The organism is Pseudomonas sp. PDM20, from assembly GCF_014852575.3.
Lineage (GTDB): Bacteria > Pseudomonadota > Gammaproteobacteria > Pseudomonadales > Pseudomonadaceae > Pseudomonas.
Genome location: NZ_CM181224.1, coordinates 4852642 through 5296732, shown reverse-complemented (window position 1 = coordinate 5296732; position 444091 = coordinate 4852642). Strand labels below are relative to the sequence as shown.

436 protein-coding genes, 5 tRNA genes, 3 pseudogenes and 1 riboswitch (2 of these 445 running past the window's edge) are annotated in these 444091 nt (G+C 65.0%); of the genes and pseudogenes, 250 read left to right on the top strand and 194 right to left on the bottom strand.

Annotation, left to right across the window (positions count from 1 at the left end; genetic code table 11):
* The 5 genes from IB261_RS24385 to folM all read right to left on the bottom strand — a co-directional run.
* A protein-coding gene (locus tag IB261_RS24385) for a HopJ type III effector protein (RefSeq protein WP_081516253.1) crosses the window boundary here: on the bottom strand, positions 1-58 show its 5' end (the start). It extends 281 nt beyond the left edge of the window; 58 of the gene's 339 nt are visible here — the first part of the coding sequence; it begins with the start codon at positions 56-58; its stop codon lies beyond the left edge, outside the window.
* Between the two features lie 12 nt (positions 59-70).
* Positions 71-382 (bottom strand): DUF1244 domain-containing protein, encoded by a 312-nt coding sequence (locus IB261_RS24380; protein WP_081516252.1) that lies wholly within the window; start codon positions 380-382, stop codon positions 71-73.
* 125 nt (positions 383-507) lie between these two features.
* Positions 508-879, bottom strand: a complete 372-nt coding sequence (gene folX / locus IB261_RS24375) for a dihydroneopterin triphosphate 2'-epimerase (protein ID WP_081516251.1) — start codon at positions 877-879, stop codon at positions 508-510.
* A 1-nt stretch (position 880) separates the two neighbouring features.
* On the bottom strand, positions 881-1441 hold the full coding sequence (folE, locus tag IB261_RS24370; protein ID WP_192380976.1) for a GTP cyclohydrolase I FolE: 561 nt from the start codon (positions 1439-1441) through the stop codon (positions 881-883).
* Positions 1442-1473: 32 nt separating this feature from the next.
* A complete protein-coding gene (gene folM / locus IB261_RS24365; protein WP_192380977.1) occupies positions 1474-2199 on the bottom strand; it encodes a dihydromonapterin reductase in 726 nt (241 codons plus the stop codon).
* A 144-nt stretch (positions 2200-2343) separates the two neighbouring features.
* On the opposite strand from folM, the gene IB261_RS24360 reads away from it, so the two are divergent.
* Genes IB261_RS24360 through IB261_RS24350 form a run of 3 tightly spaced genes read left to right on the top strand, consistent with a single transcriptional unit; the run spans position 2344 to position 4338 of the window.
* Complete coding sequence (locus tag IB261_RS24360) at positions 2344-2799, top strand: flavodoxin (RefSeq protein WP_081516248.1); 456 nt, start codon at positions 2344-2346, stop codon at positions 2797-2799.
* Positions 2799-3269, top strand: coding sequence for a cupin domain-containing protein (locus IB261_RS24355; RefSeq protein ID WP_192380978.1), 471 nt, complete (start codon positions 2799-2801; stop codon positions 3267-3269). The genes IB261_RS24360 and IB261_RS24355 overlap by 1 nt, the downstream gene beginning before the upstream one ends.
* Positions 3270-3279: 10 nt before the next feature.
* A complete protein-coding gene (locus IB261_RS24350; RefSeq protein ID WP_192380979.1) occupies positions 3280-4338 on the top strand; it encodes a hypothetical protein in 1059 nt (352 codons plus the stop codon).
* Between the two features lie 34 nt (positions 4339-4372).
* Here IB261_RS24350 and IB261_RS24345 read toward each other — a convergent pair whose 3' ends face one another.
* Together IB261_RS24345 and IB261_RS24340 are read right to left on the bottom strand one after the other, a co-directional pair.
* Positions 4373-5416, bottom strand: a complete 1044-nt coding sequence (locus IB261_RS24345; protein ID WP_192380980.1) for a hypothetical protein — start codon at positions 5414-5416, stop codon at positions 4373-4375.
* A gap of 140 nt (positions 5417-5556) precedes the next feature.
* Positions 5557-6444 carry a LysR family transcriptional regulator gene (locus IB261_RS24340; protein ID WP_192380981.1) on the bottom strand — a complete coding sequence of 296 codons (888 nt, stop codon included), beginning with the start codon at positions 6442-6444 and terminating at the stop codon, positions 5557-5559.
* Positions 6445-6557: 113 nt separating this feature from the next.
* Between IB261_RS24340 and IB261_RS24335 the strand changes: the two genes are divergently transcribed.
* Both IB261_RS24335 and IB261_RS24330 read left to right on the top strand, forming a co-directional pair.
* Complete coding sequence (locus IB261_RS24335) at positions 6558-6935, top strand: CidA/LrgA family protein (protein WP_081516245.1); 378 nt, start codon at positions 6558-6560, stop codon at positions 6933-6935.
* A complete protein-coding gene (locus IB261_RS24330; RefSeq protein ID WP_151188224.1) occupies positions 6922-7608 on the top strand; it encodes an LrgB family protein in 687 nt (228 codons plus the stop codon). The genes IB261_RS24335 and IB261_RS24330 overlap by 14 nt, the downstream gene beginning before the upstream one ends.
* 7 nt (positions 7609-7615) lie before the next feature.
* On the opposite strand, the gene IB261_RS24325 is transcribed toward IB261_RS24330, so the two are convergent.
* Positions 7616-8329 carry a WbqC family protein gene (locus IB261_RS24325; RefSeq protein WP_230986095.1) on the bottom strand — a complete coding sequence of 238 codons (714 nt, stop codon included), beginning with the start codon at positions 8327-8329 and terminating at the stop codon, positions 7616-7618.
* 418 nt (positions 8330-8747) lie between these two features.
* Between IB261_RS24325 and IB261_RS24320 the strand changes: the two genes are divergently transcribed.
* From IB261_RS24320 to IB261_RS24300, 5 genes are all read left to right on the top strand, one after another.
* Entirely contained in the window at positions 8748-9530 is a 783-nt protein-coding gene (locus IB261_RS24320; protein ID WP_192380982.1) for a class II aldolase/adducin family protein, read from the top strand.
* Entirely contained in the window at positions 9530-10408 is an 879-nt protein-coding gene (locus IB261_RS24315) for an alpha/beta fold hydrolase (RefSeq protein ID WP_192380983.1), read from the top strand. Before IB261_RS24320 ends, IB261_RS24315 begins: the two co-directional genes overlap by 1 nt.
* A gap of 99 nt (positions 10409-10507) precedes the next feature.
* On the top strand, positions 10508-10801 hold the full coding sequence (locus IB261_RS24310) for a hypothetical protein (RefSeq protein ID WP_192380984.1): 294 nt from the start codon (positions 10508-10510) through the stop codon (positions 10799-10801).
* 112 nt (positions 10802-10913) lie between these two features.
* Positions 10914-11825 (top strand): SDR family oxidoreductase, encoded by a 912-nt coding sequence (locus tag IB261_RS24305; protein WP_081516240.1) that lies wholly within the window; start codon positions 10914-10916, stop codon positions 11823-11825.
* Between the two features lie 125 nt (positions 11826-11950).
* A complete protein-coding gene (locus tag IB261_RS24300; RefSeq protein WP_081516239.1) occupies positions 11951-12718 on the top strand; it encodes a crotonase/enoyl-CoA hydratase family protein in 768 nt (255 codons plus the stop codon).
* A 41-nt stretch (positions 12719-12759) separates the two neighbouring features.
* Here IB261_RS24300 and IB261_RS24295 read toward each other — a convergent pair whose 3' ends face one another.
* From IB261_RS24295 to IB261_RS24285, 3 genes are all read right to left on the bottom strand, one after another.
* Positions 12760-13107: a cupin domain-containing protein gene (locus IB261_RS24295; RefSeq protein ID WP_081516238.1), complete on the bottom strand. Its 348-nt coding sequence runs from the start codon at positions 13105-13107 to the stop codon at positions 12760-12762.
* A 59-nt stretch (positions 13108-13166) separates the two neighbouring features.
* The gene (locus IB261_RS24290; protein ID WP_192380985.1) at positions 13167-14588 is read right to left on the bottom strand and encodes an NAD(P)/FAD-dependent oxidoreductase; all 1422 of its coding nucleotides are present in this window, start codon (positions 14586-14588) and stop codon (positions 13167-13169) included.
* 113 nt (positions 14589-14701) lie between these two features.
* Positions 14702-15517: an AraC family transcriptional regulator gene (locus IB261_RS24285; RefSeq protein WP_081516236.1), complete on the bottom strand. Its 816-nt coding sequence runs from the start codon at positions 15515-15517 to the stop codon at positions 14702-14704.
* 241 nt (positions 15518-15758) lie between these two features.
* Between IB261_RS24285 and IB261_RS24280 the strand changes: the two genes are divergently transcribed.
* The 3 genes from IB261_RS24280 to IB261_RS24270 all read left to right on the top strand — a co-directional run bounded on the left by IB261_RS24280 (position 15759) and on the right by IB261_RS24270 (position 21700).
* Positions 15759-17570, top strand: coding sequence for a DUF1302 domain-containing protein (locus tag IB261_RS24280; RefSeq protein WP_151188221.1), 1812 nt, complete (start codon positions 15759-15761; stop codon positions 17568-17570).
* Positions 17571-17592: 22 nt separating this feature from the next.
* Complete coding sequence (locus IB261_RS24275) at positions 17593-18963, top strand: DUF1329 domain-containing protein (RefSeq protein ID WP_081516234.1); 1371 nt, start codon at positions 17593-17595, stop codon at positions 18961-18963.
* Positions 18964-19156: 193 nt separating this feature from the next.
* Positions 19157-21700 carry a LuxR C-terminal-related transcriptional regulator gene (locus IB261_RS24270; protein ID WP_081516233.1) on the top strand — a complete coding sequence of 848 codons (2544 nt, stop codon included), beginning with the start codon at positions 19157-19159 and terminating at the stop codon, positions 21698-21700.
* Between the two features lie 10 nt (positions 21701-21710).
* Here the strand turns inward: IB261_RS24270 and IB261_RS24265 are convergent, their stop codons facing one another.
* The gene (locus IB261_RS24265) at positions 21711-22520 is read right to left on the bottom strand and encodes a SirB1 family protein (protein ID WP_192380986.1); all 810 of its coding nucleotides are present in this window, start codon (positions 22518-22520) and stop codon (positions 21711-21713) included.
* Positions 22521-22675: 155 nt separating this feature from the next.
* Here IB261_RS24265 and IB261_RS24260 point away from each other — a divergent pair, with 155 nt between their 5' ends.
* The gene (locus IB261_RS24260; RefSeq protein ID WP_192380987.1) at positions 22676-23710 is read left to right on the top strand and encodes a Glu/Leu/Phe/Val dehydrogenase family protein; all 1035 of its coding nucleotides are present in this window, start codon (positions 22676-22678) and stop codon (positions 23708-23710) included.
* A 19-nt stretch (positions 23711-23729) separates the two neighbouring features.
* On the opposite strand, the gene IB261_RS24255 is transcribed toward IB261_RS24260, so the two are convergent.
* Both IB261_RS24255 and IB261_RS24250 read right to left on the bottom strand, forming a co-directional pair.
* Positions 23730-23996, bottom strand: a complete 267-nt coding sequence (locus IB261_RS24255; protein WP_081516223.1) for a YebG family protein — start codon at positions 23994-23996, stop codon at positions 23730-23732.
* 269 nt (positions 23997-24265) lie between these two features.
* A complete protein-coding gene (locus IB261_RS24250; protein WP_151188210.1) occupies positions 24266-24547 on the bottom strand; it encodes a DUF3509 domain-containing protein in 282 nt (93 codons plus the stop codon).
* 169 nt (positions 24548-24716) lie between these two features.
* On the opposite strand from IB261_RS24250, the gene IB261_RS24245 reads away from it, so the two are divergent.
* The 7 genes from IB261_RS24245 (at position 24717) to IB261_RS24215 (ending at position 30149) form a co-directional block, all read left to right on the top strand.
* On the top strand, positions 24717-25196 hold the full coding sequence (locus IB261_RS24245; protein ID WP_081516221.1) for a phosphate-starvation-inducible protein PsiE: 480 nt from the start codon (positions 24717-24719) through the stop codon (positions 25194-25196).
* A gap of 85 nt (positions 25197-25281) precedes the next feature.
* A complete protein-coding gene (locus tag IB261_RS24240; protein WP_081516220.1) occupies positions 25282-26253 on the top strand; it encodes an HlyD family secretion protein in 972 nt (323 codons plus the stop codon).
* Positions 26235-27407: an ABC transporter permease gene (locus tag IB261_RS24235; RefSeq protein WP_192380988.1), complete on the top strand. Its 1173-nt coding sequence runs from the start codon at positions 26235-26237 to the stop codon at positions 27405-27407. The genes IB261_RS24240 and IB261_RS24235 overlap by 19 nt, the downstream gene beginning before the upstream one ends.
* A 9-nt stretch (positions 27408-27416) precedes the next feature.
* Positions 27417-28550: an ABC transporter permease gene (locus IB261_RS24230; RefSeq protein WP_081516218.1), complete on the top strand. Its 1134-nt coding sequence runs from the start codon at positions 27417-27419 to the stop codon at positions 28548-28550.
* A 33-nt stretch (positions 28551-28583) separates the two neighbouring features.
* Positions 28584-28943: a YceK/YidQ family lipoprotein gene (locus IB261_RS24225; RefSeq protein WP_192380989.1), complete on the top strand. Its 360-nt coding sequence runs from the start codon at positions 28584-28586 to the stop codon at positions 28941-28943.
* A 30-nt stretch (positions 28944-28973) separates the two neighbouring features.
* On the top strand, positions 28974-29321 hold the full coding sequence (locus IB261_RS24220; RefSeq protein WP_225605904.1) for a YceK/YidQ family lipoprotein: 348 nt from the start codon (positions 28974-28976) through the stop codon (positions 29319-29321).
* Positions 29322-29363: 42 nt separating this feature from the next.
* Complete coding sequence (locus IB261_RS24215; protein WP_192380991.1) at positions 29364-30149, top strand: 3-hydroxybutyrate dehydrogenase; 786 nt, start codon at positions 29364-29366, stop codon at positions 30147-30149.
* 334 nt (positions 30150-30483) lie between these two features.
* Here the strand turns inward: IB261_RS24215 and IB261_RS24210 are convergent, their stop codons facing one another.
* The gene (locus IB261_RS24210) at positions 30484-32865 is read right to left on the bottom strand and encodes a DEAD/DEAH box helicase (protein ID WP_081516214.1); all 2382 of its coding nucleotides are present in this window, start codon (positions 32863-32865) and stop codon (positions 30484-30486) included.
* A gap of 90 nt (positions 32866-32955) precedes the next feature.
* Complete coding sequence (locus IB261_RS24205; RefSeq protein WP_081516213.1) at positions 32956-33843, bottom strand: DMT family transporter; 888 nt, start codon at positions 33841-33843, stop codon at positions 32956-32958.
* Between the two features lie 138 nt (positions 33844-33981).
* Between IB261_RS24205 and IB261_RS24200 the strand changes: the two genes are divergently transcribed.
* The 5 genes from IB261_RS24200 to IB261_RS24180 all read left to right on the top strand — a co-directional run bounded on the left by IB261_RS24200 (position 33982) and on the right by IB261_RS24180 (position 38495).
* Positions 33982-35379 carry an aminotransferase-like domain-containing protein gene (locus tag IB261_RS24200; RefSeq protein ID WP_192380992.1) on the top strand — a complete coding sequence of 466 codons (1398 nt, stop codon included), beginning with the start codon at positions 33982-33984 and terminating at the stop codon, positions 35377-35379.
* Positions 35380-35675: 296 nt separating this feature from the next.
* Positions 35676-36263 carry a hypothetical protein gene (locus tag IB261_RS24195; RefSeq protein WP_192380993.1) on the top strand — a complete coding sequence of 196 codons (588 nt, stop codon included), beginning with the start codon at positions 35676-35678 and terminating at the stop codon, positions 36261-36263.
* A gap of 101 nt (positions 36264-36364) precedes the next feature.
* The gene (locus IB261_RS24190; RefSeq protein ID WP_081516210.1) at positions 36365-36652 is read left to right on the top strand and encodes a DUF3649 domain-containing protein; all 288 of its coding nucleotides are present in this window, start codon (positions 36365-36367) and stop codon (positions 36650-36652) included.
* Complete coding sequence (locus IB261_RS24185) at positions 36649-38172, top strand: PepSY-associated TM helix domain-containing protein (RefSeq protein ID WP_192380994.1); 1524 nt, start codon at positions 36649-36651, stop codon at positions 38170-38172. The genes IB261_RS24190 and IB261_RS24185 overlap by 4 nt, the downstream gene beginning before the upstream one ends.
* Positions 38172-38495 carry a DUF3325 domain-containing protein gene (locus tag IB261_RS24180; protein ID WP_192209826.1) on the top strand — a complete coding sequence of 108 codons (324 nt, stop codon included), beginning with the start codon at positions 38172-38174 and terminating at the stop codon, positions 38493-38495. The genes IB261_RS24185 and IB261_RS24180 overlap by 1 nt, the downstream gene beginning before the upstream one ends.
* Positions 38496-38598: 103 nt before the next feature.
* On the opposite strand, the gene IB261_RS24175 is transcribed toward IB261_RS24180, so the two are convergent.
* Positions 38599-39474 carry a helix-turn-helix domain-containing protein gene (locus tag IB261_RS24175; protein WP_081516207.1) on the bottom strand — a complete coding sequence of 292 codons (876 nt, stop codon included), beginning with the start codon at positions 39472-39474 and terminating at the stop codon, positions 38599-38601.
* 137 nt (positions 39475-39611) lie between these two features.
* Between IB261_RS24175 and IB261_RS24170 the strand changes: the two genes are divergently transcribed.
* Positions 39612-40505, top strand: coding sequence for a DMT family transporter (locus tag IB261_RS24170; protein WP_192380995.1), 894 nt, complete (start codon positions 39612-39614; stop codon positions 40503-40505).
* A 102-nt stretch (positions 40506-40607) separates the two neighbouring features.
* Here the strand turns inward: IB261_RS24170 and IB261_RS24165 are convergent, their stop codons facing one another.
* Both IB261_RS24165 and IB261_RS24160 read right to left on the bottom strand, forming a co-directional pair.
* Complete coding sequence (locus tag IB261_RS24165; RefSeq protein WP_192223941.1) at positions 40608-41582, bottom strand: 2-hydroxyacid dehydrogenase; 975 nt, start codon at positions 41580-41582, stop codon at positions 40608-40610.
* Between the two features lie 206 nt (positions 41583-41788).
* Positions 41789-42724, bottom strand: a complete 936-nt coding sequence (locus IB261_RS24160; protein WP_081516204.1) for a LysR family transcriptional regulator — start codon at positions 42722-42724, stop codon at positions 41789-41791.
* A gap of 309 nt (positions 42725-43033) precedes the next feature.
* Between IB261_RS24160 and IB261_RS24155 the strand changes: the two genes are divergently transcribed.
* The 4 genes from IB261_RS24155 to IB261_RS24140 are packed head-to-tail and all read left to right on the top strand — an operon-like array spanning position 43034 to position 47845.
* Positions 43034-44527 carry an efflux transporter outer membrane subunit gene (locus IB261_RS24155; protein WP_081516203.1) on the top strand — a complete coding sequence of 498 codons (1494 nt, stop codon included), beginning with the start codon at positions 43034-43036 and terminating at the stop codon, positions 44525-44527.
* Position 44528: 1 nt separating this feature from the next.
* On the top strand, positions 44529-46730 hold the full coding sequence (locus tag IB261_RS24150) for an FUSC family protein (protein WP_081516202.1): 2202 nt from the start codon (positions 44529-44531) through the stop codon (positions 46728-46730).
* A gap of 1 nt (position 46731) precedes the next feature.
* The gene (locus IB261_RS24145) at positions 46732-46932 is read left to right on the top strand and encodes a DUF1656 domain-containing protein (protein WP_081516439.1); all 201 of its coding nucleotides are present in this window, start codon (positions 46732-46734) and stop codon (positions 46930-46932) included.
* 13 nt (positions 46933-46945) lie between these two features.
* Entirely contained in the window at positions 46946-47845 is a 900-nt protein-coding gene (locus IB261_RS24140; protein WP_192380996.1) for an efflux RND transporter periplasmic adaptor subunit, read from the top strand.
* Positions 47846-47905: 60 nt separating this feature from the next.
* Here the strand turns inward: IB261_RS24140 and IB261_RS24135 are convergent, their stop codons facing one another.
* Together IB261_RS24135 and IB261_RS24130 are read right to left on the bottom strand one after the other, a co-directional pair.
* A complete protein-coding gene (locus IB261_RS24135; RefSeq protein WP_192380997.1) occupies positions 47906-49594 on the bottom strand; it encodes a SulP family inorganic anion transporter in 1689 nt (562 codons plus the stop codon).
* Between the two features lie 101 nt (positions 49595-49695).
* The gene (locus IB261_RS24130) at positions 49696-49938 is read right to left on the bottom strand and encodes a hypothetical protein (protein WP_081516198.1); all 243 of its coding nucleotides are present in this window, start codon (positions 49936-49938) and stop codon (positions 49696-49698) included.
* Positions 49939-50161: 223 nt separating this feature from the next.
* Between IB261_RS24130 and IB261_RS24125 the strand changes: the two genes are divergently transcribed.
* Complete coding sequence (locus IB261_RS24125; protein ID WP_081516196.1) at positions 50162-50695, top strand: hypothetical protein; 534 nt, start codon at positions 50162-50164, stop codon at positions 50693-50695.
* Between the two features lie 118 nt (positions 50696-50813).
* Here the strand turns inward: IB261_RS24125 and IB261_RS24120 are convergent, their stop codons facing one another.
* The 18 genes from IB261_RS24120 to algD form a co-directional block, all read right to left on the bottom strand.
* Positions 50814-51701, bottom strand: a complete 888-nt coding sequence (locus IB261_RS24120; RefSeq protein WP_081516194.1) for a TIGR01459 family HAD-type hydrolase — start codon at positions 51699-51701, stop codon at positions 50814-50816.
* A 74-nt stretch (positions 51702-51775) separates the two neighbouring features.
* Positions 51776-52447, bottom strand: coding sequence for a tyrosine-protein phosphatase (locus IB261_RS24115; RefSeq protein WP_192380998.1), 672 nt, complete (start codon positions 52445-52447; stop codon positions 51776-51778).
* 85 nt (positions 52448-52532) lie between these two features.
* Positions 52533-52919, bottom strand: a complete 387-nt coding sequence (locus IB261_RS24110) for a hypothetical protein (RefSeq protein WP_192380999.1) — start codon at positions 52917-52919, stop codon at positions 52533-52535.
* A complete protein-coding gene (locus IB261_RS24105) occupies positions 52919-53272 on the bottom strand; it encodes a hypothetical protein (protein WP_192381000.1) in 354 nt (117 codons plus the stop codon). The genes IB261_RS24110 and IB261_RS24105 overlap by 1 nt, the downstream gene beginning before the upstream one ends.
* The gene (locus IB261_RS24100; protein WP_192381001.1) at positions 53269-54099 is read right to left on the bottom strand and encodes an SDR family oxidoreductase; all 831 of its coding nucleotides are present in this window, start codon (positions 54097-54099) and stop codon (positions 53269-53271) included. Before IB261_RS24100 ends, IB261_RS24105 begins: the two co-directional genes overlap by 4 nt.
* 60 nt (positions 54100-54159) lie before the next feature.
* Complete coding sequence (locus IB261_RS24095) at positions 54160-54624, bottom strand: multidrug transporter (RefSeq protein ID WP_192223947.1); 465 nt, start codon at positions 54622-54624, stop codon at positions 54160-54162.
* A 250-nt stretch (positions 54625-54874) separates the two neighbouring features.
* Positions 54875-56317: a mannose-1-phosphate guanylyltransferase/mannose-6-phosphate isomerase gene (locus tag IB261_RS24090; RefSeq protein WP_081516182.1), complete on the bottom strand. Its 1443-nt coding sequence runs from the start codon at positions 56315-56317 to the stop codon at positions 54875-54877.
* A 284-nt stretch (positions 56318-56601) separates the two neighbouring features.
* Positions 56602-57252 (bottom strand): alginate O-acetyltransferase AlgF, encoded by a 651-nt coding sequence (locus IB261_RS24085; protein WP_045211319.1) that lies wholly within the window; start codon positions 57250-57252, stop codon positions 56602-56604.
* A 95-nt stretch (positions 57253-57347) separates the two neighbouring features.
* Positions 57348-58550 (bottom strand): alginate O-acetyltransferase, encoded by a 1203-nt coding sequence (locus IB261_RS24080; protein ID WP_192381002.1) that lies wholly within the window; start codon positions 58548-58550, stop codon positions 57348-57350.
* 11 nt (positions 58551-58561) lie between these two features.
* Positions 58562-60124, bottom strand: a complete 1563-nt coding sequence (locus IB261_RS24075) for an MBOAT family O-acyltransferase (protein ID WP_081516178.1) — start codon at positions 60122-60124, stop codon at positions 58562-58564.
* A 384-nt stretch (positions 60125-60508) separates the two neighbouring features.
* Positions 60509-61624 (bottom strand): mannuronate-specific alginate lyase, encoded by a 1116-nt coding sequence (locus IB261_RS24070; protein ID WP_192381436.1) that lies wholly within the window; start codon positions 61622-61624, stop codon positions 60509-60511.
* Positions 61625-61660: 36 nt separating this feature from the next.
* On the bottom strand, positions 61661-63073 hold the full coding sequence (locus IB261_RS24065) for an alginate O-acetyltransferase (RefSeq protein ID WP_192381003.1): 1413 nt from the start codon (positions 63071-63073) through the stop codon (positions 61661-61663).
* Between the two features lie 9 nt (positions 63074-63082).
* On the bottom strand, positions 63083-64750 hold the full coding sequence (algG, locus tag IB261_RS24060) for a mannuronan 5-epimerase AlgG (protein WP_192381004.1): 1668 nt from the start codon (positions 64748-64750) through the stop codon (positions 63083-63085).
* 104 nt (positions 64751-64854) lie between these two features.
* Positions 64855-66288, bottom strand: coding sequence for an alginate export family protein (locus IB261_RS24055; protein ID WP_192381437.1), 1434 nt, complete (start codon positions 66286-66288; stop codon positions 64855-64857).
* A 101-nt stretch (positions 66289-66389) separates the two neighbouring features.
* Positions 66390-67787: an alginate biosynthesis TPR repeat lipoprotein AlgK gene (gene algK, locus IB261_RS24050; protein WP_192381005.1), complete on the bottom strand. Its 1398-nt coding sequence runs from the start codon at positions 67785-67787 to the stop codon at positions 66390-66392.
* Between the two features lie 13 nt (positions 67788-67800).
* Positions 67801-68973, bottom strand: a complete 1173-nt coding sequence (locus IB261_RS24045; RefSeq protein ID WP_081516168.1) for an alginate biosynthesis protein Alg44 — start codon at positions 68971-68973, stop codon at positions 67801-67803.
* Positions 68974-69006: 33 nt separating this feature from the next.
* Positions 69007-70488, bottom strand: a complete 1482-nt coding sequence (alg8, locus tag IB261_RS24040) for a mannuronan synthase (protein WP_081516166.1) — start codon at positions 70486-70488, stop codon at positions 69007-69009.
* Positions 70489-70701: 213 nt separating this feature from the next.
* A complete protein-coding gene (gene algD / locus IB261_RS24035) occupies positions 70702-72012 on the bottom strand; it encodes a GDP-mannose 6-dehydrogenase (protein WP_081516164.1) in 1311 nt (436 codons plus the stop codon).
* On the opposite strand from algD, the gene IB261_RS24030 reads away from it, so the two are divergent.
* Positions 71999-72277 (top strand): hypothetical protein, encoded by a 279-nt coding sequence (locus tag IB261_RS24030; protein ID WP_192381006.1) that lies wholly within the window; start codon positions 71999-72001, stop codon positions 72275-72277. The two genes, algD and IB261_RS24030, sit on opposite strands and share 14 nt — an antisense overlap.
* Positions 72278-73338: 1061 nt before the next feature.
* On the opposite strand, the gene yaaA is transcribed toward IB261_RS24030, so the two are convergent.
* Both yaaA and IB261_RS24020 read right to left on the bottom strand, forming a co-directional pair.
* Complete coding sequence (gene yaaA / locus IB261_RS24025; RefSeq protein WP_081516162.1) at positions 73339-74118, bottom strand: peroxide stress protein YaaA; 780 nt, start codon at positions 74116-74118, stop codon at positions 73339-73341.
* A gap of 71 nt (positions 74119-74189) precedes the next feature.
* Complete coding sequence (locus tag IB261_RS24020) at positions 74190-75146, bottom strand: LysR family transcriptional regulator (RefSeq protein WP_151188188.1); 957 nt, start codon at positions 75144-75146, stop codon at positions 74190-74192.
* A gap of 174 nt (positions 75147-75320) precedes the next feature.
* Between IB261_RS24020 and IB261_RS24015 the strand changes: the two genes are divergently transcribed.
* From IB261_RS24015 to ubiT, 13 genes are all read left to right on the top strand, one after another.
* Positions 75321-76610 (top strand): MFS transporter, encoded by a 1290-nt coding sequence (locus IB261_RS24015; RefSeq protein ID WP_192223956.1) that lies wholly within the window; start codon positions 75321-75323, stop codon positions 76608-76610.
* Between the two features lie 16 nt (positions 76611-76626).
* Entirely contained in the window at positions 76627-77856 is a 1230-nt protein-coding gene (locus tag IB261_RS24010; protein WP_192381007.1) for a Zn-dependent hydrolase, read from the top strand.
* An 11-nt stretch (positions 77857-77867) separates the two neighbouring features.
* Positions 77868-78884: a histone deacetylase family protein gene (locus IB261_RS24005; RefSeq protein ID WP_192381008.1), complete on the top strand. Its 1017-nt coding sequence runs from the start codon at positions 77868-77870 to the stop codon at positions 78882-78884.
* 328 nt (positions 78885-79212) lie between these two features.
* The gene (locus tag IB261_RS24000) at positions 79213-80604 is read left to right on the top strand and encodes a PhoH family protein (RefSeq protein ID WP_017519020.1); all 1392 of its coding nucleotides are present in this window, start codon (positions 79213-79215) and stop codon (positions 80602-80604) included.
* Positions 80605-80879: 275 nt separating this feature from the next.
* A complete protein-coding gene (moaC, locus tag IB261_RS23995; RefSeq protein WP_081516160.1) occupies positions 80880-81371 on the top strand; it encodes a cyclic pyranopterin monophosphate synthase MoaC in 492 nt (163 codons plus the stop codon).
* Positions 81368-81616, top strand: a complete 249-nt coding sequence (locus IB261_RS23990; RefSeq protein WP_045210719.1) for a MoaD/ThiS family protein — start codon at positions 81368-81370, stop codon at positions 81614-81616. The genes moaC and IB261_RS23990 overlap by 4 nt, the downstream gene beginning before the upstream one ends.
* A 4-nt stretch (positions 81617-81620) precedes the next feature.
* Positions 81621-82073, top strand: a complete 453-nt coding sequence (moaE, locus tag IB261_RS23985) for a molybdopterin synthase catalytic subunit MoaE (RefSeq protein WP_151188183.1) — start codon at positions 81621-81623, stop codon at positions 82071-82073.
* Between the two features lie 186 nt (positions 82074-82259).
* Positions 82260-83774, top strand: coding sequence for a C69 family dipeptidase (locus IB261_RS23980; RefSeq protein ID WP_192381009.1), 1515 nt, complete (start codon positions 82260-82262; stop codon positions 83772-83774).
* Positions 83775-83897: 123 nt separating this feature from the next.
* Positions 83898-84452, top strand: a complete 555-nt coding sequence (gene moaB, locus IB261_RS23975) for a molybdenum cofactor biosynthesis protein B (protein ID WP_081516155.1) — start codon at positions 83898-83900, stop codon at positions 84450-84452.
* Complete coding sequence (locus IB261_RS23970; protein ID WP_192381010.1) at positions 84449-85684, top strand: molybdopterin molybdotransferase MoeA; 1236 nt, start codon at positions 84449-84451, stop codon at positions 85682-85684. The genes moaB and IB261_RS23970 overlap by 4 nt, the downstream gene beginning before the upstream one ends.
* A gap of 55 nt (positions 85685-85739) precedes the next feature.
* Positions 85740-86735 carry a ubiquinone anaerobic biosynthesis protein UbiU gene (gene ubiU / locus IB261_RS23965; RefSeq protein ID WP_192381011.1) on the top strand — a complete coding sequence of 332 codons (996 nt, stop codon included), beginning with the start codon at positions 85740-85742 and terminating at the stop codon, positions 86733-86735.
* Between the two features lie 10 nt (positions 86736-86745).
* Entirely contained in the window at positions 86746-87636 is an 891-nt protein-coding gene (locus tag IB261_RS23960) for a U32 family peptidase (RefSeq protein WP_151188181.1), read from the top strand.
* Positions 87630-88103: a ubiquinone anaerobic biosynthesis accessory factor UbiT gene (ubiT, locus tag IB261_RS23955; protein WP_081516147.1), complete on the top strand. Its 474-nt coding sequence runs from the start codon at positions 87630-87632 to the stop codon at positions 88101-88103. The genes IB261_RS23960 and ubiT overlap by 7 nt, the downstream gene beginning before the upstream one ends.
* A 127-nt stretch (positions 88104-88230) precedes the next feature.
* Here ubiT and IB261_RS23950 read toward each other — a convergent pair whose 3' ends face one another.
* From IB261_RS23950 to IB261_RS23940, 3 genes are all read right to left on the bottom strand, one after another.
* Positions 88231-88599 carry a putative zinc-binding protein gene (locus IB261_RS23950; RefSeq protein ID WP_015478588.1) on the bottom strand — a complete coding sequence of 123 codons (369 nt, stop codon included), beginning with the start codon at positions 88597-88599 and terminating at the stop codon, positions 88231-88233.
* A 208-nt stretch (positions 88600-88807) separates the two neighbouring features.
* Positions 88808-89461, bottom strand: a complete 654-nt coding sequence (gene narL / locus IB261_RS23945) for a two-component system response regulator NarL (RefSeq protein WP_081516145.1) — start codon at positions 89459-89461, stop codon at positions 88808-88810.
* On the bottom strand, positions 89458-91320 hold the full coding sequence (locus tag IB261_RS23940) for a histidine kinase (protein ID WP_192381012.1): 1863 nt from the start codon (positions 91318-91320) through the stop codon (positions 89458-89460). The genes narL and IB261_RS23940 overlap by 4 nt, the downstream gene beginning before the upstream one ends.
* Before the next feature lie 173 nt (positions 91321-91493).
* On the opposite strand from IB261_RS23940, the gene IB261_RS23935 reads away from it, so the two are divergent.
* From IB261_RS23935 to aotJ, 9 genes are all read left to right on the top strand, one after another.
* Positions 91494-92795 carry a nitrate/nitrite transporter gene (locus tag IB261_RS23935; RefSeq protein WP_081516141.1) on the top strand — a complete coding sequence of 434 codons (1302 nt, stop codon included), beginning with the start codon at positions 91494-91496 and terminating at the stop codon, positions 92793-92795.
* 12 nt (positions 92796-92807) lie between these two features.
* Positions 92808-94211: a NarK family nitrate/nitrite MFS transporter gene (locus IB261_RS23930; protein WP_081516139.1), complete on the top strand. Its 1404-nt coding sequence runs from the start codon at positions 92808-92810 to the stop codon at positions 94209-94211.
* 95 nt (positions 94212-94306) lie between these two features.
* Positions 94307-98086: a nitrate reductase subunit alpha gene (locus tag IB261_RS23925; protein WP_192381013.1), complete on the top strand. Its 3780-nt coding sequence runs from the start codon at positions 94307-94309 to the stop codon at positions 98084-98086.
* 11 nt (positions 98087-98097) lie between these two features.
* Positions 98098-99633, top strand: a complete 1536-nt coding sequence (narH, locus tag IB261_RS23920) for a nitrate reductase subunit beta (protein ID WP_151188179.1) — start codon at positions 98098-98100, stop codon at positions 99631-99633.
* Positions 99634-99638: 5 nt separating this feature from the next.
* Positions 99639-100379, top strand: coding sequence for a nitrate reductase molybdenum cofactor assembly chaperone (narJ, locus tag IB261_RS23915; RefSeq protein ID WP_151188178.1), 741 nt, complete (start codon positions 99639-99641; stop codon positions 100377-100379).
* 2 nt (positions 100380-100381) lie between these two features.
* Positions 100382-101068 carry a respiratory nitrate reductase subunit gamma gene (gene narI / locus IB261_RS23910; RefSeq protein ID WP_081516133.1) on the top strand — a complete coding sequence of 229 codons (687 nt, stop codon included), beginning with the start codon at positions 100382-100384 and terminating at the stop codon, positions 101066-101068.
* 103 nt (positions 101069-101171) lie between these two features.
* Positions 101172-101990, top strand: a complete 819-nt coding sequence (locus IB261_RS23905) for a peptidylprolyl isomerase (protein WP_192209824.1) — start codon at positions 101172-101174, stop codon at positions 101988-101990.
* A 116-nt stretch (positions 101991-102106) separates the two neighbouring features.
* A complete protein-coding gene (gene moaA / locus IB261_RS23900; RefSeq protein WP_151188176.1) occupies positions 102107-103093 on the top strand; it encodes a GTP 3',8-cyclase MoaA in 987 nt (328 codons plus the stop codon).
* Positions 103094-103821: 728 nt separating this feature from the next.
* Positions 103822-104598: an L-arginine-binding protein AotJ gene (gene aotJ / locus IB261_RS23895; protein WP_081516127.1), complete on the top strand. Its 777-nt coding sequence runs from the start codon at positions 103822-103824 to the stop codon at positions 104596-104598.
* 280 nt (positions 104599-104878) lie between these two features.
* Here the strand turns inward: aotJ and IB261_RS23890 are convergent, their stop codons facing one another.
* The 9 genes from IB261_RS23890 to IB261_RS23850 all read right to left on the bottom strand — a co-directional run bounded on the left by IB261_RS23890 (position 104879) and on the right by IB261_RS23850 (position 116643).
* The gene (locus IB261_RS23890) at positions 104879-105502 is read right to left on the bottom strand and encodes a helix-turn-helix transcriptional regulator (RefSeq protein WP_081516125.1); all 624 of its coding nucleotides are present in this window, start codon (positions 105500-105502) and stop codon (positions 104879-104881) included.
* Between the two features lie 89 nt (positions 105503-105591).
* Entirely contained in the window at positions 105592-106722 is a 1131-nt protein-coding gene (locus tag IB261_RS23885) for an NAD(P)/FAD-dependent oxidoreductase (protein ID WP_192381014.1), read from the bottom strand.
* A gap of 13 nt (positions 106723-106735) precedes the next feature.
* Complete coding sequence (locus IB261_RS23880) at positions 106736-107683, bottom strand: ornithine cyclodeaminase family protein (RefSeq protein WP_192381015.1); 948 nt, start codon at positions 107681-107683, stop codon at positions 106736-106738.
* A gap of 163 nt (positions 107684-107846) precedes the next feature.
* Positions 107847-109805 (bottom strand): methyl-accepting chemotaxis protein, encoded by a 1959-nt coding sequence (locus IB261_RS23875; RefSeq protein ID WP_192381016.1) that lies wholly within the window; start codon positions 109803-109805, stop codon positions 107847-107849.
* 289 nt (positions 109806-110094) lie between these two features.
* Positions 110095-111645 (bottom strand): ATP-dependent RNA helicase RhlB, encoded by a 1551-nt coding sequence (gene rhlB, locus IB261_RS23870; protein ID WP_081516436.1) that lies wholly within the window; start codon positions 111643-111645, stop codon positions 110095-110097.
* A 96-nt stretch (positions 111646-111741) separates the two neighbouring features.
* Positions 111742-112899 (bottom strand): dipeptidase, encoded by a 1158-nt coding sequence (locus IB261_RS23865; RefSeq protein ID WP_151188171.1) that lies wholly within the window; start codon positions 112897-112899, stop codon positions 111742-111744.
* 76 nt (positions 112900-112975) lie between these two features.
* On the bottom strand, positions 112976-113914 hold the full coding sequence (locus IB261_RS23860) for a GGDEF domain-containing protein (protein WP_081516115.1): 939 nt from the start codon (positions 113912-113914) through the stop codon (positions 112976-112978).
* A gap of 151 nt (positions 113915-114065) precedes the next feature.
* A complete protein-coding gene (locus IB261_RS23855) occupies positions 114066-115958 on the bottom strand; it encodes an acyl-CoA synthetase (protein ID WP_081516113.1) in 1893 nt (630 codons plus the stop codon).
* A gap of 31 nt (positions 115959-115989) precedes the next feature.
* On the bottom strand, positions 115990-116643 hold the full coding sequence (locus tag IB261_RS23850; protein ID WP_192223972.1) for an alpha/beta hydrolase: 654 nt from the start codon (positions 116641-116643) through the stop codon (positions 115990-115992).
* A 513-nt stretch (positions 116644-117156) separates the two neighbouring features.
* Between IB261_RS23850 and IB261_RS23845 the strand changes: the two genes are divergently transcribed.
* The 5 genes from IB261_RS23845 to pcsA all read left to right on the top strand — a co-directional run bounded on the left by IB261_RS23845 (position 117157) and on the right by pcsA (position 122345).
* On the top strand, positions 117157-118185 hold the full coding sequence (locus tag IB261_RS23845; protein WP_081516109.1) for an amino acid ABC transporter substrate-binding protein: 1029 nt from the start codon (positions 117157-117159) through the stop codon (positions 118183-118185).
* A gap of 116 nt (positions 118186-118301) precedes the next feature.
* Positions 118302-119486 (top strand): amino acid ABC transporter permease, encoded by a 1185-nt coding sequence (locus tag IB261_RS23840; RefSeq protein ID WP_081516107.1) that lies wholly within the window; start codon positions 118302-118304, stop codon positions 119484-119486.
* A gap of 10 nt (positions 119487-119496) precedes the next feature.
* Positions 119497-120594, top strand: coding sequence for an amino acid ABC transporter permease (locus IB261_RS23835; protein WP_081516105.1), 1098 nt, complete (start codon positions 119497-119499; stop codon positions 120592-120594).
* A gap of 12 nt (positions 120595-120606) precedes the next feature.
* On the top strand, positions 120607-121383 hold the full coding sequence (locus IB261_RS23830) for an amino acid ABC transporter ATP-binding protein (RefSeq protein WP_024767156.1): 777 nt from the start codon (positions 120607-120609) through the stop codon (positions 121381-121383).
* A 245-nt stretch (positions 121384-121628) separates the two neighbouring features.
* Positions 121629-122345, top strand: coding sequence for a phosphatidylcholine synthase (gene pcsA / locus IB261_RS23825; RefSeq protein ID WP_138216157.1), 717 nt, complete (start codon positions 121629-121631; stop codon positions 122343-122345).
* Positions 122346-122477: 132 nt separating this feature from the next.
* Here the strand turns inward: pcsA and IB261_RS23820 are convergent, their stop codons facing one another.
* Positions 122478-123434 carry a GlxA family transcriptional regulator gene (locus IB261_RS23820; protein ID WP_192381017.1) on the bottom strand — a complete coding sequence of 319 codons (957 nt, stop codon included), beginning with the start codon at positions 123432-123434 and terminating at the stop codon, positions 122478-122480.
* A gap of 123 nt (positions 123435-123557) precedes the next feature.
* Between IB261_RS23820 and IB261_RS23815 the strand changes: the two genes are divergently transcribed.
* From IB261_RS23815 to IB261_RS23800, 4 genes are all read left to right on the top strand, one after another.
* Complete coding sequence (locus IB261_RS23815; protein ID WP_192381018.1) at positions 123558-124040, top strand: nuclear transport factor 2 family protein; 483 nt, start codon at positions 123558-123560, stop codon at positions 124038-124040.
* Between the two features lie 73 nt (positions 124041-124113).
* Complete coding sequence (locus IB261_RS23810) at positions 124114-124815, top strand: glutathione S-transferase C-terminal domain-containing protein (protein WP_192381019.1); 702 nt, start codon at positions 124114-124116, stop codon at positions 124813-124815.
* Positions 124812-125117: a GIY-YIG nuclease family protein gene (locus tag IB261_RS23805; protein ID WP_151188164.1), complete on the top strand. Its 306-nt coding sequence runs from the start codon at positions 124812-124814 to the stop codon at positions 125115-125117. The genes IB261_RS23810 and IB261_RS23805 overlap by 4 nt, the downstream gene beginning before the upstream one ends.
* A gap of 63 nt (positions 125118-125180) precedes the next feature.
* On the top strand, positions 125181-126116 hold the full coding sequence (locus IB261_RS23800) for a glutathione S-transferase family protein (RefSeq protein ID WP_081516095.1): 936 nt from the start codon (positions 125181-125183) through the stop codon (positions 126114-126116).
* Here IB261_RS23800 and IB261_RS23795 read toward each other — a convergent pair.
* Complete coding sequence (locus IB261_RS23795) at positions 126097-127023, bottom strand: DUF4344 domain-containing metallopeptidase (RefSeq protein WP_225605906.1); 927 nt, start codon at positions 127021-127023, stop codon at positions 126097-126099. The two genes, IB261_RS23800 and IB261_RS23795, sit on opposite strands and share 20 nt — an antisense overlap.
* A 184-nt stretch (positions 127024-127207) precedes the next feature.
* On the opposite strand from IB261_RS23795, the gene IB261_RS23790 reads away from it, so the two are divergent.
* Positions 127208-128116: a hypothetical protein gene (locus IB261_RS23790; protein WP_192381020.1), complete on the top strand. Its 909-nt coding sequence runs from the start codon at positions 127208-127210 to the stop codon at positions 128114-128116.
* Between the two features lie 86 nt (positions 128117-128202).
* Here the strand turns inward: IB261_RS23790 and yejK are convergent, their stop codons facing one another.
* The 4 genes from yejK to IB261_RS23770 all read right to left on the bottom strand — a co-directional run bounded on the left by yejK (position 128203) and on the right by IB261_RS23770 (position 131315).
* Positions 128203-129210: a nucleoid-associated protein YejK gene (yejK, locus tag IB261_RS23785; RefSeq protein ID WP_081516091.1), complete on the bottom strand. Its 1008-nt coding sequence runs from the start codon at positions 129208-129210 to the stop codon at positions 128203-128205.
* A gap of 112 nt (positions 129211-129322) precedes the next feature.
* The gene (locus IB261_RS23780) at positions 129323-129607 is read right to left on the bottom strand and encodes a type II toxin-antitoxin system RelE/ParE family toxin (protein ID WP_192381021.1); all 285 of its coding nucleotides are present in this window, start codon (positions 129605-129607) and stop codon (positions 129323-129325) included.
* Positions 129597-129836 (bottom strand): CopG family ribbon-helix-helix protein, encoded by a 240-nt coding sequence (locus tag IB261_RS23775; protein ID WP_151188162.1) that lies wholly within the window; start codon positions 129834-129836, stop codon positions 129597-129599. The genes IB261_RS23780 and IB261_RS23775 overlap by 11 nt, the downstream gene beginning before the upstream one ends.
* A gap of 117 nt (positions 129837-129953) precedes the next feature.
* On the bottom strand, positions 129954-131315 hold the full coding sequence (locus IB261_RS23770; RefSeq protein ID WP_192381022.1) for a TAXI family TRAP transporter solute-binding subunit: 1362 nt from the start codon (positions 131313-131315) through the stop codon (positions 129954-129956).
* 237 nt (positions 131316-131552) lie between these two features.
* Between IB261_RS23770 and sbcD the strand changes: the two genes are divergently transcribed.
* From sbcD to IB261_RS23750, 4 genes are all read left to right on the top strand, one after another.
* Entirely contained in the window at positions 131553-132773 is a 1221-nt protein-coding gene (sbcD, locus tag IB261_RS23765; protein WP_192381023.1) for an exonuclease subunit SbcD, read from the top strand.
* Entirely contained in the window at positions 132770-136234 is a 3465-nt protein-coding gene (locus tag IB261_RS23760; protein ID WP_192381024.1) for an SbcC/MukB-like Walker B domain-containing protein, read from the top strand. Before sbcD ends, IB261_RS23760 begins: the two co-directional genes overlap by 4 nt.
* Complete coding sequence (aac(6'), locus tag IB261_RS23755) at positions 136234-136689, top strand: aminoglycoside 6'-N-acetyltransferase (protein ID WP_151188158.1); 456 nt, start codon at positions 136234-136236, stop codon at positions 136687-136689. The genes IB261_RS23760 and aac(6') overlap by 1 nt, the downstream gene beginning before the upstream one ends.
* A 145-nt stretch (positions 136690-136834) precedes the next feature.
* Positions 136835-137569 carry a Dps family protein gene (locus IB261_RS23750; RefSeq protein WP_192381025.1) on the top strand — a complete coding sequence of 245 codons (735 nt, stop codon included), beginning with the start codon at positions 136835-136837 and terminating at the stop codon, positions 137567-137569.
* Positions 137570-137615: 46 nt separating this feature from the next.
* On the opposite strand, the gene IB261_RS23745 is transcribed toward IB261_RS23750, so the two are convergent.
* On the bottom strand, positions 137616-138431 hold the full coding sequence (locus IB261_RS23745; RefSeq protein WP_192223983.1) for a PA3715 family protein: 816 nt from the start codon (positions 138429-138431) through the stop codon (positions 137616-137618).
* Positions 138432-138460: 29 nt separating this feature from the next.
* Positions 138461-139696, bottom strand: coding sequence for a dienelactone hydrolase family protein (locus IB261_RS23740; protein WP_192381026.1), 1236 nt, complete (start codon positions 139694-139696; stop codon positions 138461-138463).
* A 157-nt stretch (positions 139697-139853) separates the two neighbouring features.
* Between IB261_RS23740 and IB261_RS23735 the strand changes: the two genes are divergently transcribed.
* Together IB261_RS23735 and IB261_RS23730 are read left to right on the top strand one after the other, a co-directional pair.
* A complete protein-coding gene (locus IB261_RS23735; RefSeq protein WP_192381027.1) occupies positions 139854-140576 on the top strand; it encodes an energy transducer TonB in 723 nt (240 codons plus the stop codon).
* Positions 140577-140614: 38 nt separating this feature from the next.
* Positions 140615-141157: a hydrolase gene (locus IB261_RS23730; protein WP_081516069.1), complete on the top strand. Its 543-nt coding sequence runs from the start codon at positions 140615-140617 to the stop codon at positions 141155-141157.
* 18 nt (positions 141158-141175) lie between these two features.
* Here the strand turns inward: IB261_RS23730 and IB261_RS23725 are convergent, their stop codons facing one another.
* Positions 141176-142066, bottom strand: coding sequence for a LysR family transcriptional regulator (locus IB261_RS23725; RefSeq protein ID WP_192381028.1), 891 nt, complete (start codon positions 142064-142066; stop codon positions 141176-141178).
* A gap of 158 nt (positions 142067-142224) precedes the next feature.
* On the opposite strand from IB261_RS23725, the gene IB261_RS23720 reads away from it, so the two are divergent.
* Entirely contained in the window at positions 142225-143748 is a 1524-nt protein-coding gene (locus IB261_RS23720) for an MFS transporter (protein ID WP_192381029.1), read from the top strand.
* 196 nt (positions 143749-143944) lie between these two features.
* Here IB261_RS23720 and rlmF read toward each other — a convergent pair whose 3' ends face one another.
* The 5 genes from rlmF to IB261_RS23695 form a co-directional block, all read right to left on the bottom strand.
* Positions 143945-144952: a 23S rRNA (adenine(1618)-N(6))-methyltransferase RlmF gene (rlmF, locus tag IB261_RS23715; protein ID WP_225605907.1), complete on the bottom strand. Its 1008-nt coding sequence runs from the start codon at positions 144950-144952 to the stop codon at positions 143945-143947.
* A 52-nt stretch (positions 144953-145004) separates the two neighbouring features.
* Entirely contained in the window at positions 145005-145583 is a 579-nt protein-coding gene (locus IB261_RS23710; RefSeq protein ID WP_192381030.1) for a VTT domain-containing protein, read from the bottom strand.
* A gap of 10 nt (positions 145584-145593) precedes the next feature.
* Positions 145594-145890, bottom strand: coding sequence for a winged helix-turn-helix domain-containing protein (locus tag IB261_RS23705; RefSeq protein ID WP_024762881.1), 297 nt, complete (start codon positions 145888-145890; stop codon positions 145594-145596).
* A 34-nt stretch (positions 145891-145924) separates the two neighbouring features.
* Complete coding sequence (locus IB261_RS23700; protein WP_081516061.1) at positions 145925-147754, bottom strand: SLC13 family permease; 1830 nt, start codon at positions 147752-147754, stop codon at positions 145925-145927.
* A 111-nt stretch (positions 147755-147865) separates the two neighbouring features.
* Entirely contained in the window at positions 147866-149521 is a 1656-nt protein-coding gene (locus IB261_RS23695) for a thiamine pyrophosphate-binding protein (protein ID WP_192381031.1), read from the bottom strand.
* A 250-nt stretch (positions 149522-149771) separates the two neighbouring features.
* Between IB261_RS23695 and IB261_RS23690 the strand changes: the two genes are divergently transcribed.
* Complete coding sequence (locus tag IB261_RS23690; RefSeq protein ID WP_192381032.1) at positions 149772-151676, top strand: M14 family metallopeptidase; 1905 nt, start codon at positions 149772-149774, stop codon at positions 151674-151676.
* A 299-nt stretch (positions 151677-151975) separates the two neighbouring features.
* Here the strand turns inward: IB261_RS23690 and IB261_RS23685 are convergent, their stop codons facing one another.
* The 5 genes from IB261_RS23685 to IB261_RS23665 all read right to left on the bottom strand — a co-directional run bounded on the left by IB261_RS23685 (position 151976) and on the right by IB261_RS23665 (position 157797).
* The gene (locus IB261_RS23685) at positions 151976-152305 is read right to left on the bottom strand and encodes a nucleotidyltransferase family protein (protein ID WP_151188149.1); all 330 of its coding nucleotides are present in this window, start codon (positions 152303-152305) and stop codon (positions 151976-151978) included.
* A gap of 84 nt (positions 152306-152389) precedes the next feature.
* The gene (locus tag IB261_RS23680) at positions 152390-155239 is read right to left on the bottom strand and encodes a valine--tRNA ligase (protein WP_081516051.1); all 2850 of its coding nucleotides are present in this window, start codon (positions 155237-155239) and stop codon (positions 152390-152392) included.
* A gap of 211 nt (positions 155240-155450) precedes the next feature.
* Complete coding sequence (locus tag IB261_RS23675) at positions 155451-155822, bottom strand: DNA polymerase III subunit chi (RefSeq protein ID WP_081516049.1); 372 nt, start codon at positions 155820-155822, stop codon at positions 155451-155453.
* 21 nt (positions 155823-155843) lie between these two features.
* Positions 155844-156272: a DNA polymerase III subunit chi gene (locus tag IB261_RS23670; protein WP_024762886.1), complete on the bottom strand. Its 429-nt coding sequence runs from the start codon at positions 156270-156272 to the stop codon at positions 155844-155846.
* Positions 156273-156306: 34 nt separating this feature from the next.
* Positions 156307-157797: a leucyl aminopeptidase gene (locus IB261_RS23665; protein ID WP_151188146.1), complete on the bottom strand. Its 1491-nt coding sequence runs from the start codon at positions 157795-157797 to the stop codon at positions 156307-156309.
* 190 nt (positions 157798-157987) lie between these two features.
* On the opposite strand from IB261_RS23665, the gene lptF reads away from it, so the two are divergent.
* Positions 157988-159112, top strand: coding sequence for an LPS export ABC transporter permease LptF (gene lptF, locus IB261_RS23660; RefSeq protein ID WP_151188145.1), 1125 nt, complete (start codon positions 157988-157990; stop codon positions 159110-159112).
* A complete protein-coding gene (lptG, locus tag IB261_RS23655) occupies positions 159105-160172 on the top strand; it encodes an LPS export ABC transporter permease LptG (RefSeq protein WP_081516041.1) in 1068 nt (355 codons plus the stop codon). Before lptF ends, lptG begins: the two co-directional genes overlap by 8 nt.
* A 71-nt stretch (positions 160173-160243) precedes the next feature.
* Here the strand turns inward: lptG and IB261_RS23650 are convergent, their stop codons facing one another.
* Complete coding sequence (locus IB261_RS23650) at positions 160244-160759, bottom strand: RDD family protein (protein WP_081516039.1); 516 nt, start codon at positions 160757-160759, stop codon at positions 160244-160246.
* A 161-nt stretch (positions 160760-160920) separates the two neighbouring features.
* Between IB261_RS23650 and IB261_RS23645 the strand changes: the two genes are divergently transcribed.
* From IB261_RS23645 to IB261_RS23615, 7 genes are all read left to right on the top strand, one after another.
* Positions 160921-162468 (top strand): EAL domain-containing protein, encoded by a 1548-nt coding sequence (locus IB261_RS23645; RefSeq protein WP_081516037.1) that lies wholly within the window; start codon positions 160921-160923, stop codon positions 162466-162468.
* 585 nt (positions 162469-163053) lie between these two features.
* Positions 163054-163443, top strand: a complete 390-nt coding sequence (locus tag IB261_RS23640; RefSeq protein WP_192381033.1) for a type IV pilin protein — start codon at positions 163054-163056, stop codon at positions 163441-163443.
* A gap of 5 nt (positions 163444-163448) precedes the next feature.
* The gene (gene pilV, locus IB261_RS23635; RefSeq protein ID WP_081516432.1) at positions 163449-164000 is read left to right on the top strand and encodes a type IV pilus modification protein PilV; all 552 of its coding nucleotides are present in this window, start codon (positions 163449-163451) and stop codon (positions 163998-164000) included.
* Positions 164001-164041: 41 nt separating this feature from the next.
* Positions 164042-165115, top strand: a complete 1074-nt coding sequence (locus tag IB261_RS23630) for a PilW family protein (RefSeq protein WP_494515520.1) — start codon at positions 164042-164044, stop codon at positions 165113-165115.
* Entirely contained in the window at positions 165112-165600 is a 489-nt protein-coding gene (locus tag IB261_RS23625) for a PilX N-terminal domain-containing pilus assembly protein (RefSeq protein ID WP_081516031.1), read from the top strand. Before IB261_RS23630 ends, IB261_RS23625 begins: the two co-directional genes overlap by 4 nt.
* Positions 165601-165602: 2 nt before the next feature.
* Positions 165603-168653 carry a pilus assembly protein gene (locus IB261_RS23620; protein WP_225605908.1) on the top strand — a complete coding sequence of 1017 codons (3051 nt, stop codon included), beginning with the start codon at positions 165603-165605 and terminating at the stop codon, positions 168651-168653.
* A gap of 11 nt (positions 168654-168664) precedes the next feature.
* Positions 168665-169165: a GspH/FimT family pseudopilin gene (locus IB261_RS23615; RefSeq protein ID WP_081516029.1), complete on the top strand. Its 501-nt coding sequence runs from the start codon at positions 168665-168667 to the stop codon at positions 169163-169165.
* A 118-nt stretch (positions 169166-169283) separates the two neighbouring features.
* Here IB261_RS23615 and IB261_RS23610 read toward each other — a convergent pair.
* Positions 169284-169369 (bottom strand) — tRNA-Leu (locus IB261_RS23610).
* A gap of 105 nt (positions 169370-169474) precedes the next feature.
* On the opposite strand from IB261_RS23610, the gene queA reads away from it, so the two are divergent.
* From queA to IB261_RS23580, 6 genes are all read left to right on the top strand, one after another.
* Positions 169475-170518: a tRNA preQ1(34) S-adenosylmethionine ribosyltransferase-isomerase QueA gene (queA, locus tag IB261_RS23605; protein WP_192381034.1), complete on the top strand. Its 1044-nt coding sequence runs from the start codon at positions 169475-169477 to the stop codon at positions 170516-170518.
* Positions 170519-170530: 12 nt separating this feature from the next.
* Positions 170531-171649: a tRNA guanosine(34) transglycosylase Tgt gene (gene tgt, locus IB261_RS23600; RefSeq protein WP_138215487.1), complete on the top strand. Its 1119-nt coding sequence runs from the start codon at positions 170531-170533 to the stop codon at positions 171647-171649.
* Between the two features lie 38 nt (positions 171650-171687).
* Positions 171688-172029 carry a preprotein translocase subunit YajC gene (gene yajC, locus IB261_RS23595; RefSeq protein WP_017522301.1) on the top strand — a complete coding sequence of 114 codons (342 nt, stop codon included), beginning with the start codon at positions 171688-171690 and terminating at the stop codon, positions 172027-172029.
* A gap of 64 nt (positions 172030-172093) precedes the next feature.
* Entirely contained in the window at positions 172094-173956 is a 1863-nt protein-coding gene (gene secD / locus IB261_RS23590) for a protein translocase subunit SecD (RefSeq protein ID WP_081515992.1), read from the top strand.
* 10 nt (positions 173957-173966) lie between these two features.
* On the top strand, positions 173967-174884 hold the full coding sequence (gene secF / locus IB261_RS23585) for a protein translocase subunit SecF (protein ID WP_081515990.1): 918 nt from the start codon (positions 173967-173969) through the stop codon (positions 174882-174884).
* Positions 174885-175043: 159 nt separating this feature from the next.
* Complete coding sequence (locus IB261_RS23580) at positions 175044-175580, top strand: glycine zipper 2TM domain-containing protein (RefSeq protein ID WP_081515989.1); 537 nt, start codon at positions 175044-175046, stop codon at positions 175578-175580.
* 205 nt (positions 175581-175785) lie between these two features.
* Here the strand turns inward: IB261_RS23580 and suhB are convergent, their stop codons facing one another.
* Complete coding sequence (gene suhB / locus IB261_RS23575; protein WP_081515987.1) at positions 175786-176601, bottom strand: type III secretion system regulator SuhB; 816 nt, start codon at positions 176599-176601, stop codon at positions 175786-175788.
* 146 nt (positions 176602-176747) lie between these two features.
* Here suhB and trmJ point away from each other — a divergent pair, with 146 nt between their 5' ends.
* From trmJ to IB261_RS23470, 21 genes are all read left to right on the top strand, one after another.
* The gene (trmJ, locus tag IB261_RS23570) at positions 176748-177527 is read left to right on the top strand and encodes a tRNA (cytosine(32)/uridine(32)-2'-O)-methyltransferase TrmJ (protein ID WP_017522296.1); all 780 of its coding nucleotides are present in this window, start codon (positions 176748-176750) and stop codon (positions 177525-177527) included.
* On the top strand, positions 177520-178299 hold the full coding sequence (cysE, locus tag IB261_RS23565; RefSeq protein ID WP_081515983.1) for a serine O-acetyltransferase: 780 nt from the start codon (positions 177520-177522) through the stop codon (positions 178297-178299). Before trmJ ends, cysE begins: the two co-directional genes overlap by 8 nt.
* Positions 178300-178439: 140 nt before the next feature.
* Positions 178440-178934 carry a Fe-S cluster assembly transcriptional regulator IscR gene (iscR, locus tag IB261_RS23560; RefSeq protein ID WP_017522294.1) on the top strand — a complete coding sequence of 165 codons (495 nt, stop codon included), beginning with the start codon at positions 178440-178442 and terminating at the stop codon, positions 178932-178934.
* A gap of 28 nt (positions 178935-178962) precedes the next feature.
* Complete coding sequence (locus tag IB261_RS23555; RefSeq protein ID WP_081515981.1) at positions 178963-180177, top strand: IscS subfamily cysteine desulfurase; 1215 nt, start codon at positions 178963-178965, stop codon at positions 180175-180177.
* Positions 180178-180204: 27 nt separating this feature from the next.
* Positions 180205-180591, top strand: a complete 387-nt coding sequence (gene iscU, locus IB261_RS23550; protein WP_015478505.1) for a Fe-S cluster assembly scaffold IscU — start codon at positions 180205-180207, stop codon at positions 180589-180591.
* Positions 180592-180617: 26 nt separating this feature from the next.
* A complete protein-coding gene (gene iscA, locus IB261_RS23545; RefSeq protein ID WP_017522292.1) occupies positions 180618-180941 on the top strand; it encodes an iron-sulfur cluster assembly protein IscA in 324 nt (107 codons plus the stop codon).
* 8 nt (positions 180942-180949) lie between these two features.
* On the top strand, positions 180950-181471 hold the full coding sequence (gene hscB / locus IB261_RS23540) for a co-chaperone HscB (RefSeq protein WP_081515979.1): 522 nt from the start codon (positions 180950-180952) through the stop codon (positions 181469-181471).
* 44 nt (positions 181472-181515) lie between these two features.
* Entirely contained in the window at positions 181516-183375 is a 1860-nt protein-coding gene (gene hscA, locus IB261_RS23535) for a Fe-S protein assembly chaperone HscA (RefSeq protein ID WP_192381035.1), read from the top strand.
* Positions 183376-183381: 6 nt separating this feature from the next.
* Entirely contained in the window at positions 183382-183720 is a 339-nt protein-coding gene (gene fdx / locus IB261_RS23530) for an ISC system 2Fe-2S type ferredoxin (RefSeq protein ID WP_081515975.1), read from the top strand.
* A gap of 14 nt (positions 183721-183734) precedes the next feature.
* Positions 183735-183935, top strand: coding sequence for a Fe-S cluster assembly protein IscX (gene iscX / locus IB261_RS23525; protein WP_017522288.1), 201 nt, complete (start codon positions 183735-183737; stop codon positions 183933-183935).
* Positions 183936-184185: 250 nt separating this feature from the next.
* Positions 184186-184617, top strand: a complete 432-nt coding sequence (gene ndk, locus IB261_RS23520; RefSeq protein ID WP_024762960.1) for a nucleoside-diphosphate kinase — start codon at positions 184186-184188, stop codon at positions 184615-184617.
* A gap of 27 nt (positions 184618-184644) precedes the next feature.
* Positions 184645-185793 carry a dual-specificity RNA methyltransferase RlmN gene (rlmN, locus tag IB261_RS23515; RefSeq protein WP_081515973.1) on the top strand — a complete coding sequence of 383 codons (1149 nt, stop codon included), beginning with the start codon at positions 184645-184647 and terminating at the stop codon, positions 185791-185793.
* A 16-nt stretch (positions 185794-185809) separates the two neighbouring features.
* A complete protein-coding gene (gene pilW / locus IB261_RS23510; protein WP_081515971.1) occupies positions 185810-186568 on the top strand; it encodes a type IV pilus biogenesis/stability protein PilW in 759 nt (252 codons plus the stop codon).
* On the top strand, positions 186565-187602 hold the full coding sequence (locus tag IB261_RS23505; protein ID WP_167523222.1) for a RodZ domain-containing protein: 1038 nt from the start codon (positions 186565-186567) through the stop codon (positions 187600-187602). The genes pilW and IB261_RS23505 overlap by 4 nt, the downstream gene beginning before the upstream one ends.
* A 1-nt stretch (position 187603) precedes the next feature.
* A complete protein-coding gene (ispG, locus tag IB261_RS23500; protein WP_017522283.1) occupies positions 187604-188716 on the top strand; it encodes a flavodoxin-dependent (E)-4-hydroxy-3-methylbut-2-enyl-diphosphate synthase in 1113 nt (370 codons plus the stop codon).
* An 18-nt stretch (positions 188717-188734) separates the two neighbouring features.
* Positions 188735-190024 carry a histidine--tRNA ligase gene (hisS, locus tag IB261_RS23495; protein WP_192381036.1) on the top strand — a complete coding sequence of 430 codons (1290 nt, stop codon included), beginning with the start codon at positions 188735-188737 and terminating at the stop codon, positions 190022-190024.
* A 23-nt stretch (positions 190025-190047) separates the two neighbouring features.
* Entirely contained in the window at positions 190048-190692 is a 645-nt protein-coding gene (locus IB261_RS23490; RefSeq protein ID WP_081515965.1) for a YfgM family protein, read from the top strand.
* 1 nt (position 190693) lies between these two features.
* The gene (gene bamB, locus IB261_RS23485) at positions 190694-191836 is read left to right on the top strand and encodes an outer membrane protein assembly factor BamB (protein ID WP_081515963.1); all 1143 of its coding nucleotides are present in this window, start codon (positions 190694-190696) and stop codon (positions 191834-191836) included.
* 83 nt (positions 191837-191919) lie between these two features.
* The gene (gene der / locus IB261_RS23480; RefSeq protein WP_081515961.1) at positions 191920-193407 is read left to right on the top strand and encodes a ribosome biogenesis GTPase Der; all 1488 of its coding nucleotides are present in this window, start codon (positions 191920-191922) and stop codon (positions 193405-193407) included.
* Positions 193408-193488: 81 nt separating this feature from the next.
* Positions 193489-194637 carry a pyridoxal phosphate-dependent aminotransferase gene (locus IB261_RS23475; RefSeq protein WP_192381037.1) on the top strand — a complete coding sequence of 383 codons (1149 nt, stop codon included), beginning with the start codon at positions 193489-193491 and terminating at the stop codon, positions 194635-194637.
* Positions 194625-195419 (top strand): amidohydrolase, encoded by a 795-nt coding sequence (locus IB261_RS23470; protein ID WP_192381038.1) that lies wholly within the window; start codon positions 194625-194627, stop codon positions 195417-195419. Before IB261_RS23475 ends, IB261_RS23470 begins: the two co-directional genes overlap by 13 nt.
* A 153-nt stretch (positions 195420-195572) precedes the next feature.
* On the opposite strand, the gene IB261_RS23465 is transcribed toward IB261_RS23470, so the two are convergent.
* Positions 195573-196526: an aldo/keto reductase gene (locus IB261_RS23465; protein WP_192381039.1), complete on the bottom strand. Its 954-nt coding sequence runs from the start codon at positions 196524-196526 to the stop codon at positions 195573-195575.
* A 134-nt stretch (positions 196527-196660) separates the two neighbouring features.
* Here IB261_RS23465 and IB261_RS23460 point away from each other — a divergent pair, with 134 nt between their 5' ends.
* Positions 196661-196993: a DUF5629 family protein gene (locus IB261_RS23460; protein WP_081515953.1), complete on the top strand. Its 333-nt coding sequence runs from the start codon at positions 196661-196663 to the stop codon at positions 196991-196993.
* 53 nt (positions 196994-197046) lie between these two features.
* Here the strand turns inward: IB261_RS23460 and IB261_RS23455 are convergent, their stop codons facing one another.
* The 4 genes from IB261_RS23455 to leuA form a co-directional block, all read right to left on the bottom strand.
* The gene (locus tag IB261_RS23455) at positions 197047-198285 is read right to left on the bottom strand and encodes an OprD family porin (RefSeq protein ID WP_192381040.1); all 1239 of its coding nucleotides are present in this window, start codon (positions 198283-198285) and stop codon (positions 197047-197049) included.
* A gap of 81 nt (positions 198286-198366) precedes the next feature.
* Entirely contained in the window at positions 198367-199734 is a 1368-nt protein-coding gene (locus tag IB261_RS23450) for a spinster family MFS transporter (RefSeq protein WP_192381041.1), read from the bottom strand.
* Between the two features lie 260 nt (positions 199735-199994).
* Positions 199995-200477 (bottom strand): hypothetical protein, encoded by a 483-nt coding sequence (locus IB261_RS23445; RefSeq protein ID WP_081515947.1) that lies wholly within the window; start codon positions 200475-200477, stop codon positions 199995-199997.
* 83 nt (positions 200478-200560) lie between these two features.
* On the bottom strand, positions 200561-202231 hold the full coding sequence (leuA, locus tag IB261_RS23440; RefSeq protein WP_192381042.1) for a 2-isopropylmalate synthase: 1671 nt from the start codon (positions 202229-202231) through the stop codon (positions 200561-200563).
* Between the two features lie 400 nt (positions 202232-202631).
* Here leuA and IB261_RS23435 point away from each other — a divergent pair, with 400 nt between their 5' ends.
* The 5 genes from IB261_RS23435 (at position 202632) to IB261_RS23415 (ending at position 207927) form a co-directional block, all read left to right on the top strand.
* Positions 202632-203099, top strand: a complete 468-nt coding sequence (locus IB261_RS23435) for a DUF2946 domain-containing protein (protein WP_192381043.1) — start codon at positions 202632-202634, stop codon at positions 203097-203099.
* 105 nt (positions 203100-203204) lie between these two features.
* The gene (locus IB261_RS23430; protein ID WP_192381044.1) at positions 203205-205316 is read left to right on the top strand and encodes a TonB-dependent copper receptor; all 2112 of its coding nucleotides are present in this window, start codon (positions 203205-203207) and stop codon (positions 205314-205316) included.
* 53 nt (positions 205317-205369) lie between these two features.
* Complete coding sequence (locus IB261_RS23425; RefSeq protein WP_192381045.1) at positions 205370-206740, top strand: PepSY-associated TM helix domain-containing protein; 1371 nt, start codon at positions 205370-205372, stop codon at positions 206738-206740.
* Between the two features lie 138 nt (positions 206741-206878).
* Positions 206879-207385, top strand: a complete 507-nt coding sequence (locus IB261_RS23420; RefSeq protein WP_081515939.1) for a copper chaperone PCu(A)C — start codon at positions 206879-206881, stop codon at positions 207383-207385.
* Positions 207385-207927, top strand: coding sequence for a GNAT family N-acetyltransferase (locus tag IB261_RS23415; RefSeq protein WP_151188081.1), 543 nt, complete (start codon positions 207385-207387; stop codon positions 207925-207927). Before IB261_RS23420 ends, IB261_RS23415 begins: the two co-directional genes overlap by 1 nt.
* Here the strand turns inward: IB261_RS23415 and IB261_RS23410 are convergent.
* The 4 genes from IB261_RS23410 to xseA all read right to left on the bottom strand — a co-directional run bounded on the left by IB261_RS23410 (position 207908) and on the right by xseA (position 211492).
* Positions 207908-208297 carry a ribosomal maturation YjgA family protein gene (locus tag IB261_RS23410; protein WP_192381046.1) on the bottom strand — a complete coding sequence of 130 codons (390 nt, stop codon included), beginning with the start codon at positions 208295-208297 and terminating at the stop codon, positions 207908-207910. The genes IB261_RS23415 and IB261_RS23410 overlap by 20 nt on opposite strands.
* Entirely contained in the window at positions 208297-209133 is an 837-nt protein-coding gene (locus IB261_RS23405) for a M23 family metallopeptidase (RefSeq protein ID WP_192381047.1), read from the bottom strand. Before IB261_RS23405 ends, IB261_RS23410 begins: the two co-directional genes overlap by 1 nt.
* Before the next feature lie 217 nt (positions 209134-209350).
* Complete coding sequence (locus tag IB261_RS23400; RefSeq protein WP_081515935.1) at positions 209351-210106, bottom strand: M15 family metallopeptidase; 756 nt, start codon at positions 210104-210106, stop codon at positions 209351-209353.
* A gap of 6 nt (positions 210107-210112) precedes the next feature.
* Complete coding sequence (xseA, locus tag IB261_RS23395; RefSeq protein ID WP_192381048.1) at positions 210113-211492, bottom strand: exodeoxyribonuclease VII large subunit; 1380 nt, start codon at positions 211490-211492, stop codon at positions 210113-210115.
* A 148-nt stretch (positions 211493-211640) separates the two neighbouring features.
* Here xseA and guaB point away from each other — a divergent pair, with 148 nt between their 5' ends.
* The 4 genes from guaB to tadA all read left to right on the top strand — a co-directional run bounded on the left by guaB (position 211641) and on the right by tadA (position 216939).
* Complete coding sequence (guaB, locus tag IB261_RS23390) at positions 211641-213110, top strand: IMP dehydrogenase (RefSeq protein ID WP_081515933.1); 1470 nt, start codon at positions 211641-211643, stop codon at positions 213108-213110.
* An 82-nt stretch (positions 213111-213192) separates the two neighbouring features.
* On the top strand, positions 213193-214770 hold the full coding sequence (gene guaA / locus IB261_RS23385; protein WP_151188078.1) for a glutamine-hydrolyzing GMP synthase: 1578 nt from the start codon (positions 213193-213195) through the stop codon (positions 214768-214770).
* A gap of 256 nt (positions 214771-215026) precedes the next feature.
* Positions 215027-216430 (top strand): multicopper oxidase family protein, encoded by a 1404-nt coding sequence (locus IB261_RS23380; RefSeq protein ID WP_081515930.1) that lies wholly within the window; start codon positions 215027-215029, stop codon positions 216428-216430.
* Positions 216418-216939 carry a tRNA adenosine(34) deaminase TadA gene (tadA, locus tag IB261_RS23375; protein ID WP_151188076.1) on the top strand — a complete coding sequence of 174 codons (522 nt, stop codon included), beginning with the start codon at positions 216418-216420 and terminating at the stop codon, positions 216937-216939. Before IB261_RS23380 ends, tadA begins: the two co-directional genes overlap by 13 nt.
* Positions 216940-217090: 151 nt before the next feature.
* Here the strand turns inward: tadA and mltF are convergent, their stop codons facing one another.
* Positions 217091-218569: a membrane-bound lytic murein transglycosylase MltF gene (gene mltF / locus IB261_RS23370; RefSeq protein WP_138215416.1), complete on the bottom strand. Its 1479-nt coding sequence runs from the start codon at positions 218567-218569 to the stop codon at positions 217091-217093.
* Positions 218570-218859: 290 nt separating this feature from the next.
* On the opposite strand from mltF, the gene purL reads away from it, so the two are divergent.
* From purL to IB261_RS23355, 3 genes are all read left to right on the top strand, one after another.
* Positions 218860-222756: a phosphoribosylformylglycinamidine synthase gene (gene purL / locus IB261_RS23365; RefSeq protein WP_192381049.1), complete on the top strand. Its 3897-nt coding sequence runs from the start codon at positions 218860-218862 to the stop codon at positions 222754-222756.
* Positions 222757-222836: 80 nt separating this feature from the next.
* The gene (locus IB261_RS23360) at positions 222837-223097 is read left to right on the top strand and encodes a CDGSH iron-sulfur domain-containing protein (RefSeq protein ID WP_192381050.1); all 261 of its coding nucleotides are present in this window, start codon (positions 222837-222839) and stop codon (positions 223095-223097) included.
* Between the two features lie 183 nt (positions 223098-223280).
* Positions 223281-223598, top strand: a complete 318-nt coding sequence (locus tag IB261_RS23355; protein WP_045210478.1) for a YqfO family protein — start codon at positions 223281-223283, stop codon at positions 223596-223598.
* A 43-nt stretch (positions 223599-223641) separates the two neighbouring features.
* Here the strand turns inward: IB261_RS23355 and nagE are convergent, their stop codons facing one another.
* The 7 genes from nagE to IB261_RS23320 form a co-directional block, all read right to left on the bottom strand.
* Positions 223642-225300 carry an N-acetylglucosamine-specific PTS transporter subunit IIBC gene (gene nagE / locus IB261_RS23350; RefSeq protein ID WP_412548375.1) on the bottom strand — a complete coding sequence of 553 codons (1659 nt, stop codon included), beginning with the start codon at positions 225298-225300 and terminating at the stop codon, positions 223642-223644.
* Positions 225301-225430: 130 nt separating this feature from the next.
* On the bottom strand, positions 225431-227944 hold the full coding sequence (gene ptsP, locus IB261_RS23345; protein ID WP_192381051.1) for a phosphoenolpyruvate--protein phosphotransferase: 2514 nt from the start codon (positions 227942-227944) through the stop codon (positions 225431-225433).
* 11 nt (positions 227945-227955) lie between these two features.
* On the bottom strand, positions 227956-228978 hold the full coding sequence (locus tag IB261_RS23340; RefSeq protein WP_192381052.1) for an SIS domain-containing protein: 1023 nt from the start codon (positions 228976-228978) through the stop codon (positions 227956-227958).
* The gene (nagA, locus tag IB261_RS23335) at positions 228959-230065 is read right to left on the bottom strand and encodes an N-acetylglucosamine-6-phosphate deacetylase (protein ID WP_081515925.1); all 1107 of its coding nucleotides are present in this window, start codon (positions 230063-230065) and stop codon (positions 228959-228961) included. Before nagA ends, IB261_RS23340 begins: the two co-directional genes overlap by 20 nt.
* Positions 230066-230080: 15 nt before the next feature.
* Positions 230081-230842 carry a GntR family transcriptional regulator gene (locus tag IB261_RS23330; protein WP_081515924.1) on the bottom strand — a complete coding sequence of 254 codons (762 nt, stop codon included), beginning with the start codon at positions 230840-230842 and terminating at the stop codon, positions 230081-230083.
* Positions 230843-231090: 248 nt separating this feature from the next.
* The gene (locus tag IB261_RS23325; RefSeq protein ID WP_081515923.1) at positions 231091-231591 is read right to left on the bottom strand and encodes a L,D-transpeptidase family protein; all 501 of its coding nucleotides are present in this window, start codon (positions 231589-231591) and stop codon (positions 231091-231093) included.
* A 53-nt stretch (positions 231592-231644) separates the two neighbouring features.
* The gene (locus tag IB261_RS23320) at positions 231645-232196 is read right to left on the bottom strand and encodes an NUDIX hydrolase (protein ID WP_081515922.1); all 552 of its coding nucleotides are present in this window, start codon (positions 232194-232196) and stop codon (positions 231645-231647) included.
* Positions 232197-232331: 135 nt separating this feature from the next.
* Between IB261_RS23320 and IB261_RS23315 the strand changes: the two genes are divergently transcribed.
* The 5 genes from IB261_RS23315 to IB261_RS23295 are packed head-to-tail and all read left to right on the top strand — an operon-like array spanning position 232332 to position 235643.
* A complete protein-coding gene (locus tag IB261_RS23315; protein WP_081516425.1) occupies positions 232332-232928 on the top strand; it encodes an NUDIX hydrolase in 597 nt (198 codons plus the stop codon).
* A gap of 41 nt (positions 232929-232969) precedes the next feature.
* On the top strand, positions 232970-233497 hold the full coding sequence (locus IB261_RS23310) for a gamma carbonic anhydrase family protein (RefSeq protein ID WP_151188070.1): 528 nt from the start codon (positions 232970-232972) through the stop codon (positions 233495-233497).
* Positions 233490-233678, top strand: a complete 189-nt coding sequence (locus tag IB261_RS23305) for a DUF1289 domain-containing protein (RefSeq protein ID WP_081515920.1) — start codon at positions 233490-233492, stop codon at positions 233676-233678. Before IB261_RS23310 ends, IB261_RS23305 begins: the two co-directional genes overlap by 8 nt.
* 58 nt (positions 233679-233736) lie before the next feature.
* A complete protein-coding gene (gene purT, locus IB261_RS23300; RefSeq protein ID WP_192381053.1) occupies positions 233737-234918 on the top strand; it encodes a formate-dependent phosphoribosylglycinamide formyltransferase in 1182 nt (393 codons plus the stop codon).
* Positions 234915-235643, top strand: a complete 729-nt coding sequence (locus tag IB261_RS23295) for an SGNH/GDSL hydrolase family protein (protein ID WP_167523220.1) — start codon at positions 234915-234917, stop codon at positions 235641-235643. The genes purT and IB261_RS23295 overlap by 4 nt, the downstream gene beginning before the upstream one ends.
* Positions 235644-235777: 134 nt before the next feature.
* On the opposite strand, the gene IB261_RS23290 is transcribed toward IB261_RS23295, so the two are convergent.
* From IB261_RS23290 to IB261_RS23280, 3 genes are all read right to left on the bottom strand, one after another.
* Positions 235778-237091: an MFS transporter gene (locus tag IB261_RS23290; RefSeq protein ID WP_192381054.1), complete on the bottom strand. Its 1314-nt coding sequence runs from the start codon at positions 237089-237091 to the stop codon at positions 235778-235780.
* 284 nt (positions 237092-237375) lie between these two features.
* Entirely contained in the window at positions 237376-238671 is a 1296-nt protein-coding gene (locus IB261_RS23285; protein WP_151188067.1) for an HlyC/CorC family transporter, read from the bottom strand.
* A gap of 42 nt (positions 238672-238713) precedes the next feature.
* Positions 238714-239514, bottom strand: coding sequence for a cytochrome C assembly family protein (locus IB261_RS23280; protein WP_081515915.1), 801 nt, complete (start codon positions 239512-239514; stop codon positions 238714-238716).
* A 221-nt stretch (positions 239515-239735) separates the two neighbouring features.
* Between IB261_RS23280 and ffh the strand changes: the two genes are divergently transcribed.
* The 6 genes from ffh to IB261_RS23250 all read left to right on the top strand — a co-directional run bounded on the left by ffh (position 239736) and on the right by IB261_RS23250 (position 243783).
* Positions 239736-241109 (top strand): signal recognition particle protein, encoded by a 1374-nt coding sequence (ffh, locus tag IB261_RS23275; RefSeq protein WP_081515914.1) that lies wholly within the window; start codon positions 239736-239738, stop codon positions 241107-241109.
* Between the two features lie 144 nt (positions 241110-241253).
* On the top strand, positions 241254-241502 hold the full coding sequence (rpsP, locus tag IB261_RS23270) for a 30S ribosomal protein S16 (RefSeq protein ID WP_081515913.1): 249 nt from the start codon (positions 241254-241256) through the stop codon (positions 241500-241502).
* 5 nt (positions 241503-241507) lie between these two features.
* Positions 241508-242044, top strand: a complete 537-nt coding sequence (gene rimM, locus IB261_RS23265) for a ribosome maturation factor RimM (RefSeq protein WP_081515912.1) — start codon at positions 241508-241510, stop codon at positions 242042-242044.
* Positions 242045-242070: 26 nt separating this feature from the next.
* A complete protein-coding gene (trmD, locus tag IB261_RS23260) occupies positions 242071-242814 on the top strand; it encodes a tRNA (guanosine(37)-N1)-methyltransferase TrmD (protein WP_024766884.1) in 744 nt (247 codons plus the stop codon).
* Positions 242815-242857: 43 nt separating this feature from the next.
* On the top strand, positions 242858-243208 hold the full coding sequence (gene rplS, locus IB261_RS23255) for a 50S ribosomal protein L19 (RefSeq protein ID WP_017522234.1): 351 nt from the start codon (positions 242858-242860) through the stop codon (positions 243206-243208).
* A gap of 161 nt (positions 243209-243369) precedes the next feature.
* Positions 243370-243783 (top strand): acyl-CoA thioesterase, encoded by a 414-nt coding sequence (locus IB261_RS23250; RefSeq protein ID WP_026079396.1) that lies wholly within the window; start codon positions 243370-243372, stop codon positions 243781-243783.
* Positions 243784-243830: 47 nt separating this feature from the next.
* On the opposite strand, the gene IB261_RS23245 is transcribed toward IB261_RS23250, so the two are convergent.
* Both IB261_RS23245 and IB261_RS23240 read right to left on the bottom strand, forming a co-directional pair.
* Positions 243831-244508 (bottom strand): cyclic di-GMP-binding domain-containing protein, MshE-related, encoded by a 678-nt coding sequence (locus tag IB261_RS23245; protein WP_081515911.1) that lies wholly within the window; start codon positions 244506-244508, stop codon positions 243831-243833.
* Between the two features lie 98 nt (positions 244509-244606).
* Positions 244607-246451: a cation:proton antiporter gene (locus IB261_RS23240; RefSeq protein WP_081515910.1), complete on the bottom strand. Its 1845-nt coding sequence runs from the start codon at positions 246449-246451 to the stop codon at positions 244607-244609.
* Between the two features lie 89 nt (positions 246452-246540).
* Between IB261_RS23240 and xerD the strand changes: the two genes are divergently transcribed.
* From xerD to IB261_RS23215, 5 genes are all read left to right on the top strand, one after another.
* Positions 246541-247437 (top strand): site-specific tyrosine recombinase XerD, encoded by an 897-nt coding sequence (xerD, locus tag IB261_RS23235; protein ID WP_081515909.1) that lies wholly within the window; start codon positions 246541-246543, stop codon positions 247435-247437.
* Between the two features lie 226 nt (positions 247438-247663).
* Complete coding sequence (locus tag IB261_RS23230; RefSeq protein ID WP_081515907.1) at positions 247664-248392, top strand: thioredoxin fold domain-containing protein; 729 nt, start codon at positions 247664-247666, stop codon at positions 248390-248392.
* 174 nt (positions 248393-248566) lie between these two features.
* Positions 248567-249871, top strand: coding sequence for a homoserine dehydrogenase (locus tag IB261_RS23225; RefSeq protein WP_024766890.1), 1305 nt, complete (start codon positions 248567-248569; stop codon positions 249869-249871).
* 90 nt (positions 249872-249961) lie between these two features.
* A complete protein-coding gene (gene thrC, locus IB261_RS23220; protein WP_192381055.1) occupies positions 249962-251371 on the top strand; it encodes a threonine synthase in 1410 nt (469 codons plus the stop codon).
* 181 nt (positions 251372-251552) lie between these two features.
* Positions 251553-251834, top strand: a complete 282-nt coding sequence (locus tag IB261_RS23215) for a DUF3509 domain-containing protein (protein ID WP_192224017.1) — start codon at positions 251553-251555, stop codon at positions 251832-251834.
* Positions 251835-251886: 52 nt separating this feature from the next.
* Here the strand turns inward: IB261_RS23215 and IB261_RS23210 are convergent, their stop codons facing one another.
* The 6 genes from IB261_RS23210 to IB261_RS23185 form a co-directional block, all read right to left on the bottom strand.
* On the bottom strand, positions 251887-252219 hold the full coding sequence (locus tag IB261_RS23210; RefSeq protein ID WP_192381056.1) for a hypothetical protein: 333 nt from the start codon (positions 252217-252219) through the stop codon (positions 251887-251889).
* Positions 252220-252407: 188 nt separating this feature from the next.
* Positions 252408-253109 carry an ABC transporter ATP-binding protein gene (locus tag IB261_RS23205; RefSeq protein ID WP_045210454.1) on the bottom strand — a complete coding sequence of 234 codons (702 nt, stop codon included), beginning with the start codon at positions 253107-253109 and terminating at the stop codon, positions 252408-252410.
* 3 nt (positions 253110-253112) lie between these two features.
* A complete protein-coding gene (gene livG, locus IB261_RS23200) occupies positions 253113-253880 on the bottom strand; it encodes a high-affinity branched-chain amino acid ABC transporter ATP-binding protein LivG (RefSeq protein ID WP_081515899.1) in 768 nt (255 codons plus the stop codon).
* Positions 253877-255133 carry a high-affinity branched-chain amino acid ABC transporter permease LivM gene (locus tag IB261_RS23195; RefSeq protein ID WP_081515897.1) on the bottom strand — a complete coding sequence of 419 codons (1257 nt, stop codon included), beginning with the start codon at positions 255131-255133 and terminating at the stop codon, positions 253877-253879. Before IB261_RS23195 ends, livG begins: the two co-directional genes overlap by 4 nt.
* A complete protein-coding gene (gene livH, locus IB261_RS23190) occupies positions 255130-256053 on the bottom strand; it encodes a high-affinity branched-chain amino acid ABC transporter permease LivH (RefSeq protein ID WP_081515895.1) in 924 nt (307 codons plus the stop codon). The genes IB261_RS23195 and livH overlap by 4 nt, the downstream gene beginning before the upstream one ends.
* A gap of 116 nt (positions 256054-256169) precedes the next feature.
* Positions 256170-257291 carry a branched-chain amino acid ABC transporter substrate-binding protein gene (locus tag IB261_RS23185; protein WP_081515893.1) on the bottom strand — a complete coding sequence of 374 codons (1122 nt, stop codon included), beginning with the start codon at positions 257289-257291 and terminating at the stop codon, positions 256170-256172.
* A gap of 308 nt (positions 257292-257599) precedes the next feature.
* Here IB261_RS23185 and IB261_RS23180 point away from each other — a divergent pair, with 308 nt between their 5' ends.
* Positions 257600-257917, top strand: a complete 318-nt coding sequence (locus IB261_RS23180) for a DUF2288 domain-containing protein (protein ID WP_081515892.1) — start codon at positions 257600-257602, stop codon at positions 257915-257917.
* Between the two features lie 66 nt (positions 257918-257983).
* Positions 257984-258349, top strand: coding sequence for a DUF5064 family protein (locus tag IB261_RS23175; RefSeq protein WP_081515890.1), 366 nt, complete (start codon positions 257984-257986; stop codon positions 258347-258349).
* Between the two features lie 67 nt (positions 258350-258416).
* On the opposite strand, the gene phnE is transcribed toward IB261_RS23175, so the two are convergent.
* Genes phnE through IB261_RS23155 form a run of 4 tightly spaced genes read right to left on the bottom strand, consistent with a single transcriptional unit; the run spans position 258417 to position 261680 of the window.
* A complete protein-coding gene (gene phnE / locus IB261_RS23170; protein WP_081515888.1) occupies positions 258417-259187 on the bottom strand; it encodes a phosphonate ABC transporter, permease protein PhnE in 771 nt (256 codons plus the stop codon).
* Positions 259184-260026: a PhnE/PtxC family ABC transporter permease gene (locus IB261_RS23165; protein WP_081515886.1), complete on the bottom strand. Its 843-nt coding sequence runs from the start codon at positions 260024-260026 to the stop codon at positions 259184-259186. The genes phnE and IB261_RS23165 overlap by 4 nt, the downstream gene beginning before the upstream one ends.
* Positions 260020-260826: a phosphonate ABC transporter ATP-binding protein gene (locus tag IB261_RS23160; RefSeq protein ID WP_192224020.1), complete on the bottom strand. Its 807-nt coding sequence runs from the start codon at positions 260824-260826 to the stop codon at positions 260020-260022. The genes IB261_RS23165 and IB261_RS23160 overlap by 7 nt, the downstream gene beginning before the upstream one ends.
* Positions 260823-261680 carry a putative selenate ABC transporter substrate-binding protein gene (locus tag IB261_RS23155; protein ID WP_192381057.1) on the bottom strand — a complete coding sequence of 286 codons (858 nt, stop codon included), beginning with the start codon at positions 261678-261680 and terminating at the stop codon, positions 260823-260825. The genes IB261_RS23160 and IB261_RS23155 overlap by 4 nt, the downstream gene beginning before the upstream one ends.
* Before the next feature lie 156 nt (positions 261681-261836).
* Between IB261_RS23155 and IB261_RS23150 the strand changes: the two genes are divergently transcribed.
* Positions 261837-262736 carry an NAD(P)-dependent oxidoreductase gene (locus tag IB261_RS23150; protein WP_081515881.1) on the top strand — a complete coding sequence of 300 codons (900 nt, stop codon included), beginning with the start codon at positions 261837-261839 and terminating at the stop codon, positions 262734-262736.
* Positions 262733-263524, top strand: a complete 792-nt coding sequence (locus IB261_RS23145; protein ID WP_192381058.1) for a hydroxypyruvate isomerase family protein — start codon at positions 262733-262735, stop codon at positions 263522-263524. Before IB261_RS23150 ends, IB261_RS23145 begins: the two co-directional genes overlap by 4 nt.
* Positions 263525-263540: 16 nt before the next feature.
* Here IB261_RS23145 and IB261_RS23140 read toward each other — a convergent pair whose 3' ends face one another.
* On the bottom strand, positions 263541-265703 hold the full coding sequence (locus IB261_RS23140) for a putative bifunctional diguanylate cyclase/phosphodiesterase (RefSeq protein ID WP_192381059.1): 2163 nt from the start codon (positions 265701-265703) through the stop codon (positions 263541-263543).
* Positions 265704-265995: 292 nt separating this feature from the next.
* Between IB261_RS23140 and IB261_RS23135 the strand changes: the two genes are divergently transcribed.
* Positions 265996-267654, top strand: a complete 1659-nt coding sequence (locus IB261_RS23135; protein ID WP_192381060.1) for a phosphoethanolamine transferase — start codon at positions 265996-265998, stop codon at positions 267652-267654.
* 80 nt (positions 267655-267734) lie between these two features.
* On the opposite strand, the gene uspN is transcribed toward IB261_RS23135, so the two are convergent.
* Together uspN and rapA are read right to left on the bottom strand one after the other, a co-directional pair.
* Positions 267735-268187, bottom strand: coding sequence for a universal stress protein UspN (uspN, locus tag IB261_RS23130; RefSeq protein WP_081515874.1), 453 nt, complete (start codon positions 268185-268187; stop codon positions 267735-267737).
* Positions 268188-268403: 216 nt separating this feature from the next.
* Entirely contained in the window at positions 268404-271256 is a 2853-nt protein-coding gene (rapA, locus tag IB261_RS23125) for an RNA polymerase-associated protein RapA (protein ID WP_192381061.1), read from the bottom strand.
* A 226-nt stretch (positions 271257-271482) separates the two neighbouring features.
* On the opposite strand from rapA, the gene IB261_RS23120 reads away from it, so the two are divergent.
* From IB261_RS23120 to IB261_RS23090, 7 genes are all read left to right on the top strand, one after another.
* Complete coding sequence (locus IB261_RS23120) at positions 271483-271788, top strand: aspartate-semialdehyde dehydrogenase (protein ID WP_081515872.1); 306 nt, start codon at positions 271483-271485, stop codon at positions 271786-271788.
* Between the two features lie 47 nt (positions 271789-271835).
* Positions 271836-272435, top strand: coding sequence for an alpha-ketoglutarate-dependent dioxygenase AlkB family protein (locus tag IB261_RS23115; protein WP_192381062.1), 600 nt, complete (start codon positions 271836-271838; stop codon positions 272433-272435).
* Positions 272432-272593: a hypothetical protein gene (locus IB261_RS23110; RefSeq protein WP_088419735.1), complete on the top strand. Its 162-nt coding sequence runs from the start codon at positions 272432-272434 to the stop codon at positions 272591-272593. The genes IB261_RS23115 and IB261_RS23110 overlap by 4 nt, the downstream gene beginning before the upstream one ends.
* Positions 272594-272796: 203 nt before the next feature.
* On the top strand, positions 272797-272907 hold the full coding sequence (ccoM, locus tag IB261_RS23105) for a cytochrome c oxidase subunit CcoM (RefSeq protein WP_277873429.1): 111 nt from the start codon (positions 272797-272799) through the stop codon (positions 272905-272907).
* A gap of 182 nt (positions 272908-273089) precedes the next feature.
* Positions 273090-275078, top strand: coding sequence for an FUSC family protein (locus IB261_RS23100; protein WP_192381063.1), 1989 nt, complete (start codon positions 273090-273092; stop codon positions 275076-275078).
* Complete coding sequence (locus IB261_RS23095) at positions 275065-275274, top strand: DUF1656 domain-containing protein (RefSeq protein WP_037010214.1); 210 nt, start codon at positions 275065-275067, stop codon at positions 275272-275274. Before IB261_RS23100 ends, IB261_RS23095 begins: the two co-directional genes overlap by 14 nt.
* 13 nt (positions 275275-275287) lie before the next feature.
* The gene (locus IB261_RS23090; protein WP_192224026.1) at positions 275288-276142 is read left to right on the top strand and encodes an efflux RND transporter periplasmic adaptor subunit; all 855 of its coding nucleotides are present in this window, start codon (positions 275288-275290) and stop codon (positions 276140-276142) included.
* Here IB261_RS23090 and IB261_RS23085 read toward each other — a convergent pair.
* The 3 genes from IB261_RS23085 to IB261_RS23075 all read right to left on the bottom strand — a co-directional run bounded on the left by IB261_RS23085 (position 276126) and on the right by IB261_RS23075 (position 278864).
* Positions 276126-277301: an MFS transporter gene (locus IB261_RS23085; protein ID WP_192381064.1), complete on the bottom strand. Its 1176-nt coding sequence runs from the start codon at positions 277299-277301 to the stop codon at positions 276126-276128. The two genes, IB261_RS23090 and IB261_RS23085, sit on opposite strands and share 17 nt — an antisense overlap.
* 142 nt (positions 277302-277443) lie before the next feature.
* Positions 277444-277914, bottom strand: coding sequence for a MaoC family dehydratase (locus tag IB261_RS23080; RefSeq protein ID WP_192381065.1), 471 nt, complete (start codon positions 277912-277914; stop codon positions 277444-277446).
* The gene (locus IB261_RS23075; RefSeq protein ID WP_192381066.1) at positions 277911-278864 is read right to left on the bottom strand and encodes an alpha/beta hydrolase; all 954 of its coding nucleotides are present in this window, start codon (positions 278862-278864) and stop codon (positions 277911-277913) included. The genes IB261_RS23080 and IB261_RS23075 overlap by 4 nt, the downstream gene beginning before the upstream one ends.
* 306 nt (positions 278865-279170) lie before the next feature.
* Here IB261_RS23075 and fadD2 point away from each other — a divergent pair, with 306 nt between their 5' ends.
* On the top strand, positions 279171-280859 hold the full coding sequence (gene fadD2 / locus IB261_RS23070) for a long-chain-fatty-acid--CoA ligase FadD2 (protein ID WP_081515859.1): 1689 nt from the start codon (positions 279171-279173) through the stop codon (positions 280857-280859).
* A gap of 75 nt (positions 280860-280934) precedes the next feature.
* On the opposite strand, the gene IB261_RS23065 is transcribed toward fadD2, so the two are convergent.
* Entirely contained in the window at positions 280935-281171 is a 237-nt protein-coding gene (locus IB261_RS23065; RefSeq protein ID WP_017522197.1) for an HP1242/YdcH family protein, read from the bottom strand.
* Positions 281172-281615: 444 nt separating this feature from the next.
* Here IB261_RS23065 and fadD1 point away from each other — a divergent pair, with 444 nt between their 5' ends.
* The 3 genes from fadD1 to hrpA all read left to right on the top strand — a co-directional run bounded on the left by fadD1 (position 281616) and on the right by hrpA (position 289254).
* The gene (gene fadD1, locus IB261_RS23060; protein ID WP_192381067.1) at positions 281616-283301 is read left to right on the top strand and encodes a long-chain-fatty-acid--CoA ligase FadD1; all 1686 of its coding nucleotides are present in this window, start codon (positions 281616-281618) and stop codon (positions 283299-283301) included.
* 39 nt (positions 283302-283340) lie between these two features.
* Positions 283341-285071: a methyl-accepting chemotaxis protein CtpM gene (gene ctpM, locus IB261_RS23055; RefSeq protein ID WP_494515519.1), complete on the top strand. Its 1731-nt coding sequence runs from the start codon at positions 283341-283343 to the stop codon at positions 285069-285071.
* A gap of 163 nt (positions 285072-285234) precedes the next feature.
* On the top strand, positions 285235-289254 hold the full coding sequence (gene hrpA, locus IB261_RS23050) for an ATP-dependent RNA helicase HrpA (RefSeq protein ID WP_192381068.1): 4020 nt from the start codon (positions 285235-285237) through the stop codon (positions 289252-289254).
* Positions 289255-289332: 78 nt separating this feature from the next.
* Here hrpA and IB261_RS23045 read toward each other — a convergent pair whose 3' ends face one another.
* Complete coding sequence (locus IB261_RS23045) at positions 289333-290037, bottom strand: glutathione S-transferase N-terminal domain-containing protein (protein WP_081515856.1); 705 nt, start codon at positions 290035-290037, stop codon at positions 289333-289335.
* Positions 290038-290191: 154 nt separating this feature from the next.
* Here IB261_RS23045 and IB261_RS23040 point away from each other — a divergent pair, with 154 nt between their 5' ends.
* Positions 290192-290629 carry an HIT family protein gene (locus IB261_RS23040; protein WP_192381069.1) on the top strand — a complete coding sequence of 146 codons (438 nt, stop codon included), beginning with the start codon at positions 290192-290194 and terminating at the stop codon, positions 290627-290629.
* A gap of 19 nt (positions 290630-290648) precedes the next feature.
* Here the strand turns inward: IB261_RS23040 and IB261_RS23035 are convergent, their stop codons facing one another.
* On the bottom strand, positions 290649-291068 hold the full coding sequence (locus IB261_RS23035) for a 3-isopropylmalate dehydratase (RefSeq protein ID WP_081515852.1): 420 nt from the start codon (positions 291066-291068) through the stop codon (positions 290649-290651).
* Between the two features lie 175 nt (positions 291069-291243).
* Here IB261_RS23035 and IB261_RS23030 point away from each other — a divergent pair, with 175 nt between their 5' ends.
* A complete protein-coding gene (locus IB261_RS23030) occupies positions 291244-292308 on the top strand; it encodes a GGDEF domain-containing protein (protein WP_081515850.1) in 1065 nt (354 codons plus the stop codon).
* On the opposite strand, the gene IB261_RS23025 is transcribed toward IB261_RS23030, so the two are convergent.
* On the bottom strand, positions 292290-293333 hold the full coding sequence (locus IB261_RS23025; RefSeq protein ID WP_081515848.1) for an acyltransferase family protein: 1044 nt from the start codon (positions 293331-293333) through the stop codon (positions 292290-292292). The genes IB261_RS23030 and IB261_RS23025 overlap by 19 nt on opposite strands.
* Before the next feature lie 87 nt (positions 293334-293420).
* Positions 293421-294605: an MFS transporter gene (locus IB261_RS23020; RefSeq protein ID WP_192381070.1), complete on the bottom strand. Its 1185-nt coding sequence runs from the start codon at positions 294603-294605 to the stop codon at positions 293421-293423.
* 103 nt (positions 294606-294708) lie between these two features.
* On the opposite strand from IB261_RS23020, the gene IB261_RS23015 reads away from it, so the two are divergent.
* Positions 294709-295611: a LysR family transcriptional regulator gene (locus IB261_RS23015; RefSeq protein WP_192381071.1), complete on the top strand. Its 903-nt coding sequence runs from the start codon at positions 294709-294711 to the stop codon at positions 295609-295611.
* A gap of 1 nt (position 295612) precedes the next feature.
* On the opposite strand, the gene IB261_RS23010 is transcribed toward IB261_RS23015, so the two are convergent.
* Positions 295613-296125, bottom strand: a complete 513-nt coding sequence (locus tag IB261_RS23010) for an ankyrin repeat domain-containing protein (protein ID WP_138215364.1) — start codon at positions 296123-296125, stop codon at positions 295613-295615.
* 424 nt (positions 296126-296549) lie between these two features.
* Here IB261_RS23010 and IB261_RS23005 point away from each other — a divergent pair, with 424 nt between their 5' ends.
* Genes IB261_RS23005 through IB261_RS22995 form a run of 3 tightly spaced genes read left to right on the top strand, consistent with a single transcriptional unit; the run spans position 296550 to position 298515 of the window.
* Entirely contained in the window at positions 296550-297671 is a 1122-nt protein-coding gene (locus IB261_RS23005; RefSeq protein WP_138215363.1) for a beta-ketoacyl-ACP synthase III, read from the top strand.
* A 2-nt stretch (positions 297672-297673) separates the two neighbouring features.
* A complete protein-coding gene (locus IB261_RS23000; protein WP_192381072.1) occupies positions 297674-298282 on the top strand; it encodes an RNA polymerase sigma factor in 609 nt (202 codons plus the stop codon).
* On the top strand, positions 298276-298515 hold the full coding sequence (locus IB261_RS22995) for an anti-sigma factor family protein (RefSeq protein WP_081515839.1): 240 nt from the start codon (positions 298276-298278) through the stop codon (positions 298513-298515). Before IB261_RS23000 ends, IB261_RS22995 begins: the two co-directional genes overlap by 7 nt.
* 90 nt (positions 298516-298605) lie before the next feature.
* Here the strand turns inward: IB261_RS22995 and IB261_RS22990 are convergent, their stop codons facing one another.
* Positions 298606-299520: a DedA family protein/thiosulfate sulfurtransferase GlpE gene (locus IB261_RS22990; RefSeq protein ID WP_192381073.1), complete on the bottom strand. Its 915-nt coding sequence runs from the start codon at positions 299518-299520 to the stop codon at positions 298606-298608.
* A 300-nt stretch (positions 299521-299820) separates the two neighbouring features.
* On the opposite strand from IB261_RS22990, the gene IB261_RS22985 reads away from it, so the two are divergent.
* A complete protein-coding gene (locus IB261_RS22985; protein WP_081515835.1) occupies positions 299821-301137 on the top strand; it encodes an OprO/OprP family phosphate-selective porin in 1317 nt (438 codons plus the stop codon).
* A 113-nt stretch (positions 301138-301250) separates the two neighbouring features.
* Here the strand turns inward: IB261_RS22985 and IB261_RS22980 are convergent, their stop codons facing one another.
* Positions 301251-301715 carry a GNAT family N-acetyltransferase gene (locus IB261_RS22980; RefSeq protein ID WP_192381074.1) on the bottom strand — a complete coding sequence of 155 codons (465 nt, stop codon included), beginning with the start codon at positions 301713-301715 and terminating at the stop codon, positions 301251-301253.
* Positions 301716-301860: 145 nt separating this feature from the next.
* Between IB261_RS22980 and IB261_RS22975 the strand changes: the two genes are divergently transcribed.
* Together IB261_RS22975 and IB261_RS22970 are read left to right on the top strand one after the other, a co-directional pair.
* Positions 301861-303000, top strand: coding sequence for an acyl-CoA dehydrogenase family protein (locus IB261_RS22975; protein ID WP_192381075.1), 1140 nt, complete (start codon positions 301861-301863; stop codon positions 302998-303000).
* 42 nt (positions 303001-303042) lie between these two features.
* Positions 303043-304224, top strand: coding sequence for a CaiB/BaiF CoA transferase family protein (locus IB261_RS22970; protein WP_192381076.1), 1182 nt, complete (start codon positions 303043-303045; stop codon positions 304222-304224).
* A 6-nt stretch (positions 304225-304230) separates the two neighbouring features.
* On the opposite strand, the gene IB261_RS22965 is transcribed toward IB261_RS22970, so the two are convergent.
* The 3 genes from IB261_RS22965 to IB261_RS22955 form a co-directional block, all read right to left on the bottom strand.
* The gene (locus tag IB261_RS22965; RefSeq protein ID WP_192381077.1) at positions 304231-304728 is read right to left on the bottom strand and encodes a SprT family zinc-dependent metalloprotease; all 498 of its coding nucleotides are present in this window, start codon (positions 304726-304728) and stop codon (positions 304231-304233) included.
* Positions 304729-304897: 169 nt separating this feature from the next.
* On the bottom strand, positions 304898-305494 hold the full coding sequence (locus IB261_RS22960) for a Yip1 family protein (RefSeq protein ID WP_024764594.1): 597 nt from the start codon (positions 305492-305494) through the stop codon (positions 304898-304900).
* A gap of 160 nt (positions 305495-305654) precedes the next feature.
* Positions 305655-306251, bottom strand: coding sequence for a DNA-J related domain-containing protein (locus IB261_RS22955; RefSeq protein ID WP_192381078.1), 597 nt, complete (start codon positions 306249-306251; stop codon positions 305655-305657).
* Between the two features lie 101 nt (positions 306252-306352).
* Here IB261_RS22955 and ttcA point away from each other — a divergent pair, with 101 nt between their 5' ends.
* The 6 genes from ttcA (at position 306353) to IB261_RS22925 (ending at position 310650) form a co-directional block, all read left to right on the top strand.
* A complete protein-coding gene (ttcA, locus tag IB261_RS22950) occupies positions 306353-307180 on the top strand; it encodes a tRNA 2-thiocytidine(32) synthetase TtcA (RefSeq protein WP_192381079.1) in 828 nt (275 codons plus the stop codon).
* 19 nt (positions 307181-307199) lie between these two features.
* Positions 307200-307871, top strand: coding sequence for a DNA-3-methyladenine glycosylase I (locus tag IB261_RS22945; RefSeq protein ID WP_192381080.1), 672 nt, complete (start codon positions 307200-307202; stop codon positions 307869-307871).
* A gap of 29 nt (positions 307872-307900) precedes the next feature.
* A complete protein-coding gene (locus IB261_RS22940; RefSeq protein WP_081520106.1) occupies positions 307901-308665 on the top strand; it encodes an NAD-dependent deacylase in 765 nt (254 codons plus the stop codon).
* A 69-nt stretch (positions 308666-308734) separates the two neighbouring features.
* Positions 308735-309361, top strand: a complete 627-nt coding sequence (locus tag IB261_RS22935; RefSeq protein WP_139791663.1) for a C40 family peptidase — start codon at positions 308735-308737, stop codon at positions 309359-309361.
* 80 nt (positions 309362-309441) lie between these two features.
* Positions 309442-309972: a C40 family peptidase gene (locus tag IB261_RS22930; RefSeq protein ID WP_081520108.1), complete on the top strand. Its 531-nt coding sequence runs from the start codon at positions 309442-309444 to the stop codon at positions 309970-309972.
* A 15-nt stretch (positions 309973-309987) separates the two neighbouring features.
* Positions 309988-310650, top strand: coding sequence for an O-methyltransferase (locus tag IB261_RS22925; protein WP_192381081.1), 663 nt, complete (start codon positions 309988-309990; stop codon positions 310648-310650).
* Positions 310651-310709: 59 nt separating this feature from the next.
* Here IB261_RS22925 and IB261_RS22920 read toward each other — a convergent pair whose 3' ends face one another.
* The 5 genes from IB261_RS22920 to IB261_RS22900 all read right to left on the bottom strand — a co-directional run bounded on the left by IB261_RS22920 (position 310710) and on the right by IB261_RS22900 (position 314891).
* A complete protein-coding gene (locus IB261_RS22920) occupies positions 310710-311408 on the bottom strand; it encodes a pirin family protein (RefSeq protein ID WP_192381082.1) in 699 nt (232 codons plus the stop codon).
* 126 nt (positions 311409-311534) lie between these two features.
* Positions 311535-312302 (bottom strand): L-cystine ABC transporter ATP-binding protein TcyN, encoded by a 768-nt coding sequence (gene tcyN, locus IB261_RS22915; protein WP_081520112.1) that lies wholly within the window; start codon positions 312300-312302, stop codon positions 311535-311537.
* On the bottom strand, positions 312299-312970 hold the full coding sequence (gene tcyL, locus IB261_RS22910) for a cystine ABC transporter permease (RefSeq protein WP_171049556.1): 672 nt from the start codon (positions 312968-312970) through the stop codon (positions 312299-312301). The genes tcyN and tcyL overlap by 4 nt, the downstream gene beginning before the upstream one ends.
* Positions 312970-313770, bottom strand: a complete 801-nt coding sequence (gene tcyJ, locus IB261_RS22905) for a cystine ABC transporter substrate-binding protein (RefSeq protein WP_081520114.1) — start codon at positions 313768-313770, stop codon at positions 312970-312972. The genes tcyL and tcyJ overlap by 1 nt, the downstream gene beginning before the upstream one ends.
* 119 nt (positions 313771-313889) lie before the next feature.
* Entirely contained in the window at positions 313890-314891 is a 1002-nt protein-coding gene (locus IB261_RS22900; protein ID WP_192381083.1) for a D-cysteine desulfhydrase, read from the bottom strand.
* A 284-nt stretch (positions 314892-315175) separates the two neighbouring features.
* Between IB261_RS22900 and IB261_RS22895 the strand changes: the two genes are divergently transcribed.
* From IB261_RS22895 to IB261_RS22885, 3 genes are all read left to right on the top strand, one after another.
* The gene (locus IB261_RS22895) at positions 315176-315583 is read left to right on the top strand and encodes a hypothetical protein (RefSeq protein ID WP_225605911.1); all 408 of its coding nucleotides are present in this window, start codon (positions 315176-315178) and stop codon (positions 315581-315583) included.
* Between the two features lie 116 nt (positions 315584-315699).
* Positions 315700-315906 (top strand): hypothetical protein, encoded by a 207-nt coding sequence (locus IB261_RS22890; RefSeq protein WP_045210393.1) that lies wholly within the window; start codon positions 315700-315702, stop codon positions 315904-315906.
* Between the two features lie 197 nt (positions 315907-316103).
* On the top strand, positions 316104-316355 hold the full coding sequence (locus tag IB261_RS22885; protein WP_151188007.1) for a hypothetical protein: 252 nt from the start codon (positions 316104-316106) through the stop codon (positions 316353-316355).
* Positions 316356-316361: 6 nt separating this feature from the next.
* Here the strand turns inward: IB261_RS22885 and IB261_RS22880 are convergent, their stop codons facing one another.
* Genes IB261_RS22880 through IB261_RS22865 form a run of 4 tightly spaced genes read right to left on the bottom strand, consistent with a single transcriptional unit; the run spans position 316362 to position 319854 of the window.
* A complete protein-coding gene (locus tag IB261_RS22880; RefSeq protein WP_192381084.1) occupies positions 316362-316991 on the bottom strand; it encodes an ABC-type transport auxiliary lipoprotein family protein in 630 nt (209 codons plus the stop codon).
* Positions 316988-317926, bottom strand: a complete 939-nt coding sequence (locus IB261_RS22875) for an MlaD family protein (RefSeq protein WP_081520119.1) — start codon at positions 317924-317926, stop codon at positions 316988-316990. The genes IB261_RS22880 and IB261_RS22875 overlap by 4 nt, the downstream gene beginning before the upstream one ends.
* Complete coding sequence (locus IB261_RS22870; protein WP_088416459.1) at positions 317927-318712, bottom strand: ABC transporter ATP-binding protein; 786 nt, start codon at positions 318710-318712, stop codon at positions 317927-317929. It abuts the gene before it with no gap.
* Positions 318709-319854, bottom strand: coding sequence for an ABC transporter permease (locus IB261_RS22865; protein ID WP_192381085.1), 1146 nt, complete (start codon positions 319852-319854; stop codon positions 318709-318711). The genes IB261_RS22870 and IB261_RS22865 overlap by 4 nt, the downstream gene beginning before the upstream one ends.
* Positions 319855-319984: 130 nt before the next feature.
* Positions 319985-320206: riboswitch (cobalamin riboswitch) on the top strand.
* 270 nt (positions 320207-320476) lie between these two features.
* On the opposite strand from IB261_RS22865, the gene cobO reads away from it, so the two are divergent.
* The 10 genes from cobO to IB261_RS22815 all read left to right on the top strand — a co-directional run bounded on the left by cobO (position 320477) and on the right by IB261_RS22815 (position 329839).
* Entirely contained in the window at positions 320477-321088 is a 612-nt protein-coding gene (gene cobO / locus IB261_RS22860; protein WP_081520122.1) for a cob(I)yrinic acid a,c-diamide adenosyltransferase, read from the top strand.
* A gap of 238 nt (positions 321089-321326) precedes the next feature.
* A complete protein-coding gene (locus IB261_RS22855; protein WP_151188004.1) occupies positions 321327-322619 on the top strand; it encodes a cobyrinic acid a,c-diamide synthase CobB in 1293 nt (430 codons plus the stop codon).
* The gene (bluB, locus tag IB261_RS22850) at positions 322616-323266 is read left to right on the top strand and encodes a 5,6-dimethylbenzimidazole synthase (protein WP_192381086.1); all 651 of its coding nucleotides are present in this window, start codon (positions 322616-322618) and stop codon (positions 323264-323266) included. Before IB261_RS22855 ends, bluB begins: the two co-directional genes overlap by 4 nt.
* The gene (gene cbiB, locus IB261_RS22845; RefSeq protein WP_151188002.1) at positions 323263-324192 is read left to right on the top strand and encodes an adenosylcobinamide-phosphate synthase CbiB; all 930 of its coding nucleotides are present in this window, start codon (positions 323263-323265) and stop codon (positions 324190-324192) included. The genes bluB and cbiB overlap by 4 nt, the downstream gene beginning before the upstream one ends.
* Complete coding sequence (gene cobD, locus IB261_RS22840; protein WP_192381087.1) at positions 324192-325193, top strand: threonine-phosphate decarboxylase CobD; 1002 nt, start codon at positions 324192-324194, stop codon at positions 325191-325193. The genes cbiB and cobD overlap by 1 nt, the downstream gene beginning before the upstream one ends.
* An 8-nt stretch (positions 325194-325201) precedes the next feature.
* Positions 325202-326641, top strand: coding sequence for a cobyric acid synthase (locus tag IB261_RS22835; protein ID WP_192381441.1), 1440 nt, complete (start codon positions 325202-325204; stop codon positions 326639-326641).
* 225 nt (positions 326642-326866) lie between these two features.
* Positions 326867-327388: a bifunctional adenosylcobinamide kinase/adenosylcobinamide-phosphate guanylyltransferase gene (gene cobU / locus IB261_RS22830; protein WP_081520128.1), complete on the top strand. Its 522-nt coding sequence runs from the start codon at positions 326867-326869 to the stop codon at positions 327386-327388.
* The gene (gene cobT, locus IB261_RS22825; RefSeq protein ID WP_192381088.1) at positions 327385-328440 is read left to right on the top strand and encodes a nicotinate-nucleotide--dimethylbenzimidazole phosphoribosyltransferase; all 1056 of its coding nucleotides are present in this window, start codon (positions 327385-327387) and stop codon (positions 328438-328440) included. The genes cobU and cobT overlap by 4 nt, the downstream gene beginning before the upstream one ends.
* Positions 328437-329024: an alpha-ribazole phosphatase family protein gene (cobC, locus tag IB261_RS22820; RefSeq protein ID WP_081520130.1), complete on the top strand. Its 588-nt coding sequence runs from the start codon at positions 328437-328439 to the stop codon at positions 329022-329024. The genes cobT and cobC overlap by 4 nt, the downstream gene beginning before the upstream one ends.
* 92 nt (positions 329025-329116) lie before the next feature.
* Complete coding sequence (locus IB261_RS22815) at positions 329117-329839, top strand: adenosylcobinamide-GDP ribazoletransferase (RefSeq protein WP_225605946.1); 723 nt, start codon at positions 329117-329119, stop codon at positions 329837-329839.
* Between the two features lie 189 nt (positions 329840-330028).
* Here IB261_RS22815 and IB261_RS22810 read toward each other — a convergent pair whose 3' ends face one another.
* On the bottom strand, positions 330029-331849 hold the full coding sequence (locus tag IB261_RS22810; protein ID WP_151187998.1) for an acyl-CoA dehydrogenase C-terminal domain-containing protein: 1821 nt from the start codon (positions 331847-331849) through the stop codon (positions 330029-330031).
* A gap of 225 nt (positions 331850-332074) precedes the next feature.
* Between IB261_RS22810 and IB261_RS22805 the strand changes: the two genes are divergently transcribed.
* The 5 genes from IB261_RS22805 to IB261_RS22785 all read left to right on the top strand — a co-directional run bounded on the left by IB261_RS22805 (position 332075) and on the right by IB261_RS22785 (position 335578).
* Positions 332075-332491: a MarR family winged helix-turn-helix transcriptional regulator gene (locus tag IB261_RS22805; protein WP_081520132.1), complete on the top strand. Its 417-nt coding sequence runs from the start codon at positions 332075-332077 to the stop codon at positions 332489-332491.
* A 74-nt stretch (positions 332492-332565) separates the two neighbouring features.
* Positions 332566-333759: an MFS transporter gene (locus IB261_RS22800; RefSeq protein WP_139791678.1), complete on the top strand. Its 1194-nt coding sequence runs from the start codon at positions 332566-332568 to the stop codon at positions 333757-333759.
* The gene (locus IB261_RS22795; RefSeq protein WP_255302887.1) at positions 333756-333878 is read left to right on the top strand and encodes a hypothetical protein; all 123 of its coding nucleotides are present in this window, start codon (positions 333756-333758) and stop codon (positions 333876-333878) included. Before IB261_RS22800 ends, IB261_RS22795 begins: the two co-directional genes overlap by 4 nt.
* 48 nt (positions 333879-333926) lie before the next feature.
* The gene (locus tag IB261_RS22790; RefSeq protein ID WP_081520134.1) at positions 333927-334484 is read left to right on the top strand and encodes a glutathione peroxidase; all 558 of its coding nucleotides are present in this window, start codon (positions 333927-333929) and stop codon (positions 334482-334484) included.
* Positions 334485-334639: 155 nt separating this feature from the next.
* Positions 334640-335578: a DUF2167 domain-containing protein gene (locus IB261_RS22785; protein WP_192381090.1), complete on the top strand. Its 939-nt coding sequence runs from the start codon at positions 334640-334642 to the stop codon at positions 335576-335578.
* Positions 335579-335648: 70 nt separating this feature from the next.
* Here the strand turns inward: IB261_RS22785 and IB261_RS22780 are convergent, their stop codons facing one another.
* Genes IB261_RS22780 through purM form a run of 3 tightly spaced genes read right to left on the bottom strand, consistent with a single transcriptional unit; the run spans position 335649 to position 338087 of the window.
* Entirely contained in the window at positions 335649-336365 is a 717-nt protein-coding gene (locus IB261_RS22780; protein ID WP_081520136.1) for a DUF3108 domain-containing protein, read from the bottom strand.
* A 10-nt stretch (positions 336366-336375) separates the two neighbouring features.
* On the bottom strand, positions 336376-337026 hold the full coding sequence (gene purN, locus IB261_RS22775; protein WP_081520137.1) for a phosphoribosylglycinamide formyltransferase: 651 nt from the start codon (positions 337024-337026) through the stop codon (positions 336376-336378).
* Positions 337026-338087 (bottom strand): phosphoribosylformylglycinamidine cyclo-ligase, encoded by a 1062-nt coding sequence (gene purM, locus IB261_RS22770; protein WP_192381091.1) that lies wholly within the window; start codon positions 338085-338087, stop codon positions 337026-337028. The genes purN and purM overlap by 1 nt, the downstream gene beginning before the upstream one ends.
* Positions 338088-338299: 212 nt before the next feature.
* On the opposite strand from purM, the gene IB261_RS22765 reads away from it, so the two are divergent.
* Together IB261_RS22765 and hda are read left to right on the top strand one after the other, a co-directional pair.
* Positions 338300-339340, top strand: a complete 1041-nt coding sequence (locus IB261_RS22765; protein WP_192381092.1) for a DUF2066 domain-containing protein — start codon at positions 338300-338302, stop codon at positions 339338-339340.
* Positions 339341-339485: 145 nt separating this feature from the next.
* Positions 339486-340190 (top strand): DnaA regulatory inactivator Hda, encoded by a 705-nt coding sequence (gene hda, locus IB261_RS22760; RefSeq protein ID WP_024764559.1) that lies wholly within the window; start codon positions 339486-339488, stop codon positions 340188-340190.
* Positions 340191-340220: 30 nt separating this feature from the next.
* On the opposite strand, the gene IB261_RS22755 is transcribed toward hda, so the two are convergent.
* Genes IB261_RS22755 through arsC form a run of 3 tightly spaced genes read right to left on the bottom strand, consistent with a single transcriptional unit; the run spans position 340221 to position 341617 of the window.
* Positions 340221-340670 (bottom strand): DUF2069 domain-containing protein, encoded by a 450-nt coding sequence (locus tag IB261_RS22755; RefSeq protein ID WP_192381093.1) that lies wholly within the window; start codon positions 340668-340670, stop codon positions 340221-340223.
* Positions 340671-341267 carry an NAD(P)H:quinone oxidoreductase gene (gene wrbA / locus IB261_RS22750; protein WP_192381094.1) on the bottom strand — a complete coding sequence of 199 codons (597 nt, stop codon included), beginning with the start codon at positions 341265-341267 and terminating at the stop codon, positions 340671-340673.
* Positions 341264-341617: an arsenate reductase (glutaredoxin) gene (arsC, locus tag IB261_RS22745; RefSeq protein WP_081520142.1), complete on the bottom strand. Its 354-nt coding sequence runs from the start codon at positions 341615-341617 to the stop codon at positions 341264-341266. The genes wrbA and arsC overlap by 4 nt, the downstream gene beginning before the upstream one ends.
* Before the next feature lie 125 nt (positions 341618-341742).
* Here arsC and IB261_RS22740 point away from each other — a divergent pair, with 125 nt between their 5' ends.
* Positions 341743-342972 (top strand): YihY family inner membrane protein, encoded by a 1230-nt coding sequence (locus tag IB261_RS22740; RefSeq protein ID WP_081520143.1) that lies wholly within the window; start codon positions 341743-341745, stop codon positions 342970-342972.
* A gap of 157 nt (positions 342973-343129) precedes the next feature.
* Complete coding sequence (locus IB261_RS22735; protein WP_081520144.1) at positions 343130-343327, top strand: hypothetical protein; 198 nt, start codon at positions 343130-343132, stop codon at positions 343325-343327.
* A 4-nt stretch (positions 343328-343331) separates the two neighbouring features.
* Here IB261_RS22735 and IB261_RS22730 read toward each other — a convergent pair whose 3' ends face one another.
* Together IB261_RS22730 and IB261_RS22725 are read right to left on the bottom strand one after the other, a co-directional pair.
* Positions 343332-343727, bottom strand: a complete 396-nt coding sequence (locus IB261_RS22730) for a hypothetical protein (RefSeq protein ID WP_151187992.1) — start codon at positions 343725-343727, stop codon at positions 343332-343334.
* Between the two features lie 185 nt (positions 343728-343912).
* Complete coding sequence (locus IB261_RS22725; RefSeq protein ID WP_081520146.1) at positions 343913-345322, bottom strand: PilZ domain-containing protein; 1410 nt, start codon at positions 345320-345322, stop codon at positions 343913-343915.
* A 30-nt stretch (positions 345323-345352) separates the two neighbouring features.
* Here IB261_RS22725 and IB261_RS22720 point away from each other — a divergent pair, with 30 nt between their 5' ends.
* Together IB261_RS22720 and IB261_RS22715 are read left to right on the top strand one after the other, a co-directional pair.
* Positions 345353-345823, top strand: a complete 471-nt coding sequence (locus IB261_RS22720; RefSeq protein ID WP_138215301.1) for a TlpA disulfide reductase family protein — start codon at positions 345353-345355, stop codon at positions 345821-345823.
* Complete coding sequence (locus IB261_RS22715; protein WP_081520148.1) at positions 345823-346098, top strand: acylphosphatase; 276 nt, start codon at positions 345823-345825, stop codon at positions 346096-346098. The genes IB261_RS22720 and IB261_RS22715 overlap by 1 nt, the downstream gene beginning before the upstream one ends.
* Before the next feature lie 3 nt (positions 346099-346101).
* Here IB261_RS22715 and IB261_RS22710 read toward each other — a convergent pair whose 3' ends face one another.
* Both IB261_RS22710 and IB261_RS22705 read right to left on the bottom strand, forming a co-directional pair.
* Positions 346102-347058: a YceB family lipoprotein gene (locus IB261_RS22710; RefSeq protein WP_081520149.1), complete on the bottom strand. Its 957-nt coding sequence runs from the start codon at positions 347056-347058 to the stop codon at positions 346102-346104.
* 8 nt (positions 347059-347066) lie between these two features.
* Positions 347067-348782: a proline--tRNA ligase gene (locus IB261_RS22705; protein ID WP_081520150.1), complete on the bottom strand. Its 1716-nt coding sequence runs from the start codon at positions 348780-348782 to the stop codon at positions 347067-347069.
* A 111-nt stretch (positions 348783-348893) separates the two neighbouring features.
* Between IB261_RS22705 and IB261_RS22700 the strand changes: the two genes are divergently transcribed.
* A complete protein-coding gene (locus IB261_RS22700) occupies positions 348894-349301 on the top strand; it encodes a PaaI family thioesterase (RefSeq protein ID WP_139791665.1) in 408 nt (135 codons plus the stop codon).
* 94 nt (positions 349302-349395) lie between these two features.
* On the opposite strand, the gene IB261_RS22695 is transcribed toward IB261_RS22700, so the two are convergent.
* Positions 349396-350718 carry an OprD family porin gene (locus IB261_RS22695; protein ID WP_081520152.1) on the bottom strand — a complete coding sequence of 441 codons (1323 nt, stop codon included), beginning with the start codon at positions 350716-350718 and terminating at the stop codon, positions 349396-349398.
* A 716-nt stretch (positions 350719-351434) separates the two neighbouring features.
* On the opposite strand from IB261_RS22695, the gene IB261_RS22690 reads away from it, so the two are divergent.
* Positions 351435-351860, top strand: a complete 426-nt coding sequence (locus IB261_RS22690; RefSeq protein ID WP_151187988.1) for an HIT family protein — start codon at positions 351435-351437, stop codon at positions 351858-351860.
* Between the two features lie 3 nt (positions 351861-351863).
* Entirely contained in the window at positions 351864-352070 is a 207-nt protein-coding gene (locus IB261_RS22685) for a SlyX family protein (RefSeq protein WP_045210356.1), read from the top strand.
* Positions 352071-352140: 70 nt separating this feature from the next.
* Here the strand turns inward: IB261_RS22685 and IB261_RS22680 are convergent, their stop codons facing one another.
* The gene (locus tag IB261_RS22680; RefSeq protein ID WP_412548373.1) at positions 352141-352737 is read right to left on the bottom strand and encodes a cold shock domain-containing protein membrane protein; all 597 of its coding nucleotides are present in this window, start codon (positions 352735-352737) and stop codon (positions 352141-352143) included.
* A 217-nt stretch (positions 352738-352954) separates the two neighbouring features.
* Positions 352955-353425 (bottom strand): Dps family protein, encoded by a 471-nt coding sequence (locus IB261_RS22675; RefSeq protein WP_192381095.1) that lies wholly within the window; start codon positions 353423-353425, stop codon positions 352955-352957.
* Between the two features lie 241 nt (positions 353426-353666).
* On the opposite strand from IB261_RS22675, the gene IB261_RS22670 reads away from it, so the two are divergent.
* The 17 genes from IB261_RS22670 to nadA all read left to right on the top strand — a co-directional run bounded on the left by IB261_RS22670 (position 353667) and on the right by nadA (position 367279).
* Positions 353667-353936 carry an FmdB family zinc ribbon protein gene (locus IB261_RS22670; protein ID WP_081520156.1) on the top strand — a complete coding sequence of 90 codons (270 nt, stop codon included), beginning with the start codon at positions 353667-353669 and terminating at the stop codon, positions 353934-353936.
* Between the two features lie 43 nt (positions 353937-353979).
* Complete coding sequence (aspS, locus tag IB261_RS22665) at positions 353980-355758, top strand: aspartate--tRNA ligase (RefSeq protein WP_192381096.1); 1779 nt, start codon at positions 353980-353982, stop codon at positions 355756-355758.
* 73 nt (positions 355759-355831) lie between these two features.
* The gene (locus tag IB261_RS22660) at positions 355832-356578 is read left to right on the top strand and encodes a YebC/PmpR family DNA-binding transcriptional regulator (RefSeq protein ID WP_192381097.1); all 747 of its coding nucleotides are present in this window, start codon (positions 355832-355834) and stop codon (positions 356576-356578) included.
* A gap of 116 nt (positions 356579-356694) precedes the next feature.
* Positions 356695-357219 carry a crossover junction endodeoxyribonuclease RuvC gene (ruvC, locus tag IB261_RS22655; RefSeq protein WP_081520158.1) on the top strand — a complete coding sequence of 175 codons (525 nt, stop codon included), beginning with the start codon at positions 356695-356697 and terminating at the stop codon, positions 357217-357219.
* Between the two features lie 34 nt (positions 357220-357253).
* Entirely contained in the window at positions 357254-357859 is a 606-nt protein-coding gene (gene ruvA / locus IB261_RS22650; protein WP_081520159.1) for a Holliday junction branch migration protein RuvA, read from the top strand.
* Between the two features lie 10 nt (positions 357860-357869).
* Positions 357870-358928 (top strand): Holliday junction branch migration DNA helicase RuvB, encoded by a 1059-nt coding sequence (gene ruvB / locus IB261_RS22645; RefSeq protein ID WP_138215289.1) that lies wholly within the window; start codon positions 357870-357872, stop codon positions 358926-358928.
* A 52-nt stretch (positions 358929-358980) separates the two neighbouring features.
* Positions 358981-359427, top strand: a complete 447-nt coding sequence (ybgC, locus tag IB261_RS22640; RefSeq protein ID WP_081520161.1) for a tol-pal system-associated acyl-CoA thioesterase — start codon at positions 358981-358983, stop codon at positions 359425-359427.
* A gap of 1 nt (position 359428) precedes the next feature.
* Positions 359429-360124 (top strand): protein TolQ, encoded by a 696-nt coding sequence (tolQ, locus tag IB261_RS22635; protein ID WP_045210353.1) that lies wholly within the window; start codon positions 359429-359431, stop codon positions 360122-360124.
* 24 nt (positions 360125-360148) lie between these two features.
* The gene (gene tolR / locus IB261_RS22630) at positions 360149-360613 is read left to right on the top strand and encodes a protein TolR (RefSeq protein WP_081520162.1); all 465 of its coding nucleotides are present in this window, start codon (positions 360149-360151) and stop codon (positions 360611-360613) included.
* Positions 360610-361665, top strand: coding sequence for a cell envelope integrity protein TolA (tolA, locus tag IB261_RS22625; RefSeq protein ID WP_151187985.1), 1056 nt, complete (start codon positions 360610-360612; stop codon positions 361663-361665). Before tolR ends, tolA begins: the two co-directional genes overlap by 4 nt.
* Positions 361662-362960, top strand: a complete 1299-nt coding sequence (tolB, locus tag IB261_RS22620; protein ID WP_151187984.1) for a Tol-Pal system beta propeller repeat protein TolB — start codon at positions 361662-361664, stop codon at positions 362958-362960. Before tolA ends, tolB begins: the two co-directional genes overlap by 4 nt.
* A 52-nt stretch (positions 362961-363012) precedes the next feature.
* A complete protein-coding gene (gene pal, locus IB261_RS22615) occupies positions 363013-363519 on the top strand; it encodes a peptidoglycan-associated lipoprotein Pal (RefSeq protein ID WP_017522099.1) in 507 nt (168 codons plus the stop codon).
* A 6-nt stretch (positions 363520-363525) separates the two neighbouring features.
* Complete coding sequence (ybgF, locus tag IB261_RS22610; RefSeq protein ID WP_081520165.1) at positions 363526-364368, top strand: tol-pal system protein YbgF; 843 nt, start codon at positions 363526-363528, stop codon at positions 364366-364368.
* A gap of 199 nt (positions 364369-364567) precedes the next feature.
* Entirely contained in the window at positions 364568-365215 is a 648-nt protein-coding gene (gene queE / locus IB261_RS22605; RefSeq protein ID WP_081520166.1) for a 7-carboxy-7-deazaguanine synthase QueE, read from the top strand.
* Between the two features lie 37 nt (positions 365216-365252).
* The gene (queC, locus tag IB261_RS22600) at positions 365253-365927 is read left to right on the top strand and encodes a 7-cyano-7-deazaguanine synthase QueC (protein ID WP_081520349.1); all 675 of its coding nucleotides are present in this window, start codon (positions 365253-365255) and stop codon (positions 365925-365927) included.
* A 59-nt stretch (positions 365928-365986) separates the two neighbouring features.
* Positions 365987-366062 (top strand) — tRNA-Lys (locus tag IB261_RS22595).
* A gap of 158 nt (positions 366063-366220) precedes the next feature.
* Complete coding sequence (gene nadA, locus IB261_RS22590; RefSeq protein ID WP_192381098.1) at positions 366221-367279, top strand: quinolinate synthase NadA; 1059 nt, start codon at positions 366221-366223, stop codon at positions 367277-367279.
* Between the two features lie 62 nt (positions 367280-367341).
* On the opposite strand, the gene IB261_RS22585 is transcribed toward nadA, so the two are convergent.
* Entirely contained in the window at positions 367342-368778 is a 1437-nt protein-coding gene (locus IB261_RS22585; RefSeq protein ID WP_081520168.1) for a M48 family metalloprotease, read from the bottom strand.
* A 225-nt stretch (positions 368779-369003) separates the two neighbouring features.
* Here IB261_RS22585 and IB261_RS22580 point away from each other — a divergent pair, with 225 nt between their 5' ends.
* Positions 369004-369255 (top strand): sulfurtransferase TusA family protein, encoded by a 252-nt coding sequence (locus tag IB261_RS22580; RefSeq protein WP_017522093.1) that lies wholly within the window; start codon positions 369004-369006, stop codon positions 369253-369255.
* A gap of 54 nt (positions 369256-369309) precedes the next feature.
* Positions 369310-370389 carry an AI-2E family transporter gene (locus IB261_RS22575; RefSeq protein ID WP_192381099.1) on the top strand — a complete coding sequence of 360 codons (1080 nt, stop codon included), beginning with the start codon at positions 369310-369312 and terminating at the stop codon, positions 370387-370389.
* A 52-nt stretch (positions 370390-370441) separates the two neighbouring features.
* On the opposite strand, the gene IB261_RS22570 is transcribed toward IB261_RS22575, so the two are convergent.
* Both IB261_RS22570 and IB261_RS22565 read right to left on the bottom strand, forming a co-directional pair.
* The gene (locus IB261_RS22570; protein WP_192209780.1) at positions 370442-370912 is read right to left on the bottom strand and encodes a peroxiredoxin; all 471 of its coding nucleotides are present in this window, start codon (positions 370910-370912) and stop codon (positions 370442-370444) included.
* Positions 370913-370937: 25 nt separating this feature from the next.
* On the bottom strand, positions 370938-371495 hold the full coding sequence (locus tag IB261_RS22565; RefSeq protein WP_081520171.1) for a glycine cleavage system transcriptional repressor: 558 nt from the start codon (positions 371493-371495) through the stop codon (positions 370938-370940).
* A 171-nt stretch (positions 371496-371666) separates the two neighbouring features.
* Here IB261_RS22565 and dapA point away from each other — a divergent pair, with 171 nt between their 5' ends.
* The 6 genes from dapA (at position 371667) to IB261_RS22535 (ending at position 376066) form a co-directional block, all read left to right on the top strand.
* Positions 371667-372545 (top strand): 4-hydroxy-tetrahydrodipicolinate synthase, encoded by an 879-nt coding sequence (gene dapA, locus IB261_RS22560; protein ID WP_045210343.1) that lies wholly within the window; start codon positions 371667-371669, stop codon positions 372543-372545.
* A 13-nt stretch (positions 372546-372558) separates the two neighbouring features.
* On the top strand, positions 372559-373749 hold the full coding sequence (gene bamC, locus IB261_RS22555; RefSeq protein ID WP_192381100.1) for an NlpB/DapX family lipoprotein: 1191 nt from the start codon (positions 372559-372561) through the stop codon (positions 373747-373749).
* A complete protein-coding gene (locus tag IB261_RS22550) occupies positions 373688-374446 on the top strand; it encodes an MBL fold metallo-hydrolase (RefSeq protein ID WP_081520173.1) in 759 nt (252 codons plus the stop codon). The genes bamC and IB261_RS22550 overlap by 62 nt, the downstream gene beginning before the upstream one ends.
* Positions 374447-374475: 29 nt before the next feature.
* Positions 374476-375186 carry a phosphoribosylaminoimidazolesuccinocarboxamide synthase gene (gene purC / locus IB261_RS22545; protein WP_045210340.1) on the top strand — a complete coding sequence of 237 codons (711 nt, stop codon included), beginning with the start codon at positions 374476-374478 and terminating at the stop codon, positions 375184-375186.
* A gap of 95 nt (positions 375187-375281) precedes the next feature.
* Positions 375282-375371, top strand: a tRNA-Ser gene (locus IB261_RS22540).
* A 200-nt stretch (positions 375372-375571) separates the two neighbouring features.
* Positions 375572-376066 carry a hypothetical protein gene (locus IB261_RS22535; protein WP_192381101.1) on the top strand — a complete coding sequence of 165 codons (495 nt, stop codon included), beginning with the start codon at positions 375572-375574 and terminating at the stop codon, positions 376064-376066.
* 140 nt (positions 376067-376206) lie between these two features.
* Here IB261_RS22535 and IB261_RS22530 read toward each other — a convergent pair whose 3' ends face one another.
* Together IB261_RS22530 and IB261_RS22525 are read right to left on the bottom strand one after the other, a co-directional pair.
* Positions 376207-376626: a hypothetical protein gene (locus IB261_RS22530; RefSeq protein ID WP_192381102.1), complete on the bottom strand. Its 420-nt coding sequence runs from the start codon at positions 376624-376626 to the stop codon at positions 376207-376209.
* Positions 376616-377203, bottom strand: a complete 588-nt coding sequence (locus IB261_RS22525) for a recombinase family protein (protein WP_192381103.1) — start codon at positions 377201-377203, stop codon at positions 376616-376618. Before IB261_RS22525 ends, IB261_RS22530 begins: the two co-directional genes overlap by 11 nt.
* A gap of 215 nt (positions 377204-377418) precedes the next feature.
* Between IB261_RS22525 and IB261_RS22520 the strand changes: the two genes are divergently transcribed.
* On the top strand, positions 377419-378027 hold the full coding sequence (locus IB261_RS22520) for a hypothetical protein (RefSeq protein ID WP_192381104.1): 609 nt from the start codon (positions 377419-377421) through the stop codon (positions 378025-378027).
* A gap of 31 nt (positions 378028-378058) precedes the next feature.
* On the opposite strand, the gene IB261_RS22515 is transcribed toward IB261_RS22520, so the two are convergent.
* The 7 genes from IB261_RS22515 to IB261_RS22485 all read right to left on the bottom strand — a co-directional run bounded on the left by IB261_RS22515 (position 378059) and on the right by IB261_RS22485 (position 385253).
* Complete coding sequence (locus IB261_RS22515) at positions 378059-378814, bottom strand: short-chain dehydrogenase (protein ID WP_192381105.1); 756 nt, start codon at positions 378812-378814, stop codon at positions 378059-378061.
* A gap of 28 nt (positions 378815-378842) precedes the next feature.
* Positions 378843-379613, bottom strand: a complete 771-nt coding sequence (locus tag IB261_RS22510) for an OB-fold protein (RefSeq protein ID WP_192381106.1) — start codon at positions 379611-379613, stop codon at positions 378843-378845.
* Between the two features lie 343 nt (positions 379614-379956).
* Positions 379957-380208 (bottom strand): hypothetical protein, encoded by a 252-nt coding sequence (locus IB261_RS22505; RefSeq protein ID WP_192381107.1) that lies wholly within the window; start codon positions 380206-380208, stop codon positions 379957-379959.
* 166 nt (positions 380209-380374) lie between these two features.
* A complete protein-coding gene (locus tag IB261_RS22500; protein ID WP_192381108.1) occupies positions 380375-380593 on the bottom strand; it encodes a hypothetical protein in 219 nt (72 codons plus the stop codon).
* 2 nt (positions 380594-380595) lie between these two features.
* Positions 380596-381051, bottom strand: coding sequence for a hypothetical protein (locus IB261_RS22495; RefSeq protein WP_192381109.1), 456 nt, complete (start codon positions 381049-381051; stop codon positions 380596-380598).
* A 172-nt stretch (positions 381052-381223) separates the two neighbouring features.
* Positions 381224-382612, bottom strand: coding sequence for a hypothetical protein (locus tag IB261_RS22490; protein WP_192381110.1), 1389 nt, complete (start codon positions 382610-382612; stop codon positions 381224-381226).
* Positions 382613-383678: 1066 nt separating this feature from the next.
* On the bottom strand, positions 383679-385253 hold the full coding sequence (locus IB261_RS22485) for a tyrosine-type recombinase/integrase (RefSeq protein WP_192381111.1): 1575 nt from the start codon (positions 385251-385253) through the stop codon (positions 383679-383681).
* A gap of 275 nt (positions 385254-385528) precedes the next feature.
* On the opposite strand from IB261_RS22485, the gene IB261_RS22480 reads away from it, so the two are divergent.
* Positions 385529-385861, top strand: coding sequence for a hypothetical protein (locus IB261_RS22480; RefSeq protein ID WP_192381112.1), 333 nt, complete (start codon positions 385529-385531; stop codon positions 385859-385861).
* Between the two features lie 21 nt (positions 385862-385882).
* Here IB261_RS22480 and IB261_RS22475 read toward each other — a convergent pair.
* Together IB261_RS22475 and IB261_RS22470 are read right to left on the bottom strand one after the other, a co-directional pair.
* Positions 385883-386880, bottom strand: a pseudogene (locus IB261_RS22475) (phage integrase).
* 43 nt (positions 386881-386923) lie between these two features.
* Positions 386924-387988: an acyltransferase family protein gene (locus tag IB261_RS22470; RefSeq protein ID WP_192381113.1), complete on the bottom strand. Its 1065-nt coding sequence runs from the start codon at positions 387986-387988 to the stop codon at positions 386924-386926.
* 187 nt (positions 387989-388175) lie between these two features.
* Between IB261_RS22470 and IB261_RS22465 the strand changes: the two are divergent.
* The 3 genes and pseudogenes from IB261_RS22465 to IB261_RS22455 all read left to right on the top strand — a co-directional run bounded on the left by IB261_RS22465 (position 388176) and on the right by IB261_RS22455 (position 389611).
* Positions 388176-388618, top strand: a pseudogene (locus IB261_RS22465) (structural protein P5).
* Positions 388615-389052 (top strand): hypothetical protein, encoded by a 438-nt coding sequence (locus IB261_RS22460; RefSeq protein ID WP_427871406.1) that lies wholly within the window; start codon positions 388615-388617, stop codon positions 389050-389052. The pseudogene IB261_RS22465 and the gene IB261_RS22460 overlap by 4 nt, the downstream one beginning before the upstream one ends.
* Positions 389053-389263: 211 nt before the next feature.
* On the top strand, positions 389264-389611 hold the full coding sequence (locus IB261_RS22455; protein WP_192381115.1) for a hypothetical protein: 348 nt from the start codon (positions 389264-389266) through the stop codon (positions 389609-389611).
* 256 nt (positions 389612-389867) lie between these two features.
* On the opposite strand, the gene IB261_RS22450 is transcribed toward IB261_RS22455, so the two are convergent.
* The 3 genes from IB261_RS22450 to IB261_RS22440 form a co-directional block, all read right to left on the bottom strand.
* Positions 389868-390236 (bottom strand): hypothetical protein, encoded by a 369-nt coding sequence (locus IB261_RS22450; RefSeq protein WP_192381116.1) that lies wholly within the window; start codon positions 390234-390236, stop codon positions 389868-389870.
* A 98-nt stretch (positions 390237-390334) separates the two neighbouring features.
* Positions 390335-390682: a carboxymuconolactone decarboxylase family protein gene (locus IB261_RS22445; RefSeq protein ID WP_017522075.1), complete on the bottom strand. Its 348-nt coding sequence runs from the start codon at positions 390680-390682 to the stop codon at positions 390335-390337.
* 143 nt (positions 390683-390825) lie between these two features.
* Positions 390826-391308: a GreA/GreB family elongation factor gene (locus tag IB261_RS22440; RefSeq protein WP_151187979.1), complete on the bottom strand. Its 483-nt coding sequence runs from the start codon at positions 391306-391308 to the stop codon at positions 390826-390828.
* 124 nt (positions 391309-391432) lie between these two features.
* Between IB261_RS22440 and IB261_RS22435 the strand changes: the two genes are divergently transcribed.
* Positions 391433-391876 carry a hypothetical protein gene (locus IB261_RS22435; protein ID WP_192381117.1) on the top strand — a complete coding sequence of 148 codons (444 nt, stop codon included), beginning with the start codon at positions 391433-391435 and terminating at the stop codon, positions 391874-391876.
* Positions 391877-391882: 6 nt separating this feature from the next.
* Here IB261_RS22435 and IB261_RS22430 read toward each other — a convergent pair whose 3' ends face one another.
* Entirely contained in the window at positions 391883-392332 is a 450-nt protein-coding gene (locus IB261_RS22430; RefSeq protein WP_192381118.1) for an RcnB family protein, read from the bottom strand.
* Positions 392333-392597: 265 nt separating this feature from the next.
* On the opposite strand from IB261_RS22430, the gene IB261_RS22425 reads away from it, so the two are divergent.
* From IB261_RS22425 to IB261_RS22410, 4 genes are all read left to right on the top strand, one after another.
* Complete coding sequence (locus IB261_RS22425) at positions 392598-392966, top strand: MbcA/ParS/Xre antitoxin family protein (protein ID WP_151187976.1); 369 nt, start codon at positions 392598-392600, stop codon at positions 392964-392966.
* On the top strand, positions 392967-393731 hold the full coding sequence (locus IB261_RS22420) for an RES family NAD+ phosphorylase (RefSeq protein WP_192381119.1): 765 nt from the start codon (positions 392967-392969) through the stop codon (positions 393729-393731).
* 77 nt (positions 393732-393808) lie between these two features.
* Positions 393809-394018 (top strand): hypothetical protein, encoded by a 210-nt coding sequence (locus IB261_RS22415; protein WP_139791670.1) that lies wholly within the window; start codon positions 393809-393811, stop codon positions 394016-394018.
* Positions 394019-394588: 570 nt separating this feature from the next.
* The gene (locus tag IB261_RS22410) at positions 394589-395953 is read left to right on the top strand and encodes a DNA recombination protein RmuC (protein ID WP_168190542.1); all 1365 of its coding nucleotides are present in this window, start codon (positions 394589-394591) and stop codon (positions 395951-395953) included.
* Positions 395954-396049: 96 nt separating this feature from the next.
* Here IB261_RS22410 and IB261_RS22405 read toward each other — a convergent pair whose 3' ends face one another.
* From IB261_RS22405 to IB261_RS22390, 4 genes are all read right to left on the bottom strand, one after another.
* On the bottom strand, positions 396050-397396 hold the full coding sequence (locus tag IB261_RS22405) for an NAD(P)/FAD-dependent oxidoreductase (RefSeq protein WP_192381120.1): 1347 nt from the start codon (positions 397394-397396) through the stop codon (positions 396050-396052).
* An 88-nt stretch (positions 397397-397484) separates the two neighbouring features.
* The gene (locus IB261_RS22400) at positions 397485-398375 is read right to left on the bottom strand and encodes a metal-dependent hydrolase (RefSeq protein ID WP_192381121.1); all 891 of its coding nucleotides are present in this window, start codon (positions 398373-398375) and stop codon (positions 397485-397487) included.
* Positions 398376-398383: 8 nt separating this feature from the next.
* A complete protein-coding gene (locus tag IB261_RS22395) occupies positions 398384-400156 on the bottom strand; it encodes an SDR family oxidoreductase (protein WP_192381122.1) in 1773 nt (590 codons plus the stop codon).
* Entirely contained in the window at positions 400153-401037 is an 885-nt protein-coding gene (locus tag IB261_RS22390; protein WP_192381123.1) for a M24 family metallopeptidase, read from the bottom strand. Before IB261_RS22390 ends, IB261_RS22395 begins: the two co-directional genes overlap by 4 nt.
* Before the next feature lie 392 nt (positions 401038-401429).
* Between IB261_RS22390 and IB261_RS22385 the strand changes: the two genes are divergently transcribed.
* Entirely contained in the window at positions 401430-402128 is a 699-nt protein-coding gene (locus IB261_RS22385) for a MerR family transcriptional regulator (RefSeq protein WP_230986170.1), read from the top strand.
* Positions 402129-402132: 4 nt separating this feature from the next.
* Here the strand turns inward: IB261_RS22385 and IB261_RS22380 are convergent, their stop codons facing one another.
* Positions 402133-403047 (bottom strand): LysR family transcriptional regulator, encoded by a 915-nt coding sequence (locus IB261_RS22380; protein ID WP_192381124.1) that lies wholly within the window; start codon positions 403045-403047, stop codon positions 402133-402135.
* Between the two features lie 82 nt (positions 403048-403129).
* Here IB261_RS22380 and IB261_RS22375 point away from each other — a divergent pair, with 82 nt between their 5' ends.
* A complete protein-coding gene (locus IB261_RS22375; RefSeq protein ID WP_081520199.1) occupies positions 403130-403588 on the top strand; it encodes a DMT family transporter in 459 nt (152 codons plus the stop codon).
* A gap of 83 nt (positions 403589-403671) precedes the next feature.
* Here IB261_RS22375 and IB261_RS22370 read toward each other — a convergent pair whose 3' ends face one another.
* Positions 403672-407148 (bottom strand): PAS domain-containing hybrid sensor histidine kinase/response regulator, encoded by a 3477-nt coding sequence (locus IB261_RS22370; protein WP_192381125.1) that lies wholly within the window; start codon positions 407146-407148, stop codon positions 403672-403674.
* 239 nt (positions 407149-407387) lie between these two features.
* Between IB261_RS22370 and IB261_RS22365 the strand changes: the two are divergent.
* The 4 genes and pseudogenes from IB261_RS22365 (at position 407388) to IB261_RS22350 (ending at position 413323) form a co-directional block, all read left to right on the top strand.
* Positions 407388-407986 (top strand): annotated as a pseudogene (locus IB261_RS22365) (GNAT family N-acetyltransferase).
* A 66-nt stretch (positions 407987-408052) separates the two neighbouring features.
* Entirely contained in the window at positions 408053-408904 is an 852-nt protein-coding gene (locus IB261_RS22360) for a helix-turn-helix transcriptional regulator (protein ID WP_192224097.1), read from the top strand.
* 205 nt (positions 408905-409109) lie between these two features.
* A complete protein-coding gene (locus IB261_RS22355; protein WP_192381126.1) occupies positions 409110-411281 on the top strand; it encodes a TonB-dependent receptor family protein in 2172 nt (723 codons plus the stop codon).
* 167 nt (positions 411282-411448) lie between these two features.
* Positions 411449-413323: an MFS transporter gene (locus IB261_RS22350; protein ID WP_192381127.1), complete on the top strand. Its 1875-nt coding sequence runs from the start codon at positions 411449-411451 to the stop codon at positions 413321-413323.
* 63 nt (positions 413324-413386) lie between these two features.
* Here the strand turns inward: IB261_RS22350 and IB261_RS22345 are convergent, their stop codons facing one another.
* The 4 genes from IB261_RS22345 to rdgC all read right to left on the bottom strand — a co-directional run bounded on the left by IB261_RS22345 (position 413387) and on the right by rdgC (position 416200).
* Positions 413387-413596, bottom strand: a complete 210-nt coding sequence (locus IB261_RS22345) for a cold-shock protein (protein ID WP_045210321.1) — start codon at positions 413594-413596, stop codon at positions 413387-413389.
* A gap of 205 nt (positions 413597-413801) precedes the next feature.
* Positions 413802-414116: a quaternary ammonium compound efflux SMR transporter SugE gene (gene sugE / locus IB261_RS22340; RefSeq protein WP_017522056.1), complete on the bottom strand. Its 315-nt coding sequence runs from the start codon at positions 414114-414116 to the stop codon at positions 413802-413804.
* A gap of 134 nt (positions 414117-414250) precedes the next feature.
* The gene (locus tag IB261_RS22335; RefSeq protein WP_192381128.1) at positions 414251-415207 is read right to left on the bottom strand and encodes a bile acid:sodium symporter family protein; all 957 of its coding nucleotides are present in this window, start codon (positions 415205-415207) and stop codon (positions 414251-414253) included.
* A gap of 72 nt (positions 415208-415279) precedes the next feature.
* Entirely contained in the window at positions 415280-416200 is a 921-nt protein-coding gene (gene rdgC / locus IB261_RS22330) for a recombination-associated protein RdgC (RefSeq protein ID WP_017522054.1), read from the bottom strand.
* A 177-nt stretch (positions 416201-416377) separates the two neighbouring features.
* Between rdgC and IB261_RS22325 the strand changes: the two genes are divergently transcribed.
* The 4 genes from IB261_RS22325 (at position 416378) to IB261_RS22310 (ending at position 418376) form a co-directional block, all read left to right on the top strand.
* Positions 416378-416453: transfer RNA gene (locus IB261_RS22325), tRNA-Val, on the top strand.
* A 13-nt stretch (positions 416454-416466) separates the two neighbouring features.
* Positions 416467-416543 (top strand) — tRNA-Asp (locus IB261_RS22320).
* A gap of 286 nt (positions 416544-416829) precedes the next feature.
* Entirely contained in the window at positions 416830-417576 is a 747-nt protein-coding gene (gene bamJ / locus IB261_RS22315) for a BamJ family beta-barrel-assembly machinery protein (RefSeq protein ID WP_081520206.1), read from the top strand.
* Between the two features lie 374 nt (positions 417577-417950).
* Positions 417951-418376, top strand: coding sequence for a YkvA family protein (locus IB261_RS22310; protein ID WP_045210318.1), 426 nt, complete (start codon positions 417951-417953; stop codon positions 418374-418376).
* Here IB261_RS22310 and IB261_RS22305 read toward each other — a convergent pair.
* Positions 418364-419122, bottom strand: a complete 759-nt coding sequence (locus tag IB261_RS22305; protein WP_192381442.1) for a substrate-binding periplasmic protein — start codon at positions 419120-419122, stop codon at positions 418364-418366. The two genes, IB261_RS22310 and IB261_RS22305, sit on opposite strands and share 13 nt — an antisense overlap.
* 85 nt (positions 419123-419207) lie before the next feature.
* Between IB261_RS22305 and IB261_RS22300 the strand changes: the two genes are divergently transcribed.
* From IB261_RS22300 to IB261_RS22290, 3 genes are all read left to right on the top strand, one after another.
* Complete coding sequence (locus IB261_RS22300; protein WP_081520208.1) at positions 419208-419525, top strand: helix-turn-helix domain-containing protein; 318 nt, start codon at positions 419208-419210, stop codon at positions 419523-419525.
* On the top strand, positions 419522-419887 hold the full coding sequence (locus tag IB261_RS22295; protein ID WP_081520209.1) for a hypothetical protein: 366 nt from the start codon (positions 419522-419524) through the stop codon (positions 419885-419887). Before IB261_RS22300 ends, IB261_RS22295 begins: the two co-directional genes overlap by 4 nt.
* A 70-nt stretch (positions 419888-419957) precedes the next feature.
* On the top strand, positions 419958-420374 hold the full coding sequence (locus IB261_RS22290; protein WP_225594682.1) for a tetratricopeptide repeat protein: 417 nt from the start codon (positions 419958-419960) through the stop codon (positions 420372-420374).
* A 1-nt stretch (position 420375) separates the two neighbouring features.
* On the opposite strand, the gene IB261_RS22285 is transcribed toward IB261_RS22290, so the two are convergent.
* Positions 420376-422124 (bottom strand): bifunctional diguanylate cyclase/phosphodiesterase, encoded by a 1749-nt coding sequence (locus IB261_RS22285; protein WP_151187966.1) that lies wholly within the window; start codon positions 422122-422124, stop codon positions 420376-420378.
* 91 nt (positions 422125-422215) lie between these two features.
* Positions 422216-424294 (bottom strand): carboxy terminal-processing peptidase, encoded by a 2079-nt coding sequence (locus IB261_RS22280; protein ID WP_151187965.1) that lies wholly within the window; start codon positions 424292-424294, stop codon positions 422216-422218.
* 138 nt (positions 424295-424432) lie between these two features.
* On the opposite strand from IB261_RS22280, the gene IB261_RS22275 reads away from it, so the two are divergent.
* Positions 424433-425395, top strand: a complete 963-nt coding sequence (locus IB261_RS22275; RefSeq protein WP_192209771.1) for an NAD(P)H-quinone oxidoreductase — start codon at positions 424433-424435, stop codon at positions 425393-425395.
* A gap of 28 nt (positions 425396-425423) precedes the next feature.
* Positions 425424-426590 (top strand): M50 family metallopeptidase, encoded by a 1167-nt coding sequence (locus tag IB261_RS22270; RefSeq protein ID WP_192381129.1) that lies wholly within the window; start codon positions 425424-425426, stop codon positions 426588-426590.
* Between the two features lie 27 nt (positions 426591-426617).
* Here IB261_RS22270 and IB261_RS22265 read toward each other — a convergent pair whose 3' ends face one another.
* The 6 genes from IB261_RS22265 to IB261_RS22240 are packed head-to-tail and all read right to left on the bottom strand — an operon-like array spanning position 426618 to position 431798.
* A complete protein-coding gene (locus IB261_RS22265; RefSeq protein ID WP_081520214.1) occupies positions 426618-427271 on the bottom strand; it encodes an HAD family hydrolase in 654 nt (217 codons plus the stop codon).
* Positions 427271-428266, bottom strand: a complete 996-nt coding sequence (locus IB261_RS22260; RefSeq protein WP_192381130.1) for an ABC transporter ATP-binding protein — start codon at positions 428264-428266, stop codon at positions 427271-427273. The genes IB261_RS22265 and IB261_RS22260 overlap by 1 nt, the downstream gene beginning before the upstream one ends.
* A complete protein-coding gene (locus IB261_RS22255) occupies positions 428263-429051 on the bottom strand; it encodes an ABC transporter permease (protein ID WP_081520216.1) in 789 nt (262 codons plus the stop codon). The genes IB261_RS22260 and IB261_RS22255 overlap by 4 nt, the downstream gene beginning before the upstream one ends.
* The gene (locus IB261_RS22250) at positions 429035-429877 is read right to left on the bottom strand and encodes an ABC transporter permease (RefSeq protein WP_015478217.1); all 843 of its coding nucleotides are present in this window, start codon (positions 429875-429877) and stop codon (positions 429035-429037) included. The genes IB261_RS22255 and IB261_RS22250 overlap by 17 nt, the downstream gene beginning before the upstream one ends.
* Positions 429874-430683, bottom strand: coding sequence for an alkaline phosphatase family protein (locus tag IB261_RS22245; protein WP_192224104.1), 810 nt, complete (start codon positions 430681-430683; stop codon positions 429874-429876). Before IB261_RS22245 ends, IB261_RS22250 begins: the two co-directional genes overlap by 4 nt.
* A gap of 56 nt (positions 430684-430739) precedes the next feature.
* Positions 430740-431798 carry an ABC transporter substrate-binding protein gene (locus IB261_RS22240; RefSeq protein ID WP_192209767.1) on the bottom strand — a complete coding sequence of 353 codons (1059 nt, stop codon included), beginning with the start codon at positions 431796-431798 and terminating at the stop codon, positions 430740-430742.
* A gap of 331 nt (positions 431799-432129) precedes the next feature.
* Between IB261_RS22240 and IB261_RS22235 the strand changes: the two genes are divergently transcribed.
* Positions 432130-432846, top strand: coding sequence for a UTRA domain-containing protein (locus IB261_RS22235; protein WP_081520219.1), 717 nt, complete (start codon positions 432130-432132; stop codon positions 432844-432846).
* A gap of 54 nt (positions 432847-432900) precedes the next feature.
* Here the strand turns inward: IB261_RS22235 and IB261_RS22230 are convergent, their stop codons facing one another.
* The 5 genes from IB261_RS22230 to minC all read right to left on the bottom strand — a co-directional run bounded on the left by IB261_RS22230 (position 432901) and on the right by minC (position 437094).
* Positions 432901-434190 carry a M18 family aminopeptidase gene (locus IB261_RS22230; protein ID WP_081520220.1) on the bottom strand — a complete coding sequence of 430 codons (1290 nt, stop codon included), beginning with the start codon at positions 434188-434190 and terminating at the stop codon, positions 432901-432903.
* A gap of 115 nt (positions 434191-434305) precedes the next feature.
* Positions 434306-434941 carry an RluA family pseudouridine synthase gene (locus tag IB261_RS22225; protein WP_017522036.1) on the bottom strand — a complete coding sequence of 212 codons (636 nt, stop codon included), beginning with the start codon at positions 434939-434941 and terminating at the stop codon, positions 434306-434308.
* A 77-nt stretch (positions 434942-435018) separates the two neighbouring features.
* On the bottom strand, positions 435019-435273 hold the full coding sequence (gene minE, locus IB261_RS22220; RefSeq protein WP_045210300.1) for a cell division topological specificity factor MinE: 255 nt from the start codon (positions 435271-435273) through the stop codon (positions 435019-435021).
* A complete protein-coding gene (minD, locus tag IB261_RS22215; protein WP_017522034.1) occupies positions 435270-436085 on the bottom strand; it encodes a septum site-determining protein MinD in 816 nt (271 codons plus the stop codon). Before minD ends, minE begins: the two co-directional genes overlap by 4 nt.
* 61 nt (positions 436086-436146) lie before the next feature.
* Entirely contained in the window at positions 436147-437094 is a 948-nt protein-coding gene (minC, locus tag IB261_RS22210) for a septum site-determining protein MinC (protein ID WP_192381131.1), read from the bottom strand.
* A 144-nt stretch (positions 437095-437238) separates the two neighbouring features.
* Here minC and IB261_RS22205 point away from each other — a divergent pair, with 144 nt between their 5' ends.
* Positions 437239-438171 (top strand): lipid A biosynthesis lauroyl acyltransferase, encoded by a 933-nt coding sequence (locus tag IB261_RS22205; protein ID WP_192381132.1) that lies wholly within the window; start codon positions 437239-437241, stop codon positions 438169-438171.
* A 46-nt stretch (positions 438172-438217) separates the two neighbouring features.
* Positions 438218-439414, top strand: coding sequence for a patatin-like phospholipase family protein (locus tag IB261_RS22200; protein WP_192209766.1), 1197 nt, complete (start codon positions 438218-438220; stop codon positions 439412-439414).
* A 77-nt stretch (positions 439415-439491) separates the two neighbouring features.
* Here IB261_RS22200 and IB261_RS22195 read toward each other — a convergent pair whose 3' ends face one another.
* The 5 genes from IB261_RS22195 to IB261_RS22175 form a co-directional block, all read right to left on the bottom strand.
* Positions 439492-440352, bottom strand: coding sequence for a pirin family protein (locus tag IB261_RS22195; protein WP_151187956.1), 861 nt, complete (start codon positions 440350-440352; stop codon positions 439492-439494).
* A gap of 139 nt (positions 440353-440491) precedes the next feature.
* The gene (locus IB261_RS22190) at positions 440492-441304 is read right to left on the bottom strand and encodes an MlaA family lipoprotein (RefSeq protein WP_151187955.1); all 813 of its coding nucleotides are present in this window, start codon (positions 441302-441304) and stop codon (positions 440492-440494) included.
* A gap of 4 nt (positions 441305-441308) precedes the next feature.
* Positions 441309-442658: a lipid asymmetry maintenance lipase MlaY gene (mlaY, locus tag IB261_RS22185; RefSeq protein ID WP_081520236.1), complete on the bottom strand. Its 1350-nt coding sequence runs from the start codon at positions 442656-442658 to the stop codon at positions 441309-441311.
* Positions 442659-442743: 85 nt separating this feature from the next.
* A complete protein-coding gene (locus tag IB261_RS22180; RefSeq protein WP_138215232.1) occupies positions 442744-443229 on the bottom strand; it encodes a GNAT family N-acetyltransferase in 486 nt (161 codons plus the stop codon).
* 69 nt (positions 443230-443298) lie between these two features.
* Positions 443299-443865 (bottom strand): hypothetical protein, encoded by a 567-nt coding sequence (locus IB261_RS22175; RefSeq protein WP_192381133.1) that lies wholly within the window; start codon positions 443863-443865, stop codon positions 443299-443301.
* 110 nt (positions 443866-443975) lie between these two features.
* Here IB261_RS22175 and IB261_RS22170 point away from each other — a divergent pair, with 110 nt between their 5' ends.
* Positions 443976-444091, top strand: partial view of a hypothetical protein gene (locus IB261_RS22170; protein WP_192381134.1) — the start only. The gene runs 247 nt beyond the window's last position; only the first 116 of its 363 coding nucleotides appear in the window; its start codon is at positions 443976-443978; the stop codon falls past the right edge of the window.

The following is a 444091-nucleotide window of genomic DNA, read 5'->3' as shown; positions in this document are numbered from 1 at the left end:
TATCGGTGAACAGGTGCTGTTCGCTGCGCAGGCGCGAGCGGAAATCAGTGAGGGTCATCAAGGCAAACTCTTAGTGTTTCTTCGCGTGGTCGAAGGCCGCCTGTTGCTCGGGCGAGGCTTCCGTCTGGTACTTGGCCTTCCATTCGGCGTAAGGCATGCCGTAGATCTCTTCGCGGGCCTGATCCGGGCTGACCGGCAGGCCCATGTCGTCCGCCGCCGCCTTGTACCACTTGGACAGGCAGTTGCGGCAGAACCCGGCAAGATTCATCAGATCGATGTTCTGCACGTCCTTGCGGGTACGCAGGTGCTGCACCAGGGTGCGGAACGCGGCGGCTTCGAGTTCGGTGCGCTGCTCGTCGGTCAGGTTCATCGGCTCGGTCATGGCAGGTCTCTCAACTAAGGCGCATCGGAGGCGCATGGCGGGGCTGGCGAGATTCTAAGAGGCGGGCGATCTGCCAGCAACGCCCGTTGGCCGACTGGCACGCGCGTGCAAGTGCAGAGCGCGGCTCAGCGCTGGGCGGCCAGGGCGATCGATACCGACTCGGCGAAGCGCAGCGCGTGGGGCTTGTCCACTTCCACCTCGGCGTAGTGCACCGCCGGGTTGGCCATCACCAGGTCGAGCAGTTCCTGGGTCAGGCGCTCGAGCAGGGCGAAGCGGTTTTCCTCGACGTGGGCAATGATCGCCTTGGTGATGGTGCGGTAGTTCAGCGCGTGGTCGATGTCGTTGACCTGCACCGCATCACCGGCGGGGTAGAGGATGGTGAGGTTGATCAGCACATCCTGCTTGTTGAGGATTTCCTCTTCCTTGATGCCGATGTAGGTGCGCACGCGCAGGTCCTTGACCCGGATTCGCGCCATGCCCGGCTGCAGTTGCGTCATTTCACTTGCTCCGTCCGATCAGTTGCAGGAATTCCTGGCGGGTATTGGTGGACGCGCGGAAGGCGCCAAGCATCACCGAGGTGTTCATCACCGAGTTCTGCTTCTCCACCCCGCGCATCATCATGCACATGTGCTGCGCCTCGATCACTACCGCCACGCCGGCGGCGCTGGTGACCTGCTGGACCGCCTCGGCGATCTGCCGGGTCAGGCTTTCCTGGATCTGCAGGCGCCGCGCGAACATGTCGACGATGCGCGCGACCTTCGACAGGCCCAGCACCTTGCCGGTGGGAATGTACGCCACATGGGCCTTGCCGATGAAGGGCAGCAGGTGATGTTCGCACAGCGAGTAGAGCTCGATGTCCTTCACGATCACCATTTCGTCATTGTCCGAGGCGAACAGCGCGCCGTTGACGATCTCGTCCAGCGTCTGCCCGTAGCCGTGGCAGAGGTACTGCATGGCCTTGGCCGCGCGCCTGGGGGTGTCCAGCAGGCCTTCGCGGGTCGGGTCTTCGCCGATCCCCTGGAGAATCTCACGGTAGTGGTGAGACAGGTCTTCGATCATGGTGGGAGTTCCTCGCGCCCGCGCCGGGCGGGTCATTTGAGGTGCCGGCCGCCGTTGACGGTCAGGGTAGTGCCGGTCACGTAAGGGCTGTCGAGCAGGTAGCGCACGCTCTGGTAGATCACGTCCGGGCCGGGCTCGATGCCCATGGCGGATTTCGCCAGGGTGCGGGCGCGGTAGGCGTCGTCGTCGCCTTCGTTGAACAGGATCAGTGCCGGCGCGATGCCGTTGACCTTGATGCGCGGCGCGAGGCTCGCGGCGAAGGACAGGGTGAGGTTGTCCAGGCCGGCCTTGCTGGCGCAGTAGGCGATGCGGTTGGCGCTGCCCTTGCGGGCGACGTCGTCGGAGAGGTGGATGATATCCGCCGGGGCGCCGCGCTCGGTGGCGTCGCGCTCGAGCAGGGGCGCGCAGCGCAGGTTGATCAGGTAGGGCGCGAGCATGTGCAGGCGGAACAGCGATTCGAAGGCCTGGGCTTCCTCGCCGGGGGTGTCGCCAATCCACGCCGAGGCGTTGTGGATGATCGCGCGCAGCCGGTCGGTGCGGGACTTCAACTCGTCGATGAAGGCGAGGATGCCGGCTTCATCGGCCAGTTCGGCGTGCAGGCAGGTGGCGCCCAGTTCGCGCAGTTCGGCGATGCCGGGCTTGTCCTGGCGATAGGTCACGATGACCGGCTGGCCTTCGAGCAGCAGGCGTTTCGCGCAATGCAGGCCGATGCGCTGGCTGGCGCCGGTGATCAGGATGGGGGCTGGGGTCTGGCCCATGCGCGCCTCGCGAAATCCACTTCAGGGAGCGCCGCGGCGGACAATGTCCTAGCGGCCGGGTAGGGCAAAACTATACCAGCCCCGGCGCGGTGCGGCACGGATGGGGCATAATGGGCGGCCTTGTCTTGCCTTGTGGGAGTGAACATGAAAGTCGCCATCGTGTCCGGTTCGGTCTACGGCACCGCCGAAGAAGTCGCGCGCCACGCCAAGCGCCTGCTCGAAGCCGCCGGCTTCGAGGCCTGGTATGACCCGCGCGCCACCCTGGACGCCATGCTCGAGTTCGCTCCCGAGGCCTTCCTGGTGGTGACCGCCACCACCGGCATGGGCGACCTGCCGGACAGCTTCCAGCCGCTGTTCCACGCCATCCGCGACCGCCTGCCGGGCGAGTGGCGCGGTCGTCCGGGCGCCGTGCTGGCGCTGGGCGATTCCAGCTACGGCGATACCTACTGCGGCGGCGGCGAGCAGGTGCGCGAGCTGTACGCCGAGCTGGGCGTGCAGGAAGTGGTGCCGATGCTGCGCCTGGACGGCAGCGAGACGGTGGACCAGGAGACCGACTCCGAACCGTGGCTGGCCGATTTCATCGCCGCGCTGAAGGCCTGATGCATCCCCGCGCCCGCTACCTGATCGACACCCTGCAGCTCGCCCCGCATCCCGAGGGCGGCTTCTACCGGCGGGTGTTCGAATCGAGCCTGGCGGGCGCCGATGGCCGGCCACAGTCGTCGGCCATCCTCTTCCTCCTGCCCGCCGGCACCGTCAGCCGCTGGCACCGCGTGGACGCCGACGAGCTCTGGCACTTTCACGAGGGCAGCGCGCTGGAGTTGCTGGTCGCCGAACGGCCGGATGCCGAGGTGCGCCGCGAGACCCTCGGCCCGGTGGGCGAGGGTAGCCTGCCGCAACGCGCCGTGCCCGCCCATGCCTGGCAGGCCGCGCGTTGCCTGGGGGATTACGTGCTGGTGGGCTGCACCGTGTCGCCGGCTTTCGAATTCGCCGGCTTCCGGCTGCTGGCGGATGACCGTGAAGCGCAGCGGGACTGGCCGTGCCTTATGGGTGATTTCGCTGATTTGATCTGAGGAGCTCCAGATGATCCCGGTGCCGCTGTTTTCCATGACGCTCCTGATACTACTGGCGGTCTCCGGACTGGCGCTATTGGCGCTGCTGGGCGGGTTGCTGGTGTTCGGGGCGTCGGCATCCGCGCGCGCCTGGGTTCGCCGGCACCGCGTCAGATCGGGCGTGCTGTTGCTTGTACTCTGTATGCTCAGCTTTCCTAGTGCCTACCTCGCGCGCTCCTGGCTCATGGTGAGGTGGGAAATACGTCAGGAACAGGCGGCCCGCCATCCGACTCTGGCAGCGGCAACGCGTATCCATGGCCTGGACATGCCGGCCGGCACGCGGCTGTCGCTGCCGCGCGGTGGCGATCTGCAGGCCGCCGAGGAAGCTGATTTCCCCAGCCCCGTGCCGATCCATGGCGTTGCCACGCTGTCCGTGCGCTTTTCGTCTGACTGGGATGATGAAGCGCCGCCGGGCCAACTGGTGCATTTGCCGATTGTCGAGCTGAGTCCGTCCGAGGTGTCGACGGTAGAGGGTTGGCATTGTGCCGCGAAGGCGCCCCTGAGGTTGGCGATACGCTCCGGCACGGTGGTATCGCTGGAGGGCTGTGTGCTGGCCGAGGGCAACCAGGTTGACGGCATCGACATCTCCGCGGGTAGTCAACTGATGCGCTACACGACGCATTACGGCGATGGCCTGAAGGACGATGACCGCTGGAAGATCAAGGTGAACACCTCCGCTCGGGTCGCCCAGATACCGTTGGAACATCCCAGCTTGCGCTTTGATGCCCAACGCAAGTTGGTCGCGCTCAATAGTGCGGCCTTGTCGTTGAAGATGACACTGGGCCCCATGACCTACCCTGCCGGTACCCATGTACAGTCGGCGGGCCGTGGCTTGCGCGAGCGCTATCCGGGGGCTTGGCTGTTCTCGCCGGTGAACGGCCAGGAGGTTCAGGAAAAGGGTGACAAGCCGATTGGCGAAGGCATGACGATCGTCCAGTACCCTGATGGCCGTGTCGAAGGCCAACTGCCCAACGACCAGGCTGGCGTGATCATCTTCCAGGAGATCACCAGCGCACCCGACGAGCAATGAACATGGTCTTTAGCGTAGGGATGTGCTCGGGTGTTCATCGATGTTCAGCCGTCTGGCGCGCTGAGATCGTCCAACGTCGTGCCTCGTTTCTTTCCGGGATGTACTCAAGCAGGGTGTCCATGTCGCTGCCGAAGGCCCAGCGGGACCTGGAGAAGGCGAAGAGATCTTGGCTCAGGTCGGTGCGCAACCAGGTCCATTCGTTGCGCCCGTGGTCGAGCAGAAATAGCCAATTTTCGCTGCGTACCAGCATGCGCTGCCGGTCCGCGCTGAGCGCAAGGGCAAACATCTGGGCTTTCACCTCGTCGAGGATTGGCAAACCCTCGGTCCAAGCGTTGATATCCACCCCGGCCCAGATCGGATCGTGAACCTTGGGTACCACGACCCTGACCAACTGCCCTGATCCCGGTGGCTGCTCCACCGCCGTATAGTGGGGGGAATCATCGAGCTCCAGTGGCGTGGCGAAATATGTCGGGGCCAGGATCACTTCCGCGAGCTCGGTGTCGGAAAGCCACTCGCGTGTCATGTCCCGCATCGCCAGGTGCTCCAGCGCCTCATTGCAGTCCCTGAAGTCGTCGTACCACAACCAGCCGTATCGCCCTACATGCTCCTGCACACACAGATGGCTGACAGTGCCGTTTCTGGTCAGACTGGCCGGGACGTCGTAGGTGACCGACGGTTGCAGTCGATCGAGGATCAGCATATGAGGGAAATACCCCGTGCCGCCTCTGGCCTGCCTGTAGCTCTCGGAGTAGCTGTAGACGAGCGTGCTGCGCGCGGACACGGCCAGGCTGTCACGGCTGTTCAGCCAGGCTAGAAAGTGACCGGCGCTGGCGACTACCACGAAGCAGAAGCTGGCTCCCAGCGTACCGACCAGGGCGCTGATCCACTGCCGCTCGGGTTCCTGATGCCGGCTATAGCGCCAGCAGAGCCAGATGCCCGGCGCGACATAGAGCAGCCCGCACAGGCTGGCGACGATCCAGACGGATGTATCCAATGAATACAGGGTCGGTGGAGCATCCAATGACATCAGCGGCATCATGCAGGCGAAGGGAAGTAACATCCACAGCAGAGCGGCCAATCGATCAATCCAGGCGCGCCCGGTGGAGGATGGAGTGGGCGGGACCGGACTGGCAGGCGAGGGGGATTTTCTCATTCGAGCGGCAGTGTGTTTGTTCCGGGTGCTGGAGATTACGCGGTTCGTGGCGTCAGTACCGTTGATCAGCCCGGGTGCAACGGCATTTCGATCATCAATGCCAACCACGCCTTCGCGGCATTCGACAGGTAGGCGTCGCGCCGCCAGATGAAGCTGATGTCCCAGCGCAGGTCCGGCTGACTCAGCAGCACGCGCACCAGCCCCGGCCGTTCCAGGTCCTTCGCCACCACCCGCGGTAACAGCACCGCGCCTTGCCCGGCGGCGACCAGCGCGCCGAGGAAGTCCGCCTGGCCGCTGCGGCCGCCTTCCTTCGGTTCGAAACCGGCCTCGCGGCAGGCGCGCAGCAGGCGGTCGTTGAGGGTGAAACTCTGCTGGTAGAGCAGGAACGGTGTGTCCGAGAGTTCCGCCAGCTCCAGGCTGCCGCGCCCGGCCAGCGGGTGGGCGGCGGGCAGCAGTACGTCCAGCGGCTCGTTGCAGAAGGGCTGCCAGTCGAAGCCGGGGGCGTCCGGCGTGAGGCCGCCGCCCAGCTCCAGCTCGCCGCTGTGGACCATCTCTTCCATGGTCTTGCTGCCGCCCTCGATCAGGTGCACGTCGATGTTCGGGTAGCGCCGCCGGTATTCGGCGAAGCGCCCGGCGAACAGCGCATCCGCGCCCAGCAGCGGTAGGCCCAGGCGCAGTTCGCCGCGGTGCAGCTGGGTAAGGTCGTCCAGTTCGGTATGCAGCTCGCGGCGCAGGCGCAGCATGTCCTCGGCGCGGCGCAGCACCACTTCGCCTGCTGCGGTCAGGCGGATGTGCGGGCCGCTGCGCTCCAGTAGTTGCACGCGCAGGCTCTGCTCCAGCTGTGCGACCTGCTTGCTCACCGCCGACTGACTGGCGTTCAGGTACACCGCCGCCTGGGTGAAACTACCGTGGCGCACGACTTCGGCGAAGGTGCGCAGTTGCTTGAATTCCATTCTGGAATGGCTCCAATTCGATCTATTCGCTTTGGGGATGATAGGCGCGGGAGTAGGCTTTGCGCCATTCCCAACCGATTTCTCCACCCGCCTAACGCATCGAGATCGCCGCCATGTTCCGCCGCGCCGCCCGCCTGATTTTCGAACTCGCCGTACTCGCCGCCTTCTGGTGGGTGGGCGGCTGGATCGCCACGCTCACCGGCCTGCCACTGCCGGGCGGGGTGATCGGCCTGGCACTGCTGCTGGTGCTGTTCGCCTGTGGGGCCATCCGCCCGGCCCTGCTGCAGGGCGGCGCCGGCCTGCTGCTGGCGGAGATGCTGCTGTTCTTCATCCCCGCGCTGATGAGCCTGCTCGACTATGGCCCGCTGCTGCGCAGTGAAGGCTGGAAGATTCTGCTGGTGATCACTGCCAGCACTGTGATGGTGATGCTCTCCACCGCCCTGGCGGTGGAATGGATGTGCAACAGGAGTTCGCGCCATGAGCCTCGATAAGCAAGCCCTGTTCTGGTTGGCCGTGACCCTGGGCGGTTACCTGCTCAGCCGTACCCTCTACCGCCGTTTCCAGCAGTACTGGCTGTCGCCCATCGTCTTCGTGCCGGTGCTGCTGTTCGCCCTGGCGATTCCGCTGCAGGCCCGTTACGTCGACTACGCCCGTGACACCAGCTGGCTGGTGGCGCTGCTCGGCCCGGCCACCGTGGCCTTCGCCATCCCGATCTGGCAGCAGCGTGCCTTGCTCGCCCGCCACTGGCCGGCGTTGCTGACCGGCATGCTGGCTGGCTCGACCATGGCCATCGGCAGCTCCTGGGCGCTCGCCCACGCGCTGGCGCTGGACGGCCAGGTGACCCTGTCGCTGATCCCGCGCTCGATCACCACGCCCTTCGCCATGGAAATGTCCCACGACCTGGGCGGTGTACCGGCGCTGACTGCGGCCTTCGTCATGATCACCGGGGTGTTCGGCGCGCTGATCGGTGGCGTGCTGATGAAGATGCTGCACCTGCGCTCTGCCCTGGCCCGTGGCGCGCTGCTGGGCGTCGGCGCCCATGGCGCGGGCACCAGCCGGGCCTACGAGTTCGGCGGTGAAGAGGGTTCGGCGGCCGGCCTGCTGATGGTCCTGACCGGGCTGTTCAACCTGCTGCTGGCGCCGGTTCTGGTCTGGTGCCTGTAAAGGGCATTCAGCTCAGTTCGTAGGCATCGAGCATCTGTGAGGTTTCGGTGGGGGAGTTGAACATCATCACGTCGATGATCGACAAGCCCGCCTCGAAGGTCGGGCGCTTCTGTTCATAGGGCGTGAGCTTCGGCTCCTGGAAGCGCAGGGTCAGCCCGGCGGCCTCGTACTTGCCACGGTCGAAGAAGCTCTGCCCGCCCGGCGGGTTCCAGTACTCCTCCACGCCGCCCAGCGCCTTGCAGATGTTCAGCGCCCACTCGTCCGGCGCTGTCGGTTGCTCCATCGGCAGCTCCATGTGCGACAGCACCGGCATCTTCCGGGGGAAGCCGAGGTAGGCGCAGGTGGCCTCCAGGGTGGTCTTGTTCAGCGAGACGATGTCCTCGAACGGATGGTCCAGGGATGCGGCGATCATTTCCCGCACGTCGCGGTAATAGGGCGCGACCTTGCGGTACACGTCCAGCTGGGAGAACAGGCTGCGCCGCCAGTCCTGGCGGTTGTCCAGGCGCACGTCCTTGATCAGCGTCTGGCGGTGGTGCTTGATCCGCGGCACGCGGATGTACGACCAGCCGGCCTGGTGATTGAGGATGCGGTTGCGCTCGATCCAGCCGTGGTGGATGTACTGCACGGTATCGAACAGGACGAACAGGTCGGTGTGCTTGATCAGGCTGAAGTAGCCCAGGTACGGGAAGAAGTAGGGCTGCATGATGGCGGTTCGTTTCACGTCGGCTGCCTCGTTGGCCGAACTGGAGTCTCCTCCCGACTCCCGGGTACTACTGAGGAATGTTGCGAAAGATATTGCGAAATGTTTCCAGATGACTCGGAGACGCCGCAAAGGACGCCGGGGCAGGGATGGAAATCGGGCACGCTTCCGCCAGCCCTGACCTGCGAGCTGGCTGCCGCACTGTCTGGATGGCGCTTTTGGAGGGAGTTGCCGGACGCCGGGTGGATCGGGCGCCGCTGGCAGCGACTACCGCCACTATAGGTGGGGAAACCGCTGGCGCAAGCCGGGCTATCGGCCTGCGCTTATAGGGGAACATTCGCCAGACGCTGCCAGATGAAACTGTCAGTTCCGTGACAGTCGCCAGGTTGCCGCGCTGACTAGACTGCGCCATCGAACAACAACGAAGAGGCTACCGACCATGCACGCCGCTCATCCGCTGCCCACCGTGAACGTCAAGGACCAGGTCTCCGCCGCCGAATGGCAGACCCGCGTCGACCTCGCCGCCTGTTACCGGCTGATCGCCCTGCAGGGTTGGGACGACCTGATCTTCACCCACATCTCGGCCAAGGTTCCCGGCACCGAGGACTTCCTGATCAACCCCTACGGCATGATGTTCCACGAGATCACCGCGTCGAGCCTGGTGAAAGTGGATGCCTCGGGCAAGAAGCTGATGGACAGCCCCTACGACATCAACCCGGCGGGCTACACCATCCACAGCGCGATCCACGACGTGCGCCACGATGTCGAGTGCGTGCTGCACACCCACACCGCCGCCGGCATCGCCGTCTCCGCACAGAAGCAGGGCCTGCTGCCGATTTCCCAGCAGTCGCTGTTCGTCCTCTCCAGCCTGGCCTATCACGGCTATGAGGGCGTGGCGCTGAACCATGACGAGAAGGCGCGCCTGCAGGCGGACCTGGGCGCAGCCAACTTCATGATCCTGCCCAACCACGGCCTGCTGACCTGCTCGGGCACCATCGCCGATACCTTCCTGATGATGTTCACCCTGCAGCGCGCCTGCGAAATCCAGGTGCTGGCCCAGGGTGGCGGCGCCGAGCTGATCATGATCCCGCAGCCGATCCTCGATGGCGCCCGCGCCATGGCCGCCGCCGTGACCAAGAGCAAACAGGGCATGGGTGGCGCGCTGGCGTGGCCGGCACTGCTGCGCAAGCTGGACCTGCAGAACCCCGGCTACCGCGACTGATGGCGCTGGCCGGCATCGCCCTGCGCGACTGGCGCGCGCAGGGCAGTGACTTCACCTTCCGTGGGCAGCAGATACGTTACTGGAGCGCCGGCAGCGGCGCTCCGCTGCTGCTGGTCCACGGTTTCCCCACCGCTTCCTGGGACTGGCACTACCTCTGGCAACCGCTGGCCGAGCGCTACCGGCTGATCGCCTGCGACATGCTCGGCTTCGGCGATTCCGCCAAACCCCGGGGCCACGACTACCGCATCCTCGAACAGGCCGACTTGCAACAGGCGCTGCTGGAGCACCTGGGCGTGCGCGAGCCGGTGCACCTGCTGGTGCACGACTACGGCAACAGCGTCGGCCAGGAGCTGCTCGCGCGGCACGAGGACGGCGGGTTCGCCCTGGCCTCGCTGGCCTTCCTCAACGGCGGGCTGTTCCCGGAGACCCACCGCGCGGTGCTCTCGCAGAAGCTGCTGCTCGGCCCTTTCGGCGCCCTGTTCGGCCGGCTGTTCGACCGCAAGCGCCTGGCGCAGAACTTCGCCAAGGTGTTCGGTCCGCAGACCCAGCCGTCCGAAGCAGAGCTGGATGCGTTCTGGGAGCTGATACGCCACAACGACGGGCCGCGGGTCATGCACCGGCTGATCCACTACATCCTCGACCGTCGCCAGCATCGCGAACGCTGGGTCGGCGCGATGCAGCGCACGTCGGTGCCGCTGCGCCTGATCGACGGTCCGGAGGACCCGATCTCCGGCGCGCACATGGTGGTTCGCTACCGGGAGTTGATCCCGCGGCCGGACACCGTCGAACTGCCCGGCATCGGCCACTACCCGCAGGTCGAGGCGCCGGAACTGGTGCTACAGCACTATCTGTCGTTCCGACAGGAAAGGGCGCCGTAGCTACGGACCGATCCACCTGTAGATTCGGAACTGACTGATAGATCGGCCCTGCGTGGCAGCGGTAGCTTCCCCGGCTTTGTCCAGCCGGAGGTCGCTGCCATGCCACTCAGATCCGTCATTCCCGTCCGCCAGCCGCAGGGTTCGTTGCTGTACCGGGCGCTGCTGCACCTGCGCCGTGACTTCGTCTTCGTCGCCATTCCGGTGCTGCTGGTGCTGGTCGGAATCTGCGCGGCCGGTGGCTACTACGCCTGGCTCACCCGGGACTGGGTGCCCGCCGCCTTCGGCGCGCTGGCGCTGCTGCCGGCCTTCGGCCTGCTGCTGTTCTGGAGCGAGTACGACTGGTGGCTGTTCAAGCTCGGCCCGCGCTCGGAGCTGAACCTGCCGATGCGCTGACGGATCATCCCTCGGCCTTATCGGGCACCATTCAGCCTGGGTCGTCTTGGTTGTGACCGGATCGTGACTACCGGACACTCCAGAAAAAACCATCCTGCCTGGAGCCCCAATCATGAGTGATGCCCTGCGTTTCGACGGAAAAGTCGTGATCGTTACCGGAGCCGGTGGCGGTATCGGCCGCGCCCACGCCCTGCTGTTTGCCAAGCACGGCGCCAAGGTGGTGGTGAACGACCTGGGCGGCAGCACCCATGGCGAAGGCGCCAATGCCTCGGCTGCCGACCGCGTGGTCGCGGAAATCCGCGAAGCCGGCGGCACTGCCATCGCCAACCATGACTCGGTGACCGATGGCGAGAAGATCGTCCGCCAGGCTGTCGAGGAGTTCGGCCGCATCGACGTGGTGGTGAACAACGCCGGCATCCTGCGCGACAAGACCTTCCACAAGATGGAAGACGCCGACTGGGACCTGGTCTACAAGGTCCACGTCGAAGGCGCCTACAAGGTGACCCGCGCCGCGTGGCCGTTCATGCGCGAGCAGGGCTACGGCCGGGTGATCTTCACCTCGTCCACCTCCGGCATCTACGGCAACTTCGGCCAGAGCAACTACGGCATGGCCAAGCTGGGTCTCTACGGCCTGACCCGCAACCTCGCCATCGAAGGCCGCAAGAACAACATCTTCGTCAACGCCATCGCCCCCACCGGCGGCACCCGCATGACCGAAGGCCTGATTCCGCCGCAGGTGTTCGAGGCGCTCAAGCCCGAACTGGTCAGCCCGCTGGTGGTGTACCTGGGCAGCGAAGCCTGCCAGGAAACCTCCGGCCTGTTCGAAGTCGGCGGCGGCTGGATCGGCAAGGTGCGCTGGGAGCGCAGCCTGGGCGTGGGCTTTGACCCGCGCGAAGGCTTCAGCGTCGAGGACGTGGCGGCCAACTTCGCGCAGATCTGCGACTTCGAGAACGCTGCACATCCCAAGGACAACGTCGAAGCGCTGCGCGAGATGATGGCCAACCTGCAGAAATACGCCGGTTGATCCGGCCAGCCTGACCGGTGGAACGGCCAGCGGGGCTGTTCCACGGCGGCGAACGCAGTAAGGTGAAAGGGCCGGCTCAATGCCGGCCCTTTTGCTTTTCCGCTTCCAGGCCCGAGGAGTTCGCCATGAGCGTGATAATCCAGAAGAACGGACCGGTGACCACCCTGGTCATCGCCCGCCCTGCGGTGCGCAACGCCGTGGACCTGCCGACCGCCCAGGCGCTGGCCGATGCCCTGCGCGACTTCGAGCAGGACGAGGAAGCCCGTGTCGCCGTGCTCACCGGCGCCGGCGGGACCTTCTGCGCGGGCGCCGATCTGGCGGCGGTGGCCGAGGATGGCGAGCGGCGCAACCGCCTGGAAATGGAAGGCGATGGGCCCATGGGGCCGAGCCGTATGCAGCTGTCCAAACCACTGATCGCCGCCATCGAGGGCTACGCCGTGGCCGGCGGGCTGGAATTGGCGCTGCTGGCGGATTTGCGAGTGATGGCCGAGGACGCGGTGTGTGGGGTGTTCTGCCGTCGCTTCGGCGTGCCGCTGATTGACGGCGGCACCGTGCGCTTGCCGCGCATCGTCGGTCAGGGACGGGCGCTGGACCTGATCCTCACCGGTCGCCCGGTGGGCGCGCAGGAGGCATTGGCCATGGGCCTGGCCAATCGCGTGGTGCCCAGCGGGCAGGCGCTGGAGTCAGCCGAGGAGCTGGCGCGGGAGATCGCCGAGTTTCCGCAGTTGTGCATGCTGGCCGACCGGGCGAGCGTGTTCGCGCAATGGGAGCTGTCGTTCGACGTGGCGCTGGCCAATGAATTCCAGGGCGGGATGGCGGTGATCGAAAGCGGCGAGACGGTGGACGGGGCGAAGCGTTTCGCTGGCGGGGAAGGGCGGCACGGCCGCTTCTAGAAAGAGAAAAGCGGAGGCCTTGCGCCTCCGCTTTGCTTTGATCAGTCGCGCTCGATGATCACATAGGTCTTGCGCGTGGTTTCCTGGATGTCCCAGATGCCCAGGCTGTTCTGTGGCAGCAGGAAGGCGTCGCCTGCCTGGAAGGCGATCGGCTCGCCGCCGTCCGGAGTGAAGGTGCCGCGACCGGCGATGAAGTGGCAGAACTCCTGCTCGACGATCTGGCGGCGCCAGCGGCCGGGGGTGCATTCCCAGATGCCGGTTTCCACGCGGTCGGTGCGCTCGATGGATTCCACGCGGGTTTCCGAAATCGGCTCGCCCAGGGGCACGGCAACCGGGTTGGCTTCACCGAGTTCGGCGTGCAGGGTGTTCTTCAGGTGGGTCAGTTTCATACGGGGGGCTCCAGTGGGCTTTCTATTCGGGGCTGACTGTTCGCAAGCAGGCCAGCGTGTCAGCCGACCTTCCAGGTCATCAGGTTTTCCATGCTGGCGGCGACTTTCTCGGCCAGCCGGCGGCGCCAGGGCGCGCTGTGGGGGTTGGCCAGCACATCGTCCTCGTGCACGAAGCTGCGGATGATGGCGTTGTAGCCCAGCCAGCGGCAGGGTTCGGGTTCCCAGCCGCGCAGGCCGTCCTGCACGCTGCGATCATTGATGACCCAGGGCTGGCGGGTGAGGGCGCTGTCCTGGCCGAGGATCAGGTCGGCGAGGGTGCGGCCGCCCAGGTTGGTGGCGCCGACGCCTTCGCCACCGTAGCCGCCGGCGAGGGCGATGCCGTTGCGGCGGTCGATCAGCATGTGCGGGTGGAAGCGCCGCGACATGCCCAGGTTGCCGCCCCAGGTGTGGGTGATGCGCACGTCCTTGAGTTGCGGGAACAGTTCGCTGAACAGGTAGCGGCGCAGGCCGACTTCATCCTCGGTCAGGCTGAAGTCGTTGCGCAGCTTGCCGCCGAAGCGGTAGCCGCCGCGAGCGCCGAAGGCCAGTCGGTTGTCCGGGGTGCGCTGGCCGTAGGTGACCTGGCGGCTGAATTCGCTGAAGGCCTGGCCCTTGTCGAGGCCGATTTCGGCCCATACCGATTCGGGTAGCGGCTCGGTGGCCACCAGCAGGCTCTGTACCGGCAGTTGGTAATTGCCCAGCGGCGGCAGGTCGGCGGCGTAGCCTTCGATGGCCGGCACCACCCAGTGAGCCTTCAGCTCTCCCCGGTCGGTGCGCAGCAGGCCGGGCGCCCAGTGGGTGACGCGGCTCTTCTCGAAAATCTGCGTACCCTGGCGTTCCACCGCGCGGGCCAGGCCACGGACCAGCTTGGCCGGGTCGATGGTGGCGCAGTGCGGGGTGTGGATGGCGCCCAGCGAGCTGGGAATGCGCAGCTGCTCGTCCAGCTCGCTCTTGCTCAGCCAGCGGTAGTCGTCCTCGGTCAGGCCTTCGGCGTGCAGGTGGGCGAGGTATTCGCGCAGGCGGGTTTCCTGCTCCGGGTAGCGCGCGGCGGTGTAGAGCACGCCGGCCTTGCGGTAGTCGCAGTCGATGCCTTCGCGGTCGAGCACGCGGGCCACTTCATCGGGGATGTCGTGCAGCAGGTCGTAGGACGCGCGGCGCTGCTCGGGCGACAGGCCGGCGAGCAGGCGATCCTCGCCGAGTATGTTGCCCATCAGCCAGCCGCCGTTGCGGCCCGAAGCGCCGAAGCCGGAGGTCTCGGCCTCGACAATGGCGATCTTCAGCTGCGGTGCGCGCAGCTTCAGGTAGTAGGCGGTCCACAGGCCGGTATAACCGGCGCCGGCGATGGCCACATCGACGTCCAGGGTGCCCTGCAGGGACGGCCGCGGGACGAGATCATCGTCCAGCTGGTTCATCCACAGACTGATATGACGCCATGCCGACATAGACGACTCCGAAAGGAAGAAGGGGGAATGTCGGCAAGCCTAGATTTGGCGCGGGGTTCTGTCGTGCGCGCGGGTACGCGAGGATTGCTCGCGTACCCGCCGGCAGGGGCGCATCAGGCCTCCTGCTGTTCCTCGCGCAGGCGCTTGAGGTACTCGCGGGGGGACTGGCCGGTCTGCTGGCGGAAGCAGCGATAGAAGGCCGACAGCGAGTTGAAGCCGGCGGAGAAGGCCAGTTCGTCGATGCGCGAAGGCAGCGGCGGGCGCAGCTGGCTGAGCAGGTGGGTCAGGCGCGTCTGGTTGACGTACTGGTAGAAGCTCAGCCCCATCACCTGGTTGAGCAGGTAGGAAATCTGGTTGCGCGTGTAGCCGGTGGCGGTGGCCACCTGGGTCAGGTCCAGGTCCGGCGCAAGGTAGGGCTGGCTCTTGCTGAAATAGTCTTCCAGGTCGCTGGCCAACTGGCTGAGCTGGCGCGGCGAGAGGCCCAGGCGGCTGGTGGCCGGACGCGGGTCGATGGCCTGCGGACGGCTTTCGCCGCCTTCGCGCACCACCGAGGCGTATTCGTTGATGCGCCAGATCAGGCCTTCGCGCACGGTGATCGCCTCGCTGGAATGGAAGGTCGCCAGGCGGCCGCTCAGGGTGACTGCGATGCGGTACTGGATGAAGGCGGTGTCGCCGTCCACGCGGATGCGGTCGATGTGGTCGAGGAACTCTTCCGGGCGGCTGGGCATGGTGCCCTGCACGTAGTCGCGCAGGTCGGTGTAGCCCAGCGTGCGGTTCTGGAAGAAGTCGTTGTACTGCACCTGCGGGTGATACAGCGCGAGCACCGCTTCGAGGTCGCGATGCTTCCAGCACTGGTGGTAGCGCAGCACCACCTCGCGGGTCTGCTCGGTCAGGTGACTGTCGGTCGGGCGTTGGTCGATGGCTTGCATAGGAAGCTAAGGATGCCCCAGACAGCGCTTCTCGGGTAGTGGCAAAGCACCTGTCGGGTGCAAGGCACTATCCATCGTCTCGATGATCCGTCATCGCCTGCGCCAATATCGCCCGCCGGAGCCCGTCCCAGAGGGGGGATTCACTCTTTCGGGCGACACGCCAAATACCACCTTGGAGCGCTTACTCCCTGTCAGGTCGCTCAGTAGGGTAAGGCCACCTAGACACCGTCAGGAGAGCCGCATGACAACAAAAACAAGGCGCGGATTCTTCCAACCGCAACTTCTCGCCACTGCTGTCGCCCTGGGATGCGCCACCCAGGCTCAGGCAATCAACTTCAACATCGGGGAGATCGAAGGACAGTTCGATTCCAGCCTGTCCGTGGGGGCCAGCTGGAGTACCCAGAGTCCGAAGCAGGATCTGATCGGTGCCGCCAACGGCGGCCACGGCATGACCCAGACCAACGACGACGGCCGGCAGAACTTCCGCAAGGGCCACACCTTCTCGAAGATATTCAAGGGTATCCACGACCTGGAGCTGAAGTACGGGGACTTCGGCGTCTTCACCCGTGGCAAGTACTGGTATGACTTCCGCCTGAAGGACGAAGGCGTAGCCTTCAAGGATCTTTCCGACGACGGCCGCAAGGAAGGCGCCAAGTCTTCCGGGGCGCAGCTGCTCGACGCCTTCGGCTACTACAACTACGCCATCGCCGACATGCCGGGCACCGTGCGCCTGGGCAAGCAGGTGGTGAGCTGGGGTGAAAGCACCTTCATCGGCAACAGCATCAACAGCATCAACCCGATCGACGTCTCCGCCTTCCGCCGTCCCGGTTCGGAAATCAAGGAAGGCCTGATCCCGGTGAACATGCTGTACATGTCGCAGAGCGTGACCGACGCGCTGTCCGTGGAAGGCTTCTACCAGCTGGAGTGGGACCAGACGGTGCTCGACAACTGCGGCACCTTCTTCTCCACCACCGACGTCGCCGCCGACGGCTGCAACACCAACTACAACATCCTCGACCCGGCCACCGTCAACTCGCTGAACGCGCCGGCGACCAAGGCCCTGCTCAACTCCCTGGGTGTCACCGTGACCCCCGAGGGCCTGATGGTGCCGCGCGGCGCCGATCGTGACGCACGTGACTCCGGTCAGTGGGGCCTGGCCCTGCGCTGGCTGGGTGACGACGTGGAGTACGGCGCCTATGCCATGAACTACCACAGCCGTACGCCGATCGTGAGCATGAAGAACGCCGGCACCGCCGACATCGGCAACGTCCTGCGAGCGCTCTCCGTGCCCGGTGGCGCTGCGCTGGCCCAGCCGCTGCTGCTGGGGCGTGGCAACTACTTCCTGGAGTACCCGGAAGACATTCGCCTGTACGGCCTGAGCTTCTCCACCACCCTGCCCACCGGCACCGCGTGGAACGGCGAGCTCAGCTACCGGCCGAACATGCCGCTGCAGCTCAATACCACCGACATGACGCCGCTGCTCGCCACCACCGTGGTCGGCGGATTCACCAGCGGTGGCGCGGCCGGCGCACTGGCCCAGGCCAACCGGATCAGCCACGGCTACATCCGCAAGGAAGTGACCCAGGCGCAGACCACCTTTACCCACTTCTTCGACCAGACCATGGGCGCGGACCGCGTCACCCTGGTGGGCGAAGTCGGCATGACCTATGTCGGCGGCATGACCAACGAAGTCGGCGAGCGCTACGGTCGCGACTCGGTCTACGGCGTCCCGGAGAATGCCACCGCGCGTAACGAGTACGGCAGCGGCGGCTTCTACACCTCGTCTTCCTGGGGGTACCGCGCCCGGGCCATCTGGGACTACAACAACGTCTTCGCCGGGGTGAACCTCAAGCCGAACCTCGCCTGGTCCCACGACGTGCACGGCTACGGCCCGGTCTTCAACGAGGGCAGCAAGGCCGCCAGCGTTGGTCTGGATGCGGACTACCAGAACACCTACACCGCGAGCCTGAACTACACGAACTTCTTCGGCGGCGATTACAACACCATCGTCGACCGTGACTTCGTTTCGCTCAGCTTCGGCGTGAACTTCTGACCTGCCTGCTCAAGGAATCGACATGAGAACGACAAGAATCCTCCAATGCGGCGCGCTGGCCCTGAGCCTGCTGTCCTGCGGCGTAATGGCGGCGGTGTCCGCCGACGAAGTGGCCAAGCTGGGCACCAGCCTGACGCCCATGGGCTCGCAGAAGGAAGGCAACGCCGACGGCAGCATCCCGGCCTGGACCGGCGGCATCTCCCGCACCGCCGGCAAGCTGGACGCCAAGGGCTTCCTCTCCAACCCGTTCGCCGACGAGAAGCCGCTGTTCACCATCACCGCGCAGAACGTCGACCAGTACAAGGACAAGCTCTCCGCCGGCCAATTGGCGATGTTCAAGCGCTACCCGGATACCTACAAGATTCCGGTGTACAAGACCCACCGCACCTTCGCGCTGCCCGACGACATCTACGCCGCCATCAAGCGCAGCGCCGAGTTCGTCCAGCCGATCAACGACGGCAACGGCCTGGAGAACTTCGAGAAGAGCCGCTACTACGCCTTCCCGCTGCCCCAGAACGGTGTGCAGGCGCTGTGGAACCACCTGACCCGTTACCACGGCGGCAACATCTCCCGCTCGGTGGTGCAGGTCGTGCCGCAGACCAACGGCAGCTACACGCCGATCCGCTTCGAGGAATCGATCGCGGTGCCGCAGAACATGGGGGACCAGGATGTCAGCAAGACCGGCAATATCCTGACCTACTTCAAGCAGCAGGTAACGGCTCCGGCGCGTCTGGCCGGTAACGTCCTGCTGGTGCACGAGACCCTGGACCAGGTGAAGGAACCGCGCCTGGCGTGGATCTACAACGCCGGCCAGCGCCGCGTGCGCCGCGCCCCGCAGGTAGCGTACGACGGCCCGGGCACCGCCTCGGACGGCCTGCGCACCTCGGACAACTACGACATGTTCTCCGGCGCCCCGGACCGTTACGACTGGAAACTGGTGGGCAAGCGCGAGATGTACATCCCGTACAACAGCTACCACCTGAACTCGCCGGAGCTCAAGTACGACGACATCGTCAAGCCGGGCCACATCAACCAGGACCTGACCCGTTACGAACTGCACCGTGTGTGGGAAGTCGTGGGCACCCTGAAGTCCGGCGAGCGCAACATCTACGGCCAGCGCCACTTCTACCTCGACGAGGACAGCTGGCAGATCGCGGTGTCCGAGTTGTATGACGGTCGCGGCCAACTGTGGCGCGTCGGCGAAGGCCACGAGATGACCTTCTACACCGAACTCGCCACCGGCTACGCCGCCGAGTCGCTGTACGACATCCTCGCCGGCCGCTACGTGACCTTCGGCCTGAACAACGAAGAGAAGCGCGGCTACCAGTTCGGCAACAAGGCCAGCATGGCCGACTTCACCCCGGCGGCACTGCGCAACACTGGCGTGCGCTGAAGTAACACTCCGCTCCTTGGCCCCGGCATCCCACGTGGATGCCGGGTTTCTTTTTTTGTCGTCGGCAAGGCGCGCGGCCTCTGTTCCGGCCCGGGGGCGGCCTGCGCTATACCGTCCCATGAATCTGGCTGATGGTCCTTTGCCCGCTTCGCCCGGCGGCATAGTCTGGCCTGCAAATGGCCGGAAGAAGCCCATGTCGACAATCGCCCTGCACAGTCTTGCACAGCACGGTGCGGCGCTGCCTCGCCTGCCCCGCCAGCACCTGCCCCGCGAACGGCTGCATGCCAGCCTGAGCGCCACCGAGTGCCGCCTGCGCTTGCTGGTGGCGCCGCCTGGTTGCGGCAAGACGGTGCTGATGAGCGAGTGCGCGCGCCTGGCACCAGCCGGCACTCGCGTGGTCTGGCTGGGCCTGGGCGGTCGAGCGCTCGAGCCCGAACAGTTCTGCGAACGCCTGGGCGAGGCGCTGGGCGTGCCCTGGTCGGGCGAAGCGGCCCTGGCGGCCTGGCTGGAAAACGCCAGCGAGCCGGTCTGGCTGATGCTCGACGACTATCCGCGCGCCCCCGATTCCGCCCTCGACGACTGCTTCGACCGCCTGCTCGCCGTGGCCTCGCCGCAGATCGGCTGGTGGCTGGCCAGCCGCCGTCGCCCAGCCTGCAACCTCACCCGCCTGCTGCTCGAAGGCGAGCTGCTGGAGCTGGCCGCCAGCACCCTGGCGCTGACCCAGTGCGAGCTTGATGCCTACCTGCAGACCGCCGGCCTGGAATGGCCACAGGCCCAGCGCCAGGCCCTGCAGGACGCCACCCATGGCTGGTTCGCCGGTGTGCGCCTGCGCCTGCTCAGCCTGGGGGCCGAACCTATCGCGCCCTGCGCCACCCAGGTGGCCGAGACCGGCAACGGCCTGCTGCAGGACTACCTGCAGCGCGAAGTCCTCGCGAGCCTGCCGGCCGAGCTGGCGGAAACCCTTTGCGGCCTGGCGCAGATCGCCCGCTTCAACCGCGAACTCTGTGATTACCTGTTCGATGAGCCCGGTCTCGGCCTGGACGGCCTGCAAGCCTGGGGCGTGCTGATCGAGGCGGTGGACAACACCCAGCACTGGTTCCAGGTGGCGCCCATGGTGGCGTCGGCGCTGGCGAGCCTGTCGCGCTGGCCGGCGGCGACCCTGCACCGGCGCGCCTGCCAGTGGTTCACCCAGGGCGGGGAAATCCACTCGGCATTCGAGCATTCCCTGTACGCCGAGCAGCCGGACGTTTCCGCCAGCCTGCTGCAACGCCTCACCGAAGAGCAACTGCTGCATGGGCGCAACGTCGAGCGTGTGCTGCAACTGCGCGAGTCGCTGCCCGAGGAACTGCTGTGCAGCACGCCACGCCTGCTCATCCTCAACGCCTGGACGCTGTTGTTCGTCGGCCGCCTGGATGACGTGGAGGCGCTGCTGACGGGCTTCGACCGCTTCCTGCCGATGCCTGGCGAACACCGCCAGCGCGCGCTGGTCGCCCAGTGGCAAGGGCTGAACGGCATGCTCACCCACGCGCGCGGCCTGCCCGGCTCCCGCGAGCAACTGCGCGAGGCCTTGCAGCACCTGCCGGAGGAAGCCTGGTCGCAGACGCTGATCTGCCTGTCCGCTCTGACCCAGCAGGCCCAGGCCGAAGGGCGTCTGGCCGAGGCCCGGCTGATCAACCGCGAAGCGCTGCGGCGCGCTCGCCTGCAAGGCAGCACCACCTTCGAAGCGCTGCTGGAGCTGGACCGCGCCCAGTGGCTGGAGCAGCGCGGCGAGCTGCAGCGCGCCGATGCGCTGCTGGCGCGGGTGCAGGAATACCTCGACGAGATGCGCATCACCTGCAATGCCATGGCCGGCCGCGTCGCGCTGCGTCGTGGCTGGCTATGCCTGCGCCAGGGGCGTGACGAAGAGGCCCGCGAGCTGTTCATCGCCGGCCTCAACGAAACTCGCCGCAGCCACGATCCGAGCTCGATCTACGGTTTTACCGGCATGGCCTGGCTCGATGCGCTGGACGGCGACACCGATGGCGCTTTCAGCCGCCTGCTGGAAGTCGAGCGGCTGATGCAACTGCAACATGTCCCCGAGCCCATATATCGCGGCCCGCTGCTGCTCGCCAGCGGCGCGCTGAACCTGCGCCAGAACCGGGCGGGGCCGGCGCGGGAAGTCCTGCAGCGCGTGGCCTCGCGCTATCGCGCCGACCGCCTCAGCCCGCCCGCGGCGGCGCCTGACCAGATACTGCGGGTCGAACATCACCTGGCCCTGGCCGAACTCTATGACGGCGACGTTGACGCCGCCCTGCAGCGCCTGCTGGCGATGCTGCCGGACCTGCTGCGCCAGGGCCGCAACACCCTGGCCTGCGACGTCTGGCTGGCGCTGGCCGAAGCGCACTTCATCGCCGGCAGCCTGGACGAAGCGCGCAGCGCGCTGGATCAGGGGGTATCCCTGGCCCAGCGCTTCGGGCTGCTCTCGACGCTGCGCGACACCCAGCGCCGCCAGCCCGGCCTGTTCGGCCTGCGCCCGCATGCTGGCGAGATGGCACCGCACAACCTGCTGAGCCTGCGCGAACTCTCGGTGCTGGAGCTGATCGCCCGCGGCTGTTCCAACCTGGAAATCGGCGAGCGGCTGTACATTTCCCTGCACACGGTGAAGACCCACGCACGCCGGATCAACGGCAAGCTCGGCGTGGAGCGCCGCACCCAGGCGGTCGCGCGGGCAAAAGAGCTGGGCCTGCTGAAGGTCTGACCCGTGAGTCTCAGTGCAGCGCCTTGGGCGGCACGCTGATCTCGGCCAGACGCTGGGCCAGGCGCATCTGCTCGGCGGCGTCGTCGCTGAGCAACATGGCGCGCTCCAGGTCGTAGCGCTCCGCCTGCGGGCAATCCAGCACGTGGTAGAGGTCGGCGCGGGCGAGGTGATCGCTGGCGCTGGGCGGCCCCAATTCCAAAACGCGCTGGGCATCCTTGAGTGCCCCCAGCGGTTCCCCGGCGGCCAGGTGCAGCTGGCGCAGATTGCGCGACAGGCGCTGCAGCATGTCGGCGGCGCTGGCTGTGCGCAGGTGCTCGGCGGATAGCTCGGTGTTGATGCCCATCTGGCGCGCCAGCAGATCACGGCAGTCGCGGGTGTAGAGACGGCGGCCGGTGGCGGGGTCGAGCAGGTGGTCGGCACCGGGCACGCGCAGCAGGAAACGTCCGGGGAAGTTCACCCCGACCAGCGTGATGCCGTTGCGCCGAGCCATCTCCAGCGCGATCAGCGCCAGCGACAGTGGCTGACCATGGCGGCGCTGCAGTACCTGGGGGAGCAGGGCGGCACGCGGGTGCAGCGGGTACTCGTCGTCCTCGGCGAAGCCCAGCTCGCTCAGCCGGCGCAGCAGGAACTGCGCGCGCTCGGCATCGCCGGTGCCCTGCGGCAGGGCCACCGCGACCTGGTGCGCGAGCGAGTCGAACCAACGCAGCGCCTGGTTTGGCGGCAGGTGCGGTTCGTGCTCGGCGGCGATCCACAGGGCCGCCTCGAACAGGGCGGGCGGGTCCTGGGCAAGACAGGCAAGGCAGGCTTGACGCGGGTCCATGGCGTTCTCCGGCTGACCCTGCGGTTGTAACCGGAGCGCCGGGCACTCGTCCAGTGGTGCAGTCGTCGCCCGTGAAGGTGTTGTGACAGGCGCTGCCTATACTGAAGAGGGTCCGCCTTCGGACCGCCGTCCACCCCCAGCAAGGGAGCGCCGCCATGTTCGACATGATGGAAGCCACCCGGCTCGAGTCGCTGCATCTCTTCCAGGACCCGGCCACGGGACTCAAGGCCATCATCGCCATCCACAACTCCCGCCTCGGCCCTGCGCTGGGTGGTTGCCGCTATCTGCCCTACCCCAGCGACGATGCCGCACTGCGCGATGCCGCACGCCTGGCCCAGGGCATGAGCTACAAGGCGGCGCTGGCCGGCCTGCGCCAGGGCGGCGGCAAGGCGGTGATCCTGCGCGCCCCGCACGTCAACAACCGTGGCGAGCTGTTCGAGGCCTTCGGCCGCGCGATCGATTCCCTGGGTGGCGCGTACATCACGGCGGTGGACAGCGGTACTTCCAGTGCCGACATGGACTGCATCGCCCAGTTCACCCGCCACGTCACCAGCACCACCAGTGGCGGCGATCCCTCACCGCACACCGCCCTCGGCGTATTCGCCGGCATCCGCGCCAGTGCCCAGGCACGACTGGGTAGCGATGACCTGGACAGCCTGCGCGTCGCGATCCAGGGCCTGGGCAATGTGGGCTACGCGCTGGCCGAACACCTGTCGGCCGCGGGGGCTGAATTGCTGGTCAGCGATATCGACGCCGGCAAGGTACAGCTTGCCGTTGAGCAACTGGGCGCCCGGCCGGTGCCCAACGAAGCACTGCTCACGACGCCGTGCGACATCCTCGCTCCGTGCGGGCTGGGCGGTGTGCTGACATCGCATGTGGTCGGCCACCTGCGCTGTGCTGCCGTGGCCGGGGCGGCCAATAACCAGCTGTCGCACCCGGAGGTCGCTGACGAGTTGGAGGGAAGGGGCATCCTTTACGCGCCGGACTATGTAATCAACTCCGGCGGGCTGATCTACGTCGCGCTGCAACACCAGGGCGAGTCCCTGCCGACCATTACCGCGCACCTGTCACGCATCGCCGAACGCCTGACCGAGGTATACGCCCACGCCCAGGCCGATCACCGTTCACCGGCGCGCATCGCCGATATGCTGGCCGAACGGATTCTCTACGGCGAGCATTCGGGGCACTGAAGCTGCGAGGAGCGGGATGTCATTCCTCGGCGGCAGGCTCGCTGAAGATATCGCTCAACGCATCGGGCTGGTTCTTGAAGGCGCGGGCGAAGGCGTCGCGGTTCCTGGCCATGAAGATACCGATCTCCTCGACCTGATCCTCCTTCAGCGAAGGCACCGCCTTCTGCAGCACGTCGGCCAGCGTTTCCGCCAGCTCCAGCATCTTGTCGTGCCGGTCGGCCTCTGCCTTATCCATGAACAGGCGCTCCGGATCGCGGCTGCTGCGGTACACCACTTCGACGGCCATTCATCACCTCTGTGCCTTCTCTTTGATTGGGGGGTTCGAAATCACTGTCTATTTATACAGTAAAATGATCTCGCGATGCTACTGCGGCTGTGCGAATCGTTGCCAGCAGCGTAGACGCAGGAAAGGGATGTGCTTGTAGAAGGCCAGTATTGGCGGCGGCCCAAAGCAGTGCGCGCGCCCCGTAGGCGCGCGCAACGCCGCCGCGTGACTGGCGCAATGAATCGTCAGTTAGATGGCTCTGTAGGAAGGAATTCTTGCAGAGGGTGCCGTCAGGACGCGATCGGCAGGCCGTTGTCGCCGCGCGTCATGGCAGCCAGCAGCTGCGGCGCCGTGCCGCCTTGCTCGATGGCGATGCCGAAGCGGATGCTCTGGATGAAGCGCTGCAGCTGTTCCGGGTCCTGCAGCTGGGTGTTGCGGATCAGCCTGCGCGCGGCGACTCCAGCCTCGGTGGAGAGGGTCAGGACAATGCTGCCGTCGGGCCGTTCTAGGCTGAAATTGACGCGGTACTGGTCCTGGAAGGCGTCGGTCAGCGTCTGAAAGGGACTTTCCATCACTCGTTCCTGCCTGTTTTGTGGCATGCCCCTGAATGGACTCGGGGCGGGCCGAAAAAGTTCGCAGTCATATTCGCGCAGCCCATCTGTGCCATGACTGCGCAAGATCAATGGCGTAGCACTTGCAGGCTTCACGCCAACAAAGCCTTGTATTGCGGAGAACCGACGAATGAAACAGAACTGGGCCGAGCGCCTGAGCGAGCGGATGCACGGCTGTGCCGAATCCCTGGGTAACCTGCTGGTGGAGGGTTTCCACTACCTGGCGCTGTTCGCCATCGGCGGCACGGTGTTCTGGTCGGCGGCGGTGGCCTTCGGCGAGATGGTCGGCAAGGGGCACGCAAGCATCGACGACATCCTGCTGCTGTTCATCTACCTCGAGCTGGGCGCCATGGTCGGTATCTACTTCAAGACCAACCACATGCCGGTGCGCTTCCTGATCTATGTGGCGATGACCGCGCTGACCCGCCTGATGATCGCCGACATCCAGCACAACCACGTGCCCGACGACGGCATCATCCTGGTCTCGGTGGCCCTGTTGCTGCTGGCGCTGGCGATCCTGGTGGTGCGTTATGCCTCCTCGCGCTTCCCTTCGCCCAGCGGCAAGCTGCGCGGTGGCGAGCACGACCTGATCAGCGACGACGAGCGCTGATCGCCCGGCGGCTTTGATCCAGAGCCGCCGCTCGGCCGGCGGATGCACTACCATCGGTGCATCCGCTGCCTGAGAAGACCACTCCATGAAGGGATGGAAGCTGTTCGCACCCCTGCTGATCCTGGTGATCATCGCCGTTACCCTTTACCTGCGCCTGCACACCCAGCCGCTGCTGCTGCAGGGCGAGGCGGACGCCACCAACGTCATCGTCGCGTCCAAGGCCAAGGGCCGGGTCGAAGTGCTGCATGTGCGGCGCGGCGATGACGTGAAGCAGGGCCAGGTGCTTATATCCCTCAGCAGCCCGGAGCTGCAGGCCCAGCTGGACTCCTTGCGCGCCGCGCGCAACCAGGTGCAGGCGAACCTCGACGAATCCCTGCATGGCACCCGTGAGGAAACCCTGCGGGCCCTGCAGGCCAGTCTGTCCCAGGCGCAGGCCGAGCTGCGCAACGCCGACCTGGAGTACCAGCGCAACGAGGAACTGGCCGGCCGCGGTTTCGTTTCCCAGGCTCAACTGGACCTGTCCCGCCGTGGGCGCGACGTGGCGCGCAACCGCGTCGCCGAGGCCCAGGCCAATCTCGACCAGGGCAACCAGGGCGACCGCGAAGAGCGCCGCCGTGCTCTGGAAGCCGCCGTGCGCAGGGCCGACGCGCAGATACTCGAGCTGCAGGCGCAGACCGATGATCTCAACGTGGTCGCGCCGGTGGACGGCGAGGTCGGGCCGATCCCGGCGGAGCAGGGCGAACTGGTCAATGCCTACAGCCCGTTGCTGACGCTGGTGCGGCTATCCGACAGCTACTTCGTGTTCAACCTGCGCGAAGACATCCTCGCCGATGTGAAGAAGGGCGACGAAGTCTCCATCCGGGTGCCGGCGCTCAAGGGCGCTGAAGTGAAATCCCGGGTCGCGTACATCGCGCCGCTCGGTGACTTCGCCACCAAGCGCGCCACCCGCGCCACCGGTGATTTCGACCTGAAGACCTTCGAGGTACGCCTGTATCCGGACCAGCCGGTACAAGGCCTGCGCCCCGGCATGAGCGCGCTGTGGCAGTGGAAGCAGTAAGGCGCAACCTGCTGCGTTTCGCCCAGGCCTTCGGCAGCGAAACGCGGGTCGCCCTGCGCAGCTGGACCATCCACTGGCTCGGCTGGCTCTGGCCGTTGCTGCTGTTCGTGGTGATCAGCGGCGTGTACCAGGCGGGGACGCTGCTGGACATGCCGGTGGCCGTGGTCGATGCCGACCACAGCAGCCTGTCGCGGCGCATCGTCCGCGAGCTGGACGCCGGCTCCCACGCCAAGGTCGAGGTGCTCGGCGGTGGCCTGCAGGAGGGCCTGCGCCGCCTGCGCATGGCCGATGACTATGCGTTGCTCTACATCCCGCGCGACTTCGAGGCGGACGCGCTGTCCGGCCGCCAGCCGGTCGCCGAGCTGTACTACAACTCGCTGTTCTATTCCGCCGGCTTCTACTCGACCCAGGATTTCAGCGGCCTGATGAGTTCGGTCAACGCCGAGCTGCGCCCGCGCCTGGCCACCGGCATGGACCGCGCCGTGCCGGCGCTGGCCAGCATCAGCGTGTCCTATGAAAGCCTGTTCAATGCCAGCGGCAACTACATCTACTTCCAGCAGTTCGCCGCCATCGTGCACCTGCTGCAACTGTTCGTGATCGTCGCCACCGTGCATGTGCTGGCGCGCGAAGCGCCGGAGCTGCGCGCGTCCTCGCCGCACATATTGCGTGCCCAGGCCCTTGGCGCGCGGCTGCTGGGCAAGCTGGCGCCCTACACGTTGCTGTTCAGCACGCTGCTGATGGTCGAGCTGTTCCTGCTGGTGGAGCTCAATGGCGCGCGGATCAACGGCAACCCCTGGTGGATGCTGGCGATCACCGTCTGCTACGTGGCGGCAGCGCAGAGTGTCGGGCTGATGCTGTTCATCTTCACCGCCAACCGCTACAGCGCGTATTCCCTGATCGGCCTGCTGATCGGCGTGGCGCAGACCTATTCCGGCGTGCTGCTGCCGGAACTGGCGATGCCGCAGATCGCCCGTGTCATTTCCGAGGCTGAGCCGCTGACCCACACCCTGCACGGCCTGTTCGACCAGTTCCTGCGCAGGGCGCCGGCCGAGTCCGGGCTCTACACCTGCTGCAAGCTGCTGCTCTACCCGCTGATCGCCTACATGATCGCCAAGATGCGCCTGCGCCGGCGCCTCGACCTGAGCCCGGCGTAAGGAGCTGTCATGGAGAACTTCTGGAAGGTCTTCCGCGAATCCCTGAGCGGCATGCTCGGCAAGCCGCTGTGGCTGCTGATGGTGCTGTCCGTGGCGCTGACGACCTTGCCCTACGCCCACCGCACCATGGACGACCTGCCGGTGGCCGTGATCGACATGGACCACAGCGCGGTGTCTCGCGAACTGGTGCGTCAGCTGGATGCCGCGCCGAAGATCGCCACGGTCGGCTACGACCAATTGCCCGAGGCCCAGCACGACCTGGCCTGGCGCAAGCTGTTCGCCATCGTGGTGATCCCGCTGGACTTCGAGAAGCGCGTGCTGCGCGGCGAGGCGGTGACCGTGCCGATCTTCGGCGACGCCACCAACCGCATGGCCAACGGGCAGATCCAGCAGGACATCAGCGCCACCTACACCGAGCTGTCGCTGCGCTATAACCGCGAACGGCTGATGCGCGGCGGCTTCTCCGAGGTGCAGGCGAATGTACTGCTGCAGCCGGCCATCGGCCAGCTGACCGATCTGTTCAACCCCGGCACCAGCTTCGCCGCCATCGTCCTGCCGGGGCTGGTGACGCTGATCCTGCAGCACAGCCTGCTGCTCTCCTGCACACGGGTGAACCTCAACCTGCGCGGCGGCACCCCGCGCTCGCTGCGCCAGCCGACCTCGACGCGCTTTGGCCGCTACGCCGCGCAATTGCTGATCTGGACGGTGCTGGCGATGCTCTTCTATGTGATCTGGCCGTGGATCATGGGATACCGGCAGACGGCCTCGTTCTTCATGCTGATGGGCCTGGTGCTGCCCTTCCTGCTGGCGGTGATCGCCATGAGCGAGTTCATCGCCGAACTGCTGCCCTCGGAAGAGGCGGTGTACCTGACGATGACCTTCATCACCCTGCCGCTGTTCTACATGGCCGGCTTCACCTGGCCGCCCCAGGCCATGCCGCAGTGGGTACAGCTGCTGGCCGACGCGATCCCGTCCACCTGGGCGATCCGCGCCGTGGTGGAAATGAACCAGATGAACCTGCCACTTTCCGCCGTGGCCGACCGCATCCTCATCCTTTTCGCCATGGCGGCGGCCTATGGACTCTTGGGTACACTGATCTACCAGTACCGCAACTGGCGCTGGGACCAGCTCAAGGGCTGGTAAGCTGTCGTTTCGCTATCGAGAAGGAGTTTCGATATGACGATGTTCCGTTCCTGGTTGCTGCTCGGCGCCGCGTTGCTCAGCGGATGCGGCTCCTACCACACCCTGCGCAGCGACGACGTGGCGAAGGCCAGCGACTTGCAATTGAAGGGGACCTATTGCGGAGCCATCCCGCGGGTCTACGGTGGTGTGGTCTGGGATGCCTGTCAGTTGTACGGCGAGCCCCCGGCCCAGAATGGCTACACACCGGCGGCCACACCAGCCAACTACACCTTCGGCCCACCGATCCTGCCGGTGCTGGACATGGCCTTCTCCGGCGTCGTCGATACCCTGGCCTTGCCCTATACCCTGTATCGGCAGAACCGCGATGGCAGCATCGAGCTGCGTCGTGACTGAGCGGAATCCGAACGTCAAGGGAATTGAATGATGCTGACTCGCCTGCTGGTAATCCTTGTGACGTTTGCCGGTATTGCCGGTTGTGGATCGACACGAACACTTTCCAGCGACAACGTTGCTCGCGTGGACGATCTGCAGCTCAAGGGAACGGGCTGTGGCGACACACTTCCACGCGTATACGGGGGAGTGGTCTACAACCTTTGCGTGATGAGCGGAGACTCCCATCCCCGTGGAGGACCGCTATACGCCATCGCTCCCATGAACGTGCCGATGGCGTTTCTCGACATGGGCGTTTCCGCAGTGGCCGATACCCTGACGCTTCCTTACACCCTGTACCGCCAGAACCAGGACGGCGACATTCAGCTGCTTCGCGATTAGGGCCGTCTAGAGTGAGAGTTCCAACTTCTCGGGAGCTCTCTGATGAACGCATTGAACGGCAAGGTCGCGGTTGTCACCGGCGCGGCGAGCGGCATCGGCAAACAGATCGCCCTGACCCTGGCGCAGGCCGGTGCCGCAGTGGCGATCGCCGACCTGCAGCAGGACGCCGCCCGGCGCGTGGTCGCCGAGATCGAAGCCGCCGGTGGCAAGGCACTGGCGGTGGCCATGGACGTGACCGACGAGCAGGCTGTGGACCGCGGCATCGAGCGGGTAGTCGCCACCTTCGGCGGGCTCGACATCCTCGTCTCCAACGCTGGCATCCAGATCGTCAATCCGTTGCAGGACTACGCCTTCGCCGACTGGAAGAAGATGCTCGCCATCCACCTCGACGGCGCCTTCCTCACCACCCGCGCAGCGCTGCGCCACCTGTATCCGGCCGGGCGCGGCGGTGTGGTGATCTACATGGGCTCGGTGCACTCCCACGAAGCCTCGCCGCTCAAATCCGCCTACGTCACTGCCAAGCACGGCTTGCTCGGCTTGGCCCGTACCCTGGCCAAGGAAGGCGGGCCACACGGCGTGCGCTCCCATGTGGTATGCCCCGGTTTCGTGCGCACACCGCTGGTGGAGAAGCAGATTCCCGAACAGGCGAAGGAGCTGGGCATCAGCGAGGAAGCGGTGGTGAAACAGGTGATGCTCGGCGGGACGGTGGATGGCGAGTTCACCAGCGTGGAGGACGTGGCGCAGACGGTACTGTTCCTGGCCAGTTTCCCCTCGGCGGCGCTCACCGGACAGTCGGTTCTGGTCAGCCATGGTTGGGGAATGCGCTGAGCTGGAGGCGCAAGGACAATGACCCCGTCTCGTAAGGGGACGAGCGGGGTCATTGGGTCGACTTGCTTGCGCCGGCAAGAGCTCTGGTTCACCCGGGGCGTCTGCCTCTGCCGGGTCCGGGCTCGTTGCGTCGGAGCAGGTGTAGATTCCTACATGCCGGTGCTTGGCGATGTAGTGGATTTCCCCTTCGTGGTGTCAGGAGGTTCTTCACTGTAGGAGCTTTCCCGGAACGGTAATCGTGGGATTGGCCGGCATCTACGACCGAAGCGGGTTATGGGAGCGCGCCATGCGCGCGATCGCGGGCATGGCCTGCTCCTACAGCACTCGTGCAGGATCAGACCGCCTTGGGCAGCGGCGCGAACAGCGCGTCGATGTCCGCGTCGTCCAGCTGCCAGTCGCTGCCCGAGCCGTCGAGGATGCCGGCGGCCAGTGCGGCCTTGTCGCGCTGCAGCAGCTGGATCTTCTCTTCCACCGTGCCACGGGCGATCAGCTTGTAGACGAATACCGGTTTGTCCTGGCCGATGCGGTACGCGCGGTCGCTGGCCTGGTTCTCGGCGGCCGGGTTCCACCAGGGGTCGTAGTGGATCACGGTGTCGGCGGCGGTGAGGTTCAGGCCTACGCCACCTGCCTTCAGGCTGATCAGGAACAGCGGCACGCGGCCTTCCTGGAAATCCTTCACCGGCGCGCGGCGGTCGCGGGTATCACCGGTGAGCAGGGCGTACTCCAGGTTGCGCTCGGCCAGCGCCTCGCCGATCAGTGCGAGCATCGAGGTGAACTGCGAGAACACCAGCACCCGGCGGCCTTCGGCGAGCAGTTCTTCGAGCATGTCGAGCAGGTAGACCAGCTTGCCCGAGGTCACCGCGCGCGCGGATTTGCCGGTGGGCGGCGGGGCTTCCTTGTTCACCAGGCGGATGTCGCAGCAGACCTGGCGCAGCTTGAGCAGCGCCTCGAGGATGATGATCCGGCTGCGCGCCAGGCCACGGCGGGCGATCTCGTCGCGCACCTTGCGGTCCAGCGCCAGGCGCACGGTCTCGTAGAGATCGCGCTGTGCCTCGCTGAGCTCGATGTGCTGGATGAACTCGCTCTTGGGTGGCAGTTCCGAGGCCACCTGCTCCTTGGTGCGACGCAGCAGGAACGGGCGGATGCGCGCGGCCAGGTGTGCCAGACGGCCCTGGTCGCCGTGGCGCTCGATGGGGGTGCGGTAGTCCACGGCGAACTGCCGCGCATCACCCAGCCAGCCCGGCAGCAGGAAGTGGAACAGCGACCACAGCTCGCCCAGGTGATTCTCCAGCGGCGTGCCGGTCAGGCACAGCCGATGGCGCGCCCGCAGGTGGCGTGCGGCCTGGGCGGCCTTGGTGGTGGCGTTCTTGATGTTCTGTGCCTCGTCGAGGATCAGCAGGTGATACTCGTGCTGCGCCAGTTTCTCGGCATCGCGCGGTAACAGGGCGTAGGTGGTGAGGATCAGGTCGTGCTCGGCGATCTTCGCAAATGCCTTGCGCCGCCCGGCGCCATGCAGGGCGAGCACCCGCAGGTCGGGCGTGAAGCGCTCGGCCTCGTCCAGCCAGTTGGGAATGAGGCTGGTGGGCATGATCACCAGCGCCGGGCTGGTCAGGCGCCCGGCCTGCTTTTCCAGCAGCACGTGGGCGAGGGACTGCAGCGTCTTGCCCAGCCCCATGTCGTCGGCGAGGATGCCGCTGGCGTCGACTTCGCGCAGGGTCTGCATCCAGCTCAGGCCTTCGTGCTGGTAGCCGCGCAACTCGGCGTTGAGGCCGGCGGGAATCTGCGCCGGCTGGGCGCGGTAGTCGCGCAGGCGATGGGCGATTTCGCGCAGTTGCTCGCCGCCCTGCCAGGTCAGCGGCAGTTCTTCCAGCTCGGTCAGGCGCGCGGCGTCCGGCGCGCCCATGCGCAGGCGGCGCACCGGTGGCTGTTCACCGATGTAGAACTCGGACAATGTGCCCAGCATCGGCTTGAGCTTGCCGAACGGCAGCGAGACGCGCAGCGGCCGGTCGGAGGCGGTCTGCCAGGTGTGCACAGGGTTGCGCCCGGCATCCAGGCGCAGCACCAGTTGTTCATCGTCGGAGTGGCGGGCAAGGGCGACCGGGTCGAGCAGCGCCGGCATGCGCCGGATCAGTTCGATCAGCGCCGGCAGCAGGCTGATGCGCCGACCTTCCACTTCGATGCCCAGCTCCAGGTCGAACCACTGGCGGTCGTCGGTTTCCTCGATCTCGGCGTACCAGTTTTCCACCGGCGTGAGGTCGAAGACGAATTCGGGGCGGATATCGATTTCCCAGCCCTGTTCGCGCAGGTGCGGCAGGCCTTCGCGCATGAACTCCTGCCAGGCGCTGTCGTCGGGCAGTTCGAACATTTCCCCGGCACTGTCTTCCAGCGCATCGCTGCGGCGCATCGCCGGTTTGAAGCCCAGCTCGCGAAGGTCCAGGCGCCAGGCGTGTTCCAGTTCCAGCTCGCGGCTGACGCGGACGATCTGGTCATCGCGGAACACCCGGATTTCGCGACCGGAACGCGGCGTGACGCTGCCCGAGACCGGCATATCGCCATACAGGAACGCCAGCGCGGCGCGGTGCCGGGAGATGTTCTGCATGCGTCCGCTGCGCAGGTCGAAGCCGCTGTGCACGTGGCTGCCCAGGGTCAGCCGTGGCCGGGGCGCGAGTTCGTCGCGCTCCACGGCAGGCAGTGGAGATTCGGCGGGTGGCTTCATCCGAGTGTCCTTCCGGCAGTCCAGCCGAGTACGCAAACGCCCGATGATACCGCGATTTTTCTCGGGCGGGACGCGGAAGGAAACCGGCGGTCAGCGGGCGAAGCGTTTTGCCCCCGCAACGCACAGCACAACCGCGACGGTCGCGCCGGCCATCAGCGGGCTGATCTGCTCGTGCAGCAGCAGGCCGGCCAGCGCCAGGCCGAAGAACGGTTGCAGCAGCTGCAGCTGGCCGACCGCGGCGATGCCGCCGGTGGCCAGGCCGTGATACCAGAAGAAGAAGCCGATGAGCATGCTGAACAGCGAGACGTAGCCGAGGCTGATCCAGGCCGGCCAGCTGGCGCCGGTGAAGGTTTCCGGCTGGGTGTACCAGGCCAGCGGCAGCATCAGCGGCAGGGACAGCACCAGCACCCAGCAGATCACCTGCCAGCTGCCCAGGTGGCGCGCGATGCGCCCGCCTTCGGCGTAGCCCAGGCCGCAGACCGCCACGGCGGCGAGCATCAGCAGGTCGCCGGTGAAGTTGCCCGCGCCGCTCTGCGACAGGGCGAAGCCGGCGACGACGGCGCTGCCCAGCAGCGAACAGATCCAGAACGCCGGCCGCGGCTGTTCACCGGCGCGCACCACGCCGAACAGCGCGGTGGCCAGCGGCAGCAGGCCGACGAAGACGATGGCGTGGGCCGAGTTGACGTGCTTGAGCGCCAGCGCGGTGAGCAGCGGAAAGCCCACCACCACGCCGCCGGCGACCACCAGCAGGGGGACCAGGTCCTTGCGCGCCGGCAGTTTCTGCCGCAGCACGATGAGGATCGCCGCCGCCAGCAGGCCAGCGATGCTGGCGCGGGCGAGGGTGAGAAAGGTCGGGTCGAAGTCGGCCACTGCTACCCGCGTCGCCGGCAGTGATCCGCTGAAGATGAGGACGCCGAGGAAGCCACTGAGCCAGCCGCCGAGGTGGCTGTTCGTGGCGAGAGTCTGGGTGTTGTTCATGGTGGGTCTTCCGGCAGGAGAGCGAGCCTGGAGGATGCGCGCGGAGCCGCCGGGCGGCCAGTGACAGAAGGGTACAATTTGCGCAAACTGTCCGTAAATTATCTCGGTACACCTTATCCGGGGGCAAGCGAGGGCGGCATGGGCAGACCAAAGAGCACGCGGGTCGATTCGGTGATGCAGCACGTGCGTGAACGCCTGGCCGCACGGGCGCTGGTGCCCGGTGAGCGGCTACCGTCGATTCGTCAGTTGGCCGAACAGCTGGAAGTGTCCAAGACCACCGTCGTGGAAGCCTATGACCGGCTGGCCGCCGACGGTGTGATCGCCGCGCGCCGGGGTTCCGGCTTCTATGTCGCCGGCCATGCGCCGCCGCTGTCCCTGGCGGATGTCGGTCCGGCGCTGGACCGCAGCATCGATCCGCTGTGGATTTCGAGACAGTCGCTGGAGGCCGCGGATACCTCGCTCAAGCCCGGCTGCGGCTGGCTGCCGCCGTCCTGGCTGCCGGAGGAGGAATTGCGCCGGGCGCTGCGGCAGATTGCCCGCGCGCCGCAATCGAGCCTGCTGGAATACGGCCGCCCCTACGGGCATTCCGGCCTGCGCGAGCAGCTCGCGCGCCGGCTGGCGGACTACGGCGTGCCGGTCGGACCGCAACAGGTAGTGCTCACCGACAACGGCACCCAGGCTATCGACCTGGTTTGTCGCTTCCTGCTGGAACCGGGCGACTGCGTGCTGGTGGACGACCCCGGCTACTTCAACTTCCAGGCCCTGCTGCGCGCGCATCGCGTGCAGGTGGTGGGCGTGCCCTACACGCCGACCGGGGCTGACGTTGCTGCCATGGCGACCCTGCTGGAGCAGCACCGCCCGCGTCTGTACATCACCAACTCGGCCTTCCATAACCCTACCGGCGCGGTGCTTTCGCCACTGGTTGCCCATCGGCTGCTGAAGCTCGCCGAGGCCCATGACCTGCTGATCGTCGAGGACGACATCTTCGGCGACTTCGAACATGAGAGTGCGCCGCGCCTGTCGGCCTTCGACGGGCTGGAGCGGGTGATCCAGGTCGGCAGCTTCTCCAAGACACTGTCGGCTTCGGTGCGCTGCGGCTACATCGCCACCCAGCCGGAATGGTGCGAGCGCCTGGTGGACCTGAAGCTGGCGACCAGCTTCGGCAACAGCCCGTTCAGCGCGGAGATGCTCTACGAACTGCTGCGCAAGGGCAGCTATCGCCGCCACCTGGACAGCCTGCGCGGGCGCCTGGCCGATGCCATGGGCGAGACGCTGCTGCGCCTTCGCGCGCTGGATATCCAGCCCTGGCTGGAACCGCGTGGCGGGGTGTTCGTCTGGGCCTGTCTGCCGGATGGGCTGGATGCCGCCGAAGTCTCGCGGGCGGCGCTGGCGGACAATCTGGTGCTGGCGCCCGGCAATGTCTTCAGCCTGAGCCAGAGTGCCGCCGGCCACCTGCGCTTCAACGTCGCCCAGTGCCTGTCGCCCCGCGTCTTCGAGGGGCTGGAGCGGGCCATGGGGCAAGCGCGCAGGCGCTGACAGAAATCGAGCTCAGAACTGGACGGGCATTCCTTTTCTGCCCGCGAATCCAGAGCGTTTCCCTCTCCGGAAGCCGGCAGAAAAGGCCGCGGGGCAGGGCAATAAGCCCTGGGCCGACTGAAAAGCCTGCGGAAAGCTGAACAGCTGTACAGCAGGATCTGAAAAATACCACCTCACGGTCGAAAAGGTACGGCGAACCACGAACAGGCCAAACCTCTAGGATTATCGATTCAGCACCTCAGGCTCGCGACAGGTGATTCGAGGTGAATCGTTGGATCAGAAGAAGAGGACGCTCTATGGCCGAACCGTGCCAGCTGTACCTGAATGTCGCCATCAGCCGCGCCAGGCTGGAAGATTTCCTGCGTCAGGAGACAGGATCCGCTGCGCGTTTCGAGGACCTGGATGAATGGCTGGATCGCAATCCCCAGCACCGCGGCGGTTTGACCTGGAGGGAACTGTGCGAACTGGGGCAGGGAACGACGGCGGCGGGCTGGGTGGCTGGCTGGAGCCGGCACCTGCGCTCGCCGGCCTGGAATCATTACGATGACTGGACCCAGACCTGGAGCCTGGGCGTGCTGGAGTTCCGCGACAGCCGGGACTGGATAGTCGGCGTGCTCAACGTGCTGCGACGTGTAGCGGAGCACAAGGACCTGCCAGGCACGGACTACCTGCTGATCTATGAATACCTCTTTGGCAAGGGCTCGGTAGTGGCCGCTGTCGAACTGACCCCTGGCGCATCCCGAATCCTCCTCGAGCAACCGCCGCCTCGTGTCATGGCCGAAGCCGACATAGTGATGAGCAGGCTTATACGCGCCATGGATGTGACTGCAACCTATGCCGTTCAGCGAATTTCCGACACAGATACTCACAAAAGGCGTTGCTGAGTTCTTTTAATTGAGAATTAGTATCATATAATTCCGCTTTTCAATCGCGTGCCTGGGAACAGCCCGGGCCGCCTTGCCCGTATCCCGTCGAGACTTGCCGTATGACCGGAACCCAGGCTGGCGCCGTTGTCGCCCGCATCCTCAGCGCCGTGGTCGGCGGCTATGCCCTGGCCTATACCGCGACTGCCTTCCTCAGCGTCTACCTGCCGATGTCGAGGCCGGACCGCGTTTCGCTGTCGAGCCTCGCCTGCTTCATCGTCTGGGTCGCGGCGATCCTCTACGCCTTCGGCGCGAAGAGCCCGTGGCGTGCGGTCTGGCTCCCGGTGGCAGTGAGTGTCGTGCTTGGCGTCGCGGCCTTCCTGCCGAGTGGCTACGGAGTGCGTCCATGAGCCTGCGTCAATCGATGTCCGGCCTGCACACCTGGGCCGGGCTGCTGGTCAGCTGGATTCTCTTCGTCGTGCTGTTCTCCGGCACCGTCGCAGTGTTCGACAAGGAGCTCACCCGCTGGATGACCCCGCAGCTGCACAAGCTGGAGCAGGTCAAGGTGGGCGCCGACCAGGTGCGCGAGCTGATCGCCCTGCGCGCGCCCAAGGCCCATGGCTACTGGATGCACCCGCCCACTGAGCGCATGCCGTACTGGACGGCGGGCTGGGAGCCGGCGGACTTCAGTGAGTTCCAGTCCTTCCTGGTGGATGCCCAGAGTGGCGAGGTGCTGCCCAGGACGGTCGGTGGCAACTTCTTCCTCGAACTGCATTACGAACTGCACGGCGGAATCCTCGGCCTCTACGTGGTCGGCGTGGCCGGTGTATTCATGCTGGTGGCACTGGTCAGCGGGGTGATCGTCCACCGGCGCATCTTCAAGGACTTCTTTACCCTGCGCCCGAAAGCTGCCCGGCAGCGCGCGTGGCTGGATGCGCACAACGTGCTGGGCGTGCTCGGCCTGCCGTTCCATCTGCTGATGGCCTACACAGGCCTGGCGATCTTCATCACCTTCTATATGACCGCCGGCATCAAGGTGGCCTACAAGAACGACATGGAGCACTTCTTCCATGACGTGCAGGGCGCCTTCGATCGCGAGGCGCTGGGCAAGCCGGCCAAGGCGACCAAGTCCATCGACAACATGATCCTCAAGGCCCGCGAGGCCTGGGGCGATGACAGCCAGGTCGGCTGGATCAACATCGAGAACCCGGGCGATGCGGCGGCGATGGTGCAGATCCGCAAGGCGATCGACAAGAGCATGGTCAACGACCAGCGTACCGTGTCCTTCGACTCCGGCAGCGGCGCGCTGCTGCACGTGCAGAAGCCCTACAAGCCGGGCTACAAGACCTACGCCTGGCTGACCGGCCTGCACATGGCGCAGTTCGGCAACGAGCTGCTGCGGGTGATGTATTTCGTCCTCGGCCTGGTGGGCTGCGTAATGGTGTTCGGCGGCCTGCAGGTCTGGGTCAGCAAGCGTGAGGGGCGCGGCCACCGTGGCGTTGCGCTGGTGCGTACGCTCAACGGCGCGGTTTGCGGCGGTCTGCCGATCGCCTCCCTCGGCCTGCTGGCGGCATCGCGCCTGCTGCCGGCCGACCTGCTCCAGCGCACCCGCTGGGAAGCCACCGCCTTCGTGGTCATCTGGCTGCTGGCGCTGGCCCACGCGTTGCTGCGCCGTGGCAGTCGCTCCATGGCTCGCGAGCAGTTCGCCGCGCTGGCGGCGCTGGCGTTGCTGCTGCCGGTGCTGAGCCTGTTCGGCCCCGAGCCAGGGCGGGTCACGACGCATGTCGCCAACGGCGACTGGATGATGGTCGGTATCGATCTCGGCCTGCTGCTGATCGGCGGTCTCTGCGCTTTCCTCGGCTGGCGACTGGGACAGGAGCGTGTTGAGCCGACTCGCGCACGGCGCGTCCGTAACGAGGAGTACGCCTGATGCTGCTGGTGTTCGGTCTCAACCTGCTGGCGCTGGCGGCGGCCTGCCTGTCGCTGTCCCGCCATCATCGCGATCTGTTCGGCAGTGCTCCATCGCCGTCCCGCGTGCGCCTGCTGCGGATCGTGGCGTTGGTGGATGGCGTGCTGGCGCTGGCCTATTCGATTCACCGTATGGGCATCGAACTGGGCATCGTCTACTGGGCATGCCTGCTGATGATCGCCTGTGCTGCGCTGGTCCTGCTGCTGGCCTGGCGTCCGCGCTGGGCTTTGCCGACGGCGGCGGCTATGCCGGTGATCGGTGGCGTGCTGGCGGTGCTGGGCTGACGCCGGACTTGCCGGCGTATTCGCTGATGAGTAGTGCAGGACTCAACCTGTAGGAGCGGGCCATGCCCGCGAACCCTGTACCGGCCGGTACACGACCGAATGCCTACTCCTCGAACGCCTGCCGGTATTCCCCCGGTGTCCCGCCTACCACCGATCTGAAACGGTTGGCGAAGTGGCTGGCGCTGGAGAACCCGCAGGCCAGGGCAACCTGGCTCAGCGGCTGGCGGGTGTCGCGCAGCAGGCGCTGCGCCAGGGCCACGCGGCGGGCCAGGACGTACTGGTGCGGTGGCATGCCGAAGCTTTCGCGGAACATCCGCGCGAAGTGGTATTCCGACAGCGCCGTCTGCATCGCCAGCTCGCCGAGGGACAGCGGCTGGTCCAGGCGCTGCTCGATGTAGTCGGCCACGCGCCGGCGCATGGTCGGCGCCAGCCCGCCCTTGAGTTTCAAGCCTTCGCGCATGCCGACCTGGTTCAGCAGCAGGTGATCGATCAGGTCATGGGCCAGCGTACTGGTGCGAATGCGTTCGCCCGGCTCGTGCCAGTCGAGCTTCACCAGCTGGCGGAAGCGCGCGGCCTGCTGCGGGTCGTCGAGGAAGGTGCGTTCGTGCAGTTGCAGTTCACGCGGCTCGCGGTCGAGCAGGCGGATGCAGCCGAGCGAGAACTGTTCCTGGCCGATATAGAGGTGGGCCAGGCGGATGTCGCCGTTGACGATCCAGGCCGACTCGGCGCCGGCCGGCATCACGCAGAGCTTGTCGGGCGCCCCAGTGGTGCCGGGGGCACCACGACGGAAGGTGCCGGTGCCGTCGTTCAGGTAGCAGGACAGTGTGTGGTGGCTCGGCGCGTGGTAGTCGCGGGCGTCGTGGCTGTTGCTCCAGATCGCCGCGGACAGCCCGTCGCCCAGCTCCGCGCAACGCTCCAGGCGGGCGTTGGGCGAGGCGTTCATCGACTGGAAGACTTCGAGCTGCGAAATGGCTGACATGGATGTTCCTCTGTTGCCTTCACTCTACCCGCGCGGGCGCGCCTTGCCAGCCCGGTTGTCGCAATAAGCGCAAGAATCTGCAAGCCGGCGCCGGGGGCGGGCGGGAGACTGTTTCCGTAGGATTTTCGGAGACCGCCATGAACCTCTCGCTCTACCTGCTCACCGTGCTCATCTGGGGCACGACCTGGATCGCCATCAAGTTGCAGGTCGGCGTGGTCGCCATTCCTTTGTCCATCGCCTATCGCTTCAGCCTGGCGGCGCTGGTGCTGTTCGCCCTGCTGCTGGTTTCGCGCCGGTTGCAGCCGTTGGGACGGCGTGGGCAGGCAATCTGCTTCGCCCAGGGATTGTGCCTGTTCTGCGTGAATTTTCTGTGCTTCTACACCGCCAGCCAGTGGATTCCCAGCGGGCTGGTCGCCGTGGTGTTCTCCACCGCGACGCTGTGGAACGCGCTGAATGCCCGGGTTTTCTTCGGCCAGCGGATTGCGCCCAACGTCCTGGGCGGCGGCGCATTCGGTCTGGCAGGGTTGGCGCTGCTGTTCTGGCCGGAGCTGTCCGGGCATCAGGCCTCGCGGGAGACCTTCTACGGCCTGGGGTTGGCGCTGCTCGGCACGCTGTGTTTCTCGGCGGGTAACCTGCTGTCGAGCCTGCAGCAGAAAGCCGGGCTGCGGCCGCTGTCGACCAACGCCTGGGGCATGCTCTATGGCTCGCTGATCCTGCTGGTGATCTGTCTGGTGCAGGGTGTGCCACTGACTTTCGACAGCAGCCCGCAGTACGTCTGGTCGCTGCTGTACCTGGCGATCCCCGGCTCGGTGATCGGCTTCACCGCCTACCTGACGCTGGTCGGGCGCATGGGACCGGAGCGTGCGGCCTACTGCACCGTGCTGTTCCCGGTGGTGGCGCTGAACGTCTCGGCCTTCGCCGAGGGCTACCAGTGGAGCCTGCCGGCGCTGGCCGGGCTGGGGCTGGTGATGGTGGGTAACGTGCTGGTGTTCCGCAAGCCCAGGCCGGTGTTGCAGCCGGTGCGGGCGTGATGTTCCTCGTAGCTTCGTAGGGCGAACAACGCGCCAGCGTTATCCGCCGCCGAGGTGCCGGCGGATAACCTGTCCCAGGTTATGCGCCCTACGAAAAGCGCATCAGGCTTTCCAGGCCTGCGGATTGACCAGGTTCTTCGGCCGCTCACCGCGCAGGGCGGCTTCGAAGTTGTCCAGCGCGCACTCGGCCATGGCCTGGCGGGTTTCGTGGGTGGCCGAGCCGATATGCGGCAGGGTCACGGCGTTGGGCAAGGCGAACAGCGGCGACTCGGCCAGCGGTTCCTTCTCGTAGACATCCAGGCCGGCGGCGAGGATACGCTTCTCCTGCAGCGCTTCCACCAGCGCGGCTTCGTCGATCACCTGGCCGCGGGCGATATTCACCAGGATGCCGGTGGGCTTCATCAGCTCCAGCTCACGCTTGCCGATCAGCTTGCGGGTCTTGTCCGACAGCGGTACCACCACACAGACGAAATCCGCCTCGCCCAGCAGTTCCTCGAAACCGCAGAAGCGCGCGCCGAACGCCTGTTCCAGCTCCGGCTTGCGGCTGTTGCCGTGGTAGAGGATGTCCATGTTGAAGCCGAAGTGGCCGCGACGGGCGATGGCCGCGCCGATGCGGCCCAGGCCGAGGATGCCGAGCTTCTTGCCGTGCACGTCAACGCCGAAGTGCTGGGCGTCCACGGTGCGCTTCCACTGCCCGGCCTTGGTCCAGGCATCCAGCTCGGCGGTGCGCCGGGCGGCGGCCATGATCAGGGCGAAGCCCAGGTCGGCGGTGGTTTCGGTCAGCACGTCCGGGGTGTTGGTCAGCGGGATGCCGCGCTGGTTCAGGTAGTTCAGGTCGTAGTTGTCGTAGCCCACCGAGACGCTGGAAATGACTTCCAGCTGGGCGGCCTGGGCCAGTTGCTTCTCGCCCAGCGGGCGGCCGACGCCGATCATGCCGTGGGTGGTCGGCAGGGCGGCGGCCAACTGCGCGTCGACATCGCCCTGCTTGGGGTCGAGCACGGTGACGTTGAACTGGCTGCGCAGGCGGTCGAGGTGTTCCGCGGCAAGGCGGCTGAAGACGAACACATTCTTTTTCATGGCTCTCGGACGGCAGGGAAACGGAGGGGGCTTAACCCTACCATTGCCGAGCCAGAGCGGCGCAAGGCCTGCGTGCGCGCCGGGCGATTATCGAACGTGGGGTGGTGTGCGGCGGGGAAGAAGATGGGTTCGCGGGCAAGCTCACTGAACACCGGGGTAAGGAGTTACACAGTGAGCTTGCCCGCGAAACACGACGAAAAGGGTGGTCAGGGTCCCACATCGGCGAGCCCGGCGCCATCGGCCTGGAGCACACCGGGGAGATTTTCTCGCAGGTACGCGACCCAGGTCTTGATCTTTGCGTCCAGATACTGTCGCGACGGGTACAGCGCATAGACGTTGAGTATCTGCAGTTTGTAGTGCGGCAGCACGCGCACCAGCGAGCCGTCGCGCAGGCCGTCGATGGCCGAGTAGACGGGCAGGGCGCTGATGCCCATGCCCGAGCCGATGGCCTCGGTCATGGCATCGCCGACGTTCACCTGGAAGGGCGAGGGGCCGAGGGTGATCATTTCCTGGCCGTTGGGGCCGTCGAACAGCCACTTGTCCAGCGGCAGCACCGGGCTGATCAGGCGCAGGCAATCGTGGTCCATCAGCTCCGTCGGGGTTTTCGGCGTGCCGCGCCGGGCCAGGTAGTCGGGCGAGGCGCAGAGGATGCTGTAGGTCTCGCCGATACGCTGGGATACCAGGCCCGAGTCGGGCAGTTCGGAGGCAACCACGATGGCCACGTCAAACCCCTCGTCGAGCAGGTCCGGCACGCGGTTGGCCATGGTCAGCTCGAAGGTCACGTCCGGGTGCAACTGGCGGTAGTTGGCGATGGCGCGGATTACGTAGTGCTGGCCGATGCCGGTCATCGAGTGTACGCGCAGGCGGCCGGCGGGGCGGGCATGGGCGTCGCTGGCCTCGGCTTCGGCTTCCTCGACGTAGGCGAGAATCTGCTCGCAGCGCAGCAGGTAGCGCTGGCCAGCCTCGGTGAGGGCGATCCGCCGGGTGGTGCGGTTGAGCAGGCGGGTCCGCAGGTGGGACTCCAGATTGGCGACCGCGCGGGATACGTAGGCGGTGGTGGTGTTCAGCTGCTGTGCGGCGGCGGTGAAACTGCCGGTTTCCGCGACACAGGCGAACGCACGCATGGTCTGCAGTGTGTCCATTGGGGCCTCGTCAGTGGGGCGTCTGTCCCGGGTGGCGACGCAGTGAAGCGATACGTCGTCGCCGGCAGCATGTCCTTGATGGGTGGCAATGCGCGGAGCAGAGCGGGGGCGGCCTATTGTCACATGGATGGCGACACACATTGTTTCATTATCGGTAATAAACAATCACAAATCAGCCGGCTTATCCGTTCCCTTCCCCATCCCTAGAATTCAATCGCCGCCATTGGCTTTGCCGGCATCTCCACGCTTAAAAGCCCCACGCTGAAAAGCTAGACCACTTCCAGGACCTCCACCGTGTCGCGTCACCTCATGAAAGGACTGACGTTCGTCGGCTCCTTTGTCATTTTTTCAACAATCGCCGGATGTATCAGCACCAACGGCATCGCCCCGCAGGAACAACGCCTGGGCGACACCGAGCTGGCCACCGACGCCGCCATCGCGCACGCCAACCAGGAAGCTGGCTGGCCGGCCGAGCAGTGGTGGCGCGCCTATGGCGATCCGCAGTTGAATGCCTGGGTGCAGACCGCGCTGGAGGGCAGCCCGACCCTGGCCCAGGCCGAGGCGCGGGTGCGCATGGCCATGGCCATGGCCGGCATCGCCGAGTCCGCCGAGTCGCCGCAGATCGGCGTGGACGCTTCGCTGACCCGCCACCGCTGGCCGACCGACTATTTCTACGGCCCGGGCGATCTGGCCGACAGCACCACGTTCAACAACAACGCCGCCCTGGGCTTCAATTATTCGCTGGACCTCTGGGGCCGCGAGCGCAGCAACACCGAGCGCTACGTGAACATCGCCAAGATGACTGCCGCCGAGGCGCGCATGGCCCAGCTGGAGCTGGAGGGCAATATCGTCCGCGCCTACATCCAGCTGTCGCTGCAGTACGCCAAGCTGGACATCGGCAAGGCCATGCTGGCGCAGCAGCAGGGCATCCTGGCCCTGGCCCAGCGCCGCCTCGACGGTGGCATCGGCACGCACTTCGAAGTCAGCCAGGCGGAAGTCCCGCTGCCGGAAACCGAACGCAAGATCGAGGCGGTGGACGAGGAAATCCAGCTCACCCGCAACCAGATCGCTGCCCTGGCCGGCAAGGGCCCCGGCGCCGGTACCTCGATCCAGCGGCCGAGCCTGAAGCTCGCCGAAGGGCCGGGGCTGCCGAGCAAGCTGCCGATGGAATTGCTCGGCCACCGCCCGGACGTGGTCGCCAGCCGCTGGAAAGTCGCTGCGCAAGCCAAGGGTGTGGATGTCGCCCGCGCCGAGTTCTACCCCAACGTCGACCTGGTCGCGAGCATCGGCTACAGCGCCGTCGGTGGCGGCGTGCTGGAGTTCCTCAACGCCGAGAAATTCACCTACGGCGTCGGCCCGGCCATCTCCCTGCCGATCTTCGACGGCGGGCGTCGCCGTTCGCAGCTGAGCCAGGAATCCGCCGGCTATGACGCCGCCGTGGCGCAGTACAACCAGACCCTGGTCAACGCCCTCAAGGGCATCTCCGACCAGTTGATCCGCATGCACTCCATGGAGCTGCAGGAAGGCTTCGCCGCCAAGTCCGTGGCCTCGGCCCAGCGCACCTACGACATCGCCACCAAGGCGTACCGTGGCGGCCTGACCGACTACCTCAACGTGCTCAACGCGCAGACCCGGCTGTTCCAGCAGCAGTTGGTGGAGCAGCAGGTGCGCGCCGCGCGCCTGGCTACCCATGCCGGCCTCGTCGTCGCCCTGGGCGGCGGCCTGATGGACAAGCAGGAAGGCCCGAAAGAGGCGAAGATGGTCCCCGAGACCGTCGACGTCCGCGCGGCCAGCGAGCGCTGAGATGGCCGGCGATTCCTTCAACGGCAGCACCGCCACCCGCCAGCTGGCGCCGCTGGACGCCCTGCGTCGGGCGCTGCTGGAGTGGGGCCGCAGTGACGGCGTCACCTGGGTGTACATCGCCAAGGTGCTGCTCGCCGCGCTGCTGACCCTGTGGCTGGCGATGCGCCTGGAACTGCCGCAGCCGAGCACGGCGACCATCACCGTGTTCATCGTCATGCAGCCGCAGAGCGGCCAGGTGTTCGCCAAGAGCTTCTACCGGATTCTCGGCAGCCTGGTCGGGCTGACCGTGATGGTCGCGCTGATCGCCATCTTCGCCCAGCAGCGCGAGCTGTTCCTGCTCGTCTCGGCGCTGTGGATCGGCCTGTGCACCGTTGGCGCTGCGCGCTACCGCGACTTCCGCTCCTACGCCTGTGTCCTCGCCGGCTACACCGCCACGCTGATCGGCCTGCCTGCCACCCTGCATCCGGAAGCCGCGTTCATGTCGGCCATCTGGCGTGTGCTGGAAATCAGCCTCGGCATCCTCTGTTCCATGGTGGTCAGCGCCACGCTGTTCCCGCAGACCTCCAGTACCGCCATGCGCAGTGCGCTGTACCAGCGTTTCGGCGCCTTCGCCGGCTTCGTCCTGGACAACCTCGGCGGCGGCGAGCGGCCGAAGTTCGAGGCCGCCAACGTGGCCTTCGCCTCCCAGGCCGTGGGCCTGGAAGCGCTGCGCAGCGTTACCCGTTTCGAAGACCCGCACATGCGTCTGCGTTCCGGCCGCCTGTCGCGCCTGAACAACGAGTTCATGGTCCTCACCACCCGCTACCATGCGCTGCACCAGTTGCTCTCGCGCCTGCGTGCGCAGGAAGCCGAGGCCGTGCTGCGTGCGCTGCAGCCGTGCCTGGACGAACTGGCCCAGGTGCTCGCCCCGTGGCGCGGCCAGTCGGTCACCGACCGCGACGCCGAGCGCCTCGCCGCCCAGCTGGAAAGCCACCGCACGCGGATGATGCAACGCATCCGCTCCGGTCGCGCGCAACTGCTGGATGAGCAGGACGATCCGTCCGCGCTGCTGGACTACAACACCGCCGGCGAGCTGCTCTACCGCCTGGCCGACGACCTCTACAACTACGCCCTGACCCACGCCTCCCTGGCCGCGCACAAGCACGAAAGGGAGAACTGGAAACACGGCTTCTCGCCCAAGGCCAACCTGGTTGCCTCGCTGGTGGCCGGCGGGCGCACCGCGCTGATGGTGCTGGTGTTCGGCATCTTCTGGATCGAGACCGCCTGGCCCAGCGGCAGCACCTTCGTGCTCAACGCCGCCGCCGTCGCCGCGCTGGTGTCGGCCGCGCCGGACCCGGCGAAGATGGCCATGCAGATGGCCGTGGGCACCTTCTTCGCGGCCATCCTCGGCTTCTCGGAAACCTTCTTCGTGTTCCCGCACCTGGACGGCTTCCCGCTGCTGGCCTTCGCCCTGGCGCCGGTGTTCGCGGTGGGCGCGTTCTTCTCGATCAAGCCCAAGTACGCCGGCTACGGCCTGGGCCTGCTGGTGTTCTTCAGCTTCGGGGCAATTCCGGCAAATCTCACCGTCTACGATCCGGGCCGCATGCTCAACGAGTACATCGCCCTGGTGATCTCGCAGAGCCTGGCGGCCGTGGTCGCCGCGGTGATCATGCCGCCGACCAGCGCCTGGCTGTGGCGCCGCCTGGAGAAGGACCTGCGCCTGCGCGTGGTGGAAGCCATCAGTGGCAAGCTCGACGGCCTCGTCTCGTCCTTCGAGAGCGGCACCCGCGACCTGCTCAACCAGGCTTACGGCGTCGCCGCGCGCAGCCCGCTGATGCAACGCCGCCTGCTGCGCTGGACCTTCGTGGTGCTGGAGATCGGCCATTCGATCATCGAGTTGCGCGTCGAGCAGGAGAACCTGCCAGACGAGGCCTGCTACGCGCAATCGTCGCCCTGGCGGCAGTCGATTCGCGCCATGGGCCGCGCGCTGATCCGCCTGTTCGTCAAACCCGGGCAGGCCAATCGCGAGCGCGCCCTGGCCGCCGTCGAGCAGGCCATCGACTGCGTCAGGACCACCGACGAGCCTCGCGCCCCGGACTTCGAAAGCTCGCCGCTGCGCCGCGTGCTCAGCTATCTGCACTTCATCCGCAGCAGCCTGCTCGACCCGCAGTCGCCGCTGCGCGATGGCGAAACCTCTTCTGGAAGATCGACCCATGTTGCCTGACCTGCCCCGCGAGATCGCGTTCCACGGGGTCTACATGCCGACCCTGACCCTGATGTTCCTCGTTGCCGCGGTGATCTGCTGGGGCATCGACCGCATCTTCGCCTCCATCGGCCTGTACCGCTTCACCTGGCACCCGGCGCTGTTCCGCGTGTGCCTGTTCGCCTGCCTGTTCGGCGGCCTGTCTCTCACTATCTATAAGTAACGAGCGTGCACCCATGACTCTCAAATCCATCATCAGCCTGCTGGCGACCCTGATCATCCTGGCGGTCGCCGCGTTGATCGGCCGCGCCCTCTGGGTGAACTACATGGATACGCCCTGGACCCGCGACGGCCGGGTGCGCGCCGACATCATCAACGTCGCCGCCGACGTCTCCGGCGTGGTGGTCGACGTGCCGGTGCGCGACAACCAGCAGGTGAAGAAGGGCGACCTGCTGATGCAGATCGATCCGGACCACTACCAGATCGCCGTGAAGCAGGCCCAGGCCCTGGTCGACTCGCGCAAGGCCACCCTGCAGATGCGCCTGCTCAACGCCAAGCGCCGCCGCGCCATGGACGAGGAAGTCGTCTCCCGCGAGAGCCTGGACGATGCCAGCAACACCGCCGCCGCTTCCGAGGCCGACTACCAGCAGGCCCTGGCCGCGCTGGACGCCGCCAAGCTGAACCTGGAACGCACCCTGGTGCGGGCCTCGGTAGACGGCTACGTGACCAACCTCAACGTGCACCGTGGCGACTACGCCCGCGTGGGCGAGGCGAAGATGGCCGTGGTCGACGAGAACTCCTACTGGATCTACGGCTACTTCGAAGAGACCAAGCTGCCGCACATCCGCGTCGGTGACCCGGCCGAGCTGCAACTGATGAGCGGCGAGCGCCTGAAAGGCCATGTCGAGAGCATCGCCCGCGCCATCTACGACCGCGACAACCCGGAAAGCCGCGAGCTGGTGGCCGACGTCAATCCGACCTTCAACTGGGTGCGCCTGGCCCAGCGCGTGCCGGTGCGCATCCACATCGACGACGTGCCCGAAGGCGTCCTGCTGGCAGCGGGCATCACCGCCACGGTGATCGTCAACCCGCAGAGCCGCAACGCGGAACACTCCGACGGCGCGGCTGCGCAGTGATCTGAGCGGATGAATGAAAACGGGAGCCTCGGCTCCCGTTTTCGTTTCTTGGTGCCGCCTTTACACCACACCGGCCACGGCGCCCTGTTCCGAGACCCCGGCGACGGCCAGTGCCCGATGCAGGGTGGGCAGGATGTTCCGGTGGCCGATGATGCGCGCCACGTTGTGGCGCTTCATGTCGGCCCGCAGGAAGCGGTTGGCGCGGCCGAACACCAGGGTCACACCCTGTTTGCGCAGGCGCTCGCAGAGATCGGCCAGCGAACGTGCGGCGGAGTAGTCCAGCCCGGTGATGGCGCCGGCATCCACCACGAACCAGCGCAATCCGGCGGGTGCCCGCTCCACCAGGGCGATGACCTGCTGGGTGAAGAAGCTGTCGTTGGCGTAGAACAGGTCGGCGCCGAAGCGATAGACGATCAGCCCAGGCGCCGTCTGCTTGCCGATCTGTACCGGCACCGGTAGCCAGCGTCCGTCGGCGTCCGGTTCCAGCATCAGGGTGTGCGGGCGGTAGCTACGGCGTACGTGATGCGCCAGCGATAGGGCCATGGCCAGCAGGATGCCCTGCTCGACTCCCACCAACAGCACGGTGGCGGCCGTGAGCAGGGCCATGCGGAATTCCAGCGGGCTTTCCGTGCGCATGGCCAGCAGGGTCTTCAGGTCGATCAGGCCGATCGCGATGGTGAACACCACGGCGGCCAGCACGCAGTGCGGCAGGTACTGCAGCCACTGGCAGAGAAACAGCGCCACCAGGGCCACGATCAGGGCGAAGCTGAGTTGCGCCACCTGGCTGCGCGAGCCGCCCTGTTCGGCCATGGCTGTCTGGGTCGGGCTGCCGTTGACCACGAAGGTGCCGCTGAAGGCAGCTGCCGTGTTGGCGGCCGCCAGTCCGAGGATGTTGGCGTTCTCGTCGTCGCATTCGCTGTGGCGGTCGGCGTAGACGCGGGCGGCTGCTGAACTCTGGGCGATGATCATGATGAAGCAGGCGCCGGCGATCGGCAGCAGCTCCCGAACATCACGCCAGCCCAGCGCGGGCAGCGACAGGCTTGGCAGGCCTCCGGCAATCGGGCCGAGCACGCTGATACCGTGCCCGGCAAAGTCGAAGGCGGCGCTGGCGACAATGCAGCCGACCATGGCCAGCAAGGGGAGCGGCCAGTTGGGCAGCCATTGCCTGGCCGCCAGCAGGAGCGCTACCAGTGAGACTGCGATGGCGGCGGTGGGGAGATGCGCCTGGCCGATATGGCCGGCAAGGAACACGGCTTTCTCGCCGGCCGTCGAAGCGGGCACGACGATACCCAGCATGTCACCGCCCATCGACAGCGCTACCTGTGCACCGACCCCGACCAGAAAGCCGGTCAGTGCCGTGCGCGACAGGAAGTCGGCGAGAAAGCCCAGCCTGAGCAGCCGGGCGATCAGCAGCATGCCGGCGGTCAGCAGCGCGACAGTGCCGGCCAGGGCGATGTACTGCGGGCTGCCAACGGGGGCCAGGCTGGCGAGATGGCCGGAAAAGATAGTCGCGGTGGCCGAGTCCGCCGCGACCACCAGATGCCGCGAGGAGCCTACGAAGGCGAAGGCCAGCAGCGGCAGCAGCGCGGTGTACAGCCCGGTGACTGCCGGCATCCCGGCGATGCGTGCGTATCCGAGCAGCTGGGGGATGTCCATCGCCGCCAGCGAGATGCCGGCCAGCGCGTCGCGCAGCGCGCCTTTGCGGGTAATGGGGCGAATGCCCTGGAGGAGTTTCACGGGAGACGCCATGGTGCTCTACCTGGAGTTTGGTAGGGCATTCGAGCAATGGCGCCGGCCGGCGAACAGCGGGCGACTTCCCAAGGGCCTATCGGAGTCTTCGCGGCATTCCGTCAGGCGTCACCGCGCTGGCGGTTCTTGTAGCTGCCGCGAATGTTCATCGCCGCCAGGCACAGCTGCAGCAGCACCAGCGCATAGGCCTTGGCCGGAATTCCCCAGACGATCCACAGCGCGTTGCTGGCGAGGAACACCCAGAAACCGATCTTTCGCCGTTTGCGCTCGCGGGAGCCGACCAGCCAGGCGGCGAGGACGGTGACCAGCATGGCTGGCCATTGCAGCAGGTCGATCAGTGGCATTCGGGCACTCCCACAGGGCTGTGCTGCTTGAGACCTGTGGGACCGAACAAAGGTGCGAACAACCGGCCGGCTTTCCGGGACTGTTCGAATTGCGGTGCAGTAGTTCGTTCGAGCGATTGTCGACCCGATCTGGATCATTAGGCTGGACCGCGCGGTCTCGCTGTGCAGCTCGATACGGCAGTTGAAAATGACATAAGAACAAAGACTAAGGAGAGGCAAGGTCATGAGTGAGCAAACGCCACAAATCCGTCCCAAGGTTTTCTTCGATGCCGCCGTCCTGGTGGCCTGGGTGGTCGGTGTCGCGATCGTCGGGGTGATCCTGGGCTTCAAGGCGATCTGGGCGCCGTTCTTCTGCGCCATCCTGTTCAGCGTCTATAACAAGGACACCCAACGCATACCCGGCATTCTCTGCGGGGCGGTGACCGGCGTCTGGCTGGCCTGGGGCATCGTCGTTGCCATCGGCCTGCTCAAGACGCTCATGGACCCGATCCTGGCGACGGGCATCGTCCTGTTCGTCGGTGTCTACATCATTTTCTGCGGCGGCCTGTTCGCGCCGTTGTTCATCAATCACAGCGCTTTTGTCTTCCTCACCGTCGCCCTGGCGACCCACCTGGCCGAGCCGCCACTGGCAATCAGCGGGCTGATCGTGATCGGCGGCGGCATCCTGCTGGCGGGTGAGGTGGCGCTGCTCACTTTGCTTGCGCGACTCGGCGCCAAGCCCAAGGTCTCCGCGCTGCCCACCTCGGCCATCGACTGACTTCCCACCTCGGCCGGTTCCGCCTGAGTCCAACGGGCGGAATCGGTCACGAGCAATTTCGGTGGCAGGGGGTGGTGGGGCCCGCAGTCGATGTTCGTGCCCCGGTCAGGGCAGGCCGTCAGACCAGCCCCGGCGCAGCAAAGTGCGGACGAACCGGGTAGCCATCGAGCAGCGCGTTGGTTTTCTCCGGGTCCAGTTCGCCGTTGAAGGGCACGCCCAGCGCCTGGCGATGGATGCCGGTGGACGCCAGCCACAGCGTATCGATGCGTGCGGCCAGCGCGCCGGGCACGTCGGTCACCAGCGAATCGCCGACGAACAGGATGTGCTTCGCGCCGCGCGCTTCCAGCTGCCGCTGGGCGATGCGGAAGGCTGACGGATCGGGTTTGCCGTACCAGTGGACGCTGCCACCTTCCTCGGCGAAGGCTTCGGCCAGGCGACCGGCGCCGAACACCGTCTGGCCGCCGGACACCACCACGCGGTCCGGGTTGGCGCAAAGGAAGGGTTTGTCGGTGGCGCCGCGCAACGGGGCGAAGCGCTCCTCCAGTTCGTGCTGCGGGAAGCTGCCGACGCCGAGGATCAGCGAGGCGGCGTGGATGTCGTCGCAGAAGCGCTCGCGGATCTCCGCCGGCCAGGTGGTCAGCGCGTCGCCGACGCCAACGGTGTAGATGCCGCCGCGCTGGAATTCCCGCTCATGGGTGAAGGCGTCGATGGCCAACTGGCCGGAGGTGGTGATGCCGGCGAACAGCTCGCGGGAGACGCCCAGCCGCACCAGGGTGTCGGCCATTTCCGGGACGCTGCGCGAGGCGTTGCTGAGGAACCACACCGGTTTGCCTTCGGCGGCGCGGCGGGCGAGCCAGTCGAGGGCGCCGGGGAAAACGTCGACGCCGTCGATCAGCACGCCCCAGAGGTCGAGCAGGAAGCCGTCGTAGTCGGCGCAGAAGGCATCCAGGCCGGCGTGGTCGATGTAGCGGGTGTGGGTGACGGCACTGAAGCGGGAGGTGGTCATGGCTTGCCTGTAAAACGGTGGGAGTGCGCCCACGTTAGCGCACTCTCGCCATGACGGTGTGACAGATAAGCCGATCAGTGCGCCGGGTGCGGCGGGCGTTCCTCGCCGAAGGTGTCCGCCAGCCAGCCCTTGAGCTGGCAGCCGGCGAAGGCCGAGGTGCTGCACTCGCCGCTGGCCAGGGCCTGTTGCAGCTTGCCGATGTCGGCCTTCTGTACGTAGGCGATGGCGTCGGTCATGTCGTCTTCGGCGCCGTAGCCGCCCTGGACCATCTCCTTGAGCGCGTCTTCCTTGCTCCAGCCTTGGATCACCGTGCGGTACATGGCGGCGAACAGGCCGGTGCGGTCACGTCCGTGCTTGCAGTGCATCAGCACCGGGCCGTTCTGTTCGGCCTGTTGCAGGATACGCAGGACCTCCAGCACGTCGGCGTCGTCGACGCGGTCAGCGTGGGTCGGGAAGCTGACTGCCTGCATGTCGTGCTGGCCGATCCATTCGCGATCATCGTCCTTGATGAAGCTCACCACGGTCTTCACCTGCAGGCGCTGCAGCTCGGGCAGGTCGGCGCTGCTGGGCAGGGCGCTGCGGTAGAGGGTTGGCGACATCTGGTAGAGGTTGAACGACTTGTCCACCGGCCGGGCCCAGTCGGCCTGCGTCTCGCCGGCGGCCAGGGCAAGCGGGCTGATGCCCAGCATTGCAGTGCTCAGCAGGGCGGCGGCGATGGCGCCACGGAAAATCGAAGGCAGGGACATGGGGACTCCTCTAAGGTCCGCGTCACCTTAGGGAGGGGCCGGTTGTGCCCGGATGAAAAGCAGGTGAAGAAAGCGTGAAGCCTGCTCAGCGTCGTTCGGCGGGCAGGAAGCGCACCAGCACGCCGGGGCGGAAGAACCACCAGACGCACAGCGGATAGCACAGGTAGTTCAGCGCGTAGATCAGCAGCGCCGCCGGGCTGGGTGTGTTCTTCCACGCCGCCATGCCGACGAGGATGGCGTAGAGCACTGCCAACCCACCGCCGTACAGCGCGGTCAGCCGCCAGCGCTCGCCGGTCTGCGCCAGCCGCTTGTGCCGGCGGGCGAACCAGAAGGCCATGGCGGCAGCGATCACCGCAGCCACCAGCAAGGTCGCCGGCACACCACCAACCCGCAGCAGCCCGCGCGCCACGACGTTGAGGAAGAAGGCGGCGAGGATGCCGGCGAGGGCGAGGTAGCGAATCGGGTAAGTCATCAGAACCCCTTCAGCCAGTAGGCACCGGCGAATAGAAGCGCGCTGCTGGCCATCAGCGCGATGGCGAAGGCGCGGCCATCGGCGAGATCCGCCATCAGGCCCTGCCACAGGCGACTCGAGGTGGCGGCGGCGCTCATCACCTCGCGATTGCGCAGCAGGCCGGCACCGTCGTTGGCGCCCTTGAACATCAGCGCGGCCAGCGCGCAACAGGCGAAGCCAACGTAGATCGTGGTTTCACATAGGGCCCCTGTGCTCAGTTCGCCCCGGTAGGCCGTCACGCCAATGGCCACGGCCAGTTGCAGCACAAGGAACGGCAGGAGGATGCGGGCGATGCGGAAGAGGAAGTGCTTCATAGCGAGCCGTCGAGGCCGAAGCGCTTCTTCAGCACCTTGTCCAGCAGGCCGGTGGGCAGCCAGCGCGAGAGCAGCGGCAGGGCCCGGCTGCCGTTGCCGATGCGCAGCAGGCGCGGGCGCGGGGACTTCTGCGCGGCGGCCAGCAGCTCGCGGGCGAAGTCGCTGGCCGGCGTGGGTTTGTCCTGGGAGGCCGCGGCGCGCGCCTGGATGAATTGGCGCAACGGCCACCAGGCGGAGTTTTCGCTGACCACCGCGGCCATCTCGCGGCTGGCGTTGGCCCCGAAGTTGGAGGCGATGGCGCCGGGCTGCACTTCCATCACCTCGATGCCGAAGGGCGCCAGCTCCAGGCGCAGAGCGTCGTTGAGCGCGTGCACCGCCGCCTTCGATGCGCAGTAGGCACCGGCGAAGGGCGTGACCAGCACACCGGACACACTGCCGATATTCACCACCAGCCCGCGCCGCGCCCGCAGCGCCGGGAACAGTGCGCGGGTGACGCCGACCACGGCGAACACGTTGGTTTCGAACTGCCGGCGGATCGCCTGGCTGCCGCCGTCCAGCAGCGGGCCCATGGCGCCGTAGCCGGCGTTGTTGATCAGCACATCGAGGCCGCCGGTTTCGCGCTGCAGCAGCGCGGCGAGTCGCTCGACGGCGGGCTCGTCGTTGACGTCCAGCAGCACGCCACGCAATCCCGCCTGGCCGAGTGCGGCGACGTCTTCATCGCGGCGGGCGGTAGCCCAGACCTGGTAGCCGGCGGCCTGGAAAGCATCGGCGAGGGCGCGGCCGATACCGCTGGAGCATCCGGTGATGAGGGCGACGGGTTGGGGCATGGTCTGGCAGTCCTTGTCTGTGGGCGGGACTACCGTACCGGAATGTGCGGGGCAGGTGAATCAGTTACCGAAGCGGCCGCTCACCCGCTCGGCGCGGAACTCCAGCGTGCTGGCGCGGTAGCCGGGGCGCAGCGGCGGCAGCGGCAGGCAGTCGCTCCAGCTGTCGCCGGCGAGCAGCGCGCCGGGGCCACGGTAGCGCGGGGCTTCGTAGAGGTTTTCGGCAAGGTCGGTGGTGTCGCCGGGGCGGTAGGCGGCGACTTTCCAGCGCAGTTCCAGCAGTGGGCGCGAGGCGCCGTTCTTCAGGCTGACGGCCAGCGGGCGGCCGGGCTGGCACTGCTCGGGCTGGTAGGCGATGCGCAGTTCCAGGTGCTGGAGTTGGCGGGTGTCGCTGTTGTCCTGCCAGATGGCGATGGCGATCACCGAGGCCAGCCCGACCAGCCCGGCGCCGGAGATCGGCAGGGCGCGTGAGGGGTAGCGGATCAGCAGGATGATCCAGGTGACGATCAGCAGGATGCCGTACAGCATGGAGCGCTCCGCGCGGGGTATCGAGCATTACCTTAGCAGGCGGCGGGGTGGGGCGGGTTGATGTAGTGCGGCTCTAGTAGGAGCGAGCTTGCTCGCGAACCTGCCCAGCCGTCGAGGTATCGGCGGATAACCCGTTCCGGGTTATGCGCCCTACGCAGGTACCTCGGCAGGCGCCCATAAAAAAGCCCCCGCACCGAAAGGTGCGGGGGCATTGGCGCTGATGGGGGAAGCGCCGGATCCTCGCGTGGAATCAGCGCACGACGGCGCGCAGCTCCACGTTCTCGGTGGTACGGCCGTAGACGTCTTCCAGACGCTCGATGTCGTCTTCGCCCAGGTAGCTGCCCGATTGCACTTCGATGATCTCCAGCGGGATCTTGCCGGGGTTGGCCAGGCGGTGGACCGAGGCGATCGGGATGTAGGTGGACTGGTTCTCGGTGAGCAGGAAGGTGTTGTCGTCACAGGTCACCTGGGCGGTGCCGGAGACGACGATCCAGTGCTCGGCGCGGTGGTGGTGCATCTGCAGCGACAGGCGCGCGCCCGGCTTGACGGTGATGTGCTTGACCTGGAAGCGGCCGCCCATGTCCACCGAGTCGTAGGAGCCCCACGGACGGTAGACCTGGCAGTGGTTCTGGGTCTCGCTGCGGCCGGCGGCGTCGAGCTGGTTGACCACCTTCTTGACGTCCTGCACGCGGTCCTTGTGGGCGATCATCATGGCGTCCTTGGTTTCGACCACCACGATGTCTTCCAGGCCGACCACCGAGACCAGCTTGCCGTTGCCGTGCACCAGGCAGTTGTGGCTGTCGTGCACCACCACGTCGCCCATGGTGACGTTGCCGTCGGCGTCCTTGTCGTGGACTTCCCAGATCGACGACCAGCTGCCCACGTCGTTCCATCCGGCGGCCAGGGGCACCACGCAGGCGCGGCGGGTCTTTTCCATCACGGCGTAGTCGATGGAGTTGTCCGGGCAGCATTCGAAGGTGGCGGCGTCGATGTTGATCAGGTCGCCGTCGTGCTGGCTGCGCTCGAGGGCGAGCAGGCAGGTGTCGTAGATGTCGGCGTCGTGTTTCTTCAGTTCTTCCAGGAAGCGGCTGGCGCGGAACAGGAACATGCCGCTGTTCCAGAAGTAGCCGCCTTCCTCGACGAACTGCTGGGCACGGGCCTCATCGGGTTTCTCGACGAAGCGCTCGACGCGGATGACGCCGTCCGGCAGGCCGCGCTCGTCGCCGGACTTGATGTAGCCGTAGCCGGTTTCCGGACGATCGGCGGGGACGCCGAAGAGCACCATCTCGCCTTTTTCGGCGGCGTTGGTGGCCAGTGCAAGGGCGCGCTGGAAGGCGCGCTGGTCTTCGATCACATGGTCGGCCGGGAGGATCAGCAGCAGTTCGTCACGGCCTTCGGCCATGAGCTTCATGGCGGCGATGGCGACCGCCGGGGCGGTGTTGCGGCCGAAGGGTTCGAGCAGGATGGACTGGGTCTTCAGGTCCAGCGCTTCGAGCTGCTCCTGGACGATGAAACGGTGTTCCTGGTTGCTCACCACCACCGGCGGCTCCATGCCTTCGAACACCAGGCGTTCCAGGGTCTGCTGGAACAGGGTGTGCTCGCCGGTCAGGGCGAGGAACTGCTTGGGATACTGTTTGCGCGAAAGAGGCCAGAGTCGCGAGCCGCTACCACCGGAAAGGATTACTGGGATCATCGGGTTTCTCCTAAAGCGTTTGCGTTCTGTTGGCCGGACCACGTCATGCGGGCCGGCGTGCGGTTTGGGTGACCTCTCCTGTGCTTGCCGTCGTTGCGGCGCACGGGTTCTTCTGCCGGTGCTGGACCGGTCTTGTTGTTCTGGGTGGAGCGGGGCGCGTCAGTTGCCGGTGCGCCCCAGGACCCTCCCCGAGGGAAGGGCAGGCAGTTCGTGCCGGCGGGAGGTGTGGCGCCTCGTCCGCACTCCGGATGGGAGTGGCAGTGCAGCATCCGCCGGCGCATGGATCAGTCCGCCTTGACCGGGCGCTTGACCCACACCGGGTTCAGCTTGCCGCTGTCGCCGGTGACGTAGAGGCAGACCACTTCGCCGCGCTCGAGGGTGACGGGCTTGAGGTCGCTGACCTTCTTCGCGCCGTCGAACAGCGCCAGGTTCACTTTCACCGGGTTGATCTCGCGGTCGCCGTGGCTTTGCGGGGCGACGTTGCTGACCACTTCGGTCTTGCCGTCGGCGGTCTTCAGGGTGAGGGCCTTGCCGCTGAGGTTCTGTACGCGGACGAGGGCCTTCTGCTTGTTCTTGAACGGCGGCTCGGGCACCAGGCGCGGCTGGCCGCCGGGCTGGCTGACGAGGGTGTAGTAGGCGTCCGGGTCGAGCTTCACCGGCAGGCTCTGGGAGCCGACCTTGGCGGTGTAGTTGCCCGGCGGGAGGAACTTGAAGTCGCTGGAGCCCAGCGGCGAGATGTCGTTGAGGGTGGCGTTGCCGACGCTGACGGACAGCTCGCCGCTGCCGGCGTTGTAGGCCCGCACGAAGGTGGAGCCCTTGGGAGCCTGCGGGCCGTACAGCGCGCCTTCACCGCCGGCGAAGGCGCCGAAGGATGCGGCGCCCAGGGCCAGTGCGAGGGCGGACGACTTCAGGGTGCGAATGCTCAGTCGGTTCATGCTCAGTCGGTTCATGGGGTGTACCTCCGTCTACTTTCTCTTGTGGGCACGGGTGGTGCCCCGTTCAGCGCTCGGTGCGCCGTGGGTTCGTTGGATCAGTGTGCTGCGGCCTGGTTGGAAGCCAGGCGTTCGTCGCGGCTGCCCGCTGCCCGCAATTGCGCCACCCAGTCCGGGTTGAACTGGCTCAGGTCGCTGTGCATCGGCAGGTAGCGTTCGGGGAATTCCCAGACCAGCAGTTGCGCCGGCTTCTGCTTGAAGCCTTCGTCCTGCAGGAGTTCGAGCATCGGTTCCAGGGGGCCCTTGCCCTCCTTGGCGTAGTTGATGACATCCGCCGAGAGCGCCTGCTTGAGGGCGCCGGCGAAGTTCCAGCGCGCATTGGCGCTGTAGCTGGTGCCGACCAGGGCGACCTGCGGCTGGGCGCTGTCGCCGAAGAGGTCGCCGCCGCCGCCGCCGCTGTCGCTGGAGTCGGCAGAGCCGGCGGTTTCCTCGGCCGGGTGGGTCTGGCGCTGCTGCAACTGGTCTTCTTCAGGAAGCAGGTTGGTGAACAGCGGGTCCAGGGGCAGGAAGGTCAGCAGGTCGCCCTTGTGCGCTCCGCTCTTGCCGGCCTCGGTGACGAAGCTCTGGGTCGGCAGGTCGGCACCCTGGCCGGCGCGGATGCTTTCGCCCAGGCGCTGGGCCACGGCTTCGGCGCCCAGCGGGGTCCAGTGGGTGTCGGTGCGCAGGAAGACCTGACCGTTGTCCTTGGCCTTTTCCATCGTCTCCAGCAGCTCGGGCGCGGCCATGCCGGCCTGGCGGGCGCGCTGCAGGAAGTCGGTGTAGAGCGAGGCGTGCAGGGCAGCCGGCTGTTCCTTGCCGACGTACTCGGGATACAGACGGGTCTTGGCCGGGATGATCGCCAGCACCAGCTTCACGCCACGGCGCTCCAGCTCCTGCTGCACGCCGCGCACCAGCGCCCAGTTGTCTTCCAGTTGCTGCTGGGTGGGCGCGGGCTTGAACTCTTCATCGGTGAACAGCCAGCCGTCCTTGCCGATCACCACGCCGGGGCGGCCTTCGTCGAAGACGGTGTAGTCCAGTGCGGCCCAGAGGTTGGTGCCCAGGCGCTTGATGGGGAATTCGTCGTCGTAGTGGCCTTCGAAGGCGTGGGCCAGCTTGCCGTTGAGTACCGTGGTGCCCTCGGCGGCGGAGAAGCTGGGGAAGGCCTTCAGCGACCAGCCGGCGAGGCCCAGCAGCATCCCGCCGAAGGCGGCGATGTAGGCGTACTGGAGGGGCCTGGCGATTTTCTTGGTTTCTACTGACATGATTGCCTCGCTCAGAACTGGAAGTAGAGGAACGGCGAGTAGCTCTGCGCCGAGAGCTTGAGCACCGAGGCGGCGAACAGCAGGAGCAGGGCGATGCGGGTGGCCAGTACCGGCAGCTGGGTCATCCAGTGCTGCTGGTAGACGGCGGCGCCGCTGGGCGAGTAGGCGATCGCCGCCGGGTCCTGCTGGGCCATGGCTGGAGTGCGCGGCTGGGCGCTGGCCGGGCCGTCGGCGTCGACCTGTTCGGTCTTAGCGGCGGCCTTGGGCGCCTTGCTCTGCATCGGCTGGTTGTAGAACTGGCGCAGGCCGAAGAAGGCGAGCACGAGGTAGGCGATCACCAGGGTGCCGACCTGCAGGCCGGTGAGGCTGGCGCGGTTGAGCTCGGAGAGCTTCCAGTCGCCGAAGCTGAACATGGCTTCGTACATGCGCCAGGCCACGTGCAGGTTCTCGGCGCGGAAGATCACCCAGCCGACGATCACCAGCAGGAAGGTGAACACCCACTTCAGCGGATTGAGCACGCGCGGCGCGGCGTTCACGCCCAGGGCGCGCTCGATGGCCAGCCACACGCCATGCCAGGCGCCCCAGATGATGTAGGTGACGTTGGCGCCATGCCACAGGCCGCCCAGCAGCATGGTGAGAATCAGGTTGCGGTAGGTCTGGAAGGTGGTGCCGCGGTTACCGCCCAGGCTGATGTACAGGTAGTCGCGCAGCCAGGTGGACAGGCTGATGTGCCAGCGCCGCCAGAACTCGGTGATGGACTGGCTGATGTAGGGCTGGTTGAAGTTCTCCATGAAGCGGAAGCCCATCATCAGGCCGAGGCCGATGGCCATGTCGCTGTAGCCGGAGAAGTCGAAGTACAGCTGCGCGGTGTAGGCCAGCGCGCCGAGCCAGGCATCGCCGGTGGTCGGGTCCTGCAGGGCGAAGCAGTGGTCGGCCACCGCGGCCAGGGTGTCGGCGATGAACACCTTCTTGACGAAGCCCTGCATGAAGCGGGTACAGCCTTCGGCGAACTTGTCGACGGTGTGGGTGCGGTGGTTGAACTGGTCGACCAGGTCCTTGAAGCGCAGCACGGGGCCGGCGATCAGGTGCGGGAAGATCGCCACGAACGCCGCGAAGTCGATCAGGTTGTGCGTGGCCGGGGTGTCGCCGCGGTACACGTCGATGATGTAGCTGATCGATTCGAAGGTGTAGAAGCTGATGCCGATGGGCAGCAGGATGTGGGTCAGCACGAAGGGCTGCATGCCGAACGAGGTGATGATCTCGTTGAGGCTTTCCACGCCGAAGTTGGCGTACTTGAAGTAGCCCAGCACACACAGGTCGACCACCACGCCGAGCAGCAGCCAGCGCTGGGCAGCCTTGGTCCGGACACCGGCGGCGCCGATGCGCAGGCCGATCCAGTAGTTGAAGACGGTCACGCCGGCGAACAGCAGGAGGAAGTCCACCCGCCACCAGGCGTAGAAGATGTAGCTGGCGACCAGCAACAGGAGGTTCCGGTAGCGGTTCCCGCTCAGGTAGTACAGGCCGAGGAAGACCGGCAGGAACAGGAACAGGAACACGTTGGAAGAAAAGACCATTCCGCGTCTCTCTCTGGAGCTTCAAACCTTGAGTGGCTCCGGACCTTCCGGCGTCTTCGCGACGCCCTGAGGAAAGGCCGGGGCAACCCGCCAATTCCTCCCCATGTGGTGCTCAATCTGTTACGCCCGCCCGCGTCTTTATTGCGTGGGTCGGGTGGTGTTGCCGTTGCTTCGGAGCGAGGGCTTGCCCTCACCCCAGCCCTCTCCCAGTGGGAGAGGGGGCCGTCCGGTGTTGTCGGATGGCTCGGTGTTGCCGCTCTGCTCTGGTAGGGCGAATAACGCGAAGCGTTATCCGCCGTGGTTTCGTGCCAGATCCTTCGGCGGATAACCGCAAGCGGTTATGCGCCCTGCGGGAGTTCCGCTTTCAAGGAGACGGGCGCTGCTTCAGCTCCCCGCCCCCTGACGGTTGAAAACCTTGGTCACTTCACCCCCCAGGCGGAAGCTGTTGAACGGCTCCATCTTCTTCTTCCAGTCCTGGGTCTTCGGCGCGCAGCTGTAGAGCGCGCAGTAGGGTTCCAGCCAGGCGAACTTGCTGTTCTCCTTCAGGTCGCCCATGTCCTGGTCGTTGCCGGTCTTCTCGTCGAATGCGTCCTGGTCGTCCACGCCTTGCATCACGCGGTTGGCCAGGCGCTGCAGGGCGCCGTTGTTTTCCTGGCGCAGGTCGACGCCGTTCACCTGGGCGAAGGCGGCGATCATGGTCAGCGGCGGTAGCGAGTAGTTGTGGTACGACAGGGCGCGCTGGCGGCGCTTGAGTTCGTTGGGCAGGTAGCCGTCGTTGTCCACCTGGTTGGCGGCGACCTTGAACTCCTGCACGGACCAGTCGAACAGGTCGCGGCGGTTGGTCACCACGGCGGTGGACATCACCGACCAGGCGGCCCAGTAGGAGTGGTTGTTGATCTTCTTCAGCGGCAGGTCGCTCCAGTCGCGCACCACCTGGCTGCCCAGGGTGCTGAACCAGTTCTCGATCTCCTTCGACTGCTCGGAGTAGGAGGCCAGTGGGCGGCTGCTGGAGAACTTCAGGCGCATGTAGGAGGACGACAGGCTGCCCAGTGCCCATTTGCGCATGGACTTGCCGGTGTGGTTGTAGTCGCTGCTTTCCAATGCATTCGCCCGTGCCCAAGAGCCCAGCCAGCTCATGGCGCAGTCCAGGTCGCCCTTGTTGCCGCTGCGCATGTACTGGGTGATGAGCTTGGTGGCGCCGCGCTCCATGTCGGTGATGTCCTTGATCTGGCTGCGGAACTCTTTCTCCGCATCCGCATTCAGGGTGGAGCGTGCCGAGTCCGAGCCCTTGTACTTGCTGGTGAACTGCAGGCTGCCGGTGTACGGCGTCGGCGCGGTGGGGCAGCGGTCGGCGTCCTTCTTGCTGCCCTTGTCGCCGACGGCGGAGAAGTAGCCCGGTGGCGGCATCAGGTCGGCCGCGTAGGTGGCGCTCTCGCCACCGAACAGGGCGCCGAGCACGGCGATGGTCAGGCCGATGCGGGCGACCACGGGGGTCTTGATCTTGCGTAGGCTGGGCATGGAATTCACTCCCTCGCGTCAGTTGGCGGCCACGTCGGCCGACTTGGCTTTGGGCGTCTGACAGAGCTTGGCCTCGACTTCCAGGCCCGCCGGCATGTCGTCCGGCGCCTCGATCTCCAGGGAGAGGAACTGCTGGTTCGACCAGTCCTCGTCGTTGCGCAGTTCGAAGACGTAGCGTCCGCCGGTATCCACGGCCTTGGACTGCTCGATCTTCAGCTGCTCGCGACGACCGTTCATGTACCAGATGGTGTTCTTGAGTTCGTGCACGCCGGGGTCGGAGTAGGTGACGTCGGCGGTGTAGCTGCCCGAGCGGATCGGCAGGGCGCCGCTGTTGAGCAGCACCTCGTTGCTGCCCGCGTGCAGCTTGACCTTGCGGCTGATCGCCGGCTTGCCGTCGGCGCAGCCGTTGTCCACCAGCGGCATGGCCTGGCGGTAGAAACTCTTCTGCGCCATGTCGTAGTGGGTGGCGAATTCCCAGATGAGGATCTTCGGCGGCTTGTCGTGGAATTCCTTGCTGGTCATGTAGGCCAGCAGGGAGCTGTCGAAGCCGCCGCCGGACACGGCGTTGTTGAGGATGTCGACCTTGCCGTACTGCTCCAGGAAGCCGGCGAAGTTGTACGCCGGGCCGCTGTTGGAGGTGCCCACCAGCGCGACCTGGGCATCGCCGCCTTCACCGAACAGGTCGCCGCCGCCGGAGTCGCCCACCGGCTCGGTCTCGAAGCGGTCGACGTACTGCGGCGCGTAGCTGCTGCCGCACAGTTGCGCGGCGGCCTTGTGGAAGGTGCCCAGCTTGGACAGCAGGCCGACGCGCTTGCTCTCGAATTCCTTCTTGGGAATGTCGTTGTAGGCGGGGATTTCCTTCAGGGTCTCGGCCACGATCTTCGCGCTGCGCATGGCGCCGTAGGGCGTCCAGTGGTGGTCGCCCTTGAAGTAGTACGGGTGCTCTTCCTTCTCGTCGAACAGCGGCGAAAAGTCCGGGGTGTAGATGCCGGCCTTGCGGAACTGGGCGATGGTCGCCTGGTAGTTCTGCTTGGCCAGCTCAAAGTTGAAGCTGGCCTTCTCCTGCGGGTTGAGCTTCTCGCGGTTCACCAGGCCACGGGTGGGCTGGTAGACCACGACGAGATCGATGCCCTTGCGCTTGAGTTCGTCGCGCAGTTGCTTGAGCTCGCGCCAGCCTTCGGCGCTGGTGCCGAAGTCGGTGCGCAGGTCGTAGGTGGTACGGAACAGCCAGTCTTCCTGGGCCGGCACCAGGTGGGTGAAGAAGCCCAGGTACTTGGTGTTGTAGGCCGCATCGTTGGCGGCGGTGGGGCACAGCCCGGCGGCCGGCTGCGCGGAGTAGCTCGGCGCGTCGGCGGCAGTGGCCTGGTGGGCGAGCAGCAGGGCGGCAGTGAGGCCCGACAGGCGCAGCAGGTTGGTGGTGAATTTATTCATGGTCGGTCCTCAGTTCTGCAGTTCGGCCTGGCTTTCGACGGGGTCGATCAGCACCGCGCGTTGCTGGCGCACCAGCAGGTCCAGGATCTGGTCCTGCTTCTCGCCGAGCACGCCGTTGAAGGAGATGCCGGAAGATTTGGTCGGGCCGAGCATGGCCACCTTGTAGAGCTCCAGCGACAGCGGCGAATCCACCGACAGCGGGCCCGAGCCGTTGCCGGCCAGCTTGCCGCCGACCACGATCAGCGAGACCTTGGTGTCGAAGGGGTCGAGGTCGATGTTGCGGTCGGTATCGGAGAGGTCCTTGATGTGGCCGTAGACGCCGATCAGCTTGTTGCCGGCCGCGAGGTTCTCGTACAGGCGGATGTTCACGCTGTTACGGATGCGGATGCCGTGGCGCAGGTTGGCCAGCACCTGGTTGCCGTAGATGAGGTTGTCGCCCGACTCGTAGAGGGTGATGCCGTCGGAGTGGTTGCGGTACACCTCGTTGTAGGCCACCAGGTTGCGCTCGGAATTACGGTCGAGGACGATCCCGGAGAGGTGGTTGTCGTAGGTCTTGTTGTGGATGATCCAGCTGTCGTTGACCTCACGGGAAACGATGATGCCGTGCTTCTTCTTGGTCCCGTAGACGGTGTTCTCGGCAATGATCAGGCGATGCGAACGGTCATGCGGGTCGATGCCGTAGACGATGTTGTTCTTGTAGGTGTTGCCGCGTACCACCAGGTCGTCGGCCTCGTAGCAGTAGAAGCCGTACCAGGCGTCCTCGAAGGTCGAGCCGATCACCCAGCCTTTGGGGCGCGGGCGCTTCATGGTCTTGTCCATGCCCGGGCTGTACTGCGAGATGGAGATGCCGTAGGCCTTGGAGGCGTTGTAACCGAAGCTGGTGAAGTGGCTGTTCACCAGGTAGGCCTCGGCGCCGCCCCAGGAGATCAGGAAGGGGCGGAACTCGTTGGGTGTCTTGTACCAGGCCGGTTCCTTCTTCGCCTCGTTCCACGCGGTGACCTTGGTGTCACGCACGAACAGCTTGCCGTCGTTGACCAGGAACGCGCCGCGGTCCTGGGACAGGCGCAGTTCCTTGACCTTGCCGTCGATCTCCAGGGTCGCGCCCTGGCTGACGACGATGGGCAGGCGGGCGATGTAGACGCCCGGTTCGACCTGCTCCAGCGCGGTCTTGGGCAGCTTGCCGGCCAGCTCCGCGAGATTGACGTAGCCGCCGTCGATGAAGATTGCCTGGGGCATCTGGCGCTGGCGCTTCACCCACTCGGCGAGACGGTTCTTGCCGCCGGTGAATTCCTTCAGCGGCTGCTGCTGGACCATGCGCTGGACCTGCGCCTTGCCGCGCTTGTTGCGCTCGATCTTCTTCTCCACCGCCTCGGCGGTGTAGCCGGTGAGGTCGGGCAGCTTGGGCGGCTCCAGGTGCAGCGGCTCGCTGGGAGCGGCTGTCACGGTGTAGTTGCCGGATTCCTTCAGCGTCTGGGTATGGCCGGGCTCGCTGCCTGCCTGTTCTTCCGGGGCCTTCTCACCCTCGGTGGTCTTGCCGGCTTCGGCTTTCTTCGCGTGGGCGGCGCTGGCTTGGGCCTTGGCCGCGGGCTGCGCCGCCCAGGCCGGTGCGCCGGCGCTGAGCAGGCCGCCGAGCAGCAATGCGGTCAGCGGCAGGGCGTGTATCGGGTGGCGGTTCATGGCCGTGTCTCCTTGCGCGCGGACCTCCACCGGATACCCGGCCGCGCCGCGGGGGCGGTGCAGGGCAAGTCTGGGAATCGGGTGGAGGGTCATCGCTACAGTCCTCAGAAGCGCCAGATCACGTCGACGAAGGCGTGGTGCATGGTCGAGTCGACGTGGCTGCCGTAGGCGTCGCCGGGCTTGAATACGCCGCCGCGGAAGCGGATCAGCGCCGACGGCTCGTCGATCGCCTGGCTCATGGAAGCCGGCAGCAGGCCCTGCTTGAAGTACTTGGTGACGACCAGATCGACTTCCTGGCCGACGTCCTTGGAGTTGTTGACCATCGGCGCGCTGATGCCGCTGTTGCCGATGTCCGAGTCGCCATCCACGCGCCAGAACTTGTGGTACACGAGGCTGGCGTCGTAGTCGTCGCGCAGCTGCCAGGCGCCGAACAGGGTGGCGTCCTGGAGGTTGGAGAGCTCGCCGCGGAAGGCCTCACCGAAGCGGTGCACGCGCGAGCGGGTGCCGGTGAAGTTGGAGCGGTTGCTCTCAAGGCCGGTCTGCTGGAACTGGTCTTCGCCATCCTTGCCGCCGCCGCTGCCACGGGCGTAGCCGATACCGGTCTTCCACTGCTCGTCGATGTTCCAGCGCAGGCCGAGGTCGACGCCGTAGGCGTTGACGTCGCCGCTCTGCTTGCCGGTGGCGATGCGGTCGTCACCCACGGTGGTGCTGGTCAGGCGGTCGCGGTTGCCGGTCAGCCAGGTGGCGCTCGCCCAGTAGTTGAGGGGCATCTGCGAGCGGTAGTTGTAGCCGTCGCCGTTGGCCTCGATGCCGACCCAGGTGAGGTCGCCGGTGTAGGTCTTGTCGAGGGAATCGACTTCTTCGCCCGGGTCCTTCAGGTGGCCGCTGTCGTCGGCGTGGTGCAGGCGCAGGCCGACCCAGTGGTTGGGCAGCCATTGCGTGGAGATGTCGCCGAAGAAGTGGGTGCGGTCCTTGTCTTCGGGGGCCAGCTCGGTGAGGTCGGTGCGGTATTCGGAGAAGCGCTGGGCGACGCCGGCGTGGGCGCGCAGCAGGGTGGTGTCGAAGGTCCAGTTCAGCGCTTCGATGTTGGTGTCCTGCCACATGCCGCTGTCATCGCGCAGGCGCTGGCGGCCGAAGCGCAGGTGCTCGCCCGGATACTGGGTGAGGCCGGCGTAGTCGACCCAGAACTCGCGCAGGGCCAGGTAGCTGTCGTCGCGCTCGCGGCCATCGTCCTGGTTGTCGGAGTCGTTGGAGGCGCTGTTGTCCTCCTGCAGGGTGTCGGTCTGGATGGTGTCGGTGGCGGTCACCGCCTGGCCCATGATGTAGGCGCTCCAGTCGCCCCACTGGCCGAAGGCCCAGGGGCGCACGTCCAGGCCGAGGCCATTGAGGTCGCCGCCGTGGGCGGTGCCCAGGTCACGGTCGTCCTCGGATTCGGCGGTCACCTTGATGTCGATGCCGAAGTTCTTCGGTGGCTCTTCTGCCGCATGGGCGAGGCTGCCGAACAGGGTGCCGGCGAGGCTCAGGCCGACGCCGAGCATGGCGGGGAACAGGCGGGCGCGGCGGACAGCGGAAGCCAGAGCGCGCGGCTGAACTCCATCGACGAGAGCAAACAGCGGGGTGGTCATCGGGTCGGTGCGCTTCATAGATTTTCTTGTTCCTGGTTGTTCTGCAGAAGGCTGACGGTGGCTTGCCAGTTGGCGCCGCGAGCCTGTTCTTCACGCTTGAGCAACTGCTGGGCCGCACTGCGGTCGGCCGGCTGGATCTGCGGTTCGATCTGCGCCATCAGGTCGCTGGCGGTGGGCACCTGCTGGCGCTGCGCGAGCTCGCCGAAGACGTAGGCGTTGACCAGGTTCGGGCGAATTCCGCGACCCTGCGAATAGAGCTGGGCGAGGGCCATGTCGGCGCTGGCCTGGCCGGCGCGGGCGGCGATGATGAGGTGGTCCACGGCCTTCTGCGGGTAGACCTGGCCGAGGAAGCCACGGCGGTAGATCTGGCCCAGGTAGTAGTGCGCCTGGGGTTCGGTGGCGGCGGCCTTGAGCAGGTGCTGCTCGGCCTTCTGCGGCTCCTGCGGGGCCCACTTGCCGTCGTAGTAGAGGCGTCCGAGCAGCAGCTCGGCGCGCGGCTGGGCGGCGTCCTGGGCTTTCTTCAGGTAGTCGAGCATCTGGTCGAGGTCGCCCAGGTCGGGGTTGTCGTACTGCAGCTTGGCGAGGCTGACCCAGGCGGCCGGGTAGGTCGGCGCGATCTCGGTGAGCAATGCCTGCGCGGCCTGCGGGTCGGCGGTGCCGATATTCGGATCGGCCAGCACGCCAGCCACCGATTCGACGCGCTCGGACGGTACGCGGCCGGCCTTCCAGCCTGCCTTGAGCGCTTCGAGGTGGGCCTTCTGCTTATCCGCATTGCCCTGCTTCTGGTACACGGTGGCCAGTTCCATCCAGCACACGTCCATGCGGTTCAGCCAGCGCTGGCAGACCTGCTCGACTTCGGTGAGGTGCTGGTCGTAGGTGCCCTGGGTGCGGTACAGGATGATCTGCGCCAGGTCCGCCTGCGGCAGACCCTGGGCGCGCCACTGGTCGATGCGCTGCTGCGGGTTCACGTTCGGCCAGGCCTGCGGGTACTGCAGGTAGAGGACGATCAGCGGAACCAGCGCGCTGTCCTCGCCTTCGTCGAAGGCGCGGGTCAGCAGCTGCTCGGCTTCGCGGTGCTCGGCGTCGGTGCCGCCGGGCTTGGCCGCCAGCCATTTGCCCAGGCGGGCGCGGGCGCGCGGGGAGCTCTCGGCTGCTTCGCGGTAGAGCTTCTCGGCGCGGGCCTGTTCATCGGGGTCGCCGGTGGCGGCCTGCATGTCGGCCAGTCCGACCTGTGCGTCGGCGTAACCCATGGTGGCCAGAGCCTGGAAGTTGGCCTGGGCGGTGGCGATGTCACCGCGGTCCAGGGCCTCCTGGGCCAGGCGCTGGTCAGGCAGGCCGGCGCAACCGGCCGCTGCAGCGATGGCCAGCGCCAGTGCCAGGTGCGGGGCGTGTCGGAAGACAGGTCGATTCATGCGGGCGGTCCTCTTAGCGGGCGGTGGCCAGGGCCATCGCCTTGTTCAGCAGGGTGCGGCCCGGCAGGCCGCCGATGCTGACTTCAGTCGGGCGGCCAGCCATCTGGCTGTCGAGCGGCTGGTCGGGAGTGATCTGCACACGGATTTCCGAGGACAGGTCTCCGTCCACCGGCGCGGTGCGCAGGATGCGGCCGCCGCGCACTTCGCTGTCGCCGGCGACCTGGAAGTTCACGTGGGTGCCGGGCGAGAGCTCGGCGGCGTTGCGGTAGGGGAAGCGCGCCTCGACGGTGGCCAGGCTGTCGCGCGGGGTCAGGGTGAAGATCACGTCGCCCTTGTTGGCGAACTGGCCGTTGGCGACGCGCTGCTCGACCACGCGGCAGTCGCACGGGCTGGTCAGGGTGCCCTTCATCTGGTGGCCGAAGAGCTTCTCGATGTTGCTCGGGTTGAGCTGTTCTTCGGTCAGGTTGCCCTTGAGCAGGTCCAGCAGGTTGGCGGAGAAGGAAGCGATCGGCGCGCCCTTGGCGACTTCCGCGCCCGGCTCCACCAGGCTTTCCACGGTGCCCTCGCGGGGCATGGTGATCTGCTGGTTGGCCACGCTGACCACGCCCGAGTCGGCATGGGTGACGAAGTACAGGTTGTAGATCTGGTTGAGGATCACCGCGAAGGCGCCGACGCCGACCACGAAGATCGCGGTGCTCACGGTGACGGCGCGGAAGCGGCCGAAGAAGCCCATGCCGCCCGAGCCTGCACCGTGCTTGCGGGCCTTGGTGAAGTTCTCGCGCTGCAGGGTGTTGAGCATGTCGCCGACGCTCACCACTTCACCGGCCAGGTAGGAGGTGATCAGGTAGCGCAGGGCGGCGATCTCGCGCGGCTTCAGGTGCTGGAATTCGCAACCGACGCGGGCGCTTTCGCGGTCATAGGAGCGCACCTGGAATTCCACTTCCAGGGAGAAGCTGATGCTGTCGATCTGGAACAGCAGCTTGCCCTTGTGCAGGTCGCCGACCTGCACCGGGGTGTTGTTCGCGGAAGTGAACGCGAAGCCGCCGGCGGACAGGTCCAGCAGGCGGGCGTCGACGCCCTCGCGGTGGGATCCGATGTAGCGGATGCGGGCGGGCAGCTTGACCCGGGCGTGCTGGCGCTGGGCTTCGGATTCATGCACGACATTGACGTTGACGGCGGTATTCATGAGGTCGAGTCCTGTTCGTAAATAGAAGTCGGGTCAGACGATGGTCAGCAGTACGGCGACGAAAACGCTGGCCGCGGAAAAGGTCATGGCTCGTGAGGACCAGGTGTTGAACCAGCGCTGGAAGCTGGCCAGGCCGCGGTCGAGCTTGGTGTTCTGGCGGGTCCACGACTGCTGGTCGAGGCGGAAGAACACGTAGATCTTCACCAGGGCACCGACGATCTGGTTGTAATAGAGGATCGCGGGGTAGGCCGGCCCGATGTGGTGGCCCGACAGCGACAGCAGCAGGGTCAGCACGAAGCGGGTGATGCCGATCCACAGCAGGTAGATGAGCAGGAAGGCAATGCTGTACTTGATGCTGGCGATGATCGCGGCCACCAGGCCGAGCAGGCAGGTCCACATCGACAGGCGCTGGTCGAACAGCACCACGCTGGTGAACCAGCCCAGGCGTTGCGGGCCCAGGGCCAGGGCGCGGGAGTTCTGTCGCAGGTTGTTGCCGTACCAGCGGAACATCAGCTTGCGGCTGGCCTTGATGAAGCTCTTCTCCGGCGGGTGCTCGACCGTGTTGATCGCCGCGTCGGGCACGTAGAAGGTGTCGTAGCCCAGGCGCATCAGGCTGTACCAGCTGGACTTGTCGTCACCGGTGAGGAACTGGAAGCGGCCCAGGCGCCAGTGGTCCAGGTGATCGCTTTCCACGTCGGTGATGAAGTCCGGGTCGGTGACCACGGCGGCGCGGAACACCGACATCCGCCCGGTCATGGTCAGCACGCGCTTGGACAGGGCCATGGAGCACATGTTGATGTGGCGCTGGGCGAAGCGCAGCTTGTGCCATTCGCTCATCACGTAGCTGCCCTGCACTTCGCAGAATTCGTTGGTGGTCAGGCCGCCGACGTTGGGGAAGAGCTTGAACCAGGGCACGGTCTTTCTCACCACGCCCGGTTCGAGCACGGTATCGCCATCGATCACCGCGACCACGGCGTCTTCGTCCGGCAGGTGGCGGGAGATGGCGCGGAAGCCGTGGGCCAGGCCGTCGCGCTTGCCGGTGCCGGGGATGCGCACGAAGTCGAGTTCGACGTGCTCCGGCGGGTTGAGCTTCTGCCACTGCTGCTTGATCAGCACCTCATCGGACATCTCGACGATGGAGCACACCACGGTGGTGGGGTAGCCGCAGGCAATGGCTTCTTCGATGACCGAGCGATAGACCATCGAGGTGGTCAGCGCATCGATACGGAAACTGGTGACCATCAGGTACACGTGGGACGGGTCTGCCGCTTCGCCGAGCTTGCGCATCCTGCGGCGGTAGTGCGGGTAGACCACGTAGAGGAACAGCATGCCGCGCAGGAAGTGCAGGCCGCCCATGGAATAGCGCCAGATGCCGACCGCGCCGATGAGCAGCAGGAAGTCCTTGGATTCGGCGTCGAATACGGTCGGCGGCACGAGCAGCGCCAGCAGCATCAGCAGGCCGAGGAAGACCAGCCAGCCGGTGGCTTCACCGATGATTCGTTTGTAGGTTTCCATCGTCGTCTATCCGTCTGGTTGGGCTTGGTCATCGGCCCGCCTGGGCGGGCCGGTGACCGGCGCTTTTAGGGTCTGAAGGCATGGACTCGATTGAGCGAGCTAGAGTCCGGTTAGGCGGAGAGGGACGAGGAAGCGGAGTTCACTGAAGTGAATGAGCATTTCCGAGTTCCTCTCCAACGACACCGGGCCGACGCGCAGCCAATCGAAACCCAATTACCAGCAGATGCCTTCGGCGCGCTCGTCTGTGACGCTCGGCATGAAGCCGATCAGGTCGACGACCTTCTTGCCTTCGGGCGCCTGCTTCACCACGTCGACGAACAGCTCGTCACCGTTGCCCAGGACCAGGACATCGGAGGACTTCACGACGGCGTCGAGGTCCGAGACCAGCAACGAGGAGACGTGCGGAATCTTCGATTCGATGTACTCCTTGTTCGCGCCATGGACGCGGGCGTACTCGACGTTGCGGTCGAAGATCTGCAGCTCGTAGCCCTTGCCGATGAGCATCTCGGCCAGTTCCACCAGCGGGCTTTCGCGCAGGTCGTCGGTGCCGGACTTGAACGACAGGCCGAGCAGGCCGACCTTGCGGCTGCCGTGGGCGGCGATGATGTCGAAGGCCTTCTGCACCTGGTGCTGGTTGCTGCGCATGATCGAGCCGAGCATCGGGTGCTCGATGTCCAGCTGGCTGGCGCGGTAGGTGAGGGCGCGCACGTCCTTGGGCAGGCAGGAGCCGCCGAAGGCGAAGCCGGGCTTCATGTAGTAGCGCGACAGGTTCAGCTTGCGGTCCTGGCAGATCACGTCCATCACTTCGCGGCCGTCGACGCCGACGGCCTTGGCGATGTTGCCGATCTCGTTGGCGAAGGTGACCTTGGCAGCGTGCCAGACGTTGCAGGTGTACTTGATCATCTCGGCGACCTCGATGGTCTTGCGGATGATCGGCGCGTCCAGCTCGCGGTAGATCTCTTCCAGCAGGTCGCCGGTCTGGGCGTCCAGCTCACCGATGACGGTCATCGGCGGGAAGTCGTAGTCCTTGATCGCGGTGGATTCGCGCAGGAACTCGGGGTTGGTGCCCACGCCGAAGTCGGCGCCGGCTTTCTTGCCCGAGCAGTCTTCGATGATCGGGATCACCACGTTGTTCACGGTGCCCGGCAGCACGGTGCTGCGCACGACCACGGTGTGGCGCTCTTTCTTCTCGCGGATGGCGTAGCCGATCTCGCGGCAGACGGACTCGATGTAGCCCAGGTCCAGGTCGCCGTTCTTCTTGCTCGGGGTGCCGACGCAGATGAACGACACGTCGGTGTCCAGTACGGCCTTCTTGAAGTCGGTGGTGCCCGACAGGCGACCGGTGCGGATGCCCTGCTGCAGCAGAGGCTCCAGGCCCGGCTCGACGATGGGCGATTTCCCGTTGTTGATCAGATCGATCTTGGTGGTGGACACATCCACCCCAACGACTTCATGGCCCCGTGCGGACAGGCAGCCGGCACATACTGCGCCAACATACCCAAGACCAAAGATGCTGATACGCATCGCATTCACCTCTTCAATGGTCGAACTGTTTAAAGTTGCCCGGCAGGGCGATTTATTCAGGATGAGTGAATCCCCGGAGTTCACTGTTGAAGTGTTCTCCGTACTTCCTTCCAGGCAGGCATGGGAATCGAGTGCTAAACTTTCGAGCACAGTATTGGAGCAAACTTTGAATGTTTGCCCTGTTATGTTTAAGACAGATTGCAAAGTTGGTGCAGTGTCTGCCTGGCGTGCTCCAGTCTGGTTAGATGATTGCCTCGTCATCTGAAAAGTTCAGTTATTTCATTGGGTTGCGTTTCAAGGATGAATCGACAAGAGCTGATCGAAATAACCTTGGAAGCAAAACTCCAATTTCCATCGGGGCATTTCTGTTTCGCCAACGATGGTCGTTGCGCAAATAGGATTTATCCGAAATGCGGTTAGTTCCTTCCGCCCATCCCGTCCCTGAAAGAATGTGAAATATCCAATTGATATCACCTGATGCTGCGCTAATGGCAAAACACAGGTCATTTTCGTCAATGCAAAGTGCAAGGTCGGGGAAAGTTCCATTGAAATTTTCGTTAAAAACGACCGTGTATCGTCGTCAAGACATTCGTTCAGCTGCCGTTCAGCTTTCTCTATTGCAAAGTGCAATCGTGAAATGCATGTCATGGCCAAAGGCTGTTAATGGCCAATGGATTACAACGGAGAGGGCGAATCAGGACGATTTCCATCCTTCCGACCGGTCCGGGCGGTCGAAAAATTTTCTCACGATTAATCCTGAAGCAGACGAACGGTCATTTTGACCATTTTCCCTGTGTGGTCTTCAGGGGGTGTTTTGGGCAGTAAACGTACAGATCGGCCACCCGTGACCGGCCGGTTCCATGGTCAATGGCTTACAGGCCACTTGGAATCAGCGGTAATTTTGGGGCGAAACAGAGGCGAAGCGCCGCGGGCAATCGCCCCCCCCTGTAGGAGCGGGCCATGCCCGCGATCCGTCGGCAGGGCCGGCGGTTGCACCAGCTTCGGTAGTGCAGGTTGGGGGATATGGGCGTTTTCGCAGGAGCGAGCTTGCTCGCGAACAGTACGTAGGGCGCATAACCCGGAACGGGTTATCCGCCGATGCCACGACGGCGGATAACGCTGGCGCGTTATGCGCCCTACGAATGATCAAACTCCGGAGCGGGGTGTGATCCTGTAGGAGCGAGCTTGCTCGCGAACAGCACGGCACGGCATTCCCTTGTAGGAGCGGGCCATGCCCGCGATCGCGCCCAGCGTTCCCGCAGGTTCTGCGCCCAAACGAAAACGGGAGCCCTCAGGGCTCCCGTTTGGTGCAGCAGAAAAGGTGCTTCAGTCTTCGGCGTGGTCGCGCAGGAACACCAGCTGGTCGGCCTTGGAGTGCTCGGCGCTGTAGGCGTAGCCCGCGTAGTTGAAGTCCTTCAGGCCTTCGGGGTTGGTCAGGCGCTCCTTGATCACGTAGCGCGCCATCATCCCGCGGGCCTTCTTGGCGTAGAAGCTGATGATCTTGTACTGGCCGTTCTTCAGGTCCTTGAACTCGGTGTCGATCACCCGTGCGTTCAGGGCCTTGCGTTTCACCGCGCCGAAGTACTCGTTCGAGGCCAGGTTCAGCAGTACGTCGTCGCCCTGCTCGGCCAGGGATTCGTTCAGCCAGGCGCTGATGCGCTCGCCCCAGAAGGCATAGAGGTCCTTGCCACGGGCGTTGGCCAGCTTGGTGCCCATTTCCAGGCGGTAGGGCTGCATCAGGTCCAGCGGACGCAGCACGCCATACAGGCCGGAGAGCATGCGCAGGTGGCGCTGGGCGAAATCGAAGTCGTCTTCGCCAAAATCTTCGGCCTGCATGCCGGTATACACGTCACCCTTGAAGGCCAGCAGCGCCTGCTTGGCGTTGGCGGGGGTAAAGTCCGGGTGCCAGCTGCCGAAGCGCGCGGCGTTGAGGCCGGCCAGCTTGTCCGACAGGTGCATCAGCTCGGCGATCTGCGCCGGGGCCAGTTCCCGCAGGATGCCGATCAGCTCCTGGGCGTCGTCCAGGTGCTCGGGCAGGGTAAAGCGCTGCGTCACCGGCGCGGTGTCGTAGTCCAGGGTCTTGGCGGGGGAAATCACCATCAGCATCGTGCGGTCTCCTACAAGCGCGCTCCTGCAATCGAGGCGCGATTGTAAGGAGTTGCGGCGCCTGGCTCCACCTATGGGGACGATAGGAGCCGCTGCTCGACCGGTACCTGTTCCATGCGCTTGAGCAATTCGCCGAGGAAGCAGCGCTCGGCCTGGGTGTGCTTCTGCTCGCGGTTCCACAGCAGGTGGATGTCCACGTCGGCCACGCCCTCTACCGGCGGCAGCGCCCAGAGCCGGCCCTGGGCGAGGTCGTCGGCGACTATGTGTTGCGGCAGGCAGCCGATGCCGAAACCGCAGCTGACCAGCCGGCGGATTTCCTCGAGGCTCGGGGAGGAGGCCACCAGCTTGCCGGTGAAGCCCTGCTGGTCGCGGAAGATGGTCAGCGGCGAGAGCACTTCGCCGATCTGGTCGCTGGTGAAGGTGACGTAGTCCTCGCCCTGCAGGTCGGCCAGGCGCAGGTCACGGCGGCCATAGAGGGCATGATGGCGGCCGCAGAGGAATACGTAGCGCTGGCGCAGGAAAGCGCGCTGCTCCAGGCGCGGCGAAGGCTGGCGGCACAGGGCCAGGCCGAGGGTGGCGGTCTTCTGTTGCAGCGAGCTGAGCACGTCGGCGCTGCGCATCACTTCTATATCCAGCTCGACGCCGGGGTGGGCGCGGTGGAAGTCGGTGAGGAAGTCGTCATAGAAGTCCGACTGGATGCGGCTGATGCTCAGCAGGCGGACCTTGCCTACTACCTGATCGGCCGGCTGCTCCAGGGCGGCGGCCAGGCGCGAGACGTTGCCATTGATGTCGCCGGCGATGCGCAGGATTTCCTCGCCCAGCGCGGTGATCTCGAAGCGCGGCCCGCGACGTTGCACCAGGGCGGCGCCCAGTTGCTCCTCAAGCCGGCGCAGGGCCTGGCTGACCGCCGGCTGGGTCAGGTGCAGGCGCGCAGCGGCGCGGCTGATGCTGCGTTCCTGGCCGATCACCAGCCAGGTGCGCAGCAGGTTCCAGTCCAGGCGGTCATTGAGGAAGCGGCCAAGCTCCATGGCGGGGCTCCGTTGGGGGAATCCTCCGATTATAAGCAGTAATTATTCTTTGAATAACGATTAGAAAATTGACTGATTATCCAGCCGGGGGCGATAACGTCCGCAGGCGCCGGAGAGCGCCGCGTCTTTTTCGCTAGCTGCCCAAAAACAATCGACAAGATCCGGGAGCCTGAGATGTCACAGCCCGCACCGCAGCCGGTTCGCGCCGCCACGGCCGCGTTCATCGGTACCATGATCGAGTGGTACGACTTCTATATCTACGCCACTGCTGCTGCCTTGGTATTCGGCACGCTGTTCTTCCCTTCTGACAGCCAGTTTCTCAGCACCATGGCCGCCTTCGGCACCTTTGCCGTGGGCTTCTTCGCGCGGCCACTGGGTGGGCTGATCTTCGGCCACCTGGGCGACCGTATCGGGCGCAAGAAGGCGCTGCTGGTCACGCTGGTGATGATGGGGGTGGCCACGGTATGCATCGGCCTGCTGCCTACTTACGGACAGATCGGCCTGCTCGCCCCGGTGCTGCTGGTGCTGCTGCGCATCGTCCAGGGCATAGCCGTCGGCGGCGAGTGGGGCGGCGCTGTGCTGATGGCCGGTGAGCATGCGCCCAGCGGCCGGCGCACCTTCTTCGCTTCTTTCGCCCAGCTGGGCAGCCCGGCCGGGCTGATCCTCTCGCTGCTGGCGTTCAAGGCCGTGACCAGCATGGACAGCCAGACTTTCCTCGACTGGGGCTGGCGCCTGCCCTTCCTCGCCAGCGCGGCGCTGTTGATCGTCGGTCTGGCGATTCGCCTGGGGGTGAACGAATCCCCCGAGTTCGCCCGCGTGAAACAGCAGGCCCGCCAGCACAAGCTGCCGGCGCTGGAGGTTGTGCGCACGGCCTGGCGGCCGCTGCTGCTGTGCATCGGCGCCAATACCATCGGCATCGCCGGGGTCTATTTCACCAATACCTTCATGATCTCTTACACCACGCAGAATCTGGCCATCGACCGCAAGCTGATCCTCGATTGCCTGTTCTATGTGGCGCTCATCCAGTTCTGTGTGCAGCCGCTGGCCGCGCGGCTGGCCGAGGTCATCGGCTCGGCGCGCTTCCTCAAGCTGGCGGCGCTGCTGGCGGTGGCCTCGCCCTACCCGATGTTCCTGCTGGTCAGCCAGGGCCACGCATTGGCCATCGTGCTGGGTATCGCCACCGCCGTGGTGTGCATGTCCAGCTTCTATTCGGTGATCGCCGGCTATGTCAGCGAGGTGTTCGACACCCGTGTGCGTTACTCGGCGATCTCCATCGCCTACCAGGTCTGCGGCGCTATCGCCGGCGGTCTTACGCCTCTGATCGGTACTTGGCTGGCGCACCGCTTCGATGGCCAATGGCTACCGCTGGCGCTTTTCTATTCCCTTCTGGCCAGCCTCTCGCTGCTGTGCATCATCGGTCTCGACCGCCGATTGCGTGTGCGCGTAGCGTCGGCCGCCACGTGATTTCCAGGAGACTGCAATGCTGAAGATCGACGGCGCTCGCCTGTGGGCGAGCCTGATGGAGATGGCCCGGATTGGTGCCACCGCCCGTGGCGGCTCGCGCCGTCTGGCGCTCTCGGAAGAGGATCGCGCCGGCCGCGAGCTGTTCGAAGGCTGGTGCCGCGACGCAGGTCTCAGCCTGCGCCGGGATTGCGTGGGGAACCTGTTCGCCCGCCGCGCCGGGGAGGATGACAGTCTCGACCCGGTCGTGATGGGCAGCCATCTGGATACCCAGCCCGAGGGCGGCCGCTTCGACGGCGTGTACGGTGTGCTGGCGGGGTTGGAAGTGCTGCGCAGCCTGAACGATCACGACATCGGCACCCGCCGCCCGCTGGAAGTGGCGGTCTGGACCAACGAAGAGGGCGCGCGCTTCACCCCGGCCATGCTCGGCTCGGCGGCTTTTACCGGCGCCATGCCGCTGGAGGCCGCGCTGGCCTCGCGGGATGCCGAAGGCGTGAGTGTGGGCGATGCGCTGCAAGCGCTCGGCTGGCAGGGCGACCTGCCGCTGGGCCGGCGCCTGGACTCCTATTTCGAGGCGCACATCGAGCAGGGTCCGATCCTGGAGGACAACGCCATCGACGTCGGTGTGGTTACCGGCGGCCAGGCGATCCGCTGGCTGGATGTGTGCGTGGGCGGCCAGGCCGCCCACGCTGGCACCACGCCGATGCCGCTGCGCCACGATGCGCTGTTCGGCGCTGCTGAGATGATCCAGGCCCTCGAAGCGCTGGCGCAGCGCTTCTCGCCCCACGGATTGGTGACTGTCGGACAGCTGGACATCGCCAAGTCCTCGCGTAACACCATTGCCGGCGTGGTGGACTTCACCATCGACCTGCGCCACCACCGCGACGATGTGATCGCCGCCATGGAGCAGGATGCCCGCGCGTTGCTCGAAGCTATCGCCGTGCGCCGCGAGCTGACCCTGCAGATCGGCGTGCACTGGATCAGCCCGGCCACGCCCTTCGATGCCGACTGTGTGGGCCATGTGCGCGAGGCCGTGAAGGCGCTGGGCTACTCGTACCAGGATATTGTCAGCGGTGCCGGTCACGACGCTATCCACCTGGCGCGCAGGTGTCCGACTGCCATGGTGTTCATTCCCTGTATCGGCGGCCTGAGCCACAACGAGGCCGAAGACGTGATCCCCGAACAGGCGACCCAGGGCGCCGACGTACTGCTCAACGCTGTGCTGGCCCGAGCCGGCCGGATCGACTGAAGGAGACACCGATGCAGACCTTCTTCCACCCCGACCAGTTGCTGCACGTCCCGCGCAGCTACTTCTCCCGTGGCCAGATGCGTACCCCACAGGAAGTGCCACAGCGCGCCGAGCACCTGCTGGACGCCGTGCGCGCATTGGGCTTCCCGCTCGCCGAACCGCAGGACTTCGGTCGTGAGCCGCTGTTGGGCGCGCACAGCGCGGCGTACCTGGAGTTTCTCGAGCACGCCTACGAGCGCTGGCACGAAGTGCCGGAAGACTGGGGCGACGAGGTGATGTCCAACGTCTTCATCCGCGAGGGCAACCCGCTGCGAGGCATCCTCGCCCAGGCGGCGCGCTACCTCGCTGACGGCAGCTGCCCGTTGGGCGAGCATACCTGGCGCGCGGCGTACTGGTCGGCGCAGAGCGCGGTGGCGGCGGCGCGGGTGGTGCGCGACGGTGCCCCATCGGCTTACGCCTTGTGTCGCCCGCCAGGCCACCACGCACGGGAGGAGGGGGCCGGTGGCTTCTGCTACCTGAACAATGCCGCTATTGCCGCCGCGGAGCTGCGTGCGCGCTTCGGTAAGGTCGCCATCCTCGACACCGACATGCACCACGGCCAGGGCATCCAGGAAATCTTCTATGGCCGCGACGACGTGCTCTATGTCTCGGTGCATGGCGACCCGACCAACTTCTACCCGGTGGTCGCCGGTTTCGACGACGAGCGCGGAGCGGGGCGGGGCGAAGGCTTCAACCTCAACCTGCCGATGGTACATGGCGCCAGCGAGGAGGACTTCTTCGCGCAGGTCGAGACAGCGCTGCGGGCGGTTCGCGAATTCGGTGCGCAGGCGTTGGTGCTGTCCTTGGGCTTCGACATCTACAAGGATGACCCACAGTCGAAAGTGGCAGTGACCACCGAGGGCTTCGCGCGGCTCGGACGCGAGGTAGCGTCGCTGGGGCTGCCGCAGGTCATCGTGCAGGAAGGCGGCTATCACCTGCAGACGCTGGAGGCCAATGCGCAGGCGTTTTTCGGCGGGCTAAGGGACTGATCCTGCGAAAAAAGCGGAGGGCGTTACGAGGGGTAGGACTCCTAAAACTAGCGCTGTCCGGAGCCCCCGCCAAGGTATTTCGTCGTACGACGAAAAAAACTTTCGTAGGAAGGAAAAAGACTTTTTATCGTCATGTTTTTTCCTGTATTTGTTGAGTCGTAGACCGCCGAACCCTGCAGACAGGTGGCGGCCCCGGCCCGGCCAGTCCCTTGTATGCAGTGCTCTCGAATCCTGCCGATCCCAGGAACCCGAGAGCCGGTGGCTCACCGCACGGCGGAGCGCTGTAAAGGCATTCCGTCGTAACGCTCCTACAAGAGGTGACCTGCGTATGGATGACCACGGACGCTCCCGCCCCACCCAGCCCACCCTGTACGTCCTCGACACCAACGTCCTGATCCACGATCCCAACGCCTTGCTGAACTTCCAGGAGCACCACGTCGCGATTCCGATGACGGTGCTGGAGGAACTGGACAAGCTCAAGACCGGAAAACACACCGTGGCCGCGGAATGCCGCCAGGCAATCCGCCTGATCGATTCGGTGCTGGGCGAGGCCTCGCCCGAGCAGGTAGAGGATGGTGTGCCCATCCAGCGCGGCAAGAGCGGGCCGTGCGGCAGCCTGTCGATCCTCATGAGCAAGCGCGCCGAGCCGATCACCTGGCTGCCCGAGCACCTCAACGACAACAAGATCATCAACCAGCTGGTGGAGCTGAAGAGTCGCCATAGCAGCAAGCGTGTGGTGCTGGTCACCAAAGACATCAACATGCGCCTGAAGGCGCGTGCCTGCGGGGTATTTGCCGAGGATTACCACACCGACCAGCTGGTCGATGACATCAACCTGCTGTCGCGTGGTTATCACTCGCTGAGCGGATCGTTCTGGGACCGCGTCAGCAAGGTGGAGACCCGCCAGGACCGCGGTCGCACCTGGCACCGCGTGCAACTTACCGACAACCTGCCGGCGGTGCACATCAACGAGTTCATCGTCGATGAGCAGGGTTTCGTCGGCTGGATCAAGGGCATCGACCAGGACGAGCTGACCATCCTCGACCTGCACCAGGAACCGCTGCTGCACCAGGAAGCCTGGGGCCTGCGTCCGCGTGACGTGTACCAGTCCCTGGCGCTGTACGCGCTGCTGGACCCGGACATCCACCTGGTCAACCTGTCCGGCGCCGCCGGCTCGGGCAAGACCATCCTCGCCCTGGCTGCCGCCATCGAACAGACCATGGTCACCAAACGCTACAAGCGCATCATCGCCACCCGCAGCGTACAGGGCCTGGACGAGGACATCGGCTTCCTGCCCGGCACCGAGGCGGAGAAGATGGAGCCCTGGCTCGGCGCGATCACCGACAACCTCGAAGCGCTGCATTCGGATGATGAGTGCACCCATGGCAGCGTCGACTACATCCTCAGCAAGGTACCGCTGCAGTTCAAATCGCTGAACTACATCCGTGGCCGCAGCTTCCAGCAGAGCCTGATCCTGATCGACGAGTGCCAGAACCTCACCCCGCACCAGATGAAGACCATCATCACCCGCGCGGGCAACGGTTCGAAGGTGGTCTGCCTGGGCAACCTGGCGCAGATCGATACCCCCTACCTGTCGGCCACCAGCTCCGGCCTGACCTACCTGACCGAACGCTTCAAGGACTTCCCCCACGGCGTGCACGTAACCCTGCAAGGGGTGCCGCGCTCGGTGCTGGCGGAATTCGCCGAAGCCCACATGTAAGGCAACCAAGGCCCGCCGTCCGGCGGGCCTTTTCTTTCTGTTCGAGGCTGTTCGCGAGCGAGGACTGGGCGTTCCCCTCGGTTCTACAGGTCCGGACGCTTGCGCTCCTCGCAGGAGCGAGCCTGGTGGCGAACCCGCCCAGCGCTGGTGCCGGCGACCATCCCGCTCATACCTCTTCTTGTATACAATCCTCCCCCCAACGCGCCGCCCTCCGCTCCGCAGGCCGCGTCCACCGGGAGTACACTGTTCCCCTGATTCACCGGAGAGTTCCCACCGTGCTGACCCATCTCGATTCCCAGGGCCGCGCCAACATGGTCGATGTCACCGAAAAAGCGGTGACGTCCCGTGAGGCCGTGGCCGAAGCCCGGGTGCGCATGCTCCCGTCCACCCTGCAGCTGATCCAGGACGGCGGCCATCCCAAGGGCGACGTGTTCGCCGTGGCGCGCATTGCCGGTATCCAGGCGGCGAAGAAGACCCATGACCTGATCCCGCTTTGCCACCCATTGCTGCTGACCAGCGTGAAGGTCGAGCTGGCCGCCGAGGGTGAAGACACCGTGCACATCGTCGCCCGTTGCAAACTGGCCGGGCAGACCGGTGTGGAGATGGAAGCGCTGACCGCCGCCAGCGTCGCCGCGCTGACCATCTACGACATGTGCAAGGCCGTGGACCGTGGCATGACCATCGACAGCGTGCGCGTGCTGGAGAAGCTCGGCGGCAAGAGCGGTCATTACGTTGCTACAGAAAGCGTTGCGGGAGACACCCCATGATCCGCGTGCAGTACTTCGCCCGCTACCGTGAAGCCCTCGGCCTGGATGGCGAGCAGCTGAACTGGAGCCAGTCCCTGGCCAGCCTGGACGACCTGCGGCGCCTGCTGCTGGAGCGCGGTGGCGCCTGGGATGTGCTCGGCGAGCAGAACCTGATGTGCGCGCGCAACCAGGAGCTGTGCTCCCTGGACGAGCCCCTCGCCGATGGCGACGAGGTGGCGTTCTTCCCCACCGTTACCGGAGGCTGAGCCCATGGCGATCCGCGTCCAGCCGGCGGCGTTCGATCCGGGCGCTGAACTCAATGCGATGCACGCCGCCAACGTCGGCGTCGGCGCGGTGGTCGGCTTCGTCGGCTACGTGCGTGATTTCAACGACGGCCGCGAGGTGGGCGGCATGTTCCTCGAGCACTACGCCGGCATGACCGAAAAGGCGCTGGCGAAGATCGAAGTCGAGGCCAATGAGCGCTGGCCGCTGCTGCGCCTGGAAATCCTCCACCGCATCGGCCGCCTGGAACCGGGCGAGCCTATCGTCTTCGTCGGCGCCGCCAGTGCGCACCGCCAGGCCGCGTTCGACGCCTGCAATTTCGTCATGGACTACCTGAAGACCCGCGCGCCGTTCTGGAAGAAGGAAGACACCACCGACGGCCCGCGCTGGGTCGAAGGGCGCTGCAGCGACAAGGCCGCTGCCGAGCGCTGGAAGGGCTGAGTCCTTTCGTCGAGCCTGCGTCCCTGCGGGGGCGCATTCGCGGAGCTTGTCTATGCTCAGGGGCGATGCCAGGGAGGTGTCGTTGCGCTACGCCAAGGACGCGTTCCTCGCCATGTTGTACATCTCCTGGCTCCGCCGCCGTGCCTGCCTTGGCCGCGCGGCGAATCGCAAGCCGAGGAGATTTCCATGACCAAGCCCAACTTTGCGCTCAAGACCCTCGCCGCCGCCCTGCTGGCGGGCGGCTTCTGCCAGGGCGCGCTGGCCTGCACCACCATCATCGCCGGGCGCAACGCCACCGCCGACGGCTCCGTGCTGGTCGCGCGGCTGGAGGACTACACCTACAACAACCACGCCAAGCGCTTCGTCGTGGTGCCGCCGCAGACCTACAAGGACGGCGACAAACTCAGCTTCGACAACGGTGTCAGCGTGCCCGCGCCCAAGGCAGGCCTGCGCTACACCGCCATGCGCGACTGGAACGGCGATCAGCGTGGCGCCCTTGGCCCGTGGAGTGAGTTCGGCACCAACGAGGCAGGCGTGATCCTCTCCGCCACCAACAGCACCGAGCCCAATGACAAGGCTGCCAAGGCCGACCCGCTGGTGGCGGACGAGGGCGGGGTGATCGAGGCCATTCTGCCGGACCTGATCCTGCCCCAGGCGAAGACCGCCCGCGAAGGCGTGGAGCTGTTGGGCAAGTACGTCGAGACCCTCGGCGCCGGGGAAACCAACGGTATCCAGATCGCCGACGACAAGGAGGCCTGGCTGTTCGAGATCGGCTCCGGGCACCACTGGATCGCCGTGCGCGTGCCGGACGACGGGTACGTGGTCATGGCCAACGGCATGCGTGTGCACGACGCCGACCTCAACGACAAGGCCAATGTCCTGAGCAGTGCAGGCATCGCCGAGTTCGCCGAGAAGCACCAGTTGCTGGACAAGGTCGACCCGGCGAAATTCAACTTCGCCAAGGCCTTCGGCATCGTCGGCGACGCCTACAACGTCGACCGTGAATGGCTGGTGCAGAGCAAGCTGGAGCCGGGCCGCAAGCAGGACATCCGCCAGCAGCAGTATCCCTTCTATACCAAGCCGGAGAAGCCCATCAGCGTCGAGCAGGTGGCGGCCATCCTGCGTATCGACAACTACGCCGGCACCCCGCTGGACGGCAAGAAGCCGGCCGGTGACCAGAAGCAGCGGCCAATCGCCATGGAGCGCAACGTCGAGGCGCACATCCTGCAGGTCCGTCCGCAGATGCCCAAGGGCTTGCAGGTGCTGTCCTGGCAGTCCCTGGGCAACGTGCGCGACGGCCTGCTGCTGCCGTATTACCTGGAAAGCCTGCGCAACACGCCGCGGGTGTTCCAGCAGGGCAGCGACGACTTCGACGAACACTCGGCCTGGTGGACCTTCCGCAGCCTGACCTCCCTGGCCCATGCCAACGACAAGCAGTACATGCCACTGCTGCACGGCTGGCGCGATCGTCTGGAAGGCAGCCTGCGCGCTGCGCAACCGGCGCAGGACGACATGCTCAAGACCCTTGCGCAGAAGGACGGTGAAGTCGCCCGCGCCGCCGCCGAACGCTTCAGCAACGGCACCGCGCTGTGGGCCCTGGACCAGGCCGGCGTGCTGCGCGCCAACATCCTCACCGACCTGACCAAGTCCACCGAGCAGAATTACAGCGCCGAGGAGCTGGAGAAGATCAAGCACCTCTAGTGCGCTGACGGCAGGTACTGCCCCGCTCGCGCCGGGGCAGTACCTCCTAGGAGGAATGGGCGGTAGAAGGGAAGGGGCGCAGGCTGGCGCCAGCCCTTTTTGCTCCGAATCGGAGAGCCCCTCATGAGCCATCTCAGCACCCCGGAATTCCTGCCGCTGGAGATCGCTGTCCTCACCGTCAGCGATACCCGCAGCCTGCACAACGACACTTCCGGCCAGGCCCTGGTGACCTCGCTGCAACGCGCCGGCCATGCCCTCGCCGAACGCCAGCTGGTGATCGACGACATCTACCAGATCCGCGCCGTGGTTTCGGCCTGGATCGCCGACCCCAAGGTCCAGGTCGGCCTGATCACCGGCGGCACGGGCTTCACCGCCCGCGACAACACCCCGCAAGCCGTCGCTCCGTTGCTCGAGCGCACCGTGGATGGCTTCGGTGAGCTGTTCCGACAGATTTCCCGCGAGGAAATCGGCACCTCCACCATCCAGTCCCGCGCCATCGCCGGCATCACCAACGGCACGCTGATCTGCTGCCTGCCCGGTTCCACCGGCGCCTGCCTCACCGCCTGGGAGAAGATCCTCCTGCAACAGCTCGACAGCCGCACCAAACCCTGCAATTTCGTCCCTCATCTCAAGCGCCTGCCCGAGCGCCCGGTGCTGGCCTGCGGTACACGCTCGTGAGCGCCTGCGGCTGTTCCGGCACCGGCCTGCGTCCGGTGGACGAGGCCATCGCCGCGCTGATGGATTTCGTTCCGCTGGCGCCGCCGACCGTGCGCGTCGATCTGGAAAGCGCCCTGGGCCGCATCCTCGCCGAGGACATCCACTCACCTATCGACCTGCCCCTGTGGGACAACAGCGCGATGGACGGCTACGCCCTGCGCAGCGCCGACATGGGGCCGGCAGGCGCACGGCTGAAGATCGCCGGCTACATCGCCGCCGGCGATGCCGCCCAGGTCGAACTGCAACCTGGCCAGGCCATGCGCATCTTCACCGGCGCGCCGTTGCCGCCGGGGGCGGACAGCGTGATCGCCCAGGAAGACTGCGAGGTCGATGGTGACTGGCTGCAGGTGCCCGTGGTCGGGCATGGCAGCCATGTGCGTCGCCGCGGTGAAGAGCTGTGCGAAGGCGATGCCTTGCTCAGTGCCGGGAAGAAACTGCGCGCCCAGGACCTCGGCCTGCTCGCCAGTGTCGGCCTGGACCGCGTCAGCGTCTATCGCCCGCTGCGTGTCTGTCTGCTGAGCAGCGGCGACGAGCTGCGCGAGCCCGGTGAGCCCCTGGCTCCGGGGCAGATTTACAACGCCAACCGCTTCAGCGTCGGCGCGTTGCTGCGCGGTTGGGGCATCGAAGTCCACGACTACGGCGTGCTCGCCGACACCCTGGCGGCCAGCCGCGATGCGCTGAGCCTCGCCGCGTCCGAATGGGACGTGCTGATTACCAGTGGCGGCGTGTCGGTGGGCGACCGCGACTACCTCAAGCAGGCGATTCGCGAACTGGGCGAGCTGCACCTGTGGAAGCTGAAGATGCAGCCGGGCAAGCCGCTGGCGTTCGGCAGCATCGCCGGCAAGCCGTGGATCGGCCTGCCGGGCAACCCGGCCGCCGCGCTGGTGACTGCACTGGTGGTGGCGCGGCCGTTCCTCTGGCGTGCCCAGGGGCGCAGCTCGGCCGATACCTTGCCGGTGACGCTGCCGGCGGGGTTCGACTGGCCCACGGCCAACTCGCGCCGCCAGTACCTGCGTGCGCGTCTGGAACTGGACAGCAGCGGCGTCGCTCGCATCTGCCTGCATCCGCAGCAGGGCTCGGCCATGCTGCGCGCGGCGAGCTGGGCCGATGGCCTGGCGGTGGTGGAGGCCGGGCGCACCCTGCACGCCGGCGAGCCGCTGCCCTTCCTGTCTTTCAGCGAACTCGGCGCCTGACGCCGTTCCCGGCTGCCGGCGGGGGCCGGCGGCCACCGCAATGCCCGGGGGAAGCATGCAACTGGTCTGTCCGGCGGGGAGTCTGCCCGCCCTGAAATCGGCCCTGCGCGAGGGCGCCGACGCGATCTACGTCGGCTTTCGCGATGACACCAACGCCCGGCACTTTGCCGGCCTCAACCTCGATGACCGCCAGCTGCGCCAGGGTGTGGAGCTTATCCACAGCGCCGGCAAGCAGATGTATGTGGCGGTCAACACCTATCCCGGCGCGGCCGGCTGGGCCCGCTGGCGACGCGCGGTGGACCACGCCGCCGATCTCGGCGTGGATGCACTGATCGCCGCCGATTGCGCGGTGCTCGGCTACGCCGCCAGGCGCCATCCGAAGCTCGCGCTGCACCTCTCGGTGCAGGGCTCGGCCACCAACGTGGCGGCGCTGGCGTTCTATCACGAGCGCTACGGTATCCGCCGCGCCGTGCTGCCGCGCGTGCTTTCGCTGGCGCAGGTGCGCCAGGTGGCGGCGAACAGCCCGGTGCCCATCGAAGTCTTCGCCTTCGGCAGCCTGTGCATCATGGCCGAGGGGCGCTGCCACCTGTCGTCCTATGTCACCGGCGAGTCGCCCAACCTCTGTGGCGTCTGTTCGCCGGCCAAGGCGGTGCGCTGGAGCGAGGAGCCCGAGGGCCTGACCTCGCGCCTCAATGACGTGCTGATCGACCGTTACGCGCCGGATGAGCCGGCAGGCTACCCGACCCTGTGCAAGGGCCGCTTCGTGGTCAATGGCGAGCGCTTTCATGCCCTGGAAGAACCCACCAGCCTGAACACCATCGACCTGATCCCGCAGCTGGCGGAAATCGGCGTGGCGGCAGTGAAGATCGAAGGCCGGCAACGCAGCCCGGCCTATGTCGAGCAGGTCACCCGCGTCTGGCGCCAGGCGCTGGATGCGTGGCAGCGCGCACCCGAGAACTACCGCGCGCTGACGCAGTGGCAGGACGCCCTGGACAAGCTTTCCGAAGGCCACCAGACGACCCTGGGCGCCTACCATCGCTCCTGGCAGTGAGGACCTCGTGATGAAACTCAGCCTGGGACCGGTGCTGTTCTACTGGGACCGCCGGACACTCCTGGATTTTTATGCGCAGATGGCCGAACAGCCGCTGGACGCCATCTACATCGGCGAGACCGTCTGCTCCAAGCGCCGCGCCATGTCGCTGGACAACTGGCTAGGCCTGGGGCGCGAGCTGCAGCAGCAGAGCGGGGCGCAGATACTCATCTCGGGCCTCGCGCTGATCGAGGCGGCCTCCGAGCTGTCGTCGTTGCGTCGCCTCTGCGCCAATGGCGAGCTGCAGGTCGAAGCCAGTGACATGGGCGCGGTGCAGATTCTCGGCACTCTGGGCGTCGAATTCGTCGGCGGCCCGGCGCTCAACGTCTACAACGGCCACACGCTGGCTGAGCTGCACGCCGCCGGCTTGCGCCGCTGGGTGCCGCCGGTGGAATGCTCCGGCGAGCAGATCCACGCGGTGATCGAGCAGGCGCGCGAGCTGGGCATCAACGACGTGGAGACCGAGGTGTTCGCCTACGGCCATCTGCCGCTGGCCTACTCGGCACGTTGCTTCACCGCCCGGGCGGAGAACCGGCCCAAGGACGACTGCCAGTTCTGCTGCATGAACTACCCCGAAGGCATGTCGATGCTCAGTCAGGAAGGCATGCCGTTGTTCACCCTCAACGGCATCCAGACCATGTCCGGCGAGGCCAGCAACCTGCTGGCGGACTACGCCTCGCTGCGTGATTGCGGCGCCGACCTGCTGCGCCTGAGCCCGCGTGCGGAAGGCATGGTGGAGGTCGTGCAGGCCTTCGACCGCGTGCGCAAGGGCGCGACGCCGCCCCTGGCGGTGGAGGGTTGCAACGGATACTGGCATGGCCGTCCGGGCATGCTGCGCAGCGATGAGGTGAACCTGTGCTGACACTCGAAACAGGTGCCCTGCGCGCCGCCGACCGCCTGCTGCCACTGGCCGCGCGCGTCCCTTCGGGGCTGCAGCGCGCGGTGCTGCAGCGTGCCGCCAATCGCCTGTTCGCCGAGCCGCTGGCGGACGGTGCTTTCGACATCCTCGACGGCCACTGGCTGCGCCTGGAAGTGAGCGATCTCGGTCTGGCCTGGAGCTTCACCCACGACCGTAACGGCCTGCGCTTCGCCGATGCCTGCTCGCCCAGCGTGACCATCCGTGGCAGCTGGCGCGATTTCCTGCTGCTGGCGGGGCGGCAGGAGGACCCGGACACGCTGTTCTTCCGCCGCCGTCTGGTGATCGAGGGCGATACGGAACTGGGTCTGGCGGTGAAGAACCTGATCGACAGCCTCGATCCGGACAGCCTGCCGGCGTGGCTGTGGAGCGCCATGCGCCGCGCCAGCCGGGTGGTGCAGGAGAACGCCTGAGGCGCTCACCCTCTGCGATACCCATGCTGTTTTGGTGCGCCAATCGATGGGTATCGCTTCGCTCCACGCCATCCTACGCTGGAGCCGTCCTTCGGTTTTGAGCCGGGTCTGGGCGACTGCCTAAGGCTCAGGCCGGGACGCGCACGAGGAACTGCAGTTCCTCGTAGAGCATCTCGAAGTCCTGCACCGGTGCGTCCTGGCCATAGCGCTTCTTCAGGCCGTACTCGGTCAGGGTGATCTCGTGCTCGGCCTTCACCCCGTGGCGCGCCAGGCAGTTCTGCACGCAGTGCAGGTGGCAGCCATCCACGGCGATGATCGGCCGGCCGGAGCAGGCCTTCTTCACCAGTGCCGGCACGTCGCCGCCGACTCCCGCGATGCAGGACATCTCCGCCAGGCCGTCACGGTCCAGGCGCAGGGCGAGGTCGTTGGCCAGCTGCGCGAGGTTCGAGCAGCCGGAACAGGAATAGACGAGGGGCAGGTGCGGCGAGGGCGGCATGGGGACCTCCAGGGTGAGTCCCGCAGTGTCCTGCCGCGACGCCTTGTCGCGACATGATCTGAATCAAGTCGGCGAGTGGACTACTACCTGGTAGGTAGGGCAAATAAAGCGGAACGCTTTATTCGCCGTCGCAGGCAGTTGGCGGATAACGCCTGGGGCGTTATCCGCCCTACGTACGGGATCAGCTTTGCGTAGGGGGGGAGTGCGGTCAGACGAGGTGGTTCTCCACCGCCCACACCGCCGCCTCGACGCGCGAGCGCATGCCCAGCTTGTGCAGCACACGCTTGACGTGGACCTTCACCGTGCCTTCGGTGATGTCGAGCTTTCGCGCGATCATCTTGTTGCTGTAGCCGTGGGCGAGCTGGCGGAGGATCTGCCGCTCGCGATCGGTGAGCTCCTCGATACCCTTGGGGCGGTCGTCGCCGCGCAGGGCCTGGGCCAGTACCTGGGTCAGCTGCGGGCTGATGGTGAGCTGGCCGGTGGCGGCCTGGCGGATGTGCTCGAGCAGGCGCTCGGGCTCCATGTCCTTGAGCAGGTAGCCGTCGGCGCCGGCGCGCAACACGTTGATCACGTCGTTGCGGTCGTCGGAGACGGTGAACACCACGATGCGCGCATCTTCGCCGTTCTCGCGCATGGCGCGCAGGGTATCCAGGCCGGTCATGCCCTTCATGTTGAGATCGAGCAGGATCATGTCCGGTTCCAGCTCCGCGGCCATGCGCAGCGCTTCCTCACCGCTGCCGGCTTCGCCCACCACCTGCAGGTCCTCTTCGAACTCCAGCAACTGGACGACGCCCTTGCGCATCATCGGGTGGTCGTCGACGAGCAGGATGCGTGCGCGGTCATCGGTGGGGGTGGCCGTCATGGGTGGGTCTCCGGGTATTGCGACAGGGGTTTGTGGGCGAAGCGCACGCTGACGCGGGTGCCCTGAGGCTCGCGCGGGGCGATGTTGAAGGTGGCTTCCAGGGTCTGACTGCGCTCCCGCATGATGCTAAGCCCATAGTGCCCATTGCGGCTCTGCGCTGGGTCAAAGCCCACGCCATCATCGTCCACGGTAATGCATACCTGGTCCTCGGCATCCTCGAAGAGGGTGACCTTCGCCTGCTTCGCCTGGGCGTGACGCACCACGTTGGACAGCGCCTCGCGGACGATCTGCAGGATGTGGATTTCCTCGTTGGGGTTGAGCGGAATGTGCGCCAGGCGGTTGTCCAGTTCGATGGCCAGGCCTCCGCGTTCGCCGAACTCCTCCACGGTCTTCACCAGCGCCGCCTCCAGGCTGGACTGCTCCAGGCTCAGGCGGAAGGTGGTGAGCAGCTCGCGCAGCTGGCGGTAGGCGCTGTTGAGGCCCTCGCGCAGTTCGTCGAGGGTCTCGTCGATCTTCTCCACCGGCACGTCGCGCTTGAGCAGGGTGGCCAGGCGGCTGACCTGGATCTTCAGGTAGGACAGCGACTGCGCCAGCGAGTCGTGCAGTTCGCGGGCGATGGTGCTGCGCTCGGCAAACAGCGCAAGGCGGTTCTCCTGTTCCTGCTGCAGCGACAGGGCGAAGGTGCGCGCGATGTTGTCGCAGAAGCCTTCGACGAACTGCTGTTGCCAGTCTTCCAGGTGGCCGTCGGGGGTTTCGATGAACAGCTCGCCGAAGCGGTGCTCGCCGATGGACAGCGGCTGCATCAGCAGCGGATTGATGCCGCGGATCGGGTTGTTGCAGTGGTCGGCCTGGGCGCGGCACTCGCCGCAGTTGCCCTGCAGGCAGAAACTGCCAGTGATGCCGTCGGTGGTCAGCGAGGAGTAGGCGCGTTCGACGCCGTCCTTGTTCAGGCACAGCGTCACCTTGCCGGCCTGCAGCACGCGTTCGAGCTGGTTCAGCAGCGGCTGCAGCGAGCGCTCGTCGTACGGGTCCTGGCCCAGGCGGCGGGCGCTGTCGTAGAGCAGCTCCAGGCGCTGGTGGCTGTTGGACAGGTCGCGGGTCTTGTCCTCCACTCGCGCTTCCAGTTCGCGGTAGCTGGCCTGCAGTTCCGCGGCCATCTGGTTGAAGCGTTCGCCAAGCTGGCTCAGCTCGTCTTCGCCGCTGCTGCTGACGCGCGCGTCGAGGTCGCCTTCGCCCAGGCGGCGCGCGGTGGTGGTCAGTTCGCGCAGCGGGCCGACCACGTGGTAGCTCAGGTCGTAGAGGCTGATGAACACCACCAGCAGGCTGAGGAACAGGCACAGGCCCTGCACCGTACTGAGCATCTGCGAGCGGTACTCGGCATTGCGCTGCAGGGTGCCGACGAAGCCGTCGATGTGCCCGACGAAGGTGTCCAGCGTGGCCAGGGCCGGGGCTTCGGAGAGGTCGAGGTTCTGCAGTTCTTCGCGCAACCGGTCGTGCTGCTGGCGGATCGGCGCGTCGGCATCGGAGCGGCGCAACAGGCGGGTGATCTCGTCGTTGTTCAGGCGCGCGGCGAGGGTCGACTGCAGGGCCTGGCGGTTGATCGGCGACGGGTCCAGCGCCAGGCGGTAGGTGAGCATCCGCAGCGAGCCGGCCTGGTTGATCACCGCCGCGTCCTGGTGCGAATAGTCGGCGAACAGCAGGGCGCTGAACATCCCGGCCAGGGCCAGTGATACCAGCAGCGTGAGGTAGCAGCCGAAGCGCACGACGATGGATTTGCGCAGGGAAGGGCGCCCGGCGGGGGGACTACCCACAAAGAGTCGGTCGTGGCCGGCAGGGTCGGCAGTGCGTGCCGTATTCATAAGAAATGCCTTTTAAAACAATGAGTTAAGCATTCATTTCAGTGATACCCACAAGGAGGTAGCGGCGCGCATCTGCTCACGAATCGCCGTTTGGCTCATTGATGGCGATCAAGAGAAGGCGGCTAGTCCTTACCTAACGTGCGGGCAAAGGCTGTCAGGAAGTGAGCTTAGCCATGTTGTCCCACCGTCAGAAACAGTACTCCGTGCTCGGCATGAGCACACTGGCGTTCGCCGTGAACTTCGCGGTCTGGACGATGTTTTCGATCATCGGTATCCGCATCAAGGAAGAGCTGGGCCTGTCCGAGGCACAGTTCGGCCTGATGGTGGCGCTGCCGATTCTTACCGGTTCGCTGGTGCGCCTGCCGCTGGGCTTGATCACCGACCGCTTCGGCGGGCGCATCGTATTCTTCATCCACATGCTGCTGGTGGCCATCCCGATCTACGGCCTGGCCTTCGCCACCCTCTACTGGCACTACCTGGTGCTGGGCCTGTTCGTCGGCCTGGCCGGTGGCTCCTTCGCCGTGGGCATCGCCTACACCTCCTCGTGGTTCGAGAAGGAACGCCAGGGCACCGCCATGGGCATCTTCGGCGCCGGCAACGCCGGTGCGGCGATCACCAACCTGGTGGCGCCGATGATCGTGGTCGCCTTCGGCTGGCGCATGGTCCCGCAGATCTACTCGGTGGCCATGCTGGTGACCGCGCTGCTGTTCTGGTTCTGCACCTGGACCGACCCCGCCCACACCAAGGGCGGCGACGCGGACCCGAGCCGTCCGCGCCCGACCCTGGCCAAGCAACTGGCACCGCTGGGCGAGCTGCGCGTGTGGCGCTTCGGCCTGTACTACTTCTTCGTCTTCGGCGGCTTCGTCGCCCTGGCCCTGTGGCTGCCCAAGTACTACATCGCCGAATACGGCCTGGACCTGCGCACCGCTTCCTTCATCACCATGCTGTTCACCCTGCCGTCGGGCCTGATCCGCGCCCTGGGCGGCTGGTTCAGCGACAACTACGGCGCCCGTGCGGTGAACTGGGGCGTGTTCTGGATCTGCCTGGTCTGCCTGTTCTTCCTCTCGTACCCGCCGACCACCATGACCATTCACGGCATCAAGGGCGACGTCAGCCTCGGCATCGGCCTGAACGTCTGGCTGTTCACCTTCCTGGTGTTCGTCGTGGGCATCGCCCAGGGCTTCGGCAAGGCCAGCGTGTACCGGATCATCCACGACTACTACCCGCAGAACATGGGCACCGTCGGCGGCATGGTCGGGGTCATCGGCGGCCTCGGCGGATTCTGCCTGCCCATCCTGTTCGGCTACGCCGCCGACCACATCGGCGTGCGCTCCTCCTGCTTCATGTTGCTGTTCGGCCTGACCGTGATCTGCATGGTCTGGATGCACTACGCGATCAAACAGCAGCAACGCCTCGATGGCCAGGCTCACGCGGCCGACGTCGACGCCACTCCCATTCCTTCTCGTCAATCCTGAGGTAGTGCCGTCATGGGCATGATCAACTCCCAACTCAAAGCCGCCAGCGGTCCGCTGCTGATCGACTGGCGCCCCGAGGACTCCGAGTTCTGGGCGCGCAGCGGCAAGCGCATCGCCGCGCGCAACCTGTGGATCTCGATCCCCGCGCTGCTGCTTGCCTTCGCCGTCTGGATGATCTGGAGCACCGTCACCGTGCGCCTGAACGCCGCCGGTTTCAGCTTCAGCAACGACCAGCTGTTCATGCTCGCCGCGCTGCCATCGATCTCCGGCGCCACCCTGCGGGTGTTCTACTCCTTCATGGTGCCGGTGTTCGGCGGCCGCCGCTGGACTGCGCTGTCCACCGCCTCGCTGCTGATCCCATGCCTGTGGCTGGGCTTCGCCGTGCAGGACCCGACCACCCCGTACTGGGTGTTCGCGACCATTGCCCTGCTGTGCGGTTTCGGCGGCGGCAACTTCGCCTCGAGCATGTCCAACATCAGTTTCTTCTACCCGAAGAACTCCCAGGGCACTGCCCTGGGCCTGAACGCCGGCCTGGGCAACCTGGGCGTCTCGGTGATGCAGTTCGCCGTACCGCTGGCCGTGGCCGGTGGCCTGTTCGGTGCCTTCGGTGGTGAGCCGCAGGAGCTGTCCGACGGTGGTCGTCTGTTCCTGCAGAACGCTGGCTGGATCTGGGTGCCCTTCATCGCCGTGGTGGCCGTGGCCGCCTGGTTCGGCATGAACGACATCGCTGATGCCAAGGCGTCCGTCCGCGACCAGGCGGTGATCTTCAAGCGCAAGCACAACTGGCTGATGTGCTGGCTGTACGTGGCCACCTTCGGCTCGTTCATCGGCTTCTCCGCCGGCTTCGCCATGCTCAGCAAGACCCAGTTCCCGGACATCAACCCGCTGCAGTACGCCTTCCTAGGCCCGCTGGTCGGCGCCCTGAGCCGGCCGCTGGGCGGCTGGCTGGCGGACAAGTTCGGTGGCGCGCGCATCACCCTGTGGAACTACGTGGCAATGGTCGCCGGGGTGTTCGCGGTGATCAGCTTCCTGCCGGGGGCCAACGGTGCGGGCAGCTTCTTTGGCTTCCTCGGCTCCTTCATCGGGCTGTTCTTCTTCGCCGGCATCGGCAACGGCAGCACCTTCCGCATGATCCCGGTGATCTTCCGCAACGAGTGGGCCGCGCGCCTGAAGCAGGGCAGCTGCACCGAGGCTCAGGCAGCCAAGAGCGCCAGCATGGAATCAGCGGCGGTGATCGGTTTCTCCGCTGCCATCGGCGCCTTCGGCGGCTTCTTCATTCCCAAGGCTTTCGGCACTTCGCTGGCCATGACCGGCAGCGCCGAGGGCGCCCTCTATGTGTTCGTCGCGTACTACGTGAGCTGCATCGTCGCCACCTGGTGGTGGTATGCGCGCAAGGGGGCCGAGAGTCCCTGCTGATTGCCGTGGCGGGCGCGCCTGCGCCCGCCGCCAAACCGTTCCGCGAGCTTGATTAGCGTTTGAACGCCCGGCGCAGACCGGGTGAGGAGATACAGATGAGTTACCTACTCGACCGCCTGCAATTCTTCAAGAAGAAGCAGGGTGAATTCGCCGATGGTCATGGCGAGGTCACCAACGAAAGCCGTGCCTGGGAAAACAGCTACCGGCAGCGTTGGCAGCACGACAAGATCGTTCGCTCTACCCACGGGGTGAACTGCACCGGCTCGTGCTCCTGGAAGATCTACGTGAAGAATGGCCTGATCACCTGGGAAACCCAGCAGACCGACTACCCGCGTACCCGCCCGGACCTGCCCAACCACGAGCCGCGCGGTTGCCCCCGTGGCGCCAGCTACTCCTGGTACATGTACAGCGCCAACCGCCTGAAGTACCCCAAGGTGCGCAAGCCGCTGCTCAAGCTCTGGCGTGAAGCCCGCGCCACCCACAACGACCCGGTGGACGCCTGGGCCAGCATCGTCGAGGACAAGGCCAAGGCCAAGAGCTACAAGAGCGAGCGCGGTCTGGGCGGTTTCATCCGTTCGAGCTGGAGCGAAGTCACCGAGATCATCGCTGCGGCCAACGTCTACACCGCCAAGGTCTACGGCCCGGACCGCGTGGTCGGCTTCTCGCCGATCCCGGCCATGTCCATGGTCAGCTACGCCGCCGGCGCCCGTTACCTGTCGCTGATCGGCGGCGTGTGCCTGTCCTTCTACGACTGGTACTGCGACCTGCCGCCGGCCAGCCCGCAAATCTGGGGCGAGCAGACCGACGTGCCGGAGTCGGCCGACTGGTACAACTCCAGCTACATCATCGCCTGGGGCTCCAACGTCCCGCAGACCCGCACCCCCGACGCGCACTTCTTCACCGAAGTCCGCTACAAGGGCACCAAGACCGTGGCCGTCACCCCGGACTACTCCGAAGTGGCCAAGCTCACCGACCTCTGGCTCAACCCCAAGCAGGGTACCGACGCTGCACTGGGTATGGCTTTTGGTCACGTCATCCTCAAGGAATTCCACCTCGAGAAACCCAGCGCCTACTTCGTCGACTACTGCCGCCAGTACACCGACATGCCGATGCTGGTGCTGCTCGAACCGCACACCGACGGCGTACTCAAGCCGACCCGCTACCTGCGCGCGGCGGACCTGGCGAACAACCTCGGCCAGGACAACAACCCCGAGTGGAAGACCATCGGCCTGGACGAAATCTCCGGCGAGCTGGTTTCGCCCACCGGCGCCATCGGCTATCGCTGGGGCGAGTCGGGCAAGTGGAACATCGAGGAAACCGAAGGCGGCGAGAAGCGTGAAACCCGTCTGGCCCTGACCCTCATCGACGGCCCGGAAAAAGCCTGCGACGTGGGTTTCCCGTACTTCGCCGGCCAGGAACACCCGCACTTCAAGGGCGTGGAAAACGACGAGGTGCTGGTGCGCCGCGTACCCTTCCGCGAAGTGACCGGTGCCGAGGGCCAGACCCTGCGCGTCGCCACCGTGTATGACCTGCAGATGGCCAACTACAGCGTCGACCGTGGCCTGGGCGGCCGCAACGTGGCTGCCTCCTACACTGACGCCGACGTGCCCTACACCCCGGCCTGGCAGGCCCGCATCACCGGCGTACCGGCTGCCCGCGCCATCCAGGTGGCGCGCGAGTTCGCCGACAGCGCCGACAAGACCCACGGCAAGGCCATGGTCATCATCGGTGCGGCGATGAACCACTGGTACCACATGGACATGAACTACCGCGCGGTCATCAACATGCTGATGATGTGCGGCTGCATCGGCCAGAGCGGCGGCGGCTGGGCGCACTACGTGGGTCAGGAGAAGCTCCGCCCGCAGACCGGCTGGGTCCCGCTGGCCTTCGGTACCGACTGGAGCCGCCCGCCGCGCCAGATGAACGGCACCAGCTTCTTCTACCTGCACAGCTCGCAGTGGCGCCACGAGAAGATCTCGATGCACGAGGTGCTCTCGCCGCTGGCCGACACCAAGCAGTTCCCCGAGCACGCGCTGGACTACAACATCCGCGCCGAGCGCATGGGCTGGTTGCCGTCCGCCCCGCAACTCAACCGCAACCCGCTGCACATCGCCGCTGACGCCGAACGCGCCGGCATCCCGGTGCAGGACTACGTCGTCCGCGAACTCAAGGCCGGCAACCTGCGCGTGGCCAGCGAACAGCCGGACGATCCGCAGAACTTCCCGCGCAACATGTTCATCTGGCGCTCCAACCTGCTCGGCTCCTCGGGCAAGGGCCACGAGTACATGCTCAAGTACCTGCTGGGCGCGAAGAACGGCGTGATGAACGCCGACCTCGGCAAGGACGGCGGTCCCTGCCCGGGCGAAGTCGACTGGGTCGACGAAGGCGCCGAAGGCAAGCTGGACCTGGTCACCACCCTGGACTTCCGCATGTCCTCCACCTGCATGTACTCGGACATCGTCCTGCCGACCGCGACCTGGTACGAGAAGGACGACCTCAACACCTCCGACATGCACCCCTTCATCCACCCGCTGTCGGCCGCCACCGACCCGGCCTGGGAAGCCAAGAGCGACTGGGAGATCTACAAGGCGATTGCCAAGAAGTTCTCCGAGGTTTCCGTCGGCCACCTGGGCGTGGAGAAGGACCTGGTGACCGTGCCGCTGCTGCACGACACCGCCAACGAACTCGCGCAGCCGTTCGGCGGCAGCGACTGGAAGAAGGGCGAGTGCGAACCGGTTCCCGGCCGCACCATGCCGACCCTGCACGTGGTCGAGCGTGACTACCCCAACACCTACAAGAAGTTCACCTCCCTCGGCCCGCTGCTGGACAAGCTCGGCAACGGCGGCAAGGGCATCGGCTGGAACACCGACAAGGAAATCCAGCTGCTTGGCGAGCTGAACCACAAGGTCACCGAGACCGGCATCAGCGAAGGCCGTCCGCGCATCGAGAGCGCCATCGACGCCGCCGAGGTGATCCTCGCCCTGGCGCCGGAAACCAACGGCCAGGTCGCGGTGAAGGCCTGGGAAGCCCTGTCGGTCTTCACCGGCCGCGAGCACGCCCACCTGGCGCTGCCCAAGGAAGAAGAGAAGATCCGCTTCCGCGATGTCCAGGCGCAGCCGCGCAAGATCATCTCCAGCCCCACCTGGTCGGGCCTGGAAGATGAGCACGTGAGCTACAACGCCGGCTACACCAACGTCCACGAGATGATCCCGTGGCGCACCATCACCGGTCGCCAGCAGTTCTACCAGGATCACCCCTGGATGCAGGCCTTCGGCGAAGGCTTCGTCAGCTACCGGCCGCCGGTCAACACCCGCAGCACCGACAAGCTCTTCAACAAGAAGCCCAACGGCCACGCCGAGATCACCCTGAACTGGATCACCCCGCACCAGAAGTGGGGCATCCACTCCACCTACAGCGACAACCTGCTGATGCTCACCCTGTCGCGTGGTGGCCCGATCATCTGGATGAGCGAGCACGACGCGAAAAGCGTAGGCATCGAGGACAACGACTGGGTCGAGGTCTTCAACGCCAACGGTGCCGCGACCTGCCGCGCCGTGGTCAGCCAGCGCGTGAAGGACGGCATGGTGATGATGTACCACGCCCAGGAACGCATCGTGAACCTGCCGGGCAGCGAAACCACCGGCACCCGCGGCGGCCACCACAACTCGGTGACCCGCGTGGTCCTCAAGCCCACCCACATGATCGGCGGCTACGCCCAGCAGGCGTGGGGCTTCAACTACTACGGCACCGTCGGCTGCAACCGCGACGAGTTCGTCGTGGTGCGCAAGATGAACAAGGTCGACTGGCTCGACGAGCCGGAGCAGGGCGGACTGGGCGGTGACGCTCTGCCGCAACCGCTGCCCCAGGACATTTGAGGATTACTGCCATGAAAATTCGTTCGCAAGTCGGCATGGTGCTGAACCTCGACAAATGCATCGGTTGCCACACCTGCTCCATCACCTGCAAGAACGTCTGGACCAGCCGCGAAGGCGTCGAGTACGCCTGGTTCAACAACGTCGAAACCAAGCCCGGCATCGGTTACCCGAAAGAGTGGGAGAACCAGGAGAAGTGGAAGGGCGGCTGGAAGCGTAACGCCGACGGCTCCATCGTTCCGCGCATCGGCGGCAAGTTCCGCGTGCTGGCGAACATCTTCGCCAACCCGGACCTGCCGGAGATCGATGACTACTACGAGCCCTTCGACTTCGACTACCAGCACCTGCACACCGCGCCCAAGGCCCAGCACCAGCCGGTCGCCCGTCCGCGCTCGCTGGTTTCCGGCCAGCGCATGCAGAAGATCGAGTGGGGCCCCAACTGGGAGGAAATCCTCGGCACCGAGTTCGCCAAGCGCCGCAAGGACAAGAACTTCGACCAGGTCCAGGCGGACATCTACGGTGAGTACGAAAACACCTTCATGATGTACCTGCCGCGCCTTTGCGAGCACTGCCTGAACCCGGCGTGCGTGGCCTCTTGCCCGAGCGGTGCGATCTACAAGCGCGAGGAAGACGGCATCGTCCTGATCGACCAGGACAAGTGCCGCGGCTGGCGCATGTGCATCAGCGGCTGCCCGTACAAGAAGATCTACTTCAACTGGAAGAGCGGCAAATCCGAGAAGTGCATCTTCTGCTACCCGCGCATCGAGGCCGGCCAGCCGACCGTCTGCTCGGAAACCTGCGTGGGCCGCATCCGCTACCTCGGCGTGCTGCTGTATGACGCCGACCGCATCCACGAAGTGGCCACCTGCGAGAACGAGCGCGAGCTGTACCAGAAGCAGCTGGAGATCTTCCTCGATCCGTTCGACCCGAAAGTGATCGAGCAGGCCCGCAAGGACGGCGTACCGGACAGCGTCATCGAGTCCGCACAGAAATCGCCGGTGTACAAGCTGGCCATGGACTGGAAGCTGGCCCTGCCGCTGCACCCGGAATACCGCACGCTGCCGATGGTCTGGTACGTGCCGCCGCTGTCGCCGATCCAGAACGCCGCCTCCGAAGGCCACATCGGCAACGATGGCGTGATCCCGGACGTCGAGTCCCTGCGCATTCCCGTGCAGTACCTGGCCAACCTGCTGACCGCTGGCGACACCGCCCCGGTGCTGCTGGCCCTCAAGCGCCTGCTGGCCATGCGTGCCTACAAGCGCTCCGAGCACGTGGAAGGCAAGCAGGACCTGGAAGTGCTGAAGAAGGTCGGCCTGACCGTGAACCAGGTGGAAGAGATGTATCGCTACCTGGCGATCGCCAACTACGAAGACCGCTTCGTCATCCCCACTGCGCACCGTGAAGAGGCGCTGTCGGATGCCTTCGCCGAGCGTTCGGGTTGTGGCTTCAGCTTCGGCAACGGTTGCTCCAGCAACTCCGGCGTGAACCTGTTCGGCGGCAAGGCCGTGGACAAGCGCAACGTCATCCAGACCGTGCAGATACAGGAGTGATCGATATGGACACTCATAGCCAACTGCTCAAGCTCAGCGCGCTGATGCTGGATTACCCGCGCGTCGAACTGCGCGAGGAAAGCCTGGCGCTGCATGCCCTGATCCGCACCTGCGACCTCTCGGAAAAGCAGCGCGACGGCCTCGCCGCGCTGCTCAACGAGCTGTGCAAGGGCGACATCCTCGACGTCCAGGCCCGTTACGACGGGCTGTTCGAGCGCGGTCGCTCGGTCTCCCTGCTGCTGTTCGAACACGTGCACGGCGAAAGCCGTGACCGTGGCCAGGCGATGGTCGACCTGATGGACCGCTACACCCAGGCGGGCCTGGTCATCGACGTCAACGAGCTGCCGGACTACCTGCCGCTGTACCTGGAGTTCCTCGCCCTGCAGGACGCCGAGTCGGCCCGTGTGGGCCTCGCCGAAGTCGCCCACATCCTCGCGCTGATCGCCCTGCGCCTGGAAGAGCGCGGCAGCAGCTACGCGGCGATCTTCAACAGCCTGCTGGAGCTGTCCGGCGAGCAGCCCGACCTCGGCGCGCTCAAGCGCGACCGTGAGCAGGAAGTGCGCGACGACAGCCTGGAAGCCATCGACAAGGCCTGGGAGGAAACCCCGGTGAGCTTTACCGAGCCCGCCGTCGGTTGCCCGTCCACCAGCGCCCGGCGGATTTCCTCCGCCGCAGAACAACCCATGCAGTGGGTCGCCCAGCCGGTGCCGCAGATGCAGTACCGGGCGGCCAGAGAAGGAGTCTGAACATGTCCCTCGATCTTCTAGCGTTCGGGATCTATCCCTACGTCGCGCTCGCCATCTGCCTGATCGGCAGCTGGGCGCGCTTCGACCTCTCGCAATACACCTGGAAAGCCGGCTCCAGCCAGATGCTGAGCAAGAAGGGCATGCGCGTTTACAGCAACCTGTTCCACGTCGGTGTGCTGTTCATCCTCGCCGGTCACTTCGTTGGCCTGCTGACCCCGCACTCGGTCTACGAGCACCTGATCAGCACCGAGCAGAAGCAACTGCTGGCGATGGTATCCGGCGGCTTTTTCGGCATCCTCTGCTTCATCGGCCTGACCGGCCTGATCCTGCGCCGCCTGACCAATGACCGTGTACGCGCCACAGGCAACGCGTCGGACCTGATGATCCTGCTGGTGCTCTATGTCCAGCTGATCCTCGGCCTGTCCACCATCGTCGCCTCCACCCATCACCTGGATGGTTCGGTGATGGTCATGCTGGCCAACTGGGCACAGTCCATCGTCACCTTCCAGCCGCTGGCCGCCGCCGAAGCGATCGCGCCGGTCTCGCTGGTCTACAAGCTGCACGTGACCCTCGGCCTGACCCTGTTCGTACTGTTCCCCTTCACCCGTCTGGTGCACATCGTCAGCGCCCCGGTGTGGTACTTCGGCCGCCGCTACCAGGTGGTCCGCACCAAGCGTCGCGCAGCGTGATGAAGCGGCGGATGACGCTGGCGCGCCGTTCGCCCCACCTGAAGCTCTTCCCCCTCTCCCTTCAGGGAGAGGGCAGGGGAGAGGGTTACCGGAGGTAAGCGAAATGAGTTGCTCCCACTACGAAGCCAAGGTCGAACACGTCGACCTGCCTGCCATCTCCGTCAACGGCGTCGCCATCGCCGAGGACGAACTGGCCCGCGAGCTGCAGTACCATCCCGCGTCCAGCCACGCCGAGGCGCTGTACTCCGCCTGCCGTGCGCTGGTGGTTCGCCAGCTGCTGGTGCAGCGCGCCGACGCGCTGGGTCTGGCGGCCGACGCGGAAGAGGGCGAGGCCCCGGAAGAAGCGCGCATCCGCGCCCTGATCGACCGTGAAGTCGGCGTGCCCGAAGCCGACGAGGCCAGCTGCCGCCAATGGTACGAAGCCAACCCCACCCGCCTGACCGCGCCCTGGCGCATGCGCCTGCGCCATGTGCTGCTGGGCTGCGCGCCGGACGACCTGGAAGGCCGCGCCAAGGCCCGCGAACAGGCCGAGGAACTGCTGGCCGAACTGCGTGAACACCCCGAGCGTTTCGCCGAGAAGGCGATGCGCTTCTCCGACTGCCCGTCCAAGGACGACGGCGGTGACCTGGGCTGGATCGAGCCGGGACAGACCGTCCCCGAGTTCGAGAAACGCCTGCTGCAACAGCAACCCGGCCTGCTCGGCCATCCGCTGGAAAGTCGCTACGGCCTGCATGTGGTCGAGCTGATCGAGCGCGATGGTGGCGAGCCGCTGGACTTCACCGAAGCGCGCCCGCGCATCGCCGCCTACCTGCGCGCCCAGGTTCTGCAGCGTGCGGTCAGCCAGTACATCAGCGTGCTGGCCGGCGAAGCGCAGATCGACGGCTTCGTCTTCGACGGAGCGGAGTCGCCGCTGGTGCAGTGAACCGGTTCCGGGCCCCTCTCTCCCAATTCCTCCCCCAGAGGAGAGAGGGGCTTCGGAAACGGCCATGAATTTCGGCTTTCACCGTGGATAGTGAAGGCCGGCCGGAGTGAAACACCATGTCCGAATGGATCGACGGCCAGGGTCGCAAGATCGACTACCTGCGCCTGTCCGTAACCGACCGCTGCGACTTTCGCTGCGTCTACTGCATGTCGGAGAACATGCGCTTCCTGCCGCGTCAGCAGGTGCTCACCCTGGAAGAGATCGAACGGGTAGCGCGCCTCTTCGTCGAGCGCGGCGTGAAGAAGCTGCGCCTCACCGGCGGCGAACCGCTGGTGCGCCCCGGCATCGTCCATCTCTGTGAACGCCTCGCGGCGCTGCCCGGCCTGCGCGAACTGTGCATGACCAGCAACGGCTCGCAGCTCAGCAAACTGGCCGGTGATCTGCATGCTGCCGGCCTGACCCGCCTGAACATCAGTCTCGATACCCTCGATGCGCAACGCTTCGCCGCCATCACCCGCACCGGGCGCCTGGAGCAGGTGCTGCGTGGCATAGACGCCGCCCAGCAAGCCGGGTTCGAGCACATCAAGCTGAACTGCGTGGTGATGAAGGGGCGCAACGCCGACGAAGTGCCGGCACTGGTGGATTACGCCATCGCCCACGGACTGGACATCAGCTTCATCGAGGAGATGCCGCTGGGCCAGGTCGGCCGCGAGCGCGAGGAGAGCTTCTGCTCCAGCGACGAGGTCCGCGCGTTGATCGCCGAGCAGCACGAGCTGCTGGATAGCGCCGAACACAGTGGCGGTCCGGCGCGCTACGTGCGCCTGGCGCAGCATCCGGGCACGCGCATCGGCTTCATTTCGCCGCACTCGCACAACTTCTGCTCCACCTGCAATCGCCTGCGCCTGACTGCCGAAGGCCGGCTGCTGCTGTGCCTGGGCCACGAGAACTCCCTGGACCTGCGCGGGCTGCTGCGCCGCCATCCGCTGCACGACGAACCCATCCTCGAAGCCCTGCGCGGCGCCCTGCAGCGCAAGCCGGCGCGCCACGAATTCACCGTCGGCGATGTGCAGGTGCTGCGCTTCATGAACCTCAGCGGCGGCTGAAACCGACCTCCCTCGGCGGGCCTCGCGCCCGCCTCTTGCCTTGCCTGCCTCCTTCACCGGCTGACGCCGATCAGCCCCCTCTCCCTCTGGGAGAGGGTTGGGGTGAGGGTATCCCTTGCTCCAGTCCTCCAAGCCCAACGCTTCTGCCAGGCAAAAGAAAAGCCCCTGCGACATGAGCGTATCGCGGGGGCTTCGGGCATCTGCCAAATGTATAACCGTGGAAGCTACGGTAAATCATGCGAAAGAATCGTTTCGAATCCTCCTCGGATCGCTTCGGAACGCTTCCAGACTAAGGCTGCAGTGCGCTGCGCCACATCCCTCCGAAGGAGTAGCGGCCCGGCCGCAAAGGAGAGTGCGCCGCCCTGCCGCAGTAGACCTCCGCACACCCGCAGGGCGGATAAAGCGGAACGCTGTATCCGCCGTCCCGGCGCCGATGGCCAAACGCGGCGGATAACGCTTGGGGCGTTATGCGCCCTACTGTCGCGACCGCGGCAGGGGCGATTGACGTTGTGTACTTTTTAGTCCAGATTGGATTTTAAGTTTACGCGCGCCCGCGCGTGGACGGACCAGAACAAGCCAGAACAAGAAGTCGTTCGCCTGGGTCAGGGCAAGGCAATGCCGCCGCAACCTCCCGCGTTGCGCCCCTGGACGAACCCAGACATGCCGTACTCACTGCCAGGACGTACCGGCCGGCGCTCGCCCCGGCGACCACACAACGGAGTTCATCGATGAATCGCAAAGCCCTGCTGGGCGGCCTGATGCTGGCCGCCTTCGCCACCTTCTCCCACGCCGACGACAAGCCGCTGCGCATCGGCATCGAAGCCGCCTACCCGCCCTTCGCCTACAAGACCCCGGAAGGCGGCATCGCCGGCTTCGACTACGACATCGGCAATGCGCTGTGCGAAGAGATGAAGCGCAAGTGCCAGTGGGTCGAGCAGGAATACGACGGCCTGATCCCCTCGTTGAAAGTGCGCAAGATCGACGCCGCACTGTCCTCCATCACCATCACCGAAGAGCGCAAGCACTCGGTGGACTTCACCCACAAGTACTACTTCACCCCGGGCCGCCTGGTGATGAAGGAAGGCTCGCAGCTGGACGAGCAGTTCAGCCAGCTCAAGGGCAAGAACATCGGCGTGCAGCGCGGCTCCACGGCTGACCGCTTCGCCACCGAGGTACTGGGCAAGGCCGGCGCCAACGTGGTGCGCTACACCAGCCAGGACGAGATCTACCTGGACCTGCTGGCGGGCCGCCTGGACGGTACCTTTGCCGACTCCATCCCGCTGGAGATCGGTTTCCTGGAAACCCCGCGCGGCAAGGGCTTCGCCTTCATCGGGCCGGAGTTCAAGGACCCGAAATACTTCGGCGAGGGCGCTGGTATTGCAGTGCGCAAGGGCAACACCGAGCTGGTCGGCCAGCTCAACGCCGCCATCGACGCGCTGCGCGCCAATGGCAAGTACAAGGCCATCGAGGGCAAGTACTTCAAGAGCGATATCTACGGCGATTGATCCTCCGCCGAGTCATGGAAAAGGCCGCCTTCGGGCGGCCTTTTACTTTGCGTAGGATCGAGGGGGATGCCCAGTCCTTGCTCGCAATCCGCCTGACACGGTATTTCCCCGTGGGAGCGGACTTCCCATCTCCACCGAAATCGCGGCGGAGCACGAACGTAGGATGGGGTGGAGCGAAGCGATACCCATCAATTCCCGTGCACCGTCAGCATGGGTATCGCTGCGCTCCACCCATCCTACGCAAGTGTTCGCCGGGGAAGTCGGAGTCAGGGCTTACTGCTCAGACCTCCTCCTTCAACTCCTTCAGGTGCTTGTACACCGTCGCGCGGCCCATGTTCAGGACGTTGGCCACGTAGTTCGCCGCGCTCTTGCCCTTGAACGCGCCCTCGGCATGCAGCGCCAGGACCAGTTCGCGCTTGTGGTCGCGGCTGAGGGTGGAGAGGCTCAGCTGGCGCTGCTGCAGCCAGCCGTGCAGGAAGGTGTTGATGCGCTCCTGCCAGTCGTCGCGGAACAGCGCGTCCGGTTGCGGGATGACCTTGCTGGAGGAGAGGAACAGGTCGAGCGCCGCCTTGGCGGTCTCGAACAGGGTGATGTTGAGGTTGATGCACAACACCGCCAGGGGTTCGCCCTTGCCGTCGCGCAGCACGGTGCTGATGGAGCGGATCTTCTGGCCGTCCCAGTTGAGTTTCTCGTAGGGACCGATGTTGCGCTCCTCGCTGCCGCCTTCGAGCATGTCTTCCAGCGCCGAGTCGTCGCCGATCTCGCGTTTGGAGATGTTATTCGCCAGGTAGGCCACGCGCTGGTTGCGCAGGTCGTGGATGACCACTTCGGCGTGGGGGAAGAACAGCGCGGCGATGGCGTCGGCGATGGCCTTGTAGTTGTCCAGCGGATCAGCGGCGGTCATGGGCAAGGCTCTCGGGGCGATTAGGCGGGCGATGGCACGGGCGCTGGCGAGTGTGCCGCAAGCGCCCGCAGGCTGTCACGAACGACGGCTCACTCGGCCAGCAGGCGCGCCGGGGACAGCATTTCGGCGGTGAGGCCATGGCGGGTGAGGTGCTCGGGCAGGGCCTCGCGGCGGATCAGCGCGGCGCTGGCCTCGCCCATCGCCGCCGAGGTCTGGATGCCATAGCCGCCTTGCCCTGCGACCCAGTACAGGCCGGGTGTGGCCGGGTCATAGCCGGACACCAGGTCGCCATCGGCGAAGAACGAACGCAGGCCCGCCCAGGTGTGGCTCGGGCGGCGGATGCTGAGGGTGGTGTGCTCCTCGATCTGGTAGATGCCCAGGGCGATGTCCAGCTCTTCGGGCTGCACGTCGTGGGGCTCCACCGGGTCGGCGTTGGCCGGCGAGCCGAGCAGCATGCCGGCATCGGGCTTGAAGTAGAAGGATTCATCCAGGCTCACCAGCACCGGCCAGGCGTGGCTGTCGACACCCTCCGGCGGGCTGAACAGGAAGGCGGCGCGACGCTTGGGCGTGAGGCCCAGGGGAGTGGCGCCGGCCAGTTCGGCGATCTTGTCGGACCAGCTGCCAGCGGCGTTGACCAGCACCGGCGCTCGGTAGGTCTGCTGTGCGCAGCGTACTTCCCAGGCGTCGTCGATGCGACTGATCTCCAGGGCTTCGCTGTCCAGCTGCACGCTGCCGCCGTTGCGTCGGATGCCGCGCAGATAGCCCTGCAGCAGGCCGTCGGTGTCGATATCGGCGGCGCTGGGGTCGAGCATCGCACCGTGGACTTTCTCGCGGCGCAGCACCGGGACGATGGCGCAGGCTTCGTCGGCATCCAGCAGGCGCATTTCCGGCACGCTGTCGCGGGCGCTGGCGAACTGGCGCTGGAGCTCTTCCGCGTTGCCTTCGAAGTCCACGGTCATCTCCCCGCGCGGGGTGAGGATCGGGTGTTCGGCGAAGCCCTCGGGCGGGTTGTCGAAGAAGGCGCGGCTGGCGGCGGTGAGGGCGCGCACCTGCGGCGTGCCATAGGCGACGGTGTAGAGCGCTGCCGAGCGGCCGGTGGAGTGGTAGCCGGCGTGGGACTCGCGCTCCAGCACGGCGACCTTGCCGTGGCGGGAGAGGAAATAGCCGGTGGAGGCGCCGGCGATGCCGCCGCCAATGATGAGGAAGTCGACTTCGATCATGTTCGTCTCCGGCTCAGGCGTTCTTGTGTTGCAGATGGTAGAGCGCATTGGCCAGGGCGACGTCTTCCAGGCCCAGGCCGATGGAGCGGAAGAAGGCGTGGCGCTGGTAGTCCGGTTTGCCGGCCTGGCCGCTGACCAGTTCCGGCAGGTCGCCACGGATGGCACCGTCCCAGCCGTGCTCGTCGCGTGCCAGGCGCATCTCGCCGGCGGACGCCGGGGTGGTGGCGCGGTAGTCGCAGTACACGTCCATCTGCGCCAGCGACTGCGGAGGCACTTCGTGGGCGCGGGCGACGTTGGTGCTGATGGAGGTGATCAGCGCCGGCTTGGTCAGGATCGCCGGATCGAGCACCGGGGTGCCGGAGGAGGTGCACAGCAGCACCACGTCGGCGTCGGCCACGGCGGCTTCGACACTGGTGGCCGGTTCGGCGCGGGAATCGATGGCGCCGAACTGGGCCAGTACGCCGGCGCTCAGGTTCGGCGAGTAGACGCGGATGCTCTGCCAGTCACGCAGGCCGGCCGCGTAGCGCAGGTGTGCACGGGCGACCGGGCCGCTGCCGACGATGGCCAGTCGCCTGGCGTCCGGGCGGGCGAGCTCCTGCACCGCCAGGGCGGTGGTGGCGGCGGTGCGCGCGGTGGTCAGGCTGCCGGCGTCGCACAGCAGCAGCGGCTGGCCGCTGTCCATGGACATCAGCAGGCTCCACGCGGTGACCAGCGACTTGGGCTGGCGCACGATGTACGGCGATGTCTTCACGCCGTAGACCTTCTGCGAGGCCAGCACGCCCAGGTAGTTGATGAAGTCGCCACCGCCGTTGGGGAACTCCACCAGTTGCTGTGCCGGCTGCACGGCGCTGCCAGCGGCCAGCTCGACGAACATGTCGCGCATCGCCTGGAGCACGTCGACCTGTGCCAGCAGGCGTTCGGCGTCAGCCTGGTTGAGGGTGAAGGGCGTGGCGGCGGACATGGTGAGACTCCAGGTGTGGATTTATTTTTCCATTCTGGACTCGATTGTCTTGATCGGCAAGGGTAGGTGGTCGGGTGGTGTATGCGTTTTCGCGGGGCTCAAGCCGGTAGTGCTGGCCTGTAGGAGCGCCCCATGGGCCCGCTCCTACAGGGAATGACGCAACTTACAGCTTGAACTGCGCCACCAGTTCTTCCTGGCTGCCGGCCACGCGGCGCAGGTGCTCGCCGCAGTCGCGGGTGTGCGCGGCGGTCTTGCGGTTTTCCACGGTCATGTCGCTCAGGCGGTGCATGTGCTGGTTCACTTCCTGGGTCGTGGCGGCCTGCTGTTCGGCGGCGGCGGCGATCTGGAAGGCCATGGCATGCACGCCCTGCAGCGAATCATCCAGCGCGCCGAGGGCTTCCAGCACGGCCTGGGTGTCCTGCTCCAGGGTATGGGCCTGTTCGCTGGCGCCAGTCATGCTCGACTGCGCCTGGACGGAGGAGTCGCCCAGGCTGCCGACGATGGCGACGATCTCGTCGGTGGCGCTGCGGGTGCGCTGGGCCAGGCTGCGCACCTCGTCGGCGACCACGGCGAACCCCCGACCCGCCTCACCGGCGCGGGCGGCTTCGATGGCGGCGTTGAGGGCGAGCAGGTTGGTCTGTTCGGCGATGGAGCGGATCACGTCCAGCACCGAGCCGATCTGCTGGCTCTCGCCGGCCAGGGTCTGCACCACGCCATCGGCCTGGCGCAGGCCGACCAGCAGTTGGTCCTGGCGGCCGATCATGTGTTGCAGGGTGCCCTGCATGGCGACGAAGGCTTGTCGCGCGGCGGCGCTGCCGTCTGCACTGCGGCTGGCGCTGCCGGCGATTTCCTGCACGGTGGCGGCCATCTGGTCGACGGCACTGACCACCATTTCCAGCGCTTCCTGCTGCTGGTCGAGGTGATGGCTGGTGCGCCCGGCGGCGTCGAGGATGTCGCCGCTGGCGTCACCCACGGCCTCGCTGGCCTGGCGCAGACGCTCGACCACCTGGCGCCAGGCCGTGGTCATCTCGCGCAGGGCCTGCATCAGGCCGCTGCTGGCGCTGGCGTCGTCGCTCAGGCGCAGCTCGCCGCTGGCCAGGCGCTGGGCCAGGGCGGCCATGCTGGCCGGCTCGCCACCCAGCGGGCGCATCACGCTGCGGCTGACCAGCCAGGTGCCGGCGGCGACGCCGAGCAGGGTCAGCACGCCGAGCACGAGGATCTGCCACATCAGCTTGCGCACCGGGGCGAAGGCCTGGTCCTGGTCCATTTCCGCCACCAGCGCCCAGTGCAGGCCGTCCAGGTTCAGCGGGACGAAGGACTTGAGCGCCGGCTCGTTGCTCAGGCCCGTCTCGGAAAGACGACCCTGCTCGCCGGCCAGGGCTTTCTCGATGGCCTGGCCGGGCAGGGCGGTGGGGCTTTCCTTGTCGCGGCGTACGTGGTGATCGGCAAAGCGCACCGAGTCCGAGCGCAGGCTGCCGTCGCCGCCGACCAGGTAGGTCTCGCCGTCGTCGCCCAGGCCCTGGCGGTTCTGCATCACTTCGTTGATCGAGGCGAGCGGCAGTTCCAGCACCAGCAGCAGTTGCAGCTTGCCATTGTCCTTGATCGGCGCGGCCAGCCATTGCACCGGCTGCTGGTCGTTGGGCGCCTGCTCCAGGTCGCTGATGCTGGCCTTGCCGCTGTCCAGCGCCTTGCGGATGAACTGGCCGAACGGCGTGTCGCGCCACTGCGGATCGCCGATGTTCTGCTGGTAGTCGACGCCACGGCCGAGGCTGAACACCACCTTGCCGTCGCCGGCCACCAGACGCAGTTCGCGGTAGCCGAAGGTCTTGATGAAGTTCTCGAACACCGGGCGGTCGTAGTTGGCGGTGGTCACCAGGGACTCGCTGTCCAGGCCCGCGTAGTTACTGCCCAGGTTGGTGGCGAGGCTGCTGAGCTGGTCGTTACGGGCCTTCCAGGCGTCCATCAACTGCCGCTGCTTGATGCTGGCGACCGCCTCCAGGGCGTTCAGGCTTTGTTCTTCGAGGGCACGGCTGGCCTGGAGATAGACCACGATGGCCATCACCAGCACGGGGATCAGGCCGACCGAGAGGAAACTCAGAGCAAGTTTGGCGCGCAAGGGCATGGGAGGATTCCGACGAGTTCTTGGAATTGTTCTCGCGTGCTTTGCAAGAAGCGTGCGAATTTTTTTACGTCTGTAAATAAAACTGAGCAGAAACGGCCGGGGGCAGGCCTATTGCGCGGGTAATGGCGCGTGGCCATTGTTTGCGGGGGGATGCCGTACGGTCGTCCCAGCGGGTCCGGCAGGAGGAATGGCAGGCTCTAGGAAGGGGAATTCGTCACCCGCGGTAACGCCGGTGGAAACAAAAAAGGCGAAGCCATGTGGCTTCGCCTTCTTCTGGTGCAACAAGCGATCAGTGCTTGCGCGGTACCGGCTTGAGCAGCTCGGTGGGCGGCATTTCGCAGTTGATCTTGCGGCCCAGCAGTTCCTCGATCGGCGGCAGGGCGAAGGCATCGTCCTCGCCAGCGAAGCTGATGGAGGTGCCGGTGCTGCCGGCGCGGCCGGTACGGCCGATGCGGTGCACGTAGTCGTCCGGGTCTTCGGGCAGGGTGAAGTTGATCACGTGGCTGATGCCGTCGACGTGGATGCCGCGGCCGGCGACGTCGGTGGCGACCAGGACGCGGATCTTGCCTTCACGGAAGCCTTCCAGGACCTTGATGCGCTTGTGCTGCGGCACGTCGCCGGACATCTGGGCGGCGCTGATGCCGTCCTTGGTCAGGCGTTCCTCGATGCGACGCACCTCGTCCTTGCGGTTGGCGAAGACCATCACGCGGGTCCAGTCGTTCTGCGCGATCAGGTTGTACAGCAGCTTGTACTTGTCGCTGCCGGCAACGGCATAGACGTGCTGCTCGACGGTATCGCTGGCGACGTTTTCCGGCTCGATCTCGACGATGGCCGGGTCGACGGTCCACTGCTTGGCCAGGTTCATCACGTCGTCGGTGAAGGTGGCGGAGAACAGCAGGGTCTGGCGCTCGCCCTTGTACGGGGTCTGGCGGATGATCTGGCGGACCTGCGGGATGAAGCCCATGTCGAGCATGCGGTCGGCTTCGTCCAGCACCATCACCTCGACCATGTCCAGGTGCACCTCGCCGCGCTGGTTGAAGTCCAGCAGGCGGCCGGGGGTGGCGACCAGGATGTCGCAGAAGCGCGATTCCAGGGTCTTGAGCTGCTTGTCGAAGTCCATGCCGCCGACGAAGCTCATGACATTCAGGCCGGTGTACTTGGCCAGGCCGAGGGCGTCGTTGGCGATCTGCACCACCAGCTCGCGGGTCGGCGCGATGATCAGCGCACGCGGCTCGCCCATGTAGCGCTCTTTGGGCGGCGGGGTCTGCAGCAGCTGGGTGATGATCGAGATGAGGAACGCGGCGGTCTTGCCGGTGCCGGTCTGGGCGCGGCCGATGGCGTCCTGGCCACGCAGGGTGAAGCCCAGTACCTGTGCCTGGATCGGCGTGCAGTATGGGAAGCCCAGGTCATGGATGGCGTGCATCAGGCGCGGGTCGAGGTTGAAGTCGTGGAAGCGCGTCTTGCCTTCGGCCGGCTCGACCACGAAGTCTTCCAGCTTCCAGTTGTCCACCACCGGCGGGCGCGGCTTGCGCTCGCGGCGCGGTTTCGGCTCGCGGGGCTTGTCGGCACCCTCGGCCTTGGCATGCTCGTGCTTCGGCGCGTGCTCGCGTTTTTCGCCGCGTTCGCCTTTGTCGGAACGCTCGGCGCGGGGTTTGTCGCTCTTCGGACCGCGGGCCGGCTTCTCGCCGTTGTCGCCTTCGGGGCGCGGATTGCGCGGTTTGCGCGGACGCTTTTCGCCGCTCGGGGCGGGCTGGGAGGCAGCGGGTGCGGGGGCTGCCGGCGTGGTGACGGGCTGCTCGCCATCACCCTTGCTGAAGATTTTCTTGAGTGCTTTGAGCACGTTGGTCTCGTACTGGTTAAGGAATGAACGGCCGCCAGTGTAATGCAAGATGCCCGCAGGGCGAAGTGCCACGGGCATTCTGCCTATTGACTTGGGCTACGGAAGGTTCTCCAGCAGCAGCCGGCGGACGTTTCCGCCCATGATGGCGGCGATGTCCCGGTCGCTGAAGCCGGCTTTCGCCAGGCCTTGCGTCAGTTGCGCGAGGCCGGTGGTGTCGAAGGGTGCATTCACCGCGCCGTCGAAGTCCGAACCCAGCGCCACGTGCTCGACGCCTACCTTGTCGGCGGCGTAGCGCATGGCCTTGACGATGGCCTCCACCGAGGTTTCGCAGACCGCGCCGTCCCAGTAACCGATGCCGATCACCCCACCCGTGTTGGCGATGCCGCGCAGGTGGGCGTCGGTCAGGTTGCGCGGGCCGGGGCAGGTACCGGCGACGCCGGTGTGGGAAACGATCACCGGGCGCCTGGCAATGGCCAGCACGTCGTCGATCAATGGACGCGAGGCGTGGGCCAGGTCGATCAGCATTTTCCTGTCTTCCAGGCGCGGAATGACTTCGCGGCCGAAAGCGGTCAGGCCGCCTTTCTTCAGGCCGTGGGCGGAGCCGCCGACTTCGTTGTCGAAGAAATGGGTCAGCCCCATGATGCGGAAGCCCGCGTCGTACATGCGGTCGATGTTCCCGAGCTTGCCTTCGAGCGGGTGCAGGCCTTCGGTGGCGAGCACGGCGGCGAGCTGCTTCGGGTCTTTCTGCCAGGCCGCGAGGTAGCGGGTGAGGTCGTCGCGGCTGCGCACCAGGGTGAGCTTGCCCTGGCTGTCGGCGGCGGCCTTGTCCAGCAGTTCGCCCTGGTAGAGCGCGCGTTCGAGCAGGCTGTTCCAGGTGCGTGCCGGCCAGCGCTGGGCAATGACCAGCGGGGTGATGTTGTCGCTGTCGGCGCTGTTGCTTTCGTAGTTCAGGCCGCGCGGGGTCTTGGTGACGGTGGAGAACACTTGCAGGCCGACATGACCTTCGAGCAGACGCGGCAGGTCGGTGTGGCCGTGGTCGTGGCGGTCCAGCAGGTTGCGGTCCCAGAGCAGGGCGTCGTCGTGCAGGTCGGCGACGAACAGGGTCTGGTGCAGCGCCTGGGCCTGCGGCGAGGCGGGGTAGGGCGGCGGGCTGGCCACGGTGTTCATCTTGCGGTCCATGTAGCCCGGCAGGTTGAAGAAGATCCCCAGGCCAACGGCCAGCAGGACGAGCAGGATGATCAGCAGTTTGCGCATGTCAGCTTCCCAGCTTTGTTATTGGTTTTCTTGCTGGGGCGCAATCTAACAGAAGGGCAGGTGAAGGGAAGCGGCCTCAGCCGCAGAGGCAGTTGCGGCCCTTCTGCTTGGCCTGGTAGAGGGCGCCGTCTGCCCGCAGGATCAGGCTCGGCAGGTTTTCCTGGATGTCCATCTCGGCCAGCCCCAGGGACACGGTGACGCCGGGCAGCACGCCCACCGGCGAGTAGAAGGAGGCGACCTGCTCCAGGCTCTGACGCAGGCGATTGCCGATCCGCCGGGCTTCATCGATGGCGATTTCCGGCAGCAGGATGACGAACTCCTCGCCGCCATAGCGCGCCATGCTGTCCTTGGGCCGCAGCTGGCTGCGCAGTGTATGGGCGACCAGGCACAGCGCGTAGTCGCCGGCCAGGTGGCCGTGCTCGTCGTTGTAGTTCTTGAAGTGGTCGACATCGAGCATGAGCATGCACATGGGTTGCTCGTTGAAGGCACAGCGCGTGCTCTCGCGGTCGTAGATGTGCTCCAGCCAGCGCCGGTTGAACAGCCCGGTGAGGGTGTCGATGTTGGCGTTCTGCTCGGTGTCGAGAATGATCCGGTTGCCTTCGCGCACCCGCTCGCAAAGCACCGAGAGAAGGTTCTGCATCACCTGCGGGGAGTGCTCGAACAGGCCGATCAGCGCTTCGCGGTGCAGACGCAGGACGGTGGTCGGTTCGCTGGCTACGACATAGGCCGAAGGATGGTCGCTGTCGATGAAACTGATCTCGCCGGCGCAGTCACCCGGATGCAGGGTGCTCACCGGCTGGTTGTCCAGCGACCCCAGGTACACCGTCAGGTGCCCGGAGAGGACCATATAAAGGAAGTGATTGCGGTTGAAGGGCGACAGCAGGATTTCGCCGCGCTCCAGTTCGCAGGCGCGGAAATCCTTGAGCAGCTGCTGCAGGTTGGCCGCGGCCACGTTCTGGAACAGGCGCAAGTGCTGGAGTTGGCGGATGTCCTCTTTCCACTGCGCGGCTTTCATGGCGCGGCGGACGTCGGGTAGCGGCTGATGATGTGCACGACTGACTCTCCCTGTAGTCCTCTTCGCACATTGAGCCATCAGTATTAGTCAGATTTGACTACTGGCAATTCGCATCCAGACCCGGCCGACCGGCGGTCGGCCGGGTGTTTCATCAGTGTTCCAGCAGCTCCACGTGCACCGCGTAACCGCCCAGACGGTCGGCCAGGGCGGCGCGTGAGTCTAGGTCGAGGTCGCCAACGAAAAGACGCGCTTTCTGACCAAAGCGGTCATCGGCAATCACCTCGATGCGCGGTGCCGGGGACAGGTGCCGGGTCTCGTCCTCGAGCACGCGACGAATGGCATCCAGGCGCAGCGCCGGCTTGAAGGTCTTGCCCACCGCGGTGACCGGGATGGCGTCCAGCAGCCAGACGTCCTTGGGCACCGCGGCGCGCTCGGGCACATGCTGCGCGGCGTGCTCCAGCAGTTCCGCTTCGCTCGCCTGCATGCCCGGCTTGAGCTGGATGTACACCACCGGCAGCTCGCCGGCCTTCAGGCACGGCTTGCCCACGGCGGCGGCCATGGCCACGGCGGGGTGGCGGTGCAGGGCTTCCTCGATCATCTGCGGGTCGATGTTGTGCCCGCCCCGGATGATCAGGTCCTTGCTGCGGCCGGTGAGCCAGATGTAGCCGTCGGCGTCGATGCGGCCCAGGTCGCCGGTGTTGAACCAGTCGCCGTCGACCCAGATGTCCTTGTTCTTGCTGGCCTGCAGGTAGCCCTTGAAGACGGTGGGGCCGCGCAGGCAGATGTTGCCGATCTCGTCCACGGCCGCGTCGCGCAGGTACTGGCCGTCGCCGTCGAGGACCACCGATTTCAGCTCGCAGTAGGGCAGGCGCAGGCCGATGGAGCCGGGCCGACGCTCGCCGCCGCGCGGGTTGCAGCTGGTACCGCAGGTGCCTTCGGTCATGCCGTAGCCTTCGATGACCTTCAGGCCGGTCTTCGCCTCGAACTGGCGGATCAGCTCTACCGGCATGGGCGCCGCGCCGCACAGGGCGAAGCGCAGGCTGGAGAGGTCGCGACCCTCGCTGGGCACCTGCAGCAGGGCGGCGTAGATGGTCGGCACGCCGCTGAAGCTGGTGACCTTGTAGCGCTCCACCAGTTTCCAGAAGTCCTGGATCAGCGTCGGGTTGCGATAGCCCTGGGTACCGGCGAGCAGTACCTCGCCGCCGCGCATGAAGGGCGCAAGGCCGGTGACCATCACGCCGTTGACGTGGAACAGCGGCAGGCCGCAGAGCAGCACGTCGTTGCCGTCGTAGTCGGAGTTCAGGCCCATGATCTCGGCCATCGCCACTTCGTTGAAATGGCTGTGCGGCGCAAGCTTGGGCGTGCCGGTGGTGCCGCCGGTGTGGAAGTAGGAAGCGACTTCGTCCGGGCCGATCACCCGGCCGCTTTCCAGGTGGTCCGCCGGGCACTGGGCGAGCAGTTCGTCGAAGTCCAGCACGCCTTCGGGCAGCGCGTCGCGAGCGGCCTTGATCGCCGAGCGCTGTGGCTCGGGCAGCAGGTTGGCGATGTCGACGGTGACGATGGCGTTCAATTCCGGCAGGTGCTCGCGCAGGCCGGCGACCTTGTTCCAGAGATCGGTGCCCGGGAAGGGCGCCAGGGTCACCAGCACGCGCGAATCGGCGGCGCGCACCAGTTCGGCGATGTGCTCGGGATCGAGCAGCGGGTTGATCGCGTTGACGATCCCCGCCGCTTCGCCGCCCCAGATCACGTAGTGGGTCTGCGGCAGGTTGGGAAGCAGGAACGACACCGCGGTGCCCGGCCGCACGCCAAGGCGGTGGAAGGCATTCGCCGCCTGGGTGACGCGGGCGAACAGCTGCTCGTAGCTGACCTTGACCGGTTCCTCCGCCGCCGAACCCTGCAGCAGGAAGCTCAGGGCGGTGGACGGGCCATACTGCTGCGCCGAACGGCGTAGCAGTTCATAGGTGTTGGGCGGCAGGTCGCGGTCTTGCAGGGGGACCTGTTCCAGGGCTTCGACGTCACGCAGGCTGCTGATCGGGGCGTTCATGCTTCTTCTTGTTCTCCGCAGGGTCAGGGGATCACAGGCGTTCCCGCAGCCAGGCGCCGATATCGCCAAGTTCCTCGTTGCTCACTTCGTGGCTCATCGGGTAGGTGCGCCACTGGGCGGGCACCTCGTTGGCCTGCAGGAAGTCGTAGGCGGCGCGGCCCATGGCCGGCGTCACCACGTCATCGAAAGTGCCATGCAGGCAGAGGGCGGACAGTTGTCTTTTTGTAGCGGGCAGCTTTATGTCGTCACTGAATGTCGGGCCATAGGTGGAGAGGGCCATGACCCCGCCCAGTTCGCCGTCCCAGCGCAGGTAGCCGGTGTGCAGCACCACCGCGCCGCCCTGGGAGAAGCCGGCAAGGATGATGCGTCCGGGCGCGATGCCCTGGTCGATCTGCCCCTGGATCAGCGCGATCACGCTGTCGGCCGAGGCTTCCAGCTGCGCGTCGTCGATGGCGCGGGCCGGGGCCATGGCGAGGATGTCGTACCAGCTGGGCGCGGGCATGCCGTTGAACACGGTGACCGGGCGGGTCGGCGCCTGGGGCAGGATGAAGCGTGTCGAGGTGAAGCTGCGCTGCAGCATCTGTGCTACCGGCTCGAAGTCGTAACGGTCGGCGCCCAGGCCGTGCAACCAAATGACGCAGGAGTCGGCGCTCTGGCCGGGTTCGAGGATCAGGGGCTGGGTCATGGAGGCTCCAGGATGGGGCAGGCGCTCTAGGAAGGGGCGCTGCGTGGGAAAAAGGGAGGAAGGGCGATGCAAGAAGATGTCGCATGGCCATAACTTGTGGGACTTGACTGCACGAATTTGCACGAACGTTCCTAGGCTGGTACGCCCCTTGCTATCGCTACTGGCAGGCTGTGCGGCCCCACTTCCGGTAACACTCTACCGACCCCATCCGGAAAGCTGTACCGGAAGTGGTGCCGCGACAACCTTGGGCTGCTTCAGGGCCCGCCGCGCCGGCTGCGGTCAACAGCCGGCGCGGCGGGCCTTCGCCTTCACGCAATGATCCCTTGATGACCCGTTCCAGCGTGCAAGACCTGCGCGCTCGAAGGTGTGTTCGCGGCCTGGCGAAGGAAATTTCGCAAGCCGTCTAGACTCACTTTCAGGTCTCCATCCCGTTTGTTGTCTTGCTGGTGCCTCACGAGGGTACGGCGGTGGAACCGGGACTCCAAAACACTAAAAAAGCAACGGAGAAGATCGATGAAGATGGTGAAATCCACCCTGGCAGTGCTGACCACCGCCGCCGTGTTCGGCATCAGCGGCCTCGCGCATGCCGGCGCCACCCTGGATGCAGTGAAGAAGAAAGGCTACGTGCAGTGCGGTATCAGTGACGGTCTTCCCGGCTTCTCGTATGCCGACGCCAAGGGCCAGTACAAGGGCATCGACGTGGATGTCTGCCGCGCCGTGGCGGCGGCCGTGTTCGGCGACTCGACCAAGGTCAAGTACAGCCCGCTGACGGCCAAGGAGCGCTTCACCGCGCTGCAGTCCGGCGAGATCGACATCCTCTCGCGCAACACCACCTGGACCAGCTCCCGCGACAGCGCGATGGGCCTGAACTTCGTCGGCGTGACCTACTACGACGGCCAGGGCTTCCTGGTGAACAAGAAGCTCGGCGTCTCCAGCGCCAAGGAACTCGACGGCGCCACCGTGTGCATCCAGGCCGGCACCACCACCGAGCTCAACCTGTCCGACTATTTCCGCTCCAACAACCTCAAGTACACCCCCATCACCTACGACACCTCCGACGAGAGCGCCAAGTCGCTGGAGTCCGGCCGTTGCGACGTGCTGACCTCCGACCAGTCGCAGCTCTATGCCCAGCGCATCAAGCTGGCGGCGCCGGATGACTACGTGGTGCTGCCCGAAGTGATCTCCAAGGAGCCCCTCGGCCCGGCCGTGCGCCAGGGTGACGAGGAGTGGTTCGACATCGCCCGCTGGACGCTCTTCGCGATGCTCAACGCCGAGGAACTGGGTATCAACTCGAAGAACGTCGAGGAACAGGCCAAGAGCACCAAGAACCCGGACGTCGCGCGCCTGCTCGGCGCCGAGGGTGATTACGGCAAGGACCTCAAGCTGCCCAAGGACTGGGCGGTACAGATCGTCAAGCAAGTGGGTAACTACGGCGAGATCTTCGACCGCAACGTCGGTGACGGCAGCGACCTGAAGATCAAGCGTGGCCTCAACGCCCAGTGGAACAAGGGTGGTCTGCAGTACGCACCGCCGGTGCGCTGACCTGACCCGCTCCGGCGCCCGGAGTGTGGGCGCCGGACTGTTTCGAACGACGTGAAGCCTCCGGGTGGTCACGGGCTTGGCCCGTGGTCGCCCGGCGCGCTTCCGAGAGGGCTTACATGCAGAATTCCGTCAAGGCCCAGCGTCCGCGGGGGGTATCGCTCAACGATCCCGTCGTGCGCGGCTGGGCATTCCAGGTCATCGCCGTCATCTTCGTCGTGGCGGTTGGCTGGTTCCTCTTCGACAACACCCAGACCAACCTCGCCCACCGTGGCATCCAGTCCGGTTTCGGCTTCCTCGACCACAGCGCCGGCTTCGGCATCTCCCAGCACCTGATCGACTACAGCGAAAGCGACACCTACGGACGGGTGTTCATGGTCGGCCTGCTGAACACGCTGCTGGTCACGGTGATCGGCATCGTCTTCGCCACCATCCTTGGCTTCATCCTCGGCGTGGCGCGGTTGTCGCCCAACTGGCTGATCCGCAAGCTGGCGACCCTGTACATCGAGACCTTCCGCAACATCCCGCCGCTGCTGCAGATATTCTTCTGGTACTTCGCCGTGCTCGGCCCGCTGCCGAACCCGCGGCAGAGCATCAGCTTCGGCGACCTGTTCTTCATCAACAACCGCGGCCTGCAGATGCCCGCGCCGATCGCCGCCGACGGCCTCGGCCCGTTCATCGTCGCGGTGATCCTGGCCATCGTCGGCTGGGCGGTGATCTGGAAGTGGGCCAAGGCCCGTCGCCATGCCACTGGCAAGGCCTTCCCGGTGTTCCTCAGTGGACTGGCGTTGCTGGTCGTGCTGCCGGGGCTGGTGTCGCTGGTGGCCGGCGCGCCGTTCCACTGGGACATGCCGGTGCTGCAGGGCTTCAACTTCCGTGGCGGCTGGGTGGTGATCCCGGAGCTGGTGTCCATCGTGCTCGCGCTGTCGGTCTACACCGCCGCCTTCATCGGCGAGACGGTGCGCGCCGGCATCCAGGCGGTGAGCCACGGCCAGACCGAGGCCGCCGGCTCCCTGGGCCTGCGCCCGGGGCAGACGCTGCGCCTGGTAGTCATCCCGCAGGCGCTGCGGGTGATCATTCCGCCGCTGACCAGCCAGTACCTGAACCTGGCGAAGAACTCCTCGCTGGCCGCCGCCATCGGCTACCCGGACATGGTCTCGCTGTTCGCCGGCACGGTGCTCAACCAGACCGGCCAGGCTATCGAGACCATGGCCATCACCATGAGCGTGTACCTGGCCATCAGCATCAGCATTTCGCTGCTGATGAACTGGTACAACAAGCACATCGCGCTGGTCGAGCGGTAAGGGGATATCCATGACAACTCATACCTTCAAGCCCGACCTGCCGCCCCCCGCGCGCAGCGTCGGCGTGCTCGCCTGGCTGCGCGGCAACCTGTTCTCCAGCTGGTTCAACACCCTGCTGACGCTGGTCGGCCTCTACCTGGTCTGGCTGATCCTGCCGCCGCTGCTGGAGTGGGCGATCATCAAGGCCGACTGGACCGGCGCCACCCGTGCCGACTGCTCCCGCGAGGGCGCTTGCTGGGTGTTCATCGGCTCGCGCTTCGGCCAGTTCATGTATGGCTTCTACCCCGAGGAACTGCGCTGGCGGGTGGACCTCACCGTGCTGTTCGTGGTGTTCGGCGCGGCGCCGCTGTTCCTCAAGCGCTTTGCGTACAAGGTGAAGTACGGCCTGGGCTTCCTTGTGGCGCTGCCGATCGTGGCCTACTGGCTGCTGCACGGCGGCTTCCTCGGCCTGGAAAGCGTGCCGACCAGCGCCTGGGGCGGGCTGATGCTCACCGTGGTGATCGCTGCGGTCGGCATCTGCGGGGCGATGCCGCTGGGCATCCTGCTGGCGCTCGGGCGGCGTTCGAAGATGCCGGCGATCAAGGTCATCTGTGTCACCACCATCGAGTTCTGGCGCGGCGTGCCGCTGATCACCGTGCTGTTCATGTCCTCGGTGATGCTGCCGCTGTTCCTGCCCGAGGGGATGAACCTGGACAAGCTGCTGCGCGCGATGGTGATGGTGGTGCTGTTCGAGGCCGCGTACATCGCCGAGGTGGTGCGCGGCGGCATGCAGGCCATTCCGAAAGGTCAGTACGAAGCCGCGGCCGCCATGGGCCTGGGCTACTGGCGGACCATGGGCCTGGTGATCCTGCCGCAGGCGCTCAAGCTGGTGATCCCCGGCATCGTCAACACCTTTATCGCGCTGTTCAAGGACACGAGCCTGGTGATCATCATCGGCCTGTTCGACTTCCTCAATAGCATCAAGCGCGCCACCGCGGACCCGGCCTGGCTGGGCATGGCCACCGAAGGCTATGTGTTCGCCGCGGTCGTCTACTGGATTTTCTGTTTCGGCATGTCCCGCTACTCCATGCACCTGGAGCACAAGCTGGACACGGGCCACAAGCGTTAGGAGCGATTCATCATGTCTGAAGCCACCAACAAGACCGCACAGCCGGCCATCGGCGATCACGTGATGATCACCATGAAGGGTGTGAACAAGTGGTACGGCCAGTTCCATGTGCTCAAGGACATCAACCTGGAGGTCAAGCAAGGCGAGCGCATCGTGCTCTGCGGGCCGTCCGGCTCGGGCAAGTCCACCACCATCCGCTGCATCAACCGCCTGGAGGAACACCAACAGGGCAGCATCGTGGTCGATGGCACCGAGCTGACCAACGACCTCAAGCAGATCGAGGCGATCCGCAGCGAAGTCGGCATGGTGTTCCAGCACTTCAACCTGTTCCCGCACCTGACCGTGCTGCAGAACTGCATCCTGGCGCCCATGTGGGTGCGCAAGATGCCCAAGCGCCAGGCTGAGGAAGTCGCCATGCATTACCTGGAGCGCGTGCGCATCCCGGAGCAGGCCAACAAGTTCCCCGGCCAGCTCTCCGGCGGTCAGCAGCAGCGGGTGGCGATCGCCCGCGCGCTGTGCATGAAGCCGAAGATCATGCTGTTCGACGAACCCACCTCGGCTCTCGATCCGGAAATGGTCAAGGAGGTGCTCGACACCATGATCGGCCTGGCGCAGAGCGGCATGACCATGCTCTGCGTGACCCACGAGATGGGCTTTGCACGCACCGTGGCGAACCGGGTGATCTTCATGGACAAGGGCGAGATCGTCGAGCAGGCGCCGCCGGACCAGTTCTTCGACAACCCGCAGTCGGACCGCACCAAGCTGTTCCTCAGCCAGATCCTGCACTGATATCCGAACCTGCCCCTCTCCTTGGGGAGAGGGGCAGGTGATTGCTTGCAACGCTCGTCTCCCCCGATGGCAAGCCAGCGCCGCAACGGCGTATGCTGCCGATTCCACCGCAACAAGGTGCGCATCGGGAAAACCGGCTGAACTCGGCCGCCCCATCGGTGTTCCCATGTGCAGTGGTTTGCCAGGGATGGGCTACCGTTTCAGGTAGCTCCCCTGCATCCGCCGTCCAAAGGAAGAGAGCCGACGTGAACCTGATCCTATCGCCATTGAACCTCAGCAAAGCCAAGGCCTGGGGCGCCCACGCGGTGACCTCCAGCGGTGTCATCCTAGCGCTGCTCGCGCTTCTCGCGCTGGTCGACAACAAGCCGCAGGCCTGCCTGCTGTGGCTGGGTGCGGCCTTGCTGGTGGACGGCCTGGACGGCACCCTGGCGCGCAAGTTCGACGTCAAGGCGGTGCTGCCGCACTTCGATGGCTCCACCCTGGACCTGGTGATCGACTACCTCACCTACGTCTTCATCCCCGCGATCTTCATCTACCGCTACGTGCCGCTGCCGGTGCACACCGAACTGCTGGCGGTGGGGGTGATCCTGGTGTCCTCGCTGTTCTGCTTCTGCAACGTCAACATGAAGAGCAAGGACAACTACTTCGTCGGCTTCCCGGCCGCCTGGAACGTGGTGGCGGTGTACTTCTTCGTGCTCGACCTGAACCCCTGGGTGAGCTTCGTCACCGTGCTGGTGCTGGCCGCGCTGACCCTGACCCGCATGAAGTTCCTGCACCCCTTCCGCGTACGCCAGTTCATGCCGCTGAACATCGCCGTGACCTTCGTCTGGATGCTCAGCAGCGCGCTGCTGATCCTCCAGCACCCGGTGGACCAGCCCTGGCTGCTCGGCCTTTGGTTCGTGGCTTCGGCCTACTTCGTCGGCGTCTGTGTGTGGCGCACGGCCATGGAGTGGTTCAACTGACCGAGCCGGAATCGCGGTTTGCTTCCACGTAGGATGGTGTGGAGCGAAGCGATACCCATCGATACCCATGCATCCAGCAGCATGGGTATCGCAAGCTCCACCCTTCCTACGTTCCTGCACCTCTCAGACGTCTTACGCCTGCCGCCCCATCAGCCGCTGCCGGAAAGCCCCCGGCGTCTCCCCGCACACCTGCTTGAACAAGCGCGCGAAGCTTGCCCGGTCTGCATAGCCGACATCGCTGGCGATGCGCTCCAGCGAACGCCCCGGATCACCCAGTGCCTCCTGCGCCGAGGCGATGCGCAGGCGTTGCACGTAATCGTTCGGCGACATCCCGACCTGCTCGCGGAAGCGCCTCAACAGCGTGCGTGTGGAGCAGTGCACGCGCTGCGCCAGGCTGGCGAGGTCGAAGGGCTGCGCGTAGTTGTCTTCCAGCCAGGCCAGCAGCGGCTCCAGTGGCGAGCCGGCGGGCAGCGGGTCGGGCAGCAGCGGGGTGAAGCGCCGCTGGCGGCCGCGCCCGTGCTCGAACACCAGGGTCGCCGCCGCGCGCCGCGCCAGTGCGGCGCCGGCATGACGCTCGATCAGGTACAGGCACAGGTCCAGCCCGGCCTGGGCGCCGCCGGAGCAGAGCCGGCCGTGGTCGTCGGTGCACAGGGCGTCGATGTCCAGCCGCACCTGGGGATAGCGTTCGCGGAAGGCCGCTTCCAGCGCCCAGTGCGTGGTGGCGCGGCGCTCGTCGAGCACGCCGGCTTCAGCCAGCAGGAAGGCGCTGCTGCACAGGCTGCCCAGCTGCACGCTGGCGGGGGCGCGGCGTAACCAGGCGAGCAGCGGCTGATTGGCAGCGAAGGTGGTGTCGATATCCGCGCCGGTGGCGGGAATCAGCAGCAGGTCGCAGCGCGCGGCGAGGTCGAGCCCGCCTTCCACTTCCACACGGCCGAAGGGCAGCGCCACTGGGCTGCCGTCGGCGCTGACCCGCAGCACCTCGAAGCGTCGTTCGCCGGCCAGACGGTTGGCGAGGTGAAAACTGTCCATGGCCAGGCCAAGGCTGGAACACAGGGTTTGCGGGCAGACGAACAGGGCTATCCTGAACATGGCGTCTCGCTTTGCTCTGTCGATGGAAGTGGCGCTATTGATCATAATGTTGTCGATATTGCCAATCGTGTCCAGTCGATCCACCGCCGATACTGCGTCATCTCTCCTGACACGAGCCCCACCATGGCCCACCCCAACGCCCAGCTGATCGAACGTTTCTACCAGGCCTTCCAGCGTCGTGACGGCGAGGCCATGGCCGCCTGCTACAGCGCCGACGTGCAGTTCAGCGACCCGGTCTTCACCGACCTGCGCGGCACCGAGGCCGGTGACATGTGGCGCATGCTCACCGCCCGCGCCCAGGATTTCTCGCTGACCTACGAGGGCGTCGAGGCCGATGAGACGCGCGGTTCGGCACGCTGGGTGGCGTCCTACACCTTTACCCAGACTGGTCGGAAAGTGATCAATCACATCCGGGCACATTTCCACTTCCGCGACGGATTGATCTGTCAGCACGTGGACAGCTTCGATCTGTGGAAATGGTCCCGCCAGGCCCTCGGCGCCAAGGGTGCCCTGCTGGGTTGGGCGCCGCCGGTGCAGGGGGCGATCCGTGCCCAGGCCGCCAAAGGCCTGGCGGCGTACCGCGCACAACGGGTGGGGAAGGCCTGATCGCGGGCTTTCGGGCTCGCCCGTGGCGGCGGGATAGGCTTAAATGACAGGCGACTGAGAGCCGGACGCCGCCATGATCACACTTTTCCAGTTCCCGCCCGCCTTCAACGTACCCAACGTCAGCCCCTTCTGCCTGAAGCTGGAGACCTTCCTGCGCCTCGCCGGGCTGGAGTACCAGATCAAGCATGTGATGGACCCGCGCAAGGGGCCCAAGGGCAAGCTGCCGTTCATTACGCTGGACGGCAAGGCCGTCGCCGATACGGCGATCATCATGCGCACGCTGCAGCAGTACTACGAATTCGACCTCGACGCCGGCCTCGATGCCCGTGGCCGTGGCTGGGCGGTGTCGATCACCCGTCTGTGCGACGAGCACCTGGTGCCGTTGCTGGTGTACTTCCGCTGGCTCGACGAGCAGGGCTTCCGCCAGGTGAAGGACGTGATGTTCCGCGGCGTGCCCGGGCCGCTGCGACCGGTGGTAGGCGCGATGCTGCAGCGCAAGATTCGCGGCGACCTCAAGGGCCGCGGCCTGCTGCGCCACAGCCGCGAGGAGCTGCTGGGCTTCGCCCGTGACGACCTCGAAGCCCTGGACGGCATGCTTGGCGACCTGCCGTTCTTCGGCGGCGCCCAGCCGTGCAGCGCCGATGCGGCGACCTACGGCGTGCTGGCCAACCTGATCCTCAGCACCCTGGAAACCCCGCTCAACGACATGGCGCGCAGCTACGAGCGCCTGGTCGCCTACTGCGACCGCATGCAGGCGCGGGTCTGGGCGTCGTGACCGCCGCCGAACCCAAACCCTGGTTCGTCTACCTGGTGCGCGCCGAGAACGGCGCGCTGTACTGCGGCATCAGCGACGACGCGCAACGGCGCTTCGAAACCCATCGTACCGGCAAGGGCGCGCGCTTCTTCCATTCCAGCCCGGCCCAGGCGCTGGTCTATGTCGAGGCCTGCGCCGGCAAGGGCGACGCCCTGCGCCGCGAGCGCGCGATCAAGGCGCTGACCAAGAAGGCCAAGGAGCGCCTGGTGCTGGCCAATCCCTTCACCATCAGCGCCGTGGATGTCGTCCTATCCGAGGGATGAGGTAGGAGTCGTCCTACGTAAGGGTTAAGCTGCCGGACCACCTTCCGGCCGCTGGAGCCCCCCATGTCCGAGCTGATCCTGCACCACTACCCGACTTCGCCCTTCGCCGAAAAGGCGCGTCTGATGCTGGGCTTCAAGCAGCTGTCCTGGCGCTCGGTGACCATCCCGCCGCTGATGCCCAAGCCGGACCTCATGGCCCTCACCGGTGGCTACCGCAAGACCCCGGTGCTGCAGGTCGGCGCCGACATCTACTGCGACACCGCGCTGATCGCCCGCCGCCTGGAGCAGGAAAAGGCCGTGCCGGCGCTGTTCCCCGAAGGCCACGAATTCACCTCGGCCAGCTTCGCCCTGTGGGCCGATTCGGTGATCTTCCAGCATGCCGTCAGCCTGGTGTTCCAGCCCGAATCCATCGCCATGCGCTTCGGCAAGCTGCCGCCGCAGTTCCTCCAGGCCTTCGTCGCCGACCGCAGCCAGCTGTTCAGCGGCGGCACCGCCAGCAAGCTGCCGGCCGAGCAGGCCAAGCACCAGTGGCCGGCCTTCATGGCCCGCGTCGAGGAGCAACTGGCCCGCGAGGAGGGCGACTTCCTGTTCGGCGAGCCCTCCATCGCCGATTTCGCCCTGGCGCACTGCCTGTGGTTCCTCAAAGGCACGCCGGTCACCGCGCCGCTGGTGGACGATTACCCGTCGGTCGCTGCCTGGCTCGGCCGCGTCCTGGGCTTCGGCCACGGTGCCGCCAGCGAGATGAGCGCCGAGCAAGCCATCGCCGTGGCTCGAGACAGCCAGCCAGCGGCACTGCCGGAAGAGGCCTTCGTCGATCCCAACGGCTTCAAGGCCGGCCAGCGCGTGGTAATCGCTGCCACCGACTACGGCTGCGACCCGGTGGAAGGCGAGCTGCTGCACGCCGGGCTGGAAAGCCTGATCCTGCGCCGCGAAGACCCGCGCGCCGGGACCGTCCACGTGCACTTCCCGCGTATCGGCTTCAGCATCCGCCCGGCCTGAGTCCTGCCGGGCCGGGGCACTGCCGCGTCACCGGCGTACGCAGGCGCGGCAGGTTTTCGGCCATTTCGCGGAAGTGCTGCAGGCGCTCGTAGCAGAGCGCCATTTCCCCGCTGTTGCTGTTGTACCAGGCGTCCGGTGCGCCGCAGCTGACCAGCCGCAGGTTCAGCGGGCGCGGCGGGTGAAACAGGCGGAAGACCTCGTTGACCATCAACTGCAGGTGATCGCCGTCGCGCAGCAGGGCGATCAGCGGCCCGGCTTGCTCCGGGTTCATCGAAGGCGGGTCCCAGCTCAGGCGCCAGGCCGCGTGGTGCTGGATCGAGGACGTACGCCGGGTGTGCCGGATCCATTCGAACGCCTTGCTCGCCTGGCGGAACTCCCGGTCGCAGTAGACCGCCCGCTCATAGGGCAGACCGGTGAGCGGCGGCAGCCAGTCCAGCCGCGCCATGTCGCTGCCGTAGAGCAGGCAGGCGATGTTGTAGTAGCGCTGCTCGTCCAGCGGGTGACTGTCCCAGGCCAGCACCTGGTCCGGCGGCGGCTTGGGCGTCTGCCACTCCAGTCGCCAGTAATCGGCGATGTCCAGCAGGCGTGCGTCCACCTCGTCGCGCGGCAACCGGGCGTAGAGGTGGAACAGCAGGATGAAGCCGAGCTGGTCGGCCGCATCTTCCTCACGCCCGAGCACCGGCAGGTCGTACTCGGCAATCAGTACATGCCCCATCTCGTGCATCACGCTGAACTCGGCGTTGGCCAGCACGAAGCGTGCGACGTTGGGCGTCAGTGACGGGGGCGTCGGGTCGGCGAACAGGAGACGGGTGCAGAGCAGCAACAGCAGTGTCCAGTACGAGCAGTGCAACCGGGGATGCCCGGAGAGCGGAGACGCAGCGGCAGTGAAAGCAGGCAAGGCGGACATGGCGACCACCGCGAGCGAGAGGCGCCTGATCTGACTCTAGCAGCCATACTGCGCGGGCTGCGGGGCGCTTTGTCGGAAGACTGTGCGATGGTCGCTTGAGGCGTCTGGCGCGGGCGTCTATCGTCCAACCCTCCTTGCACGACACCCATGAACAACACCCAATGCACGAGAAAGGACGCCGCGCATGCACGCCTACGATATCGAACTGCTGAAATATTCCACGCCCGCCGCCGGGGAGGAGCTCCAGGGCTGGTGCTTCGGCCTGCCGCCGGGCATCACGCCCGCGCAATGGCCGCTGGACCCGGATACCGGCTACCCGCTGATGCACGGCTTCACCCTGCGCCTGCCCGAGGATTATCGGGTGCACGGGCCGGAGATCGTCGCGCTGAGCTTCTTCTCGCTGTCGCCGGACCAGAACGACGGCGGCCCGAGCACGGTGGACGGCATCGCCGAGCAGGTCGTCTCGCCGGGCGAGCAGCCGCCGGCCGATCCGCACCTGCTGCCGTTCTGGCAAGCCGGCCGCGCCAGCCACCCGCGCCTGCACCGCATGGAGGACATCCTCGGCGGCGGCTACGCCGTGATCCTGCTGACCGAAGCCGAATTCAACGGCGCCGCGTGCCTGCCGCCGCAACTGCCCACGGGCAATCCACTGCTGGCGCAGACGGCCGCGCCACAATGGCTGGTGTCGGGTTCGGCGAGCACCTTCGACACCACCATGAAGGAAGGCGACTACCTGTTCGGCCTGTTCGGCGGCATTCCCCAGCCGGGGCTGGAGACGCGGTACCTGCTGCGCTGGACCCCGCGCGCCAGCGACCCCAATGCCGGGATCAAGCCCGACGAGTACGGCGAGACGGACTACCAGCAGTTCTACTACTGGGAGAACGACGACATCCATCGCGACAACTACCGCGAGCACGCCTGGAGCCTGGGCCACCAGCCCAACCACATCGGCGGCACCATGCGCTCGGTGCAGGGCATGCCGGACATCAGCGCCTACTACATCGGTTTCGAGGAATACCTGGGTGGCTACAACTTCGGCACCGGCAACGCGCAGCTGGATTTCCGCGACATGAAGATCGACTGGGCCTGCTGAGGGGGCCCGCTCCTACAGGAAAGAACATTTGCCGTGGCTACAAAAAAGCCCATCGCGAGATGGGCTTTTTCGTCAGCGCACGGACCTCAGTCCTTGCGGCGCTTGAGCTGGTCCTGCAACTGGGTTGGCAGGCCGCGGATGATCAGCATGTCGCGGGCCTCGTCGTACTCCACCTTGCTGCCCAGCAGGTGCGCCTCGAAGCTGATCGACAGCCCCTCGGCGCGGCCGGTGAAGCGGCGGAACTGGTTGAGGGTGCGCTTGTCCGCCGGGATCTCCGGCGACAGGCCGTAGTCCTTGTTGCGGATGTAGTCGTAGAAGGCGCGCGGCGCCTGGTCGTCCATCAGCTCGGAGAGCGCGTCCAGGGCCATCGGCTCGCCGATCTTGGCCTGGCTGGTGGCGTAGTCCACCAGCACGTCGGTCTTCTCGCGGGCCTGTTCTTCGGGCAGGTCTTCGCTCTCCACGAAGTCGCTGAAGGCCTTGAGCAGGGTGCGGGTTTCGCTCGGGCCGTCGACGCCCTCGGTGCAACCGATGAAGTCGCGGAAGTAGTCTGAGACCTTCTTGCCGCCCTTGCCCTTGATGAACGAGATGTACTGCTTGGACGTCTTGTTGTTCTGCCACTCCGAGATATTGATCCGCGCGGCCATATGCAGCTGGCCCAGGTCCAGGTGGCGCGACGGGGTCACTTCCAGAGCGTCGGTCACCGCCACGCCTTCGCTGTGGTGCAGCAGGGCGATGGACAGGTAGTCGGTCATGCCCTGCTGGTAATGGCAGAACAGCACGTGGCCGCCGGTGGAGAGGTTGGATTCTTCCATCAGCGTCTTCAGGTGTTCCACCGCCTGCTTGGAGAAGGCGACGAAGTCCTTGCCGTTGTCCAGGTACTCGCTCAGCCAGCCGCTGAACGGGTAGGCGCCGGACTCGCCCTGGAACAGGCCCCAGGCCTTGTTCGGCTTGGCGTTGTAGCTCTCGTTGAGGTCGGCCATCAAGTTCTCGATGGCCTGGGAGTCGCCCAGCTCGGCGTCGCGCGCGTGCAGCGTCGCGGGGTTGCCGTCGGGCTTCTTGTCGATCAGGTGGACGATGGCGTGACGAATCGGCATGGCGGACCCGGATGTTCAGTGCCGGCGGCGCCGCACGCATCGAAGCGGCGGCGGGGCGGGCGGATTGGAAAACGCCAGAGTTTACCCGACCCGGCGCCGGGATGCGCGACGCTTACCAGCGGACCGGTGGCAGGCGGCGGGTATGAAAGATGCGCAGCACCTGCAAGCGGCCTCCGCGAATACGGTAGGGGATCAGGTAGGGATGGCTGCTCATCGCCCATTCGCGCGTGCCAGGCACGCGGCCCTCCCGGCCGGCGGCAGGATTGGCGGCGAGCAAAGCGACGTCGGTCAGCACGGCGCTGGCGAAGGCCCGCGCCGCTGCGGGGTTGTCCTGGGCGATATAGCTGGCTTCGGTATCGAGGTTGCGCAGGGCATTGCGCAGCCACTCAATCCGCATCGCGCGCCCATTTGTTGAGGATGGCCTTCACCTCGGCGTCGCTGGCGAAGTCACCGGCATCCGCCTCCGCTATCGCCTGCTGGATTTCGCCGATCTGCCAGGATTCGCGGTTCAGGTATTCCTCCAGCGCCTGGGCGGCGAGGAAGTTCTTGCTGCGGCCAGTGGCCTCGGCCAGCTTGGCGAGGGTTTCGGACTGATCGTCCGACAGGCGCAGGGACATGATGGGCATGGAGCACCTCATGTGTAGTGGCTTTGGGTGTAGTGGCTTGCACTACAAGATACTACAACCTACTACAGGTGCTGCGTGCGTCCGTCGGCTGCAGTGGATTCCGAAATCGCCATCGGCTCAATCCGCCGGCACCAAGCCTTCGTCGCGCTCACGGCGATTGCGGCGCAGCTGGCGCAGGCGGCGGATTACATAGTTCAGGTGCAGGTGCAGCTCGTACAGCTCGTTGTAGTAGGACAGCGGCACCTCGACCTTGGCCAGTTCGGCCTCCAACTGCTCCAGGCGCTCGATCTCGGTGCTCAGCTCGGCGCTGCCGGTGCGCTCGTCCAGGCGCCGGTCGATCTCGCGCAGGTAGCGGTACCACCGGTAGATGCGCGCACGGATGCGCCAGCGATACAGCGGGCCGATGGACTTGAGCAACGGGATGAGGATGGCGATGAAGGGGATCAGCAGGATGATGTAGCGGTCCGCCAGCGAGGCGATGCGGAACGGCAGGAAGCGCTGCAGCAGCGGCGGGCCGCTCTTGTAGTAGCGCTCGGCGTCTTCCTGCAGGGCCAGTGTGCGCGGCTCGGCGCTGGGGAAGGCGCCGGCTGCGTCGAGCAGGGTGCCGCTCTTCATCACCGCACGCGCGGCTTCGAGGATCAGCGGGGTGAGCGCCGGGTGGAAGTCGCCGTTGACCACCAGGGTGGCGACCGGCGAGAGGGTCGCAAGGTCCTCGTCCGGCACGTTCTGCGCCAGGTTCAGCAGGCCCTCGCTGACTTCCACGCGCTTGAGGAAGGGAATCCGCGCCTCGTAGGCATGGGCGCGGCGAAACCCGGTGAGCTTGAGCTCGGAGCTCGCCGCCAGGCGCTGGATCAGCGGGTTCTCCGCCGGACCGACGAAGAAGGCGGCGTCCAGTTCGCCGGCCAGCAACTGGTTGGCCACCGCGTTGCCGCCGTGCGCTTGCCAGCCGGCAGGCAGGGGATCGGTGGGAATCTCGTTGGCCTTGAGGATGGCCTCGGTCACCGCCTCGGTGCCGCTGCCTGAACCACCGATGGCGACGCGCAGGGCGAGCAGGTCGGCCAGGCGGTCGATCTTCGCCTCGCGGCGCTGGAACAGCCACAGCGGCTCCTGGAACATCGCGCCGAGGGTTTGCAGGTGCGCGCGCTGCTTGGGTTCGAGCTGTTGCTCCTGGCCACTTTGCACCAGCGTCAGGTCCACGCCGCTCTTGCCGTCCAGCAGCTTGCCGAGGTTGTCGCGGGAACCTGCGGTGCGTACCAGCTGCAGGTCGAAGCCCTGCTTGGCGAGTTCCTCCTTCAGCCGTTGGCCGAACACCGCGTAGCCGCCACCCGGCGCGCCGGTGGCCAGGGTGGCGCTCATCGGTGGCGGCGGCGCGACGAAGTAGAAGACCGCGGCGACCAGTGCGGCCAGCACCGGCACCAGCCAGAGGTTGGCGCGGACCAGGATGGCAAGGTCCTTGAGCATGTTCAGAAGGCGTTGCATGGGGAGTCCTTGTGACGACGTGCTGTCCTGAAAAGATAGCCAGCCTGGACGCTGGTGAATGACGGGTGACGAATCAGGTGTTTCCGAACCGCCTGCACGGCGGCTCCGTGGCGCATGAGTTTCCCTGTAGGAGCGGGCCATGCCCGCGATCCGCCGGCAAGGCCGGCGAATCCGCCATCGGCAGGGCGCAAACCGCTATCATCGCAAGCCTCGAAACACGGCTGCGGACTTCACGGCATGCGCATTCTCCACACCTCCGACTGGCACCTGGGCCAGCATTTCATGGGCAAGAGCCGCGAGGCCGAGCACCAGGCGTTCTGCGCCTGGCTGGTCGAACAGGTGCGCGAGCAGGCCGTGGACGCGGTAATCATCGCTGGCGACGTGTTCGATACCGGCGCGCCGCCCAGCTATGCCCGTGAGCAGTACAACCGCTTCATCGTCGAGCTGCGCGATACCGGCGCGCGTCTGGTGGTGCTGGGTGGCAACCACGACTCGGTGGCGATGCTGGAGGAGTCCCGCGACCTGCTGGCCTGCCTGGATACCCAGGTGATTGCCGCCGTCGGCACTGACCTCGATCGCCAGTTGCTGGTGCTGCCGCAACGTGACGGCCAGCCCGGCGCCATCCTCTGCGCGATTCCCTTCATCCGTCCGCGCGACGTGCTCACCAGTCAGGCCGGGCAGAGCGCGCAGGACAAGCAACTGGCCCTGCAGCAGGCGATCCAGACGCATTACCGCAAGCTGTTCGAGCGCGCAGAGGCGCAGCGCGAACAGCTTGGCCGGCACCTGCCGATCATCGCCACCGGCCACCTCACCACCGTTGGCGCCAGCGCCAGCGAGTCGGTGCGGGAAATCTACGTCGGCACCCTGGAGGCTTTCCCCACCAGCGCCTTCCCGGCGGCGGACTACATCGCTCTCGGCCATATCCACCGGCCGCAGAAGGTCGGCGGCCTGGAGCACATCCGCTATTGCGGCTCGCCCATCGCGCTGAGCTTCGACGAGGCGACCCAGGGCAAGGAAGTGCTGCTGGTGGACCTGGATGACAGCGGCCTGCAAAGCGTCACCGCACTGCCGGTGCCGCGCTTCCAGCCGCTGAAGTCGGTGTCCGGCAGCCTCGCCGAGCTGCCCGCCGAACTGGCCCGCGTCGCCCGCGAAGGCAGCGCGGAGCAGCCGGTCTGGCTGGAAGTCATGGTGCACACCGACGACTACCTGACCGACATCCAGCTGCGCGTCGAGAAGCTCTGCGAGGAGCTGCCGGTGATCGTCCTGCGCACCCGTCGCGAGCGCGGCACCACGCAGGCGGCGCTGTTCAGCGAAGCCAGGGAAACCCTCGACGAACTCAGCCCCGAAGACGTGTTTCGCCAGCGCCTGGACGCCGAGGACCTGGAGGCGCCGCTGCGCGAGCGCCTGACCGGGCTCTACCGACAGGTCGTGGCCGATCTGCAGGAGGAGCACCCGTGAGAATCCTCAGCCTGCGCCTGAAGAACCTCAACTCGCTCAAGGGCGAATGGAAGATCGACTTCACCGCCGAGCCCTTCGCCGGCAACGGCCTGTTCGCCATCACCGGGCCGACCGGGGCGGGCAAGACCACGCTGCTCGATGCCATCTGCCTCGCCCTGTACCACCGCACGCCGCGCATGAGCGTGCTGTCGCAGAGCGGCAACGAACTGATGACCCGGCACACCGCCGACTGCCTTGCCGAAGTGGAATTCGAGGTGAAGGGCCAGCCTTACCGCGCCTTCTGGAGCCAGCGCCGCGCCCGCGACAAGGCCGAAGGTGCATTGCAGGCGCCAAAGGTGGAGCTGGTGCGCATCGACCGCGCCACCGGTGAAGGGCAGATTCTCACCGACAAGATCAACGACAAGCTCAAGCAGACCGAAACGCTCACCGGCCTCGACTTCGAGCGCTTCACCAAGTCCATGCTGCTGGCCCAGGGCGGTTTCGCCGCCTTCCTCGAGGCCAACGCCAACCAGCGCGCGGAGCTGCTGGAGGAGCTCACCGGTACCGAAATCTACGGGCTGATTTCCCAGCGTGTATTCGAGCGCACTCGTGAAGTACGCGGCGCGCTGGACCAGTTGCGCGCCCGCGCCGAAGGCTTCGAGCTGCTCAGCGCCGAACAACGCGGCGAACTGGAACAGCAAGGCCGCGACGCCGCCGTGCAGGAAACCGCCTTGCAGGCCCAGCATGCAGCACTCCAGGCACAACGCCGCTGGCGCGAAGACCTGACCCGCGCGCAGCAGCAGGTCGAGCAGGCCGGTGCGAAAGAGGCAGGCGCGCGCCAGGCGCTGGAGCAGGCGCAACCCGATCTGCAACGCCTGGCGGACAGCGAGCCCGCCGCACGACTGCAACCGCTTTACCAGGCCTGGCGCAGCACCCACGAGAGCGCTGAACTGGGCCGTGCGGCGCTGGAGGACAATCGCACACAGCAGGCGTCCAACCGTGAAGCAGTCGCCCAGGCTCTGTGGGCGTCCAGTCAGTACGCGCAGCAGATGCTGGCTGCGCGCGAGGGCGAGCACAAGGCTGTCAGCGAACAACACCAGGAGCTGCAGGCGCGTCTGGCGCAGCATCCGCAGCGCGCGAAACTGGGAGAACTGCTCGGCGGCTGGCGCGCGCAATTCGCCCAGCGCTCGCGTCTGGCTCAGGCCATTGCCGATCTGCAGCGGCAGACGCAGGCAGCCGACCAGGCATTGCAGAACGCGACCGCGCAGCGGCAGACGCTGCAGGGCACCGTCGCCTTCATGCAGCAGCAGATCGACACGGCCGGCACGCAGGAGCGTCAGCACCAGCAGCAGCTCGATGCCTTGCTGGGCGGCGCAACTGAAACGGACCTGCGTGAACGCCTGCAACAGGCGCAACTGCATAGCCGTGGGCTGGACCGTCTGGAGCAACTGGCCCAGGCCCGCGCCCAGGCTGCTGCGCAGCTGGCACGCTGGCAGCCCGAACTGGATGCGCTGCGCCAGAAAAGAACCGAGCGCGACACAGCCATCGTCGCGCTGCGCGAGCGTTATCAGGCGACCAAGCAGCAGGTCGCCGACAAGGAAAAACTCCTGCAGCAGGAGCAGCGCATCCACCAGCTGGAGCATCTGCGCGCGCAGTTGCAGCCCGGCGAGGCCTGCCCGTTGTGCGGCTCGCCGGAGCACCCGGCGGTGGCGGCCTACCAGGCGCTGGATGTTTCCTCCACGCAGTCAGCGCTGGAGCACGCACGTCAGCAGCTGGCCGAGCTGGAAAGCCAGGGCATCGCCCTGCGGGGCGAGCTGGCCGGACTGGATGCGCAAGTGCAGCAGGGACAGCGCCAGCTGGACGAAGCCCAGGCCGCGTTGGCGCAGCACCAGCAGGGTTGGCAGCAACAGTGTGAAGCACAGGGCATTGCGCTGAAGGACGATCAGCAGCTCAGCGCCGAGCGTGAGCGCCATGAAGCTTTGCAGGCTGCCTTGCAGCAGCAACTGAAGGCGCTGGAAGCGCTTCGGGTTCAGCTCCAGCAGGCGCAGCAGCAACGCCAGCGCGCCGAGCGCGATCACGCCGAAGCCGCACAGCAGCTGGCACTCTTCGAGCAGCAACAAACCCACGAACGCCAGCGCCAGGAAGAGCGCGCGCAGCAACTCGCGGTGCAGCGTACTGACCTGCAACAGCAGGACCAGACACTGGCCACCACGCTGGGCGAACTGGGCTACAGCGTGCCGGACGACGGAGAGCAATGGCTTGCCGAGCGCACCGCGCAATGGCAGCAATGGCAGCAGGACCAGCAGCGTGGCCAGGAACTGGCTGCGGCCGAGCGCGACGCCGAACAGGCTGCCCGCGCGGTGCAACAGATCGCCGCGCAATGGCAGCAGCGTTGGCAGGCGGCTGGCTTCGATGCGCGCCAGCCGCTGGCGATTCACGCAACTCCACAACAGGCATTGGTACAGGCCGAGGAGCAGCTGGCTGCCGCCCAGCGTCAGGCCGATGCCTTGCAAGGGCGCGAGCAGTCGCTGGCGGAACGGCTGGAGCAGGAGCAGGCGCGCCTTGCCGAGCGCCTGGCGAGTTGGCAGCAGGCACTGGCGGTGAGCCCCTTCGCCGATGAGGCGACCTACCTCGCCGCGCTGCTGGATGATGTGCGGCGCAGCGAACTCAGTGAACTGCGCCAGCGTCTGGAAACGGCCATCACCGAAGCCGTTACCCTGCGCGCGGCCGCGAATCAGGACGTCGAGCGCCTGCAGGCCGAGCCCCATGGCGAACACGCGCTGGAGGAACTCGACGAGCAGCTGCAAGCGCTCGCCACTCAGCTGCGCGAACTCGGCCAGCGCCAGGGCGAGATTCGTGCCCAGCTGCAAGGCGACGACAATCGCCGCGCCAGCCAGCAGAGCCTGTTTGCGGAAATCGCCCGGCAGGAAGAGGAACATGATCTCTGGCAGCGCCTCAACAGCCTGATCGGCGCCTCCGACGGTGCGCGCTACCGGCGTTTCGCCCAGGGCCTGACCCTCGACCACCTGGTGCACCTCGCCAACCGCCAGCTGCAGCGCCTGCACGGTCGCTACCAGCTGGCCCGACGCAGCGACGGCGAGCTGGAACTGGAAGTGGTGGACACCTGGCAGGGCGACACCGCGCGTGACTGCAAGACGCTGTCGGGCGGCGAGAGCTTTCTGGTCAGCCTGGCCTTGGCGCTGGCGCTGTCCGACCTGGTCAGCCACAAGACCAGCATCGATTCGCTGTTCCTCGACGAAGGCTTCGGCACCCTCGACGGCGAGACCCTGGAGGTGGCGCTGGATGCCCTCGACAGCCTCAACGCCACGGGCAAGACCATCGGCGTGATCAGTCACGTCGAGGCGTTGAAGGAACGTATTCCGGTGCAACTCAAGGTACACAAGGGCGTCGGCATGGGTTACAGCCAGCTCGACGCACGCTTCCGTTTCAACCCCGAGCGATCCGCGCCGGAGAAAGCCTGATGGACACGCCCGTGCGCCACTGCGAAGAGAACGATCTACCCGACTGGATCGACCTGCGCCTGCAACTCTGGCCGGGCGATCACGCGGAAGAGTTCGTCGAGGAGGCACGCGACATCCTCGTGCAGCCGCAGCGCTATGGCGCGTGGCTGGCCCGCGATGAAACGGGCAGGGCGCTCGGATTGGCGGAAGCCTCGGTGCGCAGCGATTACGTGAATGGCACGGACGGCTCGCCCGTGCTGTTTCTCGAAGGCATCTACGTGCGTGAGGACGCTCGCCGGCAAGGCGTGGCGCGGGCTCTGGTGCGCGCGGTACAGGCCTGGGGCCTTGCGCGCGGCTGTGTGGATTTCGCCTCCGATGCGGCGCTGGACAACAGCGTCAGTCATGCCTTGCATCGTGCCCTGGGCTTCGTCGAAACCGAGCGGGTCGTGTACTTCCGCAAGCCCCTCCACGATTGATCCACATCAGTCGGAACGCGAGCGCGGCACTGCGGTCAACTTGCAATCGACGTCAGGCGAGATAGGCTCAAGACCGCGTAAGTCAGCCGTTCCCGCCCGGGTCGGCATCCACAGGTATCGTGATCTTTCGTAGAGGTGATTTGTGATGAAGCAATCCGCATCGGCTCCGAAGAAACCCGCAGCGGCCAAACCCGCCGCGAAGCCGGCTGCGAAAGCGGCCAACAAACCTGCCGCAAAACCCGCTGCTGCCAAGCCGGCCGCCAAGCCTGCTGCCAGCAAACCTGCCGCCAAGACTGCCGCGGCCAAGCCCGCCACCAAGGCCTCCGCTGCCAAGCCAGCCGCTGCCAAACCGGCTGCTGCCAAGGCCGCTCCGCGCCGCGCCCCTGCGCTGGCCACGCCGTCGGACCTGAGCAAGAACGCCACCCGCGATCTGTCGGCGGCGCTCAACCGCCTGCTGGCGGATGTCTTCGCGCTGTACCTGAAGACCAAGAACTTCCACTGGCATGTGAGCGGTCCGCACTTCCGCGACTACCACCTGCTGCTGGATGACCACGCCACCGAAATCTTCGCGATGACCGACGCCATCGCCGAGCGCAACCGCAAGATCGGCGGCAACACCATCCGCTCCATCGGCCATATCTCGCGGCTGAAGCGCATCCTCGACAACGATGCCGAGTTCGTCCAGCCGCTGGACATGCTGGCCGAGCTGCAGGAGGACAACAAATCGCTGACTTCATACATGCGTGAAGTGCACGATTTGTGCGATGAGTACCATGACATCGCCACCGCCAGCCTGATCGAGAACTGGATCGACGAGACCGAGCAGCGCACCTGGTTCCTCTTCGAGACCAGCCGCCGGGGTGACAACACCGGCCACTGATCCTGGTGCCGGCAATGGAAAAAGGCCCCGCGAGGGGCCTTTTTCGTTACTGCGCCGCCGTGGGCGGGCTCTGCCAGAAGGTGGAGAACTCCTCGAACGGATAGCGCGTTCCGTCGTAGCTGACGGTGGTGCGCACGGTCTTCGGTGCGCCAACGTCGTCGCCTTCGTGCTCGCGCTGCACCTTCGACGTCACGATCAGGTCGGCGTAGCCGTGGTGACTGTCCTTGCCCATGGCCAGGGTGAGTTGCGAGCGCTCGATGACCAGCTTGTCGGCTCCACCGCAGACCACGCCTTCGAGCGTCGTCCACTGCCGCAGGTAGGTGCGGAACACCTCCTTGAGCTGGTCACCTTGCGGCGCGTAGAGGCTGAAGTCGTCATAGGACCAGGCGTCCGGGCAGCTTGCGCCGCGCGCCACGCTGCCGATGATCAGGCCGAAGCCGCGCACCTCCGGCGCCAGGCGATAGCGTGCGGTGTCGAGCCACAGGCTGGAGCTGTCGATCTCCACCATGGCGTCCTCGCCGATGCTGTCGTCGCTGCGCGTCACCAGTTTGCCGCTTTGTGTGTCGAGCTGGCCGACCAGCAGGTTCAGGTTGCGCTCGCCCGGTTCGGCCTTGTCGCCCGCCGCGCTGTAGGCGACTGCAATCACCTTCAGCTTCGGGTCGTCCGGCCAGGGCTTGCACGCAGCGGCTACTACGGGTGTTGCCGCTCCGGTCTCCGGTGCCTGCCAGCCCTGCTGGCCGAGCAGCCCGGCCAGGGTCTGCAGGGTGGCTGCGTCGCAAGGCTGCGCGGTGCGCTCCGCTGCGCCGGCGCTGGCGGCGAGGGTCAGCAGCGCGGCGCAGGTCCATTTCCCTATGGGGTACATCGGGTGCTCCTTGGGTTGATCGAGGAAGATCAGCGACCTTCGCTGTCCTTCCACTTGGTCATCAGGGTGTTCGATTCCAGGCTTTCGTCGAGCAGCTTCTTCGCCGTCTCCACGCCGGCCACCGGCAGCCCGGCGGGGTCGAGCAGGCCGATCTGCACCAGCACGCTGGCCTGGTCCCAGTAGATGTGCTCGTGGCACAGCTTGTCGCCACGGAAGCGGATCACGCCGAGCATGGGAATCTCCACGTACTTGCCGGTGGGCGGCACGCCGGGAAGCATCCAGTCGATCTCGCTGGTGTGGGTGAAGCACATGACGAATTCGTCCACTACCTGCAGCGCGCCGACGGTGCGGGAGATCGGCACCAGCTTCATGTCCGGCGGGTTGCCGTGGACGAAGTGGTTGCTGTAGAAGCGCGCCAGTTCGTCCTGGCCGACGCCGCCGGTCATGGTCGGGATGTGGTTGACGTAGGGCTGGGCGACCATGGTCGCCATGGTGGCAGGCACGTCGCGGGCGGCGAACTCGTGGTGGATGTGGTCTTCCCACAGCTGCGACAGGTCGAAGTCCGGGCCGATCTCGCGCTTGAGCGCGCCGATGCTGCGCTCGTGGGCCATCAGCGCAGCGGGTTTGTCGAAGTGCATGCCGTTGGGGCGGGCGAAGGCGTGGTCGACGCCGGGGTAGCTGTAGATTTCCGCCTTCGGCAGCTTGCCGAGGACTTCGCCGATGGCCGCGCGGGCGCTGGCGTCGCAGTACACGTCCTGCTCGGCGAAGTGCAGCACCAGGCGACCTTTGATGTTCTGCGCCTCGTCGAGCATCTGCTCGATGCCCATGCCGTAGTAGCCCACCGAGCAGGCCGCGTCGGTACGCGCGGCGGTCAGGTAGGCAAGCTTGCCGCCCAGGCAGAAGCCGACGTAGCCGATGCCGCGTTCCTCGACCTCCGGCAGGGCGCGCAGGGCGTCCATGGCAGCGGCGATGTCGTCCACGCCCTTGTCTACGTCGAAGCGCTGGAACAGGCCGATGGCCTGGCCGAACTCGGCTTCGCTGTAGCCCAGTTCCAGGTTCGGCTCTAGGCGCCAGAACAGGTCGGGCACCAGGGCGACATAGCCTTCCTCGGCATAACTGTCGGCGATGCTGCGCATGTTGGCGTTGACGCCGAAGATCTCCTGGCCGATCACCACGCCAGGGCCGTGCCCGCTGGCCGGTACCGCGAGATAACCGCTGAAGCTGCCGCTGCCGTCACGCGCGGCGATGCTGATGCTCTTGCCCATGTTCCCGTCTCTCCCAGGCTCGTTGTTGTGTTGTTCTGGCGCGCATAGGGTGCGTGCTGGAGCGGCGCCTGCCAAGGGGGCCTGATGCTTGTGAGGGAAAGTGGCGCAGCGCTACCATCGCGCCCCTCATGAACAGGGAGCTTCGGGATTGCATCGCATGGAGAGGACAACGGGTATCGCGCGTATCGGCCTGCTGCTGGCGGTAACGGCAATGACGGCCTGCAGCAGCGTACCGAAGGACGAGACGCCACGACTGGTGCCGCGCGACATGGCGTCGCCGGAGTATCCGCAGCAGTTCCGGCCGCGGGGTATCGATGGCAGGGTGAAGACCTCCTTCGATATCGAGGCCAGCGGCGAGGTTGCCAACGTGCAGATCGTCGAGTCGAGCAACCCTGCGCTGGCCGAAGCCGTGCGCGAGCGTGTATCCCAGTGGCGCTTCGAGCCCTGGCAGCCCACCGCCAAGTACCCCGCGCCACGGCAGGTGGTGAAGACCTTCGAGTTCAAGCAGGCCGAAGCCGGCACCCCGATGCTGCCCTCGGACAAGGCGGCGGGTAACTCCGAGGAGAGTCTGGCGAACACCGTGCGCGAACTCCTCGCCCAGCCCTGCAGCGCGATCAGCAGCCAGTACGCAGAGTTCCATCAGGCCTACCCGGACCGACCGCTGGATCAACTGGCGACCTTCCGCATGACCAGTGGCGCGCTGTTCCTTGCCCAGCTCGGTGGCAAGCTGGATGTGGAGAAGAACCGGCTGATCGGCAAGCGCTTCGATGCCGCTCTGCCTCGCGTGCTGGAGCGCTGCCAGCAGCAGCCTGACGCCGTTTATTCCGATGTGCTCGCCGAGGAGATGCGCCGCGCACAGGTTGACAGCACCAGCTCCTGAGCCGAAAAACACAGCTTGGACCTGCGAGGAACCTAGCCATGCTGATACGCGCGCAAACCGCCTGCCTGCTGCTCATCGACATCCAGGAACGTCTGTTCCCGGCCATCCACGACAACGAGGCGGTGCTCGAGCACAGCGCCTGGCTGCTGGCCATCGCGCGGCGGCTGGGTGTGCCGGTACTGGCCACCGAGCAGTACCCCAAGGGCCTCGGCCCGACGCTACCGGCGCTGCGCGCCGAGCTGGTCGAAGGCGAGGTGCTGGAGAAGATCGCCTTCTCGGCCGTCACCGATCCCGGCCTGTCGCAGTTGCCCGGTGGCGATCGCCGACAGTTCGTGGTGTGCGGCACCGAGGCCCATGTGTGCGTGCTGCAGACGGTGCTGGGGCTGTTGGCGGAGGACCGCGAGGTGTTTGTGGTGGCGGAGGCCGTCGGCTCGCGCCGCCCGCAGGACAAGGCGCTGGCGCTGGAGCGGATGCGCCAGGCCGGCGCGGTGATCGTCTCGCGGGAGATGGTCGCCTTCGAGTGGCTGGAGCGCGCCGGGACGGAAGTCTTCCGCGAGATCAGCAAGCAGTTCATCCGCTGAACTGCCCGTGAGTCCCCCTCAACGGGTGACGAACAGGCGGTCGCCGAGGAAGTCGAGGAACACCCGCAGCTTCATCGGCATGCGCCGGCCCGCCGGCCACAGCGCGTGGAAGCTGCCCTGGTGCGTGGTGTGTTCGCTCAGCACCTGCACCAGCCGGCCGTCGTTCAGTGCGCTGCGCACTGCGAAATCCGGCAGGCAGGCGATGCCCATGCCCTGGCTGGCGACGTTGATCAGCATGTCGGCGGTGTTGCAGATCAGCCCGCCGTCCAGACGCGGCTCCGTTTCTCCGGGGGCGAGCTCGAGCGGCCAGCGCTGCACCAGCCCGCTGCTCGGGTAGCGGTAGTGCAGGCACAGGTGCTGGTTGAGGTCCGCCGGCCGCCGCGGCGTGCCGTACTGCCGCAGGTAACCGGGCGAGGCCACCAGCAGCAGGCTGAAGTCGCCCAGCTTGCGCGCCTTCAACCGTGAGTCGCGCAGCTCGCCACCGCGCACCACGAGGTCGAAACCCTCTTCGATGACGTCCACCAGGCGGTCGGTGAAGTCGATGTCCAGCTGGATGCGCGGGTAGCAGCGGAGGAATTCCGGCAGTACCTGCGGCAACAGCCCGGCCACCAGCGGCATGCTGATCTTCAGGCGGCCGCGAGCCTGCTGGGTCGATAGCGCCAGTTCCTGCTCCGCCGCTTCCAGCTCGTCGAGGATGCGCCGGCAGCGTTCGAGGAACAGCTGGCCTTCGTTGGACAGGCTCAGGCTGCGCGTGCTGCGGTGGAACAGGCGCACGCCCAGGCGCTCCTCGAGACGAGCGATGCTCTTGCCCACCGCCGAGGCAGAGAGGCCGAGCAGGCGCGCGGCCTGGGCAAAGCTCAGGGAGTCGGCAACCTGGAGGAAGACGCGCAGGCCGTTGAGGCTGTCCATGGAAAGGTGTCCGTGCGGGCGGGCCGCCATTGTGCCGCGCGATGGGGGTTCGATTGCGGACAAAGATGTCCGTTTTGTTCGGAATCCTAGCCTGTTTTTCCGCAATGTCGGGTTGATTAGCTTTGGGCCGGTCTTCCTCGATTCCTTGCGGACCCACCATGAAGCCCTCCCACGACACCCCTGAAAACCGATCCGAAGCCTCGCGCTGGCTGTTGTTGCTCGCCGCCAGCCTGACGGCGGTGCTGATTCCCCTGTGCTTCACCGGCCCGGCCGTGGTGCTGCCGGCCATTGCCCATGAGCTGGGCGGCTCGGCGGTGGCGCTGAACTGGATCGTCAACGGCTACGTGCTGGCCTACGGCGCGGCGATGATGGCGGCTGGCAGCCTGGCGGACGTTTACGGGCGCAAGCGCGTCTGGCTGGTCGGCCTGGCGCTGTTCTGCGTGACCACCCTGGCGATCCCGCTGGCCGGTTCGGTGGCGGCCATTGACGTGTTGCGCCTGGTCCAGGGCGCGGGTGGCTCGGCCGCCTTCGCCGCCGCCATGGCAGCGCTGGCGCAGGAGTTCGACGGGCCGATCCGCACACGGGTGTTCAGCCTGCTGGGCACTACTTTCGGCGTCGGCCTGGCGTTCGGCCCGCTGCTCGCCGGCTGGCTCACCGACGGGCCGGGTTGGCGCTGGGTGTTCCTGGTCCCGGCGGTGTGCGCGCTGGCCTCGGTTCCGGTGGTGGTGCGCTTCTGCCGCGAGACCCGTGATCCGCAGGCGCGCGGCCTGGACTGGCCCGGCGCGCTGAGCTTCACCGCCGCGCTCAGCCTGTTCACCTACGGCCTGCTGCTGGCGCCGGAACAGGGCTGGGCTAGCGTCCCGGTAATCGCGACGCTGGTGCTGAGCGGCGTGTTGCTGGTCGTGTTCATTGCCGTCGAACGCCGCATGGAGCGACCGTTGCTGGACCTGTCGCTGTTCAGCCAATGGCGTTTCGTTGGCGTGCAACTGCTGGGCGCGTCGCCAGCGTTCGCCTATGTGGTGCTGATCGTGCTGTTGCCGGGGCGCTTCATCGGCATCGAGGGGCAGGGCGCGCTGCAGGCCGGCTGGACCATGCTGGCGCTGTCGGCGCCGCTGCTGGTGGTGCCCTTCCTGGCGGCGCTGCTGGCGAAGCACTTCAGCGCTGGCAGCCTGTCGGCGATCGGTCTGCTGATCGTCGCGGGTGGGCTGCTGTGGCTGGCGCGCAACCTGGAGGTTGGTATTGCGCCGGATATGCCGCTGCTGGTGATTGGCATCGGCATTGGCCTGCCGTGGGGGCTGATGGATGGCCTGGCAGTGAGCGTGGTCGAGCGCGAACGTGCTGGCATGGCGACGGGCATCTTCAACACGGTGCGGGTGTCCGCCGACGCGGTGGCCATCGCCGTGGTCGGCGCCTTGCTGGCGACCCTGCTCGCGGCGCAACTGCAGCCGCTGGGCCTGGCCGCGGCGGAGCGCCTGATGAGTGCGAACCAGCTGGCCATCGGCAACTTGGCGGCGGTGGTCGAGCAACTGCCGCAGCTGGCGCCCGAGCAACTGCGCAGCGACTACGTGGCGGTGTTCAGTCGGGTGCTGGAGCTGCTGGCGGGCGTGACCTTCGTGGTCGCCGGGCTGGTGTTTCTGTTGCTGGGCCGGGAACGCGCGCCGGTGCTGGCTGCCGAGGTGTAGGGCGAATAACCGCTTGCGGTTATCCGCCGACCTCTGCACGGCGGTAGACGGCGGATAACGCGTGCCGCGTTATGCGCCCTACGGTTGTACTCGGTGGTGTTCCGGTTCGAGGTTGTAGGGCGAATAACCGCTTGCGGTTATCCGCCGGCCCTTGCGTGGCGGTGGACGGCGGATAACGCGTGCCGCGTTATGCGCCCTACGGTCGTCCTCGGCGGTGTTCCGGTTCGAGGAAGGTCCAGGCGACGAAGCGGCTCTGCTTCTGCCCCTGGGCCATGTCCACGGTGCGGATGGAAATGGCGCCGGCCTTTTTCAGCGCGCGGCGGAAGTCGTCCAGGTTGCCGGCCTTGGACACCAGCGAGCTGAACCAGCGGACCTGCTGGCCGACCTCGGCGCTTTCCATCGCCAGCTTGCGCAGGAAGGCGATCTCGCCGCCTTCGCACCACAGCTCGTTGCTCTGCCCGCCGAAGTTCAGCTTGGGCAACTGGCGTGACGGGTCGAGCTTGCCGAGGTTCTTCCATTTGCGCCGGCTGCCACTGCTGGCTTCCTCGGGCGAGGAGTGGAAGGGCGGGTTGCACAGGGTCGCGTCGAAGCGCTCGTCGGCGTCGAGCAGGCCGCGGAAGATGTGTTTCGGATCGTGCTGCTGGCGCAGTTCGATGGCATCGCTCAGGCCCGGATTGTCGTTGACGATGGCGTGGGCGGAGGCCAGGGCAGCGGGTTCGATGTCCGAGCCGAGGAAGCGCCAGCCGTAGTCGCGGTGGCCGATCAACGGGTAGATGCAGTTGGCGCCGACGCCGATGTCCAGCATGCGCACGTCCGGCCCGCGCGGTACGCTGCCGCCGTTTTCCTCGGCGAGCAGGTCGGCGAGGTAGTGCACGTAGTCCGCCCGGCCGGGGATCGGCGGGCAGAGGAAGCCGGCGGGAATGTCCCACTGGCCGATGCCGTACTGCGCTTTCAGCAGCGCGCGGTTGAACACGCGCACCGCCTCGGGGCTGGCGAAATCGATGCTCGGCTTGCCGTAGGGGTTGGTGATGACGAAACGACCCAGCTCCGGGCAGCCCTCGATCAGCGCCGGGAAGTCGTAGTGCCCCTGGTGGCGGTTGCGCGGGTGCAGCAGGTTCGGCCGCTTGGCGGCGGGGTCGCGCAGGGGCTGGGCAGGCTTTGCCGGGCCGGCGGGGCGTTTGGGCGATCTGGGTGCTTTCGACATGAGGGCGCGCGGGGCTGGGAGGCGGTGGGCGATTTTCCCACAGTTGGGCGCTTCAGCCGAGCAGCACGTTGCCCAGGCGGTCGAACAGCAGGCAGCAGAGCAGCAGCGGAATCGGCAGGCCGAGCAGGGTGCCGAGCATGTAGGGCCAGAAACCGATGCCCGACAGCGCGAGGCTGTAGTTCAGCGTCGGCGAGGTGATGAAGGCGTGGCGCAGCAGGAACACGCTGCTCGCCGGGCGCTGGTCGAGGTGGCTGAACACCGCGCGGGTCAGCTTGTTGTTCAGCAGGCGCAGGCCATTGCCGCCGACGGCGCGCACGATCAGGAAGGTGAAGCCGCAGGAGAACACCGCCGCGCAGTAGGTGATCAGCCCGCCCCACAGCTTGCCCATGGCCAGCACGGCGGCGGCGAGGAACAGCAGGCCGGGGATGTGCAGCAGGTTGCCCAGGGCGAACAGGCCGACGAACAGCAGCAGGCCGCGCAGGCGGTTGTCAGTCAGCTCGTTGCGCAGGTATTCGAGGCTGAACTCCTCATGCAGCCCGCTGGCGCGATAGAGCAGCACCAGCACCACGGCGAAGGCTAGCAGCAGGATCAGTCGGCGAAAGCGCCAGAGGGTGGGTGGGACGGCAAGCATGCGGGCGGGCTCAGGGGTACTGCAGGATGTCCTTGATCTTCGGCAGGTGCGCGGCGATCCAGCGCGGATCGATGGCGCCCCAGTCGCGGATGCGGTAGTGGCCGGCGTTGTTGCGCTCGCCGTCGTGCTGCTCGAAGGCGCAGTCGATGTCCAGGTCGGCCAGCGCGGCCAGGGTGTCCTGGGCGGTGCGCCGGGGCATGCCGGTGGCTTCCATCAGCGCCGGGACACTGGTGGCGGTGCCGCTGTCGATCAGCCAGGCCACGTAGAGGCGGCGGTAGAAACTGCTTTTGGTCTTGCTCACTTCCATCGAGACGATTCCTTGGCGATCTTGTAATGGGCGGCTACAGCGGCAGCAGCCAGGGTACCAGCACAACGCTGACGATCATCACCAGAATCGTGAAGGGTACGCCAACCTTGACGAAATCGGCGAAACGATAGCGCCCCGGCCCCAGCACCAGGGTGTTCACCGGTGAGGAAATCGGCGTCATGAAGGCGGCCGACGCGGCCAGCGCGACGATCATCGCGAAGGCTTCCGGGGAGGCGCCCAGGGCCTTGGCCGTGGCGATGGCGACCGGTGCCATGAGCACGGCGGTGGCGGTGTTGGAGATGAACAGGCCGATCACCGCGGTCAGCACGAACAGGCTGGCGAGGATGGCATAGGGCCCGGCCCCGCCGAGTGCACCGACCAGGCCGTTGACCGCCAGGGTGATACCGCCGGTCTTCTGCAGCGCCAGGGCGAAGGGCAGCATGCCGACGATCAGCAGCAGGCTCTGCCAGTGGATGGCGCGGTAGGCGCTGTCCATGTCGATGCAGCGGAACGAACCCATCAGCAGGCAGGCGATCAGTGCGGCCATGACGTTGGGCACCAGCCCGCTGACCATCAGGACCACCATTACCGCCAGGCTGAACAGTGCGTGGGGAGCCTGACTGGCGGCGGGGGCGGCTTCGTCCACCTCGGCGGGCAGGCTGAGCACCAGGAAGTCGCGGGCGCGCGCCTGCAGCTGGCGGATTTCCTTCCAGCCGCCGATCACCAGCAGGGTGTCGCCGACCTTCAGCTTGGCGTCCAGCAGGCCTTCCACCAGGGCTTCGCGGTTGCGCCGCAGGCCGACCACGTTGAGGCCGAACTGGCTGCGGAACTCCAGGTCCAGCACGCTCTTGCCGAGCAGGACGGACTCCGGCGGCATCGTCACCTCGGCCATGCCCACTTCGTGGGCGCGTTCGGTGAAGTAGTCACCCTGGAGGCTCAATGGCTCGAGGCCGAACTCGTGGTACATGCCCAGCAGGTCGCTGCGCTCGCCGTAGATATCCACCAGCAGCACGTCGCCGGCGTGCAGCACGATGTTGGCACCGGGGCTCAGTATCTTCAGGCGGAAGTGCACCATGCGCTCGATGGCCACCACGTTGGTGCCGGCGCGGGCGCGCAGCTCGATGTCGCCCAGACTCTTGCCCACCAATTGCGAATCGGGGCGGATGCGCAGGCGGCGCTCGCGGCCGGCGAGCTGGTAGTCGCGGATCAGGTCTCCCAGGGTGCGGCGCTTGACGCGCTGCCCGTCGTCGTCGCCGTCATCGCCCAGCCAGCGCCGCGCCACCAGCATGTAGCCGACGCCGAGCACCAGCACCACCAGGCCGAACGGCGTGAAGCTGAAGAAACCGAAACCCTTCGAACCTTCGCGCACCAGCTCGCTGTGGATCACCACGTTGGGCGCGGTGGCGACCAGGGTGAGCATGCCGCTGATCAGCCCGGCGAAGCTCAGTGGCATCATCAGCCGGCGCGGCGAAACGTGCAGGCGCGCGGCGATGCTCAGCACCACGGGAATGAAGATGGCGACCACGCCGGTAGAACTCATCACCGAGCCGAGCCCGGCCACGGCGAGCATCAGCAGCACCAGCAGGCGCGTCTCGCTGGCGCCGGCGCGGCGGGTCAGCCATTCGCCGATGCGATAGGCTACGCCGGTGCGCACCAGGCCTTCGCCGATGACGAACAGCGCGGCGATCAGGATGACGTTGGGATCGGCGAAGCCGGCCAGTGATTCCTGCACGCTGAGGATACCCGACAGCGGCAGAGCGACCATCACCAGCAGGGCGACCACGTCCATGCGCGGACGGTTGATGACGAACAGCCCGACGGCGGTGGCGAGCAGGGCGAGGACCCAGATCAGTTGCAGACTCATGCGCTTCCCTAGCGATTTCCCGGCGCCATTGTGCCCGCAGGAGCGGGCGCAATGCCTTGACCCGGTGCAGCTTAGCGAAGCCTGCGCTGCTGCGGGGGATGCTGGAGGTCCTCAGGGCAGCCGTGCGACCGGGGTGATCTGCTGTGGATCGGTGCGCAGTTCGATCAGCGCCGGCTTGCCGCTGGCCTGGGCGCGCTCGAAGGCGGCGGCGAAGTCCTCGGTTCTCTCCACCAGCTCGCCATGGGCACCGAAGGCGCGGGCGAGGGCGACGAAGTCGGGGTTGCGCAGCTCGGTCGCGCTGATGCGGCCGGGGTACTCGCGCTCCTGGTGCATGCGGATGGTGCCGAGCATGCCGTTGTTGACCACGATGACGGTCAGCGCCGCGCTGTACTGCACGGCGGTAGCCAGCTCCTGCGGGTACATCATGAAGCAGCCGTCGCCGGCGAAGCACACCACGCTGCGCTGCGGGTCCCGCAGCTTGGCGGCGATGGCGGCGGGAAAGCCGTAGCCCATGGCGCCGTTGGTGGGGGCGAGCTGGCTGCGCGGCGAGCGATAACGGTAGAAGCGGTGCACCCAGACGGCGTAGTTGCCGGCGCCGTTGCTGATCACCGCGTCGTCCGGCAGGGTTTCGTTCAGGTACTGGACGACCTGGGTGAGGTCCACACCCTTCGGCGATTCTGCGTTCTGCGGCGGGGTGATATAGCTGAGGTAATCGGCGCGTGCCGCGGCGGTCCAGTCGGCCCAGGGCGTCTCGGCAAGGGGAGCGAGGTCGGCGAGGGCGGCGGCGATCTCCGGCATGCCGGCCTGGATGCTCTGGTCCGCCTGGTAGACGCGGCCCAGCTCGCTGGCGTCGGGGTAGACGTGGATCATGCCCTGCAGCGGGCGTGGGCTCTGGATCAGGCTGTAGCCGGCGCTGGGCGTTTCACTCAGGCGCGAGCCAAGCACCAGCAGCAGGTCGGCTTCCTGCACGCGGGCGGTGAGCTTGGGCGAGGCGCCGAAGCCGAGCTGGCCGGCGTACTGCTCGTCGCGGTTGTCGATCAGGTCCTGGCGACGGAACGAAGCCACCAGCGGCAGGCGGTTGGCGTGGGCAAAGGCGCGAACCTGCGCGCAGGCCTGCGGCGTCCAGCCGGTGCCGCCGACGATCAGCAGCGGGCGCCGGGCCTGGCTCAGGCGCTCGCGCAGTTCGGCCAGCGAACCGGCGCTTGGCGCTGCTCGGGTGATCGGCGTCGGCGCTACGTCGGCGACCTGTGCAGAGCCGAACAGTACTTCCTCCGGCAGGCCGATCACCACCGGACCGGGGCGCCCGGACTGGGCGACGCGGAAGGCGCGGGCGACGATCTCGGGGAGGCGACGGATGTCGTCGACCTCGGTGGCCCACTTGGCCAGGCCGCCGAACATCTGCCGATAGTCCACTTCCTGGAAGGCTTCGCGGCCCTTGAACGCGCTTTCCACCTGGCCGATGAAGAGGATCATCGGCGTCGAGTCCTGCATTGCCGTGTGCACGCCGTTGGCTGCGTGGGTCGCGCCCGGCCCGCGGGTGACGAAGCAGATGCCGGGGCGGCCGGTGAGCTTGCCGTAGGCATCGGCCATGTTCGAGGCGGCGCCTTCGTGGCGGGTGACGATGGTCTGGATGGCGGCCGCGTCGTGCAGCGCATCGAGCACCGGCAGGTAGCTTTCGCCGGGGATGCAGTAGACGGTATCCACCGCGTGGCGCAGCAGGGCATCGACGAGGATCTGGCCGCCGTTGCGGGCCGGAGTATCGGACATGGGCGTGGGGTTCCTTGGCAGGGGAGCAGGGCGCAGCTGTGCGCTGATCTTCGGCGAACCGGCGCGGTGATCCAAGCGAGCATTCTTCGCAAGGTCATTCCTTCGGGGAATGAACGGCGTCTCGAGGGAGGTGCATGCCAGAGCGGGCGCGACGACGAACCGCGCGGGCATTTCCCGATGTTTGTCTATGGTTGATGCACGGACGCAGACGCGTCCGCAGGACGATATTGCTGCAAAAGGAGAACCTCCCATGTACCACCTCTCGTCCCGAGCACTGCTCGCCGGCTTCTTCGCCACCTCCAGCCTGCCCCTGTATGCCGCCCTGCCTTCGGCGCCGGGGTACGTCGATGACAGCGGCTACAGCGCCGCCGCGAAAACCCGCATCCTCCCGGCGATGTTCGAGCAGAAGCTCACCAGCACGAAGTACATCGCCAAGGCCGACAACCCGCTGATCACCCTGGCCGAATCCACCGGCTTCAAGCAGACCTCCGATTACCACCAGACCCGCGCGTGGCTGCAGAAGCTGGCCGATGCCTCCGGCGGCGCCATCACCCTCAGCGACCTGCCGGAGAACAGCGCCACCGGCGAGCCGATGCTGCTGGTGACCGCCAGCCGCGAGGCGGACAAGTCGGCAGCGGGGCTGAACAAGTCCGGCAAGCCGACGATCTTCGTCGAAGCGGAAATCCACCCCGGCGAGGCCAACGGCAAGGACGCCATGTTCATGCTGCTGCGCGACATGACCGCCGGCGACAAGCCGCTGGCCGCTCTGCTGGACAAGGTCAACATCCTCTTCATCCCCACCGTGAACATCGACGGCGACCTGCGCCGCAGCCCCTACGGGCGGATCAACCAGAACGGCCCTGACGTCACCGGCTGGCGGGTCAACGGCCTGAACTACAACCTCAACCGCGACTTCACCAAGCTCGACAGTGCGGAGATCCGCAACGTCGCCTCGGTGTTCAACCAGTACGACCTGAGCTTCTTCGCCGACACCCATTCCACCGACGGCGCCATGTATCCCTACGACAGCTCCTACTGCCACAACGGCAACGGCTGGTCGCCGGCTTCCAGCGATTGGATGGACAAGGTGATGCGCGGCCCGGTGTACAAGGAGCTGGAGGGCGACGGGCATGTGGTCCATGAGTGCATCAGCTTCAACGACAACCAGGACCCGACCCAGGGTTACTACCCGTACCGCACCGACCTGGCGCGCTTCTCGAATCAGTACGGCGATATTCGCAACGTGCCGTCGATCCTCATCGAGCAGCATGCCCTGCACCCCTACGAAACCCAGGTGCTGGGCAACTACGTGATGCTCAAGGCGATGTTCCAGGTGATCGGCGACAACGCCGACTCGCTGAAGCAGGCCATTGGCAAGGACCGCGAACGGCTGGCGGCGCAGAAGGAGGTGATCCTCACCTGGAAGCCGGGCGAGCCGCAGCACACGCCGTTCACCGTGGGTGATTACCGCTATGAGGTGTCACCGATCACCGGCAAGAAGACCATCGTCTGGAGCAACAAGCCCAAGCAGCTGAACGTGCCGGTCACCGACAACTCGGTGCCGGACCTGGTGGTGAAGCGGCCGAAGCAGTATGTGGTGCCGGTGCAGTGGAGCGAGGTGATCGCGCGCCTGAAGTCCCATGGCATCCAGATGAAGACTCTGGACAAGGCGACGCCCATCGAGGTGACCCTGTACCGCATGGACAACATCAAGCTGGCCGGCGGTTTCGAGCCAGACCGCGCCGCCACCAACGAGATTCCCGGTTATGAGGGGCACCTGCTGGTCAGCGGCGTCGGCAAGCCGTTCCAGCGCCTGCAGACCTACCCGGCAGGCTCGGTGGTGATCGACACCGACCAGCCATTGGGCGTGCTGGCGGTCAACCTGCTGACGGCGGAAAGTCCGGACTCGTTCTGGTCCTGGGGCTTCTTCAACTCGACCCTGGTGGTGGCCGAGGAGCCGGAGGAATACGTGATGGAGCCGATGGCGCGCAAGATGCTCGCCGAGGACCCGAAGCTCAAGACCGAGTTCGAGAAGAAGCTGAAAGACGACAAGGCTTTCGCCAAGGACGCCCAGGCGCGCCTGCAGTGGTTCTTCGAGCGCACGCCGTTCCATGACGTGAATGCCTACGTGTACCCGGTGGGGGCGGTGTATTGAGAGGAAGGTGATTGATGGGGAGCGTGCTCTGCCGGCAATTCCGTGCCTGGACTGGCCCTCTCCCCAACCCTGGCTGCGCGCCCCGCTCCGAAGGGAGAGGGAGCTGTCTCTGCCGGCTGATGCCTTGGTTTCGTCCTGCACCGAACGATCCCCTCTCCCGCTTGCGGGAGAGGGTTAGGGAGAGGGGCTTTTGAAGTCACCGGGCCGCGATGACCAGGGTGGGCGTCGCTGTTGCCTAGCGAATGTGGTCATTTCTACGGGGCAATTTGTCTCAATGTCGAATTTGAGTTGAAGCTGGGTCAGACATTGTGCGGAATAATTTGGCGCATCTGGACATCCCTGACATTCACTGCCTCCGCCTCGATGAAGGGGCGGAGCTCCGGGCGAAGCGCCTTTTCGGTCACCAGATCGACACTGCTGCCCAGCAGGTCTTCCAGGTAGAACTGCACACCGAAGTAGCGCTCCGAGGTCGCGGGGCCGTCGAAACTGACCAGAATATCCACATCGCTGTCCGGTCCTGCGTCGTCACGTGCGGTCGAGCCGAACAGAGCCAGCCTTACTACACCGAAGCGGTTGGCCAGTTCTGGCTTGCAGCTTTCCAGCAGGGTCAGGGTGTGGCGGCGGTCCATGTTGGTTACCGGATCAGGGAATACGCCTGAAGGTAGCACAAGCGAAAAGCACAAGGCCCGCATTGGCGGGCCTTGTGTTGGGGCTTACAGGCTGGCGATCTTCTCGCGCTGCTGGATCAGGTTGGTCACGGCCTGCTCGGCTTCAGCCAGCTTGGCGCGTTCCTTCTCGATCACTTCCGGCGGTGCCTTGGCGACGAAGCCTTCGTTGGACAGCTTGCCGCCCACGCGTTTGACTTCGCCTTCCAGACGCTGGATTTCCTTGTCCAGGCGCGCCATCTCGGCAGCCTTGTCGATCAGGCCGGCCATCGGCACCAATACCTGCAGGTCGCCGACCAGCGCGGTGGCGGACATCGGCGGCTCTTCGCCTTCGTCCAGCACGCGGATGGTCTCCAGCTTGGCCAGCTTCATCAGCAGCGGCTCGTTGTCGGCCAGGCGACGGTGATCCTCGGGGGAGGCGTTGTTCAGCACCAAGTCGATGCGCTTGGCCATGGAGATGTTCATCTCGCCGCGGATCTGGCGGATGCCCAGCATCAGGGCCTTGACCCACTCGATGTCGCCTTCGGCGGCGGCGTCGATCTTCGCCTCGTCGGCGATCGGCCAGGGTTGCAGCATCAGGGTGTCACCGGACTTGCCAGCGGCGGTCTTGATGCGCTGCCAGATTTCCTCGGTGATGAATGGCATGAACGGGTGCGCCAGGCGCAGTGCGGTTTCCAGCACGCGCGCCAGGGTGCGGCGGGTGCCGCGCTGACGCTCGATCGGCGCGTTCTCGTCCCACAGTACCGGCTTGACCAGTTCCAGGTACCAGGCGCAGTACTCGTCCCAGATGAACTCGTAGAGGGCCTGGGTGGCGAGGTCGAAGCGGAAGGCGTCCAGTTGGCGCGCGACTTCGATCTCGGTGCGCTGCAGGGCGGAGATGATCCAGCGGTCCACCGAGGACAGCTCGACCGGCTCGCCATTGACGCCGGTGTCCTTGCCATCGGTGTTCTCGATGACGAAGTTGGCGGCGTTCCACAGCTTGTTGCAGAAGTTGCGGTAGCCCTCGACGCGGCCCATGTCGAACTTGATGTCGCGACCGGTGGAAGCCAGCGAGCAGAAAGTGAAGCGCAGGGCGTCGGTGCCGTAGCTGGCGATGCCTTCGGGGAACTCGGCTTTCGTCTGCTTGGCGATCTTCTCGGCGAGCTTGGGCTGCATCATGCCGCTGGTGCGTTTCTCCAGCAGCTCATCCAAGGTAATGCCATCGACGATGTCCAGCGGGTCGAGCACGTTGCCCTTGGACTTGGACATCTTCTGGCCCTGGCCGTCGCGCACCAGACCGTGGACGTAGACGGTCTTGAACGGGATCTGCGCGCTGCCATCGCCATTCTTGATCAGGTGCATGGTCAGCATGATCATGCGCGCAACCCAGAAGAAGATGATGTCGAAGCCGGTCACCAGCACGTCGGTGGGGTGGAAGGTCTTCAGGTAGTCGGTCTGCTCCGGCCAGCCGAGGGTGGAGAAGGTCCACAGGCCCGAGCTGAACCAGGTGTCGAGGACGTCTTCGTCCTGGCGCAGGTTGGCGTCGCCCAGGTTGTGCTTGGCGCGCACTTCGGCCTCATTGCGGCCGACGTAGACGTTGCCGGCATCGTCGTACCAGGCCGGGATGCGGTGGCCCCACCACAGCTGACGGCTGATGCACCAGTCCTGGATGTCACGCATCCAGCTGAAGTACATGTTCTCGTACTGCTTGGGCACGAACTGGATGCTGCCGTCTTCCACGGCGGCGATGGCGGGTTCGGCCAGCGGCTTGGTGGAGACGTACCACTGGTCGGTCAGCCACGGCTCGATGACGGTGCCGGAGCGGTCGCCCTTGGGCACTTTCAGCGCGTGGTCGTCGATCTTCTCGAGCAGGCCGGCGGCTTCGAAGTCGGCGACGATCTGCTTGCGTGCGACGAAGCGGTCGAGACCGGCGTAGGCGGCCGGCAGGCTGGCGTCCAGCTCTGCGTTGACGCTGCCGTCGAGCTTGAACACCTGGGCGACGGCGAGGACGGCGGCGTCCTTGTCGAAGATGTTGATCAGCGGCAGATCGTGGCGCTTGCCGACTTCGTAGTCGTTGAAGTCGTGGGCCGGGGTGATCTTCACGCAGCCGGTGCCGAACTCGCGGTCGACGTAGTCGTCGGCGATGATCGGGATGCGCCGGCCCACCAGCGGCAGGTCGATGAAGGTGCCGATCAGCGCGGCGTAGCGCTCGTCTTCCGGGTGCACGGCGACGGCGCTGTCACCCAGCACGGTTTCCGGGCGGGTGGTGGCGACGACCAGGTGGTCCTTGCCGTCGGCGGTCTTGTTGCCGTCGGCCAGCGGGTAGCGCAGGTGCCAGAGGTGGCCCTTCTCGTCGTGGTTCTCCACTTCGAGGTCGGAAATGGCGGTGTGGAACTTGGTATCCCAGTTGACCAGGCGCTTGCCGCGGTAGATCAGGCCGTCCTCGTGCAGGCGCACGAAGGCTTCCTTCACGGCGTTGGACAGGCCTTCGTCCATGGTGAAGCGCTCGCGCGACCAGTCCACGGAGGAACCCAGGCGGCGAATCTGGCGGGTGATGGTGCCGCCGGACTGATCCTTCCACTCCCAGACCTTCTCCAGGAACTTCTCGCGGCCCAGATCATGACGGGCGATGCCCTGGGCGGCCAGCTGGCGCTCCACCACCATCTGGGTGGCGATGCCGGCGTGGTCGGTGCCCGGCTGCCACAGGGTGTTGCGGCCCTGCATGCGGCGGTAGCGGATCAGCGCGTCCATGATGGCGTTGTTGAAGCCGTGGCCCATATGCAGGCTGCCGGTGACGTTCGGCGGCGGGATCATGATGGTGTACGGCTCGCCGGAACCTTGCGGGGCGAAGTAGTTCTCTTTCTCCCACAGGGGGTACCAGTGGGATTCGATGGCGTGGGGCTGGTAGGTCTTGTCCATGAGCGCGGCGGGACCCTGATAAGGCTAGACGGAAAACCGCTGAGTATAACGGGAGGCGGGGAGTTCAGGCCACCGGGGGCTTATCGGCGGCTTTCGGGGTGCAGGCGTGGGCGGTCTGGCGCCGACGCCCGTTGTAGGAGCGGGCCATGCCCGTGATCGCGCCCATGGGGCGCTTCTATAGGCTGGCTCTGGTGTTTCCCTGGGCGGAGAGTCAAGTCTTGCGCTGGGCCAGCAGGCGCTGCATGCGCGCTTCGAGCCGGCGTTGGAGTTCGGCTTCGATCTGCGGGGCGAAGTCGTCGAGGACGTCCTGCAGGATCAGTTGGGCCGCGGCGCGCAGTTCCAGGTCCAGGCGGTTCAGCTCGCTGGCGGCGGGAGTGGCCTGCGGCGCGGCGGGCTGGGTGGCTGCAGGCTCCGGCGCCTGGGGCGCGGGCGTGACGACGTCGGAGAGCAGCGGGATGTTGTCCGGCTCGAAGGATTCGGTGAGCAGGGGCGGCTCGGCGCCCGACTCGTCCAGCAGGTCCTGGATCTTCTTCAGGTCTTCCAGCAGGTGGTCGGGGTCGTGCGGGGGCTTGTGGTTGTCCATGGTGTCTTGGCTGAGACGCTCTCAAGGGCGCGGCAGGCGGTGGTCCTGCAAAGGATAGCCCTGCTCGCGGTAGCGACGGAAATTCTCCCGCGCAGCCTGACGAATCGCCGGCTCCTCGATCACCAGTTCGGCGACCCGGTTGAAGCGGTCGACGAAGGCAGGGATGGCCAGGGTCAGGTTGATCAGCAGGTCCCGGTGGCTTTCCGGCGGCTCGCCGAGGGCGAGAACTATCGGCGAGTCGGCATCTTCTTCCACCGCGTTGTGTGGGATGAAGGTTTCGCCCCGGAAGTTCCACAGCCGGGCATCCAGCGCATCGCGCTGGGCCTCGTCGCTGCACAGCACGAAGATGCGCATGCCTTGCCGCCAGGCTTTTTCAGCCAGGCGGCAGGCGATGGTCAGGCGTGCGTCGGGATCGGCGCTGGGAATGACGTAGAAATCCACACGCGTCATGCGTTCGATCCCATCGGCAGGTTGCACTGTGCCATTACTTGGCGCGGTCCAGCAGGTACTGGGTCAGCAGCGGCACCGGGCGGCCCGTGGCGCCCTTGTCCTTGCCGCCGCTGATCCAGGCGGTGCCGGCGATGTCCAGGTGCGCCCAGTGGAACTTCTTCGCAAAGCGCGACAGGAAGCAGCCGGCGGTGATGGTGCCGGCCTTCGGGCCGCCGATGTTGGCGATGTCGGCGAACGGGCTGTCGAGCTGTTCCTGGTACTCGTCGAACAGCGGCAGCTGCCAGGCGCGATCGTCGGCGACTTCACCGGCCTTGAGCAGTTGCTTGATCAGCGCGTCGTTGTTGCCCATCAGGCCCGAGGTGTTGGAGCCCAGGGCGACGATGCAGGCGCCGGTGAGGGTGGCGATGTCCACCACCGACTGCGGCTTGAAGCGTTCGACGTAGGTCAGCGCGTCGCACAGCACCAGGCGGCCTTCGGCGTCGGTGTTGAGGATTTCGACGGTCTGGCCGCTCATGGTGGTGACGATGTCGCCCGGACGGGTGGCGCCGCCGCTGGGCATGTTCTCGGCGCAGGCCATCACGCCCACCAGGTTGATCGGCAGCTGCAGCTCCAGCACGGCGCGGAAGGTGCCGAACACGGAGGCGGCGCCGCACATGTCGAACTTCATCTCGTCCATGCCCAGGCCGGGCTTGAGGCTGATGCCACCGGTGTCGAAGGTGATGCCCTTGCCGACCAGTACGTGCGGGGCCTCGTCCTTCTTCTTCGCGCCGTTGTACTGCAGCACGATCAGGCGCGGCGGCTGGTCGCTGCCCTGGGCGACGGCGAGGAAGGAGCCCATGCCCAGCTCGCGCAGTTTCTTCTCGTCGAGGACTTCGACCTTCAGGCCCTTGTATTCCTTGCCCAGCGCCTTGGCCTGTTCGCCGAGGAAGGTCGGGTGGCAGAGGTTCGGCGGCAGGTTGCCCAGGTCACGGGTCAGGGCCATACCGTTGGCGATGGCCTGGGCTTCTTTGGCGCCTTGTTCGACAGCGGCGGCGTCGGCCTTGTCGGCGAGCAGGGTGATTTTCTTCAGCTTCGGCGCTTCGGCCTTCTGGCTCTTGAAGCGATCGAAGACGTAGGTGCCGTCGGCCAGGGTTTCCACCTGCAGGCGGGCCTTGCCGTGGGCATTGCGGCCTTTGACGGCCAGGTCGCCCAGGGCCAGGACTGCGTCGGCGCCACCCAGGTTCTTCAGATTGCCCAGGACGGCGGAAACCAGTTTGCGGTAGGCGCGGTCGGAGAGTTCGCGCTCTTTGCCGGCGCCGACCAGCAGGACGCGCTCAGCCTTAATGTTGGGTAAATCTTGCAGCAGTAGAGTCTGGCCCACCTTGCCTGCCAGATCGCCACGCTTGAGCAGGTTGGCGATGGCACCGCCGGTGGCTTCGTCGACGGCCTTGGCGGTGGCGCCAAGCTTGCGGCCTTCGCCCACGGCGATGACCAGGGTGGCGGTCTTGAGAGTTTCCGGACGTACGCTTTTTACAAGGAATTCCATGGCTGAGTGTCCCCGGGACAAAGAGCAGAAGGGTCTGCGAATGAAGGTGGACTGCGCAGTGACAGGCCTGGCGAATCGCAGGATAATGCCGGTTATTTGCGCTGGGTCGCGTCCGCGCGCACCCGGCAATGCTTCACGGCGGCTAGTTTGAGCGTAGCCGCCTGAGCGTGACAACCCTGGAGTGTCCGGTTTGATTGTCTTCCGTTACCTGTCCCGTGAAGTGCTGATCACCATGAGTGCGGTGAGCGCCGTGCTGCTGGTCATCATCATGAGCGGCCGTTTCATCAAGTACCTGGCGCAGGCGGCCCAAGGCCTGCTCGATCCGGGTTCGCTGTTCATGATCATGGGCGTGCGCCTGCCGGGCTTCCTGCAGCTGATCCTGCCGCTGGGCCTGTTCCTCGGCATTCTGCTGGCCTATGGCCGCCTGTACCTGGACAGCGAGATGACCGTGCTCACCGCCACTGGCATGAGCCAGCAGCGCCTGCTGGCCATTACCCTGGCGCCGGCGCTGTTCATCGCCCTGCTGGTGGCCTGGCTGAGCCTGTGGCTGGCGCCCCAGGGCATTACCCAGATGCAGTTGCTGCTGAACAAGCAGGATGCGATGACCGAGTTCGACACCCTGGCGCCGGGGCGCTTCCAGTCGATGCGCGATGGCACGCGGGTGACCTATACCGAGACCCTGGCCAACGAGCGCACCGAACTGGGTGGTGTGTTCATTTCGGACAAGAACCGCCCGCGCAATGGCAAGGACGGCGGCACTTCGGTGCTGGTCGGCACCACCGGCGTGCAGGAAATCCATGCTGACGGCAGTCGCTACCTGATCCTCAAGGACGGCTATCGCTACGACGGTACGCCCGGACAGGCCGATTACCGCGAGATCAAGTACGACACCTACGCTGCCCTGCTGCCCAAGCCGGAAGTGAGCAGCGAGATCGACGACCGCGACGCCATTCCCACCTCCGACCTGCTGGGCAGCGACGATCCTCGCATGAAGTCGGAGTTGCAGTGGCGCCTGTCCATCCCGCTGCTTGTCTTCGTGGTGACCGTGCTGGCCGTGCCGCTGTCGCGCGTCAACCCGCGCCAGGGCCGCTTCCTCAAGCTGCTGCCGGCCGTGCTGCTGTACATGGCCTACCTGGCGCTGCTGATCGCCGGGCGCGGCATGCTCGACAAGGGCAAGATTCCCATGGCCCTGGGCCTGTGGTGGATCCACGGGATATTCCTGGCCATCGGCCTGTTGTTGTTGTACTGGGAGCCGCTGCGTCTGAAGCTGGCCGCCAAGCGAGCGAAGTCGGGCGGAGTGCTGAAGCATGCGTAAGCTGGATCGTTACATCGGCACCACTGTCTTCGTTTCCATTCTCGCGGTACTCGGGGTGATCCTCGGGTTGGCCGAACTGTTCGCCTTCGTCGACCAGCTGGGGCAGATCAGCGACACCTACACCCTTGGCGAGGCGCTCAAGTTCGTCCTGCTGACCGCGCCGAGCCGTGGCTACGACATGCTCCCCATGGCCGCGCTGATTGGCTGCCTGGTGGGCCTGGGTACCCTGGCCAGCAACAGCGAGCTGACCATCATGCGCGCCGCTGGCGTGTCGCTGCAGCGCATCGTCTGGGCGGTGATGAAACCGATGCTGGTGCTGATGTTCGCCGGCATCCTGGTGGGTGAGTACGTGATTCCCTACACCGAAACCGCTGCCCAGAGCGGTCGCGCCCTGGCGCAGAGCGGCAATGGTTCGCAAAGCTCGAAGTCGGGCCTGTGGCACCGCCAGGGGCATGAATTCATCCATATCAACGTGGTGCGCCCGGATGGCGTGCTGCTGGGCGTGACCCGCTACAACTTCGACGACAACCGTCGCCTGCAGAGCGCGAGCTTCGCCCGTCAGGCGGTGTTCGAGAACGACCAGTGGCAGTTGCAGGACGTGACCACCTCGGTGCTGCACGCGGCTGAAAAGCGCAGCGAGGTCGTAAGCAAGCCCAGCGAGACCTGGAACATCCAGCTCAGCCCGCAACTGCTCAACACCGTGGTGATGGAGCCGGAGGCGCTGTCCATCACCGGCCTGTGGAACTACATCCATTACCTGCAGGACCAGGGCCTGAGCTCCAACCGCTACTGGCTGGCGTTCTGGACCAAGATCCTGCAGCCGCTGGTGACCGCTGCCCTGGTGCTGATGGCGATCTCGTTCATCTTCGGCCCGCTGCGCAGCGTGACCCTCGGCCAGCGCGTGTTCACCGGGGTGCTGGTGGGCTTCACCTTCCGCATCGCCCAGGACCTGCTCGGCCCGTCCAGCCAGGTGTTCAACTTCCCGCCGCTGCTGGCGGTGCTGGTGCCGGCGGCGATCTGTGCTTTCCTCGGCACGCTGCTGTTGAAGCGGGCGGGCTGAGTCCCATCGCGGGGTAGAACCCGCGCCCGCAAAAAAGCCGGCAATCGCCGGCTTTTTTATTGCCCGGGGTTTCAGCCCCGCCCCTGCGATGCCTTGCGCACCGCCTTGGGGATCTGGATCACCACGCTTTCCGAGTAGCGGTCCTGCCAGGTGCGCTGGTCCTTGTCCCAGAGCATCCAGAGGAAGCCCAGGCCGGCGCAGCCCCAGGACGCGATGGCGATGACGAAGCGCAGCAGCGCCTGCATCAGGGTGATGCGCGTGCCGTTGGCGTTCTGCACACGAACGCCCCAGACCTGCATGCCCAGGGTCTGGCCGCTGTGGGTCCAGAACTTCGCGAAGAAGGCGAACACGCTGATGAACAGCAGGCTGGACAGCAGCGGGTCGCCGGTCAGCGCCCCCTGGTCGGCCAGCATCCGGAGCTTCTCGCTGCCATAGATCAGGCGCAGGAAGCCCTGCTGATAGGCCAGCGTCACCACCATCAGCAAGGCCACGCAGAGCAGGAAGTCATAGAACATCGCGGCAAAGCGACGGAGGAGCGTGGCGGGCGGGAAGTTCCCCGCGGGCTGGAGCTGCTGCGGCTTGGACATGGGCGTCTTCAGTGGCGATCAGGATGGATGGGGCGGGGATTATACGGATTCCGCCGCGCGGCGCCCGGCGGCGGTGGCTGTTCTAAGCTCAAACCACGTCGCTGCCCATGGGGGAGTGGCAATGCGTCGCAGGTCGCGGCGCCGTCAAGCAAGGAACAAGGATGCCGCTTCGCAACTACACCCGGCGCCGGCTGCTGCCTCGCCTGGTCTTCTCCCTCTCCATGGCCCTGCTGCCGTTGCTGCTGGGCAGCGCCATCATCTATTGGCAGGCCTTGCGCACCCTGAGCGTCGAGGCGCGTACTGCTTCGAACGAGGCCGTTCGGCTGTTCGACGTGATGCTGAGCAATGCGGCAGGGGCCGCCCAGGTGGCTCTGCTGCATGTGGACGAGGGCTGCGACGAGGCGACGCTCGTCCTGCGCGAACAGGTGGCGGTGGTGCCGTTCGTCCGGTCGGTCAATCTGACTCGCGATGACCAAATCTATTGCACCTCGCTGTTCGGCGATTTCGAGGCGCCGCTGGATTCGAGCCTGTATGTCGCCGGCCGGCTGCGGATGATGGCCGGTAACGAGATCACGCCGAACTACGCGCTGTTGATCCTGCGGCGTGTCGAAGGACGCCACGCCGCGCTGGCGACGGTGGATGGACGTTACCTGAGCAACACGCTGCAACTGGTCGATCAACGCAGCGACCTGCAATTGCAGGTCGGCGGGCAGTGGATGGACGAGGAGGGCAGGGTGTTCGACGGCAAGCCTGTCCGCCTGCCGCTGGGGCATGTCGAACTGACCTCCGAGCGATTCCCCTACAAGGTCATCGGCGGCTTCCCCGAAGGGGCGCAATGGCGGCACATCCACGAAGACGCGTTGCCGCTGGTGGCGTTGATGCTGATGCTGGGTGGTGCATCGGGCGTGGCCTGCTACTGGCTCTGGGGGCGTTCGGCGACGCCAAGCCTGGAGCTTGAGCGTGCCTTGCTCGCCGGGGAGTTCGTGCCGTACCTGCAGCCGCTGGTCGATGCCCGGGACGGCCGCTGGGTCGGTGCGGAAGTGCTGATGCGCTGGGTGCATCCGCGCGAAGGCATGGTCGGCCCCGACCTGTTCATCCCCATGGCCGAACGCTCCGGACTGATCGTGGCGATGACCCGCGAGCTGTTCCACCAGGTCGCCGATGGGCTGGCACCGCACGGGCACCTGCTGGGCGAGGGCTTCCATCTGAGCTTCAACATCAGCGCCCGGCATTGCACGGAGCCGGGGTTGTTCGGTGATTGCCGCGACTTCCAGGCGCGCTTCCTGCCCCATCGGCCGGAGTTGACCCTGGAGCTGACCGAGCGCGAGCTGATCGTTTCCAGTGAGGTAACCGACGAACTCTTCGACAACCTTCATGGCCTGGGCGTCAAGCTGGCCATCGACGACTTCGGCACCGGCAATTCCAGTCTCGCCTACCTGCATCGCTTCAAGGTGGACGCGCTGAAGATCGACAAGAGTTTCGTGGCGATGATTGGCGTGGATGCCCTGTCTTCGCACGTTCTGGACAGCATCGTCGAGCTGTGCGGCAAGCTGGACCTGATGATCATCGCCGAGGGTGTGGAAACCGAGGAGCAGCAGGACTACCTGGCCCTGCGTGGGGTGGAGGTACTGCAAGGGTACCTCTTCGATCGACCGATGCCGCTGGCGGCATTTGTCCAGGCCCTTCAGGGCCGGTCGCTCGGGGGCTGATGCCGGCTTGCCGTCCCTGTTGCGGTGAAGGGGCGGCGCGCTGGGGAAATTTTCCAGCTTGTGGAGCGGATGTGAACAGCCGGCTGTTCCTGTCTGGGAGCTGATTGACTCGATAGTTAGCTGATGAATAGTCGGATAAGCATAGTTTTAAAGATGTAATGGTTTCTCGTTCGTTATTGCGAGATGGCTGCTTTTTAATAGGTTATCAGTGCTGATGTTATTAACTTGAAATGCACTATGGAGAGTTTGATTTTACGTTTTTTTCACAACTTCTTCATGTGTATTTCATGAATGGTACGGTTGTTCTTTATATTGCTTTTCTGGCTGGCTGTCGGGTGTTTGTTTTGATGCGGAAGTGCCTGATTTACAAGCCTTGCTGCCCTCGCGATGTTTCGTTCTAATGCCCGGATTCAGAGGGTGTTGGTATTTTGGCGCTCCGGAATTGGCCCTCTTTTCGTTAGCTATTTTTATATATGGCGATACGTCGGCGACGACTGGTATTGAATTACTGTGTCGGCGGGGTGGCGATTCGCCATTTAACTAATAGAGTCTTTGAAAAAGGCCCCGGCAAAGAGAGTCTCGATAATGCCTGTTAGTTCCCGTGGTTTTACCCTGATCGAGTTGATGGTGGTGGCGGCGATAGTAGCGATCCTGTCTGCAATCGCTTACCCCAGCTATCAGCAGTACGTCATCCGGGGCAAGCGGTCCGCGGCCCAGGCGCAGATGATGGATATCGCCAACCGCCAGCAGCAGTACCTGCTGGCCAACCGCGCCTACGCCAGCAAGTTGGCGCTGGAAAGCGGCGGCTATGCGCTGCCCAGTGAGGTGTCGGGCAACTACAGCTACGACATCACCGTGGGCAGCGGCACACCGCCGACTTTCACCATCACCTTCACCCCGAGCGGCGGGCAGGCCAGCGACGGCAACCTGACCCTGGCCAGCGACGGCACTCGGACGCCATCGGCGAAGTGGTGATCAACATGATGACCTCCCGGCACCGCGGCTTCACCCTGATCGAGCTGCTTGTCAGCATCCTCATCATCTCGCTGGGCCTGCTCGGCCTGGCCAAGCTGCAGATGCGCATGCAGCTGTCGGACATGGAGTCCTACCAGCGCGCCCAGGCGCTGCTGCTGCTCAATGACATGTCCAGCCGGATGAACGCCAACGCGAAGAACTCCTCCAGCTATGTCACCGGCAGCAGCTCGCCGGTGGGAGCGGGCATGTCCTGTCCGACCAGCAGCGGGACCCGTCAGCAGGCGGACCTCGCTGACTGGTGCAACAGCCTGCAGGGCGCGGCGGAAGTGGGCGGCGGCAGCGTGAAGGCCGGCGCCATGCTCGGCGGGCGAGGCTGCATCGAGTCGCTGGGCAGCAATCAGTACCTGATCACCGTGGCCTGGCAGGGCATGTCGCCGATCTCGGCGCCGCCTTCGAGCGTGGCGTGTGGCAGTAACAGCTACAACGGCAGCTCCGGATGCAGCAGCGACCTGTGCCGGCGCGTGGTCACCACGGTTGTGCGGGTGGCCTCGCTATGAGGGGCGTATCCCGCCACAGGGGCTTCACCCTGGTAGAGATGATGATCGCAGTGACCATCAGCCTGCTGATCATGGTCGCGGTGCTGACGCTCTACCTGAACCTGCGCCGGACCAGTGACGACATGGCCCAGACCAACTCGCTGATCGAGAATGGGCGCTTCGCCGTGGGCCTGCTGCAGGAAGACCTCGCCCACGCCGGGTTCTGGAATGGCTATGTACCGCAGTTCGATGACCTGACCGCGACCGATCCGCCGGCCGATTACCCGACGGCGTTGCCGCCGGTGTGCTCGGCCTTCTCGACCTGGACGCAGCAGGACAGGATCAACTCCGTCGGCATCGCGGCACAGACCTTCTCCGCGGTGCCCCCCGGTTGTTCGGCGATAGTCACCAACCTGGCGAGCAACTCCGATGTGCTGGTGGTGCGGCATGTCGATACCTGCTCACCGGGCGTTGGCAATTGCGATGCACTGGCAGCCGGCAAGGTGTATTTCCAGTCGTCCTTCTGCAAGAACGAGACCCTCGGGGCCTTTGTGCTGGACACCACCGGGTTCACCCTGACGAGCCTCAATTGCCTGACCATCGCCGAGCGTCGCAAGTTCGTCATCGATCTGTATTACGTGCGCGATTACGCGGTGAGCGCAGGCGATGGCATACCGACCCTGATGCGCTCCACCTTCGATCTTTCCGGTGGGGCCACGCCGGCCAACGCGCTGCAGGCAGCAGTACCGCTGATCGAGGGGGTCGAGGCCTTCCGCGTCGAGCTGGGCCTGGACAGCCTCAGCAAGTCGAACGATCCGACCGATTACCTCGCGGCGCCGCATTGGGATGACCCCAATACCCGGGTCACCGTGACCAACCGTGGCGATGGCTCGCCCGACGGCAGCTTCGTCCATTGCGGGGCCGGTTCCTGCACGGTGGCCCAGCTGGCGAATGTGGTGGAAGCCCGGCTCTACGTCCTGGCTCGCGCCCGCACGCAAACCGCGGGCTACACCTCGGACAAGACCTACGCCCTGGGTAGCTCCACCCTGGGCCCGTTCACCGATGGCTACAAACGGCATCTGTTCACCTCCAGCGCCACGCTGGTGAACGTATCCCGTCGGAGGCAGACGCCATGACGACGCAGCGCAATTCGAGAGCCCAGCAGGGCGCGACCCTGGTGGTCGCCCTGGTGATGTTGCTGATGCTGATGCTGATGGTCGGCAGCGCCTACACCCTCAGCGGCACCAATCTGAAGGCAGTGGGCAACATGCAGTTCCGCAACGAGGCCATTGCCGCGGCTGATGTCGGTATCCAGCGGGTCATCGGCTCGGCCTTCACCGCCGCGCCGGCGGCCGAGCAGCTCAATGTCGACATCAATAACGACGGTACCACCGATTACCAGGTTTCCATGGCGTCGCCGGTGTGCATGAGCGCCAGGCCGAGTCCCTCCAATCTGGCTTGTGGTGGTGGCCAGGCAGCCATGTGTTCCACGGGATGGGACACCGTCTGGGGGCTCAACGCCGATGTCACCGATGCCGTGACCGGCACCTCGGTAAGAGTGCGTTCCGGGGTGCGGGTGCACCTGACCGATTCGCAGAAAGTCGCCGCGTGCGGAGCATGAACATGAACAAGAGCTGCCAGGCCGGAATGCTCCGGCGGATTTTCGCCCTCTGCCTCCTGTGCGTCGCCCAGTCGGCCGTTCGTGCCGAGGACATCGACCTGTTCGTCGGCACGCCCACCGGTGCCACGGACGCGCCCAACGTCCTGATCATCCTGGACAACACCGCCAACTGGACCACGCCGTTCAGCAACGAGATGACTGCGCTGGCCTCTGTGGTCAACGGGCTGCAGGTGAACAAGTTCCGCGTCAGCCTGATGCTGTTCAGCGAGACCGGCAGTGGCAACAAGGGTGACGACGGCGCCTATGTGCGTGCCGCCATGCGTCTGCTCGACAGTTCGACCAAGCCCAAGTACCAGGCGCTGGTCAGCAGCCTGGACGTGGGGAGCGACAAGTCCAATGGCGGCAAGATCAGCAAGGCCATGGAGGAGGCCTGGCTGTATTACTCGGCGGGCACGCCCAATTCCGGCAACCAGAAGGTCAAGACCGACTTCGCCGGCAACGCCAGCGGCACCACCGCATCCAACGCGATCTATGCCCTGAGCGGCAACGCCCTGGCGTCGAAGGACGCCACCACCTACAACAACCCGATCGTCGCTGGCTGCGCGAAAAACTTCATCATCTACATCAGTAACGGCGCGGCGCAGGACAACACCAACGATATCAAGCAGGCGACCAGTGCATTGACTGCTGCCGGGGGCAATACCACGGCGATCCCCATTTCCCCCAGCGGCTCGCAGGACAACATGGCCGACGAATGGGCGCGCTTCATGAAGAAGAGCACCCAGGCCATCACCACCTACACCGTGGATATCAACAAGGAAACCACCGGCCAGGGCCCGGGTTGGACCGCCCTGTTGAAGAGCATGGCCAACGTCAGCAGTGGCAAATATTTCGACGTGACGGCCAGTGGCACGCAGATATCCGATGCGCTGAATGCCATCTTCTCTGAGATCCAGGCCACCAACAGCGTGTTCGCCTCCGTCACCCTGCCGATCAGCGTCAGCTCCCAGAGCACCTACCTGAACCAGGTGTTCGTCGGCATGTTCCGCCCCGACTCCGATTCCTTCCCGCGCTGGCCCGGCAACCTCAAGCAATACAAGGTGGGCGTGGTCAGCAGCCAGCTCACCACGGTGGACGCCAACGGCAACAGCGCAATCAACAGCGGCACCGGTTTCATCACCGAATGCGCCCGCAGCTTCTGGACGCCCACCTCGCTGGACAACTACTGGGCGTTCAAGCCCCAGGGCAACTGCCTGACCGTGACCGGCTCCGACGTGTCCAACTATCCCGACGGCAACATCGTCGAGAAGGGCGCCCAGGCCTATGTATTGCGCCAGGCCAGCTCGCGGACCATGAAGACTTGCGACCCCACGACCTGCACGACGCTGACCAACTTCAACACCGCCAACACGGCCGTCACCCAGGCCCTGCTGGGGGCGGCAGACGCCACCGAGCGGACCAACCTGATCGGTTGGGCCATCGGCGCCGACAATCAGGACGAGAACCTCAACGCCAACGTCACCGAGATGCGCTCCTCGGTTCACGGCGACGTCGTGCACTCGCGCCCCGCGGCGGTCAACTACGGAACCACGTCTTCACCCCTGGTGGTGGTCTACTACGGCGCCAACGACGGGCTGTTGCACGCCATCAACGGCAACCGCAGCGGAACCGTCGCGGGCGTCTCGGCCGGCAGTGAAATCTGGTCGTTCATGCCGCCGGAGTTCTACCCGCGGATCAAGCGCCTGCGGGACAACACCACCACCATCAGCTTCCCCGGCCATACCACGGGCACGCCCACGCCGCAGCCCAAGGACTACGGCATGGACGGCTCGGTTTCCGTGGTGCAGCAGGGCACCAGCACCTGGATCTATTCCGCCATGCGCCGCGGCGGCCGCTCGATCTATGCCTTTGACGTCACCACCCCGGCCAGCCCGACCCTGAAGTGGAAGATCGGTTGTCCCAACATGGCCAATGACACCGGCTGCGGTACTGGCCTCAGCGGCATTGGGCAGACCTGGGCGACGCCGGTTCCCGTCCTGGCGCAAGGCTACGGCAGCGGTGCGTCGACGATCCTGGCCATGGGCGGTGGCTACGACAAGTGCGAGGACGCCGATCCCAATACCTGCACGGCGACCTCCAAGGGCAATCACATCTATCTGCTGGATGCGGATACCGGCGCCTTGCTGAAAACCTTCGACACCGATCGCGGGGTCGTCGGCAGTGTCGCCCTGGTCACCAACAGCAGCGGCCTGATCGCCTACGGCTATGCCTCCGACATGGGCGGCAACGTCTACCGGATCTCCGGCGTCGATGCCTTCAGTGCCATCGGCAGTACCCCGCCGGCCAACTGGACCATGACCAAGATCGCTTCCCTGGGGTGCGCGACGGCGACTTCCTGTACAGCCAACCGCAAGTTCCTCTACGGCCCGGAGGTGGCCTCCGTCAACGGCGAGTACGTGATCCTGCTGGGCTCCGGCGACCGTGAGAAGCCACTGCTGACCTACACCTCCGCCGCCAGCGTGGCGAACCGCTTCTATGCCCTGCGCGACAAGCCCAGCGACGTCAACTGGCTGACCCTGGAGAACGCCACCTGCGCCGCCAACCTGATCTGCAACAGCTCGCTGCTGCCCATTACCTCCACGGCAACGCCCACCAATACGCAGGTCGCGGCCTACCCCAAAGGCTGGTACCTGGGCTTGCAGTCGACCGAGCAGGTAGTGACCTCGGCGCTGCTGCTTTACAACAACATCACCTTCAGCACCCACCAGCCTGCCGTGGCCAGCCCCACCAGCTGCTCCAGCCTGGGCACCGCGCGCGTCTACAACATCAGCTACCTGAACGCCGCAGGCACCGGCGACCAGCGCTTCGGCGTCATCTCCGGCGGCGGCCTGCCTCCGTCACCCGTGGCGGGGCGCGTACAACTCGACGACGGCAGCCTGAGGGACTTCATCATCGGCGGTTCGTCCGATTCGCCACTGAAGGTCTCCGAGCCGACCGCGCCGGGCACCAGTCCGCAGCCCAAGTCCTGGGTGTTCTGGGATATCGAGCGATAGGAGGGCGGGCCATGAACGCGATCAACAGACGCCCGGCCAATGGTTTCACCTTGCTGGAACTGATGGTGACACTCGCGGTGCTGGCCATCCTGGTCGGCATAGCCGTGCCTTCGCTCAGCGATGCGACCCTTACCGGCAAGCTTGCCTCCAGTGCCAACGATCTGGTGGCGGGCGTCGCCATGGGGCGCAGCGAGGCGATCAAGCGCAACACGGTGACCAGCCTGTGCGTATCCAGCAATGGCACCAGTTGCGGCTCCGGGGGCTGGGAGCAGGGCTGGATCGTGATTTCCGGCTCCACCGTGATCCAGAAACATCCCGCCGCGCCGACGGGGTTCAAGGTCACTTCCAGTGTCGCCAAGATCGATTTCCAGCCCAGCGGCGTGGGCAATACCCAGGCGAGCGTCACCGTCTGCCGCTCGGCGCCGTCTGCCGGCGCCCAGGAGCGAGTGGTCAACGTCAGCGCCACGGGGCGTGCCTACGTCAGCAAGACGACGACAGGTTCCTGTTCCTGATGCGATGAAACTGCTCCTGCCAGCACCCGGCAGGGAAATCGCAGACAACAAAAAACCGGCCCGAGGGCCGGTTTTTCGTGGGTTTCGACAGTTCATCGGAACTGCCGGAACGATGTGGTGGTGCCCCGGGAGAGACTCGAACTCTCACTCTGTCGCCAGAAACGGATTTTGAATCCGCCGCGTCTACCATTCCGCCACCGAGGCAATGGCGCGGCAGTATAGGGAGGCGCTCTGCGCCGGTCAATCGGCTCGCATGGTCAGAAATCGGCATATCCAGTAAGATGTGCGCCCCTTCGAGAAAGCTCCCCCATGCGCGTCGCTGACTTTCATTTCGACCTGCCCGAGGCGCTGATCGCCCGCCATCCGCTACCTGAACGCCGCTCCAGCCGTCTGCTGGTGCTGGACGGTCCGAGCGGCGAGCTCAGCCACCGGCAATTCGCTGACATCCTCGGCTTCCTCAAGCCGGGTGACCTGATGGTGTTCAACAACACCCGGGTAATCCCTGCCCGCCTGTTCGGCCAGAAGGCTTCCGGCGGCAAGCTGGAAATCCTCGTGGAGCGCGTGCTGGACAGCCACCGCGTGCTGGCCCACGTGCGTTCCAGCAAATCCCCCAAGCCGGGTTCAAAGATCCTCATCGACGGCGGTGGCGAGGCCGCGATGCTGCAGCGCCACGACGCGCTGTTCGAACTGGGCTTCAGCGAGGACGTGCTGCCCTTGCTGGAGCGCGTCGGCCACATGCCGCTGCCGCCTTATATAGACCGTCCGGATGAAGACGCCGACCGCGAGCGTTACCAGACCGTCTATGCCGAGCGCGCGGGCGCCGTGGCCGCACCGACCGCCGGCCTGCATTTCGACGAGGCGCTGCTGGAATCGATCCGCGCCAAGGGCGTGGATACTGCCTTCGTCACCCTGCACGTCGGCGCCGGCACCTTCCAGCCGGTGCGCGTGGAGCGCATCGAAGATCACCACATGCACAACGAATGGCTGGAAGTCAGCCAGGACGTGGTCGATGCCGTGGCCGCCTGCAAGGCGCGCGGTGGCCGCGTGGTCGCCGTCGGCACCACCAGCGTGCGTTCGCTGGAAAGCGCGGCCCGTGACGGCGTGCTCAAACCGTTCAGTGGCGACACCGACATCTTCATCTTCCCCGGGCGGCCGTTCCACGTGGTCGACGCCCTGGTCACCAACTTCCACCTGCCCGAATCCACCCTGCTGATGCTGGTCTCCGCCTTCGCCGGCTACCCCGAGACCATGGCCGCCTATGCGGCGGCAGTGCAGCAGGGCTATCGCTTCTTCAGCTACGGCGATGCCATGTTCATCACCCGCAACCCGGCACCGCGCGGCCCCGAGGACTGATCCATGAGCTTCATGAAATTCGAACTGCTGGCCACCGAGGGCAAGGCCCGTCGAGGCCGCCTGACCTTCCCCCGTGGTGTGGTGGAAACCCCGGCGTTCATGCCGGTGGGCACTTACGGCACCGTGAAGGGCATGCTCCCGCACGACATCGAGGGCATCGGCGCGCAGATCATCCTCGGCAACACCTTCCACCTGTGGCTGCGCCCGGGTACCGAAGTGATCCAGAAGCACGGCGACCTGCATGACTTCATGCAGTGGAAGGGGCCGATCCTCACCGACTCGGGCGGCTTCCAGGTGTTCAGCCTGGGCGCGCTGCGCAAGATCAAGGAGGAGGGCGTGTACTTCGCCTCGCCGGTGGATGGCGCCAAGGTCTTCATGGGCCCGGAAGAGTCCATGGCCGTGCAGCGTGCGCTGGGCTCGGACATCGTGATGATCTTCGACGAGTGCACCCCGTACCCGGCCGAGTTCGACGTCGCCAAGCGCTCCATGGAGCTGTCGCTGCGCTGGGCCAAGCGTTCGAAGACCGCCCACGGCGATAGCCCGTCGGCGCTGTTCGGTATCGTCCAGGGTGGCATGCACGAAGAGCTGCGCATGCGCTCGCTCGAAGGCCTGCAGGAAATCGGCTTCGACGGCCTGGCCATCGGCGGCCTGTCGGTGGGCGAGCCCAAGGAAGAGATGATCCGCGTACTGGACTTCCTCCCGCGGCACATGCCGGCTGACAAACCTCGTTACCTGATGGGTGTGGGCAAACCCGAAGACCTCGTGGAAGGTGTGCGCCGGGGCGTCGACATGTTCGACTGCGTCATGCCCACCCGCAATGCGCGCAATGGCCACCTTTTCGTTGACACCGGGGTGATCAAGATCCGCAACGCGGTGCACAAGCACGATGAGTCTCCGCTGGACCCGACCTGCGATTGCTACACCTGCAAGCACTTCTCCCGCGCCTACCTCTACCACCTGGACAAGTGCGGCGAAATGCTCGGCAGCATGCTCAATACCATCCACAACTTGCGGCATTATCAGCGGCTTATGGCTGGTTTGCGCGAGGCAATCCAACAGGGTACATTGGCGAACTTTGTCGACGCCTTCTACGCCAAGCGCGGCCTTCCCGTGCCGCCGCTGGCGGACTGACCTTATTCATCGAAAAAGCTTTGAGACAGGAGTTTCCAATGAGTTTTCTGATTCCCGCTGCCTACGCTGACGCCGCAGCTCCCGCCGCTGCTGCAGGCCCGGCCGGCACTGGCTTCGAGTGGATTTTCCTGGTCGGTTTCCTGGTCATCTTCTACCTGATGATCTGGCGTCCCCAGGCCAAGCGCTCGAAAGAGCACAAGAACCTGCTGTCCGGCCTGCAGAAGGGCGATGAAGTCGTCACTTCCGCCGGTATCGCCGGCAAGGTGACCAAGGTCGCCGAGGACTTCGTCGTCGTCGAGGTTTCCGACAACGTCGAGCTGAAGTTCCAGAAGGCCGCGATCGCCGCGACCCTGCCGAAAGGCACCCTGAAGGCGATCTGATCCTCCACCTAGAAACCCAACCGACGGGGCGCAAGATGCGCCCCGCGTCATAACGGGCGGTGTCATGCTCAACAAGTATCCCCTGTGGAAGTATCTGCTGATCCTGGCGGTCCTGGCCGTCGGTTTCATCTATTCCGCACCCAACCTCTATCCTGACGATCCGGCCGTCCAGATCAGTGGCGCGAGCACCGCGCTGCAGGTCACCCAGGCCGACGTCGACAAGGCCAGCAAGGCGCTCGCCGATGCCGGTATCGCCGTCAAGGCTGGCTCGCTGGGCAAGAACAGCGGCCTGATCCGTCTGGTCAAGCAGGAAGATCAGTTGCCGGCCAAGGACATCGTCCGCCGCGCGCTGGGTGACGACTACGTGGTCGCCCTGAACCTGGCCCAGACCACGCCGAACTGGCTGCGCAATATCGCCGCCCACCCGATGAAGCTGGGTCTCGACCTGTCCGGTGGTGTGCACTTCCTGCTGGAAGTGGATATGGAGAAAGCCGTCGACGCTCGTATGAAGGTGTACGAGAACGAGGTCAAGAGCGCCCTGCGTAAGGAGCGCGTGCGCTACCGCAGCCTGCCTGTGCAGGACGGCGGCATCCAGCTGGGCTTCACCGAAGAAGCCGACCTGGACAAGGCCAAGTCGATCATCGCCAAGGATTTCCGCGATTTCGAAACCGCCCAGAGCGAGCGTAATGGCATGCAGGTCCTGCGCCTGGCCATGACCGCCACCAAGCTGGCCGAAATCCGCGAATACTCGATCAAGCAGAACCTCACCACCGTCCGCAACCGCGTGAACGAGCTGGGCGTGTCCGAGCCGCTGGTGCAGCGCCAGGGCGCCAACCGCATCGTCGTCGAGCTGCCGGGCGTACAGGACACCGCTGAAGCCAAGCGCATCCTCGGCAAGACCGCCAACCTGGAGTTCCGCCTGGCCGCCGAGCCGGATGCGATCAAGTCCTCCACCGAGACCTTCGATTTCCGCGAGCCGCGTCGCCCGCCGGCGAGCCTGGAGCGGGGCGTGATCATCACCGGTGACCAGGTCACCGACGCCAGCGCCAGCTTCGACGAGAACGGCCGTCCGCAGGTGAACATCCGTCTGGATGGCCACGGCGGCGAGCTGATGAACCGCGCGACCCGCAACAACGTCGGCCGCAGCATGGCTGTGGTGTTCATCGAGCAGAAGCCGATCACCCGCTACACCAAGCAGGTCGTCGACGGCGTCGAGCAGGAAGTCGCTGTTCCGGCGTTCAAGGAAGAGAAACAGATCATCAGCCTGGCGACCATCCAGTCGCCGCTGGGCAACCAGTTCCGCATCACCGGCCTGGACGCCCCGGGCGAGTCCTCGGAACTGGCCCTGTTGCTGCGCGCCGGTGGCCTGGCTGCGCCGATGTACTTCGCTGAAGAACGCACCATCGGCCCGAGCCTGGGTGCTGACAACATCGCCAAGGGTATCGACGCTTCCCTGTGGGGCATGGTCTTCGTTTCCCTGTTCATCATCGTCATCTACCGCTTCTTCGGCGTGATCGCCACCGTCGCCCTGGCCTTCAACATGGTCATGCTGGTGGCGCTGATGTCGATCCTCGGCGCGACCCTGACCCTGCCGGGTATCGCGGGTATCGTGCTGACCATGGGTATGGCGGTGGACGCCAACGTGCTGATCTTCTCGCGGATACGAGAAGAGCTGGCGGCGGGCATGTCGACACAGCGGGCGATCCATGAAGGCTTCAACCGCGCCTTCACCGCGATCATCGACGCCAACCTGACCTCGCTGCTGGTCGGCGGCATCCTCTACGCCATGGGCACCGGCCCGGTGAAGGGCTTCGCCGTGACCATGTCCCTGGGTATTCTCACCTCGATGTTCACTGCCATCATGGTCACCCGCGCAATGGTGAACCTGATCTACGGCGGCCGCGACGTTAAGAAGCTGTGGATCTAAGGGGCCAGAGATGAATATCAAGATCGGTACTATCAACTTCATGGGCGTGCGCAACATTGCGTTCGCCGCGACCCTGCTCCTGACCCTGATCGCCCTCGGCAGCTGGGTCTTCAAAGGCATCAACTTCGGCCTGGATTTCACTGGCGGTACGTCGATCAAGCTGACCTACGAGCAGCCTGCCGACCTCTCCAAGGTGCGTGAGCAACTGGTCGCCGCCGGTTACAGCGAAGCCGTGGTGCAGAGCTTCGGTGATACCCGCGACGTCCTGGTGCGCATGCCCAGCGAAGACCCGGAACTGGGCAAGAAGGTCGCCACTGCGCTGCAGAAGGCCGATGCTTCCAACCCGGCCAAGGTCAATGGCGTCGAGTACGTCGGTCCGCAGGTCGGTGAAGAGCTGCGCGACCAGGGTGGCCTCGGCATGCTCCTGGCGCTGGGCGGCATCCTCCTGTACGTGGGCTTCCGCTTCCAGTGGAAGTTCGCCCTGGGTGCGATCCTCTCGCTGATCCACGACGCCATCATCGTGATGGGCGTGCTGTCGTTCTTCCAGATCACCTTCGACCTGACCGTGCTCGCCGCGGTACTGGCGGTGGTGGGCTACTCGCTGAACGACACCATCGTGATCTTCGACCGGGTGCGCGAGAACTTCCGCGTACTGCGCAAGGCCAGCCTGATTGACAACATCAACATCTCGACCAGCCAGACCCTGCTGCGGACCATCGCTACCTCGGTGTCGACCCTGCTGGCGATCGCCGCTCTGCTGTTCTTCGGCGGCGACAACCTGTTCGGTTTCTCCATTGCCCTGTTCGTCGGTGTGATGGCGGGTACCTACTCGTCGATCTACATCGCCAACGTGGTGCTGATCTGGCTGAACCTGTCCACCGAGGACCTGATTCCGCCGCCGAGCAAGGAAGTCGACGAGCGCCCGTAATAGAGCGTTCCCGGCCTTCCAGAGAAAACTCCCGCTTCGGCGGGAGTTTTCATTTGTAGGTGCTGTGTCACGAAACGGCCGGAACTTTCTTACAAATCGATTGCTCCAAGGCAAGGTAAAGGGCGAGGCCCGAATGAGAAGAAAGACCAGGAGAACCCTATGAACAAGTCGTTGCTAATCGGTACCGTGCTGGGCGCTGTAGGCGTGACTGCCGGTGGCGCTGTGGCTACCTACAGTCTGGTGGACCGCGCGCCGCAATACGCCGAGGTGCTCGCCGTTCAGCCGGTCAAGGAAACCATCAAGAATCCGCGCCAGGTCTGCAAGGACGTGGCAGTGACCCATCAGCGTCCGGTCAAGGACACCCACCAGATTGCCGGTACGGCGATCGGCGCCATCGCTGGCGGCCTGCTGGGCAACCAGATCGGCGGCGGCAACGGCAAGAAGATCGCCACCGTGGCGGGCGCCATCGGCGGCGGCTACGCGGGCAACAAGGTGCAGGAAGGCATGCAGGAGCGTGACACCTACACCACCACCGAAACCCGCTGCAATACCGTCAACGACACCAGCGAGAAGGTTGTCGGCTACGACGTGAAGTACCTGCTCGATGGCAAGGCCGGTCAGGTCCGCATGGACCGCGATCCGGGCTCGCAGATTCCGGTCGACAAGAGCGGCCGACTGATCCTGGGTCAGCAATAAGCAGTCGCCAGGTGTGGAACGAAGAGGGCGCCCGATGGGCGCCTTTTTCTTTGGCTCTTTGTAGGGGCGAGCCTGCTCGCAAATCGCGCAAGGCTATGGCTTCAGGATGGAAAAGCTTCGCGGGCAAGCTCGCTCTGCAGGATTTGCCGTCTCGCAGGCACAAAAAAGCCCGGCAATGCCGGGCTTTTTCTGTCGTGGCTCAGGCTCAGCGCTTGAGCGACGCCGGCAGGTGCGGCTGGATGCTGGTCAGCAGCGCCTTGAAGCACTTGGTGTTGCCAGCGACGATCTGGCCTTTCTCGAGGAACTCGTGACCGCCGGTGAAATCGCTCACCAGGCCGCCCGCTTCCTGGATCAGCAGGGCGCCAGCGGCCATGTCCCACTCGGACAGGCCGAACTCCCAGAAGGCGTCGTAGCGACCGGCGGCGACATAGGCCAGGTCGAGGCTGGCGGCGCCGGCGCGGCGGATGCCGGCGGTCTGGCCGACCAGGCTGCGGAACATGCCCAGGTAGGCGTCCAGGTTGTCCATCTGGCTGTCGCGGAACGGGAAGCCGGTGCCGAGCAGGGCGCCTTCCAGGCTCTTGCGGTTGCTGACGCGCAGGCGACGGCCGTTCAGTGCGGCGCCACGGCCACGGCTGGCGGTGAATTCTTCCTGGCGGACCGGGTCGAGGACCACGGCGTGCTCGAGGCGGCCGCGGTATTTGCAGGCAATGCTGACCGCGTAGTGCGGAACACCGTGGATGAAGTTGGTGGTGCCATCCAGCGGATCGATGATCCACAGGTAGTCGGCGCCTTCGCCGCTGCCTTCGAGCATGCCGCCTTCTTCGCCCATGATCCCGTGGTTCGGGTAGGCCTTGCGCAGGGCGGTGACGATGGAAAGCTCGGCCGCGCGATCGACTTCGGTGACGTAGTCGTTGGCTTCTTTCTCGTTGACCGACAGGGTGTCCAGGCGTTCGATGGAGCGGAAGATCAGTTCACCGGCGCTGCGAGCGGCGCGCAGGGCGATATTCAGCATAGGCTGCATGGAGAGGTCACCTGGGTCGTTAAAGAAAGCCGGACATTCTAGCAGAAAGCCATGGAGTTAATAGAGCGACCTGTCGCCTGCGTGGCGCAAGCCCCACTGCTGCGGTAGGATTCCCTCCCTTTTTCGCTTTTGTGTGGAGTCGCGCGTTGCTCGACAAAATTCGCGTGGTGCTGGTCAACACCAGCCATCCCGGCAATATCGGCGGTACGGCCCGTGCGATGAAGAACATGGGCCTGTCGCGCCTGGTCCTGGTCGATCCGATGGATTTCCCCAGTGGCGAGGCCCGCGCCCGCGCCTCCGGCGCCGATGACATCCTCGATGCGGCCGTGGTCGTTCCCACCCTGGAAGATGCCCTGGCGGGCTGCAGCCTGGTGCTCGGCACCAGTGCGCGAGATCGTCGCATCCCCTGGCCGCTGCTCGATCCTCGCGAGTGCGCCACCACCAGCCTGGAGCATGTCCAGCAGGGTGGCGAGGTTGCGCTGGTGTTCGGTCGCGAATACGCCGGCCTGACCAATGAGGAGCTGCAGCGATGTCAGTTCCATGTGCACATCCCGGCCAATCCCGAGTTCAGCTCGCTGAACCTGGCGACGGCGGTGCAGGTGCTGGTCTACGAGGTGCGCATGGCCTGGCTGGCCGTTCAGGGGCAGCCGACCAAGCAGGAGAAGGTCGAGTCCACTGCCATGCTCAACAGCGTCCCGGTGACGTCGGACGAGCTGGAGCGCTTCTACGCGCACCTGGAGTCGACCCTGGTGGATATCCAGTTCCTTGACCCGCAGAAGCCGCGCCACCTGATGTCGCGCCTGCGCCGCCTGTATGGCCGTGCCGGTGTCAGCAAGCTGGAGATGAATATCCTGCGGGGTATTCTCACCGAGACACAGAAAGCTGCCCGCGGGGAGCTTTCCAAGCGGAGTGATGAAGATGTTTGAGCGTGTACGCGAAGATATCCAGAGCGTATTCCATCGTGACCCGGCGGCGCGCAACGCCTTCGAGGTGCTCACCTGCTACCCGGGTCTGCATGCCGTCTGGCTGCATCGCCTGGCCCATGGCCTGTGGACGTCCGGCTGGAAGTGGCTGGCACGCATGGTGTCCAACTTCGGTCGCTGGATGACCGGTATCGAGATTCATCCAGGTGCGAAGATCGGTCGCCGCTTCTTCATCGATCACGGCTTGGGCATCGTCATCGGCGAAACCGCCGAGATCGGCGACGACGTGACCATCTATCAGGGCGTGACGCTGGGCGGTACCAGCTGGAACAAGGGCAAGCGTCACCCGACCCTGGCAGACGGCGTGGTGGTGGGGGCGGGCGCCAAGGTGCTCGGTCCGTTCACCGTTGGTGCTGGTGCCAAGGTCGGTTCCAATGCTGTGGTCACCAAAGAGGTGCCGCCTGGTGCCACTGTGGTGGGTATTCCCGGCCGCATCATCGTCAAGGATGACGCGGATCAGGCCGCCAAGCGTCAGGCCATGGCAGAAAAGCTCGGGTTCGATGCTTATGGCGTCAGCCAGGACATGCCCGACCCGGTGGCTCGTGCCATCGGCCAGTTGCTCGACCACCTGCAGGCCGTCGATGGTCGGTTGGAAGGCATGTGCAAGGCTCTGACAGCTCTGGGTAGCGACTACTGTGCGAAAGATCTTCCGGTTCTGCGGGAAGAGGACTTCGCGGGAGTCAAGGACGAGGAGAGCAGCAAGTCGGCGCAGTGATGCGCCGGCCCTTGCATTGCTGCTACAATATGCCGCCGTTCGCTGGCTAATTCCGACTAAAGTAATAGGTCTTATAGTTGACTTAAATAGTCGGAAAAGAGCATACTTCCGCCATACCAGCGATTCTTCCGGATTTCCCCATGCGATTGACCACCAAAGGCCGCTATGCCGTCACCGCCATGCTCGATCTGGCGTTGCACGCCCAGCGTGGCCCGGTTTCTCTCGCCGATATCTCCGAGCGCCAGGGTATCTCCCTGTCCTACCTGGAACAGCTGTTCGCCAAGTTGCGCCGTGGCAACCTGGTGGTCAGCGTGCGTGGTCCGGGCGGCGGCTACCAGCTGTCCCGTGACATGACCGGCATCCACGTCGCCCAGGTGATCGATGCGGTCAACGAGTCGGTCGACGCCACCCGCTGCCAGGGTCAGGGCGACTGCCACTCCGGCGATACCTGCCTGACCCACCACCTGTGGTGCGACCTCAGTCAGCAGATTCACGAGTTCCTCAGCGGCATCAGCCTGGCCGACCTGGTCGAGCGCCGCGAAGTTCAAGAGGTCGCCCAGCGCCAGGACGAGCGTCGCTGCTCGGGCACCAAGCCGCTGCGCCTCGACAAGATTGAAGCGTCCGCCATCGATTGAGCGAACGCCCGCCTGTAGGAGTTACCTGATGAGATTGCCGATTTACCTCGACTACTCCGCCACCACCCCGGTGGATCCGCGTGTCGCTCAGAAAATGGCCGACTGCCTGCTGGTTGACGGCAATTTCGGCAACCCGGCTTCGCGCTCCCACCTCTTCGGCTGGAAGGCCGAGGAAGCGGCTGAGAATGCCCGTCGCCAGGTCGCCGAGCTGGTCAATGCCGACCCCCGCGAGATCGTCTGGACTTCCGGTGCCACCGAGTCCGACAACCTTGCCGTGAAGGGCGTCGCGCACTTCTACGCGACCAAGGGCAAGCACATCATCACCTCGAAGATCGAGCACAAGGCGGTCCTGGATACCTGCCGCCAGCTGGAGCGCGAAGGCTTCGAAGTGACCTACCTGGAGCCGACCCCCGAGGGCATCATCACCCCCGCGATGGTCGAGGCCGCCCTGCGTGACGACACCATCCTGGTCTCGGTCATGCACGTGAACAACGAAGTCGGCAGCATCAACGACATCGCCGCCATCGGCGAGCTGACCCGCTCGCGCGGCATCCTGCTGCACGTCGACGCTGCACAGTCGGCCGGCAAGGTGGACATCGACCTGGAGAAACTCAAGGTCGACCTGATGTCCTTCTCCGCCCACAAGGTCTACGGCCCCAAAGGCATGGGCGCGCTGTACGTGCGCCGCAAGCCGCGCGTGCGCCTGGAAGCCCAGATGCACGGTGGCGGCCACGAGCGCGGCATGCGTTCGGGCACCCTGGCGACCCACCAGATCGTCGGCATGGGCGAAGCCTTCCGCATCGCCAAGGAAGAAATGCACCAGGAAATGGCCCGCATCGAAGGCCTGCGCAAGCGCTTCTTCGATCAGGTGCAGGACCTGGAAGAGCTGTACCTCAACGGCAGCCCGACTTCCTATGCGCCGAACATCCTCAACGTCAGCTTCAACTACGTCGAAGGCGAGTCGCTGATGATGTCGCTCAAGGACCTGGCCGTCTCGTCCGGTTCCGCCTGTACCTCGGCCTCGCTGGAGCCGTCCTACGTGCTTCGCGCCCTGGGTCGCAACGACGAACTGGCGCACAGCTCCATCCGTTTCAGCTTCGGCCGCTTCACCACCGAAGAAGAGGTCGATTACGCCGCCAAGAAGGTGGTGGAAGCCGTTTCCAAGCTGCGTGAACTCTCGCCGCTGTGGGATATGTTCAAAGAGGGTGTCGACCTGTCCAAGGTCGAATGGCAGGCCCACTGACCCGCCCCATAGAAGTGAGGATTAGCCATGGCTTACAGTGACAAGGTCATCGACCACTACGAAAACCCGCGCAACGTCGGCAAGCTCAACGCCGAAGACCCGGACGTCGGCACCGGCATGGTCGGTGCGCCGGCCTGCGGCGACGTGATGCGCCTGCAGATCAAGGTCAACGAGCAGGGCGTCATCGAAGACGCCAAGTTCAAGACCTACGGCTGCGGTTCGGCCATTGCCTCCAGCTCCCTCGCCACCGAGTGGATGAAGGGCAAGACCCTGGACGAAGCCGAATCCATCAAGAACACCACCATCGCCGAAGAACTGGCCCTGCCGCCGGTGAAGATCCACTGCTCGGTACTCGCCGAGGACGCCATCAAGGCGGCCGTGCGCGACTACAAGCAGAAGAAAGGTCTGCTCTGAAGCGATTCGGAAGTTAAGGAGTTCCCATGGCCATCAGCATGACCGAATCCGCCGCCAACCACGTTCGCCGCTCCCTTGAAGGGCGCGGCAAGGGCGAGGGCATTCGTCTTGGCGTGCGCACCACCGGGTGTTCCGGTCTGGCCTACGTGCTGGAGTTCGTCGACGAGCTGGCAGCCGAGGATCAGGTCTTCGAGAGCCACGGCGTGAAGGTCATCATCGACCCGAAAAGCCTGGTCTACCTCGACGGCACCGAGTTGGACTTCACCAAGGAAGGCCTCAACGAGGGCTTCAAGTTCAACAACCCGAACGTGCGCGGTGAGTGTGGCTGCGGCGAAAGCTTCAACGTCTGAGGCTGGGTGTGGGTAGTCCCTGTCACTTCGCGCTGTTCGACCTGCAGCCGGGCTTCCGGATCGATCTGGAAGCCCTCGGCAATCGCTATCGTGAGCTGGTGCGAACCGTCCATCCGGACCGTTTCGCCGATGCTTCCGAGCGCGAGCAGCGACTGGCGCAGGCCAAGGCCGCTGAACTCAACGATGCCTACCAGACGCTGAAGAGCGTTCCGCGTCGTGCCCTGTACCTGCTGGCCCTGCGCGGCGACTCGCTGCCGCTGGAAGCCACGGTGCAGGACCCGGAGTTCCTTCTGCAGCAGATGCAGCTGCGCGAGGACCTGGAAGACCTGCAGGAAAGCGCCGATCTCGACGGCGTGGCGCAGTTCAAGCGTCAGCTGAAGTCCGCCCAGCACCGGCTGGAAGAGGATTTCGCCGATTGCTGGGATGACGCCGCCCGCCGCGACCTGGCCGAACGCCTGGTGCGTCGCATGCAGTTCCTCGACAAGCTGGCGCAGGAAGTGCGGCAGCTGGAAGAGCGACTCGACGATTAATCCGCGCGGCCCGCGCCGCGCCCGATAGCCTGATTAGAAACCGCATGGCCCTACTGCAGATCGCCGAGCCCGGACAAACCCCCCAGCCACACCAGCGTCGCCTGGCCGTGGGGATCGACCTGGGCACCACGAATTCCCTGGTCGCTGCCGTGCGCAGCGGCGTCGCGGCTCCGTTGCCGGACGACCGCGGCGAAGTGATCCTGCCTTCGGCGGTGCGTTACCTCGCCGATCGCATCGAGGTGGGTGAGAGCGTTCGCGCCACCGCCTCGCAAGACCCGCTGAACTCCATCATCTCGGTCAAGCGCTTCATGGGCCGCGGCCTGGAAGATGTGAAGCAGCTCGGCGGCCAGTTGCCGTACCGCTTCACCCAGGGCGAATCGCACATGCCCTTCATCGAGACTGTCCAGGGCGCCAAGAGCCCGGTGGAAGTCTCCGCCGAAATCCTCCGTGTCCTGCGTCAGCGCGCCGAGTCCACCCTGGGTGGCGAGCTGGTGGGCGCGGTGATCACGGTACCCGCCTACTTCGACGACGCCCAGCGTCAGGCCACCAAGGACGCTGCGCGTCTGGCCGGCCTGCACGTGCTGCGTCTGCTCAACGAGCCGACCGCAGCCGCCGTTGCCTACGGCCTGGACAAGAACGCCGAAGGCCTGGTCGCCATCTACGATCTGGGCGGCGGTACCTTCGATATCTCCATCCTGCGCCTGACCCGTGGCGTCTTCGAAGTCCTGGCTACCGGCGGCGACACCGCCCTGGGTGGCGATGACTTCGATCATGCCATCGCTGGCTGGATCATCGAGCAGGCCGGCATCTCGGCCGACCTCGATCCGGGCGCCCAGCGCCGTCTGCTGCAGACCGCCTGTGCCGCCAAGGAAGCCCTGACCGATAGCGCCAGCGTTACCGTCGCCTACGACAGCTGGACCGGCGAGCTGACCCGCGCCCAGATGGATTCCCTGATCGACCCGATGATCCAGCGCAGCCTCAAGTCCTGCCGCCGTGCGGTGCGTGATTCCGGCATCGAGCTGGAAGAGGTCAGCGCCGTGGTCATGGTCGGTGGTTCCACCCGCGTGCCGCGCGTTCGCGAGCTGGTGGGCGAGCTGTTCGGTCGCGAGCCGCTGACCGATATCGACCCGGATCAGGTGGTCGCCATCGGCGCCGCCATCCAGGCCGATGCCCTGGCCGGCAACAAGCGTGGCGAAGAGCTGCTGCTGCTGGATGTGATCCCTCTGTCGCTCGGCCTGGAAACCATGGGCGGGCTGATGGAGAAGGTGATTCCGCGCAACACCACCATCCCGGTGGCGCGTGCCCAGGAGTTCACCACCTACAAGGATGGCCAGACGGCCATGATGATTCATGTGCTGCAAGGCGAGCGTGAGCTGGTCAAGGACTGCCGGTCCCTGGCGCGCTTCGAGCTGCGCGGCATTCCGCCGATGGTGGCGGGCGCGGCAAAGATCCGCGTCAGCTTCCAGGTCGACGCCGACGGCCTGCTGGGTGTTTCAGCCCGCGAGCTGTCCTCCGGCGTCGAGGCGAGCATCCAGGTCAAGCCGTCCTACGGCCTGACCGACGGCGAGATCGCCCGCATGCTGCAGGATTCCTTCCAGTACGCCGGCGACGACATGGCTGCCCGTACGCTGCGTGAGCAGCAGGTCGAGGCCCAGCGTCTGCTGGAAGCCGTGCAGTCCGCGCTGGATGCCGATGGCGAGCGCCTGCTCGATGCGGACGAGCGCCTGGTCATCGATGCCGGCATGGACTCGCTGCGCGAGCTGGCTACCGGCGGCGATGCCACTGCCATCGAACTACAGATCAAGCGTCTGTCCCAGCTGACCGACGCCTTTGCCGCGCGCCGTATGGACGCCACCGTCAAAGCCGCACTGGCCGGTCGCCGGCTCAATGAACTCGAGGAATAAGCGAAGATGCCGCAGATTGTCTTTCTGCCCCACGCCGAACACTGCCCCGAAGGCGCCGTGATCGAAGCCCAGCCGGGCGAAACCATCATGAAGGCGGCGCTGCGCAACGGCATTGAGATCGAGCACGCCTGCGAGATGTCCTGTGCCTGCACCACCTGCCACGTGGTCGTGCGCGAAGGCTTCAACTCCATGGAAGCCTCCGACGAGCTGGAAGACGACATGCTGGACAAGGCCTGGGGCCTGGAGCCGGATTCGCGCCTGTCCTGCCAGGCCGTGGTCGGCGAGACCGATCTGGTGGTGGAAATCCCGAAATACACCATCAACCAGGTGTCCGAAGGTCACTGAGGCGGAGCGCTCACATGAGTCTGAAATGGGTTGATGTGCTCGAAATCGCCATCCAGCTGGCCGAATCCAAGCCGGACGTCGATCCGCGCTACGTGAATTTCGTCGATCTGCACCGTTGGGTGCTGGCATTGCCGGAGTTCAGCGACGATCCTTCCCGCGGTGGGGAAAAGGTCCTGGAGGCCATCCAGGCCGCCTGGATCGAAGAAGCCGACTGAGGGCGCGGCTCACTAGAGCCGCGTACCCATTTGTCATGAACCCGCGTATAATTCGCGGGTTTTATCTTTAGGTGAGCTGTCGAAAATTTCCCCGGGGGAATTTTCCAGTCGCCGGCCCTGTCGCAGTCGGGCCGGTTTCGCGGCTTCCGCCCCACGGGCGCAGCGCGCGGCAAACCCTAGAATCGCAGGAGCTCCTGGCCACGCCAGGGGCTTCTTGGCATTACCAACCTTGCTTTTCGGAGTTATTTCCATGGCCCTGCAACGTACCTTCTCCATCATCAAGCCCGACGCCGTTTCCAAGAACGTCATCGGCGAAATCCTGACCCGCTTCGAGAAAGCCGGCCTGCGCGTTGTCGCTTCCAAGATGGTTCAGCTGTCCGAGCGCGAAGCTGGCGGTTTCTACGCCGAGCACAAAGAGCGTCCCTTCTTCAAGGACCTGGTTTCCTTCATGACCTCCGGCCCGGTCGTTGTTCAGGTTCTGGAAGGCGAAGACGCCATCCTGCGCAACCGTGAACTGATGGGCGCCACCGATCCGAAGAAAGCCGACGCCGGCACCATCCGCGCCGACTTCGCCGTTTCCATCGACGAGAACGCCGTACACGGTTCCGACTCGGAAGCTTCGGCTGCCCGCGAAATCGCTTACTTCTTCTCCAGCACCGAGGTGTGCGAGCGCATTCGCTGATCCAGGCGAATGAGCGAGGGTGAATCCATGACTGATACCGCTGTAAAGGCCAACCTGCTGGGCATGACCAAGCCCCAGCTCGAGGAATTCTTCGAGTCCATCGGTGAAAAGCGCTTCCGCGCCGGCCAGGTGATGCAATGGATTCACCACTTTGGCGCCCTGGAATTCGGCGCCATGACGAACGTCGGCAAGGCCTTGCGCGAAAAGCTCGAGGCCGTTGCCGAAATTCGTCCTCCGGAGATCGTCAGCCAGGACATTTCTGCTGACGGTACCCGCAAGTGGGTGGTGCGCGTGGCCTCGGGCAGTTGCGTCGAGACCGTGTACATCCCGCAAGGCGGCCGCGGCACCCTGTGCGTGTCGTCGCAGGCCGGTTGCGCGCTGGACTGCAGCTTCTGCTCCACCGGCAAGCAAGGCTTCAACAGCGACCTGACCTCCGCCGAGATCATCGGCCAGGTGTGGATCGCCAACCAGTCGTTCGGGACCATCCCGGGCAAGATCGACCGTGCCATCACCAACGTGGTGATGATGGGCATGGGCGAGCCGCTGCTGAACTTCGACAACGTCGTGACCGCCATGAGCATCATGATGGAAGACCTCGGCTACGGTATTTCCAAGCGCAAGGTGACCCTGTCCACCTCTGGCGTGGTGCCGATGATCGACAAGCTCGCCGAGGTCACCGACGTGTCCCTGGCCCTGTCGCTGCACGCACCCAACGACGAACTGCGCAACAAGCTGGTGCCGATCAACAAGAAGTACCCGCTCGAGATGCTGCTCGATTCCTGCTACCGCTACATCACGCGCCTGGGCAAGGAGCGCGTGCTGACGATCGAGTACACCCTGCTGGCCGGCATCAACGACCAGCCCGAGCATGCTGAGCAGCTGATCGCACTGCTCAAGGATTTCCCTTGCAAGATCAACCTGATTCCGTTTAATCCGTTCCCGCATTCCGGTTACGAGCGTCCGAGCAACAATGCCATTCGCCGTTTCCAGGACATGCTGCACAAGAGCGGCTTCAACGTGACCGTTCGTACTACCCGTGGCGACGATATCGATGCCGCCTGTGGTCAGCTGGTAGGCCAGGTGATGGACCGCACCCGCCGCAGCGAACGCTATATTGCCGTACGTCAGCTGGCGGCCGATGCCGACCAGACCGCGCCAGCTACCAACCGAAACTGAACTAGGGAGGATTCCGATGACCCTGCGCGCCGCGCTGTGCTTACTGTTGGCAACCGTGCTGACGGGTTGCGTGACGACTGGTAAACAGGATCCTCTGAAAACCGAGAAGGGCCGGGACGAGGCGCGTGACGCCTATATCCAGCTCGGTATCGGTTACCTGCAGATGGGCAACACCGAGCAGGCCAAGGTGCCGCTCCGCCAGGCCCTGGATCTCGACTCCTCCAGCGCCGATGCCCACGCTGCCCTGGCCGTGGTCTATCAGGTCGAGAAAGAGCCCAAGCTCGCCGAGAGCGAGTTTCGCAAGGCGTTGTCCTCGCGCTCGGGCGATGCGCGCATCCTGAACAACTACGCGGGCTTCCTGTTCGAGCAGAAGCGTTATCAGGAAGCCTACGACACCTACATGAAGGCCACCGAAGACGGCCTCTATTCCGAGCGTTCGCGCATCTTCGAGAATCTCGGCCTGGTGAGCATGAAGCTCAACAACCGCGCTCAGGCCAAGGAGTACTTCGAGAAGGCCATTCGCCTGAACCGCAATTCGACGGGTGCGCTGCTCGAACTGGCTGACCTGACCTACCAGGACCGCGAGTACGTGCCGGCTCGCAGCTACTACGAGGAATACCTCAAGCGGGGCCCGCAGACTGCGCGCAGCCTGCTGCTGGGGATTCGACTGGCAAAGATCTACGACGACCGGGATACCGCTGCCAGCTACGGGCTGCAACTCAAGCGCCTGTATCCCGCTTCTCCTGAATACCAGGCATACCAGGCGGATAAATGATGAATACGTCGCAGTCCGATGTCATCGGCACGACCCGCGCCAACCCTGGCGAAACCCTGCGCCAGGCGCGCGAGAACAAGGGCTGGAGCACCGCTCAGGTCGCCGGCCAGCTGAACCTGACCGAGAACGCCCTGCGTTCGCTGGAGCAGGGCTCGTTCGAGCAGTTGCCGGGCCACACCTTCGCCCGTGGTTACATCCGTGCCTACGCCAAGCTGCTGGGCATGGACCAGGCCCAGATGGTCACCGCCTTCGACCAGTACACCGGCACCGACGCCACCGGCAGCAACGTCCAGGCACTCGGTCGCGTGGTCGAGCCGGTACGCCTGTCGCGCAACCTGCTGCGCCTGTTCAGTCTGGCGCTGCTGGCCGTGCTCATCGGGTTCGGCTACTTCTGGTGGCAGGAGCGTTCTGCGCGCCCGGCCGAGACCGGCAGCCTGAACATGGAGCACGTCGAGGTCGAGAGCGCCGACGGCACCACCGAAATCCATACCCTCGACGAGCCGGAAGACCAGGCTGTTGCCGAGGACCAGGCCAATACTCCGGCGCTTCCCAGCGAGCCTGCCGGCGACAACGGCAGCGCCGAGGCTCCGGCCGAAGGCACTCCACCGGTCGCTGCCAACCCGTCAGAACCGGGCGCCCCGGCCGTTGCCGAAACCGCTCCGGCCCAGGCTCCTGCAGTTCCGGCTCAGCAACCGGCTGCACAGCAGCCCGTCGCTCCGGCCAGCCCTGTTGCTCCGGTTGTCCCTGTGGCTCCGACCGAGGCGCCTGCCGCTCCGGTGGTCGCTTCTGCAGGGCAGGGCGTGGTCAAGGTTCAATTCAGCGCCGATTGCTGGACCCAGGTGACCGATGCCGACGGCAAGGTCGTCCTCGAGGGTCTCAAGCGCAAGGGTGATTCGCTGGAAGTCGCCGCCAAGGCGCCGGTCCAGCTGCGCCTGGGCTTCGCCCAGGGCGCCCAGGTCAGCTACAACGGCCAGCCGGTCGAAGTCACGCCGGCGCGCGGTGGCACCGCTCGCCTGAAGTTGGGTGGACAGTAAGATGCATTGCGAGTCTCCGATCAAACGTCGCCTTTCCCGCAAGATCTGGGTAGGTAACGTGCCGGTGGGTGGGGATGCCCCCATCGCCGTGCAGAGCATGACCAACACCGATACCCTCGATGTGGCCGCCACCGTCGCCCAGATTCGTCGTCTGGAAGACGCAGGCGCGGACATTGTCCGTGTCTCCGTGCCGGACATGGACGCCGCCGAGGCGTTCGGCAAGATCAAGCAGCAGGTCAAGGTGCCGCTGGTTGCCGACATCCACTTCGACTACAAGATCGCCCTGCGCGTGGCCGAACTGGGCGTCGACTGCCTGCGCATCAACCCGGGCAACATCGGTCGTGAAGACCGCGTGAAGGCCGTGGTGGATGCCGCCCGCGAGCGCAATATCCCGATCCGCATCGGCGTCAACGCCGGTTCGCTGGAGAAGGACCTGCAGAAGAAGTACGGCGAGCCGACCCCTGAGGCGCTGCTGGAATCGGCCATGCGTCACGTCGATCACCTCGACCGCCTGGACTTCCAGAACTTCAAGGTCAGCGTGAAGGCCTCCGACGTGTTCATGGCCGTCGCCGCCTACCGCCTGCTGGCCAAGCAGATCGAACAACCCTTGCACCTGGGCATCACCGAAGCCGGTGGCCTGCGTTCGGGCACCGTGAAGTCGGCCGTCGGCCTGGGCATGCTGCTCGCCGAGGGCATCGGCGACACCATTCGCATCTCGCTGGCCGCCGACCCGGTGGAAGAGATCAAGGTCGGCTTCGACATCCTCAAGTCGCTGCGCCTGCGCTCCCGTGGCATCAACTTCATCGCCTGCCCGAGCTGCTCGCGGCAGAACTTCGATGTGGTCAAGACCATGAACGAGCTGGAAGGCCGCCTGGAGGACCTGCTGGTGCCGCTGGACGTTGCCGTGATCGGCTGCGTGGTCAACGGCCCGGGCGAAGCCAAGGAGGCCCACATCGGCCTCACCGGCGGCACGCCGAGCAACCTGATCTACATCGACGGCAAGCCGGCGCAGAAGCTGCAGAACGATAACCTGGTGGATGAGCTGGAACGGCTGATCCGCGAAAAAGCGGCCGAGAAGGCCGAGGCCGACGCCGCACTCATCGTGCGCGGCTGACCGCAACAAGGATCTTAAGTGAGCAAGTCCCTGCAAGCCATCCGTGGCATGAACGACATCCTGCCGGACCAGACCCCGGCCTGGCGCTATCTGGAACGCACCTTCGCCGGCCTGCTGGACCGCTACGGCTACAGCGAGATCCGCCTGCCGATCCTCGAGTTCACCGAGCTTTTCGCCCGCGGCATCGGCGAAGGCACCGACGTGGTCGACAAGGAGATGTACACCTTCCTCGACCGCAACGGCGAATCCCTGACCATGCGTCCGGAAGGCACTGCGGGCTGCGTGCGCGCCGTGCTGGAGCATGGCCTGTCGGGCGGTGGCCAGGTACAGAAGCTGTGGTACACCGGCCCGATGTTCCGCTACGAGAAGCCGCAGAAAGGCCGCTACCGCCAGTTCCACCAGATTGGCGTTGAAGTCTTCAACTTGCCCGGCCCGGATATCGACGCCGAGCTGATCATCCTTACCTGGCGCCTGTGGCAGAAACTGGGCATGGCCGACGCCGTGACCCTGCAGCTGAACACCCTGGGTTCCAGTGAAGCTCGCGCGCGCTATCGCGACGACCTGGTGGCCTACCTGCAGGAACGCTTCGAGCAACTGGACGAAGACAGCCAGCGTCGCATGACCACCAACCCGCTGCGCATTCTCGACAGCAAGGTCGCGAGCACCCAGGCCCTGCTGGTCGGCGCGCCGAGCCTGCACGACTACCTGGACGAAGAGTCGATCGCCCACTTCGAGGGCCTGAAGGCCCGCCTGGATGCGGTCGGTCTGCGCTACGAGATCAACCAGAAGCTGGTGCGTGGCCTGGACTACTACTGCCGCACTGCTTTCGAGTGGGTCACCGACAAGCTCGGCGCCCAGGGCACCGTCTGCGGTGGGGGCCGCTACGACGGCCTGGTCAGCCAGTTCGGCGGCAAGCCGACTCCGGGCGTGGGCTTCGCCATGGGCGTGGAACGCCTGGTGCTGCTGCTGGAAACCCTGGGTGTGGTGCCTGCCGAGCTTAACCGCCCGGCCGACCTCTACGTCTGCGCCTTCGGCGAGCCGGCAGAGCTGGCTGCGCTGACCCTGGCCGAGCAGCTGCGCGAGGCCATTCCGGGCCTGCGCCTGCTGGTCAACGCCGGTGCCGGCAGTTTCAAGAGCCAGTTCAAGAAGGCCGACAAGAGCGGCGCACAGTTCGCAATGATTCTGGGTGACGACGAACTGGCCAACCGCGTGGTAGGTTTCAAGCCCCTGCGTGGCGAGGGCGAACAACAGAATATCGCCTGGGATGCTCTGCCCGAGCACCTGGCTGCCTGCCTCAAGCAGGCCTGAATCGAGCGGATAGGAGTATTGGGGTGAGTAACCGTACCGAAGAAGAACAGATCGCTGACATCAAGGACTGGTGGCAGCGTAACGGCATGCCCCTGCTGACCGGCGCCGCTCTGGCGCTGATCGTGGTGTTTGGCTGGCAGGCCTGGAAAAAGTACCAGAACAACCAGTCTCAGGGCGCCTCGATCATTTACCAGGCCCTGCTGGAAACCGCGCTGAACCCGGCCGGCAAGCCCGACACCGCCAAGGTCGCCGAGCTCGCTGGCAAGCTGAACACCGACTTCGCCGGCACTCCGTACGCCCAGTACGGCCGCCTGTTCGTCGCCAAGGTTGCGGTGGACAGCGGCAAGCTGGATGACGCCGTCCTCGAGCTCAAGGCCGTGGTCGACAAGCCGGTTGACGCCACCCTCGGCGAGCTGGCGCGCCAGCGCCTGGCACGTGTCCTGGCTGCCCAGGGCAAGGCCGAAGACGGTCTGAAGCTGCTCGACGGCAACGTCGACAAGGCCTACGTCGCCACTCGCGAAGAACTGCGCGGCGACCTGCTGCTGCAGCTCAAGCGCAACGACGACGCCCGTGTCGCCTACGAAAAGGCCAAGGCTGCCCTGCCGGAAGACGCTGCCGTTGGCGCCCTGCAGATGAAACTCGACGACCTGGCCAAGGGAGACGCCTGAGATGTTGCGTTGGAAACACGTTGCACTGCTGGCACTGACCCTGATGGCTGTGGGTTGCAGCAGCAATAGCAAGAAAGAACTGCCACCGGCCGAGCTGACCGACTTCAAGGAAGAGGTCCGCCTGGAGAAACAGTGGAGCCGTTCGGTCGGTGACGGCCAGGGCGACCTGTACAACCTGCTCGAGCCCGCCGTGGATGGCCAGACCATCTACGCCGCGTCTGCCGAAGGCCGCGTCATGGCCATGCAGCGCGAAACCGGCGAAGTGCTGTGGAAGAAAGACCTCGATCTGCCGATCTCCGGCGCCGTCGGTGTGGGCAGCGGCATGGTCCTGCTGGGTACCCTGCGTGGCGACGTGATCGCCCTGGATTCCGGTTCGGGCGAGCAGAAATGGCGCGCCAAGGTCACCAGCGAAGTGCTGGCTGCCCCGGCCACCAACGGTGATGTGGTGGTGGTGCAGACCCAGGACGACAAGCTGATCGGCTTCGACGCCTCCACCGGCAACCAGCGCTGGATCTACGAAGGTACCGTACCGGTGCTGACCCTGCGCGGCACTGGCGCTCCGCTGATCGCGGGCCGTCTGGCCCTGGCCGGTCTGGCCAGCGGCAAGGTCGTTGCGGTGGACGTGGAGCGTGGTCTGCCGGTCTGGGAAGCGCGCGTTGCGATTCCTCAGGGCCGTTCCGAGCTGGACCGCGTCGTGGATATCGACGGCGGCCTGCTGCTGGTCGACAACGTTCTCTATGTCGCCAGCTACCAGGGCCGCGCTGCGGCGCTGGACGTAGGCACCGGCCGCGTACTCTGGCAGCGTGAAGCTTCCAGCTACGTCGGCGTCGCCGAAGGTACCGGCAGCGTGTTCATCAGCCAGTCCAGCGGCACCGTCGAAAGCCTCGATTCCCGTGGTTCGTCCTCGCTGTGGAGCAACGACGCCTTGGCTCGCCGCCAGCTGTCCGCTCCGGCCGTGCTGTCGAGCAACGTGGTCGTTGGTGACCTGGAAGGTTACGTGCACCTGCTGAGCCAGGTGGACGGTCGTTTCGTTGGCCGCGAGAAGGTCGACGGTGACGGCGTGCGGGTTCGCCCGCTGGTAGTCGGCAGCTGGATGTACGTGTTCGGCAACAGCGGTAAGCTGGCCGCCTACACGATTCGCTAAGCTGAGTGTTACTGCCGGCCGCTGCCGTGAAAAACGGCAGCGGCCGTCGTGTTTTCTGAAAATCAAATTTCCTGGAGAGCCGCATGGTTCCCGTAATAGCCCTGGTGGGCCGCCCGAACGTCGGCAAGTCCACCCTGTTCAACCGCCTGACCCGCACCCGCGACGCCATCGTCGCCGAGTACGCAGGTCTGACCCGAGACCGCCAGTATGGCGAGGCCAAGTGGCAGGGCAAGAAGTTCATCGTCATCGATACCGGTGGTATTTCCGGTGACGAAGAGGGTATCGACGCCAAGATGGCCGAGCAGTCGCTGCAGGCCATCGAAGAGGCCGATGCCGTCCTGTTCATGGTCGACTCCCGCGCCGGCCTCACCGCCGCAGACGAGATGATCGGCGAGCACCTGCGCAAGAAGAACAAGCGCACCTACCTGGTGGCCAACAAGGTCGACACCGTCGATCCGGACATCGCCCGCGCCGAGTTCAGCCCGCTGGCCTTGGGGCATGCGATCCCGATCGCCGCCGCCCACGGCCGCGGCATCACCCAGATGCTCCAGGAAGCCTTGGGCGAGATGTTCGCTCCCGAGCCGGAAGCGCCGGAAGACAACGACCTGCCCGGCGAGATGGAAGAAGTCGCTGAAGGCGAGGAAGCCAAGCGCATCCCCGGCCCGAGCGAGAAGGATGGCATCAAGATCGCCATCATCGGTCGCCCCAACGTCGGCAAGTCCACGCTGGTGAACCGCATGCTCGGTGAAGAGCGAGTGATCGTCTACGACCAGGCCGGCACCACCCGCGACAGCATCTACATCCCCTTCGAGCGCAACGAAGAGAAGTACACCCTGATCGACACCGCCGGCGTGCGCCGCCGCGGCAAGATCTTCGAAGCGGTGGAAAAGTTCTCCGTGGTGAAGACCCTGCAGGCGATCCAGGACGCCAACGTGGTCATCTTCGTCATGGACGCCCGCGAAGGCGTGGTCGAGCACGACCTCAACCTGCTCGGCTTCGTGCTGGAGACCGGCCGTGCGCTGGTCATCGCGCTGAACAAGTGGGACGGCATGGAATCGGCCGAGCGCGACTACGTGAAGACCGAGCTCGAGCGCCGGCTGATGTTCGCCGACTTCGCCGACATCCACTTCATTTCCGCGCTGCACGGCACCGGCGTCGGCCACCTGTACAAGTCGGTGCAGGACTCCTTCCGTTCCGCCGTGACCCGCTGGCCCACCAGCAAGCTCACGCAGATCCTCGAGGACGCCATCCAGGTCCACCAGCCGCCGATGGTCAACGGCCGCCGCATCAAGCTGCGCTACGCGCACCTGGGGGGCGCCAACCCACCGCTGATCGTGATCCACGGCAACCAGGTGGACGCGGTGCCCAAGGCCTATACCCGCTACCTGGAGAAGACCTTCCGCCGCGTGCTGAAGCTGGTCGGTACGCCGATCCGCATCGAGTACAAGGGCGGTGACAACCCGTTCGAGGGCAAGAAGACCCAGCTCACCGATCGCCAGGTCAACAAGAAGCGCCGCCTGATGTCGCACCACAAGAAGGCGGAGAAGAAGAAGAAGGACAAACGTAAATAACGTCTGTCAGGCTTTAGACCGCAAGCCGCAGGCGATAGAGTAGGGACTTCCCACTCATCGCCTGCAGCCTGTAGTCACGCCATGCTTACCAGCAAACTGCCGAATGTCGGCACCACCATCTTCACCCGCATGTCCCAGCTCGCCGCGCAAAGCGGAGCGCTGAATCTCTCCCAGGGCTTCCCGGACTTCCCCGGCCCCGCACCGCTGCTCGAAGCGGTCGCCCGCCATGTCATGGACGGGCATAACCAGTACAGCCCGATGACCGGCCTGCCGGCGCTGCGCGAACAGGTCGCGATCAAGGTCGCGAGCCTCTATGGCCGCAATGTCAGCGCCGACGCCGAAGTGACCATCGTCCCCGGTGCGACCGAAGGGATCTTCTGTGCGGTACAGGCGCTGATTCGCGCCGGCGACGAAGCCATCGTCATCGACCCCTGCTACGACAGCTACGAGCCTTCCGTCGAACTGGCAGGCGGCCGTTGCGTGCATGTTGCGCTGAGCCAGCCGGACTTCCGTATCGACTGGCAGCGCCTGGCCGATGCCATCACCCCGCGCACGCGCCTGATCTTCCTCAACAGTCCGCACAACCCCAGCGGCGCACTGATCGACCGTGCCGACCTGGATCGCCTCGCCGAGCTGATCCGCGATCGCGAGATCTACGTGATCAGCGACGAGGTCTACGAGCACCTGATCTACGACGGTGTGCAGCACGCCAGCGTGCTGGCCCATGACGAGCTGTATCCGCGCGCTTTCGTCATCAGCTCCTTCGGCAAGACCTACCACGTCACTGGCTGGAAGACCGGCTACGTGGTGGCGCCACCGGCGCTGTCGGCGGAGATGCGCAAGATCCACCAGTACGTGAACTTCTGCGGCGTGACGCCCCTACAATGGGCGCTGGCCGACTTCATGGCTGCTCATCCCGAGCACCTGCGCGAGCTGCCGGGTTTCTACCAAGCCAAGCGCGACCTGTTCTGCAATCTGCTGGAAGGCTCGCGTTTCACCTTCCAGCGTGCCGCCGGAACCTACTTTCAGGTGGTCGATTACTCGGCGATTCGCCCGGACCTCGATGATATCGCCATGTCCGAATGGCTGACCACCGAACACGGCGTGGCTGCCATTCCGGTCTCGGTGTTCTACCAGCAGGCTCCGGCGGACGCGCGTCTGGTGCGCTTCTGCTTCGCCAAGAAAGAGGAGACGCTGCGCCAGGCAGCGGAACGACTATGCGCGATCTGACTCAACTGGCCGACCTCAAGCTCGCCCTCGTGCAGACCACCCTGGTCTGGCACGACGCCAAGGCCAACCGCGAGCGCTTCGAGGCGTTGCTGGAAAGCGCCCGTGGCGCAGACGTGGTGATCCTCCCGGAGATGTTCACCACCGGCTTTTCCATGGATTCCGAGGCGCTGGCCGAGGCGGAGGAGGGCGCGACCTACGCCTGGCTGCGCGAGCAGGCGGCCCGGCTCGATGCCGTGGTCTGTGGCAGCGTAATTATCCGCACCGCTGACGGAAGTCATCGCAACCGTTTGCTCTGGGCACGCCCGGAGGGCGAGATGCAGCATTACGACAAGCGCCACCTGTTCCGCATGGCTGGCGAGCACAAGCACTACACGCCGGGCGACCAGCAGGTACTGCTGGAATGGAAGGGCTGGCGGATTCGCCCGCTGGTCTGCTACGACCTGCGCTTCCCGGTCTGGAGCCGCGACGCGAAGGACACCGACCTGCTGCTCTATACCGCCAACTGGCCGGCTGCGCGCCGCCAGCATTGGAATCGCCTGCTGCCGGCCCGGGCTATCGAGAACCTCTGTTATGTCGCGGCGGTCAATCGTGTCGGTGAAGATGGCAAGGGCCACGCCTATTCCGGCGATAGCCAGGTGCTCGATTTCCAGGGAGACAACCTGCTGGCCGCCGGCAATGCCGACGGGGTCTTCCAGATTGCCCTGAGCGCAGCGGAGCTTGCGGCTTACCGCGAGCGCTTTCCGGCGAACCTCGACGCCGACGAGTTCGATATCCGGGCGTAACGGATTTCCCTGGAGGGCGGGCTTTGGCGCGCTCCTGCAGGGAGTCTCCAAGTAGGATGGTGTGGAGCGAAGCGATACCCATCAATTGCAGCGCTGACAGCATGGGTATCGCTGCGCTCCACCCATCCTACGGTCAGTTTTCCCGTGACTTCTTCAGTAGGCGCTGGCGGAATTCAACCGCTGGATCGCCTCGTCACTGAGCTTCAGCTCCACCGCCGCGATCAGGTCGGGCAACTGCTCCAGCTTCGACGCACTGGCAATCGGCGCGGTGATGCTCGGGCGGGCCATCAGCCAGGCGAGTGCGACCTGGGTTGGCGTGGCATTCAGTTCGCCGGCCACTTCCTCCAGTGCATCGAGGATCGCGAAGCCGCGCTCGTTCATGAAGTTCTTCACCTTGTAGCCGCGCACGCTGCTCTTGCCCAGGTCGTCCTCGCGGCGGTACTTGCCGGTGAGGAAGCCGGCGGCCAGGGAGTAGAAATTGATCACGCCCAGGCCCAGTTGCTGCACCGTCGGCTCCAGCTGCGTCTCGTAGTTGGCACGGTCGTAGAGGTTATAATTGGGCTGCAGGCTCTGGTACTGCGGCAGCTTCAAGCGGGTGCAGAGCTCGTGGGCTTCGCGCAGGCGCTTGGCGTCGAAGTTGGAGGCGCCGATCACCCGTACCTTGCCGCGCTCCACCGCCTCGGCGAAGGCACCCATGGTTTCCTCCAGCGAAGTGTGCGGGTCGTCGCAGTGGGACTGGTAGAGGTCGATGTAGTCGGTCTGCAGGCGCTTGAGCGAGCGCTCCAGTGCCTGCTCGATGTACACCGCCGACAGTCCCTTGTGGCCGTTGCCCATGTCCATGCCGACCTTGGTCGCGATGATCACCTGGTTGCGCTTGCCGGTCTTCTTCAGCCACTTGCCGATCAGGGTTTCCGACTCGCCGCCCTCGTGGCCCGGCACCCAGCGCGAGTAAACGTCGGCGGTGTCGATGCAGTTCAGCCCGGCGTCGAGCAGCGCGTCCAGCAAGCGAAACGAGGTCGCCTCGTCGGAGGACCAGCCGAACACATTGCCGCCGAAGACCAGCGCAGGAATCTTCAGGCCCGATTGTCCGAGTTCGCGTGTACGCATCTGCTTTGACTCCTCAGCGGGTGTGCGGGAACCCTCAGTGTAGACGTGCTGCCCGCCGCCGCGGGGCGGATTGGCCGGCAGCGGTACGCCAGCTGGTCTATCATGGCGGCCAGCCCAATTGCCGAGTGCCCGTCATGACCACGACTCCCTATCTGCTGGACCAGCTGGAAACCGCCGACATGCTGTTGATCGACGGTCTGCACGCCTGGCAGTTCGAGCTCAACGAGGCATTGCTGGACCAGGCCGACGCCGCTGCCCACGCCGACCAGCCCTTCGCCAGCGAAGACGTGGTGCTGCAGATCGAGTCCATCGATGGCCGCGACCGCCGCGAGTGGCGCTTCAGCTACAACCAGGTGATGGAGGCCAGCTATCAGGCCGAAGACGAGACCTGGCTGCTGCAGGCCGGCGACCAGCAGCACCGACTGTGCTGCCTTGGCGCAGTCGCCGCCAGCGGCGACGATGAGTAAGCGTCTCCTGACAACGAAGAAGGCCCCGTGAGGGGCCTTTTTCATTTCGGGTTTCAGAACGCCAGCGGGTAGCTGGTGATGAAGCGCACTTCGTCGTAGTCGCTGGCGTAGCTGCTGCGGACCGTGGAGGTGCGCACAAGGAACGACAGCGTCTTCAGCGGGCCGCTCTGAATGGTGTAGCCCACATCGGTATCGCGCTCGTATTCGTGACCGTCGCTCTGGCCCGGTCGCGAGATGTCGGTGCCCTTGGTGTAGCGCGTCATCAGGGTCAGGCCCGGCACGCCGAGGCTGGCGAAGTCATAGTCGTAGCGCAGCTGGTAGGAGCGCTCCTGCGCCCAGAAGAAACCGCCATTGGTGACCCAGTTGACCAGGTACGGCTGTGGTGTGTTGCCCAGCAGCATGGGGAACATGTCTTCGCCAAGCATGCGCTGGTAGGTGGCCGAAAGCATGTGGCCGCCGTGCTTCACGCCGAGTCGCGCGCCATAGGCGCGGTTGTCGATGCGCCCGGCCAGCGCCTGCCCGGATTCCTCGTTGTGGAAGTAGCTCAGGGTGCCGAGCAGCGCAGTATTTTCGCCCACCGGCTGCTTGAAGTTGGCGCCGACGTAGTGCTGGTCGTAGATATCCTCGAGCTGGGCGAAGTAGTAACTGGTAGACAGGCCGGGCGTCCACTGCGCATCGACGCCGCCCAGATTCAGCTTGTTGCTGTCCTGGCTGGCGGGGCGGGTGGCCAGGTAGAACGACTCGCGGTCACTGGAGGCGCGGGTGCTGGTGTTCCAGAGTTGCGCGGCGGTGAACTTGAAGCGATCCGACTCCTTCGACTCCAGCATCACGCCCTGGAACGTCTGCGGCAGCACGCGCACGTCATCCTGGAAGATCACCGGCAGGCGCGGCTCCAGCAGGCCGACCTTCAGCGTGGTCTTCGAATAGCGCAGCTTGAGCGTGGCGCCGCCACGGCTGAAGTCATCCACCGGCTCACCCGTCGTGCGGTCGTAGGGCAGGTTGCTGTCGTTGCTGGTGCCGGCGCCGCCGTCGAGCTTCAAGGCGTAGAAACCGGTGAAGTCCACGCCGACACCGATGGTGCCTTCGCTGAAGCCTGAGCTGAAGCGCGCCAGCACGGCCTGGGACCAACTGCCGGCCTGGGATTGCGGAGCGTTGTCCTGGCGATAGTCGCGCAGCATGTAGAAGTTGCGCAGGGTGGTGTCCAGGCGGCTGTCGTCGATCAGGTCGGCCTGCGCGCAGAGGGGCATCAGCGCGCTGCAGAGCAGCGCGCCGGCAAAGCGATTACGGAACATCGTCATCTCCTGGGCGCCGTTCACCGGGGCGCTGGGCGCCACGCCGGCGAACGGGCGTACGTCTTGTCGAGGCGGGCGCGATCAGTTCGCGGTGGCGGCGCTGTCCAGCGGCACGGTTTCAGGCTGGGCCGTCTGCTCCTGGCCCAGGCTGCGACGGAAGTGCTTGCGCCCGTTGCCGAACAGCCACAGGCAGAGCAGGCCAGCGAGGGTGACGATGATGCCGATGGACGAGCCGACGGCCTTCGGGTCCTTGAAGTAGTGGTCGGTAAGCAGCGCCACCAGGGTGGTGCCGACACCCAGGCCGATCAGGTTGGAGACCAGCAGGAACAGCGCCGACACCTGCGCGCGCAGGCGGTTGGGCGTGAGCACCTGCATGGCGGCCGCCGAGGTGGAGATGCAGAAGGCGCAGAAGAACATCGCCGGGCCCATCAGCAGCACCGACAGCTGCAGGCTGCTCGCTGTCACCGAACCGATGACGAAGGGAATGGTGCAGGCCACGCCGAGCATGCCGCTGATCATCGCCGCGTCGCTGCGCCCGCGCTTCTGCAGCACATCCACCAGCCAGCCGGCGCAGAACACCCCGGCGGTGTTGAGCACCAGCAGGATGCCCCCGAGGATGTAGCCCACCTCCAGCGGCGTCAGGCCGTACTGGCGGATGTACATGGCCGGCGCCCAGCCCATCAGCGCGTACTGGCACATGGCGAAGAACGAGAAGCCGAGGTAGTGGCAGGTGAAGGTTGCGCGGTGGCGGCGCAGGAAGCGCAGGCCGTCGCCGATGGTCGCCTTGTGCTGCGGGTTCACCTCCTTGCGCGCCGGGTCGCGGATGGTCAGCGCGATCAGCAGCGCCACCAGCACGCCGGGCAGGCCGACGATGAAGAAGGCGATCTGCCAGGAGCGCACCTGGCCCAGCCAGCCCAGGTCGATGGCCGGCACGTCGCGCAGCGCCTCGATCACATAGCCGCCGACCAGGAAGGCCAGGCCGCCGCCGAGGAACGCCCCCATGGAGTACAGCCCCAGCGCGCGGCCGAGTTTCTCCCTGGGGAACAGGTCGGCGAGCATCGAGTAGGTTGCCGGCGTCAGCGCCGCTTCACCGACGCCGACGCTCATGCGCGCCAGGAACATCTGCAGGAAGTTCTTCGATAGCCCGCACGCGGCGGTGGCGATGCTCCAGAAGGCCACGCCGATGGCGATGATCTTCACCCGCGAGGAGCGGTCGGCGAGATAGGCGATGGGCAGGCCCATGAAGGCGTAGAACAGCGAGAAGGCCAGCCCGCTGAGCAGGCTGAACTGGGTATCGCTGATCTGCAGGTCGGCCTTGATCGGCTCGATCATCAGCGAAAGGATCTGCCGGTCAACGAAGGAAAAGATGTACGCCACCATGCAGAGCACGACGACATACCAGGAATAACGCGAATTACGGGCGGATTTCGGGTGGGATTGCGGGTTCACGGTTACTGGCTCCTGAAGCGGGTGAAGGCAGATGGCCAAGCACGTCGAGCTCGTTGTTGTTGTAGGTAACCAGGCGCCTCTGTACGCAAGGCAGGGGCAGCCGAATGTGTCTGATTGCGTGACACGGTTTTTTGTTTGCCTGCCGTTTTCACGGCAGTGCACGCAAGACTAGGGAAGGGGCGAGGCAGGGGTAATCGGGGCGAGTACCAGCATTGCGGAGACTACCCCCTAGGGGACTAGGGGGAATCTTTAGGCGGGAATCAGAGCTCTACGCCCAGGACGTAGACCAGGAAGAACGAGACGACGAGGATCACCGCGACGACGGCAAGCAGGAACAGCAGGCTGATGCCGAATGCGCGCCAGTTCGAGCGCCACTGGCCGCCAGCAGCGAGGTGGCGCTCCACGGCGACGCCGAAGGTCTGCTTGGCGAGGTAGTACATGCCGACGACGCTGCCGACAGCGATGGGCGTACCGGATGTGTTTTCCGGCAGGAAGTAGCCGATGACGAAGATGGCGAGGGTCAAGCCGATGCCCATCAGCCAGATGTTGCGGGATTCGTGGCTGCGGCCGAGCGCCTTGAGGTTCTGCACAATGACCCAGGCGCCGGCCAGGGGCGTGCCAAAGAAGGTGGCGATGCCGACGGCGGCCAGGCGGTAGAGCGGCTCGCCCGTGGCGGTAGTTGCCGCGTCCTGGAGAACGGCAGCGGGAGTCTGGAAGGGGTTTTCCTGCGGCATGTCGCTCATGTTTTCGCTCCTTGAAAGAAACTGCCCCGGACGCGTGAGCGGCCGGGGCAGCGAGAGTTGCAGCTTAGCAGTGCGATCGCGGCTTACGCGGCTTTCGCGTGGCCCAGCGTCACGGCGCGGTTCAGGGCGCTGAACAGCGCACGGAAGCTCGCGGTGGTGATGTTTTCATCGATGCCGATGCCGTGCAGCGAACGACCACCCTCGACGCGCAGTTCGATATAGGCGGCCGCGCGGGCATTGGTGCCGGCGCCGATGGCGTGCTCGTTGTAGTCCATGATCTCGACGTCCACCGGCAGCGAGGCGACCAGGGCTTCCAGGGTGCCCTTGCCCTTGCCGTGCCAGCGGTGCTGTTCGCCCTTGTGAGTCACGTCGATGTCGATGGCGCAGACGCCGTTCTCTTCCTGCAGGCGGTAGTTCTTCAGGCCGAACGGGGAAACGGCCTGCAGGTACTCGGTCTGCAGCAGGGTGTAGATCTGCTCGGCGGTCATTTCCAGGCCGAGACGGTCGGTCTCGTTCTGCACCACCTGGCTGAACTCGATCTGCATGCGGCGCGGCAGGCTGATGCCGTATTCCTGCTCGAGCAGGAAGGTGATGCCGCCCTTGCCGGACTGGCTGTTCACACGGATCACCGCTTCGTAGCTGCGGCCGATGTCCGCCGGGTCGATCGGCAGGTACGGTACTTCCCACACGGCGTCTTCCTTCTGCTGGGCGAAGCCCTTGCGGATGGCGTCCTGGTGGGAGCCGGAGAAGGCGGTGTGGACCAGGTCGCCGACGTACGGGTGACGCGGGTGCACCGGGATCTGGTTGCACTCTTCCACCACCTTGCGCACGGCGTCGATGTCGGAGAAGTCCAGCTCGGGGTCGATGCCCTGGGTGTACATGTTCAGCGCCATGGTCACCAGGCAGAGGTTGCCGGTGCGCTCGCCGTTGCCGAACAGGCAGCCTTCGACGCGGTCGGCGCCGGCCATCAGGGCCAGTTCCGAAGCGGCCACGCCGGTGCCACGGTCGTTGTGGGTGTGCAGGCTCAGCAGCACGCTGTCGCGCTTGTTGATCTGGCGGCCGAACCACTCGATCTGGTCGGCGTAGTTGTTCGGGGTGGCGCACTCGACGGTGGCGGGCAGGTTGAGGATCAGACGGTTGGCCGGGGTCGGCTGGAACACGTCGATCACTGCGTTGCACACCTCGACGGCGAAATCGGTCTCGGTGGAGCTGAACACTTCCGGCGAGTACTCGAAGCCCCACTGGGTTTCCGGCGCGGCTTCGGCCAGGCGCTTGATGGTCTGGCCGGCGGCCACGGCGATGGCTTTTACGCCGGCCTTGTCCTGGTTGAAGACGATCTTGCGGAAGCTCGGTGCGCAGGCGTTGTAGTAGTGGACGATGGCCTTCTTCGCGCCCTTCAGGGACTCGAAGGTGCGCTCGATGAGGTCGTCGCGGGCCTGCGTCAGCACCTGGATGGTGACGTCATCGGGAATGTGGTCGTTCTCGATCAGCTCACGGACGAAGTCGAAGTCGGTCTGCGAGGCGGACGGGAAACCCACTTCGATTTCCTTCAGGCCGACCTGAACCAGGCACTTGAAGAAGCGCATCTTCTTCTCGGCGTCCATCGGCTCGATCAGGGACTGGTTGCCGTCGCGCAGGTCGGTGGACAGCCAGATCGGCGCCTTGTCGATGATCTTGTCCGGCCAGGTGCGGTCGGGCAGGGTGATCTGGGTGAAGGCGCGGTATTTCTTCGACGGGTCTTTCAACATGCTCATGAGCGGAATCCTTGTTCTCTGCGGCCTGCGGGGCCTGCGCATAAAAATCTGAATGAGGCGGAACCGGGGGAGGGGGGCTCAGCCACGCAGTCGCGGGCTGACCAGGCGCAGGCAGGCGTGTTGGCGAAGCAGAATGAGGGTGTGTGCGGTTTTCATGAGTGCCAAGCTAAAGGCCTGGGAGACCAATGGCAAGCATTTGGAAAAATTTGGTAGGAATAGTCTTTCAAGTCTTTTTATCGATAATTAATTGTCGAGAATTGGCATTTTCAGCAATTTATCCTGAAGCTTATCGCTGTGCTTAACTGATTCTGCGTCTTCGTGCCGCAGCGAAGCTTTATCACTCCGTGCGATCATTGCGGACCCGCCCCAGGTGGGAACTCTCCATCCGCAAGGACATTTCGTGACCCGTCGTACACGACAAGGCGTAGGCACCTGGCTGGCGTTGTTCGCCATGCTGATGATCTATGTCGGCCCACTGGTCTCCCAGTCGATGCCGATGGATCACGCCATGCCCATGGATCACGTCGTGTCCATGAGTGCTATGCCGATGGAGCATGGGAAGGCCATGTCCCACGACATGTCCGGCATGGAGGACATGCACTGCTCCGACAGCCAGCGTGCTGCGGACCATCATGCCGCCCCGGTTTCCCACGGCGAGCAGCCGCTCACCGCCGACGCCTTCATGGAGAAGTGCGGCTACTGCAGCCTGCTGATCCACAGCCCGCCGCTGACGCCGCCGCCGGTCGTGATCGACCACGGCCTGCCCGCCATCGGCGCGCCCGCCGCCCAGTTCGTCTCGTCCCGCATTCCCGCCTCGCCGGTCTTCCCCGGCGCCCGCTCCCGCGCACCCCCGTTCCTGATCGGCTGACCCGCAATCCCGATTCCCCGACCCCGGCGCGGATGCCTGCATTCGCTTGCGCGCCGTGCGAGTACGCGTGGAGCGGGCGTCATCACCGATCATGGAATTCATGGAATGACCCGCATGCCCCTGCGCCGTCGGCAAACTGCCGTCGGCCTGCGCGCCCTGTGCGCGCTGACCGCCCTTGGCGGTTTCACTGCCGTCCCTGTGCTGGCCGAGGAAGAAGATCACTCGGCGCACGCCACCAATGCGTCGGTTACCGAACTGGCCCCCAGCGTCATCACCGCCGTGGCGCAGAGTTCGCCGCTGACCGTGGTCACCGACCCCAAGCAGCCACGCCAGCCGATCCCCGCCAGCGACGGCGCCGATTACCTCAAGACCATCCCTGGCTTCTCCGCCATCCGTAACGGCGGCACCAACGGCGACCCGGTGCTGCGCGGCATGTTCGGCTCGCGCCTGAACATCCTCACCAACGGCAGCACCATGCTCGGTGCCTGCCCGGCACGGATGGACGCGCCCACCTCCTATATCTCCCCGGAAACCTACGACAAGCTCACCGTGGTCAAGGGCCCGGAGACCGTGATCTGGGGCCCCGGTGCCTCGGCCGGGACCATCCGTTTCGACCGTGAGCCGGAGCGCTTCGGCGAGCTGGGCATGCGCGTCAACGGTAGCCTCACCGCCGGCTCCAACGGCCGCTTCGACCGCGTGCTGGACGCCGCCGCCGGTGGCCCCGAGGGCTACCTGCGTTTCACCGGCAACAAGTCGCAGTCCGATGACTACGAAGACGGCAGCGGCAACACCGTGCCCTCGCGCTGGAACAAGTGGAACGGCGACGTGGCCGTGGGCTGGACGCCGGACGCCGACACCCTGGTCGAACTCACCGCCGGCAAGGGCGATGGCGAGGCGCGCTACGCCGGGCGCGGCATGGACGGCTCGCAATTCAAGCGCGAAAGCCTCGGCCTGCGCTTCGAGAAGTCCAACATCGGCGGCGTGCTCGACAAGCTGGAGGCGCAGGTCTACTACAACTACGCCGACCACGTGATGGACAACTACAGCCTGCGCACGCCCTCGGGCACCGGCATGATGGCCGGCCCCATGGCCTCCAACGTCGACCGCCGCACCCTCGGCGGGCGCCTGGCCGCCACCTGGCGCTGGGACGATTTCAAGCTGATCACCGGCGTCGATGCACAGACCAACGAACACCGCGAACGCAGTGGCATGGGCATCAACACCTATGACGAGCAGCCGTGGGACAAGGACGCCGTGTTCCATAACTACGGCGCCTTCGGCGAGCTGACCTGGTACGCCGCCGACCGCGACCGGGTGATCACCGGCGCACGCCTGGACCGCGCCTCGGTCAAGGATTACCGGCAGAGCACCGGCTCTGGGATGATGGCGATGCCCAATCCCACCGCCGACGACACCCGCGCCGATACCCTGCCCAGCGGCTTCGCCCGCTACGAGCACGACCTGGCCGACACGCCGACCACTCTCTACGTCGGCCTCGGCCACGTGCAGCGCTTCCCCGACTACTGGGAGCTGTTCTCCCCGGACAAGGGCCCGACCGGCTCGGTCAACGCCTTCGACAGCATCAAGCCGGAGAAGACCACCCAGCTGGACTTTGGCGCGCAGTACGAGGACGAGAAGCTCAAGGCCTGGGCCTCGGGCTACGTCGGTGTGATCCGCGACTACATCCTGTTCGACTACATGCCCGGCGGCATGATGGGCCGCACCTCCCAGGCGCGGAACGTCGATGCCCGCATCATGGGAGGCGAACTGGGCGCGGCCTACGCGCTGACCAGCAACTGGACCGCCGACGGCACCCTGGCCTACGCCTGGGGCAAGAACACCACCGACGACACTGCGCTGCCGCAGATGCCGCCGCTGGAAGCGCGTTTCGGCCTGACCTACGAGGAAGGCGACTGGAGCGCCGGCGGACTCTGGCGCGTGGTCGCGCACCAGGGCCGGATCGCCGAGAACCAGGGCAATGTGGTCGGTTACGACTTCGATGAAAGCCCCGGCTTCGCCGTTTTCTCGCTCAATGGCGCATACAAGCTGAGCAAGAACCTCAAGGTCAGCACCGGCGTCGACAACCTGTTCGACAAGGACTACGCCGAGCACCTGAACCTGGCGGGCAACGCCGGCTTCGGTTACCCGGCCAACGATCCCGAATTGATCCACGAACCGGGACGTACGTTCTGGACCAAAGTGGACTTCTCGTTCTGAAGCCCGACCGGCCCCCGCCAGTCGGGGGCCTCCTTGCGTGAGGAGATCAACGAATGCAGAAGAAGACATTCGATTTCTACAACCTGGCCTGGCGCTGGCACTTCTATGCCGGGCTGTTCGTCGCGCCGTTCATGATCCTGCTGTCGATCACCGGGATCATCTACCTGTTCAAGCCGCAGCTCGACCCGCTGATGTACAGCGACCTGTTGCAGGTGAAGCCGGGTGAGGTGCGGCTGTCTGCCGACGAGCAACTGATGCACCTGCATCACCAGAACCCGCAGTTGCAGGTCAGCCAGTACCTGCCGGCGCCGGCCGCCGACCGCAGCGCGCAGTTCGTCGCGCAGCTGGATGGACGCGAGGTGAACGCCTTCGTCGATCCCTATAGCGGCAAGCTGCTCGGCGTGCAGGACGGCAAGTCCAACCTGCAGGCGATGGCCCGCGCGCTGCACGGCGAGCTGATGATCGGCACCGTCGGTGACCGGTTGATCGAGCTGGCTGCCGGCTGGGGCATCGTGCTGGTGGTGTCCGGCCTGTACCTGTGGTGGCCGCGCCAGCGTTCGCTGCGGGTGCTGCTGTGGCCGGACCTGTCGCGTCGCGGCCGCGCGCTGTGGCGCGAGGTGCACGTGGTGGTCGGCTTCTGGGGTTCGCTGCTGATGCTCTTCATGCTGCTCACCGGGATGACCTGGACCGGCTTCTGGGGCAAGACCTTCGCCGACGTGTGGAACCGCTTCCCGGCACCCATGTGGAACGAGGTGCCGAAGTCGGACCTGGAGGCGCGCACGCTCAATGACGCGCATCGCCAGACCATCCCCTGGGCCATGGAAAACACCCCGATGCCGATGTCCGGCGGCGCCCACGCCGAGCACATGGCTCACGGCTCCGGCGGTATGGCGATGCCGCAGATCAGCCTGCAGCAGGTGGTCGATACCGCCAACCAGGCTGGTGTGACGCCGGGCTACGCCATCGCCCTGCCCAAGGGCGAGCAGGGCGTGTTCACCGTTTCGGTGTTCGCTGACGACTCGCGCAACGACGCCACCCTGCACATCGACCAGTACACCGGCAAGGTACTCGCCGACGTGCGCTGGAAGGACTACGGGCTGGTGGCCAAGGGTGTCGAGTCCGGCGTGATGCTGCACGAAGGCAAGATGTTCGGTCTGTTCAACCAGCTGCTCATGCTCGCTGTCTGCCTGATGATCCTGCTCAGCGCCGTCAGCGGCCTGTGGATCTGGTGGAAGCGCCGCCCGCAGGGGCGCCTTGGTGTGCCGCCGATGCCCCATGCGTTACCGGTTTGGAAGGGCGGGGTGGCGATCATGGTCATCCTCGGCGTCGCCTTCCCGCTGGTGGGTGCGTCGCTGTTGCTGGTTTGGGCGCTGGACTGGGCGGTGCTGTCGCGGATCAAGCCGCGCAGCCCGGCCTTGAGTTGAGAGTTGCGGGTGGAACGTGCTTCCACCCTGACGCCTGCCGCGAGGCAGGCTATGCTGCGGCGCGATCATTGCGCCCGCGGCCCGATGGATTCCCGCCGCTGCGGCGGACCTGATCACAAGCCAACTGGAGTCTCGAACATGCGTAAAACCCTGCTTGCTTTCGCTGTCCTGCTGGGCTTCTCCGGCGCCGCCATGGCCCACGAATACGAGGCCGGCAACCTGCACATCGACCACCCCTGGTCGCTGCTGCTGCCGGCCAACTCGGTGAACGGCGCCGCCTACTTCATCGTGCAGAACCACGGCAAGGAGGCGGACCGCCTGCTCGGTGCCGACACCGACCGTGCTGCCAGCGCCGAGGTGCACCAGCACGTGGAGAAGGACGGCATGATGAAGATGGTGAAGGTCGAGGGCGTGGATATCCCCGCCGGCGGCAAGATCGTCTTCGCGCCCGGCCAGTACCACCTGATGCTGTTCGGCCTGAAGAAGCCGCTGGCCGACGGCGAGCGCTTCCCGCTGACCCTGCATTTCCAGAAGGCCGGCGATGTGAAGGTCGAGGTCGCGGTGCAGAAGGAAGCTCCACTCTCTAAAGGAGCAGAGGGGGGCACCGACATGGGCCACGACATGCACGGCATGCAGATGAACTGATGAGCGACCGGCTCCTGCGCCCGCTGGTGTGGGCGCAAGACGGCGAGTGGCTGCTGGGTTTCGACGGCAGCTACTCGAGCGACTCGATCCTGCGGATCGAGAGCGCCGCCGATGGTTTCATCCTGCGCGAGGAGCGTCTGGCCGAGACGCAGACCAAGCGCTATCCCTTCGCCGACCTGAAGGACGACGTCACGGCGGCCGACTGGACCGCCGTGGTCGTCGACGAGGAAGGCGAGCGGCTGGGCTTTGCCATCGCCCGCTACGAAATCTGGAATCGCCGCGCGGTGCTGGACGACCTGTTCGTCCTCGCCGATGCGCGCGGCCAGGGCGTCGGCCGGCAATTGCTGGAAGGCTGCCTTGACTGGGCGCGCAGCACCGAGGCGCGCCACCTGTGGCTGGAAACCCAGAACCTCAACCTGCCGGCGGTGGGCTTCTACCGCTCCCGCGGCTTCGCCCTCAGCGGGCTGTCCACCGATCTCTACGATCCCGCGCAGGTGCTGCCCGGGGAGATGGCGCTGTTCTTCAGCTACCCGCTGGCCTGAGGGCCAGGCGCGTCTGCCGTGCCGCGAGGATCAGCACGAAGCCGATGCAGTAGGCCAGCACGTCCAGCCAGTCCGGCGTGGCGCCGAGCACGATGCGCAGCGCGCGGTTGCCTATCTGCCAGTGGAAGGTCGCGGCGAGGTACTGGCCGAGCTCGATGATCAATCCACAGCCCAGCGCCGCAGCGGCCAGCCAGTGGGCAGGAGCATCGATAGCTGTGCGCAGCAGGCAGTACAGCCAGATCACCGCCAGCACGTCGCCGCCGAAGCCGCGCAACCAGCCGAGGTGCGCCCCGGCCGTGGCCAGCCAGACCAGTACGGCGAACCAGAGCAGCGCGAAGAGGGCGCTGCGTCCATCGAAGCGAAGCCGCATCAGGGCTTGAACGCGCCGATGAAGATCGCCGGGTCGACGCGGGCGTCGTTCAGGCTGACGTTCCAGTGCATGTGCGGCCCGGTGGCGCGGCCGGTGGCGCCGACGCGGCCGACCACGCCGCCGCGCGGAACCGCATCGCCGACTTTCACGTCGATCTTCGACATATGGCAGAACATGCTGATGAAGCCCTGGCCGTGGTCGACGAACACGGTGTTGCCGTTGAAGAAGTAGTTGCCGATCAGGATCACCTTGCCGGCGGCCGGTGACTTGATCGGGGTGCCGGCGGGCACGGCGAAGTCCAGCCCGGAGTGCGGATTGCGCTCCTCGCCGTTGAAGAAGCGGCGCAGGCCGAAGGGGCTGGAGAGCGGGCCGTTGACCGGTTTGTCCAGCACCAGGTTGCTCGGTGTACCGGGGCTGAAGCTGCGGTAGGCGGCGGTCTGCTCGGCCAGCTCGCGGTTGATGCGCTTGAGGTCTTCGGGCAGCGGGTTCACCTGGCGGGTATTCTTCAAGGTGATGCGCTGCTCCTTATAGTGCTTGTTGCCCACGCTGAAGCCGAGGTTGCGGCTGGCGCCGGCCTGCTTCACGGCGATCTGCTGGCTGCCGGCCTTGGTGGTCAGCGGGATGCCGACGATGGCGATCCAGTCGCGGCCTTCTTCGCGTACCACCAGCACCGGTTTGCCCTGGTAGGTGGCGGTCGGCACGGCGGCGTCCTGGCCCAGCTGGACGACGGCGACGCCGCCGGGCACCGGCTTGTTCAGCGTGCGGCTGATGAAGCCTTCGGCGTGGGCGGTCAGGGTGAACAGGGCGGCGAGGAGCAGGCAGGAAATTCGAAGCATGGCGCTATCCGTGGACGTGTCGGCGGATGAAGCGGGCAGTCTACACGGGCCTTTCGGCCGGGCGGGGCGATTTTGTCGAAAGCGGAATCCAGTTGTGCAGCAGACCAATCCAGGAGCACGAACGTAGGACGGGTGGAGCGCAGCGATACCCATCGATAACCCAGCTGCGCCATTGATGGGTATCGCTGCGCTCCACACCATCCTACAAAAGCAGCTGCTAGCGACGCAGGCCTTCGAGCTGCTGGCGCCACAGTTGTTCCAGCGACGGCACCTGCGCCGGGCCGTAGATGGCGTGGGGCTTGCCCAGGTGCGCGGCCCACAGTTGGTCACCGTAGTCGTAGTGCCACCACTCGCTGGAGAGGTTGCTGAAGCCCGCCGCCAGCATGGCGTTGAACAGCATCCGGCGGTTGTCGCGCACACGGCGCTGGGCTCCGTCGGGCTGGGCGATCTCTTCGTAATGGCGGGTATAGGAGCGCGGCGTCGCCTCGTCGAACAGGCTGCCCATGTCCAGCCAGCGACCTTCGCTGTCGCACAGGGTCAGATCGATGGCGCCGCCCGTGAGGTGCGGGCTGGGCGACTCGGCGCGGGTGCTGGGCGGCGCGACGAACTCACGGGTGCGCCGGGTCAGCTCGCGGGGATCGGCGTCCGGCTCGTGCTGGCGGAGGATCTCGTAGAGCGTGTCGTACAGGTGCTGCTGCACCGCGAAGGGCCGCCAGGCATCGAGGATCACCAGACGGATGCCATCGGGCAGCAGGCTCGCGGCGTGCAGCAGGCGCTCGAAGACTTCGGTACGCGCATAGCATTCCGGCTGCGCGTTCGGCACGCCGAGGCGGTGGTAGGCCGGCCACACCGCGAAGCCGGTGGCGATGCCCAGCGCCTGCAGCGGCTGGTCGCATTCGACGATGGGCACGCGGAAGGCCTCGGCCCAGTCCGGATCGGGTTGCGGCAGGATCGGCGCGAGCAGGTCGGTCATCGGCTATCAGTCCAGCAGGGAAAGGGTGACGGGGGCCTGGTGGTTGTCCTCCACCCGCACTTCCAGTTCACCGTCGCCCAGCTTGGCCTTGAGGCGCTGGCCGTTCTTCGTCTGCGCGGCGCTGCGGATGGCCTGGCCCTTGTCGTCCAGCAGGATGCTGTAGCCACGGCCGAGGGTCGCCAGCGGGCTGACGATGTGCAGCGTCTGCATCAGGCTGTCGAGGCGCTGGCGCTGTTCGCGCAGGATGGCGTTGGTGGCGCGCGGCAGACGGGCGCTGAGGTTGTCCAGGCGCTGGCGCAGCAGGGCCAGGTTGCGGCCGGGGTGCTGCGCGGCGAGGCGGGTGTCCAGTCGTGCGACGCGCTCGTGGCGAATCTGCAATTGGCGCTCGAAGGCGCGGCGCAGGCGCATGTCCAGGTCATCCAGGCGCTGGGATTGCTGGCGCAGGCGTTCGCCGGGGTGGCGCAGGCGCCGGGCGGTGCCTTCCAGGCGCAGGCGCTCGCGGGTCAGGCGGTCCTGGATGCGCAGGATCAGCCGGCGGCGCAGGCTGTCCAGGCGCTGCTGCAGATCGCCGCTGTGGGGCGCCAGCAACTCGGCGGCGGCCGAGGGCGTGGGCGCGCGCACGTCGGCGACGAAATCGCTGATGGAGACGTCGGTCTCATGGCCCACGGCGCTGACGATGGGCGTCACGCAATCGGCGATGGCGCGGGCCACCGGTTCCTCGTTGAAGCACCAGAGGTCTTCCAGCGAGCCGCCGCCACGGGCCAGGATCAGCGCATCGAAGCCCTGTGCGTCGGCCAGCTTCAAGGCTCGGACGATCTGCCCGATGGCCTCGCGGCCCTGCACGGCGGTGGGGATCAGGGTCAGCTCGACCTGTGGCGCGCGGCGGCGGAATACGCTGATGATGTCGCGGATCACCGCGCCAGTGGGCGAGCTGACGATGCCGATGCGCCGCGGGTGCGCGGGCAGTTCCTGCTTGCGCTCGGCGGCGAACAGGCCCTCGGCGGCGAGCTTTTCCTTCAGCGCCTCGAAGGCCAGGCGCAGCGCACCATCACCGGCCGGCTCGACGGCATCGGCGATCAGCTGGTAGTCGCCACGCCCTTCGAACAGCGAAACCTTGCCGCGCACCCGCACCGCGAGACCGTCGCGCAGGGCCTGGCGCACGCGCAGGGCGTTCTGCCGGAACAGCGCGCAGCGCACCTGGGCGTTGCTGTCCTTGAGGGTGAAGTACATGTGGCCGGACGCCGGGCGGGCGAGGTTGGAGATTTCGCCCTCGACCCAGACCTGCGGGAACACGTCCTCCAGCAAGTGGCGGGCGCGCTGGTTGAGCTGGCTGACGGTCAGAACCTCGCGGTCGAGGCCCAACCGTTGGAAGGGATCTTTCTGCATGGCGAAGGATGATAAGCGGGCCTGCGGACAGGGGCCAGCGCGCGAGGTTCATAAAGGCTTCATTCAGATCGTCCGGTTGCGTTGAGCCCGACCCCCTGACTGAGATATAATGCCGCGCTTCCATTTTTCCCGATCGGGAGCCCCCGCCATGCTGCGCATCAGCCAAGAAGCCCTCACTTTCGACGACGTCCTCCTGATTCCAGGTTATTCGGAAGTCCTGCCCAAGGACGTGAGTCTCAAGACTCGCCTGACCCGTGGCATCGAACTGAACATCCCGCTGGTGTCCGCCGCGATGGATACCGTGACCGAAGCCCGCCTGGCCATCGCCATGGCCCAGGAAGGCGGCATCGGCATCATCCACAAGAACATGAGCATCGAGCAGCAGGCCGCCGAGGTCCGCAAGGTCAAGAAGCACGAGACCGCCATCGTTCGCGACCCGGTCACCGTGACCCCGTCGACCAAGATCATCGAGCTGCTGCAGATCGCCCGCGAATACGGCTTCTCCGGCTTCCCGGTGGTGGAAGAGGGTGAGCTGGTCGGTATCGTCACCGGTCGCGACCTGCGCGTGAAGCCGAACGTCGGCGACAGCGTGTCCGCGATCATGACCCCGAAGGAAAAGCTGGTCACCGCCCGCGAAGGCACGGCCCTGGAAGAGATCAAGGCCGCTCTCTACGAGAACCGCATCGAGAAGATGCTGGTGGTCGACGAGAAGTTCCGCCTGACCGGCCTGGTGACCTTCCGTGACATCGAGAAGGCCAAGACCTACCCGCTGGCTTCTAAGGACGACGAAGGCCGCTTGCGCGTCGGCGCAGCCGTCGGCACCGGCGCCGACACTGGCGAGCGCGTTTCCGCCCTGGTTGCCGCCGGCGTTGACGTCGTTGTCGTCGACACCGCCCACGGCCACTCCAAAGGCGTGATCGACCGCGTGCGCTGGGTGAAGGAAACCTTCCCGCAGGTACAGGTCATCGGCGGCAACATCGCCACCGGCGAAGCCGCCAAGGCACTGGCTGACGCCGGCGCCGACGCCGTGAAAGTCGGTATCGGCCCAGGCTCCATCTGCACCACCCGTATCGTCGCTGGCGTCGGCGTGCCGCAGATCTCCGCCATCGCCAACGTCGCCGCAGCCCTTGAAGGCACCGGCGTTCCGCTGATCGCCGACGGCGGCATCCGCTTCTCCGGCGACCTGGCCAAGGCCATGGTGGCTGGCGCCTACTGCGTGATGATGGGTTCGATGTTCGCCGGTACCGAAGAGGCTCCGGGCGAGATCGAGCTGTTCCAGGGTCGCTCCTACAAGTCCTACCGTGGCATGGGCTCGCTGGGCGCCATGGCCGGCTCCACCGGTTCCTCCGACCGCTACTTCCAGGACGCCTCCGCTGGCGCCGAGAAGCTGGTGCCCGAAGGCATCGAAGGCCGCGTGCCCTACAAAGGCCAGTTGACCGCCATCGTCCACCAGCTGATGGGTGGCCTGCGCGCCGCCATGGGCTACACCGGCAGCGCCGATATCCAGGACATGCGCACCAAGCCGCAGTTCGTGCGCATCACCGGCGCCGGCATGGCCGAGTCCCACGTCCACGATGTACAGATCACCAAGGAAGCCCCGAACTACCGCGTAGGTTGAGGGTTCTTCGGTAAATGAGTCGGACACGGGGCTGGTTGATACAGCCCCGTGTCGTTTGAGAATTTCGCTACGAGAGATGGCCATGGCCCAAGACATTCACGCTCACCGGATCCTGATCCTCGACTTCGGCTCCCAGTACACCCAGCTGATCGCCCGCCGCGTTCGCGAGATCGGCGTGTACTGCGAAATCCATCCGTTCGACATGAGCGACGACGACGTTCGCGCCTTCGCCCCGCGCGGCATCATCCTGGCCGGCGGCCCGGAGTCGGTGCACGAAGCCAACAGCCCGCGCGCGCCGCAGGCCGTGTTCGACCTGAAGGTGCCGCTGTTCGGCATCTGCTACGGCATGCAGACCATGGCCGAGCAGATGGGCGGCAAGGTACTGGGCTCTGACCTGCGCGAGTTCGGCTACGCCCGCGTCGACGTGGTCGGCAAGGCCCGCCTGCTGGACGGTATCGAAGATTGCGTCAGTGAAGACGGCGTATTCGGCCTCGACGTGTGGATGAGCCACGGTGACAAGGTCACCGAAATCCCGGCCGGCTTCCACATCCTCGCCAGCACCCCGAGCTGCCCGATCGCCGCCATGGCCGACGATGCCCGCGGCTACTACGGCGTGCAGTTCCACCCGGAAGTGACCCACACCAAGCAGGGCGGCCGCATCCTCTCCCGCTTCGTGCTGGACATCTGCGGCTGCGAAGCCCTGTGGACCCCGTCCAACATCGTCAACGACGCCATCGCCACCGTTCGCGCCCAGGTCGGCAACTCCAAGGTGCTGCTCGGCCTGTCCGGCGGTGTCGACTCCTCGGTGGTCGCGGCCCTGCTGCACAAGGCCATCGGCGACCAGCTGACCTGCGTCTTCGTCGACAACGGCCTGCTGCGCCTGCACGAAGGTGACCAGGTGATGGCCATGTTCGCCGAGAACATGGGCGTCAAGGTGATCCGCGCCAACGCCGAAGAGCTGTTCCTCGGCCGCCTGACTGGTGTCAGCGATCCGGAGCAGAAGCGCAAGATCATTGGTGGCAGCTTCATCGAAGTCTTCGATCAGGAAGCCACCAAGCTGCAGGACGTGAAGTTCCTCGCCCAGGGCACCATCTACCCCGACGTGATCGAGTCGGCCGGCGCCAAGACTGGCAAGGCCCACGTGATCAAGTCGCACCACAACGTCGGCGGCCTGCCCGAAGACATGCAGTTCGAACTGGTCGAGCCGCTGCGCGAGCTGTTCAAGGACGAAGTCCGCAAGATCGGCCTGGAGCTGGGCCTGCCCTACGACATGGTCTATCGCCACCCGTTCCCGGGCCCGGGCCTGGGCGTGCGCATCCTCGGCGAAGTGAAGAAGGAATACGCCGACCTGCTGCGTCGCGCGGACCACATCTTCATCGAAGAGCTGCGCAACTTCGACTGGTACCACAAGACCAGCCAGGCCTTCGTGGTGTTCCAGCCGGTGAAATCCGTCGGCGTGGTCGGTGATGGCCGTCGCTACGCCTGGGTCGTGGCCCTGCGCGCGGTGGAAACCATCGACTTCATGACCGCTCGCTGGGCGCACCTGCCTTACGAGCTGCTGGAGAAGGTCTCGAACCGCATCATCAACGAGATCGAAGGCATCTCCCGCGTCACCTACGACGTATCGAGCAAGCCGCCAGCCACCATCGAGTGGGAATGATCGGAGACGTTTAACGTTTCCTTAACGCAGAAGGCGGCAATCTCGCCGCTTTCTTCGGCAGGCGAGGGCGGGAATGCCCGCCCTTGACCTGGCGCATGAGAGGCGTTTGCCTCTTCATGCAGAGTTGCTTCCTGCTTGCGTTTCAGCCGGCAGGACCGTGCAGCCGGCCGCAAGAGCCTGGCGCCAGGCGCGAAACGCGCCAACCTCCGTGATAGCCGATGGGGTCGCAAGTCCCTTGTTCTAGGAGTCTGGACCCATGTCGTTTACCCGTAGACAAGTACTCGGCGGCATCGCCGGCCTGGCCGTGCTCGGCCTGGGCGCCGGTGGCGCGCGCATCTGGCTGGCGCGCCCGGAAGTCGCCGCCGAGCACGATTACGAACTGATCGCCGCGCCGCTCGACCTGGAGCTGGTGCCCGGCCACAAGACCCCCGGCCTTGGCTATGGCGGCCAGGCTCCCGGCGTGGAAATCCGCGCGCGCCAGGGCGACTGGCTGCGGGTGCGCTTCACCAACAAGCTGGACGAGCCGACCACCATCCACTGGCACGGCATCCGCCTGCCCATCGAGATGGACGGCGTGCCCTACATCTCGCAGCCGCCGGTGCAGCCGGGCGAGAGCTTCGTCTACCAGTTCAAGACGCCGGACGCCGGCAGCTACTGGTATCACCCGCACCTGATGAGCAGCGAGCAGCTGGGCCGTGGCCTGGTCGGGCCGCTGATCATCGACGAGCGCGAGCCGAGCGAGTTCACCAGCGAGAAGATCCTCAACCTGAAGACCTGGCACGTGGACGAAGAGGGCAACTTCACCGCCTTCAGCGTTCCCCGCGAGGCCGCGCGCGAGGGCACCCGCGGGCGCCTGTCGACCATCAATGGCGAACGCACGCCGGTGATCGAGCTGCCGGCCGGCGAGATCGTCCGGGTGCGCATCCTCAACGTCGACAACACCGTGACCTACCGCCTCAACCTGCCGGACGCCGAGGCGAAGATCTACGCCATCGATGGCCATCCGGTGGAGCCGCGCGACTTCGGCAGGGGCCCCAACGACCAGTACTGGATCGGTCCGGGCATGCGCCTGGAGCTGGGCATCCGTGGCCCGGCGGAAGGCACGGAGCTCTCGCTGCGCAATGGTCCGGTACGCCTGGCGACCATCCGTGGCGTGGCCAACCCGAAAGCGCCGACCGCCAAGTGGCCGGCCCCGCTGCCGCGCAACCCGGTGGCCGAGCCGGACCTGAAGAACGCCGAGACCATCAACTTCAAGTTCGAGTGGGTCGGCGCCATGTCCGATTACTCCAAGGGCCAGTCGGCGCCTTCGCTGTGGCAGATCAACGGCGTGGCCTGGCAGGGTGGCGAGGAGCACAAGCACAACTCGCCGCCGCTGGCGAAGCTCAAGGAAGGCAACAGCTATATCTTCGTGCTGCGCAACATGACCCAGTACCAGCACCCGATCCACCTGCATGGCATGGCTTTCAAGGTGCTGGACTCCGATCGTCGGGAGATCATCCCGTATTTCACCGATACCTACCTGCTGGGCAAGAATGAGACGGCACGCGTGGCGCTGGTGGCGGATAACCCCGGCCTGTGGATGTTCCACTGCCACGTGATCGATCACATGGAGACCGGGCTGATGGGAACCATCGCGGTGGGCGAGGCATGGTGCGGCTGACCAACAGCAAGGGGCACCCGACGGTGAAGGGGCTGGCGCCGGTCATCGACCGCAGCCGGGACATCCCCTTCATGCGCGAGGCCCTGGCGCTGGCCGAGCAGGGCGCGGCGCTGGGCGAAGTGCCGGTGGGCGCCGTGCTGGTGCTGGACGGGCAGGTCATCGGTCGCGGCTTCAACCAACCGATCACTTCCCACGATCCCAGTGCCCATGCCGAGATGGTCGCCATCCGCGAAGCTGCCGCTGCCGCGCAGAACTACCGCCTGCCCGGCAGTACGCTCTACGTGACCCTCGAACCCTGCAGCATGTGCGCCGGCCTGCTGGTGCACTCGCGCATTCAGCGCGTGGTGTTCGGTGCCACCGAGCCGAAGTCCGGCGTGGTGGTCAGTCGGGGTAACTTCTTCGAGCAGGACTTCCTGAACCACCGGGTGCTGGTGGAAGGCGGAGTGCTGGGGGAGGAGTGCAGCGCGATGCTCTCGGCGTTCTTCAAGGCGCGGCGTAGCAAAAGCTGAAGGTCGTAGGGGCGAGCTTGCTCGCGAACATCTCCGTGTCGCGGTACGAATGGCCAAGCGCCGGAGCTGACCTGTAGGAGCGAGCCATGCTCGCGATCGCGGGCAAGGCCCGCTTCTACAATGGAAATACCGATTTCAATCCGCGCTGGGCTCAGAGCTTCTGATCCCGCCCATCGTCATCGTCGTTGGGCTTGGTCTTGTTCACGCCCGGCAGGTGCAGGCCGCTTTCGGCGAGCTGGCCGCCTTCCATCTGTGGCTGGGTCACCCAGGTGAGAATGTCGTAGTAGCGGCGCACGTTCTGCACGAAGTGCACGGTCTCCCCGCCGCGCGCGTAGCCGTAGCGCGTCTTGCGGTAGTACTGCTTCTGCGCCAGGCGCGGCAGCATCTTCTTTACGTCGAGCCACTTGTTCGGGTTCAGGCCTTCCTGCTCGGCCATCTTGCGAGCGTCGTCCAGGTGGGCGCCGCCGATGTTGTAGGCAGCCAGGGCGAACCACATGCGGTCCGGGTCCTTGATGCTGTCGGGCAGTTCGTCCTTGATCTGCACGTAGTACTTGCTGCCGCCCTGGATGCTCTGCTTCGGGTCCAGGCGGTTGGCCACACCCATGGCCTGGGCGGTGCGGTTGGTCAGCATCATCAGGCCGCGCACGCCGGTCTTGGAGGTCGCGTCGGGCTGCCACATGGATTCCTGGTAGCCGATGGCGGCCAGCAGGCGCCAGTCGGCCTCGAGCTTGGTGCCGCTCTGGCGGAAGTGCGGTTCGTACTTGGGCAGGCGCTGCTGCAGGTGCTGGGCGAAGGTGTAGGCACCGACATAGCCCAGGACGTCCACGTGGCCGTAGTAACGGTCCTTCAGGCGTTGCAGCAGGCCGTCCTGCTTGGCCTTGTCGAGGAAGGCGTTGACCTTCTCGATCAGGCTGTTGTCATCGCCGGCCGGCAGCGCCCAGGCCAGGCCCTTGGCATCGCCGAGGTCGAAGGCGACGCGCACATTGGGGAAGTACACCTGGTTCATCGCCAGTTCGTTGGAATCCACCAGCGTCAGGTCGATCTCGCCGACGTCAACCATGCGCAGCAGGTCGACCATCTCGTCGGCGTCGGATTCGCGGTATTCCAGCTTGGGGTACTGCTTCTTCAGTTCGGCCAGCTGCGAGGCATGGCTGCTGCCTTTCAACACGACGATGCGCTTGCCTACCAGGTCGTCGGGGCGGGTAGGACGCTGCGCGCCGTTGCGGTAGACGACCTGTGGGGTGACGTCGAGGTAGGAGTGCGAGTAGCGCACCTGGGTATCGCGCTCGCCGCCCGGCGTCAGGCCGGCGGCCGCCAGGTTCGGTCCGCCGTCGCGGCCGATGCGGTCATAGAGGTCGTCGATGTTGTCGGCGGTTTCGATCTGCAGCTGCACGCCCAGGCTGTCGGCGAAGCGCTTGGCCAGCTCGTACTCGAAGCCGGTATCGCCGTTGCGGTCCTGGAAGTAGGTGGCCGGACTGTTGCGGGTGATCACGCGCAGCACGCCGTCCTTCTGCACGCGCTCAAGGGCCGTCGGGGCTTTCGCCTCGCTACAGCCGGAAAGCAGCAGAAAGATACAGGTCGCCAAGATCCAGGCGGTGCAGCGCACACGGGACACAGTCAGGGCAAGCATCAGGGCAGTATACGCAAAGGCCGTTGTGCGCCATATCTCGACAGCTCGAAGCTTCTCTGCTAGCTGGGGCACCGTTCGTCGGCATTTTTCAAGCTGAAGGCCGCAGGGCCGGGATTTTTCCTAGGCCGCTCGAAGGCCTTCGAAGATGAATGGCGATTTCCGCCGGAGCAGCGGCAAGGAAGGTACTTGAAAGCTGCCGCCGGGCTGCGCTTTACGGTAGAATGCACGGCCTCTGTGGGCCGGCCCGTCCGGCCCCACACACTTCCCCGTCTCCAGAGGCTGTTCCGACAATGCTGATCCTGCGCGGTGCTCCCGCCCTTTCCGCTTTCCGCCACGGCAAACTGCTCGACCTGCTGACCCAGCATGTGCCCGCCGTCACCGGGCTGTATGCCGAGTTTGCGCACTTCGCCGAGGTCACCGGAGCCCTCAACGCCGAGGAAGAACAAGTCCTGGCGCGCCTGCTGAAATACGGTCCGAGCGTTCCCGTGCAGGAGCCCGCCGGCCGCCTGTTCCTGGTTCTCCCGCGCTTCGGCACCATCTCGCCCTGGTCGAGCAAGGCCTCTGACATCGCCCGCAACTGCGGCCTGGCGAAGATCGAGCGCCTTGAGCGCGGCATCGCCTACTACGTCACCGGCGAGCTGAGCGAGGCCGACGCGCAAGCCGTCGCCGCCCGCCTGCACGACCGCATGACCCAGCTGGTGCTGAACCAACTGGAAGAGGCTTCGGCCCTGTTCAGCCACGCCCAGCCCAAGCCGCTGACCGTGATCGACATCCTCGCCGGCGGTCGCGCCGCGCTGGAGAAGGCCAACCTCGAGCTGGGCCTGGCCCTGGCCGACGACGAGATCGACTACCTGGTGAAGAGCTTCGTCGAGATGGGCCGCAACCCGCACGACGTCGAGCTGATGATGTTCGCCCAGGCCAACTCTGAACATTGCCGCCACAAGATCTTCAACGCCAGTTGGGACATCGACGGCCAGTCTCAGGACAAGAGCCTGTTCGGCATGATCAAGAACACCTATGAAATGCACCGCGAAGGCGTGCTGTCCGCTTACAAGGACAACGCCGCGGTCATGAAGGGCTATGTCGCCGGCCGCTTCTACCCGAACGCCGAGACCCGCCAGTACGGCGCCAGCGAAGAGCCGGTGCACATCCTGATGAAGGTGGAGACCCACAACCACCCGACCGCCATCGCTCCCTTCCCCGGCGCCTCCACCGGCTCCGGCGGCGAGATCCGCGACGAAGGCGCAACCGGTCGTGGCGCCAAGCCCAAGGCCGGCCTGGTCGGCTTCACCGTCTCCAACCTGAACATCCCCGGTTTCGAGCAGCCCTGGGAAGTGCCCTACGGCAAGCCCGAGCGCATCGTCACCCCGCTGGACATCATGATCGAAGGCCCGCTGGGCGGCGCCGCGTTCAACAACGAATTCGGCCGCCCGAACCTGGCCGGCTACTTCCGTACCTTCGAGCAGGCCATCGCCACCCCGCGTGGTGAGGAAGTCCGCGGTTACCACAAGCCGATCATGATCGCCGGCGGCCTGGGCAACATCCGCGAAGACCACGTGCAGAAGGGCGAGATCTCGGTCGGCGCCAAGCTGATCGTGCTCGGCGGCCCGGCCATGCTGATCGGCCTGGGCGGCGGCGCCGCTTCCTCCATGGCCACCGGCGCTTCCGCCGCTGACCTGGACTTCGCTTCGGTGCAGCGCGAGAACCCGGAAATGGAGCGCCGTTGCCAGGAGGTCATCGACCGCTGCTGGCAGATGGGCGAGAACAACCCGATCAAGTTCATCCACGACGTGGGCGCGGGCGGCATCTCCAACGCCCTGCCGGAACTGATCAACGACGGCGGCCGTGGCGGCCGCTTCGAACTGCGCAACGTGCCCAATGACGAGCCGGGCATGAGCCCGCTGGAAATCTGGTGCAACGAGTCGCAGGAACGCTACGTGATGTCGGTGGATGCCGCCGACTTCGAGACCTTCAAGGCCATCTGCGAGCGCGAGCGCTGCCCGTTCGCCGTGGTCGGCGAAGCCACCGAAGAGCTGCAGCTGACCGTCGCTGACAGCCACTTCGGCAACAAGCCGGTGGACATGCCGCTCGAAGTGCTGCTCGGCAAGCCGCCGCGCATGCACCGTTCGGTCACCCGCGAAGCCGAGCTGGGCGATGACTTCGCCGCCGCCGGCCTGGACTTCACCGAGTCCACCGAGCGCGTGCTGCGTCACCCGGCCGTGGCCAGCAAGAACTTCCTGATCACCATCGGCGACCGCACCATCACCGGCCTGGTTGCCCGCGACCAACTGGTCGGCCCGTGGCAGGTCCCGGTGGCCGATTGCGCCGTCACCGCCACCAGCTTCGACGTCTACACCGGCGAAGCCATGGCCATGGGCGAGCGTACCCCGCTGGCCGTGATCGACGCCCCGGCCTCCGGCCGCATGGCGATCGGCGAGACCATCACCAACCTGGCCGCCGCGAGCATCGACAAGATTTCCGAGATCAAGCTCTCCGCCAACTGGATGGCCGCTGCCGGCCACCCGGGCGAGGACGCGCGCCTGTACGACACCGTCAAGGCGGTCGGCATGGAGCTGTGCCCGGCGCTGGGCATCACCATCCCGGTGGGCAAGGACTCCATGTCCATGAAGACCCGCTGGCAGGATGGCGACGCCGAGAAGAGCGTCACCTCGCCGATGTCGCTGATCATCTCCGGCTTCGCCCCGGTCAATGACGTGCGCAAGACCCTGACCCCGCAGCTGCGTCTGGACAAGGGCGAGAGCGACCTGATCGTCATCGACCTCGGCCGCGGCAAGAACCGCATGGGTGGCTCTATCCTCGCCCAGGTCAACGGCCAGATCGGCCGCGCCGCTCCGGACGTCGACGACGCCGAAGACCTGAAAGCCTTCTTCGCCGTGATCCAGGGCCTGAACGCCGACGGCCACCTGCTGGCCTACCACGACCGTTCCGATGGCGGCCTGATGGCCACCGTGGTCGAAATGGCCTTCGCCGGTCACTGCGGCCTGGACCTGAACCTCGACGCGCTGGCCGACAGCCGTGACGAGCTGACTGCCGCCCTGTTCAACGAAGAGCTGGGCGCGGTGATTCAGGTGCGCTCCGCCGCCACCCCGGAAGTGCTGGCCCAGTTCAGCGCCGCCGGCCTGGAAGACTGCGTCGCGGTCATCGGCCAGCCGGCCAGTGGCGCCGACATCGAGCTGTCCTTCAATGGCGAGCGCGTCTTCAATGCCCAGCGCCGCAACCTGCAGCGCATCTGGAGCGAAACCAGCTACCGCATCCAGCGCATGCGTGACAACGCCGACTGCGCCGACCAGGAATTCGACGGCCTGCTGGAAGAAGACAATCCCGGCCTGTCGGTGAAACTGAGCTTCGACGTCAACGACAACATCGCTGCGCCCTACATCAAGAAAGGCGTGCGTCCGCAGATCGCCATCCTGCGCGAGCAGGGCGTCAACGGTCAGGTGGAAATGGCCGCGGCCTTCGACCGCGCCGGCTTTGCCGCCGTCGACGTGCACATGAGCGACATCCTCTCCGGTCGCGTCAGCCTGGAGCAGTTCAAGGGCCTGGTGGCCTGCGGCGGCTTCTCCTACGGCGACGTACTGGGCGCCGGCGAAGGCTGGGCCAAGTCGATCCTGTTCAACGCCCGTGCCCGCGATGGCTTCCAGGCCTTCTTCGAGCGCAAGGACAGCTTCGCCCTCGGCGTGTGCAACGGTTGCCAGATGATGTCCAACCTGCACGAGCTGATCCCCGGCACCGAGTTCTGGCCGCACTTCGTGCGCAACCGTTCCGAGCAGTTCGAAGCGCGCGTGGCGATGGTCCAGGTACAGGAATCGCAGTCGATCTTCCTGCAGGGCATGGCCGGTTCGCGCATGCCGATCGCCATCGCCCACGGCGAAGGCCATGCGGAGTTCGAGAGCGAGGAGGCGCTGCTGGAGTCCGATCTGTCCGGCACCGTGGCCCTGCGTTTCGTCGACAACCTGGGCAAGGTCACCGAGAGCTATCCGGCCAACCCGAACGGCTCGCCGCGTGGCATCACCGGCCTGACCAGCCGTGACGGCCGTGTCACCATCATGATGCCGCACCCTGAGCGTGTGTTCCGCGCGGTGCAGAACTCCTGGCGTCCGGACGAGTGGGAAGAGGACGGCGGCTGGATGCGCATGTTCCGCAACGCCCGCGTCTGGGTCGGCTGAGTCCGGTCTGATGCGACACGGGAAAGGGGAAAGCTTCGGCTTTCCCCTTTTTCTTTGTCCGGCCATCGAGGAGGGGCGCGTTGACTGACGACGAGAGGCTTCCTGAGGTTCGCGCAGTCACGCCGGGACAGATCCTGCACCTGTGCCGCTGCGGGCAGTGCGCCAGCCTGCCGGATGCCGCGGCGAGTTGTACCGACTCGCTGGAACTGACGGTCGGGCGCGAGCGGCATCTGCTGCTGTGCTGTTGCGGACTGTCGGCGAAGTTGCCGTTCTGCGACGGCTCCCACGCCCCGGCGGCGCCAGGTCTGAAAGAGCGCTGGCGGCGCTTCACCGGTCGGTGAGCTCGAAGTCCGTCACAGATTTCGTACAAAGTCGTTCCCTGGCGAACAAGCCCGGAACCGGACGGTCGAACTACCACGATGACCTGCAAGTCATAAGAGGCAAAGTGCCACTATTTGTGGCAGGATTTGTCACCCGTGGCGCTCTTTGTCACGGCTGTGTCCCTGTTTCGATCGGAGCCTCCGATGTACAAACTGTGTTTCTACGTTCCGGAAAGCCATCTGGAACCGGTCAAGAAAGCGGTGTTCGCCGCCGGTGCAGGACGCATCGGTGCCTATGACAGCTGTTGCTGGCAGGCGCTCGGACAGGGACAGTTTCGCCCCTTGCAGGGCAGCAACCCCTACATCGGCCAGGCCGGCAGCGTCGAGCAGGTCGCCGAATGGAAGGTGGAGATGGTGGTGGCCGACGAGTTGATCCATGACTCGGTAAAGGCCCTCAAGCAGGCCCACCCGTACGAGACGCCGGCCTTCGAGGTCTGGCGGCTATCGGACATGGTCTTCTGACCCAAAAAAGGCGCCCGCAGGCGCCTTTTTTCATGCTCAGCCATCAGCCGCGCAGGCGGTCGAAAGACTGCCCCAGCGCCCCCGCACGAACCCCGACCAACAGGTGATAGACGCCTTCGGCGACCTGGCTGACGCCCTGGCAACCCAGTTCGGCGAGACGACCTCGCTGCAACTGCTCGGCGTTCTTCACCGCCACCCGCAAGCGTGTCAGCGCGACGGTCTCCACACTGCGCAGGTTGTCCTGGCCGCCCAGCGCCTGCAGCCATTCGCCAGCTTCCCGGGACGAGACGAGCTCCGCCGGCGGCGGGGCCGAATCCTCGCTGATGGATGGGGCTGCACTCTCCTGCAGGACGCCTGCCGGCAGTGCGCGACGGATCTCGTCGGCGATGCTGTCGGCTTCCGGGCCCACCACCACCTGCAGGCTGCCGGCTTTGCCGGGGCGCACCACGGCCATGGCGCCCAACGCCTTGAGCTGTGCGTCCGAGGCCTTGTTGCGGTCCGTCAGCTTCAGGCGCAGGCGGGTGGTGCAGGCATCCACCACTTCCAGGTTGGCGGCACCGCCCAGCGCTTTGATGAAGGCAGGGGCGCGCTGTTCGGAGGGGCTGGAAACCGTCTCGCCGTCGGTGTTCTCGTCGATCTCCTCGCGGCCGGGCGTCTTCAGCTGGAAGCGCCGGATGCAGAAGTCGAACACGAAGTAGTAGGCGGCGGCGTAGCACAGGCCCAGCGGCCAGAGCATCCAGCCGTTGGTGGACTTGCCCCAGCCCAGCGCCAGGTCGATGGCGCCGCCGGAGAAGGTGAAGCCCAGGCGGATGTTCAGCAGGTCGGTGATGGCCATCGACAGCCCGGTCAGCAGCGCGTGCAACAGGTACAGCAGCGGAGCCAGGAACATGAAGGCGAACTCGATGGGCTCGGTCACGCCGGTGAGGAAGGCGGTCAGCGCCATCGACAGCAGCAGGCCGCCGACCAGCTTGCGTCGCTCCGGGCGGGCGTTGCGGTACATCGCCAGGCACGCCGCCGGCAGGCCGAACATCATCACCGGGAACATGCCGGCCATGAACTGGCCGCCCTTCGGATCGCCGGCGAAGTAGCGGGCGAGGTCGCCGGTGATCTGCCGGCCGGTATCAGGGTCGGTGAAGGCGCCGAAGACGAACCACATCAGGTTGTTGAGGATGTGGTGCAGGCCGGTGACGATCAGCAGGCGGTTGAGCACGCCGAAGGCGAAGGCGCCGAGGCTGCCGCTGCCCACCAGCAGGTTGCCGAGGTCGTCGATGACCTGCTGGATGGGCGGCCAGATCAGCCCGAACAGCACGCCCAGGCCCAGTGCGGCGAGGCCGGTGACGATGGGCACGAAGCGCCGGCCGCCGAAGAACGCCAGGTACTGCGGCAGGGCGATGTCCTTGAAGCGGTTGTACAGCGCGCCGGCCACCAGGCCGCTGATGATCCCCGAGAGCACGCCCATGTTGATGCCGGGATCGATGGCGTTGAGCGTCGACATCATCACCAGGTAGCCCACGGCGCCCGCCAGGCCGGCGGTGCCGTTGTTGTCGCGGGCGAAGCCGACGGAGATGCCGATCGCGAAGATCAGCGCCAGGTTGGCGAAGATCGCATTGCCGGCATCGTGGATCAGCAGGATGTTCAGCAGGTCCGTGTCGCCCAGGCGCAGCAGCAGGCCGGCGATCGGCAGGATGGCGATCGGCAGCATCAGGGCGCGGCCCAGGCGCTGCAGGGTTTCGATGAAGCCGCCGTACAACTGCGCGAGCAGCTGGCGCGGGCCTTGTGCGGTCTGGATCAGCTCAGTGGTCATGGTGGGACTCCGATTCTTGTTCTGGGCGTCAGGGCTGCGGCCACAGGCGTGTGCAGGCTTCCCGCACGGCGCGGGCGCTGCCCAGGGCCAGCAGTTCCTGGCTGCGCTGGCGGCAGTCCTCGGCGTCGAGTTCGCGGACCCGCGCCTTGATCTCGCCGACCAGGCCGGGGCTCACCGAGAGCTCCTGCACGCCCAGGCCGATCAACACCGGCGTGGCCAGCACTTCGCTGGCGAGCGCGCCGCAGACGCCGACCCAGCGGCCATGGCGGGCGGCGCCGGCGCAGGTCTGGGCGATCAGCCGCAGCAGGGCCGGATGCAGTGCATCGATGCGCGCGGCGAGCCCGGCATGGCAGCGGTCCATGGCCAGGGTGTACTGCGAAAGGTCGTTGGTGCCGATGGAGAGGAAATCGGCGTGTTCGGCCAGTTGGTCGGCCAAAAGGGCGGCGGAGGGTACCTCGATCATCACGCCCAGTTCGGGGCGTTGCTCGATGCCCAGTTCCTGCGCCAACTGGTCCAGGCGCTGGCGGATGGCGATCAGCTCCTCCACTTCGCTGACCATGGGCAGCAGCACGCGGCAGCGGTGCAGCGGTGAGACCTGCAACAGTGCGCGCAACTGCTGGTCGAGCAGTTGCGGCAGTGCCTGGCCGAGGCGGATACCGCGCAGGCCCAGGGCCGGATTTTCCTCGGCGGGCAGCGGCAGGTAGGCGAGGTGCTTGTCGCCGCCGACGTCGATGGTGCGGATGATCACCCGCCGCTCGCCCATGGCGTCCAGCACGTCCTGGTAGGCGCGCTGCTGTTCCTGCTCGTTCGGCGCCTGCTGACGGTCGAGAAAGAGGAACTCGGTACGCAGCAGGCCGACGCCGTCTGCTCCGGCGACGAAGGCTTCGGCCGCTTCTTCCGGGTTGGCGACGTTGGCGCCGACCTCGATGGACTTGCCGTCGCGGGTCACGGCCGGTTGCTGGGCCTGCACGCGCTGGCGTTCGCGGGTCTGCTCGCGTTGTTCACGCTGGGCGGCGACCTGGGCGATCCGTTCGGCGCTGGGGCTGTATTCCAGTCGGCCATGATCGGCATCCAGCACCAGCGTTCGGCCTTCTTCCAGTTCCAGCAGTTGCGGGCCTAGGGCGACTACGCAGGGCAGACCCTTGGCGCGGGCAAGGATGGCGACATGGGAGGTGGCGCCGCCTTCGGCCATGCACAGGCCGGCAGCGCCGGCACGCACCAGCGGGCCGAGGTCGGACGGGGTGATTTCATGGGCGGCTACCAGGCTGCCGGCCGGGACCGGCTGTTCGCCCTCTTTGCCGAGGAGGACGAGCAGCACGCGCTTCTCCAGGTCACGCAGGTCGTTGGCGCGCTCGGCCAGCAGCGGGTTGCCCAGCGCCAGCAGAATGCCGCATTGCGTCTGCACGGCGCGGCTCCAGGCGTGGGCGGCGCTGATGCGCTGGTCGATCAGCAGGTCGGCGGCATCCAGCAGGCCGGGGTCTTCGAGCAGGGCGAGGTGGGCGGAGAAGATCGCTTCCTCGTCTGCGTGACCTTGTTTCCCGGCCTGTTGCAGCGTGGTGCGGACGTCATCGCGAACATGCTCCAGTGCCTGATCCAGTGCGCGGTGCTGTTCGTCCGGTCGGGAATCTCCGGTGTCCTGCGGGAGCTGGATGGTGCCCAGGCGCACCAGGGGGCCGCTGGCCAAGCCAGGGGCAGCGCAGACGCCGCCCAGCACGCCGGGTTCGTCCGCGCCCCGCGGTGCAGATACCGGGATGGCGGCGGTGGGAAGGGGATGGGGTTCGCCATCGGCGGTGCCCAGGGTTTTCAGCAGGGCGTGGAGCGCCGCTTCGCTGTCCTGGCCGCGGCAGATCACTTCCACTTCGTCCTGCTCGGCGACGCCCAGGCCCATGACCCCGACCAGGCTGTCGATGCTGGCGCTGCGCCCGCCGACATGCAGTTCGGCGCGGCAGGAGAACTCCTGGGCGGTCTTGCGCAGCAGGGCGGCGGGGCGGGCGTGGAGACCGCCGCGCAGCGCCACGCGGACGCGGCCACGGGTTTCACTGCCGCCAGCGTGTTGTTCGTTGGCCACGGGTGCCGTAGCGGTCCGGCTGAGTTGCAGCAGCGGCGCGCCGACGTCCACCGAAGTGGTGGTCAGCGGGCGCAGCTCGTAGCCTTCGCCATTGGTGACGATCAGTACGGTAATCAGGCTCCTGCTGCCGCGCGCTACCTTGTCCAGGTCGAAGCGCAGCAGCGGTTGACCTTCGCTGACCCGCTCACCTTCCCGCACCAGCGCTTCGAAACCCTCGCCCTGCAGCTGGACGGTGTCCAGGCCCAGGTGCAACAGCAGCTCGGCACCGTTGTCGGCCTTCAGGGTCACGGCATGGCGGGTACGGGCGAGGTGCATGACCACACCGGCGCAGGGCGCGTGCAGGCAGTCGTTCAGCGGGTCGATGGCGATCCCATCACCCATGGCACCGCTGGAAAACACCGGATCGGGGACCCGGCTGAGCGGCATCACGGGCCCGCTCAGGGGGGCTTTGAGGGCCAGATTGTTGTTGTTCATGGTGGCTGCGCTCAGTGGGTGCGGGTGACCTTGCTCAGGTGCCGCGGCTGGTCCGGGTTCATGCCGCGTGCTTCGGACAAGCTGGCGGCCATGACGTAGAAGCTCTGGATCGCCAGGATCGGGTCCAGCGCCGGGTGGGCGGCGGTGGCGAGCGGCAGGTCACGCCCGGCGACATCGTCCGGGGCGGCCAGCAGGACGCGCGCGCCACGCTGGCGCATGTCCTCGGCGAGGGCCAGCAGGCCGGCCTGCTCGGGACCGCGCGGGGCGAGGATGAGCAGCGGGTAGTGCTCGTCCACCAGGGCCATCGGGCCGTGGCGGACTTCGGCGCTGCTGAACGCCTCGGCCTGGATCGCCGAGGTTTCCTTGAATTTCAGCGCGGCCTCCTGGGCCACGGCGAAGCCGGTACCGCGACCGATCACCATCAGCCGCTCGCCGTCGCGCAGGGCTTCGACGGCTGGCGTCCAGTCGAGCGCCGCGGCGCGCTGGAGGTCGGCGGCAAGCCCGGCTCCCGCTTCGAGCAGCGCCTGGTCGCGCTGCCAATGGGCCAGCAGACGGGTGGACGCGCTGAGGGTGGCGATGAAGCTCTTGGTGGCGGCGACACTGCGTTCGGGGCCGGCACACAGCGGCACGGTGAACTCGGCGGCAGCTTGCAGCGGGGAGTTCTCGGCGTTCACCAGGGCAACGCTGAGGGCGCCGCGCTCGCGCAGGCGGCTCAGGGTGTCGACCAGGTCGGGGCTCTGGCCGGACTGGGAGAAGGCGAAGGCGACCTGGCCGTCCACCTGCAGCGGCGCCTGACGCAAAGTCACCACCGACATCGGCAGCGAGGCCACCGGCAGGCCGGCATGCTGCATGGTCAGGTAGGCGAAGTAGCTGGCGGCATGGTCGGAGCTGCCACGGGCGACCGTCATCGCCAGCTTCGGTGCGACAGCGCGCAGGCGCTCGCCGAGCTCCGGCAGGCTGCGGTCCAGTACGGTGAGCTGGCGCGCAACCACGTCGGCGGCGGACAGTGCTTCTTCAAGCATCAGCGAGGTCAAACTGGTCTCCTTCGACCCAGACGGTCTCAAGGGTCAGGGAACGGTCCAGGCGCACGATGTCGGCCCAGGCTCCGGGGGTGAGGCGACCACGCTCGGTCAGCCCCAGGTAATCGGCGGGGAACTGCGAGAGACGCTGGGAGGCCTCGGCGATGGGCAGGCCGATCTTCACCAGGTTGCGCAGCGCCTGATCCATGGTCAGCGTGCTGCCGGCCAGGGTGCCGTCGGGCAGGCGTACGCCGCCCAGGCACTTGGTGACGGTGTGGCTGCCCAGCTTGTATTCGCCGTCGGGCATGCCGGCGGCGGCGGTGGAGTCGGTCACGCAGTACAGGCACGGGATCGAGCGCAGGGCGACCTTGATCGCGCCGGGGTGCACGTGCAGCAGGTCGGGAATCAGCTCGGCGAACCGCGCGTGGGCCAATGCGGCGCCAACCATGCCGGGTTCGCGGTGGTGCAGGCCGGTCATGGCGTTGTACAGGTGAGTGAAGCTGGTGGCGCCAGCCTCCATGGCGGCCACGCCATCCTCGTAGCTGCCCAGCGTGTGGCCGATCTGCAGGCGCACGCCGCGCTCGACCAGTGCGCTGATCAGCGGCAGGTGGCCGGCGATTTCCGGGGCGATGGTGATGACCCGGATAGGCGCCAGGCGCAGGAACTCATCCACTTCGTCGAGCACGGCGGCATGGGCGAAGTTGGGCTGCGCACCGAGCTTGCCGGAGTTGATGAACGGGCCTTCCAGGTGCACGCCCAGCACGCGTGCGGCTTTGCCGCGCGGAGCCTGGCAGTAGTCGCCCAGCGCGCCGAGCACGCCGGCGATCTCGTCCCGCGGCGCCGTCATGGTGGTGGCGAGCAGCGAAGTGGTACCGAAGCGCAGGTGCGTGCGGGCAATGGCGGCAAAGGCGCTGGCGCCTTCCATGATGTCGTGGCCGCCGCCGCCGTGGACATGCAGGTCGATGAAGCCGGGCAGCAGGTAGGGCAGGTCGTTGTGCGAGGGATCGCCGAGCGAGCCTTCGATACGCTGGATGCGGCCTTCCTGCAGGTGCAGGTGGCCCACGATCCAGCCCTGGGGGGTGAGGATGTTGCCTTCGAGCATCGGAGTCTTCCCGGGTCAGCGCCGCAGTTCGGCGACGAAGTCGTAGTAGTCGTTGCGGCAGTAGGTGTCGGTCAGCTCGATGGCGGTGTTGTCTTCGAGGTAGCCGATACGGGTCATCAGCAGCATCGCGGTACCGGGCCGGATGCCCACCAGCGCGGCTTCCTCGGCGGATGCGTTGACCGCCTGCACGTGTTGCAGGGCGCGGACCACCGGGCGGCCGATGGCGTCCAGGTGGGCATAGAGGGAGTCGCCGACCGTCGCCGGGTCGCCGAGCAGGCGCGCCGGCAGGCTGCTCTGTTCGATGGCCATGACCACGCCGTCGGCCTTGCGCAGGCGCTTCATGCGCACGACCTTCTCGGTCGGCGACAGGCCCAGGCGGAGCACTTCTTCGTGTGTCGGCAGGCTGATCTCGCGTTCCAGCCAGGTGGAACTGGGGGTGAAGCCCTTGAGGCGGAGCATTTCGCTGAAGCTGGAGAGGCGCGACAGCGGCTGCTCAAGGCGCGGCGTGATGAAGGTGCCGGAGCCCTGGATGCGGTGCACCAGCCCCTGCTCCAGCAGGACCTCCAGCGCCTTGCGCGCGGTGACCCGTGACAGACCCAGGTATTCGCTGAGGTGGCGCTCGGAAGGCAGGGCCTCCTCGGCGCGCCAGTGGCCGGCGTGGATGGCGGTCTCCAGGCTGCGGGCCAGCTGCAGGTAGAGCGGGGTGGACAGGGTCTCGTCCGGCCGCAGTGCCTGCAGGCGTTGCTCGGCGCTGATCTGGGTGGGCTGGCGGGTCATGATCGGCTCGTTGGCGAGGTAGTGGAATTTACGCTAATACCACTTAGATACCACGTCAACGCCACCTCGCCGATCACCAGGCGTCAGCCGACGAACTGTAGCCCCCGTCGCAATCGGCGAAAAGTCTGCAGAGTGGATGGAGAAAGGCTTGCGCAGGTCGGAAGCAGTGCCGGCCGCACAACGAAAAACGCCGCCAGGGCAGGGCCGTGGCGGCGTTTCAGACGAGCACTGGTATCAGTGTGGTCGCGTCAGGGGCGGATCTCGATCAGCGTGCCGTCCTTGACCAGGCTCCAGACCTCGCGCATGTCGGCGTTGGTCATGGCGATGCAGCCATTGGTCCAGTCCAGGGTCGAGAAGTACCACTCCGGGTAGTCGTCATCCATCGGCGTGCCATGGATCATGATCATGCCGCCGGGCGACAGGCTCTTTTCCCGCGCCTTGGCCACGTCGCGGGCATTGGGGTAGGAGATGTGCATGGAGAGGTTGTACTTGTCGCTGGTCTTGCGCCAGTCGACCCAGTAGAAGCCTTCCGGCGTGCGGTTGTCGCCCTCGGCCAGCTTCGGGCCCTGCGGGCGCTTGCCCAGGGACACGCGATAGCTCTTGAGAACCTTGCCGTTGCTGATGAGGTTCAGTTTGCGCTCGGACTTGAGCACGAGAATCTTGTCGATACGACCGTCGAGCGTGGGCATCGCGTTGGCATGCGAGAACGCTGCGAAGGTCAGACAAAGTACGGCAATCAACCAGCGCATCGAGTGGTGTTCCCCGGTAGTTCCTAAAGCCTTAGAGGCGGTATATGAGCTTATTAGTTCTTTTTCTGTGCAAGCATTGGGAGAATCCCTTCATTGCGTATCGGGAAGTTCTGAACGATCCGATCCGTCAGGAAATATTCTAAGGTACGGCCCACGGTGGGGAAAGCCAGCTCGTCCCACGGAATGTCGGATTCTTCGAAGAGTTGTACCTCCAGGCTTTCCTCGCCCGCGGAGAAGTCCAGGTCGGCCAGCTCCGCGCGGAAGAAGATATAAACCTGGCTGATATGCGGCAGATCAAAGACCGTATAAAGCTGCAGGCCGTGGACGCGGGCATTGGCCTCTTCGAGGGTCTCGCGGGCGGCGGCCTGTTCCAGGGTCTCGCCGTTCTCCATGAAGCCCGCCGGCAGCGTCCAGAAGCCCTGGCGCGGCTGAATGGCGCGGCGGCAGAGGAGGATCCTGCCTTCCCAGACCGGCAGGCAGCCGGCGACGATGCGCGGGTTCTGGTAATGCACGGTCTGGCACTGGTCGCAGACGAAGCGCGGGCGGTTGTCGCCGCTGGGGATGCGCAGGCTCACGCTGGCGCCGCACTGGCTGCAGAATTTCATGCCGCTTCCTTGTTATTGAATGGAACAATCTTGCGCGCTGCGCGGTGCGCCCAGCAAGGGGCGGGGGTTGGGCAGGGGCGTCTTTCGTGCCATGATCCTTCAATTAGAAGAATCGGCCCCCGCAGGATGTTCGGCATGCTGGACCAGCTGCGCCAACGCATACAGACGCACACGCCAAGCGACCTTGAAACGGACCACAGCTTCCCGGAAGCGGCGGTCCTGCTCCCCATCACTCCCCAGGAAGAGCTCGTGCTCACCCTGCGCGCGACCGGGCTTTCGACCCATAGCGGCGAAGTCGCCTTCCCCGGTGGACGTCGCGACCCGGAGGACGTGGACCTGATCCACACCGCCCTGCGCGAGGCCCACGAGGAAATCGCCCTGCCACCGGGACTGGTGGAGGTCGTCGGGCCGTTGAGCACCCTGGTGTCGCGGCACGGTATCCTGGTCAAGCCATTCGTCGGCTTCGTCCCCGATTTCGTGGAGTACCGCCCCAACGACGGCGAGATCGACGCCGTGTTCAAGGTGCCGCTGGAGTTCTTCCGCGGCGACCCGCGGGAAACCACCCACCGCATCGATTATTTCGGCCGCAGCTGGTACGTCCCGAGCTATCTGTTCGAGGGGTACAAGATCTGGGGCCTGTCCGCGATCATGCTGGTCGAGCTGCTGAACCTGCTGTACGACGCTCGCATCGACCTGCACCAGCCGCCGTCGAAGTTCATCAAGCTGAGCTGAGAACCGATAATCAAGAGCGGCCCCCGCCTGAGGAGAAACCCATGAAGTACCGCCTGGGCTCGTCCCGAGTCGAAACCCATCCGGAAAGCTGGATCGCCCCCAACGCCATGGTGGTCGGCAAGGTGCGTCTCGATGCCGGCGCCAGCGTGTGGTTCAACGCCGTGCTGCGCGGCGACAACGAGCTGATCCACATCGGCGAGCACAGCAACGTGCAGGACGGCACCGTCATGCACACTGACATGGGCTTCCCGCTGACCCTGGGCAAAGGCGTGACCATCGGCCACAACGCCATGCTGCACGGCTGCACCGTGGGCGATTACAGCCTCATCGGCATCAACGCGGTGATCCTCAACGGCGCGAAGATCGGCAAGTACTGCATCATCGGCGCCAACGCGCTGATCCCCGAGGGCAAGGAAATTCCCGACGGCTCCCTGGTCATGGGTTCCCCCGGCAAGGTGGTGCGCGAGCTGACCGAGCCGCAAAAGAAGATGCTCGAAGCCAGCGCCGCCCATTACGTCCACAACGCGCAGCGCTACGCCCGCGACCTGGCCGAGCAGGAAGATGACTGAAGAACGCCCCGTCGCCTCGCCCTGCGTGCACGTCTGCGCGCTGGACGACGCCGACATCTGTCTGGGCTGCCAGCGCAGCGCCGCCGAAATCACCCGCTGGGGCCTGATGGACAACGCCGAGCGCCGCGAGGTGCTGAAGCGTTGCGACCAGCGCGCCCGCGAGCAGGGCGTACTGGTCTAGAACCGCCACGCCCGAACGTTTTCCCGTTTCGAACTTTCCCTTCCCGAGGTTTCCCGCAATGCCCCGTATTGGAACTCCCCTGTCGCCGAGCGCGACCCGCGTACTGCTCTGTGGCTCCGGCGAGCTGGGCAAGGAAGTGGCGATCGAGCTGCAGCGCCTGGGCTGTGAAGTGATCGCCGTCGACCGCTACGAGAACGCGCCGGCGATGCAGGTCGCGCACCGCAGCCACGTGATCAGCATGCTCGACGGTGTCGCCCTGCGCGCGGTGATCGAGCAGGAAAAGCCGCACTACATCGTGCCGGAGATCGAAGCCATCGCCACTGCGACCCTGGTCGAGCTGGAGAACGAAGGCTACACCGTCATCCCCACCGCCCGTGCCGCTCAGATGACCATGAACCGCGAGGGCATCCGCCGCCTGGCCGCCGAAGAGCTGGGTCTGCCGACCTCGCCCTACCACTTCGCCGACACCTACGAGGACTACGCCGCTGGTGTCGCCGCCGTGGGCTATCCGTGCGTGGTGAAGCCGATCATGAGCTCCTCGGGCAAGGGCCAGAGCGTGCTCAAGTCCGACGCCGACCTGAAGACCGCCTGGGATTACGCCCAGGAAGGCGGCCGCGCCGGCAAGGGCCGCGTCATCGTCGAAGGCTTCATCGACTTCGACTACGAAATCACCCTGCTGACCGTCCGCCACATCGGCGGCACCACCTTCTGCGCACCCATCGGCCACCGCCAGGTGAAGGGCGACTACCACGAGTCCTGGCAGCCCCAGGCGATGAGCCCGAAGGCGCTCGCCGAGTCCGAGCGCGTGGCCAGGTCGGTCACCGAAGCCCTCGGCGGTCGTGGCCTGTTCGGCGTCGAGCTGTTCGTGAAAGGCGATGAAGTGTGGTTCAGCGAGGTCTCGCCGCGCCCGCACGACACCGGCCTGGTCACTCTTATTTCCCAGGACCTCTCCGAGTTCGCCCTGCACGCCCGCGCCATCCTCGGCCTGCCGATCCCGGTGATCCGCCAGCTGGGCGACTCCGCCTCGGCGGTGATCCTGGTGGAAGGCAAGTCGCAGCAGGTGTCCTTCGGCAACCTCGGCGCCGCGCTGAGCGAGCCGGACACTGCGCTGCGCCTGTTCGGCAAGCCGGAAGTGGACGGCCAGCGCCGCATGGGCGTCGCCCTGGCGCGCGACGAATCGATCGACGCCGCGCGCGCCAAGGCCACTCGTTCGGCCCAGGCGGTCAAAGTCGAGCTGTGAGCCGCTGGGCGGGGCTGATGTGGTGGGCAGCGGCGTTGCCGCTGCTGCCGCTGGCCCTGCCCATGGCCGTGCGCACGCGGCGCACGGCCTTGCGCCTGGCACCCGCCGCCGGCGTCTGCGAAGGCATCGCAGGGGCGGAACTTGCCGGCGACCCCTTTCGTCTGTTGCTGCTGGGAGAATCCACCGTCGCCGGTGTTGGCGCGTCCTGCCTGGATTTCGCGTTGGCCGGCCGGCTGGCCCTGGCGCTCTCCGCTCGTCTCCAGCGGCCCGTCGCCTGGCGTGCGGTGGGGGAGAACGGCATCACCGCCGGCGAAGCCTGCGAACGCCTGCTGCCGCTGGTAGTCGCAGAGGATTACGACCTCGTGGCACTGGTCTTTGGCGTCAACGACACCACGCACTTCAGCTCCCGCCGGCGTTGGCTGGCCTCCCTCGGGCAATTGATCGAGCACTTCCGTCGCCGCGGCGCGCGGGTGGTGTGCACGGCGGTGCCGCCATTGCAGCACTTTACGGCGCTGCCCTGGTTACTGCGGCAGTTGCTGGGGTGGCGCGCGATGCTGCTGGATCGCCAGCTCAGTGCTCTGGCGCTGGCGCAGGGGGCGGGCTATTGCGGGGTGAGCCTGGAGATGCAGCCGCAGTTCCTCGCCATCGATGGCTATCACCCGTCGGCGCTGGGCTACCAGGTCTGGGGCGAGCATCTGGCGGAGTGGCTGGTTGCCCAACGCTGACCCTGTAGGAGCGGGCCACGCCCGCGAACCGCTGGCAGGGCCAGCGTTGGCGCCAGGTTCCATCATCACCGGGAACAACGGATTCCGCTGCCTTGGCAGCCGAATCCGTTTCCGGTTATCCGCTGGCTACCGGCTCAGCGGATATCGTTCAGGTCAGCCTCGCGGGTCTCGCGCAGGCACAGCACGGCCAGCAGGCTGAGTGCTGCCGCGACTGACACGTAACCGCCCACCCAGCTCAATCCACCCATGCCCACCAGTTTCTGCGCGATGTACGGCGCCACCGAGGCACCGAGGATGCCACCCAGGTTGTAGGCCGCGGAAGCGCCGGTGTAGCGCACGTGGGTCGGGAAGAGTTCCGGTAGGAGTGCGCCCATGGGGGCGAATGTCACGCCCATGAGGAACAGTTCCAGCGACAGGAACACTGCCACTTCCACCGACGAACCCTGGCTCAGCAGCGGCTCCATGGCGAAGCCCGAGGCGATGGCGGCGAGGGTGCCGACGATCAGCACCGGCTTGCGCCCGAAGCGGTCGCTCAGCCAGGCCGAGACCGGCGTGGCGGCGGCCATGAAGAGCACGGCAATGCACAGCAGGCCGAGGAAGTCCTCGCGGCTGTAGCCCAGGGTACTGACGCCGTAGCTCAGCGAGAACACCGTGGAGATGTAGAAGAGGGCGTAACACACCACCATCGCCAAGGCGCCCAGCAGGGTCGGCCGCCAGTGTTTGCTCAGCAGTTCGGCGATCGGCAGGCTGGAGCGCTCGTGGCGTTCCATGGCCTTGGCGAACACTGGCGTTTCTACCAGCTTCAGGCGCACGTACAGGCCGACCAAGACCAGCACGGCACTGAGCACGAACGGGATGCGCCAGCCCCAGGAACGGAACTGTTCTTCGCTGAGGAACATGGCCAGGCAGAGGAACAGGCCGTTGGCGGCGAGAAAGCCGATCGACGGGCCCATCTGCGGGAACATGCCGAACCAGGCGCGGCGGCACTTGGGCGCGTTTTCCGTGGCCAGCAGCGCCGCGCCGCCCCATTCGCCACCCAGCCCGAGGCCCTGGCCGAAGCGCAGCACGCAGAGCAGGATCGGCGCCCAGGCGCCAATGCTGTCGTAGCCCGGCAGCAGGCCGATCAGGGTGGTAGAGATGCCCATCAGCAGCAGCGAGGCCACCAGGGTCGATTTGCGCCCGATGCGATCGCCGAAGTGGCCGAACAGCGCCGAGCCCAGCGGGCGGGCAAGGAAGGCGATACCGAAAGTGATAAAGGCGCTGAGCGCCTGGGCGGTGCCGGAGGTCTGCGGGAAGAACACCGGGCCGATCACCAGCGCGGCGGCGGTGGCGTAGACGTAGAAGTCGTAGAACTCGATGGCGGTGCCGATGAAGCTGGCGACCGCGACGCGGGTGGTGGAATTGGTCTGTTCGGCCGGTTGTGCGGCTTCGAGGGTGGCGCTGGTCATACGGGGATTATCCCTGGCAGTCACGGCTGGCGACGACTCTCTGGTCGTGTCCAGCGTCATAGGAGGCATCGCCATGGCGCGAGTGCGAGCGCGGCCCGGGATCGGGGCAGGGTGGGCGCGGCTCGCGGCGGGTCAGGGCGAGGCCGGCTGCTTCGCAAGGCAACGACGCGGGTCGAGGCTCGGCGGGGCGTGCGATTGACTGGCCGGCGCGGCGTCGCGGGTAACGGCGGGCGCAGGCGGGAGGCTGGGTAAGCCGTCCGGATTATAGGGGCGGGCGGGGCGGCTCAGGCAAGCTCGTCGGTGTAGGGAGCTTCCCTGGGCGGCGCGCCGGGCAACCAGGCGCGCACGCTTTTCACCCGGTTTTCGCCGGACTGGAGGATTTCCAGGCGGTAGCGGCCGATCTTCAGGCACACCGCGCAGTCGGGTATCTGCTCCAGTGCTTCGGTGACCAGGCCGTTGAGGGTCTTGGGGCCGTCGCTGGGCAGTTGCCAGCCCAGGGCGCGGTTGACGTCGCGCAGGTTGGCCGAGCCGTCGATGACGTAGGTGCCGTCAGCCTGGGGATGGATGTCCGGGTTGCGCAGGGTGTTCTGGTTGCTGAACTCGCCGACGATTTCTTCGAGGATGTCTTCCAGGGTGATGATGCCGATCACCTCGCCGTACTCGTCGACGACGATGCCGATGCGCCGCTTCTGCTTCTGGAAATTGATCAGCTGGGTCGACAGCGGCGTGCTCTCGGGCACGAAGTAGGGCTCCAGGCACGCGGCCTTGAGGCTTTCCTTGGTCAACTGGTTGTGGGTCAGCAGGCGGGCGATCTGGCGCATGTGCACCACGCCCTCGACCTGGTTGATGTCGTTGCGGAACACAGGCAGGCGGGTGTGGGTGGTGTTGCGCAGCTGGCCGATGATGGTTTCCAGCTCGTCGTCCAGGTCGATGCCCTGGACTTCGTTGCGCGGCACCATCAGGTCGTTCACCGTGATCTTTTCCAGATCGAGGATGCTCAGCAGCATGTCCTGGCGGTTGTTGGTGAGCTTCTCGCTGGAGTCGGTGACCACGCTGCGCAGCTCGTCATTGCTCAGCGGCTTGTTGCCGCGCTGGGTCGGGTCGAGGCCGCCCAGGCGCAGCAGGAGGTTGCTGATGCCGGTCATCAGCCAGAGCAGCGGGCTGAACAGCTTCTGCATCCAGATCAGCGGCAGGCTGGCAGGGAAGGCGACGCGCTCGGGGCGCAGGGCGGCGTAGGTCTTGGGGGTGATCTCGCCGAAGATCAGCAGGATCAGCGTCAGTGCCAGGGTGGCAATGGCCACGCCGGCCTCGCCCCACAGGCGCAGGGCCAGCAGGGTCGCCAGGGACGAGGCGATGATGTTGACGAAGTTGTTGCCGATCAGGATGGTGCCCAGCAGCCGGTCGGTGCGCAGCAGCAGCCAACTGGTGCGTCGTGCGCCGCGGTTGCCCTTCTTGGACAGGTGGCGCAGGCGGTAGCGATCGAGGCTGAGCATGCCGGTCTCGACGCTGGAGAAGAACGCCGAGCAGAAGATCAGGAAGACCAGCAGGCCGATCAGGTAGCCGGGGTGGATCTCTTCCATGCGCGCAGGTCCTTCAGCGGCGCTCGGGCGCCGCCGTTAGCGTCAGATGTGCAGGATGAATTCCTTGACCAGCTTGCTGCCGAAGTAGGCCAGCATCAGCAGGCAGAAACCCGCGAGGGTCCAGCGGATCGCCTTGTGGCCGCGCCAGCCGAGCTGGTGGCGGCCCCACAGCAGTACGCCGAATACCACCCAGGCGAAGCAGGAGAGGATGGTCTTGTGCGCCAGGTGCTGGGCGAACAGGTTGTCGACGAACAGCCAGCCGGAAATCAGCGACAGCGAGAGCAGCGACCAGCCGCCCCAGAGGAAGCCGAAGAGCAGGCTTTCCATGGTCTGCAGCGGCGGGAAGTTGCGGATCAGGCCCGACGGGTGCTTGTGCTTGAGCTGATGGTCCTGAACCAGCAGGAGCAGCGCCTGGACCACGGCGATGGTCAGCAGGCCATAGGCCAGGATCGACAGCAGGATGTGGGCGAGGATGCCGGGCTGCTCGTTGATCGGCTCGATGGTGCCGTGGGGCATCAGCACGGCCAGCAGGGTGGTCAGCGCGCCGAGCGGATAAAGGAAGATCAGCAGGTTGTGCACCGGGATGCGCAGGCACGCCAGCAGGGTCAGTGCGGTAACCGCGGCGGAGATCAGGCTGGCGGCGTTGAAGAAGTCCAGCGCCAGGCCCGCGGGCGTCAGCAGCTCCTGGCTCAGGCTGTACGCCTGGCAGAGCAGGGCGACCAGGCCCAGCAGGAGGAGCAGCGGTTTCTGCGGCGGGTTGCGGCGGGCCAGGCTTGCACCCTGGTAGGCGGTGGTGCCGATATAAAGGACGGCGGCGATCAGGCTGGGCAGCAGAGGTTGCATAAGTCCTTGGAACAGTCCTTCGAAAGGGGACCCGAAAGGTCGTGAGTTTGGCACAGATCGCCCGCGCCTAGAAAGCGGCTGAGAACAGTTCGCTTCTGGCCTGCGAAGCGGTCCGTCACATCGGGATCATCGGCGGTGTTGGCGTTGGCCGCACTTGGTTATAATCGGCGGCTTGCTGACAAGCCAAACCCTGGTCCGACCGGGCCTGATTAGGAACGCGCATGTTCGAAAACCTTACAGATCGCCTCTCGCAAACGCTGCGCCACGTCACCGGCAAGGCCAAGCTGACCGAGGACAACATCAAGGACACGCTCCGCGAAGTGCGGATGGCCCTGCTGGAAGCCGACGTGGCCCTGCCGGTGGTCAAGGACTTCGTCGCCAAGATCAAGGATCGCGCGGTCGGCACCGAGGTTTCCAAGAGCCTGACCCCGGGTCAGGCCTTCGTGAAGATCGTCCAGGCCGAGCTGGTCGAGCTGATGGGCGCGGCCAACGAGGACCTCGACCTTGCTGCCGCTCCGCCGGCGGTCATCCTGATGGCCGGCCTGCAGGGAGCGGGCAAGACCACCACCGCCGGCAAGCTGGCGCGCTTCCTTAAAGAGCGCAAGAAGAAGTCCGTGCTGCTGGTATCCGCCGACGTCTATCGCCCGGCGGCGATCAAGCAGCTGGAAACCCTGGCCAACGACCTGGACGTGACCTTCTTCCCGTCCGACACCAGCCAGAAGCCGGTCGCCATCGCCGAAGCGGCGATCCGCGAAGCCAAGCTGAAGTTCATCGACGTGGTGATCGTCGACACCGCCGGCCGTCTGCACATCGACGCCGACATGATGGACGAGATCAAGCAGGTCCACGCGGCGATCAAACCGGTGGAAACCCTGTTCGTGGTCGACGCCATGACCGGCCAGGACGCCGCCAACACCGCCAAGGCCTTCAATGATGCGCTGCCGCTGACCGGCGTGGTGCTGACCAAGGTCGATGGCGACGCCCGCGGCGGTGCCGCGCTGTCCGTGCGCGCCATCACTGGCAAGCCGATCAAGTTCCTCGGCATGGGCGAGAAGAGCGAAGCGCTCGATCCGTTCCACCCCGATCGCGTGGCCTCGCGCATCCTTGGCATGGGTGACGTGCTCAGCCTGATCGAGCAGGCCGAGCAGAGCATGGACCGCGAGAAGGCCGAGAAACTCGCGAAGAAGATCAAGAAGGGCAAGGGCTTCGACCTGGAAGACTTCCGCGATCAGCTGCAACAGATGAAGAACATGGGCGGCCTGGGCAGCCTCATGGACAAGCTGCCGATGCTCGGCGGCGTCAACCTGTCGCAGATGGGCAACGCGCAGAACGCGGCGGAGAAGCAGTTCAAGCAGATGGAGGCGATCATCAACTCCATGACTCCTGCCGAGCGCCGTGATCCGGAAGTGATCAGCGGCTCGCGCAAGCGCCGCATCGCCATGGGTTCGGGTACCCAGGTGCAGGACGTTGGTCGCCTCATCAAGCAGCACAAGCAGATGCAGAAGATGATGAAGAAGGTCACCGCCAAGGGCGGCATGGCCAAGATGATGCGCGGCATGGGGAGCATGTTCCCCGGCGGCATGCCCAAGATGTGAGGCCAGACGGCTCGCCGCCTGGCGGGCCGGACGCGCTGCGGCTTGCGGCGCGTGGCTTTAGCTCATAGAATATGCGGCCTTTCGGGCTATGTGCCCGAGGGCTGCATTTCTTTTTTGCAAGCAAACCATAGGAACAACGTACGCATGGTAACCATTCGTCTGGCTCGTGGCGGCTCCAAGAAGCGCCCGTTCTATCACCTGACCGTGACCAACAGCCGCAACGCTCGTGACGGCCGTTTCGTCGAGCGCGTCGGCTTCTTCAACCCCGTCGCCACTGGCGCTGAGCTCAAGTTCTCGGTCAACCAGGAGCGTCTGAACTACTGGCTGAGCCAAGGCGCTCAACCGTCTGAGCGTGTTGCTCAGCTGATCAAGGAAGCCGCCAAGGCTGCCTGAGATCGATGAACACGAATACTGCTCCCGCCGAGGAGATGGTTGTTCTCGGCAAGATCGTATCGGTGCACGGTATTCGTGGTGAGGTGAAGGTGTATTCCTTTACCGATCCGTTGGACAACCTGCTGGACTATCGCCGCTGGACGCTCAAGCGTGGCAACGAGGTTCGACAGGCTGAGCTGGTTCAAGGTCGCGTGCAGGGCAATGTCCTGGTCGCGAAGCTGAAGGGACTGGATGATCGCGAGATCGCCCGCACCTTCGCTGAATTCGAAATCCTGGTTCCGCGCAGCGAGCTGCCGGTGCTGGACGATGGCGAGTTCTACTGGAGCCAGTTGGAAGGTCTCAAGGTGATCGACCAGAACGGGCAACTGTTCGGGATTCTCGACCACATGCTGGAGACCGGCGCCAACGATGTGATGGTAGTCAAGCCCTGCGCAGGCAGCCTGGACGACCGTGAACGCCTGCTCCCGTATACGGATCAGTGCGTGCAATCGGTGGACCTGGAAGCCGGCGAGATGCGGGTGGACTGGGACGCGGACTTCTAACCCATGTGGATGAGAGCCCTCAGCCGATGTGGATAGGAGTGATCAGCATCTTTCCGGAGATGTTTCGCGCCATCAGCGACTATGGCATCACGAGTCGCGCGGTCAAGCAGGAGCTGATTCAGCTTCAGTGCTTCAACCCGCGAAGCAACACCGAGGACCGTCACCAGACGGTGGACGACAGGCCTTTCGGCGGTGGTCCCGGCATGGTGATGAAAATCAAGCCGCTCGAAGGCGCACTGGGCGATGCCCGGCAAGCCGCAGGTGGACCGGTGAAGGTGATCTACCTCTCGCCGCAAGGTCGCAAGCTCACGCAGGCGGCCGTGAAAGAACTGGCGAACGAGGAACGACTGATCCTGATCGCCGGGCGTTACGAAGGCATCGACGAGCGCTTCATTGAAGAGCATGTCGATGAGGAATGGTCAGTTGGCGATTATGTCCTGTCCGGGGGTGAGCTTCCGGCCATGGTGCTGATTGACGCGGTCACGCGGTTGTTGCCCGGTGCACTGGGCCACGTGGACTCCGCCGAGGAGGACTCCTTCACGGATGGCCTGCTCGACTGTCCGCACTACACCCGACCTGAGGTGTACGCAGACAAACGTGTTCCTGAGGTGCTGCTCAGCGGCAACCACGAACACATCCGGCGCTGGCGTTTGCAGCAGTCCTTAGGCAGGACCTGGGAACGACGTGCCGATCTTCTGGATTGCCGCTCGCTTTCTGGAGAAGAGAAAAAGCTGCTGGAGGAATACATCCGCCAGCGGAACGATAGTTAACGTATCGATGGCCCGCGCCGAGCGCAGGTCTTAGGAGCACGAAATGACCAACAAGATCATTCAGCAGATCGAAGCTGAACAGATGAGCAAAGAGATTCCGGCGTTCGCCCCCGGCGACACCGTAATCGTCCAGGTTAAAGTGAAGGAAGGCGACCGTCAGCGTCTGCAGGCCTTCGAAGGCGTTGTCATCGGCAAGCGTAACCGCGGCCTGAACAGTGCTTTCACCGTTCGCAAGATCTCCAACGGCGTAGGCGTAGAGCGTACCTTCCAGACCTACAGCCCGCTGGTTGACAGCATCTCCGTCAAGCGTCGCGGCGACGTGCGCAAGGCCAAGCTGTACTACCTCCGCGAACTGTCCGGCAAGGCAGCTCGTATCAAGGAAAAACTGGCCTAATTCGCCGGTTGTTCCCGAAAAAAGCAGCCCACGGGCTGCTTTTTTCTTGCCCGTGTATTTCTTCTCTCCTTAATTGGATGCCTTAACTGCCCCCGCAGCGCATTACAAACACAACACCCGCAGCACCGGCAGCCACCCTCATTGCATCAGGTAGCAGTGGCATGAGCCCCAGAGAACAGGAAATCCTCCGTCGTACGGAGCTTTCCGAAACCCGCGTGACCAAGGCGATCTTCCCGCCCACCACCAACCACCACAACACCCTGTTCGGCGGCACCGCCCTGGCCTGGATGGACGAAGTCTCGTTCATCGCCGCGACGCGCTTCTGCCGTCTGCCGCTGGTGACCGTGTCCACCGACCGCATCGACTTCAAGCACCCGATTCCCGCCGGCTCCATCGTCGAGCTGATCGGCCGGGTAGTGAAGGTCGGCAACACCAGCCTGAAGGTCGAGGTGGAAGTGTTCGTCGAGAGCATGTCCGCCGACGGCCGCGAGAAGGCCATCCACGGGCTCTTCAGCTTCGTCGCCATCGACGACGAGAAGCGTCCGGTGCCGGTCCTGCCCGGTTTCGAGGCCTGAAATGCAAGAAGGCGCCCGCGGGCGCCTTCTTGCATGATGGCTCGCCTTCAGTGACGCAGGCTGATCTTCAGCGAAGCCTGGGACAGGTCGATGTTCTGCAGGCTCAGGCTGCCCATGCTCTGGGTCTTGGGTGCGCCGGCGACGCGGATGTTGTCGAAGCGTACCTCGCCGATGGAGCTGGGCAGGCGCACGTTGATCGAGCCATCCGGGTTCAGGGACGAGGAAGCGTGCGCGGTGTCGTACTGCACGTCATGCAGCGAGGTCTCGGCATCGAGGCTGTCGACCACCGGCATCACCAGGCGCGACAGCTGCTTGATGGCACCGACGCCATCGCCGCTCTCGGCGCTGACCAGCAGGCTCTGCAGGGTGTCGTCGAAGCCCTGGGCGCTGACGTCGCTCATCTCGCGGTCGCTCAGCGGCTTGAGGCCCTTGGGTGCTTCGTGGCGGGTGATGCTTGTCGGCGCCTGGCGCTGCACGTCGGCGCTGGCCAGCTGGAACGGGCTGAGCAGGGCGGCGACCAATGTCGCCGCCAGGCGCAGGTTGTTCTGCTTCTTCAGCGCGCGGCCGAGCTGGCGCTCGCTGATCCAGCCCTGCTGGATCAGGGTTTCGCCCAGGCGCAGTCCGTTGGTGAGCTGGAGCTGGATGGCCTTATCCAGCTGATGGGAGGTGATCAGGCCCTTGGTGACAAGGATCTGGCCGAGACGGGAGTTCTGTTGGCTAGGCATGGCATGGGCTTCGTGGGGCGCTATGATGGCTAGGTGCAATCATTGTCTTTCGGACACATTCTGTCACCAGCCTAAAGATAGGCTGACATGGCCGGTCGTCAGGTTGTCAGAGCCTGCACGGTGTCGTTCTTACTCACGGCGGTCTCCGCCTCTTCTTCGATCAGCGCGATCACCGTCCAGCCACTGGCAGGGGCGAGCGGTTGCTCGGGGCTGGCAATGTGCAGCCGGCCACTCGGGTCGCGGGCGAACAGCAGCAGGGCACGCTGGCCATGTTGCGCCTGGTATTCGTCCCAGCCGAAGTTGTCGCTGAGCAGCGTCGAGCGGACTTCCGCGCCGCGGGCGATCAGCCCGGCCATCTGCGGGTAGGTGACGAGGCTCTGGCCCAGCGGATGACCGCGATGGCGGTCGCTGACCCGGTGCTTCTCGCTGCGACGGCTGTCCTGGCTGGAGGGCAGAATGAAGCGGTGGCGGGGGCTGAACTCGTGGCGGAAGCTCATGCACATCAGCGCGTTCAGTTCGGCGTTGGGCGACAGCGCCAGCAGGTGGCCCAGGCCGATCAGGTCGAGATGGGCCTCCGCGTGCTGCGAGGCGGGGTTGCCGAAGTAGGTCGGCAGGTGCTCCATGCGTGCCGCGCGGGTGTTCTCCCAGCTGGAGTCGGTGAGCAGCACCTTCACCCCGGCATTCTGCAGGCCGGTACCGACTGCGCGGGCCACGGGGTTGGCGCCGATGATGAGGAACCCGGTAGGCACCGGCTCGGCCACCTTCAGCAGGCGCGCCAGGGGGCGGGCGGTGGCGCTTTGCAGGATCACCGTGCCGATGATCACCAGGAAGGTCAGCGGCACCAGCACGCCGGCCTGGGCGTGGCCGGCTTCCTGCAGGCGAATCGCGAAGATCGCCGAGACTGCCGCTGCGACGATGCCGCGCGGGGCTATCCAACTGAGCAGTGCGCGCTCGCGCCAGTTGAGTGATGAGCCTGCGGTGGAAACCAGTACGTTCAGCGGTCGGGCGACGAACTGGATCAGCGCCAGTACCAGCAGGGCGATCGGACCCAGCCCCAGCAGTGCCGAGAGGTCCAGTCGCGCGGCGAGCAGCACGAAGAGGCCGGAGATCAGCAGCACGCTGAGGTTCTCCTTGAAGTGCAGGATCTGCCGGACGTCGACGCCCTTCATGTTGGCCAGGCGCAGGCCCATGACGGTCACCGCCAGCAGCCCGGATTCGGACATCAGCGTGTTGGAGAGCACGAACAGGCCCAGCACCACGGACAGCGACGCCAGGTTGTGCAGGTAATCCGGCAGCCAGTGGCGGCGCAGCGCCACGCCCAGTGTCTGGCCGCCCAGCAGGCCGGCAACGATGCCGGTGCCGATCACGCTGAAGAAGGTCAGCAGGCTGTCGGTCCAGCCCGAGCCACTGTCACTGGCGGCGATGAAGGTGTAGACCACCACCGCGAGCAGGGCGCCGATGGGGTCGATGACGATGCCTTCCCAGCGCAGGATGTTGGCAATGGTGGCGTTGGGACGCACCACGCGCAGCATGGGTACGATCACTGTCGGACCTGTGACCAGGGTGAGGGTGCCGAACAGCAGCGCCATCTCCCAGGTGAAGTCCAGCAGATAGTGGGTCGCCAGGGCGATCACGCCCCAGGTGAGCAGGGCGCCGACGGTGACCATGCGCCGCACCACCGTGCCGATTTCCTTCCACTCGTCCAGGTGCAGAGTCAGGCTGCCCTCGAACAGCACGAGGGCGACCGCCAGCGACACCAGCGGAAACAGCAGTGGGCCGAACAGCATCTCCGGCGATAGCAGGTGAAGGACTGGCCCCACCAGGATGCCGGTCAGCAGCAGGAACAGGATCGCCGGCAGGCGAAGTCGCCAGGCCAGCCACTGGCTGGCGAGGGAGGCGGCGCCGATGCCGGCGAGGGCGTAGTAGGTGCTGTGTTCATCCATGGAGCGACGACATCCTGCGCAAGAGTGGTGAGGACAATACGGGATATGAAAGACTACCCGCGCCACATTTTCCTTTGCTATGGCCTGAAATGACCCCGGTTTCACATTTGCTGATCGATCGCTTCCTCGATGCCCTCTGGCTGGAGAAGGGCCTGTCCGACAACACCCGCAGTGCCTATGGCAGCGACCTTGCGCTTTTCAATGGCTGGCTCGGCGAGCACGGCGTTGCACTGGAGTCCGCTGGGCGCGACGTGATCCTCGATCACCTGGCCTGGCGTCTGGGCGAGGGCTACAAGGCCCGTTCCACGGCGCGTTTCCTGTCCGGGCTGCGCGGTTTCTACCGCTATTGCCTGCGCGAGGGCCTGATCGCCGAAGACCCGACGCTGCTGGTGGAGTTGCCGCAACTGGGCAAGCCGCTACCCAAGTCGCTGTCGGAATCGGATGTGGAAGCCTTGCTCGCGGCGCCCGAGACCGACGATCCGCTCGGCCTGCGTGACCGCACCATGCTGGAGGTGCTCTACGCCTGCGGCCTGCGCGTGAGCGAGCTGGTCGGCCTGACCCTGGAGCAGGTGAACCTGCGTCAGGGCGTGGTACGCGTGCTCGGCAAGGGCAGCAAGGAGCGCCTGGTGCCGCTGGGCGAGGAGGCGATCCGCTGGATCGAACGCTACGTGCGCGAGGCCCGTGGCGACCTGCTGGCCGGGCGGCCGAGCGACGTGCTGTTCCCCAGCCTGCGCGGCGAGCAGATGACCCGCCAGACTTTCTGGCACCGCATCAAGCTCCACGCGAAGGTGGCCGGTATCGGCAAGAGCCTGTCGCCGCACACCCTGCGCCACGCCTTCGCCACCCATCTGCTCAATCACGGCGCCGACCTGCGTGTGGTGCAGATGCTGCTGGGGCACAGCGACCTCTCCACCACGCAGATCTACACGCACATTGCCCGTGCCCGTCTGCAGGACCTGCATGCCCAGCACCACCCGCGTGGGTGAGTGGGGCGCTGGCAACGCATGCGTTGCCCCGCGAACGCCCGGCTACGGATGGCCGGGCTGGGGCTGAACCTGGGCAGGTCGTCTCGACAGGGATGTCTACATCTTGTTCGATCTTTGCGGACCAGGCCTTAACCGCTACTCCCGCCGAAGCTTCCCGCTACAGCCTTTGGCTCGGTCTTGTCGGTCCGGTGTGATAGTCTTCGCCGACTGACATCAGGAGCTTTCCATGCGTTTGTCCCGACTTCTGACTGCCGCGGCTTTTGGCCTCGTCAGCACCCTCGCTCTGGCGGCCGAGCCGGACCAGGCGATCCGCACCACCCTGCAGTCCCTGCAGCCTGACCTGCCCATCGAGAACATCTCCAAGGGCCCCCTGGAAGGCATCTACCAGGTGCAGCTCAAGGGCGGTCGCATTCTCTATGCCAGCGCCGACGGCCAGTTCGTCGTACAGGGCAACATCTACCAGGTGAAGGACGGCAAGCCGACCAACCTGACCGAGAAGGCCGAGAGCGCGGGTGTGGCCAAGACCATCAACGCCATCGCCGCCAAGGACATGGTGGTGTTCCCGGCCAAGGGCGAAACCAAGGCGCACATCACCGTCTTCACCGACACCACCTGCCCGTACTGCCAGAAGCTGCACGCCGAAGTGCCGGAGCTGCAGAAGCGCGGCATCGAAGTGCGCTACCTGGCCTTCCCGCGCCAGGGCCCGAACTCGCCGGGTGATGCCCAGCTCCAGGCCGTGTGGTGCTCCAAGGACCGCCAGGCGGCCATGAGCGACATGTTCCACGAGAAGGAAGTGAAGGCCGCCAAGTGCGAAAACCCGGTGGACGCGCAGTTCGCCCTGGGTCAGATGGTCGGTGTGCAGGGCACCCCGGCGATCATCCTCGCCGACGGCACCCTGCTGCCGGGCTACCAGCCGGCCGGCCAGATCGCCAAGCTGGCTCTGGAAGCCAAGTAAGCCGCGGCTTGCGCACTGATTGACTAATGCGGAACCGCTTCGTAATGTTCGGTTCCTTTTGACTAGGGAACAGGCAGTCCGCCTGTTCTGACATGGTGCCTGCTCCCATGCCCGCCTCGTTGCGGGCATCGGCGTCTCAGGCGCCCCGATGCTGTAATCATGGGGAGTTTCAGCGTGAAACCGGTGAAAGTGGGAATCTGTGGGTTGGGGACCGTCGGTGGCGGTACCTTCAATGTACTCAAACGCAACGCCGAGGAGATTGCCCGCCGTGCCGGGCGTGGTATCGAGGTTGCGCAGATTGCCGCCCGTCGCCCCAATCCGAAGTGTGAAACCGGCAGTACCCCCATTACTGCCGACATCTTCGACGTGGCGAACAACCCGGAAATCGACGTGGTCATCGAGCTGATCGGTGGCTACACCCTGGCCCATGAGCTGGTGCTCAAGGCCATCGAGAACGGCAAGCACGTGGTCACCGCCAACAAGGCGCTGATCGCCGTGCACGGCAACGAAATCTTCGCCAAGGCCCGCGAAAAGGGCGTCATCGTCGCCTTCGAGGCCGCGGTGGCCGGCGGTATCCCGGTGATCAAGGCGATCCGCGAGGGCCTGGCCGCCAACCGCATCAACTGGCTGGCCGGCATCATCAACGGCACCGGCAACTTCATCCTCACCGAAATGCGTGAGAAGGGCCGCGCCTTCGCCGACGTGCTCAAGGAAGCCCAGGCGCTGGGCTACGCCGAAGCCGACCCGACCTTCGACGTCGAAGGCATCGATGCCGCGCACAAGCTGACCATCCTGGCGTCCATCGCCTTCGGCATTCCGCTGCAGTTCGACAAGGCCTACACCGAAGGCATCACTCAGCTGACCACCGCCGACGTGAACTACGCCGAGGCCCTGGGCTATCGCATCAAGCACCTGGGCGTCGCCCGCCGTACCGACAAGGGTATCGAGCTGCGCGTACACCCGACCCTGATTCCGGCCGACCGCCTGATCGCCAACGTGAACGGCGTGATGAACGCGGTCATGGTCAACGGCGATGCCGCGGGTTCCACGCTGTTCTACGGCGCTGGCGCCGGCATGGAGCCCACCGCTTCCTCGGTGGTCGCCGACCTGGTGGACGTGGTTCGCGCCATGACCGCCGACCCGGAGAACCGCGTGCCGCACCTGGCCTTCCAGCCGGACTCGCTCTCCGACCACCCGATCCTGCCGATCGACGCCTGCGAAAGCGCCTATTACCTGCGCATCCAGGCCAAGGACCATCCGGGCGTACTGGCCCAGGTGGCGACCATCCTCTCCGAGCGCGGCATCAACATCGAATCGATCATGCAGATGGAAGTCGAAGAGCATGACGGTCTGGTGCCGATGATCCTGGTTACCCACCGCGTGCTCGAGTCCCGCATCATCGAAGCCATCGCCGCGCTGGAAGCGCTGGATGACGTCGTCGGCAATGTCGTACGCATCCGCGTCGAACAACTGAATTAATCGGGCTGCAGGCCATGGGCGGCAGGCGGCAGGCGAAACAGCCAGAAGCCTGAGGCCCGAGGCCTGAAGCCAAAACCGAAGGTTTTGAACATGCGCTACATCAGTACCCGCGGCCAGGCGCCCGCGCTGAACTTCGAAGACGTCCTGCTCGCCGGCCTCGCCAGCGATGGCGGCCTCTACGTGCCGGAAAACCTGCCGCGCTTCACCGTCGAAGAGATCGCCTCCTGGGCCGGCCTGCCGTACCACGAACTGGCCTTCCGCGTGATGCGCCCGTTCGTTGCCGGCAGCATCTCCGACGCCGACTTCAAGAAGATCCTCGAAGAGACCTATGGTGTCTTCGCCCACAACGCCGTGGCGCCGCTGCGCCAGCTCAACGGCAATGAGTGGGTGCTGGAGCTGTTCCACGGCCCGACCCTGGCCTTCAAGGACTTCGCCCTGCAACTGCTCGGCCGCCTGCTCGACCACGTGCTGACCAAGCGCGGCGAGCGCGTGGTGATCATGGGCGCCACCTCCGGCGACACCGGCTCGGCGGCCATCGAAGGCTGCAAGGCCTGCGAGAACGTCGACATCTTCATCATGCACCCGCACAACCGTGTGTCCGAGGTGCAGCGCCGTCAGATGACCACCATCCTCGGCGAGAACATCCACAACATCGCCATCGAAGGCAACTTCGACGACTGCCAGGAGATGGTCAAGGCCAGCTTCGCCGACCAGGGCTTCCTGAAAGGCACCCGTCTGGTGGCGGTGAACTCGATCAACTGGGCGCGGATCATGGCCCAGATCGTCTACTACTTCCACGCCGCCCTGCAGCTCGGCGCACCGGCCCGCTCCGTGGCCTTCTCGGTGCCCACCGGCAACTTCGGTGACATCTTCGCCGGCTACCTGGCGCGCAACATGGGCCTGCCGGTCAGCCAACTGATCGTCGCGACCAACCGCAACGACATCCTGCACCGCTTCATGTCCGGCAACCGCTACGACAAGGACACCCTGCACGCGTCGCTGTCGCCGTCCATGGACATCATGGTCTCGTCCAACTTCGAGCGCCTGCTGTTCGACCTGCACGGCCGCAACGGCAAGGCTGTCGCCGAGCTGATGGACAACTTCAAGGCCACCGGCAAGCTGGCCGTCGAGGATGACCGCTGGACCGAAGCGCGCCGCCTGTTCGATTCGCTGGCGGTGAGCGACGAGGAAACCTGCGAGACCATCGCCCAGGTCTTCGCGGAGTCCAGCGAGCTGCTGGACCCGCACACCGCCATCGGCGTACGTGCCGCTCGCGAGTGCCGTCGCAGCCTGGCCGTGCCCATGGTCACCCTGGGTACCGCGCATCCGGTCAAGTTCCCGGAAGCCGTGGAGCAGGCCGGCATCGAGGCTGTTCCGGCACTGCCGGCGCACCTGACCGACCTGTTCCAGCGTGAAGAGCGTTGCACCGTGCTGCCGAACGAACTGGCCAAGGTCCAGGCCTTCGTCAGCGCCCACGGCAACCGCGGAAAACCGCTCTAAAGCGCGGATCGCCGTTCGAAGAAGCCCGCCTCCTGGCGGGCTTTTTCATGGCCGCGAATCGGCCTTTGGAGCATTCGCGAAACATGCCGTCATGACCAACGGTACTGACAACGGCGAACTTTATCGCCGATCGTGCGGTCTTTTTCTGCGTGTTTTTCATTTCGCAACAAGGAGATACGACATGGACCGGCTGAGCGCCCTGCTGACCGAGACCTTCGCTCCCTACGCTCCCTCCCTGGGCCCGGCACGCCCCGATGGCGGCCGCATTCTGACCCTCACCAACAACGATGGAGACGTTATTCTGCGACGCGTCATCGAAGGCCAGCACCTGGCGGACCATGAGCAGAGCGAAGAGGCGGTGCAGACCATTCGCCGCGACCTGCTGATCTCTGAAGGCCGCATGGAGGACGATGTCGTTTCCCAGTTGCGCCAGCGTGCGCAGGTGCTGAGCTACGGCACCTGATCGACCTTGCAACGAAAGCGCCGCCCAATGGGCGGCGTTTTCGTTTCCGGGCCTATAACTTGCCCAGGTACTTCAGGCGTGAGCGGATGCCGCCCGTGGTGCGGCCATGTTCACGGGCGATGGCGGCCACGGTCTCCCCGGCCTCGAAGCGCTGCAGCAGCACTGTTTCCTCTTCCGCCTGCCAGGGTTTGCCGGCCTGCTGGGGCAGGGCGCGTGGCTTCGGGGCAGGCATTTCCAGTGCGTGGATGGCGTGGAACAGGGCGCGGATCACTTCCGGTGTCTGGCAGGGATCGTCGACGGCCAGGGGGGAGTTGTGGCGCGGGTCGATGCCCTGGGCGAGCTTGCGCAGCACAGCGAGGGTGTCGGCGAGATGGTCAGCGTTCATGGCAGCTCTCCTGGTTGTATCCGCAGATGCTTGGTGAGCCCTGATCGATTGTCTGTCGGATGCAGCGGGAGATGCGGCAGAAATGGCGGAGTCGCTGTAGGAGCAAGCTCGCTCCTACAAGAACGGTGCGGACCGCTCGCCAATAAAAAACGGCCCCGAAGGGCCGTTTCTCATCGCAGCGGGAAGGATCAGCCGCCGAGGTACGCGTCGCGCACCTTGGGGTTCACCAGCAGGTTGGCGCCGGTGTCCTGCATGACGATGCGACCGTTCTCCAGCACATAGCCGCGGTCGGCGAGCTTGAGCGCCTGGTTGGCGTTCTGCTCGACGAGGAAGACGGTCACGCCTTCCTGGCGCAGCTGTTCGACGATGTCGAAGATCTGCTGGATGATGATCGGCGCCAGGCCCAGCGACGGCTCGTCGAGCAGCAGCAGCTTGGGCTTGCTCATCAGCGCACGGCCGATGGCGAGCATCTGCTGTTCGCCGCCGGACATGGTGCCGCCACGCTGGTTGAAGCGTTCCTTCAGGCGCGGGAAGAGCCCCAGGACCTTGTCCATCTGCTCCTGGTAGTCACCCTTGCTGGTGAAGAAGCCGCCCATGGCGAGGTTCTCTTCCACGGTCAGGCGGGCGAACACGCGACGGCCTTCGGGCACGACGGCGATGCTCTTGCGCATGATCACGGAGGATTCCTTGCCGACCAGCTCTTCGCCCATGTAGGTGATGCTGCCGGAGGAGGCGCGCGGCGAGCCGCACAGGGTCATCAGCAGGGTCGACTTGCCGGCGCCGTTGGCGCCGATCAGGGTGACGATCTCACCCTGCTGGACTTCCATGCTGACGTCGTGCAGCGCCTGGATCTTGCCGTAGAAGGTGGAAACCTTGTCGAACTTCAGCATGACTCAGGACTCCCCCAGATAGGCTTTGATCACATCCGGGTTGCCGCGGATTTCCTCCGGGGTGCCGTCCGCCAGCGGGGTACCCTGGTTGATCACGTAGATGTGGTCGGAAATGCTCATCACCAGCTTCATGTCGTGCTCGATGAGCAGGACAGTGACGCCGTGCTCGGAGCGCAGCATCGCGATCAGCGCCTTGAGGTCCTCGGTTTCCCGCGGGTTCAGGCCGGCCGCCGGCTCGTCCAGCATCAGCAGCTGCGGACGGGTCATCATGCAGCGGGCGATCTCCAGGCGGCGCTGCTGGCCGTAGGCGAGGGTGCCCGCCGGACGGTTGGCGATGTCCTTGAGGTTGACGATTTCCAGCCAGTGGGAGGCGTAGTCCAGGGCCTCGGCTTCCGCGCGACGAAAGGCCGGGGTCTTGAGCAGGCCGGCGAGGAAGTTGGTGTTGATGTGCCGGTGTTGCGCCACCAGCAGGTTCTCCACCGCGGTCATCTCCTTGAACAGACGTACGTTCTGGAAGGTCCGCACCACGCCCTTGTGGGCGATCTTGTGGCCCGGCAGGCCCTGGATGGGCTCGCCGCGCAGCAGGATTTCGCCGCCGGTGGGCGCGTAGAAGCCGGTCAGGCAGTTGAACACGGTGGTCTTGCCGGCGCCGTTGGGGCCGATCATCGAGATCACCTGTTTCTCCTGGACCTTCAGGGCGACGTTGTTGACGGCCAGCAGCCCGCCGAAGCGCATGGTGAGGCCGGCTACTTCAAGAATCGGTCGGCTCATTTTCGCAACTCCAGGTGCGGGCGCTGCATGGGCAGAAGCCCCTGCGGACGCCAGATCATCATCAGCACCATGAGGGCGCCGAACATCAGCATGCGGTACTCGCTGAACTCACGCATCAGTTCGGGCAGCAGGATCATCACCACGGCGGCCAGGATGACGCCGAGCTGGGAACCCATGCCACCCAGCACCACGATGGCGAGGATGATGGCCGATTCGATGAAGGTGAACGACTCCGGTGTGACCAAACCCTGGCGCGCGGCGAAGAAGCTGCCGGCGAAACCGGCGAAGCAGGCGCCGAGGGTGAAGGCGGAGAGCTTGATCAGCGTCGGGTTCAAACCCAGCGCGCGGCAGGCGATCTCGTCTTCGCGCAGGGCTTCCCAGGCGCGGCCCAGGGGCATGCGCAGCAGACGGTTGATCACGAACAGCACCAGCAGTACCAGCAGTAGCGCGACCAGGTAGAGGAACACGACCTTGTAGTTCGAGTTGTAGGCGATGCCGAAGAACTCGTGGAAGGTCTGCATTCCCTCGGGGGCGCGGCGCTCGAAAGTGAGGCCGAACAGCGTCGGCTTCTCGATGTTGCTGATGCCGTTGGGGCCGCCGGTGAGCCAGGTCATGTTGCGCAGCAGGATGCGGATGATCTCGCCGAAGCCCAGGGTCACGATCGCGAGGTAGTCACCGCGCAACCTCAACACCGGGAAGCCGAGGATGAAGCCGAAGAACGCGGCCATCAGGCCGGCGATCGGCAGGCACACCCAGAAGCCCAGGCCGTAGTAGTGCGACAGCAGCGCATAGCTGTAGGCGCCCACGGCGTAGAAGCCGACGTAGCCGAGGTCGAGCAGGCCGGCCAGGCCCACGACGATGTTCAGGCCCAGGCCCAGCAGCACGTAGATCAGGATCAGGGTGGCGATGTCCACCGCGCCGCGCGAGCCGAAGAACGGCCAGGCGAGGGCGACGAGAATCAGCACCATGATGATCTTGCGTTGCACGGAGGCGTGGGTCAGACGTTCGGCCAGCTTGGTGTGCGGGTGCGACAGCGCCTGTTTCACGCTGCCGCCGAAGGCGAAGCGATCACGCACCAGTTGCCAGACGAACATCAGCACGGCGCAGGCGGCGATGGTCCACAGGCGGGCAGGGCTGACGTTCTCCAGCTGCAGGCCGATGCCGATCACGCTGAGCTTGATGCCCAGCACCGGATAGGCGACGGCCATCACCAGCAGGGCGCTGAAGAAGGCGGTCTTGAGTTTCTGGCTCATACCTTTTCCACCTCCGGGCGACCGAGCAGGCCAGTGGGGCGGAAGAGCAGCACGAGCACCAACAGGGTGAACGCCACCACGTCCTTGTACTGGTCACCGAACACGTCGGCGCCAAAGGCTTCGGCAACGCCCAGCACCAGGCCGCCGAGCATGGCGCCCGGAATGCTGCCAATGCCACCCAGCACCGCGGCGGTGAACGCCTTGATGCCGGCGAGGAAGCCGATATGCGGGTTGATCACGCCATACTGCAGGCCCAGCAGCACCGCGGCCACGGCGGCCAGGGTGGCGCCGATGACGAAGGTCAGGGCGATGATGTTGTTGGTGTTGATGCCCAGCAGGTTGGCCATCTTCAGGTCTTCCGCGCAGGCACGACAGGCGCGCCCCAGGCGGGAGCGGGAAATGAACATGGACAGGCCGTACATGGTCAGCAGGGTGACGATGAAGATCAGCACCTGCATGTACGAGATGGTCACGCCGGTCATCTCGTCCGCGCCGATGATGAAGTTGCCCGGCAGCAGGTTGGGGATTGCCTTGTCCTTGGAATCCTGGGCCAGCAGAACCTCGTTCTGCAGGAAGATCGACATGCCGATCGCGGAGATCAGCGGAATCAGCCGGTTGCTTCCACGCAGGGGCCGATAGGCGATCCGTTCGATGGTGTAGCCGTAGGCGCTGGTGACGATGATCGCCGCGGCAAAGGTGCAGATGATAACGACAGGGAGACTAACGATCCCCATCATGGCCAGCCCCGTGATCACGATGAAGGCTACGTACGAGCCAATCATGTACACCTCGCCATGGGCGAAGTTGATCATGCCGATGATGCCGTAGACCATGGTGTAGCCGATGGCGATCAGGGCATAGGTGCTGCCGACGGTGAGGCCGTTGATCAGCTGTTGCAGGTAGTGATAGAGCTCAGGCATTACCTAACTCCTCGGGCGTCGCGTGAAGCGGCGCTTGTGGCGCGACGGACCCCCGGAATACTCGGATAAACAAAGCCCACTGCGTGGGCAGTGGGCTTTGTGTGGTGGCGGGTGGCTTACTTGGCTTCGGTCTTGGTGCCGTCCTTGTGCCACTGGTAGACCACGAAGTTGAAGTTCTTCAGGTCGCCCTTCTCGTCGAAGCCCAGGTCACCGGTCGGCGTCGCGAAGGTGTTGGCGCGCAGCGCGGCTGCCACCTTGTCGGTGTCTTCGCTGCCGGCTTTCTTGATGCCTTCGGCGATAACCTGGACGGCGGCGTAGGCCGGGAACACGAACGGACCGCTCGGGTCTTCGTTCTTGGCCTTGAAGGCGTCAACCAGGGCCTGGTTCTTCGGATCCTGGTCGAAGGACTTCGGCAGGGTCACGTAGAGGCCTTCGGAAGCCGGGCCGGCGATGGCGGAGATCTCTTTGTTACCCACGCCTTCCGGACCCATGAAGCCGACTTTCAGGCCTTTCTCGGAAGCCTGGCGCAGGATCAGGCCCAGCTCCGGGTGGTAGCCGCCGTAGTAGACGAAGTCGACCTTGGCCTGCTTGAGCTTGGCGATCATCGCGGAGAAGTCCTTGTCGCCGGCGTTGATGCCTTCGAACAGGGCGACCTTGATGCCAGCGTCTTCCAGGGTCTTCTTCACGGCAGTGGCGATGCCTTCGCCGTACTGCTGCTTGTCGTGGATCACGGCCACGGTCTTGGGCTTGATGTGCTCGGCGATGAACTTGCCGGCGGTCGGGCCCTGCAGGCTGTCCAGACCGATGGTGCGGAAGATCAGCTTGTAGCCACGGGAAGTGATGTCCGGGCTGGTGGAAGCGGCGGTGATCATCATCACGCCTTCGTCTTCGTAGATGTCCGAAGCCGGTTGAGTGGAGCTGGAGCACAGGTGGCCAACGACGAACTTGACGCCATCGTTGACGATCTTGTTGGCAACGGCCACGGCTTGTTTCGGATCGCAAGCGTCGTCGTAGACCACGCCTTCGAGTTGCTTGCCGTCGACGCCGCCGGCCTTGTTGATCTGCTCAATGGCCATCTTCGCGCCAATGAACTGCATCTCCCCATACTGGGCGACTGCGCCGGTCACCGGGCCGGCCAGAGCAATCTTGATGGTGTCGGCGGCCATGGAGAAGCTGGCAACGCCGGCCAGGGCCATGGCGGTGAACAGCTGGGAAAGACGCTGAGTACCCTTTTTCATAATGCTCCACTCTTCTTGTGTTTTCGTTTTTGTAGTCCTGGTCGCCAGCGGCTCACCGGACCGGGATTGCCCCGGACAGACCCACCGGCAACTGTACCGGTACAGTGTAGAGTGCCGCCGGACCGCTTGAAAAGCGGGTGGCGGGCAGCCGATTGTGGGCATGTCGCAAGATTGAAACAAACGTACAGAAAAACGGCGCTGTATGACTTTTCCTTGTGGGTTTCCGTCACCAGCGAAAACGCCGTCCGAACCTTGCCTGGCGCGGTCCCGGCGCTATCATGGCGCCGTTCGTTTACCAGGTGAGATTCATGACTGAACAAGCTAGCACCCTCTATGCCAAGTTGCTTGGCGAAACCGCGAAGATTTCCTGGCAGGAGCTCGCGCCCTTCTTCGCCCGCGGCAACCTGCTCAAGGTCGCGGCTTGCGCCGATCTGGTGGAGGTCGCGATGGGCGTGGCCGAGGACGACCGGACCAAGGTTGCCGCCTGGCTGGCCAGTGGTGATCTGAGCAAGGTCGACGAAAAGCTGGCGCAGGACTTCCACGACCGTGACCCGGAACTCTGGGCGGTGGTGATTGCGCCCTGGGTGTTGGTTCAAGAAAGAGTTCGAAAAGAGTCCGTGCACTGACGCAGGGCGATTTCCAATTCGAAAAGGCCGGCTAGACTGTCGGGATTCCATAGAAGGAGATTCGCCATGTTCGAACCGGGCCATCTGCATCTCCAGTCCCTGCCGGGGCTGGGGCAGCAGGAGATTGACGCTCACATCAACTATGAAGTCCGCAAGGATGTGGAAAAGGGCACCATCGTCCACTTCACCATGAAGGGCGAAATCGACGGTAATTCCTTTACCGAAGAGTGGGACATGCCCAAGGAGCAGGCCTTCAACTTTGCCAGCGATGCTACCCGCATCGCGCAGAAGCATGGCCTGCATCCACGGTTCGGCTCGATGGTGCGCAACCACAAGGAGTACGACGCGATGTTCGAGGACATCCGCCAGAAACTCGGCACCAACCCTGGCGACCCGATCGACCTGGACAAGGTCATCCACGGCGATTCGTAAGCGACGCATTCAAAGAAAAGCCCGGCCATGTGCCGGGCTTTTTGTTGTGCGTCATCTGCCACAGAACTCAGTGGCTCACCCAGCGCTGCCGCGCCCAGGCGCTGAGGCTGTCGACGCACAGCACCAGCAGCAGCATGGCGATGATCACTGTGGCCGCCTGGGCCTGCTGGAACAGGCTGAGGCTGAAATACAGCATCTGCCCCAGGCCGCCTGCACCGACGAAGCCGAGCACGCTGGCCATGCGGATGTTGTTCTCCCAGCGATAGAGCATGTACGCCACCAACTGCGGCCAGACCGCCGGAAGGGTGCCGTAGGCGAAGGCGGCGACGCGTCCGCCGCCGGCCAGGCGCACGGCTTCCGCCGGGGCGGTCGGGGTATTTTCCAGCGCCTCGGCGAACAGCCGGCCGAGCACGCCGCCGGTGTGCAGTGCCAGCGCGAGCGTGCCGGCGTTCGGGCCGAGCCCGGCGGCCAGCACCATCAGCGCGCCCCAGACCAGCTCCGGCACCGCGCGCAGGGCATTCAGGAACAGCCGCGAAAGACTTTGGGCGATACGCCCGAAACGCCCGGCCGCCGGTAGCGCGAGCAACATGCCCAGCAGCGCCGCAAGCAGGGTGCCGATGGCGGACATCGCCAGGGTTTCCAGGGCGCCGCGACCGACTGCCGTGAGGTGCGTGGCGCTCAGGTCCGGCGCGAGGAAGTCGCGGCCGTAGTCGAGCATCTGGCCGAGGCCGCGCGCGTCGAACAGTCCGCCGGTGTCCATTTCCAGGTAGGCAAAGGACGCGCCGATGGCGAGCAGGATCAGCAGCAGCCAGCCCAGGCTGCGCAGCAGGCCGGTCATTCGAGCCTCCCGCGCAGGAAGCGGCTGAGCAGGTCGGCGCCCAGCACCAGCACCAGGAACATCAGCAGGATGCTTGCCACCTCGCCCCCGGCGAACATGCGCAGCGACAGGTCGATCTGCTGGCCGAGACCGCCGGCGCCGACGAAGCCCATCACCACCGAGGCGCGGATCGCGCATTCCCAGCGGTAGACGGTGTAGGAGATGAGTTCCGGCGCGGCCGAGGGCAGTACGCCATAGGCGAAGGCCTGCAGCCGGGAACCGCCGCCCAGCAACAGGGCGCGGGTCGGGCGCGGGTCCACCGATTCGAAGATTTCCGCGTAGACCTTGCCGAGCATGCCGCCGTAAGTGATGGCGATGGCCAGCACCCCGGCGGTGGGGCCCAGACCCACGGCGCGGACGAACAGCAGCGCCCAGACGATTTCTGGCACGCTGCGCAGCACGATGAGCAACCCGCGCACTGGCCAGCGCAGCGCCCGCGCCCACCAGGCCGGTAGGCCACCGCGGGGCAGGGCGGAGATCGAGAGCGCGCGGGTCGCCAGCAGTGCGGCAGGGAAGGCGATCAGCCAGGCCAGCGCCATGCCGGCAGTGGCGATGGCCAGGGTTTCCAGGGTGGCGCGGCCGAGCAGGGCGAGGAATTCCTCGTCATGGGCCGGCGGCCAGAAGCCGCCGAGGAAGTTGGCCATGGTCCGCGCGTTGTCGCCGCTGAACAGGCCGGCGATATCCAGCTCGGACAGGTGCAGGCCCGGCCACAGCAAGGCCAGGGCAAGCAGGGTGAGCAGCAGGCGCGGCAACGCCGCCGGGTCGCGCGGCGGGCTCCTGGAAAGTGCGGGGTTCAGCATCGCGGAATCTGCACCACCAGCGGTTTGCCCACCGGCGAGGAAGCGTCCTGCTGGCCGAGTTGCTCGTTGGCGTAGAGGGCGCGCAGGTCCTCGGGAGTGACGTTCTCCGCCGCCTTGTCGAAGGCGATGCGTCCGTCGCGTACGCCGACGATACGCGGGAAGTGCTCCAGCGCCAGGTCCACCGCATGCAGGCTGGCCAGCAGCGTCACGCCACGGTTCTGCGCTTCACGGGTGAGTACGCCGAGGGTATGGCCGGCGAGCACCGGGTCCATGGCCGAGACGGGTTCATCGGCCAGCAGCACTTCGGCCTGCTGGTACAGCGCACGGGCGATGCCGACCCGTTGCAACTGGCCGCCCGAGAGCTGGTCGCAGCGCTCGAAGAGCTTGTCGCCCAGGTCCAGGCGCTGCAGTTCGCTGCGGGCGCCGGCGCTGTCGACGGGGTAGAGCAGGCTGGCCAGGCTTTTCCACAGCGGCCACTGGCCGAGGCGGCCGGCGAGCACGGCGGTGACCACCCGCTGGCGCGGTGGCAGCGGAGGAGCCTGGTGCACCAGGGCAATGCGCGAGCGCAGGCGCTGGCGCGCAGGACCACTCAGCGCCCAGGGCTGGGTGCCGAGCAGGTCGAAACTGCCGGCAGCGGGCTTCAGTGCAGTGGCGAGGATACGCAGCAGGGTGGTCTTGCCCGCACCCGACGGGCCGATGATCGCCACCCGTTCACCGGCAGCGACGCTGAGGTCGATACCGGCGAGCGAGCGCTGGCCGTTGGCGTGGATGTGCTCCACGCCGGTCAGTTTCAGGGTCACTTCAGCAGGCCGGCGGCGCGCGCCGATTCCTCGATGCCCTTGTAGTTTTCCGGCTTGGTGTCGATGAAACGGCTGGCCGCCTGCAGGTCGAGGATTTCCTTGTCGCGCGGCTTGCTCGGGTCGAGGGCGAGGAAGGCCTTCCTGATCTTCTCGGCCAGGGCCGGGTCGAGGTTGCCGCGCACGGTCCAGTTGTAGTCGTAGTAGGTCGGGGTGGTGGCGAAGACCTTCACCTTGTTGGTGTCGACCTTGCCGCTGTCCACCAGCTTCTGCCAGACGGAGGCGTTCAGCACGCCGGCGTCGACCTTGCCGGCCTGGACCCAGGCGACGGTGGCGTCGTGGGCGCCGGAGTAGGCTACGCGGGAGAAGAACTGCTCGGGCACCACGCCGTCCTTCTGCATGAAGTAGCGCGGCATCAGGCTGCCGGAGGTGGACGACACGGAACCGAAGGCGAAGGTCTTGCCCTTGAGGTCCTGGATCGATTTCACGTTCGGGTCGGCAGTGATGAATTTGCTGGTGAACTGCTGGTCCTGCTCGCGCTGTACCAGCGGGATAGCGTTGCCGGTCTTCAGGCGCGCCTGGACGAAGGTGAAGCCGCCCAGCCAGGCCATGTCGAGGCGATCCGAAGCCAGGGCTTCGACCACGCCGGCATAGTCGGACACCGGGATGAACTTCACCGGCATGCCCAGTTGCTCTTCCAGATAGGCACCCAGCGGCTTGAACTTGCGCAGCAGTTCGGTGGGGGCTTCATCGGGAATGGCCGAGACTTTCAGTTCTTTCGGGGTGTCGGCGTGGGCGAAAACGGCGGACAGGGACAGGGCAAAACCGGCGGCGAGCGCCAGGGAGCGTTTCAGCATGGGGAGAGTTCTCCGGTTCAATGGCGGAAAAAACTCCGGGAGTATAGTGGCGGCGCGCCTGTTTGGCAGCTGGCACGTCGTCCGCCGGGTCAACTTCGCGCCTGTTAGAATGCCGCCTCCCCGTGCCCGTCCTGCTGTCGAACTGGAGATCACCCCATGTCGTCCCCTTTGCCATCCCTCGCTTTTGCCGGTCTCGGCCTGATGGGGGTACCCATGACGCGCCGCCTGCTCGCCGCGGGCTACCCGCTGGCCGTGTGGAACCGCTCCGCCGGCAAGCGCGAGCTGCTGGCCGCCGAAGGCGCCACGGCCGTTGAAACGCCCGCGCAGCTTTGCGCCGACGCCGAAGTGGTGATGCTCTGCCTGGCCGATACCGCCGCCGTGCGCGAAGTGGTGTTCGGCGCCGGTGGCATCGTGGAAGGCGCCCGCGCCGGCCAGGTGCTGGTGGACTTCTCCAGTCTCGAACCGGCCGCCACCCGCGAGATGGCCGCCGAGCTTGCAGCACGCACCGGCATGCGCTGGGTCGATGCGCCGGTTTCCGGCGGCACGCCGGGTGCCGAGGCCGGCACCCTGGCGATCATGGCCGGCGGCCGCGTCGAGGATATCGAGCGCGTACGGCCGATCCTCGCCCACCTCGGCCAGCGCCTGACGCGCATGGGCGATGTCGGCGCAGGCCAGGTGACCAAGGTGTGCAACCAGATGATCGTCGCCTGCAACGCCTTGGTGATCGCCGAAGTGGTGGCGCTGGCGGAGCAGTCCGGCGTCGATGCCAGGCTGATCGCCCCGGCCCTGGCCGGCGGTTTCGCCGATTCCAAGCCCTTGCAGATTCTTGCCCCGCAGATGGCCGAGAGCCGCTTCGAGCCGGTGAAGTGGCACGTGCGCACACTGCTCAAGGACCTGGATACCGCCGTCAGGCTGTCCCGCGAGGAAGGCTCGGCCACGCCCATGAGCGGCCTTGCCGCGCAGCTGATGCGCCTGCATGGCAGCCAGGGCAATCTCGAACGCGACCCGGCTACCCTGGTCGAGCAATACCGTCAGTCAAAGGAATTCCCCGCATGAAACTCTGCGCCAACCTGTCCCTGCTGTTCACCGAAGTCCCGCTGCTGCAGCGTATCGACGCCGCCGCCAAGGCCGGTTTCGAGGGCGTGGAGATCCAGTTTCCCTACGACGTCCCCGCGCAGGACCTGAAAGCCGCACTGGACGAAGCCGGCCTGCCGCTGGTGCTGATCAACCTGCCGGCCGGTGACCTGATGCAGGGCGGTCCCGGCATCGCCGCCGTACCGGAGCGTGCGGCGGAGTTCGAAGCGGCGCTGGCCAAGGCGCTGGACTATGTGAGCATCGTCAAGCCGCAGCACATCAACGTGCTGGCCGGCCGGCTGGTCGAAGGGCTGGAGCGCGAGGTCGCGCTGCAGACCCTCGCCGAGCGTCTGCGCGCCACCTGCGATGCCTTCGCCGGCAGCGGCACCGACGTGCTGATGGAAGCCATCAACTGCCACGACATGAAGGACTTCCTGCTCAACACCCCCGAGCACCTGCAGGACATGCTCGAGCGCGTGGCTCGGGAGAACCTGCGCGCGCAGCTGGACCTCTACCACATGGCGCGCATGGGCCTGGAACTGGTGGATTGCATCTACGCCCTGATGGGCCAGATCGGCCACGTGCAGTTCGCCGACTACCCCGAACGCGGCGAACCGGGCTCGGGCGAGATGGAGTTCGAAGTGCCGCTGCAGGTGCTCGACGACGTCGGCTACGACGGCTGGCTGGGCGCCGAGTACCGCCCCACCGGCACCACCGCCGACTCCCTGCGCTGGCTGCCGCGCTGGCGCGCCGGCAGGTTCGACTTCTGAGCCTGGATCACGGGCCTCAGGCCTGGCTGCGCAGCAGCGCCGAGTCGCTGTCCTCGCGGTAGGCGTCGAGGAACTCCACCAGCGCGGAGAGGGGCAGGGGCCGGCTGAACAGGTAGCCCTGGGCCAGCTCGCAATGGTTGTCGCGCAGGAACGCCAGTTGCTGCGCGTGCTCCACGCCCTCGGCGATCACCTTAAGGTGCAGCTTCTGCGCCATGGCGATGATGGCCTGGGCGATCTCGCTGTCACGCCGTGATTGCGGCACGTCGCGGATGAAGGAACGGTCCACCTTCAGCGCATCCAGCGGCAGCTGGCGCAGGTAGGACAGGGACGAATAGCCGGTGCCGAAGTCGTCGATGGACAGGCTCACGCCCAGGTCGCGCAGGCGATTGAGCAGCGGGATGGCCTGGCTGATGTTGGACATCACGGCGTTCTCGGTGACTTCCATCTCCAGGTAGCGGGCGGCGAGGCCGGTGTCGGCGAGAGTCTGCTGGACCTCATCGACCAGCCCTTCGCGGCCCAGGTTGCTGGCGCAGCAGTTCACCGCCACCCGCAGGTCCTTGTAGCCGAGGTCGTGCAGGCGGCGCAGGTCCTCGCAGGCGCGGCGCAGCACCCAGGCATCCAGCGCGCCGATCAGCCCGTTGGCGGTCGCCAGCCCGATGAAGCGATCCGGTGCCAGCAGGCCGTGGGTCGGGTGCTTCCAGCGCACCAGGGCTTCGAGCTGCTCCACTTCGCCGTGGTCGATGCGCAGGATAGGTTGGTAGTAGAGCACCAGTTCGTCGTCCCACAGTGCCTTGCGCAACTCCTCTTCCAGCTGCAGTTCCTGGGTCGCCTTGGTTTTCAGGTGCGGACTGAAAAAATGCGTGGCATTGCGGCCGTTGCCCTTGGACTGGTACAGCGCGAGGTCGGCGTGCTTGAGCAGTTCTTCAGGTTGCTCGCTGTCGTTGGGGAACAGGCTGATACCGACGCTCATGGTCATCACCAGGCTGCGCCCGGCAATGCTGATCGGTTCCTTCATGCGTTGCATCAGACGCTGGGCGAGGATGCGCGCTTCGTGATCTTCGCCAAGGTCCGCGAGGATGCAGAACTCGTCGCCACCAAAGCGCGCCAGCAGGTCGGTGCTGCGCAGCGCGCTGCGGATGCGCTCGGAGACGATGCACAGCAGTTCATCGCCAGCGGCGTGGCCGAGGGAGTCGTTGACCCGCTTGAAGTGGTCCAGGTCCAGCAGGATGACTGCCATCCCCTGGGCCTTCTGCCGGTTGCGTTGCAGGCGGGCCTCGAACTCGTCATTGAGTGCATTGCGGTTATGCAGGCCGGTGAGGCCGTCGAAGCGCGCCAGTTTCTGCAGGGAGGCGTTGGCACTGTCCAACTGGTTGAGCAGTGCGTTGACCCGGCTCAGCTCGCTCACCTTGCTTTCCAGGCTGTCCTCGATCCAGGCCGCCCAGAGCCCGGCCAGCACCACGGCCAGCGCCAGCAGGCCGACCATCAGGCCGAGCTGGATGGCGTTGTTGCGCCCCAGGTCCGCCACCGGCGCTACCCAACTGGGCAGGGTCAGGGTCAGTGCGGCCATGCCGGTGAAGTGCATGCTGGAAATGGCGCCGCCCAGCAGCAGGCTGGCGAGGGTCTGGTAGATCCACTGGCGGCCTGCCGGCTGGCGATTGAGCACCGGTGCCAGCACCAGGGCGACGAAGGCCACCAGCACGGCCATCAGCACCGAGAGGGTGACCAGCAGCGGATCGTAGTGCTGCATCGGTGGTGACTCGATGGCGGCCATGCCGGTGTAGTGCATGCCGGCGATGCTGGCGCCGATGCAGCAGGCGGCCAGCAGGTACTGCAGCGGGCTCAGCCCGGCGTGGGCGAGCAGGCGCATGGCGATCACGCAGATGGCGATGGCGATGAGCAGCGAAAGCAGCGTCAGGCCGCCGGTGAAGTGCAGCGGCACCGAAGCGTGGAAGGCCAGCATGGAAACGAAGTGCATCGACCAGATGCCGCTGCCCAGGCAGATGCCGCCGACCCACTGCCAGCGGTGTGCGTGTTGCGGAGCCCGGACCATCCTCGCTGTGATGTTCAGCGCGACGAAGCTGGCGACGCAGGCGATCAGGATGGCCAGCAGGACCAGTCCGGGGTTGTGAGAACACTCCAGCAGCACAGCATCGGGTAAGGCGTCCTGGTGCCAGTCCATGGGCGGGATGCTCCGGATGTCGGGGGAGGAGGCAGATTGATATCACTTTGCTTCAAGTCTAGGAAGCCCGGGTGACGCTGCAAGGAACTCGTTGAATTTTCGGCGCAATGCCGGGAGGCGCGCGACGTACGGTAGTACCAAGTGTCCAGCCGATCTCGGTTCCGACCGCCGACCGGAAGCTTGTAGCCAACTTGACACTTTTTTGACTAACTGCCCGCTAGAGTTGCGCCGCCGGCCGGCAGGGTCGGCCATCCCATTTCCTATCCGACTCTCGATGTAAGGAGTGCGCTCGATGTCCGAGGGCAAGCGCCGCCTCTTCCCCCAGGTCAGTTCCGCGCGGCTGGTCCTGGTGTTCTCGCTGGCACTGGTGCTGTTCTACAACTTCGCCACCTGGCGGGCGCTGAACAGCCTGGTGCCCATGGAGGGCCTGTGGGGCGTGGCGTTCTTCGCCTCGTTCGGCTTCTTCCTGTGGGCGGCCTTCACCCTGCTGCTGACCCTGGTGTCGTTCCGCCCGCTGCTCAAGCCGGCATTGACCCTGGTGGCGCTGGTGTCCGCGGCCGCGGCGTACTTCATGAACTCCTACGGTGTCGTGATCGATACCGTGATGGTGCAGAACGTCGTCGAGACCAATCCCGGCGAAGCCGCCGCGTTGTTCAGTGCACGCATGTTCGGCTACCTGCTGGTGCTCGGCGTGCTCCCGGCAGCGATCATCTGGCTGACACCGGTGCGCTACAGCCCGTTCTTCCGTGGCCTGCTGAACAAGGTGCTGGTGATCTTCGGCTGCCTGGTGATGGTCGCCGTCTGCGTGGGGGCGTTCTATTCCACCTACGCCCCGGTGTTCCGCCAGGAAGAGAAGCTGACCCACTTCATCAACCCGACCAACTACATCTACGCGGTGAGCAAGTTCACCAAGCAGCGCCTGGGCATCAAGGAAAACCTGGTGGTGCAGCCCATCGGCGAGGACGCAGTGATGCCGCGCAAGGTGAGTGCCGATGGCCGCAAGTCGCTGATGATCTTCGTGGTTGGCGAAACCGCCCGCGCGGACCACTTCTCCCTCAACGGCTACGCCCGCGACACCAATCCGGAACTGAAGAAACTCGACATCCTCAACTTCACCAACGTCAGCTCCTGCGGCACTTCCACCGCGGTGTCGGTGCCCTGCATGTTCTCCAGGTTCCCCCGCGAGGACTACAGCGACAAGAAGGGCAAGACCAACCAGGGGCTGCTGGACATCCTCCAGCGCGTCGGCGTGTCGGTGCTCTGGCTGGACAACAACAGCGACTGCAAGGGCACCTGCCTGCGCGTGCCCAATCGCGATATTCCGAAGGATCAGCCGGGCCCGTTCTGCGACGGCAAGAACTGCCTGGACGAAGCCCTGCTGCAGAACCTGCAGGCCTACATCGATGGCCTGAAGGACAACGCCATCATTGTCCTGCACGCCGACGGCAGCCACGGCCCGGAATACTACGAGCGCTATCCCAAGTCGCTGGAGCGCTTCACCCCGGTGTGCCGCACCAACCAGCTGGGCAGTTGCAGCAGCGAGGAACTGGTGAACGTCTACGACAACACCATCCTCTACACCGATTTCTTCCTGTCCAGGGTGGTCGAGTTGCTCAAGCAGAACCAGGAGCGCTTCGACACCTCGATGGTCTATGTCTCGGACCACGGTGAGTCGCTGGGCGAGAATGGCGTCTACCTGCATGCCGCGCCCTATGCTATCGCCCCGAAGGCGCAGACCCACGTGCCCATGGTGATGTGGTTCGGCAGCGGTGCACTGGGCGGCATGGGCGTGGATCGCGGTTGCCTGGAGAAGAAGGCCGACGGCGCCGAGCTGAGCCACGACAACCTGTTCCACTCGGTGCTCGGTCTTTACGGCGTGCACACCAGCCTGTACCAGCCGGACCTGGATATCTTCCACTCCTGCAGGCGCGACATGACTGCCGCGCAATGACTTGAGGGCCGGCCTGAACGGCGGCCATGAAAAAGGCCCTGCGGCGAGAGCCGCAGGGCCTTTTGTCTTTGCGCGGGCTGTTACTTCTCGCGAACCAGCAGCACCGGGCGGTTGCTGACGCGCAGCAGGCCTTCGGCCACGCTGCCCAGCATCAGCCGGCGCACGCCACGGCGGCCATGGGTGCCCATGACGATGATGTCGGCCTTGGAAGCTTCGGCCTCGACCTCGATGCGCTCGGCGATCTCTTCGCTGGCGCGTTCCTGGCAGACCCGCTCGAAGCTGGTTTTCACCGGGAACTCGGCGACCTTGTCCTTCGCCTTGGCGAGGATGTCATCGGCAGCCTTCAGCGCGGCTTCGCGCAGCGGCTCCGGGTTGTAGTACACGGCGTAGTCGGGCAGATGGCGCAGCGGGCTGTCGACGATGGTGATGACCCGCAGCTCGCCGCCGCTCAGCTGGGCCAGCTTGGCCGCTTCGACCAGGGCACGGTCGGAAACCGGGCTGCCGTCCACCGCTACCAGAATGCGCTCGTACATGATGTGTTCCCTCAATGAGTGGCTTGGTAAGGAAACTCTATCCCCCCATGGGCGAGATTCCCTTGCGCAGCGTCAATGGTAGTCGGTGTGTCCGATCGTGCCGGGAATAGAGCGGCGTAACGGGGTGTTTCGAAGTCGGCCGGTGCTCCGGCCAGGCATGAAAAAAGCCGCCACCGGTTGCCCGGTGGCGGCTTCTTCATGACGCGATGGCGGGGATCAGCCGGCGACCAGTACGCGGATCGCTTCCAGGCGCAGGGAGGCCTTTTCCAGCAGCGCCAGGCTGTCGTCGCGCTGCTTGCGCAGGGCGTCCAGCTCGCTGTCGCGCACGCTGGGGTTGACGGCCTTGAGCGCGGTCAGGCGCGCCAGTTCCTCGTCCAGGGTCGCGGTCAGTTGCTGGCGGGCGGCTTCGACGCGCTCGGCATGGCGCGGGGTGATCTTGGTCTCGGCCTGGGCGAACTGCTTGGCCAGTACATCACGCTGCGCCTGCACGAACTTGTTGGCGCTGGCGCGCGGCACGCTTTCCAGCTGGTCGTTCAGGGTCTCGAAGGACACACGCGAGGACAGGTCGTTGCCGTTGGCGTCCATCAGGCAGCGCAGCGCCACCGGCGGCAGGAAGCGGCCCAGCTGCAGCTTGCGCGGCGCCACGGCTTCGCTGACGAACAGGAGCTCCAGCAGCACGGTGCCGGGCTTGAGCGCCTTGTTCTTGATCAGCGCCACCGAGGTGTTGCCCAGCGAGCCGGACAGCACCAGGTCCATGCCGCCCTGCACCATGGGGTGTTCCCAGGTGAGGAACTGCATGTCTTCGCGGGCCAGGGCCTGGGCGCGGTCGTAGGTGACGGTCACGCCTTCGTCGTCGCCCAGCGGGAAGCTGGCGTCGAGCATCTTCTCGCTCGGGCGCAGGATCAGCGCGTTCTCGGAGTGATCCTCGCTGTCGATACCGTAGGTGTCGAACAGGCGTTCCATGTAGATCGGCAGGGCGAACTGGTCGTCCTGCTCCTCGATCTCTTCCACCAGCGCCTCGCCCTCGCCGGCGCCACCGGAGTTCAGCTCCAGCAGGCGGTCGCGGCCGTTGTGCATCTCGGCTTCCAGCGCTTCGCGGGCGGCGGTGCCTTCGGCCAGCAGGGCCTCGAAGGCGTCGTCGTCGCCGCCGTCCAGCAGTTCCACCAGGCGCGGGCCGAAGCGATGCTGCAGGGCGTTGCCGGTGGGGCAGGTGTTGAGGAAGGCGTTGAGCGCCTGGTGGTACCACTGGAACAGGCGTTCCTGCGGGCTGTTCTCCAGGTGCGGCACGTGGATCTGGATGGTGTGCTTCTGGCCGATCCGGTCGAGGCGGCCGATGCGCTGCTCCAGCTGGTCCGGGTGGGCCGGCAGGTCGAACAGCACCAGGTGATGGGCGAACTGGAAGTTGCGGCCTTCGCTGCCGATTTCCGAACAGATCAGCACCTGCGCGCCGAATTCTTCATCGGCGAAGTAGGCGGCGGAGCGGTCGCGCTCGAGGATGCTCATGCCCTCGTGGAACGCGCTGGCCGGGATGCCGGACTTCACGCGCAGCGCGTCGCCCAGGTCCAGGGCGGTCTCGGCGTGGGCGCAGATCACCAGCACCTTGTACTGCTTGAGCATCTTCAGGGTGTCGATCAGCCAGTCGACGCGCGGGTCGAAGCGCCACCAGCGGGCGTTCTCGTCGCCGTCCTCGGCCTGGGCCTGGAAGCTGACTTCCGGGTAGAGGTCCGGGTGCTCGCCCAGCGGCAGTTCCATGTACTCGATCGGGTTGGTCAGCACATAGGGATGCAGCTGGCGCTCCGGGAAGCCCTGCACGGCGGCGCGGGTGTTGCGGAACAGCACGCGGCCGGTGCCGTGGCGGTCGAGCAGTTCGCGTACCAGGCGGGCGCGGGCATCTTCATTGCCGGCCTCGACGCTGGCCAGCAGCTCGTCGCCCGCGCTGCCGAGGAAGCCATGGATAGCCTGGCGAGCGGTGGGGGAGAGGCTGCCCTGGTCCACCAGTTCCTGCACCGCTTCGGCGACCGGGCGGTACTGGGTGCTTTCGGTGCGGAAGGCCTCCAGATCGTGGAAGCGGTCCGGGTCGAGCAGGCGCAGACGGGCGAAGTGGCTGTCCAGGCCGAGCTGTTCCGGGGTCGCGGTGAGCAGCAGCACGCCGGGGATGACCTGAGAGAGTTGCTCAACCAGCTGGTATTCGGCGCTGGCCTGTTCCGGGTGCCACACGAGGTGGTGGGCTTCGTCGACCACCAGCAGGTCCCACTCGGCGGCGAACAGCGCGTCCTGGGCCTTCTCGTCCTCGCGCAGCCACTCCAGTGCCACCAGGGCCAGCTGGGTGTCTTCGAAGGGGTTGCTGGCATCGCTCTCGACGAAACGCTCGCGGTCGAACAGGGCGACTTCCAGGTTGAAGCGCCGGCGCATTTCCACCAGCCACTGGTGCTGCAGGTTTTCCGGCACCAGGATCAGTACGCGACTGGCGCGGCCGGAGAGCAGCTGGCGATGGATCACCAGGCCCGCTTCGATGGTCTTGCCCAGGCCCACTTCGTCGGCCAGCAGGACGCGCGGCGCCATGCGGTCGGCGACTTCGCGGGCGATGTGCAGCTGGTGCGCGATGGGTTGCGCGCGTGCGCCGCCCAGGCCCCAGAGCGAGGACTGCAGCAGGCGGGTGCGGTGTTCCAGGGTGTGGTAGCGCAGGCCGAACCAGGACATCGGGTCGATCTGCCCGGCGAACAGGCGGTCGCTGGCCAGGCGGAACTGGATGAAGTTCGACAGCTGGGTTTCCGGGACGGTGTGCTGCTCGTTCTGCGCGGTGATGCCGTGGTAGATCAGCAGGCCGTCGATCTCGTCCACTTCGCGGACGGTCATCTTCCAGCCTTCGAAATGGGTGATCTGATCGCCCGGGGCGAAGCGCACACGGGTCAGCGGCGCATTGCGCTCGGCGTACTGGCGGGTATCACCGGTGGCGGGATAGAGCACCGTGAGCATGCGGCCGTCCAGCGCCAGGATGGTCCCCAGGCCGAGTTCCGCTTCACTGTCGCTGATCCAGCGTTGACCGGGTTGATACTGCGCCATGGACACCTCCCAAAAAAAGCCGGCTATGGTACCGGAACGCGCAGCGTTCAGCGATGGCCGTCGGCACCTCCGGTCGCCCGAATCATCGGCAAGAGCAGTTGGAGGCACGCACTCATCGCGAATCGTGGAAAGTGTAGCGAGGCGCACTCAAGTCTGTAGTGCTCCGGCCGATAGCCTGACCAGAGGACTTGTCAGCGCACTTCTCCACAGGGCTTGCCCCCAGGAACACTCGATGCTGCCGCCCATTCCCCATAGTCTGGCACCCGTCACTGCCCAGCAGGACGTGCCCAAGCCGCGACCGGATGTCGCCCCGGTGACTCCGCCTGCCCCCAGCGCGGGCAATGCCGGCGTGGAACTGGAGCGTCGCCCTGACGAACAGGCGCTGCGCGAGGAATACCAGCGCCGGCGCAAGCGTCGCCAGCTCGCCGATGGCACGCCCGAGGGCGAGGCGCTGGAGGAACTGGAGGAAGTCGAGGAACTGGGCGAAGACGTACAGGCCGCCCAGCGCAAGGGACTGTGGATCGATGTCGAGGTCTGACCCGGCGGCGGAGTAGACTGGCCCATCGCTGAGTACCCGAGCTTTCCATGCTGTTCGACGACGCCCCGATCCTTCTCCCCGATGCCGAACTGCGCCTGGTCCCCGACTGGTGCCCGCCGTCGCGCGCGGCCCAGTGGCTGGAGCAATTGCTCGAACAGACGCCCTGGGAACAGACCGTCGTGCACCTGCACGGGCGCGATTACCCGGTGCCGCGCCTGGTCAACTGGTACGGCGATTCCGAGGCTTTCTATACCTATTCCGGCCAGACCCACGCGCCGCTGCCCTGGACACCGCTGCTGGCGGAAATCCGCTCGGCGGTGGAACAGGCCGCCGGCCAGCGTTTCAACGGCGTGCTGCTCAACTACTACCGCGACGGCCAGGACTCCATGGGCTGGCACAGCGACGACGAGCCGGAACTGGGGCGCAACCCGGTGGTGGCCTCGCTGAACCTTGGCGGTACGCGGCGCTTCGATCTGCGGCGCAAGGGGCGAAACACAATCGAACACTCCATCGAGTTGTCCGGCGGATCGCTGCTGGTCATGTCCGGCGCGACACAGCATTATTGGCAACATCAGGTTGCCAAGACGCGCCGTCCGGTTGCTCCGCGCCTGAATCTGACTTTCCGCCTGGTGCATGCCCTGCCATGAGCAACGACGACAAGCTGATCGACTTCACCGCCGAGCGCGACAAGCGCATCCACGACGTGCACGAAAAGCGTCTGCAGGACGTGCGCAAGGCCTTCGAGCAGGCGCTGCCGCTGGGCAAGCCGCGCAAGAAGGGCAAGAGCAAGCCGAAGAAACGCTGATTTACCCCCTCCCAGGGCCGCAAGGCCCCGCTCTGCGCGGCTTCCCGCCGCACCCGACACCCTCCGGAACTTGACCTGCGTCAGTGCTCCGGCCCTCCCCGCAAAGCGCCCTGTCGACCATTGATCCAGGTCAATTGGTCCCGCCCGGCCGCCGGTAATCTGCACACATCCCCAGACGATGTAGGCAACAGGAGGCCAGCATCATGTTCATCGACGAAGTGGTTCTCGCAGGCGTCCTTACCGTTGGCCTCATGGTTCTGTTCTTCGGTGGGGTCGGAATTTTCATCTGGAAGGACAGCCACAAGAAGGGCTGATCCTTACGGATACACAGAGCACGCAAGGCACTTCGGGCGACTTAGGTCGCCCGTTTTTTTTGCCTCGACGAAAGTCGGGATGACATATTGTTAGCTTGCTAATAATATTATCGACAACGATCCCGTCATCCCCGTTGCCGACTATCTTTAAGCGATAGATCCGGACCCTTTCGAGAGACCGCGTGCGACCTACGCTACAGGCATTCCTCGCGCCGGATACGCTGGCGCTGAAATTCGCGATCAAGACCCTCCTGGCCGGCGGCCTGGCGCTCTGGTGCGCCTTCCGTTTCGACCTGGAGCAGCCGCAGTGGGCGCTGATGACGGTGTTCATCGTGTCCCAGCCGTTGTCGGGCATGGTCGTGGCCAAGGGCATCTTCCGCCTGATCGGGACCCTGATCGGCACGGTCATGTCGGTGGTGATGCTCGCGCTGTTCGCCCAGACGCCCTGGCTGTTCCTGCTGGCCATTTCGCTCTGGCTCGGCCTCTGTACCGCTGCCTCCACCTCCCTGCGCAACCACGTTTCCTACGCCTTCGTACTATCGGGCTACACCGTGGCGATCATCGGCCTGCCTGCAATCAGCCACCCGCTGGACGTCTTCGACCAGGCCGTGGCGCGCAGTACGGAAATCTGCCTGGGGATTCTCTGCGCCTCGGCAGTCAGTGCCATCCTCTGGCCGCGACGCGTCGAGGCCAACCTGGACAAGCAGGCCTACGCTACCTGGCTCACCGGCATGCAGGCCGCGCGCAGCGAGATCGATGCCGACGCGAGGCAGATCAAGGGCCTGTTGCAGGCGCTGGGCAAGATCGTCGAAGTCGATGTGCAGCGTGACCACGCCTGGTTCGAGGGTTACCGCGGGCGGATGCGTTCGCGTGCGCTGCGGATTCTTTCCCGCGACCTGCTCAGCCTGCTGCGCACTGCGCGTGGAGTGGCCCGCCAGCGCAGCGTGCTGGATGCCGAGGACCGCGCGCGCCTGCAACCCTGGTTCGAGGAACTGCGCGCCACCCTGGAGGACCCGCAGGTCGACGCCATGCGCTCGCTGCAGGAGCGGTTGCAGGATGCCGGCCTGGACGAAAGCTACTCCAACGACCTGCGCTACTGCCTGACCCGTTGCGCGCTGCTGCTGCTCAAGGCGCTGAATTCGGAGAAGACCATGCGCGCGGTGGCAGACGGGCGGGTGGACGATGTCGCCACCGGCACCTTGTCCTGGCACCGCGACTGGCTCATGGCGCTGTTCTATGGCCTGCGCAGCGCGCTGGCGCTGCTGGGCATGTCGGCCTTCTGGATGGCCACCGCCTGGCCGGCGGCTACCGGCGGCATGCTGCTGGCGGCGGTGATCTGCAGCCTGTTCGCCAACCGCGACAACGCCGTCACCATCGGCCTGGGCTTCCTGCGCGGCATCCTCTACGCGATTCCGGCGGCCGCCATCGTCAGCCAATGGCTGCTGCCACAGTGGAACGGCTTTCCGCTGCTCTGCCTGGCGCTGGGCGTGCCGCTGTTCTTTGCGCTGCTGGGCATGGCCACGCCGGCGCTGGCGGGTACGGCGACGTCCTTTTCGATCCACTTCATCACCCTGGTGGCGCCGAGCAACGTGATGAAGTACGACCTGGCCAACCTGCTCAATTCGGCGCAGGGCATCGTCATCGGCGTGGGTTTCGCCGTACTGGTGTTCCGTCTGCTCACCCTGCCGGCGGACTGGCTCAACCGGCGGTTGATCCAGGCCACCTGCGAAGACCTCGGGCGCCTGACCCGGCGGCCGCTGGCCGAAGCCGAGAGCTGGTTCGGTGGGCGCATGGCGGACCGCCTGATCCGCCTGGCGCGGCACTACACCCTGTTGCCGAAGGAGGAGCAGCGGCGCTGGCAGGATGGTCTGCTGGCGCTCGATCTGGGCAATGAACTGATCCACCTGCGCTCCTGCCTCAGCGGCGCCCAGGGGCAGTTGCGCAAGCGCCGTGACCAGTTCCTCGGCGCGCTGGGCAGCGTACTCGAGAAAGGGCCCGGAGACGGGCGTGAGCAGCGCCTGGAGAGCCTCTGCCCGCCGCTGGAGGAAGCCCTTGCGCATGACCTGCAGGGCGACAACGAACCCAACCGCCTGGCCCGTGCCGCGCTGGCGCAATTGCGCCATACCTGGCGCCAGTGGTGCCGTCTGGAGGACGCCGATGGGACTGCATGAGTTCGGCTGGGGCGGGGTGTTCCTCAGCCCGCTGTTCATCTATGCGGTGCTTGCGCTGGGCCTGACGGTCGTATTGCGCCTGCTGCTGCAGGCCACCCCCTTCGGGCGCTGGATCTGGCACGAGGCGCTGTTCGACTGCGCGTTGTTCGTGCTGATTCTCTGCGCCATCACCTGGGCGCTCAGCGCAGCGCCTTGAGAGGAGAAGCTGTATGCGCGGATACCTTCGCGTAATCGTCACCATCGTCCTGGTCATTGCCGCCGTCCTGGCCGGCACCTGGCTGTGGCGTTACTACATGCTGTCGCCGTGGACCCGCGATGCGCGCGTGCGTGCCGACGTCGTGGTGATTGCACCGGACGTCTCCGGCTGGGTCACCGACCTCGCCGTGCAGGACAACCAGCAGGTCAAGGCCGGCGACCTGATCATGCGCATCGACCACGAGCGCTACGCGGCGAACCTCGAGCAGGCCAAGGCCCTGGCCGAGACCCGGCACCAGCAGTACCTGCTGCGCGTGAGCGAGGCTTCGCGGCGCAGCAAGCTGGGCATCGCGGCGATCAGCGCGGAGGACAAGGAGACCGCGCAGATCAACGCTTCCATCGCCAAGAGCGAGTACGACGAGGCACAGGCCCAGGTGCGCCTGGCGCAACTGAACCTGACCCGCAGCGAGATGCGCGCCCCGCGCGACGGGCAGATCACCAACCTGCGGCTGGCCCAGGGCAACTATGTGCAGGCCGGCCAGGCAATGATGGCGCTGGTGGACCAGAAGTCCTTCTATGTCACCGCCTACTTCGAGGAAACCAAGCTGCCCGGCATTCGCATCGGCCAGCCGGCGCGGGTGGTGCTGATGAGTGGCGACATCGCCATCGACGGCACCGTGGAAAGCATCAGCAGCGGCATTACCGACCGCAACGCGATTCCCGACAGCCAGTTGCTGGCCAACGTCGAACCGACCTTCAACTGGGTGCGCCTGGCCCAGCGCATCCCGGTGCGTATCCACCTCGACAAGGTGCCCGAGGGCGTACACCTGAGCGCCGGCATGACCGCCAGCGTCACCGTAAAACCGTGAGCGGGGCGCTTGCCCGCTCGCGCTGGAGCCAGCAGGACAAGGCCGCGCAGAAGATCGACGCAGTGACCAGCGAGACGCCCACCCAGGGCGTCCAGGCGATGCCGGCCAGGCTGATCACCGCACCGCCCAGCGCCGCGCCGAGGGCCACGCCCAGGTGCATCGCCGAAGTGTTCAGTGCCACCCCGGCACTGCCGCTGGCCGGGTCGCTGGCCAGCAGGTAGCTCTGCACCGCCGGCGAGATCATCCAGCTGATGGTGCTCCAGACCATCAGTGCGCTAAGCAGCAGCCACGGGCGGCCGAGGCTCAGCGGGATCGCCAGCATCGCCAGGCCGAACAGCACCGGTACCAGCAGCAGCGCGCGGCGATGGCCGAGGCGATCGCTCAGCCAACCGCCCAGATAGCCGCCACCGATGGCCGCCAGGCCGATCAGCAGCAGCGTGAGCGCGATGCCCTGGCTGTCGGTGATCCCGGCAACCTGCTGGAACCACGGGGTGATGTAGGCGAACAGGGTGAAGTGCCCGCCCAGCAGCAGGATCGATACCAGTTGTGCCAGGTTCAGCGCCGGATTGCGCAACTGGCGCCGGTAGGCCGCGCCATTGGCCGGGCTACCCAGTGTGCGGCGGGGCAGGGCGATCCGCAGCAGCGCGGCCAGCGGCAGCGAGTAGAAGGCGATGGCGGCGAAGATCCAGCGCCAGCCGAACCAGTCATTGACCAGCACGCCGGCCGGCACGCCGAACACCAGCGAACCGCTGATGCCCATGAAGATCAGGCCGATGGCGCGCCCGCGCTGGGCCGGCGGCGCCAGCTCCACCGCCAGCAGGCTGGCCTGCATGATCAGCAGCCCGCAGCAGGCGGCCATGCCGATGCGCATCAGCAGCAGCGAAACATAGCCGGGACTCAGCGCAGCGCCCGCGTTGAACGCGGCGAATACCAGCAGGGTGATGACCAGCAGCCGACGGCAGTCGGCGCCACGGGTGAGCCAGCCGAGCAACGGCGCGGCGATGGCGAAGCTCAGGGAGAACAGGCTGGTGAGCTGCCCGGCGAGGCTGAGGGAGACGTGCAGGTCGGCGGCGAGCGAGGGCAGGATGCCGGTGAGGATGGCCTCGGCGAGGCCCGCGGCGAAGGTGCAGAGGGACAGCAACAGCAGTCGAAGGTCCATGGCGGCTCCGATTCCCGGTGAGGGGTTTCGGGCACGAAGCCTTCGGTTATCCCAAGTGGATGTGGTGTGACGGGGGCAGGGTAGTCGAGCAGGAAACTGTATACAAGTTTCCGGGGCCGGATGGCCGGCCCCGGAACGCGCCTCAGCCGATGGTGATCGGCGGCAGGGCGGGCAGTTCGATGTTGAGCTTCTCGGTCGGCGCCATGACTTCGGCCTCGCCTTTGACCACCGCCTTGCCGTCCTGGTTGACCACGGTAGTGCTGATGCGCACGCGGTTCTTCGGCAGCTTTTCCAGCACTTCAAGTTCTACTGTCAGTTCGTCGCCGAGCTTCACCGGGCGGGTGAAGCTCAGGTTCTGGCCGAGGTAGATGGTGCCCGGGCCGGGCAGGGTGGTGGCGATCGCCGCGCTGATCAGTGCCCCGGTGAGCATGCCGTGGGCGATGCGCTCCTTGAACTGGGTGGTGGCGGCGTACTCGGCGTCCAGGTGTACCGGGTTGCGGTCGCCGGAGACCTCGGCGAACAGCTGGATGTCACGCTCGGTGACGCTGCGCTGGAAGTTGGCCTTCTGGCCGACTTCGAGTTCTTCGTAAGGGACGTTCTGTACGGAAGTCATAGGGGCTCCTCGGTTCTCTCGACCTGCGGGACGGGGCAGTGCGCCGCCAGCCAGTCGATCAGGTTGCGGGTGACCTCGTCGCGGTTGCTCTCGTTGAACAACTCGTGGCGAGCGTCGGGATAAATCTTCAGTTGGACGTCACGAACCCCGGCCCGGGTCATCGCCTGGGCGAGATCGTTCAGGCGCTTGCCCTGGCTCACGGGGTCGCACTCGCCGCCGATCACCATCACCGGCAGGTCGCTGCGGATGCGCGACAGGTGCTCGACGGGCGTTATATCCGCCAGACCGCCGAGCAGGTCCACCCATAGCTGGTTGCTGCAGCGGAAGCCGCAGAGCGGATCGGCGACGTATTTGTCGACTTCAACGGGGTCGCGGCTGAGCCAGTCAAAGGCCGTGCGGTTGGGTTTGAAGGCCTTGTTGAACGAGCCGAAGGACAGGAAGTCGATCAGCGCGCTGCGCCCCAGCGGGCCCTGGCGCCAGCGCTCGAAGCGGGCGATCACGCGGGCGCTGTTGTACAGCGCCACTGGCTGGTAGTTGGAGCCGGACAGCACCGCCGCCTTCACGCTGGCGCTGTGCTGCATCAGATAGGCGCTGCCGATGTAGCTGCCCATGCTGTGGCCGAGCAGGATGATCGGCAGGTCCGGGTGTTCCTCGCGCACATGCTGGTTCAGCGTGTGCAAGTCGCCGATCACCTTGCCCCAGCCGCCGCGGTCGGCGTAGTGGCCCAATTCGCCGTTCTCGGCGGTGCGGCCATGGCCGCGCTGGTCGATGGCGTAGAGGTGGTAGCCGGCTGCGTTCAGCGCAAGCCCCAGGCGCTCGTAGCGGCCGGCGTGCTCGGCCATGCCGTGGGACAGCATCAGGGCGCCGCGGGACGGGCCTTCCGGCGCCCAGTGGCGGGTGTAGAGCGGGGTCTCGTCGCTGGCGGCAAGCCAGTAGGCGGCGTAGGGCATGGGGTCCATCCTGTTTCTTGTTCGTCGATTCTTATTGGAATGGGGCCATGGAGCGGGCCAGACGGGGCGATTCTGCCACGCCGGGACATCTTCTGTATGGATTGCCGACAGCACCCGGCTATTGTCGTGTAAGTCCCGTCCTAGGCGGCCGTCGGCTCTATCCCGCGCCATGCCGGGATGGTGGCGCAAGATTCACGCAGTCTATGACGCCGCCTGGAGTCTTTGCGATGACCAAAGGAACTGCTAGCTTCCGTCGAATGACCGCAATGACGGTTCGGTTTCGCTCAGGTATGAGGACAAGAATAAATGCAACCTGATTTCTGGAACGACAAACGCCCGGCCGGCGTGCCCAGCGACATTGACCTGACCGCCTACAAATCGGTGGTGGAAGTCTTCGAGCGCTCCTGCAAGAAATTCGCCGACCGTCCGGCCTTCAGCAACATGGGCGTGACCCTGACCTACGCCGAGCTGGACCGCCTGTCCGCCGCCTTCGGCGCCTACCTGCAGAAGCACACCGACCTCAAGCCCGGCGACCGCATCGCCGTGCAGATGCCGAACATCCTGCAATACCCCATCGCCGTGTTCGGCGCCCTGCGCGCCGGCCTCATCGTGGTCAACACCAACCCGCTCTACACCGCCCGCGAAATGCGCCACCAGTTCAAGGATTCCGGCGCCCGTGCGCTGGTCTACGTGAACCTGTTCGGCAAGCTGGTGCAGGAAGTGCTGCCCGATACCGGCATCGAATACCTGATCGAGGCGCAGATGGGCGACCTGCAGCCCGCGCTCAAGGGCCTGCTGGTCAACACCGTGGTCAAGCACGTGAAGAAGATGGTGCCGGAGTACAACCTGCCCCAGGCCGTCTCCTTCAAGGCCGCCCTGCGCCAGGGCCGCGGCCATGGCCTGCAGCCGGTCAAGGTCGGCCTGGAAGACATCGCGGTGCTGCAGTACACCGGCGGCACCACCGGCGTGGCCAAGGGCGCCATGCTCACCCACGGCAACCTGGTGGCGAACATGCAGCAGGTGCACGCCTGCCTGCAGCAGCACGGCCCGGACGGCAAGCCGCTGATGCAGGTCGGCAACGAGGTGATGATCGCGCCGCTGCCGCTGTACCACATCTATGCCTTCACCGCGAACTGCATGTGCATGATGGTCAACGGCAACCACAACGTGCTGATCAGCAACCCGCGCGACATTCCCGGCTTCATCAAGGAGCTGAAGAAGTGGCGCTTCTCCGCGCTGCTGGGCCTGAACACCCTGTTCGTCGCGCTGATGGATCGCCCGGAGTTCAAGGAACTGGACTTCTCCAACCTGAAGGTCACCAACTCCGGCGGCACCGCGCTGGTCACCGCCACCGCCGAGCGCTGGAAAGCCACTACCGGTTGCACCGTGGTGGAAGGCTACGGCCTCACCGAAACTTCCCCGGTGGTCAGCACCAACCCCTACGGTGATGCCGCGCGCCTGGGCACCGTCGGCCTGCCGGTGCCGGGCACCGCGCTGAAAGTCATCGACGACGACGGCAACGACGTCGGTCTGGGCGAGCGCGGCGAGCTGTGCGTGAAGGGCCCGCAGGTCATGAAAGGCTACTGGCAGCGCCCGGACGCCACCGCCGAGGTGCTGGACGCCGAAGGCTGGCTGCGCACCGGCGACATCGCGGTGATCGATCCGGACGGTTTCACCCGCATCGTCGACCGCAAGAAGGACCTGATCATCGTCTCCGGCTTCAACGTCTATCCCAACGAGATCGAGGACGTGGTCATGGCCCACCCGAAAGTCGCCAACTGCGCGGCCGTCGGCGTGCCGGACGAGAAGTCCGGCGAGGCGGTGAAGCTGTTCGTGGTGGCCCGCGAGGGCGGTGTGACCGTCGAGGAGCTCAAGGCCTACTGCAAGGAAAACTTCACCGGCTACAAGGTGCCCAAGCACATCGTGCTCAAGGACGCCCTGCCGATGACCCCGGTGGGCAAGATCCTGCGCCGCGAGCTGCGCGAAACCGCCTGAAGCGAGCGTGAATGAAAAAGGGGGCTGATCCTGAATCAGCCCCCTTTTTTATTGCCGGTTGTCAGCCTGGGCTGGTCAACCGCCGCAGCCGCCACAGCAACCTTCCTTCTTGCGGAGGATCTCGTAGAGGTCGTCCTTGAGCTGCAGCTTCTGCTTCTTCAGCGCCTCGATGGTGTCGTGGGAGGCAGGGGTGATGCCGGCTTCCATGTTCTTGATCTCCTGGTCGAGATCGTTGTGGCTATGGAAGAGCTTGGCGAAATGCGGGTCTTCGGCTTTCAGGCGGGTAATCTTTTCGCGGTATTCGGGAAACATGAGGGTTCTCCAGGAGAGTGCACCAGCACTTTGCGAGATCCCGACCCGGAGAGTGTTGAGGCAGATCATTGAAGACGCCGCGTGGAGCTGTGCGAAATCGCCTGATCGAACTCCGACGATATACCCTGTCGCGGCAACTGGTCCGAGGAGCACTTTCCGTTCTTTTTTCCGGTTTCATTTCTCTGAAATCCACTTTGTCGGACAATCCAACAAGGCTGCGAGCCTTCTGGCACGGGCTTTTCCGACGAGTGGAACGTTGGTGACCGGAAAGCCTGTCTCTGGTCATTTTTCTTACTGGCAAGGCTGTGTTTGGTGCTGGTCGCTGTTTCTCAAAGCTGCTAATCTCGGCCCGCTTTTCGCTCCCCGAGCAGGGGAAAGCGACATAAACACAACAAAGAACCGCGAACGCGGTAAAGATGAGCTGTTGCTTAGGAGTGGGCTTCCATGACCGACAATTTCTGGAAGGACAAATACCCAGTGGGGATCGCTGCCGAGATCAACGCTGACCAGTACCCGAACATCCTCGCGGTACTCAAAGAATCCTGCCAACGTTTTGCAGACAAGCCTGCCTTCAGCAACCTGGGCAAGACCCTGACCTACGGTGAGATGTACAAGCTCTCCGGGGACTTCGCCGCCTACCTGCAACAGAACACCGATCTCAAGCCCGGCGACCGCATCGCCGTGCAGCTGCCCAACGTGCTCCAGTACCCGGTCGTGGTCTTCGGCGCCATGCGCGCCGGCCTGGTCGTGGTCAACACCAACCCGCTGTACACCGCGCGGGAAATGGAGCACCAGTTCAACGACTCCGGCGCCAAGGCGCTGGTGTGCCTGGCGAACATGGCGCACCTGGCCGAGGAAGTGCTGCCCAAGACCGGCATCCGCAACGTCATCGTCACCGAAGTGGGTGACATGCTGCCGCCGCTCAAGCGCTTCATCGTCAATTTCGTGGTCAGGAACATCAAGAAGATGGTTCCGGCCTACAACATCCCCAATGCGCAGAAACTCACCGATGTCCTGGCCAAGGGCCGTGGCAAGGCGGTGAAGGAAGTCTCGCCGCACAACGACGACGTCGCCGTGCTGCAGTACACCGGTGGCACCACCGGCGTGGCCAAGGGCGCGATGCTGACCCACCGCAACCTGGTCGCCAACATGCTGCAGTGCAAGGCACTGATGGGCGCCAACCTCAACGAAGGTTGCGAGATCCTCATCACCCCGCTGCCGCTGTACCACATCTACGCCTTCACCTTCCATTGCATGGCGATGATGCTCACCGGCAACCACAACATCCTGGTGACCAACCCGCGCGACCTGGCCAGCATGGTCAAGGAACTCTCGCAGTGGAAGTTCACCGGCTTCGTCGGCCTGAACACCCTGTTCGTCGGCCTGTGCAACAACGAAGGCTTCCGCAAGCTGGACTTCTCCGCACTGAAGCTGACCCTCTCCGGCGGCATGGCCCTGCAACAGGCCGCTGCCGAGCGCTGGAAGGACGTTACCGGCTGCGCCATCTGTGAAGGTTACGGCATGACCGAAACCAGCCCGGTGGTGTCGGTGAACCCGTTCCAGAACATCCAGATCGGCACCATCGGCATCCCGGTTCCGTCGACCCTGTGCAAGGTCATCAGCGATGACGGCCAGGACCTGCCGCTGGGCGAGCGTGGCGAGCTGTGCGTCAAGGGCCCGCAGGTGATGAAGGGCTACTGGCAGCGCCAGGAGGCCACCGACGAGATCCTCGACAAGGACGGCTGGCTGCGTACCGGCGATATCGCGATCATCCAGGAAGACGGCTACATGCGTATCGTCGACCGCAAGAAGGACATGATCCTGGTGTCGGGCTTCAACGTGTACCCCAACGAGCTGGAAGACGTGCTCGCCACCCTGCCGGGCGTGCTGCAGTGCGCCGCCATCGGCATCCCGGACGAGAAGTCCGGCGAGGCGATCAAGGTCTTCGTGGTGTCCAAGCCGGGCGTCACCCTGACCAAGGAGCAAGTCATGCAGCACATGCACGACAACCTCACCGGTTACAAGCGTCCCAAGTCCGTGGAGTTCCGCGACAGCCTGCCGACCACCAACGTCGGCAAGATCCTGCGCCGCGAATTGCGCGACGAAGAGCTCAAGAAGATCAGGGCTTAAGCCGATATACAAGAAACCCGCCGCAAGGCGGGTTTTTTGATGGGGCAAGGAAGCCATGTCCCTTATCTGCCTGAGGTGAACGCCTTGAACACTGCCCTCCGTTTGCGCGCCAAGGTCCTGCTCCTGGCCATCGTGCCGATCCTCCTCCTGACCCTGCTGTTGTGCGCCATTTCCACTGTTGCCCTGAAGCAGCTGGCGAGCCAGCAGGAAGCGCAGATCCGCGAGAACCTCACCCAGGACCGCGAAGCCCAGTTGAAGAACTTCGTCGACGTGGCGCTGGCCGCCGTCGGCCCGGTCTACCAGGCCGCCACTCAGGGTGATGCCCAGGCGCGCGAACAGGGCATCGCGATCCTCAAGCGCCTCGAGTACGGCAAGGGCGGCTACTTCTGGGGCTACGACACCCGCTCCGTGCGCGTCTTCCAGGGCACCAGCGACGAGCGTCTGGGCGAGGACTTCAGCACCTATCGCGATCCCAATGGCGTCTACGCCATCCGCGAGCTGGTGGCGGCGGGTCAGAGTGGCCAGCATTACGTGCGCTACAGCTTCACGCTGCCGGGCGGCAACGCCATCGTGCCGAAGATCGGCTATGCCCACTTCCTGCCCAAGTGGAATTTGGTGTTCGGCACCTCGCTGAACCTCGACGACGTCGAGCGTGAAGTGAAGGAGGCCGGCGCCGCCTTCGACGCCAAGATCGACAACCTGCTGCTGCTCATGGGCGGCGCGGCGCTGGCGCTGCTGGTGGTGATCGGCGTGCTCGCCGGGCTGTTCAGCCGCACCATCGTCCAGCCTATCGTGCAGGTGCGCAACAACCTCGACGACATGGCCGCCGGAGACGGCAACCTGACTCACCGCCTGAACCTCGGTCGCCATGACGAGCTGGGCGAGCTGGCCGGCTCGTTCAACCGTTTCGTCGAGAAGATCCATGTACTGGTCCAGCAGGTCGCCGGTACCACACAGCAGTTGTCCGGGCTGGTGGGCGACGTGGCCCAGCAGGCGCAGCGCTCCGAACGCGCGATGGATGGCCAGCGCCACGAGACCGACCAGGTCGCCACCGCCATCAACGAGATGACCGCCGCCGCCCAGGAAGTGGCGCGCAGCGCGCAGCAGGCGGCCGACGCGGCACAGCAGACCGACCGTGAAGGCCAGGCGGCCAAGCGAGAAGTGGACCTGTGCGTCGCGCAGATCAACGACCTGGCGGGCGAGGTGCGCAGCAGCAGCGACTCCCTCGACACCCTGCGCCAGGACGTTCAGGGCATTGTCGGCGTGCTGGAAGTGATCCGCTCCATTGCCGAGCAGACCAACCTGCTGGCACTCAACGCCGCCATCGAAGCGGCCCGTGCCGGCGAGGCCGGACGTGGTTTCGCCGTGGTCGCCGACGAAGTCCGCGCCCTGGCCAGCCGCACCCAGCAGAGCACCGGGGAAATCCAGCAGATGATCGACCGCCTGCGCGGCACCACGGAAGGCTCGGTGAGTGCCATGCAGCGCGCCAGCGACATGGCCGAGCGCACCCGTGGCCAGGCCAACCAGGCCGGCCAGTCGCTGGACGCCATCGCCCAGCTGATCGGCACCATCAACTCGATGAACGCGCAGATCGCCAGCGCCGCCGAGGAGCAGACTGCGGTGGCCGAGGAGATCAACCGCAGCGTGCACCAGATCGCCGGCGGCGTGGACAGCGTGGCGGACGACGCCGCCAAGGGCGCGCGTACCGCGACCGAGCTGAACGGCCTCGGCGAGCGCCTGCGCCAACTGGTAGGCCAGTTCCGCATCTGATCCGGCGGGGCGCAATGCCCCGTCAATCCGGGTCGCCAAGCAATCGGATTGGCGGCCCGTGCCGGTCTTTTGCGACAATTCCCGAATTGTCGCCATGACAGCCCATTCCAGGGACCGGCTCCGCACCTGCTCGCGCCGCTCCCGCCTGATGCCCGCGAAGCCGATGACCACAGACAGTACGCCGACCCCCGAACAGCTCCTGCAGCGCATGGATCACGCGATGATCCGCGACCGCCATCGCCTGCGCCGGCAGCTCCACGAACTGCGCAAGCACCCCGACGAGGCCAAGCTCGCCCAGTGGGCCGAGCGCTTCCAGGCCTCCTGCGCCAAGGCCGAGGCACGTCGTGCGAGCATCCCGAAGATCCGCTACGACGACAGCCTGCCCATCGCCGCCAAGCGCGACGAGATCAAGGCCGCGCTGGAAAAGAGCCAGGTGGTGGTGATCGCCGGCGAGACCGGCTCGGGCAAGACCACCCAGCTGCCGAAGATCTGCCTGGAGCTGGGCCGTGGCACCCATGGCCTGATCGGCCACACCCAGCCGCGCCGGCTCGCCGCGCGCAGCGTGGCGACCCGCGTTGCCGAGGAGATCGGTACGCCGCTGGGTTCGCTGGTCGGCTACCAGGTGCGTTTCGAGGACCAGAGCGACGACAGCACGCTGATCAAGCTGATGACCGACGGCATCCTGCTGGCCGAGACCCAGCATGACCGTTACCTCGAGCGCTACGACACGATCATTGTCGACGAAGCCCACGAACGCAGCCTGAACATCGACTTCCTGCTCGGCTTCCTGAAGACCCTGCTGCACCGCCGGCCGGACCTGAAGCTGATCATCACGTCGGCGACCATCGACCTGGAACGCTTCTCCAAACACTTTGGCGATGCGCCCATCGTCGAGGTCTCGGGGCGCACCTACCCGGTGGACACCTGGTACCGCCCGCTGGCGGCGGAAGTAGACGAGGACGGCGAAGCGCTGTTCGACGACCTCTCCGTGGACCAGGGCATCCTCCGCGCGCTGGACGAGATCGCCGCCCACGAGCGCGAAATCGGCAAGCGCCCCGGCGACGTGCTGGTGTTCCTCCCCGGTGAGCGCGAGATTCGCGACGCCGCCGACATGCTGCGCAAGGCCAACCTGCGCCACACCGAAGTGCTGCCGCTCTATGCGCGGCTGACACCGGCCGAGCAGCAGAAGATCTTCGCGCCCATGCCGGGGCGCAAGATCGTGCTCGCCACCAACGTCGCGGAAACCTCGCTGACGGTACCGGGCATCCGCTATGTGATCGACAGCGGCACCGCGCGGATCAGCCGCTACAGCTACCGCGCCAAGGTCCAGCGCCTGCCCATCGAAGCCGTCTCGCAGGCCAGCGCCAACCAGCGCAAGGGCCGTTGCGGCCGGGTCGAGCCGGGCATCTGCGTGCGCCTGTACAGCGAGGAAGATTTCAACGGCCGCCCGGCCTTCACCGATCCGGAAATCCTGCGCACCAACCTCGCGGCGGTGATCCTGCAGATGCTCCACCTGCGCCTGGGCGACATCGAGGCCTTCCCCTTCATCGAGCCGCCGGATGGCAAGGCGATCAACGACGGCTTCACCCTGCTGCAGGAACTCTCGGCAGTGAACCGCGAGGGCCAGCTGACGCCGCTGGGCCGCCAGCTGGCGCGCCTGCCCATCGACCCACGGCTGGGGCGCATGCTGCTGGAAGCGGCGCAACTGGGCAGCCTGCCCGAAGTGCTCACCGTGGCCAGCGCGCTGTCCGTGCAGGACCCGCGCGAGCGGCCGATGGACCGCCAGCAGGCCGCCGACCAGGCCCACGCGCAGTGGAAGGACCCGGACTCGGACTTCGCGGCGCTGATCAACCTCTGGCGCGGCTTCGAGGAGCAGCGCCAGGCGCTGGGCTCCAACCCGCTGCGCAACTGGTGCCGGAAGAACTTCCTGAATTACCTGCGCCTTCGCGAATGGCGCGATGCGCACCGCCAGCTGACGCTGATCTGCCGCGAACTGCAGCTGCCCTTCGGCTCCAAATCTGACGGCGCCCAGCGCAAGAGCGAGCCCGCTCGCGCGCAGGCCACGCAGCACGACAACCGTGGCCGTCAGCCGGTCGCCAAGGCGGACGAGCCGAAGGCCCGTGACATCGACTACGCCGCCGTGCACAAGGCGATCCTCTCCGGCCTGCTCAGCCAGATCGGCCAGAAGGCGGAGGAGGGCGACTACCTCGGCGCGCGCCAGCGGCGCTTCTGGATTCACCCCTCCAGCGTGATCGGTCGCAAGAAGCCGCAATGGATCATGGCCGCCGAGCTGGTGGAAACCACCAAGCTGTTCGCCCGCATGGTGGCGAAGATCGAGCCGGACTGGCTGGAGCCGCTGGCCGGGCACCTGGTGAAGAAGAACTACCTGGAGCCGCACTGGGAAAAACGCCGTGGCCAGGTGGTGGCCTACGAGCAGGTCACCCTCTACGGCCTGATCATCATCGGTCGCCGCCCGGTGAACTACGGCCCGATCGATGCGCCGGTGTCCCGCGAGATGTTCATCCGCGAGGCGCTGGTACGCGGCGAGATCAACAGCCGCGCCAAGTGCCTGTCGGCCAACCGCCAGTTGCTGGAGAAGCTCGACGAGCTGGAGGCCAAGGCGCGCCGGCGCGACATCCTGGCCGACGAGGAAACCCTGTTCGCCTACTACGACGAGCGCTTGCCGGCGGACATCTACCAGTCCGCCAGCTTCGAGAAGTGGTACGAACGCGAGCACAAGCAGCAGCCGGACCTGCTGATCATGCGCGAGGAGGACGTCCTCGCCCGTGACGCCAGCGAAGTCACCGCCGGCCTCTACCCGGACCGCCTGCGCCTGGGCGACCTGCAGCTGCCGCTCACCTATCACTTCGAGCCGGGCCACGTGCGTGACGGCGTGACCGTGCGCGTGCCGGCGCCGCTGCTGCCGCAGTTGCCCGCCGAACGCCTGGAGTGGCTGGTGCCGGGGCTGCTGGAGGCCAAGTGCATCGAGCTGGTGCGCAGCCTGCCGAAGGCGATCCGCAAGAACTTCGTGCCGGTGCCGGACTTCGTCCGCGCCGCGCTGGGCAAGATGGTCTTCGCCGAGGGCGGGTTGTCCGAATCCCTGGGCCGCGAGCTGCAGCGCATGACCGGCAGCCGCGTACCGGAAGAAGCCTGGGCGGAGGCCGAGACCCAGGTGGAAAGCCACCTGCGGATGAACATCGAAGTGGTCGACGCCCGTGGCAAGTTCCTCGGCGAAGGCCGCGACCTCGTTGAACTCACCGCGCGCTTCGCCGAGGCCAGCCAGGCTGCGCTGGCGATCCCGCAGGCGGACAAGCCGCAGAAGCCGGTGGAGGCCAAGGGCTTTGGCGAAGTCGCGGAGAAGCTCCAGCAGAAGGTTGCCGGGCTGTCGATGACGGTCTACCCGGCGCTGGTGGAAGAGGCCGGCGTGGTGAAGGAAAACCGTTTCCCGACCCAGGCCGAGGCCGACTACCAGCACCGCCGCGCCCTGCAGCGCCTGCTCCTGCAGCAGCTCGCGGAGCCGGCCAAGTTCCTGCGTAGCAAGCTGCCGGGGCAGACCGACATGGGCCTGCTCTACCGCGAGCTGGGCCGCGTCGAGTCACTGGTGGAGGACATCCTGCTGGCCAGCCTGGACAGCGCCATTCTCGACGGCGAAAGCAACCTGCCGCGCGATGGCGCCGGGCTTGCGTCGCTGGCCGAGAAGAAGCGAGGCGCCTGGACCGAGCACGCCGAGCGCATCGCCCGCTTGACCCTGGAAATCCTCAAGCTCTGGCATGGCCTGCAGAAGCGCTTCAAGGGCAAGGTCGACCTCGCCATGACGGTGCCGCTGAACGATGTGAAGGGGCAGTTGGCCAAGCTGGTCTACCCCGGCTTCGTCCGCGACACGCCGCTGGAATGGCTGAAGGAATACCCGCGCTACCTGAAAGCGATCGAGCAACGTCTGGACAAGGTCGCCGGTCAGGTCCAGCGCGACCGCGTGTGGAGTGGCGAGATGGCCGGTTACTGGGAGCAGTACTCGGCGCGCGTGGCCAAGCATGCCCAGGAAGGCAAGCGCGACCCGGAACTGGTGATGTACCGCTGGATGCTGGAGGAATACCGCGTCTCGCTGTTCGCCCAGCAACTGGGGACGAAGGTGCCGGTGTCGGACAAGCGCCTGTCGAAGCAGTGGAGCCAGGTCGAGGCTTGAGCTGCGGAGTCGCCTGTAGGAGCGGGCCATGCCCGCGATTCGCGCGCATGGCCCGCTCCTGCAGGAAATATTCCGAGGTCAGTCGCGCTTGGGGATGTTCAGCCCGCGCTGTACCGCCGGCCGTGCGAGGAATTTCTCCAGCACACGCTTCACGTTCTGGAAGTGGTCGAAGCCCACCAGGTCGCCTGCTTCATAGAAGCCGACCAGGTTGCGAATCCACGGGAACGTGGCGATGTCGGCGATGGTGTAGCGTTCGCCCATGATCCAGTCGCGGCCTTCGAGGTGGCGGTCGAGTACGGCCAGCAGGCGCTTGGACTCGTCCACGTAGCGCTGCAGCGGGCGCTTGTCCTCGTAGTCCTTGCCGGCGAATTTGTTGAAGAAGCCGATCTGGCCGAACATCGGGCCGATCCCGCCCATCTGGAACATCAGCCATTGCAGGGTTTCATAGCGGCCGCTGGCGCCGGGGGCGATCAGCGAGTCGGTCTTGTCGGCGAGGTAGACCAGGATCGCGCCGGACTCGAACAGCGCCAGGGGTTTTCCGTCCGGGCCGTTGGGGTCGAGGATCGCCGGGATCTTGTTGTTCGGGTTCAGCGAGAGAAATTCCGGGGACATCTGGTCGTTGCGCTCGAAGCTGACCAGGTGCGGCTCGTAGGGCAGGCCAAGCTCTTCCAGCATGATCGATACCTTCACGCCGTTGGGCGTGGGCAGCGAGTACAGCTGCAGGTGGTCAGGGTGTTCGGCGGGCCATTTGCGGGTGATGGGGAACGCGGAAAGGTCTGACATGCATACTCCGGTCAGGTGAGCGGGATCTTGAGTCGGCCCTCAGGATAGCCCTCTGCGTGGCCACGGTCATGACCCGCGCGCGACAAACCGGTATGGTGCGGGCCCATAGACAAGCAACCGGCCCCCGATGCGGTCACCAGACAAGGAACCCAGCATGAGCCTGCAAGGCACTTACGATCCGCAGAACATCTTCGCCCAGATCATTCGCGGCGAGGCTCCCTGCTTCAAGCTGTACGAGGACGACGACGTGCTTGCCTTCCTCGATCTGTTCCCGCAGTCCTACGGCCACGCCCTGGTGATTCCGAAGCATTCTCCGGCGCGCAACATCCTCGAAGTCGACCCCGATGCGTTGGCCAAGGTAATGCGCGTGGTGCAGCGCCTGACCGGTGTGATCGTCGAAGAGCTCAACCCCGATGGCGTGCAGGTCGCCCAGTTCAACGGCGCGCCGGCCGGGCAGACGGTGTTCCACATCCACGTGCACATCGTCCCCCGCTATGCCGGCGAGGGCCTGGGGATCCACGCGGCGAACAAGGCCGATACGGCGGAGCTGGAGAAGCTGCAGGCGCGCCTCGTTGCCCGCCTGAACGGCTGAGGCGCACCTGTGCCGGCGGTTACTCGACTGCCGGCTTGATGTCGAAACCGGTGCGGTTGTCGCTGACGATGCGGAAGGCGTTGTTGCCGCCCGGCTCGAGCGGCACCAGCAGTTCACGGCGCAGCATGGCCTTGCTGCACAGGCCGTCGCCGTCCTTGTCGCCGATGATGCCGACCACGTGCTTGCCCACCGGTACGTGGAAGCTGGCCGACTCACCCTTGCCGATGCGCGCGGCGATTTCATGGTCGATGGTGAGGGCGACGAAGCAGCCGCCGCCGATGTAGCCCACGTCGCGGGTGACATCGACCTTGACGCTGTCCTTGCCCGGTTGCTGGTAGGCCAGCAGGCGGTCAGTGGGGACGGGTTGGACTTCATCGCTCTGGTACGAAGCACAGCCGGAAAGCGCGAGCAGGGACAGGACGGCAAGGATCGAACGCATAGACTTCCTCCATGGACAATGCAGCCTAGGCTAGCCCATCCGACCGGTTTCCGTCGGCTGGGCTACGCACCGTAGGAAATTGGAGTAGTCTTCAGCACATGTGATTCGGGCTGGAGTGCCCGATTGCCGCCATTCAGGCCGATCCGCCGGGCGGTCGAGCCAAGGAGCAGGGCTGATGCACCGCAACAGCGATCCCGACCATCTGTTCGACTCCAGTGCCGGACCTACCGGGCTGGAGGAGGCAGACCATCGCCTGCTGATGCGGCTGATCTTCGGTTGCACCGGGGCGACCCTGGGGTTGTTCTCGATCCTGCAGTACCTCGCCGGCAATCTCTGGCTGGCTGGCGCCGAACTGGTCACCTGCGGGCTGCTGCTGTGGGCGGCGCACCGGCTGCAGCGTGTGCGTCGGCTGGTGCCGTGGATCATCGCCTACCTGTTGCCGACCTTCTGTTTCATCCTCTACATCATCGTCATGCCCAACGCCTCGGCCTCGGCCTTCGTCTGGGTCTATCTGATGCCGGTGATGGCCTACCTGCTGCTGGGCAAGTGGCGTGGCTTCCTGCTCGCCGTGCCGTTCATGCTGATCGCCACGCTGATGTACCTGCATGCGAACCACCTGCGCCTGGATGCACCGGGGCTGATCGATATCGGCAACGGCATCTTCTGTGGCGTGCTGGTGATTGCCTTCATGCACGTCTATGAAGAGCGCCGCGCTGCCGCCTACAAGCAACTGCGGCACCTGGCGCTGACCGATGCGCTGACCGGCGTGGCCAGCCGCGAGAGCTTCCAGCGTGCGCTGAGGCGATGCATCCAGGAGGCGGCCCGCTACGAGACGCGGCTGGTGCTGGTAGTGCTGGATGTCGATCACTTCAAGAACATCAACGACCAGTGGGGTCACGATGCCGGCGACAAGGCCTTGCAGCACCTGTGCAACCGCCTGCGCCACCGCCTGCGCGCCACCGACCTGATCGGCCGGCTGGGCGGCGAGGAGTTCGGCCTGCTGCTGCCCTTCACCGATCGCTTCGACGCCAAGCCGCTGGTGGAATCCCTGCGCCGCGACATCGACGAGGCGCCGCTGATGTACCACGGGGAGCGCATCGAGATTTCCGCCACCTTCGGCCTCGCCGAGTGGCCGGGCGACGGTCTGGATGCCGATGAACTCTACCGCTGCACCGACCGCCGCTTGTATCGCGGCAAGGCCGAGGGGCGCAATCGGCTGGTCTACAGCGACCCGGCCTGAGTCCGCTTCGCCGCCAGCGGCTCGGTGAGGCGCGCATAGGCCGTGCGCACCTGGCGCGCCATCTTCCGTTCCACCCATTCGTAGCTCAGCCAGGACAGCAGCAGGATCGCCGGTACGGCGACGCTCAGCGTCTGATAGGGCGTCAGGCCCAGCCGCTCATGCAGCCAGTAGGCGGCCAGCCAGAGCACGATCACGTGCAGCAGGTACACCGAATAGGACCAGTCGCCCAGCGCATGCAGCACTTTGCTGCGCTCGAACAGCGGCTCCAGTGCCACACACGCGGCCAGCAGCGTGGCGGCAGGCAGGCCCCAGGTCAGCAGGCGCCAGGGATGATCGGCGGGGAACGCCGCGATGGTCGTCACCGCCACGGCAGCCATCAGCAGGGCCAGCGGCCGGGGCAGGTTCAGCCAGCCGCGCCGGTACAGCGCCGCCAGGCCCAGGCCGAGGAGAAACTCGAAGATGATCGGATTTCGGTAGAAGTTGCTGAGCCAGGGTTCGCGCGCCAGCACTTGCGCCACCAGCAGCACCAGCGCGGTCACCAGCCAGGGGCGCCAGCGCTCGGCGACCAGGAAGGAGAGGGCGAACAGGCCGTAGAAAAGCATCTCGAAATTCAGCGTCCAGCCCACCGGCAGCACCGGGTACAGACCGAAACCACCGGGGTTTTCGCTGGGGATGAACAGCAGCGAGAGCAGCAGCGATTTGCCGCCGACGCCGTAGATCGGCATCACGTCGGCGAAGGCATAGATGATCAGGGCGGTGATCGCCGTGTACAGCCAGTAGGCCGGGGCGACACGGGCCAGGCGCTGGACCAGGAAGGTCACTGGCGACATCGGCCGGCCGGCGCTGGAGAGGTGGATCACGAAGCCGCTGAGGACGAAGAAGATGTCCACCCCGACCTGGCCGCGGGTGGAGAGGAGCTTGCCGCCGAGGCTGTCGGCGCGGAAGTCGAAGAACACTTGCATGAAGTGATGGAACACCACCAGCCAGGCGGCCAGTGCCCGCAGTGCCTGAAGCGAAACCAGCATGGGTGGGCGAGTCCTCCGTCGGTGGATAAAAGAAAGGGGCGCGACTTTGCGCGCCCCTTTCCTCGACAGTCAGGTGTCGCCGATCGTTCACCGGGCCTGCTGGACGGTCGCGGCCGGCATCGCCGGTTCACGTTCCAGACGCAGGCACAGCAACGCCGTGATGATGGCTGCCACCGGCAGCATGGCGCCGACCCAGGGCAGCGCGGCGAGGCCGGGGCCGTGGTCGATGGTCATGCCGCCAAGCCAGGCACCCAGGGCGTTACCCAGGTTGAAGGCGGCGATGTTGAAGCTGGCCGCGACGCTCTGGCCGGCGCCGTGGGCCTTCTCCAGCACCCACATCTGCAGTGGCGGCACGGTGGCGAAACCGGCGGCGCCGAGCAGCGCGATGAAGAGGACCACGGCGACCTGGTTCTGCAACGCGAAGCTCATCAGGCCCATGACCACCGCCAGTGCCACCAGGCTGCCCAGCAGGGCCGGAACCAGTTTGCGATCAGCGAGCTTGCCGCCGAGCAGGTTGCCCAGCACCAGGCCGCCGCCGAACACCAGCAGCACGGGCGACACGGCGCTTTCGGAGAAACCGGAGAGACGGGTCAACAGCGGCGACACATAGCTGAACACGGTGAACACCCCGCCGAAGCCGAGCACGGTGGTCAGCAGGCCGAGCAGCACGGCCGGGCGCTTCAATACTCGGAAGTCGTCGCGCAGGTTGCCGGCGGCGGGCGGTGCGCCGTGGCGTGGCAAGTAGATCGCCAGGATCGCCAGGGCAAGCAGGCCGATGCCGGTCACCACCCAGAAGGCTGCGCGCCAGCCGTAGAGTTGGCCGAGCCAGGTGCCCAGCGGCACGCCGAGGATGGTGGCGACGGTGAGGCCGGTGAACATCAGGGCGATGGCCGAGGCGCGGCGTTCGGCCGGTACCAGGCTGGTGGCGACCACCGAGCCGACGCCGAAGAAGGTGCCGTGGGCGAAGGAGGTCAGCACCCGGGCCGCCATCAGCGTGGTGTAGTCCGGAGCCACGGCACAGGCCAGGTTGCCGAGGGTGAAGATCACCATCAGCCCGAGCAGGGTACGGCGCTGCGGCCAGCGCGCGGTGAGGGCAGTGAGCAGCGGCGCTCCGAGCACCACGCCCAGCGCGTAGCCGGAGATCAGCAGGCCGGCGGCGGAGATGGAAACGCCGAAGTCATGACCGACTTCCAGCAGTAATCCCATGATCACGAATTCGGTAACGCCGATGCCAAAGGCACCGGCGGTCAAGGCATACAAGGCAATGGGCACGTGGGCTCTCCCGGACGATTCGAAGAATGCTCGCCACCTTATCCCCGTGCGTATTGCTGATATAGACTGCCTATAAGCAAATCACCTGTGAATTGAATTCAAGATGGCCCGCCCCGACGTCAATCGCTTCGGCGAAATGGAAGTCTTCATCCGTGTGGTGGAAACCGGTGGCTTCACTGCCGCTGCGCAGCAGTGCGGGATGACGCCCTCGGCGGTGAGCAAGCTGGTGGCGCGCCTGGAGGATCGTCTCGGCGCGCGGCTGTTCAACCGCTCCACCCGACGTCAGCAGCTCACGGCTGAAGGCTCGGCGTTCTACGAGCGCAGCCTGCGCATCCTTGCCGATCTGGATGAAGCCGAGCGCGAGGCTTCGGTCAGTGCCGAGCCGCAGGGCAGGGTGCGCATCAGTTGCAACCTGCCGGTGGGCCGGCAGTTCCTCATCCCGGCGCTGCCGCTGTTCTTCGAGCGCTATCCGGGCGTCAGTCTCGACCTGCAACTGACCGATGAAGTGGTGGACCTGCTGGAAGTGCGTGCTGATGTCGCCGTGCGCAGCGGCCCACTGCGGGACTCGCGGTTGGTGGCGCGTTCGCTGGGGGAGTCCGGACACAAGATAGTCGCCGCGCCCGAGTATCTGGCGCGGCACCCTGCGCCGCAGCATCCGCGCGAGCTGGGCGAGCACAACTGCGTGGGTTTCAGCTACCGGCGTGTCGAGCCGGACTGGCCATTCCTGGACAAGCCGGCGGATGCCCCCGAGCCCAGCGGCAACCTGCTGGCCAGCGACGGCGACAGCGTGCGTCATCTGGCGCTGGCCGGGCTGGGGCTGGCGCGGCTGGCAGAATTCCAGGTACGCGAGGATATCGCTGCCGGACGGCTGGTGGCGGTGCTGGAGGACTTCAATCCTGGCGACCGCAAACCCATGCACGCGCTCTACCTGGGCAAGCCGGGCCACCTGCCGGCGCGGGTGCGCGCGGTGCTCGACTTCCTCGCCGAGCACGTGCGCATCGACTGACTCAGGCGGCTTCGAGCAATGCCAGGGTATCGGCCGCGCCCATCATCTTCGCCGCGGCCAGCGCCGTCAGGCCGCTGGCGTCGCGGGCCTCGCGGTCGGCGCCGTGTTCCAGCAGGCAGCGCACGATCTCCGGGCGATTGAACATCGCCGCCATCATCAATGCGGTCTTGCCATCGGGGGAGACGCCTTCCACCTGCGCGCCCCGGCTGAGCAGCAGGCGCACCATCTCCAGATCGCCCTTGAAGGCGGCCCCGGCCAGCGGCGTCTGCCCGGCGTTGTTGCGCAGGTCCGGGTCGGCGCCGTGATCGAGCAGCACGCCAACGGTGTCGTGGTGGCCGTAATAGCTGGCCAGCATCAGCAAGCTGTCGCCCTTGTGGTTGCGCAGGTTGGCCGGCAGGCCCTGCTGCAGCAGTTCGGTCAGGCGCGGGGTATCACCCTGGCGGGCCAGGTCGATCACCTGATTGGCGAATTCCAGGGTCTGTTCGTCCATTTCCGGGCGGTTCGCGGCACTCATCCTGAAGTCTCCTTGGCAAAGTCGGGAATGCACTGAAGGATAAGGACTGGCGCGCCTGGGCGCGCCAACACTGTGCCTATGGTGCCGGTGGAAAATTTCAATCCGTTGCTCCAGGGCAGGCGTGGCGTGATTTATGTCCATGATCTTGCGCAAATGCCGCCCTCGCACGGCGACTTTTCGGCGAAAATTGCAGCATAATCAGCGATCAGCGGTTGCACCTGGGGTGAAACCGCAAACCGCCGGGCGGGCAAAGGTGCCCACCGTCGGTGGGAGTGGCACACTGCCCTGTTGCGGGGATCGCCATCCCGAAGCCTTCGCGCCAGGACGCGGAGCGACGAATATCCAGTGCCGGCCAATGGGCGGGCACCTTGATGCCTAACCTTGCCGCCCGGCCCGGCGGCGCAGATTGAGAAGAGGATTGACCGTGCATAAAGTCGTGATCAGCGGAACCGGCCTGTATACCCCGCCGTTCAGCATCTCCAACGATGAACTGGTGGAATCCTTCAACAGCTACGTCCGCAGTCACAACGAGCAGAATGCCGAAGCCATCGCCAGGGGCGAAGTCGAAGCACTGTCCGAGTCCAGCTCGGCGTTCATCGAAAAGGCTTCCGGTATCAAGAGCCGCTTCGTGGTGAACAAGGAAGGCATCCTCGATCCGCAGCGCATGGCGCCGCGCATTCCGGAGCGCTCCAACGAAGACTGGGGCATCCTCTGCGAGATGGCGACTGCCGCCGCCAAGCAGGCCCTGCAGCGTGCCGGCCGCACCCCCGAAGACATCGACGGGGTGATCGTCGCCTGCTCCAACCTGCAGCGGGCCTACCCGGCCGTGGCCATCGAAGTGCAGGCTGCCCTCGGCATCCAGGGCTTCGGCTACGACATGAACGTCGCCTGCTCCTCGGCCACCTTCGGCATCCAGGCCGCCGTGAACAGCGTGCAACTGGGCCAGGCCCGCGCGATCCTCATGGTCAACCCGGAAATCTGCACCGGCCACCTGAACTTCCGCGACCGCGACAGCCACTTCATCTTCGGCGACGCGGCCACCGCCGTGGTCATCGAGCGTGCCGACCAGGCCACCAGCGAGCACCAGTTCGACGTGGTCAGCACCAAGCTGCTGACCCAGTTCTCCAACAACATCCGCAACAACTTCGGCTTCCTCAACCGCGCGGCGGAAGAGGGCATCGGCAGCCGTGACAAGCTGTTCGTGCAGGAAGGCCGCAAGGTGTTCAAGGACGTCTGCCCGATGGTGGCCGAGCTGATCGGCGAACACCTGGCGCAGAACGACATCCCGGTCAGCGACGTGAAGCGCTACTGGCTGCACCAGGCCAACCTGAACATGAACCTGCTGATCACCCGCAAGCTGATCGGCCGTGACGCCGAGGCCCACGAAGCGCCGGTGATCCTCGATACCTACGCCAACACCAGCTCCGCCGGTTCGGTCATCGCCTTCCACAAGTACCAGGACGACCTGCCCGCCGGCTCCATCGGCGTGCTGAGCTCCTTCGGCGCCGGCTACTCCATCGGCAGCGTGATCCTGCGCAAGCGCTGATCGTGCCCGCCGACGACAGCGAGCTGTTGTCGCGCCTGCTGGCCGGTGACCAGCAGGCCTTCCGCACTCTGGTAGCCAACTACCAGGGTGCGATGCGCGCCGTGGCCATCGCCATCGTCGGCGCCGCTCATGCCGATGAAGTGGTGCAGGACGCTTGGCTCGCTGCGGTGCGCAACCTCGATGGCTTCCAGGGTCGCTCCAGCCTGAAGACCTGGCTGCTGACCATCACTGCCAATACCGCCAAATCGCGCCTGCGCAAGGTCCGCCGCGACGTTTCGCTGGACGACCTGCCTGCGCCCCACGGCAGCCTCGACGAAACCCGCTTCGCCGCCGACGGCCACTGGAGCCCGGCGCCGCTGGCCTGGCACGAGGACTCGCCCGAAGCCCTGCTGGCCGAGGACGAACTGCGCCTGTGCCTGGAAAAGACCCTGCTCAGCCTCTCCGAACTGCAGCGCAGCGTATTGCTGCTGCGCGAACGCCAGGGGCTGGAGTTGGAGGAGATCTGTAATCTGCTGGAGGTTTCGCTCTCCAATGTCCGGGTGCTGCTGCACCGTGCGCGACTGAAGGTGTTTGCCACCGTGGAGCACTTCGAGGAGACCGGGGAATGCTGACCTGCAAGGAACTGGTGGCACGCTCCAGCGACCTGCTGGACGAACAGCTGGGCTGGCGCGAGAAACTTGCGCTGCGCCGGCATCTCCTGCTGTGCCGCAACTGCCGGCGCTATCTGCGACAGATGCGTCTGGCCCAGGCCACCCTGCGCCTGCTGCCGGACCCGCCGCGACCCGACTCGGAACGCCTGGCCGACCACCTCGCCGAACTGCGCCGCGACAGCGCGCGGCGCTGAATCATTCGGACCTGTGCAGTCGGCGCGGGATGAACACCTCGTAGCGCTTGCCGGATACGTCCGTGCGATGACGGTCCTGCAGCCGAATCCTCAGCCCAGACTTTGCGCTCGCCACGCATCCAACCCGCCCGACAGTGCCCACGTCCGCGGGTGTCCGAACGCCTGCAGCCGCTCCGCCAGCATCGCCGCGGAAAGCTCGTGGGGACAGGCACAATAGATCACCACGTCCTTGTCCTCCAGGCTGCCACGCAGTTCGTCCAGCGCCCCGTCCAGGCGGAAGGCGATGGAGCCGGGAATCGCCTCGTCATCGAACTGCGCACGCACATCGAGAATCAGCGGAGGCTCGCCAGCGTCCAGGCGCGCCCGCAGCTCGTCGACGCTGATGCGCGGTATCCGCGAGGTGCGCTTGAGCAGGCTGAAGCGCTGCCAGAGCTTCCAGACGATGAACAGCGCGAAGGCGCCGAGTAACGCCGCGACGCCGACGCTGGCGTACTCGGTGAGCAGGTCGAGGATGCGGTCCACCGCGCTGCTGAAAATACTCCCTAGCAGCAGCGCGGAGCCGGCCCAGAGCGCCGCTCCGGCGCAGTCGTAGGCGAGGAAGCGCGGTAGCGGCGTGCGCGTCATGCCGGCCATGGTGGTGGTCAGCGCGCTGGCCCCGGGGAGGAAGCGCGAGATCAGCAGCGCGCGCGGGCCGACGCGCAGATAGAAGCTCTGGCTCTGACGAATGCAGCTGTCCGGCGACAGCGAAACCTTGCACACGCTGCGCAGCATGAAGCCGCCATAGTGCCGCCCGGCGCAGAACCAGATCAGGTCGGCGATCAGGCAGGCGCAGACGGCCACTGCCAGTGCCTGGCCCAGCGGCACGCCGCTGCCTTGCAGCGCCAGGGCGCCGGCGACGATCAGCGCCGGGTAGGCCGGGATCGGCAGGCCCAACTGCTCGAGCAGGACGTTGAAGAACAGCAAGGTGAGGCCGTGCTGCTGGATCAGGGGTTGCAGTTCGTGCATGGGAAAGCCTGGGCGGGAACGGTCTTCCTGGGGAAGGCGACAGCATACCGGTAAAGCGGCCTTCAGAAATGCCTGAAGGCCTAGTGGGACATGGCTTAGGACCTTTATGCCATAAGGAAATCAAAAGTTCCTTTGTAATAAAAGTTTTATCTACGAGCAACTGATCTGAAATAACCCCTCGCCAAGATTCCCAGCAACACAAACGGGGGCCGCCAGAACGGCCTGTGCGAGTCCTTGGGGGGCGCGCAGCAGCCAGGCACTCGGCGTGTTCAACGCAAATACCATTAAGGGGAATCTTCGATGATCCGTAAGCACTTCGCCGGTTACGCCGCCACTGCCCTGGCACTGGCCGTTTCCGCCCAGGCTTTCGCAGGCACAGTCACCACCGATGGCGCCGATATCGTAATCAAGACCAAAGGCGGTCTTGAAGTCGGCACCACCGACAAGGAATTCAGCTTCAAGCTCGGTGGCCGTCTGCAAGCGGATTACAGCCGCTTCGATGGTTTCTACACCAAGAACGGCAACAACGGTGACGGCGCCTACTTCCGCCGCGCCTACCTGGAACTGGGCGGCACTGTCTACAAAGACTGGAAATACCAGATCAACTACGACATGTCCCACAACTCCGGTAACGCTGACAACGGTTACTTCGACGAAGCCTCCTTCAGCTACACCGGCTTCAGCCCGGTCACCCTGAAGTTCGGCCGCTTCGACCCGGACTTCGGTCTGGAAAAAGCCACCAGCTCCAAGTGGGTCACCGCTACCGAGCGTACCTCCGCGTACGAACTGGCTGACTGGATCAACACCCACCAGGACGGCATGGGTGCCCAGGTTGGCGGCGTCGTCGCCAACATGGCTTACCTGGACGCCGGCGTTTACGCCAAGGACGCCGACGACACCGACGGCGACAGCGTCAAGCAGTTCAACTTCCGCGGCGTGTTCGCTCCGCTGAACACCGACGGCAACGTCCTGCACGTTGGCGTGGACTACGCCTACCGTGACCTGGATGACACCGCCTTCGACTCCCGCATCCGTCCGCGTCTGGGCATGCGTGGCATCGCCACCAACGGCGGTAACGACGCTGGCGACAACGGCAACCGCGCTACCTTCGGCGGCGCCACCCTGAGCCCGGCCGGTTCCTACAAGGACGACTCCACCTGGGGTGCTGAATTCGCCTACGCCATCGGCCCGTTCTCCGCTCAGGCCGAATACCTGAAGCGCAAGCTGAAGGCTGATGCCGACGCTTACGAAGACATCAAGGCTGACGGTTACTACGGCCAGCTGGCCTACACCATCACTGGTGAATCCCGCGTGTACAAGCTCGATGGCGCCAAGTTCGACACCATCAAGCCGTCCAACAAGGAAATCGGTGCCTGGGAAGTCTTCTACCGTTACGACCACATCAAGGTTGATGACCCGAACGTGGTCGTGGCTACCGCCACCCGCGACGTGGGCGACACCAAGGCCAGCACCAACACCATCGGTGTGAACTGGTACGCCAACGAAGCCGTGAAGGTCTCCCTGGACTATGTTCACGTCAGCACCGACGGCATCCGCAATGCCAACGGCGACGACGACGGCAACGGTGTCGTGACCCGTCTGCAGTACGTGTTCTAAGAACGACCGCTCTACCGTTTGACTCCTTTGTGTAAACCCCGCCTCGGCGGGGTTTTTTTATGGGAGTTGGACCGTCTTTCTGTAGGAGTGAGCTTGCTCCTGCAGGGTTTGCCTCAACGGAAACCAGGCCCCGCTGGCCGTCGGCGGAATTCGAACTCCAGCAGTTCATCGAACGGATTGCCCATTTCCAGCCGCGTCCAGCCCAGCTTGATGAGGAAAGCCAGTGCCGTCGGGTTGTCCGGCCTCACGCTGGCCCGCCACAAGGGGCTGCTCTGCAGTTCCGGCCGGCTCATCACCAGCGTCATCACCGCGCGCCCGACACCCGAGCCGCGTAACTCCGGGCGCACGGCAAGATCGGTGACGAAGTAGTACGGATGCGCCGCGGTGGGCAGGCAAACCCCCACCACCGCGATCAGTTGGCCGCCACGCAGAATGCTGTACTGGGCCTTGTCCGCATCCTTCAGCACCTGTTCCAGCCAATAGCGATCCATCGGGCCCAGTTGTGCATCGAGCAGAGGATCCTCGAACCAGCTTTCGTACGGCGGGATGTCACCCAGCTGGAAAGGGCGAATCTGCATGCGGGCGCTCTCCGGTGCAGCTTTGGGAAGTTTCACACTCGCATCTGCTGGGCGATTGCGTCAATCGACCCTGAGCGCTCGCGTCATTGAGGCCGCGCGCAGCCAGCACCTACCCTGCGGGCACTCAACCCACCGGGAGTCGACCATGCTGCGCAATCACTTCGAGACCGAGCACAACCTGTTCCGCGATGCCTTCCGATCCTTCCTCAACAAGGAAGTGGTGCCTCACCAGGAGGAATGGGAGGAAGCCGGCGTGGTGGACCGCAGTGTCTGGCGCAAGGCGGGGGAGAAGGGCTTCCTGCTGCCCTGGGCGGAAGAGGAGTACGGCGGAACCGCTCTGAAGGATTTCCGCTACGAACAGATCATGTGTGAGGAACTGGCCGCCATCAACGAGCCGGGTTTCATGATCCCGCTGCACTCGGCGCTGTGCGGCCCCTACATCGCCGAGTACGGCAACGCCGAGCAGAAGGCCCGCTGGCTGCCGGGGATCATCCGTGGCGAGAGTATCCTGGCGGTCGCGATGACCGAGCCGTCCGCCGGCTCCGACCTGGCCGGCATGCGCACCACGGCGGTGGACAAGGGCGACCACTTCGTCCTCAACGGTTCCAAGGTGTTCATCTCCAACGGCCTGCTGGCGGACCTGGTGATAGTCGCGGCCAAGACCGACCCGGCGAACAAGCACGCCATGGGGCTGTTCGTGGTCGAGCGTGGCATGGAAGGCTTCGAGCGAGGGCGCAACCTGAAGAAGCTGGGCATGAAGAGCCAGGACACCGCCGAGCTGTTCTTCAACAACGTGAAAGTGCCGAAGGAGAACCTGCTGGGCGATGCCAAGGGCGGCTTCTTCTACCTGATGAACATGCTGGCCCAGGAGCGCCTGACCAACGCCTGCGGCGCGGTGGCCGGCGCCGAGGCGGCGCTGAACGCGACCGTCGATTACGTGAAGGAGCGCAAGGCCTTCGACCGCCCGGTGGCGCACTTCCAGAACACCCGTTTCAAGCTCGCCGAGATGCGCACGCAGATCGACGTGGCACAGGTCTTCACCGATCGCTGCGTGATGGATCACAACCAGAAGAAGCTCACCCCCGAAGTGGCCGCCGAGGCCAAGCTGTTCACCACCGAGCTGCTGTGCAAGGTGGTCGATGAAGGCGTGCAACTGCACGGCGGCTGGGGTTACATGTGGGAGTATCCGATCTGCAAGATGTACGCGAACGCGCGCATCCAGCGCATCTTCGCCGGTACGTCGGAGATCATGAAAGAGATCATCAGCCGCGGCATGAAGCTCTGAGGCGCGGCGCCCACGCATCGATTGAGCGAAACAGGAGTGCCCATGAACGGCCCGCTCGCCTCACTGAAGATCCTCGATTTTTCCACCCTGCTGCCGGGGCCGTTCGCCTCGCTGCTGCTGGCCGACATGGGCGCCCAGGTGCTGCGCGTGGAATCCCCCACGCGCATGGACCTGGTGCGCGTACTGCCGCCGCACGTGGACGGTACCTCCGCCAGTCACGCCTACCTAAACCGCAACAAGCGCTGTATCGCGCTGGACCTGAAACAGGCCGAGGCGGTGGAAGTGGTGAAGCAACTGGTGCAGGAGTACGACATCGTGCTGGAGCAGTTCCGCCCCGGCGTGATGGACAAGCTAGGCGTGGGCTACGAGGCGCTCAAAGCGATCAACCCGAAGCTGATCTACGTGTCGATCACCGGCTACGGCCAGACCGGGCCGCTGCGCGACCGCGCCGGGCATGACATCAACTACCTGGCCCTGGCCGGCGTTGCCAGCTACACCGGCCGCCGCGAGAGCGGCCCGCTGCCGCTGGGCGTGCAACTGGCGGACATCGGCGGCGGTTCGCTGCACGGCGTGATGGGCCTGCTGGCGGCGGTCATCCACCGGCAGCAGACGGGGGAGGGGCAGCAGGTCGACGTGAGCATGACCGACTGCGCCTTCAGCCTGCATGGCATGGCTGGCGCAGGCTATCTCGCGGCGGGCGTGGAGCCGGAGATGGAAGGCCTGGCGCTCAATGGCGGCAGCTTCTACGACTATTACCGCACCCGCGATGGCCGCTGGTTCTCGGTGGGTAGCCTGGAGCCGCAATTCATGCAGCAGTTCTGTGCCGCCATCGGCCGTCCGGAGCTGGCGGCGCGGGGGTTGTCGCCCAGTCCGGAAGAGCAGCAGGCGCTCAAGCGCGAGATTGCCATCGAGTTCGAGAAACAGGATTTCGCCCAGTGGCAGGAGCGCTTCGCTGCGCTGGACGCCTGCGTCGAGCCGATGCTGTCGCTGGCCGAGGCGGTGGAGCATCCGCAATTGGCAGAGCGCGGCCTAGTCACCCGGGTGCCCAACGGCAAGGGCGGCGAGCAACGGCAGATGGCCTGCCCGATCCGTTTCTCCGCCGGCCTGCCCGAGCCACGGCATATCGGTGCTGCGCTGGGGGCGCATACGGCAGAAGTGATGGCGGAACTGGGTTACACCGACGAGCAGGTTGCGGCGCTCAAGGCAGCCAAGGCTATCGCCTGAGCGGTGTCACTCGCGGCGGGTTTCACCGGTGAAGATCAGCGTCGCACGGCAGCGCCGACAGTAGTAGCGGCGGCCCTGGGCGACCAGGTTGTGGCGCTGGGACGAGAAGGGGAATTCATTGCCCTCGCCGCAGTGGCATCGATACAGGTAGCGGGTGGAGCGGCGGCGCTTGATCTCGTAGGTATGGCAGCGATCGGGCGGCAGACCGTAGATGCCGCGCATGATCAGCTGCCACTCCTCGCCATGCGGGCGAATGCGCGGGCCGAACATCTGGTGGGCAATCAGGTGCGCCACTTCATGGGCCACGGTTTGCTGCAGGAAGTGTTCGTGGTTTTCCTGGTACAGCTGCGGGTTGAAGCGCAGCAGGTTTTCATCCAGGTGGGCGACGCCGGCCTTCTGGCCGCGTAGCCGGAAGCTGACTTCCGGGCGGGGAAAGCGCCGCTGGAAGAAGGCTTCGGCCTGCTGGTAGCAGGCTTCGACGCGAGCGTTGAGCTGTTCAGGCATACAGTGGTTCTCCGACGGGGGCAGATTATGCCGCAGTCGGAGCGCGGGTGGAGGATTTCTCGCGGCCGCTCGTCCGGGGTGCAGGTTCAGGCAAGCCGGGCGAGTTTCAGGCAAGCACGCAAAAGAAAACCGGGCCGCTGGGGCCCGGTTTTCCGTTCGTGTCGTGCAATCAGGTGTATTCCGGGCCGACGCCGCTGCCCCAGAGGATGACCGACAGGGCCATCATCGCCACCAGCACCACCAGTCCTACCGCCAGCACCGAGCTGGAGAACAGGAAACCTTCATCCTTGGGAATGTTCATGAAGGTTGGGATGCCGACATAGAGCAGGTAGACGGTGTAGCAGATCGCGGCGGTGCCGATGATCATGCCCAGCCACAGGTGCGGATAGAGCGCCGCCAGGCCGCCGATGAACAGCGGAGTAGCGGTGTACGCGGCGAACACTATGCATTGGGTCAGCGATGGCGACGCGTCGTAGGTACGGGCCATCCAGTGGATGAAGGCGCCCATCACGGCGACGCCGGCGAGCATGGCGATGTAAGTCATGATGGTCAGCTGGATCGCACTGGCGGCCGTCAGCTTGACCGGTCCCGCATTGCCCAATACCCAGCCGACCTGCGTGGTGCCGATGTAGGCGGAAATGACCGGGATGGCAGCGAGGATCAGGACGTGCGTCAGATACATGTGGCTGATGGATTCTTCTTCGCCACGGATGTCCTGCCATTCCTGATCGGGATGGGTGAAGAGCCCCCACACATGATGGATCATGTCAGCATTCTCCTCTTCTTATAGAAGGTCGCCCCCCAGCGAGGCGCCGAATACGCGTAGCCAGCGTCATCCGGTGCCCGGCCGACCTATGCGACCTTAAGTCGCAGTATAGGAATGGCTGCAGGCCACGTCGTCCGTGGGGTTAGAGCAAATGGAAGTTTCACGGGCGGCTGTAATAGCGCTCCAGAATTTCCATGGCCTTGTTGATCGACTGCAAGCGCGTCGTACTGCCGCCCCGGTCGGGGTGGTGCTGGTTGACCAACTGGCGGTAGCGCAGCTTGATCAGCGCGTAGTCCACCGGGCCGTCTTCCAGCTCGAACAGGGCCAGCGCCGCGGCCTTTTCCTCGTTGCCCTGCATGCGCGTCCAGAAGCTTTCCAGCAGTTTCTCCACGTCGCGCTCGGTGGTTTCCTTCAGGTGTTTCTCATCGAGGTAGTAGGCGCGCAGGGCATCCTGCTCGCCGAGCGCCTGGACACCGCTCATATAAGGAGAGAGACGAATCTGCAGCGGGCCGATCTCCAGGTGCGCGGCGTTCTCCTCCCAGAGCCGGTCGCGCAGGCGATAGAGCGCGTTGAACACCAGGAAATGGGTGCGGAACAGCACCAGCTTGTCGGTCAGCGGCAGGTTGGGCACGTGGGTGGAATGCCGAGCCTTCAAGTGCTGGATCAGCTGGAATTCGGAGATTCCTTCAGGCGCTTCCCGCAACAGCTGCAGGAGCTGGTCCGTCAGGTCGAGGGAAGGTTCGAGATCAGGCGTCATGCGGTCAGATTAGCAGTAGGCCGATAGAGGGGCTGGGGTACGCGTCGCTTTGCGCGTAAAATGACCGGCTTTTCGTCTTGCCCTTCGGATTCCAGAGCACCATGGCCAGCACCCTTTCGGTCAACCAGAACAAACTGCAGAAACGCCTGCGCCGCCAGGTTGGCGAAGCGGTCACCGACTTCAACATGATCGAGGACGGCGACAAGGTGATGGTCTGCCTGTCCGGCGGCAAGGACAGCTACACCCTGCTGGACATCCTGCTGTACCTGCAGAAGGTGGCGCCGATCCAGTTCGAGATCGTTGCGGTGAACATGGACCAGAAGCAGCCTGGCTTCCCCGAGCACGTGCTGCCGGCGTACCTGGAGTCCGTCGGCGTGCAGTACCACATCATCGAGAAGGACACCTACTCGGTGGTGAAGGAGAAAATCCCGGAGGGCAAGACCACCTGCTCGCTGTGCTCGCGCCTGCGCCGTGGCACCCTCTATACCTATGCCGACGAGATTGGCGCGACCAAGATGGCGCTGGGGCACCACCGTGACGACATCCTGGAAACCTTCTTCCTTAATATGTTCTACGGCGGCACCCTCAAGGCCATGCCGCCCAAGCTGCTGTCCGACGATGGCCGCAACGTGGTAATCCGTCCGCTGGCGTACTGCAACGAGAAGGACATCGAGGCCTACTCGGTGCTCAAGGAGTTCCCGATCATCCCGTGCAACCTGTGCGGCTCGCAGGAAAACCTGCAGCGGCAGGTGGTCAAGGAAATGTTGCTGGAATGGGAGCGCAAGTCGCCGGGCCGCACCGAGATCATGTTCCGCGCCCTGCAGAACGTGGTGCCGTCGCAACTGGCCGACCGCAACCTGTTCGACTTCAACAGCCTGCGCATCGACGAGACCGCCACTCCGCGCTTCCTCGACGTGATGAACCTGTAAGACCTCGCAAGGACGCCCGATGCGCGATTACCCGTGGCTGTACGAATACTGCCTGAACCGCTTCGGCTCGGTCGAAGCGCTGGAAGCCCGTCTGCCGCAGGCCAGGTCTCCGGCCCAACTGGCGGCGGTCAGTGATGATCGCTACCTGTCGCTGATCAGCCTGCGCATCTTCCGCGCGGGGCTCAAGCACAGTCTGGTGGACGCCAAGTGGCCGGCCTTCGAGGAGGTCTTCTTCGGCTTCGATCCGGAGAAGGTCGTGCTGATGGGCGGCGAGCGCCTGGAAAACCTGATGCAGGACACTCGGCTGATCCGTCACCTCGGCAAGCTCAAGAGCGTGCCGCGCAACGCCCAGTTCGTCCTCGACATCGCTCGGGAATACGGCAGCTTCGGCAAACTGCTGGCCGACTGGCCGTCCAGCGATATCGTCAGCCTTTGGAAGCTGCTGGCCAAGCGGGGCAATCAGCTGGGCGGCATGTCCGCGCCGCGCTTCCTGCGCATGGCCGGGACGGACACCTTCGTTCTCAGCGATGATGTGGTCGCGGCGCTCAAAGCCCAGGAAATCGTCGACAAGACGCCGACCAGCCTGAAGGACCTGGCGCTGGTTCAAACTGCGTTCAACACCTGGCAGGAACAAAGTGGCCGTCCGCTGTGCCATATCTCGATGATGCTGTCGTACACGGTCAATCACTGACGCGCGGCCCGGCCGCGAGGGAGGGGCGCATGGCTTCGGCCGTCGAACGCACCGGCGCGGCACTGGCCCGCGCCGAACGCATCCTGGTGATCACTGGCGCCGGGCTGTCCGCGGACTCGGGCATGCCGACCTATCGCGGCCTGGGCGGTCTTTACAACGGACGCACGGCGGAAGGGATACCCATCGAGGTGGCGATCTCCGGCCCGATGCTGCAGAAGGACCCGGCGTTGTGCTGGAAATACCTGGCTGAACTGGGCAAGGCCTGTCTCAATGCGCAGCCCAACGCCGGCCACGATGCCATTGCGGAACTGCAACGGCTCAAGCCGGAGTGCTGGGTGCTGACGCAGAACATCGATGGCTTCCATCGTCGTGCTGGTTCGCCGTCGGAGCGGCTGATCGAGATTCATGGCGAGCTGGCGCCGCTGTACTGCCAGTCGTGCGGTCTGGAAAGCAGCGAACTGGCCGGGCATCTCGATGGCCCGCTGCCGCCGAAATGCGCGCGCTGTGCAGGCGTATTGCGCCCGCCAGTGGTGCTGTTCGAGGAGATGCTGCCGGAGGAGGCGATCGACACGCTCTATGCGCAATTGCGCAAGGGATTCGATGCCGTTCTGCTGGTGGGGACCACTGCGAGCTTCCCCTATATCATCGAGCCGGTGCTGCGCACGCGGGACGCGGGAGGCTTTACCGCCGAGGTAAATCCGGGTCTGACCGACCTCAGTTCGGTGGTCGAAGAAAGAATGGTTGGTCGAGCCTTAGACATTATGCCGCGCCTGCTAAGTCACATTCCTCGATAAAAAACTTGCATTGGCCCCATTGAGCGGGCAAATTAGCCCGCTAATAAATGGAGCTAATGAGACACGGTCGTGCCCATGCTTAAACGCTTAGCACCCCTCGTGCCCATGAGTTTCGTTCTGCTGCTGGCAGCTTGCGCCAGCCATTCGCCGGAATCGCAGCCGAACCAGGTCGCTTCAGTGCCTGCCACTCGAGCAGCGTTCCAGGTCAATCAGCACAACATAGCGCTGATGAATGAGTCGCAGGACGAGGGGGCCAAAAACGATAACGGCAGTTCGACTGCCCATGTATCCGACATTCTGGATCGCGCGTTCTCGCTGATCGGTACGCCGTACCGTTTTGGCGGAAAATCCGAGCGGACCGGCTTCGATTGCAGCGGTTTCGTGGGCTATCTGTTCCGCGAAGAAGCAGGCATCAGCCTGCCGCGCTCCACGCGTGAGATGATCAACATGGATGTCCCGCTGGTCTCGAAAGAAGACCTACAGCCGGGCGACCTGATCTTCTTCAACAACCGTGGTCGCGGTCGGGTCAGCCATGCCGGCATCTACATCGGTGACGGACAGTTCATCCACTCCGCCAGCCGCCGTGGCGGTGGTGTGCGAGTGGACAGCCTGGACGAGAGCTACTGGCGCCTGAGCTATATGGAAGCCAAGCGCGTACTCGAGCCCGGCTTCGAGCCGAAGACAGTGACTCGCTAAACTTAAAGTTTTACTTTAAGTATTGCGCTCAACTCACTGTTGGTACAAAGTGATGGCACTCCTTGACGGGATGCCATCACATGCTCGTTCCTCAGCGCATCATTCTCCTCGCTGCTCTCGCCTCGCTGGCCGCCTGTGCCAGTCGTACCCCGCCGTCGCCGCCCCCCGTGGTGAATGCGCCCACTGCTCCCGTCTACAACACCCAGGCTGCTGACGATGTCCTGATCCGTGCCATTGGCCTGGTCGGTACTCCCTATCGCTGGGGCGGCAACACGCCCGACGGCGGATTCGATTGCAGTGGCCTGATTGGCTATGTCTACCGCGATGCCACCGGCCTGATGCTGCCGCGCTCCACCCGCGAGATGATTACCCTGCGCGCGCCCACCGTTGGCCGTGAGTCCCTGCAAAGCGGCGATCTTGTGTTCTTCGCCACCAGCGGTGGACGTGGCGTCAGCCATGCAGGTATCTATGTCGGGGAAGGGCGCTTCGTTCATGCGCCCAGAACGGGCGGGACCGTACGCCTGGACAGCCTTGACAGCGCCTATTGGCAGAAAGCCTTCCTGGAAGCCAAGCGTGTCCTTGCCGTGCAGAGTCTCGCCCTCCACCCCTGATCTTCAGGAGGGCCCATGACCACCCGCACGCTGAACCTGGACGACTCTCTCTACCAGTACCTTCTCGACGTTTCCCTGCGCGACTCCCCCGTCAAGGCACGCCTGCGCGCCGAGACGGCCAACCTGCCGATGTCCCGCTGGCAGGTCGCTCCGGAACAGGGGCAGTTCCTTGCCCTGCTGGTCAGGCTGACTGGCGCCAAACGCATCCTCGAGATCGGCACGTTCACCGGCTACAGCGCCCTGTGCATGGCCGAAGCTTTGCCAGAAGGCGGCCACATCCTCTGCTGTGATCTTCCCGGTGAGTACAACGAAATCGCTCGAGGCTACTGGCGTGACGCTGGCGTCGATTCGCGCATCGAACTGCGCCTCGGCCCCGCTCTGGCCACATTGGAGGCCCTGGTGGCTGGCGATCAGCAAGGCAGCTTCGACCTGGTCTTCATCGACGCGGACAAGGCGAACTATCCCGCCTATCTGGAGCACGCCCTCACCCTGCTGCGCGAGGGCGGCCTGGTGATCTTCGACAACGTGCTGTGGAGCGGACGGGTGCTGGAGACTAATCCGGAAAGTGCGGACACGCGGGCGATCCAGCAGCTCAACCTGGCGCTGAAGACGGATGAGCGCGTGGATTACTCGCTGGTGCCGATCGGCGATGGCATGAGCCTCTGCCGCAAGCGCTGAAATCCAGGCAGAAAAAAGGCACGCCAGTTGGCGTGCCTTTTTTGTTTCCTGCGCCTGAATCAGGCTACGTCGACCAGGATCACTTCGCTGTCTTCCAGCGCCGTGACCTTCGCCACCGTCTCGTCGGCGATGGCGGCACCGTCGCGGGCCTGCAGTTCGACACCGTTGACCTCGACCTTGCCGGTTGCCGGCACCAGGTAGGCGCGGCGACCGTTGCCCAGTTCGTACTCGGCGGTCTGGCCAGCCTTCAGAGTGGCGGCGACCAGGCGGCCTTCGGCGCGGATGCGCAGGGCGTCGGTGTCGTTCTCGTAGCCGCTGGCCAGGGTCACGAAGCGCCCCGCTCGGTCGCCTTTCGGGAAGGGTTTGGCGCCCCAGGACGGCGTGCCGCCGCGTACCGAAGGGATGATCCAGATCTGGAAGATCTTGGTGACATCCTTCTCCAGGTTGTACTCGGAGTGCACGATGCCCGAGCCTGCGCTCATCACCTGCACATCGCCCGCTTCAGTACGGCCCTTGTTGCCCAGGCTGTCCTGGTGGGTGATCGCACCCTGGCGGACGTAGGTGATGATTTCCATCTCGCGGTGCGGGTGCGGCGGGAAGCCGGTGCCGGCGGCGATTTCGTCATCGTTCCAGACGCGGAGGTTGCCCCAGTCCATACGCTCGGCGTCGTAGTATTCGGCGAAGGAGAAGTGGTGCTTGGCGTTGAGCCAGCCGTGGTTGGCGCCGCCGAGTTGCTGGAAGGGTCTGCGTTCGATCATGACTTAGTCCTCGTGGGGCGCGGCTGGCCGGTGGGCCAGTCCGCGCGGTTCATGGGACTATCTTCTCTCGCACTTGATCGATAAAAAAGCGCAAATATCGGCGTATATTGATCGAATAATTAGATTTTATTCGGCTGCGCGCTTCTCACCCTGGTCGAGGAACTTGCTGAGGAACTGGCGAGTGCGCTCTTCCCGGGGATGGGCGAACAGCGCCTTGGCGTCTCCCTGTTCGACGATCACGCCTTTGTCGATGAAGATCGCCCGGTTCGCGACGTCGCGGGCAAAGCTCATCTCGTGGGTGACGATGACCATGGTGCGCTTTTCCTGGGCCAGGCCGCGGATGGTCGACAGGACCTCCCCGACCAGCTCCGGGTCCAGTGCCGAGGTGGGCTCGTCGAACAGGATCACGTCCGGCTGCATGGCCAGGGCGCGGGCGATGGCGACGCGCTGCTGCTGGCCGCCGGAGAGGCGCTTGGGGTACGAGTCTTCCTTGCCCGCCAACCCGACCTTCGCCAGCAACTGGCGCGCGCGCTCGATGGCCTGGGCGCGGGGCTCCTTCTTCACGATGATCGGGCCTTCCACCACGTTCTCCAGCGCGGTGCGGTGGGGGAACAGGTTGAAGTTCTGGAAGACGAAGCCCACGTGCTGGCGCAGCTTGCGGATCAGCCCCTGCTGGCCGCTGAGCGGCCTGGATGCGTCGATGAGTATGGCACCGACCTTGATGGTTCCGCCGTTGGGCGCCTCCAGCAGGTTCAGGCAGCGCAGCAGGGTGGTCTTGCCCGAGCCGCTGGGGCCGATGATCGCGACCACTTCGCCGGCCTCGACGGTCAGGTCGATGCCCTTGAGCACCTCCTGGCCGCGGAACTGCTTGGTCAGCTGGCGTACTTCGATCATGCGTCGTGCTCCTGGTCATGGCGGTTGACCCGGTCTTCCAGGCGGTTCTGCAGGTGCGACAGGATGCTTGCGAGGATCCAGTAGATAAGCGCCGCAGCGAGGTACATGGTGAAGACCTCGAAGGTGCGTGCGGTGATCAGCTGGGCCTGGCGGAACAGTTCCGGGACCTGGATGGTGGCGGCCAGGGCGGTGTCCTTGACCAGCGAGATGAAGCTGTTGCCCAGCGGCGGCAGGGCAGTGCGCGCGGCCTGCGGCAGGATCACCCGGCGCAGGGTCTCGGCACGGGTCATGCCGATGCTGGCGGCGGCTTCCCACTGGCCTTTGTCGATGGAGCCGATGGCGGCGCGGAGAATTTCGCAGACGTAGGCGGCCATGTTCAGCGAGAAGCCGATCAGCGCCGCCGGCAGCGGGTCGAGTTCGATGCCGGCCTGGGGCAGGCCGTAATAGATCATGAAGAGCTGGACCAGCAACGGCGTGCCGCGGAAGAACGACACGTAGATGCGCGCGATCCAGCGCACGGGGGTGAAACCGTACAGGCGCATCAGCGCCAGAACGAATCCGAGCAGCAGTCCGAAGAACATGCCGCCTACGCTGAGGACTACCGTGAAGACCGCGCCCTTCAACAGGAAGGGCGCGGAATCCAGCGCAAGCTGCAGGCTTTCTTCGATCATTGGGTGACGTCAGCCTGGAACCACTTCTCCGACAGTTTTTTCAGCGTGCCGTCGGCCCTGAACTTCTCGATGGCCTTGTTCAGCGCCGCGAGCAATTCGGGGTTGCCCTTGCGCAGGGCGATGCCGGCTTCCTGGCGGGCGAAGGGGGCGCCGGTCAGCGCCATGGCGCCCTTGGTCTTGTTGACCATGTCGAAGGCCGCCAGACGGTCCACCAGGATCACGTCGATGCGGCCACTGCGCAGGTCCTGGAACTTGGTCGGGTCGTCTTCGTAGGTCCGCACGTCAGCCTGCGGCACGTGTTCGCGCAGCCACTGTTCGTAGTTGGTGCCCAGGCCCACGCCGACTTTCACGCCCGCCAGTTTCTCCGGCGCGTCGTACTTGCCTTCGTCACCCTTGCGCACCAGCGCCTGGATGCCGGAAACGGTATAGGCGTCAGAGAAGTCGTACTTCTTCTTGCGCTCCTCGGAGATGGTTACCTGGTTGATCACCAGGTCCAGTCGCTTGGACTCCAGCGCGGCGAGGATGCCGTCCCACTTGGTTGGCTGGAGCTTGGCGGTGACGCCCAGTTCCTTGGCGATCAGGTGGGAGAAGTCCACTTCGAAGCCGGCGAGTTTGCCGTTCTCGTCCTGGAAGCTGAAGGGTGGGTAGGTGCCCTCGAGGCCGACGCGGACTTCGCCTTTCGACTTGATCTGGGCGAGCAGGTCGTCGGCGGCCTGGGCCTGGCCGAAGAGGCTGGCTCCGAGGGAGAGGGTCAGGCTGGCAAGCAGGAAGTGACGTCGTAGTGCGGAGAAGGTCATGGTGGTCCCCGTTTTTGGTGTTTTAAGCAGGTTAGTCAACGCGTGGCGACTATATGGGCAGAATCGTTATGCAATAAAATAATAAAAAATTACATACCTAGTTCTGATTATTAGGTAGGTCAATTCGCCGAATGGTAGGCGAACAGCGCCGGCGAACCTCCGGTGTGCAGGAACAGGATAGGCCCGGGTTTCACGAAGCGATCACGGCGGATGCCGTCGAGCAATCCGGCCATGGCCTTGCCGGTGTACACCGGGTCCAGCAACAGGCCTTCCTGGCTTGCCAGCAGGCGCACCGCCTCCAGCGTGCCGGCATTGGGTTCGCCGTAGCGCGGTCCGAAGTATTCGTCCCACAGTTGCACCTTCGGCAGGGCCGGCGCGTCGTGGCCGAGCAGTTCCAGCGTGCGTTCAACCAGCCCTTCGACTTTCGGTCGTTGTGCTGCGTCGGTACGCGAGACGGTCACGCCGATGACATCCAGTTCCGGCAGGGAATCGGCCAGGGCGATTGCCAGGCCGGCATGGGTTCCGGCGCTGCCGGAGGCGAGCACCACGGCGGAGAATTCCTGGCCACTGCCATGAATCTGCTCCGCCAGTTCCAGCCCGGCGCGCACGTAACCCAGGGCGCCCAACGCATTGGAACCGCCAATGGGCACGAGGTAGGGCTTGCGGCCTTCGCGGCGCAGGCGCTCGCCGGTTTGCGCCAGCATCTCGTCCGCGGTATCGAGGTTGGGTACGAGTTCGACTTCGGTGCCGAACAGGTCCAGCAGCAGGCGGTTGCCGTTACTCAGGTAGTTGTGGTCATCGGTGCCGATGGGGTTTTCCAGCAACGCCACGCAGCGCAGGCCCAGCTTCGCCGCGACAGCGGCAGTCTGGCGCACATGGTTGGACTGGATAGCCCCGGCAGTAACCAGCGTGTCGGCGCCGGCCTTCAGGGCATCGGCGGTGAGAAACTCCAGCTTGCGTACCTTATTGCCGCCCAGGGCGAAGGGCGTCGTGTCATCGCGCTTCACGTACAGCTCGCGGCCCAGCTGTGCGGACAGCCGCTCCAGCTTGTCCAGTGGCGTCGGGCCGCCGGCCAGGTCGAGTCGGGAAAAGCCGGCGAGGGCTTCGCGCAGGGAGCTCATGGCGGGTTCTCGGAGTGACGGCGGGATGCGTCACGATAGAGCGCGCGCGGGGCGGCCGCAATGTGGCCGGCGGCCGCGTGACGCCGACCTGCACGGGAATGTCGCGCGACGATCCGCGAACTTGCCGTGGGAATCTCCGGAGGCTGTGAATCAATGTGCGGACAGCGGCGCAGCGAACCGCTACGCTCCACGCTCAGATCCGGAAGCCATAACCGGGCGATAACGAAAACAGGAAAACCAGGGCGGGAAATCCGATGATATCAGCAGTACTTTCACGCGCTTCGTTGCAACGCTGGACGCTTCAGCTACTCGGCGCACTGGCCCTGATGCTGGGGCTGAGCAGCCCGGCGCTGGCCGACCGGGTGATTCCCTCGGGGATGATGGTGGGTTTCGTCGATAGCGCGGTGTACCCGGTGATCACCCTCAAGCGGCCGAAGCCGAGCCTGTTGCGCCAGGTGATCACCATCGGGCTGTACAAGAAGACCATCAGCTACCCGCTGTCGGTCACCATCCGCATCCGCGACGAGAATAACCGCTTCATGGTCTACGGCATGCTGCCGAAGATCACCGGCAAGTTCGTCGGCATCAAGATGGGCCTGGATAGCCGGATCAGCCAGATCTGGGTGATGACCGAAGCGGAAGCGACCGAGTACGTGACCCGTCCGGACACGCTGTTCCCGCCGACGAGTTGATGGCTTTGCTTGCGGGTTGAAGGTCTGCCCACGCCGCTCGTGCGGGCGGGCAGCCGGAAGAGGGCGACTTCGGCTATCATGTGCACCGTTTCAAACCTTTCAGAACCGGTCTACCCATGACGTCCTCTCAGCAGCCGCCCCGCGACGAAAGCGCCGACAACGCGCAGGAACAACCCAAACTCTCCCTGGCCGAGCTGGCCAAGGCCGCCCTTGCTGCGCAGCAGCAGGCGAAAACCGCCTACCAGCATCGCAAGCCTCATGACCAGGCCGAGTACCGCCCGCCGCATCCGCGCGGCTCGCGTCGCTCGATGGGCAAGCGCTGAGGCAACCTCTCGTCTGAAACACCGTCAGCCGGCGCTCTTGCGGGGGGGGCTGGCTGAACTGCGGCGACCGGCATCGGTCGTATCCGCATCGGCCTTGCCATGCTGGCTGGCCATTCCCGCTCTCGCGAACCCGTCACGGATAGACACCTGCGCCCTATGCCCCGGCAGAAGGGGCGCCTCGCGTCCAAGGAGAATCCATGAAAGTCCTCGTTCCCGTCCTTTCCCTGCTGGCGCTCGCCGGCTGCATCACCATGACCGGCAATTACGAAGTCAGCGCCCGTGACGAATCCGGCAAGGCCCTGAGCAACGGCAAGTTCCTCGCCCACGGCAGCGGCATCTATACGGTGCGCAACTCACTCTGCTCGGTCTATCCGAAGGCCATCGTCACCATCAAGGACGTGGAAACGGACCAGGAGCTGGAGGGCGAAAGCCCCTACCACTGTCGCTGAGCCCTCTTACGGGGCAGGTGGCGTGAGCTTCTGCATCTGCCCCTGCTGCAACGTCCACTCCACCACCTGCGCGGAAAGTTGGTCGGCCGCCTTGCCGAAGGCGCTGACCACTTCGGGTACCTGCTTGCCGTCCACCGGCTGGCGGACTTCGAAGGTGCGCGAGGCGACGATGCGCTGGCCGAGGGTGCGCACCAGGCGCGCGTCGTAGCGGATGTGGATCACCGGCTGGCCGTTCTGGTACTCGCTCTGGAAGGCGCGCAGCTCGCCGGTCAGGTCGAGGTCGGCCTGCAGGCTGGCTTCGTCGCTGCTCAGGGCGCGCACGCTGCCGTTGGCGGTGAAGGCGTCGAGCAGGCGGTCACGCAGCAGGCCCGGTGCGCGGTTGCTCCAGCGCGCGCCCTGGTAGCTGCTCAGCTGGTTGCCCTGCGGGACTACGGCGATGCGGTTGCTGTCCAGCGCCAGGCTGGCGTTGGGGGCGCTGACGCGCAGCGACCAGTTGACCGCCGCATTGCTGCGCGCGGGTTGCTGGGTGGCGGGCAGCAGGTAGAAGTCCGGGCTCTCCGCTTCCGGGAGAATCGAGCAGGCGCCCAGCAGGCTGACCAGGGCGGCGACACCGAGCAGGCGGGGAAGGGCGGTCATGGCTGGAACTCCTTGTTGCGCTCGCGGCCGAGCAGGTAGCCGGTGGGATTCTCCTGCAGGCGGCGGGTGACGCCGCGCAGGTCTTCCAGGGTGGAGCGCAGTTCGCGGATCGCCGGGCCGATCTCGCCCAGGCCATTGAGGCCGCCATTCACCGAGTCGTAGTTGCTGCCCAGCAGTTGTTCCACGCGTTCGCTGCTGGTGCGCAGGGAGGCGAGGGTCTTCTGGGTGTCGTCGAGGATGTCCTGGCCCTTGCCGCCCAGAGTCTGGTTGGCCCGTTCGAGCAGCTGGCTGGCGTTGGCCAGGGTGATGCGCGCCTGCTCGCTGGCGGCGGCCAGTTCCTTGAAGGTCTGGCGGATGTCGTCGCGCTGCTCGGCGACCACGCCGGTGGCCTGGTCGATGTGGTCCAGGGTACGGCTGATGCGGTCGACGTTCTCCTGGGAGAACATGCGGTTCACGTTGTTGATCAGGTTGTTGATGTTGGTGGCGATGTCTTCGCCGTTGGCCAGCAGCTTGGCGAAGGGCGAGGGGATGGTCTTGATCACCGGCACCTCGCCGTCCTTGCTGGCCAGCGGTGGGCTGTCCTGGGCGGCGCTGGAGAGCTGGATGATGGCCTGGCCGGTGACGCCGGTGAGGGCCAGCTTGGCGCGCGTGTCTTCGCGGATCGGCGTGCTGTCGTAGACGCGGATGCGTGCGCGGACCTTGCGCGGGTCGTTCGGGTCCAGGCGCAGGGACACCACGTCACCCACGCGGATGCCGCTGTACTGCACGGTGCCGCCCTCGGACAGGCCGGTCACCGCCTCGTTGAAGATCACGTCGTAGATCTTGTACTTCTGGTCGTTGCTCGACTGCGCCAGCCACAGGGCGAAGAGCAGCGCGCCGATCGACACGACCAGGGTGAACAGGCCGATCAGCACGTGATGGGCACGGGTTTCCATTCAGCTTTCCTCCCGCAGGTGTTCGGTGGCCTGCAGCGCAGCACGGCCGCGCGGGCCGTGGAAGTAGTCCTGCACCCAGGCGTCATCGGTCTGGGCGACCTGGTCCAGTGGCCCCACCACCAGCACGCGTTTCTGCGACAACACGGCGACGCGGTCGCAGATGGTGTAGAGGGTGTCCAGGTCGTGGGTGACCAGGAACACGGTGAGGCCGAAGGCGTCGCGCAGGGTCAGGATGAGTTGGTCGAAAGCCGCCGCGCCGATGGGGTCGAGGCCGGCGGTGGGTTCGTCGAGGAACAGGATGTCCGGGTCCAGCGCCAGGGCGCGGGCCAGGGCGGCGCGCTTGACCATGCCGCCGGAAAGCTCGGCCGGGTATTTGCCGCCGGCATCCGGCGGCAGGCCGGCGAGGGAAATCTTCACCTTGGCCATGAACTGCGCATCGGCGCGGGACAGCCCGGCATGCTCGATCAGCGGCAGGCAGATGTTCTCGCTCACGGTCAGCGAGGAGAACAGCGCGCCGTTCTGGAACAGCACGCCGAAGCGCCTTTCCAGCTTCGAGCGTTCCAGCGGCGGCAGCGCCGGCAGGTTCTGCCCGAAGACATGCACGCTGCCTTCGCTGGGCTGGCGCAGGCCGATGATGCTGCGCAGCAGCACCGATTTGCCGGTGCCCGAGCCGCCGACCACGCCGAGGATCTCGCCCTTCATCACGTCGAGGTCCAGGTGCTCGTGCACGGCGTGGGTGCCGAAGCGGTTGGCGAGGTCGCGGACGACGATGATCGGTTCGCTCACCAGCCCATCTCCATGAAGAACAGCGCGAAGACCGCATCCAGCAGGATCACCACGAAGATCGACTGGACCACGCTGGAGGTGGTGTGCTCGCCCACCGACTGCGCGCTGCCGCTGACGCGGAAGCCTTCCAGGCAGCCGATCACGGCGATGATGAAGGCGAACACCGGGGCTTTGACGATGCCGACCAGGAAGTGCTGCACGGCAATGTCGTTCTGCAGCATGTAGAGAAACATGCGCGGCGAGATATCCAGGGCGAGGGCACAGACCACGCCGCCGCCGAAGATGCCGGAGATCATCGCCAGGAAGGTCAGCATCGGCAGGGTCAGCAGCAGCGCCAGCACCCGCGGCAACACCAGCAGTTCCACAGGGTCCAGGCCCAGGGCCTGGATGGCGTCGATTTCCTGGTTGGCCTTCATCGAGCCGATCTGCGCGGTGAAGGCACTGGCGGTGCGGCCGGCGAGCAGGATCGCGGTGAGCAGCACGCCGAATTCGCGCAGGAAGGAGAAGCCCACCAGGTCGACGGTATAGATCTGTGCGCCGAATTTCTGCAGCACCGTGGCGCCAAGGAAGGCCACCACCGCGCCGACCATGAAGGTCAGCAGGGCGACGATGGGCACGGCGTCCAGCCCGGTTTCCTCCATGTGCGCGGCCAGCGAGGTGAGCCGCCAGCGTCGCGGGCGCAGCAGGTTGTGCAGCAGCGTCTGCAGGGTCAGGCCGATGAAGCCGAGCAGGCCGACCAGGTGCTCGCGGAAGGTCAGGGTGGCGATGCCGATGCGTTCCAGCACGTCGACCAGCGCGTTGCCGGGCTCTGGCGCCTTTTCGTCCAGGCGGCACTGGGTGATGGCGCTGCCGACGGCGCGCAGCAATGCCTGGCGCTCGGCGGGGAGGTTGCGGGCGATCTGTTCCAGCTGGCTCATGCGCGCGCCGCCGATGATCTCGGCGAGCAGTGCGGCGCCGGCGGTGTCCAGCGCGCCGAGGCCGGCGAAGTCCAGCGCGGCGGGGGACTCGGCGTGACGCTGGGCGGCTACCTGGGCTTCCAGCGCGGAGAAATGCGCGAGCGTCCAGTCGCCGCTGACATGCATCAGCGGTGGGCTGGCGGAGGTGTCGAGCTGAAGCTGGCCGGGCTGGGCGGTCATCGTCATGGTTCGCATTCTAGCGGAGTTACACAGTGCCATGATTGGACAGGTGTGTCGCATTGTAGAGCGGCCGCCTGCTGCTGGGACAAGCCCGGCGACATCCTGTTCAATTGACGCCCCAGGCCGCCAGCCACTAAGCTGCGCGCCTGCTTCAGGTGCTCTCGGCGCAAGCCGCGAGTGAAACAGGGAAGCCGGTGAAATCGATGCGCAATCGACCATTCCGGCGCTGCCCCCGCAACGGTAAGCGAGCTTCGAACCGCAGACAGCCACTGTGCCACGGCATGGGAAGGCGCGGTTCATCGACAGCCTCACGGCGTCACTCGCAAGCCCGGAGACCGGCCTGCTGCATCGCATGGCATCGCGGGAGGCGCTGCCGACGTCGGCGCTGCGCGCCGCGCGTTGCCGTCCTCCGCCTGCCCCGACTGGTCAGTGCCGCGCGGGTGAGAGCGGCGGAGAATCCTTCAGGTGAAATCCCTATTCCCCAGGTCGACAGCCTCTGTGCTGGGCGACCTCTGCCGCATGGCGCTTCTGCGCGCCTGTGGTTCATCCCTGCCTGTTCCATTCCTCGTTCGCTGCCACCCGGCCGGCAGCCTGACGCCTGCGCAATTCGTTTCAGGAGCAACCACCCATGACTGAATCCCCGGAAAAGGACGAGCGCCATCGCTCGCGCATGCAGCGCAAGAAGGCAGTGATCGACGAGAAGATCGCCCAGGCCCAGGGGGAGCGCGGCGTGTTCCTGGTCAACAGCGGCAACGGCAAGGGCAAGAGCAGCTCGGCCTTCGGCATGGTCGCCCGCGCACTGGGCCACGGCATGAAGGTGGGCGTGGTGCAGTTCATCAAGGGTGCCGCGACCACGGGCGAGGAGGCGTTCTTCCGCCGCTTCCCCGAGGAAGTCAGCTTCCATGTGATGGGCGAAGGCTTTACCTGGGAAACCCAGGACCGCCAGCGCGACATCGCCAAGGCGCAGTTCGCCTGGGACGTGGCGCGCCAGCTGCTGGCCGACCCCGAAGTCGGCCTGGTGGTGCTGGACGAGGTGAACATCGCCCTCAAGCACGGCTACCTGGAGCTGGACACCGTGCTGGCCGACATCGCCGCCCGTCCGCCCATGCAGCATGTGGTCGCCACCGGCCGTGGCGCGCAGCCGGCGATGCTCGAGGCCGCCGACACCGTGACCGAGATGGGCCTGGTGAAACACGCCTTCAAGGCCGGCATCAAGGCACAGAAGGGGGTGGAGTTCTGATGCTCGTGGCTGGCCCTCACCCCAGCCCTCTCCCAGGGGGAGAGGGGGCCGTTCGGCGTGTACCGGGAGATCGGCACTCGCCGGCCGGCCCTCTCAGCGGACGATTGGGTCGCGCGAGGGCCGATCGATCCATGCCAGCGTTGCATGGAGCACCTGACTGCCCCCTCTCTCTCCGAGCGGGGCACGCAGCCAGGGCTGGGGTGAGGGGGCTCTCTGCCCAACATTGGGAGCGCGCCCGATGACCTCGCGCCAATGCCCCGCATTGCTGATCGCCGCCCCCGCTTCCGGGCAGGGCAAGACCACCGTGACCGCCGCCCTGGCACGCCTGCACACACGCCTCGGGCGCAAGGTGCGGGTGTTCAAGTGCGGCCCGGACTTCCTCGACCCGATGATCCTCGCCCGCGCCAGTGACGCGCCGGTCTACCAGCTGGACTTGTGGATGGTCGGCGAGGAAGAGAGCCGTCGGCTGCTGTGGGAGGCCGCCGGCGAGGCCGACCTGATCCTCATCGAAGGCGTGATGGGCCTGTTCGACGGCTCGCCGTCTGCGGCCGACCTGGCGCGGCGCTTCAATGTGCCGGTGATGGCGGTGATCAACGGCCAGTCCATGGCGCAGACCTTCGGCGCCATGGCCGTTGGCATGGCGACCTACCAGAGCGACCTGCCGTTCTCCGGGGTGCTTGCCAACCGTATCGGCAGCCAGCGTCACCGCGACCTGGTGCGCGACAGCCTGCCGGAGTGGATTCGCTGGTATGGCGCGCTGCCGCGCGATACTGAAGTGGAGCTGCCCAGCCGACACCTCGGCCTGGTGCAGGCCGACGAGCTGGCTGACCTCGACGCCCGCCTGGACGCCGCCGCCGATGCCCTGGCGGCCAGCGCCAGTACCGAGCTGCCGCTGCCGGTGAGCTTTGCCGCACCCGAGCCGCGCCGCGAATCGTCCCGCCTCGATGACGTGCGCATCGGCGTGGCGCGGGACAACGCCTTTGCGTTCCTCTACCAGGCCAATCTCGACCTGCTGCGTGCGCTGGGTGCCGAGCTGGTGTTCTTCTCGCCGCTGCGTGATGACGCGTTGCCGGAAGTGGACAGCCTCTACCTGCCCGGCGGCTACCCGGAACTGCACCTGCAGGCGCTGGCCGGGAACCGCGCCATGGCCCAGGCCATCCACGCGCATCACGAGATGGGCAAGCCGATCCTCGCCGAGTGCGGCGGCATGCTCTATCTGCTCGATGCGCTGACCGATGTGGCTGGTGAACGCGCCGCACTGCTCGGCCTGCTGCCGGGCGAAGGGCGCATGCAGAAGCGCCTCGCCGCGCTGGCGCTGCAAGCGGTGACGTTGCCCGAAGGCACCCTGCGCGGGCACACCTTCCACCATTCGTTGCTGGACAGCAGCGAGGAGCCGCTGGCCCGTGGCGTCTGCCCCAACGACAAACCGGTGGCCGAAGCGGTGTTTCGCTGTGGCCGGCTCACCGCCTCCTACATCCATTTCTACCTGCCGTCCGACCCGGACGCCGCAGCCGCCCTGCTGAGACCATGACCGAGCACGCCTACAGCCTTGAGGAGCGCGCCGCGCTCTACCGCGCCATTGCCGAGCGCCGCGACATGCGTCATTTCAGCGGCGGCGAGGTGGCGCCCGAACTGCTCGCGCGCCTGCTCGAAGCGGCGCACCAGGCACCCAGCGTCGGGCTGATGCAGCCGTGGCGGTTCATCCGCGTCACCTCGCGGGAGCTGCGCGAAGCGATCCATGGGCTGGTGGAGGCGGAGCGCGTGCGCACCGCCGAGGCACTGGGCGAGCGTTCCGACGAGTTCATGCAGCTGAAGGTCGAGGGCGTGCTCGACTGCGCCGAAGTACTGGTGGCCGCGCTGATGGAGGGCCGCGAGGCACATGTATTCGGCCGTCGCACGTTGCCGCACATGGACCTGGCCTCGCTGTCCTGCGCCATCCAGAACCTCTGGCTGGCCTCGCGCGCCGAAGGCCTGGGCATGGGCTGGGTATCGCTGTTCGACCCCGCCGCGCTGGGCGAACTGCTCGGCCTGCCAGTGGGCGCCGAGGCGGTGGCGGTGATCTGCCTTGGCCCGGTCAGCGAGTTCTACCCGGCGCCGATGCTGGCCCTGGAAGGCTGGCGCCAACCGCGCGCGCTCAGCGAGCTGCTGTACGAGAACCACTGGGGAGAACAGCCATGAGCCTGGCCCTGCTGAGCGTCCTCGGCGTGGTGCTGGATGCCCTGTTCGGCGAACCGAGACGCTGGCACCCGCTGGTGGCCTTCGGGCGTCTGGCGGATCGGCTGGAGCGGCGTTTCAATCGCTCCCGCGCCGACGCCGGCAAGGACACCCCCGGCCTCGGCTGGCGCAGCCACGGCGTCACTGCCTGGATCATCGCCGTCATCCCGCTGACCCTGCTCGCGCTGCTGCTCAGCTTGCTGCCCTATGTCGGCTGGGTCGTGCAGGCGCTCGCGCTGTACGCCGCGCTGGGCCTGCGCAGCCTGGGCGAACATGCCGAGCCGGTGGCACTGGCCCTGCGCGCCGGAGACCTGAACGAAGCGCGCCTGCGCGTGGGCTACATGGTCAGCCGCGAAACCGCCGAACTGGACGACACCGCCGTGGCCCGCGCCGCCACCGAGTCGGTGCTGGAGAACGGCAGTGACGCGGTGTACGCCGCCTTGTTCTGGTTTGCCGTGGCCGGTGCACCAGGCGTGGTGCTCTATCGCCTGAGCAACACTCTCGATGCCATGTGGGGCTACCGCAATGCGCGCTTCGAGCGCTTCGGCTGGGCCGCGGCGAAGATCGACGATGTGCTCAACTACATCCCGGCACGCCTGGTGGCCTTCACCTACGCTCTGCTCGGTCATACCCGGCTTGCCCTGCGTTGCTGGCGCGCACAGGCGCCGCAGTGGGACAGCCCCAACGCCGGCCCGGTGATGGCGACCGGTGCGGGCGCCCTGGGGGTATCGCTCGGTGGTTCCGCCCGCTACCACGGCGAACTCCACGAACGCCCGCAGCTGGGCGAAGGCCCGGCGCCGACCGCCGCGGACATCTGGCGCGCGCTGGCCCTGGTACGCCAGGGCGTGCTGCTGTGGCTGGTGGTCATCTTCATCCTGGGAGTGCTCTGATGCTCGAACATGGCGGCCGGTTGCGCAAAGCGGCGCAGCAATACGGTATTCCGCTCTCCGAGTGGCTCGACCTGTCCACCGGTATTTCGCCCTGGCCCTGGGCGCTGCCCAGCGTGCCGACAGCCGCCTGGATGCGCCTGCCCGAAGACGGCGACGGCCTGGAAGCCGCTGCGCGCCGCTACTACGGCGCCGAGAAGCTGCTGCCGCTGCCCGGCAGCCAGGCGGCGATCCAGTTGCTGCCACGCCTGCGCCGGCCGGGCAAGGTCGGCGTGATCTCACCCTGTTATGCCGAGCACGCCGAGTCCTGGCGCGCCGCCGGACACATCCTGCGCGAGGTCAGCGACCAGGAGGTCCCTCATCACCTGGAGCGCTTCGACGTGCTGGTGGTGGTCAACCCGAACAACCCTACCGGTCGGCGCATCGAGGCCGGCGTGCTGCTGGAGTGGCACGCGCGCCTGCAGGAACGCGGCGGTTGGCTGGTGGTGGACGAAGCCTTCATGGACTGCACGCCCGAGCACAGCCTGGCGCCCAGCTGTGCGAGCCGTCCGGGACTGATCGTGCTGCGTTCCTTCGGCAAGTTCTTCGGCCTCGCCGGGGCCCGGCTGGGCTTCGCCTTCGCCGAACCGCGCCTGCTGGATAGCCTGGCGAAACTGCTCGGCCCCTGGGCGGTGAGCGGCCCGACGCGGTGGATCGCGCAGGCCGTGCTGGGCGAGTTCCAGGAACAGATCCAGCGCCGCCGCGACCTGCATGAGGCGAGCCGGCATCTGGCCGGGCTGCTCGGCGAACACGGGTTCGCCCCGCAGGGCGGCACGGCGCTGTTCCAGTGGGTGGTCTCCATGCGCGCCCACGCGCTGCGCGATCACCTGGCGCGCCAGGGCATCCTCGTGCGCCTGTTCGAGACGCCCGGCAGCCTGCGCTTCGGCCTGCCGCCGGACGAGAAGGGCTGGGAGCGCCTGGAGCACGGCCTGCGCACCTTCAACCAGATGGAGAGCCTGCGTTGAGCACGCTGATGGTGCAGGGCACGACCTCGGATGCCGGCAAGAGCACGCTGGTGACGGCGCTGTGCCGCTGGCTGCGCCGACAGGGCGTGGCCGTGGTGCCGTTCAAGCCGCAGAACATGGCCCTGAACAGCGCGGTGACCGCCGACGGCGGCGAGATCGGCCGCGCCCAGGCGGTTCAGGCGCAGGCCTGCCATCTGGCGCCGCACACCGACATGAACCCGGTGCTGCTCAAGCCCAACAGCGACACCGGCGCCCAGGTGATCATCCACGGCCGCGCGGTGACCAGCATGAATGCCGTGGCCTACCACGACTACAAGCGCGTGGCGATGCAGGCGGTGCTCGAATCCCACCAGCGCCTCAGCGCGCAGTACGCGGTGGTGATGGTGGAGGGCGCGGGGTCGCCGGCGGAGATCAACCTGCGCGCCAACGACATCGCCAACATGGGCTTCGCCGAGGCGGTGGATTGCCCGGTGATCCTGATTGCCGATATCGATCGTGGCGGCGTGTTCGCCCATCTGGTCGGCACCCTGGAGCTTCTTTCCGAGAGCGAACGGGCACGGGTGAAGGGCTTCGTCATCAACCGTTTCCGCGGTGACATCGCGTTGCTGCAGAACGGCCTCGACTGGCTGGAAGAGCGTACCGGCGTGCCGGTGCTTGGCGTGCTGCCCTACCTGATGGACTTCCATCTGGAAGCCGAGGACGCCATCGATACCCGCCAGACCGCCAAGACCGGCGAGCGCCTGCGCGTGGTCGTGCCGGTGCTGCCGCGCATCAGCAATCACACCGACTTCGATCCGCTGCGCCTGCACCCGCAGGTCGAACTGAGCTTCGTCGGCCCCGGCCAGCCGATCCCGCCGGCGGACCTGATCATCCTGCCTGGCTCCAAGAGCGTGCGGCCGGACCTGGCCTTCCTCCGCGCCCAGGGTTGGGAAGAGGCAATCCGCCGTCACCTGCGCTACGGCGGCAAACTGCTGGGCATCTGCGGCGGCTTGCAGATGCTCGGCCGCACCCTGGCCGACCCGTACGGGCTGGAAGGTGCGGCGGGGGAGAGCGACGGCCTCGGCCTGCTGGATTTCCGCACCGTCCTCGAACCGGAGAAACAGCTGCGCAATGTCAGCGGCCAGCTGGCGCTGGAGGACGCGCCGGTGAGTGGTTACGAGATTCATGCCGGCGTCAGCGAAGGCCCGGCGCTGGCGAACCCGGCCGTGCGCCTGAGCGATGGCCGCAGTGACGGTGCGCTGAGCGCCGACGGGCAGGTGATGGGGACTTATCTGCACGGGCTGTTCGAGTCCAGCGCATCCAGCTCGGCGCTGCTGCGCTGGGCCGGGCTGCGCGAGGTGCAGAGCATCGATTACCACGCCCTGCGCGAACGCGACATCGAGCGCCTGGCCGATCAGGTCGAGGCGCATCTGGATACGGAAAAATTGAGTCGGCTGTGCGGACTGTAGGGCGGATGACCGTTCGCGGTTATCCGCGGTTTCTGCTTGCCAGGGTTTCGGCGGATAACGCCTGCGGCGTTATGCGCCCTACGGCGGAGGTGCGCGATCCGAACGCCACCATCGCACAGCGTAGGATGGGTGGAGCGGAGCGATACCCATCAATTCCCTGCTGCGATGCGATGGGTATCGCAGGCTCCACCCATCCTACAGGGACGTCGTCATTGCGGAGAGTCCATGCTTGAACTGATCCTCGGCGGCGCCCGTTCGGGCAAGAGCCGCCTGGCCGAACGCCTGGCGGCGGAAAGCGGCCTGCCGGTCACCTACGTCGCCACGGCCCAGGCCGGCGACGGCGAGATGTCCACGCGCATTCTCCAGCACCGCGAGCGTCGTCCCGAACACTGGGGCCTGGTGGAAGAGCCGCTGGCCCTGGCCGACGCGCTGGAGCGCCTGGCGGCGCCGCAGCAGTGCGTGCTGGTGGACTGCCTGACCCTGTGGGTCACCAATCTGCTGATCCATGAAGACGGCTGGCGCCTGCGCGGCGAGATCGACGCGCTGCTGGAAACGCTGCCGCAACTGCCCGGACGCATCATTCTGGTCAGCAACGAAACCGGGCTGGGCGTGGTGCCGATGGGCGAGCTCAGCCGCCGATATGTCGACGAGGCCGGCTGGCTGCACCAGTCCCTGGCCGAGGTCAGCGAGCGCGTGGTGTTCACCGTCGCCGGCCTGCCCATGGTGTTGAAGGGGGAAGCGTTATGAGTCTGCAATGGTGGCTGCAAGGCACCCAGCCGATCGACCGCGTGGCGCAGGACAAGGCCGCCGCGCGCCAGGACCAGTTGACCAAGCCGCGCGGCGCGCTGGGCCGGCTGGAAGAGGAAACCATCCGCCTGGCCGGGCTGCAGGGCCGTGAGCGGCCGACTCTGGAACACATCTGGATCGCCCTGTTCGCCGGGGACCACGGTGTGGTCGCCGAAGGCGTGTCGGCCTATCCGCAGGCGGTGACCGTCGAGATGCTGCGCAACTTCGTGCGCGGCGGGGCGGCGATCAGCGTGCTGGCCCGCGACCTCGACGCGCGCCTGGAGGTGATCGACCTGGGTACTGCCACACCACTGGAGCCGCTTCCGGGTGTGCTGCATGTGATGGTCGGCGCCGGTACCGCGAACTTCACCCAGGAGCCGGCGATGAACGCGGCCCAGTGCCTGATCGCACTGGAAGCCGGCCGCGAATCCGTGCGCCGCGCGCAGCAGGCCGGTGCGGAGCTGTTCATCGGTGGCGAAATGGGCATCGGCAATACCAGCTCGGCGGCGGCTCTCGCCTGCGCCTTGCTGGACGAACCGGCACAGGCGCTGGTCGGCCCGGGCACCGGGCTGGATTCGCAGGGCGTCGCACGCAAGGTCGACGTGATCGACCGCGCACTGGCGCTGCACCGCGCCCACTGCGACGAGCCCTTCGAGGCCCTGTGCCGTCTCGGCGGTTTCGAGATCGCCGCGCTGGTGGGCGCCTATCTCGCCTGCGCGCAGAAGGGTATTCCGGTGCTGGTGGACGGTTTCATCTGCACCACCGCCGCGCTGTGCGCCACGCACCTGAACCCCGGCTGCCGCGACTGGCTGTTGTTCGCCCACGCTGGTGCCGAGCCGGGACACAACCGCGTGCTGGCCGCGCTCGACGCGCAGCCACTGCTCGACCTCGGCCTGCGCCTGGGCGAGGGCAGCGGCGCGGCGCTGGCAGTGCCGCTGCTGCGTCAGGCATGTCGGTTGCACAGCGGCATGGCGACCTTCGCCGAGGCTGCGGTGTCGGATCGCCCTGCATGACACTGCGCCTGGAATTGCTGCGTCACGGTGAGACCGAACTCGGCGGTGGCTTTCGCGGCCGCCTGGACGATGCGCTGACCGAAACCGGCTGGGCGCAGATGCGCGACGCGCTGGGCGATGAGTGCCGCTGGTCGGCACTGGTCAGCTCGCCTTTGCAGCGTTGCGCGGCTTTCGCCGAGGAGCTGGCGGCGCGCCATGGCTTGCCGCTGGGCTTCGAGCCGGGCCTGCAGGAGCTGGATTTCGGTCAGTGGGAAGGCATTTCGCCAGCTAAGCTGATGGAGAGCGATGCCGCGGCGCTGGAGCGGTTCTGGAACGATCCATACGCCTTCCCGCCACCCGGTGGCGAGGCCATGGGTGACTTCGAATCCCGCGTCTTCGCGGCGCTGCAGCGTCTCTACCAAGCCCACGCCGGATCGTCCGTGCTGGTCGTCACCCACGGCGGTGTGATGCGCCTGCTCGGCGCGCTGGCCAGCGGCCTGCCGGCCAGGCGCCTGTTGGAAGTGATGGTGGCCCACGGCGAATGCATGGCGCTGGACGTGACCCGCGACGGCGACGGCTGGCGCATCCACAAGGCAAGCAATTGATGAACGACCCGCACCGGGACCGCGAGCAAGAGGCACCCGAGCCCGCCGAGCAGAGCGGGGCGGACGCGCACGCCGCCCACCTCAGCGACTGGCTGCTGCCGCTGGTGGCATTGCAGTTCCTCACCCGCCTGCCGGTGCGGCTGGGGCATATGCCGACGCCCGAACAGTTTGGCCGTGCCACCCTGTATTACCCGCTGGTGGGTCTGCTGATCGGTGCCGTGCTGTTCGCCATGGGCGAGTTGCTCAGTGGCGTGCACCTGCTGTTGCAGGCGGCGCTGATCCTGCTGGTGTGGGTGGCTTTCACTGGCGCCCTGCACCTGGACGGCCTGGCCGATTCGGCCGACGCCTGGATCGGCGGCCTGGGTGATCGCGAACGTACCCTGGCGATCATGAAGGACCCGCGCTGCGGTCCGGCGGCGGTGGTCGCGCTGGTGCTGTTGCTGCTGCTGAAGTTCGCGGCGATCACCGCGATCCTTGGCAATCACCAGCACTGGGGTTTGCTGCTGGCGCCCTGGCTGGGACGTTGTGCGCTGCCGCTGCTGTTCTACACCACCGACTATGCGCGCAAGGGCGGGCTGGGCCAGGCGCTGGCCGATCATCTGCCGCGCGGCGCGATGCCGTGGATGCTGGCGGCCAACGCGGCGCTGATGGTGCTGGTGGGCCTCACCGGTCTGCTGGCGCTGGTGGTCGCGCTGGTGGTGTTCGTCTGGCTGCGCAGCCGCTTCATCGCCCGCCTGGGCGGTACCACCGGGGATACCTCCGGGGCGATGCTGGAGATGATCGAGTGCGCCGTGCTGGTGGCCTTGGCGCTCTGATCTCGCCTTGCCACGAGCCTGGCCTGGACATCCTTGTAGGATGGCGTGGAGCGCAGCGATACCCATCACTGCTCATGCACCGACCGCATGGGTATCGCAAGCTCCACCCATCCTACGTTCTCGATACCCTGCGCCGCCGGAGCAACCCTGTAGGAGCGAGCTTGCTCGCTCCTACAAAAAGCGCATGCGTCAGTCGAAGGCGAAATGCTCCGTCTTCAGCCCCATGATCGACCGCACCGGCTTCGCCATCGCTGCCGCATGTCCCTTGGCGCGGGGCAGCAGGCGGGCGAAGTAGAAGTCGCTGGTGGCGATCTTGGCCTTGTAGAAGTCGCTCGACTCGCTGCCGCCCTGGCGCAGGCGCTTGCGCGCGGCAGCTTCCTGCAGTGCCCAGGAGTACGCCAGCGCGGCGTAGCCGGAGAACATCAGGTAGTCGTGGCTGGCGGTGCTCACCAGGTCGCGCTGCTTGCGGGCGGTGAGGGCGATGCGCAGGGTCAGCAGGTTCCATTGCGCGCAGAGCCTGAGCAGCGTGAGCGCACGACCGCGCATGGCCGGTTCCTGCTTGAGCAGCTCGACGGCGAACTTCGCCACCTGCCGGGTGAAGTCGCGCACGGCCTTGCCCTGGGTCATCAGCAGCACCTTGCGGCCGAGCAGGTCCAGCGCCTGGATGCCGGTGGTGCCCTCATAGAGCGTGGCGATCCGCGCGTCGCGGACGATCTGCTCCATGCCGTGTTCCTTGATGTAGCCATGGCCGCCGAACACCTGCATGCCGAGGTTGGCGCTCTCCAGGCCCAGCTCGGTCAGGCAGCCCTTGAGGATCGGGGTGAGGAAGCCGAGTTTGTCGTCCCAGCGGTCGTACTCGGCGTTGTCGTTGGTCAGCAGGCCCTGGATCATCTTGTCGGCGTACTGGGTGGCCAGGTAGATCAGCGCGCGGCCGCCCTCGGCCACGGCCTTCTGGGTCAGCAGCATGCGGCGCACGTCGCCGTGGTGCATCAGGCTGTCGGCGATCTCGCCCGGCTCCTTGGTGCCGGAGAGGGCGCGCATCGAGCGGCGCTCACGGGCATAGGCGAGCGCGCCCTGGTAGGCCAGTTCGGCAGTGGCGACGCCCTGGATGGCGGTGCCGATGCGCGCGCTGTTCATGAAGGTGAACATGCACTCCAGGCCCTTGTTCGGCTCGCCGATCAGGTAGCCGGTGGCGCCGTCGAAGTTCATCACGCAGGTCGCCGAGGCCTTGATGCCCATCTTCTTTTCCAGTGCGCCGCAGGTCACGCCGTTGCGCGGGCCGAGGCTGCCGGCTTCACCTGGCAGGAACTTCGGCACGATGAACAGCGAGATGCCGCGTGTGCCCTTGGGCGCATCGGGCAGTCGCGCGAGGACGATGTGCACGATGTTCTCGGTGAGGTCGTGCTCGCCGGAGGAGATGAAGATCTTGGTACCGGTGATCGCGTAGCTGCCGTCGGCGTTGGTTTCCGCGCGGGTCTTCACCTGGCCCAGGTCTGTGCCGCACTGTGGCTCGGTCAGGCACATGGTGCCGCCCCAGCGACCCTCGGTGAGCGGGGTGAGGTAAGTGTGTTTCTGTTCCTCGGTGCCGTGCTGCATGACGGTGTTCATCGCGCCCAGCGACAGGCCCGGGTACATCGAAAACGGCCAGTTGGCGGTGCCCAGCATCTCCTGCTTGAGCGCGCCCAGGCTCATCGGCAGGCCCTGGCCGCCGTACTCCACCGGGTGCGACAGGCCCTGCCAGCCGCCGGCGACGTAGGCGTCGTAGGCTTCCTTGAAGCCCGCGGGCGTGCGTACTTCGCCGTTCTCCAGGTGGCAGCCTTCCTCGTCGCCGCTGTGATAGAGCGGGGCGATCACTTCCTCGCAGAGCTTGGCGCATTCGCCGAGGATGGCGTCGACCATGTCCGGCGTGGCTTCGCCGCCGTTGAGCAGGTTCTGGTAGTGGCTGGGGAAATCGAAGACTTCGTTGAGCAGGAAGCGGGTGTCGCGCAGCGGAGCTTTGTAGACGGGCATCGGGGACCTCGGACCGTGATGCGCCCCGTCGAAAGCGCGGGGCTGGCTGATCGCAGTTATACGGCCGTCTCCGCACGATGCCCTTGGCTGCGCCAACGTCACACACTGGCAGTTGGGACAATAGGCCAGATGGGGCAATCGATCAGAAGGGGCAATCGATCAGAAGGGACAATTGGTCGCGCCGGCCATTGACCGAGCAAGAGTTGCGGGTATATACACGTATCCATGCTGACGACCCAATGCCTTTGCACCAAACTGCGCCGCTCGGCTCGCGCCGTGACTCGCGTCTACGACGATGCCCTGAAGGGCGTCGGGCTGACCACTGCGCAATTCTCCCTGCTGCGGCACCTGTCGCGGCTGGAGCAGCCGAGCATCTCCGAGCTGGCCGATGCCATGGGCCTTGACCGCAGTACGCTGGGGCGCAACCTCAAGCCGCTGGAGGCCGATGGCCTGGTGAAGCTGGAAGAGGGCGAGGATCAGCGCAACCGCATCGTGGCGCTGACGCCGGCCGGGCTCGAGCGCATCGTGCGCGGGCGCGACGCCTGGGACGTGGCGCAGCAGGATGTGGCTGCACACCTGGGCGATGACAAGCGCCGTCAGCTGGAAGCCTTGCTGGATGAACTGGCCGCGCTGGAGAGCTAGCGGCGGCCTGCGTGCTGTTTAGAAGAACGAACAAAAGCGGGTATATACCCGTGTAGGAGCAACTGATGTCGAAGCTGTCGCGCACAGGGTTCTGGATACTGCTATCCGGCGCCCTGATCCTCGCCCTGTCCCTGGGCATCCGCCATGGCTTCGGCCTGTTCCTCGCGCCGATGAGCGCCGAATTCGGCTGGGGGCGCGAGACCTTCGCCTTCGCCATCGCCCTGCAGAACCTGATCTGGGGGATCGCCCAGCCGTTCACCGGGGCCATCGCCGACCGTTTCGGCGCCATGCGCACCGTGCTGGTGGGTGGCATTCTCTACGCAGTCGGCCTGGTGCTGATGGGCTATTCCGACTCGGCCTTCAGCCTTTCCATGAGCGCCGGCCTGCTGATCGGCATCGGCCTGTCGGGCACGTCGTTCTCGGTGATCCTCGGCGCAGTCGGCCGCGCGGTGCCGCTGGAGCGCCGCAGCATGGCCATGGGCATCTCGGCCGCCGCCGGTTCCTTCGGTCAGTTCATCATGCTGCCGGGCACTCTCGGGCTGATCGGCTGGCTGGGCTGGTCCGCCGCGCTTCTGGCGCTGGGTCTGCTGGTGGCCTTCATCGTGCCGCTGGCGGCGCTGATGCGCGACAAGCCGTTGCCCATGCAGGGCCACGAGCAGACTCTTGGCGAGGCGCTGCGCGAGGCGGCCGGGCATTCCGGGTTCTGGCTGCTGTCCCTGGGCTTCTTCGTCTGCGGCTTCCAGGTCGTGTTCATCGGCGTGCACCTGCCGGCCTACCTGGTGGACCGCCACCTGCCCGCCACCGTCGGCACCACGGTGCTGGCGCTGGTCGGGCTGTTCAACGTCTTCGGCACCTACCTCGCCGGCTGGCTCGGCGGACGCATGAGCAAGCCGCGGCTGCTCACCGGCCTGTACCTGCTGCGCGCGGTGGTGATCGTCGCCTTCATCTGGGCGCCGCTGAGCGTCTGGACGGCCTACGCCTTCGGCATCGCCATGGGGCTGCTGTGGCTTTCCACCGTGCCGCTCACCAACGGCACGGTCGCCACGCTGTTCGGCGTGCGCAACCTGTCGATGCTCGGCGGCATCACCTTCCTGTTCCACCAGATCGGCGCCTTCCTCGGCGGCTGGCTGGGTGGCTACGTGTATGACCACACCGGCAACTACGACCTGGTCTGGCAGGTTTCCATCCTCCTCAGCCTGCTGGCCGGCCTGCTCAACTGGCCGGTACGTGAGCGCCCGGTCGAGCGCGCGGCACTGGGGGCCGCGTGAAGCGCCCGGTGGTGATCGCACTGGTGCTGGGCCTTGGCCTGGCGCTGGCCGGTCTTGCCTGGTGGGGCTGGCAGCGGGGCGGGCTGGCGCTGATGCAGCTCGGAATGGGCAGTTGCTGATGACCGGCGCGCGGGGTAGCGTGGCCTGATCACCGGAGGATTCCCACGATGCGCCCACGTCTTTCCCTGCTCGCCCTGACCCTGCTGCTGCCGATGGCCGCACAGGCCGCCGACTGCCCGGCGCTGCTCAAGACCCAGGGCGAATTGCCCAAGCTGCGCTCCAAGGACAGCCTCGATCTCTGCGAACTGTACGCCGGCAAGCCGCTGCTGGTGGTGAACACCGCCAGCCACTGCGGCTTCACTCCGCAGTTCAAGGGCCTCGAGACGGTCTACCAGCAGTACAAGGGGCAGGGCCTGGAAGTGCTTGGCGTGCCCTCCGACGACTTCAAGCAGGAAGACGCCGATGCCGCCGAGACCGCCAAGGTCTGCTACGGCAACTACGGCGTCACCTTCAACATGACCTCGGTGCAGCACGTCAGCGGCGACGAGGCGATCCCGCTGTTCAAGGACCTCGCCCAGCAGGCCGACCAGGTGCCGCGCTGGAACTTCTTCAAGTACGTGGTGGACCGCCAGGGCAAGGTGGTGGCGCAGTTTTCCAGCCTGACCAAACCGGACGATCCGCAGCTGCAGGCGGCGATCGAGAAGGCTATCGCCAGCCAGCCCTGAGGTGTAGCCCGGGCCCATGCCCGGCTTTTCCTTGCGCCAGAGCGGCGGAAGTGAAATTTCCTGTTACAGGTTCGACGCTGGAGTGCGACAATTCGGGCCCGGCGGCACTGCATTTGGCCGTCGATGTCATGGATACGATTCAGGAGATTCACCCTATGGATGGCAAAGCCCTCTTCCTGGCTGCCTTACTCGCACAGGCTGTCGCCGCCCCGGCGTTCGCCGCTCCCGCCACTTCCAACCAGAGCGAAGCCCCCGCGGCTGCCGCTGCTCCCGCTCCCGCCGCCGAGTCGGACGAGGAGATGTCGCCCGAGACCTTCGTCGCCAGCCTGCATTTCCAGAAGGGCAAGGTGGTGGTCGGCGATAACCTCGCGACCTTCGACCTGCCGGACAATTTCGTCTTCCTCGACGGCAAGGATGCCGAGCGCGTCCTCGAGGCCTGGGGCAACCCGCCCAACGACGCGCCGCCGCTGGGCATGCTGATGCCGGCCGGCGTGTCGCCCTTCGACGCCGAGTCCTGGGCGGTGACCGTGCAGTACGAGGAGAGTGGCTACGTTTCCGACGAGGATGCGGCGAAGATCGACTACGCCGAGATGCTCAAGGACATGCAGGACGACCTCAAGGAAGCCAACCCGCAGCGCGAGCAGCAGGGCTTCGAGGCAATCCAGCTGATCGGCTGGGCCGCGCCGCCGCGCTATGACGCCGCGGAGAAGAAGCTGTACTGGGCCAAGGAGCTGCAGTTCGGCGACGCCAAGGAACACACGCTGAACTACAACATCCGTGCACTGGGCCGCAAAGGCGTGCTGGTGCTGAACTTCGTCGCGGGCATGGAGCAGCTGCCGGAAATCGAGAAGAACGTCAGCAAGGTGCTGGCGATGACCGAGTTCAACCCGGGCAGCCGCTATGTCGACTTCAACCCCAGCGTCGACAAGGTTGCTGCCTATGGCCTGGGCGCGCTGATTGCCGGCAAGGTCGCCGCCAAGGTCGGCCTGTTCGCCACCCTGCTGGTCCTGCTGAAGAAGTTGTGGATCGTTCCGGCCCTGGCCATCGGCTGGATCGCCCGCCGCTTCAAGCGCAAGCCGTCAAACGAGGGCTGATTCGCCGACCTGAGTTTCGCGGCACAAAAAAGCCGGGCATCTGCCCGGCTTTTTCTTTTGCGCTGAAGGATCAGCCTTTCTCGCCCTGGACGGCCTTGCCGCCCACGGTGCCTTCCTTGAGCATGATCTGGTATTCCTTGCCGTCGGACTCCTGCTGGTACAGGCGCACGAGGAGGAAGTCCCAATCCTTGGCGAACCAGAGGATGGTCTTGCGGTTGCTCTTGGTGGGGTCGCGCACGCGCTCCACCTTGATCGCGGTGATCAGGCCGGCCTGGGTGCGGACCTTTTCTTCGCCGAGCACGCGGAAGTCGTAGGTATCGGTATCGGTACCCTCGATCACCTGGTAGCTCATGGCCTTCTTGCCGACAGCCACGTCATGCTGCAGCGCGAGCTGGTAGGTGGACTTGTCCAGCTGGCCCTTGTTCAGCGGCTGGCGCACCTGGTCGCCACGGTCGCTGCCCAGCACCTGCTTCTCGGCCCAGTCGAAATCGAGCTCGGTCTGCTTGTTCTTGCCCAGGCCTTCGCGGGCCCAGCGGTAGGTCAGCGGCAGGTAGGTGTCGTTCTCGACCTTGAACGTGCTGGTCTCGGTGAGGCTGGCGAGCAGCATGGACGCCTTGAAGTCCAGTTCCCAGCGGCCGCCGTCGCCTTGCTTGAGGCTGCGGGAAGCGGTCCCGCTGATCGGCATCTGTTTCCAGTCGGCGGTGTAGCTGGCCTCGAACGGCTTCAGCTCGAAAGCCTGGGCCGGCAGGGTCAGTACAGCCATCAGGAACAGCAGGGCTCTACGCATCACGAATCTCCTAGGTTCGGTACGAATGGCCGGATGCGGGCAGAAGCTCCCCATCCAGCGTGGCGCCATGTTCACCCAGCCTGACTCGGCCTTCGGCGAACCAGCGCATGGCCAGCGGATAGATCACATGTTCCTGCACGTGAACGCGCTGTGCCAGCGTTTCCGGCGTGTCGTCAGACTCTACCGGGATTGCCGCCTGTACGACCAGCGGACCGCCATCAAGTTCCTCGGTGACGAAGTGCACGCTGCAGCCGTGCTCGGCGTCGCCAGCCTCCAGCGCACGCTGGTGGGTGTGCAGGCCCTTGTACTTGGGCAGCAGGGACGGATGGATGTTCAGCAGGCGGCCCTGGTAGTGACGCACGAAGTCCGCGCTCAAGATGCGCATGAAGCCGGCGAGCAGCACCAGATCGGCGTCGAAGCCGTCGATGGCCTGGATCAGCGCGGCGTCGAAGCTTTCGCGGTCGGCGTAGGACTTGTGGTCGAGGAAGCGAGTCTCGATGTTGGCCTTTCGCGCACGCTCCAGGCCATAGGCGTCCGCGCGGTTGGAGATCACCGCGCGGATCACCGCCGGCGTGTCAGCGCCGGCGAGACTGTCGATCAGGGCTTGCAGGTTGCTGCCGGAGCCGGAAATCAGCACCACGACATTGCAAGGTGTGGACATCAGTGGCCTTTCAGGTTGTTCAGGACCACGCGCTCGGCGTCGGCGGCGCAAGCGTCGATGCGGCCGATGACCCACGGCTGCTCGCCGGCTTCACGCAGGGCCTTCAGGGAAGCCTCGACCTGATCCTGTGCAACGCAGATGACCATGCCCACGCCGCAGTTCAGCACGCGGTGCATTTCGGTCTCGTCGACGTTGCCTTTTTCCTGCAGCCAGTCGAAGACCGCCGGGCGCTGCCAGCTGGCCACGTCAACCACGGCCTGGGCGTTGTCCGGCAGAACGCGCGGGATGTTGTCCAGCAGGCCGCCGCCGGTGATGTGGGCCATGGCCTTGACCGCGCCGGTCTGCTTGATCAGCTGCAGCAGCGGCTTCACGTAGATGCGGGTCGGGGCCATCAGCAGATCGGCCAGGGGCTGGCCGTTCAGCTGGGTGGCTTCGATGTCGGCACCGGAGACTTCGATGATCTTGCGGATCAGCGAGTAGCCGTTGGAGTGCGGGCCGGAGGAGGGCAGGGCGATCAGGGCGTCGCCGGCGACCACTTTCGAGCCGTCGATGATCTCGGACTTTTCCACCACGCCGACGCAGAAGCCGGCCAGGTCGTAGTCTTCGCCTTCGTACATGCCCGGCATCTCGGCGGTTTCACCACCGACCAGGGAGCAGCCAGCCAGCTCGCAGCCGGCACCGATGCCGGTGACCACGGTGGCGGCCACGTCGACATTGAGCTTGCCGGTGGCGTAGTAGTCGAGGAAGAACAGCGGCTCGGCGCCGCACACGACCAGGTCGTTCACGCACATGGCGACCAGGTCCTGGCCGATGCTGTCGTGCTTGTTCAGGTTCAGCGCCAGGCGCAGCTTGGTGCCGACGCCGTCGGTACCGGAGACCAGTACGGGCTGCTTGTAACCGGCCGGGATTTCGCAAAGAGCGCCAAAGCCACCCAGGCCGCCCATGACTTCCGGACGCGCGGTGCGCTTGGCGACGCCTTTGATGCGTTCGACCAGGGCTTCGCCGGCGTCGATGTCCACACCGGCGTCCTTGTAGCTCAACGAGGGTTGCTTGTTGCTCATAAATCCAGGCCTATAGAAGGGATGATTCGTCTTGCCGCCGGGTGCGCCGTTCGCGCTTCCCGGCCTGCGCGGGAGGCGCGGGATTTTATCAGGCTTGCCCGGCAGCGGCCATCTCGCGCTGTTGCCGCTGGCCGGACGGCTGTTTAAGGTATAGGCCTTCCTTGCCAGCTCGTTGCACGCTGGCATCTTCGTTTTTGCCGCGAGAGCCCGCCATGCGCCTGACCGTCCGCCTGTTGATCCTCTGCCTGTCGCTGTTCAGCCTGCCGTCCTTCGCTGAAACGCTGGGCAACCTGTACCAGGTGCACGAACCGGTCGCTTCCCAGCAGCCGGACGAGCGCAATGCCGGCCTGACCCGTGCCCTGCAGACCCTGGTGCTGCGCCTGACCGGCAACGCCAGCGCCGCACAGAGCCCGGCGCTGGCCGGCTACTTCAAGGACCCGCAGCAACTGATCAGCCAGTACGGCTTCGAGAACGGCCCGCCCATGGCGCTGGTCGTGGACTTCGATCCGACCGCCACCGACAACGCCCTGCGCCAGGCCGGACTGCCGGTGTGGGGTGCCAGCCGCCCGAGCGTGCTGGCCTGGTGGCTGAACGAAAGCGCCAACGGCAGCAGCCTGGTGGGCGACAGTCAGGAAGCCTCCGCCCCGCTGAACCGTGCGGCCCAGCGCCGCGGACTGCCGCTGCGCCTGCCGATGGCCGACCTCAGCGAGCAGCAGGTCGGCACCCCCGAGAACCTCAACGCGGCCCAGCCGGACGCGCTGCAGGCCGCCTCCGAGCGCTACGGCGCCGATGCCCTGCTGGCGGTGGACGCCAAGGAAGCCGACGGCAAGTGGACCGCCACCTGGCGCGTGTGGATGGGCGACAGCCGTGAACAGGGCCAGGCCCAGGGCGATACCCCGGACGCGCTGGCCGATGCGGTGATGCTCGGTGTGTCGCAGCGTCTGTCGCAGCGTTTCGTCGGTTCGGCAGGCTCGGCTTCGGCCCAGGTCCTGCAGATCGAGGGCGCCGACCTGGCCCGTTACGCCGAAGTCTCGCGTCTGCTGGAGCCGATGGGCGCCAAGCTGGTGGAAGTCCAGGGTAACAAGCTCGTCTACCGCGTGACTGCCAGCACCGAGCAACTGCGTGCGCAACTGGCGCTGGCCCGCCTGCAGGAAGCCCCGGCCGAGCCGGCGCAACCCGCGGTCGACGCCAATGGCCAGCCGGTGCCGAACGCAGCCGTTCCGGCTCAGAACACCCTGCGTTTCCACTGGTGACGAGCGCTCCGGAAGCGGGCAAAGTCCCGCTTCCCGGCGCCGATGGCTCTGAGTCGCACGTGGTAGCTGCGTTATCCTTCTGATTTGGATAAACTTTCAGTCACCAAGGCCCACCCCAAGCGATTGAAGAAACGCCCGGCCCGGCATGACTCCTATGCAGCTCCCACTCAGCGTACGTCTGCGCGATGACGCAACGTTCGCCAACTACTACCCCGGTGCCAACGCCGCGGCGCTCGGCTATGTCGAGCGTCTGTGCGAGCCCGAGGCGGGGTGGACGGAAAGCCTGATCTATCTCTGGGGCGCCGAGGGCGTGGGCCGCAGCCACCTGCTGCAGGCTGCCTGCATTCGCTCCGAGCAGCTGGGGGAGCCGTCGGTCTACCTGCCGATGGCAGACCTCGTGGCCTACGGTCCGGAAATCTTCGACAACCTGGAGCAGCGCGAGCTGGTGTGCCTGGACGATCTTGACGCCCTGGCCGGCAAGCGTGAGTGGGAAGAGGCGCTGTTCCACCTGTTCAACCGCCTGCGCGATTCCGGTCGCAAGCTGCTGCTGTCGGCCTCGGTATCGCCGCGCGAGCTGGGGGTGAAGCTGCCGGACCTGAAATCCCGCCTGACCCTCTCGCTGATCTTCCAGCTGCACCCGCTGACCGACGACGAGAAGCTGCGCGCCCTTCAGCTGCGCGCTTCGCGCCGGGGCCTGCACCTGACCGACGAAGTGGGACGCTTCATCCTCACTCGCGGCGCGCGCAGCATGCAGTTCCTCTTCGACCTGCTGGATGAACTGGACAAGGCCTCGCTGCAGGCCCAGCGCAAGCTGACCATTCCCTTCCTCAAGGAAACCATGGGCTGGTAAGCCCCGGTTTCCTCGATTCGCGGTTTCCGATCAGGCGCTCGTCGCTTCCTGTTGTGGCTCCTGGCCTTCGCCCGCCAGTTTGCGGTCGTACTGGAAGCGCCAGCGCGTGTACATCAGCGCCGAACAGAACATCGACACGCTGAGGATGATCTCCGCCCAGCCGAAGATGGCGTGGTTGGGATCGAAGGCGTTGAGTACGCCGAGGATGAAGTACAGGTTGATCACGTAGCACGCCCAGGCGTGGCCACGCGCGCTGCCGATCAGGATTCCCGGCGCCACCACCAGCAGCGGTAGCAGCTTGAAGCCGAGGAAGGCCCACGGCACCCAGTGCGCGCCACCGTGGGCGTCGGCAAACAGCACGTCCCAGATGACGATGAGCAGGATCAGCCCGATGAAGCTGCCGAGGGCGACCGCGCGGCTGGCGGCCAGCCGGGGTTTTAGCCATTCCATGGGCGGCAGCGGTTTGTTCTTGCGGGCCATTCAGCTCTCCAGTTTGCGGGCGACTTCGGCCAGGCGCTTGCCCAGCGCGCGGCACAGGGTGATTTCTTGTTCGTCCAGGCTGCGCTTGCCGTCGGCCGTAGCGAAGTGGCTGGCGCCATAAGGCGTGCCGCCGCCGCGGGTTTCCAGGAGGGCGGGCTCGCTGTAGGGGATGCCGGTGATGAGCATGCCGTGGTGCAGCAGCGGCAGCATCATCGACAGCTGGGTGGTTTCCTGGCCGCCGTGCAGGCTGGCGGTGGAGGTGAACACAGCCGCCGGCTTGCCCACCAGGCCACCGGTCAGCCACAGGCTGCTGGTGCCGTCGAGGAAGTACTTGAGCGGCGCGGCCATGTTGCCGAAGCGGGTCGGGCTGCCGAGGACGAGGCCCGAGCAATCCTTCAGGTCATCCAGGGTGGCATAGAGCGCGCCTTCGGCCGGGATATCCGGGGCAACGGCTTCGCACTCGGTGGAAACCGCCGGCACCGTGCGCACGCGCGCTTCCAGCCCGCCCTGCTCGACGCCACGGGCGATCTGCCGCGCCATTTCGGCGGTGGCGCCGTGGCGGCTGTAGTACAGGACCAGGATATAGGGCGCGCTCAAGGCAGGATCTCCAGCACTTTCTCCGGCGGACGGCCGATCACTGCCTTGTCGCCGACGATAACGATCGGGCGCTCGATCAGCTTCGGATGGCTGACCATCGCCTGGATCAGCTGGTCATCGCCCAGCGCCGGGTTGGCCAGGTCCAGTTCCTTGTATTCGTCTTCGCCGGTACGCAGCAGCTGACGTGCGCCAATGCCCAGCTTGCCGAGCAGCGCCTTGAGTTCGGCGGCGCTGGGCGGGGTTTCCAGGTAGCGCACGATGGTCGGCTGGATACCGCGCTCTTCGAGCAATTCGAGGGCGCCACGGGATTTGGAGCAGCGCGGATTGTGGAAAATTGAAATCTGGCTCATGTGCCGGGACTCGCAAGGCCGATGAAGTGGCGGCTATTCTAACCGCCTCCTCGGACTGGACTGAACCGCTGTCGTTCGCCGCGATCTACGAGGACGGTTTTTTCAGTGCAGCCAAAGGACACTTCATGCACGAACGCTTGCAGGGCCTGGTCGAATTCGGCCGCTATCTGGTCCAGCGCTTCCTGGCCGACAAGGCGCCCAACAGCGCCGCGGCCCTGACCTACACCACGCTGTTCGCGGTCGTCCCGATGATGACCGTGACCTTCGCCATGCTCTCGGCCGTTCCGGCCTTCGAGGGCATGGGGGAGCGCATCCAGCTGTTCGTGTTCCGCAACTTCGTGCCGTCCACCGGCGAGGCGGTCGAGGCCTACCTGCGCAATTTCACCGTGCAGGCGCGGCACCTGACGTGGCTGGGCGTGGCTTTCCTGGCGGTCACGGCCTTCACCATGCTGGTGACCATCGAGAAGGCCTTCAATGCCATCTGGCGCGTGCGTCAGCCGCGCCGGGGCGTGACTCGCTTCCTGCTGTACTGGGCGATTCTCAGCCTGGGTCCGTTGCTGCTGGGCACCGGCTTCGCCGTGTCCACCTACATTACGTCGCTGTCGTTGCTCTCAGGCCCCCATGCGTTGCCGGGGGCGGCAATGTTGCTGAAGTTCATGCCGCTGCTGGCCAGCGTGGCAGCTTTCACCCTGATCTACGCGGCGGTGCCTAACGCGCGGGTGCCGTTCCTGCACGCGTTGGCGGGTGGTGTCTTCACCTCGATCCTGTTCGAGGCGGCCAAGTCGCTGTTCGGCTTCTATGTGAGCTTCTTCCCTGGTTACAAGCTGATCTACGGCGCCTTCGCCACCGTGCCGCTGTTCCTGCTCTGGGTCTACCTGTCGTGGCTGATCGTGCTGTTCGGCGCGGAACTGGTCTGCAACCTGTCCTCGACCCGTCTCTGGCGCCGTCGTGCCTTGCCGCGCCTGCTGGTGATCCTCGGTGTGCTGCGGGTGTTCTTCGACCGCCAGCGCCACGGCCTGCCGACGCGCCTGGTGCATCTGCACCGCGCCGGTTGGTTGCTGCCCGAAGACGAGTGGGAAGAGGTGCTGGATTTCCTCGAGGGCGAGCAACTGGTCTGCCGTGCCGGCTCGACCACCGCGGCCTGGGTGCTGTGCCGCGACCTGGGCAGCTACAGCCTGCATCACCTGCTCAACCGCAGCCCGTGGCCGCTGCCTTGCCTGGAGGCGCTGCCGGCGGAGCTGGACGAGCCCTGGTACCCGGAATTACGGGAAACGCTGGCGCGCTACCAGGCGGATCGTCAGGCGCTTTTCGGTGACAGTCTGGCGAAATGGTTGAAGCCGTCACATTCCGAGTGACGCAAAACGTCAGTTTGCGGCGAATCTGATGCTTTGACAGCTTTGTACCACTTCAGAAATGCGCCATTTCTGGCTATTTCAGAATTGGCACAGTTCTGGCTTTGGAGGATTCAGGACACAGGAGTCCTTCAGAAGTTCCTCCAAGGCCAGCGAATCCATGAAAAAAGACCAGAACAACGTAGTGCACCTGCATCAGCGCGATCTGACGAGCGCCCTGGAGCGGTTGAATAGAATCACTGGTCTGCAGTTCAGCAGCTGGCCCGAATCGCTCCTGCCGTCCGTCTCGCAAGAGGCCGCCGAACCCGCTGCAGCCGAGTCGTCGGACGACGACACGCTGGTACGTCAGTTGGGCTGAATCTTCACAGGCTGGTGGCTACCGGACGTGTTGCTCCGGCCTGCTGTTCCACCGCCTGCATGAAGACTTCCTCGGCGATTACCCGCGACAGGGGAATGGCCGCGCGCAGCTTGATCTGCGCGTCCTCGATCCGCTGGGAGAACACCAGGCGCGCCACGCCAGACAGCAGGATGCGGCTCTGCTTGTTGATCGTGCCATGGTCGATCACCACTTCCCGGCTGCGCTCGCCATCGCGGTAGCTGAGCAGCAGCGTCACCGGCAGGTCCGCCACGCCGGGCAAATGCAGCCAGACCGCGACATTGAAGTCGGCCAGGCGTCCCCCGTTGGCCGCATTGGCCGGCCGTGCGCTGGCGACAATATGGCTGGGAACCTTGCTGACAAGCTGGTCTGTAGGCTGCATCGGGCTGTCCTGTCGATGGAGGCTGGCGTACTTGGCGCCAGTCGCATTCTGAAGGCCGCTGAATAGTCGGCGAGCGAGAGTCGTCCCGGAAGTCAGGACGAACGTTCGAATTATAGGGAGGAGGTCTCCTGGCATTCCGGGCTTACTGCCGATCTTGCCTGTGACATCTCTCCCAAAATCGACAATCAGGCCAGGCGCAGCGGGTGGCGAGCTACCAATGGCGTGCTGAGGTTGGCGACGGGCAGCGGCAGGATGGTCTGGTTGTCGAAGCTGGCCAGTTGCAGCCACAGGTTCTCGCCTTCGACGAACTGCCCCTGGGCTACCCAGAGCCCGTGATACCAGCCGTTGCCCGGTTCCGGCGTACTCTGCAGGACGCCGGGGTGACGCTGTGCGTCAGGTGCGCGGCGCAGCCAGACCGGACGGGGCAGTCCCTTCAGGTAGCGCAGGCCGAGGTGCAGTCCATCGTTGTTGAGGTGCCGCCAGCGCACCACCGCAAGGGTTGGCGTGCCGCCGTTGCCGGGAATCAGCAGCAACTGGCCGACCGGCAGCTGCCCGGCCTGCTGGCCGGCGCAGAGGATGCGGGCACCGCCCGCGCTGGCGTCCATCAGCGTCGCTTCCCGGCAGGGGCTCGTCGAGCTGTCCAGCAGGTGCTGCTGAATAGCCGGAAGGCCGACGACTACCCGACAGGTACCCTTCTGTTCGGCACGCTCATGGCGGCGCGTCTGGTGTCCAAGCCAATGGTGGCGGACGCGCTCCAGCAGCACGCCCTGGTCCAGGCGGCGTAGCGGCGCCGGGTCGTGCAGGGCGATCAGCAGGGCGCCCAGTTCCAGTCGGCGCAGTTGATCGGGCGGCGCGTCAGCGGCCTGTTCGACTGCAAGGCAAGGCTCGTCCGAGCCGAGGTCGACGACGAAGCCTTCCTGTTCCTCGTCGTCCCAGGGCAGCAGGCGGCCCAGTGCGGCCAGCGGCGCCAGGGCCGAAAACAGCTGGGGGGCTTCGCCCTCGGTCAGGTGGAAAGGGTTACTCAAGGCCAGTAGCAGTATCTGCTGGTACAGCCCGCGCAGGGTGCCGGCCGGGATCGGGTCGAATGCCGCCGCCACCGGTTCGTCCAGGCACTCCTGGTGCTCGCCGATCCAGTACAGCAGGTGGCTGTCGCGCCACAGGCTGCCCGGTGGCTGCTGGTATTGCTGGTAGTGCCGCAGCAGGGCCTGGGCGAGGAAGTGCTGGGCCATGTACAGGCACCAGGCCATGTGCGGCCGCGACGGCTTGCGGCCGTGCAGGATCTGCAGCAGCAGGCGCTTGAAGCCAGCGGCGAGTTCGCTGCAGAAGTGCACGAAGAGCGCTGGCGGCACCTTTTCCTGGCGAATCAACCGTTCGTAATGCCGGTATTCTTCGCTGAGGCTTTGCAGGGCGCGTTGTCTTTCCAGTAAGGTCAGCGCGCATCGGTTGAGGCGGAACAGCGTGCCCAGCGCCCTCTGCAGACCTTCCTGCAGGGGCTGTTGCCGCGATTCCTGGAGCCTGACCGCCAGGTTGCTCATTGCCTCGGCGTCTTCTTCGAGGATGTCCGGCACCTCCAAGCGCAGGGCATCGAGCATCATGACCACCCCGCATACACGAGGATTGAAGGCATGGGAGTGCGGCTCCGTATTGTGATTGGCTTGATGGCCGGCCTGATCCTGGCCGGCTGCTCGGCGGACTATGGCACCGATCAGCATGGACAGAAAGTACCCGCTGCGAGTGTAGATGGCCAGTGGCTAGTTATTAATTACTGGGCGGAGTGGTGTGCGCCGTGTCGCAAGGAGATTCCCGAACTGAATCATCTGGCGCAAGAGGGCAAGGCTAAGGGCTTCCGGGTGCTGGGGGTGAACTTCGACGGGCTGCGCGACGCGGACCTGGCGAAGGCCTCGCAGGACCTGGGCGTGCAGTACACCGTGCTGGCCGACGACCCCGCGCCGCGCTACAGCCTGCCGCGCAGCGAAGCGCTGCCTGTAACCTACATCATCGACCCTGAGGGCAAGATGCGCGAGCAGTTGCTCGGCGAGCAGACCGCCGCCGGCCTGCAGGCGCGACTGAGCGCATTGCGCGAGGAGAAGCAGTGATGGCGAGGATCTGTCTGCACGGCTACATCAGCGGCAAGGTGCAGGGCGTCTATTACCGCCAGAGCACCCAGGAACAGGCAGATCGACTGGAGATCGATGGCTGGGTGCGCAACCTCGAGGACGGGCGCGTCGAGTTGTTGGTCGAAGGTGAGGAAGAGGCGGTGCGCGAGCTGGAGAAGTGGCTGGCGCGCGGCCCGGTGAAAGCCAAGGTGACTGCGGTGGAGTTGCAGCCGATGACACCCCAGGGCATCACCGGCTTCATCGTTCGCCGCTAGGCGTCAGTTGCTGACGCCGGGGTCCGCTGCCAGGCGACCGGCGTCGGTCATCAGGCTGTGGAGGAATTCCTTCTGCAGTTCCGGATCGTTGCGGGTCAGCTCGATCAGGCTCTGTTCCAGTTCGCTCGCTTCCTCTTCCAGGCCGAGGTCGGAGAGGCGCTTCACCCGGTGTACCCAGTGGTGCACATCGTCACCTTCCAGGTCGTCGTAGATCAGTGCGTGGGCTTCCTGCAACTTGCCGCGCAGGGAGCGGCTGACCAGCAGGCTGGCATCGGCGCGGGTGTCGTCCGAAGGGTCCTGGACGCTGAACTGCAGGCGGCCGATGCGGCTGACTTCGTCGTCGCTGAAGGGGCCTTCCAGCAGGTTCAGGCGCAGCACGCCGTGGCGGTCGGTGAGCAGTTCCTGGGAGTTCTTCCCGGCAGTAACGGTCACCGGGCGCTCTGACCAGGGCAGGCTGGAGTACTCGGTGCGCTTTTCGCGCTGCTTCTCGTCGATCGATGCCAGGTTCTGCTCGGCGCGGCCGTTGGACTCGACGTTCATGAACGGGTTCATGCCGTCTATGCCGTAGCGAATCCAGCCGCGAGTGACGCTCTCGGGCAGGTTGCCGAGTGCGAACACGTTGACCACATTGGCGCCGATGCCGCCGACGAAGGCGACGATGCCCAGCGGCATTTCGTAGACCTTGCGCCAGCCCTGATACGGCGTGTAGCGGTCGTAGCGCCGGGTGACCTCGAACTCTGTGACTTCGAAGGTCTTCTGTTCCTGCACGCGGATACGACGCTGCGGCAGTTCCAGGGTGCCCGGCGTGCCCACGTCGATCTGCAGGCTGTGGTCGAGCAACTTGCGCTCGACTCGCTCTTCATGCTCGCTGCGTTGCGACAACTGGTTGGCGCAGCCGCTCAGCAGGAGGCTGCCGCACAGGGCGGCAGCCGCGAGGCTTGTGGTACTTCCGGTGGACATCGCTCTGCTCAGTTGCGGATCTTGGCCGTGATGAAGGCTTGCAGGTCGGACAGGGCGACAGGCTGCGACTCGGCGTCACGGCGGCCCTTGTACTCCAGGGTGCCTTCGTCCAGGCCGCGCTCGCTGACGACGATGCGGTGCGGGATACCGATCAGCTCCATGTCGGCGAACTTCACGCCGGGGCTGGTCTTCTTGTCGCGGTCGTCCAGCAGCACTTCGAAGCCGGCGGCGGTGAGGTCCGCGTAGAGCTTGTCGGTGGCGGCGCGCACAGCTTCGTTCTCGTACTTCATCGGCACGATGGCGATCTGGAAGGGCGCCAGGGCGGCCGGCCAGAGGATGCCGCGGTCGTCGTAGTTCTGCTCGATGGCGGCGGCGACCACGCGGGATACGCCGATGCCGTAGCAGCCCATGATCAGGGTGACCGGCTTGCCGCTCTCGCCCAGTACGGAGAGCTTCATGGCTTCGCTGTACTTGGTGCCGAGCTGGAAGATGTGGCCGACTTCGATGCCGCGACGGATGACCAGCGTGCCCTTGCCGTCCGGGCTCGGGTCGCCTTCGACGACGTTGCGCAGGTCGGCGACTTCCGGTACGGGCAGGTCGCGTTCCCAGTTCACGCCGAAGTAGTGCTTGTCGTCGACGTTGGCGCCGGCGGAGAAGTCGCTCATCAGCGCCACGGAGCGGTCGATGATGCAGGGCAGCGGCAGGTTCAGCGGGCCGAGGGAGCCGGGGGCGGCGCCAATGGCAGCCTTGATCTCCGCTTCGCTGGCCATCTGCAGGGGGCTGGCCACCAGCGGGTGGTTGCCGGCCTTGATTTCATTGAGCTCGTGGTCGCCACGGACGATCAGGGCGATCAGCTTGCCTTCCTCGGCGGCGTGCACCACCAGGGTCTTGATGGTCTTCTCGATCGGCAGGCCGAACTTCTCCACCAGGGCGGCAATGGTCTTGGTCTCGGGGGTGTCGACCAGGCGCAGCTCTTCGCTGGCGGCGCCGCGAGCGGTTTCGCGCGGCAGGGCCTCGGCCTTCTCGATGTTGGCGGCGTAGTCGGTGGATTCGCCGAAGACGATGTCGTCCTCGCCGGAGCCGGCCAGTACGTGGAATTCATGGGAGCCGCTGCCGCCGATGGAGCCGTTGTCGGCCTGCACGGCGCGGAAGTCCAGGCCCAGGCGGGTGAAGATCTTGCTGTACGCGCCGTACATGACGTCGTAGGTCGCCTGCAGCGAGTCCTGGCTGGCGTGGAAGGAGTAGGCGTCCTTCATGATGAACTCGCGGCCGCGCATCAGGCCGAAGCGCGGACGGATCTCGTCACGGAACTTGGTCTGGATCTGGTACATGTTGATCGGCAGCTGCTTGTAGCTGTTCAGCTCGTTGCGCGCGAGGTCGGTGATCACTTCCTCGTGGGTCGGGCCGACGCAGAAGTCGCGGTCATGGCGATCCTTCAGGCGCAGCAACTCGGGACCGTACTGCTGCCAGCGGCCGGATTCCTGCCACAGCTCGGCAGGCTGGATGGCGGGCATCAGCACTTCCAGGGCGCCGGCGGCGTTCATCTCTTCGCGAACGATGGTCTCCACCTTGCGCAGTACCCGCAGACCCATTGGCAGCCAGGTGTAGAGACCGGACGCCAGCTTGCGGATCATGCCGGCGCGCAGCATCAGCTGATGGCTGATGACGACCGCATCGGAAGGGGTTTCTTTCAGGGTGGACAGCAGGTACTGACTGGTACGCATCTTTGGCCGTTTTGTCGGTTGCGAAGGGGAATATAGGCTGGGCATTGTACGGTGCAGGTCTGGCTGCGTACAGCGCGCGGCGGGTGGAGGCGGAGGAGTGGTGTGAGTCGATTGAATGCAGCGCAGGTACAGGCGTTCATCCGCGCGGGGTTGCCCATGGCGGACGAGATGGATTTCCGCATCGATGCCCTGGAAGGGCGCAGCGCCTTCGCGCGGATCCCCTTCCATGGAAAGCTGGTGAGGCCGGGCGGAACCGTGTCCGGGCCGACCATCATGGCGCTGGCGGACGCGGCGATGTACGCGGTGATCCTGGCGCAACTGGATAACGTCGAGATGGCTGTTACTTCCAACCTGAATATCAACTTTCTCAGCAAGCCCAAGCCGGAAGACCTGCTGGCCGAGGCGAAGATATTGAAGCTGGGGCGCCGGCAGGTCGTTTGCGAAGTAGCTGTCTACTCGGTCAGCAATCCGCAGGAACTGGTCGCCCATGTAACCGGCACATATGTATTGCCGATGTAACAGCAGTAATGGATACGTTCGAAGTTGTAGGTAAGTTGCAATAAAAAAGCCCGGCAGAAGCCGGGCTTTTTAGTTACCTGCAGTTCGCTCTGGATTACAGAACGGACAGCGGGTAGTCGATGATCAGGCGGAATTCATCAACGTTGCCTTCAGCCTGGTCGGAGTTGGCGCGGTGCCAAGCCTGACGAGCACGGAAGGACAGGTCTTTCGCCGGGCCGCTCTGGATGACGTATTTGGCTTCCAGGTTGGTCTCGCGGTGTTTGCCGTCCGGACCATAGCCATAGTTGGCGTAGGGGCTGGTCGGATCGATCTTGTCGCCGTCGATGTCCTTACCGTAGATGTAGCGGCCCATGAAGGTCAGGCCCGGAACACCGTACTCGGACATGTTCAGGTCGTAACGGCCTTGGATGGATTTTTCACCCGGGCCGTTGAAGTCGGAGTACTGAACGGAGTTGGCGAGGAAGATCGAGTCGCCGCCGGCGTTGTTGTCGCCGATACCGATGTAGTCGAACGGAGTGTTGCCGTTCACTTTCTGGAAGGCGAGGGTCAGGGTGTGCGCGCTGATGGTGTAAGCGGCGGCCAGCGAGTAGGTGTTGTTGCTGATGTCGCCGAGCTTGGAGGAACCTTCGTCGCGGGTGTTGTAGTAGTTGAAGTCCAGGCCGAGGGACTGATTGTCAGCGATCGGCAGGGTGTAGTTCAGGTTCACGTAGTACTGGTCCCACAGGTCTTCGACCTTGGCGCCGTACAGCGAAGCGGAGAACTGGTCGTTGATGGCGTACTTGCCACCCAGGAAGTCAGCGCTGTTGGCGGTAACGCCACCGTACTGGGACCAGATCTCACCGTCACGGTTGGTGGTGTCCTGGCCAGTACCGGAGTAGAAGTGACCGCCTTCCAGATCCAGGCCGTCGATTTCGCTGCTCATCAGGCTGAAGCCGCTGGCGGTTTGCGGCAGCAGGCGGGTGCCGCCTACAGCGAACACCGGAGCGGTGGGCTGCATGTCGCCGAATTTCAGCTCGGTCTTGGAGATGCGGATCTTGACAGCTGCGCCGGCCTTGCCGAAGTCGTCAGCCTTGTCGCCGTCATCGTGAACCGGCAGGTTGCCAGTGCCGCCGTAGCCGCTGCCACCGTCGAGTTTCAGACCCAGGTAGCCGAAGGCGTCAACACCGAAACCAACGGTGCCTTGGGTGAAGCCGGAGTTGTAATTGGCCCAGAAACCCTGGGTCCAGTCACGGGCATCGGTGGCGCCGTCTTTCTTGTTGCGATTGAAGTAGTAGTTACGAACCAGGAAGTTCAGGCTGCTGTCTTCGACAAAGCCTTTAGCGTCAGCCTGATTGCCTACGAAGGGCTCGGCCATTGCCAGTTGTGTGCTGCCTGCAGAAACGGCCAGGGCGATGGCGCTCCACTTCATCACTTTCATTGTGATTGCTCCTTTGGTTTTGAAATTATTCGCCATCACTAATGCCGCGGTGACGGCTCTTTCTTTTTTTGTCGGCGCTAACTTATAGCACGCGTGTTCAGTTGGCGATAGTTGCCCAAATGAACACACAAAATCTTTACGGGGCTGTCGCAAAGCTGCATGACGCATGTCGCATTCAAGCAGTTCTCATGTTGCAAAAAGAGATTGCCCCCTGATTGCTTCATTGATGCTTCAGTCCTTGTGGTTCTCTATTCCATTGACCACTTCTTAAGTTCTCTCGCCTCCGCGTCCACTTCTCCCAAAGGGGTGGCCGTCGGTGCGCTGTCCTTGCCTCTAGCAACAACCGTGCACAAATGCCCGGAGCCGCCTTCACAGTGTTCGTCTTGCGACGCGTTGACGCATTTCACGGCTTCCGTTGGGGATTTGCAACATCCACGAGCACGCATGTCGTTTTCTGGCATCCCGTAGTTGTAGCTGTTTAAACGATTTTTCGCTGCTGATTGCCGTGATTGCCGTGCAGATTCCTGCACGCGCCTGTTGTCGGGATATGCCAATCCGCGTCATGCACGATCCTGGTGCGACGCTGCAAAGGGCGTGCTCCGGCACGATGCGTCGGTCGGGCATGTTCGCCGGAAGGGCTCTCTAGTATTCTTCGCGCCCTTCGGCTCCCCTGTGGGGCTAGGCTTAAACAAGGCTCGTCGAACAGGAGAGGTCTTATGTTCGCTCTGGATTCCCGTCTCCAGCAGGACACCGTTGCGCTGGGTGATTTCCCGCTGAGCAGCCTGCTGTTGATGAATGACTCGCAGTACCCGTGGTTCATCCTGGTTCCGCGTCGCGAAGACGTCAGTGAAATCTTCCAGCTGGATTCCGCCGATCAGCAACAGTTGTGGCGCGAAGCGACTCAACTGGCGGAAATGCTCAAGGACACTTTCGATGCGGACAAGATGAACGTGGCCAATCTCGGCAACGTCGTCAGCCAACTGCATGTGCATGTGATTGTGCGCAAGCAGGATGATGTCGCCTGGCCGGGGCCGGTCTGGGGCAAGCACCCGGCGGTTCCCTATAAAGAAGAAGAACTGGCGCGGGTGCGCGAGAAACTGCGCATGGCGCTGGGCGATGGCTTTCGCTTCAGCCAGGAGTGAATGATGGATCTGGAGACTCGAGTGATGGACCTGGAGAGCCGGCTGGCCTTTCAGGATGACGCACTGCAGACCCTGAGCGACGTGGTCTACGAGCAGGAGCGGGTGATCGAGCGCACCCGTCTGCAGATGCAAGCGCTGCTCAAGCGCCTGGAAGACCTGCAGGGCCAGGTTGGCGTCGCGGAAGATGACGCTCCGCCGCCGCACTATTGAGCCGCACTGGTTAATCAGTGCAGAAATGACAAAGCCCGCCGATTGGCGGGCTTTGTCATGGGGCTGTGGATCAGCGGCGGTTGGGCAGGGCGGCGATCACGTCCTCCGCCTGCAGGCCCTTGTCGCGCTGGACTACCGAGAACTCCACGCGCTGCCCTTCGATCAGGATGCGGTGACCCTCGCCGCGAATGGCGCGGAAGTGGACGAAGATGTCTTCGCCCGAGTCGCGGGAGATGAAGCCGAAGCCCTTGGAGGTGTTGAACCACTTCACGGTGCCGGTTTCGCGGTTCTCGCCGAGGAAGGTTTCGATGGGCGCGTGGGGGCGAGCCGGGTTCAGGTTGGCGGCCCACTGCAGCACGACTGCGCCAGCCAGGCTCAGCAGCGGCAGCACGATGGCCGGTTGTTCGCCGATGAAGGGCAGTGGGGCGAGCAGGATCAGCACCTGCAGCACCACGGCCAGAACCACCAGGGCAGTGGCCAGGCCTTGCAGGGCCGAAGGCTGTTTCAGGTTGCTGCCCGGGGCGAGCAGGAGGCTGGTAAGGCCGAGCAGAGCCAGGTAAATGGCATCGCTCTGTTGCAGGTAGGGCAGGGCATCATTGCGCAGACTCGGGATAAGGGACAGCACGAGTGCGGCAACGCCCGTCACGAGATGGACGATCTTGAGCATGGCTACGGATTCACCTTGAGCGGGTAACGAAAAAAAGAAGCAGCCGTCCCCAGGTGCAACGCTGGAAAGGAAAATGAAAGCGTGCTGGGCGGCCTATGCGCGAAGCGCACGGCGGTTATTTAACCGCAAACCACTTGCCTTCTCAAATCAACCGCTTAGGCCATTCGTAGGGGAAGGAAGGCCCGCCGACTGGCGGGCTTCCTTATATAAGGAGGGATCACTCGGCAAGCAGGCTGCGCAGCATCCAGGCGGTCTTCTCGTGTACCTGCATGCGCTGGGTCAGCAGGTCGGCGGTCGGCTCGTCCGCCACCTTGTCGGCCAGCGGGAAGATGCTGCGTGCGGTGCGCACTACGGCTTCCTGGCCCTGCACCAGCAGGTGGATCATCTCCTGGGCGTCCGGCACGCCTTCTTCTTCCTTGATCGAGGACAGGCGCGCGTAAGCGGCATAGGTGCCTGGCGCCGGGAAGCCCAGGGCGCGGATGCGTTCGGCGATGCTGTCCACGGCCAGTGCCAGTTCGGTGTACTGCCCTTCGAACATCAGGTGCAGGGTGTTGAACATCGGCCCGGTGACGTTCCAGTGGAAGTTGTGGGTCTTCAGGTACAGCGTGTAGGTGTCGGCCAGCAGACGGGACAGGCCGTCGGCGATGGCAGCGCGATCCTGTTTGGCGATTCCGATATCGATGTCCATGGCGATCTCCTCATCGTGACATGGGTGATTCAAGGTGTTGGGTTCGAGGCTATCACCGGTGCAGGTGCGAAGCTCTTGGTCTATATCAAGGCAATCGATTGAGCTTTTCTATTAAAAGGTTGTGCGTCCGGCTGGCTTTTCCGCCACCGGAGTCCGGCTGCAACCCGTGGATTTTTCAGGCTATAATCGGCCTCTTTGCCGCGGGACGCGGACCCGTGGCGTTACACAGCCAAGGTGTTCCATGCCGATTTACGAGTACCAGTGCCAGTCCTGCGCGCATCAGCTGGAATCGCTGCAGAAGATCAGCGATGCGCCGTTGGTCGATTGTCCGGCCTGCATGGCTCCCGAATTGAAGAAGATGTTGTCGGCTCCGGGCTTCCGCCTGGGCGGCAGCGGTTGGTACGAGACCGACTTCAAGACCGGAGCGAAGAAGAACCTGGCCTCCGGCGATGCTCCAGCGGTCTGTCCGGCCACCGGTTGCGGTGCCGGCGCCTGCTCCGCCAGCGAATGAGCGGTTCCCTAGAATTCAAGACTTTCGAGAAGCGAAACACACCATGATGCGCAGCCACTATTGCGGCCAGTTGAACGAGAGCCTGGACGGCCAGGTAGTCACTCTTTGCGGTTGGGTACACCGTCGCCGCGACCACGGCGGGGTGATCTTCCTCGACGTGCGTGATCGTGAAGGTCTGGCCCAGGTGGTGTTCGACCCGGATCGCGTCGAGACCTTCGCCAAGGCCGACCGTGTGCGCAGCGAGTACGTGGTGAAGATCACCGGCAAGGTGCGTCTGCGCCCTGAAGGCGCGCGCAACTCGAACATGGCTTCGGGCGCCATCGAAGTGCTGGGCCATGAACTGGAAGTGCTGAACCAGGCCGAAACCCCGCCGTTCCCGCTGGATGAATACTCCGACGTGGGCGAGGAAACCCGCCTGCGCTACCGCTTCATCGACCTGCGTCGCCCGGAGATGGCCGCCAAGCTGAAGCTGCGTGCGCGCATCACCAGCAGCATCCGCCGCTATCTGGACGACAACGGTTTCCTCGACGTGGAAACCCCGATCCTCGGTCGCCCGACTCCGGAAGGCGCGCGTGACTACCTGGTGCCGAGCCGCACCTACCCGGGTCACTTCTTCGCCCTGCCGCAGTCGCCCCAGCTGTTCAAGCAGCTGCTGATGGTGGCCGGCTTCGACCGCTACTACCAGATCGCCAAGTGCTTCCGCGATGAAGACCTGCGTGCCGACCGTCAGCCGGAATTCACCCAGATCGACATCGAAACCAGCTTCCTCGAAGAAAGCGACATCATCGAGATCACCGAGAAGATGGTTCGCCAACTGTTCAAGGAAGTGCTGAACGTCGAGTTCGACGAATTCCCGCACATGCCGTTCGAAGAGGCCATGCGCCGCTACGGTTCGGACAAGCCTGACCTGCGTATCCCGCTGGAACTGGTCGACGTGGCCGATCAGTTGAAGGACGTCGAGTTCAAGGTCTTCTCCGGCCCGGCCAACGATTCGAAGGGCCGCGTTGCCGCCCTGCGCGTTCCGGGCGGTGCGAGCATGCCGCGCAAGCAGATCGACGACTACACCAAGTTCGTCGGCATCTACGGCGCCAAGGGTCTGGCCTACATCAAGGTCAACGAACGCGCCAAGGGCGTGGAAGGCCTGCAGTCGCCGATCGTGAAGAACATCGCCGAGCCGAACCTGAACGAGATCCTTGATCGCGTTGGCGCGGTCGATGGCGACATCGTGTTCTTCGGCGCCGACAAGGCCAAGATCGTCTGCGACGCCCTGGGCGCGCTGCGCATCAAGGTCGGCCATGACCTCAACCTGCTCACCAAGGAGTGGGCGCCGATGTGGGTCGTGGACTTCCCGATGTTCGAAGAGAACGACGACGGCAGCCTGACTTCCCTGCACCACCCGTTCACCGCGCCCAAGTGCACCCCGGAAGAGCTCGAGGCCAACCCGGCCGGCAAGCTGTCCCGTGCCTACGACATGGTGCTCAACGGTACCGAGCTGGGCGGTGGTTCCATCCGTATCCACGACAAGTCCATGCAGCAGGCGGTGTTCCGCGTGCTCGGCATCGATGATGCGGAGCAGGAAGAGAAGTTCGGCTTCCTCCTCGACGCCCTCAAGTACGGCGCACCGCCGCACGGTGGCCTGGCCTTCGGCCTGGACCGTCTGGTGATGCTGATGACCGGCGCGGCCTCGATCCGCGAAGTCATCGCCTTCCCGAAAACCCAGAGCGCCGGCGACGTCATGACCCAGGCTCCGGGCACTGTGGATGCCAAGGCTCTGCGCGAGCTGAACATCCGCCTCCGCGAGCAGCAGAAGGCCGCCGAGTAAGTCGATCCAGATTGCCGCGGCGCCCGCAAACCGGGCGCCGCGTGCGAAGCAAACAAGCGATACGGAGTGAGTTATGGCTGGTCATTCCAAATGGGCCAACATCAAGCACCGCAAGGAACGTCAGGACGCCAAGAAGGGCAAGATCTTCACCAAGCTCATCCGTGAGCTGACCGTCGCTGCCAAGCAGGGCGGGGGGATCCCGGCGGACAACCCGCGTCTGCGCCTGGCCGTGGACAAGGCGCTGACCGCCAACATGACCCGCGATACCATCGATCGCGCCATCCAGCGCGGCGTGGGCTCCAGCGAAGCGGATAACATGGCCGAGCTGACCTACGAAGGTTACGCGCCCAGCGGCGTGGCGATCATCGTCGAAGCGATGACCGACAACCGCAACCGCACCGCGGCCGAAGTGCGTCATGCCTTCAGCAAGTGCGGCGGCAACCTGGGTACCGACGGTTCGGTGGCCTACATGTTCGAGCGCAAGGGTCAGATCAGCTATGCGCCGGGCGTGAACGAAGAAGCCCTGATGGATGCCGCGCTGGAAGCCGGCGCCGACGACGTGGTGGTCAACGACGATGGTTCCATCGACGTCTTCACCACCTTCGCCGATTTCATCTCGGTCAACGAAGCGCTGACCGAAGCCGGTTTCAAGGGCGAAGACGCCGAGATCACCATGATCCCGTCGACCACTGCGGCCCTGGACCTGGACACCGCGCAGAAGGTCCTCAAGCTGATCGACATGCTCGAAGACCTGGACGACGTGCAGAACGTCTACTCCAATGCGGAAATCCCGGACGAGGTGATGGCCCAGCTGGGCTGATCCCACCACCGGCGCTGGTCTGAAGCCGGAAGCGGGAGTGGTCGTCAGCGGCGCCTCCCGCTTCCGGTTTTTGTTATCTGAAGTACAGGTTACGGACAAGGTTTGATCGGACGGACATGACCCTGATTCTCGGTATCGACCCAGGTTCACGGATAACCGGCTTCGGCGTGGTGCGCGACACCGGCCGTGGCTGCGAGTACGTGGCATCGGGCTGCATCCGTACCGGCAACGGCGAACTGTTCGAGCGCCTGCAGATCGTCTTCCGTGGCGTGCGCGAGGTCATCCAGACCTACCAGCCGACCATGATGGGCATCGAGCAGGTGTTCATGGCGCGTAACGCCGACTCGGCGTTGAAGCTGGGGCAGGCGCGCGGCGCGGCGATAGTCGCGGCAGCGGAAGAAGGCTTGCAGATCGCCGAGTACACGGCGAGCCAGGTCAAGCAGGCGATTGCCGGCACCGGAGGTGCGGACAAGCAGCAGGTCCAGATGATGGTCATGCACTTGCTCAAGCTTGTGCAGAAGCCGCAGATCGACGCCTCCGACGCCCTGGCCATCGCCCTGTGCCACGCGCACACCCGGCAGAGCCTGGTGCCACACGGCCTGGTAGGCGCCCGCCGACGTGGCGGACGCTTGCGCCTGTGATATCCGGAAAAACATTGAGCAAGGACAAACTCCCGTGATTGGACGCCTGCGTGGCACCCTGGCGGAAAAACAACCGCCGCACCTGATCGTCGATGTGAATGGCGTGGGCTACGAGCTCGAAGTGCCGATGACCACCCTGTATCGCTTGCCGAGCCTGGGCGAGCCGGTGACCCTGCACACCCACCTCGTGGTGCGCGAGGATGCCCACCTGCTCTACGGCTTTGCCGAGAAGCGCGAGCGCGAGCTGTTCCGCGAGCTGATCCGCCTCAATGGCGTGGGCCCGAAGCTGGCGCTGGCGCTGATGTCGGGGCTGGAAGTCGATGAGCTGGTGCGTTGCGTGCAGGCGCAGGATACTTCCACCCTGGTGAAGATTCCGGGCGTGGGCAAGAAGACTGCCGAACGCCTGCTGGTGGAGCTGAAAGATCGCTTCAAGGCGTGGGAAAATATTCCTTCCATCGCGCCGTTGGTGGTGGAACCCCGACTGGTTGCCGCAGTCTCAAGCGCCGAGTCCGATGCGGTCAGTGCGCTGATCGCACTGGGCTTCAAACCCCAGGAGGCGAGCCGCGCCGTGGCCGCCGTGCAGGAGGAAGGCTTGTCCAGCGAAGAACTCATCCGTCGTGCCCTCAAGGGCATGGTCTAGGTAGCCATCGATGATCGAAGCCGATCGCCTGATCTCCTCTGTAACCGGTCGTGACCGCGAAGAGCAGCTCGACCGCGCCATCCGCCCGCTGAAGCTGGCCGACTACGTCGGTCAGCCGGTGGTGCGTGAACAGATGGAGTTGTTCATCCAGGCGGCCCGTGGGCGCCAGGAGGCGCTGGATCACACGCTGATCTTCGGCCCGCCCGGCCTGGGCAAGACCACCCTGGCGAACATCATCGCCCAGGAAATGGGGGTTTCGATCAAGAGCACTTCCGGCCCGGTGCTGGAGCGGCCTGGCGATCTGGCGGCGCTGCTGACCAACCTCGAACCCAACGACGTGCTGTTCGTGGACGAGATTCACCGCCTCTCGCCCATCGTCGAGGAAGTGCTGTATCCGGCCATGGAAGACTTCCAGCTGGACATCATGATCGGCGAGGGCCCGGCTGCGCGTTCGATCAAGCTCGATCTGCCGCCCTTCACTCTGGTGGGGGCGACCACTCGCGCCGGCATGCTGACCAACCCGCTGCGTGACCGCTTCGGTATCGTGCAGCGCCTGGAGTTCTACGGTGTGGACGACCTGTCCAGCATCGTCGCCCGTTCGGCGGGCATTCTCGGTCTGGAGATCGAGCCGGCGGGCGCCTACGAGATCGCTCGGCGCGCACGCGGTACGCCGCGGATCGCCAACCGCCTGCTGCGGCGGGTGCGGGATTTCGCCGAGGTGCGCGGCACCGGCCACATCAGCAGCGACATCGCCGACAAGGCGCTGAACCTGCTGGACGTGGATGAAAGAGGCTTCGATCACCAGGATCGCCGCCTGCTGCTGACCATGATCGACAAGTTCGACGGTGGCCCGGTGGGGATCGACAACCTCGCGGCGGCCATCAGCGAAGAAAGACACACGATTGAAGACGTGCTGGAGCCCTATCTGATCCAGCAAGGCTATATCATGCGCACACCTCGGGGGCGTGTAGTGACCCGGCATGCGTACCTGCATTTCGGCTTGAATGTGCCGAAGCGGATGGGGGAGGGGACGACATCGGATCTGTTCGTCCCTGAAGATGGTAATTAATTGCATTTGTAGACGATTGCCGATTGGCAAAGTCTTTACTTGGTTCTAGAGTATGCGCGCGCAACACGGGGGTCAGCCGTTCCAGCAGCGGTATCGGGTCTATTACGAGGACACCGATGCCGGCGGCATCGTCTACTACGTCAACTACCTCAAGTTCATGGAGCGGGCTCGTACCGAGCGGCTGCGTGATCTGGGCTTCGCCCAGTCACAGCTGGCGGGGGAGAACCTGCTTTTCGTCGTTCATTCGGCTGAGGCGCGCTATCACGCGCCGGCCCGCCTGGATGACGAGCTGCTTGTCAGCGTCGAGGTGGAGGAGTTGAACCGTGCGAGCCTGAAGTTTCGTCAACAGGTTCGACGGGCGTCGGATTCGACCTTGCTCTGCGAGGGGCGATTCCTGGTGGCGTGCGTGCGGGCGGACAACCTGAAACCCCGCGCTATCCCAGATGTGTTGCGTGCGGCATTTGCCGGCAGTCCGGACACCCTTTCAGCAGGAGATTAACGTGGAACCGAACGTCGTCGACCATACTTCCATGTGGAGCTTGATCAGTAACGCCAGCGTCGTGGTACAGCTGGTGATGCTGACCCTGGTGGCCGCATCGGTCACTTCCTGGATCATGATTTTCCAGCGCAGCAACATGATGCGCTCGGCGAAGAAGGCCCTGGAAACTTTCGAAGAGCGCTTCTGGTCGGGCATTGACCTGTCCAAGCTCTATCGTCAGGCGGGCAGCAACCCCGATCCGGATTCGGGGGTCGAGCAGATCTTCCGTGCCGGCTTCAAGGAATTCTCCCGTCTGCGCCAGCAGGCCGGCGTTGACCCGGATGCGGTGATGGAAGGCGTTTCCCGCGCGATGCGCGTCGCCATTTCCCGCGAGGAAGAGAAGCTGGAAACCAGCCTGCCGTTCCTCGCCACCGTCGGTTCCACCAGCCCGTACATCGGTCTGTTCGGCACCGTGTGGGGGATCATGAACTCCTTCCGTGGCCTGGCCACCGTGCAGCAGGCCACCCTCGCCACCGTGGCGCCGGGTATTGCCGAAGCGCTGATCGCCACCGCCATCGGCCTGTTCGCGGCCATCCCCGCGGTCATCGCCTACAACCGTTTCGCCGCCCGCTCGGAAATGCTCATCGGTCGCTACTACACCTTCGCCGACGAGTTCCAGGCGATCCTGCACCGCAAAGTGCACACCAGCGACGATTGATCGACGACCAAGAGGTAAGCCGTCATGGCAAGAGTTCGTCACAAGCGCAAGCCGGTCGCGGAAATGAACGTGGTGCCCTACATCGACGTGATGTTGGTACTGCTGGTCATTTTCATGGTGACCGCGCCCATGCTCAACCAGGGCGTCAAGGTTGATCTGCCCAAGGTTTCCAGCGAAGCGCTGCCGCAGGATAACGATTCCCGCGTGCTCACCATCTCCATCAAGGCCGACAAGACCTACTACTGGAACATGGGCTCCGAAGTGGACCCGGATCAGGGCAAGGCCAGCCAGACTGCCGTTGACCTCGATCAGCTGGTGACCGCGGCTACCGCGATCATGGCGCAAAACAGCAGTCAGGGTAAGAAAGTCCAGGTCTTCGTCCGTGGGGACAAGGCAGTCGACTATGGCTCTGTCATGGCCGTCATGGGCGGTCTGCAGAAAGCCGGAGTCGGCAACGTCGGTCTGATTACCGAGGCACCAGGTAGTTGATGCACCAGCTCGAGCGCTCTCAATCGGAAGGCTACTTCTGGCCAACGGTCCTGGCCGTGGCTCTGCACGTCCTGATCTTCGCCATGCTGTTCGTCAGCTGGGCCAGTACGCCTGAACTGCCGCCTTCGCGGCCGATCGTCCAGGCTACGCTGTACCAGCTGAAGTCCAAGAGCCAGGCGACCCAGCAGACCAACCAGAAGATAGCCGGCGAGGCGAAGAAGACTTCGGCCAAGCAATACGAGCAGGAGCAGCTCGAGCAGAAGAAGGCTGAGCAGCAGGCATTGGCTGCTGCGAAAGCCGAGGAACAAAAGAAGGCCGATGCGGCTCAAAAGGCTGCAGATGCCGCCGAGAAAGCCGCTGAAGCCAAGAAGGCAGACGACGCCAAGAAGGTGGCCGATGCTGCCGCAGCCGCCAAGAAAGCGGCTGAGGCCAAGGCTGCCGAGCAGAAACAGCAGGCGGATATCGCCAAGAAGAAAGCCGAGGAAGAGGCCAAGAAAGAGGCCGCTGAAGAGGCGAAGAAGAAAGCTGCCGAGGAGGCCAAGAAGAAGGCCGCCGAGGACGCGAAGAAAAAAGCCGCCGCGGATGATGCCAAGAAGAAGGCTGCCGCGGTCGAGGCTGCGAAGAAGAAGGCTGCTGCTGCAGCCGCTGCCGCAGCCCGCAAGGCCACGGAAGACAAGAAGGCCCAGGCGCTGGCCGACCTGCTGTCCAACGACACGCAACGGCAACAGGCCCTGGCCGACGAGCAAGGTGACGAGGTGGCGGGCAACTTCGACGATCTGATCGTCAGCCTGGTGAGCCAGCAGTGGAGCCGTCCTCCTTCAGCTCGTAACGGAATGAGCGTAGAAGTGCTGATTCAGATGCTGCCGAGCGGGGCGATCACCGGCGTAAGCGTAACCCGCTCCAGTGGTGACAAGCCGTTCGACGATTCGGCGGTGGCAGCGGTCAAAAACGTGGGCCGTGTTCCCGAACTGCAAAAACTGGATCGTGCCACTTTCGATAGCCTGTATCGTCAGCGCCGAATGGTCTTCAAACCGGAGGATTTAGATCTGTGAGTACCCTGATTCGCTTCGCGCTCTTCGCCCTGGCCCTGGTGGCCGGCGCAGCGCAGGCCGCCGACCCGCTGGTGATCTCCAGCGGTCGTGACTCGGCCGTCCCGATTGCCGTGGTTCCGTTCGGCTGGCAGGGCGGCAACGTCCTGCCCGAAGACATGTCGAACATCATCGGCAGCGACCTGCGCAACTCCGGTTATTTCGAGCCGATCCCGCGCCAGAACATGATCAGCCAGCCGGCCCAGGCCAGCGAGGTGATCTACCGCGACTGGCAGGCCCTCGGTGCGCAGTACGTCCTGGTCGGCAGCATCGTCCCTAATGGCGGCCGCCTGCAGATCCAGTACGCCCTGCTCAACGTGTCGACCCAGGAGCAGGTCCTCACCGGCAGCGTGGGCGGCACCACCGACCAGCTGCGCGACATGTCGCACTACATCGCCGATCAGTCGTTCGAGAAGCTCACCGGCATCAAGGGGGCGTTCTCCACCAAGATGCTCTACGTGACCGCAGAGCGCTTCTCGGTGGACAACACCCGCTACACCCTGCAGCGCTCCGACTATGATGGCGCCCGCCCGGTGACCCTGCTGCAGTCGCGCGAGCCGATCCTCTCGCCGCGTTTCTCGCCCGATGGCCGTCGCATCGCCTACGTGTCCTTCGAGCAGAAGCGTCCGCGCATCTTCATGCAGTACGTCGACACCGGTCGCCGCGAGCAGATTTCCAACTTCGAAGGCCTCAATGGCGCCCCGGCCTTCTCGCCGGACGGCAACCGCCTGGCCTTCGTGCTGTCGCGTGACGGCAATCCGGAGATCTACGTGATGGACCTGGGCAGCCGCCAGCTGCGTCGCCTGACCAACAACTCGGCGATCGACACCGAACCCTTCTGGGGCGCGGACGGCTCGACCCTGTACTTCACCTCGGATCGTGGCGGCAAGCCGCAGATCTACAAGATGAACGTGAACTCGGGCGCTACCGACCGTGTGACCTTCATCGGCAACTACAACGCCAACCCGAAACTGTCGGCGGACGAGAAGACCCTGGTCATGGTTCACCGCCAGGACGGTTTCACCAACTTCCAGATCGCGGCGCAGGACCTTCAGCGCGGTAATCTCCGGGTACTTTCCAACACCAACCTGGATGATTCGCCCACTGTTGCGCCAAATGGCACGATGCTAATATATGCCACCCGCCAGCAGGACCGGGGCGTGTTGATGCTCGTGAGCATCAACGGACGTGTTCGGTTACCGCTACCCACCGCTCAAGGCGACGTGCGCGAGCCTTCCTGGTCCCCTTACCTGAACTGACGGTTGCCAACTGTTTCAAATTTATACACTGGGGTTCATTAGGAGTTACATGATGGAAATGCTGAAATTCGGCAAATTTGCCGTTATCGCCCTCGCCATGGCTGTTGCCGTCGGCTGTTCGTCCAAGAAAGGCGATGCTACTGGCGAAGGCGCCAATGGCGGCGTTGATCCGAACGCTGGCTACGGCGCAAACAGCGGTGCCGTTGACGGCTCCCTGAGCGACGAAGCCGCTCTGCGCGCTATCACCACCTTCTACTTCGAGTACGACAGCTCCGACCTGAAGCCGGAAGCCATGCGTGCCCTGGACGTACACGCCAAGGACCTGAAAGGTTCCGGCCAGCGCGTAGTCCTGGAAGGTCACACTGACGAGCGCGGCACCCGCGAGTACAACATGGCTCTGGGCGAGCGTCGTGCCAAGGCCGTTCAGCGCTACCTGGTACTGCAGGGCGTTTCCCCGGCTCAGCTGGAACTGGTTTCCTACGGCAAAGAGCGTCCGGTTGCCACTGGCCACGACGAGCAGTCCTGGGCCCAGAACCGTCGCGTTGAGCTGAAGAAGTAAGACCTGATGCCGATGCGCCTGCGTTTTCTGACCTTGATCGCATGCGGACTGCCCCTCATGGCGGCAGCCGCGGTTCCGGTACAGGACGGTAATGGTGGCTATGCCAGCACACCGCCCTCGGGTTATGGCACCGCAGGCGCCGATGGCGCCTACGCCGGAGGCGGGATGACTACTCCCGTCTCCGGTCAGGCTCAGCTGTTCATGCAGCTGCAGCAGATGCAGGACGAGATGTCCCGTCTGCGCGGCATGCTCGAAGAGCAGCAGAACCAGATCCAGCAAATGAAGCAGGAAAACCAGGAACGCTTCCAGGACATCGACAGCCGCCTTTCCAGCGGTGCAGGTGCAGGAGCGGCCGGTGCTGCTGTTCAACAGGATTCCTCCGCTGCCGGCGCCAGTGCCGGAGCTGCCGCCGGGGCAGGCGTAGCCGCCGCCCAGCAACAGCAGCCCGCTGCCAGCAGCGAGCCGGGTGACCCGGCAAAAGAAAAGCTTTACTACGACGCCTCCTTTGACCTGATCAAGGCCAAGGATTTCGACAAGGCCAGCCAGGCCTTCGGCGCCTTCCTGCGCAAGTATCCAAACAGCCAGTATGCTGGCAACGCACAGTACTGGCTTGGCGAAGTAAATCTCGCCAAGGGTGACCTGCAGGGCGCCGGCCAGGCCTTCGCTCGCGTCAGCCAGGCCTACCCGAGCAGCGCCAAGGTGCCGGACTCGCTGTACAAGCTCGCTGATGTCGAGCGCCGCCTGGGCAATACCGACAAGGCCCGTGGCATCCTGCAGCAGGTCGTGGCCCAGTATCCGGGCTCTTCCGCCGCCCAGCTGTCCCAGCGTGACCTGAAGAACCTCAAGTAAGGCACCGCACCGCACTGTCCGAAAACCCGCGCCCGTCGCGGGTTTTTTCGTTAGAATTCCCGCCCCCGGAAAGCACCAGTGGTTTCAGCTCGGCTGATGTCTGCTGTGTTCCGGGCTTGCCGGGCGCCCAGTGAGCGCGCCCACGACTCCAACGCAACGGAGGCGGATGGTCTGTGTAGCCGTCACGCCCGTGGCTGATATGCAACAGACCCTGCGCATTACCGAGATTTTCTACTCGTTGCAGGGGGAAACGCGCACCGCCGGCTTGCCGACCGTGTTCGTACGCCTGACGGGCTGCCCCCTGCGCTGCAATTACTGCGATACCGCCTATGCGTTCAGTGGTGGCGAGATCCAGTCCCTCGACGCCATCCTTGACCAGGTTGCCCAGTACCGCCCGCGCTACGTCTGCGTGACCGGCGGCGAGCCTTTGGCTCAGCCCAATTGCATCCCGCTGCTCGAGCGCCTGTGCGATGCCGGCTATGAGGTTTCGCTGGAAACCAGTGGTGCGCTGGATATCTCCGCCACCGACCGCCGCGTCAGCCGCATCCTCGACCTGAAAACTCCGGGCTCCGGGGAGGTGGTGCGCAATCGCTACGAGAACATCGGCGAGCTGACGTCCAACGATCAGGTGAAGTTCGTCATCTGCTCCCGCGAGGACTATGACTGGGCGGTGTCCAAGCTGATCGAGTACCGCCTGGAGCAACGAGCCGGCGAGGTGCTGTTCTCGCCCAGCCACCGCGAAGTGCACGCGCGTGAGCTGGCCGACTGGATCGTCAGCGACAACTTGCCAGTGCGCCTGCAACTGCAGTTGCACAAGATTCTCTGGAACGACGAGCCGGGCCATTGAGCGCGGAGGAGACCTACTCATGTCCATCAAGCCATCCATGAACGACAAGAAAGCCGTAATCCTGCTCTCCGGCGGCCTGGACTCCGCGACCGTGGTCGCCATGGCCAAGGCAGAAGGCTACGACTGCTACACCATGAGTTTCGATTACGGACAGCGTCACCGTGCCGAGTTGCAGGCAGCCGAGCGGGTCGCTCGCCAGCAGGGCGTGATCGAGCACAAGGTGATCGGCCTGAACCTGAACGGCATCGGCGGCTCCGCCCTGACCGATAGCCGCATCGATGTGCCCGAGGCACCCGGCGAAGGTATCCCGGTCACCTACGTGCCGGCGCGCAATACCGTTTTCCTTTCGCTCGCGCTGGGGTGGGCGGAGGTGCTCGGTGCGCGGGATATCTTCATCGGCGTGAACGCCGTGGATTATTCCGGCTACCCGGATTGTCGTCCCGAGTTCGTCGAGGCTTTCGAGCGCATGGCCAACCTGGCTACCAAGGCCGGTGTGGAGGGCGACGGCTTCCGCATTCAGGCGCCGCTGCAGTTCCTTTCCAAGGCGCAGATCATCGAGGCGGGCATCGCCCAGGGCGTGGATTACAGCCTGACGGTTTCCTGCTATCAGGCCGATGATGACGGGCGTGCGTGCGGTAAATGCGACAGCTGCCGACTGCGTTCCGAGGGCTTTTTGGCCGCGGGAATTTCCGACCCGACGCGATATTTCTGAAAAAAGTTTTCGAAGGGTGTTGTTTTTGCGTTAGAAATCAGTATTATACGCCCCACGTTGGGTCGTTAGCTCAGTCGGTAGAGCAGTTGGCTTTTAACCAATTGGTCGTAGGTTCGAATCCCACACGACCCACCAACATGTAAGACAAAAGCCCCGTGATCGAAAGATCACGGGGCTTTTGCCATGTGCCGGAAAAAGTCTGCCGTATGGCCATCCACGGTGCACCGCGTCGTAAGGCGGTGGTGATAAAATCGCCGGCATAATCAGACCGTGCCTGTTGAGGTTTTCACACGATGTCCCAGATTTCCGAACGCCTGCTGGTCCAGGCCCATCTGGCGGCGAAGCAGCCGCGGGTGCTGAGCGTGCAGGAAGAGGCCGACTACCGTGCGGCCATCGCCGCCGAGCTGAAGGCGCAGAACGCCGTGCTCGTCGCGCACTACTACTGCGACCCGGTGATCCAGGCGCTGGCCGAAGAGACCGGCGGCTGCGTTTCCGACTCGCTGGAAATGGCCCGTTTTGGCAACCAGCATTCGGCGCAGACCGTGGTGGTCGCCGGTGTTCGCTTCATGGGCGAGACCGCGAAAATCCTCAACCCGGAAAAGCGCGTACTGATGCCGACCCTGGAGGCGACCTGCTCGCTGGACCTGGGCTGCCCGGTGGAAGAGTTCTCCGCTTTCTGCGACCAGCATCCCGAGCGCACCGTGGTGGTCTACGCGAACACCTCGGCAGCCGTGAAGGCGCGCGCCGACTGGGTAGTGACCTCCAGTTGCGCCGTGGAGATCGTCGAGCACCTGATGGACAACGGCGAGCCGATCCTCTGGGCGCCGGACCAGCACCTGGGCCGCTATATCCAGCGCGAGACTGGCGCCGACATGCTGCTCTGGGACGGTGCCTGCATCGTTCACGAGGAGTTCAAGGCCAAGCAGCTGGAAGACCTCAAGGCGATCTACCCGGACGCCGCGATCCTGGTGCACCCGGAGTCGCCGGAGGCGGTGGTGGACCTGGCCGATGCCGTGGGCTCCACCAGCCAGCTGATCAAGGCCGCGCAAACGCTGGCGAACAAACGCTTCATCGTCGCCACCGACCGCGGCATCTTCTACAAGATGCAGCAGCTGTGCCCGGACAAGGAATTCATCGAGGCGCCCACCGCCGGCAACGGTGCGGCCTGCCGCAGCTGTGCGCACTGCCCGTGGATGGCCATGAACACCCTGGAGCGCACCCTGGCGTGCCTGAAGGACGGCTCGGGCGAAATCTTCGTCGACCCGGCGCTGATTCCCAAGGCAATCAAGCCGCTCAAGCGCATGCTCGACTTTACCCAGGCGGCGAAGTTGAAGCTGGCGGGCAATGCCTGATCAGCATGCGTGAATGAAAAAGCCCGGCAGATGCCGGGCTTTTTTGTGGGCGGGAGAAGGGCTCAGCGTCCCATCATTTCCTTGAGGATGCGCTCCTGCTCGCGGAACTCCTGCTGGCGGGCATCCAGGCGCGCGGCCAGGGTGAAGTTGCCGCCGGCGCGGCGCTTGGCGAAGTCCAGCTGCTCGATCGCCTGCTTGTAGTCGCCGGTGAGTGCGTAGTACTCCGCGCGGGCCTGGTACACGCCAATGGCGTTGCCACTCAGGGTGCAGGCGTCGGCCAGGCGGTTCCACACGTCCGGGTCCAGCGGGCGGCGCTGGGACAGCTTGAACAGCGTTTTCTCGGCATCGGCCGCGCGGTTGGTCTTCATCATCAGGTCGGCATTGGCCTGGATCAGCGGGTAGCTGTCCGGGTACTGGCCGAGCATCTTCTGCACCCGCGCCTGGGCGTCGGGCAGCTTGTTGGCGGTGATGTCGAGATCGGACATGGCCAGGTTGTAGCTGATGTCGTTGGGCGCCTTGGCCAGCAGCTGCTGCAGGTTGCTGCGGGCGTCGTTGAGCTGGCCGATCTTGGTCTGCGACAGCGCAAGGCCGTAGCGCGCAGCGTCGTTCTTCGGGTCTTCGTCGAGTTGCGCGCGGAACTGCTTGCTGGCCATGCCCGGCGTGTCTTCGAACATCTGCTGGACGCGGGCGCGCATCAGCTCGTAGCGCAGCGAGTCTTCCTTGCCGCCCTTGGGGTACTGCTCGGCGCGGTTGCGGGTGTCGGCGATACGCGATTCGGTGACTGGGTGAGTCAGCAGGAATTCCGGCGGTTTGCCCTCGTAACGGTACTGGCGGGCCAGGCGCTCGAACATGTTGGGCATGGAGCGCGGGTCGTAGCCGGCGCGGACCATGGTGGCAACGCCGACGCGGTCGGCTTCCTGTTCGTTCTGCCGGGAGAAGCGCAGTTGGTTCTGGATGGCCGCGGCCTGGGTGCCGGCGATGGCAGCGATACCCGCATCACCGGCGCCGGCGGCGGCGGCGATGATGCCGGCCAGCATGGCGGCCATCACCGGTACCTGCATGCGCTGTTGTGCTTCGATGCCGCGGGCGAAGTGGCGTTGGCTGAGGTGGCCGAGTTCGTGCGCCAGTACTGCGATGTACTCGCCTTCGGTCTGGGCATAGATGAACAGGCCGCCGTTGACGCCGACCACGCCGCCAGGGGCGGCGAAGGCGTTGATCTGTTTGTCTCGGATCAGGATGAACGCCAGGCGGTGGTCCTGCAGTTCGCTGGACTCCGCCAGGCGGTAGACGCTGGACTCGACATAGTCCTTGAGTTGCGGATCGTTGAGCGTGTCGACCTGGTTGCGCAGCATGCTCAGCCAGGCGCGGCCGAGCTGGAACTCCTGCTCCGGGGAGACGATGGACGAGCTGGCGTCCCCCAGGGAAGGCAGGTCGTCCGCCAGGGCCGGCATGGCGAAGGCGACAGCGAGCGACAGCAGGGCAGGGCGGAGTACTTTCATGTACACAAGGCTCGTTCCGAGAAAGGCTCTACTTTAGCCGCACGCTTACGCCTATGCCTAGTTTGCAGGGCGGAAGTGCGGCGCAATTCGAATCGGGTATTTCCGCTCCGTGGCCCTTTCAACCCCGAGTCTGACGGCTTCATTAATGAACAGCGTCTCTGCAGGGCCTGGTTACTTTTCCAACGCTTTCGGTATTCTTGGGCGCCCTGACTGGAGTTCGTTTCGATGTCCGATTCCACGCCGTCCGTCCCCGCCTGTGACGCGGAGCTGGACGCCAGCGGTCTCAATTGTCCGTTGCCGCTGCTCAAGGCCAAGCTGGAGCTGAACCGGCTTCCCAGTGGAGCGGTGCTCAAGGTGATCGCCACCGATGCGGGCTCGCAGCGCGACTTCCGCGTTTTCGCCGATCTTGCCGGGCACTCGCTGCTGCATGAAGAGGTCGAAGCCGGCGTCTATCGCTACTGGCTGCGCAAGAAGTAGCCCCTGATCGCGGGTAACCGCGACGTTACCCCATTCGTTTCGCAGGTTTCGTTGATGCTCAAGGTTTTGCAGGACTGGATGCAGCGCTATTTCTCCGACGAGGAGGCGATAGTGCTGGCGGTCATTCTCGGACTGGGATTTACCGTCATCCTGACCTTTGGCGGGATGCTCGCGCCGGTGCTGGCGGCGATGGTCATCGCCTTCCTCATCCAGGGCATGGTCGGCGTGCTGGAGCGCCTGCGTGTGCCACATCTGTTCGCGGTGTGGCTGGTCTATTCGCTGTTCCTCGGGCTGCTCGCAGTGTTCCTGCTGGTGCTGGTGCCGCTGCTGTGGAAGCAGCTGTTCACTCTGTTCAACGAACTGCCCGGCATGCTCGGCGAGTGGCAGGCGACCCTGTTGATGCTGCCTGAACGCTATCCGGACATGGTCACCGAGGAGCAGGTGCTGCACACCGTCGAGGCGGCGCGCAGCGAACTGGGTCAGCTCGGCCAGTGGGCGCTGACCTTCTCCCTGTCGGGCCTGCCGGTGGTGGTCAACATCATGATCTACCTGGTGCTGGTGCCGATCCTGGTGTTCTTCTTCCTCAAGGACCGCCGCCGCTTCTACCACTGGTTCCGCCGCTACCTGCCCCGTGAGCGCGGGCTGATGAAGCAGGTGTGGAACGAGATGAACCAGCAGATTGCCAACTACATCCGTGGCAAGGTCATCGAGATCTTCATCACCGGCGTGGCGACCTACATCGCCTTCGTGGTGCTGGGGCTCAACTACGCGGCGCTGCTTGCGCTGCTGGTCGGCCTGTCGGTGGTGGTGCCTTATATCGGCGCAGTAGTGGTCACCGTGCCGGTGGCGATGATCGCGCTGTTCCAGTGGGGCTGGAGCGACCAGTTCATCTACCTGATGGCCGCTCACGCGATCATCCAGGCGCTGGATGGCAACGTGCTGGTGCCGCTGCTGTTCTCCGAGGCGGTGAACCTGCACCCGGTGGCAATCATCTGCGCGGTGCTGCTGTTCGGCGGACTGTGGGGCTTCTGGGGTGTGTTCTTTGCCATCCCGCTGGCGACCCTGGTGAAGGCGGTGCTGGATGCCTGGCCGCGGCAGCCGCCATTGGAGCCGCAAGTCAGCCCGATGATGTAAACGAAAAAGGCCGCTGATCAGCGGCCTTTTTCATTGGCGCCGGCTCAGCGGCTTACTGGTTCAGCGCTTGAGCGGCAGCGAGCACGGCGTCCACATGCCCGGGTACTTTCACGCCGCGCCATTCCTGGCGCAGCACGCCCTTGGCGTCGATCAGGAAGGTGCTGCGGTCCACGCCCATGTATTCCTTGCCGTAGAGCTTCTTCAGCTTGATCACGTCGAACAGCTGGCAGACGGCCTCATCCTTGTCGCTGATAAGCTCGAAGGGGAAGCACTGCTTGGCCTTGAAGTTCTCGTGGGACTTGATGCCATCGCGGGAGACGCCGAACACCAGTGTGTTGGCCTTGGCGAAGTCCTCGATCCTGTCGCGGAAGCCCTGGCCTTCGGTGGTGCAGCCAGGGGTGCTGTCCTTGGGGTAGAAGTACAGGACGACCTGTTTGCCCTTGAGTTCGGACAGGCGGAATTCGACGCCGCTGGTGGCCGGGGCCTGGAAATCGGCGACGGGTTTGTTCAGTTCGACTGCCATGGGAATTTTCTCCTTGGGAGCATCCTTACGGATGCTGCGGACGCCAGGGTTCGATCAGCGCGTCCAGGTTCAGCGCATCGGCGAAGTCGAGGAACTGATCGCGCAGCCAACTGATCTGGGTGCCGGCCGGCAGCGTCACGGTGATGGTGGCGTTGAGCATGCTGGTGTTGGTGTGCGGCGCCTGGTAGGTGTCGCAGGTGAGGTTTTCCAGCTCGATGTTGTGATCGATGAAGAACTGGCACAGCTCGTTGAGGATGTCCGGACGATAGACGGCGCTGACATAGGCCACATAGGGCAGGGCCTGGGCGCGGGTGACGTGGACATTGCTGCGCGTGACGCTGAGGGTGAAGCCGTGACGCTTGGCCAGGGGCGGCAGGCCGCCTTCCAGGCGGGCCAGGGCATCCCAGCTGCCGGAGATCTGCAGGATCAGCGCACTGAACTCGCCGTGACGGGTCAGGCGGCTGCTGACCACCGAGCAGCGGTTGTCGACGCAGGTGCGGCACAGCACGCTGGTCAACTCCATCGGGTTCGGGCCCAGAGCACTGATCAGAAGGAATTGTTCACGAGGGTGAGAGGTGGACATGCAGCTTTCCTGGGAGTGGCGGCCAAGCGGGCCGCATCGACAAAGGAGAAAGGGTAGCGAAAAGCGCCGATGAGGGGAATGTCTGACCGCTCGCGGGTCGCTGCGTCACCTTGTGCGTGGCCGGTGGCGACAGTACCATTACGGCTTTCTTTTTCCGGCAGGAGCGGTTGCATGATTGCGGGCAGTATGGTGGCGCTGGTCACCCCCTTCGATGCTCAGGGTCGACTGGATTGGGACAGCCTCGCCAAGCTGGTGGACTTCCACCTGCAGGAAGGCACCAATGCCATCGTAGCGGTCGGCACCACGGGTGAATCGGCCACTCTGGACGTGAACGAACACCTGGACGTCATCCGTCGCGTCGTCGACCAGGTCAACGGCCGTATCCCGGTCATCGCCGGCACCGGCGCCAACTCCACCCGCGAAGCCGTCGAGCTGACCGAGGCCGCCAAGTCCGGCGGTGCCGACGCCTGCCTGCTGGTGACCCCGTACTACAACAAGCCGACCCAGGAAGGCCTGTACCAGCACTTCCGCCACATCGCCGAAGCCGTGGCCATCCCGCAGATCCTCTACAACGTGCCGGGCCGTACCGCCTGCGACATGCTGCCCGAGACTGTCGAGCGCCTGTCCAAGGTGCCGAACATCGTCGGCATCAAGGAAGCCACCGGCGACCTGCAGCGCGGCAAGGAAGTACTGGATCGCGTCGGCAAGGACTTCCTCGTCTACTCCGGTGACGACGCCACCGCCGTCGAGCTGATGCTGATGGGCGGCAAGGGCAACATCTCGGTGACCGCCAACGTCGCCCCGCGCGCCATGAGCGACCTCTGCGCCGCCGCCATGCGTGGCGATGCCGCCGCTGCCCGCGCCATCAACGATCGCCTGATGCCGCTACACAAGTCGCTGTTCATCGAATCCAACCCCATCCCGGTCAAGTTCGCCCTGCACGAAATGGGGCTGATTCCAGAGGGCATCCGCCTGCCTCTGACCTGGCTCAGCCCGCGCTGCCACGAACCGCTGCGTCAGGCCATGCGCCAGACCGGCGTCCTGGCTTAAGGAGCTCCCTCGCATGAAGCGACTGGCAGGACTGACTGCGCTCGCCCTGGTTATCGGCAACACCTCCGGCTGCGGCTGGCTGTGGGGCCCGGAAGGCTACTTCCGCGACCGTGGCGACGATTACCTCAACGCCCGCGAAACCGCACCGATGAAGGTGCCCGAGGGCATGCAGAGCAAGCAGCTCGACCCGCTGCTGCCGATTCCGATGAACGTCGCCACCAGCACCGAGAAGGAAGGCGAGTTCGAAGTGCCGCGTCCGCAGCCGCTGTCCGGCGCCGGCGAAGTCAGCGACTTCAGCCTGCAGAAGAGCGGCGACTCGCGCTGGCTGGTTGCCCAGCGTCCGCCGGCCGAAGTCTGGCCGGTCGCTCACCAGTTCTTCCAGGACAACGGCTTCTCCATCGCCAACGAACGTCCGCAGACTGGCGAATTCAGCACCAACTGGCAGCCGCTGTCGCAGCTCTCCGCGCCCCTGGCGCGTCGTCTGAGCAGCCGTGTGTCGGGCGTCGAGCCAGACAGCGAAGCGCGCGTTCGTGTGCGCATCGAGCCCGGCGTGCAGACCAACACCAGTGAAGTCTACGTGCTGAGCGAAACCCGCCCGGCCGGCAGCACCGCCACTGGCGATTGGCCGGCCAAGCCGGCCGTGCCGAGCCTGGACGCCGCGCTGCTCGACGAAATGATCGCCAGCATGGCCACCAGCGCCGAGAAGGGCGGCTCCGTCTCCCTGCTCGCCGCGCACTCGGACTACGACACCCCCGGTGCCGTCCAGCTGAGCAAGGACGGCAGCGGCAACCCGGTGCTGACCGTCGACTCCGATTTCGATCGTGCCTGGGTCAGCGTCGGCCGTGCGCTGGATCGTGCCGACATCCGTGTCGACGACCTCAACCGCAGCCTGGGCGTGTACTACGTCAACATCGCCGAAGGCGCGAAGAAGAAGGACGAAGACAAGCCTGGCTTCTTCAGCCGCCTGTTCGGCGGTGGCGAGAAGACCAAGGAAGAAGAGGACGCCAAGGCCCAGCGCTACCAGGTTCGCCTGACCAGCGTGAGCAACACCGTCCAGATCACCGTCGACAAAGACATCAACACCTCCGCACCGGCTGACGTGGCGCAGGGTGTGTTGGAAAAACTCCAGGAGAGTATGCGGAATGCACTTCGCGGTCCTGGGGAGCGGAAGCCGGGGCAATTCGGCCTTGGTGAGCAGTTCTGACACCCGGATACTGATCGATTGCGGCTTCCCGCTGCGTGAAACCATCCGCCGTCTGGCACGCCTGGGCGTAGAGCCCGGGCAGCTGGACGCGGTACTGGTCACGCACGAGCACTCCGATCACATCAACGGCGTCGAACTGCTGGCCCGGCACCATCGAATACCCGTGTACCTCAGCGCCGGCACCCTGCAGGGAATGCGCAAGCCGGTGACACCGGCGGGGCTGCTCAAATGCGGCGACCGCCTGGTACTGAAAGACCTGGAAGTCACTGCGGTGAGCGTCTCCCACGATGCGCGAGAGCCCCTGCAGTACGTGTTTTCCGATGGCCGGAAGCGCTTTGGCCAGCTCACCGATCTGGGAGCCGCCACGGCGCAGGTGCTGGAATGCTATCGTGGCCTCGATGCGTTGATCATCGAAGCGAATCACGATACCGACATGCTGGCCCGCGGTCCGTATCCCTACCCACTCAAGGTCCGTGTAGGCGGCCAGTGGGGACATTTGAACAACCGGCAGGCCGCCGAACTCGTGGCCCAGCTGGGCTGGGAAAGCTTGCAGCACCTGGTGCTGGCGCATCTCAGCGAAAAGAACAACTCGCCGCAGCTGGCCCGGCAAAGCTTCGTCGACACCCTTGGGTGCGACCCGGACTGGCTGCAGGTGGCCGATCAGCATTCTGGACTCGACTGGCGCACCATCGCCTGAGCCCACCCCTTAAGCAAGCGGAGCCCATCATGGAAAAACGCGAAGAACTCTATCGCGGCAAGGCCAAGTCGGTTTACACCACCGATGACGCCGACCGCCTCGTCCTGCTGTTCCGCAACGACACCTCGGCGTTCGACGGCAAGCGCATCGAGCAGCTTGATCGCAAGGGCATGGTGAACAACAAGTTCAACGCCTTCATCATGCAGAAGCTCGAAGCCGCCGGCATCCCGACCCAGTTCGACGCCCTGCTGTCGGACAACGAAGTGCTGGTCAAGAAGCTCGCCATGATTCCGGTCGAGTGCGTCGTGCGCAACTACGCCGCCGGCAGTCTGGTGCGCCGCCTGGGCGTCGAAGAGGGCCTGCAGCTCACTCCGCCGACCTTCGAGCTGTTCCTGAAGAACGACGCCCTGGGCGACCCGTTCATCAACGAATCCCACGTCCAGGCCTTCGGCTGGGCGACCCTGGAGCAACTGGCCGAAATGAAGGCCTACTCCTTCAAGGTCAACGAAGTGCTGAACAAGCTGTTCGACGACGCCGGCCTGCTGCTGGTGGACTTCAAGCTCGAGTTCGGCCTGTTCCACGGCAAGATCGTCCTCGGCGACGAGTTCAGCCCGGACGGCTGCCGTCTGTGGGACAAAGAGACCCGCAAGAAGATGGACAAGGACCGCTTCCGCCAGGGTCTGGGCGACGTCATCGAGGCCTACGAAGAAGTGGCCCACCGCCTCGGCGTACCGCTCTGATCTGACCAGTGCACGCAAGCGTCTGATACCACGCGAAAAAATCCTGAATAAGGGCTTCGCCTTCGGGCTTCAAGCTGGTATCATGCGCGCCGCACGGAGAGATGCCGGAGTGGCCGAACGGGACGGATTCGAAATCCGTTGAACTGGCAACAGTTCCTAGGGTTCAAATCCCTATCTCTCCGCCACTATACAAAAAGCCCTGTAAATCAATGGTTTACAGGGTTTTTTCTTTTCTGGTTTCACTACTTTATTTCACTACTCTTCCGCAGACGTTATGTGAGGCCTACCAGCCGCTGAGTCGCGGCTAGAGGCTTGCAAATTGCCATCACTGCATTAGCCTAGCCGGACGAGCAATACCGCTCAGGGCTGATGACAGGGACGACACATGCGTAAGCTGAGTGCGATTTCCGCAGTAGTTGCACTGACTCTTTCCTCCGCAGCCAGCGCAGGCTGGTTGACCTCCACTCAAGATGACATTTTCTCTGGCGGCCAGAAGGCAATGCTTATCGGTGAGATGGACCCGTTTCACGCGCTTGTTTTTGATTGTGACTCTGAGCGGCTCGGCATGGCCCTCATTGAAAAGTCAAAGTGGCAGGAGGGAATGGAGCGCGCGAGTTACCAATTATTGGTAAAGGTTGGCCAAGGGACGATTCATGACTTTGCGGCTAAAGGATCGCAGAGAAACGAAGAGTACGTTCAGATTGCCACTTCGGAAAGGGAGCCGCTTCTGCTCTTGCTTGATGAAATACGCAATGCAAAGGGAAGGATTCAGGTTGGCTTGCAGAACACAGATACAGATAGCAAATGGTCTGGCATTGCTTCGTCAGCAGGATCGACCCGAGAGACTGATCGTTTCCTTCAAGCTTGTAAGCTGGAGTAGGGGCAATGGCCGGGGACTACTTCGCGGTAGACGACCGTCTTAGTACTCTTCGTAGCGAAGCCGTTGCACCAAGGACCAAAATCCAAAATATCTAGCCACCTGGGCCAGGGCAGTGCCCGTCGGGTGTGTGATGTTGTACCTTACCCCTTCAAGAGCAAATCCACGAAGTGCTCTTTCATGCGATAGATGGGAGTATTAGCGTGCTCCCTGACATCGATGATGTAACCAAGCTCAGTAAAATGTTGGATGGCTACCTGCAAGTTTGGGTGTTCATCAGGTTCATAAATGAAGCTTGGCTCTGACAAGAAGCCGAGCAGTCTCTTGGGTAGCGGAATGAACGTACGGACAGTGCAACCGCTCTCGGAAGATAGGTCTGCTCTCATCTCAGCAATCAATGCGGGGTAGCGGCGCTTAATGTCGGCCCACTGCTGGGCCTGGGCTTTCTTGACCTGCTTACCTCTTCGGATGTCAGTGTACTTGTCACCTAGATAGGTGCTAACAGCACCAGTGAAGCCACCAACGACAAAGCCTACAGCAGTTGAAAGCCAATCAAGCTCCATCCAGAGTCTCCTGAGATTTGTTCCACAAGCGCTTTATAGTGGACAGGCTTACATCGAGTTCATCAGCCGCCTGTGACTGGCTCTTACCTTCAGCCTTTTTAGCTTGAACCTCATCCGCAGAAATAGCGGCAGGGCGACCAAGAGATTTTCCCTGAGCCTTTGCTCGTTGTAGGCCTGACTGGGTACGCTCAATCAGAAGGTCGCGTTCAAATTCGGCAACGGCTCCGAGTACCTGCATTGTCATCTTACCTGCTGCACTGGTGAGGTCTACTCCGCCCAGGGCTAGGCAGTGAACACGGATACCCTTGGAGTCCAACAGCTCAACCGTAGAGCGCACATCCATCGCATTCCGGCCTAGACGGTCCAATTTGGTGACGACCAGCACATCTCCTTCTTCAAGGCGTTCTAGGAGCTTCTGGAAGCCTTTACGTTCACCAGCAGGGACGCTACCTGAAACCTGCTCCTCAACGATGCGAGCGGGTTTAATCTCAAATCCAGCGGACTTCACTTCGAGCAATTGGTTTGCGGTGGTCTGGTCTGAGGTGCTGACTCGTGCATAGAGGAAGACGCGGCTCATCACTTAACCCTCAAGGTGTCAAAAATGTAGTGTCATTATGAGCGATAGGGTCAAAATGTCAAGCCCTAATTTATGACACTAGGAAATGAGCCATCCCAAGACAGGCTCATAAACGACCGTTTATGACTCCACTTGTCAGGTGGTCGGAAACGCCTTGGTGAACTATTCTTGGTGGCAATCTGCCAACAGGGACTTTAGCCGTTGAGGGATCGAACATGCCAAAACTGAGCCTTTCGGATGTCGTAGATGTGATATCAAAATCAGGTACCCCAAAAGCAACCAAAGTCTCGCAAATAAAAAACCGACCAGCCTACTCCCCCCAAACAGACTTCTACAAAGCTTTGCGTGAAGGCATCGCGGATGTGCATGAAAAAGGAAAGTCGAAGGCTGCTTTGAAAGAGATTCTTTCCTTCCTCACTGATCAGAAGAAATTGTCAAATTATCCCGATGCAGTTAAAGGCTATACGAAGTGGTGGGGAAAGAAAGATTTGGTCTGGAACTCGACATTTAGCGAGGTTTACGGCTTTCAGGGTATTGATGTCGGCATAAATCCAGAGCTTGGGCTTCTAGTCGACGGCGTCCCTCATCTCATAAAAATGTATTTCAAAGATGAGTCACTTCAAAAACTAAGGGTAGATGTGGTAACTGCGCTCATGGAGACAGCGCTTAGTCCACATGCGGAGCCGAATTGCGTTATGGGCGTGCTAGATGTGAGGAGGAGCAAGTTACACATAGGGTCTGGTGATTCTATCACTCGTCAAAAGCTCATGAAAATGGTCGACGCAGAGCTATCCTATATCGGTGTCTTGTGGGCGGCAGAGTAGCTGTAAAGGACAGGCTGGCTGCCCTATAAGGCTATTTGGTGCTTGATGATAATGCTGCTAGCGCACTTTTGGCCGCATCCATCTTTTTCTTGCGCGCATCCCTCTCTAAATGCTCATCTAGGATTAGTTCAATTGCAGTCTTAACAACCGGGAACGCAGCAAGACATTCCTGCTCTGAAAGTTCATGGACACCTTTACTGAGAACGCTGTAAATTACTTTGTTTTCGACAAGAAATTCAGGGAGATGAGCTGCCAGAGCTTGTACACGTTCTGCCATATAGCCAGAACAATAGGAAGCCTCATCCCATCCATCTTCCCTGGAAGCGTCTTGGTGTGCATCCTCAATAAGTTTCTCGAAGATTCTTCTTAGATATACGAAGCTGCCAATCCCAACCCCGTGTGTAGCTAGTCCAACAGCTTTTGCAAATTGTTGTGAGTACTCTTTTCCTAAGAGTCTAGAGTATTTTTTTAGCTCGGGAAATTGTAGATCAGCTAAAGACGGAAATTGACCGATTTTAAGTGTTATTTCATCCTGGCGTCGCAAGATAAAGTAAATTCGCTGCTGCTCACATCGCGTGCAAAGAAAGACGATTCTCCACGCGGTGCTCATCGATGTGTCAATATTAGCTCTGCGAAATACGCTACTATTTGCGCAGGCCAAGCAATAGCAATCAAAATTCTGATTGAAATATGCAACTTGCTCAGCTAGCTCGCCTGTGACTGGTTCATAAAGCGGGGCGTTAAGAAGGAATTCCTTCGCTTGGTCTATTAGTGAAGCTTCGCTCATATTCAGTCCTTATATTCTATTGCTAGACTCACATGATTTTGCAATTGCGAGACATTGGAGTTTTTGCGACATCTCCATGGCCTTCACACGCCAGCACCACTTTTGTTCCTTTGCGAAGACCTGCAACGACATATGCTTGATCTTTATCGAAGCTGAATTGAGGCTCCATGAACTGATTGGCGCTACCTTTCAGCGTAACGTAAGGCTTTCCTAGGAAATCGGTGTTGATGGAAGTGACGACACCGGAGACCCGGAACCATTTGTCCTTGAACATCTGGTCAGCGGCTACGGTGTTCTCATCATAAGCTTGTGACAATTGAGATGCTGAGATGAGAGGTAGGGCGTTCAAACGGCCCAGTTCTTCTCTGCGTGCAATTTCTTTCCTTTCGGCTTCGGAGGGACCTGTAGAGGTAGAGCTAGCTATAGAAGAGCTAGTAGAGGTGCTCTTGCTAGAGTCACTCCAGTTAGGAAGTACGAAGAAGAGGATTAGCCAACCAAATGCTAACCCACGGGCGGTATTGGAGTATCCCCTTTGCAGAAGAATCCATCCAAAAATGAAAGGGAGGAAAAATATTCCTATTGCCAGTAGAAGGCCAACACGGCGGGGTGGAACTACAGGTTTATTGATTTTAGGAGGAATGTAGCCCTCTGATACCTTCTTCTTAACTGGCGCTCCGCAATTAGGGCAAGCAGCGGCTGCATCGCTAATTTGTTTAGTGCATTCGTAGCATTCAAATAACGCCATTTTATTCATCCATGAAGACGATAAGGGGTGGATAGCATCATGCCATGACGCCATTGGTTCCTGCTAGATGCTTCAACTCCCCTCGTGGGATCGAGAGTCAAAATCATTTAGATAGGCTTGTGAGTAGGTGGGGGAGTAGACCGTCACGAACCTATTGAATCCGTCTAGGGACATCTCATAGCCGAGATTCGCAGGGTAGAACATGCACTGATTGGGCCACGAGAAGCTTTGCCAAGGGTGATTGCTGGACCATTGGGCAATGTCCGCGTGAGAGGCTTCTGTAGCGAACCTGTAGGCCCTTACGCCCGAAGAAAGCTCATCTACTACCAAATCCTTTGGGGCTAGGCTGGAAAGGTCTACAGCCCCGCCGCTGGGCTTGATTTGAAACCACACGTAGTTATTCATGTGACCTCCATGCTTCCTGACGGGCTTCGAGAACCTTTAGGTTCTGCTCCAGGGCGATCAGTCTGTCATCTACTGATATGGCGAAATTGTTCTGGCGTTGTTCGGTATAGGTGAGCAGGTTGTCGATTCGCTTAACAACCCTATCGTAGCTTTGTTGCTGGTGCTGATTTAGAAGCGAGAAGCAAAGAACTGCAAGAATTGCTGTTTGAGCTATTCCGCTTCCTGCTATTAGGATTTTTTCCATGATCTTCCTATTTTGATATAAAGTAACAGTATTTCTAATAGAAACGCACCCGTGTTTAGCTCGCTTGGCTGCTAGACCAAGAGATATGAGGGGTGCAGAGAATTAGATAGATGTAAGCAAAGTCAGTAGTGATGCTGACTTTGCTTTAAATTGAATTATTAAGGAGTTATTTGCCTGCCGGGCGGAATCCACAATGAGAGCTTTTATCGGATTTAAAGAGAATTTCAAATTTCTTCTCATCTTTTGTTTCCATCGCAGTGATGGCGGCCTTTGCTCCCTCTACGAACTGAAGGAGATCATTTAACTCTTGTTGCTTCTTATCTTGCTCCTCCTTCCATTTTTCGGGATGGTGAGCTTTTAGTAGTATTTCATCTGTCTTGGTCATCATTATTGTTCCTCTAGTGATTGGAAGTATTCTTTTGCTTCTTTCGCTGCTTTTGCTTTTAGCTTGGCTTCGTGATCATCCTTCTTGCGTTGTTCCTTTTGCAGTTCCGACTGGAAGAGCTGATTTGCGAGGAGAGCTTGTTGGCGGCCTTTTTCCTGTTCTAGCTGCGCTAAGTAATCAGTCTTAGTTTTCTTAGCTACATCCTCCAACAGATCGGAGATGTCCTCCTTTTCCAAGTAAACTGTTAGTGAGCGATCAGTGTTAACCGCATGGTATTTTGATAGGGTACGGCCTTCTTTAAATAGCTTTTCCAGCTGGGGCATGATGATAGCGGCGGGGCCGTCTAGCCTATCTACGGAGCCATATGATCGGAGGAATGCATTCTGCGCTTGTGTTACTCGTTTGTTCAGTTCTTCTTCAGAGAAAGTAAAGGAGTTGATTGATACATTATTTTTCATGTTGTTTTTCCTTTTTAATTTGCCGATTAGGGCGATTGTGGGCAAAGACTGCCCAGTTGCATTGGCTCGAAATGAGCCAAATTCTTTTTATTTAAATTTGAGTGGAGAGCCCGCAGATACTGGCTTTGGCTGTGATAAATGTACACATTTAATAACTACTACCTAGCCACTATCAAAATGGAAGAATTAGATGATCTACCGTATGAGTGGCGGGCATGGAAAATTTTGGCTCTGCCTGATAGTAGTTTTCCGGATACTTATAGAAATTCGCGTAGCGTAAGTCTTGGTGAAAGCGAGCGATAAAGTCTTTCTCTTTATCATTCTCGTGGACAGTTTGCAGGGTTTGAGGGTCTAGCAATCCGATTACACTTAGAGCCTCTTTTACTTTTTCAACGTTCTCTCTGAAAAGATCATGTTCTTCTTGAATGTAATCAAAATCCAAGATGCTTTTGTCAGCTTTAAAGGCCCCATGCTCAACCACTCTCAGAGTTTCTATCCGAAGATAGCCTCGTAGAGTGTTGATAACATGGTTTCTGTCTACCTCAGCCCCTTGCAGCGTAGAAAAGGCAAGGAAGTTGGTATAGTCTCGAAGCTTCGCAGAGTCTTTGTTTGGCTTCAGGGACAGTGGCCGAAACTCGTAGTACCAAGAGAAAGAACTAGCAATGATACTGCTTAGCCCGTGTTCAGTAGGCTTCTGCCCTAGCCATTGAGCTACTACGCGGACAGCTGCTGATACGAATTCAAAGTTTTCCTTTCTCTTTCCTTTGCTGAAGGATGCAAAACGCTCCAGCTCTTCATGATAAACAACAAGGGAACGGGCTGCGGTGAGCTTCAGTGAGAATACTTCCTTCTCCTTTAGCTGAGCTTCTAGCTTTACCAGCTCTTGTGTGCCCATGCGCTGTAAGTCTGCGAGAGCAACAGTATTGTTGGGTAGCTTGACGATCCGCTCTGCCAGTACAAATCGATGTGATTTCTTGATCGGATTGGTCTTGGCGAATGTGTAGAGCTTCTTCCCCAGATACTGTTTAACCTTGCCAAGGATAATCTTGTTGCTATCTTCTTGATTGATTAGCCATTTGGTTTTTAGAGAGCTTTTGGCAATGCACAGCCCCGCGTCAGCATAGTGTTCTACCCCATGTACCTGATTGGCGAGGCTGCTGCCAATAAAAAGGTTTTCATGATGCAGAAGTCCGATAGAGGAATCTCCAGACACCGGAGCGATATGACAGATATGGAATTTACTAGACTTCTTCTCGCTATCCCAACCGAAACACTGGTAGCGCCGGTTGTAAATGGCAAATAGCTTTTCAAGGTCTACATCTTGCAGGATTTCAACCGTCCCAGCTCGCTTACATTCTCGCGCAACCCACAGCCAAGCATCCGAAGCTGGTATCTTCTCTATGCGTTTATTAGCCGTACGGATTGAACGGGCCTTTGAGCGGCAATCAGGGCTGCAATAATGGGTTTTACTGTAACGAGAGGTGGTGTAAATAGTGTCGCAAACTGAGCAGGTATAGCTTCTTAGCAGTTTATTCTTTTTGTTTGTCTCGCTGGTGGGCATAATTGATTGCCTCCTGTGAATGTTGGAAGTAAATAAAATTGATTAATAGATTCATAAAGTGAGTGGGGTTGGATACTCCCGATTCATTGAGCAAGGAAAGGAACTGCTGTTCTGCTTTTCCGGTTAGGCCGAGGCGCATGATTAATTTTCTCCGAAAGGCTTGAAAGTGCGATGGATGCTGACGTGAAGGCACTTAAATGTACAAGATTAATAACTACATGCTTTAGACTTTTGGTGGGTAAGTCATTCTCAAATGATTGAACTGCCCGTCAAGCTCCAATGCAGAGTGTAAAGAGTTGATGATGAGATTAAGTTGGTGTCGTAGGTTTGTGTTTCCGTAGTAATCGGCGATTGCTTTAAGTCTCTCGGTGGAAGCACGGTTTAAACGAATGGTTACTTGGTTCGGATCGCTCATAATTGTTGTTTTCCTTTTGTTTTTATAAGGTAAATGGCTGAAAGCTAAACCCAATAGATGGATAGCCTTGCAGGGGTTTTGTTGATTTGGATATAAAAAGCCCAATGAAGTATTGGGTTTGTGGGTGTTTAGGAATCTTGTGGAGTAGTTTCTAGTGTTACGTTTTCTTTCTCAAGAAGTGCAAACATTTCTTGGATCGATAGCCCCAGCTTCTGCCGCTTGCGGTGGAAGTAGGCTTGGCACCTGTTGCTGCAAAGCTTCTTTGATGCTCTTTGGCACTGCATTTCTGCACGACAGAGCGCACAGTGTCTCTGGGTGATCATCTGATCTCCTGTTATGTTGTAATAATATTTTGTGAATGAAAAAAAGCACCGCCCATCTCTCGAATACCAGAGGGGAATTAGAAGGATGGGGATGCTAACGATCCGTTGAGTCAGAACAGATCAAATGCCATTGAACTGAAGAAGAGGGAAATTCAATGGAAAAATTTCTAGAGCCAGAATGAGCTTTAGAAAAGGGGAATATAGCGGGGGGAGTATTTACGAGGTAACTCTTTGAAAAAAGCTTCTACTCATTAATAGAATAACATGTTTTTTTGTAGAAAACAATAGGTAGCATATATATTGTCGCAAATATATTATTAATTGTCGCTTATGCCATGTGTTTTATTGGGGTGGAGCTATTTTGTATTTTTTTATTGAAAATGAATTTTAATTTTTCTATGGCTTTACTCTTTTGCGCCAAGCTTGGACCGCTTGAATATACATCTAAAGTGAATGCTTTTGCGGCCTCATGCCCCACTATCCAAGGAAGAACCTCAAGTGTTACGCCTGAAGTATGCAACTCTGTAATGGTGGTCTTGCGAATGCTGTGGAACACGTGTAAAGCATCGTAACCTGTCGCCGTTTTGAGCCTTCCGAATTGCTTGCTCAAGTAGTCGAGACGGTTGCCGTACTTGTTTTTCCCTCCTTTAAACAGATATCCACCATTGGTATCAGAATTCTCCAGAAGCGACTTGTAGAGGGGGAGCAATTTACTATGTATTGGAACTTCGCGGACTCCTGCCTCTGTTTTGGACTGCTCGATCTTGAAGGCCGTCGGATCTCCGCTGGAGTTAAATATCGTATTGCCTTTAGTGATTCGACCAATTTCCTCAAGCCGAGCACCTGTATAAGCTCCGAAGGCAATCAAGTCTGCAAGTTCATGGTGCTCCGCCTCGATAGCGCTCGCATAAAGGCTCTCTACCTGAGATTTGGTAAAGGGTGTGTACGATTCTTTGGCGGATTTGCCTGCCTTGGGGAGCGCATGTCCATCGAAGGGGCAAGGCTTGCCGCTGAACTGATCCCGGAACGTCGAATGATATTTGCAGGCCCAATTCCAGAAGTCACGACCTGACCACAAGTAGTTCTGTCGGGTGCTGCGAGAAGTAGAGACTGACTCTATAAAGTTATGAACGCTATCAAAATCGAGTTTTTTACCTTCTTTGGTGAGCCAGCCAGACAAGCGTTCTATGCGGCTTCGGTGTGTGTCTCTGGTTTTCTGCGTATTTATCTGTGTTTCTAAGTGCTTTGACCATTGATCAAGCATTGATTTAGTAATGGGGGAGCGTGGCCTATAACTTTTGGGATCGGCCAGAATCTCGGCAGCTTCGTCTTTTTCGCTAACTGAGAGCTGATATCTATTGGCAGTGTGCTGGAGTGCTGTTTCGCGAAGAATTGAATTTAGCTTCTGTGTCTTGATAATCGCCTCATGGCCAGTAGCAAGAAGCTTTTCTCGGACAAGAATTGGTATTGAATCTACTAATTCCGGATCGGCGCCGGCCTCTTTGAAGCTATTGACCATTTCGTTCATGAATGAGGACATCTCGCTCATTAACTTTTCGGCTTCCTCCTTTGTATAGAGCTTTCGCTTTCCACTAACTTCGCTCATTACATTCCGGGTTAGAGAGTGTTCCAGACGCTTAGCTTCACTTTGTAGCGCCTCTCGCCACACATCCGCATTTTCTAACTTGCCTTGCCGAGCCTCCTCTATCTGCTTATTCCAAGCTGCAAGGATGGGCAGGCGGACGACCATGGCTTCAGTCTTGCTGGCGGTGCCTGTGGTTTTGGTTAGGGTGACTCGATTGCCGAAATGAGGCCGCACGTCTACCGGAATTTTGATTTTGACGTACCACGTCGATTCCCCTGCCTTCTGATACAGGTAGTCCCGTTCGTGTTTTTTGGCCATTTCTTACACCTCTATTTCACCACTCTATTTCACTACTCTACGGGGCTGGATGCCAATGATTCAAGCGCTTCAAGGCTTGTATGAGGGTAATCTGAGAGTCCCTATCTCTCCGCCATTACATATGGCCGAAACCCCTGAAATGCTTAGCGTTTCAGGGGTTTTGTCTTTTCTGCGTCAGGGCCAGTGTCGAAAAAGTATCGATAGGATCAGGCACTGCTCTCGGCAGCGCAGACCCCGTGGAATACACTCGCTCAAACGAACCAGGGATGGTGGTCATGAGATTCGCAAAGGTATTCCTTTCCTTCGGCGTCATAGTCCTCTGCGTGCTCCTCATCGGTGGTACCAGCGAGGCCATTCGAAAACACGTCACAAAGTCCATCTATGACTCTTCGCCTGAAGTCAGGGCTGCAATCACGCGCGCGTCCACGCTCTTGAAAAGTAGTGACCCTGCCGAGCAGAAGCAGGCAATCGAAGAGTACCGGCCGTATCGCGAGCAGAGCGATCAGGCATACAGGGTGATCTTCTGGGGGCAAGTGGGGGCTTATCTGGTCCTTATGCTGGCCGCGACCTTCCTTTACCTTCGCTTCAACCCCAAGCGAGCCGAGTGATGGCACCCGCTGCGGCGGACCTCAAGCCCAGAGGCCCGATAGCGCACGCGTCGGATTGAGCCTCACCGCATCCTGCAAATGATCCGGGGATAGATGTGCATAGCGCATCGTCATCGTCAGCGAGCCGTGGCCCAGGATCTTCTGCAGGGTGAGGATGTTCCCGCCGTTCATCATGAAGTGGCTCGCGAAGGTGTGTCGTAGCACGTGGGAAGCTTGGCCAGCGGGGAGGGCGATACAAGTTTTGATGGTCTGATCGAAGCTGTTGCGGCAGTTAGAGAAAGTCCCGTACCTGGTGAAGTGATCCTGCAGGGCGTCCTCGAGGACGCTATCGATAGGTACTGACCGAGCCCGTTTCGACTTCGTGTTCACGAACGTCACGCACCCTCCCCGCACTCGTCCAGGAACAAGCCCCTCAGCCTCTTCCCAGCTGCTCCCGTTGCCAGGCAAACCCTCGCCACCATTTCCACGTGCGGCGTCTTACAGCGCCTCCTGATGGCTTCAAACAGCGCGTGTATCTGTTCCTCAGTCAACCAGGTCAACTCCCGCTCCTGGAGCTTGAGCAATTTCACCCGCTGTAGCGGAATCGCGTAGTCGATTTTGCCCAACTGGTGCAGCTCGTTGTACACCGCCCGCAGATAGCTCAACCGGTTGTTCAACGTCTTGCCATGCGCCCCTGAGGCCAGTTGCTGCACCCGATATTCCGTGCACTGATTGCCCGTCAGCTGTAGCGCTACCGGGTCGCTCAGGTCCTCGGCCAGCTGCAGTAACAGCCGAGTGCGATTCTCTCCATCGCTCAGCGCATCACCATGCAGAACACTCCAGCGCTCGACCAACTCTGATAGTCGCCGGCGGTCCTTGGGCTGTGGGTTCCATTCAGGGTTCTGCGCCAGGCGTTGACGCATCAGGGCTTCGAAGCGTTGCGCTTCGGCTTTGGTTTTGAAGCGCCGGCGAAATCGCTTCCCTTTTACAGGCTCAATGTCGATCAGCCATCTCCCATCTGCCAAGTGTTCTACTGCCATTGCGCAGCGGGACGGGAAGCGATCATTCCAGGAGTGAGGACTGTCAGTAGACCTTTGTGCGAGTCTGCGCAGGCGTGGTTTCCAAGACAGATGGCTCGGATGCCGCTACCTCAATACGACCACGGCGCTCGACATATCGCTTCAGCCTCATTGCTGGTTTTTCAACCAAATGCCAAGAGAAGAAAGCAATTGTCAGTGTGATAGCGGCAGATAGAGCCAACGCCGAATACACGCCGATTTTGCCGTTCAGGAAATGAACTACAAGCTGTTGGACTGGGAAGGCGTATATGTAGAAGCCATAGGAAAGATCACCAAACCTTCCAAACTTGTTGAAGAAGGGGGTAGAGGCGGTACCTACGGCGATGGTAATAAGTGGGATGCTGACTACTGCGGCAAGGTACTCTTGACCAACTTGCCATAATGCAATTCCCGAGGCTACGCATACAGCAGAAACAAGTCCGCCATGTTTTTTGATGGTTTCTGAATATACATTCAAGAGAATTCCGGAAAGGAAGAAGAATCCGAATTCAAGAAGAAAGTTTCTTTTCTCTAGTCCATTAATGATGGCTTGGTATCCCACCATGAACACCAACATAACTAAGAGGACTTTTTTGAATCGAAGAGCTCCTGCCAAGCCGAGCATGGCGGTCAAGATATACCACTTAAACTCAACTGGAATAGTCCATAGCGAAGTGTTGATGTTCGTGTAGTGCTGTCCATCAAACACACCAGGGAGCTTGTCTGGGAATTGTAGCGTGGATGTGAGTGGTATAAACCACCAGACATCCTTATTGGTGAAGTAGTCGCGGAGAGGTAGGCTTGTGGCTAAAGGGCCAACGATCAGGGCCATTAGAAGCGATGCTGCGATTAGGCCGGGGAATATCCTGAGAATTCTTTTTGTCAAAAAGCCAACTATATGAGGGTCTCGCTGCCAGCTTTGAGATACTAAATATCCGCTAATGGAAAAGAATATAAGAACACCAACGCCGCCGTAGCTGAAGTAATAGAATGGCGCGGGCTCGTATAGCCCGAAAACACCAAACATATGGCTGTAAAGTACGAGTCCGGCGGCTACGATTCTAACGAAGTCAAAGTTGTTCTTATGCATGTAAAGTTCCTGATTTTTACTCCGCCGTTCTGTCAGCTCCCTACGGCGCAGCGATGCTATCACCTTTGTACGAAAAAGTGTCTTGCTTGGTACGAAACGGTTGACAGGCGTTTGATCGAGATAACAGCAACGACCCATTTACCTACGCCAGCCATTGAGCTGGCGTTGTCATTTCTGGAGATCAGTCATGACCACTCGTGGCATCCGTAACAACAACCCCGGCAACATTGGTTACAACCCACGCAACGCTTGGGTGGGGCAGCTCGGCCTGGAACTGGGCGTGCAGAAGCCACGTTTCGCCCGGTTCGACACCCCGGAAAACGGCATCCGCGCCTTGGGCAAACTGCTGCTGGCGTATCGCGGCAAGGACGGCATGCCCGGCGTGGGCAGTCCCGGCATCGACACCGTGCGCGAAACCATCAGCCGCTGGGCGCCTGGTAACGAGAACGACACCGAGGCGTACATCGGCGCAGTGGCCAAGGCCCTGGGCGTGCAGCCCAACTAGGTGATCGACGTCCGGATGCAGGCGACGCTGCGCAGCCTGGTGGTGGCCATCTTTCGGCCGAGAACGGCGGCGTGCCGTACCAGGGCGCCGTGATTGATGAGGGTGTGCGGAGGGCGCTGGCGTGAGTGCCAGCGGCTGGAAGGGGGCGGCGATGCTGCTGGTCGTTCTGCTGTTGCTCGCCACCGGCACCGGCCTGGGCGCGTGGTTGGCCGCCGGACACTACCGGCCGCAACTTGATGCAGCCAACGACGCGCACGGGCAGTGTCTCGCCGCGCGAGGGTGCCTCGAGGAGCTAGCCAAGGAGCAGGGCGCCAAGCTTGCAGAGTTGGCCATCCAGGCAGAGCAGCGGCAGACCAAGTCCTGTCAGTACGGCGTTTGGGACTTCCACGTCGCCGCCAACTCCGAGATGTTCAAAGGTCTGCAGGCCGGTCGACACGCCGCGCTTTCTCCAGCCGAGCCAAAAGAAGGGCAGGAGGTCGAGATGTTCGCCCTCCTGACTGCGGGCGCTCCGCAGGAAGAGTGGCACCCGATTGGACGCGGGATCGCCAAGTACGAATGAGCTAGATCGGTTCGATCAGCGTCGGGCTCTGGTGCCTGACACTGCCGACGTCCGTCGAGATGCGGTAGGCCTCGGCGGGTGGTCGGTTTCAGGGCAGAACACCGATACTAGACGGGGCAACCTGGGCGAGAGCTTGAGGTTACTGTGGACGTTCTCCTCCGGTGATGGCTATAAAGGGGGGAGTAACGGTCGTTCCAACTGAGGCGGATGAATGAAAATCACAGGGAAGGCCAGCGTTGGTGGCGGAGTTTTGGGAGCTTTAGGTAAAGCGGCAAAAGGCGCCGGTAAGCTGGCGTGGACGGTTTTGGTTGAGTTGCCACATGAGGCTCGTGTTGCTCAGGAGCGACGCGAGAAAGAGCGCCGTAGAAAGTGGAGTTCAGAACCTCAGACAGTGGTCGATGCACGCCGGAACTTTGAGGAGTTCGTGGCTGCAAATGGTGACCGTCCCTTGAGCGAGTGCAAGGAGGAGATCCGCGAGCAGCTCAATAAGGTTCGCGAAGACTCCTATCAGGAAGGCGGCGAGGCATTGCGCAAAGGGGTTATCAAAGAGCTCGAGTGATCGCCTAAAGCGCCCTTCTGTCGAGCCGATACTCCCGAAAAATTTAGGACAGATTCGCGCTCCTTCTGCCTCTTTTCCGGCCCAAGTTGAAATCACAAAGCTAGGCGCGACGGGGCCTTCAGGGGTGTGCAGGTAAGCGTCATATGGTTCAAACCCCTATCTCTCCGCCATTACATATGGCCGAAGCCCCTGAAATTCCTAGAGTTTCAGGGGCTTTGTCTTTTCTGCGTCCTGAAAATCCCCGCCCTTCGCTCCATTACCCGCAATACCCATCCATCTTCTGCCGATTCCCCTCCGTGGGATTCGCCTGGTACTGCTGCCGCCAGAACTGGCACGGCGCGCTGTTGAAGCGCTTTTCCTGCTCCGATTTCTCCACTTGTCGATTCTGCTGTTCCTGCGTGGCCTGCTGGCGTTGCAGGTACTGCCGGAACATCTCTTCGTTACTGCGCGCTGGCGGGGAACTGGTCGAAGTTTCCGCAGATGGTTGCGCGAGGCGGGTGACGACGGCAGGTGGCAGGTCGGGCCAGATCAGCCAGGCGGTGGCGGCGACGGCCAGGCAGCCGAGCCAGATGCCGGCGGCGATGGCGAGGGTGAGTTTCCAGAATCCGAGGGTGGGCTGCGACATGGGCTGAGGCTTTGGCTGGCTATGTCCCACTGATAACTCATCCGAACCCCGAAGGGAAAGGGGCAAGCCCGCGGCGCTGGGGCGCCGCGGGCGGGTGCTCACTTCGGAGCGGCAGCGGACTCGTAGGCTTCCAGGGCGCGCAGGGAGTAGATGTAGGCGGCGCCGGCATTGAGGGAGATGGCGGTGGCCAGGGTCTGGGCGATCTCGGCTTCGGTGGCGCCGGCCTTGCGCGCGGCCTCGGCATGCACGCCGATGCAGCCGTCGCAACGGGTGGTGATGGCCACGGCGATGGCGATCAGTTCGCGGGTCTTGGCATCCAGAGCGTCGCCGTCAGCGGCAGCAGCTTCCAGGGCCTGGTAGGCAGCGATCATCTTCGGGTGTTTCTTGCCCAGGGCGCCGAAGGCTTTCTTCACGGCGGGGACGTACTCGGACCAGTTGAACAGCATGGTGCTTCTCCTTGAGGCCGGGAGGGATGGGGTGTGGCCTTGAAGCTTAGTCTGCGTCATCCGGCGTGCCGGGTATTGTCTGTTCCGCTCAGATTTTTCATCGATGCGCTCGACTGCTTTGCGGCAGCCCGGCACACGACCTGTCAGCGGGCGTCGAGGATTTCGTAGCGCTGGCGGGCGCTGCCGGTGCCGACTTCCACTTCGTCGCCGGGGTGGCGATGAAGCAGCGCGCTACCCAGCGGTGCGCGGGTAGTGATGACGAGGATTTCGCTGCCTTCGCATTGCACCTTGAGGCCAGCGCCATCCGGGCCGATGAAGACCCAGCGCTGCTGATCTTGCTCGTTGACCAGTTGCACCAGGGCACTGGTCTGGATGCCTTGTTCTTCATCGAAGTCGCGCAGTTGCAGGTTCTCGAACAGCGCCAGGGCGTGGCGGATCTCCTCCACGCGGCGCGACTGGCCGGCGGCAAGGTAGGCCGCTTCCAGGCCGAGGGTGTCGTACTTGTTCTCGGCGATGTTCTCCTCGTGGGTCGCGGTCTCGTGGGCCGTCTGTGCGGCGCGCACGGCGATCTCCAGGTCTTCGGCGAGGCGGGCGAGGATCAGTTGGTAGGCGCGTTTCTTGTCCATGGCGACAGGCTGGAAATAAAGGCGCCTATCCTAGGGGCTTTGCCAGGCCGTGCGAAGAAGCTTTCAAGATTTTCCTGCGGTGGCCGATAGAGCGGCTGAATTCCCGGAACAAAGGACATCCGGCATGAGCCTTTCCATCACCCCCGCCATCCAGACTTTTGCCACCCAGCTTCGCGTGGCGAGCGATGCCAGTGCATCGGCTGGAACTGCCAGTGAAAGCGCCGGCAACAATGCCGAAAGCCCGCGCCTGCAGGCCGGCGGCACGGCACCGAGCGGCAAGAGCAGCAAGAGTTCCGGCAGCTCCGGCAGCTCCAGCACGGCGGTCGAGCAATTGCAGAAGCGCCTGAAGGAATTGCAGAAGCAGTTGCAGCAGGAGCAGTGCGAGCTGGCCGAGGCGCAGCAGCGTCATTACTCCTCGGAGGCCGAGCGGACCGCGGCGCTGATGGCGCTGCAGAGCCGCATCGCCAGCACCAGCGCCGCCATGCAGCAGACTGCTGCGGCGCTGGCCGAGGCGATCCGCCGGGGAGGCGGCAGCGGCAGCGGCTCGATGGTCAGCGACAGCGCCTGAAGTGAATCAGTAACCGCTGAGGATGTTGACGATCACGCCGCTGGCGATGGCGACCAGGATGTAGTCGCCGTTGACGTAGAGCCAGCGATGGTCGCGTGGCGGTGCGTACAGGTGACGGGCGTGCCAGTCGGTGACCCAGTAGCGGTCGCCGCGATAGTTCGGCTCGACGACCACGCCGCGGCGCCAGTCGCGGTGGGGCACCGGCATGCCGGCCTGCGGACGGAAGTCCGGGTTGCGATAGCCATGGGCGTTGTTCTGGCCGGGGCGTGCCTGCTGGTTGTAGCTGCCCTGTGGCGCGCGCTGCGGCTGCTGGTGCTGCTGTTGCGGCCCGCGGTTGTCCTGCCGGTCCTGGCCGTTGTTCGGGCCATTGTCCGGACTGGGGCCGGGCTGGGCGAAACTGGCCAGCGGGCTGCCAAGCATCAGGGCAGCACAGAGCAGGGCGACGGACTTCTTCATGGTGTTCTCCTGGCGCAACCGCAACGGCGGTGCGTATTTCTGCTTTCATCGTCCCGGACGATCCGGGTATTTCATCTGACCGCAGTGCTGCGTCAATGAGTGCCAAGGCTAAGTAAATGTCTGGTAAAGAGTTTTTCCAGTTTGTCAGCTTGTGGATACAAAAGCCGGGCATGAGTCGCCAGGAGGTGGCTGCGTCCTTTTGCCTTTGTGTGTCTTCAGCATTTGATGGTATGTTTGCAGCAAATGCACTGGATGGAGTCCCGCCATGAGCGCTCTGCTGAAGGAAAACCCGGCTGCCGATGCCGTCCTGGCGAAGGCTGTGCTGACTGCCCGTGAACACCTGGCAATGACCCAGCAGGAACTGGCTGCCATCGTCGGCGTGGACCGCAGCGCGGTGAGTCGCTGGAAGCAGAACGGCCTGCGCGTGGACAGCAAGACCGGCGAACTGGCGCTGCTGCTGGTGCGCATCTACCGCGCGCTGTTCGCGCTGTTCGGCGGCAACCATGAAGACATGCGCCACTTCCTGCGCACCGAGAACCGCCACCTGGGTGGTGTGCCGTTGGAGTTGATGGAGCAGGTGCAGGGCTTGGTCGCAGTGGTCGAATACCTGGACGCCATCCGGGGCAAGGTCTGAATGTCCTTCGCAGCCGGTGCCCGTCTCTGGGCGAAGCACGAGGATTCGGTCATTGCCCCCATTCGTGGGCGCCTGGTGCGTCTGGTGGAAAGCCAGGGCCAGGTGGCGACTTTGCAACTGGTGGACACCCTGGAGGAGCAGGCGTTGCTCGAGGAGTTGCTGGAGACCAGCAAGCCGCGCATGCCACCGCCCGCCGAGTCGCTGCACTATCTATTGAAGACGCCGTTCCGCTATCCACCGCTGCGCTGGGGCTCGCGCTTCGGCCGGCGGCATGAGCCGAGCCTGTTCTATGGCGCGCTCAAGCTGGAAACGGCCATGGCGGAGTCGGCGTTCTACCGCTTCGTGCTCTGGGAAGGGATGGCGACGCCGCCGCCCAGTGGGCGAATCCTTTCCGAGCATGCTTCGTTCGAGGCGCGTTTCCAGGTGCAGAAAGGCGTGCGCCTTCACCTGCCGCCGTTCCGTGAGCACGAGGCGCTGCTCGATCCGCAGGATTACAGCGTCACCCAAGGGTTGGGTAGCGCCATGCGCGATGCGGGTGTGGAAGCGTTCGAGTATCGCTCGGCGCGTTGTCAGCAGGGCGGTATCAATGTGGCGTTGTTCGTTCCCGCGGCGTTTACCGAGAAGCGTCCGCGCAATCTGATGCCGTGGCTGTGCGAGACGACTTCCGAGTACGTCGCCTTCAAGCATGCGCAGGTGCCCGACAGCCCGCGACTCTACCGGCGCGAGCAGTATCTGGTGGATGGCAGGCTGCCGCATCCGGCTTGACCGTTCATCGTTTTGCCACTGTCGTGTCATGGTGAGCGGTGTATGTTTCGGGATGGCCAAGCAGGGAGCGCCAGACCATGGATATACGGATAGCCGTCCATCCCAGCGACGATCGTCGCTGGCGCGTGTACCTCAACCAGTTCTTCTACGACTGCAACAGCCGCAGTGCTGCCGAGCGCATTTATGCGCGGGTCAGCGCCGCCGAGCGGCAGTCGATTCAGCTTCCCGAACCACCCCGCATCGTCCGGCCGCAGCGACTGCCGCGCCGGCAGGTTCAGATCGCATGAAATTCTCCGGGTAACGGCGTCGGAAGACGGAGCTTCCGGCGCGCGCCTCGCCTGTGTTGAATGCACTGTCTGCCTGAGAATACTTCCTATCCACTGCCCTGAAACGGGGCGGTCGGCTGCTGCGTGGCGCGCACTTGTGCACAATGCTGACGCACTCTGTCAAGTCCCCGAAACATTGCAGTTGGCCACCCCGTGAATTTCCTTGCGTTTTTTAACTTGTTGAAAAATAAAGGAAATTTCTATTGGTGAAAAAATCACCAATCTGTCACACGGCCCCAGTTCACTGGGGGTATGGGCAGTTTTAAGCAAGTTCTCCACTGAGTTATCCACAGCTTCTGTGGATTGTCCCGAGCGCTTGCTCAGGAGCCTTGTTCCAGGGCCTTTACAGCGGACGAGGGCTCATCGCGCGGGTGACTGTTAGACTGGCGCGATCCATTGCCACACCCGGAGTTCTGCATGCCCCTCGATCTTTCCGCCCTGTTGCTCGGTGCGCTCGCCGGATTGCTGCCCATGGCGGCGCTTGCCTGGCGCCTGCAGGCGCGCAGGGTGGAGGTGGAGCAGGAGGCAACCCTGCTGCGCGAGCGCCTGGCCACCGCGCAACTGGCGCAGGACGGGCTGTCCGCCCAGGCCGAGGCGGATCGCGAGGCCTTCCAGCGCTTGAGCGGCCGGCATGGTGAACTCTCCGCCGAGGCAGCGGCATTGCGTCGTGAGGTCGAACTGGGCAAGGACGAGCGCGCGCGCCTGGGCAACGCCGAGCAGGACTGGCAGGCCGAGCGTGCCGACAAGGAAGTCGAGCTGCGCCGACTCTCTGCCGAGCATGCAGCGCTCTCGGCCGAGCTGCGCGAGCAGCAGGAGAATCACCAGCAGCGCCTGGGCGACCTGCAAGCGGCGAAGGATGACCTGCGTGCGCAATTCGCCGAGTTGGCCGGGAAGATCTTCGACGAGCGCGAGCAGCGCTTTGCCGAGTCCAGCCAGCAGCGCCTCGGGCAACTGCTCGACCCGCTTAAGGAGCGCATCCAGTCCTTCGAGAAGCGCGTGGAAGAGAGCTACCAGGCCGAGGCTCGTGAGCGCTTCTCGCTGACCAGGGAACTGGAGCGCCTGCAGCAGTTGAACCTGCGCCTGGGCGAGGAAGCCACCAACCTGACCCGTGCGCTGAAGGGCCAGAAGACCCAGGGCAACTGGGGCGAGCTGGTGCTCGAGCGGGTGCTGGAGCATGCCGGCCTGGAGAAGGGCCGCGAGTACGAAACCCAGGTCAGCCTGCGCGCGCCGGACGGCGAGCGCTTCCAGCCCGACGTGCTGATCCGCCTGCCTGGCGACAAGCAGGTGGTGGTGGACGCCAAGGTGAGCCTGACCGCCTACCAGCAGTTCATCGCCGCTGATGACGAGGTGATCCGCCAGCAGGCGCTGAAGGCCCATGTGCTGTCGCTGCGCAGCCATGTGAAGGGCCTGTCCGACAAGGATTACCGTCGGCTGGAGGGGCTGCACAGCCTCGACTTCGTGCTGCTGTTCATGCCCATCGAAGCGGCCTTCTCGGCGGCGCTGCAGGCCGAACCGAACCTGTTCCAGGAAGCCTTCGAGCGCAACATCGTGATCGTCAGCCCGACCACCCTGCTGGCGACGCTGCGGGTGATCGACAGCCTGTGGCGCCAGGAGCGGCAGAACCAGAACGCCCGCGAGATCGCCGAGCGTGCCGGCGCGCTGTACGACAAGTTCGTGCTCTTCGTGCAGGACCTGGACGAGATGGGCACCCGCCTGCAGCAGCTGGACAAGACCTACGCGGCGGCGCGCAACAAGCTCTGCGAGGGGCGCGGCAACCTGATCAGCCGCGCCGAGCAGGTGAAACTGCTGGGTGCGCGGGCCAGCAAGAACCTGCCGACGGATTGGCTGGAGCGGGCACTGAGCGATGATGCGCCGCTGGTGGAAGAGGGCGAGTAACGCGGGTCTGCGTTATCGCCTGAACACCTGACTCTCCTGTAGGAGCGGGCCATGCCCGCGATCGCGCGCATGGCCCGCTCCTACAGGTACGCACCTTCAGAACAGTGAGTAGGGCTTGCCGGCCGTCCCATCGGCGAAGCGCCGTAGCCTGAACGCATGCAGGTCCATCCCCGGTTCGCCCTTGTGCAGCCACTGGCTCATCAGTTGCCCGACGATGGGCCCCATCGCAAACCCATGCCCGCAGAAGCCGGTAGCGATCAGCAGGCCAGGCACTTCCGGCGGGGCGTCGAGCACCGGGATGCCGTCGGGCAGCACATCGATCAGGCCCGCCCAGCTTTCCACCACCTTCACATCGCGCAGCGCCGGGAATGCTCTGGCGAGATTTGTCTGTGCCTGGAAGACGCGCGCGGTATTCGCCTTCACCTGCGGATCACGCTCGCCGAGTACCGGGCCGTTCACGCTTCTTTCCGAGCCGGGCAGGCGCTGGCACAGATCGTGGAACAGTGCGCCGTTGAGCTTGAAGGAGAAGCCCGCGCGGTGTTCCGGCAGGTGCGGCAGGTAATGCCTGGCACCGCGCAGATAGTCGAGATTCAGGTCGATGTCGGCCTGGGTTTCGTCGGCGAGGTTGAGGCTGCCGTCGGCGCGCTGACGGAAGCCGATGCCGTGGCCGATGAAGCTCTGCGCGCCGACATCCGGCCCGGGGCTGGTGCGCGAGACGGTGCAGCGCACGGCCTGTTGCGGCAATGTCAGCCCGAGGCTCTGGACCAGGCGCCAACTGCTGGCACCGGCGCAGACCAGCAGTTGCCGGGTCTTCACATAGCCACGCTCGGTCTGTACGCCGCAGATGGCGCCGGCGGCGCGGTCGATGCCGGTGACGCCGCAGCCTTCGACGAATACGGCGCCGCGCTCCATAGCACGCAGTGCATAACCTGGAGCGACGCGGCGCGGCTCGGCCTGGCCGTCATTGGCGGTGTAGAGGGCGCCAAGCGCGGGGTCGCTCAGCGCTGGCATCAGTTGAGCGACTTCTGCGCGACCCAGCAGGCGAGTGCCGAGCCCGAAGTTGGCGGCGACCTTCAGCCAGTCCTCGTACTTGTGCTGTTGCTCCGGTGTTTCAGCGAGGTACAGGCAGCCGCCCTGACGCCATTCCAGCGGTAGTTGCAGCTCCTCTTCAAGACGCTCCCACAGCGGAATGGCGGCCATCATCAGCGGCACTTCCGCCGGGTTGCGCGCCTGCTGGCGGACAAAGCCCCAGGCGCGGGTGGACTGCTGGCTGGCGAGGCCGGCCTTGTCCAGCACCAGTACGCTCAGGCCAAGGCCGGCGAGCTGCCAGGCAGTGGCGCAACCCATGATGCCGCTGCCGGCGATGACCACGTCCACCTGCTCCGGCAGGCGCTCCAAGCGGGAGGACAGGGCGGGGTGAAGCGGGTAGGTTCCCATCGGCATACGGCGGCATCCCTGAATCGAGTAACGGATGCCGCAGTATGCGATCGGCGCGCGCCGCGCATCCACTGCGCGGGCGCGCCGGCAGGCATTACGAAGCGCGCGCGGCCCGGCTGGCAGCCGGCGAGCGGGCCAGGTAGTCCAGCGCTTCCTGGGTATTGGCCTCGTGGTCGGGGTGGTACCAGGGCTTGAAGTAGCGCAGGAAGCTGGTGGCCACCGAGCTGATCTTCGGCAGCACGCCAGTCTTCGAGCCATCGCGCCAGATCGCCGCAAAGGAGCGTGGCCGGGTGATGCTCGGGTCCTGCCGCGACAGGGTGCGAGTGCCGAAGGCGAACAGGTAGATGATCAGCGGCCAGACCACGAACATCCACAGCTGGCGGCTTATGAAGGTGCCGCCCAGGTGCACGTGCAGGTCGTGGGCGACGTTGCGGTGCTCCACCTCTTCGGCGCCGTGCCAGCGGAACAGGTCGAGCAGTACCGGGTCGGCCTTGGCGCGGTCCAGCGCGTCGGCCTCCAGGATCCACTTGCCGAGCACGCAGGTGAAGTGCTCCACCGCCGCGACGATGGCGCAGCGCTGGCCGATCCACCAGCGCTTGAGCCAGGCCGTGCGGTTGAACAGGGTGAGGCCCAGCGGTGTGTCGCTGAGCAACTGTTCGAACAGGTAGTCCATGACCTTGATATACCGCGTCGAGTCGATGCCGTGGTGGCTCAAGTATCGCTCCAGCGCGCCATTGTGGGCGCGGGCATGCATCGCCTCCTGGCGGATGAAACCCTGCACGTCGTCGCGCAGGCGGCCTTCCTTCACGAAGGGCAGGGCCTTGTTGTACAGCCGGCAGAACCACAACTCGCCGGCCGGCAACATCATGTGGATGACATTGACCACGTGCGAAGCCTCGGGCTCGCCGGGAATCCAGTGCAGGGGCGAGTCGCTGTAGTCGAACTGCACCTTGCGTTGCACCAGCTTGTGATGAGGGTTGTTCATGGGGATTCTCAGGCAGTCAGGTTGAGGCGGGCGAACAGGCGCGACAGCCAGGGCATGAAGCGCCATTGCAGGGCGCCCAGATGCACTTCGCTGCCAACCTTCACCACCGGCTGGTTGCGTTCCACCGCGCGGGTGATACGTTCGCCGACGGTGTCCGGGCTGAGCCGGCGCCGACGGTAGAAGCGCTGTACCTTCGCGCGGTGTTTCGCCTGTTGTTCGTCATCCAGTCCGGCGAAGCGCGTGGCCTGGACGATGCCGGTATCGACGAAGCCCGGGCACGCCGCGCTGACGCCGATGCCATTGCCCGCCAGCTCGGCGCGCAGGCACTCACTGAGCATCAGCACCGCCGCCTTGCTGGTGGCGTAGGCCGGGTAGTTGCGTGACGGCGCGAAAGCCACACCGGAAGCGACGTTGACCAGGTGCCCTGGCTTGCCGCTCTCGACCATCTGCTTGCCGAACAGCCGACAGCCGTCGATCACACTCCACAGGTTGATGCGCAGCAGGCGCTCCCATTCCTCCGGGGTGGTCTTGAGCATCGGCCCGGCCATGCCGATGCCGGCGTTGCTGACCACCACGTCGGGCACGCCGAGGCTGCTCTTCACCCACTGCGCGAAGCGTTCCATGGCGGCGCTGTCGCCCACGTCCACGCAGTAGCTGTAGGCGCTGGCCCCCACCGCGCGGGCCAGTTCGGCGCTGCGCTCGGCGGCGGCCGGGTCGATGTCCGCAGCCAGTACGCTGGCGCCGCGTTCGGCGAAGCTCAGCAGGGTCGACCGCCCGATGCCGCCGCCCGCGCCGGTGACCACCACCAGCTTGCCGGCGAACGGGCCGGCACCGGGTTTCAGTGCGGCGCGCTGCAGTTCCGGCGTGGCTTCGCCGCCTTCGATGTGGCTGACGAATTCGTCGATCCAGCCGCCCAGTCGGGTCGGGTCGGCGAGCAGTTGCCAGTGTCCGGCGGTGACGTCACGGCGCCATAGGCGTGGCGCCCACAGCGAGAGTTGTTGGAACAGTTGCTGGCCGACATAGCGGTCGCGGGTCGGCACGATGAGTTGCACCGGCACCTCGGTATGGCGCTTGCGCGGTTTGAAGATCGAGGTGATGAAGTTGGCCCGGTAGAGCTTCACGCCGTGCTCGCCGTCGCTGGCCTGGTGTGGGTTGCGTGCCGGGTTGCGGATGCCCTCGACCTTGCGCAGGTACTGCGGCCAGGCCTTCGCCGCGCCGAAGCGCCACGACAGCGACGGCAGCAACGGCAGATGGAAGTAGTAGATGTACCAGGAGTGCAGCAGCTGGCTGGCCATCTGCAACAGCGCGCGCGGTGTCTTGCGGCGCAGGCGGTCGCGCATCCAGAAGCCGACGTGGTCCAGGCACGGGCCGGAGACGCTGGTGTAGGAGGCGATGCGCGCGCGCAGCTGTGGATCGGTGACGCTCTCCCAGGTCTGGATCGAGCCCCAGTCATGGGCCACCAGGTGCACCGCGCGCTGCGGACTGACCGCATCGAGCACGGCCTTGAGGTCCTGGCTGAGCAGTTCCAGGCGGTAGTCGCGGGTCTTGCGCGGCTTGTCCGATTCGCCTGCGCCGCGCACATCGTAGGCAACCAGTTGGTAGCGCCCGGACAGGCGACGGATCAGCGGCAGCCAGACTTCATGGTTGTCCGGATAGCCGTGGACGAACAGCACCATCGGCAGGTGCGGTTCGCCCCAGCGCCACACGGCCAGGCGTACGTTGCCCGATTGCACGTCGAGGCGCTCCGGCGTCGGCAGTGCCTTTTCCAGCATCGCGTTCATGCCACCTCCCGCCGCGCCGGGGCGCTGATCAGGCCGCGGGCGATCCAGCGGCGCACGTGGGGCAGGTCGTCGTCCAGCCAGTAGGTGTCGTCTTCGGTGACCACCAGCAGCTCCTCGAACTTGGCGCCCACGCCGCGCAGCCCCAGGTGTGGCTCGACCGCCCAGAGGCCGGGTGTCGGGGCGTGTTGCGAGCGGTCGCTGCTCGACCACAGCGGTGACCAGCCTTCGCGGCGGCCGGTGATCAGGGCGTTCTTCATCAGCGTGGCGATGTTGCGCTCGCCGAAGCGCGCCAGCGAGGGGCCGCTGTCCCGCGCGCCGAGTTTTTCCACTCGGTGGGCCAGCACTTCGAAGGGGTAGGCCTTGTGCCGCGGCAGGGTGCCCTGGCGCTGGCAGAGGCGGTCGACCGACTGGCTGACTTCGGCCAGCGGCAGGCGCCGGCGGACCTTTTCGACGATCAGGTTGCGGTGCGCCAGCAGGTCGTCCATCAGGCGCTCCACCAGCAGGTTGTGGCCCAGCGCGCCGGAGTAGCCTACGTCGGCGGTGTAGGCACCCAGGGTCGGCGCGCAGTCGAGGATGAAGGGCATGCCTTCTTCAAGACGCTGCTTGCCGGGGTAGAAGGCCAGGTTGAAGCCGCCCAGGTGGCGCAGGCCGTCGAAGCCCTTGAACGAGGTGCGCGGGCCGAACCAGGCGAAGGGCTGGTGGAACCAGTCGCGCACGCCGTGATCGAGCAGCCAGGTCTTCATCAGGGCTGCGGTCTCGCGCTCGCTGATGCCCGGACGCAGTTCGCCGGCAATGGTTTCGCAGCAGCGGTAGGCCAGTTGCTGAGTCTCGCGGAAGTGCCGCAGGTCTTCGGGGGTGGGCCCCCAGGCGCCTTGGGACATGACTTTCTCCAGGCTGGTTGTTGTTATCGTGACATTGAGCAATGTCACGATCGATGCTGACCCATTGGCGGGCGTTGCGCCATGCCGTGCGTGCCGGGCCTTGAGTGTTACCGGGGCGCGGAGCCGCTGGCGGCGCGGGTTGTGGAGCGGCGGGGGATTTGCGGCGGGTGCAGGTCCCGCCTTTGGTTGGGCTGCAGGGCTGTGCGGCGGATCACTTTGGGACTAGTGCTTTCGATTGTTCTGAGGGCGCAACGGTGACTATCATCCGCGCCATGAGCACACCCCTGAATCTTCTCCAGCGCCTGCTGCAACGCCCGGACGACGCGCCCTCCGCGGTGGAGGACGAGCGCGAGTACACGGTGGATGAACTGGCCCGCGAGGGCGGCACCACGGTGCGCAACCTGCGCGCGTATCAGGATCGCGGCCTGCTGCCGCCGCCCGAGCGCCGCGGCCGCGCCGGGGTGTATTTCGCCAGCCACCTGCGCCGGCTGCGGCTGATCAACCGCCTGCTGGAGCGCGGCTACAACATCGCCAATATCAAGGAGCTGCTGCAGAGCTGGGAGCATGGCCACGACCTGGACCACGTGCTCGGCCTCGACGAAGCCATCGTCGGCCCGTGGAACCTGGAGTCCCCCGGCAGCATCGAGTTCAGCGACCTGCAGGCACTCTTCGGCGATGAGCTCGATGATGCAGTGATCGACCAGGCGCTGGCGCAGGGTTTGCTGGCCTTCGATGGCGAGCGCATCAGCATTCCCAGCCCGCGCCTGTTCAACGCTGGCGTCGAGCTGTACCGCGCCGGTATTCCGTTGGCGGCACTGCTGGATCATCTGGCGGTATTGCGCACCGACACCGAACACCTGGCCGCCGGCATCGTGCGGCTGGTGGTGACCCATCTGGTGGACAAGCCAGGCGCCGACCTGCTGCCCGGCGCAGCGGACCTCGAGCGTCTCGCCGAAGTCTTCCAGCGCCTGCGGCCGGTGGCCGAACAGGTGGTGCTGGTGGAGCTGGCGCGCGGCCTGAAGCGTTCGGCCAACGAGATGCTCGGCGAGCGCGTCGGGGAAATCCTCCGGCGGCTGGAAACTCCGGAGTAACGGCTCAGGACCGGCCGGCCACCTCGGCCAGTTTTCCACGTAGCCAGCGCCGCGCGGGCTCATCCTCGCTGGTTTCCGACCAGATCTGCACGAAGTCGAACGGTGCCAGTTTCAGCGGCGGCTCGAAGCTCGCCAGGCCTTGGCTTTCGAGATCATCCGGGAGCATCCGCGCGGCGATGGTCAGCACCAGGTCGGTGCCCGCCAACAGGCTGGGCGCGACGCTGAAGTGCGGTACGGTGGCGGCCACCTGACGGCGCCGGCCGAGTTTTTCCAGGTGACTGTCGATCTCTTCCGCCGGGCTCTGCTGCAGGGCGACCCGCAGGTGCGGGGCGGCGAGATAGTCGTCCAGGTCCAGGCGCTGTCTTTCGCCCAGGGTTTCCCTCGAGCACAGGCAGACGAAGCGTTCCTCGAACAACTGCTGCATCCGCAGTCCTTCGGGCAGCATCGGGAAGACCCCGAGCGCGACATCCAGCTCGCCGCTCGCCACCTGCTCGGCCATGCCCACCCGCGAGGCCTGCCTTACGTCCAGGTGAATGCCCGGCGCCTCGCGGCGCAGGAGCGGCAGCAGGGCCGGTAGCACTACCCAGGCGCCGTAGTCGGACATGCCCAGGCGCAACTCCATCTCGGCGCTGGCCGGGTCGAAATCGTCGCCCAGCACCAGCCGGCGCACACCGCCGAGGATTTCCCGCAGCGGCTCGGCCAGTTCGAAGGCGCGGCGGGTCAGTTGCATCTGGTTGCCGGCGCGCACCAGCAACGGGTCGTCGAGCAGGTCGCGCAGGCGGTTGAGCGCATGGCTCACCGCCGGCTGTGTCATCGCCAGCCGCTTGGCCGCGCGGGAGACGTGGCGCTCGTCCAGCAGCGCATCGAGGATCACCAGCAGGTTGAGGTCGATGCGGCGCAAATCATGAATCGAGTGCATCTGTGCTGTACCGATCATTCATTTCCATGCGCGGGATGGATAGCAGAAGCTGAAGGCATCGACAAGAAACGGAGGAAAGTCGATGTCGAAATTGCTTCTTCTGCTGCCTGCCATTGGTGTGGGCGCGCTGGTCGCCCTGCAGGCCGGCAGCAATTCCCTGCTCGGTCGCCAGCTGGGGCATCCACTGAGTGCCAGCCTGACGTCCCTGGGCGTGAGTCTGGCGGCGGTGATCATCGCCCTGCTGGCCTTCCGTGTGCCGTTGCCGCCGGCAGCTGGCATCGCTACCACGCCGTGGTGGGGCTGGCTGGGTGGGCTGTTCGGCGCGGCTTACCTGACGGTTGCGGTAATGCTGGCGCCGCAGCTGGGGGCGGCGACTTTCCTGGCCTGCGTGGTGGCGGGGCAGATGCTGATGTCGGCGTTGTGCGACCAGTTCGGCTGGGCCGGTTTCCCGGTGCGGCGGCTGTCAGTCGAGGGCTTGCTGGCCGTCGGGTTGATCATTGCCGGGGTGGTGTTGCTGCAGTGGCGGGGGAGGGTGGTTTGAGTTGAGTGCGGAGCTGGCCGGGAATCCCCTCTCCCTGAAGGGAGAGGGCGGAGGAGAGGGTGCCAAGCCCGCGCTGAGGACCATCACCGCAAACTCAAATGCCGACTCAACAACGCCCTTAGCGCCGCCGGTTTCACCGGCTTGGGCAGGAAGTCCAGACCGGCTGCGTGGATCTGCGCCACCAGTTCGGGACGGGCGTCCGCGCTGATCACCACGCCGGGCACGGGCTCGCCCAGACGGGTGCGCAGCCAGGCCATGAGATCGGTGCCCAGTTCGCCGTCGTCCAGGTGGTAGTCGATCAGCGCCAGTTGCGGACGCGCATCGCCTTCCAGCAGCGCCTGGCATTCCTCGCGGCTACGTGCGGTGAGCACGCGGCAGCCCCAGCGGGTCAGCAGGCTGTTCATGCCGGTGAGGATGCTGTCTTCGTTGTCGACGCAAAGCACCTGCGCGCCGTTGAGCTGTTCCGGGGTTTCCACCTTGTGGCCGTTGGGCGGCGCCGGAGCCGGCTGGCGCGCCAGCGGCACGCTGACGCTGAACACGCTGCCCTTGCCCGGCCAGGAGCGTACTTCCAGACGGTGGCCGAGCACCTTGCACAGTCGATCGGCGATCGCCAGGCCCAGGCCCAGGCCCTTTTCGGCGCGGGTCTGGTGGCTGTCCAGGCGTTTGAACTCCTCGAAGATCACCTGCAGCTTGTCCGGTGGGATGCCCGGGCCGTGGTCCCAGACTTCCAGGCGCAGGTGCCCGGCCTCGCGGCGCACGCCGAGCAGCACGTGGCCCTTGGCGTAACGGAAGGCGTTGGTGAGGAAGTTCTGCAGCACGCGGCGCAGCAGTTTGATATCGCTTTCCACGCGCAGCTTGCTGCCGCGCACATGGAAGTCGATGCCGTGCTCCTGGGCCAGCACGCGGAACTCCACGCCCAGGGTGTCGTACAGGTTGCTCAGCGGGAAGCCCGCGACGTCGGCGCTGACACGGCCGCCCTCAAGGCGCGAGATATCCAGCAGGTCGGTGATCAGGTCCTCCGCCGAGCGCAGCGACGAGTCCAGGTGGCGCACCAGTTCAGTGGCCTCCTCGGGCAGTTTTTCCTGGTGGGCGAGGGCGGCGGAGAACAGCCGCGCCGCGTTCAGCGGCTGCATCAGGTCGTGGCTGACGGCGGCGAGGAAGCGCGACTTCGACTGGTTCGCCGCCTCGGCGGTGCCCTTGGCCTCGGTGAGTGCCTGGTTGAGTTGCGACAGCTCGAAGGTGCGCTCCTGCACGCGCTGCTCCAGGCCTTCGTTGGCGTCCTTCAGGCCCTGCTCGGCGTCGCGGTAGTTGGTGATGTCGGTGAAGCTCATGACGAAGCCGCCGCCGGGCATGGGGTTGCCGATCAGCTCGATCACCCGGCCGTTGGGGAACAGCCGCTCGGAGGTGTGCGGCGTGCCCTGGCGCATCCAGTACAGGCGCTTCGCGACGTGCAGGTCCGGATCACCCGGCCCGCAGAGATTGCGCTCGGCGTTGTAGCGGATGATGTCGGCGATCGGGCGGCCGACGTAGATCAGCCCGTCCGGGTACTCGAACAGTTCGATGTAGCGGTGGTTCCAGGCCACCAGGCGCAGCGACTGATCGACCACGCTGATGCCCTGGGTGATGTTCTCGATGGCGCCCTGCAGCAGTGCGCGGTTGAACTGCAGCACCTCGGAGGCTTCGTCGGCAATCTTCACCACGTCCTCCACCTGCATCTCGCGGCCTTCGATGGCGGCCTTCACCACGGCGCGCGCGGAGGAGGCGCCGAGTACGCCGGCGAGCAGGCGCTCGGTGTGGGCGATCCACTCGTCGTTGGCGTTCTGGCTGGGAGTGAAGCCCTTGCCCTGACGGTAGGCGAAGCGGATGAAGCTCTGTCGCGCGCGTTCCTCGCCGACGAAGCGGGCGGCGAGCATCAGCAGGTCTTCCAGCTGTACCGCGAGCATCGAGCGCGAGCTGAGTTTCTGGGAGATTTCCTGGCCGATGAAGCGGCTGGCCTGCCAGTGCTCGGAGACGCGGGTGCGGGAGAACACCGAGACCAGCCCGAACAGCGCGAAGTTGCCGATCAGCGAGAGCAGCACGCCCAGGGTCAGCGGCTCGATGGACAGGCCGAACGGGCGGCCGGCGAGCCATGCCAGGCCCGGGAATGTCTGCAGCGGCCAGCCCAGGCCCTTGGCGACTACCGGCAGCACCAGCGTATAGGCCCACAGCAGCGAGCCGGCGGCCAGGCCGGCGAACACGCCGCGGCGGTTGGCCTGCTTCCAGTACAGCGCGCCGATCATCGCCGGGCCGAGCTGGGCGATGGCGGCGAAGGCGATCTGGCCGATGGTGGCCAGGCTCGCGGTGGAGCCCAGCAGGCGGTAGCTGACGTAGGCCAGCAGGAGGATCAGCGCGATGCTCACCCGGCGCACGGTCAGCAGCCAGTGGCGGAACACCTCGAACGGCTGCTCGGCTTCGCCTTTGCGGCGCAACAGCCAGGGCAGCAGCATGTCGTTGGAGACCATGGTGGACAGCGCCACGCTGGCCACGATCACCATGCCGGTGGCCGCCGAAGCGCCGCCGATGAAGGCCAGCAGGGCCAGCGCCGGATGCGCCTCGGCCAGCGGCAAGCTGATCACGAAGGAGTCGGGCATCACGCCGGCGGGCAGGTGCATCTGCCCGGCAAGGGCGATGGGCACCACGAACAGCGCGGCCAGCACCAGGTAGATCGGGAACACCCAGCGCGCCAGGTTGAGGTCGCGCGGCTCGATGTTCTCCACCACCAGCACGTGGAACTGGCGCGGCAGGCACATGATGGCTGTCATCGCCACGCCGGTCTGCAGCAGCATCGCCGGCCAGTGCACGGTCTCTTTCCAGTATTCGGTGAGCTGCGGGGCGACGCGGGCCTGGTCGACCAGGTCGCCGAAGCCGTCGTAGAGGCCGTAGGTGACGAAGATGCCGACGGCGATGAAGGCGGTGAGCTTGACCAGCGACTCGAAGGCGATCGCCAGCACCATGCCGCGGTGGTGCTCGGTGACGTCCAGGTTGCGGGTACCGAAGACGATGGTGAACAGCGCGAGGATCAGCGACACGATCAGCGCCGTGTCCTGGGCGCGGATGCCGGTGGAGTCGGGGCCGGCGCCGATCAGCAGGTTGACGCCGAGGACGATGCCCTTGAGCTGCAGGGCGATGTAGGGCAGCACGCAGACCACGCAGATCAGCGCCACCACCACCGCCAGCGCCTGCGACTTGCCGTAGCGCGCGGCGATGAAGTCGGCGATGGAGGTGATGTTCTCCTGCTTGCTGATCATGATCATCTTCTGCAGCACCCAGGGTGCGAAGAGCATCAGCAGCACGGGGCCGACATAGATCGGCAGGAAGGACCACAACTGGTCGGCGGCCTGGCCGACGGCGCCGAAGAAGGTCCAGCTGGTGCAGTAGACCGCCAGGGACAGGCTGTAGACCCAGGCGCGGACACGCGGCGAAAGAGGGGCGCGACGGCGGTCGCCATAGAACGCGATGGCGAACAGGACCGCCATGTAGAGCAGGGCGACCGTTGCGATCAACCCACTGGACAACGACATGCTGACTCCGGAAGTGAACTGGCTCCCCCGCAGGAGCACTGTGGCATCGAAGCAGTTTCGCATCAAAGTCCGGAACTGTCAGACACCTGCTACCAATGTCTCAGTGGCGCTGTGTCACGCCTCACACTTGAGAGCGGAGCGCCGGGCTGGTAGCTTGCCGGCCTTTTCGCGGTCCGTCCGTCGAGCGCCATCCGGCGCGCGGCACTTCAGCCGGCCGCTACGCTCTGATGTGAGCGAAGATTTCGCGTCGTGTTTCGAGGAGGGCGCCATGTTCAGACCGTTACCCATCACCTTGCAGCGCGGGGCCCTGCGCCTGGAGCCGATGGTGGAGGCCGACGTGCCGGACCTGGTGACGCTGGCGGAGCAGAACCGCGACGTCCTGCAGTTCATGAGCGCGCCGGGGCGCCCGGACTGGTACCGCCAGGGCCTGGCCGACCAGCGCGAGGGCCGTGCGCTGCCGCTGGTGGTGCGGCTGGGCAACCAGATCGTCGGCACCACGCGCTTCATGGACTTCCTCCCGGCGCTGCCGGCCTGCGAGATCGGCGCCACCTGGCTGGACCAGGCCCAGCACGGCAGCGGCCTCAACGCCACCATGAAGTACCTGATGCTGCGCCACGCCTTCGATAGCTGGAAGATGGTCCGCGTGCAGTTCAAGACCGCCGCCAGCAACGAGCGCTCCCAGCGTGCCATCGAGAAGCTCGGCGCGGTGCGCGAGGGAGTGCTGCGCAACCACCGGCGCCTGGCCGGCGGGCGGCTGGACGACACCATCCTCTACAGCATCACCGACCAGGAATGGCCGCAGGTGAAGGCGGCGCTGGAAGCTGGTTTCAACGGCTGAAGGGGCGGTGTAAGGTGACCGACCCGCCCGCTCGCAGGAGCGGCGGTGCGACATCGAGGCAGGACCATGGCAGAACACGACGCGAGTGGCGAACGCACCCGCTTCTGGCGCGCCCAGGAGCTGGGTGGCGTCGAGCTGCTGCACGCGCGCTATATCGAGCAGGTGTTCTCGCCCCACGTCCATGAAGGCTTCGCCTTCGTCATGATCGAGCAGGGCGCACAGCGCTTTCACCATCGCGGCGCCGAGCACTTCGCCCCGGCCGGCAGCGTGGTGTTGATCAACCCCGACGAGGTGCACACCGGTTCCAAGGCCGACGAGGCCGGCTGGCGCTACCGCGGCTTCTACCCGGAGCTGGCGCAGGTGTCCGGCGTGCTGGAGGAGCTGGAGCTGGGCGGAGGCGGTACGCCGTCGTTCGATGCCAGCGTGGTGTTCGACCCGGAGCTGGTGCAGGCGCTGTTCGCCGCCCACCGCCTGGTGGATTCCGACGCTACCGTGCTGCAGCGCCAGACCTGCTGGCGCGAGGCGCTCCTGCTGCTGTTCCAGCGTCACGCACGGATTCCCGAGGCACCGCCGGCGGGCAATGAGCCCGTGGCTGTGGCCCGCGCCCGCGAGCTGCTCGGTTCGCGGTTGATGGAGCCGCCGTCGCTGGAAGAGCTGGCCGCTGCCGTCGGGCTGTCGCCTTTCCATTTCGCCCGCGTGTTCCGCAAGGCCACCGGCCTGCCGCCACATGCCTGGCTCAAGCAGCGCCGGCTGGAGCAGGCAAGGGCGCTGCTCAAGCAGGGCTGCATGCCGGTGAATGTGGCGATGCAGCTCGGTTTCGCCGACCAGAGTCACCTCAGCCGGCAGTTCAAGCAGGCCTATGGCGTCGGCCCCGGCGAATACCGCCAGGCCTGTGCGCGATCTTTCCGCCCCGTCTGATTTTTCCGGCGTCGTTATTGGCCAGAGCCCGTCACCGAAGGGCTGCTGGCCTATTGCCGTGGCTGATGAACAGTCGTTCGAGATGCCGAAAAGAGAATCTGAGTCAACCGGAATATTTTGTCATTTGCGATACATTTGCATTTACAAAATTTACAATCAGTTCTAATTTCCCGCCCCTTCACGAAGTACCCGGGGAGGGGGAAGCATGTCGCACGTTCGTTCGTGGTCGCGCCTGGCGATCGCCGTAGCCCTGGCCACGCCGCTGCTGCCAGCGCAGGCCGAGGAAGAGACCAAGGAGCTGGAGACCGTTACCGTGGTCGGTGACTGGCTCGGCGAGGCCGACCAGCAGGTGGTACAGAACCACCCCGGCGCGCGCACCGTGGTGCGTCGCGAGCAGATGATCGAAGAAGGCGCACAGAACGTGCGCGATGTGCTGCGCGGCATTCCCGGCGTGCAGGTGCAGGACAACAATGGCACCGGCGGCAGTGATGTCTCCCTCAACGTCGGCGTGCGCGGTCTGACCTCGCGACTGTCGCCGCGCTCCACCGTGCTCATCGATGGCGTCCCGGCCGCCGTGGCGCCCTACGGCCAGCCGCAGTTGTCGATGTTCCCGCTGTCGGTGGGCAACCTCGACAGCGTCGACGTCGTGCGTGGCGCCGGCTCCGTGCGCTACGGACCGCAGAACGTCGGCGGGGTGATCAACTTCGTCACCCGCGCGATTCCCAAGGAATTCTCCGGCGACGTCGGCAGCACCGTGGAAACCGCTTCCCACGGCGGCTGGAAGAAGCTCTACAACGCCTTCCTCGGCGGCACCGCCGACAACGGCATGGGCGCTGCACTGCTGTACTCGGGCGTGAAAGGCGCGGGCTACCGCGACAGCAATGACGCCACCGATATCGACGACGTGATGTTCAAGACCCACTGGGCCCCCACAGACGCTGACGAGTTCTCCGCCAACTTCCACTACTACGATGGCAGCGCCGACATGCCCGGCGGCCTGACCCAGGCGCAGTTCGACAAGGACCCGTACCAGTCGGTGCGCGACTACGACAACTTCACCGGCCGCCGCAAGGACGTCTCGCTCAAGTACAAGCGGCAGATCGACGACCTCACGCAAGTGGAAGTGCTGACCTATTACAGCGACAGCTTCCGCGGCAGCACCATCGCCAACCGCGACCTCAAGACCCTGGCGTCGTACCCGCGCGACTACCACACCTTCGGTATCGAGCCGCGCGTGTCGAGGATCTTCATGGTCGGTCCGACCACCCAGGAAGCGAGCATTGGCTACCGCTACCTGAAGGAGGCGATGCACGAGCGCGCCAGCCAGGTCGCGCTGATCAACAACATCCCGACCACGTTGCCGACTCCCGGCGGTGACGGCCACACCTACCAGGACCGCACCGGCGGCACCGAGGCGAACGCCATCTACCTCGACGACAAGATCGACGTGGGCAACTGGACCGTCACCCCGGGCATTCGCTTCGAGCGCATCTCCACCGACTGGCACGAGCGCCCGGTGATCGACAACAAGGGCAAGCCGGTCCAGGAAAAGAACCGCAGCAAGGACTACAACGAGCCGCTGCCGGCGCTGGCGGTGATGTATCACCTGTCGGACGAGTGGAAGCTGTTCGCCAACTACGAGACCTCCTTCGGCAGCCTGCAGTACTTCCAGCTCGGCCAGGGTGGCAGCGGCAACGACACTGCCAGCGGCCTGCAGCCGGAGAAGGCGAAGACCTACGAAGTGGGCACCCGCTACGACAACGGCACCTGGGGTGGCGAAGTCACACTGTTCTACATCGACTTCGACGACGAACTGCAGTACATCAGCAACGACGTGGGCTGGACCAACCTGGGCGCCACCAAGCACCAGGGTATCGAGACCTCTGCGCACTACGATATGGCTGCGCTCGACCCGGTACTCGCCGGCCTGACCGCCTACGGCACCCTGACCTACACCCGCGCGACCTACGAAGGCGAGATCCCCGGCTTCAAGGGCCGCGACCTGCCGCTCTATTCGCGCCAGGTGGCGACCATCGGCCTGCGCTACGAGCATGACCGCTGGACCTACAACTTCGACGGCTTCGCCCAGTCGAAGCAGCGCGCGCCTGGCCCGACCACCAACGCCAACGGTAGCTTCACCGGCAACTACATCACCGAGCCGACCGCCGATGGCCAGTACGGCGACATCCCCGGCTATGTGCTGTGGAATGCCCGCGTGGGCTACGACTTCGGTCCTCAGGCGTCGAACCTGAAGCTTGCCGCCGGGGTGAAGAACCTCTTCGACCAGATGAACTACACCCGCTCCAGCGACAACAACGCCGGTATCTACCTCGGCGAGCCGCGCACCTTCTACGTGCAGGGCAGCGTCGGCTTCTGAGGTCATCCCGGTAATTGAAAAGCCCGTCCTTCGCGACGGGTTTTTTCTTGCCCGGTTTGCACGGTTCGAATGGATTTGTGCGGGAAATGTGGCTTTTCTTCACGCTGTTGCCGTCATATCCGTGCTGTCATTCCGGCTCAAGGCCGCTACGCAGGTATACAAGGACGATGTCTCAACACTCGCAATTCGCCCTGCTGGGCACCAAGCGATTCCTGCCCTTCTTCATCACCCAGCTGCTGGGTGCGTTCAACGACAACATCTTCAAGCAGTCGCTGATCCTGGCGATCCTCTACCACCTCACCGTCGGCGGTGACCGCAACCTGCTGGTCAACCTCTGCGCGTTGTTGTTCATCCTGCCGTTCTTCCTGTTCTCCGCCCTGGGCGGACAGTTCGGCGAGAAGTTCAACAAGGATGCGCTGATGCGCGCGCTGAAGCTGGCCGAGATCGTGATCATGGCAGTGGGCGCCGCGGGCTTCGTGTTCGGCAGCTTGCCGCTGCTGTTCCTCGCGCTGTTCGCCATGGGCACCCACTCGGCGCTGTTCGGCCCGGTGAAGTACTCGATCCTGCCGCAGCACCTGCGCGAGGACGAACTGGTCGGCGGCAACGCCCTGGTGGAAATGGGGACCTTCCTCGCCATCCTCTGCGGCACCATTGGCGCCGGCGTGCTGATGTCGCGGCAGGACTACGCCGCCGGCGTCGGCACAGCGGTGGTGCTGGTCGCCGTCTGCGGTTTCCTTGCCAGCCGCAATATCCCCCGGGCGGCCGCCGCACTGCCGGACCTGAAGGTCGACTGGAACATCTTCCGCCAGTCCTGGAGCATCCTCCTGCTCGGCCTGCGCCAGCGCCCGGCGGTGTCGCGCTCGCTGGTGGGCAACTCCTGGTTCTGGTTCCTCGGCGCGGTCTACCTGACGCAGATCCCGACCTATGCCAAGGAGTTGCTGCACGGCGACGAGAGCGTGGTGACGCTGATCCTCACCGTGTTCTCGGTCGGTATCGCGCTGGGCTCGATGCTGTGCGAAAAGCTCTCCGGCAAAAAGGTGGAGATCGGCCTGGTGCCCTTCGGCTCCATCGGCCTGAGCCTTTTCGGCATCCTGCTGTGGTGGCATTCGGGCGGCTTCCCGCAGGGCGAGCAGCCCTACAACTGGCTGGCGGTGCTGGAGCATTCGCAGTCCTGGGCGGTGCTGGCGGATATCCTCGGCATCGGCATCTTCGGCGGCTTCTACATCGTGCCGCTGTACGCGCTGATCCAGGCACGCACCGAGGAGGACAAGCGCGCACGGGTGATCGCCGCCAACAACATCCTCAACGCGCTGTTCATGGTGGTCGCGGCGATCGTCTCGATCCTGCTGCTGTCGGTGGCGAAGCTGTCGATCCCCGAACTGTTCCTCGTGCTCTCGCTGATGAACGTCGCGGTGAACGTGTACATCTTCAAGATCGTTCCCGAGTTCACCATGCGCTTCCTGGTCTGGCTGCTGACCCACTCGATGTACCGGGTCGACCACCGCAACCTCGAAGCCATCCCCGATGAAGGCCCGGCCGTGCTGGTGTGCAACCACGTGTCCTTCGTCGATGCGCTGCTGATCGCCGGTTCCGTGCGTCGCCCGGTGCGCTTCGTCATGTACTACAAGATCTTCCGCATCCCGGTGCTCAACTTCATCTTCCGCACCGCGGGCGCGGTGCCCATCGCCGGGCGTAACGAAGACGCCGAGACTTACGAGAAGGCTTTCGCCAAGGTCGCCGAGTACCTGCGGGAAGGGGAGTTGGTGTGCATCTTCCCCGAGGGCATGCTGACCCTGGACGGCGAGATGAACGAGTTCCGCGGTGGCGTGGAGCGCATCATCGAAGAGACCCCGGTGCCGGTGATTCCGATGGCGCTGCAGGGGCTGTGGGGCAGCTTCTTCAGCCGCGATCCGCAGAAGGGCTTCTTCCGTCGCCTGTGGTCGCGGGTCTGCCTGGTGGCCGGCCAGCCGGTGGCACCGGAGGATGCCCAGCGGCTGGCGCTGCAGGAGCAGGTCGCCGTGCTGCGGGGTGCGGCGCGCTGATCGTTCTCGCCGCAAAGAAAAAGCCCCGGCAATGCCGGGGCTTTTTCATGGGCGTGTCGCGGTTCAGATAACCTGAACTTCGTCAGCCTGCAGGCCCTTCTGGCCTTCAACCACAACGAAGGAGACCTTCTGGCCTTCCTGCAGCGATTTGAAGCCGGTGCCCTGGATGGAGCGGAAGTGCACGAAGACATCGTTGCCGCTTTCCGGAGTGATGAAGCCGAAGCCCTTGGCGTCATTGAACCACTTGACGGTGCCGGTCTGACGATTCGACATGGAAATACACCTTGAACAATTGAATATTGTTTTGCGGAAAAGTCCGCGCTCGTCCTGAGTTGCAAGGTGCAGTCGAAGCCGGTTGGCGGGGCGTGGCCCCGCCTGGTCACGAGCCACAGTGACCCAAGCAAACACAGTGGCCCGCAGCATACCGACAAATTTTCGGGAAAGCGACAGCCCGCCGGTATCGAGAACCGATACAGCGTCAGTGGCTCAATTTCAGGCCGACCAGTCCGCACAGGATCAGCGCAACGCTGAGCAGGCGTACCGGCGCCATGGACTCGCCGAACAGCACGATGCCGACGATGACGGTGCCCACCGCGCCGACGCCGGTCCAGATGGCGTAGGCGGTGCCCAGCGGCAGATTTCTCATGGCCAGGCCAAGCAGCCCCATGCTGGTGATGATCGCCAGCACGGTCAGAGCGGTCGGTATCGGACGGGTGAAACCTTCGGTGTATTTCAATCCGACGGCCCAGGCGACTTCGAACAGGCCGGCGACGAACAGAATGATCCAGGACATGGAGCTCTCCAGACGGTGGATGGTATGGAGGGCCGTCCCCGCTGGAGCACCGGAAGGTGGTGAGGTCGTCCTCACAATGTGCAGTATTTTGCACAAAACCGGTGCGCCGGGCAAGCCGGCGCCGGTTTTCTGCCCTATTGCGGGGCTTTTTCCCGGACCGATGGCTCGTCGGTCATGCGGCGGAACCAGGTGGAAAGCGTCGCGCCGGAGATGTTGTGCCAGACGCTGAACAGTGCGCTGGGCACTGCCGCCAGCGGCGAGAAGTGTGCGCTGGCCAGGGCCGCGCCAAGGCCGGAGTTCTGCATGCCGACTTCCAGCGCCAGAGACTTGCGCTGCGCCAGCGGCAGGCCGAAGACCTTGGCGGTGAAGTAGCCGAGCAGGAAGCCGAAGCCATTGTGCAGGATCACCACGGCCATGATCAGCAGGCCGGATTCGGCGATCCTCGCCTGGCTGGCGGCGACCACGGCGGCGACGATGATCACGATGGATATCACCGAAATCAGCGGTAGCACGTCCACCACGTGACGCACCCGCGCGCCGAGCAGGCGCTGGGCAGCGAGGCCTAGGACGATGGGCACCACGACGACCTGCAGGATCGACCAGAACAGTGCGCCGAAGGAGACCGGCAGCCACGCCGAGGCCAGCAGCCAGATCAGTGCCGGGGTGAGCAGCGGGGCGAGGAGGGTGGTCACGCCCGCGATGGCCACCGACAGCGCCAGGTCACCGCGTGACAGCCAGGTCATCACGTTGGACGCGGTGCCGCTGGGGCAGCAGCCGACCAGGATGACGCCGACGGCGATTTCCGGCGGCAGGTGCATCAACTGGCAGAGCAGCCAGGCCATGCCGGGCATGATGACGAAATGGGCAATCACCCCGAGGGTGACGCGCCAGGGATGTCGGGCGACTTCGGCGAAGTCCTCGACCTTGAGCGTCAGGCCCATGCCGAACATCACCACGCCGAGCATGGGCACGATGGCGACGGTGAGCGGGGTGAACAGGGAGGGAACGAAGAACGCCAGGATGGCGAAGAGCAGCACCCAGAGGGCGAAGGTGTTGCCCATGAAGCGGCTGAGCAGGATGAGAGCACGCATGGGCCGTCCTTCTTTTTATGTGGGCCTTGTTGTGTTGTCAGGCGCCGCGCGGACGCGGCGCCTGCCGGGGCATCAGATGCCTTCGGGCATCGCCTCGCCACCGAGTGCTTCGATCAGCGCCGGGATGAACTCGGCGAAGGTCAGCATCATCAGGGTGAAGCTGGCGTCGAGCTGGCCGAGGGCATCTTCGCCACCGTCCTGTTCAGCCTTCTCCTGCAGCATGTCTTCGAAGCGCAGGCGCTTGATCGCGACCTTGTCGTCGAGGACGAAGGACAGCTTGTCCGACCAGGCCAGGGACAGCTGGGTGACCAGCTTGCCGGAGGTCAGGTGCAGCTGGATTTCCTCGCTGGTCAGGTCCTGGCGCTTGCAGCGCACCACACCGCCGTCTTCGTGGGTATCACGCAGCTCGCACTCATCGAGGACGAAGAAGTCGCCGGCGGCTTCCTGGGTCTTCACCCAGTCGGTCAGGGTGGCGGTCGGCGCGGTCTTCACGGTCAGCGGGCGAACCGGCAGCGAGCCCAGGGCTTCGCGCAGGGTCGACAGCAGGTCTTCGGCCTTCTTCGCGCTGGAGGTGTCGACCAGGATCAGGCCGAGGCTCGGGGCGATGGCGGCGAAGGTCACCGAACGGCGGATGAAGGCGCGCGGCAGGAGGGTCTGGACGATCTCGTCCTTGAGCTGGTCGCGTTCCTTCTTGTAGACCTTGCGCATTTGCGCAGCTTCGATCTCGTCGACCTTCTCCTTGAGCGCGTCACGCACGACGCTGCCGGGGAGGATGCGCTCTTCCTTGCGCGCGCTGACCAGGAAGAAGCCCTCGCTGGCATGCACCAGCGGGGCGTCCGGGCCCTTGCCGAAAGGCGCGGAGAAACCGTAGGTGGTCAGTTCCTGGCTGGCGCAGGAGCGCGCCGGCTTGCTGGCCAGGGCTTTCTCCAGGGCATCGGCGTCGATCTGCAGATCCTGGGTGAGGCGGTATACGAGCAGGTTGCGGAACCACATGAGGGGCTAACTCCTGGACACAAAGGGTGCATTATTCCGTTCGGCGCGGTTCAGGCCAACCCCGTTTCGTCATTCGCACTCTTCATCTAAGCCTTTGGAACATCTGAAAATTTTTTTCATCGGGGGGCTTGCCAGGTATCAATGTCCTCCGTAGAATGCGCCCCACTTCGAGACGAAGGGTGATTAGCTCAGCCGGGAGAGCATCTGCCTTACAAGCAGAGGGTCGGCGGTTCGATCCCGTCATCACCCACCACTCGAGGTCCGACGCAGCGGTAGTTCAGTCGGTTAGAATACCGGCCTGTCACGCCGGGGGTCGCGGGTTCGAGTCCCGTCCGCTGCGCCACAATTCGAAAAGCCCTCAGGTAGCAATACCTGAGGGCTTTTTCTTTGCCTGCCTTTTTTATCTGCAATTGGCTTTCCTGCGAAGCTTCCTGTCGAAAGTTGCCCGTTTCGATCACAGTGATTCCGTGCTGGCCGTCTGACTTATCCTGTTAATTTTCTTATAAGTTTGCTGTGGGAACTTCTCCCCCGGTAGTGGTTCCTATTGCCCATAGCCACTGGCCACGAGCGCCTGATAAGCTCGCGGCTTCATTACTTCAGCCATGACGGCGCAAAGACAAGGATTCAGCATGAAACAACATCGGTTGGCGGCAGCGATCGCGCTGGTCGGCCTGGTTCTCGCGGGCTGCGACAAACAGGCCGCCGAAGTGGAACTCAAGACTCCTGCGCAGAAAGCCTCCTACGGCATCGGCCTGAACATGGGCAAGAGCCTCGCCCAGGAAGGCATGAATGACCTGGATTCGAAAGCCGTCGCCCTGGGTATCGAAGACGCCGTTGGCAAGCAGAAGCAGAAGCTGACCGACGAAGAGCTGACCGAAGCCTTCACCGCCCTGCAGAAGCGCGCTGAAGAGCAGGTCGCCAAGAAGAATTCCGAGGCCCTGGAAGCCGGCAAGAAATTCCTCGAGGAAAACGGCAAGCGTGAGGGCGTGGTCACCACCAAGTCCGGCCTGCAGTACGAAGTCGTGAAGAAAGCCGACGGCGCGCAGCCCAAGGCCACCGACGTCGTCACCGTTCACTACGAAGGCAAGCTGGTCGATGGTACGGTCTTCGACAGTTCCATCCAGCGTGGCAGCCCGATCGACCTGCCGGTTGGCGGCGTGATTCCGGGTTGGGTCGAAGCCCTGCAACTGATGCACGTCGGCGAGAAGATCAAGCTCTTCATCCCGAGCGAGCTGGCCTACGGCGCCCAGAGCCCGAGCCCGACCATCCCGGCCAACTCGGTCCTGGTGTTCGACCTGGAACTGCTGGCCATCAAGGACCCGAACCAGCCTGAAGCCGAAGCTCCTGCCCCGGCCGCGGAAGCGCCCAAGCAGTAACTGAGTACCTTCGTACCAGAGAAAACGCCCCGTTACCCTCGGGGCGTTTTCATTTGTGCTGGAAGCGCTCTGGAACGCTGCGCTGACCGCCGGGTCTGAAAGGGAGTAACCTTGGGGCCGGTGTTACCCTTATGCACATATTTGACGCAGATGAAACAATGTCCTCCCCTTGACATTGGCGGGCCCATCGCTTAGCCGCAACTGCATGATTTTTAACGCATTTACAGGGCTGAACAAAAAATCGCCGATCTGTCTGCAGGCCTCGTGGCTCGGGCGTTTTGGCGATGTGGGGGGTGGCTTTCAACAGAGTTATCCACAGGAAAGGTGGATAACCTTAACCAGCCCTGTACGAATCTTCCTATCGAGGTGAGTCGATGAAAAAGCCTCCGGGATTTGACCGTTTCCTGAAGCTCGCCAGCCGTTTCATCGCTGGTGGGAGATTGCCGGCGCTGCTGTTTGCGGTGTCGCGCAAGAGTGGCCGGGTGAAGCTGGCCAAGACCGACCTGAAGCTGCTGCAGGAGTTGCTGGTGGCCTGGGTGCGCGGCGATTACCGTGGCATCAGCTCCCAGGCGCTGGTCTCGGTAGTGGCGGCGCTGTTGTACTTCCTCTCGCCGGTGGACCTGGTGCCTGACTGGCTGCTGGGCGTCGGTTTTCTCGATGACCTTGCGGTGCTGGCCTGGGTGATTCGTCGCTGGCAATCGGAGATCGATGCCTTCAAGGTCTGGCGCGATGCGCAAGGCGTGGAAACCCGCGAAGCCCTGAAGCAACTCCCGCCGCCTGAAGCGATTCAGCGCCTCTGACCCAGCCGCGCCGTCTGTTCGCCAAGCAGGCGCTGGATCGAGCCGTCATTCACCATCGCCTGCAGCACGGCATCCAGTCGCTCGGCGGGTAGCGGCAGCGCCGGGCCGTACGAGCAGTAGATGGAGTAGCGCTGCACATTGCTGCTGTTGATCGCCACGGGCAGTTCATGGTGCTGTGCGAGGAGGAATTCCAGCGGGCGGCGCATCTCGATCAGTGCGTCCAGGCGATGGGCTTCGAGCATGTGCAGGCGGGTATCAAGGTCGCGCACGTCGGCGCGTTTCACCCGCCCTTCGGCGAAGGCCTGCATCAGCGGGGCGGGGTAGACATACCCCAGGCTGGTGCCGATGCGGATGTCGTGCAGCTGCGCGAGGTTTTCCACTGGCGGCGCGTCCGCACGCTGGGCCAGGGCATCCTCTTCCTCGAACAGACTCGGCGACCAGTGCAGCTTCTCCGGCGCCTTCATCCACTGCGGATTGTTGATGCACAGCAGATGGATCGCACCCTGGGCGAGCGCCGGTTCTGCGCGCTTGTCCGGCGTTTCCACGAAGCGAACCTCGAGCCCCAGGCGCTGTCCGACGCTTTCGCCCAGATCGCGAATGAAGCCAGGTGCCAATTCATGGTCGATACTTTCTGCGTAGGGCATGCCGTTGCTTGGCGAATAGCCCCAGCGCAGTTCCTCGGCGCCACACAGTGTGCTGGCCAGGCATAGGCAGAATGGAAGGAGGCGCTGCAAGTCGGTCCCCATGTCTGGTGGCGAGAGGCGCTGCGCAGTATAGCCGGCACAGGCGCGCATCAGGCTGTTAAGATGGCCGCCTGCAAGGAGTGTTGTCATGAACGTTCAAGTCATCATGCGTGACGGCGAAGCGGAGTACGCCGTGGTTCCCTGGGCCGAATACCAGGCCCTGCTGGCTGCCGCCGGCCGTGGTGTCGCCCAGGTCGTCAAACCCGTTGCCGCCCCGGCACTCGACGAGAAGCCGGACTGGAAAACACTGCGTGAAGCCCGAGGCTTATCCATTGAGACGCTGGCGCGTTCGGTGGGTATAAGCCCGTCCTACCTGGGACAGATCGAGAACGGCGAGCGCGAAGCCAGCGACGCCATCCAGCATGGCCTGCGTCGTGCCCTGGGCACTGGGGAGTCCGCTTCTTGAGCGTGCAGATCAGTCGCAAGCATTGGGAAGGCCTGCTCGGCGAGCTGGAAGATGCCCGCCGCCAACGCCATCTGCTCACCTACCGCGCGCTGATCGAGCGCCTGCAACTGCCGACCCCGGCGATGACCGTGCTGACCGCCGCGCTGGAACACCTGGCTGCGCTGGATGCCCGCGGTGGTCGTCCGCTGCGCAGCTCGCTGGTGATCAGCCAGGGCGCCAGCCGCCTGCCGCGTACCGGTTTCTTCGAGTATGTCGAGCGCCTGGGGCGTTTCTCCGGCGCCCCGGACGGCCCCGCTGCCGCCGGCTGGCATGCGGCGGAAGTCGCGCGCGTCTTCGAGTTCGAGTACCCCGAGGAACTCTGACGTGGCGACACCCCGCGAGCTGTTCTGGCGCCTGCGAGCGCGGTTGAGTTACGCCCTGGCGCGACGCCTGATGGGCTGGCCGTGGATGGTTCGCCAGCCGCGTTCCTGGGCCTGGATGCAGGGCCAGTTTTCGCGCATGGCCGCTCTGGGAGATGTTGGGGCGCAGAGCTTCTACGGACATCTGCTGCTGTTCCGCGGACAGGGTTTTGGCGCTCGCGAGGAAGGGTTGCGTCTGCTGCGTCTCGCTGCGGCAGAGGGCGACCACAAGGCGGCCTACCAGGTAGGTGTGCAAGCGCTCAAGGGTGATACCCGCCATGCCGCTGATGCGCAGGAAGCCGCGCGTTACTGGGGCCAGGCAGCCGAGGCGGGCCACCCGCTGGCGGCGCGCAAGCTCGGCGAGTTGTATCGCAGCGGCGGCCCCGGGCTGGAGCCCGATGATGCCCAGGCCGAGCACTACGAAACGCGCGCCCGAGAGCTGGGCCTCTGATTCACTCGGCCGTGAGGATGTGCAGGCTGTAGCCGGGCATGTTCTTCGCGTGGCGCTTGGCCTCCGAGGCCAGCCCGGCCAACTGGCTGGCATCCAGGCGCTGCCCGGCGCCGCTCTTCACGTGCACCACGCCAATCGACAGTGACAGCAAGGGATATTCCTCGCGCCGCCCCTGGCGGTTGTGCGCGACGAAGCAGCCTGCGTCCAGATGCTCGCGGCTATAGAAGCGCCGGCACTGTCCCTGGAAATCCTCCAGCAGGTGATTGAGGCGTTCGCGCCAGTCCTGCGTGCCCAGCACCAGCATGAAGTCGTCGCCGCCGATGTGGCCGACGAAGTCCCGCGTCGGGTCCACCCGCTCGCCCAGGCACTGCGCCAGGCACAGCAGGACTTCGTCGCCGCGCGCGTAGCCGTAGAGATCGTTGAAGGGCTTGAAGCTGTCGATGTCGACGTAGCACACCACGGCCTCGCGGCCCTGTTGCAGCAGGCGCGCCAGGCACTGCTGGATGGGCACGTTACCCGGCAACAGGGTCAGTGGGTTGGCATGCCGGGCCTGGCGGATCTTCTGCTCGGTAATCAGCTTTAGCACGTCGATCACCCGACCCAGGCCGAGGTAGCGGCCGTTCAGGGTGATGATGAAGTCTTCCTCGATGCGCTGCCGCGCACGACTGGTGAGCAGGCGGCTGACCTGCTGCAGCGACTGGCTACGCTCCACGGCGAGGAAGTCGTCGCTCATCAACCGGCTGATCGGTTTGCGTGCATACAGCTCCGGCGCGAAGGGCTTGAGCAGCGCGTCGGCCAGCGCGTGCCGGTGGACAATGCCCACCGGCTGGTCATCGCGGTCCAGCACGGCCAAAGAGTTCAGGTTGGCCTGGGCGCGGAAGGCTTCCAGCACATCGCCGATGGGCGTGCTGTCGCGCACGGCCGGTTGCTCCAGCAGCAGCGGTTCGAGATCGGACTGATCCTCGGCGAGCAGTGCGCCGGCGTTGTCCACTTCCGGCAGCAGGGCGCGCGCATCGCGCGGCGGAGTTTCGTTGGGGCGGCCGAGCAGGTAGCCCTGTACCAGGTCCACGCCCATCTCCGAGAGCACCGCCAGCTCTTCCGGAATCTCGATGCCTTCGGCAATCACCTGGGCGCGGGAGGCGTGGGCCATCTTCAGGATCGAGCCGACGAACTCGCGCTTCACCGCATCCAGGTGGATGCCTTCGATGAAGTGACGGTCGATCTTCACGTAGTCGGGGCGCAGCTCGGACCACAGGCGCAGGCTGGAATAGCCGGCGCCCAGGTCGTCCAGCGCAATGGAGAAGCCCATGGCGCGGTAGTGGTGCAGCGCGGTGTCGAGGAGGCTGAAGTCCTCGATGGGGGTCTGCTCGGTCAGCTCGATCACCACGTCGCTGGGCGAGATGCCGAAGGTTTGCAGCAACTGCAGCGTGCGGCCGGGCTGGTGGGTCGGTTCCAGCAGGGATTCCGGGGACACGTTGAGGAACAGCTTGCCCTCCAGCTTCAGGTCGCGGAAGCGTGCGCAGGCCTTGCGTCGGCAGAGCAGCTCCAGCTGGCTGAGGCGGCCGCTGCTGCGGGCGATGCTGAACAGCGGCAATGGCGAGTGCAGGGGGCCATTGGACGGGCCGCGGGTGAGGGCTTCATAGCCCACCAGGCGCCTTTCCGAAAGCGACAGGATGGGTTGGAACAGGCAGTGCAGGTCGCCGTGAGCGAGGATCTGGTCCAGCGCGCTCAACTGCTCGGTGACGGTCATGACGGTTCTCGGTGGCTGTAAAAAGCAAAAGGGCCGGTTTCCCGGCCCTGTGCATTTCACGACAGCGTCATGACTGTTTGATTACATCCGATCAGTGTTTGGCGACCTGGGAGTCCAGATTCAGGTAATCGATCAGGATGTGCCCGGATTCGGTGAGGTAGGCGTCGTCCTGCGGCTTGGTCTTGTCCTCTTCCGGCAGGGTGTTCTCGTCTTCCTTCTTCAGCTCCTTGAGCGGCTCCTGGCCCTTGGATTTGCGCAGGGCGTTCTCCATGGCCAGCTGGCGATTCTCGATGCTGGTCTGCTGGGCGCGACGCTTGGCTTCGTTGAGGCTGACAGTCTTCTCCTTCATCAGCTCCTGGGCCAGGGCGAGACGCTCGCGGGCATAGACGAAGTCCGCGTTGTGCTCGGTACGCGCGTCGTGGCGGGTGCGCAGCTGGTCGAGGAACGGCTTGAACGGATCGGCCTGGGCCTTCAGCGCGGGCTTGATGGTGTCCCACGGCATGGAGTCGGGCAGGGCGCTCTCGCCGATTTCCTTGTCGTCGACGATGGACGGGTAGGCGATGTCCGGGATCACGCCCTGGTGCTGGGTGCTCTGACCGGAGACGCGGTAGAACTTGGCCAGGGTCAGCTTCAGCTCGCCATGGTTGAGCGGCTGGATGGTCTGCACGGTGCCCTTGCCGAAGGTCTGGCCACCGACGATGAGCGCGCGGTGGTAGTCCTGCATGGCGCCGGCGAAGATCTCCGAAGCCGAGGCGGACAGGCGGTTGACCAGCACGGTCATCGGGCCGGTGTAGAAGGCCTTGCCCTCGTCATCGTTGAGCACGTCGACACGGCCGTCGCTGTTGCGCACCAGCACGGTCGGGCCCTGGTCGATGAACAGGCCGGTCAGCTCGGTGGCTTCCTGCAGGGAGCCGCCGCCGTTGTTGCGCAGGTCGATGACGATACCGTCGACCTTGTCCTTCTGCAGTTCGGCGATGAGCTTCTTCACGTCGCGGGTGGTGGACTTGTAGTCCGGGTCGCCAGCGCGGTAGGCCTTGAAGTCGAGGTAGAACGCGGGCACGTCGATGATGCCCAGCTTGTAGTTCTTGCCTTCGTGGTCGATGGTGATTTCCGACTTCTTCGCCGCCTGGTCTTCCAGCTTCACCGCCTCGCGGGTGATGGTGACGATCTTGCTGGTCTGGTCGTTCGGCGCGTTGGTCGACGGGATCACTTCCAGACGGACCTGCGAGCCTTTCGGGCCGCGGATCAGCTTGACCACTTCATCCAGACGCCAGCCGACCACGTCGACCATCTCGCCCTTGCCCTGGGCGACGCCGATGATCTTGTCGGAGGTGGCGATCTGCTTGCTCTTCTCGGCGGGGCCGGCCGGTACCAGGCGCACGACCTTGACGTAGTCGTTGTCGCTCTGCAGTACGGCGCCGATGCCTTCCAGCGAGAGAGACATGTTGATGTCGAAGTTTTCCGCGCTGTCCGGCGACAGGTACTGGGTGTGCGGATCGTAGGTCTGGGCGAAGGCGTTGATGTAGGCCTGGAAGATGTCTTCGCTGCGGGTCTGCTCCAGGCGCATCAGCTGGTTCTTGTAGCGCTTGGTCAGCTGCTCCTGGATGGCCTTGTTGTCCTTGCCGGCGATCTTCAGGCGCAGGACTTCGTCCTTCACCTTCTTGCGCCACAGGTCGTCGAGCGCGGTGCTGTCTTTCGCCCAGGGCGATTTCTCGCGGTCGATTTCCAGCGATTCGTCGGTGTTGAAGTCCATCTTGTCGACGCCCTTGTTCAGGGTGGCCAGGGCGAAGTCCAGGCGCTCCTTCAGGCGGTCGAGGTGACGCTTGTAGATGGTGAAGCCGGGCTCCAGTTCGCCGCTTTTCAGGAAGTCGTCGAACTGGGTGCGCCAGGGCGCGAACTGGTCGATGTCGGCGGCGGTGAAGTACATGCGCGCCGGGTCGAGTGTCTTCAGGTAGCTGTCGTAGATTTTCGCCGAGCGCTCGTCGTTCAGCGGCGGCTTGTTGTAGTGATGGCGCTTGAGTAGCTCAACGATGTTGAGGCTGGCGATCACTTGATCCCGGTCGGGCTGCAGGCCGTCCCAGACGTTCGGGCTGGTGGTCGCCGCGAACGAGGAAAAGGCGGTGGCGCCGAGGATGAACAACAGGGCGGTACGGGGCAAAAATCGCTTCATGCTGATTCGACTGATCGCGGAGTTATGACGCATATTAGGCCTTAATTGGCGGCGCCGGGTTCAATCGCAGGTGAATTCGGCGCGAAGAAAGGGCCCGACCTTACGGATCGGGCCCTGCGAAGTCACTATGGAGGCAGCGTGAACGCATTGCAAGGCATCGAAGGGCGAGTGGAGTGGGCCGAGCGCCCGAACCCGACTTGCGCACAGGGACAGATCCGCATCCAGGTCGCCGCCGCGGGACTCAACCGCGCCGACCTGTTGCAGGTGGCCGGTCTCTACCCGCCGCCGCCGGGGGCGAGCGACATCATCGGCCTGGAATGTTCCGGCGTGGTGACCGAGGTCGGCGCCGGCAGCACCTGGCAGGTGGGCGACCGCGTCTGTGCCCTGCTGGCCGGTGGCGGCATGGCCGAGGAAGTGGTGGTGGACGAGCGTCATGCGCTGCCGGTGCCTGCGGGCCTGAGCCTGGCCGAGGCCGCCGCGCTGCCGGAGGTGTACGCCACGGCGTGGCTGAACCTGTTCATGCTCGGTGCGCTGCAGCCCGGTGAGAAAGTCCTGCTGCACGCGGGCGCCAGCGGCGTCGGCTCGGCCGGCATCCAGCTGTGCAAGGCCTTCGGCAGCCCGTGCTGGGTGAGCGTCGGTTCGGCCGACCGTCTCGCCTATTGCGAAGGCCTCGGTGCCGAGGGCGGCGCCCTGCGCGGCGAGAGCCTCGAATCGCTTCGGGATTTCGCTCCCTTCGATGTGATCCTCGACCCTGTTGGCGCGAACTACGCCAAGCTGGACCTGGAAATCCTCGGCCGCGACGGTCGATGGGTGGTCATTGGCCTGATGGGCGGTCGCAAGGCCGAACTGGACCTGGCCCTGCTGCTGGGCAAGCGTGTCCAGCTGATCGGCTCGACCTTGCGTTCGCGCGACGCCGACTACAAGGCGCAGCTGATCGCCGAGCTGGGACAGAAGGTCTGGCCGCTGTTCGAATCCGGCAAGTTGAGCCCGCAACTGGAACGCACCTTCCCGGTCCGAGACGCGCAGAGCGCGTTCGATGCCCTGGCGAGCAACCAGGTGCAGGGCAAGGTGGTGGTGCTGATCGACGAAAGCCTGAGCTGATCAGGCGCAAGGCGCAGGGAGCGCAGCCATGAGCGAGACAGGGATGTCGCAAAGCAAGATCGGCAATGCTGCCGATCTCTGGTCATTGCCCGAGTGGCTCAACACGCCCCTGCGGATGCTGACGATCATCCTCGGGGGGGCGACGGGCGCGCTGGGCATGGCACTGAGCATGCTCTCGATGCCTGCCGAATCGGTGTGGATCGTCCCCGGTCTGCTGCTCGGTTTCGTGGCCATCTACCAGTCCATTTTCGTGCACGAATTCGGACATCTCCTGGGCGCCCGCCTGGGGGGCATGACGGTGATGCGCCTGCGCGTCGGCCGCTGGGATTTCCGCATGCGCCGCCGGGGCTGGACATTCAGCCGGCAGCCGAAGCACCCGCAGAAACTCGCTGGCTATGTGATGGCTTTCGCCGACCCGCGTGGTCCCTGGCGGCGGCAGCATGTCTGGTTCAATGCCGGTGGGCCGTTGGCGAACCTGCTCGTGGCAGGGCTCGCAGGACTGGTTTCGCTGGCGCTGGAGGACGGTCCTGTGCAGGGCTTCCTGCTCGCGGTGGCGGCGACCAATGCCTGCATGGGCGTTGCCAATCTGTTGCCGGTACAGGGCAGGCTCAGGCAGGTCAGCGATGGCTTGTGGATGCTGCGCTGGTGGCGCGGGATGGATGCGGCGCATCCGCAACTGGCCTTCGCGCGCCTGATGGGGCTGTCCTGCTCGGGGCTGTGTGCGGACCAGCTGCCCGAGGCGGACCTGCAGCTGCTGGAATCCCAGGAGTCACCGATGCCGCTGGTGGCACTCTACATCCGTCTGCGTGCGCTGCAGATCCAGGGCCGCTGGCAGGAGGCCGCCACGCTGGATTCATTCTTCCAGGTGCAGCGCAATGCACTTCCTGATGCGCTGCAGAAGGTGCTGTATGACATGCTCAGGTTGATCAGCGCCGAGCTGGCGTTCGCTCAGGCCGTTGCGTCTGGAAGTGCGCTCGGGCTGTTCGACGAGTTGTTGCCACAGCGCCTGCAGCGCGAGTACGCGAGCATCTGGGCGCGCTGTCTGGCAGTGCGCGCTGCGGCGGCGGGGGATCAACAGGAGTTTCGCCGCCAGCTTGAGCGAGCGGTGGCTTTTGCCCGGCTATCACCGGACCTCTCCCAGGAGACGGAAGAGCTGCGCATGCAGAAGCATCTGCTGGAGCTGTTGCCGGCCTGACGGTTCAGGCAGACCGGCGCGGCGGGTTCACTTCCAGTTCAGAACGTCCCAGCCCATCTTCTGCGCGTGCTCCAGCAGAACCGGGTCAGCGTTCACCACGTGCGGCTTGCCCACCAGCTTGAGCAGCGGCAGGTCGTTGCGCGAGTCGGAGTAGAAGTGCGCGTCAGCCAGCGCGCTGTCGTCGCCCTCCAGCAGGTCGAGCAGGCGCAGCACCTTGCCTTCGCGGTAGGTCAGCACGCCCTCGGTGCGGCCGGTGTAGTGGCCGTTGAGTACTTCCAGGTCAATGGCCAGCACTTCGTCGATGCCGATGCGTTCGGCGATGGGCTGGACCAGGTGTACGCCCGAGGCGGAGATCACCAGCGGACGGTCGCCAGCCTCGCGGTGGCGGGCGAGGCTGGCGCAGGCATCGGTGTGGATCAGGGGCTCGATCACGTCCTCGACGAAGGTTGCCACTTCCCGCTCGATCTCATCCACGCTGCGCCCGGCCATCGGTTCCAGGGCGAAGGCCATGTAGTCCTCCATGGGCAGTTTGCCCTGCGCGTACAGCGCCATCAGTTCGGCGTCGCGCTTGAGGAACGACTCCGCGTCCACCCAGCCGAGATCGGCCATGCGCTGGCTCCACAGGCTCGCGCAGTCGCCGTCGATCAGGGTGTCGTCGAGGTCGAATATCACCAGGGCCATCAGGCCACCTCCCGAATGCTTTCAAGGTCGATTTGCAGGCCGAGCTGGGTGCCGGCCGGGTACAGCCGCTCGGCGCTGCGATTGAGGACGTCCACGGTCAGCTCGACGCCACTGGCGTCGACCCGGTAGCGGATCACGTTGCCCAGCAGGCTGTGGGAGAGTACCCGAACCGGGATGCCTTCGCCCGGCTCCACGCTCAGGCGCAGGGACTCGGGGCGGATCGCCACCTGCTGGCGGAACGGGCGGTCCAGCAGCTTGGTTGCCTGGGCGGCGTCGAGCAGGTTGTAGTTGCCGATGAAACCGGCGGCAAAGGCGTTTTCCGGCGCGGTGTAGAGCGTCTCGGCGTCGCCGCTCTGGACGATGCGCCCGGCGTTCATCAGCACGATGCGATCGGACAGCGTCAGGGCTTCTTCCTGGTCGTGGGTGACGAACACCGTGGTCAGTTTCAGCTCCTGCTGGATGCGGCGGATCTGCTCGCGCAGGTGCTTGCGGATGCGCGCGTCCAGCGCTGACAGCGGCTCGTCGAGCAGCAGCAGGCGCGGGCGGGTGACCAGCGAGCGAGCCAGGGCGACGCGCTGGCACTGACCGCCGGACAGCTGGTGCGGATAGCGCGCCGCCAGCGGGCCGAGCTCGACCATTTCCAGCGCTTCGCGCACGCGCTGGGTTGACTCCGCAGCCGGCACCTTCTGCATGCGCAGGCCGAAGGCAACGTTCTGCTCCACGGTCATGTTGGGGAACAGCGCGTAGCTCTGGAACACCATGGCGATGCCGCGCTTCTGCGGGCTCCTGGGCACGATGTCCTCGCCGTCCAGCAGGATGCGCCCGCTGTCTACGGCAGTGAGACCGGCGATGCAGCGCAGCAGGGTGGATTTGCCGCAGCCGCTGGGGCCGAGCAGGGTGACGAACTCGCCGCGCTCGGCGGCAAAGTCGATGTCCTGGAATACCGTGGTGCTGCCGTAGCTCTTGTTCAGTGTCTCGACGCTGAGGAAGCTCATGTCTTGTCCTTGTTAAGTCTGTTCGCCGCCCAGGTGAGCAGCAGGACGAAGAGGAAGTAGGAGACCACCACCGCGCTGGTGTAGTGGCCGCTGCTGTTGCGCATGTTGTTGAGGAACACCTGCAGCGTCTCGTAGCGGGTGCCCACCAGCAGGTTGGCGAAGACGAACTCGCCGATGAGGAAGCTGAAGGACAGGAACAGCGCCACCATCAGGCCCTTGCGCAGGTTCGGCAGCACCACCAGCAGGGCGGCCTGCCAGGTGCTGGCGCCGAGCAGGTGGGCGGCGTCCATCAGGTCGTGCAGGTTGATCGCCTGCAGGTTGTTGCTGATCGCCCGGTACATGAAGGGCAGGGCGATGGTGAAGTAGCAGCCGATGAGGATCCACGGCGTGCCGACGATGGGCGCCGGGCCCGAGGCGTAGAGCTGCAGCAGGCCGACCGACGACACTACCGGCGGCACCGCGAAGGGCAGCAGGATCAGCACGTTCATCAGCGCGTCCAGGCGCGGGAAGTAGTAGTGGATGACGAACATCAGCGGCAGCACCAGCGCCACGCTGAGGATCAGCGCGCCGAAGCACACCAGCAGCGACTGGCCGAAGGCGACGAGGAAGCGCGGGTCGCTCCACAGCGTCAGGAACCACTTCAGGGTCAGCCCGTCCGGCAGCACGCTGGCGCTCCACGAGGTGGCCAGCGAGTAGAGCAGGGTGGCGGCCAGCGGCACCAGCAGGATCAGGAACAGCGCATAGACCACCACTCGGTGGTACAGCGGACTAGCGTTTCTCGACATGGTAGCTCCGGCGCAGCAGCCACTGGTGGGCCAGGGTAATGATGCTCATCAGGCCGACCAGCACCATCGCCAGCGCACTGGCCATGTTCGGGTCGAGGAACACGTCGCCCGAGACCAGCCCGGCGATGCGGATCGGCACCACGTTGAAGTTGCCGGTGGTCAGCGAGTAGACCGTGGCGTAGGCGCCCAGCGCGTTGGCCAGCAGGATGACGAAGGTGCCCAGCAGCGCAGGCGTCAGCACCGGGATGCCGATGTGCCGCCAGAACGCCCACTGGCTGGCGCCCAGCAGCGCGGCGGACTCGCGCCAGTCTTCGCGCAGGGCGTCGAAGGCCGGGTAGAGCAGCATCACCCCCAGGGGAATCTGGAAGTAGGTGTAGAGGATGATCAGGCCGGTCTTCGAATAGAGGTTGAAGTCCTCGATGATCCCCGCCTGTTTCAGCAGCAGCGTGATGGCACCGTTGAAGCCCAGGATGATGATGAAGGCGAAGGCCAGCGGCACACCGGCGAAATTGCTGGTCATGTTGGCGAAGGCCATCACGAAGTCGCGCAGCTTGCTGTCCACCTGGCGCAGCGAGTAGCTGCCGAGGATGGCGATGGCCAGCCCGATCAGGCTCGACCAGACAGAAATCTCCAGGCTGTAGCGGATCGCCTGCAGGTAGAACGGCGAGCCGAAGATTTCGCTGAAGTTGCCCAGGCCCCAGCCGTCGCCGGTGCGCACGCTGTTGATCATCACCCACAGCAGTGGCGCGAGCTGGAAGGCGAAGAAGAACAGCGCGAAGGGCAGCAGGCAGAGCAGGGCGAAGAGTTTTCCGGTGTTCGATCTCATGCCTTGAGCAACTCCCGGCAGACCGGTTTGTCGTGGGCGGCGCCAAGGATTTCGCACAGCGTGCCGCAGAGTTCGATCTGGCGCGGGCGTGCCTGGTCATCGAGGCTGAACGCCTCGCCGAAGACGAACAGCGGCACTTCGCGCTCCTCGGGGAGGATGCCGCCGTGGCTGCGGTCGTCGTTCATGCCGTGGTCGGCGGTGACCATCACCTGGTAGCCGGCGGCCAGCCACTGGTGCAGGTACTCGGAGAGGATGATGTCGACGTGCCGCGCGCTGTTGCGGTACTGCGGCGTGCCCAGGCCATGCTTGTGGCCGGCGTCGTCGATGTTCATGGGGTGCACCAGCAGGCAGTTCGGCACATGCCGGCGGCGCAGCGACTCGGCATCGGTGAACAGGTGCGAGTCGGGGTAGTGGTCCGTCCAGTAGAAGTGGCCGTGCTGGATCGGCAGGGATTCGTCGTCGGTATGACGGTCGCGCGCCGGGTCGAACGGCGTGCGGTTGTACAGCTCGCTGACCCAGTTGTAGGCCGCCGCCGCGGTGGTCAGGCCGGCATCGCGGGCGTAGTGGAACAGGCTGCGCTGGTTGGACAGGCGCGACACGTCGTTGTGCAGGATGCCGCTGTCGATCGGGCGCACGCCGGTGAGAATGCATTCGTACAACGGGCGCGACAGTGAAGGCAGCTCGCATTCGAGCCGGTAGAGCTGGCCGCGGCCGGCGTTGCACAGGGCCTGCAGGTGGCCCATGCAGTCGTGGGCGACGCTGTAGTTGAGGCCGTCGAGGACGACCAGGATGACGTCGTGGCGCATGGGCGGGGCCTTCGTTGGAACGCGGCCGCCCCGGTGCGAGCCGGGGCGGCTGGGCGTCATTGCATGTTGATGATGACGTTTTCCTGCCACAGGCGCGGCAGACGCTTGGAGGTCTCTTCCCAGGCCTTGGGGTCCTTGATCGGCTGGGCCTTGGCGTACTGCTCGTTGGGCAGCAGCTTGGCCTTCACGTCATCCGGCAGGGTCAGGTGCTCAGCGCGAATCGGACGGGCGTTGCCCTTGGCCAGGTTGATCTGCCCGGCGTCGCTGAAGATGTACTCGCGGGCCAGCTTCGCGGCGTTCGGGTTCTTCGCGTACTTGTTGATGATGGTGGTGTAGCCGGAGATCACCGAGCCGTCGGAGGGGATCAGTACCTCGAAGCGCGACGGGTCGATCTGGTCGCGGTAGCTCAGGCCGTTGAAGTCCCAGACGATGCCGACTTCCACTTCACCCTTCTCCAGGGTGTTGATCACCGGGTTGGTCAGCGACAGACGACCCTGCTTGGCCAGCTGGGCGAAGAACTCCAGGCCCGGCTTGATGTTCTTCTCATCGCCGCCGTTGGCGATGCTCGCGGCCAGTACGCCGTTGACGGCCTGGGCGGCAGCGCTGACGTCACCGATGGTGACCTTGTACTTGCCCTTGAGCAGGTCGGCCCAGCTGTGCGGAACGTCCTTCACCAGTTGCTTGTTGACGATGAAGGCGATGGTGCCGGTGTAGGCGAGCGCCCAGTGGCCGTCCTTGTCCTTGGCCCATTCCGGGACCTGGTCCCAGGTGCTGGGCTTGTAGGGCTGGCTGACGTCCATCTGCAAGGCGATGGGGCCGAAGGCGGCGCCGACGTCGCCGATGTCGGCGCTGGCGTTCTCTTTCTCGGCCTTGAACTTGGCCAGCTCCTGGGCCGAGCTCATGTCGGTGTCCATGTGCTTGAGGCCGTACTTGCTTTCCAGGTCCTTCCAGGTGTCCTTCCAGTTCGCCCAGCTGTCGGGCATGCCCACGCTGTTGACCTGGCCTTCCTTGCGGGCGGCGGCTTCCAGCGATTGCAGATCGGCGGTGGCCGCCATGGCGAGGCCGCTGCCCAAGGCAATGGCCGATCCCAGCAGTGAAGCAAGCAAGCGTTTCATTCGGTGCTCCTTCGGATGACGTTCAGTGTTTTCAAGCGTGGTCTAGATCAGCAAGACGCAGGCCAATCTAAGCGGGGCGGATGACAGTTTGATGTAAGCCCCAGGCGCGCCGGCCCGGCCCTGAGCGGCCGGCGGGTCGTAGGGGAAAAGCGTAGACCATCGCCAATGCCCCGATTCGCCTGGGCTACGCTGGTGTCGTTAACTGGCATGGCGACTGCTTGAAAAGGCATTGTCACGGGACGGTCATGGGGCTTTCCTAGGATGACCGCACCCCGTCGGGGGAAAGAAATGCCCCGTTCTGGGGCTGGACTAGTCCAAAAGAGGGAATCGAATGCGCGATACGGCGCTACCCACGGTCACGGCGATCTGCCGCGCACTCATCGAACAGATCGACAGCGGCCTGCTCAGCGCCGGCGGCAAGCTGCCGGCCGAACGCAAGCTGAGCGAGCTGTTCGACACCACGCGGATCACCCTGCGCGAGGCGCTGGGGCAACTGGAGGCCCAGGGGCTGATCTACCGCGAGGAGCGTCGTGGCTGGTTCGTCTCGCCGCCGCGGCTGCTGTACAACCCGCTGGTGCGCAGCCACTACCACGCCATGGTGGAAGGGCAGGGCCGGGTGCCGGAAACCGAGGTGCTGTCGGCCCGGCAGATTCCCGCCAGCGCGGCGATCTGCGAGCTGCTGGAGCTGCCGGCGTTGTCCAGCGTCTACCAGGTCCGCCGGCTGCGGCGGGTGGATGGACGGTTGGTGCTCTATGTCGAGCACTACCTCAACCCGGCATACTTCCCCGGGATTCTCGACAGCGACCTGACCTGCTCACTCACAGAGTTGTATGCCAGCCGCTATGACATCCGTTACGGCCGCGTGCGCTTCGACATGGTGCCCACGGCCCTGCACGGCGAGGCAGCCAGCGTGCTGCGCGTCGCCGAGGGCAGCCCGGCGCTGCGCATCACCCGCATCAACGGCGACCAGCATGGGCGCATCATCGATTGTGACCTGGAGTTCTGGCGGCACGATGCCATCCACGTGAGTGTGGAAGTGCCGGATTGATTGCAGGAGCGGAGTGCTGGAAGAAAAACGCCCGGCTTGTGCCGGGCGTTCGGGTCAGGGCAGGTCGGCGCTATCGTAGAAGGCGCTGAGTACCTTGGCCAGGTAGTGCAGGTCCTGGCTGCCGGCCAGCTCGCGGATGGAGTGCATGGCGAAGGTCGGCAGGCCGATGTCGACCGTGCGCACGCCGATCTGGCTGGCGGTGATCGGGCCGATGGTCGAGCCGCAACCCATGTCGCTGCGGGTCACGAAGCTCTGCACCGGCACTTCGTTTTCCAGGCACAGGTGGCGGAAGAAACCGGCGGTCTCGCTGTTGGTGGCGTAGCGCTGGTTGCTGTTGATCTTGATCACCGGGCCGCCGTTGAGCTTCGGGCCGTGGTTGCCGTCGTGCTTGTCGGCGTAGTTCGGGTGCACGCCGTGGGCGTTGTCGGCGGAAACCAGCAGCGAGCGCTGCACGGTGCGGGTGAAGGCATCGCCCTCGGGCAGCAGGCGGCGCAGCACCTGCTCCAGGAACGGGCCGTCGGCGCCGCAGGCGGAGCAGGAACCCACTTCTTCGTGATCGGTGCAGACCAGCACGCCGCTCTGCTCGTCGCTGCTGCCCAGCAGGGCCTGCAAGCCGGCGAAGCAGGACAGCAGGTTGTCCAGGCGGGCGCCGGCGATGAAGGCCTGGTCGAGGCCGATCACGGCGGCGCGCTGGGTGTCGTAGAAGCTCAGCTCGTAATCGAGGATGGCGTCGGCGGTGATGCCGTGCTCCAGCTGCAGCTGTTCACCGAGCAGGTCGCGGAAGTCACGGGTCTCGCCGGCGGCGACCTGGGCGAGGATCGGTGGCAGTTCGGTCTGCGCGTTGATCGACCAGCCCATGTTGGCTTCGCGGTTGAGGTGGATCGCCAGGTTCGGGATCACCGCGATGGGAGCCCTGAAATCGATCAGCTTGCTCTCGACCTTGCCGGCCAGGCGGAAGGTGACGCGGCCGGCCAGGGACAGGTCGCGGTCGAACCAGGGGGCGAACAGCGCGCCGCCATAGACTTCGACGCCCAACTGCCAGTAGCCGTTGCGCACCAGCTCGGGGTTCGGCTTGACGCGCAGGCAGGGGCTGTCGGTGTGCGCGCCGACCAGGCGCAGGCCGTTCTCCAGCAGGGGCGCAGTGCCGAGCTTGAAGGCGATCAGCGAAGAGTCGTTGCGGGTGACGTAATAGCGACCACCGGCTTCGGTGCGCCAGGCGTCGCGCTCGTCCAGGCGCTGGTAGCCGGCCTCTTCGAGACGAAGGGCGAGGGCCTGGGTGGCGTGGAAGGGGGTGGGGGAGGCCGCGAGGAAATCGATCAGGCCCTGGTTGAGTTCTGTACGCATGGGTAACTCCGGACAGCGAATGGCCGGAAGTTTAACGTAAATGCACGAATCTGCGGCCTGGGGAGGGGGTGTCGGGCGTACAACCGTTTACGGTTGCACGCCGATCAGAGAGCGGTCAGAACGGCGCGGGCGACTCGAAGCGCAGGCGCTCGCCGGTCTGCGGGTGGGTCAGGGCCAGCATGCTGGCGTGCAGGCACAGGCGGTCGCGCAGCTCCAGGGCTTCGCCTTCGGCATACAGGCGGTCACCCAGCAGCGGGTGGCCGATGCTCAGCATGTGCACGCGCAGTTGGTGCGAGCGGCCAGTGATCGGCGTGAGCTCGACGCGGCTCCAGTTGCCGTGGCGCTCCATGACGCGCCAGAAGGTCAGCGCATGGCGGCCCTGCTCGAAGTCCACCACGTGGCGCGGCTTGGTCGGCGGGTCGTAGCGCAGCGGCGCTTCGATGCGACCGCTGTCCAGCTCGGGTTCGCCCCAGCACAGTGCGGTATAGGCCTTCTCGGTCTCGCGGTCGTGGAACTGGCGGGACAGCTCGCGGTGGCTGTCGGCATCGCGGGCCAGCACGATCAGGCCGGAGGTTTCCCAGTCCAGGCGGTGGACGATGCGCGCTTCGGGGTAGCCGTTCTCCTGCAGGCGGGTGATCAGGCAGTCCTTGTTGTCGTCCGCGCGGCCGGGCACGGAGAGCAGCAGGGTAGGCTTGTTCACCACCAGGAGGGCGGCGTCCTCATGGACGAATTCGATCTGGGAAAGCGGCATGGAAGCTCGTACGCGAAAGTAAGTGGGACAGAAACGACTGCGGCGGCCGAAGCCGCCGCAGATTCACCCGGGCCGGATCAACGCTCCGGCAGGGTGATGTTGAGTTCCAGGATCGAACAGCTGCCCTGGTTGGCCAACTCGACCTGGACTTGTTCCTGGTCGATGGGCACGTATTTGCGGATCACTTCCAGCAGGTCTTTCTGCAACTGCGGGAGGTAGTCCGGTTGCGAACGGTTGCCGCGCTCGTGGGCGACGATGATCTGGAGTCTTTCTTTCGCGATGGATGCGCTGTTTTGCGCCTTCCGGCTGCGGAAGAAATCTAAAAGGCTCATTCACGTCCTCCGAACAGTCGTTGCAGGAATCCTTTCTTCTGCACGTCGAGGAAACGGTGGGGCATTTCTTTGCCCAGCAGTCGCTCGACGGCGTCGCTGTACGCCTGGCCGGCATCGCTTTCCTCGTCGAGGATGACCGGTACGCCCTGGTTGGATGCCTTGAGCACCGCCTGGGACTCCGGGATCACGCCGAGCAGACGGATGGCCAGGATTTCCTCGACGTCTTCGACGCCGAGCATTTCGCCCTTGGTGACGCGCTCGGGGTTGTAGCGGGTCAGCAGCAGGTGTTCCTTGATCGCGTCCTCGCCTTTCTCGGCGCGGGCGGATTTGCTGGCCAGCAGGCCGAGCATGCGGTCGGAGTCGCGGACCGAGGACACTTCCGGGTTGGTCACGACGATCGCCTCATCGGCGTAGTACATGGCCAGGTGGGCACCTTTCTCGATGCCGGCCGGGGAGTCGCAGATCACGTAGTCGAAGGACTGCTTGAGTTCTTCGATGACCTTGCCGACGCCTTCCTGGGTGAGTGCGTCCTTGTCGCGGGTCTGGCTGGCGGCCAGCACGAACAGGTTCTCGAGGCGCTTGTCCTTGATCAGGGCCTGGGTGAGGGTCGCTTCGCCGTTGATGACGTTGACGAAGTCGTAAACCACGCGGCGTTCGCAGCCCATGATCAGGTCGAGGTTACGCAGGCCTACGTCGAAGTCGACGATGACGGTCTTGTGGCCGCGCAGGGCCAGGCCGGTGCCGATGGCTGCGCTGGTGGTGGTTTTACCGACGCCACCCTTACCGGAAGTGACTACGAGGATCTTGGCCAAGGTGATTCACCCCAAAGAAAAAACGAAGAATTCTGGTCCCTGAAAGTCGCGGCAGTATCCGTTAAAGGCGGGTGATGTTCAACACGTCACCCGACAGGCTGACGTGCACCGCCTGCCCCCATTGCGGACTGCGTCGAAGGTCTTCGGCGACCTTGTAATTACCAGCGATGGACACGAGTTCCGCGGCCAGTTGCTGGCAGAAAATCCGCGCGCTGGTGTCGCCCTTGACACCGGCCAGGGCACGACCGCGCATCGGACCGTACACATGGATATTTCCGTCGGCGAGAAGTTCCGCACCGGGGCTGACGGGAGCGAGCACGATCAGGTCGCCGCCGGCGGCATAGATCTGCACGCCGCCGCGTACCGGGGTGGTCACCAGCTTGGTCGGGCGGACGACCGGCGCCGGCGGCTCGGCAGGCTTTTCCGGGGCAGCTTCTGCTGTGGCTTCCTGTGCTTCGGCGGTTGTCTCGGCAGCGGTATCGACCGGCTTCTCGGGTTTGGCCTCGGCGGGTTGCTCAACCGGCTTCTCCACGGATTTGTCAGCCTGCAAGCCAGCGCCGGCGGCCTGCTCGACGACTTTCTCGGAGAGCTTCTCGCCACGCGGGCGACGGACTGGCGCGGCGCCGGTCACCTGCGGGACGGCGTCCTTGGGCTCGACCGCGCGCTCGCGGGAGGAGCCCGACGGCGGCAGCACGGGAATGTCGAACATGGTGGCCAGGCGAATGTCTTCCTCGCGGCTGGCGCGCACTGCCAGGGTGCGCAGGCCGTGACGGCGGCAGATGTCCAGCACGCCTTGCAGGTCGAGCTGGCCTTCGCCGTCGGGCAACTTGTCCAGCGCCAGCACCAGTGGGGTGTCACGGAAGAAGTTGGGCGCCTGGGCGACCTTGTCGGCGAGCTGGCGGTCCAGGCGCGGCAGGTCATTGTGGGCCAGTTCCAGAACGGTGACGGCCAGCATGCTGCCCTTGAGCTGGAATACGGGATCGTGGTCGAGAAGGTCAGCTTGGCTCATGGTCGGACTGCGTCATCAAAATGGTTGGACTTATAGCGGACCGCCCCGGCAGCCGCAAGCGTGGCCGATTGCTAGGCCTCACGGCAGGCACAGGACGTGTCGGCAAGGTAGAATGTCGGGCTTTGATCGTGACCGGAAAGTTCCATGGACCGCCCCACCTTTCGCCGTGAGTTCCTCCATCCCCGCCATTGGCCGCTCTGGCTCGGCCTCGGCGTGCTCTGGCTGGTGGTGCAGCTGCCGTACCCGGCGCTGCTGTCTCTGGGCCGTGCGCTGGGCGCGCTGATGTATCGCGTGGTCGGCAGTCGCCGGGCAATTGCCGCGCGCAATCTGGAGCTGTGCTTCCCGGAACTCTCCGCCGCCGAGCGCAAGCGCCTGCTCAAGGCAAATTTCGCATCCACCGGCATCGCCTTCTTCGAGATGGCCATGAGCTGGTGGTGGCCGAAGGCGCGACTGGCCACGCTCGCCCATATCGAAGGCATCGAGCACCTGAAGAAGGCCGAGGCCGAAGGCAAGGGCGTGATCCTCATGGCCATGCACTTCACCACCCTGGAGATCGGCGCGGCATTGCTCGGCCAGGTGCAGACCATCGACGGCATGTACCGCGAGCACGACAACCCGGTGTTCGACTTCGTCCAGCGCACCGGCCGCGAGCGGCATAACGCCGACGCCACCGCCATCGAGCGCGAAGATGTGCGCGCCATGCTCAAGGTGCTGCGCGCCGGCCGCGCCATCTGGTACGCGCCGGACCAGGACTACGGCGCCAAGCAGAGCCTGTTCGTGCCGCTTTTCGGCATCCAGGCAGCCACCGTTACCGCCACCACCAAGTTCGCCCGCCTGGGCCGCGCGCTGGTGCTGCCGTTTACCCAGTCGCGCCTGGCCGATGGTTCCGGCTACCGCCTGACCATCCACCCGCCGCTGGAAGACTTCCCCGGCGAGAGCGAAGAGGCCGACTGCATCCGCATCAACCAGTGGGTAGAGAGCGAGATTCGTCGCCAGCCCGAGCAGTACCTCTGGGCGCACCGCCGCTTCAAGAGCCGCCCCGAGGGCGAGCCCAAGCTCTACGACAAGAAGAAGTAACGCTCCGGCGGGCTACGCTGGAAACGACGCGACAAGGACTTCTGCCGTGACCGACTCCGCCACTCCTCCCGCCACTCCCGCAAGGTCATCGGCCGTCACCGGCCTGATCCTCTCCGGCGGCGGCGCGCGGGCGGCCTACCAGGTCGGCGTGCTGGCCGCCATTGCCGAACTGTTGCCGGAGGGGGCGGAGAATCCCTTTCCGGTGATCGTCGGCACCTCCGCCGGCGCCATCAATGCCGTCGGCTTGGCCTGCGGGGCGTTGTCCTTTACCGGTGCGGTGGAGCGGCTGACCAAGGTCTGGAAGGGCTTCCGCACCGGGCAGGTGTACCGCGCCGACTGGCCCGGCGTGTTCAGCCAGGCCTTCAAGTTCCTTGGCCACAGCCTGCTGGGGCTGGGCAAGCGCGAGCCGGTGGCGCTGCTGGACAGCACGCCGCTGCGCTATCTGCTCGAACGTGAGCTGGACCTGTCCGGCATCGCCGCCGCTGTGCGTCGGCGCAATCTGCGTGCGGTGGCGGTTACTGCCTTCGGCTACGAGTCCGGCCAGGCAGTGACCTTCTACCAGGGCCGCGCCACCATCGATCCCTGGCTGCGCCACCGGCGCATCGGCGTGCCGACGCGGTTGCAGATCGAGCACCTGCTGGCCAGTTCGGCGATACCGCTGCTGTTCCGCCCGGTGAAGATTCTCCGCGAGTTCTTCGGCGACGGCGCGGTACGCCAGCAGGCGCCGATCAGCCCGGCGCTGCACCTGGGCGCGAACCGGGTGCTGGTGATCGGTGTCAGTGGCAACCCCACGGTGGGCAGCGCCAACGAGCAGGTGGCCAACTACCGCACGGGCCAGCCGCCGAGCCTGGCGCAGGTGGGTATCCACTTGTTGAACAGCACCTTCATCGACAGCCTCGAAGGCGACATCGAACTGTTGCACCGCATCAACTTCCTCAGCTCACTGGTACCCGAAGAGGCTCGTCGGGCGACGCTGGGGCTGGCGCCGGTGGATGTGCTGCTGATTTCACCGAGCCGGCCGCTGGACGAGATCGCCGCGCAGTACCGCCACGAATTACCCAGGCCGCTGCGCCTGTTCCTGCGCGGGCCGGGGGCGACCAAGGCGAGCGGGGCGGGCGTGCTCAGTTACCTGCTGTTCGAGCCGGGGTACTGCAACGCTCTGATCGAACTGGGGTATCGCGACGCCATGGAAAAGCGCGCGGAGATCGCGCGCTTTCTGGGGATGGAAGACTGGTCGCTGTAAACCGCAGACGCCTGTAACAGCGGACCTTGTCCGCTGATCGCGGGCATGGCCTGCTCCTACAGGGGGCCGGCGAGGCTTCAGACGGCAAAGACACCATCGCGGTAATCGCGCAGGGCCTGCTCGATCTCCTCGCGGCTGTTCATCACGAACGGGCCGTACTGCACGATCGGTTCATTGAGCGGCTTGCCGGCCAGCAGCAGGACGCGTGCGCCCTTGTCGCTGGACAGCTGGATCTCGTCGCCCTGGCCGAGGCGCACCAGGCGGTTGGTGGCGACGGCCTCGTCACCGCGCTCGCCCGGTACCTTGAGCGATCCTTCGTAGACGTAGAGCATCACCCGATGGCCCGCCGGAATGCGCGGTGCCACGGAGGTGCCTGCCGGCAGCACCAGGTCGTAGTAGTGTGGCTCGGTGCCCGGTCGTTGCACGGCACCCTCGGTGACGGTCTGGCCATCGTCGAAGCGCCCGGCGATCACGGTCACGCCCACGCCTTGCGCGGTGGTCACGCGGGGCACGTCCTCGGGTTCGATGTCGCGGTAGCCGGCCGGGGAAAGCTTGTCCTTCGCCGGCAGGTTCAGCCATAGCTGGAAGCCGCGCATGGCGCCTTCCACCTGCTCGGGCATCTCGCTGTGGATGATGCCGTGGGCTGCGGTCATCCACTGCACGCCGCCGGGCTTGAGCAGGCCGGTATTGCCCAGGTGGTCTTCGTGACGCATGCGCCCTTCGAGCATGTAGGTGACGGTCTCGAAGCCACGGTGCGGGTGGGCCGGGAAGCCGGCGATGTAGTCGTCGGGATTCTGCGTGTCGAACTGGTCGAGCATCAGGAACGGATCGAAGCGTTCGATGCCGGGGCCGCCGATCACGCGGGTCAGGCGCACGCCGGCGCCGTCGGAGGCCGGGTGGCCGATGTGCTGGTCGATCACGGTACGTAAACGGGTCATGGGGACCTCCTTGATCTGTGAATGGAGATCATCCTAGTCCCAATTGATGGATGAATGGTTGCGAGTTTTTTGGTCTAACTATCGATTAATTCGATTATTGCCCGGAAGAAAAACCGCCGCCCGAAGGCGGCGGTCCGGCTTACTCCTGGATCTGTAGGCGCCGGGCTTCGGTGTAGAAGTAGCGCAGCTTCTCGTACTCGAACGGCGTGTTCATCTGTCCGTAGCGGAAGCTGTTGCTGTAGCGCTTGTTGACGATCTCCAGCACCGGCAGCTCCCAGTAATCGCGGCTGAGCTCGGAGTAGTTCAGGTAATTCACTTCGCGGGCGGCGATGAAGTCGGTGACCAGGCCGCCGGTGTCGCGCAGGTTGGACGGGCCGAGGATCGGCAGCATCAGGTATGGGCCGTCCGGTACGCCCCAGTAGCCCAGGGTCTGGCCGAAGTCTTCGCTGACCTTGGGCAGGCCCATGGCTGTGGCCGGGTCCCACAGGCCGCCGATGCCGAGGATGGTGTTGAACAGCAGTCGCGCGGTGCTGTTCGCCGCGCGCTCGGGCTTGAGCTGGGCGACGCTGTTGAGCAGGGTCGGCACCTCGCCCAGGTTGCTGAAGAAGTTGCTCACCCCGGTGCGCACGAAGCGCGGGGTGACATACTCGTAGCCGTTCACCACGGGCAGGAACACCCACTCGTCGAAGCGGTAGTTGAAGTGGTAGACCCGGCGGTTCCACGACTCCCAGGGGTCATAGACGTTGAGGGCGTCGAAGGTGGCGCGCTCGAACTCGCGCTGGTCGAGGCCGGGGTTGAACTTCAGCGCGTCCAGCGGGTGCTTGAAGCCGTCCTCGTCCGGCGCCATGTCGAAGGCGGTGGAGGTCGGGGTCTTTATGGGTTGCGGCGTCTCGGCCTGGGCGAGGCCGCAGGCCAGCAGCAGGGCGAGAGTCCAGGAATGGCGAAGTGGCATGGAGTCAGTTCCCTGTCTGCGCGGTGGCGATGCCGGTGGCCGTGGCATCCTGTCCCTTGAAGAAGTCGAGCATGTCCTGAGCGTTCACGCGGTAGTTGAGGTTGCCGCAGTGGCCGCCGCGCGGGTAGAGCGTCAGGCGGTCGCCGAAGGTACGGCGCAGGAAACCGATGTCGCCCGGGCCGAGGATGACGTCGTCGGCGTTGTGCATGACGGCGATCTTCGGGCTCTCCTTCAGGTAATCCTGAACGCCGTACAGGCTGACCTGGTCAACCAGCTGCGGCAGGCTGCCGCCGTCGTACTTGGCGCGCCACAGCGGCATCAGCTGGTCGGTCATGTAGCACTCGAAGTCGCACTGCATGGCGCGCTTGAAGAAGGGCGTCAGGCTGGTGCCTTCGGTGATTGGGTACTTGGGCGGGGTGATCAGGCCGCGGCGGTTGATCAGGTCCGAGGTGAAGGCGATGTCGGCGGAGGAGAAGCGGAACACCGCGCCGATCAGCATGGCCATCTCTTCGTTGGAGAGGTGCTGCTTGGACTGTTGCAGGTCGAAGAGGAAGGCGTCGTTGAGGTCGACATAGCCCTTCTGCTCGAAGTAGCGCGTCAGCTTGGCCAGCACCACCTGGTAGAAGGTGTTGGTGTCGTTGATGCCCTTGACGTGGGTCTGCACCAGCTTGTCGAGGTTGCTCACCGAGGTGTAGAGGTTCACCGGCGGGTTGAGCAGCAGCACGCGCTTGAAGTTGAAGCTGCGGCGGGTTTCGTCGAGCTTGCTGACGAAGGCCGCGTGCAGCGCGCCGAGGCTGTAGCCGGTCAGGTAGTAGTCGCTGACGGGCAGGTCCGGATGCTGCGCGCGCACGGCCTGCATGACCCGGTACAGGTCATCGGCGTCGTCGGGCGTGTAGCCGGGCGTGGCGACGCGGGAGGCGCCGACCATGAAGTCCCAGCTGGTCGGCGAGGACAGTTGCACCACGTGGTAGCCGGCGTTGTAGAACAGGCGCTTGAGGTACTCGGGCGTGGTGCTGGAGTAGTGGGCGCCAGTGCCGGCGATGATGAACACCAGCGGTGCTTCGTGGTTCTGCCAGGCCAGGCGGTAGTGCAGCTTCTTCACCGGCCAGAAGTTGCTCGGCAGCTCATGCTCGCGCTCCGGGCGCAGCTTGAGCGCGTAGTCCGACTGGCGGATGTCGTCGTCCGTCGGCAACTGCGGGCGCAGCTCCGGCGGGGTAGTGGCGATGGTCGCCTCGAACGGGTTGAGCAACGGATAGCCGTAGCTGGCCTGATCCACATCGCGGGCGAAAGCGGGCCCGGCGAGCCCCAGTGCGAGGCCGCCGATCAGGGCGGCCACGCGGCGAAGAAATGTCATGGTTCGGAGTCCTTTCAAGAGGAGGCCAACTCTAGGGTGACCGGGCATTAAGACCAGCACATTTCCTACAAGTGCGATATGCGTTTCAGCCCTTGCGCGCCAGGTCACGCAAGGCGTCGCCGGTTAGACGATAGACGGTCCATTCGTCCTGTGGGCGCGCGCCCAGGCTGCGGTAGAAACCGATGGCGGGTTCGTTCCAGTCCAGTACCGACCATTCCAGGCGTCCGCAATCGCGTTCCACCGCCAGCCGCGCCAACTCGGTCAGCAATGCCTTGCCCAGGCCGGCACCACGGGCGGCGGGGCGCACGTAGAGGTCTTCGAGGTAGATCCCCGGCTGGCTCAGCCAGGTGGAATAGTTGTGGAAGAACAGCGCGAAGCCCTGGGGCTCGCCGTCCACTTCACCGATCAGCACTTCGGCATAGGGGCGCGGGCCGAACAGGTGGTCGTGCATGCGCTGGGCGTCGGCCTTCACTTCGTGAACCAGCTTTTCGTAGTCGGCCAGTTCGCGGATCAGCTCGAGGATCAGTGGAATGTCGTCGGGGGCGGCAGGACGCAGGGTGACGCGAGGCATGAAGGTGTCCTTGTGCTGCGAATGCTCCGGAGCATGCCCAAAGCCCCGCGTCGCTGGCAACAGGACGCTTCAGAAACGCTCCAGGCTTTCCAGCCAGATCAGCTCGCAGGCGCCGGCTCCGGTGTCCTCGCGGGTCAGCGAGCTGACCCAGCGCCAGCCGTCGTCGCCCTCCACGCGCACCAGCTTGCCGGACAGGCGCACATGCTCCCCGGCGCTGACCTGGGCCAGGGCGCGCGCCACGTCGTCATTGGCCGGGATCATGTGCATGTTGGCGGCGTGGGTTTCCAGTTCGCGGCGAGGGATCGGCAGCTTGTCGGCGTGCCAGTAGAACCAGCGGTTGCCCTGGCTGATGCGGATATCGGCGAGTACCTTCGGATCATCCATCGGTCCCCAGCCCAGCGCCAGGTCGGTGGGCGAGAGTTCAGCCTCGCGGCCCAGGCGGTAATCCTCGCGGCCGAGCACGCGGGCCTCGATGCTGAAGTCCTGTAGCGGATAGACGGAATAGCGCTCGACGCGGAAGCCGCCAGCGGGCAGGGCCTGGCTGTGCTGCTGCGGTGCGTGGGGGCGTTCGGTCGGCCACAGCCACCAGAAGCTGGAGGCCGCGCAGACCAGCAGGAACAGGGTCGATCGCTTCATCGAAGGCTCCGTGGGTGAAGGAAGTTTAAGCAGGCTTTGGCCCCACTTGCATCGGCCCCGGCGCTGGTTATGCTGGGTGTCGATTTCCCGCCTCCCGGAGTAGTGGCGCCATGTCCCGTCGTTTGCCCCTGATCCTCCTGCTGCTCGCCCTGGCGCTCTGGCTGGCCGCCAGCTATGGCTTGCGTTTCGGCCTGATGGAGGACAGTCGCTGGGTGGGCATCTGTGC

What these genes read in the sequence shown, in the direction of transcription:
- IB261_RS24150 (WP_081516202.1), top strand. Translation starts at nt 44,529, where the DNA reads ATGGCCGGCGATTCCTTCAACGGCAGCACCGCCACCCGCCAGCTGGCG.
- IB261_RS23180 (WP_081515892.1), top strand. Translation starts at nt 257,600, where the DNA reads ATGACTGAACAAGCTAGCACCCTCTATGCCAAGTTGCTTGGCGAAACC.
- IB261_RS22585 (WP_081520168.1), bottom strand. Translation starts at nt 368,778, where the DNA reads ATGAAAGTACTCCGCCCTGCCCTGCTGTCGCTCGCTGTCGCCTTCGCC.
- IB261_RS22720 (WP_138215301.1), top strand. Translation starts at nt 345,353, where the DNA reads ATGGGAGTGCGGCTCCGTATTGTGATTGGCTTGATGGCCGGCCTGATC.
- rplS (WP_017522234.1), top strand. Translation starts at nt 242,858, where the DNA reads ATGACCAACAAGATCATTCAGCAGATCGAAGCTGAACAGATGAGCAAA.
- IB261_RS22995 (WP_081515839.1), top strand. Translation starts at nt 298,276, where the DNA reads ATGCTGACCTGCAAGGAACTGGTGGCACGCTCCAGCGACCTGCTGGAC.
- IB261_RS23240 (WP_081515910.1), bottom strand. Translation starts at nt 246,451, where the DNA reads ATGGATGAACACAGCACCTACTACGCCCTCGCCGGCATCGGCGCCGCC.
- yaaA (WP_081516162.1), bottom strand. Translation starts at nt 74,118, where the DNA reads ATGCTGATGGTGATTTCCCCCGCCAAGACCCTGGACTACGACACCGCG.
- purM (WP_192381091.1), bottom strand. Translation starts at nt 338,087, where the DNA reads ATGAGCAACAAGCAACCCTCGTTGAGCTACAAGGACGCCGGTGTGGAC.
- narH (WP_151188179.1), top strand. Translation starts at nt 98,098, where the DNA reads ATGAAAATTCGTTCGCAAGTCGGCATGGTGCTGAACCTCGACAAATGC.
- IB261_RS23110 (WP_088419735.1), top strand. Translation starts at nt 272,432, where the DNA reads ATGAGCAACGACGACAAGCTGATCGACTTCACCGCCGAGCGCGACAAG.
- IB261_RS23410 (WP_192381046.1), bottom strand. Translation starts at nt 208,297, where the DNA reads ATGCGGCTTCGCTTCGATGGACGCAGCGCCCTCTTCGCGCTGCTCTGG.
- cbiB (WP_151188002.1), top strand. Translation starts at nt 323,263, where the DNA reads ATGAGCCTGGCCCTGCTGAGCGTCCTCGGCGTGGTGCTGGATGCCCTG.
- IB261_RS22575 (WP_192381099.1), top strand. Translation starts at nt 369,310, where the DNA reads ATGCTCAAGGTTTTGCAGGACTGGATGCAGCGCTATTTCTCCGACGAG.
- IB261_RS24205 (WP_081516213.1), bottom strand. Translation starts at nt 33,843, where the DNA reads ATGAACAACACCCAGACTCTCGCCACGAACAGCCACCTCGGCGGCTGG.
- ybgF (WP_081520165.1), top strand. Translation starts at nt 363,526, where the DNA reads ATGCCGATGCGCCTGCGTTTTCTGACCTTGATCGCATGCGGACTGCCC.
- IB261_RS22755 (WP_192381093.1), bottom strand. Translation starts at nt 340,670, where the DNA reads ATGGCCCGCAAGAACAAACCGCTGCCGCCCATGGAATGGCTAAAACCC.
- IB261_RS23330 (WP_081515924.1), bottom strand. Translation starts at nt 230,842, where the DNA reads ATGACCCGCCAGCCCACCCAGATCAGCGCCGAGCAACGCCTGCAGGCA.
- IB261_RS23690 (WP_192381032.1), top strand. Translation starts at nt 149,772, where the DNA reads ATGTACCACCTCTCGTCCCGAGCACTGCTCGCCGGCTTCTTCGCCACC.
- tgt (WP_138215487.1), top strand. Translation starts at nt 170,531, where the DNA reads ATGAAATTCGAACTGCTGGCCACCGAGGGCAAGGCCCGTCGAGGCCGC.
- IB261_RS23775 (WP_151188162.1), bottom strand. Translation starts at nt 129,836, where the DNA reads ATGCCCATCATGTCCCTGCGCCTGTCGGACGATCAGTCCGAAACCCTC.
- der (WP_081515961.1), top strand. Translation starts at nt 191,920, where the DNA reads ATGGTTCCCGTAATAGCCCTGGTGGGCCGCCCGAACGTCGGCAAGTCC.
- IB261_RS24140 (WP_192380996.1), top strand. Translation starts at nt 46,946, where the DNA reads ATGACTCTCAAATCCATCATCAGCCTGCTGGCGACCCTGATCATCCTG.
- livH (WP_081515895.1), bottom strand. Translation starts at nt 256,053, where the DNA reads ATGCCTGAGCTCTATCACTACCTGCAACAGCTGATCAACGGCCTCACC.
- IB261_RS24305 (WP_081516240.1), top strand. Translation starts at nt 10,914, where the DNA reads ATGAGTGATGCCCTGCGTTTCGACGGAAAAGTCGTGATCGTTACCGGA.
- IB261_RS22235 (WP_081520219.1), top strand. Translation starts at nt 432,130, where the DNA reads ATGCGCGATACGGCGCTACCCACGGTCACGGCGATCTGCCGCGCACTC.
- IB261_RS23680 (WP_081516051.1), bottom strand. Translation starts at nt 155,239, where the DNA reads ATGGACAAGACCTACCAGCCCCACGCCATCGAATCCCACTGGTACCCC.
- IB261_RS23925 (WP_192381013.1), top strand. Translation starts at nt 94,307, where the DNA reads ATGAGTTACCTACTCGACCGCCTGCAATTCTTCAAGAAGAAGCAGGGT.
- ispG (WP_017522283.1), top strand. Translation starts at nt 187,604, where the DNA reads ATGCATTGCGAGTCTCCGATCAAACGTCGCCTTTCCCGCAAGATCTGG.
- IB261_RS23830 (WP_024767156.1), top strand. Translation starts at nt 120,607, where the DNA reads ATGTCTGAAGCCACCAACAAGACCGCACAGCCGGCCATCGGCGATCAC.
- IB261_RS24295 (WP_081516238.1), bottom strand. Translation starts at nt 13,107, where the DNA reads ATGAAACTGACCCACCTGAAGAACACCCTGCACGCCGAACTCGGTGAA.
- IB261_RS24275 (WP_081516234.1), top strand. Translation starts at nt 17,593, where the DNA reads ATGAGAACGACAAGAATCCTCCAATGCGGCGCGCTGGCCCTGAGCCTG.
- iscR (WP_017522294.1), top strand. Translation starts at nt 178,440, where the DNA reads ATGCGATTGACCACCAAAGGCCGCTATGCCGTCACCGCCATGCTCGAT.
- IB261_RS23380 (WP_081515930.1), top strand. Translation starts at nt 215,027, where the DNA reads ATGTCGTTTACCCGTAGACAAGTACTCGGCGGCATCGCCGGCCTGGCC.
- IB261_RS24030 (WP_192381006.1), top strand. Translation starts at nt 71,999, where the DNA reads ATGCTGATACGCATCGCATTCACCTCTTCAATGGTCGAACTGTTTAAA.
- IB261_RS24165 (WP_192223941.1), bottom strand. Translation starts at nt 41,582, where the DNA reads ATGAAAAAGAATGTGTTCGTCTTCAGCCGCCTTGCCGCGGAACACCTC.
- IB261_RS22565 (WP_081520171.1), bottom strand. Translation starts at nt 371,495, where the DNA reads ATGTCCACCTCTCACCCTCGTGAACAATTCCTTCTGATCAGTGCTCTG.
- purN (WP_081520137.1), bottom strand. Translation starts at nt 337,026, where the DNA reads ATGTCCACACCTTGCAATGTCGTGGTGCTGATTTCCGGCTCCGGCAGC.
- IB261_RS24215 (WP_192380991.1), top strand. Translation starts at nt 29,364, where the DNA reads ATGAACGCATTGAACGGCAAGGTCGCGGTTGTCACCGGCGCGGCGAGC.
- bluB (WP_192381086.1), top strand. Translation starts at nt 322,616, where the DNA reads ATGACCGAGCACGCCTACAGCCTTGAGGAGCGCGCCGCGCTCTACCGC.
- IB261_RS23990 (WP_045210719.1), top strand. Translation starts at nt 81,368, where the DNA reads ATGATCCGCGTGCAGTACTTCGCCCGCTACCGTGAAGCCCTCGGCCTG.
- IB261_RS22725 (WP_081520146.1), bottom strand. Translation starts at nt 345,322, where the DNA reads ATGATGCTCGATGCCCTGCGCTTGGAGGTGCCGGACATCCTCGAAGAA.
- IB261_RS22520 (WP_192381104.1), top strand. Translation starts at nt 377,419, where the DNA reads ATGCCAAAACTGAGCCTTTCGGATGTCGTAGATGTGATATCAAAATCA.
- moaA (WP_151188176.1), top strand. Translation starts at nt 102,107, where the DNA reads ATGTCCGAATGGATCGACGGCCAGGGTCGCAAGATCGACTACCTGCGC.
- IB261_RS22705 (WP_081520150.1), bottom strand. Translation starts at nt 348,782, where the DNA reads ATGCGTACCAGTCAGTACCTGCTGTCCACCCTGAAAGAAACCCCTTCC.
- IB261_RS23155 (WP_192381057.1), bottom strand. Translation starts at nt 261,680, where the DNA reads ATGCTGAAACGCTCCCTGGCGCTCGCCGCCGGTTTTGCCCTGTCCCTG.
- IB261_RS22510 (WP_192381106.1), bottom strand. Translation starts at nt 379,613, where the DNA reads ATGGCGTCATGGCATGATGCTATCCACCCCTTATCGTCTTCATGGATG.
- narI (WP_081516133.1), top strand. Translation starts at nt 100,382, where the DNA reads ATGTCCCTCGATCTTCTAGCGTTCGGGATCTATCCCTACGTCGCGCTC.
- IB261_RS22740 (WP_081520143.1), top strand. Translation starts at nt 341,743, where the DNA reads ATGCACGAACGCTTGCAGGGCCTGGTCGAATTCGGCCGCTATCTGGTC.
- IB261_RS22885 (WP_151188007.1), top strand. Translation starts at nt 316,104, where the DNA reads ATGAAAGTCCTCGTTCCCGTCCTTTCCCTGCTGGCGCTCGCCGGCTGC.
- dapA (WP_045210343.1), top strand. Translation starts at nt 371,667, where the DNA reads ATGATTGCGGGCAGTATGGTGGCGCTGGTCACCCCCTTCGATGCTCAG.
- IB261_RS22945 (WP_192381080.1), top strand. Translation starts at nt 307,200, where the DNA reads ATGCGCGATTACCCGTGGCTGTACGAATACTGCCTGAACCGCTTCGGC.
- IB261_RS24285 (WP_081516236.1), bottom strand. Translation starts at nt 15,517, where the DNA reads ATGCAAGCCATCGACCAACGCCCGACCGACAGTCACCTGACCGAGCAG.
- ruvB (WP_138215289.1), top strand. Translation starts at nt 357,870, where the DNA reads ATGATCGAAGCCGATCGCCTGATCTCCTCTGTAACCGGTCGTGACCGC.
- IB261_RS24055 (WP_192381437.1), bottom strand. Translation starts at nt 66,288, where the DNA reads ATGCTCGGCGTCGGCCTGAGCCTCGCCGGCACCCTGTTCGGCAGCCTC.
- IB261_RS24010 (WP_192381007.1), top strand. Translation starts at nt 76,627, where the DNA reads ATGCTGAAGATCGACGGCGCTCGCCTGTGGGCGAGCCTGATGGAGATG.
- IB261_RS23905 (WP_192209824.1), top strand. Translation starts at nt 101,172, where the DNA reads ATGAGTTGCTCCCACTACGAAGCCAAGGTCGAACACGTCGACCTGCCT.
- IB261_RS23615 (WP_081516029.1), top strand. Translation starts at nt 168,665, where the DNA reads ATGAACGCGATCAACAGACGCCCGGCCAATGGTTTCACCTTGCTGGAA.
- IB261_RS23710 (WP_192381030.1), bottom strand. Translation starts at nt 145,583, where the DNA reads ATGCTTGCCGTCCCACCCACCCTCTGGCGCTTTCGCCGACTGATCCTG.
- IB261_RS23820 (WP_192381017.1), bottom strand. Translation starts at nt 123,434, where the DNA reads ATGTTCAGGATAGCCCTGTTCGTCTGCCCGCAAACCCTGTGTTCCAGC.
- moaB (WP_081516155.1), top strand. Translation starts at nt 83,898, where the DNA reads ATGAGCCATCTCAGCACCCCGGAATTCCTGCCGCTGGAGATCGCTGTC.
- hrpA (WP_192381068.1), top strand. Translation starts at nt 285,235, where the DNA reads ATGACCACAGACAGTACGCCGACCCCCGAACAGCTCCTGCAGCGCATG.
- IB261_RS22580 (WP_017522093.1), top strand. Translation starts at nt 369,004, where the DNA reads ATGTCCGATTCCACGCCGTCCGTCCCCGCCTGTGACGCGGAGCTGGAC.
- IB261_RS24360 (WP_081516248.1), top strand. Translation starts at nt 2,344, where the DNA reads ATGAAAGTCGCCATCGTGTCCGGTTCGGTCTACGGCACCGCCGAAGAA.
- IB261_RS24120 (WP_081516194.1), bottom strand. Translation starts at nt 51,701, where the DNA reads ATGACCACCTCCCGCTTCAGTGCCGTCACCCACACCCGCTACATCGAC.
- IB261_RS22965 (WP_192381077.1), bottom strand. Translation starts at nt 304,728, where the DNA reads ATGCCTGAACAGCTCAACGCTCGCGTCGAAGCCTGCTACCAGCAGGCC.
- fdx (WP_081515975.1), top strand. Translation starts at nt 183,382, where the DNA reads ATGCCGCAGATTGTCTTTCTGCCCCACGCCGAACACTGCCCCGAAGGC.
- IB261_RS24135 (WP_192380997.1), bottom strand. Translation starts at nt 49,594, where the DNA reads ATGGCGTCTCCCGTGAAACTCCTCCAGGGCATTCGCCCCATTACCCGC.
- ruvC (WP_081520158.1), top strand. Translation starts at nt 356,695, where the DNA reads ATGACCCTGATTCTCGGTATCGACCCAGGTTCACGGATAACCGGCTTC.
- IB261_RS23800 (WP_081516095.1), top strand. Translation starts at nt 125,181, where the DNA reads ATGTCCGAGCTGATCCTGCACCACTACCCGACTTCGCCCTTCGCCGAA.
- IB261_RS22490 (WP_192381110.1), bottom strand. Translation starts at nt 382,612, where the DNA reads ATGCCCACCAGCGAGACAAACAAAAAGAATAAACTGCTAAGAAGCTAT.
- nadA (WP_192381098.1), top strand. Translation starts at nt 366,221, where the DNA reads ATGTCCCAGATTTCCGAACGCCTGCTGGTCCAGGCCCATCTGGCGGCG.
- IB261_RS23185 (WP_081515893.1), bottom strand. Translation starts at nt 257,291, where the DNA reads ATGAAAAAGGGTACTCAGCGTCTTTCCCAGCTGTTCACCGCCATGGCC.
- IB261_RS23885 (WP_192381014.1), bottom strand. Translation starts at nt 106,722, where the DNA reads ATGATCGAAGTCGACTTCCTCATCATTGGCGGCGGCATCGCCGGCGCC.
- IB261_RS23770 (WP_192381022.1), bottom strand. Translation starts at nt 131,315, where the DNA reads ATGCAACGCCTTCTGAACATGCTCAAGGACCTTGCCATCCTGGTCCGC.
- yajC (WP_017522301.1), top strand. Translation starts at nt 171,688, where the DNA reads ATGAGTTTTCTGATTCCCGCTGCCTACGCTGACGCCGCAGCTCCCGCC.
- IB261_RS24195 (WP_192380993.1), top strand. Translation starts at nt 35,676, where the DNA reads ATGGCCGAACCGTGCCAGCTGTACCTGAATGTCGCCATCAGCCGCGCC.
- IB261_RS22925 (WP_192381081.1), top strand. Translation starts at nt 309,988, where the DNA reads ATGACCACCCGCACGCTGAACCTGGACGACTCTCTCTACCAGTACCTT.
- rimM (WP_081515912.1), top strand. Translation starts at nt 241,508, where the DNA reads ATGAACACGAATACTGCTCCCGCCGAGGAGATGGTTGTTCTCGGCAAG.
- IB261_RS23735 (WP_192381027.1), top strand. Translation starts at nt 139,854, where the DNA reads ATGGAGAGGACAACGGGTATCGCGCGTATCGGCCTGCTGCTGGCGGTA.
- narJ (WP_151188178.1), top strand. Translation starts at nt 99,639, where the DNA reads ATGGACACTCATAGCCAACTGCTCAAGCTCAGCGCGCTGATGCTGGAT.
- IB261_RS23875 (WP_192381016.1), bottom strand. Translation starts at nt 109,805, where the DNA reads ATGCCCTTGCGCGCCAAACTTGCTCTGAGTTTCCTCTCGGTCGGCCTG.
- IB261_RS22250 (WP_015478217.1), bottom strand. Translation starts at nt 429,877, where the DNA reads ATGAGATCGAACACCGGAAAACTCTTCGCCCTGCTCTGCCTGCTGCCC.
- IB261_RS23400 (WP_081515935.1), bottom strand. Translation starts at nt 210,106, where the DNA reads ATGACCGACCTGCTCGCGCCGATCCTGCCGCAACCCGATCCGGACTGG.
- IB261_RS22660 (WP_192381097.1), top strand. Translation starts at nt 355,832, where the DNA reads ATGGCTGGTCATTCCAAATGGGCCAACATCAAGCACCGCAAGGAACGT.
- guaA (WP_151188078.1), top strand. Translation starts at nt 213,193, where the DNA reads ATGGCCCAAGACATTCACGCTCACCGGATCCTGATCCTCGACTTCGGC.
- IB261_RS22480 (WP_192381112.1), top strand. Translation starts at nt 385,529, where the DNA reads ATGAGATTCGCAAAGGTATTCCTTTCCTTCGGCGTCATAGTCCTCTGC.
- IB261_RS22695 (WP_081520152.1), bottom strand. Translation starts at nt 350,718, where the DNA reads ATGAAAGTGATGAAGTGGAGCGCCATCGCCCTGGCCGTTTCTGCAGGC.
- IB261_RS23665 (WP_151188146.1), bottom strand. Translation starts at nt 157,797, where the DNA reads ATGGAATTCCTTGTAAAAAGCGTACGTCCGGAAACTCTCAAGACCGCC.
- IB261_RS23090 (WP_192224026.1), top strand. Translation starts at nt 275,288, where the DNA reads ATGCGCGGATACCTTCGCGTAATCGTCACCATCGTCCTGGTCATTGCC.
- rdgC (WP_017522054.1), bottom strand. Translation starts at nt 416,200, where the DNA reads ATGTGGTTCCGCAACCTGCTCGTATACCGCCTCACCCAGGATCTGCAG.
- IB261_RS23035 (WP_081515852.1), bottom strand. Translation starts at nt 291,068, where the DNA reads ATGCGTTCGATCCTTGCCGTCCTGTCCCTGCTCGCGCTTTCCGGCTGT.
- arsC (WP_081520142.1), bottom strand. Translation starts at nt 341,617, where the DNA reads ATGAGCCAGATTTCAATTTTCCACAATCCGCGCTGCTCCAAATCCCGT.
- suhB (WP_081515987.1), bottom strand. Translation starts at nt 176,601, where the DNA reads ATGCAGCCTATGCTGAATATCGCCCTGCGCGCCGCTCGCAGCGCCGGT.
- IB261_RS23040 (WP_192381069.1), top strand. Translation starts at nt 290,192, where the DNA reads ATGAGCCTGCAAGGCACTTACGATCCGCAGAACATCTTCGCCCAGATC.
- IB261_RS22450 (WP_192381116.1), bottom strand. Translation starts at nt 390,236, where the DNA reads ATGTCGCAGCCCACCCTCGGATTCTGGAAACTCACCCTCGCCATCGCC.
- IB261_RS24265 (WP_192380986.1), bottom strand. Translation starts at nt 22,520, where the DNA reads ATGGACCCGCGTCAAGCCTGCCTTGCCTGTCTTGCCCAGGACCCGCCC.
- tcyN (WP_081520112.1), bottom strand. Translation starts at nt 312,302, where the DNA reads ATGATCGAAGTACGCCAGCTGACCAAGCAGTTCCGCGGCCAGGAGGTG.
- IB261_RS22430 (WP_192381118.1), bottom strand. Translation starts at nt 392,332, where the DNA reads ATGAAGAAGTCCGTCGCCCTGCTCTGTGCTGCCCTGATGCTTGGCAGC.
- IB261_RS22205 (WP_192381132.1), top strand. Translation starts at nt 437,239, where the DNA reads ATGGACCGCCCCACCTTTCGCCGTGAGTTCCTCCATCCCCGCCATTGG.
- IB261_RS23890 (WP_081516125.1), bottom strand. Translation starts at nt 105,502, where the DNA reads ATGACCGCCGCTGATCCGCTGGACAACTACAAGGCCATCGCCGACGCC.
- IB261_RS23285 (WP_151188067.1), bottom strand. Translation starts at nt 238,671, where the DNA reads ATGGAAGAGATCCACCCCGGCTACCTGATCGGCCTGCTGGTCTTCCTG.
- IB261_RS23135 (WP_192381060.1), top strand. Translation starts at nt 265,996, where the DNA reads ATGTCCGAGGGCAAGCGCCGCCTCTTCCCCCAGGTCAGTTCCGCGCGG.
- IB261_RS23700 (WP_081516061.1), bottom strand. Translation starts at nt 147,754, where the DNA reads ATGAGTCTGCAACTGATCTGGGTCCTCGCCCTGCTCGCCACCGCCGTC.
- IB261_RS22550 (WP_081520173.1), top strand. Translation starts at nt 373,688, where the DNA reads ATGCACTTCGCGGTCCTGGGGAGCGGAAGCCGGGGCAATTCGGCCTTG.
- IB261_RS22730 (WP_151187992.1), bottom strand. Translation starts at nt 343,727, where the DNA reads ATGCAGCCTACAGACCAGCTTGTCAGCAAGGTTCCCAGCCATATTGTC.
- IB261_RS24155 (WP_081516203.1), top strand. Translation starts at nt 43,034, where the DNA reads ATGAAAGGACTGACGTTCGTCGGCTCCTTTGTCATTTTTTCAACAATC.
- IB261_RS22255 (WP_081520216.1), bottom strand. Translation starts at nt 429,051, where the DNA reads ATGTCGAGAAACGCTAGTCCGCTGTACCACCGAGTGGTGGTCTATGCG.
- IB261_RS23845 (WP_081516109.1), top strand. Translation starts at nt 117,157, where the DNA reads ATGAAGATGGTGAAATCCACCCTGGCAGTGCTGACCACCGCCGCCGTG.
- IB261_RS22670 (WP_081520156.1), top strand. Translation starts at nt 353,667, where the DNA reads ATGCCGATTTACGAGTACCAGTGCCAGTCCTGCGCGCATCAGCTGGAA.
- IB261_RS24380 (WP_081516252.1), bottom strand. Translation starts at nt 382, where the DNA reads ATGACCGAGCCGATGAACCTGACCGACGAGCAGCGCACCGAACTCGAA.
- IB261_RS23030 (WP_081515850.1), top strand. Translation starts at nt 291,244, where the DNA reads ATGCACCGCAACAGCGATCCCGACCATCTGTTCGACTCCAGTGCCGGA.
- IB261_RS22350 (WP_192381127.1), top strand. Translation starts at nt 411,449, where the DNA reads ATGTCTCAACACTCGCAATTCGCCCTGCTGGGCACCAAGCGATTCCTG.
- IB261_RS24015 (WP_192223956.1), top strand. Translation starts at nt 75,321, where the DNA reads ATGTCACAGCCCGCACCGCAGCCGGTTCGCGCCGCCACGGCCGCGTTC.
- IB261_RS24045 (WP_081516168.1), bottom strand. Translation starts at nt 68,973, where the DNA reads ATGAATACCGCCGTCAACGTCAATGTCGTGCATGAATCCGAAGCCCAG.
- IB261_RS24190 (WP_081516210.1), top strand. Translation starts at nt 36,365, where the DNA reads ATGACCGGAACCCAGGCTGGCGCCGTTGTCGCCCGCATCCTCAGCGCC.
- IB261_RS22420 (WP_192381119.1), top strand. Translation starts at nt 392,967, where the DNA reads ATGTCCTTCGCAGCCGGTGCCCGTCTCTGGGCGAAGCACGAGGATTCG.
- ndk (WP_024762960.1), top strand. Translation starts at nt 184,186, where the DNA reads ATGGCCCTGCAACGTACCTTCTCCATCATCAAGCCCGACGCCGTTTCC.
- tcyJ (WP_081520114.1), bottom strand. Translation starts at nt 313,770, where the DNA reads ATGACCTTCTCCGCACTACGACGTCACTTCCTGCTTGCCAGCCTGACC.
- IB261_RS24290 (WP_192380985.1), bottom strand. Translation starts at nt 14,588, where the DNA reads ATGTCGGCATGGCGTCATATCAGTCTGTGGATGAACCAGCTGGACGAT.
- IB261_RS22875 (WP_081520119.1), bottom strand. Translation starts at nt 317,926, where the DNA reads ATGGAAACCCGTGCCCATCACGTGCTGATCGGCCTGTTCACCCTGGTC.
- minE (WP_045210300.1), bottom strand. Translation starts at nt 435,273, where the DNA reads ATGAGCCTTTTAGATTTCTTCCGCAGCCGGAAGGCGCAAAACAGCGCA.
- ffh (WP_081515914.1), top strand. Translation starts at nt 239,736, where the DNA reads ATGTTCGAAAACCTTACAGATCGCCTCTCGCAAACGCTGCGCCACGTC.
- IB261_RS22470 (WP_192381113.1), bottom strand. Translation starts at nt 387,988, where the DNA reads ATGCATAAGAACAACTTTGACTTCGTTAGAATCGTAGCCGCCGGACTC.
- IB261_RS24210 (WP_081516214.1), bottom strand. Translation starts at nt 32,865, where the DNA reads ATGAAGCCACCCGCCGAATCTCCACTGCCTGCCGTGGAGCGCGACGAA.
- IB261_RS23685 (WP_151188149.1), bottom strand. Translation starts at nt 152,305, where the DNA reads ATGGACCGCCGCCACACCCTGACCCTGCTGGAAAGCTGCAAGCCAGAA.
- hda (WP_024764559.1), top strand. Translation starts at nt 339,486, where the DNA reads ATGACTCCTATGCAGCTCCCACTCAGCGTACGTCTGCGCGATGACGCA.
- IB261_RS23075 (WP_192381066.1), bottom strand. Translation starts at nt 278,864, where the DNA reads ATGCCCTACGCCGCCTACTGGCTTGCCGCCAGCGACGAGACCCCGCTC.
- pilW (WP_081515971.1), top strand. Translation starts at nt 185,810, where the DNA reads ATGACCCTGCGCGCCGCGCTGTGCTTACTGTTGGCAACCGTGCTGACG.
- IB261_RS22525 (WP_192381103.1), bottom strand. Translation starts at nt 377,203, where the DNA reads ATGAGCCGCGTCTTCCTCTATGCACGAGTCAGCACCTCAGACCAGACC.
- IB261_RS22685 (WP_045210356.1), top strand. Translation starts at nt 351,864, where the DNA reads ATGGATCTGGAGACTCGAGTGATGGACCTGGAGAGCCGGCTGGCCTTT.
- IB261_RS23470 (WP_192381038.1), top strand. Translation starts at nt 194,625, where the DNA reads ATGCGCGATCTGACTCAACTGGCCGACCTCAAGCTCGCCCTCGTGCAG.
- lptG (WP_081516041.1), top strand. Translation starts at nt 159,105, where the DNA reads ATGCGTAAGCTGGATCGTTACATCGGCACCACTGTCTTCGTTTCCATT.
- IB261_RS23460 (WP_081515953.1), top strand. Translation starts at nt 196,661, where the DNA reads ATGACCACGACTCCCTATCTGCTGGACCAGCTGGAAACCGCCGACATG.
- leuA (WP_192381042.1), bottom strand. Translation starts at nt 202,231, where the DNA reads ATGAGCATGTTGAAAGACCCGTCGAAGAAATACCGCGCCTTCACCCAG.
- IB261_RS23620 (WP_225605908.1), top strand. Translation starts at nt 165,603, where the DNA reads ATGAACAAGAGCTGCCAGGCCGGAATGCTCCGGCGGATTTTCGCCCTC.
- IB261_RS22535 (WP_192381101.1), top strand. Translation starts at nt 375,572, where the DNA reads ATGCGTAAGCTGAGTGCGATTTCCGCAGTAGTTGCACTGACTCTTTCC.
- bamJ (WP_081520206.1), top strand. Translation starts at nt 416,830, where the DNA reads ATGAAACAACATCGGTTGGCGGCAGCGATCGCGCTGGTCGGCCTGGTT.
- IB261_RS22400 (WP_192381121.1), bottom strand. Translation starts at nt 398,375, where the DNA reads ATGAACAACCCTCATCACAAGCTGGTGCAACGCAAGGTGCAGTTCGAC.
- IB261_RS24310 (WP_192380984.1), top strand. Translation starts at nt 10,508, where the DNA reads ATGCCACTCAGATCCGTCATTCCCGTCCGCCAGCCGCAGGGTTCGTTG.
- IB261_RS22360 (WP_192224097.1), top strand. Translation starts at nt 408,053, where the DNA reads ATGGCAGAACACGACGCGAGTGGCGAACGCACCCGCTTCTGGCGCGCC.
- IB261_RS24160 (WP_081516204.1), bottom strand. Translation starts at nt 42,724, where the DNA reads ATGGACACACTGCAGACCATGCGTGCGTTCGCCTGTGTCGCGGAAACC.
- IB261_RS22780 (WP_081520136.1), bottom strand. Translation starts at nt 336,365, where the DNA reads ATGCGTAGAGCCCTGCTGTTCCTGATGGCTGTACTGACCCTGCCGGCC.
- fadD1 (WP_192381067.1), top strand. Translation starts at nt 281,616, where the DNA reads ATGACCGACAATTTCTGGAAGGACAAATACCCAGTGGGGATCGCTGCC.
- IB261_RS23085 (WP_192381064.1), bottom strand. Translation starts at nt 277,301, where the DNA reads ATGGACCTTCGACTGCTGTTGCTGTCCCTCTGCACCTTCGCCGCGGGC.
- IB261_RS23065 (WP_017522197.1), bottom strand. Translation starts at nt 281,171, where the DNA reads ATGTTTCCCGAATACCGCGAAAAGATTACCCGCCTGAAAGCCGAAGAC.
- IB261_RS23195 (WP_081515897.1), bottom strand. Translation starts at nt 255,133, where the DNA reads ATGAGCCAGAAACTCAAGACCGCCTTCTTCAGCGCCCTGCTGGTGATG.
- queA (WP_192381034.1), top strand. Translation starts at nt 169,475, where the DNA reads ATGCGCGTCGCTGACTTTCATTTCGACCTGCCCGAGGCGCTGATCGCC.
- IB261_RS22355 (WP_192381126.1), top strand. Translation starts at nt 409,110, where the DNA reads ATGTCGCACGTTCGTTCGTGGTCGCGCCTGGCGATCGCCGTAGCCCTG.
- IB261_RS22970 (WP_192381076.1), top strand. Translation starts at nt 303,043, where the DNA reads ATGAACGGCCCGCTCGCCTCACTGAAGATCCTCGATTTTTCCACCCTG.
- IB261_RS24175 (WP_081516207.1), bottom strand. Translation starts at nt 39,474, where the DNA reads ATGTCAGCCATTTCGCAGCTCGAAGTCTTCCAGTCGATGAACGCCTCG.
- folX (WP_081516251.1), bottom strand. Translation starts at nt 879, where the DNA reads ATGACGCAACTGCAGCCGGGCATGGCGCGAATCCGGGTCAAGGACCTG.
- IB261_RS22515 (WP_192381105.1), bottom strand. Translation starts at nt 378,814, where the DNA reads ATGAGCGAAGCTTCACTAATAGACCAAGCGAAGGAATTCCTTCTTAAC.
- IB261_RS22175 (WP_192381133.1), bottom strand. Translation starts at nt 443,865, where the DNA reads ATGAAGCGATCGACCCTGTTCCTGCTGGTCTGCGCGGCCTCCAGCTTC.
- IB261_RS23140 (WP_192381059.1), bottom strand. Translation starts at nt 265,703, where the DNA reads ATGGACTGGCACCAGGACGCCTTACCCGATGCTGTGCTGCTGGAGTGT.
- IB261_RS24300 (WP_081516239.1), top strand. Translation starts at nt 11,951, where the DNA reads ATGAGCGTGATAATCCAGAAGAACGGACCGGTGACCACCCTGGTCATC.
- IB261_RS23475 (WP_192381037.1), top strand. Translation starts at nt 193,489, where the DNA reads ATGCTTACCAGCAAACTGCCGAATGTCGGCACCACCATCTTCACCCGC.
- IB261_RS24315 (WP_192380983.1), top strand. Translation starts at nt 9,530, where the DNA reads ATGGCGCTGGCCGGCATCGCCCTGCGCGACTGGCGCGCGCAGGGCAGT.
- IB261_RS23230 (WP_081515907.1), top strand. Translation starts at nt 247,664, where the DNA reads ATGCGTTTGTCCCGACTTCTGACTGCCGCGGCTTTTGGCCTCGTCAGC.
- pilV (WP_081516432.1), top strand. Translation starts at nt 163,449, where the DNA reads ATGATGACCTCCCGGCACCGCGGCTTCACCCTGATCGAGCTGCTTGTC.
- IB261_RS22805 (WP_081520132.1), top strand. Translation starts at nt 332,075, where the DNA reads ATGCTGACGACCCAATGCCTTTGCACCAAACTGCGCCGCTCGGCTCGC.
- IB261_RS23175 (WP_081515890.1), top strand. Translation starts at nt 257,984, where the DNA reads ATGTTCGAACCGGGCCATCTGCATCTCCAGTCCCTGCCGGGGCTGGGG.
- IB261_RS24320 (WP_192380982.1), top strand. Translation starts at nt 8,748, where the DNA reads ATGCACGCCGCTCATCCGCTGCCCACCGTGAACGTCAAGGACCAGGTC.
- bamC (WP_192381100.1), top strand. Translation starts at nt 372,559, where the DNA reads ATGAAGCGACTGGCAGGACTGACTGCGCTCGCCCTGGTTATCGGCAAC.
- IB261_RS22765 (WP_192381092.1), top strand. Translation starts at nt 338,300, where the DNA reads ATGCGCCTGACCGTCCGCCTGTTGATCCTCTGCCTGTCGCTGTTCAGC.
- IB261_RS23150 (WP_081515881.1), top strand. Translation starts at nt 261,837, where the DNA reads ATGTCGTCCCCTTTGCCATCCCTCGCTTTTGCCGGTCTCGGCCTGATG.
- IB261_RS23205 (WP_045210454.1), bottom strand. Translation starts at nt 253,109, where the DNA reads ATGCTGAAGTTCGACAAGGTTTCCACCTTCTACGGCAAGATCCAGGCG.
- IB261_RS24340 (WP_192380981.1), bottom strand. Translation starts at nt 6,444, where the DNA reads ATGGAATTCAAGCAACTGCGCACCTTCGCCGAAGTCGTGCGCCACGGT.
- IB261_RS22920 (WP_192381082.1), bottom strand. Translation starts at nt 311,408, where the DNA reads ATGATCGAACGCAGACCCTTCCAGCAACTCGGCGGCGCCAACCACGGC.
- IB261_RS22990 (WP_192381073.1), bottom strand. Translation starts at nt 299,520, where the DNA reads ATGCACGAACTGCAACCCCTGATCCAGCAGCACGGCCTCACCTTGCTG.
- folM (WP_192380977.1), bottom strand. Translation starts at nt 2,199, where the DNA reads ATGGGCCAGACCCCAGCCCCCATCCTGATCACCGGCGCCAGCCAGCGC.
- IB261_RS24200 (WP_192380992.1), top strand. Translation starts at nt 33,982, where the DNA reads ATGGGCAGACCAAAGAGCACGCGGGTCGATTCGGTGATGCAGCACGTG.
- moaE (WP_151188183.1), top strand. Translation starts at nt 81,621, where the DNA reads ATGGCGATCCGCGTCCAGCCGGCGGCGTTCGATCCGGGCGCTGAACTC.
- IB261_RS24110 (WP_192380999.1), bottom strand. Translation starts at nt 52,919, where the DNA reads ATGACTTACCCGATTCGCTACCTCGCCCTCGCCGGCATCCTCGCCGCC.
- IB261_RS22425 (WP_151187976.1), top strand. Translation starts at nt 392,598, where the DNA reads ATGAGCGCTCTGCTGAAGGAAAACCCGGCTGCCGATGCCGTCCTGGCG.
- mltF (WP_138215416.1), bottom strand. Translation starts at nt 218,569, where the DNA reads ATGCTTGCCCTGACTGTGTCCCGTGTGCGCTGCACCGCCTGGATCTTG.
- IB261_RS22245 (WP_192224104.1), bottom strand. Translation starts at nt 430,683, where the DNA reads ATGCGCCACGACGTCATCCTGGTCGTCCTCGACGGCCTCAACTACAGC.
- IB261_RS23415 (WP_151188081.1), top strand. Translation starts at nt 207,385, where the DNA reads ATGAGCGACCGGCTCCTGCGCCCGCTGGTGTGGGCGCAAGACGGCGAG.
- IB261_RS23935 (WP_081516141.1), top strand. Translation starts at nt 91,494, where the DNA reads ATGTTGTCCCACCGTCAGAAACAGTACTCCGTGCTCGGCATGAGCACA.
- IB261_RS24170 (WP_192380995.1), top strand. Translation starts at nt 39,612, where the DNA reads ATGAACCTCTCGCTCTACCTGCTCACCGTGCTCATCTGGGGCACGACC.
- IB261_RS23250 (WP_026079396.1), top strand. Translation starts at nt 243,370, where the DNA reads ATGAGCCCCAGAGAACAGGAAATCCTCCGTCGTACGGAGCTTTCCGAA.
- IB261_RS23645 (WP_081516037.1), top strand. Translation starts at nt 160,921, where the DNA reads ATGCCGCTTCGCAACTACACCCGGCGCCGGCTGCTGCCTCGCCTGGTC.
- IB261_RS24075 (WP_081516178.1), bottom strand. Translation starts at nt 60,124, where the DNA reads ATGGTCTTTTCTTCCAACGTGTTCCTGTTCCTGTTCCTGCCGGTCTTC.
- IB261_RS23720 (WP_192381029.1), top strand. Translation starts at nt 142,225, where the DNA reads ATGAAGCCCTCCCACGACACCCCTGAAAACCGATCCGAAGCCTCGCGC.
- IB261_RS22985 (WP_081515835.1), top strand. Translation starts at nt 299,821, where the DNA reads ATGATCCGTAAGCACTTCGCCGGTTACGCCGCCACTGCCCTGGCACTG.
- IB261_RS24105 (WP_192381000.1), bottom strand. Translation starts at nt 53,272, where the DNA reads ATGAAGCACTTCCTCTTCCGCATCGCCCGCATCCTCCTGCCGTTCCTT.
- cobT (WP_192381088.1), top strand. Translation starts at nt 327,385, where the DNA reads ATGAGTCTGCAATGGTGGCTGCAAGGCACCCAGCCGATCGACCGCGTG.
- IB261_RS22710 (WP_081520149.1), bottom strand. Translation starts at nt 347,058, where the DNA reads ATGTCCACCGGAAGTACCACAAGCCTCGCGGCTGCCGCCCTGTGCGGC.
- IB261_RS23025 (WP_081515848.1), bottom strand. Translation starts at nt 293,333, where the DNA reads ATGCTGGTTTCGCTTCAGGCACTGCGGGCACTGGCCGCCTGGCTGGTG.
- cobC (WP_081520130.1), top strand. Translation starts at nt 328,437, where the DNA reads ATGACACTGCGCCTGGAATTGCTGCGTCACGGTGAGACCGAACTCGGC.
- bamB (WP_081515963.1), top strand. Translation starts at nt 190,694, where the DNA reads ATGTTGCGTTGGAAACACGTTGCACTGCTGGCACTGACCCTGATGGCT.
- sugE (WP_017522056.1), bottom strand. Translation starts at nt 414,116, where the DNA reads ATGTCCTGGATCATTCTGTTCGTCGCCGGCCTGTTCGAAGTCGCCTGG.
- IB261_RS22835 (WP_192381441.1), top strand. Translation starts at nt 325,202, where the DNA reads ATGGTGCAGGGCACGACCTCGGATGCCGGCAAGAGCACGCTGGTGACG.
- IB261_RS22900 (WP_192381083.1), bottom strand. Translation starts at nt 314,891, where the DNA reads ATGAGCTCCCTGCGCGAAGCCCTCGCCGGCTTTTCCCGACTCGACCTG.
- IB261_RS22195 (WP_151187956.1), bottom strand. Translation starts at nt 440,352, where the DNA reads ATGACCCGTTTACGTACCGTGATCGACCAGCACATCGGCCACCCGGCC.
- uspN (WP_081515874.1), bottom strand. Translation starts at nt 268,187, where the DNA reads ATGTACGAGCGCATTCTGGTAGCGGTGGACGGCAGCCCGGTTTCCGAC.
- IB261_RS22680 (WP_412548373.1), bottom strand. Translation starts at nt 352,737, where the DNA reads ATGCTCAAGATCGTCCATCTCGTGACGGGCGTTGCCGCACTCGTGCTG.
- IB261_RS22390 (WP_192381123.1), bottom strand. Translation starts at nt 401,037, where the DNA reads ATGTCCCAAGGCGCCTGGGGGCCCACCCCCGAAGACCTGCGGCACTTC.
- hscA (WP_192381035.1), top strand. Translation starts at nt 181,516, where the DNA reads ATGGCCCTACTGCAGATCGCCGAGCCCGGACAAACCCCCCAGCCACAC.
- IB261_RS23405 (WP_192381047.1), bottom strand. Translation starts at nt 209,133, where the DNA reads ATGCTTCGAATTTCCTGCCTGCTCCTCGCCGCCCTGTTCACCCTGACC.
- IB261_RS24000 (WP_017519020.1), top strand. Translation starts at nt 79,213, where the DNA reads ATGGATGACCACGGACGCTCCCGCCCCACCCAGCCCACCCTGTACGTC.
- IB261_RS22310 (WP_045210318.1), top strand. Translation starts at nt 417,951, where the DNA reads ATGAAAAAGCCTCCGGGATTTGACCGTTTCCTGAAGCTCGCCAGCCGT.
- tadA (WP_151188076.1), top strand. Translation starts at nt 216,418, where the DNA reads ATGGTGCGGCTGACCAACAGCAAGGGGCACCCGACGGTGAAGGGGCTG.
- IB261_RS23790 (WP_192381020.1), top strand. Translation starts at nt 127,208, where the DNA reads ATGCACGCCTACGATATCGAACTGCTGAAATATTCCACGCCCGCCGCC.
- IB261_RS24065 (WP_192381003.1), bottom strand. Translation starts at nt 63,073, where the DNA reads ATGAATAAATTCACCACCAACCTGCTGCGCCTGTCGGGCCTCACTGCC.
- IB261_RS22955 (WP_192381078.1), bottom strand. Translation starts at nt 306,251, where the DNA reads ATGACGCCTGATCTCGAACCTTCCCTCGACCTGACGGACCAGCTCCTG.
- IB261_RS22405 (WP_192381120.1), bottom strand. Translation starts at nt 397,396, where the DNA reads ATGCCGATGGGAACCTACCCGCTTCACCCCGCCCTGTCCTCCCGCTTG.
- IB261_RS22810 (WP_151187998.1), bottom strand. Translation starts at nt 331,849, where the DNA reads ATGCCCGTCTACAAAGCTCCGCTGCGCGACACCCGCTTCCTGCTCAAC.
- IB261_RS23320 (WP_081515922.1), bottom strand. Translation starts at nt 232,196, where the DNA reads ATGAAATTCTGCAGCCAGTGCGGCGCCAGCGTGAGCCTGCGCATCCCC.
- IB261_RS23210 (WP_192381056.1), bottom strand. Translation starts at nt 252,219, where the DNA reads ATGAACGCTGACCATCTCGCCGACACCCTCGCTGTGCTGCGCAAGCTC.
- nagA (WP_081515925.1), bottom strand. Translation starts at nt 230,065, where the DNA reads ATGCTCGAAGGCAACATCCTCACCCCCCAGGGCTGGATCGTGGGCCAC.
- IB261_RS23640 (WP_192381033.1), top strand. Translation starts at nt 163,054, where the DNA reads ATGCCTGTTAGTTCCCGTGGTTTTACCCTGATCGAGTTGATGGTGGTG.
- IB261_RS24090 (WP_081516182.1), bottom strand. Translation starts at nt 56,317, where the DNA reads ATGATCCCAGTAATCCTTTCCGGTGGTAGCGGCTCGCGACTCTGGCCT.
- IB261_RS22690 (WP_151187988.1), top strand. Translation starts at nt 351,435, where the DNA reads ATGTTCGCTCTGGATTCCCGTCTCCAGCAGGACACCGTTGCGCTGGGT.
- folE (WP_192380976.1), bottom strand. Translation starts at nt 1,441, where the DNA reads ATGATCGAAGACCTGTCTCACCACTACCGTGAGATTCTCCAGGGGATC.
- IB261_RS22290 (WP_225594682.1), top strand. Translation starts at nt 419,958, where the DNA reads ATGGGCTGGCCGTGGATGGTTCGCCAGCCGCGTTCCTGGGCCTGGATG.
- IB261_RS24005 (WP_192381008.1), top strand. Translation starts at nt 77,868, where the DNA reads ATGCAGACCTTCTTCCACCCCGACCAGTTGCTGCACGTCCCGCGCAGC.
- IB261_RS22375 (WP_081520199.1), top strand. Translation starts at nt 403,130, where the DNA reads ATGTCGAAATTGCTTCTTCTGCTGCCTGCCATTGGTGTGGGCGCGCTG.
- IB261_RS24230 (WP_081516218.1), top strand. Translation starts at nt 27,417, where the DNA reads ATGGAGAACTTCTGGAAGGTCTTCCGCGAATCCCTGAGCGGCATGCTC.
- IB261_RS23555 (WP_081515981.1), top strand. Translation starts at nt 178,963, where the DNA reads ATGAGATTGCCGATTTACCTCGACTACTCCGCCACCACCCCGGTGGAT.
- IB261_RS22675 (WP_192381095.1), bottom strand. Translation starts at nt 353,425, where the DNA reads ATGGACATCGATATCGGAATCGCCAAACAGGATCGCGCTGCCATCGCC.
- IB261_RS22180 (WP_138215232.1), bottom strand. Translation starts at nt 443,229, where the DNA reads ATGCCTCGCGTCACCCTGCGTCCTGCCGCCCCCGACGACATTCCACTG.
- rpsP (WP_081515913.1), top strand. Translation starts at nt 241,254, where the DNA reads ATGGTAACCATTCGTCTGGCTCGTGGCGGCTCCAAGAAGCGCCCGTTC.
- IB261_RS22500 (WP_192381108.1), bottom strand. Translation starts at nt 380,593, where the DNA reads ATGACCAAGACAGATGAAATACTACTAAAAGCTCACCATCCCGAAAAA.
- IB261_RS24095 (WP_192223947.1), bottom strand. Translation starts at nt 54,624, where the DNA reads ATGCTGTACGGCATCCTGCTGATCGTCACCTGGATCATCCTGCTGATC.
- IB261_RS22890 (WP_045210393.1), top strand. Translation starts at nt 315,700, where the DNA reads ATGACGTCCTCTCAGCAGCCGCCCCGCGACGAAAGCGCCGACAACGCG.
- IB261_RS23670 (WP_024762886.1), bottom strand. Translation starts at nt 156,272, where the DNA reads ATGACGCGTGTGGATTTCTACGTCATTCCCAGCGCCGATCCCGACGCA.
- queE (WP_081520166.1), top strand. Translation starts at nt 364,568, where the DNA reads ATGCAACAGACCCTGCGCATTACCGAGATTTTCTACTCGTTGCAGGGG.
- IB261_RS22930 (WP_081520108.1), top strand. Translation starts at nt 309,442, where the DNA reads ATGCTCGTTCCTCAGCGCATCATTCTCCTCGCTGCTCTCGCCTCGCTG.
- ccoM (WP_277873429.1), top strand. Translation starts at nt 272,797, where the DNA reads ATGTTCATCGACGAAGTGGTTCTCGCAGGCGTCCTTACCGTTGGCCTC.
- rlmN (WP_081515973.1), top strand. Translation starts at nt 184,645, where the DNA reads ATGACTGATACCGCTGTAAAGGCCAACCTGCTGGGCATGACCAAGCCC.
- algG (WP_192381004.1), bottom strand. Translation starts at nt 64,750, where the DNA reads ATGAACCGCCACCCGATACACGCCCTGCCGCTGACCGCATTGCTGCTC.
- IB261_RS23730 (WP_081516069.1), top strand. Translation starts at nt 140,615, where the DNA reads ATGCTGATACGCGCGCAAACCGCCTGCCTGCTGCTCATCGACATCCAG.
- iscA (WP_017522292.1), top strand. Translation starts at nt 180,618, where the DNA reads ATGGCCATCAGCATGACCGAATCCGCCGCCAACCACGTTCGCCGCTCC.
- IB261_RS23705 (WP_024762881.1), bottom strand. Translation starts at nt 145,890, where the DNA reads ATGGAAGTGAGCAAGACCAAAAGCAGTTTCTACCGCCGCCTCTACGTG.
- IB261_RS23725 (WP_192381028.1), bottom strand. Translation starts at nt 142,066, where the DNA reads ATGGACAGCCTCAACGGCCTGCGCGTCTTCCTCCAGGTTGCCGACTCC.
- IB261_RS22940 (WP_081520106.1), top strand. Translation starts at nt 307,901, where the DNA reads ATGGCTTCGGCCGTCGAACGCACCGGCGCGGCACTGGCCCGCGCCGAA.
- livG (WP_081515899.1), bottom strand. Translation starts at nt 253,880, where the DNA reads ATGAGCCGACCGATTCTTGAAGTAGCCGGCCTCACCATGCGCTTCGGC.
- IB261_RS24240 (WP_081516220.1), top strand. Translation starts at nt 25,282, where the DNA reads ATGAAGGGATGGAAGCTGTTCGCACCCCTGCTGATCCTGGTGATCATC.
- cobO (WP_081520122.1), top strand. Translation starts at nt 320,477, where the DNA reads ATGACTGAATCCCCGGAAAAGGACGAGCGCCATCGCTCGCGCATGCAG.
- IB261_RS23280 (WP_081515915.1), bottom strand. Translation starts at nt 239,514, where the DNA reads ATGCAACCTCTGCTGCCCAGCCTGATCGCCGCCGTCCTTTATATCGGC.
- ctpM (WP_494515519.1), top strand. Translation starts at nt 283,341, where the DNA reads ATGGGGCAAGGAAGCCATGTCCCTTATCTGCCTGAGGTGAACGCCTTG.
- IB261_RS23310 (WP_151188070.1), top strand. Translation starts at nt 232,970, where the DNA reads ATGAAGTACCGCCTGGGCTCGTCCCGAGTCGAAACCCATCCGGAAAGC.
- xerD (WP_081515909.1), top strand. Translation starts at nt 246,541, where the DNA reads ATGACCCCGGTTTCACATTTGCTGATCGATCGCTTCCTCGATGCCCTC.
- cobD (WP_192381087.1), top strand. Translation starts at nt 324,192, where the DNA reads ATGCTCGAACATGGCGGCCGGTTGCGCAAAGCGGCGCAGCAATACGGT.
- IB261_RS22230 (WP_081520220.1), bottom strand. Translation starts at nt 434,190, where the DNA reads ATGCGTACAGAACTCAACCAGGGCCTGATCGATTTCCTCGCGGCCTCC.
- IB261_RS23315 (WP_081516425.1), top strand. Translation starts at nt 232,332, where the DNA reads ATGCTGGACCAGCTGCGCCAACGCATACAGACGCACACGCCAAGCGAC.
- IB261_RS23630 (WP_494515520.1), top strand. Translation starts at nt 164,042, where the DNA reads ATGATCGCAGTGACCATCAGCCTGCTGATCATGGTCGCGGTGCTGACG.
- IB261_RS23095 (WP_037010214.1), top strand. Translation starts at nt 275,065, where the DNA reads ATGGGACTGCATGAGTTCGGCTGGGGCGGGGTGTTCCTCAGCCCGCTG.
- IB261_RS22280 (WP_151187965.1), bottom strand. Translation starts at nt 424,294, where the DNA reads ATGAAGCGATTTTTGCCCCGTACCGCCCTGTTGTTCATCCTCGGCGCC.
- IB261_RS23425 (WP_192381045.1), top strand. Translation starts at nt 205,370, where the DNA reads ATGCAGAAGAAGACATTCGATTTCTACAACCTGGCCTGGCGCTGGCAC.
- IB261_RS23080 (WP_192381065.1), bottom strand. Translation starts at nt 277,914, where the DNA reads ATGACTTCCGTACAGAACGTCCCTTACGAAGAACTCGAAGTCGGCCAG.
- IB261_RS23745 (WP_192223983.1), bottom strand. Translation starts at nt 138,431, where the DNA reads ATGTACCCCATAGGGAAATGGACCTGCGCCGCGCTGCTGACCCTCGCC.
- IB261_RS22285 (WP_151187966.1), bottom strand. Translation starts at nt 422,124, where the DNA reads ATGACCGTCACCGAGCAGTTGAGCGCGCTGGACCAGATCCTCGCTCAC.
- IB261_RS22370 (WP_192381125.1), bottom strand. Translation starts at nt 407,148, where the DNA reads ATGTCGTTGTCCAGTGGGTTGATCGCAACGGTCGCCCTGCTCTACATG.
- IB261_RS22345 (WP_045210321.1), bottom strand. Translation starts at nt 413,596, where the DNA reads ATGTCGAATCGTCAGACCGGCACCGTCAAGTGGTTCAATGACGCCAAG.
- tolR (WP_081520162.1), top strand. Translation starts at nt 360,149, where the DNA reads ATGGCAAGAGTTCGTCACAAGCGCAAGCCGGTCGCGGAAATGAACGTG.
- IB261_RS23780 (WP_192381021.1), bottom strand. Translation starts at nt 129,607, where the DNA reads ATGCGGATTGAGTGGCTGCGCAATGCCCTGCGCAACCTCGATACCGAA.
- trmD (WP_024766884.1), top strand. Translation starts at nt 242,071, where the DNA reads ATGTGGATAGGAGTGATCAGCATCTTTCCGGAGATGTTTCGCGCCATC.
- IB261_RS22495 (WP_192381109.1), bottom strand. Translation starts at nt 381,051, where the DNA reads ATGAAAAATAATGTATCAATCAACTCCTTTACTTTCTCTGAAGAAGAA.
- purT (WP_192381053.1), top strand. Translation starts at nt 233,737, where the DNA reads ATGCCCCGTATTGGAACTCCCCTGTCGCCGAGCGCGACCCGCGTACTG.
- guaB (WP_081515933.1), top strand. Translation starts at nt 211,641, where the DNA reads ATGCTGCGCATCAGCCAAGAAGCCCTCACTTTCGACGACGTCCTCCTG.
- IB261_RS23505 (WP_167523222.1), top strand. Translation starts at nt 186,565, where the DNA reads ATGATGAATACGTCGCAGTCCGATGTCATCGGCACGACCCGCGCCAAC.
- IB261_RS24255 (WP_081516223.1), bottom strand. Translation starts at nt 23,996, where the DNA reads ATGGCCGTCGAAGTGGTGTACCGCAGCAGCCGCGATCCGGAGCGCCTG.
- secD (WP_081515992.1), top strand. Translation starts at nt 172,094, where the DNA reads ATGCTCAACAAGTATCCCCTGTGGAAGTATCTGCTGATCCTGGCGGTC.
- IB261_RS23750 (WP_192381025.1), top strand. Translation starts at nt 136,835, where the DNA reads ATGAAGCAATCCGCATCGGCTCCGAAGAAACCCGCAGCGGCCAAACCC.
- yejK (WP_081516091.1), bottom strand. Translation starts at nt 129,210, where the DNA reads ATGCCGATTCGTCACGCCATCGTCCACCTGATCGACAAGAAGCCCGAC.
- IB261_RS22570 (WP_192209780.1), bottom strand. Translation starts at nt 370,912, where the DNA reads ATGGCAGTCGAACTGAACAAACCCGTCGCCGATTTCCAGGCCCCGGCC.
- IB261_RS23455 (WP_192381040.1), bottom strand. Translation starts at nt 198,285, where the DNA reads ATGTTCCGTAATCGCTTTGCCGGCGCGCTGCTCTGCAGCGCGCTGATG.
- algD (WP_081516164.1), bottom strand. Translation starts at nt 72,012, where the DNA reads ATGCGTATCAGCATCTTTGGTCTTGGGTATGTTGGCGCAGTATGTGCC.
- IB261_RS22260 (WP_192381130.1), bottom strand. Translation starts at nt 428,266, where the DNA reads ATGAGCTTCCTCAGCGTCGAGACACTGAACAAGAGCTACGGCAGCACC.
- iscX (WP_017522288.1), top strand. Translation starts at nt 183,735, where the DNA reads ATGAGTCTGAAATGGGTTGATGTGCTCGAAATCGCCATCCAGCTGGCC.
- IB261_RS23305 (WP_081515920.1), top strand. Translation starts at nt 233,490, where the DNA reads ATGACTGAAGAACGCCCCGTCGCCTCGCCCTGCGTGCACGTCTGCGCG.
- IB261_RS24020 (WP_151188188.1), bottom strand. Translation starts at nt 75,146, where the DNA reads ATGGAGCTTGGCCGCTTCCTCAATGACCGCCTGGACTGGAACCTGCTG.
- xseA (WP_192381048.1), bottom strand. Translation starts at nt 211,492, where the DNA reads ATGCAGAAAGATCCCTTCCAACGGTTGGGCCTCGACCGCGAGGTTCTG.
- IB261_RS23325 (WP_081515923.1), bottom strand. Translation starts at nt 231,591, where the DNA reads ATGCGCTGGTTGATTGCCGTACTTTGTCTGACCTTCGCAGCGTTCTCG.
- IB261_RS22975 (WP_192381075.1), top strand. Translation starts at nt 301,861, where the DNA reads ATGCTGCGCAATCACTTCGAGACCGAGCACAACCTGTTCCGCGATGCC.
- aspS (WP_192381096.1), top strand. Translation starts at nt 353,980, where the DNA reads ATGATGCGCAGCCACTATTGCGGCCAGTTGAACGAGAGCCTGGACGGC.
- IB261_RS24220 (WP_225605904.1), top strand. Translation starts at nt 28,974, where the DNA reads ATGCTGACTCGCCTGCTGGTAATCCTTGTGACGTTTGCCGGTATTGCC.
- IB261_RS22530 (WP_192381102.1), bottom strand. Translation starts at nt 376,626, where the DNA reads ATGGAGCTTGATTGGCTTTCAACTGCTGTAGGCTTTGTCGTTGGTGGC.
- aotJ (WP_081516127.1), top strand. Translation starts at nt 103,822, where the DNA reads ATGAATCGCAAAGCCCTGCTGGGCGGCCTGATGCTGGCCGCCTTCGCC.
- IB261_RS23650 (WP_081516039.1), bottom strand. Translation starts at nt 160,759, where the DNA reads ATGTCCAAGCCGCAGCAGCTCCAGCCCGCGGGGAACTTCCCGCCCGCC.
- IB261_RS22270 (WP_192381129.1), top strand. Translation starts at nt 425,424, where the DNA reads ATGAGCGAGACAGGGATGTCGCAAAGCAAGATCGGCAATGCTGCCGAT.
- IB261_RS23810 (WP_192381019.1), top strand. Translation starts at nt 124,114, where the DNA reads ATGATCACACTTTTCCAGTTCCCGCCCGCCTTCAACGTACCCAACGTC.
- IB261_RS22785 (WP_192381090.1), top strand. Translation starts at nt 334,640, where the DNA reads ATGGATGGCAAAGCCCTCTTCCTGGCTGCCTTACTCGCACAGGCTGTC.
- IB261_RS24185 (WP_192380994.1), top strand. Translation starts at nt 36,649, where the DNA reads ATGAGCCTGCGTCAATCGATGTCCGGCCTGCACACCTGGGCCGGGCTG.
- IB261_RS23010 (WP_138215364.1), bottom strand. Translation starts at nt 296,125, where the DNA reads ATGAGTGCCGCGAACCGCCCGGAAATGGACGAACAGACCCTGGAATTC.
- IB261_RS22305 (WP_192381442.1), bottom strand. Translation starts at nt 419,122, where the DNA reads ATGGGGACCGACTTGCAGCGCCTCCTTCCATTCTGCCTATGCCTGGCC.
- IB261_RS24280 (WP_151188221.1), top strand. Translation starts at nt 15,759, where the DNA reads ATGACAACAAAAACAAGGCGCGGATTCTTCCAACCGCAACTTCTCGCC.
- IB261_RS23795 (WP_225605906.1), bottom strand. Translation starts at nt 127,023, where the DNA reads ATGTCCGCCTTGCCTGCTTTCACTGCCGCTGCGTCTCCGCTCTCCGGG.
- ybgC (WP_081520161.1), top strand. Translation starts at nt 358,981, where the DNA reads ATGCGCGCGCAACACGGGGGTCAGCCGTTCCAGCAGCGGTATCGGGTC.
- IB261_RS22505 (WP_192381107.1), bottom strand. Translation starts at nt 380,208, where the DNA reads ATGGAAAAAATCCTAATAGCAGGAAGCGGAATAGCTCAAACAGCAATT.
- IB261_RS23855 (WP_081516113.1), bottom strand. Translation starts at nt 115,958, where the DNA reads ATGAACGCCCCGATCAGCAGCCTGCGTGACGTCGAAGCCCTGGAACAG.
- IB261_RS23430 (WP_192381044.1), top strand. Translation starts at nt 203,205, where the DNA reads ATGACCCGCATGCCCCTGCGCCGTCGGCAAACTGCCGTCGGCCTGCGC.
- IB261_RS22435 (WP_192381117.1), top strand. Translation starts at nt 391,433, where the DNA reads ATGAGCCTTTCCATCACCCCCGCCATCCAGACTTTTGCCACCCAGCTT.
- IB261_RS22380 (WP_192381124.1), bottom strand. Translation starts at nt 403,047, where the DNA reads ATGCACTCGATTCATGATTTGCGCCGCATCGACCTCAACCTGCTGGTG.
- IB261_RS23960 (WP_151188181.1), top strand. Translation starts at nt 86,746, where the DNA reads ATGAAACTCAGCCTGGGACCGGTGCTGTTCTACTGGGACCGCCGGACA.
- IB261_RS23695 (WP_192381031.1), bottom strand. Translation starts at nt 149,521, where the DNA reads ATGTCCGATACTCCGGCCCGCAACGGCGGCCAGATCCTCGTCGATGCC.
- phnE (WP_081515888.1), bottom strand. Translation starts at nt 259,187, where the DNA reads ATGACCGGCCTGCTGCGCAGCCTGGGCTGGCTGCTGCTGATCCTGCTC.
- IB261_RS23940 (WP_192381012.1), bottom strand. Translation starts at nt 91,320, where the DNA reads ATGAATACGGCACGCACTGCCGACCCTGCCGGCCACGACCGACTCTTT.
- IB261_RS24115 (WP_192380998.1), bottom strand. Translation starts at nt 52,447, where the DNA reads ATGTCCCTGCCTTCGATTTTCCGTGGCGCCATCGCCGCCGCCCTGCTG.
- secF (WP_081515990.1), top strand. Translation starts at nt 173,967, where the DNA reads ATGAATATCAAGATCGGTACTATCAACTTCATGGGCGTGCGCAACATT.
- thrC (WP_192381055.1), top strand. Translation starts at nt 249,962, where the DNA reads ATGCGCTACATCAGTACCCGCGGCCAGGCGCCCGCGCTGAACTTCGAA.
- iscU (WP_015478505.1), top strand. Translation starts at nt 180,205, where the DNA reads ATGGCTTACAGTGACAAGGTCATCGACCACTACGAAAACCCGCGCAAC.
- IB261_RS23880 (WP_192381015.1), bottom strand. Translation starts at nt 107,683, where the DNA reads ATGTCCGCCGCCACGCCCTTCACCCTCAACCAGGCTGACGCCGAACGC.
- IB261_RS24125 (WP_081516196.1), top strand. Translation starts at nt 50,162, where the DNA reads ATGAGTGAGCAAACGCCACAAATCCGTCCCAAGGTTTTCTTCGATGCC.
- IB261_RS22855 (WP_151188004.1), top strand. Translation starts at nt 321,327, where the DNA reads ATGACCTCGCGCCAATGCCCCGCATTGCTGATCGCCGCCCCCGCTTCC.
- IB261_RS23245 (WP_081515911.1), bottom strand. Translation starts at nt 244,508, where the DNA reads ATGCCTAGCCAACAGAACTCCCGTCTCGGCCAGATCCTTGTCACCAAG.
- IB261_RS24245 (WP_081516221.1), top strand. Translation starts at nt 24,717, where the DNA reads ATGAAACAGAACTGGGCCGAGCGCCTGAGCGAGCGGATGCACGGCTGT.
- nagE (WP_412548375.1), bottom strand. Translation starts at nt 225,300, where the DNA reads ATGCTGCCGATCGCCATCCTGCCGATCGCCGGCCTGCTGCTGCGCCTG.
- IB261_RS23465 (WP_192381039.1), bottom strand. Translation starts at nt 196,526, where the DNA reads ATGCGTACACGCGAACTCGGACAATCGGGCCTGAAGATTCCTGCGCTG.
- IB261_RS24260 (WP_192380987.1), top strand. Translation starts at nt 22,676, where the DNA reads ATGTTCGACATGATGGAAGCCACCCGGCTCGAGTCGCTGCATCTCTTC.
- IB261_RS24130 (WP_081516198.1), bottom strand. Translation starts at nt 49,938, where the DNA reads ATGCCACTGATCGACCTGCTGCAATGGCCAGCCATGCTGGTCACCGTC.
- IB261_RS23355 (WP_045210478.1), top strand. Translation starts at nt 223,281, where the DNA reads ATGTACAAACTGTGTTTCTACGTTCCGGAAAGCCATCTGGAACCGGTC.
- IB261_RS22960 (WP_024764594.1), bottom strand. Translation starts at nt 305,494, where the DNA reads ATGATCCATCATGTGTGGGGGCTCTTCACCCATCCCGATCAGGAATGG.
- minC (WP_192381131.1), bottom strand. Translation starts at nt 437,094, where the DNA reads ATGAGCCAAGCTGACCTTCTCGACCACGATCCCGTATTCCAGCTCAAG.
- IB261_RS23290 (WP_192381054.1), bottom strand. Translation starts at nt 237,091, where the DNA reads ATGACCAGCGCCACCCTCGAAGCCGCACAACCGGCCGAACAGACCAAT.
- IB261_RS22485 (WP_192381111.1), bottom strand. Translation starts at nt 385,253, where the DNA reads ATGGCCAAAAAACACGAACGGGACTACCTGTATCAGAAGGCAGGGGAA.
- IB261_RS24270 (WP_081516233.1), top strand. Translation starts at nt 19,157, where the DNA reads ATGTCGACAATCGCCCTGCACAGTCTTGCACAGCACGGTGCGGCGCTG.
- IB261_RS22790 (WP_081520134.1), top strand. Translation starts at nt 333,927, where the DNA reads ATGCGCCCACGTCTTTCCCTGCTCGCCCTGACCCTGCTGCTGCCGATG.
- ttcA (WP_192381079.1), top strand. Translation starts at nt 306,353, where the DNA reads ATGGCCAGCACCCTTTCGGTCAACCAGAACAAACTGCAGAAACGCCTG.
- IB261_RS23980 (WP_192381009.1), top strand. Translation starts at nt 82,260, where the DNA reads ATGACCAAGCCCAACTTTGCGCTCAAGACCCTCGCCGCCGCCCTGCTG.
- IB261_RS22240 (WP_192209767.1), bottom strand. Translation starts at nt 431,798, where the DNA reads ATGAAACGCTTGCTTGCTTCACTGCTGGGATCGGCCATTGCCTTGGGC.
- IB261_RS23815 (WP_192381018.1), top strand. Translation starts at nt 123,558, where the DNA reads ATGGCCCACCCCAACGCCCAGCTGATCGAACGTTTCTACCAGGCCTTC.
- IB261_RS24085 (WP_045211319.1), bottom strand. Translation starts at nt 57,252, where the DNA reads ATGAACCGACTGAGCATTCGCACCCTGAAGTCGTCCGCCCTCGCACTG.
- IB261_RS23850 (WP_192223972.1), bottom strand. Translation starts at nt 116,643, where the DNA reads ATGACCCAGCCCCTGATCCTCGAACCCGGCCAGAGCGCCGACTCCTGC.
- IB261_RS23445 (WP_081515947.1), bottom strand. Translation starts at nt 200,477, where the DNA reads ATGAGCGACATGCCGCAGGAAAACCCCTTCCAGACTCCCGCTGCCGTT.
- sbcD (WP_192381023.1), top strand. Translation starts at nt 131,553, where the DNA reads ATGCGCATTCTCCACACCTCCGACTGGCACCTGGGCCAGCATTTCATG.
- mlaY (WP_081520236.1), bottom strand. Translation starts at nt 442,658, where the DNA reads ATGACATTTCTTCGCCGCGTGGCCGCCCTGATCGGCGGCCTCGCACTG.
- IB261_RS23015 (WP_192381071.1), top strand. Translation starts at nt 294,709, where the DNA reads ATGGCCCGCCCCGACGTCAATCGCTTCGGCGAAATGGAAGTCTTCATC.
- IB261_RS22395 (WP_192381122.1), bottom strand. Translation starts at nt 400,156, where the DNA reads ATGAACGCGATGCTGGAAAAGGCACTGCCGACGCCGGAGCGCCTCGAC.
- IB261_RS23740 (WP_192381026.1), bottom strand. Translation starts at nt 139,696, where the DNA reads ATGGGCAAGAGCATCAGCATCGCCGCGCGTGACGGCAGCGGCAGCTTC.
- IB261_RS23115 (WP_192381062.1), top strand. Translation starts at nt 271,836, where the DNA reads ATGCTGTTCGACGACGCCCCGATCCTTCTCCCCGATGCCGAACTGCGC.
- pal (WP_017522099.1), top strand. Translation starts at nt 363,013, where the DNA reads ATGGAAATGCTGAAATTCGGCAAATTTGCCGTTATCGCCCTCGCCATG.
- IB261_RS23675 (WP_081516049.1), bottom strand. Translation starts at nt 155,822, where the DNA reads ATGGACAACCACAAGCCCCCGCACGACCCCGACCACCTGCTGGAAGAC.
- IB261_RS24335 (WP_081516245.1), top strand. Translation starts at nt 6,558, where the DNA reads ATGTTCCGCCGCGCCGCCCGCCTGATTTTCGAACTCGCCGTACTCGCC.
- alg8 (WP_081516166.1), bottom strand. Translation starts at nt 70,488, where the DNA reads ATGGAAACCTACAAACGAATCATCGGTGAAGCCACCGGCTGGCTGGTC.
- IB261_RS24355 (WP_192380978.1), top strand. Translation starts at nt 2,799, where the DNA reads ATGCATCCCCGCGCCCGCTACCTGATCGACACCCTGCAGCTCGCCCCG.
- queC (WP_081520349.1), top strand. Translation starts at nt 365,253, where the DNA reads ATGAACGACAAGAAAGCCGTAATCCTGCTCTCCGGCGGCCTGGACTCC.
- IB261_RS22265 (WP_081520214.1), bottom strand. Translation starts at nt 427,271, where the DNA reads ATGGCCCTGGTGATATTCGACCTCGACGACACCCTGATCGACGGCGAC.
- fadD2 (WP_081515859.1), top strand. Translation starts at nt 279,171, where the DNA reads ATGCAACCTGATTTCTGGAACGACAAACGCCCGGCCGGCGTGCCCAGC.
- IB261_RS22335 (WP_192381128.1), bottom strand. Translation starts at nt 415,207, where the DNA reads ATGCGTGCTCTCATCCTGCTCAGCCGCTTCATGGGCAACACCTTCGCC.
- purL (WP_192381049.1), top strand. Translation starts at nt 218,860, where the DNA reads ATGCTGATCCTGCGCGGTGCTCCCGCCCTTTCCGCTTTCCGCCACGGC.
- IB261_RS22455 (WP_192381115.1), top strand. Translation starts at nt 389,264, where the DNA reads ATGAAAATCACAGGGAAGGCCAGCGTTGGTGGCGGAGTTTTGGGAGCT.
- IB261_RS23860 (WP_081516115.1), bottom strand. Translation starts at nt 113,914, where the DNA reads ATGAAAGCCGCGCAGTGGAAAGAGGACATCCGCCAACTCCAGCACTTG.
- IB261_RS22440 (WP_151187979.1), bottom strand. Translation starts at nt 391,308, where the DNA reads ATGGACAAGAAACGCGCCTACCAACTGATCCTCGCCCGCCTCGCCGAA.
- algK (WP_192381005.1), bottom strand. Translation starts at nt 67,787, where the DNA reads ATGAATCGACCTGTCTTCCGACACGCCCCGCACCTGGCACTGGCGCTG.
- IB261_RS22735 (WP_081520144.1), top strand. Translation starts at nt 343,130, where the DNA reads ATGAAAAAAGACCAGAACAACGTAGTGCACCTGCATCAGCGCGATCTG.
- cysE (WP_081515983.1), top strand. Translation starts at nt 177,520, where the DNA reads ATGTTTGAGCGTGTACGCGAAGATATCCAGAGCGTATTCCATCGTGAC.
- IB261_RS22980 (WP_192381074.1), bottom strand. Translation starts at nt 301,715, where the DNA reads ATGCAGATTCGCCCTTTCCAGCTGGGTGACATCCCGCCGTACGAAAGC.
- IB261_RS24250 (WP_151188210.1), bottom strand. Translation starts at nt 24,547, where the DNA reads ATGGAAAGTCCCTTTCAGACGCTGACCGACGCCTTCCAGGACCAGTAC.
- IB261_RS23625 (WP_081516031.1), top strand. Translation starts at nt 165,112, where the DNA reads ATGACGACGCAGCGCAATTCGAGAGCCCAGCAGGGCGCGACCCTGGTG.
- IB261_RS23120 (WP_081515872.1), top strand. Translation starts at nt 271,483, where the DNA reads ATGCTGCCGCCCATTCCCCATAGTCTGGCACCCGTCACTGCCCAGCAG.
- IB261_RS24080 (WP_192381002.1), bottom strand. Translation starts at nt 58,550, where the DNA reads ATGTCAGTAGAAACCAAGAAAATCGCCAGGCCCCTCCAGTACGCCTAC.
- IB261_RS24350 (WP_192380979.1), top strand. Translation starts at nt 3,280, where the DNA reads ATGATCCCGGTGCCGCTGTTTTCCATGACGCTCCTGATACTACTGGCG.
- IB261_RS22445 (WP_017522075.1), bottom strand. Translation starts at nt 390,682, where the DNA reads ATGCTGTTCAACTGGTCCGAGTACGTCCCCGCCGTGAAGAAAGCCTTC.
- IB261_RS23145 (WP_192381058.1), top strand. Translation starts at nt 262,733, where the DNA reads ATGAAACTCTGCGCCAACCTGTCCCTGCTGTTCACCGAAGTCCCGCTG.
- narL (WP_081516145.1), bottom strand. Translation starts at nt 89,461, where the DNA reads ATGACGGCCACCCCCACCGATGACCGCGCACGCATCCTGCTCGTCGAC.
- IB261_RS23580 (WP_081515989.1), top strand. Translation starts at nt 175,044, where the DNA reads ATGAACAAGTCGTTGCTAATCGGTACCGTGCTGGGCGCTGTAGGCGTG.
- IB261_RS23930 (WP_081516139.1), top strand. Translation starts at nt 92,808, where the DNA reads ATGGGCATGATCAACTCCCAACTCAAAGCCGCCAGCGGTCCGCTGCTG.
- ubiU (WP_192381011.1), top strand. Translation starts at nt 85,740, where the DNA reads ATGCAACTGGTCTGTCCGGCGGGGAGTCTGCCCGCCCTGAAATCGGCC.
- IB261_RS23865 (WP_151188171.1), bottom strand. Translation starts at nt 112,899, where the DNA reads ATGCGCAAACTGCTGATCATCCTGCTCGTCCTGCTGGCCGTTGGCCTG.
- IB261_RS22225 (WP_017522036.1), bottom strand. Translation starts at nt 434,941, where the DNA reads ATGCCGCTTTCCCAGATCGAATTCGTCCATGAGGACGCCGCCCTCCTG.
- purC (WP_045210340.1), top strand. Translation starts at nt 374,476, where the DNA reads ATGGAAAAACGCGAAGAACTCTATCGCGGCAAGGCCAAGTCGGTTTAC.
- IB261_RS22715 (WP_081520148.1), top strand. Translation starts at nt 345,823, where the DNA reads ATGGCGAGGATCTGTCTGCACGGCTACATCAGCGGCAAGGTGCAGGGC.
- IB261_RS23165 (WP_081515886.1), bottom strand. Translation starts at nt 260,026, where the DNA reads ATGCTGAACCCCGCACTTTCCAGGAGCCCGCCGCGCGACCCGGCGGCG.
- IB261_RS23215 (WP_192224017.1), top strand. Translation starts at nt 251,553, where the DNA reads ATGGACCGGCTGAGCGCCCTGCTGACCGAGACCTTCGCTCCCTACGCT.
- IB261_RS24100 (WP_192381001.1), bottom strand. Translation starts at nt 54,099, where the DNA reads ATGCCCCAACCCGTCGCCCTCATCACCGGATGCTCCAGCGGTATCGGC.
- IB261_RS23950 (WP_015478588.1), bottom strand. Translation starts at nt 88,599, where the DNA reads ATGCCGCCCTCGCCGCACCTGCCCCTCGTCTATTCCTGTTCCGGCTGC.
- IB261_RS22415 (WP_139791670.1), top strand. Translation starts at nt 393,809, where the DNA reads ATGGATATACGGATAGCCGTCCATCCCAGCGACGATCGTCGCTGGCGC.
- IB261_RS23835 (WP_081516105.1), top strand. Translation starts at nt 119,497, where the DNA reads ATGACAACTCATACCTTCAAGCCCGACCTGCCGCCCCCCGCGCGCAGC.
- IB261_RS23420 (WP_081515939.1), top strand. Translation starts at nt 206,879, where the DNA reads ATGCGTAAAACCCTGCTTGCTTTCGCTGTCCTGCTGGGCTTCTCCGGC.
- cobU (WP_081520128.1), top strand. Translation starts at nt 326,867, where the DNA reads ATGCTTGAACTGATCCTCGGCGGCGCCCGTTCGGGCAAGAGCCGCCTG.
- IB261_RS24330 (WP_151188224.1), top strand. Translation starts at nt 6,922, where the DNA reads ATGAGCCTCGATAAGCAAGCCCTGTTCTGGTTGGCCGTGACCCTGGGC.
- IB261_RS22300 (WP_081520208.1), top strand. Translation starts at nt 419,208, where the DNA reads ATGAACGTTCAAGTCATCATGCGTGACGGCGAAGCGGAGTACGCCGTG.
- IB261_RS24180 (WP_192209826.1), top strand. Translation starts at nt 38,172, where the DNA reads ATGCTGCTGGTGTTCGGTCTCAACCTGCTGGCGCTGGCGGCGGCCTGC.
- IB261_RS23045 (WP_081515856.1), bottom strand. Translation starts at nt 290,037, where the DNA reads ATGTCAGACCTTTCCGCGTTCCCCATCACCCGCAAATGGCCCGCCGAA.
- IB261_RS22190 (WP_151187955.1), bottom strand. Translation starts at nt 441,304, where the DNA reads ATGCCACTTCGCCATTCCTGGACTCTCGCCCTGCTGCTGGCCTGCGGC.
- rlmF (WP_225605907.1), bottom strand. Translation starts at nt 144,952, where the DNA reads ATGTCGAAAGCACCCAGATCGCCCAAACGCCCCGCCGGCCCGGCAAAG.
- IB261_RS24225 (WP_192380989.1), top strand. Translation starts at nt 28,584, where the DNA reads ATGACGATGTTCCGTTCCTGGTTGCTGCTCGGCGCCGCGTTGCTCAGC.
- IB261_RS23840 (WP_081516107.1), top strand. Translation starts at nt 118,302, where the DNA reads ATGCAGAATTCCGTCAAGGCCCAGCGTCCGCGGGGGGTATCGCTCAAC.
- ptsP (WP_192381051.1), bottom strand. Translation starts at nt 227,944, where the DNA reads ATGAACAACAACAATCTGGCCCTCAAAGCCCCCCTGAGCGGGCCCGTG.
- IB261_RS22880 (WP_192381084.1), bottom strand. Translation starts at nt 316,991, where the DNA reads ATGACCGCCCTTCCCCGCCTGCTCGGTGTCGCCGCCCTGGTCAGCCTG.
- IB261_RS22865 (WP_192381085.1), bottom strand. Translation starts at nt 319,854, where the DNA reads ATGACGATGACCGCCCAGCCCGGCCAGCTTCAGCTCGACACCTCCGCC.